We start from the raw sequence: 457,287 nt of genomic DNA, 5'->3' as shown, positions 1-457,287 counted from the left end.
TCTGAGTGGCGTGACGGTCGACTCCCTCGACAGCGCCAAGGTCGCCGCGACCGCGCTGATCCAGGCGGGCGCCGGTAAGGTCATCATCACCCTGGGCGCCCAGGGCGCGCTGTTTGCCGACGGCCAGAGCTTTGAGCACCTGGTGGCGCCGAAGGTCAAGGCGGTGGATACCACCGCTGCTGGCGATACCTTTGTCGGTGGCTTTGCCGCCGCGCTGGCCGCGGGCCAGAGCGAAGCCCGGGCGATCCGTTTTGGCCAGGTGGCGGCGGCATTGTCAGTGACCCGCGCCGGCGCTCAGCCTTCCATTCCTACGCTGCACGACGTACAAGGTTTTGTGCCCGCATGAAAAAGACACCTTTGCTGAATATCGCACTGTCGCGCGTGATCGCGTCCCTGGGTCACGGCGACATCCTGGTCATCGGCGATGCCGGCCTGCCGGTGCCTCCCGGCGTCGAACTGATCGACCTGGCACTGACTCAGGGCATCCCTGACTTCATCAGCACCTTGCGCATCGTGCTTAGCGAAATGCAGGTGGAAAGCCATGTGCTGGCAGAAGAGATCCTGCTGAAGCAACCGCCCGCGCTGACCGCGCTAAATGCGCTCACAGAGCAGGCTGCACTGGGTGAGCGCCGCCTGCTCAGCCATGACCAATTCAAGCAATTGAGCCGCAATGCCCGCGCCGTGGTGCGCACTGGCGAATGCCAGCCGTACTGCAATATCGCGCTGGTGTCCGGCGTAACGTTCTAGCGTCCCCCCAATGACAAGGAGTGCTTTATGCAACGTGGTCTACCTACCCTGAAAAACCTGTTCCGGAGTGTTCTGCTTTTGTCCGCGCTCACTGCTGCAAGCGCCCAAGCGGCGGAAAAAATCGACCTGATCATCGATACCGACCCGGGTGCCGATGACGTGGTGGCCTTGCTGTTCGCCATGGCCTCGCCGCAGGAGTTGAGCATTCGTGCGCTGACCACCGTCGCCGGCAATGTGCGCCTGGACAAGACCTCGCGCAACGCACGCCTGGCGCGCGAGTGGGCAGGGCGCGAGGACATCCCGGTGTACGCCGGTGCGCCAGCGCCGCTGCTGCGCAAACCGATCTACGCCGAGAATATTCATGGCAAGGAAGGCATCTCGGGCGTCACGGTGCATGAACCGAAAAAAGGTCTGGCCGAAGGCAATGCGGTCGACTATCTGATCAACACCCTGAGCAGCGCCAAGCCGCACAGCATCACCATCGCCATGCTCGGCCCGCAGACCAACCTGGCACTGGCACTGACTCAAGCGCCCGAAATCACCCAGGGCATCAAGGAAGTGGTCGTGATGGGCGGCGCCCACTTCAATGGCGGCAATATCACCCCAGTGGCTGAGTTCAACCTGTTCGCCGATCCGGTGGCGGCGGAGATCGTGCTCAAAAGCGGTGTGAAGTTGACCTACCTGCCGTTGGACGTGACCCATAAAGTCCTCACCAGCGACGCCCGCCTGAAGAAGATTGCGGACCTGAACAACAACGCGAGCAAGGTCGTTAGCAGTATTCTGAATGAGTACGTCAAAGGCGATATGGAGCACTACGGCATTCCGGGTGGCCCGGTCCATGACGCTACCGTGGTGGCGTACCTGCTCAAGCCTTCGCTGTTCAGCGGTCGTGAGGCCAATATGGTAGTCGACAGCCGCGAAGGCCCGACCTTCGGCCAGACCATCGTCGATTGGTACGATGGGCTCAAGCAGCCAAAGAATGTGTTCTGGGTTGAGAATGGCGACGCCCAGGGCTTCTTCGATCTGTTGACCGAGCGCCTGGCGCGTCTGAAGTAAGTTAGCGGGGCGGCACTCGTCGCCCGGTTCTAATCGCGCTCTTGGGCGCCCCTGTAGTCGGCCGGGTATTTCTCGAATATCTGGCCGATGAACGCTTGCGCCGCCTGGGTGCCCAGTTCCTTGACCAACAGATCGATACCAATGATCGCCAGTTCTTCCGGGCTTCCGGGGCTGTAGGAACTTTGCCCTTGGGGCCACTTGGCTTTGATGTCGGCTTGAAGCGTTACGGTGGTCATGGAAATCTCACGGGCTGAAAATGCGGGGTAGTGCACTGGAACGCCGTTCCAGAGGGGCGCAGTTAAGCATTTTGTACGGCATTTGGCACTGCTACTTAGGCATGAAGCAGCGGCTGTGCGACACTGTCGGCCTGTTAAATGGCCGGGAAACACCGCGTGCAAATCGATTTGAGCAACCCCGACAACCTGACGCTGGAGGCCGTGCGCCAACTGCTTGGCAGCGCCAGTGACGACGAACATACCCAGCTGCGGGTGAGCAAGGCAGGCGTTGCCTACATTTCTTCCGGCGTAGTCGGGGGGGCTGATATCGGTGGCCTGCTGTTTCGCCTGGAGACCTGGGCCAAGGGTTCCGGTTATGTCGGCCTCGTGGCGGCCAGTGATGAAGTGTGGGTCATGCAGATTTTTAACGCGCTGAAGCAGAATTGGCCTACAGCGACGTCAGACTATATCGACATCTACTAAGTGCGTTCATATCTAGTCACGATTGACAGGGCGCTTGCCAGCAGTGAGTCAGGCAGACTTGCCCACAAGCGGTTAACGTCTTGAAACCAATCGCTTTGACTGATGTCGCACGATCTCTCTCCACTTTTTATCATAGGAGGCTTCATGCCTTGGAAGCTCGCATCATTCGGTACTTTGTTGGCTGCGCTCGCGTTGGCAGGTTGCAGCACCCCGGGTGCCTCTGAGCCAGGCAAAGCTGCCACTGCGACCGATGCCGGTCATAGCCGCTGTGAGTCGAAGGCTGCAGAGTTCGCCATCGGCCAGAAGGCCTCGCCCCAGTTGCTGGAGCAAGCTCGCACACGTGCCGGCGCGCAGAATGCACGCATTCTCAAGCCCAATGACATGATCACGCTGGAATATCGCTCCGACCGCTTGAACCTGAACACCGACAACAATCTGGTGATCAACCGGGTTAACTGCGGCTGATACGGCTTTTGCATTACCCATAAAAAACCCCGTCACATGGACGGGGTTTTTTTAGCTCAGCGGAGAATTACTCGCCGCGAACCTGTGCAGCTTGCATACCCTTTTGGCCTTTCTCAGCCACGAAGGAAACGGTTTGGCCTTCTTTCAGGCTTTTGAAACCGTCGCTTTCGATAGCTTTGAAGTGTACGAACAAGTCGTCACCGCCACCTGTAGGAGTGATGAAGCCGAAGCCTTTTTCATCGTTGAACCATTTAACGGTGCCGGTTTGGCGATTAGACATGGTGTATCTCCAAGAAACATATATTTTCAGTAGTGCTGTGCTGCTCAGGCCAACTGGGCACACTGGGCTATCATAGTCGAAATGTTCGGCTTGGGAGCCCCCCCAAGGCACTGTTTGCTAATCAATCGCTTTGCGTTTGATTCATCATTCGGCTGAAAGCCCCGATTTACGGGGCTTTGCGACGAAATATCAGCTGTTAAAAAAAGCCGTAAAACCTGCATAATTTGTGTGAAATGGCAGTTTTCAGGCTGTTTTTCCAGCGAAATGGCCGTCGAATCGTCAGCCAATCTTACTTTTTCTTCACCACTTTGCAGGACGAAATAGCCGCGACCGCTTTGTTTTTAAGCTCCGGGCTGGCGTTCTGGTTGGTCATCAATTCCTTGATCTCGGCAGTACTCAATTCGGCATTGATCTTGTCAGCGCCGCATTCGCAGTGGGCCTTGGCGGTCTTGACGTCCACGTTCTGGCTGGCGGCGGCACTGCAGTCGTTGACGAAGGCGTCACGGGCGCCGGCTGGCCAGTTGGAAGGCGCTGCAGCCTGCGCGCCGAGGGAAAGGAGGCTCAGGGTAGCGGCGACAGCGAGGGTAGAGGTAAAACGCATCATGGGATGCTCCTTTGGGTCGAGGACGAACGGCGATTCTCAGTGGCTTTGAGGCCCTGCGTACAGCTCAAGTTCACTTTCGCAGCTATAAAGCCATGAATTGCTCTTTACCCAACGCTTGGCCGACGCGATGACCGTTCATCTGTGCTAGCATCCTTGCCTGGCTATTTCCGGGCGCGCCATTTGCCGCCTTGCCAGGTCCTTTTTGTTCACTCCAGTCACTCTGGTTCGATTATCGGTTGGCCGAAAGGCTCCTGCCGCTGTAAGGCAGGCGTTCTTCATTGAACGGCCTGGTGTTGGATCTTGTACTGGCTCATCCCAACCCACGTGACCTTTGGTAGGGGTCACCACTAGGAGAGGAGGCGCCATGCCAACTATTACTCTTCCCGACGGCAGTCAACGTTCATTCGATCATCCGGTTTCCGTAGCCGAGGTCGCCGCATCCATTGGTGCTGGCCTGGCCAAGGCCACGGTGGCCGGCAAGGTCGACGGCAAGCTGGTTGACGCCAGCGACCTGATCACCAGCGACGCCAGCCTGCAAATCATCACGCCCAAGGACCAAGAGGGGTTGGAGATCATTCGCCACTCTTGCGCGCACTTGATTGGCCATGCGGTCAAGCAACTGTATCCAACCGCCAAGATGGTGATCGGCCCGGTCATTGAAGAAGGCTTCTATTACGACATCGCCTATGAGCGTCCTTTTACTCCGGACGACCTGGCGGCCATCGAGCAGCGCATGCACGCGCTGATCGAAAAAGATTACGACGTCATCAAGAAAGTCACCCCCCGTGCCGAAGTGATCGACGTGTTTACCGCGCGTGGCGAAGACTACAAGCTGCGCCTGGTGGAAGACATGCCGGACGAGCAGGCCATGGGCCTGTACTACCACGAAGAATACGTCGACATGTGCCGTGGCCCGCACGTGCCGAACACGCGCTTTCTCAAGTCGTTCAAGCTGACCAAGCTGTCCGGTGCCTACTGGCGCGGCGATGCAAAGAACGAGCAACTGCAACGGATCTACGGCACTGCCTGGGCTGACAAGAAACAGCTGGCCGCCTACATCCAGCGCATCGAAGAAGCCGAAAAGCGCGACCACCGCAAGATCGGCAAGCGCCTGAACCTGTTCCACCTTCAGGAAGAAGCGCCGGGCATGGTGTTCTGGCACCCGAATGGCTGGACCCTGTACCAGGTGCTTGAGCAGTACATGCGCAAGGTGCAGCGCGAAAACGGTTACCTGGAGATCAAGACTCCACAGGTGGTCGATCGCAGCCTGTGGGAGAAATCCGGGCACTGGGCCAACTACGCCGACAACATGTTCACCACCCAGTCGGAAAACCGCGACTACGCCATCAAGCCGATGAACTGCCCGTGCCACGTGCAGGTCTTCAATCAGGGCCTGAAGAGCTACCGCGAGTTGCCGATGCGCCTGGCCGAATTCGGTGCCTGCCACCGTAACGAGCCATCGGGTGCGCTGCACGGCATCATGCGCGTGCGTGGCTTCACCCAGGACGACGCCCACATCTTCTGCACCGAAGAGCAGATGCAGGCCGAGTCCGCAGCGTTCATCAAGCTGACCATGGACGTTTATCGCGATTTCGGCTTTACCGAAGTCGAGATGAAGCTGTCCACTCGTCCGGAAAAGCGCGTCGGTTCCGACGAGCTGTGGGATCGCGCTGAAGCGGCACTGGCCGCTGCGCTCGACAGTGCGGGCCTTGCGTACGATCTGCAGCCGGGTGAGGGCGCCTTCTACGGTCCGAAGATCGAGTTCTCGCTCAAAGATTGCCTTGGCCGTGTCTGGCAGTGTGGTACCCTGCAGCTCGATTTTAACCTGCCGATCCGTCTGGGAGCCGAATACGTCTCCGAAGACAACAGCCGTAAACACCCGGTTATGCTGCACCGGGCGATCCTCGGTTCGTTCGAGCGGTTCGTCGGTATCCTGATCGAGCACTACGAGGGCGCGTTCCCTGCGTGGCTGGCTCCGACTCAGGCAGTGATCATGAATATCACTGATAAACAGGCAGATTTTGCCGCTGAAGTTGAAAAAACTCTCAACGAAAGCGGGTTTCGTGCCAAGTCCGACTTGAGAAATGAAAAGATCGGCTTTAAAATCCGCGAGCATACCTTGCTCAAGGTTCCCTATCTCTTGGTTATCGGAGATCGGGAAGTCGAGATGCAGACTGTCGCTGTGCGTACTCGTGAAGGTGCTGACCTGGGCTCGATGCCCGTCGCCCAGTTCGCTGAGTTCCTCGCGCAAGCGGTTTCCCGGCGTGGTCGCCCAGATTCGGAGTAATTATTATTAAGCGTGAAATGAGACAAGATAAACGAGCTGCACCGAAAGCCCCGATCAACGAGAATATCTCGGCACGCGAGGTTCGGTTAATTGGCGCTGATGGCGAGCAGATTGGCATCGTCTCGATTGATGAAGCGCTTCGTATTGCAGAAGAGTCCAAGCTGGACCTGGTGGAAATCTCCGCCGATGCAATCCCACCTGTTTGTCGGGTGATGGACTACGGCAAATCGATCTTCGAAAAGAAGAAGCAGGTTGCCGCAGCGAAGAAGAACCAGAAGCAGATTCAAGTAAAAGAAATCAAGTTTCGTCCAGGGACGGAGGAAGGGGATTACCAGGTAAAACTGCGCAACCTGGTACGTTTCCTGAGTGATGGGGACAGGGCCAAGGTATCCTTGCGATTCCGCGGCCGTGAGATGGCCCACCAGGAGCTGGGGATGGAACTCCTCAAGCGGGTTGAAGCTGACCTGCTCGAGTACGGTTCGGTCGAACAGCATCCTAAGATGGAAGGACGCCAGCTTATTATGGTCATCGCCCCGAAAAAGAAGAAGTAATCAACAGGGCACGGCAGGCCTTCTGATTATGTTTATCAACTGAATGCGGAGTACCGAACATGCCAAAGATGAAAACTAAAAGTGGTGCTGCTAAGCGGTTTCTGAAAACTGCTAACGGCATCAAGCACAAGCACGCTTTCAAGAGCCACATCCTGACCAAAATGTCGACCAAGCGTAAGCGTCAACTGCGCGGTAGCAGCTTGCTGCATCCGTCTGACGTGGCAAAAGTCGAGCGCATGCTGCGCCTTCGTTAATTTTGGTTCAAGAATAGAGGAAGTAACTCATGGCTCGTGTAAAGCGTGGCGTCATGGCCCGTAAGCGTCACAAAAAAATTCTGAAACTTGCTAAAGGCTACTACGGCGCGCGTTCACGCGTATTCCGTGTTGCCAAGCAAGCGGTAATCAAGGCAGGCCAATACGCCTACCGCGACCGTCGTCAGAAAAAACGTCAGTTCCGCGCTCTGTGGATCGCTCGTATCAATGCTGGTGCACGTGTTAACGGTCTGTCCTACAGCCGTTTCATCGCTGGCCTGAAAAAAGCGTCCATCGAAATCGACCGTAAGGTTCTGGCTGAACTGGCCGTGAACGAAAAAGCGGTGTTTGCTGCGATTGTCGAGAAAGCTAAAGCCTCTTTGGCTTAAGTACCCCCGACAGTCACCCTGGGCTACTCCTGTAGCCCAAGGTGGTAAACGTCATAAATAGGGGAAGAGCCTTCAAGCTCTTCCCCTATTTTGTATCTGGAGTCTGTACATGGAAAACCTGGACGCGCTCGTCGCCCAAGCCCTTGAGGCTGTGCAAAGCGCTGAAGATGTAAATGCCCTGGAGCAAATCCGGGTTCACTACCTTGGCAAGAAAGGTGAATTGACTCAGGTGATGAAGACCCTGGGAAATCTGCCTGCTGAAGAGCGTCCGCAAGTCGGTGCGCTGATCAACGTCGCCAAGGAGCGTGTCACAGAGGTTCTCAATGCGCGCAAGGCGTCGCTCGAGGAGGCCGATCTTGCGGCCAAGCTCGCCGCCGAGTCCATTGACGTGACCTTGCCTGGTCGTGGCCAGGCCTCGGGCGGTCTGCATCCGATCACCCGGACTCTGGAACGTATCGAACAGTTCTTTACCCACATCGGCTACGGCATTGCCGAAGGCCCTGAGGTCGAAGACGACTACCACAACTTCGAGGCGCTCAACATCCCAGGCCATCACCCGGCCCGGTCGATGCACGACACCTTCTATTTCAACGCCAACATGCTGCTGCGCACCCATACCTCGCCGGTACAGGTCCGCACCATGGAAGCGAACAAGCCGCCGATCCGCATTGTCTGCCCAGGCCGTGTGTACCGTAGCGACTCGGATATCACCCATTCGCCGATGTTCCACCAGGTCGAAGGCCTGCTGGTTGATCGCGATATCAATTTCGCCGACCTCAAAGGCACCATCGAGGAATTCCTGCGGGTGTTCTTCGAAAAAGAGTTGGCGGTACGTTTCCGTCCTTCGTTCTTCCCGTTCACCGAGCCATCGGCTGAAGTCGACATGGAATGCGTGATGTGCAGCGGTAAAGGCTGCCGTGTGTGCAAGCAGACCGGCTGGCTGGAAGTGATGGGCTGCGGCATGGTTCACCCCAACGTGCTGCGCATGTCCGGGATCGACCCGGAAGAGTTCTCGGGCTTTGCCTTCGGCATGGGCGTTGAGCGTCTGGCCATGCTGCGTTACGGCGTGAACGACTTGCGTCTGTTCTTCGACAACGACTTGCGGTTCCTCGCGCAATTTCGCTAGTCGTAACGAATCTTTAGGAGAGCAGGATGAAATTCAGTGAACAATGGCTGCGTGGCTGGGTAAGCCCGCAGGTAGATCGCGACGAGTTGGTTGCTCGTCTGTCGATGGCCGGTCTTGAGGTCGATAGCGTTACGCCGGCCGCCGGTGTTTTCAGTGGTGTGGTGGTGGGCGAGGTGTTGAGCACCGAGCAGCACCCGGATGCCGACAAATTGCGTGTGTGCCAGGTCAGCAACGGCTCGGAAACCTTTCAGGTCGTGTGCGGAGCGCCTAACGTGCGCCCGGGCCTGAAGATCCCGTTCGCCATGATTGGTGCCCAGTTGCCGGGCGACTTCAAGATCAAGAAGGCCAAGCTGCGTGGCGTTGAATCCAACGGCATGCTGTGCTCCCAGGCCGAGCTGCAAGTAGGTGAGGGCAATGATGGCCTGATGGAGCTGCCGGCCGACGCGCCAGTGGGTCAGGACATTCGTGCTTACCTGGAACTGGAAGACGCCAGCATCGAGGTCGACCTGACCCCCAACCGCGGCGACTGCCTGTCCCTGGCTGGCCTGGCCCGTGAAGTGGGCGCGCTGTACAACGCACCTGTCACTCGTCCAGTGGTCGCTGCCGTACCGGCGGTACACGACGAAGTGCGCTCGATTGAGGTGCTGGCACCAAACGCCTGCCCGCGTTACCTGGGGCGTGTGATCCGTAACGTGGACCTGTCCAAGCCAACCCCGCTGTGGATGGTCGAGCGCCTGCGTCGTGCCGATGTACGCAGCATCGACGCCGCCGTCGACATCACCAACTACGTGATGCTGGAACTCGGCCAGCCGTTGCATGCGTTTGATCTTGCCGAAATCAATGGCGGCATCCGCGTGCGTATGGCCGAAGAGGGTGAAAAACTGGTGCTGCTCGATGGCCAGGAAGTCAGCCTGCGTGCCGACACTCTGGTCATCGCCGACCACGCTCGCGCCCTGGCAATTGCCGGCGTGATGGGTGGTGAGCACAGCGGTGTATCCGCGACCACCCGTGACGTATTCCTTGAAAGCGCGTTCTTCGACCAGATCGCGATCGCTGGCAAGGCTCGTTCCTACGGCCTGCACACCGATGCGTCGCACCGCTACGAGCGTGGTGTGGACTGGAAGCTCGCCCGTGAAGCCATGGAGCGCGCCACCGGCCTGCTGCTGGAAATCACCGGTGGCGAAGCCGGCCCGATCACCGAAACCGTCAGCGAACAGTACCTGCCGTCGATTGCGCCGATCACCCTGCGTGCCAAAAGCGTTGAGCAAATGCTCGGCCTAGTCATCGAACCGGCTGAAATCGAGCAACTGCTGTCCGCGCTCGGCCTGGGTATTTCCGCGGGCGGGGAAGGGCAGTGGCAAGTTGCAGTACCTAGCCATCGCTTCGACATCAGCCTGGAAGTCGACCTGATCGAAGAGCTGGCGCGCCTGTACGGTTACAACCGTCTGCCGGTTCGCTATCCGCAAGCACGCCTGGCACCGCAACCCAAGGCCGAAGCGCGTGCGCACCTGCCTGAACTGCGTCGCCTGCTGGTTGCCCGTGGTTACCAGGAAGCCGTGACGTATAGCTTCATTGATCCAAAGCAGTTCGAACTGTTCAACCCTGGCGTTGAGCCGTTGCTGCTGGCCAACCCGATCTCCAACGATATGGCTGCCATGCGTTCGTCGCTGTGGCCGGGCCTGGTGAAGGCGCTTTCCCACAACCTGAACCGCCAGCAAGACCGCGTGCGTCTGTTCGAAAGCGGCTTGCGTTTCGTCGGCCAGCTTGATGGCTTGAAGCAAGAGCCGATGCTGGCGGGCGTCGTTTGCGGCAGCCGTCTGCCAGAAGGCTGGGCGCAAGGCCGTGAGGTCGTGGACTTCTTCGACGTCAAGGCAGACGTGGAAGCGGTGCTCGGCTTTGCCGGTGCGTTGGACGCCTTTACGTTCGTGCCGGGTAGCCACCCAGCCTTGCATCCAGGCCAGACTGCACGTATCGAGCGTGAAGGTCGCTTGGTAGGCTTCGTGGGCGCCATTCACCCAGAACTGTCGAAAACCTTGGGGCTGGACCGTCCAGTCTTTGTGTTTGAGCTAGTCTTGGCTGAAGTTGCGTCGGGCAAGATGCCTAAATTCAGCGAGTTGTCGCGCTTCCCTGAAGTGCGTCGCGACCTGGCCCTGATTGCCGACCGTGAAGTCGCTGCCACTGCAGTTCTGGATGTAATCCGTGAAAATGCAGGGGAATGGCTGACAGACCTCAGGCTATTTGACGTCTATCAGGGTAAAGGCATTGATCCGCATAGAAAAAGCCTTGCAGTTGGCTTGACCTGGCAGCATCCATCGCGCACTCTTAATGACGATGAGGTGAATACCACGACGCAAAATATCCTCACCTCGCTCGAACAAAGGTTGAACGCCACGTTAAGGAAGTGACGTATGGGGGCTTTGACGAAAGCTGAGATGGCGGAACGTCTGTACGAAGAGTTGGGTCTGAACAAGCGCGAGGCCAAGGAATTGGTTGAGCTGTTTTTTGAAGAGATCAGACACGCTCTGGAAGACAACGAACAGGTCAAATTGTCCGGTTTCGGCAATTTTGACCTGCGAGACAAACGCCAGCGGCCTGGCCGCAATCCAAAAACGGGAGAAGAAATCCCGATCACGGCTCGCCGTGTGGTCACCTTTCGTCCAGGGCAGAAGTTGAAGGCCCGAGTTGAGGCTTATGCTGGAACCAAGTCATAACGACGAGCTACCCGTCATCCCAGGCAAACGCTACTTCACCATTGGTGAAGTCAGCGAGCTGTGTGCGGTAAAACCGCACGTGCTGCGCTATTGGGAGCAGGAGTTTCCTCAACTCAACCCCGTCAAACGCACCGGGAACCGTCGGTATTATCAGCGCCAGGACGTGCTGATGATCCGACAGATCCGCGCGTTGCTGTACGACCAGGGGTTCACCATCAGCGGCGCACGCCAGCGTATGTCCGGTGATGAAGCCAAAGACGACACCACCCAATACAAGCAACTGATCCGCCAGATGATCTCCGAATTGGAAGATGTACTGGTGGTGCTGAAAAAATGATTCAAGCTTTAAAAATACTTCCACATTTCAAAAGCTTGCGGTATATTCCTGTTCGCTTCGTTAAGAAGCGAACCCAGTAACACGCCTAGTCGGGGCGTAGCGCAGTCCGGTAGCGCACTAGCATGGGGTGCTAGGGGTCGAGTGTTCGAATCACTCCGTCCCGACCATATCTTTCAATGACTTAGCCCAATCTTCACCGGTTGGGCTTTTTCATCTCTGAAAAAATACTCCCACATTTACTCCCACGGATATCTTGGATCTCGGTAGCTATGCCATCTGAGAGGCGTTCGAGTCTTGTGTCCCCCGGACAGCCCCTACCGGTGCAAGAACCTGAAGAAGCGAAGACGTTCGTTAATGAGTTGCCGATCTGGACAGTCCGCGAGGCAAGCTTCGGGCGATGGCTGTAGGTAACGCGGAGCTCTCTGTTGCTGGTGAAGTGATCCGGGCATTCGCTCAGACTTCGGTAGAGTCATCGAATATCACATGATTCCAGCGGCGGAGGTTCGTGTCGATGGGTGTTATGAACTTCCTGGTGATGGAGACATAGGGCCGATCAGCGCAGTAACCTGATTGTTAAAGCTATCGATGCCGTGCTTGGGTGGTTGCGGTTGACGCTGAGCCGCGCCGCAAAGCGTGGTGAACCCGAACCCTGTAAATACAGTCAAGGTCGTTCTCTCCAAAGAACATTTTGACTAGGCTCTAGAACGGTGGTTCTAGCCTTGAAAAAACTAATTGTGCCCCCAGTTTTGCCCCCATTCGCACCGAGTGTGCGAGTGATCGCGAATGGCGATCTCCGACGGACTCCAGTATGGCAGTGGCTGGTATTCAGTGCGCCTCCGCATACTGGATGAGCAACCTTTATCTGGCAAATCCTTGGTCGTTCCGAAGAGGATATGGGTAATGAGTCGATATCCTTAAGTGGAGTTATCGGGTCTGTCTCTCTGCACCTATCCTGAAATTGACTCGCGAGATGCTCGTGCTCTGCGTGATGTTGCCAGGGCTCTGGTCGCTAGGGGCATTTGATCCGCGTGTCCATCGACAGCTGGAGAGTAATGAGCGTAATGCTAGGCGCCTGGTCACGGAAAACACCTAAGAAGCGGTTATTCTGCGTTGAAAGTGGTACGCAAAGTTGAACATAGTGTTTCTGGTCGTGGGTCTCGATAGCCAGGTTGGACCCAAAACCTCCCGCTTCAATTGGCCGCCAAGTCGGCTGACAACGAGGGCGCTCAGGTTGAGATATATAGGGGGCGCCTTACCTTCGCTATTCCTGGCCAGTTAAGCCGTTGGGCCAGGTCGCTGATCAGTCGTTAGGCAGGTGCAACTGCACTTCCATGGCGTCATGAAGGAGTCTGACGACCTCGATCACGTCGTCGTTTGCCACACGATAGAACACGATATGGCGTGGGTTTTTGACCGTTCCATGGGTTTGTTTGGCCTGCTGGCGTGAATAGATGAGGTGATAGCTGCGAAGGCCCGGTGCAAGCTCATCGCGGTCGTGGCTGCCAATGCGATAAGGCGTGTCGGCAAGCGCTTGCAGCGCTGCGAGGATCAGCGCCTGGTAGCGCTGGCGTGCTTGATCGCCGAACTGCGTCTGGGAGAGCCTGAGGATGTCGACAATGTCGGCGCGCGCCGGGTTGGAAATCCGATACTGCGGCATGCTCAGTGTTTCTCTCTCGCGGGGAGGGTTGCCTCCAAGCTCAAGCCCTCGAGGTAGTGCTCCAGATCCCCTTCGTTCACCTGAGTAAAGCGCCCGTGGTCAAGATCCATGATGCCGATCGAGCTAGCCTGACGCAGGGCCTCAATTTTGGCGGTGTCTTCGGCGACGCGCTGCTCCAATAAACGCAAGCCTTCTCGCATCACTTCGCTGGCATTCTGATAACGGCCGGACTGCACCAGGTCATGGATAACCTGTTCCTGGTGAGGGGTGAGCACAACGTTTCGCGTCGCCATAACTAGCTCCAGTTCCATGCAAACAGGTACTTTTGATTGTTGGCATATTATGCCATTTTCGCTCTGGAGAATAGCTTGGGGCCGACATCCGGCGATCAGGTGATGGCTGGCTCGGCGCCAATCAGCAAGGTTCAAGGTGATCCTGCGCCGCTGCCTGCCTGGAAGTGTCCGGATGGCCGTGGAAATCAACAATCGCATTGAACGATCTGTGGGACACTGCTTTCGCACGTCTGCACGCCAGTAATGCGAGGCTAGCCTCGAGGGTTACTACCCTATTTGGCTATAGGTATCCGCCTAGGAATGGATTGCCCTCTCCCAAGGCTCTCGGCCGCTTGAAAAGTCCGCCACGTGTAGTCGAGCGCATCGCCAACAGCTATGGGAGTACGGCTGTGAAAGTGATAACGAAGATTCCGGTTTACGTAAGAGCTGCGTGGATGACCAATACATCACTGCTACAGGTGTTTTCTATAGTTTCATGACCCATGGTCTGGGGAGAGTATTGGGCTTGGCGTCAGGGATTTCGGTAACCGTAACCTACATCGTTTTCGAGGTCGCACGGGTTAGAATTTTCGACTTCTTCGCAACATCGGATTATCTGACCCGGCCAGCTCGAATGTCTTCAATCAACTGCAACTGAGAGTCGTATTCGCCACGTTTTTTATCCGAGAAGCCGGAGCGGAAGGGCGCGAGCGAGGCCATCTCCTTGTCAGCGCCCTTTAAATCTCCACAGTAAGCCAGGATCACGGCGTAGAAGCTTCTGGCACTGGTGAGTTCGCCCAGCAGTTGGGCCTGCGTGATGAGAGGGATGATGTTAGAACCCACCATTTCCCGGGCTGCCTCAAAGTCACGCATATCCAACATGTCCTGAGCAGCATCGAGCCCCGTCCTGATTACGGAACTGAATGCTTGGATGCAGCAGAAAAATTTGAAAGCGAAGAGGCGAAACGTTACCGGGTTAACTCGACGCAGCCTCATCAACATGGACTTGACTTCGTAGGCACTTGCGAGGTGGTTCACGGCCTCCAAATCAGCAGATGATTCACTCAAGAAAGCTGAGACATCCGCCATTGCCCGGCCCAGAATCCACCGTTCGCTGATTTTCAGGACGTCAAGATAGTCCTTAACGGCTTTATCAACATACGTCTCGGCGGCCCGATACTCATGTACTCGCCACAGTGCGACGGCAGCGTTGTAGTGGAACGGCGGGATGCGTTCTGGAGTGAGCCCCGGCAGTCCGCTTATAAGTTTGATTGCCAGGTGGACACCGGGCGCGTCCCCCTGCATTCCCAGCCAATCCATCTGTTTGAGGTGGTAGGAGATGACTGCACGTCCGGAGAGCGTGTTGTCACGAACCAATTGAGCCATCAGTGCGAGGTGTTCTGGCTTGTCACGCTCCTCTTCCGATTGATGGAGGAGGAAAAACAGAGAGTCGACGGCCCAGTACCGGGTCTCGGGATCAAAGTCTGGTGCGGTGGAGGCGGCCTCCAAGTAGTCGATGAGCATGGTTCCAAGTCCGGTTTCCTTGAACATCTCTTCGCCGGCCAACTCGATCAGGAACTCGTGTTCCTCCAGATCCAGCAAGGCACGGACAAGAAGTCTCAGTCGGTGGTAGCTGCGCGCCTGCTGCAACGAAGTCAACAGGAGGTCTTTGAGCAACCTTTTCGTCGCGAGCAGGTGTTCTTCGTCTACGGCGTGCGATTGGCTGGCCCCAATCAGTCGCATGGCATCGTGGAGTTTGATCTCGCGGTTACCTTGAACCTCCAGAACTCCGAGTGCACGCAGTGTCCGCACTGCCGTATTGACTGCAGCGGTTGGCAACGTGGCGTAGCACTGCATCAAGCTCTGCAGTTCGTCCTGGGTGATGGCGACATCCACCATGCTCAACAGCATGACGATTCGCTGGCAGGGTTGTGCGAGCCCCTGGTACACCTTGGTCAGGATGAGTTCCTGAACAGTTGTTTCCATGGTGGCCTGCTGCTCAAGTGCCGCACAAAGCTGGGCCAGGTCGCCTGCGTAAGCCTGGGCCGCGAGCCGGGCTGCGCTTTGCAGATAAAGTGGCATTCCAGCCGTTATGGAGCGCACCTTCTCCAGAGCGTTGACGTCACCTCTGGCGCCCAAGCGAGACGTTTCTGCTGCAACAGAATCGAGGCTCCACCCCTGGAGTATCTCTCGTCGCAAGCCACACAGTTGCTCCAGTTCCTGGATCGATCCCAGCGGCTGACACAGCAGAATGAAGCGCATGTGTGGGGTGCATCCGAAAACCGCCTGCAGGTCTGCGGCAGGGATCTCATGAGCGTTATCGATCACCACCAATGGCTGCATGCCTTGGTGGGAAATTGCACTCCACTTGACCACCCGTTTGCATTCGACTTGACCAGTCGTTTGCATCGGACGTGACCAGGCATTTGCATTGGACTTGACCACCCGCCTAGCGGGTCATGGGAAGGCTACAGCAGTGCTACGGGTGGCACTACCTGGGGCGTGCCATCAATGATGCACATCCATCCCCAAGTCCTGAGCGCCGACGTCTTCTTAAACTCCTCGACCAAATCGCCCGCGATTTCCCCGATGTCTTCCCGCAACTCGAACTGCGGGCGCATTGCGTGCAGAACGTCAATTCCCATATCCCCAGCAAGCAGCTTGCACATCAGCCTGGTCCGAAGCTTCCAAGGCAAGGTTTTTCCGCGTCTTTCCGGATGCTGGTAAACCATAGTGTTTAAATGTGCTGACGCGTGGATGTAGTCAGCGCTGCTCATCCAGATCTGCAAGTGCGCAGGCACGCCAAGAGGTAAGACGTTGAGCACTAGCCAATCGATTAGGCCAATGGCAACACCGCGCGCCTGAAGCTCCATCGCCAGCATAAGAAGTACTTTGTGTAGGGAGTTTGCTGCTTTTATAGCAAGAGATTTTCGACCCAGTTGATCTGCTTCGACCACTATCGCGATCAGCGCTGCGAGGGTATCCAGGCTTGCCCTGCGTTCGAGTTTTTCGAGTAGAACTTGAGTGGTTGGTTCGCGCTGAACACTGTCCCAAATCATGTTGCTGGTGTTGCGGTAAAGCACCAGCTGGACTTCGGTGTTTAGCGTACGGAAGTAACTGTCGAAGTTGATCTTCTGTTGCCGAGAGATCAGCTTCATCAACGTCCATATAGGATGGTTCAGGTCGCGGGAGGATCCAGGTGCTAGCATTTCCACCCTGCTCAAGGTCTTGGCCTTGGGCGAGATCATTTTCTGTTCGTATCTAGACCACTTGCTTCGGTAATGCCGGATCGTGCCATTCGTGTTTCTTCGAAACGACTCTTTTTCGAAGTACAGCTCAAGGGCATAGGCAGTTTTGAGGCCTGTCCGCTGCCTTAGGCCTTCGAACCAATAGCCCACTGCGAGCATTTCCACAGTGCTGCTCCGGGGGCTGTAATTTTCCGGAATTAGTTCGCGCAAGCTCTCTGCGAACTCCGAATAAATGTTTGCAATTCTCTTAAAATCAGACACTTAAAAATCCCTGATTGATCTTTGTACCGTAAAAAATGTAGAAGTCTTACGGCTGGAGCGCAAGGGGGCGGTTTATTACTATTAACTGTGACCAAACCGGACATTAAGTGCGATGCGCAAGCCCCTTGAAATCCACAATCTGGCATCCGAATTAGAGCTTGATCTCAAAGATCGATATGGCCTGATGGTGGGTGGCAGCGCGCTGTGGAGAGAGTTGGGATACGCGTCCTATGACGCGTTTCGAAAAGCCAAACAGCGGGGGACTATCGAAGTGCCCCTGTTTGAGGTGCCCAATCGTCGGGGCTTCTTTGCCCTGTACAAAGAAGTCGCATGCTGGATTGCCACGCAGCGCTGCGCACGGCAGCAGGCCATATGAACTAGGTATAAGGAGTACCGCAATGAGGCCAGGCTAGGAGTTAGCCGGTGGATTTGGAGCACAAAAAAGCCCAGGGGTGGAGCCCTAGGCTTTTTTGATGGTGTTAGGTTTTGAGCCCTATACACCTTCATTCTGTGTTCCCTCGCGTTCGGCGTCAAGCCGACCACCTTCCGTTTGTCTGCAATTTTCACACGGCGCGACTTGTGAGGCATTCACACGCCTGTCGCGAGGAGAACACATGAGGCTGCCAATAGTTACACAGCGCGAGGTGCTACGACTCGCGAGCGACCCAAGGCTGTCGAATAGGGCGATTGGTTTATTAGCCAAAGTGTCCCACAACACTGTTCGCACTATTCGCGATCAGTTGGCCCAGTGCGGGCAAAGTTGGGAAGAGCTGAAGCACCTTGATGACAAAGCGCTCGCGGAGCGTCTGCGGACTCAGCCGAGAACCTCACCTCAAAGGAAAGCCTACCCGTCATGGCCCGCCGTCCACGAACAGCTAAAACTTCCTGACATCACCTTGGAGCTTCTATGGCAAGAGTTTCGTACGAGCGAGCCAGAAAGCGTGTCATATGCTCAATTCACGCGGCTCTATCGAGAGTGGGTCAATATGCGAAAACTGAGCATGCGACAGATTCACCTCCCCGGAGACAAGTGCTTCGTGGACTTTTGTGGCAGGACAATGCCTGTGACAAACCCGGACACGGGAGCGATCAGCCAAGCCCAAGTATTCGTGGCAACACTAGGCGCCTCGGGCTACATTTTTGCCACCGCGGTGAACAGTCAAACGACCCCAGACTGGCTCAAATGCAACGTTCTGGCCCTGGAGTTCTTCGACGGGGTTCCCCGGTTCGTTGTTCCTGATAATTTGAAGTCAGCAGTGACTAAAAACACGAGAGATGTGGTGACCTTAAATCGTGCCTACGCCGAGTTTTCTGAGCACTACGGATTTCAAATTTACCCCGCCAGACCGCGCAAACCGAAAGACAAGTCGCTAGGTGAAATTGCCGTTCAACTGGTACAGAGGTTCGTTCTCGCAAGGCTGAGAGCGAGCACTTTCTTTTCCCTAGAAGAGCTCAACGAGAAAATCAGCTACTGGGTCGATGAGCTAAACAGTCGAATCACACGGACGTACCCAAAGAGCAGAACCAGCCGCTTCCTTGAGCTTGATTATCCAGCCCTCAAGCCTCTCCCAGAAAAGCGCTACAGCTACAGTCAGTGGGTGTATCAGGTTCGGGTAGGTAGCGATTACCACGTTGCATTTGAGGAGCACAGCTACTCCGTCCCTTATCACTTTGCGAATCTTCTTGTCGATTTGCGCGTGCGAGACGACTGGCTCGAAATCCTTCATCAGCGCCGTGTCATCGGATCGCACAAGCTGAATCGCCAGCGCGGCACTAGCACTCTCAAAGAGCACTTGGCCCCGAATCACAGCCATTTCCAAGACTCCCAGCCGGAAACGCTGATTGTATGGGCTGAGACTATTGGGCCGGAAACGCTCCGTTTCGTGAAGGACAACCTCAACCTGCGGAAAGATTTCGCGACCGGTTTGAAGGCCGTTATTGGCCTGAAACGCGACGTTCGCAAGGGGGCGATCACGCCGTCACGCCTTGAATCCGCGTGCGGCTATGCCAATAGCTTGAACATCCTGAGTTCTGAGCGGCTACGGTCGATCCTTCGGAACGAATCTGACCTGCGTCCTAACTACCAAAGATCCGCCCCCTTGGTCGAACACGCCAACATTCGCGGTGCTGAATACTACGCCTCACAAGGAGATGAGCCGCAATGAAGTCAATCCTAGATACTGCCCAAAACCTCATGACTCTTGGTCTGCACGGGATGGCCGTGGCCTACGAGCGACAGCTTGAAACACCTGCGCTGCTGAAAGAACCATTCGATACAAGGCTTGGTTTAATGATGGACGCCGAAAATAGCGAGCGTGAGAGCAGAAAGGTTGGACGCTTGCTAAAGGCCGCGAGGCTTCGTGAGAATGAAGCCACAATGGACAGCATTGAATTTAAGGCGTCCCGAGGCATAGACCGGAATACTGTCATGTCCCTCGGGGAGTGCGAATGGTTGGCGCGACGTCAGAATGTGATCATCACAGGCGCTACGGGTACTGGCAAAACTTGGCTCGCTTGCGCACTCGGAAACCAGGCCTGCCGCCTTGGACGAGCGACGCTGTACCGCACTGCCACGAAGCTTTTTGAGGAGATCTCACTGTCTTACGCTGACCACACCATTCCCAAGCTGCGTCGGCAATTGATACGCGCAGAATTATTGATCATCGACGATTTGGGCATCGGTGGCATTGACTCCCAACTCGGACCATTCCTCCTGGATGTTATCGATCAGCAGTCACAGAACGGGTCATTGCTGATCACAAGTCAGTACCCTAAAGAAAAATGGTATGACCTGTTCTCTGACCCCACGATTGCCGACGCAATTCTTGACCGTATCGTTCACAAGTCCCACATCATCGAACTGAAGGGCGAATCAATGCGAAGGATCAAAAGTCGCAAACGGGCGTAAGAGCATCCGGCATGCATCTATGGTGGTCAATACGAATGCAATTGGTCAAGTCGAATGCAAACAGGTGGTCAAGTGCAATGCAACCACCTGTTTTTCAATACCTTTCGCCATATCGGAATTCGGCCATTTGCTATGCCCATTTTGGATCGTCGTCCTTTATCCGACATGTTCAGAATGGATCTGGGCCACCCTCAACACCCGTAAAAGTGATTTCAGGGGGTTCCCCCTCCCGCTGCCACCCGAATTGATAAAGCAGCCATTGGTAGGCGCCTTCCTGGCGGTCAGCCACGAGCAAAAGCGTCCATCCGACTCGGAGTAGTAGATTCGCGTTTTCTTCACTACGGGTACTGGTCAATTTAGTCGTCTTGTCGATGCTCATCTAGCAACCTCATGCTGAGACCATTGATGAAAGATAGCCTTGAGCCCGCCTGACCACATCTGAACGGTTCGGGTTACGCTAATTGAGGTGGCGCAAGCAAGGTCCGTCCACTCACTCTCTTCATCCAATAATGACCGCCAGAAATCGGCTAGAAGCGGAGGCTTGCCTGCTGTCGGTTTTGAGGCCTAGAACAGCAGCGAAATGTATGGATGCCGCTAAAACGAGCGCCGCATATTGGATAAGTTCTTCATCAGTGCGCATGCCAGGCCAATGTGAGGCAGCATCGCTATATGGACATGATGATAGCGAAACGATACCGTCGATGGAGGAAAATCATTTAATTTGGAGCATAGATATGGATGTCTTAGATATTAAATTAGAGAATTGCTATGGAATTCAAAAACTTGATGCCAAGTTTGATTTCAAAGGGACTCAGAAAACACCAGATGGCTCAGCCTTCTCGATCTATGCGCCGAACGGCTTCATGAAGACGTCGCTTGCGCGGACATTTCTGGACTTCCAAGAAGGACGTGACAGCCAAGACCTGATTTTCCCGACACGTACAACCATCCGCGCAATCACAGCCGAACCTGCTGCCTCGATCACCCCCGACTCCGTGTTTGTCATCAAACCCTATGTAGAGCGTTATTCCGGCTCTGGAACCTCGACATTACTAGTAAACCCCAAACTGAGGGGAGAATACGAAGAGGCGGTGAGAAATATCGAGTCAACTCAAGAAGACCTGCTGAAGACGTTGAAGGAAGCTTCAGGGTGGCCAGGTAAAGCGTCTCCCGTCTCCGAAATAAAAGAAGTCTTCAAATTTACGAATCCGTATGAATTTTTCGCAGAACTAGCAGGTAAACTTGACGGCGATACTAGATTCAATGATTTGTCCTATATAGAAATTTTCAACGACAAAACGATATCTGCGTTTAAGGCCGGCACGCTCCATCAACAGCTTCAAGAGTACATGTCTAAATATCAAGAGTTGGTGGAAGGCTCTCCTCTCCTCAGCAAGAAGTTCAACCATGCCGGGGCCAGTGATGTCTCTAAAAATCTTCAAACAAACGGTTTCTTTGAAGCTAACCACACCCTAAATATTTCTAATGGAGGGGTAAGGACTGAAGTTTCTTCTGCCAAGGAGCTGGAGGGGTTAGTTCAGGCAGAAAAGCAACGCATCTTGGGCGACAAAGAGTTATCTGCGAGGTTCGATGCGGTTGATAAACAGCTGCAAAAAAATGCTGAGCTAAAAAAGTTTAGGGAGTATTTGACACTCCATCCGGAAATACTCCCTGAACTTGGTGATTTTGAAAAATTCAGAAAGAAGCTGTGGTTCAGCTACTTCAACGTAGCTCAATCAGCTATGAAAATTTTCGCCATGGCATATGCTTCAGCAAAGGACGTAATTGCGCACACGGCAAAGCAGGCCCAGGAAGAAAAAACCAAATGGGCTGCCGTTGTCACTCAGTTCAACGAACGGTTTTATGTTCCGTTCAAGCTGGTTGTTCAGAATCAACAAGACGTAATTCTCAAAGGCGAAAGCCCAAAAGTCACCTTTGAATTTCATGATGGCCAAGAAACCTGTGGTGTCGAAGAGGAAAAGCTGCTTCAGGTTCTCAGCCAAGGAGAGAGGCGGGCACTTTACATATTGAATGTCCTTTTCGAAGTACAGGCACGCCGAGAATCGAACCAGACTACCCTGTTTGTCGTTGATGATATCGCGGACTCATTCGACTACAAAAACAAATACGCCATAATTGAGTACTTTAATGAAATTTCCAAGGTCAAGTTTTTTAGACTGCTATTTCTAACTCATAATTTTGACTTTCACCGAACAATTAGCAGCCGTCTCAATATTGCTAGAGAGCGAAGATTCTTTGCGAGAAAAGATCAGCACGCGCTAACATTTGTACCGGAAAAATATCAGAATAATCCATTTATTATTTGGAAGAAGGGACTAGCCAAGAACCCAGCTTTTCTAGTAGCGAGCATTCCTTTTGTGCGAAATCTAGCTGAGTACTGCCACGGGACTACTAGCCAGCACTACCTGAGGCTGACATCCCTTCTACACATAAAAGCAGATAGCAAGGCTCTTACAATAGCGGATCTTGAGTCAACGGTTAAGGCCACGCTATCGGACCAGGCAGCATTATCTCTTCCAAATTCCACATATAGCGCCCTTCAACTAATATACGATCAAGCGGAAGCACTCGCCGCCAATGCTGCGGACGATGTCGAACTAGAATCTAAGGTGATTTTATCCATTGCCATCAGGCTAAAGGCCGAAGAATATATGATTAATAAAATAAATGATACCGCCTTCGTATCGGCTATCAGCAGGAATCAAACATTCGAGTTGTTCAACAAATTTTCATCAAGTCTATCATTCGGTAATGATGAAATCATGGTGCTCTCGCAGGTGAATCTGATGACTCCTGAAAACATCCATCTCAACTCTTTCATGTATGAGCCTATATTGGATATGTCAGCACTTCATCTTTATGATCTGTACGAAAAGATCAAAGCTCTGTCGTGAAAGCTAGCTATAGCTACGGTATGGAGTTTGTTGCTGTGGCGTTCGCTGGATAAATGCACTAACCTGCCCCGCCCAATTTACGTTAGATAACAAGTTGCTTAAATCCGGCATGGTCGGTCATCACATCGAATTTAACCAGCACACCGATTGTGTGATGACTAGCTGCGAGTCCTGGCAACGCAGATGGCGAAAGGCAGAAAGCGGCCGATAGAGGTGATTGAATCGTGCCTATATAAGACGAGGACAACACACGGTAGCTGAGCCGGGTTTTAAGTAGGGACGTGGTTTCGGCATTATTTCTGTGGGATTCTCCGACCCTAAACGTTTTCACACAGCTTGGACCCATACCAGACGGTCGGGAAGCTGAGACCATGCAAGAGACGGCTCGCAATTTGTGAACGAAGGGCGACGCGCCTGTTCCGCGGAGCTGGCGCTGGCCTAGCGATCAAGGAGAGGGGTAAAAAGGTCTCGAAGGGCGCGGTCGTCAAACTTTTCCCCGTCCCGCTTACTCGATGACGGGATACTCGGAGAGGAGGCGCGACTGCTTCGGTCTTCAATCTCGCCTATGCGATCCTCGATGGCTGAGACGGCGCTATTCAACTTAGCGTCCGGCACACCAAAACGTGGCGCGAACTTTTTCAAGGCATCGATCCGGTCCGATAGCGAGGACTCGCTATCATCCTCGCGAATGCGACTAGTGTTATCCTCGAACTCTTCGAGCACAGCCGTCTGCAAAGCATAGGTAATGCTGTCGGGCAGCCCATTCGCAGCGTCCACTGCATCCACAAGGGTGGAGAGCATGTCACTTGAACTCCACCGTATAGTGTCGGTAAGGGCCTTTTCGATGAGTTCTAGGAATTCGGCTTCATAAATGAACGGCCGGCCATAACCCCTGCCGTCCCGCAGGGAAAAGAACTCGATCAGAGCCTCCCCGTCTGACCATGCACTGAAGCCCTGCTGTGGATTTCGCGCGATCTTGATAATGCTGTCGGCAAACCGCCCGTCGTCAGTGATCTCCCACCAATCCATCAGCATCCGGAGCCGCCTGGAGTTTGCGGCATCATTGTATTCGAGTGAGCGGGCGTCACCGGCTCGGGGACGCCAGTGCGGGCGCTCTTCGATCATCTCGACCATATCAGCGCAGGCTCTGGCGATCTTCGCCTGGTCGGACTCGCTAAGCCCAGACGGATGCACGAAGTCCCAAAGGCTCGACAGCCAGTCGATTGAGCCCGCCGTAGGGACAAGGCGAATAAGGAGATCTGTGTCCAACAGGTAGGTTGAGAGATAGTCTTTGAGCGAAGGATTGAGAAAAGAAACCGTTGGCACGTCGATGTTGACGACATTGACGAAGCTACCTTCCATAATACGAAGGGCTTCTTCGAAATCTTTAGGACCGTGTGCCAGACCGTAGGCCGTGCTCATCGAGGTATGCAGAATATCGAAAGATGAGCGAAGAGTCGTGATTGAAATCCCGTATTCTGATAGGAAAAACATCGCCATCAGGAGATGCCTGCACCGGTGATCAATGTGCGTTCGGAAAGCGGTGTCCCAAATCTGGCTTGGATTGTTCAGGGCGCCGATAAAGGCAGCGGGATAGTTGGCGGGTTCAATGTCACCAACGCGAAATGCATCGGTCATTGCTTCGATGACACGTGGGTTATAGTTCTTGTGATCAACGATTTCCGGGAGCTTCTTACTCTCTAATAGCGCCAGGATATGCGACTGAGGCGTCTCTGACACGAAAAGATGATTGTAGAGAATCCGCGCTTTGATTCGACGAGTGTAAATGCCAACATCGAGTACGTACTTCGTCACATCGAGGCGCTGATCACCAAGATGTTCAGAGACTCTACGGGCTTCCTCAAATATATAACCCCTCGTTGTCAGAATGAAACGGGCATTCGGTGAGCGACGTATGCGGCTCATGAAGCGCGCAAGGTCAGAATCTTTATGCGCCAATGCTTGTCGATCAAGGGCGACCTTTCCAAGAAAATCGTCGAAAAGAAATATTTGCTTTTTGCCGTCGTTAATGGCGGCGAAGCCGTCTTCCAAACTACGGATGGGAATAAGCTCCCACTCCTCGCTTAGAAAGGTATAGCAAAGCATCTCGGCCAGTGTGGTTTTGCCGACTCCCGGCGGCCCGGATATGATGAGAAGCCGATGCTTTTCAAGCGTAGCCAGTGATTCGTCGAAGCTTGGGTTTGATGCGTAGACACGAACCTTTTGTTCGATGTCTTCACGTGTTAGCGCTGCAAAGGTATGGGCCGCCGCATGTACGACCCGCTCCAAAACACCCACGCCCGAGAGCCATAGTTTGATGTGTGACTTGAGGATGTCTGGGTACTTCCGGAGAAGACCATTGAGGTCCTCCGGACCAAAAATATCTGCCTCAGATTTCAGACTTGGTCCTATGAGTGGAGAGAGCCTACTTTTGCCAAGCGGAGTAAACCTACTGGAGGTCGCGAGGATGTAACGGGTGGGAGCCAGCCTATCGATTGAAGAACGCTCGCGCTTCATGGCCGCCGTTAATTTGCTGAACGGCGAACCTTCATAATGCTTCGCCTGGAGAACAACGTTTCCGCAGGCGTGCGCGTGCCGACCGTCAATACCACCATCTGGGCCTGCGCAGAATGCCTCAAAGCGAAGCCCTTCTTCTTTTCCGATGAGGTCCCGGACGAGATCCTCAAAGTCCGCCGATGAGAGATTTCTGAAGTCATAGCTCATGCTGCATTTTACTCCAATCCGCGCCAAGGTCAGGTCGCTAATACTCGTCTGACAGAAGATCATCCACAGGTACCTTTGCCGTCGAATATAACCGGATGCTATCAGCATGACGCGTGAGTAAGGAGGCGAGGCGGAGTGCCCGGAGGATCGACGATTTCGCGCTGCCATCTGATAGTACAACGATGTTTAAGACAGCAAGCGGTTATTCAACAACGTCAAAACGATTGAATTTCTCTACTGAAAGTCTTAGCCCCGTTACCAGACCCGATCCCTGAAGAGACGGGGAGCGGGGGTAACCCTGAACACTTCTGCGCCAGAGTGGGATGAATATCAGACGCCTACTTTTCTGCTGTAAACACGCGCCTAAAGCTTCAGCAGAATCGACCCAATACAGCCAGTGAAAATTGGCGGTGACCGACCAGCATCGGTCGATCGTGAGGTGGAGCCGAGCCCGTTCGGCTACCCCCCAGACGCAACGCTTAAAGCGAATAAACACTTCACCTGTTTACTCGTATATTTTTCCGCAGTACAAAAAATTAGCGAATTGCCGCCAAGGATTGGAGCCTTGAAGCCCCTGATCGACGCCAAAATTACTGGCTTCGGCCCATGCAATAGCTCCGTCTAGGAAGGCTTCTATCGTCCCGTTTTCCCAGTCACCATTCGATTTGTCTTCCGCCAGGGCGTGGGCAAAAGCCAGAAAGGTATTGGCGTCCTTGACCTGATCCAATTGCTCATGAAGCTCCATGGGTTTCTCCGCTCAAAGTCATAAGTAGCTCGTCGGATTATCCATCGAGCAAATAATGTCCGCTACTGGCCGAGGCTGTGTGAAAACGGTTTTCAGTGCGACAGGTACTCAAAACCGGACTGGAAATCGCGCTTCTACGCGAAATCCACATCTGCTGACGTGCCGATAAATTTCAGATTTAACGTAGACGCGCGCACTTCAATGTAGGCGAAGCGTTTTTACACACTCTGGGCCGATTACTGCCCGTCACGAACGGCAGAAATCGGCCAATAGCTGCCAGTCACAGAAGGTTGCTTACGACCCAAAGCGAACGGTCGCGACAGGGAGAACTTGGCCGAATGACACGGATGGCGGTGGATGCCTGGCGCCAGAAGCAACGTTTTAGTCCGAACATCGTGCTGGAAGCTAACTCGATTGCCATCTTGAACAAGGTACTCAAGCAATGTCGCTTGGCGACTATCCTTCTCGACGCGATAATGCGTGAGCAAGCTGGATTACGTGAGCTTCGGACAATCCTATCGTTGCCTGGTCGCACAGTGGTGCTGTATCGCCGAAACAATGGGTATCACAGCGTGGCCGCTGACGCGTTTGCGAAACTCGTAAGCGTTCTGAGAACCCGCGTGTGCCGTATTGCCTGGGCGAAAATCGTTGGAAGCGGGTCGATTGCATCGCGCCCGCTGTAGCCCAAAAAACACATCTGTTTCGACATATGAATAGCCCTGTCAAAGGGATCAGGTAGTCAGGCCAGGCATTATGCCGCCGGAAATAGCGGGAATCCGGTTCCGGAGAACGCTTCGGTGTCGAGCCAGAGGTACTGAAAGGATCTGCTCTTGAAAACCCAATCGTCTCCCGAGCGTTGCAGCACATCGAACGCAATGCAGTGATTGCGGTAGTACTTCTCGCCTGGGCCGCGTGCAGATTCATGCACGAATGTGCGGGTAGTTGCCTGATCACCGTCGATAACAATCACCCCCGGCAGTGCGAATTGGACGAAGAACTCCTTGCCTGCGCGCAGTTTGTGGAGCAGCGCCACGTTGTTGTCTGCGCCTTTGGAGTACTGGCCGTGAGGGGCTTGACCAATGATGAATTCGCCATCATCTGCCCAAACCGAGTAAAACATTGCGAGGTCTGCGCGAGTCGCGCTGTCGGCGAAACGTGCAATGGTGTTCCGGATGGACGCCTCGTCCATGAATTGCTGCAAGCGAGAAGGTTGGTCTGACATCATCGGCCCTCTAAGCCAGGGTTATATTGGATGCCTCCACTTTCGCGAACATCCGGCCCGACCACATCCTCGATAGTGCTAAAGCCTTGCCTGATCCTACCAACTGTTTTAGTTTGAGAAACCACTGGCCTGTCGCGAGTGCGACCAGGATCGATAGCCATCATGCTGGAACATCTCCTCGCAATAGTGAGCCGACATCGCGGTTGCGCCGATCTATCAAACACTCTTCCCCGACTGACAATCAGATCCACAGATGCTCCGGTTCCTCCGACCCCGGCTCTATTTGCGCCGAAGTTCTATCTGCTGCTGCAAGGCGCCAAGCGGATGAACATTGCCGATAGCACGTTTGACTGCCATCCGGGCACCTGTGCAGTGGCATCGGTCGGGTTACCGTTCGTGAGTGAAGTGGTAGAGGCGAGCCCGGAAAAACCTTATATCAGTGTCGAATTAATGCTCGATGCAGGGATCGTCGCTGGCTTGCTTCTCGATATGAGCAAGTCCACCCAACCGTATCCGCAGGCGGGCGCTATCTCTATCGCCCAAGCCGATAGCAGTTTTGTCGAGCCGTTGGTTCGCTTCATCGGTCTGCTTGACACGCCAGCAGAGGTTAAGGTGCTTGGCTCCCAGTTCGAGCGCGAGTTCTACTACCGCCTATTGTTAAGTCCGCTAGGCTCCAGGCTCTGCCAAATTGGAATGCACAACACCCGGTTCGGACAAATCAAAATCGCGGCAGACTGGATCAGCGCGAACGCCGATAAGCCGATGAGTGTGCATTGGCTTGCCGCTCATGTCGGTATGAGCGTCACGTCGTTCCACCGACATTTCAAGGCGGTTACTGCACATAGTCCGCTCGCTTACCAGCGACAACTTAGGCTACTCGCTGCTCGACGGCTGCTCGCATCCGGAGCATCAAATGTTACAGGTGTCGCATTTGAGACCGGATACGCCAGCCCCTCTCAGTTCAGTCGAGAATACAAGAAGGCTTTCGGCGTAGCGCCGAACCGTGACGCTTTATCACTGCGCCGCTGAGTTGAGCTTTTTCAATCGGATCAGGCTCGAATTGCGCGTGAGCCTCTATGCGTCAGGCGGCTGGAAAGCTTGAAGCGCATTTGAAGTCAATGTGTTTGGGTTGTTGACGAAGGCCCGGCGCAATGCCGGGGTTTTGGCTTTCAGCGCAGTTGCTGTTTGTACTACCCAATGGGGTTCTTAGTCTATGTGATGCGATGGTGGAGGGTCCGCTTCTGGCCGTTTTTTGCCGGTCAAGGCCACTCAGTGCGCTGGTCAAATCCGATGCAAACGACTGGTCAAGCCGAATGCAAATGGGTGGTCAAGTCCATGCAATTACGCACCTTGGGCCTCCAGATGGCGATCAAGAGCGTTCAATGAGTCGATGCCCGAAGCGCCGGTTGCAAAGAGCTCGTTAATCTCATGAGGGCTATCAACAACAGCTCCCGTAATCTCCCTTGTCAGTGACCGAGCGAGAGCCGGGCCTGCGGTTTCGCGGGCGTTGAAGTAAACACAGGGTTCCGGGCTACGTATCGCAGCTTGGGCGCACCATGATGTCTTTCCCGCCCCTGAGAAACCGCAAATGATGCGAATACGTTCGCCATTGATGAGCTCGGGTTCATCAATCTGTGGGAGGTAGTTGGCTTCGAGCGCCGGCAGCCGCTGAAGCTGTGTAAGGATCTGTTCGAAGAGGGCGGGCAGCATTTTTGTGTGAAACGTGTAGCCTCCCAGATCTTCGCGACCGGTAGCAGCGGCTTGCACCTTGCCCGCCAGCTTCCATACCAGTGACTCCGGTACCAGTACCCCATGGGGTACCATTTCTGCCAGTCTCACGCAGTCAGCTACCATGCGTGCCAAATCGGGCTGGCACGCCGGAAGGCAAGCGAGTTCCGTCGGCATCGCCTGGCCCGGATAAATGAAATGAACATCATCCGCCAGTTCCTTGCGCTCGATGCTGGCACTGAGCTTCGGGCCTGGAGGTTGGTTCGAGGCAACCACGAACACAGCTGTGCCGTGGCGCTGGCCCTGAGTATGCTGATCGCGAAGCTGCTGGAAGCGGTCAAAGGCAGTGTTGAGGTCACTAGGCACGAGCGGCTCGACACGCGTTTTGACTTGGACGTAGATGCGAGTGTCAGCGAGAGCGATTTCGACGTCCTCGTCACGCTCGATCACCAAATGCGATACGTCCGAGCCGTTCGCTTTCAGCAGGCAACCGACGGCGAACAGATGTTGATAGAGGAAACCACCATGAACAGCGGCAATACGCTTTTCCTGTGCCTCATCAAGGGTTGGATAATCGACCGACATGGAATTGTCTCTGTTGTTTGTGGCATTGGTGGCATGGCATGCGTGGGCCAAGCTCACTTCGTACACGCCAGAGAAACACCGTTGAACAACGCATGGGTGATACCGGCATATCGGGTGAGTACGGCGGATCCCATCCTGCCGTATCGGCCGTTGCCTGGCTAGCTGGAGTATCAACCCAGCCCGGGGAAAGGCTGTTCTTTGTAGCCTTCACCCAAAAGCATTTTCAGCTCTCGATTTTTCAGATCCCATGCTTCCTTTAAAAAAAGAGCTGGAGCATCGACAGTCCTCATCCATCAAGAACCTTTTTGAAACAGTGACTTTGCAAGGCTCTCACCAATTCTGGAGCGCCGCCATGCACCTGTTAGCGCCGCTCTGACCATTAGCCGGACTACGAAGGGCGCGGCCGGCCGCTGGAGGCTTTTCCGGTGGGATGCTAGTGAGTCTGAGCTTTCGGCCAGGCGCCGCTGGAATTACACCGGCTAGTGCAATCTCTACCATTATGGCGTTCATCATCCCCACTGGCTGATCCTGGTGCTCGTTCTGTGGCCGACGTTCGTGCTGGCGATGGGCATGGGGCAGCAGCCGTTTGGTCAGAAGTTTTAGGGGCGTGGGGCAGGCTTTCGGCAGTGCCCCTGGTCCCGACCAGCCAGGGGGACGGGTTTAACTGTGAACGTCAGTATCCCTCGGTATCACGCAGCAGCGTTTTTACGCTGCATTCCAATACGCTCGCAGCCGCCTTCCAACTCCCTTCAGTAGCTTTGGTTCGTAGTGCCAGCTCTGCCTGGAATTGCCTGGTCTGTTCCTCACGGCTGCCTGTTCGAACCGGCTCGGCAGTTGATAAGCCATGGACGACACCGGACCACTGTTGAAGAGCCTTGTCCAGCCAACCAGTCGCGCTGCCAGGTTCGAACCAAGCCATGCACAGCGCCGCAAGGCGCTGCAGATCTCGCAGGTTGCCGGTCAGGGGGTGTTCTGCCAGCCCTTTCTGCAGTGCCTGCGACCAGGGGGCGGCCGCTGGAAGGCGTGCATCGACACGGCAATCTGCCCAGACCCGCTGCCAGTCTTCCTGCAGGTCCTCGCGACATTCGCGCAAGGCGGGCAGCGATACGCAAAGGTGGCTCAGGCGATCGCACAGGTCCTCGTCCAGCCGCTCGCGCAGTTGGGCCATGGACAGGTTCGAGGCACAGACCAGTTCGAAGTCGGCGCTGATCTCTGTATCACTGCCGATGGGGCGGTAGCGTCGCTGGCGATCCTGGAACACCCGCACCAGCTGGCGCTGCACAGGCCGCGGCAGATCCTGGATTTCATCAAGAAATAGAATGCCGCCACTGGCCTGCGCGAGCAGGCCCTTGCGCGCTTGCGCGGCGCCGGTGAAGGCGCCCTTGACGTGGCCAAACAACAGACTTTCCGCCAGGCTCGATTCCAGGCCGCCACAGGCGAGGGTGACCACCTTGTCCGGTCGATGCTTGAGCAACGCCACCTGGGTTTCCACCAGGCGGCTCTTGCCGGTGCCGCGCTCTCCCAGTATCAGCAACGGAGCCCCTGCCACCCGGGCATAGCGAAACAGGCAGTTCATTGCCTCGCGCCGTGCTGCCGAGCGTGCCTCTGGATTGTAGGACGGCACGCCCGGCTCCAGCCGCTGTTGCCGGCGTATCTCTGCGAGGTAGCTACTGACCTCGAATGGTACGGGGTCAAGCCGTCCGGGTTGGGATGACCACAGGCGCGTGCCCACTGCAAATGCCCCACCGGCATGCAGGATCAACCAGACGCTGTGCATGGCAGGAGTACCCGGCGAGAGGTTCAGGTGCAGGCTCCCGACGACCGCCTTCAGCCTGGGCAGTACCTGGCGCTGGATCGCGTCATAGATGGCCTGGTGACGAGTGGGTCGGGCAGGCTGATCCTGATCGGTTCGATGTGCGCAGCGCCGATGCTGGGCGGAATGTCGGCAGCGCTTTGCGCCTGGACCAGGTAGATGACTCGGCTGACCTGGACGCCAAGCTCGGTAAGCTTGCCGAGCGCGCCTTCCAGCACCTCCAGGCCGGCCCGTTCTGCGTGCCAGCAAAGAAGCGTATCGCTCATGGGCGCTGCCTGCTGTCGATGACGACGGCGGCGGCACCGATTTCACCGAGCAACTGGACCGCAGGGGCCAGTTCGCCAGGCTGGCTGATGGCTACCGTGAGGCGCCCGCCCGGTTCGCGCAGCACTTTGGGGGCGTAGGGTCGAGGTTTCTCCTTGCCTTGCGCGGGGCGCATGTGCGGGCTGGCCTTCGGATTGCTGTAGGGGGCCGTTACGGTCCAGCTGCAGGTCAACTGGTGGGCCGGGTCATGGCTCTGCGAGGGCTGGGAAACGTCCGGGCGTGGTGCCTCCAGGTGGTGGGCGGACTCGGCAACCACCTCACCCAGGTTGATCTCGGCTGCGGCCAGGATCTGCACCGGGTCCAGTCGACCGTTGCGCCACAGCTGCACCTCGCCACTCAGGTCCCCCAGCACGGGTGCTGGCAGCAGTTGCCAGGGCGCGACGGCCTGCCAGTATTGCAGGCGCTGCTTGAGCTCTTCGGCCTGGCGCACATCCAGCAGCGCGCCAAGCTCGAAGCTGTCGTCCAGCCCGTGTGGCTCGAGGTTGGCCGACATCACCATGGCGTCACCGGCATCGGTCCACAGCGCCTTGGCATGCAACCACTTGAAACCGTGAACCTGCGCACCGCTTTCGGCGAGTGCCAACAGCGCCGGCATGGCCGACGGGCGTACCCGTGCCAGCACCGTCACCTTCAGCCCTTCACGGGCGCGCTGGCACAGCCGTTCGACCATCGGATGTTGCGGGTCCCAGCCGAAGCTGCTGACGATGATGTGGCTTGAGGCGTTGCTCAACGCCTGCAGCAAGTGTTGCGCGATGCCTGTGTGCTCGGCCGTGGTGGCGCGGATGCCAGCCTGGGGTGCCGGGTGCTGCACGTCCTTGATGGGTTTGGCGGCCTTGAAGTCTTTGCCGTTGAGCAATTCATGTTCCGCCGTTTGCCACATGGCCCAGCGCAGGTAGCCGGCAATGCCCTCGACTTGAGTCGGGCTCAGGCGCACTGCGAGTTCTTCGTTGCGGGTGAGGGCGCCCTCCGTGAGGTTGGCGGTGAGCAGGACGCCTGCCGGCCGGGTGTAGGGGTCGATCAGGACGACCTTGGCGTGAAAGTGCGCCGCTGTACGGAAAAGCACGGACTTGCCCAATGTCTTGAGCATCGCCTTGTGGTGCGCGTGGGTCTTCTGGTCGAACTCGCCCTGGCTCGGTTCCCTGCCCAGGCGCGCTTCCGAAGCCACCATCACATACACCCGCACGCCACGCTCGGCAGTGGCCTTCAGCGCTGCTTCGAAACCGGGGTCGGCGATCAGGAAGCTGCAGATCACTGCCATGTCCACGGCCTGGTTCAGCAGTGCGATCAGTTCGGCGCGCAGTGCGCCCTGGTTGCCGGAAACGTGGATCGAGTGGCCGATCTCCGGGGTTGGCGGGCGCTGCGCGCGGCCTCCTTGCCATGCTGCAGGCATGGGCAAGGCACGTTGGTCGAGCACTTCGGTGTGCGTGCGTACCCAAGGGTTGGTCATTTTGGTGTTCATCACAGTCCCCAATCTTCAGCGGCAACCAGGTGCCAGAGGGTGGTGGCGCGGCTGTTTTCGCGCTGTTGCCAGGTCTGTTCGGCAAGGTCCTTGCGCCGGGGGCGCTCAGCTCGAAGCTGAGAAAAGATTCGTAGGCCTGCGTAGTCCAGGTTTTGAAGCGTTCGCTGCTGGCATAGTGATTGACGTGCTCGAGCAGGCGCCATTGTGCCCAGCGCTGGGCATCGTCGTGCGAGCGCGGGGTCAATGCCACGCGCGCGATGCGTAGGTCATCGAAACGACCCAGCTTGGCAAGCTGCGGCGCGGGTACACGCAGGTCGGCGCGCAGGCTGTTGCGCTCGGCATCCGAGCTGGTGTCGAAGGATCTTTTCAAGGCCAGCGCCTGGTCATCCCAGTCGTCCACCAGTCCGGCAGACTGCAGCAGCCCCTGCCAGACGGCTTGTGCGGTTAGCGGCGGGGCACTGGACGGGGTGTCGATGGGCGTCCCGTCGAGATTGCCGTGCAGCTGCAAGCCGCTATGATCGACGTCCCAGGTGGCAACCAGCGTCGCCTTGGTCTTCTGCGGCTGCAGGTTCTTTTCCAGAAGCTCGATGCGCAGCGCTTCCTTGTTGCCTAGGGGCGTGATGGTCTTGCGCAGGGCCTGGTTCAGCCAGGCAGGGATTTTCTCGTGGGTAGGGTGCTCTTTGCTACGGACATCCTGCCTGGCACGGGGCTCCTCGAACGGTTCGACCAGCAGCACCGGGCACTCCAGCAAGGTGTCATCACTGGCCCACAGCCGCCAGCAGGCGTACTCGGGCACGAACACTTCCTTGCGTTGCAAGGCATCCCGGCCGAGTTCGGTCAGGCTGTAGCTGCAACGCTTGGCGCCCTGTGCGCCGGGATCCGGCAACTGTTGCAGCAGCCCCAGCCCGCAGGCGATGTCCAGCAGGCGCCGCGCCGCAGCCAGGCGGGAGGGCTCACAGAACAGGTGCACGGCGATGTCGTGGGCGTCGATGGCCTCCTTCACGTCGGTCCGTTGCAGCAACGGCAGCAACTCCGGGCGCTGGGTGGCCCGGGCCACCTCACCGATCACGTGCCAGCAGAAAATGCTCACCTGACGGCTCAGGACGATATTGCCGCGTTCGGCGTTAGTTCTTGTCATGCAACGAGGTCTCCCAGGTCTTTTCAGCGGCGAGTTTGCCGAGCAGGCTGTCTTTGGTTTTACCCAGGGCATGGCGATCGCCCACGATGATCCGGCAGTAGCGCGCCCTGGTCAGGGCGACATTCAGCCGGTTCGGGCTCCGCAAGAAGGGGGTCATGTGATTGCGTACCAGCGACAGCAGTATCAGGTCGGCTTCGTGCCCCTGGAAGCGATCGACGGTGCACAGGTCCAGCGTGATGAACGGGCTGCCTTTCGGGCCCTTGGCGAAATGGCGCTGGGCATGGCCATTGGCGGACCACTTGCGCAGCGCGTTGCGCAATGCCCGTTCCTGCCCACGGTAATAGGTGAGAACCGCGACCTCCCAGGGGCGGCCATCATCCCTGCGGTTTCTGCCGGCCCAACGCTCGAAGCGCTTGAGTTCTGCGATGACCTCTTCGACCTCGGCCGGGTTGCTGTTCGATTGCCCGTCGAAGCGTGCCTTGACATGGCGCCAGGTGGCGGGGTGCCGGTCGTAGCTCCAGGTACGCTCGGCCGTCATCCGCGCTGGGCTGAACAGCGCCTGGCCCTGGTAGATATGCTGGTGCGAAAACGCCGCGATATCGGGGTGCATGCGGTGCTGATGGCTCAGCCGCACGTGCCGTGAAGCCAGGACCGCCTCGGGCAGGCCATCGCTTAGCGCGTTGCCGCTTCGCTCCTGATGGTTGCGGCCAAAACCCTCTTGCAGGGATTCAAGGATCGAGGGCAGGGCCACCTTGCGTACCCGGGCGACGTTCTTGTTCACGTGATCGGGCGCCACTCCCGAACCCTCGACTGGCATCAAGGCCTCGATCTGGCGGGCTATGCGCGCCTGTCCGGAGCTGTCTTCCTGGCTAGCGTGGCGTTGCTCGTATTCGGCATTGATGCGCCACGCAAGCTCCATGCTCCAGTCTGGCACAGGCTCTGCGGCACTCAGCCGCGGGTTCCGCCGGCGGGCCGCCGCCGCACGGCGCTCGAGCATGGCCGGTGCTTCGCCGCGCACAAGGGTCGTATCCAACGGCAGTTCATCCAGGCGTGCGCCGAGGGTTTCGCCTGCCCCCAGCACGATCCAGGCATCCTGCAGCGAAGTGGGGTCCTCAGCCTGTGCAAGGTTTACCCCCAATGCGGCGGCTTGAGCCTGGTAGGCCTGACGAGCCTGCGCGTCGGGGTTGGCAACCACACAGCCACGCCCCTGATGGCGGGCCATGAACGCATCGACGCAGGCGTTGCGCAGCCATGTCTTGGGCAGGCAGGCGTCAAGGTTGGCCGCCATGGCCTGTTCATCCACGTAAGGTGAGAGCTGCAGCGGATCGCCGACGATGATCCAGCGCTTTGCCAGTACGGCGGGAACGAGAAATTCGTGGAACGTGGTCTTGGAGGCCTCGTCGAGAATCAGCATGTCGTATGGCGGGTAGTTGCTGCGCCGGCGTTTGAGGTCCGGGTGCTGCAGGATGCCTGTGGTGGTGCCGCAGGTCAGGTTGGCGGTGCTGAGGACCAGTTCAGTGATCACGTGATCATCCTGGCGCAGCGCATCGAGCAGTGTCCGTTGCGCCAGGCTCGGGCTTGGCTGACGGCTCAATGCTGCTTGCAGTCGCTTGCGCTCGGTCGTTCGAAAAGTCTCCAACTGCCATTCGCGGGCCTTTTCGGACACGTTGCGGGTATCACCGATGCGGATGGGAATGATCTGGTCGCGATGGGGGTTGCGGGCGTCCATGAGTTTTTCCAGGACATTGTCGACGGCCACGTGGGTCGAAGCGCACAACAGTACCCGCTTGCCCTGTTCGGCCATCTGCAGGATCAACTCGCAGATCGCGGTGGTTTTGCCAGAGCCTGGTGGGCCTTCCAGCAACATGAAGTCGGTGGTGTGCAAGGCCTGTTCGACGAAGCGGCGCTGTTCGTCGGTACCGGGGCGCTCAAGGTCAAGCAGCAGTTTCCAGGCATCGCTCGCCAGGGCAGGGGCGAGCAATTCTGGCCAGCGCGCATGGTCGTTGGTCTCCAGCAGGCGCAGCAAGGGCCGGTGCTCCACCGAAGGTACGTCCTGCAGGCAGGCGATGGCTTCCTGCTGGCGCCTGAGGGTATTGGTGTTGGGGCGCAGCAACAACTGGCTCTCGGTGGGTTGGCGCTCCAGTAGCAGCCGCTGGCCGGCGGGGTCCCGGTCGAGGATGCGCAGGGAACGCTGGCGGTTGAACCTGAATTGCACGTCCAGGCCATCGGGTGCGGAAAATTCGTAAACCTCACGCGCGTCTTCGTCGAGAAACGCACGGAAGGTCGCTTCCGGCTCGCCGGGCCGATCTTCGGGCGGCTCCAGGCTGATCCAGAAGCCTGCGGGGTTGTCTTCGATGCCCTCCGGCCGAAAGGCGGCCGCCCACCCCAGCCGCTTGACGGCGTGGTCGCTGTTGAGGTGCTTTTCAGAGACCTGAAGGAAGTCGTTGAAGTCCTTGAGGCCGTGAAAAACCCGGCTCATGAGAATGTCGGGGCGGTGGTGCTGAAGGTTTTGGTAGTAGAGCAAAGCCATCGGTCAATTCCTGTTGGGACGGTCAGCAGGGTCCATTGCAAGTGGTATGCCTATGTGGTTTTCATGCTCAAGATATTGATTTATAAGTAAATTTCTATTCAGAGATAAACAGGTTACTGGCCAGACTTGGCCATTCGCAGACATAGTTGTCTATCGAGGCGAACCAGCTTAACGGATGATGGCTAAAAGCTATATCCTGTGGTGCCTGCGCGAAGAGGACAAGGAGCGAGACAGGGTGTCGAACCGTAGCCAACTGGGATGGGTGGACTTTTCCAACGAAGACCGTGAACGGGTCAAGCATGCGCTCAGCCAGCTTGCGCAGCCCGGCACGCTGGACGAATTGGGCATCGGGGGCTTGCGCGATGCATTCTCCGACCTGATGTTCCCAGGGTTTTCCACCCTGCAGACCCGGGCCAAGTATTTCATCGCCGTGCCGCGGATCATCCGCGATTACCTGCAGCTCAGTTGTGCGCGCCAGCGCAAGCAGCCACTTGCCCACTACCTGGAGGAACAGGAGGCGCATCTTTCGGAGTTGCTCAGGGTAAAGCACCATAATTCTGGCCAGACCGGTATCTCCGGGTTCTCCCTGCAAAAAGGCGAGCGGGTTTCCCGGCAGCCATCGTCCATTTATTGGGTTGGCTTGCGCACTTGGAAACTGATCGATACCCAAGGGTCGCTGCGCCAGTTCGCGCAGGCCATCGGCTCGGCAGAAGAACCCTGGGCCGGTCTGCAGGAAGAGGCGGGAGATGACAGCGACGCCCACAGCCCGTCGAGGCTCGTCCACCTAGATCGCCATGATCCGGCTTGGCTTGACGGCGTCAGCATCGAACTGACCGATTCGGAGGCGCGCTTCTTGAGCGAAAAGCTCAAAACCGGGCCTGAGTATAACCTCGTTACCGAGCTTGAACGATCCGATCTGCGCGAGCAGGCGCTGGTCAAGGGAAAGGCCGGGTTTCCGGCGCTGGCAGCCTGGGTGGGCGATCAGACGCAACTGCCTCGCCAGACCCGCGACAGCGTGGCCATGGCGCAGGCGTTCAGTGAGCTGATTTACGGTGCCCATCTGCGCTTGAACATGCTGCTGGTGCGTAACGGCGCCGAGCACCGGGCGTTGCTGGATACCTACAGCGAATACTGGGACGCCTGGCGTTTGCAGGCCCATGCCCACCCGCAGGAGGTCGATCGATGGCTGGCGCACACCAAGGTTTCGCTGGCCGGCCACACTAGGTTCTGTACGAAAAGTACTGCCGTAGGCATCGCAGCGTGCAAGCCAGCGTGACCATCGCGCCAAAACTTCTGGCGAGCTTGTCGTAGCGGGTGCCGATTCTCCGGTTCTCTTTCAGCCAGCCAAACATCCGCTCGATGATGTTCCGTTGCCGGTATTTCGGACGATCAAACAGTCGGGGTAGTCCTGGCTTGGGTTTGCGCTTCATGGTGCGCTGCAGAATCACCGGCTGCATGCGATAGCGGTCGCAGTACTGGCGCAGATGCTCGGCATCGTAACCTTTGTCTGCCAGTAACCAACGGCAGCGCTTACGAGGCCGTCCCGACTTTCCGGGGATACGCACCTGATCCAAGAGCGGCTGAGCATGTGCAATGTCGCTGGCTTGCCCCGGTGACAGCATGAAGCGAAGAGGTATCCCATTGGCATCGCAGATCAGGTGAATCTTGGTGGTCAGGCCGCCTCGACTACGTCCCAATGCATGGTCTACCGGTTCTTCTGGCCCCCCTTTTTCCCGGCGCCAGAAGAGGCTCGGGTTGCGCGCAACGCAGTGGAGTCGATCATCCACGTATCCAGGTCAATCAGGCCTTCCTGATTCAGCCGGACGTGCAATCGCTCAAGTACTCGGTCAAACGTACCGTCGTCTCGCCAGTCACGGAACCGTTGATACACCGTCGACCACGGGCCGAAACGTTCCGGCAGATCACGCCAGGCGGCTCCGGAGCAGAGGATCCAGAAGATGCCGTTGAGCACCAGCCGATCATCACTTCGAGGTCGGCCCATCTTCTGTTCCGGGGAAACCAGATCCTTGATCAACTCCCAGCCCGCATCCGGGAGTTCGTAGCGCCTTGCCATGTGGGCCTCCAGCCAATCATGGCGGCGATTCTACCTGCATCGACTTTTCGTACAGAACCTAGCAGACGTCATCTACTATCTTCATCAGCTGATGGAACAGCGACGTTTTTTCGTAAGTCCCCAAGCCCGCCCATGCGGGCATTTTCCTTTGAGCTCAAGGCAGAGCGAATTAACTGTTTTGGGTGCCGCCGCCATCTTTATACGACAAAGCCCTGATTATTCAAGGCTTTGTCGTTTCTGGAGTTTGATTTTCTCAGCTGCCTCTCCGCGGAACGTTTGTCCATCTCTTCGACGAGCTCCGCAACCTACTCTCCAGAAATCGATGCAGGTCCAGGAGACATTCACGTAGCTGGTGAATGGCCCGATCTTCTAACCCGGCGCGACTACTTATCCGACTCAAGCCGCAGGTTTGAGCACAACTTTTGTCCAGCCATTGTCACGCGCATCGAAGTGCTTATAGGCCTCAGGCCCTTCAGCGAGTTTCAGTCGGTGCGAAATGATCTGCGCGGGGTTGGCGCGACCGTGGTAAATGAGCTCAGCCAAACGACGGTTGTAGACTTTGACGTTGGCTTGCCCGGTGCGAATCTGCTGCCCCTTGAACCAGAAAGCTCCGAAGTCGAAGGCCATCTTACCTTGCTTGGCGAGGTCATTTTTGGCACCTGGATCTTCCGGCACAAACACACCTACGACACCGATTCCACCGGTAGCCTTGGTCGAGGCGACGAGGTTGTTCATGGTCAAGTGATTGGCTTCATGACCATGACGGTCGCAGCACTGATAGCCCACACATTCGCAACCGCGATCAGTCCCCTTGCCATGAGTCAGATTGAGAATCTGATCCACCGCGTCCTTCCCCAGCGAGTTGATTGGCGTGGCGCCCATCTGAGCAGCAAGCTTCAATCGGTCAGGATGGTTGTCGACCACAAATACCTGCGATGCACCTTTGATCATCGCAGAGTGAGCAGCCATCAGACCCACCGGGCCGGCACCATAAATGGCAATGCTCTCACCCGGTAAAAGACCGGCCAATTCCGTGGCGTGCCAGCCCGTTGGAAAGATGTCGGACAGCATGACGTAGTCGTCTTCACGCTCTTGCGCATCCTCAGGTAGCACCAGACAGTTGAAGTCTGCGTAAGGCACTCGGAGCAATTCAGCTTGCCCACCTTGATAGGGCCCCATATCGGCAAAACCATACGCGGCGCCTGCGCTACCGGGGTTTGCAGTCAGGCAGAAACCCGTCAGGCCCTTTTCACAGTTTTCGCAGAAGCCACAACCGATGTTGAACGGTAGGCAAACGCGGTCGCCCACCTTTACCCGATCAACACCGGCTCCCACCTCGATTACCTCACCGAGGTTCTCATGTCCAAATACACGACCTGTCTCCATCGAGGTACGGCCTTCGTACATATGCAGGTCTGAACCGCAGATGTTGGTCGTGGTAATTCGAACCAGGGAGTCTGTGGGTTTTTCAATTTTGGCATCGGTAACATTTTTTACACTCACGTCACGTGGGCCGTTGTAAACAATGGCTTTCATGTTGTTCTCCCATTGGCAAAACGAAAGATATGTTTCGTTTGCTCAAACTTATAGTTAAGAAGGGAATGAACGTATGTTCAAACAATTGATGAGGGAATTGACCAGCGGTTGAACGGTCGCGGTAGGAATGGCAGTCACCTGCCACCCCCGCACAGATCCGTACGTGCGGAACTACCGCATACGGCTCCTGCCTTGGGTTTTGACGCCGAAGCGGGTTATGGGATGCGGATGCATTGGTAGCTCTCTTGGATAGGGTATGAATAGCCGGGCCAACGTAGCCATGCGTTCCCAGTTCAGACGGTGCCGCTGACTTCGCCGTTTAAGAGCATGCCTCCACGCACCGATCACTTCACGGCGAAAGGCATCCAGTCGCCGTGTGTTACCGGGGACGTGATAGTAGTTGCAGTAACCTTTAAACAGACGGCTCGACCATTGTCCGATTACCGGGACGGGCTCATGTCTGCGCTTGTGTAACTGCGCCCGTATCTCCCTGATTGTCGTTCTCATACGCTTGGCGATGGTCACGCGTCTAACCACAAACATCCCGTTCTTGGTTTTGTCACAGATATGCGTGAACCCGAGAAAATCGAAAGTTTCCGGTTTTCCTTCTCCGCGCTTCTTGCGATCTTCGATCGCGAACCAGCCAAACCGTAGCAAACGTGTTTTCTCTGGATGCAGTGTCAGGTTGAACTGGGCTAGTCGAGCCTCCAACGCCTGGCGAAAACTCCATGCATCTTCATGCTTTTCAAACCCAAGCACACTGTCGTCTGCGTATCGCACAGCAATCATCTGACCTCGTGCAGTACGCTCGCGCCATTGCCTGATCCACAAGTCCATCACGTAGTGCAGGTAGATGTTGGCAAGCAACGGTGAAATAACGCCGGCAACAATAGAGCAAACTCTTGGATAAACTGGGGGCTGCGCATTGCCAGGGAGAGTTTTGCTCCGAGGTATGCAGGATGCCCCGACGTCGAGATTGTTCTCGTCATTGAGGTCATCGCCTCCACTGACGGGAGACTTCAGTCATGAGCCGAAAACCGCGGATCTGGCATATTCGTCTGGCTTTCGAGCCAAATCGATTCTCTTATGAGCAGTTCGAGAGGGTCTACGAGCAGCTAAAACCGACAGATGCGCGCGGTTCCTCAGAATTGCCACAACCCCAATCCTCTGTGACAAAGCATCGTGCTGCCAAGCGAGGTGAACAATGAGCCAGGCTGTGATGGTGGCGTTCTATGCTCGCGTATCCTCTGATCAACAGGCTAAACGCGGCACGATTGAAAGCCAGATTGCCGCGTTGACAGAGCGGATCGTGGCTGATGGTGCCCACGTTGCTGAGGACATGCGCTTTGTCGATGCAGGCGTCAGCGGCGCGACGCTGATTCGCCCACAATTGGAACGGCTCAGAGACCGCGCTGCACTTGGCCTGGTGGAACGTCTCTACGTCCTGTCCCCAGACCGGCTGTCGCGAAAATATGCTCACCAGGCCTTGCTGATGGAAGAACTATCGGCGTGCGGCGTACAGGTCGTGTTCCTCAATCATGCCATTGGCGTCACGCCAGAGGAGTCGTTGCTGCTGCAGATGCAGGGCATGATCGCGGAATATGAGCGTGCCAAAATCATGGAGCGCCATCGTCGCGGCAAGCTTCATGGGGCCAGACGTGGCAGCATCAATGTGTTGTCGACTGCGCCGTACGGTTATCGCTACATTCGTAAGCAACTTGATGGCGCACCCGCACAGTACGTTATCGACCTGCCGCAAGCGGCGACGGTCAGAACCATCTTTCAATGGATTGGGATGGAGCGACTGAGCATCGGCGAAGTGGTGCGACGCCTTGGGGCAACCGGCACCGTCACCGCCTCAGGTAAACCGTATTGGGATCGCAGCACTGTATGGGGAATATTGCAAAATCCAGCCTACATGGGCCGGGCCGCTTTCGGTAAAACACCGGCGCGTGATCGTTTACCTCGGATACGCGCACAACGCCACAGTGCCGAGGTGCCCAGGAAGGGCTACTCCACCGTACGTACCGATCCGAGTCAGTGGATCGAGATAGCCGTACCGGCGATTGTCAGCGAAGGGTTGTTTCAGTCGGTTCAAGAGCAACTTGCTGAGAATCGCAAAGCGACTCGTCAGCGCCGTCATGGTGCGGTCTACCTGCTTCAGGGCTTGACCGTTTGCGGCCATTGTCACTACGCCTATTACGGTAAAAAGGTCAGCAAGGCAGCGGCCAAAGTCCAACGTCGGGACTATGCCTATTATCGTTGCATTGGAACCGATGCCTACCGCTTTGGTGGCGAACGCGTCTGTGACAATCAGCAAATACGAACGGACCGTCTCGATGAACTGGTGTGGCAGCAGGTTGTTGAGCTGCTCGCCCACCCTGGAAGGCTAAAGAATGAATATGAACGTCGGCTGGGAATCCTCGAAGAAAAAGAAAAAACAAACCTTGATACGGCCGCACTGGAACGACAACGACTGCAGCTGGACAAAGGCAGGTCGCGGCTCATCGATAGTTATGCCGAGGGTATGATCGACAAAATGGACTTTGATCCGAAGATGCGGCACTTGAAGAGCCGTCTGGAGCAGCTTGATCAGCAGATTCAGGACTCACGGCGTCATCAGGTGGGGCAGCGCGAGCTGTTTCTCGTGATTAATCGTCTCGAAGAGTTTGCCGCGGCTGTCCATGACCGACTGGGCACTGTCGATTTCGTCACCAAGCGCGAGATCATCCGCGGTCTGGTCAAACGCGTCGAGATTCACAAAGACGAGATTTTGGTGGTGTTCCGGGTTGATCCGGATCCCGGGTTCAACGCCAGCGAGACGTCGACTGGCTCCGGCACCAGAGAAAAAAGTATGCAAGATCGTACGCGGCGTACTGGGCGCACCTTGCGGCGTGCCCTGCTTCGCAGGAATGCGCTTTCCATTTTCGAGAACACCTGTGCGCAGCCATCGAGCTATCAGCGCTAACATTCGCCTATCCGCAATTCGGTGTTGCAGGAAGCACATCATCCATTCGTGATGGTTGTACTGGATAGCTGCTGGTTTTATCGTGTTTATCCTCATAGTGTTTTTTACTCTGTCGCGACAGTTGCGCTCGCGGGTCAGCACCTTGTTACAGGGCGCTCATCAGTTGTCCATGGGCGACCTCAGTTATCGCCTGGCTGAACAGCCCCGTGACGACGAAATCAACCATGTAGCGCGGGCGTTCAATGTAATGGCCGCGCGCTTGGCGGACATGTTGGAAAACACTGTGCGGACAGAAAATCTCGCGGTACTGGGGGCCTTTGCCACGGGCGTGGCCCATGAGGTGCGCAATCCCCTAACAACCATGAAAACTACAGTGCAAGCCTTACTGCGCCGAGAAGAAGAACCCGAACGACGTTACTTGCTGACCGACCTAGGCAAGGAAATCGACCGCTTATCCCTTGTCACCAGCGATCTGTTGGAATATGGGAGGCCTCACCCGGCTCAACCCGAGGTGGTTGCTGTCGCGTCGTTGTTCGAGCAGATCGTCCGGCTGGCAGGGCCGGACGACCCGCAATTGCTGTGCGAAACAGAACCAGGCTTGCAGCTTTACGTCGACCCGGACCAGATCCGGCAGATCCTGGTCAACCTTTGTTTGAATGCGTTCCAGGCTTGCGACAACCAGAGCCCCGTGCGCCTGTGCGCCCAAGTATGGGATGGGCAGGTGCGAGTCATGGTCATTGACCAGGGCTGCGGTATCTCCGAGGCGGACTTGCAGCGCATCCGCCAACCGTTTTTTTACCTCCAAGGCGCGGGGTACAGGGCTGGGGCTGAGCATCAGTCAGCAACTGCTGGATGCCAACGGTGCGCGCATGGACATTATCAGTACGCTTGGCGTAGGAACTCAGGTGATCCTGGACTTTCCCGCGCCCCCAGGGAACGAGGCGAAGTAAACCACCGATGTCTGACATTCACGTTTTGATAGTAGATGACGAAGACACACTGGACGAAATTGCCACGCTGAAAATGCATCGGCGAAATATTCACCGCCATCGAGATGCCGGTGATGCCCTGCTCGCCTAACTGGCGCAAGTGCGCGCAGGCCGTATCGAGTACCGCATCGTGAGGGTCGGTGGCGATTTCCTGGATGAACGAGCGATCAATCTTGATCTTGTGGATGGGCAAACGCTTGAGATAACTGAGGCTGGAAAAGCCGGTGCCGAAATCATCGAGCGCAATGCGCACCCCCAACGCCTTGAGCCGGTGCAACGTATCGATCGCGCTATGCAACAGAAGCGACTCGGTGATCTCCAGCTCTAACTGCTCACCACGCAGACCATGTTTCTCCAGGGTGGCTTGGGCGATCACCCAAGGCATTATTTCCATGGCCCATCACCTCAGCCTGACGGTGGTCGCCGAAGGCGTGGAAACGGCGTCTCAGGTGGATTTCCTGAAGGGCAGTCGCTGCGATATTTTTCAGGGGTATTACTTTGCCAAACCAATGCCCTACGCAGAAATCGAAGCTTTCCTGAGCCATCCCGCGCCCCTTCCCTGAGCGGCCATTCTGTCGGGTCCCAGTCCTGTAAATCAGACGCTAAGGCAAATTGTCAGACTCCAACGCAGAACTCCCTCTCCCCAGGCAAGGCGCTCCCTGCGCCTTTCTCACACACTCGGCTCTAACGCTATCGCGCTGCATAACAACAAGAGCCGCGAAAAAATGACTAGTTTCCAACCTGCTACCGAAAATCAGACCGGCCACATCGGCGCCCGTCAGGCCCGTGTCGAGGACGCCGCATTGTTGCGCGGTCTCGGCTGCTATGCCGATGACGCTGCGATCCCGCCGGGGACGCTCCATGCGGCGATCATCCGTTCACCCCACGCTCATGCGCGGATCACCTCGGTGGACTTTTCCAGTGCGCTGCTGATGAAAGGCGTGCACGGCGTGCTGGTCGGCGAAGACGTCAAACGCTGGGCGCTGCCATTTCCGGTGGGTGTACGTCAGCCGATGGAGCACTGGTGCGTCGCCGTCGACAAAGTGCGCTACGTTGGAGAGCCGGTGGCCGTGGTGATCGCCGAGAGCCGCTATCTGGCCGAAGACGCCATCGAAGGTGTGCGCGTTGAATACGAGCCGCTGCCCCCGATCATCGATCCAGAACGGGCCACCGCCGAACAGGCGCCTATCCTGCACGAAGCCGTCGGCAGCAACGTGGTCAACGAACGACGCTTTCGTTATGGCGAGCCGGAGCAGGCCTTCGAGCAGGCGCCGCACAAGGTCTCGCTCAAAGTGAAGTTTCCGCGCAGTTCCTGCACACCCATTGAATGCTATGTGGTGTTGGCTCAGTACGAGCGCGCCACCGGCATTTATGACGTGCTGGCCAATTTCCAGGGCCCCTATGCATTACACACGGTCATGGCCCGGGCTCTGAATGTGCCTGGCAACCGCTTGCGTTTGCGCACACCGAAAGATTCCGGTGGCAGCTTTGGCATCAAGCAAGGGGTTTTCCCTTACGTGGTGATGATGGGGCTGGCGTCACGCAAGGTCGGCGCACCGGTGAAGTGGGTCGAGGACCGTCTGGAACATCTTCAGGGGGCTTCTTCGGCGACCAATCGGGTGACCGAAATTGAAGCGGCGGTAGAAGCAGACGGGCGCATCACCGCTTTGCGTTATGACCAGATCGACGATTGTGGTGCCTACCTTAGAGCGCCTGAACCGGCGACTTTCTACCGCATGCACGGCAACCTGACGGGTGCCTATGCGATCCGCAATCTGCAAGTGCGCAACCGCGTGGTGCTGACCAACAAAACCCCTTCCGGCCTGAACCGTGGTTTCGGTGGCCCGCAGGTATATTTCGCCCTGGAGCGGCTGCTGCAACATATCGCCGTGCAGTTGAAGCTTGATCCGTTGGACGTGATCCGCCGCAACCTGGTGCCGGCCGATGCCTTCCCATATCGCGCGGCCGCCGGTGCGTTGCTCGATTCCGGCAACTACCAAGCTTGCATTGCCTTGGCGGCGGCTGACGGTGGACTCGACGAGTTGCTCAAACGTCGTGATCAGGCGCGGGCGGAAGGTCGAATCTATGGCATTGGCTATGCCGCCGTCATTGAACCCTCGATTTCCAACATGGGTTACATCACCACCGCGATGACACCCGAAGAGCGGCGCAAGGCCGGTCCGAAAAACGGCGCTGTCGCCACCGCAACCATCAACGTCGGCCCGTTGGGTGACGTCAGTGTGCATGTGTCCTCGACACCGCAAGGGCAGGGCCATCAAACCACCGTCGCTCAGGTCGTCGCCGACGTGCTTGGGGTTGCATTGGAATCCATCGTGGTCAACGTCGAGCTGGATACTCAGAAGGACGCTTGGTCGATTGCCTCGGGCAACTATTCCAGCCGTTTCGCCGGCGCTGTGGCCGGTGCCGTCTATAAGGCCGCGCTGAAGATCCGCGATCGCCTCGCCGTGATTGCCGGCGAGCAATTGCAGGCCAGTCCCGAAGATATTCGTTTCGCCGGCGGCAAGATTTTTGTGGTCAATGGCGGGGCGGTGGCGCCATTCCATCGGATTGCCGGTGCGACCCACTGGTCGCCGGGCCTGCTACCGGAAGGTGAAAGTGGCGGTCTGCGCGAAACCGCGTTCTGGAGCCCGCCGCAATTGGTGGCCCCGGACGACCAGGACCAGGTCAATAGCTCGCTGTGCTACGGCTTTGTCTTCGACATCTGTGGTCTGGAAATCGACCGCATGACCGGCGAGATCCACATCGATCGCTACGTCACCTGCCATGACGCCGGCCGCCTGCTCAACCCCGCGCTGGTCGACGGCCAGATTCGTGGTGGCTTCACCCAAGGCCTCGGCGCGGCGCTGATGGAAGAATTCGCCTACGGTGAGGACGGCAGCTTCCTCTCCGGGACCTTCGCCGATTATCTGGTGCCAACCGCACCGGAAGTGATCGAACCGGTGATCCTGCACATGGATACGCCATCGCCCTTCACCCCGCTGGGCTCCAAGGGTGTGGGCGAGGGCAACAACATGAGCACGCCGGTGTGCATCGCCAACGCGGTGGCCGACGCCCTCGGTCGCTCGGACATCCGTCTGCCACTGACACCATCGAAAGTACGCACGCTCATCGGGATCGACGAGCCCCCTCGGCCCGCCGGTATGGAGCCCGACGAAGACCTGGACGCAGCACCTGCCGGTGGACCCGCGTTGCGGGCCAACGACTCGGTGGTGATTCCTGCTTCGCCGCAACAGGTCTTCGATACCTTGCTCGACCCGCAGACGCTGGCGGCGATCATTCCCGGTTGCCACGACCTCGTGCTTGAAGGCGAGAACCGATACCGCGCAGACGTCACCGTCGGCGTCGGCATGATCCGTGCGCGCTTCGAGGCCAAGGTGGCCCTGAGTGATCTGGACCCACCGCATTCGTTGCGTCTGTCCGGTTCCGGCAGCAGCTCGATGGGTTCGGCCCAGGGCCAGGCCAAAGTGCGTTTCGTCGAACTGGAAAATGGCCACACGCGTCTGGAATACCAATACCAGGTGGCGGTCAGCGGCAAAGTCGCCGCGGTCGGCGGCCGAATGTTGCAAGGGGCCTCGAAAGTGATCATCGGACAAATCTTTACTCGCCTGTCGCAACGGGTCAGCGGCCAAGCCATCTCCACCGGCTGGTGGGCGCGACTGCGCGCCTCGCTTGGCGCGCTGTTTGGCAAGGGGGGTGCGCAATGAAACCGGCTGCTTTCGATTACGTTCGGGCTGAAACCCGTCGTCAGGTGGTTGAGTTGCTCGCCGAGTATGGCCAGGAGGCTCGCATCATCGCCGGTGGCCAATCGCTGATGGCGGTGCTGAACATGCGCCTGGCTCAACCCAAGTTGCTGATCGATATCAATCATGTGGCCGAGCTGGCCTATATCGAGCTGCGCAAGGATTGCCTGGCGGTAGGTGCCGGGGTGCGACAGGCGCAGTTGCTGGCGCGTTCGACCCTGATGGACGAGGTGCCTTTATTGGCACTGGCGATGCCCTGGATCGGCCACTTCCAGACGCGTAATCGCGGTACGGTCTGCGGTTCGGTGGCTCACGCCGACCCCAGCGCCGAGTTGCCGCTGTGCCTGGTGACACTGGGCGGCGAGATCGTTCTCGAGTCCAAAAAAGGCAAGCGCATCGTCAAGGCCGCCGACTTCTTCCAAGGCATTCTCACCACCGACAAGCGTGCGGATGAGCTGGTCGTCGAGGTGCGTTTTCCGCTCAAGCGCGAAGGCATCACCTATCGCTTCCGCGAAATCGCCATGCGCCACGGCGACTTTGCAATTGTCTCCCTGGCCGCGGCCATCGGGACGGACCAGGTCGAACTCGGCATCGGCGGGGTCGCCGACCGTCCGCAACGTCGCAGCCTGCCACGGGGTGCGGCGCTGCCTGACGCGCTCAATCAAACCGCCTGGTCGCTCGATGCACAAGACGACGTGCACGCCAGCGCCGCCTATCGCCGCCAACTGGTTCGCGAGCTGGGTCATCAGATGATCGAAGGAGTCTGAACATGCGTGTAACTGCCGACCAAACCTTTCCGATTCGCCTGGAACTCAATGGCCGCTCCCGCGAAGCGCTGGCCGAACCGCGGACCCAACTCTGCGACTTCCTGCGCCACGACCTCGGTGCCACCGGCGTCCATGTCGGTTGCGAACACGGTGTCTGCGGCGCCTGCACGGTGCTGGTGGACGGGGTCGCCATGCGTTCCTGCCTGATGCTCGCGGTACAGGGGCACGAACGGCGTATCGAGACCGTCGAGTCCCTGGCCGACGACGACACACTGAGCGATCTGCAACAAGCCTTTCGCCGTCATCACGCCTTGCAGTGCGGCTTTTGCACTGCGGGCATTCTCATGTCCTGCGTGGATTTCCTCGAACGGGTACCCAACCCGGACGAGACCCAGGTACGCGACATGCTTTCGGGGCATCTATGTCGCTGCACGGGCTACACCGGCATCGTCCAGGCCGTGCTCGAAGTCGCTGCCCAGCGCCAAACGAACAAAGGGGTATAACAATAATGTTCGATCTCGGACGCAGTTTTCTCGCTGCCGTTGAACGCCGACCGCACGCCGTGGCGGTCAGTGACGGTGCGTTGAAGAAAACCTATGAAGACTGGTTCGTCGATATCCAGAGTGCAGCGCGGGGCTTGCAACGCCTTAGGCTGCAACGGGGTGACCGACTGCTGGTAGCGATGCAGAACCGCTGGCAGATGGCGACCCTGCATTGGGCCTGTCAGTTTGCGGGCGTGGTCATGACCCCGTTGAACTGGCGTTCGACTGCCGATGAACTGGGCTACTGCATCGAAGATGCGCAAATCCGCGCACTGGCTTACGACGACGCGACCGTGGCCGCGGTGGCCGGTTGCAGCGCCGCCACCAGGCTGCCACGGATCGCCGCCGGTATCCGTGCCGCCGACACCGACCTGAGTTTCGAGGAGCTGTGTTCGCAGACCCCCTCCGACATCATTTTGCAGGCCGACGCCGAAGACTTTTCACTGCTGCTGTACACCTCCGGAACCACCAGCAAGCCCAAGGGCGTGCCCCGTCGGCACCGTAGTGAACGCGCCGCGGCGGTGGCCCACGTAGCGCAAAACCTCTACCGCCAGAGCGAGTGCACGCTGGGTGTCATGCCGCTTTACCACACCATGGGCGTGCGTTCGTTGCTGTCCATGGCGCTGATCGACGGGCATTTCGTCTGTGTGCCGAAGTTCGACGTGGAAGCCACGCTGCAGGCCATCGAGCGGGAAAAGGTCAGCAACCTGTACCTCGTACCGACGCTCTACCACATGCTCATCGAGCACCCGGCCTTCGGCCGCGAGCGAGTAGCCAGTGTGGAGAAAATCGGCTTTGCCGGCGCGCCGATGAGCGACGGCTTGATGCGTCGCGTCGAGCAGGCGTTCCAGCCGCAGTTGTTCGTCAACCATTACGGCAGCTCGGAAATCTACACCTTCACCATCGACCAGCAGGCCAGTCGCAAACCCGGCTCCTCAGGGCGCAGTGCAATGAACCAGCGCGTGCGCGTGGTACCGATCGATGCTGAAACGGTGGACGTGCAGGCCAACCCATTGGAGGAGGGCCAGATCATCGCCGACCTGGCGAGTGACGAGGCGTTCGAAGGCTACCTGAACCGCCCTGAGGCGAACGCCAAGGCGTTGCGTGACGGATGGTATTTCACCGGTGACATCGGCTACTTCGATCTGGAAGGCGATCTGTTCGTCACGGGTCGTGTCGATGACTTGATCATCACCGGCGGCGAAAACGTCAGCCCGGCGGAAATCGAAAACATGCTCTCTCTGCACCCGGCAGTGGAAGAAGTGGTGGTGGTCGGTCTGCCTGACGAGCAGTGGGGCAAGATCATTGCAGCGTTTATCAAGCTGCGCGCCGAGGTGTCGGAATGCGACCTCGATGCTCATTGCATCGCTTCGGGCCTGGCCAAATTCAAGCGGCCACGGCGTTACCAGTTCATCGATCAGATTCCCAAATCTCCAGTTGGCAAGGTGCTGCGGCGCGTGCTGCTGGCCCAATTTCAGGAACAGGCCTTGAAGGCCATCAGCTAATCATCCAGAGGACACTACAATGCAACAACAAGCGATCCAGCAATTTCTCGACACTCAGTTCGATGGCTTCCAGGTTGAAGTCGATGTGTCCCGCGAGCGCGCTGACATCATCCTCAACCGGGCGCCGTTGAACGTCATTTCCATGGGGCAGCGTGATCAACTGCGCCTGGTCTTCGAAGCCCTCGATGCACACAAAGATGTGCGCGTCATCGTGCTGCGCTCGGTGGGTGAACACTTCTCCAGCGGTGGCGACATCAAGGGTTTCCTTGAAGCTTCGCCGGAGCACGTTTCGAAGCTGGCCTGGAACGTTGCGGCACCGGCACGTTGCGAAAAACCGGTAATCGTCGCCAACCGTGGTTACACCTTCGGCGTCGGTTTTGAATTGTCCCTGGCCTGCGATTTCCGCGTTGCTTCGCAAACCACGCGCTACGCCTTGCCGGAGCAGAACCTGGGTCAGATCCCAGGCTCGGGAGGCTCCGCACGCCTGCAGAAAATCATCGGCATCACCCGCACCAAACACATGGTGATGCGCGCCAAGCGCATTACGGGCGACCAGGCCTATGCCTGGGGTATTGCTACCGAGGTCGTGCCAGATACCGAACTGGAAAACACCGTCGATGCGCTGGCTGATGAACTGCGGCGCTTCTCGCCGCTGGCTCAGCGCACGGCGAAAAAACTGATCAACGACAACGAAGATGCGCCGCTGACCGTCGCGATCGAAATGGAAGGTCACTGCTACAGCCGCCTGCGCAGCTCCAAGGACTTCAAGGAAGGCGTCGAAGCGTTTCACAGCAAGCGTCCGGCAGTGTTCACCGGCGAGTAAATGCGTACCGGCGAGCAGGCCCGGGAGCATGTCGGCAAAGGCGTGCCTCCCTATGGAGCAGGGCCTGCCGCCCCTTCACTGAAACTGATAGGGCGCATCAATATTCGTTAATAGAAAACCCGTTGCGGGGCTCGTAGGGTGAGATCGGCTGCACCGAAATCCGTCCAATAAATATAAAAATCGGAGTTCCACTTATGGCTTCTAGCTGGCTGGTATTAACCATCGTGGCCGCCTACAGGGTGGTCTTGGCGTTGATCAGTTTCTGGGTTCGACGCTCTACACAAAGCGCGAAAAACTTCACCTCCGGAGGCAAGGAATTCCCGGCGGTGATTCCATCGTTGCAGGCCGTTGCGCAATTTTTCGGGCACATGCACGAATGGATGGCCGGGATCGCCGTTGCAGGACTGGCCGGGGCGCTGTTCGGCACCATGGCCGCGCTAACCATGGGCATCGCCACCTTGTTGCTCAAGGACTTCTATCAGCCGTTCTTTAACCCGCCGCCGGATGACCGGGCATGCCACCAAAATAATAATGACGAGGTAAGGCCATGCAGCCTGTGACGCTTTCCACCCCCGAAGCCGACATGGCCGGGGACTTGCCAGCAGGCGCCAGCCTGCGTGGCTGGCTCGACCATTTGCAGCGCCAGCAGCGTTTGGCAATGATACGTCCCGGCGTGGACCTGCGTTTCGGCGTTGCAGCGATTGCTAATCGTCTGGACGGCAAGAGCGCTTCACTGTTTCCCCAGCCTGGCGGCCACTCGATTGCGGTGGTTTCCGGCCTGCTGTCCGACCGGCAGTGGATGGCCGAGGCGATGGGCGTGGAGTCCGCTGAAGTGTTGGCGCGTTTCGAGGCGGCCAGCCTCAATCCGCTGCCGTGGCGGGAAGTCAGCGATGCAGCTTGTCAGCAAGTGGTGCATCGCGAGATCGACCTGAACAAACTGCTACCAATTCCCACCCACAACGAGTACGACAGCGGCCCTTACATCACCGCTGGCCTGCTGATTACCCGCAACCCGCGCACCGGGGTGCAGAACGTTTCGATTCACCGCTTGCAGGTGAGCAGCCCAAATCGACTGGGTGCATTGCTGCTGCCACGCCATGCGCTGGCCTTCTTTCAGGAAGTCGAGGCGCTGGGTGAGGATCTGGACGTGGCGGTGGTAATTGGTGCTGATCCGCTGACCTTGCTGGCGTCCCAGGCCATCGTGCCGATCGATCACGACGAACTGGAAATCGCCGGCGCTCTGCATGGCCGTCCGCTGGCGGTAACGCGCTGCGTGACCCATCAGATTCGCGTGCCTGCCGACGCCGAGATCGTCATCGAGGGCCGGTTGCTGGCCAAGGCGCGGGAGATGGAAGGGCCGTTCGGCGAGTTTCCGCAGTACTACGGCGAACGCGCCGAGCGACATGTGATCGAAGTCGACGCCGTAACCCATCGTCACAACCCGATCTTTCACACCATCGTCGGCGGCGGCCTGGAACACTTGCTGCTCGGCGGCATCCCGCGCGAAGCGACCATGCTCGCGCACTTGCGCCGCAGTTTTCCGTGCGTGCGTGACGTGCACCTGAGCAAGGGCGGAGTGTGTCGTTATCACCTTTATGTGCAGATCGACAAACGCTCCGAAGGCGAGGGCAAGAACGTCATCCTCGGCGCGCTGGGCGGTCACTACGACATCAAGCATGTCACCGTGGTGGATCTGGATGTGGACATTCATGACCCCACCGAAGTCGAGTGGGCGATTGCCACCCGTTTCCAGGCCGACCGCGACCTGGTGCTGATCCACGAATCCCAGGGCTCGAAACTCGACCCGTCCACCCGTGACGGTGTTGGCTCGAAGATGGGCTACGACGCCACGGTGTCGCTGTCGGCACCGACCATGCGCTTCAAACGAATCCAGGTGCCAGGCCAACAGGAAGTCGAACTCGACAAGTTGGCGGACGCGGCCCCGCAGGACTGGCAGCGCGTGCTCCAGATGCACGATTGAACCCGGTGGCCGCTGGATTCGGCGGCCTGTTTCCGATAGTTCCAACCAACTCAAGACACGTCTTGCGTGAGGCAACCATGACCACGACAACAACAACAACAACAACTGCATCGCCAACCAGCGCCGCTATCGATACACCGCAGATTCCACCGGGCAAGGCTTTACTGGCGGCATTTGCCTCAACATTCGGCTGGGCGCTGGATTTGTTTGACCTGTTCATTCTGCTCTACGTGGCGCCGATCATCGGCCGCATGTTTTTCCCCTCGGACACCCCGACACTGTCGCTGGCCGCGGTATACGCCTCATTCGCCGTGGCCCTGCTGGTGCGCCCCCTGGGTTCGGCAATCTTCGGCGCGTATGCCGACAAGCACGGCCGCAAGCGAGCGTTGATGGTGTCGATGGTCGGCGTCGGTATTTCCACGGCACTGTTTGGCGCGCTGCCGACCATTCATCAGGCCGGCTTATTGGCCCCGATACTGTTTCTGCTATTGCGGGTGATTCAGGGCATTTTCGTTGGCGGCATCGTGGCCTCCACTCACACCATCGGCACCGAATCCATCTCGCCGCGCTATCGCGGCCTGATGTCCGGGTTGATCGGTGGTGCCGGTGCCGGCATGGGCGCGCTGTTGGCGTCGTTCACTTACCTGGTGTTGTCGGAAATTTTCCCCGGGGATGAATTTGACGTCTGGGGCTGGCGCTTCATGTTCTTCTGCGGGCTGCTCAGCACGTTTTTCGGGCTGGTGATGTTCCGCTATCTGGAAGAAACCCCGGTCTGGCAGCAACTGCAACAAGCGCGCAAGACCAAGGGGCCGGCGGTAGTGGTCGTGTCGCCGCTCAAGCGTCTGTTTGGTCGCGAGTACCGCAGCGTGATGCTGGTCAATCTGCTGATTACATTCGGCGGCGGAGCGACGTATTACCTGGCCTGCGGTTATCTGCCGACCTTGCTCAACGTGGTCGCCAAAGTGCCCCATACGCAAACTTCGCAGATGCTCATGTACGGGTCGGTGGCAACCATTGTCGGAGCACTGGCCTTCGGTTACCTGAGTGACCTGATCGGTCGCAAGAAGACCTTCATGCTACTGGGTGTGATTAACCTGGTGAGCTTGCCGATGATGTTCCTCGGTGTCGCCGAGCCGGGTTCGCTGACCCGCACTGCGCTGTATTGCGTGGGCATCGCCTTCATGGGCGGGGCGATCATCGCGCCGATCCTGATCTTCCTCAACGAACGCTTCAGCACCGAGCTGCGCGCCAGCGGCACAGGATTGTCCTGGAACATCGGTTTCGCCCTCGGTGGAACCATGCCGACCTTTGTGTCCCTGTTCAGCAGCAGCCCCGCGCAGATCCCCATGGTACTGGCGATTTTCGCCGCCGGCCTGTCGGTGATCTACCTGATCGGCAGCGTGGTGATTCCGGAAACCCAAGGCAACTTCAAGTGAAGGAGATGGCAATGAACAGATTGACCGGCAAGGTCGCTATCGTCACCGGCGCGGCCCAAGGTATCGGCGCCACCTACGCCAAGGCGCTGGCGGCCGAGGGCGCGAAGGTGGTGCTCTGCGATTTGAAGGCGCCTGACGAAACCGCTGCCGCGATCCGCAACAAGGGCGGTACGGCCCTGGCAATCGCTTGCGACGTGACCGACGGTGCCGCGGTGCAAGCCATGGTCGAGGAAGCCGTGGCGCAGTTCAGCGGTGTGCACGTGCTGATCAACAACGCGGCGTTGTTCGCCACCCTGGAACTCAAACCTTTCGAGCAGACCAGCTCGGCGGAATGGGACCGGATCATGGCAGTCAACGTGCGCGGTTCCTTCGAGTGCGCGAAGGCGGTAATGCCGGTGATGCGCCGTCAGGGCTACGGCAAGATCGTCAATATTGCCTCGGCAACGGCTTTCAAAGGCGCGCCGATGATGGCGGCGTATGTCGCGTCGAAGGGCGCGGTGATTGCCCTGACACGCTCGATAGCGCGCGAAGTCGGCGACGCCGGCATCCGCTGCAACTGCCTGGCCCCCGGCCTGACCATGAGCGCCAACGTCCAGGCCAACGCCGCCTGGGCCGGCGACATCGTGCGCAACAACATCGCCAGCCGCTGCATCAAGCGCGAGGCGGTACCGGAAGACCTGGTCGGCGCGCTGCTGTTTCTGGCCAGCGCCGACAGCGATTTCATGAGCGGCCAGACTGTGGTGGTCGACGGCGGCTCGGTGACCCACTGATAGGGGGAGTCCATGCGCAGCCGATATTTCATTGAAAGGGTAAACCGTTATGAATCGTGAACAACAAATCGTTGAGCGTTCGCACGCATACCGCGAGAGCTATCGTGCGTCCACACCCAGCTGGTATCGCGGCGAAATGCACCTGGCTTTCACCCTGCTGTTCACCGGCGGGGTGCTCTGGTACTGCGCCAGCCAGATTGTCGATGCGAGCTGGCAGGAGTGGTTGCTGGTGGTAGTGCCGATGTTCCTGTTCGGCAATTGGGCCGAATGGGCGGGCCACCGTTATTTGCTACACAGCCCTAGGAGCTGGCTCAAGCCGGCCTACAAGCGGCATGTCGCCACCCACCATCAGTTCTTCTCGCACAAGACGCTGGACTATCACGGCCATCAGGATTGGCGCGCTCTGCTGTTTCCCCCATTCGCTCCGGTGTTGTTCGTGATGGCCGCGCTGCCGCTGGCCCTGCTGCTGGGCACGTTATGGACGGCCAACGCCGGCTATATCGCAATGTTGACGATGGCGGCCTACTTCCTGATGTACGAAGGCCTGCACACGCTGTCGCACCTCGAGCATCCGCTGCTCGATGCCATGCCGCTGGTCAACACGGTGCGCCGCATGCATGTCCTGCATCACAACCCGGACTTCATGCACACGCGCAATTTCAACCTGACCTTTCCGATCTGCGATGCACTGTTTGGCACCAGCGACTTGAACAAGGGCGTGCTGGGCACGCTGTTCAATGGCATGTCGGATGCGGCGCGCAAACCCGAGGACCAGGCTCGCGTTGATGCGCAGCAGGTCGAGCGCGCGTCCAAAGCGGCTACCGAACACCAGCTCTGACAGCGACTCAATGAGCGGTCGGTTCTGGTGGTCGACCGCTGCTCGCTGACCCACGGAATACCGGAGGACTCATGCAAAGCAGACATTTCATCGATGGGCAATGGACCGACGCGGGACATTGGGCGGACAGCTTCGACCCGGCCAGCTGCGAGTTGATCGGCCGCTTCGCCGATGGCGGCGAAGCCGAGGCGCAAGCGGCGGTCTCCGCCGCCGCGCGCGCCTTCGCCAACCCGCAGTGGTCACAGAATCCGCGCCTGCGTCAGCAATTGCTGCTGGACTGGGCCGCAGGCCTCAAGGCACGCCAGGAGGAACTGGCGCAGCTGCTCACCCGCGAGAATGGCAAGGCCCTGGTGCAATCGCGCGGCGAGATAGCCGGGGCGATTTCCGAGATTGTCTATTATGCCGGTCTGGCCCGACACAACCCCGGCCATGTGATGGAGGTGGCGCCTGGCGAGTTCTCCAACATGCTGCGTGAACCGGCCGGGGTCGCGGGGCTGATCATTCCATGGAATGCCCCGGCGGTGCTGCTGGTGCGCGCCCTCGCCCCGGCATTGGCGGCCGGCTGCACCGCGGTGATCAAGCCGGCGCCGCAGACCGCGCTATTCAACGCGGCCATGCTCGAGCCGCTATTCGCCCTACCGGGCCTACCGGCCGGCGCGGTCAACCTGTTCGCTGAAACTGGGCATGTCGGCGCGGCGTACCTGGTGGCTTCGCCGCTGGTAGATGTGCTCAGCTTTACTGGCTCCACCGCAACCGGCCAGCGCATCATGCAAGACGCCGCAGCGACCATGAAGAAGCTGTCCCTTGAACTCGGCGGCAAATCCTGTTGCCTGGTCTTCGAGGATACCGACGTCGAGGCTATCGCACCGAAACTGGCGGCAGCAGCAACCATCATTTCCGGCCAACAGTGCACCGCCGCACGGCGCGTGCTGGTGCAGGCCAGCCGTTTTGCCGAGATGAAACGTGCGCTCAGTGCCGCGCTCGGCGAAATCCGCCTGGGCCACGGTTTGGAGGCGGCGACGCAAATGGGCCCGCTGATCGACTGGCAGTCGCGCGACAAGGTCGAGAGGCGCATCGCCGAGGCGCTGGACTGTTGCGACGAGGTGCTGCTGGCCGGCGGCCGCCCGGATGGCGCGCTGAGTCAGGGCGCCTTCCTCGCCCCTGCACTGATCGCCCACCGCGACAGCGGCGCGTTCTTCTGCCAGGAGGAAATCTTCGGCCCGTTGCTGGTGCTGGAGTCCTTCGAAGATGAAGCCGAGGCAGTAGCGCGCGCCAACCATACCGAGTTCGGTCTGTCGGCGAGTGTCTGGACCGGGCAGGGCGCTCGCGCCTGGCGTGTCGCTCGGGCACTGCGCAACGGTACGGTGTGGCTGAACGACCACAACAAATTGTTCGCCGAGGCGGAAACTGGTGGCTACCGCAAGAGCGGTCTGGGGCGCTTGCATGGCGTCGATGCGCTGCTGGATTTCAGCGAGCTCAAACACATTTATCAGAACGTCGGCACGCTCGGTTGAGCGCGCACGCGAGGGTGACCATGGAGCTGCGCCATCTGAAGTATTTTACCTGCCTTTATGAGGAAGGCTCCGTCACCCGGGCTGCGCAGCGCTTGAATATCGTGCAACCGGCGTTGTCGATGCAGATCGCCAGGCTTGAGGAAGAACTCGGGCAGACGTTGTTCGAGCGCAGCTCCAAGGGCATGGCGCCGACCGAGGCCGGCGATCAGGCTTATCGTTTGTTCATGCCGATTCTTGCCCAGCTGCTGGCGGCGCGTCAGGCCCTGATCGACCGTAGCGGCCAGATCGGCGGACGCATCAGTGCCGGGCTGATCGCGTCTGCCGCCAACAACGCGTTGGCCAGCACCCTGGCGCATTTCGTCGAGCATCAGCCACAGGTTGAATTGAGCGTCACCTCGGGCTACAGCCAGGAGTTGATCGCGAAGGTCCTGACCGGCGTGCTGGATTTCGCGGTCATCAACCAAAGCTTTCAGCATGAGCACCTGATCGGCCACGACATTTTCGATGAGGAGCTACTGGTCGCCACCGGTGCAGCCAATCGCCTTAACGGAGCGTTGCCCTTGCCGTTGGCCAGTCTGGCGGGATTCAAACTGGTGCTGCCCTCGCGTCGTCACGGGCTGCGTATGGTCATCGACCAGCACCTTGCCGCCCAGGGCATTGAAGTCACCCCGCAGTTGGAGGTGGACGATCTGGCGGTCATTGAGGACTTCTTGCGTCGCAGCGACTGGGTCAGCGTGCTGCCGGCAACCGTCTTGCATCGCGGATTGCACGAAGGCGCGTTGCGCGCCTATCCGCTGGTCGCGCCGGTGATCAGCCGGCGCATGGTCTGTGTGCACGACGCCCGTCGACCACTGACCCCGGCGGCAATGCTGTTCATCGAGATGATCGGCAAAACCATGACCACCGCACTCGACGCCATCCATTTCTACAAAGAAGGCCCGATAGAGGAAGGCGACCATGAGCGTTCCCAGTAATAGCCGGCCGCAGCGGCTGATCGTAGGAATTTCCGGTGCCTCCGGCGCCGTTTATGGCGTACGTCTACTGGAGCTGTTGCGCGACACGCCGATTGAAACCCATCTGGTGGTCAGCAAGTCGGCGCTGATTACTTTGGCCCATGAAACCGAGATGTCCTGGTCTCAGATCAAGACCCTTGCTGACGTTAGCTACATCAATCAGGACATCGGCGCGGCAATTGCCAGTGGCTCGTTCAAAACCATGGGCATGATCATCGCGCCGTGTTCGATACGCAGCCTGTCAGAAATTGCCAGCGGCGTGACCTCAACGCTGCTGACCCGCGCCGCCGACGTGGTGCTCAAGGAGCGCCGGCGCCTGGTGCTGATGGTTCGCGAGACGCCACTGCACCGCAATCACCTGCGCAGCATGACCGAGTTGGCTGAACTCGGTGCGGTGATCGCGCCGCCAGTGCCTGCGTTCTATGCCAAGCCGACCAGCCTGGATGACATGATCGATCACACTGTAGGAAGGGTGCTGGATATGTTCGATATCGAACTGGGTGTCGTCCGTCGCTGGCGCGAACGACCGGAGCGCGTAGCAACGCTGGATGAGGTGATCGATGGTTGAGTCACATTCGGGGCATTCAGGCGGGGAGGCGCTCCAGGAATTCGCAGATCAGCTGCAAGGTCCGCTCGGTCGCTTCGGTCTGGGGAAAGTGCCGGCAGTTATCCAGCAACACACAGCGGCACGGCCCAGGCACCTGTCGCTGGATGACCATCAGTTGCTCGGGCGTGGCGTAGTGGTCTTCGCGACCCTGAATGACCAGCAGCGGCCTTTCGATATAAGCCAACTGCGCTTCGAGATCGTCCAAGGAAAAGTCCGGGTGCAACCAGCTGTCGCTCCAACCGTGAAAGGCGCCGTCGACATTGGTCCCATGGTGGCGTGTCAGGCGTTCGCGCAATTCGCCCTGATGCCAAACCTCGGTGGTATGGCGAATGCCATCGAGGCTCTCGGTCTCGACAATCACGTGAGGCGCCAGTGCAATGCTGCCCAATACGCGGGGATCATTGGCGGCGGCATAGGCGAGGACAATGGAGGCGCCGTCACTGTGACCGAGCAAAACCACTTGCGGCAGTTGCAAGGCATCGAGCAATTGCCGCAGTTCACGAGGGCCGTCGCTGCTCAGGTAGTTCAGCGGACGCGGCAGGGTTACCGGGCTCGATTGCCCATAACCCTGACGACTGTAGGTGACCACACCGCAACCGCTGGCCTGGGCCAGGCGCTGGGGGAAGTCTTTCCATTGATCGGCGCTGCCGAGGCCTTCGTGCAACAGCACAAGCGTCGGTCGCGATGGGTCAGCCGCAGGAATTTGGCGATATTCCAGGCGCAGCGGCCCAAGTTGCAGAAATTGTTGTGGCGACATGTTGAATCAACGATTGAACAAGGTTGCTCGCAGGTTACCGTAAACGTAACCCTGTCTGCAGCACCACGCTTTGCTTGAGGTACAGAAAACATGCGTCATCTCGATGTTCAGGTGATCGACCAGGCACTGCAATGGGCTCGCGCCGGGCAGGCCCAGTGGCTGTGTACGGTGCTCTCCACCTATGGCTCGGCGCCGCGTGCGCCGGGGGCGATGCTGGTGACCAATGGCTCGGGCGAACACGTCGGCTCGCTGTCGGGTGGCTGCGTCGAGGAGGAGTTTCTCGAAAGCCTGACGCGCGGTGAATTACGCGAACCGGCGCAGATCGTCAGTTATGGCGACAGCGTCGAGCAACGCCACCGTCTGCGATTACCCTGTGGTGGCGTGCTGATCGTGCTGGTCGAGCACCGCGCTGCGAGTCTCGAATGGATCGAGCACCTGGAGAGTCTGCAAGCGGCGTTACTGGGTCAGCGGCGTCTGCTGCGCCATGTCGAGTTGAGCAGCGGAGCCTTGCGCCTGGACGCAGACATCGGACACGGCAGCGAGCGGGTGCAAGTCGTCGACGAGACGGTGCGCATCAGTGTTGGCCCTGCGTTGCGACTGATTCTGGCCGGGCTGTCGCCGGTCGCTGAAGTTTGCGCCAGTTTCGCCCGCGCCATCGGCTGCGAAGTCATCGCCTGCGACCCCCGGGATGAGATGCAGCATGTGCAGCTCGAAGGCGTGGAGATGCAACGCATGCTGCCCTCGATGTACATCGCCGCTGGTGGTTGCCATGCGGCGACTGCGGTGGTGGCGCTGACTCACGATCCTCGAATCGATGATCTGGCGCTGATGGAAGCGGTTCACACCCCGGCGTTTTACATCGGTGCCATGGGTTCTCAGGCAACCTCGGCCAAGCGCGCCGAGCGGCTCAAGCGCATCGGTGGTCTGACGGATGAACAGATTGCCCGTTTGCACATGCCCATCGGCCTCGATCTGGGCAGCAAGGCCCCGGCGGAGATCGCTCTGGCGGTGGTGGCCGATATCCTGCGCGTTTATCACGGCAAAGAACGCCATGCCTTGTAAGGCGGTTTTTCCGACGAACGTGGGGGCTGCGAAAGTCGAGGTAGACGCTCGGTCATTCGCGCGCGATAGTGGTCAGCCAAGTCTGGCTGAACCATGGACCGATCGACGGGCTTGAGAAATAGATAAGCGCCCCGATGATATGCATTGAGGCCGATAACAATATCGCTTCAAGCGAGGAGGAATCTGATGTCGATTGCCCAACGGGTTTTCCACGGCAGGTTTGGCCGGGTCGCCTTGCTGAATATGGATCATTCGCTGGTCACCCATACCCATTCCGAATGCCATGTGCTGGTCAAAGTGTCCGGCGAGGATACTTACTTCAACGTTAAGGGTCGACGGGTTCCGCTCAGTGATCGCACCGCGGTGTTGGTCAACGCCTGGGAGCCGCATTTCTACGATCCGCAGCCGGGTGCCGGTGCCACGCTAATCCTGGCGCTTTACATAGAGCCCGCCTGGCTGGCCACTGCCCAGCAATCGCTGGCGCTCAGCGGTCGGCCGGACTTTTTTGCCCAATCATGCATCGAGCTGTCGAGTCGAAATCGCACCCTGGCCGACATCCTGGTCGCCGAAGCGCATGGTTGTGGGATCGTGCCGAAAGAGCGTTTGGAGTTCATGCTGTTCGACTTCCTGATCGAACTGATCGAGGACTTTTCCAGCTGGCGGCATTTGTCGCTACTGGGTGCGCCCAACACAGGTGAGTTCCGGGATGCGCGCGTGCGCCGTGGCACCGCCTGGTTGCTTGAGCACCTCGATGATCCGAACCCGATCGACAACGCCGCGCGGGCCTGTGGTCTGTCTCGGGCACACTTCTTTGCGCTGTTCAAGAAAGACACCGGCATGACCCCGACCCTGCTGCTTAACGACGCGCGCATGCGCCGGGCTTTTGCCTGGCTGGAGCGTGAGCGCAGTGGCACGTTGGGCCTGTTGTCTGAGAACCTCGGGTTCTCCGAGCAAGGTCATTTCACACGGTTTTTCCGTCAGCACATCGGCGCTTCCCCCAGCCAGTACCGAAGGGTAGTGGATAGCTATGCGGGGGTTTGAATATCGCCTCAATCCTGGCCTGCTCAGGTTATTTCCTGAAATTCAGACTCCGAGGCAAACTTGCAGACGTCCGCGCAAAACTCCATCGCTCAAGGCAAAGCTTTCCCTCGTGCCTTTCTCCCACACTCGGCTCTAATGATAGTGGCTGGGTGTCGTTGGCAGAAGCGTTGGCTATGTCTATAGCCGCTTAACCTTCCCCAGTCACAATACTGAAAATGGCTGGACTCGAGAAAATAAAGACTTTTTACGTATAAATAATTCCTTAAAATAATATTGGACCAGTACTAGTCGACGACTTAGATTCACATTACAAGAAAAGCAAGAACGTGAGTTGAAAAATAATATGGCTAATGATGCGATTCTGGAAACTGTTGGTTTGACCAAAGAGTTCAAAGGATTTATCGCTGTTGAAAATATCAACTTGCGTGTGAAGCGTGGCTCAATTCATGCCCTGATCGGTCCCAACGGTGCCGGAAAGACGACATGTTTTAACTTGCTCACCAAGTTTCTCGATCCTACCCAAGGGACTATTCGCTTCAACGGCCAGGACATCACTCGTGAGCACCCAGCTGCAGTAGCGCGCAGAGGGATGATTCGATCTTTCCAGATATCGGCAGTCTTTCCTCGCCTTACCGTGCGAGAAAACATCTATATTCCGCTACAGCGAAGCCTGGGGACTTCCTTCCATTTCTGGAAGTCGCGCGCTGCACTTGCCGCTCTTGACGATAGAGCGATGGAGTTGCTCGCCCAAGTGGGATTGGAGTCATTCGCCGATCTAGTAGCAATGGAACTGTCCTATGGCCGCAAGCGAGCGCTGGAAATAGCCACCACTTTAGCGCTGGACCCTGAGTTGATGTTGCTCGATGAACCCACCCAAGGCATGGGGCATGAAGACGTCGATTGGGTCATGGAGCTGATCAAGAATGTCGCCGCCAACCGCACTGTCCTGATGGTCGAGCATAACATGAAGGTTGTAGAGGGGATTTGCGACACTATCACGGTACTTGCTCGCGGCAGTGTGCTCGCCGAGGGCAGTTATTCTGAAGTTTCAGTCAATCCACTCGTGGTCGAAGCCTATATGGGGAGTGCCGACAGTGAGCTGCGCTCTCCAGGGAGCCATTGATATGACCAATGCTACCGAATACATGCGAGTTGCCAACTTGCAAGCCTTCTACGGTGAGTCTCACGTTCTCCACGGCATTGACTTCACTGTGAAGCAGGGTGAATGCGTTACTTTGTTAGGTCGCAATGGCGCAGGCCGCACCACCACCTTGCGAGCCATTATGGGGCTCACGGGGAAGCGCCAGGGTTCGATCATAATAGACGGTACTGAAACCATCGATCTATCGCCCCATAAGATTGCGCGCCTGGGTGTGGGTTATTGCCCAGAGGAAAGAGGCATTTATGCCAGTCTTTCGTGTGAGGAAAATCTGCTGTTGCTGCCGCGTTTAGGAAACAATGGAATGTGCCTGGAGGAAATCTATGAGATGTTCCCCAACCTCTACGAGCGTCGTCACAGCCAAGGTACCCGCATGTCGGGTGGTGAACAGCAAATGCTGGCCATGGCCCGAGTCCTGCGCACTGGTGCGCGCCTTCTACTGCTTGACGAGATATCCGAGGGACTTGCACCGGTCATCGTCCAGCGGCTCGCCGAAATCATCCGCCAGCTCAAGAGCAAGGGCTTCACAATCCTTCTGGTCGAACAGAATTCACGTTTTGCCGCCCCCCTCGCGGATCGCATGTATATCGTCGAGCACGGCAAGATTATCGCTGAGATTCACCAGCACGAAGTTGGGCAAAAAAGCGATCTGCTTCAAGAATATTTAGGGATCTAATATCGGCTAAAGCACTTGTCTGGTTTAGACGGTTCCAACGGCGAGCCAAGGGATTTAAAACCCCTACAACGCACCTTCTGGGTACAAGGCTGAAGCGTGTGGCTCTATAAGTTTTCCAGGCTCTTCGGCGAATATCCTACTAATAACAAATCGTCAGGATAAACAATATGGCAACACTCTTCGATGTTCCATTGTCGGCCTTGACAGGCCAACTTATGCTAGGACTGGTTAACGGCTCGTTTTACGCGATCCTCAGCCTGGGCTTGGCAGTTATATTTGGCATGCTTCGCATCATCAATTTCGCGCACGGTGCGTTTTTCATGATGGGAGCGTTTTTTTCATGGATGTGTCTCAATTATTTTGGCGTCAACTATTGGTGGTCATTGTTGCTTGTACCACTCACGGTGGGGATTGTCGGCGTTGTGATCGAACGCGCTCTGCTGCAGTGGTTGTATAAGCTCGATCATCTATACGGTTTATTGCTGACATTTGGGATGGCGCTCATCATCGAGGGCGTTTTCCGTAATGAATTTGGTGTTTCAGGTCAACCCTACGCAGTCCCTGAGGCACTGAAAGGGGCAATGAATCTGGGATTCATGTTTCTACCCGTCTACCGAGGCTGGGTGATTGTTGCCTCGCTTGCCGTATGCGCCCTGACGTGGTTCATGATCGAAAGGACACGCTTGGGGTCATACTTGCGTGCTGCCACGGAAAACCCGGCATTGACCCAGGCCTTCGGCATTAATGTACCTGTCATGGTGATGCTGACTTATGGTTTCGGCGTCGCGCTGGCCAGTTTTGCCGGGGTGCTGGCTGCGCCAGTATTACAAGTCAGTCCCATGATGGGCTCGCAGTTGATTATTGTGGTATTTGCGGTGGTGGTGATTGGCGGGATGGGCTCGATTTTTGGCGCCATTATTACCGGTCTTTCACTCGGCGTGATTGAGGGTTTGGCCAAACTGTTCTATCCGGAAGTTTCCGCAACCATTGTTTTTATTATCATGGCGATCGTCCTGTTATTTCGGCCGGCCGGTCTATTTGGGAGGGCTGAGTAACATGTCATCGAGAACGCGACTATTAGGCTGTATCCTTCTGCTCATCTGCGGTGCTATTGTCCCCTTCGCCATATACCCGATACTGGCCATGAAGGTGCTTTGTTTTGCGCTGTTTGCCTGTGCATTCAATCTTTTGCTTGGCTATACCGGCTTGCTTTCGTTCGGTCATGCCGTCTTTTTCGGCGCAGCCGCTTATGTGAGCGCCTATAGCATCAAGGTGTGGGGCTTCCCGCCCGAGCTGGGGATCCTCACAGCGGTTGTGGCTGCCGCCGTGCTGGGGTTGGGATTCGGCCTGTTGGCGATACGGTGCTCAGGCATCTACTTTGCGATGATCACATTGGCGTTGGCGCAGATGATGTATTTCGTCTTCCTGCAATCTCCGTTCACCGGAGGGGAGGACGGTTTACAAGGTGTGCAGCGCGGGCTGTTATTTGGGTTTATCGACCTCAGCAACGACGTAAATCTGTACTACCTGGTGTTTGCCATCTTTGTTTTTGGCTTCTGGTTGATTCATCGCGTTATCCAGTCTCCTTTTGGCCAGATTCTCAAAGCCATTCGAGAAAACGAGTCGAGGGTGATTTCCCTGGGCTATCAGGCAGCCCGATACAAATTGTTGGCCTTCGTTCTTTCGGCTGCTCTGGCGGGGCTCGCTGGCGGTACCAAAGCCGTGTTGTTTCAGTTCGCGACCTTGAGCGACGCCCATTGGCAGACCTCGGGCGAAGTAGTGCTGATGACCCTGCTCGGAGGCCTGGGCACCATCTTCGGCCCACTGATAGGGGCCGCCATCGTTGTGACTCTGCAGAACGCATTGGCCGATAAGGTGGGCGCGCTCTTGCCAGTCATCATGGGCGTCATTTTCATCGTTTGCGTGCTGCTCTTTCGCCGCGGTATTGCCGGGGAGTTTGCGGCTTTCTACCAAAGCAGGCTGGCGGCAAGGCGCGCTGATGCAAACCGCCGAAAGTCTCTTGGGGCCTCTCGCAAAGGGGGCGGTGCAAGGGGAGCGGATGGTTCGGCGAGGGAGGCGAACCCGTGATGCGGATGTCGAGCATTCAACTTCGAAAAATATAAAAAAACCCGTACTAAACACCCGAATGAAAGAGTAGGAGAAAATAATAATGATCAAACAACTGAATACTCATCTGCGCAAGATCTGCTTCGGGCTGCTGGTAGCCGCTCCGGCCGTGCAAGCCCAGGTTTCAGATGGTGTAGTGCGTATCGGCGTATTGAATGATTTGTCAGGTACCTATGCCGGGCTTTCCGGTCCGGGCTCGGTGTGGGCCGCAAAGCAGGCGGTGGCCGACTTCGAGCCTGAAAAACATGGCCTGAAGGTCGAGGTCGTGGCGGCTGATCACCAGAACAAGCCAGATGTAGGGGCCAGTGTGGCCCGTCGTTGGTTCGATGTGGATAAGGTGGATGTGATCGTCGACGTGCCGACTTCGTCAGTCATCCTGGCCGTCAATGAAGTGGTGAGGGAAAAAAACAAGGTGCTCCTGGTATCCGGTGGCGGCAGTTCCGATCTGACCGGTAAGGCGTGCAGCCCGAACACCATTCATTGGACCTACGACACATGGGCGCTTGCCAACGGTACCGGTAAAGCGGTGGTGGGGAGTGGCGGCAAAAGCTGGTTTTTCATGACGGCGGATTACGCCTTTGGTCACGCATTGGAACGTGATACGGCGTCGGTCGTTGAAAAAAGTGGCGGAACAGTGATGGGCAAGGTTCGCCATCCGTTCCCGGGCACCGATTTTTCGTCTTACTTGTTGCAGGCCCAGGCTTCCGGGGCGCAGATAATCGGGTTGGCAAATGCCGGTGGGGACACCATTGTTGCCGTCAAGCAAGCGTCTGAATTTGGCATCACCGCTGGTGGCCAGAAGCTAGCCGGTTTGTTGGTGTTCATTAGCGACGTGCAAGCGTTGGGCCTGGAGGCGGCACAAGGGTTGATGCTGACTGCTGCCTGGTACTGGGACATGAATGACGCGAGCCGTGAATTCGGTAGAGTATTCGCTGCTGCCAACGGCGGGAAATTTCCGACAATGGCGCAGGCTGGTGTTTACTCCGCCGTCACGAACTATCTGCGAGCAGTTGCCGTCAACAATGACGATGGGAATGGTGCCGAAGTCGTCGCCCGGATGAAGGCGGTCAAAACCGAGGATAAGCTCTTCGGCGAGGGAAGTATTCGTGCCGATGGTCGCAAGATCCACCCACTCTATCTCTTCGAAGTGAAAAAGCCCTCCGAGTCCAAGTACCCTGGCGACTATTACAAGTTGCTGTCCACAATACCTGCCGATGAAGCATTTCGGCCGATGTCCGCAGGCGGTTGCTCGCTTGTTACTTTGAAATAAGCACTGAGGTTTCAAACAGGTCGAGCATTGGCTTGGCCGGTTTAGAACAAAGGGAGAGCTATAGTGCTATTCGCGGTAGCGATATTGGGTGGCTGGATATAAGAGTTAAAACATTTTCCTTGCAAGTTATGGCGCCACAGAGGGCGCCTTGTCAATTATTAAAGTCGCTCGTGCTCGAAGGCCGTCATCACTTCTTTTGCGGTATCAATAAACGACTGCAATAGCGGCGAAGTGTTACTGCTGCGCCATCCAAGCATCACTTTTACCAAGGGCATCTGCCCCTGAATAGGCCGGTATGTAAGGTGCTCAAGGTGAATGCGCTGAACAGAACTCGGTACCAGGGCCAGGCCTACGCCTGAGCTGACGAGGCCCAGGCAGGCATAAATCTGGCCGACCTCCAGTGCCGCGTTGGGTGTGAAACCTGCTTCCGCGCAAAGGCGATAAATCATGGTATGAAAATCGGGAGCCAGTTTGGGCGCGTACAGGACAAAGCGCTCGGTGGCGCACTGACTCAGCGCCACGCTGTCCTGGGACGCCAGCGGGTGGTGCTCCGGGATCGCAAGTACGAAGGGTTCTGTCAGCAGCGTCTCGGTGCTGATTCCGTCGAATTGCGATGTGGGGCGCATGAAGGCGATATCGACATCGCCTCGCAGGAGCGCATCGGCCTGGTCCACCACAGGGAACCAGCGCAGGACCACTTCCACATCCGGGAAGCGTTCGCAAAAGGCGCGGTAAATCGGCGGCAGCAGGGTATAGGACATATGTTCGAAGAAGCCCACGGACAACCGGCCAATCTCTCCGCGTTCGGCGCGTTGAGCCTCCAGTGCCGCGACATCCGTGGCCCGTAGAATCTGCTTGGCATGAATATAAAATACCTGGCCAGCATCTGTAAGTTGCACATGGCGCTTGGTCCGTTGAAATAGCGTTACGCCGAGCTCCTCTTCTAATTGACGAATCTGTTGACTCAGAGGCGGCTGGGCAATGTGCAGTCGTAACGCGGCCTGAGTGAAACTCAGCTCCTCCGCAACTGCAATAAAATAGCGCATGTGCCGCAGGTTCATATTAATACCTTTTTAATATTATTCTTGATCAAATTATATATTGGAAGTCTCGGAAGTCAATTCGTAACATGTCTTCCGTGGCCTCAAGACAGTGGCTCAATACATTGATTCGGCTCTTATCGGAAGACATTTTCTGCCATTTGAAAACGGCGCAACTATAGGAGAGATAAGTTGGATAACAAGATTCTCAAGCGCGCAATCGATAGAGTGTTGACACGCATTGACGCGACCCTCGATCAGCCCGGCCAAGGGTTTCCCCATTACGCCGACCAAACCACTGGTGAATGGACTCGTAGTCCGGCAGGCGACTGGACGGGGGGTTTTGGGTGGGCATGCTTTGGCTTGCCGCCTGGCATACAAAAGAGCCGCGTTACCATGATCAAGCGCGGATCTGGGCCGAGCGCCTTGGGCCACGCGCTTCGTCCCAATCGGCGTTCAAGGGCTTTCTCTTCTGGTATGGCACCGAGCTGGGCGCTGAGCTTCTGAACGACGAAACGGCGCGCAATTTGTCGTTGGCAGGCACTCGCGGATTGCTCGACATGTACAACCCCCAAGCGCAATTGATTCCCTTGGGCAAAGAGGCCGAGGAGGCCTCGGATGTCGGCAGCAACGAGGCAAACATCGATGCGCTGCCAGGGCCGGTTCCTTTATTGATCAAGCATGCGGCAGCGCTTGACTCCCTCGAGATTGCTCGCAATCACCTTCGCCAACATATCGCACTCTGCGTGCGCGATGACGGATCTGTCTGTCAGTCCGCCAGTTTCGATCCGCAAACCGGGGCGTTGCTGCGCCGTTACACCCACAAGGGCATTCACGGCGAAAGCACGTGGACTCGTGCCCAGGCGTGGGCGATGGTTTCCCTCGCTCAGGCGCTCAATCGCGGAGAAATGGAATTCCGAGACGTCGCCATTCAGGTTGCTGACTGGTGGTTGGAACATCAGCCCAAGGACCATGTGGCGTACTGGGACTTCGATGATCCGGCAATTCCCGATACCAGTCGCGACACCTCGGGTGCTGCCATCGCCGCGGCTGCATTGTTAAAGCTTGCTGTCTGCCTGCCGGAAAGACGTGAGCGTTATCGGCAGTCCGCAGAGGCGATCGTCGAGGCATTGGTGCTGCGCTATCAGACCCCGGTCGGTGCCAGCGACTCCCGCCCCGTCGGCATCCTCACCCATGGTTGTTTCAATCGAAAGCTCGGTGTCGCAATGGAAAACGAGTTGATCTGGGGTGACTACTTTCTTTTCGAAGCACTGTTGGTACTCGACGGTCGCCTGGCTTCCGAGCGGGTATGAGCACACAAATCAGTCACAAGGAGACAGCCATGCCTGAGTTCAATAGTCCTCATCGCGGAGAGGTTTCGTCCCTCATCGGCACGCAGACCAGCTACACCCGCACAGTCAGTGAATACGATATCTACGCGTTTGCCGGGATCAGCGGTGACAACCATCCCAATCATGTCGACGAGGAGTATTGCAAGCGCGTCGGCTTGGGCGCTCGGGTGGCCCAGGGGGCAATGTTGGTGGGTTACATCGCTGGCGCCGTTACCAAGTACCTGGGGCTGATCGACCGCCCGGCCGTTTCCTACGGATACGACCGGGTACGTTTCACCCAGTCCGTATTCATAGGTGACACCTTGACCGTGAGCTACCGCATCGCCCGTGCCGATGATGAGAAGAAGCGGCTTTGGGCAGAGGCGGTACTGACCAACCAGCACGGCGACACCGTGTGCGTCGGCACCCACATCATTCACTTCCAAGAGTAACGCCCTCGGCACTCATAAAAACAAGAGGAGAGTGTAATGACCAAAATATGCTCGGCTGCCGAGGCCGTGGCCGATATTCAGTCTGGCCAGACGGTTGGCTGTGTCGGTGTTATCGGATGGCTCACGCCGGATACCTTGCTGCAGGCGCTGGCGCAGCGTTTCGAGGAGAGTGCCTCGCCCCGGGATCTGACTTTTTTCTTTCCGGTCAGCGTTGGCGACGCGATGGACATCCGCGGGATGGATCATGTCGCGATAGAAGGCTTGATGAAGCGCGTCATCTCGGGCAACTACATCAATACGCTGGATCCGAAGACCGGAAAACGTCCGCAAATGATGCGCTTGATCCGCGAGAACAAGGTCCAAGCCTATTGCTGGCCCATCGGCGCGACCATGCATTGGCTCCGGGAAGTGGCGCGCCGCGGTCCGGGTTACCTCACGCGCATCGGCCTGGGTAGTTACATCGACCCGCGCCAGCAAGGGGGTAAATATACGGCGTGCGCTGAGGAAGATCTGGTCAAGCTGGTGGAGTTCGAAGGCCAGGAATATCTGTTTTATCCCGCTCAGCCAGTGGACGTAGCCTTGCTGCGCGCAAGCAGTGCCGATGAGTACGGCAACCTCAGCTTCGAAGACGAGCCGATCACTTCCAGCGCCTTGGCCATGGCGCTCGCGGTTAAGGCCTGTGGCGGCACAGTGATCGCGCAGGTCCGCAAGATCGTCCCCCGCCAGGCGCGGCCGGTGCACGCTGTGCGTGTTCCCGGCGAACTGGTGGATCGTGTTGTCGTTGCCCCTCAAGCCATGATGACCACCGAGGTCGTGTATGACGACAGCTACCTGGGGGGGCAGCTCTTTCCTGGTGGCTGCACGGCAGTACTGCCTGCCGGTGCCGACAAGATTATCGCCCGGCGGGCGGCTTGCGAGATTCGTCCGGGCGTGCCGAGCATCTTTGGCTTCGGCGCATCTTCCGATATCCCGAGCGTGATGATGGAAGATGGCGCCTTCGATGGCGACGGACTCCTGCGTCACCGCTTTACGACGGAGCACGGTCCGTTCGGTGGCATCGTCATGAGTGGCTGGCAGTTCTCCGCCAATAAGTATCCGGAGGCGCTGCTCGATGGCCCGGCCCAGTTCGACTTCATCAATGGCGGCAACTGCAAGGTCGCAGCGCTGGCGTTCGCCCAGTTCGATGAAAACGGCAACGTCAACGTCAGCCGATTCGGCGCTGCGAACCCGGGGCCTGGCGGGTTCATCGATATCGCCTACAACGCTGAAACCTTGATTTTCACCGGCACCTTCACGACCGGTGGGCTGGAGGTGGCGTACGAGGGTGGCGAGTTGCGCATCGTGCGTGAGGGATCGGTACGCAAGTTCGCCCGCCACGTGCAGGAAATTACCTATCCGGTGCGCCTCAACGTCGCCACCCGTGGCCAGCGCGCCATGCTCATCACCGAGCGGGCGGTGTTTGCCATCGAGCCCGAAGGGCTGGTGCTGACGGAAATCGCTCCCGGGATCGACCTGCAAAGCCAGGTACTCGATCTGATGGACTATGCCCCGATGCGCATAGCCGACCCCTTGCCCCTGATGAATGCGGCCGTGTTCAAGTCCTGAGCACGCCATCGTCGCGCCAATAAACGAGGAGATTCCACGCTATGGCTGTTATCAACTATTTGACCACCATCCAATTCGAACAGGGCGCAATCGAGCTATTGCCGTCCGAGCTTGATCGCCTGGGCATACGGCGGCCCTTGATCGTCACCGACCAGGGCGTGCGCGCTGCCGGGCTGCTTGATCGCGTACTGGGGACCCTGGCCTCGCCTCCCGCCGCGATCTTCGACCAGACGCCAGCCAATCCCACCGAGGAGGCGGTCGTCGCCGCTACTGCGATGTTCAAGGACAATGACTGCGATGGCATCGTTGCCCTGGGTGGCGGATCGCCGATCGATCTGGGCAAAGCGACGGCGCTTCTGGCCACCCATCCTGCGCCGCTGCAGCAGTATTCGGTGGTGGATGGCGGTGTCGGGCGAATCACCGATAAAGTCGCGCCACTGGTGGCGATTCCCACGACGGCAGGGACCGGCAGCGAAGTAGGGCGGGCCGGCGTTATCGTGATGAAGTCCGGGCGCAAGCTTGGCCTGTTGAGCCCTTATCTGCTGCCTAAAGTGGCCATTTGCGACCCGGATCTGACGTTGGGCCTGCCGCCGATGTTGACAGCGGCTACCGGCATGGATGCGATCGCCCACTGCATCGAGACCTTCCTGGCGCCTGCCATCAACCCGCCGGCCGAGGCCATTGCCCTGGATGGTTTGCGTCGGGGCATGGCCAATATCGAGCGCGCGACGATCGATGGCAGTGACCGGGAGGCGCGCTGGAACATGATGATGGCGGCGACTGAAGGCGCGATGGCGTTTCAGAAAGGACTGGGAGCGGTGCATGCCCTGTCCCATCCCCTGGGGGCCGTGCCCGGCATTTCCTTGCACCATGGCACCCTCAATGCGGTGCTGCTGCCGGCAGTGATGCGTTTCAACCGGCCAGCCGTCGGTGCCAAGTACGAGGCGTTGGCCCAAGCCATGGGACTGAGTGCAGGCGTCGCCCCAGATGAAGCCATTGCCCGGTTGACCGCCCGCCTGGGTCTGCCCGTGAGCCTTGGCGCGATGGGCCTGGACCGGGCTGCGCTGCCTGAGATTGCCCAGGCCGCCCTCAAAGACCACTGCCACGCCACCAACCCCCGTCCTGCCACCGCAGAGGACTACCTGCGGATGCTCGAGGAGTCTTATTGATGAATGAGCAACATGTAATGATTCGCGATGCCGTCAGGCGGTTCGCCGAGCAGGAGATTGCACCGGTCTCCGAACGCCTTTGGGAGGAGCAGGAGTTTGCCTATCAGGTCTGGAAGCAGGCCGGAGAGTTGGGCTTCCTCGGCCTTCCCTACCCGGAGGAGCACGGTGGCGGTGGCGGGGACTGGCTTGGCTTTACCATTGTGCTGGAGGAAATCGCCCGGGTAGACGCGGCTGTGGCATCGTCCATGATGGCCAATTCCACGCCCGCCAGCCTGATCAACAATTATGGCACTCCTGCGCAGAAGGAGCGTTACTTGCGCCCCATCATCGACGGGACGCAGGTCGGCTGCATTGGGCTGACCGAGCCGAATGCAGGCTCGGACGCCGCCAATATCCAGACCCGTGCCGTTCTGCGAGACGGTCAGTGGATCATCAATGGTTCCAAGACCTTCATCACCAATTCGGGTACCGACATCACCGGTCCGATCGTGATCGCAGCCGTTACCGGCACGCGGGACGACGGGCGCAAGGAAATCTCCAACTTTATCCTGCCGTCCGATACCGCCGGTTTCAGCCTGGGGCGCAAGCTGCAGAAGATCGGTTGGCGCGGATCGACCACTTATGAACTGTTCTTCGAAGATTGCGTGCTGCCGGCCGACCATCTACTCGGCGAACAAGGCGCGGGGCTCAAGCAGACCCTGGGCAACATAAGCACCGGGCGCATCCTGATCGGTGCGCTGGGGCTGGGTATTCTGCAAGGCTCCATGGAACGCTCGGTCGCCTACTTGAAGGATCGCAGCGCCTTCGGCAAGCGGCTCGAACATTTTCAGGCGCTGCAGTTCAAGGTCGCCGACATGGCCACCCATGCCCACGCCGCCCGCCTGATGCTCTACGACGCGGCCTCGCGCAAGGACGCCGGTTTGTCATGTGATGTCGAGGCGTCCATGGCCAAGCTCTTCGCTACCGAGAGGGCGATGGAGGCGGCTCACCAGGCGATCCAGATCCATGGCGGCAACGGCATCATGACTGAATACCCGGTCGCACGCGCTTTCGGCGACGCCAAGGTATTGGAGATCGTCGAAGGCACTTCCGAAATCCAACGCATGATCATTTCCAGGCAAGTGCTGAGCTAAACGCGTCCTGCAGCCTGTGCCGGTTCCGTTGGGGAGCCGGTCGTTCAGCTATCTTCGGGGAAAATCAGCATGCCAGGCTCCAATCCTTATGACCTCGGCCTTGAGCAAAGTCCGGTCAACTACCGGCCTCTCACGCCGCTGGGCTTCATAGCCCGCACCGCCCAGGTATATCCGCAGCGGTTGGCGGTTATCCATGGTGCGCGTCGATACAACTGGTCCGAGACCTACGACCGGGTCTGCCGCCTGTCATCTGCGCTCAAGGCCGCGGGCATTGGCCGTGGCGATACGGTGGTATTGATCGCCGCCAACACCCCGGAGATGATCGAGGCGCATTTCGGCGTACCGATGTGTGGCGCGGTCTTGTGCACGGTCAACACCCGGCTCGATCCTGCGGCAATCGCCTACATCCTGATGCATTGCGAAGCCCGGCTCGTGATCAGCGACACCGAATACGCGAGCGCCGTCGGCCAGGCGCTGGCACTTTTGGAGCACCGGCCAAGGGTGATCGACATCGATGACAGCGAGGGGCCGGGCGGCGAGCGTCTGGGTGAGCTCGACTACGAGGCGTTCATCGGCGCGGCTTCTACAGACGAGCATTGGCAGGAACCTGTGGACGAGTGGCAGCCGATTGCCCTGAACTACACCTCGGGCACCACAGGGCGTCCCAAGGGGGTGGTTTATCACCATCGGGGGGCTTATCTGGCGGCGCTTTCAAATATGCTCGACTGGCAAATGCCGCGGCACTCCATCTTCTTGTGGACCCTGCCCATGTTCCATTGCAATGGCTGGGGCTTCGTCTGGACCATGGCGGTCAACGCCGGCACTCACGTGTGTCTTCGCCGCTGTGAACCGCAATGCGTGCTGTCGATGATTCGACAACACGGTGTTACCCATTACTGCGGCGCGCCAGTGGTGCACGCCATGCTGGCCCATGCGCCAAAGGAGTGGAAAGCCGGGATCAGCCACCGTGTTCATGGCCTGATCGGTGGCGCTCCGCCCCAACTGCCGGTGATTGCGGCGTTGCATCGAATGGGCATCGATCTTTTGCAGATATACGGTCTGACGGAGGTCTACGGTCCCGCTGTGATATGTGCCGAGCACCAGGAATGGAGCGAGCTTTCCACCGACTTGCTGACCGAACGCAAAAGTCGACAAGGCGTGCGTTATACGGCTCAGGAAGATATGGCGGTCCTGGACCCCGAGGACTTCACGCCGGTGCCGCGCGATGGCCGCAGCATTGGCGAAGTGATGTTCCGCGGCAACATGACGATGATGGGCTACCTGAAGGATCCGCAGGCCACCGCCGAGGCCTTTTCGGGTGGCTGGTTTCATTCCGGCGATCTTGCCCTGGTGCATGAGGACGGCTACATCCAGATCAGAGACAGGGCTAAGGACATCATCATTTCAGGTGGTGAGAACATCAGTTCGGTCGAGGTCGAGGAAGTGCTTTACCGGCATCCGGCTGTCCGTACCGCGGCGGTGGTTGCCATGCCCCATGCCAAGTGGGGCGAGACCCCCTGTGCCTTTGTCGAGACGAGCCCTGACGCGAGCATCGGCGAAGCGGAACTCATCGCCCATTGCCGTTCCTGCCTGGCCCATTACAAGGTGCCGACGCGGGTCATCGTGGGGGATTTGAGCAAGACGGCAACTGGCAAGGTGCGCAAAGTCGAACTGCGTGAACACGCCTTGCGGCTGGCTTCGAAAGATGCGGCCATCCCGATCGATTGAAGGACGTTCGAGACTGAAATTCCGGTTTCCGTAGGCCTGTTCGGGCTTGCGCGATGTTGTGCAAAAAAATTCAACTGGATGCCTCATCCAGGTCGAGTGACGTTGCAGACGCGGACAGTGTCGGCGGCGATCACGACGGCCCGGTGGTTTCGGTATCCCTGCCTTTTGAGCGAGGAGACACCCATGAAAATTCTCGGCCATAACTACACTGGCGGTACACGTCGCGGTGAAAGCGGCGTCTATCTGCACAGCTACGATGCGACCTCTGGCGAGCGGTTACCCTATGACTTCGTCCAGGCGAGCCCCGCCGAAGTCGATGCGGCTGCCCTGGCCGCCGCTTCGGCTTTTCCCACCTTTCGTGCACTGCCGGCTGTCAAGCGTGCGGCGTTTCTCGACGCTATTGCCGACGAACTGGATGCACTGGGTGATGACTTCGTTTCCCTGGTAACCCGCGAAACCGCGCTGCCTGCCGGCCGTATCCAGGGTGAGCGTGGCCGTACCAGCGGCCAGATGCGGCTGTTTGCAAACGTGTTGCGCCGTGGCGATTTCTACGGTGCCCGTATCGACCTGGCGCAACCCGATCGCAAGCCGCTGCCGCGTGTCGATCTGCGTCAGTGCAAGATGGGCGTTGGACCGGTGGCTGTATTCGGTGCCAGCAACTTCCCGCTGGCATTCTCCACGGCAGGTGGTGATACCGCCGCCGCCCTGGCTGCTGGTTGTCCGGTGGTGTTCAAGGCGCACAGTGGCCATATGGCGACCGCCGAGTGCGTGGCCGATGCCATCATCCGTGCCGCGCAACAGACCGGCATGCCCAAAGGCGTGTTCAACATGATCTACGGCGCAGGCGTTGGCGAGGCACTGGTTAAACACCCGGCGATCCAGGCCGTTGGTTTCACCGGCTCGCTCAAAGGCGGTCGCGCGCTGTGCGACATGGCCGCGGCGAGGCCGCAGCCGATTCCGGTGTTCGCCGAGATGTCCAGCATCAACCCGGTTCTGGTGCTACCCGAAGCGCTCAAACAGCGTGGTGCCAGCGTGGCCAACGAGCTGGCCGCTTCGGTGGTCATGGGCTGTGGCCAGTTCTGCACCAAACCCGGTCTGGTGATCGGCATTCGCTCGCCGGAGTTCTCCAGCTTTATTGAAAAAATCGCCGGCTTGATGGGTGATCAGCCAGCGCAAACCATGCTCAATGCCGGCACCCTGCACAACTACGAGAAGGGGCTGGCGGTACTGCATGCACATAAGGCCATCAAGCATCTGGGGGGGCAGGCACAGGAAGGTGAGCAAGCCAGGCCGCAGTTGTTCCAGGCCGATGTCAGCCTGTTGCTGGAAGACGACGAGTTGCTCCAGGAAGAGGTTTTCGGACCGATCGCCGTGCTGGTCGAAGTGGCTGACAAGGCCGAGTTGATCAAGGCGCTGCATGGCCTGCACGGTCAGCTTACCGCGACCCTGATTGCCGAGCCAGGCGACTTGGCTGCATTCGCCGAACTGGTGCCTGTGCTGGAGCAAAAAGCCGGCCGGTTACTGCTCAACGGCTACCCGACCGGCGTCGAGGTGTGTGACGCGATGGTGCACGGCGGGCCTTATCCCGCCACCTCGGATGCGCGCGGCACCTCCGTCGGTACGCTGGCCATCGACCGCTTCCTGCGCCCGGTGTGCTACCAGAACTACCCGGACACGCTACTGCCGGAGGCGTTGAGGAATGCCAACCCGCTGGGCATTCAGCGTCTGCTGGACGGTTGCAGTACCACCCAGGCGATATAAGGCGTCATCCGCAGATGCTGATGGATGTCGGTTCGCCGGGTATCTCGACGTAATGCCGTTTGGAATCGCCGATTACCACCTAACAAGAAGAGAGAACTATGCACGTACTTCGTCCCACCCATACTTTTCTGCTGTCCGGCCTTACTGGGGTTTTTGGCGTTTGTTCATCCGCTTCGGCTGAGTTCCTTGCGGACAGCAAGGCCAGTCTGGACATGCGCAATTTCTATATGAACCGAGACTTCCGCCAGCCAGCGGCCCCACAAAACAAGGAGGAGGAGTGGGCGCAAGGCTTCCTGTTGCGCTACGGATCCGGCTATACCGAAGGACCCGTAGGCGTGGGGGTCGATGCGCTTGGTTTACTCGGCATCAAGCTGGATTCGAGCCCGGATCGCGCGGGCGCCACCGGTCTGCTACCGCGTGGCGCCGAGTCGAGGAGGGCACCCGATGACAATAGCGAGCTTGGCCTGACTGCCAAGCTCCGGGTCTCCAAGTCCACCCTCAAAGTGGGGACCCTGATTCCCAAGCTGCCGGTATTGCAGCCCAACGATACACGGCTGCTGCCGCAGACCTTCCAAGGGGGCTGGCTGAACTCGACGGACCTCGCGAGTCTGACCTTCGACGCCGGTCGCCTCACCCAGGTGAACCAGCGCGACTCGACCAATCGCGAAGACATGACCGTCATGAAAGGCCCCAGGCGCAACATCGTGACCGGGGCGAGGGCCACCACCGACCAGTTCGACTTTCTCGGTGGCAATTTCATGTGGAGCAAGACGCTCAGTACTGGCTACCACTACGCGCAGTTGGACGACCTGTACAAGCAGCATTATCTGACGGTGATGCATGTGTTGCCTATTGCCGAGGGGCAGGCGCTGAAATCCGATCTGCGTTGGGCCCGTTCGACCGATGACGGCAGCAGCAATGTCGACAACCAAATGCTCGGCGCCATGTTCACCTATTCAATGGGTGCGCACGCCTTCGGTCTCAGCTACCAGAAAATGAGCGGCGATACCGGTTTCGCCAACGTTCAGGGCACCGATCCGTACCTGGTCAACCTGCTGCAAATCAACGACTTCGGCAATCAGGACGAGCGCTCCCTGCAAGCCCGTTACGACTTCAACTTCGCCGGCCTCGGCATTCCTGGCCTGACCTTTATGACCCGCTATGTAAAAGGCGACCAGGTTGACCTGGGAGTAGCTTCGGGAACCGGCAAGGAGTGGGAGCGTAATACCGACATCGGCTATGTGATCCAGAGTGGCGCGCTGAAAACGTCGGCATCAAATGGCGCAACGCGACGTATCGCTCGAGCTTTGCCAGTGACATCGACGAGAATCGCCTGATCGTCAGCTACAGCCTGCCGCTCTGGTAAGGCTGTTGCGTCGATGTCCATGGCGGGCGCCGCCGCGGTTATCGGTTGATGCCGTAACCGCGGTAGTGGCGTGTCGGATGACCTTGATGCCTAAAAGCGAAACGTAGAGCGCAGCACCAGTATTTGCGAGTTGTTGCCGCCGGCGCTTTTGATCGCCGAACCGATGTCGTAGAACAGATAGTCGAGGTCAACGGAAACGTTAGCGGTCGGCGTCCAATTGGCGTTGGCCTGATACAGGGTGCCCAGGCGTTTTCCGCTGCTGGCGGTTGTTCTGGGCGCTGTGGTCATGCCGGGCAAATAGACGCCGTCATCGTTGCTTTCTCGCCAGGCAGCAAACATGCCCGGTTCGAAACGGAACTTGTTGAAGTGAGTCGGCTTTTCCGACGAGCGTGGGGGCTGCGAAAGTCGAGGTAGACGCTCGGTCATTCGCGCGCGATAGTGGCCAGCAAAGTGCTGAACCATTGAGTGATCGTCGGGTCCGGAAACACATGAACGCCTCGATAATCCTTCATGGTGGCCGATAACAATATCGCTTCAAGCGAGCGGAGGAATCTGATGTCGATTGCCCAACGGGTTTTCCACGGCAGGTTTGGCCGGGTCGCCTTGCTGAACATGGATCGTTCGCTGGTTACCCACACCCATTCCGAATGCCATGTGCTGGTCAAAGTGTCCGGTGAAGACACTTACTTCAACGTCAACGGGCGGCGGGTGCCGCTCAGCGATCGCACGGCAGTGCTGGTCAACGCCTGGGAGCCGCATTTCTACGATCCGCAGCCGGGTGCCGGTGCCACTGTAATCCTGGCGCTCTACATCGAGCCCGCCTGGCTGGCCACTGCCCAGCAGTCGCTGGCGCTCAGCGGTCGGCCGGACTTTTTTGCCCAGTCGTGCATCGAGCTGTCGAGCCGTAATCGCACCTTGGCCGACATCCTGGTCGCCGAAGCCCATGGCTGCGGGATCGTGCCGAAAGAACGCATGGAGTTCATGCTGTTCGACTTCCTGATCGAACTGATCGAGGACTTTTCCAGCTGGCGGCATTTGTCGCTATTGGGGGCGCCGAGTTCAGGTGAGTTCCGGGACGCGCGCGTGCGCCGTGGCACCGCCTGGTTGCTTGAGCACCTCGATGATCCGCACCCGATCGACAACGCCGCGCGGACTTGTGGTCTGTCCCGGGCGCACTTCTTTGCGCTGTTCAAGAAAGATACCGGCATGACGCCGACCCTGTTGCTTAACGACGCGCGCATGCGCCGGGCTTTTGCCTGGCTGGAGCGTGAGCGCAGTGGAACGTTGGGCCTGTTGTCGGAGAACCTCGGGTTCTCCGAGCAAGGTCATTTCACACGGTTTTTCCGTCAGCACATCGGAGCTTCACCCAGCCAATATCGGCGCGTAGTGGATTGTTATACGACGGCTTGAACCGAGATGAGGGCGGGGGGTATTGGGCAATACTCCCGCCGATGAAGTTAGTCTTTCATCTTGAAATTGCCGGTTTTTATAGACGACCAAACTTGTAGAGTCTATTAATTGTCGAGAGAATCATAGATCTCTTTCATGCGTTCTTCGCGCATCAACTCAAGTTCTTCTTTGGTTTCAGCTACCCACTGCAGGATAAAATCCCAGCAATCGCAGTCGTGAGCATCCGCTTCTGTTTCAAATGCTTCTTTCAGAAATTTAAGGCTATATTCTTCTGGCGAGGGCCCGCAGTTTTCAGCGAGGCTGTAATTCAGCTCGCTGAGTTCAAGCTGAATCCATAGATTGGCGTCCAGGAATTTCTTCAGGGCAAGTTCGGCTCTAAGTTCTTTTGCGATCATGAATGCTCTCTTGTGGCATGCAATAAGTAGCTGGTTGTTCAAGGTCGGCCCAGCGCTAAATTGGACTATGTCAATTTCCTGCCATCATCCATCCTCGAACGCCATGACTTTCACTCAGCTCTTTCACGACTCGAGCCGCGTCCTGCTTATGTTTATATGGGCCTATGACGACAAAATTGTTTTCTTTACGCGCTACCGTCAACTCCAGTTGCTGAATGGCTTTTAGTGCGCGATGGCGGCTGGGCGTATTCAATGCGGGCGTGAATTCGTCGGGAAGATTTGTACTGATTTCTGTCGCAACTTTATTAGCGATGTCGTCAAATTCGTGCTCGAAGTCTGTCACTTTTTGCTGGATGTATGAATTGTCGACGTTATTTTCACAAGTTGGTCCTGTGGACGTGTAGGTCCATAGTAGAGCTGATAGTTGCCCTAAAACGCCAGTTACCAGTAAGCCCAAGCCAAGCTTTCGCACGGCGCCCTCTCCAAATCAAGTGAATAGTTATTTGTGCCATTTCTTTTTATAAAGAAAGGTTTTATTTCTGATCCTGAGATGGTCTGAGTTCTCGAGCGCGTCAGTGTGCCCAAGCGCCAAAATTAGTTGGCTGCTTTTTGTTGTTTTAGAGAACATCGGGCGTGCACTTTATAGACTACTGATTCACGAAAAAGGCTCAGATAGTCGAAAAAAACCATATCAGAATGGGAGAGGTTAATCCTATGAAATACTTGTATTTAAGATAAATATCGTGGCCAAAGTGCCTTGTGGAAAACCGCGAAGGATCTGCATTCGCCACTTATGTGATGAACGCTCAAAATTAAAAAGTTATAGAGCCCGGTCGCTATCCATAAAGTCATCGAAGTCGTCGAACATGACCGGAATTGTGTCGGGTCCCAGCCCCTTAAATCAGACGCAAAGACAAATTTCCAGACTTCGGCGCAAAACTCCATCTCCCCAGGCAAAGCGCTCCCTGCGCCTTTCACACACACTTGGCTCTAGCGCTCTCGCGCTGTAAAACAACAAGAGCCACGAAAAATGACCAGATTCCCACCTGCTATCGAAAGGCAGACCTGCCATATCGGCGCCCTCCGGGTACGCTACATGCGACGATCATCCGTTCACCTCATGCTCATGTGCAGATCACCTCGGTGGTTTTTTCCAACGCGCTGCCATGGAGCAGAATGTTCAGAAGAATAAGATGGCGTGCCAATTATCGGGCTAGTTGAAATTGACTAAGTACCGGTCCTTCGTGTGCGTTGCGTTGACCTCTAAGATTTTGCGTTGCTTCTATTACTTTAAAATAACAAAGGGAGCGCTATACAATTGAATAGGAAAAAAATTGCTGCAAGTTCGGTGTTTCTTGGTATCACCCTGAGTGCACAGGCGCATGCTGACTTTCTAAGTGATAGCAAGGCCACCTTGGGGATGAGGAACTTCTACTTCAATAACGACAACCGCGATGGCACTGCCGCCCCTTCCAAAACCGAAGAATGGGCGCAGGGTTTCATGTTGGACTTCAAATCGGGTTATACCGATGGCATGGTTGGCTTTGGTGTCGATGGCCTGGGATTGCTGGGGGTTACCCTGGACAGCGGCAAAGGACGGCATGTCGGCAGCACCATGATGCCTTCTGACAGTGACAACCGTGCCGTCGACGAGTGGAGCCGGGTGGGGCTGACCGGAAAAGTCAAAATGTCGAAAACTGAACTTCGCTACGGCACCTTGATTCCGAAACTCCCAATTCTGGTTGCCAACGATGGGCGCGTACTTCCACAAACCTTCGAGGGCGGTCAAATCACCTCGAGCGAGTTCAAGGGGCTGACCTTGACTGGAGGTCGGATCGAACATGCGACAGGGCGTGGTTCAAGCGATCAGACGGGGTTGGCCGTTGCTGGTGGTACGCGTGAGAGCAATCAGTTTGACTTCGCCGGGGGCGATTGGAGTGTCACCAAGGATCTGACAGCTCAGTACTACTACGCAAACCTCGATAACTACTATACGCAGCATTTTTTTGGATTGATTCACACCCTTGCGCTCTCGGACAATCAGTCCCTTAAAACCGACCTGCGCTACTTCAAAACTGACTCGTCAGGTGCAAATAGCTCCGGTACGTCAGGCTACAGAATTAATGGCTACACCAAAAACGGTGATGGAGAGATCGACAACCGTACCTGGAGTGCCGCGTTGATTTACACGCTGGGTGGCCACGCGATTACTGCGGGGTACCAAAGTGTGTCGGATGGCAGCAACTTCACTCAACTCAATCAGGGCAGCCTGATAGACAAGGGCGCCGGTGGAGCAAGCCTGTATCTGTATACAGACCGCCTGATCCAAACGTTCACCCGCGCAGGCGAGCGCACAGCTTTCGGTCAGTATGCTTACGACTTTGCCGCTCTGGGAGTTCCTGGCCTGAAAGGCTCGGTCATGTACCTCTCCGGCGATAATATTAAAACTACGTCCGGCGACAACCAAAAGGAATGGGAAAGAGACATTAGCCTGGACTACGTCCTTCAGTCCGGAGCGCTTAAAGGTGTCGGGTTCGGCTGGCGTAACGGCAAGTCCAACAGCGAAGCGGCTCGTAACGTAGATCAGAACCGAGTTTTTGTAAGCTATAGCATTCCGCTTCTCTAACGAGTGTCATGAGGACGAATAGCGCTTTCAGTCCGGCCACGCTGAGGAAGGCACCCGATAACACGGGTGCTTCTGTGCAGGATTATCCGCCCGACGCTCAGGACATTAGGTAGGTGGTGCAGCCGGTTTGATTTATTTTGTCTACGCCCTCTTAGAAGCCTTCCAGCACGATCTTGCCCTTCGCCTTGCCGCTTTCCAGCAGAGCATGGGCTCGACGAAGATTTTCTGCGCTGATGCGCCCGTAGTTTTCGCCAACGGTGGTGCGCAAGTCACCCGCATCAATGCGCCGCGCAATTTCGTTGAGGATGTTGTGCTGCTCTTGCATGTCCTCTGTCTCGTAAAGCGAGCGGGTGTACATCAGCTCCCAGTGCAACGACAGGCTCTTGCGCTTGAGCGGTACGGCGTCAAGCGTGGCCGGGTCATCGATCAGGCCCAGCTTGCCCTGAGGCTTCAGTGATTCGATGATTTGCTCGTAGTGCCGATCGGTCTGGGTCAGGCTAGCGACATGGCTGACTTGTGCGATACCGATGCGCTTGAGCTCCTCGCTGAGTGGCTTGGTATGGTCGATGACATGATGCGCACCAAGCTCGGTGACCCAGGTCTGGGTTTCAGGGCGCGAAGCCGTACCAATGATCGTCAACCCGGTTAGCTGACGCGCCAGCTGAGTCAGGATTGAACCCACCCCGCCTGCAGCGCCGATGATCAGCAGCGTTTCGCCCCGGTCGGTGGTATCGCGTGCAACACCGAGGCGATCAAACAGCAATTCCCAAGCGGTCAAGGAAGTCAGTGGCAATGCCGCAGCCTCGCTGAAATCCAGCGACTGGGGTATTGAGCCGACGATACGCTCGTCCACCAGTTGCAGCTCACTGTTGCTGCCCGGGCGGATCAGCGATCCGGCGTACCAGACCCTGTCACCGGGCTTGAAGAGCGTTACGTCGCTGCCGACCGACTTGACCACGCCGGCAGCGTCCCAACCGAGGATGCGCGGCTGGCTTTCGTCCTCGTGCGGTACGTAGCCCTGCCGCACCTTGGTATCGACAGGATTGACCGATACGGCCTTTACCTCTACGAGCAAGTCGCGCGGCCCCGGCACTGGCTCGGGTATATCGATCTCCACCAAGGCGTCGGGATGTTCAATAGGCAGGCATTTGAAGTGTGCAATGGCTTTCATTCGAAGATCCTCAGGAGATGCGATACATTTTCGTGATGGTGAGCTTTTCAGCAGCGCGTTCGATGAAAGGGAGCGCTGCCTGAAAATGCGGTGTCGCTTCGTGAGCAGTCAGCGCCGCTTCGTCCCGCCACTGCTCGATCATGTGGAAAGTGCGAGCCTGCTCGGCATCACGGTGGAAATCGTACTGGATGCAGTCCGCTTCGCTTCGGCTTGGGCCTTGCAGGCCCTGCAGCGTCTGCTCGAGCTCGACTTCGAAGCCGGCCTTGGCGACCAAGGTGGCAATCAGTGTCAGAGGGGTGGTCATCAAACCTCCTGTCTGTGTGCGATATGAAGAGGGAGCATTGGCTGGCACGGGTGTATCGAAGATGTCCATGCCGGCCATGCGGCCAAAAACCTGAATCCGGGTGAGAGCGCGACAACAATCTTGCCCACTTGGGCATTCGACCAAGTTGATAGCCCTAAGGCCACGCGAGCGCTCTCGCTCCGGCGGGATCACCTGTAGCGTTCAAGCCAATGGGCATAGGGAGCGGGCAAGGTCCAGGCAGCACGCTCTACACCCAGCGCCTGGGCGGCTGAATAGGACCAGTTAGGATTGCCCAGGTGCGCCCGGCCAATCATCGCCAGGTCCAGTTGACCACTTCTCACCGCTTCTTCGGCGACGCTCGGCGTGCCGAAGCCCCATGCCGAGGCCACCGCAATCCCCGTCTCGCGCCGTACCCGCTGGGTAACTTCGCCCATGAAACCGGGGGCCCAAGGAATGTTCGATTCAGGGATGGTGAACCCGATACTGACGCTGAGCAAGTCCAAACCACCGTCCTTGAAACGACGTGTCAGTTCGATAGCCTCTGACAAGGTCTGTTCATCCCGGCCGTCGTATTCGATAACACCCAGGCGAGCGGTCAGCGGCAAGTGCTCTGGCCATACTTCGCGAACCGCCGCCAGTGTTTCCAGCAGAAAGCGGCTACGGTTATCGAAGTTTCCGCCATAGGCGTCGTCACGAAGGTTGGAGTGTTCAGAGAGGAATGACTGGGCCAGATAGCCATGGGCGAAATGCAGCTCTAACCACTCGAAGCCAGCTTCACGTGCACGGCGAGCGGCTGAGACAAAATCCTCGCGCACCCGGGCGATATCCTCCAGCGTCATGGCTTTCGGCTGCTTGGCGAGCTGAGCGCCAAAGGCAACAGCCGACGGGGCGATGGTCTGCCAGCCACGCGAATCATCCTCGCCGATATGATCGTCACCTTCCCAAGGACGGTTCGCACTGGCCTTGCGCCCCGCGTGGGCAATCTGGATACCTGGCACTGCGCCGGCAGCCTTGATCGATTGCACCACCGGCACGAAGGCACGGGCGAGCTCATCATTCCAGATACCAGCGCAGCCAGGCGTGATCCGTCCTTCGGGTGACACGGCAGTCGCCTCGACGACCACCAGTCCTGCGCCGCCACGCGCGAGGGTGGCATAGTGCACAGTGTGCCAATCGTTGATCAGGCCATCATTGGCCGAGTACATGCACATGGGGGGAATCGCGATCCGGTTGCGAAGGGAGACATCCTTGAGCGTGAAAGGTTGGAACAGCGCAGACATTAGGTTTTTCTCCGAGGGATACTATTTCTCTTGTTCGATAATATTCGAACTATTGACATAGAGCAAACCCGTGTATGATTCGCTCATGCGCCCCTTCAAACACCTTCCTCTCAGTGAATTCGTTCTTGAGCGTCTGTTTTACGCCTTGAGCGACCCTGTACGCCTGGAGATTGTCCGGCGCCTCGCCGAGCTGGGAGAGGCCAGCTGTGGCGAGCTGGACGGTGGCCGTGCGAAGTCCACCATGTCCCACCATTTCCGGGTGCTGCGAGATGCCGGACTGGTTCAAACCCAGACCATCGGCACGACACACATGAACTCGTTGCGTAGGGAAGACTTGAGTCACCGTTTTCCGGGCCTGCTGGAAACGATCCTGTCCCAGTACGACGAAAAAGGAAGATGAGGCTCACGGGTGTTTTTCCACCCAACTCTTTCAGCGCGCGCTCTGCGCAAAAACACGCGGATCTGAGAAGCAGTTGACCAGGTGGTCGTACACGAGCCTCACTCTCGGTGCCACGGGCCCTGATTGCGGGCGATACATGATCAATTCGGAAGGCGGCGGAGCATCGTGTTGCATGAGCTCGACCAGTCGCCCTTCAGACAGATAGGGTTCTGCCAGATAACCGGGCATTTGCCCACAGGCGATTCCCGCCAGAACAATCTCTCGCTCGGTTTCTGGATCGTCGCAGGTAAATGCCGGGGAGGCAGGCAGGAACGTTTGCCCCTCGGCAAGCACCCACGGCCAGGGGCGGCCGTTTTTGCGATCGATCAGCATCGACAGGGGCAAGCGTTTCAGATCCTCGATGCTGCCAGGGCATTGCACGGTGTCGAGGAGTGACGGCGCCGCGACGATTTTCAGGTCGACATGGGCCACCGTTCTGGCGATATAGCGCCGATCCCGCACAGCTCCAACACGAATACCGATGTCAATCTTGTTGGCCACCGCGTCGGTGAGCTGGTCATCCAGGCTCAGGTCGATGCTCAGGCCGGGATTCTCCCGCATCAGCGGTTTCAGAAACTCAATCAGATACAGCTTGCCAATGGCGTGGGGGGCCGTGATGCCGACGACGCCTTTTGCCTCCTGTTTACTGTTGGCGATAAACAACTGATCCACCCGTTCCAGGGTTTCCCGGGCTTGCAAGGCGAGTTTGGCACCAAAAGCGGTGACGTGAACCTGCCGCGTGCTACGGTGGAACAACAGCTCCCCAAGCGTGCGCTCCAGTTCTTTGATGGCGCGTGTCACGGTCTGCGGAGAGGTGCCGAGGCGGGTGGCTGCATCGCGAAACGTGGTCGATTGCGCCGCCACCGAAAAGATCCGAATCAGCTCCATGCGATTGAGCATTGGCGTCAACTCCCGTTCCAGAAAATGGAATTCTCAAATCCGAACTCTTCCATTTTCTGACGAATAAAACCAGCGCAGACTGCACTCATCAACCCAAACAGGTCTCAACAGGTGCGCTGAACATGAGTAAAAACATCCAGGGTAAAGTGGTCGTTATCACCGGTGCGAGTAGCGGTCTGGGCGAAGCAACGGCGCGTCATCTGGCAGCGCTCGGCGCCCATGTAGTGCTTGGCGCCCGTCGCCAGGATCGTCTGGACGCGATTGTCCGGGAGATCGCCGCAGCAGGCGGCAAGGCGATTGCCCATCCGATCGATGTCACAAACAAAGAGGACTTGTCTGCGCTGGTCGCCAAGGCTGTCGAGGCATTCGGTCGCATCGATGTGATGATTAACAATGCAGGGCTGATGGCGATCTCTCCGATTTCGCAGCTGCGCGTCGAAGAGTGGGATCGCATGATCGACATCAACATCAAGGGCGTGTTGTATGGCATCGCGGCCGCGTTGCCGCTTTTCGAACAACAGGCCAGCGGTCACTTCATCAACATCTCGTCGGTTGCCGGCATCAAGGTGTTCAGCCCCGGTGGATCGGTGTACAGCGGTACCAAATTTGCGGTGCGCGCTATTTCCGATGGCCTGCGTCATGAAGTCGGCGGGAATATTCGCACGACGACCATCGAGCCGGGCGCGGTGGATTCCGAGCTCAAGTTCGGCAGCGGGCACCAGCCGAGCGCCGAGGTCGTTGGCGAGTTTTACAAGAAGGCCATCCCGGCTGATTCGGTTGCACGGGCCATCGCTTACGCGATCGAGCAACCTGCCGATGTCGATATCAACGAGATTGTTCTGCGTCCGACGGCGCAAGACTTCTGATAGTTAACCTGTGCCGTTTGTGCCCTTGCGCAAAGGCACGGGCGCGAGCGACTAAGCTTTAGCACTATTGAATACTTCGAATGTCTGGCCTGGAGCCAAACTTCCACGCAAGCCAACCAATATCGGTGATATCAACCCGTTTGTTTTTACCGTGAAGGCGGGAAGCTTTACCGCCGCGGCGATTACACTGGGCATGGACCCGCATTGTTCGCTTGGAGGACCGGATGGGCGCACGGTTGCTCAATCGCACGACGCGCAAACTGAGCCTGACGGACGAGGGGCAGATTGCGTATGAGCGCTGGCGGCAGATTATCGAGGATCTTGATGAGGTCGAGGTGACCATGGTCCGGGCCGTGGGCGGCCGACCGGTACCTTTAAACTCACGGTCCCGCTGTCCTTTGGTCAGCGCCATGTCCTGCCGATCCTTGATGCCTATCTGAAGCAGTGGCCTGAGCTGCACGTGGAGTTGTGGTTTACCGATCGCTTTGTCGACGCCCTTTTTACCACAGATGTAGCCGACTCCTCATCCTTCCCAGGAGCGTCATCCCGTTTTTCAACGCCTGTTTCAACCAGAAGCACTCACTATCGGTCCGATTTTGCCGCTGGAAACCCACCCCGGCCGAGCGGCCCCGACCATGCGCGGTCATTTCGAGATGGCGCAACGCGTCGAAGCGCTGGACTTTGGTGCGCTCTGGATGCGTGACATTCTTTTCTACGATCCGGATTATGGCCACGTGGCGCAGATGTTCGAACCGCTGGGCCATCCACAGCCAGCCAAGCGCCTATGCCAACAGCCAGCCGATGATGGTCCTCACCGACACGGCCGTGTTCCCAATAATGTGAATATAAGCAGCTCGCATGTTGTGGTCACGGCTATCCACTTCAAGGTTGTTGTGAGCATGCTCCGTGAATTCGACGGTCCGTTCACCAGATGGCAGAGCAACGGCTACTTTTGAACCCATGCGGCTCCGGAATTTCGGTGGTGATTTCCAGAAAGCCGGCTGTCTGCATAGTTAAACACTTGCCGCGAACCGTCCTGGCGTATCGTCGTAACAGTGACATAGCCGGCCGAGAGAATACCATTCATCCGGAAGTCACTGTCGATGGGGGGGGCGAGCCTGTGAAAAGCTTACCATTGACTGGTCTAATCCCATTCAGTCTGGAATCTTCAGCATGCGAACTGTCGACATCCAGCAGGCAAGAATAAACCTGTCCCAGCGTTGATGAGGCTGTCAAAGGATGTCATTCCTGATTTCCAAGTCCGGCAGGCGGCTCTCCTCATCTGTTGTACGGAGTTGGTAATATCGGGCCGTGTTGGCAACGGGTGCCACCTTAAGTTGTAGGCTGGTGTCTACGGAGAGCGGCGGTGCAGTGGCGGTGAGTCGGGCGAGAACATTTAGGATGTGATCGGCACTCAGGGCGCCAGACAATCCTCGCAAGCGCCAATCGATTTCGCGCGTGCCGCGCTCAGCGCTTCACACAGGGGGACCGAAGGTCCCGACTCAAGCACCACTTCTACTGCTACCAGCACCGGGTCGAGACCAGCGATGGGCACAGCAGCCAATACCTACGTCATAATTTGATCACCGTTGCTGTGATGTCTCAGGCCCCGCTTGAGAAGCCGCAACGGAGTGGGCAGATCAGCAAACGGCGTGCCATTGCACAGTGCACTGGGTTTGCGTTCGATGAGTGGGATGTAATGCTGCCAGTCAAACCTGACCTGATCTCAATCAAATAGGCACTCGTGGCTGGCAATCATCGTGTCATCGGCGATGACCCTGAGCCGGGAGGGATATAGACGGCTGCTTACCCATTGGCCGACTCGCTCACACGGCACCGAATCGCGATTTCGTGCCACGCAGATCAGGCAGGTGCTGGAGACCCTTACGGTGTGCTCGACGTAGCCATCAAAGGCGGTCGGCATCCATTTCGACCCGCTCCAGCTCCAAAACGTCCGCCACCGTCAGCCCGTTGCACTAGGGGTGTAGCAGCTCGCTCCAGAGCGCACGCACGACAGCGTTGGCCCAGCCAGGCATTCAGTTCCTCGAGGGTGTGGAACATGCAGTTTGAGCGTCAATCCTGATGCGCCGTCGACTGCCTTGAACGTTCTTATCGACAATGCCCTTTTTCCAGCCAGAGGCTACGTTGCAGAATTTTGCGAGTTTGCCGGGCACGATGCTTCCGACGTCCTTTTCCAGCTGGAGCGAGTACGCAGCATCCAGCGTCACCGCTTTCAGGGCGCCGAGGCGACTAACCCGTTGTTCGGGGCCGCGCAGGTTGCCATCGTTGGTGATGCGATTTACGCCGGTCCACATCAGGAAAAGCGGCTGGCCGGGGGCCATCGGCATATCGGAGTGGAAAGAGTAGGAAATGCCGGCCCTCTCGACATCACCCATGCGGGCCAGGTTATCCGCCCGCGCGGGGTCGAGCCCGTTGGTACGGTAATTGTCTGCAAGTGCCACTGGGTAGTACGGGTTCCCGCTCACGATGGCACCCAGTCGTTTAATACGCGCAACTTGTTCAGGCGTCGAGACCGCGAAGTGAACGATCACAGTGCGGTGGTCGGGGGCGAGGGTGACGGCGCATATTGAGCTCAAGCTGGTCGAGCAACATGTCGAGGCCGGCGTCACCGTTCACGTGCACATGGATCTGGTACCCGAGGTCCCAGTACACGCGGAACGACGGGCAAACAGATCGGGATCCATCATCCACTCGCCTTTATGCCCGTCGGTGTAGCCATCCTTCACCTGCATGAGCTGGGAGAAGATGGCGCCGTCCGCGAACAGCTTCACTTGCTTGGGAAGATACGCGGTCATACCCTGTCCCCAGGTCAGGATCTTCTCGCTTTCCTCGGCGATCTTTTCATCGGGGTAAACGCCGGTGATCGATTTGCCGTCAACGATGTAATAGAAGCAGAAGGGCGACGAGGAACTGCTCAGCACTGCATTTTGGGCTTCCTGCAACTTTTTCGACGAATGCCGCCCGCCGGGCTCGCACCCAACGTTACGCCGTTGGCGTGGTAGTAGGTCTGAACGAACTCGAGCCCTGCGCGTAACCGTTGCGGCGAGGCGATTACCGGACCGATCAGCGGCAGGACAGCGAATCCGCCCGGTTCCCAATAGTGGCCATTGGCAAAGTCCGACTGTCTTTTTGCGCTGTCGGACAGCCTGTCGTGCCAGGCTTTCGTTACACCATACTTTTTTCGGCAGCGGAGTTCACGTAAAACTCATGACCCGACCGGTGCCAGATGATAATCGGTCGAGTCTTGCTGATTGTATAAAGGTCGGCCTTCTTCAGCGCACCATGGAAGTATTAGTATAGCCCCAACTGATCAGAGGCGCATCTGGATCCTTCAGCGCAGTGTTGGCAGCCTTCAGGCGCGCGAGGTATTCCTCATGGTTCTTGGCTGCTTTCGATGTTCCCTTCGGCAGCACCAAGTCTTCGATGGAGATGATCTCGCTGGTCATTGTCAGTGCGGCCAGCAATGGATGATCGTGCTGGGCAATGAAGCCTGGCACGATGACCTGGTCGGCAAAGGGGTTGTTGACCGTGTAGGACTGCTTGCCAGCCGCGGCCTTGAATTCGTCAAGCGATTCCGTCTCGATAATGCGATCGCCGACGACCGCCACGGCCTGGACGGTGGGTTTCGCCGGGTCAAGGGTGACGATTTCCTTAGCCGGGTAAAGGATGATTTCGGGCAGTGTCTCCACCGCCTCGACCATATCCTGCAGCGATGAGGTGGTTCCTGCGGTCGCCGTACTCGCACCCTGCCGCCAAGAAGATGGCAGCTAATAGACCTGACCGAAGATGATGGACAGTTGGCATGTTCGCTCCTCGCTCACTCATTCCTGACCGTTAGGGCCGGTGGCATTGTTGAACCCACTAAGTAGGTAACGAAGTTAGTTTCCGTATCCAAAGTCTGTGCCCGACAGCATTCCTTGCTCTTTCCTAGTGCCAAAATATAACTTGAGATGAGCAGGAAGCACGACAGCGTTTTGGGGCGCATCACCGAGTCTAGCAGCGACCCTCCAGCCTGCTGTTTTATCCCCAACGCAGAGTTATCTATGATCAAGAAAACCCTATCCGTTGCGTGGACGGTAGGCAGCGACTGTTACCACCTCCAACAGGCTCGTAAAAGCTTCCCCGAGCCCGAGTAACTATTCAACCGCAAAGGCGAGCCACCAAGGCCCAGTGCCTCGCTTTCCACGACGTAGGCCCTGTAACGCCAAGCTGCGTGTCAGCGCAAAGCTGGCAGCGCCCCAACGGCGGCCAGCATTTCATCAAATACCACTCGAACCCGTCCCGGAACGGGGCCACGCTGGGGTCGATAGACGTACAACCCCCATGCCGGAGGCTCTTCGTCTTGCAACACTTGCACGAGTTTCCCGCTGGCAATGTAGGGGGCCGCCATGTAGTCCGCTAGTTGGGCGCAGGCGACCCCGGCCAGTGCGGCGCCTATTTCCATGTCGGCATTGTCGGCAATGAGGGTGGGAGCTGCGGGTATCCACTGCTGCCCCCCTTTGAAGTGCCAAGGCCAGGGGCGGCCGGTATTGGTATCCAGGGCTGCGGCGATCGGTAGGCCGGCCAACGCATCGATATCGCCAGGTGCGCCCACTTTCTCGATAAGACTTGGAGCGGCAACGATTGGCAACCTCATATCGGCTGCCTTGCGCGCGACGAAGCGACTATCGCGCATGAAACCAACTCTGATGCCAACATCGATCCCGTCGTCAACCGTGTTGCTGATGCGATCGGACAGGCGCACATCCAGGTTGATCCCAGGATGACGTGCGACAACGCGCTCCAATGCAGGTAAAACTGCTCTGGTACCCAGGCTGTGCGGTGCAGTGATGCGGACCGTGCCCGACAGGGTAGTCTGCTGGTCGGCCGCAGGCGTTCGCCATAGATCCTCGAACCGCTCCAGCACAGGGCGCACCTGTTCCAGCAGGCCTTCGGCAAAGGCGGTGATGCGCACCTGTCGCGTGCTGCGATGGAACAGCACCTCGCAGTAGTGTCTCTCCAGTTGTTGGATAGCTCGCGTGACGCCTTGAGGGGAAGTCCCCAGACGCACGGCTGCGTCGCGAAAACTGCTGCTTTCGGCCGCCACCCGAAATATGCGCAGCAGTTCGATATCTTTGGTCATTACCCATACCTCATGTCCAGCTTCGTTGATCGTTAATTGTTCCACAAATGGAATTATAAAATCGAAAAAATTCCATATTTTGCAGCTTTGTCGTCTCCTATACTGACAACTCAGCGGAATGCTCCGCTCCTGTGCCCCCTGATAAGGAAACGACATCATGAAATCCCGTGCAGCAGTCGCCTTCGAGCCTGGAAGGCCGCTGGAAATCGTCGAGATCGACGTTGATTCGCCTCGCAAAGGCGAAGTGCTCGTAAGGATCACAAATACTGGCGTTTGCCATACCGACGCCTTCACCCTGTCGGGCGATGACCCCGAAGGTCTATTCCCGGTCGTGCTGGGTCACGAGGGGGCGGGTATCGTCGTGGAGGTGGGTGAAGGTGTGACCAGCGTGAAGCCTGGCGATCACGTCATTCCTCTTTACACCGCCGAATGCGGCGAATGCCTGTTCTGCAAGTCCGGCAAGACCAACCTGTGTGTCGCTGTTCGCGCAACCCAGGGCAAGGGGCTAATGCCCGATGGTACGACCCGCTTCTCGTACAACGGCCAGCCGCTTTACCACTACATGGGCTGCTCGACCTTCAGCGAATACACGGTAGTGGCTGAGGTATCGCTGGCCAAGATCAACCCCGACGCCAATCCCGAGCACGTCTGCCTACTGGGTTGCGGTGTGACCACGGGCATCGGCGCCGTTCACAACACGGCCAAGGTGCAGCCAGGTGACTCGGTGGCCATCTTCGGTCTCGGCGGCATCGGGCTCGCAGCGATTCAGGGTGCGCGCCAAGCCAAGGCAGGTCGCATCATTGCCATCGATACCAATCCAGCGAAGTTCGAGCTGGCTCGTACCTTCGGCGCGACCGAATGTCTCAACCCGAAGGACTTCGACAAGCCGATTCACGAGGTTCTCATCGAGATGACCGGTTGGGGTGTCGATCACACCTTCGAGTGCATTGGCAACGTCAACGTGATGCGCTCGGCACTGGAAGCAGCACATCGTGGCTGGGGCCAGTCGATCGTCATCGGCGTGGCTGGTGCAGGCAAGGAAATTTCGACGCGCCCGTTCCAGTTGGTCACCGGTCGCACCTGGAAGGGTTCGGCTTTCGGTGGGGTCAAGGGCCGCACTCAGCTTCCCGGCATGGTGGAAGACGCAATGAAAGGCGAGATCGATCTCGCCCCGTTCGTCACCCACACCATGGGCCTCGACGACATCAACAAGGCCTTCGACCTGATGCATGAAGGCAAGTCGATTCGCACAGTGATCCACTACTGATCACTCACTGTCCATTCAACACCAACCACCAAGGAAATTAACCATGTCCAATCCTGTCATTTCCGGCGACGGCATCTTCTCGCATGTCTTTATCGGCGCCGCCGACGTTCAGAAGTCGGCAGCGTTCTACGACGCCGCTCTGGGTGCTCTCGGCATCAAGAACCTCGGTCCTTTCGGCAACGGATGGGTGCTTTTCGGTCGCGAAAAGCCGGCTTTCATCATCGCCCGCCCGGGCAATGGTGAAGCGCCTTGCAGCAACGGCGTGACGATCGGCTTTGCGGCCGCCACTCCCGCTGAAGTGGATGCTTTCCACGCCGCCGGCCTTGCCGCAGGCGGCACCGACGAGGGCCAGCCTGGCGCACGTGGTCACCTGCCGGGTGCCTATGCGGCCTACCTGCGTGATCCGGCGGGCAACAAGGTCTGCTCGTACACCTTCGTCTGAAAGCAAGGCAGCTGAGGGCGTTCTGACAGGGCCAGCACAAGCCTCTGTACGGCGAGCCTATTAGACAGACCGTGCAGGCGGTGCCTGCTCATGAAGGTCGGCCCGCAGCCATGTGCGAAACGCATGGCTGCGGGCATTTGCCTTGAAACGCGTCTTTCATCTAATGAGAAATGAGGTCGTTATGAAAGAGCCGGCCAACATCAATACGACGACCATACCACCCGCCCCGACTGCCATCGTGTACGGCATGCCGGCCTATGTCGATCTTGCTGCAGCCGTTGACGAAGTGCACGCGCGCCCGCATCTGTTGCTTCAGGCCCCCCGGAGCATATTGCAGCTCGCTTTCATGACCGAAGGCGACGTGGCCAAGGATCAGATGGCGATCAGCACGTTATTTCATCGTTTCGGCGTTGCCGAGCCCGACCACGCTACGCTGCTTCACGACTTGACATGGGATGAGGGGGACCTGCACTGCGAAAAGCACGCCGAGTTCTCGACGTATCTCTGGTGTGCTTCGCTGGATTCCGAGACGGAGAGCCGTGCGGCGAAAACCCGTTCAAGCATGGATTGCTCCAGGCCCGGTCGTCTCTGGCATCCATTTGAGACTTTTTCCATGGACGCCGGAAACGGAGAAGGAGGCCAATCATTTTGATCCTGGCAGCATGTGCTACTCAATTGTGGAGAACGGTTCTGCCGTCATCCTGACCGATTTCCGATAGGATGAGGACGGCTTGACGCAGATCCTCATCCTCACCCGCGATTTGACCCCGGCGCGGGCGGGTGCGCTGGTTCAGCGTCTGCTGGAGATCGAGACTTACCGTACCCTGGCGTTGCTGTCTCTGCCGTTGACACGATCGATGACGTCGCAACTGCGACGTATAGAGTCGCGGCTCGCCGCGATCACCGACGAGATGTGTACGAGCTTGGTGGAGCGGCGCGACAGCGACGTGCTGCTGTCCGAATTACCCGGCCTGGCTGCCGAGTTGGAAGCTGGCGTTGCGGCGAATTTCTATCGAATCGGGGCTAGCCGCGCCTACTACGAGATCGTCGAGGAAAGGCTGGCAGCGCTTTCGGAAGAGGCCGTATCCGGGTACTGCACCTGGGCGGAGTACCTGCAGCGTCGCATCGCTCCAGCCATGCGGACATGTCAATCCGTAAAGGAGCGCCAAGCCAAGCTCTCCGACAAGTTGACCCGGGCCATAGCATTGCTGCGTTCCTGGGTCGACGTCGAACTTAAACACCAGAACCGCGATCTGCTGGCGTCGATGAACAACCGGGCCAAGATGCAATTGCGCCTTCAGCAAACCGTCGAAGGTCTGTCGGTCGCGGCAATTTCTTATTACGTCGTGAGTCTTCTCGGCTATTTGCTCAAGGGCATTCCGATCGTTCACGACAATGTGGCGCAGGTGACGGCGGTTCTGCTGCCTGGGGTGATGCTGACGATTTGGTGGATCGTGCGCAGGATCAGACACGCCCACGGCGACACTTCAGCGGAAGAGAAATATTCCTGACGAGCTGCCGTCCTGGAGCGCGAAAGCTGCGCCGTTCGTTTGAACATAGCAGAGCAACATGGAACGCATCGTACATCACGCCAATACTCAGCAGTGACAGCTGCACCCAGCGCATGCGGGTGAGCGGTGGTCAGTGGAAAGTTACGGAACACGAACTGCAAATCATCGCGAAAATGCTGTTGTAGCTTTTTGACCACTCAATACGCTTCACCGCAATAGGGACATTGATAGTCACCAAAATCCACCAGTGTGACCTTGGCTTGCGCACTTCCCTGGCGATGGTCGGTTGCACATACCGGGACTTTGAGATTGGCCATGTGATCACCTATTAATGTTAGGTTGGCGTGCTTTGTGATGAATTCGCCAGAGCATCCAGAATGCCGTCCGCCCCGGGATTGATTGCCATCGGGGAGACGTAGCTCCAGGCGACCACTCCCTCCTTGTCAATCACGAACAGCGCCCGCTTACAAGCCCCCAGGTGGGACTCGTACGCCCCACTGTCGTGCCACAGCCCCTTTGGGCTCGAAATCGGTCAGCAGGCTGAAGTGAAAATTCCGATCTTTGGCAAAGGCCTGATGACACCGGGCGCTGTCAACTGAGATACCCAGTAGCGCCGCACCGTATTCTCTGAATGTGGGTAGCAACTGGTTGTACAAATTCAGTTGGTCACCGCACACCGAAGTCCAGTCAGCGGGATAAAACGCCAGTATCACGGGGGTTTCCCTTTAGCTCGCGCAGCGACAACTGTTGATCAGGGGTTGCGTACAGAGTGAAGTCGGGCGCGACAGTGCCGGCCGGCAGCGGCCCTTGAACCAGGTCGCCATTCGTTTCTTTTGCATCATCCAATTCTGAAGTGTGCATTGCTTGAGCCCTAATAGATGGGCGGTTGGGGTCTGCTCAGCGGGATACGACTTGCCCGGCGGGATAATTCCATCCACCGCAAAGTGGTTTATAAATGGCGACGATGCCGCGATTCACCTCGATCTCAGCCTGAGCCTGAGCCTGATTGTCTTCGGCTGCGAGACGTTCACGTTCCGCATCAAGAAGCAGGAGGAGATCCGCCGTGCTTTCGCGGTATTGGATTGAGGGCCAAGTGTGTAGCAGAACCGCAGGATTCGCTCTGGCTCATCGATGACTATAGTCGCTGGTGACGCTTACCGTAGTCGCTGAACGAATTTTCGATATCCTCCAGTGCCAGCAACACTTCGGGCGCTTATTTTGCTGCCAATTTAGGCAACTGTTTTACCCGATGGTTTGGCACCTGACTCGACGCTACCCTTCATCCCCGCCACGCTGGAGCTGGGCGGCATATCGGCGAATATTGCGTTGCGCTTACTGGAAAGCATGGGGCATGATGATGTAGTCCTAACAACAGGAGGCACGTCATGGTCAACGTAGCGTTGTTCGTTCGTCTGGAAGCAAAGCCCGGGAAAGAGAAAGAGGTAGAGAGCTTTCTCTTGGGTGGCCTTCCAATAGTGGAGGAAGAACCAGCCACTACGGCTTGGTTCGCCATCCGCTTGGGGCCGTCCACCTTTGGCATCTTTGACGCCTTCCCGGATGAAGCAGGCCGGCAGACTCATCTTTCAGGCAAGGTCGCAGCGGCGCTTAAGGCCAAGGCTGCCGAGCTGTTTGCCACACCGCCGTCAATCGAGAAGGTTGACGTCCTCGCGGCCAAGCTACCCGGCTAAGCAAGTCCAGTAAGGCGCTCCAACCAACACTCCTGCCGCCACTTTGCAGCGTCAGAGGCGCGGCTGAGTTTGGACGTGTAGCGATGCCAACTGGGATAAAGCCGTGGAGGGGGGACTGGCGATCCTGCTTAAGCCCGTATCCACACCACTGTGCAAGCCGAATTGCCCGATGCCCTGTGATGGGATATGGAGCCGGACGCAGCACCGAAACCCATCAAAACGCGAGCCTGACTCCGGTTTTCTACATCTTCCAGCAACGAATTCACCAGCGCCTGGCACATCTACAGCGAATGTTCGGTCGCTGGATTGACAGCGATAGGCGAAAGGTTCCCGGGGCAGGGCAGGGGATTCAACGCGGGCGCCGAACTTGCAACACTAAACTCCGGTCAACATGAGCGTTCGGCCCACCCGGATCAACAGCACGTTGCCATCACGAACAGCGGGACGGGAGCCCATGCCAAACCCTTCATTCGGTGAATCCTCCTGCAACACTGCGGCCAGCGGCCTGGTGGAAGTGCGCGGCGCGCGGGAAAACAATCTCAAGGACGTCGATGTCGCCATTCCACGCAATGCGCTCGTGGTGTTTTCCGGTGTGTCGGGTTCCGGCAAGTCCTCGCTTGCCTTCGGCACGATCTATGCCGAGGCGCAGCGGCGCTACTTCGAGTCGGTTGCCCCCTATGCGCGGCGATTGATCGACCAGGCGGGCGTTCCGGATGTCGATGCGATCGACGGCCTGCCGCCAGCGGTCGCATTGCAGCAACAGCGTGGGGCGAGCAATGCGCGCTCTTCCGTAGGCAGTGTGACCACGCTGTCCAGTTTCATACGCATGATGTACTCGCGTGCCGGCGCCTATCCCGCCCATCAACCGATGTTGTACGCAGAGGACTTTTCGCCAAACACGCCGCAAGGGGCATGTCCGGCGTGTCATGGCCTGGGCCACGTGTACGAGGTGACGGAGGCGAGCATGGTACCCGACCCGTCGCTTAGCATACGTGATCGGGCCATCGCCGCCTGGCCACCGGCCTGGCATGGTCAGAACCTGCGCGACATCCTGGTCACCATGGGCTACGACGTCGACCGCCCCTGGAAGGACCTGTCCAGGAAAGACCGTGACTGGATCCTGTTCACCGAGGAGACGCCCACGGTACCCGTCTACGCGGGCTTCACACCTGCCCAAACCCGTGACGCACTCAAGCGCAAGCTCGATCCCAGCTACATGGGGACCTTCACCGGCGCGCGACGCTATGTGCTGCACACCTTTGCCAATACCCAGAGCGCATTGATGAGAAAGCGCGTGTCGCGCTACATGGAAGGCAAGCCATGTCCGACCTGCCACGGCAAGCGGCTCAAGGCCGAGGCGCTGTCGGTCACCTTTGCCGGGGTGGACATCGGCGAGTTTATGCAAATGCCGCTGGACCGCCTGGCTGCGCTGCTCGAGCCCATCGCCCAGGGCGATTTTCGCGCGCACGCAGCCGGGGAGGGCACCGACCTGGCCGCGACCCGTCGTGATCGATCCGAACGCGCCGCGCGCGGTCGTGCGGTGCATGCCGAATCGCCTGACGTGCGCCGGACCTCGGCGCTCTCGGAGGAGAAGCGCCTTGCCGCGCAGCGCCTGGTCGGGGGTGTGATGGCGCGACTGCGCCAGCTGCGCGGATTGGGCCTGGGTTACCTCACCCTGGATCGGGCCACCCCGACGCTGTCGGCTGGCGAGCTGCAACGCTTGCGCTTGGCCACGCAACTGAGCTCCATGCTGTTTGGCGTGGTGTATGTGCTCGACGAACCCTCAGCAGGCCTGCACCCCTCAGACAGCCAGTCGCTGTACGACGCTCTGGACAAGCTGCGCGATGCCGGCAATTCGGTGTTCGTGGTGGAACACGACCTCGACTTGATGCGCCGCGCGCAATGGCTGGTGGATGTGGGGCCGGATGCGGGAGAGCGGGGCGGCCATGTGCTTTACAGCGGTGTGCCGCAAGGGCTGCGTGAGATTGCCGAGTCGCGCACCGCACGTTATCTGTTCGATGAAATCCCCGCGCCGGCTAGCCGTGGGCGCGAACCCGCCGGCTGGCTGGAGTTGCGAGGTATTCGGCGGCACAACCTGCATGGCGTGGATGCCAACATCCCGCTCGGCGTGCTGACGGCGGTGACCGGCATCTCGGGTTCGGGCAAATCCAGCCTGGCCGCTCAGGCCTTGCCGGAACTGTTGTTGTTGCACCTGGGACACGAGCCCGAGGACGATGCGGCCGAAAACGCCAGCAGCGAAGGGCCGGCGATGATCGAAGTCACCGGTGGCCACCTTGCAGGCGATGTGGAGGTGATCCAGCGCCTGGTCCAGGTCGACCAGAAGCCGATTGGCCGCACGCCACGTTCCAACCTGGCCACCTACACCGGTCTGTTCGATCACGTGCGAAAACTGTTTGCCGCGACGCCGGACGCGCGCCGTCGTCGCTTCGACGCCGGTCGGTTTTCCTTCAACGTGTCGAAGGGGCGCTGCGAGACGTGCGAAGGCGAGGGTTTCGTCAGCGTTGAGCTGCTGTTCATGCCCAGCGTCTACGCACCCTGTCCCACGTGCCATGGCGCGCGCTATAACGAGGCTACGCTCGCCGTGCGCTGGAATGGGAGCAACATCGCCGATGTGCTGAACATGACGGTGGAAGAAGCCCAGGACTTCTTTGCGAGCCAGGACGCCATCGCGCGGCCGTTGCAGCTACTGCGGGACATCGGGCTGGGTTATCTGCGCCTTGGGCAGCCCGCCACGGAGTTGTCGGGGGGCGAAGCGCAACGCATCAAGCTCGCCACGGAGCTTCAGCGAAGCCAGCGAGGTCGCAGCCTGTATGTGCTCGACGAGCCGACTACCGGCCTGCACGCGTCGGATGTCGACCGCTTGCTAGTACAATTGCAGCGCCTGGTCGATGCTGGCAATACCGTAGTGATGATCGAGCACGACATGCGCGCGGTGACCCAGGCCGACTGGGTAGTCGACGTCGGGCCCGGCGCGGGAGAGGCGGGCGGCCGGATCGTGGCGGTCGGCACGCCTCGGCAGGTAGCGGTCGCGCCAACAAGCCAGACAGCTCCCTTCATGGCTGAGGCGCTCAGGCGCGTGCCACAGTCAGTCGACTGATCGCACAAGACCGACCTTGTTCTCGTTACGATCGCAAGGTTGGTACGCGTACTCCGCTTGAATCGAAAATGGCACTTCACAGCCGGCCGCTACCAACCGATTCTATTGAAAAAGTTGGTCCTTCCAAACTGCCGGATCATCGACTGGTGAAACGCCTTTTTTGCAAGCTGGTACGTGAATTCCGAGTCCGCAAGCCTCTGCCGAAGGTAAAGATCTCAATCTCGGACGCGTACTTTTCTGATGCGCAAGCCACGGTTACGTGTGAAAAACCCACGGGGGCAGCCAGGCCTGATAGATTTAAAAGCCAATTTTCATAGTCTTCTCTTCGCAGTGCCGTTCAAAAAGTGCCAGGGACCAGAATTGTTCGATCGACGTTTCTGATATCGGTGTGACCGCATGCGCCATCGACACATCCAGCTCCTTGTGCAGGATCTGCAACGCCTTACTGACACCTGACTCGCCCATTGCGCCGAGTTCGTAGACCATGGCGCGAGCTATCAATGTGCCGCCTGCGCCCAGAGCCCATGCGTTGAGCACATCCTGGCCGCTACGAATGATCTGGCGTGTTGCTGGGGCGGTTTAGCTCACCAGGAAGGGACATCGTACCCTGATCAGGCTACGAAGCCGGACAGCTACTGGCCTTGGAAATCGAAACGGGATTTAGCGTCTTTAAACACTCTGTGCCGATTGCTGCCGATCAATCCGAGCCGGAGTCGACCTGAAACAAGCGCTCCGCGTGCGCCACAAAACTTTAAGTGATTCAGTATTGAAGAGTCTGACTTAGGAGAGAAACGGCCTGAGCACGACGGTCGGCAAGTGATCTGGCAGATCGCTGCGCGACGCAGCACCTACAAGCATTTGAGCAAACGCAGTGCGCTGTACAAGGCCAGGCGCAAGCTCGAGAAGGCCAAAGCCCAGGTACGTGCGAAGGTCGAACATCCGTTTCGGGTGATCAAGCGTCAGTTCGGTTATGTGAAGACCCGCTTCCGTGGCCTGGCCAAGAATACGGCGCAATTGACCACACTATTCGCGCTGTCGAATCTGTGGCTGGTGCGCCGGCAATTATTGTCTGCTGCGGGAGAGGTGCGCCCGTGGGGGCAGAAAACCAAGGCTATGCCTTGGTTTTCCAATAATCAGCGGCTGAAAATCGGGGTTTTCGGCATCTCCAAGCCGTCCATTTGCGGCTGGTGGGTAACTTGTTCGGAGAATCCTTAGTCGAATTGTGTGCCTTTTTGAATCAGCTCGACTTTGTAACCGTTGGGATCTTCAATGAAAGCGATTATCGTGCGTCCATGTTTCATGACACCTGCTGACCGAGGAACGCGATATCCCAGGATTGCTGCGCGGTTGCACACCGCCTCTGCATCCTCAACCTCGATAGCGACATGCCCATAAGCATCGCCAAGTTCATATCTATCCTGTCCCCAATTTAGCGTCAGTTCCAAGACGGCAGATTCTGTCTCTGGGCCATACCCGAGGAAAGCAAGGGTGAATTTCCCCTCCGGATAGTCTTTCCTTCTCAAAAGGCTCATGCCGAGCACTTTGGTGTAGAAGTGAATGGTTTTATCCAAATCTACTACGCGTAGCATGGTATGTAGGATGCGCATTAGTTTCTCCGCTGCTGCATCGGCCCGCAAGGCCGACATCTCTTAGAAGGCTTTCTCTAACAGAGACGAAAGCCGTGCGTCCACGCCCTATCTACCGCGAGCCCTTGAGGCCAGAAGATTAAGGTCATTGGATGCCTTTGCGAGACCTATGTTGCGCTTACACTGGGCTCACTAAAAGTGACAAAAAGTGACTAGTGCCATCACAAAAGGAAAATGTCTTGAAGCTTTCACAGCTCGGTTTTTTTTGCGCCGTCGTAGAGTGCGGCACAATAGCCGCCGCCGCGGTACAGCTGCATTGCGTACCCTCGAACATCACAACACGGCTGCGAGAGCTTGAAAACCAGCTGGGTGTCGTCCTGTTCAACCGAGAAAAAAACCGGTTGCTGGTTACACCCGAAGGTAGGCTGGTTTACCGCAACGCAAAATTGCTCGTCGATCTCGCAGCTGAAACACGCTCGCTGTTTTCGACCGATTCCATTAATGGCGTGCTTCGAGTCGGGGCGCTGGATGTAGCGCTGGCTAATCATCTACCCCAGCGTCTCGTACGGTATCGTCTTGAGGCGCCAGGAGTAGAGCTCCACATCCGCCCGGAGCACTCGTTACGCTTGGAGCGACTATTAATCGATGGCGAGCTTGATCTGATCCTCACTGATGGCCCAATCGAGCATCCGTTGCTTGAAAGCCGCTTAGCCTTTCGTGAGCGCTTGCTGAGAGTGGTACCGAAGGCTTTCTCCTCGCCCACCCTCGAAAACCTGGCTGGACTTGAGCTGTATGTATTTGGTCGCACCTGTCACTACAGACTCCAGGTTGACAACTGGCTTGAAAGCAACGGCATCCATCCTCGGGCGATTCTGGAAATCGAGTCGTATCCGAGTATTTTTGCATGTATAGCAGAAGGGCTAGGATTCGCTTGTGTGCCGGAAAGTTATGTCGACCGTTACGCTAGCCGAGCGGATACATTTCAGGCCGATTATGTGCCTGGTCTGGACTCGAGCGATATCTATTTCGTCTGGCGAAAAAGTCAGCAGTCCCCCTTAATCAAAAACTTCATCGAGATAATTGATATGCAGAGCAATTGAGCGTTAACGAGTCCAGAAAGCCGCGCTGGTGCTGATTGTACCCCGCACAGTAAAAATACTCTGTTAAGCAGAAACCAGCGAATACCTTTCTGACGAAAATGAAGGGGGCCGCTATTCTTGTCAATGCCAAGACCCTAATTTGGAGTCGCGAGGAAGAGTTCCTGCAGGACGTGCTCCGTCAGGTGGCCGCAGTGAATTTCCGTGGTGCGATCGATAACGACGGCCGGCCGCTGGCAATCGAAGCGATCAGTGCCACTGAACGGGCCGCCGAGGCCATCGCGGGCAAGCAGGGTTAAAAAACTCACCCCACGACGCTCGGAGGGTTGTCAGGCAAGTCCTACAGTTTGACCGCATCTTCAAGCCTGATCGAGCTCGCTCGACAGATTAAGAAGGGACTCGTACATGACAATCCTCCTTTCAGCTGACTGACATGATCTCGAACAGAAGACACAGAGCGCCCAATGCTGGACGGTGTGCTTCCTACGTTAATGGCAGGAAAAGCGCCACTGGCCAAGGCGTGAATGCTGCCCGGGCGCCCAAGACCCGGTCGCAGAGCTTGTTGCAGTTCGCGCTGCAGTCTCTCGAACTTGACAATGGTGATCTTCGCCTTCGTTCCCGGCGTCGATCCGAACGATCTCGATCTGCAGATCACCGAGGGTTGCTATCGATTTCTGGCGAACGCCGGCCGGTGCGCATCGCAGATGAGGGCAATTGCTCCGTGTATGCCAACGAGCGTTTTTCCGGACGCTTCAAGCGTACTGTGAGCCTCAACGATGAGGTTGATACCAACAAGGTCGAAGCTCACTGTTGCGACGGTGTTCTGTGCATCTCGCTACCTCGTCGTGAGGTGGTGCAGCCCAGGCGTATAGCCATTCAGTAACAGCATCGGTTTGAAGGAGGAATCACCATGAACGAAAAGCAAGCAGTCGTGCGCAATGAGACTGAACCCCAAATACTGCTGCCGCGTGTCGATGCATTCGAAGACGACAACGAAATTTAATTGTTTGCGGACCTTCCGGGCGTGCCCAAGGTGCATCTCGTGGTCAATGTGGAAGGTGACACGCTTTTGCTGGAAGGGGAGATCATGCCGCAGATGTCCCAACAACTGGAGGTCGTTTACGCCGAGATCCAGCTGTCGCGATTCAGGCGAGAATTTACCTTGAGCTCTGAGCTGGATACGACCCGGATCGGCGCTGAGCTACGGGACGGCGTGCTGAGCTTGCGCGCGCATGCCCAGCCTCGTAAGATCGTCGCGAAGAGCGAGTAGGGCCTTGAGTGTGCGGAGGTCGACCCCATGGACAAAGTAGCTAAACTCAAACATGGACCGGTGGAAACTTTGTATTCGCTGCCCGAGGGCTGGCGTCAGCTTCGTGATATTACCAGCGAGGCGCTGACGCGCTTCACGCCCGTCAACCGGAGCAGGAGCTCGTCGGAGGTTCCTTCCTAGTCACTCGCACTTGCGTCGAACTGGGGATTGCTGGCCAGCGATCGTTACGAGGATGGCGACCAGATCGTCGTTCGCCTTGATATGCCGGAAATGGTGAAGGAGGATCTGAATATGGAAGTGCGGGGAGGAGCCCTGATCATTAGCGATGAAAAGCACATCGAGCAGGAGCAGGGTAATGTGGCGTTATCGCGTCCGGCAGTACACCTTCGGCAGTTTCCGGCGCACCTTTCAGCCTCCCGCTCCGGTCAATGCCCAGCAGGCGAGAGCTAGATGCAGCAACGGCGTGTTGCGTGTCGAACTGCCCAAGGAAGAGCGCGCGCGTGGCAGGCGGATCGAGGTTCGCTCGGGTTGATACTGCGCTTCATCTTGTCTGTCGCAGGCAAGGGACACCCCTCGTCACCTGGAATGCCCGCCCGCCGCAAACTCGCGGGCGGGCAGTTCTTGAACCGGGGAAGTAGAGAGTGTCAGCGCTCACCACGCCAGATTACTTTGTGCCATTACGCAGCGTCTCAGGATCACGGCTTGAGACGCTGTCAGCAGCGGGATCCGAGACAACCAAAGCAACGAGTGCTCCAGCTGCAAACTACGGGGTATGGATTCCATGTGCTACTCGTCGTGCGCCTAGTAGTCGCCCTGGGCGCGGGCCTGGAGTCCGACGCGCCAGTCCTGGTCAAGCTGGTCGTCGGTGCCGAGTTGAGAGATGTCCTTTTCTACCGGTCGGGGACCATGCACCTCGAGGAGCATTTGAAAGTGTCCGTTCGAAGGCATACGATCGAGAGTCTACATGCAAGCTACAGCGCCGCCACGGTGACACCACGCCGGATGCGGTCAGCAGACCGGGAGGTGTTACTTGAAATGCACAACCGATATGCCCGCCAGTGTCATCACGACACTCACCTACCTGGTCAAGCACGATGCGAAGCCCTATGTGCATACCGAGGCTCTGACCGGCGACAGTGAACCGCATTACTTTGCCGAGCAGGAGGAGCGCGAGGTCACGATACACAACGGTCGTCCGTTGGCAGACAGCCTTTCTCTGGACAAGCAGGGGTTCGAATTCCATCGGCGGGATACGGTGGTCGACGATCTCTACGACGATACCTCAGTGGAAAACGTCTACTATGAAGAGGTCAAGGCCTTGATCAAGGAGTTGACGGGCGCGAGCCGGGTCATCATCTTCGACCACACCAGGCGCAGCGACGCCGAGGGGCGGGATGTTCGCGGTCCAGCCAGCCGTGTGCATAATGACTACACAGAGCGCTCGGGGCCTGAACGTATCCGCGACGCGCTGGGCATGGATCAGGCCGCCACACTGGCAGCGGTGCCGGTGGCCCAGATCAACCTCTGGCGCCCGATGAGCGGGCCCGTTAAGCGCTCGCCGCTGGCCGTGCTGGACGCCTCGACGCTCGACCCCAATGACCTACTGGCCACCGCCCTGGTCTATCCGGATCGTATCGGTGAGATCTACCACCTGGCCTACAATCCGCACCAGCGCTGGTACTATTTTCCGGACATGCTCCGTGACGAAGTCTTGCTGATCAAGGGGTATGACTCGCGTCACGACGGCCGAGCCCGCTTCACGCCCCATACCGCCTTCCGGGACCCAAATACGCCGCCGGGAGCCCCACCGCGCGAGAGTATCGAAGTTCGCACCCTGGCCTTCTTTGATTAAGTTTTTGCCACCTGGCGGATAGCTGATCCACCCATGACTGCAGAGCCCTCGGCTACGGTGTGGGTGATGCCAAACCGATGTCGCTCTCTAGCGATTTCGTCCGCGCACCAACGAAAGCTCAATCATCCGACTCATCTCGGCGAGCTCTGGAACCCCGTCATAGCGAAGCCCGTCAATGTAAAACGCTGGGGTGCCATTCACGCCGCTGCGTTCGCCGCCATTAAAGTCGGATTGTATTTTGGGGAGGTAAATATCGTCCTGCATGGCAAGAACGAGTTCTTCGCTGGAGAGGCCGTGTTTTTGAACGATGGCCCGAAATAGCGGCTGCGCACTGAAGCGCATCGGTGAAGATGTCAGCGAAAAGCTGGACTACACGCCGGGCGTGTTTACCGTTGAGCGCCATGTTCGTGGCAAGTGGGTTTGTGATGACTGTGAAACGCTGATCCAGGCGCCGGTACCTGCGCAAATTATCGACAAAGGCATTCCGACTGCCGGATTACTGGCCCACGTCATGGACGCGAAGTTCGCTGACCATCTTCCGCTTTACCGTCAGGAAACGATTTTCGGTCGAGCTGGCTTGGCGATTCCACGTTCGACGTTGGCCCAATGGGTTGGCATGACGGGTGTGCAGTTGCAGCCGCTGGTCGACGCCCTGCGTGACGTAGTGATCGGGCAGCAGGTCGTGCACGCGGATGAAACACCCGTGCAGATGCTCGCTCCGGGCACGAAGAAAACCCACCGCTCTTATGTTTGGGCTTACGCCACCAGCCAGTTCTGCGAAACAGCCGCTGTCGTCTACGACTTCAGCCCCAGCCGCGCCGGCGAGCATGCTTGCAACTTCCTGCAAGGCTGGAAAGGCAAGTTGGTCTGCGACGATTTTGGCGGTTACAAGGCCAGCTTCGAACTCGGCGTGACCGAGATCGGCTGCATGGCCCACGCCCGGCGCAAGTTTTTCGAATTGCATGCCACCAACAAGAGCCAGCTCGCCGAGCAGGCCCTGCGTTATATCCAGTTGTTGTACGAAATCGAGAGCGAAGTGCGTGACCTGGACTCGGATTTACGGTGCCGAATACGGAAAGAAAAAGCCGCGCCAGTGATGGATAGACTACATACCTGGATGATCGCCCAGCGTGATCTTGTCCCCGAAGGTTCGGCTATCAGCAGAGCACTCGATTACAGCCTTAAACGCTGGGCAGCGCTGTCGCGCTACCTCGATGACGGGGCTGTACCCATTGATAATAATTGGGCGGAAGTGCGACACGAAGTCGCTTAATGAAGTTGTTCCCCCTTGGTGGGAACCACCCGTGTCACCGGGTGAATCTAGAAGGCTGAATCAAGAGCGCCTTCGACAATGTTACGAGGCGCCGCAAGGTGCGGGGTACCAATCGTGAGAGGCGTACCCTTCTGGCAGCCATGGCCGGACAAGTGCTAGATAGTTGGTATGGTGAACACACGTGAATCTGCGCAACGATCGTTAAATTAAGCGAGCGGAAATGGCTTACACGCTCGAACCAAAATGGTAATGGAGGTGGGAACTGCGTCTTTCTACTACGCATTCGTGACCCACATGCCTCCCGGTCGATAGCAGGCACCTAACCCGACGCACTTCAGTAAGCGGAACGTGGAAATCCCGTATCGCTCCCGTCAGGGAAAGCCGTTTGTAAAAATTGCCCATGGCGGTGCGGGCGAAGGAACGAGGAAAAAGCGAACGCCGTCCTGTAATGGGTTGGATAGAGGTTGAAACATCACTTCACGCGAAAGCGGGCAGACGTCCTCATGGTCTCTCTTCACACGAGAGTAGGTAGAACCCTTTCAACGGAAGGAGAGCAAATGAACGCAGCAGCATTGGCGTGTGCACCTTCCGGCACGTCGTGGGACAGCATCGATTGGATCGCCGTACAACGTCGTGTCAGAGGGCTGCAAGCGCGTATTGTGAAGGCTGTACAAGATGGCAGACATAACAAGGTGAAAGCCCTGCAATGGCTGCTGACTCACTCGTTCAGTGGCAAGGCATTTGCTGTGAAACGGGTGTCTGAAAACAAAGGCAAAAATACCCCCGGCGTGGACAAGGTTACTTGGAATACGCCTAGGGCCAAGCTCGGCGCGATAGAGTCGTTGACGCGGCGAGGTTACTCGCCGCTCCCGCTTCGGAGAGTGCTTATTCCGAAGAAAAACGGCAAAACGAGACCTCTTGGAATTCCCGCGATGAAATGCCGGGCCATGCAGGCGCTTCATCTGCTGGCTCTGGAACCGATAGCGGAAACTACCGGCGACCCGAACTCTTATGGGTTCAGGCCGGAACGCTCAACTGCGGATGCCGTCGCACAGTGCTTTGGTGTGCTGTCACGAAAAGCAAACGCGGAATGGGTGTTAGAGGGCGACATTCAAGGCTGTTTCGACAATATCAGCCATGACTGGTTGATCGCCAACATTCCCATGGACAAGGCGATTTTGCAGAAATGGCTCCGGGCTGGTTATGTCTACCAAAAGCAGCTATTCCCCAGCCACGCCGGAACCCCGCAGGGAGGCATCATATCCCCGGGGTTGGCGAACATGACGCTGGATGGGTTGGAAGCGATGCTGGCGAAGAGATTTCCCAACGCGAAGTGGACAGCCCGAAAAATGCGCGTGGTGCGTTATGCAGATGATTTCATCATCACTGGTTGTTCGAAAGAATGGCTGGAGAATGAAGTCAGGCCCGCCGTGGTTGAATTTCTGGCAGAGCGTGGACTTGTCCTCTCTCCGGAAAAAACCAAGATAACGCACATAGGGGACGGGTTCGACTTCCTCGGATGGAACCTGCGCAAGTACAACGGCAAGCTCCTGATCAAGCCGTCCAAGGCGAACATCGGGGCTCTACTTGCCAAGCTGCGAGAGTTGATCAAGACCAACAAAACGATACGACAGGCTAACTTGATAGGTTTGCTCAACCCGGTTCTACGGGGCTGGGCGAACTATCACAGTCATGTCGTCGCCAAGAAGGTCTTCAACCAGGTGGACAGCGCAGTGTGGGAAATGCTCTGGCGATGGGCGGTACGTCGCCACCCTCGCAAGACACGCCGATGGGTGAAGGATCGGTATTTCAAAGTACAAGGGGCGCGCCGTTGGGTGTTCTCGTGTACTGAAAAATCCGCCGATGGTCGGAAGCGTCAGTACACGCTAGTAGACGCCTCAGACACACCGATTGTGCGACATATCAAGATTAAGGCTGCTGCCAACCCTCACGACCCTGCATGGGATGAGTACTTCGAGTCCCGCTGGGGCAAGAAGATGCTCACTTCCGTTAAAGGTCGAGCCAAGCTGTATCGGGTATGGGTGCAACAGGGCGGCAGGTGCTGCGCCTGCTTCAAGCCGGTGACCAAAGACACACCGTGGCACAGTCGCCATATTGTGAAGCTAGGTCATGGCGGGACGGACGCTGCGGCTAATCTTGAGATTTACCACCTGCGTTGCCCACGAGATGTGCAATTTGCCAATGTCGACGATGTATAACCGGGTGCCCAATGGCGCCTTAGCAGAGGCTTGAGCCGTGTGCTGGGAAACTCGCATGCACGGTTCTTAGGGGGTTGGACGCGGGCAACCGCGTCTGACTACCCGACAACCAGATCCGACCGTGGGCTCTTGGGCGCAAGAACTGGCTCTTCGCCGGGTCGCTACGCAGCGGAAAACGGGCGGCGGCGATCATGAGCTTGATCCAGTCTGCGCGGCTGAATGGTCATGATCCGTATGCCTATTTAAAGGATGTTCTCACGCGCCTGCCGACGCAGCGGGCGAGTGAAATCGAGCAGCTGCTTCCGCATAAGTGGCAGCCGGTTTAATCACGCAAGGCGTGATGCCCGGACGCATACGATTTTGCCCCCAAATTTCTGCAGCTTTACGATTGTAGGCAACCAACACGCCGAGCTGATCACAAAGGTACACCCCCACGGGAAGGTGTTCGATCAAGTCATGATTAAGGTGACTCGCGATTGTTGAGCCCGCTGGCACGCGTAATCTGATTTGACTCATTAAATTAGGCATTTCAGACTCAAAACGTAGGGTTGGATTCTTTGAGCCTACGCCTTTGCGCCCCGAAAGTCGTGGCACATCTCAGCGCCCGCTTTCCTACCGGAAAACAACATGCCGCCAGTCGGGTAAGCTCTGACGCGGTCATGGCGGTACTACGCTTTCGAAAATGTTGTTGTACTTGAGAATGGAGGCCATTGATGAAGCACATAAAGGTTTTCGAAATCCGCTACCGATTCAACGCCCAGCGTAAAAGGTTTTTCATGCAGATGGCTCATCTCTGCGACAGTGATGCATGTCATTTCGCCGCTCTCCATGCAGGAGTAGATTCAGTGACCGAGACCGCTTTTAGGCCTATGTGCCAAGCTAAAACACAAACGGAAAAACTCGGCATAACTGATGTGTGGTGGGGCTTAGCACGAGAATTCAGTCAGAAAAATGACAGCTCGCTTACCTAAAGCCTTAGCATTCGTGCTGTGATGATTCTAAAGCAATTATTTGACCGCTATGGCCCACACATCTTTTAGTGAGCTTCGAATTTAATAGATTCCGCATCTGTAGGATTTCTTGTCGATCAGGCATTGCCGCTAATGTCATATCTCAGTCTGCGTTAAGTTTTTTTGTAGAATTTCTACGGAAAATTTGCAGGGGGTGAGGGTTGCCCACACGATACAGTGCGATTTCGTTAACAAGCTTCTTTCATGTCCATCGCGGCAATGCGGCTCATTGGTTTTTTCTTGGGTTTTTCCTGATCACGTTGGCCGTAAGCATGGCGATCTCCCATGATTACGCTAGTCGTTTATGAGCGAAGCGGCGAGCTCTCTGTCCTCCTCTGGTCTAGCCTGATCACGTTGATTTCTGGACTCATGCTCATTGTGCGGGGACGGCCAGAGACGCCGCAGCTTAGACCTGAGACATGTACATTCTGGCGACCGCCAGTTGGGTTGTCGTCTGCTCCGTTGCCGCTTTACCGATGGTATTCGTCCACCATATCAGCTACACCGACGCGTTTTTCGAAACGATGTCGGGCATCACTACAACGTGCTCTACCATCCTCGCCGGTTTAGACACTTCCTCCTCTGGTTTGCTGATATGGCGCTCAATGCTTCATTGGTTGGGTGGTATTGGCTTTATCAGTATGGCCCTGGCGATCCTTCCATCCTTCCACTTCTGCGAGTGGGCGGCATGCGTCTGTTTGAGATTGAGTCTTCAGACGGGTCAGGGAAAGTAACGCCCGTTCCCATGTGGCTGCCATGTATATCCTATGGATATACCTTGGGCTGACTCGTGGAGTGGTCTTGGCCCTTTGGTTAGCAGGTATGACGCCGTTTGAGGCCATCGATCATGCGATGTCGTTGATCTCTACAGGTGGGTACTTGACATCAGATGCATCGCTGGCTCACTGGCCGCAACCGGCTATTCATTGGACGGCGGTGATCGTCATGATTTTGGGCAGCCTACCGTTCACGCTGTATGTCGCGACATTGCGTGGCCATAGGAGCGCGTCGATAAAAGATCAACAGGTACGAGGATTCATCAGTTTTCTCGTGATTACTTGGCTAGTTGTTGGTACCTGGTTGAGCTTTAGCAGTGACTACAATTGGTGGGACTCCGTACGTATCGTCGCCATTAACGTGACCTCTGTCGTGACCACCACAGCGTTGCATTGGGTGACTACACACTGTGGGGCAGTTTTGCCGTTCTGCTTTGTTTTACCTGACGGTTGTTGGGGGATGTTCAGGCTCTACAGCTGGTGGCCTCAAAATCTTTCGTTTTCAGGTGGCAGGAACCCTGCTGTTGAGCAGCCTAAAACAACTTATCCATCTGATTCAAAAGAAGTACGACGGTAATTCTATAGACGAGGAGATTGTCCGCTCGCTTTTGACGTTTTGCTTTTTCTTCACCGTCACGATTGCAGCAATCGCCTTAGGCCTTGCTCTCATTGGACTCGATTGGACGACGGCTTTGAGTGGCGCAGCAACTGCTGTGTGCAACGTTGGGCCGGGCCTCGGCGACATCATTGTCCCTCCAGGTAATTTCTCATTACTGCCGGATACTGCAAAGTGGCTTTTGACGATTGGGATGCTCTTGGGCCGGTTGGAAATTCTCACAGTATTGGTGCTTGACGCCGGTCTTTTGGAGATATTGAACTGAAGTAGCCACGTTTAGTCACAGGAATCAACGTTGCCGATCTTGCAGCAAATGTAGACCCCTGGTTGGTAGCTTGACCAAAGCCAACCGGCCGGACAGGCATTGCTCTCAGTTGGCGGATTGTACGAAATCGAACGCTGAGCGAGGGAGATGATCGAAGATCGCAGGCGAGTACGCTAGGGAAAAGCGGCACCGTTTAGCCTACAACACCGAGATTTCATGCGCGATCATCGAAGACGATCGGGCTGATGCATTTCAGTTTCTGACCATTGAGGACGAGGGGATGAGCAAGGTAATTTTCACAGTGGGTCATTCGACTAAGCCAATTGACGTCTTCGTCCAGATGCTGCAGAGCTTTGATGTGAACGCTGTGGTGGACATTCGGACTGTGCCACGCTCCCGAACGAATCCCCAGTACAACCTGGATGTCCTGCCAGAGCTACTGGCCCAATCCGACATCTTGCATTACCAGATTGCAGCTCTAGGTGGATTACGCAAGAAATCTAAAACCGTCCAGGATGAGGTCAATGCGTTCTGGGACAATCGAAGCTTCCATAATTACGCTGACTACGCTCTCTCGGACGAATTTGAGGAAGGGTTGCGCCAATTGTTGGAGCTGAGCGACACCAAGCGCTGCGCCATCATGTGCTCCGAGGCGGTTTGGTGGCGATGCCATCGTCGAATAGTCGCGGACTACCTGCTGATCCGAGGGGTCGAAGTGCTCCACATCATGGGCATCGGAAAATCTACGAGGGCGGCGCTTAATCCTTCTGCCGAAGCATCTGGCATAAAACTCTCATACTCTCGATCAAAATAGAAAGGCAGACTTGAGAACCTATGCAGGATCTCTAGCCTTGTACAGGAGTCGCGGACAATTTTCCGATATAGGAGTCGATTTTGAAGCAGTCCGTTGCGCCATCGCGTCTCTGCGCTATGGTTAGTTCTCTAACATCCATGACTAAAGTGTAGGAGGGCTGGGCATGCGAATTCGAGGGGGCGTATTCTGGCAATGGGCTGATCCGACGTTTCACCATCGGACACACGACGAGACGTTGGACGACGGCACCTTCATCGATGTCCAGGTGAGGCTTTCGCCCACGGGAAATACGCAGATGTTCATCGGGGTATATGCGGCAAGCGGCATGCCTCTTCATGAAGAGGCCTTCGATTCCCGGCCAGGCGAATCGATGACCCGCGCTTTGGCTTAGGGTGTGGGATGTGCAAGGCGAGTCGCCATCGGCCTCAAGCCTACTGAGAGGCACGTGGCGTAGGCTTGCTAGCTCCAGCTTGGATATGTTGGAGGGATTCATTTAAGGGATTGCAACCGGCGGCTGAAGCGGACGGCGGCCACAACAGGCTGCTCTCAGCCAACGCGGCAAAAGACCATAGATGAGTCATCAGCTGGCGAAAACGCTTCTGGATCTTTTCTACTGTTCCCCCGGCCCGGATGAATGGGATCAGGGGACAGCACATAGAGTAATTGTCGTAGCAGCTCCCGGATGGAGCTGATGTGAATTTCAATATCAAGTTGTTACTTGGCAAACAGCTTCTATATTCACCCCGTCAGGTGTCAGCACATAAGCTGCGTAATAATTGGCGTGGTAATGAGGCCTAATGCCCGGCGCTCCATTGTCTTGTCCGCCAGCAGCTATGCCAGCCGCATGGAAAGCATTGACCGCCTCACGGCTCTGCGCAATGAGTGCTACGTGCGCCCCGTGACTGGGAACGACCGCGTCATGCAACCAGAGAAATGGCTTTGTTCCAGAACCGAACCCCAGTCGGCGAGACTTCGAACGTTGAGAATCTTGCTTATTGCTCATCACCAATGTAATCCCTAATGGTCTAAGCATTGATTCATAGAAGGCTTGAGCATGCGAGATGTCACAAACACCGATACCCATATGATCTATTGTCGAACCAACGAAATTGCTCATGGGATGACTCCATAAATGCAGATTGATCGGCTGGCATAGTTTGTTATTACCATCACGTGGCTGCTCGGTGCCCGACTAGACCTGGGATGCGCCCCCGTCGGCGAATAGCTCGGCGCCGTTGATATAGCTCGATGGCGTTGTTTCCACTAATCGTTCCACCGCAGTTGACCCTGCAAGCCGCCGCTTCCAGTCCGAGCAGTCAAGTTTTCATGTTGGTCGGATTCGCGGTTTTGATACCGGTGACTCTTTTGTACAACACCTATGGCTTTAGCGTCTTTAGTGGAAAGGTTCATCCCGCTGGCGACTGACTACTTTGTTCTGAGTCGCGAAGAAATCGTGTTCACGAATCCGTCGATTGTCAAAAGTCGGGCTGAACCAAGCTCTCATCGCCCCGGCTGCGTCAAATGAATAGCAGGCCGAAATTCTCAGCGGCGCGACTGAGGTTGCTTGAGGCCTGATCGTCCCCGATTAGCTGCTGTACCGGTTGTCTTCCGGGAATCAGGCTCCCCGTTGGTGCTGATCAAGCCAGTCTTCGGCGGCCCTAATTGCTTCAGACGCAGCCTGTTGGTAATCGTCCCAAGGCCCTGCCAATTCAAAAGCAATTTCTCCCAGACCCTTGATGTCACCTTCAATAACCACTCGGGCCGCTGCTGGGATCTGATCGTTAGGTTTTTGCCAACCGAATTTCACAATAAAATTTCTCCCTCGGTAGTTGTGAACTAAGGGCAAATCCATCAGATGGGACACGACGCCTCCGATTACGCAGGGAAATAGGACGCACAGTTGTAGGCACTTCCAACCGTTTTCGCTATCGAGGCATCTAGCCATCATTGGCCTGCTCTAGCTTTAAAGCTCTTGTCATATGAGCAGCCAAACAGAGGGGGTCGCCCGCTCTGCGAGAAAAGCGTCTACAGTGAATGCGAGACTATGGAGGTAGACGTGACGGATGGGCTGGATGTTGACGTACGAAACGTCGTGGTCATTGGTGCCTCGGCAGGAGGCGTGCAGGCACTCATTTCGCTGTTTGAAAATTTGCCTTCTCATGTGCCCGCTGCGTTTCTCGTGGTACTGCATATCCCTGCATACGAGCCCAGCGTGCTTCACAAAATTCTTTCCAGATCGACCAGCATGCGAGTGGTTGCAGCGCGAGACGGCGAGCGCATCCAGCCGGGTACCGTCTATGTCGCCGTTGCTGATCGTCACCTAATGCTGATGCATGAAGGCATACGACTGACGCGCGGGCCAAAGGAGTGTCGCGTCCGGCCTGCGGTCGACGTATTGTTCCGCTCAGCGGCGGCCAGTTACGGCGCCAGGGTCATGGGCATGATCTTGTCAGGTGCTCTAGATGACGGCACTGCGGGTCTTTGGGCCGTAAAAGATCGAGGCGGTATGACCTTCGTTCAGGATCCGTCGCAAGCCATGCTCAGCTCCATGCCTGAGAGCGCAATCCAACACGTCCAGATCGATCTGATAGGTTCGATTGCGACCATCGCTCAGCAGATCGCTGAAACGGTCGGAAGTCGCGCTGACCGTTTGCCTCATAATGGGCAAACACCTCACGAGATCGAAAATACCATTTCCTTGAAAGGCAACGGTCTCGAAGCAGGCGTAATGGGGCTCGGTAAAGTGTCTCAATTCACCTGTCCGGATTGTCATGGCGTGCTGGTGCAAATCGAAGAGGGTTCCATCGTTAGATTTCGCTGCCACACGGGACATGCTTTTTCTATGAAGTCGCTCATTTGTGAAGTCAATGCCGCCATTGATATCGGACTTTGGGATACCTTGAGAGCCGTGGAAGAGAGGATTTTGCTACTGCGTCAGATGTCCGACCAGGCGACCGTCGTCGGCGCATCTCACGATGCCGCCGATTGCCTCAAACAAGCTGATGCAGCCGAGAAGCGTCTGCAGCCACTACGCGCGTTGGTGCTTGATCCAACTTTCTTCGGTCACGACGATGCGAAGTGACGTCAAGCCGCAGACCGCAAAACATCCATAAATGGCTTACTTCCAAGGACGAAAAACCTGATGATATCCACACTTGAACTCCGCCATATAATTGAGTGTGGGTTCCTGCCGCTCTCTTGCACCTGCACCTTGAATTCGGACGGCTCGCTTATGGTGAGAGTTTTTGAGGCTTCTTCGGGTCGCGTAGAGTTATTGGCCACGGGAATCTCAGTGACAAGACTTTCTTCAAGTCGTGCGATAGCAAATTTGATCGGCGAACTTCGGAGTGAAATGGTGGCTCGCCAAACAAATTTCGATAGATCTGCGAACCGATAAATAGACAAATATTTACATATAGTTCTCAACAGAGCGAACTCATATGATGGCAGTCATGGCCATCGCTCATCGAACAAGCCTCCTGCGATCATAAGCGCCGCCCGGCAGCGAGGACTGAGCCGAGACATGATGTTTGCTCAAGTGACGGAAGGATTGGTGTCTGACTGGTTTGGGTATTGGGCTGACTCAGTACCGCGATTCAGTTGTCTGCATTAATACCCTTCCTCCGTCTGTCCGTAAATTTGACTCTCAATGAAACCTTGCGCACAGATTTTTTCTCCACCTTCCTACGTACTTTATAGATATGACGAGGTGAGAAGATGAAAGCTGTCGTATTCCATGGCGTGGGGGACATCAGGCTGGATGAAGTCCCAGAGCCAACAATCCAGTCACCCACGGATGCCATCGTAAAAATTACCGCGTCGGCAATTTGCGGAACGGATCTGCATTTTATCCGGGGAAGTGCTCCGGACATGCAAACAGGCACCATCCTTGCCACGAAGGCGTAGGTATCGTCGAAACGCTTGGGGCAGACGTGCGCAATCTAAAAATAGGTGACAGGGTCTTGATCCCTTCGACCATCGCCTGCGGTAACTGCTCGTATTGTCGTGCTGGATATTTTGCCCAATGTGATATTGCGAATCCCAATGGCAAAACAGCAGGTACCTCCTTTTTTGGCGTCCCTAAAAACACTGACCCGTTCGATGACCTCCAAGCAGAGAAAGCCCGCATTCCTTTCGCCCATATAGGTTTGATCAAGCTCCCAGATGAGATCACCGATGACCAGGCGATTGCAATGTCGGACATTTTTCCGACAGCTTGGTTTGGCGCTGAAATGGCTGGGATCAAAGATGGCGATACCGTTGCTGTATTCGGTTGCGGCCCGGTGGGGCTTTTTGCAATTGTCAGCGCCAAGCTGATGGGCGCCGGCAGGGTGTTCGCCGTTGATTGCTTTGACGACCGACTCGCTCGTGCACAGGAGCTTGGTGCCGAATGCATCAATTTTGAAAAGGAAGACCCGGTCAAAACCATCGCTCGTCTGACCGCCGACATCGGCGTCGATCGGGTTATTGATGCGGTCGGTATTGATGCCAATCATGCTCACCATGGCGAGGTGCACGAGACTGCGCAGTGGCAGCCTGGCGATGAGCCCTCCCAAGCGCTGCAATGGGCCGTAGAAGCTGTGGCCAAGGCGGGTACGATATCGATTATCGGGGTATATCCTGCCGGGTTTGACGTTTTCCCAATCGGCGCTGCGATGAACAAAAACGTCCGCATCAATATGGGCAATTGTCATCACCGAAAATACATCCCCAAGCTCATCGAGATGACGCTCGCAGGACGAGTTGATCCTGCAAAAATCCTCACCCAGACCGAACCGCTGACGGATGCGATTTCCGCCTTCAAATCATTCGATAAACACCAATCGGGCTGGATCAAAGTCAAGCTCGAACCGTCTGCGTCTTCATAACAAGAACTCAGGATCAGATTTTTCGATAACCAATTGATGCGATGTTGAAGTGCATTCAATGAATGGCAGGCTGCTCATTCATGGCGTTGGCTCGGTCAAACGATGGCAGGAGGATTTCAATGAACAGTTATCCCGTGCCACCCTTCAAACCTCAGCAACAACCTATTCCCGGTGACCAAAGCAGAATGGAACCGTACCCCGATTGCGGAGAGAATAGCTATCGAGGATCAGGCCGACTTGGCAATAAAATCGCGTTGATTACCGGTGGTGATAGCGGTATTGGGCGCGCAGTCGCCACGCCTTTGCGCGTGAAGGGGCTGACGTTGCTATTGCCTATCTGGATGAACACGAGGATGCAAAGGAAACCGCACGCAGGGTAGAAGACGCTGGACGTCAATGCATTCTATGCCGGGAGAACTGGCGACCCTTACGAATTGTGCCGGGGTCGTGAACGGCACCGTGACGGAGTTCGGGCGCATCGATATCTTGGTTAACAATGCAGCATTGTTGGCGCTGATTGAAAACTGACCCACCCTGCCGATTGAAAATTGACCCAGGACGGATTGCTGATTTCTGTCCCAGCAATTGTGGATAAGCTTAGCAGCAGTGGGCCGATTCAAGACGCATCAACCCCCACCGCATGTAGGCATGCAGCAGGGTATTTATGGTGCGGATCAAAATGGCTCATCGTCCTCGACATCATCTCCGTCCTTGCGCTTTCGTTCCCGTGACTTGATCTTTGTCTGGGCGGCCAAGGTGCTGTGTTGTAGGCGGTAGGACTCGTTGCCCGTTTCGACGATGTGGCAGTGATGTGTCAGCCGATCCAACAACGCGGTGGTCATCTTGGCGTCGCCAAACACACTCGACCATTCCGAGAAGCTGAGGTTGGTGGTGATGACCACGCTGGTGTGTTCGTACAGTTTGGACAGCAGGTGAAATAACAGGGCACCGCCGCTTTGGCTAAAGGGCAAATATCCCAGCTCATCCAGTATCACCAGGTCTGTGCGAAGCAGTCCCTGGGCGATTCGCCCTGCCTTGCCATCGTACTTCTCACGCTCCAGCAGATTCACCAGATCCACCGTGGAAAAGAAGCGCACGCGTTTGTTGTGGGCCGTGATTCCGGATACAGCCAAGGCACTGGCCAGGTGTGTTTTCCCGGTTCCAGGGCCGCCAATGAACACGACATTCTGCGCCGTTTCAGTGAACGCTAAGCTGGATAGATCGCTGACCAGCCGGGCATCAGCGCTGGAAGCGCTGAAGTCAAAGCCAGCTAAGTCACGGTGCATGGGGAGTTTTGCCATGTTCATCTGATGATTCACCGAGCGCACCGCGCGATCCGCATGTTCCTGCTGAAGCAGATGTTCCAGCAGCCATTTCGATGAAGCCGTCGACGCTGTTCCTTGAGAGACCAGTTCTTCCCAAGCACTGGCCATGCCGTGCAGGCGAAGTTCTTTGAGTTCAGTCATTAGGTCACGCATTGCGATTCTCCTCATCGGTCGCACGGAGCCGGTCGTAGCGTGCTGTATTGGCAACAGGCGCGACCTTGAGTTGCAGGCTGGTTTCTACACTGGGAGGTAGTGCGGTGGAGGTCAGGCGGGCAAGGACATTGAGGATGTGATCGGCGCTCAGACTTCCCGATTCAAGTACCAGCTCCACCGCCACCAGCACAGGTTCGAGCCCCGCAATTGGCACAGCAGCCAGTACCTGCATCATGATTCGATCACCGTTGGTGTGACGCCTCAGTCCTCGTTTGAGAAGCCGTAACGGTTTTGGCAGATCAGCAAATGGCGCACCGTTGCGCAATGCACCAGGCTTGCGTTCGATGAGTGGGATGTAGTGCTGCCAGTCAAAACTGACCTGATCTCGATCAAAGAGGCGCTCGTGACTGGCGATCACCGTTTCGTCAGCAATGACCACGATCCGCGAAGGGTACAAACGGCTACTGACCCACTGGCCGACGCGCTCACATGGCACTGAATAGCGATTTCGCGCCACGCTGATCAGGCAGGTGCTGGAGACCCGCACGGTACGCTCGACGTAGCCATCAAATGCCGTCGGCATTGGCATCATTTCGACCTGCTCCAGCTCTAAGACCTCGGCCACCGTCAGCCCGTTGTACTGCGGATGCACCAGTTCGCTCCAGAGCGACCGACAACGTTGGCCGAGCCAGACATTCAGTTCCTCGAAGGTGTGAAACATACAGTTTTGAGCATCGAGCCAGATTCGCCTCCGGCTGTCCTGAACGTTCTTTTCGACGATGCCTTTTTCCCAGCCAGAGGCCACGTTGCAGAAGTCCGGATCGAACAGATAGTGCGCGCACATCACGGAAAACCGGGCGTTGACCGTGCGCCCTTTGCCTTTGTTGACCTTGTCGACAGCCGTTTTCATGTTGTCGTAGATGCCGCGACGCGGCACACCACCCAACGCTCCAAACGAACGGGTGTGGGCATCAAACAGCATCTCGTGGCCTTGGCTGGGGTACGCAACTAACCAGAATGCGCGGCTGGCACACAGCTTCATGTGGGAGACCTGGATACGTCGAAAAAGACCACCGATCAGCAGACCTTCTTCGCTCCAGTCAAATTGAAAGGCCTCACCGAGCGCAAACGTCAGCGGTACAAAAGCGCGTAAAGACTTGCCTTGCTCGCCTCGCCAAGAGCGCACAAACGCCGTGAGCTGGCTGTAACCGCCGTCATAACCCTCGGCTTTGATCTGCTCAAAAAGTGCTTTGGCGCTCCTGCGGTTGTGTTTTGGCCGGAACGAATCGGCCTTGAGCGCCTGCTCCAGGGTCTCGTGAAAAGGGCTGAGCTTATTGAAGGTTGCGCACCGTTGGTACGCTGGCTGAATGGCTTCGGGCGCTCTGACCCATTTTCGGATGGTGTTTCTCGACAGCCCGGTACGCTTGGCTATCTGATGCAGCGAGAGCTTGTCGCGGAAGTACATCCGCCGGATTTTTCCCAACATTTCCATGCTGATCACCCTGTGTTCTCCTGCTCGAAAAGTGAGCAGAAGCAGTTGAACACCTGGGTCAGTTTTCAGTCGGCAGAAGAGCCTCTACTGGGTCAGTTTTCGGTCAGCGGCAACAGCAGCATTTCAGATGACTCATGAAACGTTGGAAGAGATACCTGACGAAGAATGGTTAAAGACGTTCGACGTCAATGTCACGGCGATGTTTCGCATCTGCAACGCCGCGCTACCCAACATCGCAGCCAGCAGTTCCATCATCATCGCCAGTTCCGTCAATTCCGACGCACCAAGTCCCAGCCTGTTGGCGTATGCCATCACAAAAGGCGCCATCGCGCACTTCACCGCTAGTCTTGCCCAGATGCTTGGCAAGCGTGGTATTCGTGTTAATAGCGTCCCCCCGGGCCAGTTTGGACACCCATGATTGTGTCCACAATGTCCGAAGAGTCGGTGTAAAATTTCGGATCAACAACCCCTCTAGGTCGTCTAGGGCAACCTGTCGAGGTCGCGGCGATCTATGTCCTGCTTGCGTCAGATGAGGGCAGTTATATCTCAGGCGAACGCTACGGGGTAACCGGTGGCAAACCCATTTTGTGAGCTTCAGCGAGGGGCCTGTGAGACTTGATTGCATGCGCCGATTAGCATTTTCAGCGGGGGCAGTTAGCATAGAACGCATTCCGTTCCAAGGCCTCTAGTGCTGTACTGATGACTGCTGGCTCGCAAAACCCGCTACAGCGACGGCACTGCCATACCCATAAGTCGTCCACTCAATACCGCCGACTCGTCCATCGAAGGAACCGGAAACAGATAATGAAACACCGAAACAAAACAATGAGGGCGATGATTGAACTTCAGCGCCTACATTTTCAGCATCATTTTTCAATAATCATTCGGGTAAGTCCCGTTGGGCGTGCCACCGGGACGAAGACGCATAATACTACTCATACAAAGGAGATGGCGTGACTCCGTCTTGAGGATGTAGGTAAATACTGACCTACAATCGGCGTCGGAAGCCGGTCGTGAAAAATGACTAATTTATTCTTTGTATTGGTTAGTGACGTGGCGCAGCGCACTAACTAGAACGGATGAAAGCTCATCTATTGAATAAGGTTTTCGCAAAACCTCAAATCCAAAGCTCCCCTCTTGGGCAAGAATATCGCTGTAGCCAGACGTAAGTACGACAGGTAAAAGCGGATAAAATTTTCGAATCGCCTTGGCTAAATCTATCCCATTCATCCCTGGCATGACGACATCAGTCAGTACAATCGCGAAGCGATTCTCACAGCCGGCCAATTGCTCTAAAGCCGTCTCAGCATTCGATGCCAAGACGGGCCGGAAGCCAAGTTCTGAAAGAATATTGAGGCAAAATGCACCTACGTCGGGATTGTCCTCAACCAGGAGGATGCACGTTCCATGGTTTGCGTTCAGGCTTGCGGGTTCAGAAGTTCTGTCTAACTGCACATCTGTTTGCGCGTCCACGCGTGGAAGAAAAAGCCTGAAAGTAGTACCTTCGCCAACCTGACTTTCCACCAAAATTTCCCCCCCTGACTGCTTGGCGAACCCAAAGACTTGAGATAAGCCCAAGCCAGTGCCTTTTCCTTGCTCTTTTGTGGTAAAAAAAGGCTCAAATATAGTCTCCAAAATATCTGAAGAGATCCCGCTACCGGTATCGGTGACTGATACAACAACATAGTGACCAGTTAAAACCGGCTGTCGTCCGTCTGCGGGAATATGGTCGACGGATTCTACGCGAATACAAATTTTACCTAATCCGCCCATCGCATCACGAGCGTTAAGTACTAAATTCACAAGCGCAGTATCAAACTGATTAGCATCTGCAAAAATGAAACATGGTTTTTCTGATATTTCCATCACGATCGCGATCGTACTGCCTGATAGAGTTTCGAGCATGTCTCCTAAACCTTGGATGCTTTCACCTGCGGCGAACACCTCCGGTTTCAATGTTTGTCGCCTTGCGAATGCCAGAAGCTGTCCGGTAAGTCTTGAGGCGCGGTCGACCGTACTGGAAATAGCATCGGCGTACCGTTGGCGCTTATCTTCAGAAATTGTGGGACGCTTAAGCAAGTCACTGCAGGATTTTATTACCGTGAGAAGATTATTGAAGTCGTGGGCCACGCCGCCAGTAAGTTGTCCCACGGCTTCGAGCTTTTGCGCTTGCCGCAGGGCTGATTGAACAGCTTCAAGCTCAACCCTGGATTTGATCTCGTCAGTTACGTCGTGCGCAAAATAAAATGCGCCGATCACCCTTCCTGTTGAATCCAAGAGGGGTGTATAAGAAAAGTCGAAGCTACGTTGGTTAATCCCTTTTTCGCCAAATTCAGCAATCACGCGAAAAGTCTCTCCGTTCAAAGCACGGGCCATATGCGCATGGAGGCTGGCTCCTTGTACCGGGGACATCATATCCGGTAAAACCTCTCCATCCTTGGGTCGCACTCCATGTAACCGTTCAAATACGTCGAGATGCGCACGGTTAAACGCAACCTGGCGGAAATTAGTATCAAATACGCAAGTTGGAACCGCGTTAGCTTCAATGACGTCTCTGAACAAACGTAGCTTTGCTGTCCTTTCGGTAATTATATTTTCTAAGTTAGAATTGAGAATTCGAAGCTGTGCTTCATTTTCTAGTAGCGCCGCTTCTGCACGTTTACGGTCAGTAATATTGGAGGCCGCGCCCAACCATCCGGTGATGGCGCCGTGCTGATCGATCAACGGCACGGCACGCACATGCGCCCAGCCGACCGTTCCGTCTACTTGATTGACCGGATGCTCTATATGGTAGGTCGTTCGGGTTTGAATCGCGCGTTCGTATTCTGTGCGCACGGCATCCCGCGCATCGGCCGGAATATATTTCTCGAGCCATTTAGAGTTCGTGTCGTCGGTATTGCGAATGAAATCGCCACCGGTCAGCTGATGCAGTTGGCTCCAATCGGCGCTAATAGAGAAGCGCACCTCAGAGGACGATCTGATCAGTGCATCAAGCCTTTGCTCACTATCCATAAGAGCAAGAGTGGCTCTAACGTGATCAGTGGTGTCTTTGGCAAAACAGAGGACGCCTTTGATGGATCCGGCGTCGTCCCGGATAGGTGAGAACGAATAGCTCCACCAAGTGGTTATCTCTGCGCCACCCCTGACTGTGATGCTGGGAGTATCTGTCATTCGGTTAGCGCGGCCCGCAAGCGCTTCCGCCATTGAGTCCTGAACCGAGCTCCATACATTCTCCATTGAAACGGGGAATGGTGTTCCTACGAGATCCTGTAACCGCATTTCCTGAGCAGCACGATACGCATCATTACAAAAAAATAACAGCTTAGGCCCCCAGACAAGATACATGCTATCGCAAGAGCTGAGCATGAGTCCGAGGGCGTTACGAAGCGCACTAGGCCAACGTTCTGGAATGCCTATCGAGGTAGCAGACCAATCGTGACGGCGGATAAGCTCACCACTTTTGCCGCCTCCGATCAAAAATTGCCGTTCATGTTCTGGATTCACGTTGATCAGTCCCTTGTTGTCGAAAAAGGTCAAAGTGAGTTCTACCCATTCTAAATGCAGCGACGGACAAGCTGTAGGTTTTGCGCCGGAAGTGGGCAGGTAAAGCGGTTGCCGCCATGTTTACTACGTGACATTTTGTTTTCGCAGCTCAGGTTGCAGCGAACAAAGATGGAGCGTGTAGTCTGGCTTGGGAGAGGAGCCCGTCGCTGCCGGAATCTGTAATCTGCGCTCTTGAGTAGCCAGACTGGAAGCTTAGCTCGCCCGCCAGCTCACATCAGTTATGCCGTATCTCTCGGCCAGAGGCTTGGATATCATTTTCAACGGCGCCTTTCCTGGCTTTGGTATCGGGGTGATGCCCGCATCGCAGCTTGCCCAATGCCAAGCGTCTGCATTCTGCATCGTTTTGCTGCGGATGATGAAAGACTTGGGTTTCCCATGGAGCTTGTAGTCAATATGAAAGTTACTGGTCATAAGCTTCCGTGTTCCCCAGACGCAGATAATTAGGTCTAAATGATACGGGTCGAGCTTAGTATCAAGCGGTGATCCAAAAAATCGTCCCATCACCGTTTTAGACCATTTTCTCCGTTGCGGCTATCAGGGCATTTGGCCACTATTTTTTCTATCTGACCTTATTTTTAAATCTCATGCGCTCTTCTCTGGATGGTGGGGTGAGAAGCTAAGAGGTGCGCATAGCGGACGAGTAGGTGTAAGCAAAAGTCGTCACGAGCTCTTTTTCGGGGGCGTTCAGGTGCTGAGCTAGGACGGCGAACGTATCAGGGCAAGTTCCGTTTATGTTACCGTTGCGGATCGTCACCAAAAAGCGACTTGAGACGGAGTAAGGGTGACGCGTGGGCCGAAGCCATGCCGCGTCCGACTAGCTGTCGACGTATCGTGTCGCTAAGCTGCGGTAAAATATGCGCTACGATTATAGGTGGTAGTCTTTCAGGCGCGTTGAATACCGGCGCTGCAGGTCTGGCGGCAAGCTGAGGGAACGTGTGTCGCGGGATCTGGGCAGATGCTCAGTACAAATAATGGTGCGATCAACTAATCGATGGATTTCCGGTGGCTCCGTCTTACAGACGAAACCGACCAGAAGCAGCTAACCACATTCAAGGCCTGGGAATAGTCAAACGGGGTGCAACATAAATGCGATAGCGCCTATCAGATCTTCCATCGACCAAGGCTTATGTAGATAGATGGCCGTTGCCGGTATCGTCGCCGGGTCTATCAGATATCCTGATGTCAGAATGGCAGAAATACTAGGCCACCTTCCTTTGATCATCTCGATAAAATTCAGTACCTTGAATTTGCCCTAGCACCCTATGATCTGCAATCACAAGTCTACACTGACCATGTGCCTGCAACAGATAGGTTAACGCCTCGTCCGCCGTTTCAAACACCACTGCGCTTGCGCCCAGCTCCACCACGATATCTTTCATCAACGAGCGCAAAGTCGCATCGTCTTCGATGACAATCACCTCCCTTAGATTGGCGGTAGGCCTTCCAAATTTAGCTTCATTTGTCATTCCTCAGTCTGAGAACGAATCGGCATCTTTGATCAACGCCAGAGTCCAGGCCCTATGCTGAAAAGCCACACTCAGAACGATTCGTTTCGGTGCCTAGGTCAACGGATCCGTATTTGTTACAAGCCGAAGGTTGCCACTCATTGTTGATTTACTCGCTACGGGCCGAGGTATGCCGGGTCAAAAGGCGACTTTTCCTAAGCGTCATGCAGCGAGCCAAAATCTCAAAGGTCTCACATTTTTCATGCAATTGGTGCTCTCGTGACCGGGTAACGAAAAGATCTGCACCTTGGTCAGCCGTCTTCTTGGTCTCCTTAACGTCGTATCCAATGGTCTGGAAGATCTCAACCAGGAAGGCTTCAAACTGAAATCCATCCATGGCATCCACTAGGTACATGGTGATGAACTGGTTGGGATTGAAATGCTCCAGCTGGGATCCCAGCCGCTCGACGAGAATAGGGAGATCCATTCCGGTTGCCAATGGCAGTCCCTGATCACGCCGGTGCTGGCCACCGCGCTGGGTGTGAAAGAAGAACAGGTCACTATCCGCGCCTACATGCTGGGTGGTGGTTTCGGCCGTCGCCTTAACGATGACTACACCATTCCGGCGGCGCTGGCGTCGAAGGCGCTGGGTGGCAAACCGGTAAAAATGGTCATGAGCCGTTCACAGGATATGCAGTTCGATAGCCCGCGTTCCGCATCGGTGCAGCAGTTGAAGATGGCGTTCGATGCGGACAAGCGCGTGATTGCCACGGAACCCCACGCGACGGCGGGCTGGCCCACGCAAGTGATGGTCCCGGTCTTTATGCCCAAAGGTATCAATGGCCAACCGTTCGACCCCTTCGCCATCGCCGGTGCCGATCACTGGTACACGGTGGGCGCACAGAGGGTTCGCGCGGTATCCAACGACCTGGCCAACGCTTCGTTCCGTCCTGGCTGGCTGCGCTCGGTAAGCGCCGGCTGGACCGGCTGGGCTGTGGAAAGCTTTATGGACGAAGCGGCCCACCAAGTCGGCAAGGATCCGCTGGTATTTCGCCTGGATTTGTTGACTGCCGAAGGTCGCAATGCCGGCAGTGGTCCGATAGCCATTGGTGGTGCTTCCCGTCAGGCTGCCGTGTTGAAAAAGGCCGCTGCCATGATTGGCTGGGGGACGCAGCAGCCGACAGATACAGGGTTGGGTATTGCCTCGATCTTTGGCCAGGAAAGGGAGATGCCCACCTGGGTTGCCTGTGCCGTGCAGGTGCATGTCGATAAAGTCACTGGCCTGGTCGATGTACAGAAGCTCTATATCGTCGTGGATGCCGGTATTATCGTCGATCCCGATGGGGCCGAAGCCCAGTGTCAGGGCGCGGCACTATGGGGGCTATCGATGGCGTTGTTTGAAGGCAGCGAGTTGGTGAAAGGTAAATTCAAAGACTCCAACTTTGATACCTATACGCCGCTGCGTATGTTGCAGACGCCACCAGAGATCAAAATCGAGTTTATATCCAGCAAGGCAGCACCGTCCGGCTTGGGTGAGCCTGCCGTAACGCCGGTGGCCCCAGCCATTGCCAATGCCATTTACAACGCGGTAGGTGTACGTTTACGCAAATTGCACATGACGCCGGATGATGTGAAGGCGGCACTAAGCAAGGTGTAAACCAGTAAAGCCCGGTGATTTCATCGGGCTTTTTCATGGTGCGCCAGGCATGACGCGTAGCGCCGTGACTGGCGCTGTTCAGCTCATTATGGTGATGAGTTGGATGACTTGGAGGTGGAAGTCCTCTACACACCCGGCAAGGGGAAGTGTTAGCCGAAGGCAAGGGTGTCGCGGGCGACTGCGAATCTGAAGGAAGCCTTAGGCAAAATGCTGGCCTGACGAACAGGAAGCGGATGAGGCTGCGTAGCGGGGTGAGATGGCCATAATCATCAAAGCCCAATACTTGCACGGAACGCTACGACGTATATCCGACAGGCATAAGCAGGAAGGTCGCGCGAATTACCCTTGGAGATCTGCACGTTTGCCAGTGTGCTACCGAGCGCCGCGAGGCGACGGGATGAGCGTGCAGAAGTCAGCCGAGGCCGTGGTAAGTGGCAAGTAACTCTGCCACCAAGGGCCGCGCCAGTAGGCGTCAGAGTCTCGTCGAATACCGAAATGCAGAAATTTCTCCCAGAGAAGACTGTTACTCCGAATCCCGGACTGAATCCGAGGATGACGGCTGACAGCGCACAGGTATCGACGGCGTCTGTGACGTGGACGAACGCGGAGCCGGACACGCTGATGGAGCGGGTGCTTGCACCCGCCAACCTCAAGCGTGCCTATCACCGCGTAGTCAGCAACAAGGGCGCGCCAGATGCCGATGGCATGACGAGGGTTGGCCGGGATTCGCGCCAAATTCGCCAAAATGCAATTAAGCTTATGATTTAAAAGCTAAAACTGAATTTTGTAATCAATCGGTTTGATCTTCCGATCGAGGTCCAGGGCGTAGTCGCCAAAACGATTGATGTGGCTTGTCCGGTACGGCGATAGCGCCTTTAGGGGAGCCCGCAGAATTCTGAAAAGTGCGACACGAAGTCGCTTGCAGAAGTTGTTCCCACTTAAGTGGAGGGAACCGTCCGTGTCACCGGGTGAACCTACGGGCCTGAATCAAGAGCGGCCCGGACAATGCAACGAAGCGCCGGAAGGCGTGGGGTACCAATCGTGAGATGCGTACCTTTCTGGTAGCCATAAACTGGATGAGTGCTAGGTAGTTGGTATGGTGAAAACATTTGAACCCGCGTTAAAGATCGTGAATTCTAACAAGCGGAAATGGCTAACACGCTTGAGCCAAACGGCAATGGAGGTGGGAAGAGCGCCTTTTTCCTGCGCCTTCGTGACCCATATACCTTCCGGTCAATAGCGGGCACCTAACCCGACACACTTCAGCAGGCGGAACGTGGAAACTCCGTATCGCTCCCATGTGGGACAGCGGACCGTAAGGTCTACTTATGGCGGTGCGGAAACAGGAATGAGGACAAAGCGAATGCCGCCCTGTAGCGGGGCGGATAGGGGTTGAAACATCATCCCACGCGAAAGCGGGCCCACTTCCTTATGGTCTTTCTTCACCAGAGAATCTGTAGAACCACCTTAGCGGAAGGAAAGCAAATGAAGGCTGCATCTCGAGCTTGTGCACCCTCCGGCGTGGCCTGGGACGGCATCAATTGGCTCGAAGTCCAGCGTCAGGTAAGGCGGCTGCAGACCCGTATGGTGAAGGCTGTACAGGCCGGCAGACACAATAAGGCGAAAGCCTTGCAGTGGCTGTTGACCCACTCATTTTGCGGCAAAGCACTAGCCGTTAAACGGGTGTCTGAAAACAAAGGCAAGAACACCCCCGGAGTTGACAAGGTCACTTGGAAAACACCGGCGGCAAAGACCAATGCGATCGCGTCATTGAAGAGGCGGGATTATTCGACTCTTCCGCTTCGGAGGGTAATGATTCCGAAGAAAAACAGCAAAAAGACGAGGCCTCTCGGCATACCCGTGATGAAGTGCCGCGCCATGCAAGCATTACATCTGCTAGCTCTGGAGCCTATCGCGGAAACCACTGCAGACCTGAATTCCTATGGATTCAGGCCAAAACGCTCAACCGCTGACGCTGGAGAGCAATGTTTTACTGTTCTGGCGCAAACCGCGAGTGCGCAGTGGGTGCTGGAAGCCGATATTAGAGGCTGTTTTGACGAGATCAGTCACGACTGGATGGCCGCCAACATCCCTACGGATATGGTGGTTTTTAGGAAGTGGCTCAAGGCGGGATACGTTTATCAGAACGAGCTCTTCCCTACCGATGCCGGAACTCCGCAAGGAGGACTCATTTCACCGGTGGCAATGAACATGACATTGGATGGCCTCGAAAGGAGACTGGCGGAGAAGTTCCCGACAGTGAAACGAAAAGGAAAAGGCTTGAAAATGAACATGGTACGGTATGCGGACGACTTCATTATTACCGGCAGCTCGAAGGAATGGCTGGAGCTGGAGGTGAAGCCCGTCGTGGTGGAATTTTTGGCGGAACGTGGGCTCGACCTGTCGCCTGAAAAAACCAAAATAACGCATATCGGGGAGGGGTTTGACTTTCTCGGATGGAACTTCCGCAAGTACAACGGCAGGCTACTGATTAAGCCGTCGAAAGCAAATGTCAAAGGGCACTTAGGAAAAATCCGGGAAGTCATCAAGGCCAACAAGACGTCTAAACAGGCAAATTTGATAAGACTGCTTAATCCCATATTACGGGGATGGGTCAATTATCACTGTCACGTAGTCGCTAAGGCAACCTTCAATCGAGTTGATTCAATAGTCTGGTCAATGCTGTGGCAATGGGCATTAAGACGGCATCCGAACAAGGGAAAGCGCTGGGTCAAGAAGAAATATTTCAAGTCCCAGGGCACCCGCAACTGGGTGTTTTCTGCAACTGAAAAAGATGAAGATGGGACTAAGGGGGAGCGCAGTCCGGCGTTTTTCAAGGTAGTTGTCGCGTCCACCGTCGTGCTAAGCGACCTTTACGACCACTTTCAGCTCCCTCTCGGGGTTCAGGTACACCGTCCCGATCGGGTTCCAGTTACGTGTCTCACCTGACCATCGTTCCGGTTTTTTTTCCCGGGCCTGCCCGTAAATCATATCGCGCCGGGCCAGGATCTCCCGGTCTTTCCCCTCGTGACGTTGAGCCGGTGTCACGAAGCGGATTTTGCTATGACGATGCACGGTGTTATACCAGACCATAAAGTTTCTGACCCAGATACGCGCGTCCTCCAGGCTGCCAAACCCATCCTGCGGCCACTTCGGGCAGTACTTCAACGTCCTGAACAGCGATTCGGAGTACGGGTTGTCATTGCTGACACGCGGTCGCCCACGTGAAGGCGTGATGCCCAGGTCGTACATCTTGGTCAGCAGCGTCACTGACTTCATAGGAGCGCCGTTATCTGAGTGAAGCACCAGTGGTTGGCGCCAACACTGCTCTTGAGTCACGCTTCGTTGCAGTAACGCTGCTGCTTTTTCACCGCTCTCAGCTTTGTAAACCTCCCAGCCGACAGCCTTGCGGCTGTAGATATCCTCGATCAGGTACAGGTAGTAAAACTTCCCTCGAACCGGCGACGGCAAGTACGTAATATCCCACAACCACACCTGGTTGGCGGCTGTGGCCGCATAGGTGGTAGGCGCTTCATGACGATGCGGTCGTTTGGCCCGTGAGCGATGTTGCTGCTGACCTGCGGCATGTAATACCCGATAAAAAGTGGCCTCTGGAGGCCATGTAACAGCCCTCGTCAGCCAGCTGTGGCACGATCTGACTTGGCGGCAGATGGGCGTAGGCCTTGCTATTGCACAGCGTCACGATGTTCTGTCGCTCCAGCTCGCTCAAAGCATTTTTCGGCGTTGGCCTGACCGTTGTAGTACGTCCATCTGCCAGAATTTCCTGCGCCACACTCCAGCGCTGCAGCGTTCGTAGCGAAATGCCGACTTCCAAACAAGCAGGCGCCCTGCGGGCGCCCGCTGCGATGGCTTCATTGAGCCAACCGACGAGTAGATACCGTTCTGGCAACAAGGTCAGCTGTCCTCGTCGTCGCTCCCCCAGTAGGCATTGAGCTTTTTTCGCAGCACCAGCAAAGCCGCGGTTTCGGCCAACGCCGCATCCTTGCGACGCAACTCACGCTCAAGCTCGCGGATTCGATTTTTATCATTCTTCGACTGGCCGACGACTACATTTTTGACCTTTGTGTGCTGACTACTGCTGGCAATAAAGGCGTTGCGCCAATCAGTAATTTGCTCGGGAAATATCCCCTTGCGTCGGCAATACTCGCCCAACTCCAGCTCCGATAGGGCTGAAGCCTCGATAATGACAGCCAGCTTGGATTCGGCCGACCAATTGTCGACAGGTTGCTTGGCTTCGGACAATGGCGTACCTCTGGCAGCAGCTTGCTTGCGCCAATAATGGAGAGACATATCGCTGCAACCTTCACGGCGCGCGACCTCCGCCGCCGAAAGGCTCAGGGGCGGAAGCATCATTTTCAGCAGCGCAGCTTTACGTTCTTCTGAATAGAAAGGCATGACCATACTCTTGCCGCCCCCGGAATGCTTTTAAAAAGCGGGGGACACGACAACTACCCTGACACCGGGGGCACGAGTGGCACCTATAGGCCACTGAAAGACCCAAACCCTGGCATTTTTGCGCCATTAGAATGACCAATATTGGCATTCTTAAGTCAGCACAACGGGACGTGTGACCAAGGGGGCAGATATGAAGGAATCAGACCATGACCTGAGCCCCCAAAAGCGCGATGGTCATTGCCCAACTTTACAGCTTGGCCGAGACGATAAACCCAACGGCGAGCCTATGCATAGCTACGCCACGCACTCGACGGCTGCCAACGGCGACATCGGTTGAAGATTAGGAAGCCCTGCTGCCGTAGAGCTGCACACCAGAATCGCCCAGCCAAGCACGCAGCCGATTTTGAGGTCTCGGGGTTCATGGAGCGCTTACGTTTGAATTCATAGACAGACAGGCTATAACCAGTAGAGCAGAGCCTTTTCCCACGCTGTTTATCCATCGATTTCGACAAAAAATTATTTGAACCATCTCCCTTTAGCCAGACACTAACTCAGGTGCTTATAAATCGCACCACGCATTAAACCTTCAGGAGCACTGCTAATGAAAGCCATTATTTATAACGGGCCTCACGACGTCAGCATTCAAAACGTTCCCGATGCAAAGATTGAAAAAGCAACTGATGTACTGGTCAGAATTACCACGACCAATATTTGCGGCTCTGACTTGCACATGTACGAAGGGCGCACCAGCTTTGAAACTGGCAGAATCCTGGGCCATGAGAACATGGGTGAAGTCATCGAGGTTGGTGCAGCAGTTGATCGCGTGAAAGTGGGCGATATGGTCTGTCTGCCGTTCAACATCGGTTGTGGTTTCTGCGAAAACTGCGAACGGGGCCTGACTGGCTACTGCCTGACCGTTAACCCCGGCAGTGCGGGTGGTGCCTACGGTTTTGCGGACATGGGCCCTTACCAGGGCGGCCAGGCTGAACTGCTGCGCGTGCCTTATGCGGACTTTAATTGCCTGGTGCTCCCTGAAGACGCCAAGGAAAAAGAAGACGATTACGTTATGCTCTCGGACATTCTACCTACCGGCTGGCACGCGACTGAATTGTCCGGGCTGTTACCGGGTGAGAGCATCGCCATCTACGGTGCAGGTCCCGTTGGCCTGATGGCAGCTCATGCAGCGATGATCAAAGGCGCGTCGCAGGTATTTGTTGTCGACAGCCATCCAGACCGTTTGGCACTGGCGGCCAAGCTGGGCGCGACGCCGATCAACACCGCACAAACGCAAGCCGTGGAGCAGATCCTTAATCTGACTAACGGCAGAGGCACTGACCGTGGCTGCGAGTGCGTGGGTTATCAATGCTGCGACAAGCATGGTCATGAAGCGAATCACGAGACTATGAATAACCTGGTCGCCTCCACCAAGCCAACCGGCGGTATTGGTGTCGTGGGTGTCTTCGTGCCGCAGGATCCGAACGCCGCAACCGACTTGGCGAAAGAAGGCAAAATGGCTTTCGACTTCGGTTCTTTCTGGTTCAAGGGTCAGCAGATCCGTACTGGTCAGGCTAACGTCAAAGCGTACAACCGTCGCCTGGCCGAACTGATTCATCATGACCGTGCCAAGCCATCGCAGATCATTTCGCACAGATTGAAGTTGTCTGAAGGTCCGGAAGCGTACAAGCAATTTGATGCGCGGGCCGACGGTTGGACCAAAGTCGTACTTAAACCATCGGCGTAAGCGTCCCGCACAATCAGTTGAGGTACCTTGAAGCCGGCATCTGATCGACGCCTCGTGGGCGGTCCGTGCAAGCGAAACTCTCGCTTTTCTCCGGATTACCTCCGCGAAATTCAGGTAACGCAGGGTAGGCACACACGGGTCGCTCTTTGCTAGGCGAGCCATTCTCAGCGGGTTGGCGGGCTATCAGGACCGAAGGGGCTTTATCTCCTTCGGTCTATGCTACGAGCGTCATTAATGCATCGTTGTGCACGGCGGATGGCACATCCGCTGAAAACGGCTGGCCTATATTAGTCACACCCGGCCCACCCAAGCAGTGCCCCATGCCTGGCACAAGAAACAGTCGCACAAAATCCTTTTGCCCCTTCCGCTTCCCAGTGCTGGCCACAACTCGATCGTAGTAATTGATGCCCAGGTCGTACATCTTGATCAGCAGCGTCACTGACTTCATAGGAGCGCCGTTATCTGAGTGAAGCACCAGTGGTTGGCGCCAACACTGCTCTTGAGTCACGCTTCGTTGCAGTAACGCTGCTGCTTTTTCACCGCTCTCAGCTTCGTAAACCTCCCAGCCGACAGCCTTGCGGCTGTAGATATCCTCGATCAGGTACAGGTAGTAAAACTTCCCTCGAACCGGCGACGGCAAGTACGTAATATCCCACGACCACACCTGGTTGGCGGCTGTGGCCGCATAGGTGGTAGGCGCTTCATGACGATGCGGTCGTTTGGCCCGTGAGCGATGTTGCTGCTGACCTGCGGCATGTAATAGGTTAACACCTCATCCTGGGTCCAGGTAGCGGTGTGGTATTGGCAGCCGTCAGTGCCGGCGCGAACCAGCCTTCGATCATCGCGCCCGCGTAGCTGTCGTCAGCGGTTTTCTCGGCACCCAACAGATTGCGTGGCGTGTGGCAGGCGGCGCAATGGCTCAAACCCTCGGCGAGATAGGCACCGCGGTTCCATGCTTCGCTCTTGCCGGCGACCGGCCGATAGCTACCCTGATCCATAAACAGCAGCTTCCAGCCGGCTTGCAGGGCACGGATGTTGAACGGGAACGGCAGAGTATTCTGCTGCGCCGGCGCGCTCACCGGCTCCCGCGTCATGAGGAAGGTATAGAGCGCCCGCACATCCTCGTCGGTGACCTTGGTGAAGTGGTCGTAGGGGAATGCGGGATAAAGATGCGAACCATCGCGGGAGACGCCTTCGTGCATGGCCCGCATGAATGCCGCCTCGGACCAGCGGCCGATTCCGCTATCCGGGTCGGGCGTGATGTTGGTCGAATAGATGACGCCGAAAGGGGTAGGCATTCCATAGCCGCCGGCATAGGGCTGGCCACCCTTCATCCTGTGGCAGGTCGCGCAGTAGCCTGCGCCGGCCAAGGCTTCACCCTTGGCAACCAGCTCGGCGGGGAAGCCCGCAACCGAGCCCGGAGCGATGGGGGCGATGGTCGGCCGCCAGACCAGGGCGAAAAACAACACCGCACCCAGGACGACCAGAATTGCCAAGCCGATGGATATCCGCTTAATCAAGACCGACCTCCTTAGCCCGGAGAGCTGATCTGGCTGAGTATAGCCGTGCTCGGCTCCTGTCCATTCAGGCTGACGTGTGGCAGCTAAATCTGAGGTTGGCGCAGCGCGGTTAAATCATGAAAACCAGCGCCGAATAGAGGCATACGCCGACTAGAAAAGCCGGAAAAGAGCTTGAGCGTGCCGCCGAAAACTCCTCCTGGATGACCATCAACACCATGCTGTCGGCCACAAAGGAGAGCAGAAATGTCACGATCGGTGGTGATATCACCGTCATCAGCCCAATGGCCCAGCCAAGAGGAATCGCTGCTGAGAGGACCCAGCGACCGGTACTGAGAAAAGAGCTCTTGTGCAGCTCCAACAAGCGGTGGTCGACGACGAGAAAGTGCATGGCGATCGAGTGGGTGAAGAGCTGTGTACAGAAGTAGCCAGACTATCCATTTACGTCGACCACTAAGCGGCCACGAAGCTTGCCCTCGATGATCTTCTGCGCCGCCCCCACAACTTGGTCCAAGGGAATGGTTGCGGCGAGAGACGAAAGAGTCTCTCGGTTGAGATCGCGGTCCAGGCGTTTCCAGGCCGCGTCACGGAACTCGTGGGGGGCCATGACGCTATCAATTCCCGCAAGGGTGACGCCTCGTAGAATGAAGGGGGCGACACTGGCGGGAAACTCCATTCCTTGAACGAGTCCGCACGCGGTGACTATCCCCCGGTAGCGGGTCTGGGCGCAGGCGTTGGCCAGGGTATGCGAGCCGACCGCATCGATCACGGCTGTCCAGCGCTCCTTCTGGAGTGGCTTGCCGGGAGCAGCCAGTTCCTCGCGCTCGATAATGTCCGTGGCGCCCAACTGCTCGAGGTAGTAGCGCTCCTGAGGTTTCCCAGTGGCTGCAACCACACGGTAGCCTTGGGCCGCCAACAGCGCTATGGCGATCGAGCCGACACCGCCTGTTGCACCGGTAACCAATACTTCACCGTCCTCGGGTTGTACGCCATGCTTCTGCACGGCATCGACCGATAGCGCGGCTGTATATCCTGCCGTACCGATAGCCATGGCTGCCCAAGTGCTTAAACTGTCGGGGAGACGAATCAGCCAGTCGGCTGGTACTCGTGCACGCTGGGCCAGACAGCCCCAGTGGCGCTCGCCGGCGCCCCAGCCATTGAGTACGACGCGCTGACCGGATAGAAAGCGCGGGTCGTCGCTTTCCAGCACCAGGCCGGCGCCATCGATTCCGGGCACCATGGGCCATTGACGTACCACAGGCGAGTGATCTGTCAGGGCTAGCGCATCCTTGTAGTTGAGGGTCGAGTACTCAACGCTGATGAGCACTTCACTACCGGCCGGTAAGTCCTCATCCTCCAGCTCAGTCACACGAGCAGAGAACCCCTGCTGGTCCTTGTTAAGCAATACTGCCTTGAAACTCATGAGCAATCCCCACGGATAATGATTTGATGCCTCACCACGCCGGCTTATGCTGACATGACGAAGTCAGGTAGAACGAACTGACCGAGTTCCTCAATGACCTCACCTGCGGGGCGTTGGCCGTATTTCAAATTGATGATCACATGGTTAACGCCGATCTCCTGCAAGCTGTGCAGCAGCGGGATCAGATGATGTCGCCCCAGTTGATAGCCCAGGTGGATCGGCCGAGGTGGTGTCTGCGGGTTATCTGTCAGATCGATGTATAGCGACTGGGTGAAGGGTTTGAACAGTTCACCACATTCGGCACGAACCGCCGTGCGCCAGTCCTCGATAATCAGCTGCTGAGTCTTCGGTGCACGCGGATAGCTGATCCAGCCATGACTGCAGCGGGCGATCCACTCCAGCGTCTGGCGGCTATGGCCGGTGACGAAGAAAGGAATTTCCGCCGTGGTCGGCTTGGGAATCAGATCGGCCCCCTCAAGCATGCCGCCGGACCAGGTCAAAGGCACGAAACTGCTGCGCTGAACCTCGCGAAATACCTTGAGGTATTCGCGGAACAGGCTGTCGCGTTGCTCCGGGTCGACACCGAATGCCGGAAACTCTACTGGACGGTCACCGGAAGCCACGCCGAGTAACAGGCGGCCACCGCTGAGCTGATCGACACTAGTTGCGGCCTTGGCGGTGTGTAGGGGATTGCGGATTGGCAGGATGACCGACGCGGTGCCCAGCGCAATCGAGCGAGTGTGTGCCGCCATAAAACCCAGGTAGACCCAGGGATCGAAGACCTGGCCCGAATCACCGAAGCTGGGGTCGCGTAACGGCACGTCGCGAAACCAGAGGGCGGAGAAACCCAGCTTCTCGGCGCGTTGGGCCAGGTTCACTTGGTCGAGCATACTCGGCGTATCGCCGGTAAAGGCTTCGAGGGGGAAGAAAAGACCTAGGCTCAGGCGGCCTTGGCGGTAGGTGTGCTGAAAGCCAGGTTGTTGCTGATAGGGAATGGAATTCGGAGTTAACATCTTCTCTCCTACATATTTCAAAATATAGATTTTGAAGGGCTGAAAAAACCCCTGCGAGCAGGCATCAAATCAGCGCTTTCAAGGCCACCTGGAACGCTGCGATGTTCTGCTCATGGCGTTTGTAATAAGTCCAGGGACCGATGCGTTGTGAGGTCACCAGTTGCGCCCGCTGCAAGGCAGCGAGATACAGCGAAACGGTCGACTGCGACAGGCCTACCCGATCCTGGATGATGCTCACGCAGACACCGACCTGCTCAGGATCCACCTCCTGCTCGGGGAAATGATGACGCGGATCCTTCAGCCAACTGAGGATGTTCAGGCGGGTTGGGTTGTCTAGCGCCTTCAGCGCTTCGCTTACGTCGATACTCATAGGTCACGCACGATAACTATTTTTTGCGATATTACGATATGCCCGCTCAACCGACAATGCGCCGACCCCCGAACCGTATCGCTCGGGGGCCGGCACCTCGAGCGGACTATCCGCCATAGGTCGGATAGTCGGTGTAGCCGACAGCGGTTCCGCCGTACATGCTGGCCGGATCGACCGGGTTCAGCGGCCAGCCATTGGCAATCCGCTTGGGCAGGTCCGGGTTGGCGATGAACGGACGGCCGAAGGCGACCAGATCGCCCCAGCCCGCCTCGAGCACACGCTTGCCTCGCTCGGCGGTGTATTTGCCGGCATAGAGGATGCGCCCGCTGAAGACCTCGCGCACCGCGCTGCGGAAGCTTTCCGGCAGCTCCGGTGCGTTTTCCCAATCCGCCTCGGCCAGCGACAGATAAGCGATGCCGACTTCTTCGAGCACCTTGACCGCTTCGACATAGGTCTCGTGTGGGTTTTCTTCGACCAGGCCGAGATATACGCGGGCCTCGTCGGTGCTGGCGAACAACGGGGCGAAACGCACGCCGAGCCGGTCTTTACCGACCACCGCGGCCACCGCCTGGGTCACCTCACGGAGGAAGCGCAGACGATTTTGCAACGAGCCGCCGTACTCGTCGTCGCGCTGATTGCTGTGCGCGGAAATGAACTGGTTGATAAGATAACCGTTGGCGGAGTGGATTTCCACGCCGTCGAAACCGGCGTCGAGGGCGTTGCGAGCGGCCTGTGCATAGAGCTGTACCAGCTCCTTGACCTCGGCGGCGGTCAGTGCACGTGGCATCGAAGGCGGCGCCAGGGCGCCGGTGCCGGGACCTGTCTCGATGAATACGCTGACGCCCTCGGCCGGGATCGCCGATGGCGCCACCGGGGCTTCGCCATTGGGTTGCAACGAGGTGTGCGAGACCCGGCCGACATGCCAGAGCTGGGCGAAGATGGTGCCGCCCTCGGCGTGTACCGCATCGGTCACTTTGCGCCAGCCGAGGATCTGTTCGGCACTGTGGATGCCCGGGGTCCAGGCGTAGCCCTGGCCGCGCGGCTCGATCTGGGTGCCCTCGGTGACCATGAAGCCGGCACCGGTACGCTGGCGGTAGTAGGTCGCCATCAGGTCATTGGGAATGTTGCCTGGCTGCGAGCTACGCGAACGGGTCAGCGGCGGCAGGACGATGCGGTTTTTCAGGCTGTAGGGGCCCAACGTGGTGCTTTCGAAAAGAATGGAATCTTTCATGTGTAACTACCTATATATTTGCGTTTGTAGATAAGTAGATGCTAGTGCCTGGACAGGCACCTCTCGAGCGCTCCGTTTAGAACAGGCCGGTGGACGTTCAAGCTCAGTCGCGTCCCTGCCGCCGCAAAGCGGCAGGGACGCGACTGGAGCGCCTTGTTGGGTTTGCTTAGCCGGGTAGCTTGGCCGCCAGGACGTCAACCTTCTCGATTGACGGCGGTTTGGCAAACAGCTCGGCAGCCTTTGCCATAAGCGCCGCTGCGACCTTGCCCGAAAGATGAGCCTGCCGACCTGCTTCATCCGGGAAGACATCAAAGATGCCAAAGGTGGACGGCCCCAAGCGGATTCCGAACCACGCCGTAGTGGCTGGCTCTTCCTCCACTATTGGAAGGCCATCCAAGAGAAAGTTCTCTACCTCTTTCTCTTTCCCAGGTTTTGCTTCCAGACGAACGAACAACGCTACTTTGACCATGACGTGCCTCCTGTTGTTACGACGACATTACCGTGCGTGACGCATTCCAGTAATGCCCAACGCGATATTCGCCGATTTGCCGCCCAGCTCCAGCGTGGCGGGGATGAAGGGGCAGCGTCGAGTCATTTCCGCAGTCGCGGGAAAGGCGACTCTGCCCTCTCCTGGTCTTTCACGAACTGCCTCTACCGAGATACCGTGACGACGATCTTGCCAAACTGCTGGTTCGATTCCATGTAACGGTGCGCTTCGACGATCTGCTCGAAGGGGAAGGTCTTGGCAATGATCGGCTTCAGCTGTCCGGCCTCGAGGCCGCGCGTGATAAAAGCTTGCGCAGGCGCCAAGCGTTGCGGATCACCGGTCAGTTCGAACAGCGTGTAGCCGCGCACGCTCAGGGCCTTGTTCATCGCTGCCAAGGCCGGGAACGGCGTCTCCTGACCGCTGAGATTGCCATAGATGAAAAGCAGGCCCTGCTGACTCATCGCTTGCGCCAGTGTTTCGACTTGCGGCCCCGCGACCGGGTCGAAGGCGATGCGCGCGCCGCGGCCGTCGGTGATCCGCATTACCTCCGCGACCAGGTCCTGCTCCTCGGTGGCGATCACATGCGCCGCCCCCGCCTCGCGTAGCGCCGCCTCCTTCGCGCGCGTCCGGGTCGTCGCGATCGGAATGGCGCCGACGCTGTTGGCGATCTGGATCGCGGCCAAGCCGACGCTGCTCGAAGCCGCCGTGATGATCACCGCATCACCGCGCTTGAGTTGGGCAATCTCGATCAGTGCGCCATAGGCGGTCAGATACTGCATCCAGATCGCCGCCCCCTTCACCGCGCCGACGCCCGCCGGCCGCTTCAGAACCCCCGTGGCCGGCACGATCGCCTGCTCGGCATAGACGCCAAACTTGTTCATGGAAAAAGCCGGAATCACGCTGACCGCTTCGCCAACCTCGAAGCCGTGAACGCCGCTGCCCAGCGCCTCGACGATGCCGGAAGCTTCGTAGCCGAGCCGGGCCGGCAGCTGCGTCGGCTCCAGGTACACACCCGAGCGGAACATGGCTTCCGCGCGATTCAGGCCGATCGCCTCGACGCGGATGCGCAGCTCGCCGGAGCCCGGAGCGCCAACTTCGAGCTCTTCGATCTGCAAGACTTCGGGGCCGCCGATCTGATGAAAACGGACAACACGGGTCATTTTGGGTCACCTTCTATTGAGGGATGGGAGCAGTGAGCCAGCCCTTGGCTGGCGCAGGTTAGCCGCCCCGCGCGTTACAACGTCGCTTCGGTCTGTGTGTCCGGCGCGTGGCTACTTCACGGGTATGCAAATGCTATTCGCCATATCTAGATTTGTAAATATGTAATTTTAATAATTTTATGCCCGTCCCTGCTCCCCCTATCTACGCTGCCTATGAACTCTCCCTGTCGAAAAAAATGCTGCCATCCGCTAAGTGCGCCACGGATGGTTCGCTCTTCGCCGGTCATCTGGGTCGCCTATGTAATCATGCCGTTATTTGCGCTCGCCAATGCCGGCGTAAGCCTTGATGGCGTCAATCTGGCCAATGAAGGCTCTTTGACGGTCATGCTCGGTGTGTCGTTGGCACTGCTCATGGGCAAGCCACTCGGCGTTCTTGTCAGCAGTTGGACGTTGGTTCGCCTGGGTTGGTGCCGTCTCCCAGAGGGCATGACGTGGTCCTGGATGTGGCTGATCGGTTGCCTGGCGGGCATCGGCTTCACCATGTCCATCTTTATTGCGTCACTCGCGTTCAACGATGACAGTCTACTGAGTGCGGCCAAGCTGGGCGTGCTGCTTGCCTCGGCAGTAGCCGGAGTGATTGGCTTGGTGTTTGGACGTATTATTGTCTTGCGAATGAAAGTAGCCGAAGGTTTGCCAGGTACCCGGCCGTCCGAGTGAGGCAAACCTGCTGGGCTGGATAGCTGGCGCTCTTGCGCACATTCTGTTTCGGCGCAATTCTGACGGGCATCTTGGTGTTGAAACGGTTGGCCCGCGAAAACGAGAGTTCGATCTGAAAGTTGTTTCGAAAAGTGCCTGCTACACTGTCACTTCATCCGTGTAATACCCCTCAGGCCGCCTCAGTGCGGCCTTTTTTCATCACCCGTATCGGGTGCTAGGCTCTGTACGTAAACCCAAGAAATACGATTTTCTGTAAAATACACCGCCATTAAAGCCAGGAGGCCAAGATGGCAAAGCGGTATGAACTCCCCGACGCAGCCTGGGATCTGGTTGCAGATATCTTCACCAAAAATCAGCGCACCGGGCGCCCTCGGGCCGATGATCGCCTGATGCTAAACGGTATTCTCTGGGTGCTTTGCTCTGGCGCAGCCTGGCGAGACATGCCCGAACGATTCGGCCCTTGGTCAACGATCTATCAACGGTTCCGGGGATGGCGTGATTGCGGAGCTTTTGATCAGATGCTCAAGCGTCTTCATATCCGATTGAATGAGCAGGGTTTGATTGACTTGGAAACATGGATGATCGACTCCACTGCCGTACGAGCAACCCGGGCCTCATCAGGTGCCGGGAAAAAAGGGGATTTGAAGAACCGCAAGACCACGCGCTCGGGCGCAGCCGGGGTGGCCTGACGACCAAGATTCACATGCTGTGCGACGCCAATGGTGTGCCTCTGCGTTTCCTGTTGTCAGGCGGACAAGCCAGCGATATAGCCTATGCCCAACCGCTACTCGATCAGGCTTGCATACCCAGCCTGCGCGGTCGCCCACGCAAGCGTTGCCGCTGGTTGCTGGCTGACAAGGGTTACGACGCTGAAGCGCTGCGCCAGTATTGTGATCGTTATCGCATGCAGCCAGTCATTCCGTTGCGAAGCATGAAGCGCAAAACCAAGCCAGGATTGCCTCGACTTTTTGATCGCCCCAAATATCGGCAGCGCAACATCATCGAACGCATGTTTGGCTGGCTGAAGGAGAACCGTCGCATCGTGACGCGCTTCGACAAGCTCGCAACAAGTTTTGCGGCGATGGTCTCATTGGCCTGCGCTATGCGGTGCTTGCGACAATACTTTACGTACAGAGCCTAGGGGTCGAGTGTTCGAATCACTCCGTCCCGACCATTTAACTCCAAAAAATCCAGTCACTTAGCGGTGACTGGATTTTTTTATGCCTCAACGTTTATGAGGTAGAAGCAATTTTGCCCCACTTTTTGCCCCACCGAGAGTTTTCCCGAGTTTTGTAGTGCGCTGCTTGGCACAACCGGATGGGGCTTCATTGGGAGTCGCTCAGGGCCATAGGTGCGGATGGTCAAACAATGGAGAAATGCGATAGAAGCTTAGAGGTGAAACCCATGCAGAGCCGATGTGTGCAGGTGGCTGATGAAGGGCAGGTGTGAGCATTCATGACTCAGCCCGCACAGTCACACCGATTGCTGTAAGCCACGTCACTATGTGCTGAGTAACTGAGATCTGCGGCATCGTTCCACCCAAGATATTGCCCAGTGTGCGCGCTTTCATGACCTGGCTCCAGGGATCGTCCAGAGGAAGAGCTAAACGCATGGCGGACAAGCACTTGTAGGGCAGACGGGAAGCCTCGCTAAATGGAATCCTGTGAAAAATGGCCCTAACATGTTATGCCTAAAAACATCACATCAGCACTGTTCGGCGAATTACCCATGCCGAAATATTGGCGCCAAAATGCCTTTCAAAAAGTTAGTGGAAAATCTCCGTAAGGTCAGGTTGAATACGCCAAGGATGGCAAGTGGCCACGCGGAGTGTGTGAAAGGAAATGCCAACAAACGTAAATACCGCTTTCAATAAATTTTTCGACGAAATTGTAAATTTAGCTACGGAAGACAGCAGATCAGCTCGTACGGATCGGGACAATCTTCGTAGCCGTATCCAAGGGCTACAGTCCCAAGTGGCTTACTTCCCCGCTTTGTATACGGAAGCTGACATCAATTTCGGCTCATTTGCGCGGAAGACAAAAAAACGTCCGCTGGATGACGTCGATATGTTTTTCTGTATAAAGGGTAACGGGGCACATTACAATGAGGGGCTGGACGGCGTCATAAAAATTCACGTTACTGACTCCAGCACCAATCTTTACCAGTTCACGAATAGTGACAATGAGACCTTGAACTCGATCAAGGTTCTGAATAAGTTCAAGTCGTCTGTCGAGTCCGTATATGCCTATAGAAGCTCTGAGGTGAACAGGCGGCAGGAAGTGGTGGTGCTGAAGCTTAACAACAAAGACTGGTCATTTGACATCGCTCCCTGCTTCCTCACAGCGTCAGTGAATGATAAGAATTTTTATCTAATCCCTGATGGTGCGGGGAATTGGAAGAAAGCAGATCCGAGAGTTGACCAAGAAAGGACAACGCGGGTTAATCAGAAACATGATGGCAAAATCCTAAATATTATTAGGGTTATGAAGTACTGGAATGCGCGCGCAACCATGCCGACAATGTCTTCGTACCTCTTAGAAAATATAATTGTCAACTATTATGAAGCTGCTTACAGTTGCTCGGGGTACATTGATCTAGAACTGCCGAATGTGTTCCAAGCCGTGCGTGATGCCGTTTTCTCGACTGTACCTGATCCGAAAGGTTTCCAGAGCGATCTAAACGATCTGAGCTTTGATGATAAGCTAAAAATCTATACGCGAGCAGGGCTGGATAAGGATAAGGCTGTGGAAGCTCGACGGTTGGAAACGGTCTGCTCAACGCACAAAGAATGCATTAATAAGTGGCGGGAAATATTTGGTTCTGAATTTCCGGAGTACGGCTGATGGGAATCCGAACCAAGCAAAACGATCATTACTTTCTGGTGCGGCTCGCTGCGGCACGCAGATTGTATACTCTGGCCAAGCAAGGTCAGAATTTTTATTTTATGCTAAACGTTGTCCTGGTCAGTATTTTGGCATTCCTGTCGATTGCTTTAAATAGCGCAGTGGTGGGTGACTATTTCGATTTTGAGCCTATCGATATTTCAAAGCTCGTTGCTGTTTCATCCGTTATTGTCCTGACGCTAGATAAATTTTTGGTCACTGGGATGATAGAAAAACATAAGGAGGAAGCAGCGAAGATTCAGGACCAAGCGGACAGAAAGCTTTTCGGTTTTGAGTGGAATGCTCCTTTGGCAGGTTCTGCGCCCAATTCTGCTCTGGTAGCTAAGCATGGTGAATGGCTTCTTAAGAAGAAGGGTAAAGCGCCATTTGAAAATTGGTATGCGCTGAGGGATGACAAATTGATTCATCCCTATCAGATACTGATTTGTCAAAATGCCTGTCTCTCGTGGGATACCAACCTGCGCTCCAAAGTGAACAATGCCTTATTGATTGCAGGCCTGGTGATTTTTGGTGCAGCCCTTGGATTGAGTATTTACCTGGACCTGTCAACAGCGAACGCTTTGACGAATTTGGCGGCATTGGCAGGGCCAGTCGCTGATTTTGGCTATACAGTGTATGTCGGGAACAAGAAGACGATCGAGGATACTACACGCCTCATAGATCACCTTACAGATGCCATAGAGAGCCCAACCCATAACGAGAGTGAGCTTCTCAAGATGTGCAGAATGGTGCAGGACCAGTTGTATATCAAGCGGCGTGACAGCTGGCCTATCCCCGACAGTCTCTATCAATGGCTTCGTGATCGTGAAGAGAACGTGATGGTCAATAGCGCTGTCGACTTAGAGTCTCAGCTTCTTGCTAAACAGGTTGCGGTGAGCGGCGCGCCCGCTGCCACCACCCCATAAAGGACGCAATAAGTAAATTTTCTGCCTATGAATCATGTCGTACGTCATAAGTCATGGCATCTTGGTTAGCATAGCAACCTGTCCCGGCTCTCGCTGACCATCAGCCTAACGACCAAGAGTGTCGACTCAAGGCTTCCCCGTTCTCCATCGTGCTAAATGTCTATCCTTGTAGGTCATTATTGGTCAACGGGGATAGATACCGTTCAGTGTCACTCATTTTCCCGCACCCAGTCGGGAGTGGGCATTGGGCCTTCCATCTATTGAAAAATCCCTAAATCCTATGCGATAGCCTGCAACCGTTTTGCACCATGACGGGCTGTAATGAGAAACCGCCGGTGGCTCCCGGGGCTGCGTCACGCATTATTCTATGATTTATGAGATTAACGAGAGAAAAGGGTTATCAGCTGGGGTTACACCGGCAACGCCTACTGCTTCGCGCAATAGATAGCCGTTGAGCGAACTGGTTTTGCGTGGGCCCTTTACCTTGCAGGTCCAGATGTTCTGGCCGTTGGGCCGTTTCAGATGTATATCCAGCCGCTCAAAATGGCGTTGACATTGCCGCCAGAAATCGGTCTGGTCATCCCCATCAGCGAGCTCTGGGTGCTCGACAACGTAGCGTTGAAAAATGCCGGGAGTGACTAAGAAGTATGTACCATCGACTGTGTGAATTTTGGCCTTGCTATCGTTGACGAGCAGACGATGGCTTTGGATCCCCTCGCGTAGCCAGTCGACAAAGGCCAGCCCTGGCGCATCGCTGGGTGAAGCAGTTGAGGATTTCAGTCCTTGAGCGCTCGATTCATCCTCGTGCTCAACCGTCTCCTGCAACATGTCCATTAAGTCATCGAGATAGGCGAAGTCCTGGTTTGGAGACAAGGGCTCGGGCGTTTCCACGTTCGAGGCTGCTTGTGGCTGATCCGGGGCCGACTCGCTGGCTTCACTGGTCGGCACGGTATCGTCTAACACGAGTTCAACTGTCCCTTCAAAGCATTGCGGCCGTGTTTCATCGGCCCAGATCAGGCTCGGTTGCAGGCGGAGGAAGGTGAAGCGGTGCTGCCATCCTTCGTTTGCGACGGTAGCGCGCCATACCGCTTTGCCTTCTGGCGTTGCCTCTACCAAACCGTGCGATTGCAGTTCATCGAACATGGCAATGTTGGAGGAGGGGATGCCGTCCACTGCCTGAGCCAGCAGGTAGGTGCGAAGTTTGTCGGCCCCGGTCTTGCTGACTAGCCACAGATGATTTTCGGTGAGCCAGCCAGCAGCCCCGGGCTGGTTGAGTTTGAACTCGTTCTTGACCAGATGGCGTAAGCCAGTCAGCAGGTGATGCTGAAGCGACCGAGTGGGCGCCTGTAGTGCCTTGGTGGGATTGGCTCCGATGTTCTGCGCTGTAGATACCCGGTCAGCTTGCAGCACCAGCTCCCCCAGCGTCGCGGCGTATTCATAGTGGTTGGCCAGCAACGACAGCAGGTTGCCCCATAGAGTTGGGTAACCGCTGAGCCAGTCGAGCAGGCGCGGCGTCAGTATTTGGGTGTAGAGCAGCCCAGCGGCCGCAGCATGTAGCTGGTAGTCGCGCCCTGCCACGTAGCGGAAGCGGTAGGGCTGGTTTAGGGGGCCGTGCCACGGATGCCAGAGCTCACCATCTTGGTATTCCACCTGGAGGTCGACGGCAATCTTGCCAATGTCATGGAGCAGGGCGCCATAGGCGATGGCGGCGCTCCAGGCGTCGGTCTGCGCGGCCTGGTCTTCGGGCGCGGCGCCGCTGGGTAGCAGGTACGACTGGCGCAGTTTCAGGCTGCAGGCCATCAGTTCCAAACCGTGATCCAGCATGCCTCCCGGATAGGCGTGATGATGGCTTTCGCTAGCAGGTAGTTGCTGTACATACCTGGCGTAGCGGTGGATTGGATCGAGATAGAGCTGATCGAACTGAGGTTGGGAAAGGGCGGTGTATTGCCAGATGCGCTCGAGCAGCCGCTTTCGGTGATCGGCGGCAAGGAGCGATTCTGATGACTCAGGCAAGAAGTAACCTTCGGCGACAAGTGCTGGCGCGGGGCTGGCGGCGTTGCCTTTTTCATGTTTGAGCCACCAGCGCATCATCGCAATACCTGCTTTGTACCTGGGAGGTCCTTTTGCCTTTTCGGATAAGCCTCTTACCCTTGCAATCCCTTCCATTGACGCCATTACCCTTTACCGCCTTTGTCCTTTTCGCAAACGCGAAAATCCGAAGGCGGGCGCGTCAGGTTAGTCGGTCGATCGGGATAGCCGGTCCCTTTTACAGGGGGTAAACTGGCCGGCATCATTTTTCGGAGCAGGGGCGCTGATGACGCTTACCGATGCAGTGTTGATCGTGCTGCTGGTCGACCGGATTCATGGAACTGACGTTGCCATTCGCTCAGCTGCGAAGCGCTGCGCGAAAAAGCTGCCACGTGGTCAGCGCGATATTTTGTTCAAAATTGGCAATAGCCCTGCACCTCGGCAACTTGTGGGCCACCTGTGCCAATACTTGGCAGAGTGAAAAGTTAGGCAGATCAGTTAAATCTGGATACACGACGAGCCGCAGTGAGGATCAAGCCCTCGGTGAAGTGCGGGTCTCAGATACTATTCTCACACTTGTCTCATACCTAGGAAGAGCCCATGTCTAAGCTTGCCGAATTCAAAGCGCTGGAAGCGCAACTGGCCGCGTGACTCCAACAGCTGGATGCGATGAAAAACGATTCCGGGCTGAAGCAGGAAATCGAGTTTGAACAAAAGCTTAAGGCCTTGCTGGAAGAGTACGGCATGAACCTGCGGCAGGTGATTACTCTTCTTGATCCGTCCAAGGGGGTGAGCGTAAGTACCGCCGGCGGCTCCAGCAGCGTCCAGCGCAAGCCTCGTGAGATCAAGCGCTACAAAAACCCGCACAGCGGTGAGGTCGTGGAAACCAAGGGCGGCAACCACAAAGTCCTCAAGCAGTGGAAGCAGGAGCACGGCTCCAACACCGTCGAGAGCTGGTTGCAGTAATCAGTCGTTCAGTTTTAGCGGCGGATGACCGGCGTTGCAGGCAAAACAAAGGCCCCAGATGGGGCCTTTTTGCTGCTTGAGTGAAGTCATGCCGTTAGCCGTTCTATCATCTCGGTGCCTTGATCCGGCTGCAGTGCTAGCAGGTATTCGGAGGCCTCCCGTGCTAGGCCGCTGGCGCGGAAGATTGCACGCTTATCCTCCTTGAGTATCTTCAGCCAGGACGCCAGGTACTCTTCGTGACGTAACTCACCTTGGGTACCGGTCAGCGCACAGAGGAACGCTGCACCCATTTCCGCTACCAGCTCCTCGAAGGCGTATTCCGCGGAACCAAATGCGTGACCGCCATTAATACCATCGCGGTTGAGACGTGAAAGGTGACCCGACCAGTGCGTCAGCTCATGAAGGGCCGTCGCGTAGTAGCTGCCGACGTCTTCGAATTGACCCTTGGTAGGCAGCTGGATGAGATCCCGCACCGGCTGATAAAACGCGTGATCGCCGTAGCGATGCTCGATGCGTGCTCCGCTCGCGACCAGCAGTTGCTCGGCTGGGGCATGATCAATGAAGGCCGGCTGGTCGTCACACTCATCGTGTATTTGCTCTTCGGCAGGCAAGTCTTCGGTCTGCTCGATGTTGAACAGGCAATGCGTCCGCAGTAGCGCGAATTGCACCATTTTGATGTTGCCCTGTTCATCACGAACGACCTGACCGTCTTCGTCGTGCGCCTCCTTGCTCATCGGTTTGTATAGCACCGCGAGGGTTGATTGCTCACCCTTGCGAACATGGCCACCGGCTTTGCGCGCCTGGTTGAACGTGAGCCAGCGATCCTGGCGGAAACCACGTAGGCGCGCCTCGGCCCACAGTAGCGGAATGTTGATGCCGGCGTAGGGACGTCGGCTGATGGCGTTGATTGGGAAAGGGCAGTCAGCACTCGAGCTGGTGGTTGTCCAAGGCTTGATCCAAGGGATAACCCCTTGACTCAGGGCACTGACAATCTTGTTGGTGACGTCCAGGTAGATATCGGACATGACGTTCTCCGGTTGTGAAGGGGGAACGCTGCCCGGCCGGGAAGGGTTCCCGGTGGGGTAAAGGGGCATTCGATGTGTTGGCGGTGTCAGATGGCGGCAATGTCTACAGCGATCTCACTTGGCAGCCGGATGAGTAGAAAAGCCGGGCCACTGCGTGGAGTGATGCGAGCCAGCTGTAATAGAGATGAGTGAGCGACTACTGATGTGTCATCATTCTGCGGGTGATCGAACGGCAGATCGACTGGGAACTGCAGGACATGAGGGGCGAAAGTCAGGGCGCTGTTGAGCAGCGCTGCCAATCGCTGTGCCGAACGTCCAACGGGGGCGTTGTCTGCGTCAGGGGAAATGACGTGTCGCCACGCACCAGGGCTCAGCACAACAGCAGTGGAAAAAAGCTTCTTCCTGGACATCGGAGCCTCCGGGTAGTTGATCCCACGACACCTCTGTCGAGGATTTTGTGCGTGCATATCACTCAGCGAGACATGAAGTGTCTGTGTATTAAAACGCGCTCGAACGTGGGGTCAATCTCCCATTCAGACCACATGCAAGCACGTCTATCCAGCGCGTTCCAAGGAAGATTATTGGCCTCAGGTTCCAGATAAACGGCGATCTCCAATCGGTTAGGAAGTGCCGCGAAAAATGTTCCAGAAAGGCTCGGATAGGGAGCCCCTCTGGAAATTTGACTCACAAACAGAGGTGTTCAGGATTTTGCCGTTGGGGCAACCTCGGCAGCTAGATACAGGTGGGTGGAAGTTGCCTCAACCATCAGCGACCCTGCTGTCCGGCGAAGACTAGCCAGGACTGGATCGTCGATGTCGAAGTACTCGGCAAAATCATCGCCCCCCAATTCATCTTGTGCGCGATTCCACCAAGAATCGAAGTCGTCGACGTTTGGGTCGCAGCCGGCGGCGTAGACCACGTGTTGTCGGCCGCCTCCATCCGGTTTGGTCTCGCCGATCTCGGACATAAGGTAGACACCATGGTCCTTGACCAACATCACTCTACAGCCATTGATACCGGCCTCGGCCAACACAGCGTGGAGTGCAGAGCCTGTGAAGTGCAGCATAATGAGATCCTCCAGAGGGTGCGGAGGATTGCCACCTGTGCGGGGGAATTCCCAGCACTGGAATGAATGAGAAGGGTTGCATCGAAGACGCAGGCTCAGTGAGCCTAGATATTAGAAGGCGTTCATCACCGCGGGAGCGATGACCGTGCGAGCTGCCGAACGCGAATCGCATTTGGGGAGAACCATCACGAGAGTGACGTAGCCTTGAAGGTTATGACTACCTGGGGTGCTGGAAACCAGCAATTGCACAGTCGGTTTATCAAGCGGAACGACGTAGTGTCAATGGTGTTTTTAGGGGGGAAGGAGCTGCTTCGATCCATGCAGTCCCACTGACGATCATCAGCGCAGTCCAGGTGATCAACGGTCATGGGAATCAGCGGAAGAGGAGTAAGCTAAAGCTTGGATCCAAATTCTTGGTAACTCTTTGGCCGTGAGTGCAGAGAAGGAAGGGAGGCACTCAAATGATTACTTCAGCTTCTTCTACATCCAGCCGTACCCCATTCGGTAAGTCTTCAGTTCGTGCAGCAGTCCGTTTGGGTCGACTGGTGAATCAGCTTGAAACGGGAATTTTGCACTCCCGTGTTTTGGCTGCCGTGCCCTTTAAGTATCGGCAAATCGGCTTTCAGAGTCTTAAGGTAATGTTTGTGATTGCCGCTGCGTCTGTCGCGATTCTCTTGGCGATCGGAATGATTGCTGTGTGGGTTATCACGGCACTGCCCGATCCGGTTGATGAGGAGGAACCTGGTATTCATGAGGTGAGCCACCCTCAGCATCAAATTAAGTATCCCGAGCTGTACGACGATAATGGAACGCTCAGGTAACACGCTATTTTAACCTCCGGGCTCCAGACATGAGCTGAGAGGAACCTTTCCCAGCCTGTGTCTGAGCAGCTTCTGTTCCTCGCGTGAGGAGCGTTTGGACACCACTACCGACGTTGTATCCCGTCCAGCTCATTGCGCCGAGAAAAAACATCGGCAGCACCACAAACATCGCGCCCATCACATACTCAATGACCTGCGCGGTCACTGTTCCGTCCATGAAGCCAGCTGTTGGCAACGACAAGAGCGTCTGGTCCGTGGCAGACACCTGGTTGTACAGCGTCTCCAGCATGCTCGAGTCGATCCAGCGTGCGAGCTCCCACCAGAACGTCAGCATGTGCAGGGTGAACAGCGCGAACGTGACGGTCATCAGCGCCTTGAGCTCATAGGTGCTGATCAGCAGCACCAACGGCAAGCTGATGATCGTGCCCATGATCAGAAAGGCCTGGACCATCGGTAGTGCGGCGCGCAACGCATTCATCGCCGGGAAATTGCTGAACGAGCCCAGGGCCAGCCCGGTGTTCGTGGCCAGGTTGTTGAGTCCTTGCGTCAGTGATCCGCCACGGGCGCTGCTCCCGTAATCCTGGAACACTTGTCCTGGCGCCATGCTCAACGATTGCTGTCGCGGGCTTACCAATTCGCGAAGGGTGGCGTCTTCGATCTCGGTGGTCGTACGCCCCGTCAGCCAGCCTCGCAGACGTGAAATCAGCGACGGATCGACCTCGGAGACTAAACGATCACGCAGCCCGACCGTTGCATCGCTCCACCATTGTCTGCAGGTAGGGTAGCCAGCGCCGTTGTCGAGTTGGGGTAGGGAGGTATCCCGGGTCTCGTCGTACGGCCAATCAATCCTGGGCGTTCGCGAGCGATCGGTGTCGTAATAACCTGGCGTGTTAAGCATGTACGTCGAGCCAATCCAGGACGCGTCGTAGCTCTGCGACTCGTCCAGTTCGGGGCGATTGGTGAACAGCCGCGAGCGCGAGTAGCCGTAACAATCCCGGGTGAAGTCGGCGACTTCCTGCAGCAGGATCTGGTCGTTAATACGCGAGCTGTCGATCTCCATGCGCATCGCGCGGATGTCAGGCGCGCATGGGATCGAGGCGGTCGCGGCGGCCGTGATGCCTTTGCTCATGGCATGCACGAGAAACCACCATACCGGCACATTCGCTGATTTCTCGCCGATGGTGTCAAAAGTTATGCCCCAGGCCGTTTCGGCGGGCTTCGCGATGGAAACCCCACAGCGTTGGCTCGCCGTATCGTCAAAGGTCACGGAGGACAGATTCAAGGGGAAGAACGGCATGCAGCCAAACAAGATGACCACGTAACTGATCCACAACCGGTTCTCGACGCGAGGGATCGACAGCAAGCCCTTGTTGCCCTCGTCAGCGCCTTGTTGGCGAGCGGACAGCCATTCCTGGAGGATGATCGCACCAAAGGGCGCGGCGAACAGCCCGGTGTCTGCCAGTGTGTTCCAGATGCCGTTGTTGATGATCCAGGCCAACAGCGACAGGTAGTACTCGAGGTAGCTGTTGGTGCTCATGCTCATGATTGCACCTCACATGCGAAACAGTTCGACCAGGATGATTGAGCTGAAGCCGATCAGCCCCAGGCGTTTGAGCCGTTGCTGGTCTGCAGGCGCCGGCCGCAAGCGCAATGTCGCGGTCCAGCCTGCGAGGATCAGGGCATACAGCAGGGCACGCCAGGAGGCGAGGTAGGGCGTAGCGGTGCGCGCCTGCCCGAACCAATCAAGCTGGGCACCTGTCAGCTGCAGCGCCATCCAGGCAATCAGGAGCATCATGGCCAGGGCGCTGAGAATTAGCAGCACATGGGCAAGAGTGGACTTCACAGAAAACAGCATCATGGTGTGCTCCTCCCCTGGTCCGCGCGGTGCAGCCGGTCCGGCTCCGGATCGCGCTGATCGATGCTGCGGGAGGCGTCGGCACCGCCAGCGTGGCGATCGAGGACCAGGCTGGCGGTGTTGGTGGCCAGCGACTGGCGTACCTGCAGCTCCGTTTGCAGCAGGCGGATCTCACGTTCCAACGTTTCGACGTTGCCATTGAGGGCGGTGGTGGCGGGCTGCGCCGACGCGACATTGGGCTCATGACTGCCGGCCAGGAGCGTGCGCTGTAGCAGCATCGCCTTGTAGATCACGCTCGACAGCGCGGTCTCGCTGGCCAGGCGCCGGGCCAGCAGGTTCTGGTCGGGATCGTCGCGCAGGCCCTCGATGACGCCTCGTGAGACCTGCAGCAAGGGACTGGAGACTTTGCGAAGGTTCTCCGGCGTGGGTTGCTCGGCGCCCGACAACATTCGTTGCAGACCCTCGAGGTGTTCTGTGTAGGTTTCCTGGATCAGCGGCGAGAGGCCTGCCCCGGCGGTAACGCGCAAAGTCTCGCAGTCATCGCAGGTTGCCACCTCGGTTTCACCAAGCACACGGGTGGCCCATTCTGAGGCCTCCTCGGGGCTCGACCAGGCCTGGCAGATGGCGCCATTCTGGCAACCGGAACCGACGGCCGACGTATCCTCGATCGCGCGGTTGTGCAGTAGGTTGTAGCCCGCTTTAACGACGTCCGAGGTCACCCGGATGAGTTCCTGACCGTTACCACCGGCTTTCTGCCCACCGACCCAGCTGACGCCGTTGTTGCCGTTGTTCGATTCGGTGTCCTTCACCGCCATCACAGCATCACCGTCGGACTGTTCGAGGTTGTGCTGCATCTCCTGGTTCTGCGCCAGTGCGCCCCAACCGGCCTGGTCGACCTTGTCGGCCATTTTCGCCGCCATCGCCTGGCAGGTGAGCTTTGAGCGGTCAAAGTCGATGCGCCCCTGCAGTACGCCGTTGCTCATCAGCTCATACAGACCGGGATTGGCGCGCTGAATGATCATCGCCGGCAGAGACATCACAGCCTGTGTGGCATTCTCGATCACATTGCCCATGATCTGCTGGAAGCCTTGGGTGGCGCCATTGAGCTGATTCTGCAGAGTGTTGGAGAGGTTCATGTTTCCGCACATCATGTTCGCGCGCCAGGACATGCCCACGCCAAGGCCATTGGGGCGGTAGAGCGAGGAGGGGGACCCCGTCGCCGATCCGCCGCCAATGGTGTACATCACGCGGTCATCTAGGACCTGGGCCTGGTCACCTAGGTGGTAGCCGTTTTCTGCGGCATGGCCGACGGCACTTACGAGGGCGCACACCAACCCGAGCGAGAGGGTATTCATCATTGGCCTCCATCAAAGTCGATGCTGTACAGCAAGGTCTGGCCCATCCGCTGGCAGCAGCGGTAAGGGCGCCATAGCGACCAGGCATAGGCGCCGTCGGCGCTCTGGATCGTCGGGGTGGGGAAGATGGCACAGGTGGTCTGGATCACCGGGGCGAGTAATTGCCAGCGGTGGTTGGTGACGTCGTTCTCCATCACCGGCTGCGGCGGCCAATAGCCGGGAGATGGCATCGGCTGCAGCGGCAGGTAGACATGCGGCTGGCCGACGCGCGTGATGAAGTCGCTGGCACGCTGGGCCATGACGGCGGATGCTTTGAAGTCGTCCGGCTGCACCAGAAATCCGTGTCGCGGGTAGACATTGCCCCACATGTTCCCAAGTGCCTGGCCGCCAATCTCGCGCATGCCCGGAATGAGCGCTTGTGGGTAGACGGACTCGGGAACGGCCTGACGCCAGGCCAGCGGATCGAGTGTGCTGAGATAGTACGGCGCAAGGGGAGTCGCTCCACTCGGGCACGCATAGCCGAAGCCATGCGCAAGGGCCTTCAGCGCCGAACCGCCGGGATGCCCGATACCGTCGACATTCTTGAAGCGGGGCAGGTTATCGCGCTGCGACGAAGGCGTGATCAGGTTACCACCCCCTTGTGACACCGGCGTGGACATCGACAGTGCGGACATCTCGCCCCAAGGATTGCCGCCAGTGTCGGAATAGCTCGACACCACCAACTCGGGAATAAAGTGGCGGACCTTGGGGGAAGTCTTCACCGTGCAGCCAAACGGTGTACAGAGCAGCCAGAAGCAGATCCCGACGACCCGGTACTCCAGGCACTGCAGCGAAGTGACGGAGGCGATGATGGCGGGGGTAGTCAGTGCCGCGCACTGCCCGGCCGCGACGAGCAGTGCAGCCGCGGTGAAGGCTCGGCCACGGCCAGTCTTCCTGGACTTTGGTGATCTGCATCGGGTGGTGGCGGTCACGATCATGGGCAGCGCTCGACATGTGGCAGCGGTGTGCATCCGTGCGCCAAGCTTCAGCATCAAGGATCCGACCGAAGAGGACGGCGGACAAACCGAGGCCGGAGTGATCGGTTTTGTCAGTCACCGGGTTGAGGGCCGAGAATTGTGCAAAATCACCGAAGGAGTACAAATGTACTCATGCCGATTTTTGTTGATTGAAAGGATTTTGAAAGTCGCCGGCGCTCGGGTGTTCACGACATGCCGCGCAACCGATCGATCTCCGCCGCGATCTGGAGGGCGGCGTCCAGCTCGGACTGTTGGTGCTGTTCCATCAGTCGCCAGCGCTGAGCTTTCTCCTCGGGCTCGGTCATGGCCAGGGCGAGGTACAGGCTCGGCGGCACCGCGCGAAACAACGTCTCCAGGTTCTTCGACAGGACCACGCCCTCGGTGTATTTGCCCGAAGCCTTGCTCGCGGAAAGCAGTAAGGCCTTCTGAGCGGATGTGAGCTTTTTAAAGCGGGCAATCTCTTCAATTTCTGCCGGTGGCATGTTCAGACAGATCCACCACTCGATCATGTTGAGCATGGTCTGGGCTGCATCGGGGAAGTCGGCCAGGTTCTGCGTCGCCATCCAGAACCACGCGCCGAGTTTGCGCCACATCTTGGTGCCCTTGACCACAAACGGCGCCAGCAGCGGGTTCTTGGTGATGATGTGGCCTTCGTCGGTGACCATGATGATCGGGCGACCGAGGTACTGATCGCGTTCGGCGAGGTTGTTCACCGTGTTCATCAGGCTGATGTAACTGATCGACATCTGCGCCTCGTAGCCCTCACGGGCATAGGTGGCGAGGTCGACGATCGTCACATCGCTTTCTGGCCAGGGTGTGCCTGGCCGGTCGAAGAGGGCACCCTCGAAGCCTTGGCAGAACAGGTCGATGGACTCGGCCATCTCCTGTGCCCGCTCGCGACGCTTGTCGGGCAGATGGGCGTCGCTGGCGACCTTGCGCAGTGCATCGCGAACGTGGCGTGTCATGACCTGCTGCTCGGTGGCCGCGCAGTGTCTGGCGGCATCCAAGATGCACTCGCGGATCAGGCTGCGGTCTGCCCGGGTCAGCCGCGCCTCTTCCTTGGCTTCGCCGCCGGTGATCATTAGGCGGGCAGTGATTTCCAGCTCGCCCAGCACATCGCGTTGCTCATCACTGTCCGTCACGGTTTCATCCAGGTCCTCGGTCAACAGGCTGGCCACCTGATCGGGGTGTTCGATCAGACGGCGAGCATCGGCGAAAGGCGCCAAGCTCAAGCCACTGCCGGGTTTGAGCTGAACCTTGTTGACGGAAAGCCCTAGGGTGGCGAAGTAATCGCCTTGCAAACCGAAGGAATTACCCGCTTCGACAATGAACAGCCGCGGTCGATACACGGCCATGACCTGCATCAATATTGAAACCAAGGTGGCCGACTTGCCGGCGCCGGTCGGACCGAACAACAGCAGGTGGCCATTCATGGAGCGGTCGAAACGCGACAGCGGGTCGAACGACAGCGGCGCACCACCACGGTTGAAAAAAGTGAGGCCCGGATTGCCGGTGCCGATGCTGCGTCCCCACAGGGGCAGCAAGTTGGCGACATGCTGAGCAAACAGTAGTCGGGTGTACCAGTTGCGCGTGTCTCGAGCCGGGTTGTAGGCCATGGGCAACCAGCGCAGGTAGCTGTTGCACGCCGCGACTTCGTCGCCCTCGCGCACCGGCTGCAGGCCGGCGCCGAGCAGCACGTTGGCGGCCTGGGTCGAGCACTGGCGCAGTTGCTGTTCATCGGCACCGCGCAGGTACAGCGCCAAGGTGCCGCGGTACAGCTTGTGCTGTCGGCCGATCAGCGCGCGGGCCTCTTCCACGTCCTGACGGGTTTGGGTCGAGGCGAGGTTCTCGCCGATGGCTTTGCGCGCCAATCGGTTGAGCTGCTCCTCGAGCACATCCTGAGGCGTGATTACCAAAGTCAAACACATGACGGCCTGCTCGGGTAACTGATCGAACAAGGCGTTCAATGCCTCGCCCTTACGCGTTTCGCCGGTCAGCTGACCGATATGGGGCGGTCTGCGCAGCTTGTCGACCACCATCACGGCATGCGGTTGCTGATCGAAGTACCACAGGCCCTGGTCGCTATCCGAGCGTGGTTCCTGAAAGAACAGTCGCTCGGCAAAATTGTGGTCGAACGGCAGCGGCAGTCCATCGCCGTCATCCTCCTCGGGGTAGGGCACTTGACGATAAAACGCTGCGGGTGATTCGCCGGTGAGGGCAGGGGCCGGGTTGAACCAGGGCAACAACCAGGTGTAGAAGTCGCGCCCGGTCAGACGTCGCGGGCTGACCCCGCAGGCCTGCAACGAGGCCACCAGACGGTCACACGTCCGGCTCAACAGCTGAGCCGGGCTCTGCGTATCGTCGTCACCTTGATCCCCCAGCCAGCGATAGACCACTAGCCGAATCCGCCGATTGCTGCCGCGCCAGGGCAGGTGAGAAATGATATGGTCGTCGAACAGTCCGCCCGGTTTGGCGATGGCGTCGAGGTGACGTTGCATCGACGCGAGGAAAGCCTCGGTGAACGGCGTGCCTTGTGCCCGTGGCGCGATGTAGCGCTCCAGGCGTTCGAGGTACGGGGAAAAGTCACTGTCGTCCTGGCAGTAGAACTGCACCACCCAGGGCGCCTGGTCGAGCTCGTCGAAGCTGTCCTGCAGTGCGTCTTCCAGGGCGTCGCGCGCCGCCAACAGCCACTCGGGTTCACGGCCCTCAGTGCCGATCGGCTGCAGCTCAAACACGGCGCCCACCGAGCGATTGTCATCGAGGAGAAAACACTGCTCGTCCTCAAGGTATTCGACCCAGGGCAAGTGGTCGGTGAAACTGGGATTGTGTGCGTACTGGGCAGCCTCATCGGCAAGCGTGGCGCGCCGACGCTGCGCCGCGCGCCAGGGTTTCCAACGCGGCGGCTCGCGACTCGTGTCATCGGCCATCACAGATCTTCCAGGCGCTCGCCGGGCAGCGCGTACTGAACCTTCTCGTACAGCGGGAACACGGTCGAATAGCCAGGCACCGGCGTCTGCTGGGTGCCAGCAAGGTGCGGGTAGACGTACATCACCAGGTCGGGGTTGGGTAGGCGCGGGAACTGGTTGTGGATCTCGTTGGCGGCCGTGCGGGTATAGGCACTCTGATCGCTGATCAGCCGCTCCGGATCGAGAACCGGCCTGCGCAGTTCGCTGCGGGCCTCCTGCAACTGTTGCTGAGTGCCGACCGAACCACTGCCATTCCAGATGTCCAGCATGGTTTGATCGCCATGAGGCAGCATTTCATCTTTGCTAGTGGAGCAACCAGCCAAGTGCAGGCTGAGCAGCAGGCTAATCCAGATCCAGTACCGAAATGGATGGGTTTTCATGATTCACTCTCCGGCCTTTGGGTTCGTAGTCGATGCTGATTTCATGGTCCAGGTGCAAGGCCACCTTGGCCCCGGGTGGGACGTAAATGGCCGCAAAGGCTTCACCGTAGAGCTTGTTGATCCAATCACGGATGTCGCCAATGCCACCGCTGATGACCGAGTTCAACGCGCTGTTGCCGCTGTTCTGGGTCAGGCCCAGGTTGCCGCTAGCCGAGTTGATGAATGAGGTATTGGTCTGTTCACTGCCCAATGCCGCGGCGAAGCCGGCACCGGCTGCAGTGATCAAGCTCTGGCTCCCCAGGTACTGCTGGGCATTGGAGCGGCGCTCGCCAGAGATGCACGGGATGCCGTAGGGATCAGAGATGTAGCCCAAGCCGCCCCAGATCTTCTCGGTGTCCGATGTCTGGGTGCTGGTGCGATTGCGGCTGACGACCTTCTGTGGCTGCGGCACCGTGCGAACGGTGCCGTCGCTAAAGACAAAGGTAATCGACTCGACCTGGCCACGTACGCAGGACAATGTCCAGTCGCCCGCGGCGGTGCCGCTCATGACTGCGCCGACGACGTCCGGCAGGTCGATGCCGTTCGCCGTGAGGTTGTCCGGTCCCACCAACACTTTGAACGGATAGGGATCGTTCACCGTGCCATCCACCGGCACCCGGCCAATCAGGGCGGTCATGGCGATGGAACCCATTAAGGTCGAGTTTTCGGGGATGGTGTAGACGGGCTTGGCACCTTCGGTGCGGTCTTGGGCGCCTTCCAGGTCGCGCTCGCCCTTGGCAACGGCACGTAAGTGGTCCTGGCCACGATCGATCGCGTTGTTGTCCAGACCGTGCAAGTCCTTGAATTTCGAGGTCAGTGTCGACAGCGGCCCACCGGATTTCGTGGTGTCCTGTTGGCTGGCGCGCGCATTTGACGGTTCGATCCACTGCACCACGCCAGCCGATGCTTGCGCGCCTGAAAATTGCTGCTCGTCACCTGGCTCGAGGCCAAAGCCCACGGGCACGTCGGACTTCGTTGTAGGCTTGTCGGTGAGCTGGTCCTTGAGCCTGGACAGCAGCCCTTGGGTTTCGCGGTGCTGTTGCTCCGCCTTCTGCCGGGCGTCGTTGGCCTGCTGGCGCTGCTCGGTGACCTGTTGGGTGACGCTGCTCAACGTGCTCTGGATGCGGGTGTCGATATTGCCTTCGCGCGTGCGTAACCGAGTGTTCTCGGTCTGCAGCGTATCGTTGCCTTTCTTCAACGACAGCATCTCGCTGCGCATCGCCTTGACTTGTCCGATCAACGTGGCCACGGTGTCGCGCGGGGTGTCACCAGCGATGCCCAGGGCCTTTGCCTGTTCCGGGCTGAGCGTTGCCTTGTCGGGATCGTGAGCGGGCTGGCCATCAGGCGCGGCCACCCAGGATTTGCCGATGATCAGTACGATCCCCAGAAGGACGCCGGGTACGAGCCACTTCAATAGGCTGTTAGCTTTCATGATCGGCAGCCTCCGGTGCTGGTGGAGGCAGCAGCAGAGCGTGCTTCAGGTCGCCACCGCGGGTGACGAGATAGGCCACGGTGGTGTCTTCAGGCGTGCCGGTATGACCGAGGTACACATGCTGGAACGTAGCGGCGTACAACGTGGCTTGCAGGTGGCGCGGGTCGAGCGAGACTTTGCCGGGTCCGCGATTCACTATCTTCACCGCCGTCACCCAGTAGTCGCCCAGGCGCCAGGCCGCCAACCCCTTAATCGAAACCCGTTCGGTAGGCAGCAATGTGCTGAGGGCGATGGAGTCGCTCAGCGGCACCCGACGTACACCGGGCAGTGGCGCCACCGTACGTAGAGGCGCATACAAGTTCTGCGCCGCATAGCGAGTGAGCACCACCGATACCGGGGTCGCTGCAGGTGCTGAGCCCCGCGCGATTTCCTCCTCCGGCGCCCGGGTCTGGGCGACGATCTTGACTGGTTCCAGCGACTCACTACCGTCGAGCGCTTCGATGTCGATCAGGATGATGTCCCCCGACTTCACCGACTGCAGTTGCAGTCGGGTAGGGGGAAGGGTTTCCGCGGCGCGCAGGTACACGGTTCCGCCGACGGACTGCACGCGCAGTTTGCTGGCGATCGCACTTGGCAGGCCGACACGGACATCTTCATCCAGCATCAGAATGCGCTCCCGGCCAACGGTGAGCGGGACGGCTAGCGGCAGGCGGTCCCAGTATTTGATCTCAACGGCGCCCGCGGTTGAGCACCAGCCTGCAACCGACACCAGAATCAGGATCAGGACACGCATCATTACCCACCTCCGGGCAGCGCCAACTTCTGCGGTGTGCCTTCGTAGCAGTCCAGGGCCAGGCCCCACTTGTTGTGTTCGGGGTCGACATCGAAGCGCACCACCCGCAGCGGATAGCGAACGACCACGCGCTTCACCGGCTCGGCGGCGTAGTATTCGTCAGCATTGAGGTCGAGCTTGACCAGCCAGCTGTGTGTATCCAGCTGCTTCACCCGCAAGTCGGGATCGTCGCTGTAGCCACGGCCCAGCACTTCGTACACACCGCGCACCCGGCCGCGCAGTTCACCTGCCGCCTTACGGAACTCGAAGTCGCCGTCGAAGAAGGTCTTGCACGCCGGGGTGAGGTAGGGTTGCAGGGCGAAGATGGCGCGGTGGTAATCGACTTCGCCGTCGGTGGGCCAGCGGTTGAGCTGGCCGAAGATGTACAGGGTGAAGGCATAGATGTTTTCGGGCGGCACGTCCCACCATTTTCGCGTGCTGCCGGAACGCAGATCGGGCGGCACGTGTATGGTCAGTTTAGAAGGGGCGGACTGCCAGCCGCACCAGAGTCCGGCGCACAGCACTGCCAGGACCGCCACGGCCAGGCGCAGGCTGAGGATATGCGCCTGCTGCGCATCTACCTTATTGCGGAAGCGGCTCATGTGGTGGCCCCCACATGCCGATGCGTACGCCGGACGGTCCAGGGGCCGGAATGCAGGATCAGTTGGCTGGTACCGATGCCCCAGTGCACCGCCAGTTGCCACTGCAAGCGCCGGTATACCCACGTTTCGGGGCGGGCACGCTTGGCCCGGCGCAGCAGTTGGCCGCCGCCGAGCAACACCAACGTCATGCACAGGAACATGCAGGTGGGGAGGGTGGCGAGGGAGGCGGTGGCTACCGCCAGCGGCGCACCGAGGATCACGCCCAGCGTGGCGCCGACGATCAGCGCGACCCACATCTCGTCGTTGGTGAGGCCACGGAGGACGGCCGGATCACGGTTGAGGCGCTCCGGCAGGAAGGTCAACGTGCCGTCAGGCAGGGTGGTAGGGGTGTCGGACATGGTGACCTCACAGAATCGTGGCGGCTTTGGTCAGAAACCACAGGATCACCACCACCAGCAGTGCGCCGACACCGACCACGGCGCCGAGGTCTTTCCAGGTTTTGCGCTGGTTCTGCACGTCGGCGTAGACGGTGAGCGAATGCCAAGCCACGCCCAGGAACGCGAGGGTGGCGATCAGCAGCCCGAGTAGGATGCCGCCGTCGTAGGCGTAGTTCTTGATGGTATCGATCAGCCCCGAACCTTCGCCGCGGGAGGGCGCTTCCATGGTCGGCAGGTCAGCCCAGACTAGGGTCGAGCCCAGCAGCACCATAGCGTCGAGCAGGGCTTTCGAACACGTATCCCGCAGCATGGCGAGCTGGCGGTGGCAACGGCGGGAGAAGTTCATGGCAAGGTCTCCTGATTTACGACAGCATGAAAAACATCAGCACGATCAAGACGAGGGCGAGGCGCAAAGTGCTGCCGCCAAGCGCGCCGAAATTAGTGTTGCCGGCCGCCCAGCCGCGGTAGCCGCTCCACAGCGCCCAGGCGCACCAGAGCAACGCCAGCACCAGAACCGAGGAGCGCCACAGCACCGAACTGAGCTGGGGGGTAAACCCGGCTACTGCGGAGAACGCGGTGAGTTGGGCGTCAGTCATGCTCATCGGGCGAGCTCGGGTGAGGCGCTTCAGCGCGATAGTCACTGGTCAGCTCGGCTAGATCGGTCGGCTGCGCTCGGGAGGGCGACAGGTACTTGCTGATGCCGCGGCGCATATGCTCGAGGTCGGCTACGAACCTCGGGTAGTCGAAGCGATAGCGAGCCCCACCGGCATCAGCTTGGCTACTGCGCGCGCGGTCGGCCAACTGTTCGATGACAGTGATCTGTCGCTGCAAAAGGCCCAAGTCCGAGCGCTCGCGAACGTCTTGAGCCGCGGCGGTGAGCGTTACCAAGTAGGCAAGTAGCAGGGGGTAGGACAAAGGTGTCATGGTGAAATCCAGCCAGGTATCTGGCATTCACCTTGATGAAACGGGCAGTTTTTGGCGTGTAATAAAGGGATCTTCGAGCCTTCGCTTTAGAAAATCAGAGCAGTACTGAGATTGGGTTGGAGGGGACGGTGCTGGTCTTGGAGGCTAACTCTACGCAGGCGGTCGTGCCGTCCAAAATTCGGCTCGGTGCGGCTGTAACTGCCCATGGCGTTCTCTCTAAGCGACTACCGATCAAGGGGTAACCTACTCAATGGCTGGGGCCGGCTTTTCAAGATCGGTTTGAGTCGCTACTTCATAGTGGTTTAGGTAGGCGACTTGGTGTTCAGTGCCGTGTGATCGAACAAACCTCTGCATCGCGTCCGACATTGGTGGTTCGATGAAAAAATCCCCGTACCGCTCAATGAATCCAGGCCAGTGTGCAGTCAGCAGCCCTTGGCTGCGGAATTTGGGGGCGACCCACACCCATGCAAGCGTCCACTGTTCGTCGCGCGGCCCCGGCTGTACCTTCGAAAATGCACATGCGCCGGCGATGGTACCGTCTGGACCGGCTGGCAACAGGTAACCATGCCAGCCACTTTTTACTGGGTTTACATCGTCCCCAGCCCACTGAACAAAGTCATAGCGGAAGTCGCGCTTGAATTTGACAGCCCGCCGGTACACCTCCTTTTGCATCCACATGGGCGCCTGGGTGTCGATAGCGATGAGCTGGCCCGTTTTCTCCAGGCGTTTGGCAAGTCGGGCGTTCGGAACAGGATCCAACAGTTGTGCTGCACGCCGATGGACTTGCCTATGCGCCCTGGTCTCTGACGGTGTGTTGGACAGATATGACAATCCGCAATAGCCACATTCGATATTTTCCTGCTTAAGCTCCCGGTGCCTGGGACCTCTCACTTCCAAAGAGCGCGCCTGCCCGGCCTGCCTGACCAACTTGTAGCGGTAGCCCGCAGGGCTTCGGAACGTATGCTCCGACTTTGCACCCGGTTCGGGTTTTGCCGTTGAGCGTAGGACCATACAGCGCCTGCCGGCCCACAGTTTGTAGGTCAAAATTGAATGTTCGGATGCAGTCAGCAGTGTGCGCGACTCGAGCCCTGGCAAAAGCGCATTCACCAGCAGCTCGGCGGAAACCATGATTCCGAGGTGTTCCATGTAAATAAGCAGGCCGACTGCGTCCGTTAGCTGAAAACCGACAAAACCAAAGGTGTCATCCCCAAGGTGCTGCGGCCGGAACAACAAGCTTCTGGCGGGGATCTCCGCCTGCTCGGCCAGCCACTCGATACAGTGTTCGATCTGGCCATAGTGGCGGCCCGGTCAGCAGCGCGTAGTCCCCAAAATCAGTGATTGTCACGCCTTGGTCACGGAGCATTTTCGTCTCGTAACTCGACAGCCTGGGCCTGGGTGTCAGCGCTGGCCGAATTTCCGTGAGCAGTTTGAACAGTCCCTCCAGCATCTCGCTCGAATTTTCGCCGGTCATAAAACCTCCTCGGCACTGTCAGCGTGCCGTGTTAGCAAGCACACAGTCAGTGTTGTCGATTGAAGTTTTGAGTCTTGCTCGATCATTGACGCGCTCCAAGCACAAGTTCAATCCGATCCTAATCGGGTCGTTGGAATCTAGCCCGAAATCGATCGATGGGTGAAGCATTCTCGAGCGTCCACTGGGGCGATGAGCTGCCAATCAAAGATATTTTTTGAACGTCGCAGCAGTGATCGCCACCATGCACCCCAGCAACGTGGCGCAAGGCAGCAAGACCCAATTGGGGTTGAGTGACCAAGGCAGAGAAAGGTAGATCAGCCACGGGCTCACCATCAGCGGCAGCAATGTCCGCTTCGCGCGGTGGTAGACAAAGCTGCTCTCCCGGCCCGCCCCAAACTTGCGAAGGTCGCGTCGCATCAACCCGTCCACGGCACCGGTGATCACCGCGAGCAGGAACAGGGGCGTAGCCAGAGCGAGGACAGCCAGGCGCACCACGAAAGTGAGGACCGTGAACAACGCTGCCAGCAGATAGTCCTGTACCACGACGTAGACTTGGGCAAACTGCCCTTGCAGTGACGGCTCACGACTGAGCAGCTTCAGTTGGGTGTCGGATTGTGCCCATCCGGACCGGACCACGACCCACTCATTGAGGTGTTGAAGTACTTTGGCGGTTGCTTGTGCCGGTTCTTGTACGAGCAGTGAGCTCTTGAAATGGTCGCTGAGCCAGACCAGTTCACTCAGCCACATGGCATGGCTATGATGCCAGCCCTGTTCCGGCCAGAACCACAGCATGCCCACGAACTCCAGGACGATGGAGAACAGCAGTGAGGCGAACAGCAGGCCGAGTAACTTTAGGCACAGCTCGACCGTGCCGAATATGAACCTCGAACTTCGTTGAACAGGTGGTTGGCTGGTTGCAGTGGTGGGCATATGAACTCCAGCGCTATGGGGTTGTTGTCGGAACACTTATGGTGTGCGTCTACGCCCAGGCGGTGGCATTTCGGGATCGAAGTCGACTGTCGGCGCACCTTCTGCGCTGGTCCACCAATTACCCGCGTTGGCGTTGTACGTGTCGCGCATGCACGCGGCCAGGGTCTGCAGATCCGCTGGCATCGCATCGTCGCTGGCCGGTGTGGGCAGCGGCATGCGCACCTTCCACAATTGCCCGCCTTCTTGGAATGAGAACATCTGCCCCTTGGGCAGGGCGATGATGTGTGCGGGCTCGATCAGGGGGACGGCGGTGGTAGTGACACGGTCCTGCGAGGAGGAGGTGAAGTCCGTACGTGCTTCGGGGTCTGCGGTGTCCGTCGCCCCAGAGACCAGCGTGCGGGTCTGCACGTTGACCTTGGGCAGTTGATTGGTCAGCAGTTCCGCGGTCGCGGTTTCCCGTACACGGAGCATCTGCAGGGTGTTGAAGTTGCCGATGACCTGGCCGGCTTTGGCCCGGCTGCCGATGCGCGCCTCGATGTCACTCAAGGTCTGGGTGTAGGCAGTAACTTGGATACCCGCACCGCCGCCCTTGTTGATCAGCGGGATGAACTCATCGCCCATGAGCTCGTTGAACTCGTCGGCGTGCAGGTTGATTGGCACTTTTTCCGCCGCGCTGAAGGAACCCGGCAGGCCGTGATCGATGCCATGCTTGTAGATGTGCCCGGCCACGGAGACCAGGTCGGCAAACATCGAGTTGCCAACGGCGGCGGCGACTTCGGCATCCGACAATGCATCCAGACCGACGTAGACGATGCCACGCTTGCGAATGATCTGCAGCCAATCGAAGATCGGCCGCGGATCGTCCAGGTCGGCGTAGTTGGGGGCCAACAGTTGCGCCGTCTTGCCACTGGTGAGCTTTTCCAACAGGGGCAGTAACGAGGCGACGATCTTGTCGAAGTAGGTGCGGTCATAACGCACGGCCGAGCGCAGACCATCCATCACCGGGTTAAAGATGCGCTTCGCAGCCAGGTACTGCTCGATGGCGACCACTCGCTTTTCCCGGCCAATCATGTGCCTTGGCACATTTTTCTCGTTGAGGCGACCTTCTATTTGCACGATCGATTCCCAGGCCTGCGCGTCGTGGTGGGCGAAGAAATGTTGAGCATATTCGATGAACAGCGCGTCGATGTTCACCACATGGCGCTGGATCTGCAGGTAGTCTGGACGCCGGCCCAGTTCGATCAGCGCCCGGGCAATGATGTTCACAAAACGCCAAGCGAACTCGCGAAATGCTGCGGAGTTGCCTTCGCCGCTTAACTGTCCGGCGATACGGGTAGCCACTTCCGAGATGCGACCGAAGCGGCCGATGGCGTTGTAGCGTGCGGAGATTTCCGGCCACCCGAGGTGAAAGACGTAAAATTCGTGTTCGCGGCCGGCGCGCCGTGCCTCCACGTACATGCGCTTGAGCAGGTCGGCGTCGCCCTTGGGGTCGAAGACAATCACCACCTCTTGAGTTGGCCGGTGGATGTCCTGGGTGATGTAGACCTCCGCCAGACGCGTCTTGCCGACCCGGGTGGTGCCCAACACCAAGGTGTGCCCAACACGCTCACCCAGCGGCAAGGTAGCTTCCTGCTCACTCGGCTCGACGCCGTGCAGCAGCGGCGAGCCCCCAACCGGTGGCAGCGGGCGTACCGGATTGAGTGGGTTGTCCCAGGCGGTCAGGCGGGGCAACAGCGAGAGCCCTGAAGGCGCCTTTTCCAACAGACGCTCTAGGCGCCTGGCCCACCGATAGGCAACCGATTGGTTCACATAGCAGGCCAGCGCCGGGTCCTGAGCCTCGAGCAGGCGCTGGGTGTGCAGGCGAGTCCAGCGGAAACCACGCCCCATGAACAGACGCTTGCGGCTCACCGGAATCTGTCGACTGGTCAGCGAGTAGCGCGGCAGGCGACGGATGTTGTGTCGATAGCGCAGGACAATCCGGGCCTCGTTGAGCCGCTTGATGCCGAACGCGGTGTAGGCCAGGGCCATGCCCATCCCCACCTCGGGCGACAGTGCCACCGCCCAGGGCGAGTGTAAGCAGAGAGCGCCGGCACCGGCGCAGATGCCCACGGTGTACAGCTCAACTGCAGGGCGCAGCAGTGACTCCATCGCATGGTCGCCCATGATGATCCCTCATTGTTCCAGGCCAGTGGGCGTGATGAGCACCGGGTAGTGCCCCAGTTCCAGCCGTTCGGCGATGTCGTCGCCACTCACCGGCCAGATGTTCAACCCGGGGGCCGCCGCCTGGATGCGGCGCAGGCCCTGAGCGTCTGCGACCTCGACCGCCAGACCGCTGGCGCGCAGGTCCTGCAGGGCCTGCGCGTGCCGCGACAACCAGTCCAAAGAGGCGGGATCCTGCCCGACCAAGAACAGTGGAGTGATGCCCGGCAGGTCCAACGTTCTATGTGGCACGGTGCCCGGTGTGAGGCGCGCGCTGTGCACCGGCAGCACCCAGTTCAGCGCGCGTGGATCTGGGGCTTTGTCGGGGGCGGGCAACTCCAAGACGGCATCGGGCAGGGGATTGGCGGGGGCATCGAACGCGGTGAGGGACAGCCACTGACAAATGGCCAGCGCCGCCAAACGCGAGAGACTCATGGCTGTGACCCTCCGCGAAGGGACGCGATCGCTTGGATGCGCTGCCAGTGCCGACTGAACTGTGTACGGTAGCGCGCCGCGGGCGCACCGCCGGCCGGTCGGTGATAGCGCCCAGCAGCCACGACCCAGTCACCCACCTCGGCATAGTGCGCACGCAGCAGCTCGGCGGTGACGGCCAAGTTCGCCCGTGGATCGAGTGCACTGCAGGCGCTGGGGTAGCGGTCCGGGTGGTAGCCAAGGTTGGTCTGCCCCAGACCGACATCGATGCGCTTGGGGTCATAGCGTGTGAGTTCCAGGCTGAGTGCAGCACAGGCCTCATCGCGACTGGCAAAACGCTGCGGTGTGCCGGCGACATTCAAGGTCCAAGGCCAGGGCATGATACGCCCGCGTAGCGGGGTGCCGCTCTCCTGCAGGGCGATGGCGAACAGCACCGAGGCGGGGATGCCAGCCCGCGCGGCGGCCAACTGGTACGCGGGCGGAGGCAGGGCGTCCGCCTGGGCGACGGCTACGCTGATCAAGGCCAGCGCGAGGATCAGTCGATACGCTGCCATTTCCCGTCCACCTGCTGAAAGCGCGCCGGCAACGGGCGGGTGGCGCCCAGGGCGAACCACCGGCCGCGGTCGTGGTTTAGGGTGACCTGACCGCTGCTAACCTGGGCTGGAGTAATGCCAGCGCCACGCGCCCAGTTTCTGAGATTCGCGTCGTCACCCTGGCTGCCGACCAGGTACACGTCCAGGCGGGCGCCGGCACGGAGCCACTGCTGGGTGTTGGTCGCGCAGGCCGGGCAGCGTTCTTCCACGAACAGGGCATAGCGGGTGTTGCTCGACGTTGCAGACTCATCGGCCAGACCCTGCACCGGCAGCATTCCCGGAAACAGTCGTGCCCACGTGGCGGTGTAGGCCTTCTGGTAAGCCAGCTCGCGTTCGGCGCGTTTGGCTTCGAGGCGAACCTGCAGTTCGGCGTAGCGTTGCCGCTCCTGCTCAGAGTCAGCCTCCACGCCCAGGGTGGTGAGAGGGTCGAGCTGCGGCGACCAGTAGTGGCGAGGCCCGGCCTGCAGTTGCTCAAATTTGGCCCATTCGTCATCCGTTAGCCCCCACACTTTGGCCTGTGTCGCGTCCGAAGGCTGGCGATCCAGTGGTGCCTGATCGCTGTACTGCTGGTCTGAGCCGAGCCTGTTCGGTGCACTCCATCTTGGCTCTGCCAGCAGGCAGGTGGGGAGCAGGATCAGCGAGAGGGCGGAGAGTCGCAGCATAAACACCTCTTCACGGCAGGGGCAGTGTGCGATCGCCATGGCCGGGGACGTGGAACACGGCCTCGTCCTCGCGGATCGTGCGCAGCTGCCAACCGTTCAGGCTGTCGCCGGGCTGCAGCAGGTGCACGGTCGACAGCGAGTGGGCACCGGTGGGCAGGGCGGCAACGAACCTCACCACGCCTCGGGTCTCGATACCCAGCAGGGTTAACGGCGGCGCCGGGGCTTTGGCCTTGGCTTTCTGGCTCACGGGCGCCGCCGGTCGTGTGTCGGCCGCGGGCACGGAGGCTCGTGCCGACAGGGTCTCAAGCGCAACTTCTGTCCTGCCAAGCCTCTGTTCCAGTGCACTAAAGTCGGCGCTGCTCGGCCCACTCGGTGCCGCTTGAACGGCCTTAAGCGACACGGCCATCTCATCCAACTGCTGGCTGATCGTCGTCTGCGCCGAAGCGTGCTGACCTTGCGCGTCTCCCAGCGCCGCCACCTGCGGTTGCAGTGTCGCGAGGGTATTGCCGAGCGCATCGATGTCGCGCCGCAAGGCGGGCGCCGGGTCGGCGGGGGCAGCGCGGGCTGCGGCCTGGAACTCGGCCAGTTGCTGGTGTTGGTTGTACGTTTCGCCAGCCAGCACGGCGGCGCCAAGGCATAGGCCGCCGATCACTAGGGCCTGAAAACGGTCGACCTTCATGGCGCAATCTCCGATGTCGAGAGTGGCGGTTTGGGCTGTGGCGAGCGGAGGGTGTAGCAGACGGTCCGGTCGACCGGATCGATGTTGATCCTCCAGGCGGGACCGCCGATGATGGTCAAGGCGTCCAGCAGCGAAATCGGTCCGAGTTGGTGGTGCACGGCGGGTAGTGGGCGGCTGAACAACCGATCTACCGCTGCGCTGTCGGGGCAGAGTGAGTAACCCGACCGTTGCAGCACGTGACGCAGTGCCTCCCCGACATTCGCGTGCAGAGCAGGCGCGATCTGCACGTTAATGAGCTGATACAACGGCTGGCGCTGCTCCAGGGTCGGCTGTGTATTAGCCAGGGTGTATCGGTCCTGGCGGACCCATAAAGGTAGCGTGGGTTTCTGCTTCTGCAGTGAGGCCGGCGATATTGATGGCGCTGCTGGGGCGGGCGCCGGTGGCGACGTGTTGCAGCCGGCCAGCGCGATCATCAGTCCGAGGGTGGAGAGTGTGGGGGTATGCATGTCCGGGTCTCGACAGAAGTTGCCGATACCTTGGCGAAAGTGCGAGCCGCGCTCATACCGAAAAACCGAATCTGGCCGTCCGGATTACCGAGAAGCACTCATGAAAAAGGCGCCCTGTGGGGCGCCTTGGGTCAGTCTTCAGTGAATTGGGACAACTCCGGGAGTGGCGCTGCGTCGGGGTCAAAGATCAGCAAGCGGGTGTCGGCGTGACCTGCCAGAAGCAACAGCTGTACAACACGGGCGGGACATCGTCATCGCGCATGCGGGTGCTGACTTCGCTGGCGCTGCAGCCGCAGTGCCCTTCGGCCTCCATGCTCCAGGAGGTCGAGTACAGCTTGCACCCCACGGCATGGCTGCTGAGTTCGAAGCACTCGAAGAAGCCTGTCGGTGAAGGGTGCCAAGCGCGCTCTTGCAGGTACTCGAATTCCGTCGTTGGCAGGTGGGCAGAGCTGGTCTCCCAACTGCGGCTGTAGTGCCCCGTGGAAAAGGCCAACAAGTCGATCAGGGTCCGTGCTGCCTCTTCGCTGGGGAGGTCACCAAGATGCATCGGGCATCCAAGTTGATGGCCGATGGTCTGCTAGATCACGCTACTCCCCAGGCCGGCGCCCAGGCAGCGCATGCGGACAAATCTGGGCACGCTTCGGCCGTCGGTGATGACCGCGCAGTTGTCATCGAACAGGCAGGGTTGGAATTGATGCCCTCATTGGGCAGTTGGATTTGCGCCGGGTGCAGAGGGCGGTAGCAGGGTGGACAATTGTCGGCCTAGCTGATTTGGACGACGCGTTCGTAGCTCAGGTCGCGGAAACCGCGAAGGAAGGGATTGCGAAAGGATGGGGGCATGATGGTTCTCAAGAGGCGCAGAGGCCACCCCGAACTGGCGGTGACCTCCTGGGAGGGAGTGGGCTGTCAGATCCAGCCATTTTCGGCGAGCGAAAGCGGGGTGCCTGAGCCGACGATGATGTGGTCCAGGACGCGCACCTCAACCAGGGCCAGGGCCTCGGTCAGGCGTTTGGTGAGTACCCGGTCGGCGGGGCTCGGTTCCGGGCAACCGGAAGGGTGGTTATGACAGAAGATCACGGCGGCGGCGTTGTGCTCCAGCGCCTTGATCACGACCTCGCGTGGATAGACGGAGGCGCCGTCGATGCTGCCGGTGAACAGTTCGTCAAAGCTGAGCACGCGATGGCGTGAGTCCAGGCAAAGCAGCGCGAACACCTCGTGTTGGTAAGGGGCGAGCCGCAGTTTCAGGTAGGCTGCAGCGTCGGAGGGGGTCAACAGCAGTTCGCCGCGCTGGAAGTAACGTTGATCCAGCAACTGCAGGGCTTCGGTGATCAGTGCATCCTCATGGGCGCGTTGGGCCAATGCCGGGTCGAGCGCGTCGACCAGGTTCAGGGCAATGTTCATGGGCAATTCCTCGTAGGAGATGGAGCGCCCCCTGGGGGAGTGCAGGATTCACAGACGCGTGAAGCGATGACGCGCACCGTGTAGCGGGCTTTGGCATCCCTCGCACGCTCGGGTGGAAAAGGACTCGATGCCGGCGCCGTTCTGCAGATCGAAATCGGCGCTCAGTGGCATCAGGGCCTGCAGTTCGGTGCGCAGGTGCGCGATGCGTTGCTCGATTTCAGCCTCGCTGTAGTACAGCGAAAGCGCGCTGAAATCGTCATGCGCGACCGCTTGCAGGCATTCCTCGCAGAGCCAGAAACTTTCCATGACGGCCTCCGACGTGAGTGGATAACAGGCGCTCGTGGGAGCGCCTGTTGGTGGCGGTCAATGTGCCTCAGGCAGACTGACGTGCTGCGGTGGAATTGCGCGCGGGGGCAGAGGCGGGTTGGTGCTGTTCGGCGACGGTGTCGGCTTGGTCCGATTCCGCTGCAGCGTCGATAGCGGCGGGGGAGTCGGTGCGAGCAGGTGCTCGGTAGCTGAACTGGCCATCGACCTTGATCCACTCGATGAAGATCAGCCGGCCTTTGAGGCTGGCACCGGGTTGGCCTTTACGCTCGCCTTTTTCGTAAAGAAAGGGGTCAACCCAAAGGTCGCCAATGCGAAACGCGATCAGGACCTTACGTTCAGCACGGACGTCTTCCAGGTGTTCACGAATCAGCCGTTCGGCTTCACCGCTGGAGACCTTGCAGTCGAAGCGCGTGTACTCGACGTCGTCCGAGGCACCGTGTAAGGCGGCAATGTCACAGGCCATGAACGGTTGCCCGCGACGTACAGGGACTTCGCGAACGCGGTTTAAGTAACCAATGCCTTGGGTGTGCAGGTTGAAGTAGGTGGTGGGAGCATTATTGCTTGCAGTGGTCATGGTGGATCTCCTGTTCAGCAGAAACGCGGATATCCACCGGCCCTGGCGGCTGGTGAGTTCCGCAAGGTGGAGGTGCAAAGAAAGCGTGATCGGTAGAAGGGCGCTCATCACCGAAAGTTCGGTGACCGTGCGAGCTGCCGAGCGCTGATCGCACTGGGGGAGAACCACCCGAAACGGGCGTAGCCTTAAAGGTTCCAGCTACCTGGACGCTGTCAACGACAGCGGTGTGCAGTTCATCTATAAAACGGCGCCAACGACTCGTCAACAGTCGATTGGGGGAGGCTTGGACGGGCGGAAGTGGGTGGCACTCAATGGATTCTGCGTGACGAAAAAATAGCCCGACGGTCATCAGGCTAGGAAGAGCTAGACCACCCTTGACCCGGTAACGTGACACCGGACTTCATCGCAAAACCTCCGCTGTCGATCCACCTGGATCAACCGACCCTTGTCGTGGCCTGGGTCGAAATCAACTGGCACGCATCCGCGCACAAAAGGTGCCCAGTGTTTCGCCGGCGGGCACCGGTGCTGAGCATCGTCGCCAAAGCGGATGACCCCTGAGACCTGACACCAAGCCGCACGGGTCATCCACTTTGGGGACCTGAAACGCTGGGGAGAAATCCGAAGAAAAAGTGAAATGCGGCTCCGAACTCTTCGAGTCTGACCGAGCTGCCCGGAGCGAATCGGTCTGGGGTCGCCAAGCGGCGACGGACCTGATCACTACACCAGTGCTGCCGTACGCCGTCAAGTCACACATGCCCGCTCAGAAGGCGCCTGGCTGCTTGGTGCGCTTGGGTTTGGCGACCGGCTTGGTGCCCTTGCACTCGGGATAGCGGGTGCACGACCAGAAGCTGCCGGTGCGGCCTTTGCGCTGGTGCATGGCGCTGCGGCACACGGGGCAGCGCGGGCCTTTGGTAAGCGTTGGCGGCATGGTGAGCGAAGCGTGGCCATGCACCAGCCGGGTCAGCCATTCCGCCTGCCTGGCGAGGAAGGTTTCGACGCTCAACTGTCCCGTCTCAATACGATCAAGTGCCTGCTCCCAGAGTGCGGTCAGCGCCGGATCGGCGACCTCCGCCGGCACGGCCTCGATCAAGGTGTGTGCCGCCGCCGAGGCGACTAGGTTGCGTTTTTTCTTGGTCAGGTACCCGTGATCGATCAGGCCCTGGATGATCGCCGCTCGGGTGGCCTCGGTCCCGAGGCCGCAGCTGTCCTTGAGTTTTTGTTTGAGTCGTAAGTCATCCACCTGGTTGGCGATGGTTTTCATGGCCTTGACCAGTGTGCCTTCCGTATAGGGCTTGGGGGGCTGTGTGCGCTGCGCGTTGACCGTGGTGTCGGTCACTGCCACCGCTGCCGACTCGCGCAGTGTGGGCAAGCGTTGGGTTTGCTCTAGAGGTTCGTTGCCGTCGGCCTCGTCGATCACCGCCTTCCAGCCGCGTGCCAGGATTTGCTTGCCGCGCGCCAGTAACTGATCTTCGTCACTGTGCAACACCACCTGGGTTTTCAGGTACTCATGGTCGGGCAGAAATTGTGCGAGGTAACGGGCGCGAATCAGTGTGTAAACCGCCCGCTCGCGTTCGGAGAGCTGGGTCAGGTCTAGCATCACAGCAGTGGGGATGATGCCGTGGTGGGCGGTGATCTTGCTGCTGTTCCAGGCCCGGGAGCGTCGGCTGGGGTCAGCCTCCTTCAGCCATTGTCCGAGTGACGGGGCGGCCGCCGCCAGGGCGTGGAGTACGCGCGGCACCTCATCCAGCATGCTTTCCGGCAGGTAGCCGCAGTCGGTGCGTGGGTAGGTCGTTGCCTTGTGGGTTTCATACAGGGCTTGGGCCACCGCCAAGGTTTCCTGGGCACCGAGGCCAAGCTTAGCCGAGCAGATCTCCTGCAGCGTGCTCAGATCGAACGACAGCGGCGGGCCTTCGCGCACGCGCTCGACCTCGATGCGGCGGACCTGGGCAGTCCCCTGCTGGCTCAAGCGTCGCGCCGCGCTCTGTGCGACCACTTCGTGAATGCAGTGACCGGCTTCGTCACAGGCTGCGGTCGGTGGCTGCCAGCGCGCCTGAAAGAGCGTCCCGTCCGCCTCCAGCTGCGCATCGACCGTCCAGAACGGCTGAGACTCGAAGCCTGCTATCGCCCGATCACGCTGGACCACCAGACGCAGCGTCGGCGTTTGCACACGCCCCACCGGCAGCAGGCCGTCGAAGCCGGCGCGGCGCCCGAGCAGGGTGAAGAGCCGGCTCAGGTTGATACCCACCAGCCAGTCCGCGCGTGAGCGTGCCAAGGCGCAGTGGTACAGCGGCAAGGTCTGCTCACCTGGGCGTAGCGTGCCCAGTGCACGGCGAATCGAGGCATCGTCGAGGGCGGAGAGCCACAGGCGCAGAATCGGTCCCTGGTACTGACAGCGCTCAAGGATTTCCCGAGCGATCATCTCGCCTTCACGGTCGGCGTCCGTGGCGATGACCACCTCGGAGCAAAAGCGCAGCAGTTGCTGAATGACCTTCAGCTGGCTGGCGACCTTGGGTTTGACCACCAACTGCCAGTGGGCAGGGATGATCGGCAGGTCCTCCAGCGACCAACGTTTGTAATTACCGTAAGCCTCAGGCGGTGCTGTTTCCAGCAGATGGCCCATGCACCAGGTGACAGTGGCCCCCTGGCCTTGCAAACAGCCGTCGTCACGCCGGCTGGCCTGCAGCACGCGGGCGATGTCGCGGGCTTGAGATGGTTTTTCGCAAATAAACAGGCGCATACGAGGGCCCTCTCGGTGAGGTACCGATAGGGTGGCGGTGTGGCGTGAGAGAACCAGCGAAAACCCGAATGCGCCGAGATCATATCGGCGGTTCAATGGCGGTGAAAGGTTACTTCCTTCGCGCGAGGTGAGCGGCCAGCGTTTGCAGAAACTCCAAGGCAAACTTTTTATCTGCTTCGCCAAGCTCGTTGATCAGGGACGCAATTCTCTGGCCTTGGTCCTGGGGGCGAGGACTGATGGCTAGCAGCAGCTCATCGGCGGGACAGCCGTACATATCGGCCAACTGCAGCAGCTTGTTGACGGTCAGTTCGACCACGCCGCGTTCAAAGCGCGATACGGCTTCGGCGCCGATTTCCAGACACTCGCCGACTTGCTCTTGGGTCAAACCACGTGCGCGGCGATATTTCGCCAACTGGCGACCGATGTGTTGTGGGCTAGGCTCTTTGACTGGCAACGGGGGCGCTCTCCAATTCGACCCGTATGGTTGACCAGCAACCCGAATATATGAACGCCTTGTAAGGTTGACTAGCAACCCTATGAGGCGTATCACTCAAATTGAGTGTGATAACCCACCTGTCAAAACGGAGGTTACGGCTTGGACGGATCTAACGAGCGTGAGGCAGATGCGTTAGCGCTCAAGGCCTACGAGTTGTTCATGGCAACCCACCTGGAACCGGACAATCCGAAGGCGCGCGCGAGGTTGATCGCATGGGTTCAGGAAAGCCAGGCGCACTGGCGGGCATTTCTTGCTCTGGACCAGTACCTGGCTGAGGTGACGCAGCTGCTGGATGCTGATCAGCGGGGAGAGCCCCGGCGGCATTGAACCACCTGCAGTATCCAGCGTTGCGCGCCGAGCGGGCAGCGAGTCCTCAGGGGTATCTCGCTGCAGGCCGTGATTCCTCTGAGGACCACCCGCTTAGCCGGTCTTGCGTGGGGTCTTCTTGCTAGCCCCCTTGCGTCCGGAGCCGCTGCTTTCATTGGCCTTTTCGCGCATGGACACCGAGGCCAGACGGTGGGGCAGGATGCCGATGCGTCGGGCCTCCACCTTGAACGTCACCCGCGCGTTGTCCTCGCTGTCCTCCCATTCATCCTTGACCGTCCGGCCCTCGACCAGGATGCGCATGCCTTTCTGGTACAGGGTGCTCCAGTGCTCGGCGTCCCGGTGCCAGAGCTCGACGGGGGCCCAGTAGCCGCCGCGATCCTCGTAGCCGCCTTCGCGCGGTACCGGATTGTCGAAATAGACATTCAGCCGCAACAGGCGTCGCGGTTCATCCGGGGGGTTGTTGAACTCCTGAAACTCCGGGGCGCTGCCGATGTTGCCTTCACCAACAAAAAAAGTGCTCATGCTTGCTACTCCTTGGTGGGGGAACGGGATAGATCGAAGAGGGTCTCGGCGGCGTGCAGCTTGCTGACGCCGGTTTCGGCCTGGCGATACAGTGACTGCAGGCTACTCATCTGCAGGTTCAGGGTGACGCGGTTGACCTCCAGTTGGTACAGCGCCTCCCGCAGCGAAGGCGCCAGATGCGGAAGCGCCATCGCTTGCTGCCACACCTGTACCCCCATGCGCTGGAAGTCCGAGCTGCGCCAGCGCAGGAAATCGGTTCCGGAGGCGCTGTGCTGGACGACCAATCGCAGGTCCAGCAGCGAGAAGGGAGACTGCGCCATGATGGTCAGCATCACCCCCATCAGTCCGGCGACCCTGGCGCGCAGGCGCAGGATCGTCTCGGCGAACTGCTGCAGATCCCCCTTACCCTTAAAAGGCTTTAAAAGGCCTTTTAGGGAGGCACCTTGTTCGAACTCGCGATAGGCATCCGCTGACAAACGCCGGGCGATTGCCTCGGCCAAGGTCATGCTTCACCCCCTTCAGACGGAACGTCCTGTGCGGGCTGAGCCTCTGCCTGATCCGGCTCATCGCGAATCGAGGCCGTGGAGCCGCGCGCGATGGGTGGGGCAAATTGGGAGCGGCGGCTGCCCTCGAGAATGTTTCGCGGTGGCGTGCCGAACTTGTCAATGGCCTCGCGGGCGCGGGCGTTGTTCGCGGCCATGTCATCCCGGCTGACCCCGGCCAGGCGGTAACGCTGCGCTAAACCGAACAGGCTGCGCAGCAGATGGGCGCCACGATCGATCCAGACCTCCATGTCGCTGCGGCCGATCAAGGCGGTGTGATGGGCGAGCAGCACGCGGCGCACCAAGGTGTCGTAGTCGGTCAGCAGGTAGACCGCGAGAAAGCCGAGCTGGCTGCCGATGAACAGCGGCAAAGTGACTGGATGGATGTTGAGGTTGTCGCCGACATCGACTTGGGTGGGCAGGTCGCGTTCCACCTGGCTGATCTGGCTGGTCAATGTAAGCATTTCGGCCTTGGCCTGCAGCAGCTTGTCTTCCAGCTGGAGCATGAACCAGTCAGCGAATGGGTCGTCCTGGCTGCTCGCGTGCTTGAGCAGGTTGGTGACGCTGATGTAGCCGGCCATGCCCATGATGGGGTGCACACCTTCGCGGGCCATGCGGCCTTGCCACAACCGCGCGGCATGATGGGTGTGCAGCGTGAGGGTGATGCTGCTGCGCAGGGAGCCCAGGTTGAGCTGATAGTGATCGACCATCGCCAGTACCTCGCCGTCGGAATGACGCAGACAATGGGCTGTTCAGTGAGGCACGGCGCGGATCAACGCGAAGGTGGTTCACTCGCATTTACAGGCAGTGGGTTTCCCTGGATTTGATGGCACCGGCATTGATTCCGCTGACGTCCAGTCTTAAGGCGCTGCGCCTATGCCGCGACAACGTTGCTTCAGTTCCTCCAGGCAGGCCAAGGCGAGTGGAGAGGCCGTGCGTTCGCCGCTACGCCGTGGACGCTCGCAGGGCGGTTCCACCTTCGGATCGCTGTGGGACGTGGTCACTGGTGTAGTCGTCTCGGCACGGGCCGCCCACAAGGTAAATTCCCCTTGGCATGCGCGCTTGATCAAGCCCATCAGGTAGGCAACCGGTTTGCGGATCTCGCCGCGGGCGCACCGCACCGCCGCTTCGTTGATCACTGCTTGTTGCTGTTCAGGTTTGAGCTGGCGCATCGCCTGGATGGCCAGGCGACGCTCGGTTGGGCTTAGTGGTAGGTCTTCTGGCCATCGGGCTTGGCCAAACTCCACCTGCGCCAGTACCGTACTTGTTTTGCTTTTCTCTTTTTGTACTGTACGGTCGGCGTCGGCATTCCGAATCACAGTCGAAATCGGCGCGTTGCTGCAGGGTTCGGAATCCGCTGGCGATGCGCCTGCAGTTTGAACCTGGTGGCTTTTTCCAGGTTCGGAATTTTCCGCACCTTCGCTGGTTAGCGGTAGCGATTGCTGCTGAGCTGGCATAGCAGGTGAGGCGAGTTTCTCCTTATCGACCGCCGCCACTTGTGGGTCTGCGTAAAGCTCCTCAATCACATGCTGCGCCACGTCACGCACGCCTTTCGTGGCGTGGGTGAGGTTCTGCTGGAGCAGCGATGCGTAGCCGCCGTCGAGCTCAAGCTGTTCGGCGGGAGTCAACGGGTCACCGTGCAGCACGTAAACGCAGCCCCGCAAGCAGCCTTGCGCATCGCGGGATCGGTCGACCAAGCTGAGCCAGCGGGTCGTGCGGAGTACGTTGAGCGCTCGGGCGATGGTTTCGCGTGATGCCTGGGAACCGCAGGGGCTGGTGGCCAGGTAGGGCTGCAGGTCCTGGTAGCGAGGAGTTTTCACCCGGCGTTCGGTGATCAACCAGCGCAACACCTGCCAGGTGTTGCGCTCCAGCGGCGTCAGCCGGCGATCAAGCAGCAACGCTTGGGGCAACGGATCATTGTCGCCATAGTAGATGGTTCGTAGCGGTGCCTCCGCAGTGGAGGCAGCCATTTGGGCCTGTGACGCCTGCCACTCCAAGCGTCGCCGGAGCGCGTCGTAGCACTGGCGCACCACATCCTGCCAGTCGACCTGGTAGAAGTTCAGCATGGCGCACCTCCGTACAGTTCAATCTGCTGCCAGATCAGGGTCAGGCTGATGTGTTGTTCCTCCGCCAGCATCATCATCGCGTCCAGTGGATCGTTGTCCGGATCGTCTCCCCGCAGTTGGCTCCAGCGGTTCCATACGGCATGTTCTTGCGCTTCGCTGAGCTGAACCGGTCGACCGCGGTGGGTCTCGATTTTAAGCACGCGACGACGCAGCGCGGTTTCCGAATGGTCCAGGCCAAAGCAGCGGTACATGATGCTGGAACTCGCGCCTAATTTGAGAGCCCGGTTGATCAGCCGCTCGTTTTGTTCGTCCCGTTCGGCCTGGGCGATGAGGCGTCGCAGCACGGTCGTGTCGACTTTGACCTCCACCCAGGCTATGGACGAGTGCGCCAGATGGGACAAGGTGGTTGGTGGTAGCGACTGCAGTACCTCGATGTCTTCATCGGCCAGCCCCAAGGCCTTGCACCGCTGCAGGCGTCCATGGCGCAGCTCATACAACACCTGGTTCAACATGGCGTGGTTCAATAGGTTAAAAGTCGTGGTCATGAGGCAGTTCCTCACGTTAACGAGTGGGCGACAGCGTCATATCGATCAGCCGCCGGGCGTGGCGGATCAACGCAAATAGTTGCTCCAACTGGGCATCGGGGAGCCGCTCGAGGCCAACTGTCAGAGAGGGGCGTTCGGCAAATGGCAGGTCGTAGGCCCCGATCAGCAGCTGACCAAACAACGCGGCCGGCAACTGCTGACGTTGTTCCCAGGCCACGTCATCTTGCAAACGCAGCAGGGCTGAGAGCAGAAGCTGAATGCCGGTGTATCGCGGGCTGAGCCGCTCGCGGTACTCCAATGACAGGGTGAAGCCCAGGCCGTCAGCTTGCGGCCTGACCAATGCACTGGCGTCGGCATATTTGGCTAGATCGGTCGCCAGTGCAGCGCAGGTCTCGCGCAAGCCACGGATGCCATCCAGCATGGTGGTGTGGGGTGTAGCTGAGCTCACCGGTGACTGAACATCGTGAATACCGCCGGGCTGCTTCACAGCCGGCAGCTCGTCGCTTAATGCCTGTCGAATATGGGAAAGGCGGGGTTCTTTCGCCGACATTGGGTCGCCGCCACTTCGTCGTTGCTCGGGACTGGACGACTCGATTGATGTTTCGGAGGCGTCCATGTTTTCTGGTGACGGGTGTGGAGGATCGTCTTCCAAGCTTTGAGGCAGAGGGTGAGCGTTGTTTGAGGCGTGAGGCGGCACACGCTGTTCCTGGTGCATTTCCAGGGCCAGCAGGCGGGGCGTCTGGTTCAGGATCACGGCCATTTTGGCGATCAGCTCGTCCTGCAGCTCACTCGCATCCAGTTCGGATTTTTCACCGTCGAATGTCGACAACACCTCTAGCCACAGCAGCGCGAATTGTTGGGCATCACCGAAATATTGGTTCCAGGTCGACTCCGCTCGGCGCCGCAGTGTGATGAGCCGCTCGATAGCGGGCTTGCCGAGACCTGCATAGAGGACCTGTGGAATTGCAGGTAGCAGATGCTCGAGCGCCTCGAACATTCGGCTGATATGAGATTGCGAGACAGGGTACCCACCTTGACTCAAGCGCGCGGAGAGCTCACGTTGGCTCAGGGGGGCGCCAGGCTCTTGAAACATGTCCTCGAGCTTCGCCACAGCCAGTGCTCGCTCGATGAACGTGAGCTGGCCATGCAAATCACTCTCGATCAAGTGCCCAAGCAAGGCATGCGATTCGGATTGCCAGGGACGGAACAGGCAATGGATACGAAAGAAACGCTCCTCGCGGGTTTCCTGCCATAACTCACCGAGGATGCTCAAGCGGGTGTTGCCGCCGTTGCGGATGATGAAATGCTGCTCATTCGGGCGACGCGTTATGGAAGGCGGCTGGTCCAGGCCGCGTTCACGTATCGAGGCTTTGAGCTCGTCATACAGCGGGTTGCGGATGAATCGCGGATTGAGCTCGTAGGGATGCAGTTGCTCGAGGCTGACGACCATCGGTGTGTCGCCGACGGGAGCGGCCGTGACCTCACGGTCCGACTTCTGCGGGAAATGGGCTTGCTGCAGTTGACGTGTGATTTCTTCGGAGGTCGGCGGCTTCATCACACATCCTCCGATCAGTCGCGACGGATAAGCCGGCTACCGGCTGTTGACGTTTGGCTAGTTTCGTACGCTGTTGGGGAGCTCAGTAGGTCGGTCCATTCTGGAAACAACTCGAGCGCCAAAGCGCGCATTACGTCAGCTGCGCAAGGGCTGCTGCTACCGGATGGTGGGGCAAAGTCGACGCGGTGCACAGGCAGCCCCAGTGAGGCCGCATTGAGGTAGGCCACCCGATCGGGAATCACTGTGGCGCAAAGGCTGACATGAGGATCGGCCTTAAACGAATCTTGGAGGCTCTCCATAATCAAGCGGGTATCGCGGCGATTGGCGTTAACTTGATTGAGCAACAGCTTCACTGACGGCAACGCGACCCCCAGGTAGCGGTACGGCTCCAATTCCTCAAACAGCCCGAGCGTGCCGCGGCGCAGCTCGCGCGCTGCGAGCATTTCCGGCGGGACTGGACACAGTGCGCAATCGGAGGCGAGGAAGGCCATCTCCACCACCACGCTGCGCGCGCCTTGGGTATCGACGATGAGCACATCGTAACGACCCTGGAAGGCTGGTAGCAGATTGCGCAGTCGCAGGCGGCCATCGGCCGCTTGCAGCAGCAGGGTGTTTATATGCCCGGCGCGGTCGTTGGACACGATCAATTCAAGGCGTTGAATCACGGTGGTGGTGATCACCTGCTCGTGAGCAGTGAGCCGTTGTGAGATGAGTTCGTAACTGCCGGCGTCTCGGAGCTCGCACAAGGCGTAGTAACTGGACAGCGTCGGTTGGCTGTCCAGGTCCAGCAGCAACACCCGCAAACCTGAGTCGGCGAGCAATCCACCCAGATTGGCGGCGACGGTGGTTTTCCCCGCGCCGCCCTTGGTCGAGATCAACGAAAGAACTTTCATGACTCTAGGCTCCCGTCGACAAGCGATCCTGAACCCACTGCTCGATCTCCAGTGAGTCCCAACCGACGGCACGCGTGCCGATGCGGCGGCATTGCGGGAACAGTCCGGCTTTCATCAGGTTGTAGATGTGTGAACGTTTGAATCCAGTTTTTTGTTCGACCTCATCACGACGCATGATATGGCGTTCGGCAAACAGCGGGGCAGGGCTGGTAGGTTGCATGGTGTCACTCCTTAGCGCCGGATGGCGCGTGATGGGATGTGACAGTCATTGAAGGCCGGCAAAGGAGACAAATCATTGCCAGGCAATGGCACTCATTGCCTGGCAATTCGCTCTTAGGCCTGTAGGGCTTGGGCCAAATGACGGCGAGCTTGTGCAAATTTCCGATCAAGGGTGCGTTTGCTCAGGCCAGGAATACCCGGTAACTGCTCGGTAATAGCGTCGACAACGGCAGCCTGGTTCTTGTAAATCGACCGCAGTTGGCCGCTTCTGGATTTGCCCAGCATGACCGTCAGCAAGGCGCCAATGATCATGTAGTGCACGAAGGCGGAGGCTTCAGAGGGCACCTCAAATACGCCAAGCTGCGGGGACAACTCTTGCTGGTTGAAGGCGGGAGCCGCCTCTTCGGCGATGGCCGAGTGCGCTTGGCGGAGTTTTTTAATCTCGCGGACGTCGGCATCACGCTCCGCTTGTAGGGCCAGGTGCGCAGTCAGACTGACGCATTCGGAATGGTCGATACTCTGGGAAAATAGGAACGCTGGCTTTTCTTCTGGGTAATTGCGTGCAAACCAAACCCGGAGATCAGAATGGCGAATGGACCAATAGACACGTTCAGCCTTGTCATTAGAAGTGATTGGGCGTCCAAGGTAGGTCGCGGGCAACTCGCCACAGACGATGGCATCGTAGAGACGTTCGACATAGGCGTGGAGAAAGGGCCATTGCGGAAAATGCTTGAGAAGACAACCGGGATGAGCGAGATCTACCTGCAGAATTTCGCCTTGGTGTTCGGCGAGGTCGCACCAGAGGATTGCGGCATCGATAGGGTGGTAGGAGTTTTTGATCGAGATCATGGTAAACAGCCTCCGGCTGAATGTGTCCTAGATTCGCTGGCGCGGGCAACTGTTCGGGGCCCCTGTCGAGCGAGCCAGATTCCTAAAATAAATTTTGGATCCGATTCTGGTGACAACTCTAAACTGGAATAGTTCGCTCACAATAGACGCGTTAGCGATAGTTTTTGGCGTAAGGCAGGAGGACAGCGCCAAACATTGAACACGCTGTTGCCTTAAGAGGTATTGCAAACTCCGGCTTGAGCGCCTCGATCGCATTGCGACGCGGATGAGTCAAAATGACTGCGTATCCGACGATTTCGTACCGCGATACGGGCCATGTTATTCACCTGTGCAGGAGTGCCAATGATCGTTCTGGCGAGCAAATTCTCAGGTTTGAGAATGCAAGATTCTCCAACCTCAGCGCGGTTTTTTGCCCGCGGGCCTGGATGGACGGTACGCCGAGGCGGACAGGGGCCTGATTCACAAAAAGCCCGGGCCGATCCCGGTGATAGACTCAATGGGCCGTCTTGGTTTAGGTGTAGGCTGTAGGCGATTTACCAGGTAAAAAACTGCGTCGGACGCCATCAAGCGCGGAGCGGCTGGACTGTGCACGGTGTGTGCGAGGAGGACACCATGACAATGCCGAACGAGCGCACGCGCGCACTCATCCAGACGCGAGACTTTCTGGTCGAGCTGGCAGAAGATTCTGCGCTTTCAGCATCTATTCGACGGCAGGCCCGCCAGCTGTTACGGCATTATCCCCATGCAAACGAGATCCTGCGGGCCGGGCAGCTCGAAGAGCAAAGGGTCGACCGACTGACCGAGCCCTTTCTGAGCTCCAGCATCGATTGACCGCCGTGGCCACTCATCATCAGCCCAAAGCCGCTGATCCTGGTCTGTGGATACGTAGAGGGGAAAGGGCTACATCGCCTTCTCGACCCAGGGCGTTATGGAATTCCACTGGCGCTCAATGGCGCTTCCGATTAAACCGGCGTTAACTCATATTCCATTGGATGGGACATCATTGGGAGGAAGTGTTAATGAGCACTTCAACTGCGACTCGACGTCCGGGAAAAAAGCAAGAGGCGTCCCGAGAGGAGGGCATCGCGGCCTTTTGGCGATTCAGTTCCGATCGAGAGCCGCTGACGGATGCGCAGAGGCTGCACCAAATAAAAGTAGGGTTGCCCTCCGACCTCATCCAGGTGGTTCGTTTGGCCTTCAACCTTCAGGACCGCCACCTGGAAACGCTGCTCAATGCATCAATGTCAACCCTGGAAAGACGCCGGCGAGAGCACAAGAACCTTGATCCTGTCGCCTCCGAACGTTTGGACAGAATTGCTGTGGTCAGTCACTTGGCCGAGGCGATATTTGAGACACAAGTGACAGCCACGCAGTGGATGTCGGCACCGAATAAAGCGCTCGGAGGGACGGCACCGATCATGCTCTGCGAAACGGAGATAGGGGCCAAACACGTTCGCCTTGTCCTTCAGGCCCTGGAGTGGGGCGGTGCTGCCTGATGGCACCTGGCGACGACCGCTGCTACGAAATACGTGACGGGCCTTTCGGGATGCGTCCTGGGAAATCCGACGTAAGCGTCCGCCGAAGTCACCTTGCGTGACTCAGGCCGGCACCCACTGATACGGCAGCAGTTGATCAATCTCACTGGCACGCTGCGTTGGCAGCCGCGTCAGCACATCTTTGAGATAGGCATATGGATCATGCCCATTCATGCGCGCCGACTGGATCAAACTCATGATCGCCGCTGCTCGTTTGCCGCTGCGCAGTGGACCGGCGAACAACCAGTTGGAGCGGCCGAGTGCCCACGGCCGGATCTGGTTGTCGGGTAGTCAGACGCGGTTGCCCGCGTCCAACCCCCTAAGAACCGTGCATGCGAGTTTCCCAGCACACGGCTCAAGCCTCTGCTAAGGCGCCATTGGGCACCCGGTTATACATCGTCGACATTGGCAAATTGCACATCTCGTGGGCAACGCAGGTGGTAAATCTCAAGATTAGCCGCAGCGTCCGTCCCGCCATGACCTAGCTTCACAATATGGCGACTGTGCCACGGTGTGTCTTTGGTCACCGGCTTGAAGCAGGCGCAGCACCTGCCGCCCTGTTGCACCCATACCCGATACAGCTTGGCTCGACCTTTAACGGAAGTGAGCATCTTCTTGCCCCAGCGGGACTCGAAGTACTCATCCCATGCAGGGTCGTGAGGGTTGGCAGCAGCCTTAATCTTGATATGTCGCACAATCGGTGTGTCTGAGGCGTCTACTAGCGTGTACTGACGCTTCCGACCATCGGCGGATTTTTCAGTACACGAGAACACCCAACGGCGCGCCCCTTGTACTTTGAAATACCGATCCTTCACCCATCGGCGTGTCTTGCGAGGGTGGCGACGTACCGCCCATCGCCAGAGCATTTCCCACACTGCGCTGTCCACCTGGTTGAAGACCTTCTTGGCGACGACATGACTGTGATAGTTCGCCCAGCCCCGTAGAACCGGGTTGAGCAAACCTATCAAGTTAGCCTGTCGTATCGTTTTGTTGGTCTTGATCAACTCTCGCAGCTTGGCAAGTAGAGCCCCGATGTTCGCCTTGGACGGCTTGATCAGGAGCTTGCCGTTGTACTTGCGCAGGTTCCATCCGAGGAAGTCGAACCCGTCCCCTATGTGCGTTATCTTGGTTTTTTCCGGAGAGAGGACAAGTCCACGCTCTGCCAGAAATTCAACCACGGCGGGCCTGACTTCATTCTCCAGCCATTCTTTCGAACAACCAGTGATGATGAAATCATCTGCATAACGCACCACGCGCATTTTTCGGGCTGTCCACTTCGCGTTGGGAAATCTCTTCGCCAGCATCGCTTCCAACCCATCCAGCGTCATGTTCGCCAACCCCGGGGATATGATGCCTCCCTGCGGGGTTCCGGCGTGGCTGGGGAATAGCTGCTTTTGGTAGACATAACCAGCCCGGAGCCATTTCTGCAAAATCGCCTTGTCCATGGGAATGTTGGCGATCAACCAGTCATGGCTGATATTGTCGAAACAGCCTTGAATGTCGCCCTCTAACACCCATTCCGCGTTTGCTTTTCGTGACAGCACACCAAAGCACTGTGCGACGGCATCCGCAGTTGAGCGTTCCGGCCTGAACCCATAAGAGTTCGGGTCGCCGGTAGTTTCCGCTATCGGTTCCAGAGCCAGCAGATGAAGCGCCTGCATGGCCCGGCATTTCATCGCGGGAATTCCAAGAGGTCTCGTTTTGCCGTTTTTCTTCGGAATAAGCACTCTCCGAAGCGGGAGCGGCGAGTAACCTCGCCGCGTCAACGACTCTATCGCGCCGAGCTTGGCCCTAGGCGTATTCCAAGTAACCTTGTCCACGCCGGGGGTATTTTTGCCTTTGTTTTCAGACACCCGTTTCACAGCAAATGCCTTGCCACTGAACGAGTGAGTCAGCAGCCATTGCAGGGCTTTCACCTTGTTATGTCTGCCATCTTGTACAGCCTTCACAATACGCGCTTGCAGCCCTCTGACACGACGTTGTACGGCGATCCAATCGATGCTGTCCCACGACGTGCCGGAAGGTGCACACGCCAATGCTGCTGCGTTCATTTGCTCTCCTTCCGTTGAAAGGGTTCTACCTACTCTCGTGTGAAGAGAGACCATGAGGACGTCTGCCCGCTTTCGCGTGAAGTGATGTTTCAACCTCTATCCAACCCATTACAGGACGGCGTTCGCTTTTTCCTCGTTCCTTCGCCCGCACCGCCATGGGCAATTTTTACAAACGGCTTTCCCTGACGGGAGCGATACGGGATTTCCACGTTCCGCTTACTGAAGTGCGTCGGGTTAGGTGCCTGCTATCGACCGGGAGGCATGTGGGTCACGAATGCGTAGTAGAAAGACGCAGTTCCCACCTCCATTACCATTTTGGTTCGAGCGTGTAAGCCATTTCCGCTCGCTTAATTTAACGATCGTTGCGCAGATTCACGTGTGTTCACCATACCAACTATCTAGCACTTGTCCGGCCATGGCTGCCAGAAGGGTACGCCTCTCACGATTGGTACCCCGCACCTTGCGGCGCCTCGTAACATTGTCGAAGGCGCTCTTGATTCAGCCTTCTAGATTCACCCGGTGACACGGGTGGTTCCCACCAAGGGGGAACAACTTCATTAAGCGACTTCGTGTCGCACTTCCACTGGATTATTATCCATGGGCACAGCACCGTCCTCGATATATCGAGCCAGTGCGCCCCAGCGCTTGAGGCTGTAATCCAGAGCTTTGGCGATAGCCGAGCCTTCGGGCACAAGGTCGCGCTGGGCCAGCATCCAGGTATGCAGTGCGTCGATAAGGGGCGCCGCTTTTTCCTGACGTATTCGCCAGCGATCCTCGTCGGTCATTTCCCGCGCTTGCCGTTCGATTTCATACAACCCGCCAATCGCGTGCAGCGCCTGTTCGGCCAGTTGGCTTTTGTTCGTCGCATGCAGATCGAAGAACTTGCGGCGGGCATGGGCCATGCAGCCGATTTCGGTGATGCCTTGCTGAAAGCTTGCTTTGTAGCCGGCGAAATCATCGCAAACCAGCTTGCCGTTCCATTGCCCAAGGAAGTTGCGTGCATGCTCACCCGCACGGCTCGGGCTGAAGTCGTAAACCACTGCTTTAAGTGCCGAAAACGGCGTGGTGCAGTAGGCCCAGACATAAGCACGATGGTTTTTCTTTTCGCCCGGCGCGAGCATCTGCACTGGGGTTTCGTCTGCGTGAATCACGCCTTGGGCAAGTACCGTTTCACGCAGCGCGTCGACCAAGGGCTGGAGTTGCACGCCGGTTTGGCCGACCCATTGCGCCAGTGTCGAGCGGGCGATAGCTAGGCCGGCGCGGCCAAAGATTTTCTCTTGGCGATACAGGGGTAAATGGTCGGCGAATTTTGCCACCATCATGTGCGCCAGCAGCCCTGCGGTCGGTATGCCCTTGTCGATTACCTGGGCCGGAACCGGTGCCTGAGTCAGCGTTTCACACTCGCGGCAGACCCATTTCCCGCGCACATGCTGCTCCACGGTGAACACGCCCGGCGTGTAATCGAGCTTTTCGCTGACGTCTTCGCCGATCCGCTGGAGCTGGCATCCGCAGGGACCTTGGGTGTTGTCTGGTTCGTGATAAATCACGGTACGCGGAAACTGCGCAGGCAATGGAACACGCCTGGGCTGCTTGCGTGGCTCGGCCGGCGCAGCCGGCGGATTCAACGCCTTCAGCTCGGCTTCAATGGCCGCGATGTCTGTGTCGAGCAGGTCATCGAGCAGGCTGCCTTGAGCAGGGCTTAATTGCTCACTGCGCTTAGCAAACTTGTTACGTTTGAACCAAGTGATTTCGTGGGTGAGTTGCTCGATGATGGTTTGGTCGCGGTCGTTCTTCTTGCCCATACTGTCGACTTGCTGTCCGAGCGAATCAACCTGGGACAGCAACTGCGCCGCGAAGGCACGCAGTTGGTCGGGGCTCATCTGATCGAGATTGGGCGAGGAAGTCATGCCCTGGATTTTACCAAAGCAGGTCGTTTGCGGCAGTAGGCCAAGGAGCTAATTACAGCTTTTTAAAGCAGTGTGATTACACCGCCAGCCCCAACACGCTGCCAAGGTAGGCCGAGCACCAACGCTTGAAGTTGCTCGGTATCCAGCTCTATCTCGCAGCCTTGTCGAATGCCGGGCCAGTGAAACTTTCCTTGGTTCAATCGGCGAGCAGCCAGCCAGACTCCAAACCCGTCATGCACCAGCACTTTCATACGAGTGGCGCGGCGGTTGGCAAACAGATAAGCGCAGTGCGGCTTCGCCGCACCGAACACCGCGATCACCCTGGCCAGCGCAGTTTCAGTGCCGGCACGCATCTCCATGGGCTCGGTGGCAAGCCAGATGGCGTCGATGCGAATCATTGCGTGAGTCCACGGACAAAGCGGGCACAGCCTTTAGGATCAGACGTTGGCCATTTCACTGACATCGATTGCTCGCCAAATGGCAGCTCAATAATCGCCGACCCTTCTGCCTGCCGTTTGGGTGTAGCTCTCAACGGAACGAAAGCCGGCAACGCCGCTGGCGGCTGATCTCGGTAAAGCGGTAGCCACTTGCGGATCACGTTGGCGTTGATGCCGTGGCTGATGGCGACGCTGGATAGGGTTGCGCCCGGTTGCAGGCATTCCTGAACAACCTGGGCCTTGAAGGGTTTCGGGTAAGAGCTTCGTTGGCGCATGGAAATCCTGACGTTAAGGGCGATCGTGTCCGCTTAGAAATACGCGGACACCATCGCCCTTAATGCTGGAGTTCGGAAGGTGACTTCCCCAGCCGCTTACAATCCGACGGGTCGGTGTTGCTATGGTCGATCAACCACCGCCAGTCGAGTGTTGAGAAAAAACGAAAGTTTCATCGAGACCCGCTTACGCGGCGTCAGCTAAATGACCGGGCAGGTGCTGATTTTCGGCTTTTCGTTTAGGGGGACGCTGGAGCGACTTTGCCTAACGGTTTCGATTATAGGTGCGACGCGATGCACTGCACGTGAGGGCTGCATGACGCTACGCCCTAGAACCCCATACAAGAGGTGCCTCAGTTATGTTGACAACCGTCAGCTGTAGCCAGGCTCGCCGGCGACTCCGACGCCTTATTGCGCTGGTGGCCCAGGGGCACAGTTTCGTCATAACCAAGAACGGGCGAGCAATTTGCCGGTTGGAGGGCGCCGAAGCGATACAGGTTGATCATGGCGCCTCTTGCAAAGCCTCACTGTGTAGTGGTCAACTAATCCCGGACACGACGTTAAGTTTTTCCTCGGCCCGCGCTGGGGCCAACCCATCGTTGAATTGATGAGGCCTAATCCAGTTGTAGCGATGCATCAAAAAATGGCTAATATCGCGCTGTGCTTCCTGCGCAGTTCGATAGCCCACGGTCGGTATCCATTCTGTTTTCAAGCTGCGAAATACGCGCTCCATCGGTGCGTTATCCCAGCAGTTTCCTCGTCGGCTCATGCTCTGGCGCATGCGGTATCGCCACAACCGCTGGCGAAAGAGTCGGCTTGCATATTGCGATCCCTGGTCCGAGTGGAATAGCAGATCCGAAGGCCTGCCACGCTGCTCGTAAGCCATATCCAGCGCTTTGATCACCAGCTCAGCGTCTGGCTTTTCCGACAGCGCCCAGCCCACGATCCGACGCGTACAAAGATCCAGGACGACAGCCAAGTAATGCCACTTTCCTTGCGCCCATATGTAGGTGATATCGCCGCACCAGACTTGATTGGGCGCTGGCACGTCGAACTCGCGGTTCAATGTGTTCGGGATATCCAGTCTTTCTACTGTTGCTCGTTTGTAGGCATGGGAGCCGGGTTGTTTGCTGACTAAATCAAGCTCGCGCATCAAGCTACGCACTTTGAATCGACCGAGTTGCTCACCGTCTTCACGCATCAGCGACAGGATGCTGCGACTGCCCGCAGAGCTGCGACTTTGCGAGAACAGCTCACTGACGCGACTTCGCAATCGAAGCCGTTCAACATCGGGCGTGCGCCGCCGCAGGCGCTGGGCGTAGTAACACGAGCGCGTGACGTCAAACACCTTGCACAGCCAATCAACCGGCTCATGTGCACTCAACTGGTCAATCAGCGCGAACGCTCGTGACCTTCCGACATCAAGAGCGCGGTAGCCTTTTTTAGTATTGATTTCTCTCGCTCAAGCCGAGCAATCCGGGCTTCCAGCTCCTGAATTTTTTGCTGTTCCGGAGTCAGAGCCTTGCTCTGCGGGGTGATGCCTTTATGTTCTTTCTGAATCTGGTCAACCCAGCGGCGCAATGCCGACTCACCAATGCCGAGTGAACGGCTGGCTTCGATGTAGCTGTAGTTTTGTTTGAGCACGAGGTCGGCAGCCTCGCGTTTGAATTCAGGAGTAAAGGAGCGGCGTTGTTTGGTCATCTGACACCTCGATCTGGCGAGCATTCTCGCCTAAATGGGTGTCCGGTTTCATTAGACCACTACAATGGTGCTTGACCAGGTGTCGTGTTATCGCTGCGCGCGCTTGGTAAAACTCGCGCGTGCCATGGCTGGCTTCGCCAATCAGTACCACCTGTGCATCGCCATAACGGTCGAACATTGTTGCAAAGCTTTCGCTGGCAACATCAGGTAGCGGCTCCGCTGTTTCCTGTAGGACTTCGATAAGGTTTTCCATAAGGTTCGCTGTGTTCAACCGTAAGAACGCCCTTCGATTACAAACCATTCGCCAGGGCAATCCTGGTGAACTCTCCCTTTTGCTGTTTGTATGATGGAAAACAACGAGACAAGAGGGTTCCAATGAATCGAAGAACGGCTTTCACCCGTTTTCGTTATTTCTGTCGCGGCGCGCGTAATGTGGCATCAGGTAGGGACAGATTGCCCGTACGCCGTTCTTTCCCCGCATTGACCACTGCCCGCGCCACGTTTCGTACTTCCTCATGCAATTCCAGCTCGGTTCGTCATGGCTGGTAGCGTAGGGATGGTAGTAGCCGATATAGCGATCCAGGCAAGCCATTTTCCCGGCGTCCACAAATCCCATCCAGTCGCATAAGGCTCGGCGCACACCTTCGGTACCTGCCACGTCACCATGAACCACCACACCGTAAACTCGTCCTTCGAGTGCTTTGGATAGGACCAGCCATCAAGCTCCAATTGTTTCGCCATGGCAGCGTCCTTGCCTTGAGTGGTTGTGGGAGCGGGATTGCCGCCGTCGGCGCGGACTAGTCGATCGATCATCAACTTCAACGGACTGGGCGCCTGATACCAGTAGACCGGCGTGATCAGCATGATCCCATCGGCGCCGACCCATCGCGGATAAATGACGTTCATGACATCACCCACCTGGTCGAGCGAATGATTGGGATAACAGCAGCATGGCCAATGGCATAAGGGCATGGCAGTAGAAACGCACCCTTTGCAAGGGAAAATGCGTTGACCGTACTCGGACGTCAGCAGGCTGAGATCGAGCAGGTCGGTATGAATACCCGCTGCTTTCAGTTCACCTTACGCAAGGCCCGCCAGACGCCGGCTCTTGGAAAGCTCCTTTGGGCAGGTCCCGTCGTTGCGTGACGAGCCAGGGACCAACAACACACGAGGCGGTGAGCTACGCAACGGGCAGCGGCCCTGCTCGAAATGGCGTGCTGTCGGCCAGATCTCCACATCTGACTGACCGGTAACCCTTTCGCCGTGAGCGTATGCATTGGAGGCAAGAGAAAGATGCGAGTTCGAGATTTGTATCGGTCCCCCGCATTTGGCATGGACCATACATCGTTTCAGATGAACAACCGCTCGCTCACAGGCCTCAACCGTTACACGACGGTGGAGGTATCGCCATGTACGAGGACAGAAAAGCTCAAGCGCTTGCAAGCTGGCACAAGCTGATGGAAAAGCCCGAAAGGCATATGAACGCACAAGAGCAGTACGAAGAATTGCTTCGTTTGGCAGAGATTTACTTTCGAGAGGGTTTCATTGACAGGACCGAACGAAAGCAGCTAGTCATCAAAGCCACCAGACGTTATGCCGAGGCAGTGGAAGGGGCCATCGCTGCAACCGGCCTTTAACGACACTACAGCACCTGATCTTTTTCACTGTCAAACGAAGAGGTGACTGTCGTTGGCGCTGTCTGGGCTTCCAGTGCCTCTTTCAAAACGTTTAAATGGGTGAAAAGGCACTTTACAGATCCTTGCGGATTAGCGGGGTCGAAGGCGATTTTTCCGCTCGCAATTAGCGCCATCGCCAATTCCCATGCTCGTTGCGAATCGTCCATCATCTGTTTTCCTCTTGGTGAAGTGCGCTGTCGCAAGCCTCCATCAGCTTCTGAACAGGAAGCGGCGGGAAGTTTTCATTCAATAAGGTCAGATGATCCAAGGCCTCGCAAAACAGGGTTTCAGCTTTCCTTCTGAGTTGGAGATAGCGTTGGAATTGCTCGCTGTCCAGATCCGGTTGCTCGAGCAGTTCGAATGCGGAGCGGCTGATGGCATTGGCCTCATCAAACAGCTTTTTATTCTGCTCCATCGCCAGGCAGCGACACGCAAGGAGTTGGGCATTGGTGTATTGAGAATGCATGGGTGCGGTCCTGTTTGTTAGCTCCTGCTCATACGCTGTGCGGCAGGAAGCTGAACCTAGTCATATATTTTCGGGCGGGTTTCACCCTCCGGTAAAAATTGTGACCGCTACGTTGCAAGCCGGTATCAAAGAATATCTGTTTAAAAAATCGATGGTTTTATCGGATGCCAGGCAGATAAAAAACTTGTTTTTTGATCGCTTCAACTTTGTAGTTTTTTTCCAGGCCAAGGCGATAGCTGTCGAGGGTTCCCTGACAGCTATCGACCCAGGAACAACCTCATTAACGTTGGGGCATCAGTTTGACTTTGATCCAGCCGCTCTCACGTTTATCAAACGACTTGAAGGCTTCAATGGCGTCAGTCAGCGGCTCTTTCTGGGTGAGTATTTTTGCCGGGTCTACACGACCAGCCAAGGTCATTTCGATCAACTTGGGAATGTACTTGCGATGGTGGCAGTTGCCCATGTTCATGGTCAGGTTCTTGTTCATCGCCGCACCGATGGGGAAGGTGTCGAAGCCTGGTGGATACACGCCGATGATCGATAGGGTGCCGGCCTTAGCCAACCCTTCGATGGCCCATTGCAACGCCTGAGCCGGTGCATCGCCCGGTTGCCATTGGGATTGTGAATGCGCCTGGTGCGCATGGTTGGCGTCGATGCCTACGGCATCAACGGCACGGTCCACACCTATACCGTCCGTGAGGCGGTGCAGCGTTTGAACCGGTTCTTCCTTTTCGAAATTTATGCACTCGGCGCCCAGTTCGCGGGCGCGCTCAAGTCGGTCCGCCAAGCCGTCAATAGCAAACACGCGGCCGGCACCCATCAATTTCGCACTGACAATGGTAAATAGGCCAACGGGGCCGCAGCCGAACACTGCGACACTATCGCCATCCCGGATTTCGGCCATCTGCGCGCCAAACCAGGCGGTAGGGAAAATATCCGACATGGCAATGGCCTGGTCATCGGTAATGGCCTGCGGAATCTTGATCAAGCCGATATGGGCGTAGGGAATACGAGCTTTCTCGGCTTGCAGACCGTGGAACGGTCCTGTGCCTTTGGGACCGCCGAAAAACGAGGTGCCGGCCTGTTTGCCGTGAGGATTGACGACATCGCACTGCGAGAAATAACCGGCCCGGCAATAGGAACAGTTACCGCAAGCAATGGTCGAGGGAATGATTACCCGATCACCCACCTTAAGGTTCCGTACGTCATCACCCAGTGCCTCGATGATCCCGACACCTTCATGCCCCAATATCGTTCCAGGCTGCATGTCGGGGACGGTGCCCCGAATGAAATGCAGATCCGTCCCGCAGATGGCTGCTGCCGTAATTCTCACAACGGCATCTGTTGGTTCCTGAATTACGGGATCGGCCACATCGTCCAGCCGGATGTCACCCACGTCATGAAATACGACTGCTTTCATCATCCACCTCGCCATTGGTTTTCAGTTCAGTTGTCTAGCAATGGAGGTCTTGGAAATACGAAAGGTTTATTTAATTAAGATGACCCTGACGAAAGGAACGAACTCTTGAGGCACGCCGGTTACCGGGTCGTGCCCGGCGTTGGACGTGAAAATTAGCGAAGGGAGTAATTGGTCTCGAGATCAATCAGATAAACCACTGGTCGACCTAGACGAACTGATGGTTAAACCGGCGCTTCTACCTTAGTAGGTGAATGTCACTGTTAACTAAGAGGATTTGATCATGCCGCGCGGTGATAAAGACAAATACACAGACAAACAGAAACGTAAGGCCGAACACATTGAAGACAGCTATGAGGCCAAGGGTGTTTCCAAAAACGAGGCAGAGAGCCGTGCCTGGGCTACCGTGAACAAACAATCAGGTGGCGGTGAGCGTAAGGGAGGCTCGGGGCAGAAAACCAGCGAAGCGGCAAAGACAAAGGCTCGTAAATCGTCAGGCCGTCGAGCGGCAGTTAGCCGACAAGGCGTGGCTAGAGCTGGTCAGCAACTCGAGGACATGAGCAAGACGGAATTAATGAGCCGAGCGCGAAAACAGCAAATCGCTGGACGCTCAACTATGCGTAAGGCTGAGCTAGTCGAGGCTTTGCGCCGAGCCAGTTGAGTCAGGATCCTGAGCCTGGCGAGTTTATGGATTGGACTCAGTCACAACTCCGATGGTGATTGTGATGGGGTTCGTTGTTGCGGCTATAGCAGTTGGAAGTTGTACAAAAAATTGGAGCGTGTACAGCTGTTTTCTACCAGTTGTCCGATACTGTTTCGACGAGGTTGCACTTCGCTTGTAGGGGTCTAGTTTTGGACACTACTGACCATCATAGGGAACGGGCGGGAGGGCTCTATGAGACTTCGAGGCGACATCTTCTGGGAGTGGGCAGACCCAGAGCTCCACTGTAGAACACATGATGAAACTCTTAATGATGGGACTCACATCGACGTACAAGTTAGGCTTTCGCGCGCCGGCGAAACGCAGATGTTCATCGGTATTTATGCGCCCGATGGCATGGCTTTGCATGAAATGGCGGTTGACTCACACCCTGGCGAATCGATGACCAGAGTTCTGGCTTGGGGTGTCGGTCGAGCTCGGCAGTTGGCTGCTGGTGCTGGTGCTGGTGGTCCGGCGATTCGTAAATCAGCGTCCTCGAAATAGCGATCAACCTTGAAGGGTGGAGAGAGCAGTAAATCGCCAAAATAGACAGTTCGAAAAATTCGGCTTGGAACTCAATTTCCCGTAACCGACTGTCCGACCGTTCGCAATGAAATGCTCAGTACTGTCACACTGATGTCATGTGGTGCGGGAACGATCCCGCCCGCTCACCAAAATATAAGTGTGACGTCATGCCTTCGATTGATGATTTTCGCTTCACCGCCCACCATCTTTTGCTCGATCTCGATGCAACTACCAACCATCTTATGATGCTAGTGGTTTCAAGCAAGGTTTCGGGAAGCCAATGGGATGAAGCGGTGGCTCGACACAAGAATGCATATGCTGCGTGGGCTTCCATCGTAACCGGCGTTCAAACGGATCCGATGCCTGCTTTAGACGCTCGCCCGGTAGATGGAAATACACCCTCGGCGGACTAACTATCGGTGCAGGTACTTTCGGCGATCAAGGAAGATGCTTTACGAAGAAACGTAGGTATTGACCTCCGCGAATCTGTACATGCAATCGGTCACCTTTGCTCATCGCAAATCACGTCGAACGCGGGTTGTCGAGGATGTTAAATTTTAGACAACTCTTTGTGCAGCAATTCTATGAGGGTGGCCGCATCTCTGTCGCCGCATACGCTGGAAAAGACAACATCGACTCGTTTGGCGTGTGCTCGTAGTTCGAGGACAGCACGGCACTGAGCCGATCGCCCAACAGGTCCCAAGCGCGCTTCTTCTCTTCGGCATAGTCGTGATGCAGGTAATGGCGTCTTACCCGCGAGCCGGCCAGCACATGATTTTGGCAACGATCGATAACGTCCAGGCTGACACCTAAGGCCTGCATCATGGTGGCGCCGGTACGGCGCAGGTCATGCGGCGTCCAGTCGCCGATTTGGCCATCGGCCAGCACCAGGGTATCGTCATGACGCCGTCTGGAGAGGGCCTTGCGGTTTTTGAACCGGGCCTGGCGATCGCCGACCTGTTTGCTCACCACTTTCACGTCCACATGCCCATCATCCAGCTTGTTCGGAAAGCACCACTGGGAGTCTCCCGTCAGGGTCTTGAGCTCCTGAAAGAAATGCAAGGCGAAGGGGGAGAGGAAGACATGGTGGTCCTGTTTCTTGCCGCGGGAGCCTTTGACGTTTTCGCTCGGGAGGAAACAGGTCTGCCGCTCCAGATCGACATTTTTCCATTCGGCCTGCAGTAACTCGCCAATCCGGCACAGCGTTCCCAGGCTGATCCAAAGCGCGAGTTGAGTCTCCTTCTTTAATGGACGAATACCCTCGTACTTTTGGCCGGCGGGGAGGGCGTTGTAATCGGCGGTCATTTGCTGGAAGCGGTTGTGCAATTCCAACAGCTCAGCTGGGGAAAGGATGCGGCTTCTTTCCGCTTCGTAGTCGGCAGGGATCAATGGGGAGATGTCGACCAGTTCAGTCGGATCGCCCTCAACCAGTAACGCCCGCCAAGGTTGGCGCTTTCTGGCCCAACTGAACATTTGATTGAGGTCGGCGAAGAAGCTGATGGCTTGCCGGTGAGCGCCGCGGTTGACCACGGCCCGGATCAGCGCCCGAACATCATGCTCGGACACACTACTGACTGACGTCTTGCCGAGTGCTGGGTAAAGGTCCTTATTAAAGCGTCGTTGCAACTCGGCATTGCCGTCTTTACGCGCGACGCCATCTAACAGCCACGCCTTGGCCAGATCCTGGACGGTCAGCGTTTTCACCTTCGTCGTTTTTACTAGTTCAGCCTCTACGTTAGCAGCGGCGTATGCTTGTGCCTTGGCGGTTTTCTTTTGCTCGTTGGGATTGATCTGCTCATCGATGAGCGCACGTGCCTGGTTGCGTGCTTTACGGATGTCCGTCAGGGATTTGCGCGGCCAGGTTCCGCAGGCGTACTCTTTGTTCTGGTCGCCCCAGCGATACCGATAGAAAAAGCTGACCGACACACCGTCCTTACGGACTGAGATTCGACCGGCGAGATTGCCATCCTCCCTGAGGATGCGGCCGGCATCATTGGCGGTCAGCGACTCGAGTTCTTTGATGGTAATTTTGGCCATGAAACGGACTCCCCCTACTTTTACCCCCACAAAAACGTCGGCTCTTGATGGACGTTACTGGACTCTCGTAGAGCAGAACACCGCTGGAGCTCAAGTAAATACTAGCTTAGAAAAATCCAGAGTGAAATTTTGGAGTCTTTCTAGAAGTATGAAAAAGGAGATGGGGTGCTAGGGGTCGAGTGTTCGAATCACTCCGTCCCGACCATATAATTCAAGGGGTTGCGAGATTTTATCTCGCGACCCCTTTTTATTTCTAATCGTTTTTACCCCTACAATACGACTGGCTCTCAGTGGAATCCTCACTGTTGGCGCTGATTGAAAACTGACCCACAAAGCATCCCAAAGTGAGGGCGTGGCTGGGAAAACATAAACGCTTTCATATGCATTTCACCCCGACGTCCAGCTCGTGGATGACATGGTTGAACGCTTTTTTCGGGACATTACGGTGTATTTGCGTGATGGCAACTTCAGTTCAGTGCGCGAGCTGGAGACCTCGATTACCACCTTCCTGGCCCTGCGCAATGCGCAACCGACTCGGTATGTCTGGAACGCAAAAGGTGAAGACATCCTGAACAAAATTCAACGCGCCCGGGAGGCACTGGTCACAGGCTAATGAGTGAATTATTTTGAGAACAGCACACTAGGCCGCTTAACGTCATGCACGGTGCCGCCGCCGGTCGTGTCGCAGATACCATTTCACGGTTTCATAGGACAGCACCAAGGCCCGGGCGATCTTTGGTTCGGGAGTGCCTGGGCGAGCAGGCGCAATAGTGCTCTCTCACGTTTGTTGAGGGTGTTCACCCCGGCGGCAGCTTCCAATGCACTGCGCTGGATTTGCCTGCTGACTCTCACTTCCCGCAACTGCACCGGTTGCCGAAGTGCCAGAAGGCGCTGGCCATAGAAAGTCAGCATCGGGTCGAGGTTTTCGTTCTCGGCGATGCGGGTAAGCAAGTTCAAAGCTGACGCCTGACCCCTGATCACCGAGGCTGACACGACCCAAGCTCAACATACGCTGGAGCACTGCAAAGATACTGAATAGTCAATGCGCCGAGTTTTGCAGCGCAGTCCGGTGGTCGGGATGAGCGATCTGCAACAATTTGCGGGTGCGCTGATCAAGCGTCAAACCGCGTAAATCGGCTACGCCATGCTCGGTGACGACAATCACCGCATCGCTGCGGGCAACGGTGACGGGGCCGCTCAACTTGGTCACGATTCTGCTTTGTGCACCTGCGGTGGAGGGCAGGGCGATTATCGGTAGGCCGCCTCTTGAAGCGCGCGCACCGCGGATAAAGTCGATCAGCCCGCCGACGGCCCCGATGTAACTGCCCGCGGCACACTCCGAATTCACCTGGCCAGTCAGGTCAACCTCGACCGCTGAGTTGATCGCCACCAGTTTGTCGAGACTCGCCAGGACGTGCGCATCGTGGGTATAGCGCGTCGAGCGCAGTTGCAGGGACGGGTTGTTGTGCGCGTAACGGTGCAACAGGCTGCTGCCCATGAGAATGCCACCGACGCTGATGCCGCGGTCGATCGGCTTGCGTTGATTGGTGATAGCCCCGCTCTGCATCAGCCTTGCGACGCCATCGCCAAGGCTGCCCGAATGCACGCCTAAATGGCGGTGCTCAGCCAGCGCACTCAAGACGGCATCGGGTATGGCGCCGATGCCCATTTGCAGAGTGGCACCATCTTCGACCAGCCCGGCGATGTGGTTGGCGATCTGGCGAGCGCTTTCGCGGATAGGGCTGACTGCGTTCTCCATGGGCGCCCGGTCGGAAAACACAATGGCATCCAGGTCGTCGTCAGTCAGGGTCCTATCAGCGTAGGTCCAGGGTGCCTGGGCATTGATTTCTGCGATGACCAAGCGCGCGCTGTCGAGTGCTGGCAACAAGTACTCGCTGGCAATGCTCAGGCTGTAGCGGCCCTCGGCGTTGGCAGGCGCCAGTTGCAGCATCAACACATCGATGCGCAAGGCACCGCTGGTGATCAGCTCGGGCAGCTCGGAGTAGTGGCTGGGCAGTACCTGCAATAACCCGGCGTCCGCCAGTTCGCGATTGGCGCCTGCGCCGCAATAGGAGATGAAATCTACGCGGTCCGCGTGCTCTGGTTTGCAGGTGGAAGTGTTGGCAATGCCCAGCATCACCCGGAATCTGCCTATCTTATGTCGCTGGGCCATCAATGCCTGGGTCAACGGCAGAGGCTCTGCGTTGGCTTGGCCCCACATGACGGTGTCACCCGGTTGAACGAGGCCAGCGAGGTCCAGCGATTCGAGGTGCAAGAGGTGTGGCATCAGGCGATCTCGGCAACAGCCAGCCGCGGCTGCCGTTTGGCCAGCCGAGGCTCGACGGAGGAGGGGAACGGCGGCGGCAGTGCCGCCGCGGTCGTTAGACGATTGAGGACGGATGTTTAGCCAGCGGCGTGACCTGGATGGTCATGTACGGGAACAGCGGCAGGCTCGACAGCAGCGCATGCAGCTCGTCATTATTTTCCACGTCGAGGATGCTGATGTTCGAGTACTGGCCGACGATCCGCCACAGGTGCGGCCATTTACCTGACTCCTGAAGTTCGGTGGCGCGTTTTTTCTCGGCGAGCTTGATCGCATCGATGGTATCGACAGGGATATCGCGCGGTATGTTGACGTCCATTTTTACGTGATAAAGCATTGGTTTTGCTCCGCTCAGATTTTGCTATTGGTCAGTGGATGGTCGGCAACCCTGGACGTACGATCGTCCGCATTGGCGTCCAGGTTTGCATCGACATCTTCCAGTCGTACGCCGCGCGTCTCCGGGAGCAGCAATACGGCGATGATTGCCAGGGCGTAGGCCACCAGGCAAAAGCCTCCGATTGCCTCAGCCAAGCCGAAACGCTCGGACAAGACCCCCACCCCAGCGATGGACAGCGCACCCAGGGACTTACCGAGGTTGTAGGAAAAGCCCATGCACGTGGTGCGGATGTGGGTCGGGAACAGCTCACTCAGGAAGGGGCCGACAACCGCGAAGATACCTGTTGCGAAGGCGCCTACCGGAAAGCTCATCAGCATCAGCACGGTTGGGCTCATCGGCACCAGCATGTAGATCACGGTGAAGATCCACGCGCCCAGGCAGAACAGCAGCAGCGCCGGTCGCCGACCGTAGCGATCGGAGAGGTACGCGGTGAGCACGAAGCCTGCGAATGCACCAGCACACATGATCAGCATGGTGATGACGACCGGCCCCGGCTTCAGCCCGCGGACCTGCACCATCAAGGTCGGCAGCCACGCCATGATGGTATAGGCGGCGGCCTGCAGACCCGTCACCAACAGTGCGCCCAGCAGGGTCAGGCGGATCACGGAAGGGCGGAACGCGGAAAAGATCGAGGCTTTTTCTTTGTTGGCAGCCTTGGCTTCCTTGAAAATTTCCGGGTCCTTGACGTGACGGCGGATAAACAGCACGAACGCGGCCGGAATGATTCCCACCCAAAATGCCACACGCCATGCCATTTCCGCAGGCAGGTAAGCGAGCAGGGCGGTCATCACCACCGCAGACATGGCCCAGCCCACCGAGAACCCGCTTTGCACGAAGCCCATCGCCTTGCCGTGATGCTGAGGACGGACCACCTCGGCCATCAGCGCGGCACCCACGGCCCACTCGCCGCCGAAGCCCAAACCTTGCAGGGTCCGCACTACAAGCATTTGTTCAAAGGACTGGGTAAAACCGGCCAGCACGCCGAACAGCGTGAACCAGCAGATGGTGAAGATCAGGATCCGCACCCGACCGTAACGGTCGCTGAGGATACCGGCGACCCAACCGCCCAGGGCTGCCGAAAGCAAAGCGGCGGTGCCAAGGATGCCGGCCTCGCCTTTAGATATCTGCCAGACCGCCATGAGCGTCGGTAGCAGGAAGCTGAACATCTGGGCGTCATAGGTATCCAGCGCCCACCCGGAAAAACATGCCCAGAACGTTTTACGTTCTTGCGAGGAGCCGGTTTTGTACCATTCGAACATTTCGCTGTCCTTTATTGTTATTGGGCTTCTTATTGAAAGTACTTGGGCTGCGAGGCCGTGATCCAGCATGCAACAGTTAGCGGATGGCGCCCATTTGCCTTTGCAAAACCCGGCCTTCCAACCTGGCTAATGCTTAGGCATCGCGTGGAGAAATCAACAAATCTTGGGCCATGCTGGCGACCAGGCGGCCGTCTTGCCGATAGATATGGGTCATGTTAAGCCCTCTACCTGACAGGCTGCGCACGGCATCGTTGACGAACAGCAACCACTCATTGACGTTGATCTCCAAGCTGTGAAACCACAGCGTGTGGTTGAGGTTGCTGACGTAATGGTTTTGCCAGAGATCGAGCATCCCATGCGCGGGCGCCAGGCTGGCATTCAGCCAACCGTCGGACAGGTAGGCCAGCGCCGTATGATGCAGGCAGCCTTCGGCCGTGAGCGGTTGGGTCAAGCGCACCCAGTAAGCGATGTCGCGGCGGGCGGCGGGCTGCTCGAAAGCATCCTGATGAATCAAGCGGATATCGAGCAAAGGCCGGCCGCTGAAACCAAGCTGCACGGCTGCGCTGTCCGAGGCGTACTGCTCGGCCAGTTCGGCCAGCGTCGGCAGGCCTTCCGGTGCAGGCATTTGCATTTGCAACCGGTGCGGCTCGCCAGGCTCGGACTGTGCCGCCTGAAAGCTGGCGTTGGCGCTGAGGACCACCCCGGTGCCTTGCACGCCATAGACATGGCGGGTGGACAGGCGTCGGCCGTCTTGCAGCGCTTCGACGCTGTATTCGATGGTGTCATCTGGGCGGGCGCCCTGCAGAAAGGTCATCTGCAACATGCTCGGGCTACGCCCCGGCGCCGTTTGCGCTGCGGCCCACAGCGCTTGCCCCAGCAACTGACCGCCGTAGACCCGGCCATTGGCATTGATGTCGCAGGCATAGCTGTGCCAATTGTGTTGGCCTGCCGGTTCCAGGGTCAGCAACTCGGTGAGATCGCGCTGGTCCCAACGACGCCCACTGTTCATGGCGTCAGCGTCGCGAGTGGGCGATGGTCCATCGACGGCTGCGCAGTCGACGCGACTTCATGCGCGTTCAGCGCACTGAAGTCCAGCGGCACTTCGGTTACGTCCTGCAGGGCCAGCGGGGTGATGCCGCCGATCAACTCACGTACTTTTACGCCGGTCGCGGTGATGTCCAGGGTCGCCAGTTCGGTGTAGATACGACTGACGCAACCGAGCCCGGTCAATGGGTAAGTGCACGCCGGCAACAACTTGCTGCGACCGTCCTTGCCCAGGTGTTCCATCATGACGTAGACGCGCTTGGCGCCGATCGCCAGGTCCATGGCGCCACCCACCGCGGGAATCGCATCCGGTGCGCCGGTGTGCCAGTTGGCCAGGTCACCGCTGGCAGACACTTGGAATGCACCCAATACGCACACGTCCAGGTGACCGCCGCGCATCATGCCGAAGGAGTCCGCATGGTGGAAAAAAGCGCCGCCAGGAGCCAGTTCGATCGGTTCTTTGCCGGCGTTGATCATGTCCCAATCTTCTTCCCCGGGTGCGGCCGCTTGCCAGCGGCCCATGACGCCGTTTTCACTGTGCAGGAAGAAGTCTTTATCCAGCGGCAGGTGGTTGGCAACCAGAGTCGGCAGGCCAATACCGAGGTTGACATAAGAGCCTTCGGTGATGTCTCGGGCGACGCGTTGCGCCATGGCATTACGTACATTCTTGTCCATACCAATCATCCCGCTAGATTTATAGGTGCCGTCGCTACGGCGGCCTGGTCGCGACGCAACACCAGGTGCTTGACGAAGATGCCTGGCGTAACGATGGTCTCGGGGTCCAGCTCTCCCAGCTCGCAGAAGCGCTCAATGGAGGCAATGGTGTTTTTCGCCGCCATGGCCATCACCGGGCCGAAGTTGCGTGCCGTCTTTCGGTACACCAGGTTTCCCCAGCGGTCGCCAGCCTCGGCCTTGATCAAGGCGTAATCGACGTGAATGGGATACTCGAGTACGTAATCGCGACCCTCAATGGTGCGGGTCTCTTTACCTTCGGCCAGCAACGTGCCAAAGCCGGTAGGGGTAAAAAACGCGCCGACACCCACGCCGGCAGCGCGCAAGCGTTCTGCCAGATTGCCTTGAGGCACTATCTCCAGTTCGATGTTTCCCGCCCGGTATAGCGTTTCGAAAACGTGCGAGCCGGTCATCCTCGGGTAGGAGCAGAGAATGCGGCGAACGCGTCCGGCCTTGAGCAGTGCCGCAAGCCCGGTATCGCCCTGGCCTGCGTTATTGCTGACGAGCGTCAGGTTGCAAGCGCCCTGTTCAATCAGCGCGTCAATCAGGTCGTCGGGCATACCTGCGCCGCCGAAACCGCCCACCGCGATGGTGGCTCCGTCGGGAATATCAGCCAAAGCCGCCTGGACGCTGGTGGAAAGCTTGTCGATCATGGATGGAGTCCTTGTTGTGAATCTTGCGCCGTTACCGCCAGAGTCGGGATAGAGACGGGTACAGGCAGACGAAGCGCCGGGTGCGTGGCCAAGACGCTTCGACTTCCTGGTTGGATCAGCTTGCCCAACCCGGCCGCCAGCCACAATTTCGGTGTTCGGAAGGCTTGATTAACCGGTGGTTAACAGCCGCCCGACCTTCACTCAGACACCCGCCACGCCGACTGTCATGCCGCCACAGACATACAGCACCTGACCGGTGACGAAGCCGCTGCGGGCGTCCAGAAAGAACGCGGCAGCCTGGGCAATATCCTCCGGTAAACCCAGGCGCTGAACTGGCACTGAATCAATGATGGCTTGCGTGCACGGGCTGTCTGGCGGATTGGCCCGCTCAAACAGTTCGGTGCGGATCGGCCCGGGGCCGATCGCGTTGGCCGTGATGCCAAAGCGGCCCAGCTCCAGCGACCAGACGCGGGTCATGCCCAACAATCCTGCCTTGGTAGCGGCGTAGGCACTGCGCAGTTCCTTGCCCAAGGCCGCGCGTGACGACATGTTGAGGATGCGCCCGAAACCGGCCTCTTTCATGCCGGGCAACAGCGCTTGCATGCACTGCAACGAACAACGCAGGTTGAGCGCCCAGACCTGCTCCAACTCCTCAAGACTCTGCTCTTGCGCGTTGTTGGGACACACCCTGCCGACGTTGTTGACCAGCCGGGTGATGGGACCGCCGCGAAGCGCTTGTTCCAATGCCTGTGCGGTGGCTTCAACGTTGCTGAGGTCAGCGATCAGGCCATCGCCGATACGGTCGATCACCACCGGTTCGAAACCGTCTTCGATGCAACGCTGCGCAATCGCCGCGCCAATACCTGACGCGCCGCCAGTAATCAATACGCGTTCTCTGGACATGCTTGTACTCCTTTGAGGGGTTCTAGACGGTGGCAACAGGATTCAACGGCGAACCAACGGCGCCCGGCAGGCGCAAGGGCGGGGCGGTCAGCAGAAAACGATAGCGCTGGTGGGCGCGCAACCATTTGGCCAAGGGCGTGAGGTGCCACAGTTCGCCCAGATGAATGCCCAGTTTGAACAAACAGTGGTGGTGCAGCGGCATGACCGAACAGCAGCCATCGCCTTGCCCGTTGGGGAATATTTCCACCGAGTAATTGTCCGCAGCGATAGCGACCAATCCACTGTCAGTGATCCATTGCAGGAGGCGCTGGTCATTACCGTCCAACACGGCTCCGAGTGCCTCCAGGGCCTGGGGATCCGGGTTCTTGTTCATCCCGAGCAGCGCTTCGGCGTAACCGGTGTGCAGGCAGACGATATCGCCGGGTTCGACTTGCACTTGGTCGGCGTCAAGCACGTGCATCAACTCGTCGTAGCCGATATGGACACGCGCGTCACCGTAGTGATGGTGCAGGTCAATCATCACTCCGCGGCCTTGCACGCAAGTTTCGGCCATGCGTTCGATGCCCAGGGCGTGGGCACATGAGGTGCTGTGCGGAGCAATCGGCCCCTCGACGCCACAATCGGCAAGTTCACTTGGGCCAACGACATCGATACCCGCTGCGTATCCGTTGTAATACAGCGGTTCAGGCACGCCGTCGCCGTCCGCGTCGAACAGCGCGCCAACGTGCGAGAGGGCGTCCCATTGAGTGGAATACTGCAAATGCAGAATGGCCAGGTCGTCGCTCAATACATCGGGGCGCCCGGCCTGGATGCGGTCATACTGATAGTTCATGTTGACCCCGCCTTTACGCAGCAACGGGCGTAAAATCGGTGGCCGGCGGTTGACGTTCATGGCGTTGCCGCCCGGGTAGTCCAGCGGCAGACTCAAGCAGAAAGCCAGGCCTTCTTGGACCTCGGCGATGCCCTGTAGAACCTTGTCCGCGGTCAGCAGGTTGAGGCGACCCTTCTGGTCGTCGGGGCCAAAATCCCCCCAGTTCGATCCTTCGGGACGATGTTTCCAGCGGTGATGGAACATCTGGCGTTCCTCAATATTGTAAATTTCAAGCGGCCGTCAGCCGCCGACAGGCTGCGGGCCCGCTTCGCACAGGCGCTTTGAGCATCGGTATCGTTTGCTCGACTGCGGCGTGTCAGTCGTGGATCAGCTTCCGGGGGCTGCGGCTTCGGAGGCGTGGCACCATTCGATCAGGCTGTTGGCAAAATCCCGGGCGAAAGATGAAAGCCCGTCAAAATCCTGAGCACAGAGCTGGAACGTGCGGATTGCCCAAGGGTCGAGCAGGGCGCATGAACCGATGTTCTGCTGACCCTTGAGCCGGGTAAATCCAGCCTGGGGCACGATGGCAATGCCAGCACCTGCCTCGACCATTCGGAAAATCGCATCAGAACTCGCGACTTGTACGCGAATCGTCAACGGCGTGTGCAGTGCGGCGGCGGCTCGGCTCAGGAAGACGTGGATAGCACTGCCTTCGAGCAGTGAGACAAACGCGTATTGCAACGCCTCTTTGAAAAACACTTCGCTGTTGGTCAGTATCGGATGCCCAAGCGGGGCAATGACCATCAGGCGACTGGAGACCAGCGGCACGCTTTGCAGACCTTCGGTGACCACGCTGCCAGAGACGATTCCGAGATCCGCGGCGCCATCGCGAATGCTGCGCACGATATCGTCGCTAAGGCGCTCGCGCATGTCGATGTGCACGTCCGGGTGAGTCTTCAGATACTCGCCAACGACTGGTGGCAAATATTCAGTAATCGCCGTGGTATTGGCCAGCAACCGCAACTGTCCCTTCAAGCCAATGGCATATTCCTGGAGGTCCCCAGTGAGCAACGCAAGTTGCGCGAGGATCAGTCGCGCATGTTGCAGATAGGTTTTGCCCGCGTTCGTCAGCGTCACTCCTTGCGGTGAGCGTTCGAGCAGGCGCATGCCCAGGTTGTCCTCCAGGTTCTTGATGCGGTTGCTGGTCGCCGGTACCGATAGAAAGGAACGCTCGGCACCGCGCGTCAGGCTGCTGGTTTCCGCGATGTTGATGAACAAGCGGAAATCAGTGATATCAAAATGAGTCGCCATCAGTGCTCTACTTCTCGGTCAGGGGTGACCCAAGGTAGTGGCAGCAGCCATCGTCTGTCCACGGATGAACGGCGCCGTGTTCCCGGCGGATTTACCACTGCGCCGGCTCGAACAGAAAACCGTTGCCCTGGCGGCGCACATACCCGCAGTGAGGTTCGCCAAAATGCACTGGCATGATCAGCGCTTCCCGATCAGCGGCGCGGTTGAGAAACTCCATGCGTGTCGTGCGTGCGGTGTCTTCCCAGATGCAGTAACCGGAGTTGACGTCTGGCCTGACGATTTGAATCGGGCTGTGCAGGATGTCGCCGCAGAACACGCCTTCCTCGCCGCCAGAACGAACGCGGAAAACCACTTGTCCCGGGCTGTGTCCTGGCGCTGGCTCGACCACCAGGCAATCGGCAATTTCCTGCGGTGCCTCCATCATCACGCCAAGCCCTTCATCGATGATGGGCATGACACTGTCAAAAAATGCATCGCCGAAGACGTCGATGACGTCCGACGCCTTGTTCTTGCCTTCCTTGCAGAACAAGAAGTCTTCCTTGGGAATGTAGTACTTGGCGTTAGGGAATGTCGGCACCCAGCGGCCGTCTTGCCAGCTGGTATTCCAGCCCACGTGGTCGGCGTGCAAGTGCGTCATGACGACATGGGTGACTTTTTCCGGCGCCGCACCGGCAGCGGTCATCCATTCGCGGACCAGGGTATTGAGCATGTTCATCCGGGCAATGCCGGCACGGGGCTTGAAGTTGCCGACGCCCGTGTCGACCACGATGATGTTGTTGCCCGCGTGAACCACCCAGAACTGGATGGTAACGATCAATTTATTCATGTGTGGCACCCAGTGATTCGGGGCCATCAATTCGCTGTGCTCTTCAAGTACGCTGCGATCGATCGAGGGGAACAGAAAAGCCGGATCATGGGTCGGCCCTGCGTATTCGAGGATTCGCGTGACTTTGATATCGCCGATCATGCGTGACTGCATCATGGGGTGTTTTTCCTTTTCTCGTATAAGGCTCAGTCAGGCAGCGTGTCCGCTGGTGGCAACCCGATGTTCCGGCTGGGCCATGAATACCTGGTAAATCTCGGCGCCAGTACGGCCCTCAAGAATGTAATGATCGAGCAGTGCACTGACCCAACGCGGACTCTGTACCGGCATAAAGTGGCCTGAGGCAACCTGTAGCGCTTCGATATGGCTGGCGAAAGCGGCGAGCCGGTGGATTTCTGCAGGGGGGCGCAGGCTGTCGTATTCACCGGCAACCAGCAGTGTCTGGAGCGGCAAGCGCGGTAAATCGCTCTCGAGTTCCATGCGCGCAAGCATGGAGAAGATAGCGGCAAAGCTGTGCGGGTCAGCGCTTAGCCAGCGCAAGCTGAACCGTTCGAATTCGCCAGCGTCGGTGCGCAAGGGTTCGGGCCAGGTCTTGTCCAGAAGCGCCGGGATCAGTGTGTTCAAACCTTGCAAGCGAATCGCCTGGGCGCGTTCCAATGTGGCTTCCCGGGCCGCGGGCGCCACGCCGCAGGCCGGCGCCATGCCGATCAGGTGGCTGACTCGCAGCGGGTGGAGGGCTGCAAAACGAATGGCAATGGCAGCGCCTACAGCGACCCCGGCCAGGGCCACTGGCCCTTGAATCTGTAACGCATCCAGCAGCGCAGCCAGATCGTCAACGTGCGCGTCGAGATCGACTTCACCAACGATCTTTTGCGAAAGTCCCGAGCCGCGCACGTCGTAGCGCAGGGTCTGGAATTTACCCTTGAGAAGGCCGCAGACCTGATCCCAACTTTCCACGGCGCCGCCCATTTCATGAATCAATACCAGCACCGGGCCCGTCGTTGGGCTCAGTTCGTACCTTAGCACTTGATCATTTGCCTTCAGCCACTTCATGTTCATGCCTCGTTCAGACGCGCTCGAAGATCGCGGCCATACCCTGGCCGCCGCCGATGCACATGGTTTCCAGACCGTATCGCACGTCACGGCGACGCATTTCATGGAGCAGGGTGGTCATGATGCGCAAACCGGTTGCGCCAATCGGGTGGCCTAAGGAAATACCTGAACCGTTGACATTGACCCGCTCGATATCCTGCATGTCCCAGGCGCGCAAGACCGCCAGCGCCTGCGCGGCAAAGGCTTCGTTTACCTCGATCAGGTCCATGTCGGCCAGGCTCAGGCCCGTGCGTTGCAGCAGTTTGGCCACTGCGGGCACCGGGCCTATACCCATGCGTGCCGGTTCACAACCTGCCGAAGACCAATCCACCCATCTGGCGATTGGTTGCAAGGCGTGGCGTGTTGCGTATTCGCGAGAGACCACCAGGCAACCTGCAGCGGCATCATTTTGCTGGCTCGAGTTGCCGGCCGTGCAGATCCCGTCCGGCAACAGAGTGCGCAGGCCAGCCATGGTGTCCAGGTCGGCGTCAGCGCGGATGCCTTCGTCAATGCTCACCCGTTCGCTAGCGCCACGTTTGCGCGGTACGTCCACGTCGATGACCTCGTCGGCAAAACGTCCTTCGCGCCATGCCGCTGCTGCATTCAAGTGGCTGCGCACGGCGAAGCGATCCGCTTCGTCACGCGAAATGTGGAAATCCTGAGCCAGGTTCTCAGCGGTCTCCGGCATGCCCGAAATGCGCCCGAAACGGGTCTCGGGCTGTGAACGCTCGCGGCCTCGTTCCAGGCGGTCATGCAGTTTCACACTGCCGGCGCGCGCACCCCAGCGCATGTCGTTGCTGTAGTACTCGATGTTACTCATGCTCTCGACGCCAATGACCATGACGGCCTCGGCATGGCCGGTCTGGATGCGCATCGCGGCATCGGCCATGGCTTGCAGACCGGAACCACAACGACGATCGACCGTATAGCCGGGCACTTCTATCGGCAAGTCGGCCAGCAGAGCGGCGTAACGGCCCATGCAAGGAGCTTCGCTGTTGGCATAAGACTGGGAAACGATGACTTCATCCAGCGTGTCAGGGGCGATATTCAACCGCTCCACCAGCGTTCGAATAACGGTCGCCGCCAGGTGGTCGGCAGTCAGTGAGGCGAGAGCGCCGCCAAATTTGCCGATAGGCGTCCTGAGGGGCGACACGATCAATGCGTCTTTCATCACGCTGGTACCTTTTGTTATGGGCGTGTGCGGCTAGGTCGATTGAGCATGGCGCTGGTTGGCCGCCCAGACAATTTCGTTTAGCGAAAGACTGCGTTTCGCGCTGCTTAACCAATGATGCCTGGCGTGGGGTGTTTTCCTCAGCGCAAGTGCCGATTAACCAAATCCCAATACCCAAGCGCAAGGGGGCTGCCCATGCTTGCATCGCCCGGACGACCTACGCCCTGGCGACCAATAAAAACAATGAGCGGGAACCACTTTTCATGCAGAAGCATCCCTTGGCGCATGCGTGCGCGTTCACCTGCGTTGCACCCATGCTGGCCCTTCCTGGCATCGCCCAGGCCGACTTCCTTGCCGACAGCAGTACCACGCTCGGTTTGCGAAACTTCTACTTCAACCGTGATTTTCGCCAAGACAATGCACCACAGTCCAAACGCGAGGAGTGGGCGCATGGTTTCATGTTCAATGTTAAATCCGGCTATACCGAAGGTCCGGTCGGTTTTGGTGTTGACCTGTACGCGGCGCTCGGGTTGAAACTGGATTCATCCGCTGCCCGGGCGGGAACCGGGCTGCTGCCTAACGCGTTTGGCAATGCCGGGCCGGACGAGTACAGCGACCTCTCGGGTGTGTTCAAGGCCAAAGTGTCAAAAACCGAGCTCAGGGCGGGGGGCTTGATGCCCAAATCCCCCGTGCTGCTGTCCAGCGATGCGCGCCTGTTGCCACCATTATTTAACGGTGTCGCCCTGACGTCGACTGACGTGGACAATCTGATGATTGATGTCGGGCAATTTCGCAGCGTCAACTATCGCAACGCTAGCGCCAATGACGATGACTTGAGAGCGGGCAACTTCACTGCCAGCAGTGATCGTTTCGATTATGCCGGTGCTTCCTACGCCTTTGGTCCCCAACTGACGGCATCTGTCTGGCGGGCGGAGCTGGAGGACGTCTACCAGCAGAATTACTACGGTTTGGTGGCAACTCACACGCTGGGCCGCTGGAAGCTTGGCGGCAATCTTGGGTATTTCGATTCTGCTGACGCCGGCGCCCAACGGGCCGGCGAGATCGATAACGGCCTGGTTTCGGTGCTGTTGTCGGCCAAACTAGGTGCCCATACCTGGCGTCTCGGCTTTCAGGATAACCGCGGACGTTCACCGTTTCCTTACCTGCAAGACGCTGACCCAAACGTCGCAAACGTGGTGCAGATCCTGGATTTTACCCGCGCCGACGAACGCTCCTGGCAAGCTCGCTATGACGTGGACATGGCTGCGTACGGCGTGCCGGGCCTGACCTTTCTCGCGCGCTATCTGCAAGGTGACGGCTTCGATGTGGCGGGTAGCAGCGGCCAGGAGTGGGAGCGTGATCTGGACGTGAGCTACGTCGTCCAGAGCGGACCGCTGAAAAACGTCGGGGTGCGCTGGCGCAACGCGATGGTGCGCTCGGATGCCCTGGGGGACTTGGACGAAAATCGCTTGATCCTGTCGTACACCTACGCGTTCAGATAACGTGAGTTGACCTTCCGCACACAACCAAAAAAAAAGGACCATCAGAGGCTGATGGTCCATTGGCGGCAGCGTTGACCGTCAGCTGTTAGCGACGCTGGCCAGGATGTTGCGAGCACGTTGGATCACCGGCGCATCGACCATCTGCCCGTCGAGTTGAAAGGCGCCGGATTGATCCGAACCTGCCAACACCCGACGAGCCCAATCCACCAGGGTGGGGGTTGGCTGTAAGGCCCGATGCACGACTTCGACCTGGCGAGGATGAATACACAGCATGCCCGCGAACCCTTTGTTTTGCGCGCTTGCGGCGAAATGCTCAAGCCCGTCAGGATCGTCGATGCGCGGATAGACCGTTTCCAGCGGTGGAGCCAGCCCAGCGAGGCGACTGTGCAGCAGCAGTGCGAAGCGTACCGAGTCGAGCATGCAATCGGCGCCAGCGGAACCGGCCACGAGGCCCAGGTCCAGACTCATATCCAGACCACCGTAGGTCAGCCGCTCAATCCCGAAAACCTGCGCTACCGCCGGCAGAGCCTGCACCCCCAGGGCGCTTTCAACAATCGGCCAAACCGGCCGGCCAGTGGCAGCGACGCGAGCCACTTGTTCTGCGCTTTCCGCTTTCGGGAGCATGACGCCGCAGACCCCGGAGCGCTCGGCGCAGAATGCTAGATCAGCAGCATGCTGCGTGTGGCTCGCCATGTTGATCCGTACCCAGACTCGGGCCGTGGGTGTGGCCTGCAAAAACTGCCCAAGATTTTCCCGAGCCAGGGCTTTGTCCGATTCCTGAACAGCGTCCTCGAGATCCACAATGACCGCGTCGGCGCCACTGGCCAGCGCCTTGGCGAACCGTTCGGGCCGGTTGCCAGGCACAAACAGCGCCGAGCGCATCAGTTTGCCATTCATGGCTTCGCTCCTTAGAAACTGCGTGGCAGTTCGAGCAGATGCTCGGCCACGTAGGACAGAATCAGGTTGGTGGAGATTGGCGCCACTTGATACAAACGGGTCTCGCGGAACTTGCGCTCTACGTCGTATTCGCAGGCAAAGCCAAAACCGCCGTGGGTCTGCAGGCAGGCGTTGGCCGCTTCCCAGGAAGCCTTGGCCGCCAGGTACTTCGCCATGTTGGCGCTGGCTCCAGCGTTCTTGCCGCTGTCGTATTCCTCGCAGGCGCGCCAGCGCATCAGGTCGGCCGCTTCAATCTCGACATGCGCTTCGGCAATCGGGAACTGTACGCCCTGGTTCTGCCCGATAGGCCGACCGAACACCACGCGATCCCGGGCATAGGCACTGGCCTTCTCGATGAACCAGCGACCGTCACCGATGCATTCGGCGGCGATCAGCGTACGCTCGGCGTTTAAGCCATCGAGGATATAGCGAAAGCCTTTGCCCTCTTCGCCGATCAGGCTGTCCAGCGGCAGCTCGAGGTTGTCGAAGAACAGCTCGTTGGTCTCATGATTGACCATGTTGGCGATGGGCTGGACGGTCAGGCCGTTGCCGATGGCTTCGCGCAGGTCGACGAGGAAGATCGACATGCCCTCGGACTTTTTCTTGACCTCGGCCAGTGGTGTTGTCCGCGCCAGGAGGATCATCAGGTCGGAATGCTGCACCCGAGAGATCCAGACCTTCTGCCCGTTGATGATGTACCTGTCACCCTGTTTGACCGCGGTGGTCTTGATCTTGGTAGTGTCGGTGCCGGTAGTGGGCTCGGTCACGGCCATCGATTGCAGGCGCAGCTCGCCGCTGGCGAGCTTGGGCAGATAGTGACTTTTCTGCGCGTCGCTGCCGTGTCGCAACAAGGTGAACATGTTGTACATCTGCCCATGAACCGTGCCCGAGTTGCCCCCGCAGCGGTTCACTTCTTCAAGAATAATAGAGGCTTCGGCCAGACCAAGACCGGAGCCGCCATACTCGGCGGGGATCATCGCCGACAACCAGCCGGCGTCAGTCAGGGCCTTGACGAAAGCTTCGGGGAAGCCTTTTTCTTCATCGATCTTGCGCCAGTAAGCCGTATCGAACTCGCTGCACAGGGCGCGCACGCCTTCGCGAATGGCGTTGAAATCTTCGTTGTGATTGGGATTCATCATAATTCCTATGGAGTGAAGTAAAACTCAGTCGAAGGCGACGCTTGCGCGCTGGCTGATACCGGTCCCATCACCGGCCCACAGGTCGGCGAAACCGCTTTGGGCATGGTGACCCCCCACCTTGAAGTCGGCGGGAGCGATCAGCGGGCGGATGCCTCGAAACGAAAATTGGCGAACCCGTGCCAACGGGTTGGCCTGCACGAAAGCCGCCAGGTTGAGGGTGGCGGTCAGCGGGCCGTGCACGACCAGGCCGGGATAGCCCTCGTCACGAGTGACGTAAGGCCAATCAAAATGGATGCGGTGGGCGTTGAAGGTAGCGGCTGAATAGCGGAACAGCAGCAGGGGGTCAGGGCTGATGGTTTCGCACCACTGCATCTCGGGAAGCGGATCTCCGGCGCCGAGCTTGGGCGGGTTCGGTTCGCGATAAACGATGTCTTGTTCTTCGCGCACGCACAATTGCTCGTCTTGCCATAGATCATGGCTGAGCGTGACAAAAAGCAGTGATCCAGTGCGGCCGCTTTTTTCCTCAATGTGCTTGATGGTGGTATGACGGCTGGCGGCTTCACCGACTCGCAGTGGGTGCAAGAACTCGACCCGGCTACCGGCCCACATGCGGTTTCGTCCATGCGCAGGTGGCATGAATTCACCCAGCGCCGGGTGACCGTCAGGGCCGAGCTCGCGTTGTTCGGCGCAGTCATCAAAAAAACACCAGTGCCAGAGCCAAGGTAGCTCCTGGCCCTCGGCGGGTGCCGGGGTATTGAACATCGCGGCGATACGCCGTACCAAAGTGAAGCTGAAGTGGTCATCCCGAATCTGCGTTCGGCCCACCCAGTTACCCGGTTCGAAATCTTGCATGCTGAGCATTCCCTGTTGACTGCAGTTGCAAACAGGATGAAGGGGCGAGGGGAGGTCGGGAATTTGCTTTTGCGTAAGTCAGTGTGAAGCTTTGCCTAAGGCTGTGCAGAGGGTGCAACACGGTCTTCCAATCTTTGAAATGGCCGGCAACGGCGCGGCCGATCATGCTGATCCCGGATTACGTGGGAGCAGGCCGCCATCAACACATTTCTGAACACACGCCAACAGGCGCTTTCGTTGTTTGCGAGCAACGGCTACACCAACGTCAGCATGCGCGAGCTTGCCTCGGCGCTGGGGATCAATTGCGGTTCAATCTACAACCACATAGAGAGCAAAGAAGCTCTGCTGTACGAGTTACTTGAAGAGCTGCTGGGATTACTGCAGAGCAAGGGGGCGATGATTCAGCGCAAAGTCAGTCCACCCAACCGGCTGCGCAAGATCATTGAAATGCACCTGAGCCTGCAGGACCGCATGCCATGCCATTTCCAGCTACTGGAGCGAGAGTGGCGACACCTGAATGAGCCTTGGCTCAGTCAAGCCGACAGCCTTCGCGCCCGCTACGAACAGGTCATCGCGGCAGCGGTTGGCACTTCGGCATGCGATCGAGTTCGCGCAAAAAGTATTGTCACGCTCCTCAATCAAACGCCCAGCTGGCTGGCTGCGTTAAAGCTCACGGCACGCGCCCGCCTGGATCTGATCCATTCCATGGTGGCACTGATTCTTGCGCAAGCGCCTTGCGATTTGCCAGGACCACTGAGTGGCGCTGCAACAGGCAAGAGTCATTAGCGAAAGGAGAAGGCCGACTTCCAATAACGAAAATGGGCACATTCACAGGACTGGTTCATGCTCGACTCACTGTAAAGCACCCCCCATAACAATAAGGATCAGCGCCATGTTCTCCTGGTATAGAAGCGGTACACCGCGTGAGAAAAAGACCTTTTGGGCCTGTTATGCAGGATGGGCGCTGGACTCCTATGACATGCAAATGTTCAGCTTCCTGCTGCCTACGTTGATTGGCATCTGGGGGCTGACAAAAGGCGAGGCAGGCGTCATCGGAACATCGGCTTTGCTTTCCGCGGCGCTGGGAGGCTGGATCGCGGGAATCCTGAGCGACCGCTTCGGTCGGGTACGTATCCTGATTTTTACGGTGTGCTGGTTTACCTTCTTTGGCGTGGTAGCGGGGTTTGCGCAGAATTTCGAGCAGTTATTGGTCGCCCGTACGCTGCAAGGCCTGGGGTTCGGCGGCGAGTGGGCCGTTGGCGTTGCGCTGATGGCCGAGGTTATCAACCCAAAAAACCGTGGCAGGGCGTTGGGTTTCGTGCAGTCCGGTTTTGCCTTGGGATGGGCAGGTGCGGTGCTGATCGTCACTGGGATCCTGGCCTATTTCCCCGCTGATTACGCCTGGCGGCTGGCGTTCTGGGTGGGGGTCGTGCCGGCTCTGGTGGTGATCTTCATTCGACGCAACGTCAAAGATTCGGAAGCCTTCAAACAGTCCCAGAAGCTGGACACCGACAAAGCTTCTATTGGCACCGTGTTCTCCGCCAAATACGTCAAGGTCAGCGTGCTGGCGAGCCTTTTGGTGATCGGTTTGCAGGCCGGATGCTATGTGATTCTGGTCTGGACACCCTCGCTGATGGCTGAGCGCGGTGTCGTTTCCGGATCGCTCGTCCGGACGATTTTGATCATGGCATTCGGCAGTCTTTGCGGTTTTGCCGCTACCGCCTACATGTCCGACCGCTTGGGCAGACGGCCCACGTTGATCATGCTGTCGTTGGGCTCCTGGATTGTCACCGTGGCGTACATGTTCGTGCCGCTCAACCCTGTGATCGCGCATGTCATGGGTTTTCTGGTCGGTGCATTGGCCATCGGGATGTTCGCGGCGCTGGGGCCCTTCCTTAGCGAATTGTTTCCGACCCAGGTGCGCACCACCTGCATGGGGTTCTCCTACAACGTTGGCAAATCGGTAGGTGCAATGGCTGTCACAGGCGTCGGCCTGCTGGCCGCCAAGTACGGGCTCGCGCAATCCGTGGGCGCCTTCTGCCTGGGTGCCTACGCAATCGCGGTATTTGCCCTGCTGCTGCTACCAGAAACCAAAGGCGTCCGGCTGGATGACGTTGTTGAAAATGAAGCGGACGTCGCCCCGCAACCAATGCTCGAACCACGGACTTGAAGGGTGTTCAAATGATCAGAATTGTGTACTTGCTGGCTAAACCTCAAACCATGAGCGATGAGACCTTCAAGCAAGAATGTGTGCGCCACTTTGAAATGAGTGCAGGGATTCCGGGATTGCACAAATATGAGGTCAGGCTTGTGGCGGACAATCCCAGCGACACTCACGTACCGTTTCTGGATGTGCCGGCTGTACACGCCATAGGCGAGTGCTGGTTCCGCGACCAATCCGACTATGAGCTTTACATGCAAGCCGATATTCGAAAGGCCTGGTTCGAGCACGGCAAAACGTTTATCGGCGGACTCAAGCCGTTTGTCACGTGCGAGATAGTTTGAAGGCTATGGGGCCGGGATCTTGCGAATTCAGATCAACGAAACATCCTGAGCGAGCACAAGGCGGAAGAGTCATTCAATTCTCCCGCCTTATTCGCTCGCTCTGATGTTCTTCAAACAGCCATGTCGGCCTGGCGTAAGGTAGCTAAACCGGCATCTACGGATTTCTCAAGGGTAAAGCCTTTGTAACTCGAGGTGCTGATATCGGTAATGACCTGTTTGTTTCGTCGACCGTGCCCGAGTGCGTAAAGCATGCGCGTGCTGATGGTTGCTGACAGGTTTCCTGAGTTGCCCGTGCATGAATTACGACTGATATTGGCCCCCGGGGGAGTTGAGTGAGCCAGGGGAGGCGTTGGTAGGATTGATCAGGTATGGCTTTGAGTGTTAACGCATGGGATCAGTAGCGAGCGACTGCTTCGGGCCGATTCTGTTGAAAAAGTCGGATTTTCAGATCGCCTGAACTCAGGCGCGACTACCACCGGAGAACCTACTCACCACACTGAGTGGTTTTTCGGCCCTTCGGTGACCTTTGCTGCTCTGTTATTGGGTTAATTTGAGGTTTTTTGCTTGGTGCAGGCGCACCTATCCCGTGACTGGTGGTCCCTTGAGACATGGATGCGTCGGGTCCAAACGGCGTGGGTTTCTTCCGCTTATTTTTCCACAGAATAAGTCTGTGCAAAAAGAATTGCTGTTGAGATATCAAGCGATATGGAAGCAAACGACTTCATCAGCAAGGATGGCGGCAGTGCCCAGTCCCACTTTTCTCGCAGCATGTTTTCTACCTCCGAAAGTATCGAGTCTAGATCAGCAGCATCCAGGCTCCCGACTTCCTCCAGCGCCATTTGGGTTCGATTGATGTCGGCATCAACCTCGATGGCAAGGCCTGCGTTATCACAAGAAAGGCCGACATGATTGAATAACAAGCGCAGTGCATCGTTGGCATGATCACCTAGCCAGCTCATCAAATAGCACTTACCGCCCGACTCAACTATGTAGCGCTTACCAAGGCCAAGTGAAACAAATGTCTTTCGAGCCTCATCGAGAAGCTCTTGAGCCACTTGATCAATAAAAGGGCAGGGGAGTGTGTCTGCCAAGACGGCTCGCATCTCTTGGCGTACGTTGTCATGCACCATCGCACCCAGACCGTCGAACTGAGGAGGGGCACCACCGCGTGCTGCTGAAACGATGATGACTTTGGACTGGAGATCAACATCACGAACCTGCCACCTCCGGCCTCCGAAAATAATGCGCTGATCCTTGGTCAGTGGACGGCTTACTGGCACAGATCCCAGTGCCCTACCATCGCATACAAGGCGAAATTCTTCGTCGCTGGTGAATGCGCTGTAGAACTCATAGTGGTTGATCAATCGCTCTCCAACCGTCCCAGGAAGAAGCAACCCTGAGCTGTCCTGAACAATGAGCTCGTGCTCGCCGAGCGCCTTGAGCAACTTCACAAAGTCTGGTTTTTCAACTTTTGGAAATGCTCCCTCAGCAATCAAACTTTTCCAGAGATCTGTAGCAGATGCACCGCCGCACTGGGCGATCACTGAAAGACATTGTTGAACGAGGGTGGACGCGTGAATGCCTTGAGCCCTGGGAGGTTCAAACCACCCCTTGGCCAGCAGTCGAACCATGGCAATGGTTTGGACCAAGCCTTGGCGCAGTTGATCCGAGAGGCTCGATCCATCTTTGAGTGGCGATTCCTTGCAGTAAACGCGCAGCGTTGCTTTTTCTCCTGGGCGCCTTCCCGATCGCCCTAGACGTTGTCGCAGACTCGCCACCGATGGTGGGGCACCAATCTGCACGACTGTTTTGATGCTGCCGATGTCTATGCCGAGCTCAAGCGTCGTGGTGCAAATCGCGGATGCTGCATGAGTCCCTGCCTTGAGAGCATGCTCTGCTTGCTCACGCAAGTCCTTCGAAAGGCTACCGTGATGAGGCCAGAATTCGTTAGGCACGCCGTCTTTCTCGCAGCGCCGTCGCAGTTGATCTGCGTACCATTCAACCTGAGACCGGCTGTTTGGGAAAATCAGGTTGTTACTGCCGCGTAACACCTTGTAAAGATGATCAGCGATCGCGAAGTCTGGGCTTGCCTCGTTCTCTGTCTCGTCTTCATTTTCCGCCTGGCCAGAGAGCTTTACGGGCTTCTTCTTGAGCTCGCTCATGGGTGGCTGAATGTGACCACGAACTTGCACTTGGAGAGTCTGGTTGGAGCTTTTTGATTCAATGACGGTAACGCCATCGGCATTTCCCGAGCGCAAAAATTCCGACGCCATCTTCATATCGCCGAGGGTGGCTGAGAGCCCGACTCTAGGGAGACGGTGCCCGGCAACAAGTTCTACCCTATGCATCAGTGACTGAAGTTGCTTGCCTCGTTCGCTACCGATGAACGCATGCAGCTCATCCACGACGATATAGCGCAGGTGCTGGAACACCCCGCCAAGACTAGAACCGCGGTTGACGAACAGGGCTTCAAGGGATTCAGGAGTGATCAGAAGCACCCCCTCAGGGGACTTCAAAAAGCGATGTTTTTTGCTTGAGGAGATGTCCCCGTGCCAAGCCACTACGCGAATCTCAAGCTGCTCACAAAGACGGCTTAACCTGTCCCACTGGTCGTTGATCAGGGCCTTGAGCGGGCTGATATACAGCACCGAACCGGGTGGATCATCACGATTCAGCAAATTGGTGAGTATGGGAAGAAAAGCAGCCTCGGTTTTGCCTGCCGCTGTTGCTGCGGCGATGATGACATCCTGATCGGCATCCACCAGAACAGGTACCGCCCATTCCTGGGCGTCGCGCAAGGAAGTCCAGCCTTCCGCCCAAACCCATCTCTGGATTCGGGACTCAAGTTGATCGAAACCCGATGACTCAGAGTGTGAAGGTGGCAAGTTCATCGTCCGCATCGACTTTGGTATCGTCTTCGCCGCCTGAGTCCCTGGCGACCTCGACAGCTCCAAGCAGCATTCGCCAATCGGCGCCCGGGTTTTGCTCCAAGATGGCGAGCAGGTTGATGAACGCTGTGATCGTGGTACGTGGCGTGCGGAAGTAAGCTTCTCCCAGGCGCTGATTACAATGCGCCATGAACAAGGGGAGCGCTTCGTCAGGTAGTAAGTATTTTTCGACATCCCCGCCAGCGTATACGTGACGAAGTTTCTGAAGCAGCACGTAGAAGTCTTCCGGGGTCAGGCTGGTCAGGCGAATGACCGGCCCCGACAGATCCACCAATCCTGATTTTGCAAACGAGTTCTCGGCCAATCGAGATTGCAGGGCAGGGTAGCTGAATAGCCCCCGACGAGTGTCCATCAAAAACTCAGGCGTGCCACCTAAAACGAAACCAAGCCCTTCGGACGATCCCTGCAGAGAGTCATTGAGGATACGGAGGATCTGTTCGTAATTGGCATTACGAGCTTGGGTATTGGCCAGTTTGTAGAGGTTGACCAGTTCGTCGAGGCAGATCATCAGACCGCCAAAACCTGCAAGTCTGACGAATCTCGACAGGAGCTTGAGCTGATCGTAGACGGAGGCATCATCAATGATGGTTCGTACGCCCAAGGCTGCTCGGGCATCAGTCTTAGTGGTGAACTCTCCACGCAACCAACGGATGGCGTCGGCCTTGAGCTGCTCGTTGCCTTCTTCGAAACCTCGGCAATAGGCGGCAATCACCTCCGCAAAATCATACCCGTTGACCATCTCGGTCAGCTCGGCCAAGTGAGCACGAATAACAGTCTCGCTGTCTGTACCCGCCGCCTTGGCTTCGGTTTTGGCCTGAGAGATGAATTTCTCAACAATGCCTTGCATAGCCCCACCGTCGGGCTTCGTACGCGTCGACATGTTTTTAGCCAACTCGGAGTAAAGCGAACGTGCTTGTCCACCCGTGGCATGTAATCTGCGATCTGGGTTCAAGTCGGCATGCATGGTGACAAGCTTGCGCTCCATGGCAATGGCTCGTACTAGGTTCAGAAAAAACGTCTTGCCTGCACCGTACTCGCCAATGACGACTCGAAATGCCGATCCACTTTCAACCAGGCGATTGACGTCCTTGATCAGTGCATCTAGTTCGCCTACCCGGCCAACCTGAATCAGGTGTTGGCCCACGCGAGGAACGACGCCTGCGCGTAGCGACTGGATGACCGCATCGCGATCCTTGGCTCTGATAGTGCTCATAGGGCTAACTCTTCCAGAATGTCTGTATTGATCTCGACAGGGTCATCACCCTCAGTTACGGGCATGTCGAAACGTTCAAAAGCCATGTCGTTAATTTGTTCCAGGGCACCATCGAGCATCAGCTCCATGTCGCTGGCGGCAGCTTCAAGTTCGGAGCGGCTCCACTCAGGGCGTGAGACCAGCAACCGAAGGAATGCGGAGTGTTCTAAATCGAGACCATCAATGTCTGCACTCGATTCTTGTATTGATACTGCCTCATCGACCAACTGCTCCGGTTCGTCAACTTGGTCCTCGGTGAAGACTTTAGCAAGGAGGGCGGAGACCTCTGCGGTTTCTCGTTGCAGTTCTGCAATGCGCTCGTGATCAAGCACGAACCCTTGATTCGCAGTGGCGGTGATCGGGGTACCAGGCTCGGAACGAGGAATGCCGGCTTTTGGTTTTACGGAGGCAATACTTGCTCCAGATGCAGCACCGTGGAGATCGCTGTACAGCAACTGACTGTCTAGCTGCAGGGCCTTGTAAACGCGCTCAAGAAGTTTCACTTCCAATGGGTTGACGATGCCATCAGCTTGCGCCAGATGGGTCAGGAAGCTCGCAATCGTGCGTTTGGCTTCGACCGTTAGTGGGTCGAGTTTTTTCTTCAGGCTGGCCAGCGTTGGTGGTTGCTGGATCTGGATTCGCAGGTGTGCTTTAAGGCGTTTGCGATGGGCCACACTCAGGTGATTCCAGGAGTCGATGTGTTGAGCAAGCAGCGTAATTTCCTCAGTGGAGGTATCACCATCGGCAGCAGCCACAGCACTAGCAAGGTCGAGCGTCACCGAAGCAGCATTGTAAGCTGCAGAAGCTCGCAGTGATCCGTCTTCTGGTTGAGTCACGAACAGCGCGATTTGATCCTCTGCCTTCGGTGTCTTACTGCCAGCCAGTACGTCGGGTTCAATACCGATGTGAAGCGATTCGAATGCGCGGGCAAGTGCAAGTACTTTGTCGCGGGACAGGGCGCCGGCGCTCTTGAACCGGCCTGCGAGTTCGCCAAAGCTCATGACAATCAGGTCGTCGCCAATTCTGAGCTGAAGCTCGTCCAACTCTGTACGGGCTGCTGTCGGCCAGAGAGCGACGGGAAGCTGCAAAAGACCTTCGAGAGCTTCTGCGCTATCAGGGTTGCGGCCCAAATATCGGCTGTAGGGTTCAAGCTCGGTAGTGCATAGCTCAACCAGCAACTGCAGGCTTTTTCGTGTACCTGACGTGGCCAGGACATCAGGAAGGTCACCCAAGCTAAGCGTGGGGGCCATTAAGACCGCGGAGGCCGGCCTATAACTGGTTTTAAGTTTGGTCTTGTTCTGCGCCAGGACAAGACCCTTAGGATGGGCGCTTGTGTACTTAAGCTTGAACAGTCTCGAAAAGACATCCTTGCAGCGAGTCACGGGCGTGCGTTTGCTGATGTTGGGGTCAGCTAACGCCCAGGCTAATGCCCAATCGGCATCAAGGGGGCGCTTGTTGGAAGCGAATTGCCCCAGACCTACGCGCAGTGGTAATGGCATCTCGTAGCTATACGCGACAACGTTGGGAGGTGGGCCAAGGTAAAGGTCTGGATCGATCTTGGTGTTGCTCAGGTAATCCAGAAAACCTTCCGCATATCCCCTGAACGACCTATTTTCCCCATAGATATTCAATAGGCGTCGGACTTCTTCGACGATCAAAGGAAGCTCAGCCTTGGCGCTCGGATCACTCATTGCGTCAACGAGCGCTCGACGTTCCAGACCGTAGAAATACAAAAAGACGTAGCCAGTGTCTGCCAGTGGGTAACGACGACCACCCTCCAGCCATTGAAGGTATCCACGGCGAGCCTCTGACGTGATGGAGTGGAAACTGGGCCAATAGGACATCAGCCGTTCTTCTAGATCGACGTGTGTCTTTGCGATACGGAGCTTGGGGTTAATCAGTGAGGGTTCTCCGGCATCGTGCCGGACACCTAGTACGCTGCCCATATAGAACATGCCACCGGGAACTGTAAAACCGGAAACGGTGACTGATTCACCTGCTGGCACCCAGCGAGCATCAGATTTTTGCGTTCTCGCATTTGGAATTTTGAAGGACTTTGAAGGTTCTGAGCCGAGTTGGACAGTGTAAAAATCTGAGGTTTCCTCAGCGCCCATATGGCGCCCTGATACCTCGCGCATAGAGAAAGTGAGGCCAGATCGTTGATGCTCCCGCAGATGTTCCGTATCCGAAATGGCCACTGACAATTGCTCTGCATGGCGCCTTGAGCGACGAACCAGCAGCCAAAAAACCGCGGCAACGCAAGCAATAACACCAATGGCGATCCAAGCATTTTTCGGGATCGATGCGACTGCGCCGACGGCCAGAGCGAAAATGATGAGGATGCCGTTACTTGTGGAGTTTTTTGCTTTCTTCCTTGCCATGAGTCGTTTCAACCTTGAAAGATGGGTGCTGGCGCAATGGCAGTATCCGATAAATGGCCTACGAGAACCATGGGCAGAGGAACGTTATTGATCGGAAAATTTTGCTTGCGCACGAAATAGCTACAATCATAAAAAGTAGCTTCTCAGCAGGAAGCGCGAAGATCATCCCCTCCATTGCTAATAGCTGCGATTCATTGTGGGCAGTTATCGGCCAGAAGTCGAAGCTCACTAGTCGATGATGTCAGCCCGTTCGCAAAGCTTGGATTGTTGCGTTGGCCATCTCTTCTCGACTATAGCGACAGTACCTCGAGTTATTTGATGATAATGTCGGCCATAAAATGGACTCCCCCTACTTTTACCCCCACAAAAACGCTGGCTCTTGATGGACGTTACTGGACTCTCCTAGAGCAGAACACCGCTGGAGCTCAAGCAAATACTGGCTCAGAAAAATCCATAGTAAAATTCCGGAAGCTTTCAAGAAGTATGAAAAAGGAGATGGGGTGCTAGGGGTCGAGTGTTCGAATCACTCCGTCCCGACCATATAAATCAAGGGGTTGCGAGACTTTATCTCGCGACCCCTTTTTATTTTCGAGCGTTTTTGCCCCTACAAAACGACTGGCTCTCGGTGGAATCTTTACCAACACCACCTGGGGTTACACCCTAAATTGTTGGCTTTCTCGGGGAGTTGGTTACCTTCACGGCACAGCTTTTAGCCTTAGGAGAGGTGCAATTGCAGAGTGTTGACGTGTGCATGGATATGCACATATAGTCGGTTGCATGACTAATCGAATCCTTAACCGAACCCGCGCAATTGACGCTGCAATCGAGTCTCTCGATGGCGCTTTCTTCAAGGCGCTTTGCGAGCCTTCGCGTGTAGCTGTGCTCAAGCGCGTGATGCAACTGGGGCGCGCCGACATCGGAGAGATTGCGGAAGCACTGCCCCAGGAACGCTCAGTTGTTTCCCGGCATCTGCAAGTACTGTTAGAGGCAGGTATCGTCCGCGGTAACAAGGTCAGCAGGCAGATGTTCTACGAGGTGGATGGTCCGGCAGTGGTGACACGCCTCGAAGCCATTCTTCAGCATATGAAAAGCCTCGCCCCATTCTGCTGCCCAGGTACGTCCGGATAGTTTTTTTTGCTCTGTAGTGTGCATGAGTGTGCATATATGAATGTAATAAATGAAATCTTGGATGTCATTGTGATCGGTGCAGGCCAGGCAGGATTAGCGTGCGGTTGGCACTTACAGCAGCAAAACCTTAGGTTCCTGATTTTGGATGCTGAGCGGTCACCGGGAGGGAATTGGCGCAATTACTACGACAGTCTGAAGCTTTTTTCTCCAGCTGCTTACTCGTCATTGCCAGGCATGCGCTTCCCGGCAGAACCTGATCATTACCCGCTTCGTGATGATGTCGTACGCTATCTGGAAGACTATGCAAAGGCATTCAGATTGCCAGTTCGTCAGTACACCCGCGTGCAGCATGTACGAAGGGAGCGCGAGCTGTTTCAGCTTCAAACGGACGATGGAGAAATTTTCTGCTCCAGGGCGCTGGTCGTGTGTACGGGGGGATTCAATCAGCCGTTCATTCCAGATATTCAAGGGCTTCAGGGCTTTCTCGGGCGCAGTTTGCACAGCGCGGAATATCGAAATGCCGAAGGCTTTGGTGATCAACGAGTGGTTGTGGTCGGTGCTGCGAACTCGGCTGTTCAAATTGCTTATGAACTGGCCCATGTGAGCAAAGTCGTGCTGGCAAGCAGGGAGCCAATTCGGTTTTTTCCACAAAAGATACTGGGTTCGGATTTTCATGCGTGGCTGAAATGGTCGGGGTTGGAAAAGACCCGTTGGTTGAATGACCAAAGTACGCCGGTGCTTGATGACGGGATCTATCGTCGAGCCCTTAAGAAAAAGTTGTTCGAGCGTAAGCCGATGTTCGAGGCGATAACACCAACCGGCGTGATCTGGGCTGATGGGCAGCACACTGAAGCCGATAGCCTGGTGTTTGCTACCGGATTTCGCCCGAACTTGGAATTTTTGAGCGGGTTGGAATGCCCAGGCGATGAATATTGGGCTCATCGTAACGGGCAGGCCGAGCACCTACCTGGGCTGTATTTTGTCGGTCTGCCGAAGCAACGGAACTTTGCTTCAGCGACCCTCAGAGGTGTCGGCCAGGATGCGTCTTACATCATGCCCAGCTTGATGCGATTTGTCCGCGATATGCCTGTTTAGAAGACAACTTGGCAGTTGACGAATCTCAACCGCAGCAACGTTTAGTCAGTGCGTCGAGTCGTTGGAAGGCGCCAGCTGGCGATGAAGCACAGCAAAACCAAACCGCACATAACGACAAGCAATGCCGAGGCTCCAAAGTTCTGCAAAACAAATGCGGCGGCTATCGGGCCGCAGGCCTGGGCCACGAGTACCGGCCTGGCGAGAAGCCCCATTCTCGCTCCGTAGCCTTGCGGGCCAAACAGCGCCAAGGGGAGGGTGCCGCGAGCGATCGTTAGGATGCCGTTGCCTGCGCCGTAGAGTGCGATCGCCACGAAGGCCATCCAGGGCATCCCTGAGATCAATAATCCCAACCCGACCAGGCATAGAAACACACCGACCCGCGCTGACCAGGTCGGGTGGAGATTTCTGCCTATGGAAAACTCTGCCACCCGTGCCAAGACTTGCGAGGGACCAATCACCATGCCGATGGCCAAGGCCACAGCGGTCGCGATTCCCAGTTGCTTGAGGACATTAAGCAGGTGTACTGAGATACCTGATACCACCAGCGCCAGAACCGTCAGCATGGCGCCAATCAATAAGAATAGATAATTGGTGGTCTTGGGGTGAAGCTCGGACGCGCGGGGTGATTCTGTTATGACGGGGTGGGGTGGTTGTTTTGTGCTTCCTGGAATCAACAGCGAGTGGATGGGTAGCCCAATCAAGAGATGAGTAGCCGCGAGAACAAAGCAGGCGTTTCTCCAGCCGATCCAACTTTCCAGTCCTGCGATCACCGGCCAACCTATGGTACTGGCGAATCCACCTAACAAGGTCAGCCCGGTAATTGACGTTCGAGCCCCTTCGCCGAAAAGACGTCCCAGGGTTGAGAAGGCTGCGTCGTATAAACCCGCCGCCATGGCAACACCGATCAACGTCCAGGCGACATAGTAAGTGGCAATGTTGCCCGCCAGTCCCATCAGTAGCATGCCGAGAGCCAGCAGCAGTGAACTGGCCGCTAGGACAGAGCGTCCGCCGTGGCGGTCAATCTGACGACCAACGGCCGGCGAGGAAGCTCCCGCTACCAAAAGTCCCCAGGACAGACCGCCCACCACATTGGTGATGGACCATCCCGTCTCTTTGGCTATCGGAGGCGCAAGCACTGCGGGCAAGTAGTAGGTCGAGCCCCAGGCGAGAATTTGAGTGAAACCCATCGCCCATACGAGTCTGGAGCGATTGATCGGGGGATGAATCTGTTCTGGAGGTGTCATGACCGACGTGCTCATTTTTTTGTTGTCAGTAACAACAAGCTATCGCCTTCCTTTGGTCATCGTCAACCGAGAGATCGGTGTTGACGATTCCGAGATACCAGGATTATTGTTGCAGCTAACAACTAATTTGTGACGGTTATGACGAAGCGTAAAAACGATCAGTTGACTCAGGATTCCGAGGACCTGTACGAAGTGTTGAATCAGTTAGTTCGCGTCCATCAGTTCCGTGATCGTGATCGGATCTGCTGTTACGACGTATCTGTAACCCAATGCTATGCCGTCGAGACTCTGGTCAAAAGGGGCGCACTGCGCCTTCAGGTCTTGGCGGAAGAAATGTTCTTGGACAAGAGCACGGCGAGTCGCGTGATCGATACCCTGGAACGCAAGGGGTATGTGTCCCGAGTTGAGGATGATGAAGATCGGCGTGCGGTGCGAATTCAGGCAACGGATGCTGGACGTGAGCTATACGAGAAAATCAGAGCTGACCTGATTGCAGAGGAGCGAGCGATGATCGATAACCTGTCAGCTGAAGCCAGGCAGGGAGCGCTGAGTTTGCTCAGGCAGATCACGCGGGCCACGGAGATTCGCTGCGGGCTCGTGAGTGAGTGCTGCCCAGCCGTGAAGAGCAAGGAATGAAAGGGAAGAATTTCCCTTTTTTTGCCAATAATGTTGTTACTGCCAACGTAATGGGGCTCCAACAATGCGAGTTCGTGTAGCTGAACCCAGCGACACTGTTTCAATAGCCGCCATCTACAACCAGGGGATCGAGGAACGTAGCTCTACGTTTGAAACGACTCCTCGAAGCCCGGCAGACATGCTTAATCGCATCAACTCCATGGAGCGTTATCCAGTGTTGGTCATGGTCGATGAGACGGGTCAGGTTGTTGGATGGGCAGGACTCAGTAGTTATCGCGCTCGTGCCTGTTACGACGGCATTGCAGATTTTTCCATTTACCTGGATCGCAGTGTTCGCGGCCAGGGGCTCGGTAAGCAGTTACTTCAGTCACTGCTAGAAGAAGCCGAAGCTCGTGGATTCTGGAAAGTTCTTTCACGCATTTTTACCTTCAATCACGCCAGCCTCGCATTGTGCGAAACCTGCGGTTTCCGCCAAGTTGGGGTGTATGAAAAACACGCCTGTCTTGAAGGACGCTGGCTCGACTGCGCTATTGTCGAGCGCCTGTTCCCGAACAATCAGCCAACCTGAAGAAGGAGTTGATCATGGATAACACTCACCTTCCCGTCGCCATCATTGGAGCTGGTCCGGTGGGCCTGGCGGCAGCCGCTCACCTGCTGGCCCGAGGTCTCACGCCGCTGATTCTGGAGGCTGGCCCGAAAGTGGGGTCCAGCATTGAAGAATGGGTGCATGTGAAGATGTTCTCTTCGTGGCAGTTCAATGTGGACAAGGAGGCGGCAAAACTTCTACTGGCCGATGGTTGGACTCCACCACCGGAGAACGAGTATCCAACGGGTCGTGAACTGCTGGACCGGTTTGTTCGACCTCTCGCGGACCTCGAACAGATCAAGCGTCACTTGCAGCTCAATACCCGTGTTCTGGTAGCCACTCGCGTCGGTCAGGATGTGATGAAGACCCAGGGCAGATCGGCAGCTCCTTTTTTACTGCGTGTCACAGGGCCAACGGGTGAACAGGATGTGCTGGCCAGTGCTGTCATTGATGCCTCGGGCACCTACCTGACACCGAACTGGATGGGCGCCCATGGCATCCCTGCCTTGGGCGAGATCGAGCATGCAGTACACATCGCATATGGCATTCCGGAGGTACTGGGCCGTGCCCGGAATCGCTATGCCAACAAAAGAGTGCTGGTGGTGGGTGGTGGTCACTCCGCTTTTAACGCTCTCCAGGATCTGGTGCGACTGACTCAGGAGGCGCCGCAAACCAAAGTGCTCTGGGCGATCCGGGGTAATTCTCTTGAGCGCATTCTCGGTGGTGGTGCGAATGACCAATTGGAAGAGCGCGGAAAACTCGGCCTGAAGATTCTCCAGTTGCTGAATGACGGCGTGATCGAGTTGTTCAGAAACGTCGCTATCGATCAGGTCGCAGGCAATGGCCAAGGACTGGTCGTGAAGGCGGGAGAGCAGGTACTTCCAGCTGTGGACGAACTCATTGTGGCGACTGGATTCCGCCCAGACATGAGCCTGCTCGCGGAGCTGCGTGTCGCACTCGATCCTGCTACCCAAAGCTCAATGTTGCTTGCTCCAATGATTGATCCCAACGAACACAGCTGCGCGACGGTCAGGCCTCATGGCGCGGTAGAGCTGGCCCATCCTGAAGAAAGTTTGTTTATTGTGGGGATGAAGAGCTATGGTCGGGCGCCTACGTTCTTGTTGATGACGGGGTATGAGCAGGTGCGGTCTGTCGTCGCCGCATTGGCGGGTGATTGGGATGCGGCCAAGAGGGTTGAGCTGGTTCTCCCGGAGACCGGCGTATGCAACTCGGACTTGGATGAAGTCGATGATCGCTTGAAGGTTTCGGCAAGTCGGACGTCTTGTTGCGGCAATGGAGGGGCGACTTCTGATGATGCACCACGTAGCTCGCCAAGTTGCTGCAAAGGCTAGTGCACATCAACCAAGACCTGCCCCCTGCGACGGGGTGAGTAGGTCCACGTGTTTATTTCTTCAGCGTGCTCAGATCGTGCGAGATACGTCCGCCCGTATGCATTCGAGCTGACCAGTCATTGCGTTGCATCTGATAACGATTGCATCGGATTGACCAGCACCTTTCGTGATCATGATCGGCAAAAACAGCCGTTCACCGCTGCTCGCGCAAGTCCCCGTGCATCTAGCTAACCTCGCCAAAAAATTCTAATTATTAAGGACGGCTTTTCAAGATCTCGGATCAAGTATAATGTAGCGGTAACTACAAAATAATTAGTAATATCTACATGAATAATTGGCTGGCATTGATTCTCGGTTTACCCACCGCTAACGCCACCGAGCGCATGCGAGCCTGGCGTGCTTTGAAAGCATCAGGCGCAGCAGTTTTGCGCGATGGTGCCTATCTGTTGCCTGATATCGGTGTCTGTCGTGAAGCTCTGGTGGCTGTTGAGCGCGACATCCTGTCCATCAACGGCACTGCTTACATCCTGCCTGTGGTCGATCTGGATAGTGAACGCTTTATCGAGCTATTCGACCGTAGCGATGATTACAGCAAGCTACGCGTAGAGATCGAAAAGTGCCGTGGACAACTCAATCCCGAAAACGCATTGGCCACCACCAAACAAATTCGCAAACTGCGTAAAACCTACGATCAGCTGACCAACATCGATTACTTCCCAGGTAAGCCGAAGCAGCAGATTGACTCAGCCTTGCAGGAGCTTGAGACGGCCGTCAGCAGAGCGTTATCTGCGGATGAACCCCATAGCCGATACCAGCTTATAACGGCACTGAACCGTGGCGACTATAAAGGTCGTGTTTGGGCAACCCGTAAGCGTCCGTGGGTTGACCGTCTGGCTTGTGCCTGGTTGATTCGGCGCTTCATCGACCCCCAAGCCAAGATCCTCTGGCTCAACAGCCCAACAGACTGTCCAGCAGATGCCTTGGGTTTTGATTTCGATGGGGCGACCTTCAGTCATGTCGGCAATCGCGTGACCTTCGAAACCTTGCAAGCCAGCTTTGAACTTCAAGAGCCCGGCCTAAACCGCATTGCCGCGCTAGTCCACTACCTCGATATCGGCGGCATTCAGCCGGTGGAGGCTGCCGGCATCGAGCGCGTGCTGGCAGGACTGCGCGAAACCATTACCCACGACGACCATCTGCTGGCAGCTGCCAGTGCCATCTTCGACGGCTTGCTCGCCGGGTTTGTGAAAGAGGAACAACCCCATGAGTAAGGTTTCCGCATTGGCAGTTGACGAGGATTTGGCGAGGCCTGAGCCGATCAGTTTGCGTGAGGCGTTCTGGTTCTGGCTGAAGCTCGGCTTCATCAGTTTCGGCGGGCCAGCAGGGCAGATTTCGATCATGCACCAGGAGCTGGTAGAACGGCGGCGCTGGATCTCGGAACGACGCTTTCTGCATGCGCTCAATTACTGCATGTTGCTGCCAGGGCCAGAGGCTCAGCAGTTGGCGACCTACATCGGCTGGCTGATGCATCGAACCTGGGGTGGAGTGATTGCGGGGGCATTGTTTGTGCTGCCCTCGCTGTTCATCCTGATCGCTCTGTCGTGGATGTATATCGCCTTCGGCGAAGTGCCGGTGGTGGCCGGGCTCTTCTATGGGATCAAGCCCGCCGTGACCGCCATCGTGGTGCAGGCGGCCCATCGAATCGGCTCTCGGGCGTTGAAGAATAATTGGCTGTGGGCGATAGCGGCGGCGTCATTTATCGCGATCTTCGCGTTCAATGTCCCATTCCCGCTGATCGTGTTGGGGGCCGCGTTAATCGGGTATGTCGGCGGACGCCTGGCGCCCGAGCAGTTCAGAACCGGTGGTCATAGCGCCGCCAAAAAGTCCTTTGGCCCGGCCTTGATCGATGACGACACCCCATCCCCGGAGCATGCCCGGTTTATCTGGTTGAATTTGGCATCGCTCGCACTAATCGGCGCCGCGTTATGGGCATTGCCGATGGGGATCTTGACCTCCCTCTTTGGCTGGGAAGGTACCTTGACCCAGATGGGCTGGTTCTTTACCAAGGCCGCGTTGCTGACCTTCGGCGGGGCCTACGCTGTGCTGCCGTATGTTTACCAGGGCGCGGTCGGTCACTACGGTTGGCTGACCCCGACACAGATGATCGACGGGTTGGCTCTAGGGGAAACCACCCCGGGACCGCTGATCATGGTGGTAGCCTTTGTCGGTTTTGTCGGAGCCTATGTCTCGCAAGTGTTCGGTGCCGATCAGGTGTTTCTGGCTGGAGCCGTCGCAGCCTCTCTGGTGACCTGGTTCACCTTCCTGCCTTCGTTCCTGTTCATCCTCGCGGGTGGCCCTCTGGTGGAGTCGACCCATAACGAACTCAAGTTCACTGCACCACTCACCGCCATTACCGCCGCCGTAGTTGGGGTGATCCTCAATCTGGCGTGCTTCTTCGGCTATCACGTGCTGTGGCCAAAGAGCTTCAGCGGCACCCTCGACTGGCCCTCTGCACTGATCGCCATTGCCGCGGCGATTGCCTTGTTCCGCTTCAAGCGGGGCGTCATTCAGGTGCTGATGGCTTGCGCGCTCGTCGGCTTGGCGGTGCATCTGCTGCGCTAGAGAGCACGAATTGATTAACTGTCTCTGGCGGGCACTGGGTCTGCCAGATCACCCAGCCTACTGAGCTAGGCAGGAGGTGTTCCATGAGGTGGATTACCCGTGAACGACCCAAGATCGACCGCATCGCCTGCCCCTGGCTGATCACTCGCTTTATCGATCCACAGGCTGAGTTTTTATATGTGCCTAGCGGTGATGTGCTGCGGATTGCAGTGGAGAAAGACGCAGCCCCCTACGACATTCCCGGCGTTGAGTTTACGCATGAGGGCGAGTTGTGCAGCTTCGACGCGTTTCTGAAGAAGTACCAGCTCAGTGAGCCCGCCTTGCAGCAGCTGGCCAAAATCGTACGCGGGGCAGACACCTCTCGCCTGGATCTGACGCCGCAATCAGCTGGGTTGTACGCCATCTCGTTGGGGCTATCGCAGTGCTTTACAAACGACCATGAAATGCTGACGCACGGTCTGATTATGTATGACGCACTCTATGCCTGGTGCAAGGAGTGCCAAGGTGAATCGCATAACTGGCCTCCGCAGATGTGAAGAGGCCCGTTTGTGCAGAAGCCCAGACTAGAGCTGGGCTTTTTTACATTAGTGGCAGTGGTAGTCATTCGTTTTGTGGTTGCGATGGCAACCTTTTGCATCAGTGCCACCGCTATGCGCGTAAGCAGCCACGGACGTCATCGAAAGGACGGCGGCGATCAGAAGGGCAAATAGTTTCATCAGGCTAACTCCATGCTCATGTTGTTTTTAGGGTGAGTTCTCTCATCCTAAGCATGGTATGGCCAGTTGCCTCTATTTAATACTCGACTATCGCATTATGCATTTAGGCCTATCCAACCATGGGTGCCCACGTAAAGGCCAACTCCAATGATCAGCGCGCTGGACAGGTAAGGTGCACGACGAGCAACGGTGCCCAGCCATGGCCAACGGTTGGAAGCCTGTCTAGCGCCAATGGCCGCAGCAGCACCCACAGCCACCAAGGTGATCGCCAAGCCGATGCTGAAGCACAGGACGAGCATGCCCCCAAGAGCAACTTCTTTAACCTGAAGGCACAGCAGCAGGACGGTAATCGCAGCAGGGCACGGAATCAGCCCCCCAGTCAGACCGAACATGACGATCTGGGCAGTAGTGACCTCACGGTTGGTGAAGCGTTTACGGATATCGTTGGCATGCGCACGTTCATGCGCATCCTGATAGCCGTCAATCGACAACTCCAGACCTTCCAGTTCGGAATGCGCATGCCCGTGATCATGTTCCTGGTACTCCAGGTCATAATCATGGGAGTGGCCCGAATGCCCAAGACTCAAGCGAGCACTGAACTCATGAGGCTCGGGAATATCGACTGCCGACTCCAGGAAGCCTTCGCGCTCGACGAAAGAGAATGATTGCGTGCTGCTGTCCGGACGAGTCGTCATCAGGCGAATATCCGAGGCAGCCCAGGCGTGTCCGGTCAGTGTTTTCAGGCGCCAGTGCGGTGGCATGCCTTCTTCGAAGATCGACAGTTCGACACGGCCATGGCCGGTATCGATTCGGTGGGTTTCATCATGGTGACCATGGTCATGCGCGCCGTGGTGGTGATCATCACCTTGCTCGAACTTGAACATCTGCTCACCGCGCCAGGTACGCCACAGCATCCAAAGCGCAATCACGATGATCAGGGCGGAGGACGCGAGTTGGAAGTACGGCTCTGTGGTCTCGGCATCCAGACCTTGGCCCAGGTACATGCCGCCGATGGCGACCAGCCACACTACAGCGGTGTGCGACAGCGTCGCGGCCAAGCCCAACAAAACGGCCTGTTTTACTGAGCCGCGGATGGCCACGATGAAGGCCGCCATCATGGTTTTTGAATGGCCCGGTTCCAGACCATGCAAGGCACCGAGCAGAATAGCGCTCGGAAAATACAGCCAGGCGTGAGCCCCACCTTGTTGCAGCAGTTCAGCGAAGTTGGGCATGTCAGACCTAGAGGTACTTGGTAATTTGTTTGAACGCTTCCAATGGTGCGCGCTCGCCATTGTTCAAGGCCGAGACGGTGTCCTCCAGGCAGTGATCGATGTGATCCTGAATGAGCGTGCGCTTGGCTTGGCACACCGCTTTTTCAACAGCGTGTAGCTGCTGGGCGATGTCCACGCACTGACGACCCTCTTCGATCATGGTGATGATGCCGCGTAAATGGCCGTCTGCCCGCTTGAGACGCTTGATGATCGCCTCGTGACTTTGGTGGGTGTGGGGATGGCTGTGTTCGTGTTCGTGCTCACTCATGACTTGAGCCTCAGGCATCATTGAATTACGCTGGCATCCTATCCCCCCTAGGGGGATATGGTCAAACGCATAAAATCCCTACAAAACGAGTTGAAATCCGAACGCTATGTTCAGCAGAACACTGACAACAACGGTGGTAATCGCGCTTGCTCTCGCCATGTTTGTGGCCTGGGCCGGGCATACCTATACGTTGTCGGTAACGTCGAAACCGCCTGCCTGGGAGATTGCGCAAGACGCCCATCACTCCCATGAAGAGCAAGCCGAGATGTCGTGTGCGAGCTGCTCGGATCACTATCACTCGCCGTTGACCCCTGATCATCAGCACGAAACGCCACAGTTGACCTCCGCGTTGAGTTTGGCCACTCAGCCAAAGCTCTCTATGCAGGTCGATGCGCCACGCTATTCCGTTCCCCGCCCGCCGATTTTCTTGATCGAGCGACCACCGCGTCCTTCGTTCGCATCCTGACCATGGCCGCACCGCGGCCTTTGATCCCTGCAACGTAGGATTGATCTATGCATTTGCACTCGATGAGCGGCGTTGGCGCATTTACTGCGCCTTCGCGTCGCCTGCTACTGCTGCTGTTTTTATTTGTCGCGTCACTTTTCCTTGCAATGCCCGAGGCGATGGCTCATGCCGTCGCCGAAGGTGACAAGGGATTCATCCAGGAAAGCTCCGGCGTCATGTTGCTGCCCTTCATCTACATGGGCGCCAAACACATGATGACGGGCTATGACCACCTGCTGTTTCTGTTCGGGGTGATCTTCTTCCTCTACCGTCTGAAAGATGTGGGGCTTTACGTCACGCTATTCGCCGTAGGCCACTCGGTCACGCTGCTGCTGGGTGTGCTGAATGAGATCAGCATCAGCTCTTACATCATTGACGCCATCATCGGTTTCTCGGTGGTGTACAAGGCGCTCGACAACCTAGGCGCATTCCAGCGTTGGTTCGGTTTCCAACCCAACACCAAAGTGGCCACGCTGATCTTCGGCCTGCTCCACGGTTTCGGTTTGGCGACCAAGATCCAGGAGTACGAAATCTCGCCTGATGGCCTGATTCCGAACCTGATCGCCTTCAACGTTGGTGTCGAGATCGGCCAATTGCTGGCCCTCAGCGCGATTCTCATTCTGATGGGGTATTGGCGACGTACGGGCAGTTTCTGGCGCCACGCCTATACCGCCAACGTCGCCATGATGAGTGCCGGTTTCCTCCTGATGGGTTACCAAATCACCGGCCTGTTTGTCTCCGCGTAAGGAATTCTGACTATGTTCAATACTCCGCTTCCAACTGTTAATGAATTGCCTAGCACTCGCAAACTGGTGCGCTCGACTGTCATTGCCCTACTGACTGCGGTCGGCCTGCTGGTGACCGTGGTCATGCCTTCGGAATACGCCGTTGATCCTACGGGTGTGGGCCGCGCACTGGGTCTGACCCAGATGGGCGAACTGAAGATCATCCTTGCCCAGGAGGCTTTGGCAGATGCAGCCCCACCGCAACCAGTATCTCCAACTCCAGCTCCACAGATTGCGCAAATCCAGCCCGCCGAGATACCTGCGGTTCAGCCAGTGACGACGCCTGCCCCGGCTCTGAAGACGAATCAAATGAGCGTCACGCTCAAGCCAGGTGAAGGGACAGAAATCAAACTGGAAGTGCTGAAGAACAAGACTGTTAGCTATGAGTGGACAGCGGCTGGTGGGCCTTTGAACTACGACACCCATGGCGAGCCTTACAACGGTGAAAAGGGTTACTTTCACAGCTACAACAAGGGCAAGCAGGTCAAAAGTGATAAAGGTGAGTTCACTGCCATTTTTGACGGCACCCACGGTTGGTTCTGGCGTAATCGCAGCAACAACGACGTGACCATCTCACTGAAAACGACCGGCGATTATTTGAGCGTCAAACAATAATTCGAGACGGGGATGGCTGTTCTACTGCCGAAAATGCAGCGTTCAGCCTGACCACAGACCATTTAGTTCATTCATTTTTTGAAGAGCCTCCCCATGAAAACTCCAACCACTCTGATTCGTTCGATGCTCCTGATCTGCTTCCTCGGCCTGATGACGGCATGCGGCGGTGGTGAGAAGAGCGCAACCTCCGAGAGCGCCGAACACGGACACTCACACGAGTAGCACCTTGGAAAACAACATGGCCGCGATTGCGGCCTTGTTTATCTTTACATCTCAATCCATGTGCCTCGTGCTTTGAACGAACGCAGCCTTTTTTTACACATTTACTTCCGGGTAACAGACTCTGTTGGCTCGCGAAGCTAGCGCTCGCAAATAGGCTAGCCAGTTAAGCGGTTCTTATCTTCTATTTTTGCATCGTTCTGTCTCTTGGTTAGGTTCACCAGGCATCAGGCAATCTATGCATCAATGACATATTTATTACAAAAACCATATATCTATTCCCTCTGATGTTTTTGAAGCGAACCTCTGAGCCATTTTTGTAGCTAGCGCCATAACATAGGGCTTTTAGTGAAGTCTGTCGGCGGAGCCCTATCGCTTGATGGATTAATCTGCCGTTGACCCTTTACCTCGCATGCGGAAAAACATATATTCGTTAAACCGCATATGAGCTGAGGCTTCACAATGACCAGCAAAGCCCGTGTCCTGTTCGTCTGTACCGCCAACGCTGCACGATCTCAGTTGGCCCAAGCGTTGCTGAGGCATATCGATTCGGAGCATTTCGAGGCGTTCAGCGCCGGCACAACTCCGACTCAGGTAGATCCGCGCACCTTTGAGGCGCTTTCACACAGCGGTGTGAGTACTGAAGGGTTACGTAGCAAGTCGATAGACGAGTTCCGTGGTGAGCGTTTCGATTACGTCATCACCTTGTGTGATAAAGCCGCATCGGAATGCCTGTCTTTACCTGGAGCCGGTGAGGCATTGGCCTGGAGTTTTGAGGACCCAGTCACCAGCACCAAACCCGATGCCTTCCGTCACACCCTTCACGAAATTCATGAGCGCATCAAGATGTTCGTCTTGGTCAAAAACAAACACTGAGAAAACGATATGGCTGACCATCTGACACCGACCACTGTTTTCAAATGCCTGGCTGACGACACTCGGGTCCGCACGATGATGCTCATCACCCGTGAAGGAGAGCTTTGTGTTTGCGAGCTGACCTGCGCGTTGAACGAGAGTCAGCCAAAAATCTCCAGGCACCTAGCGCAACTGCGTACTTGCGGCCTGTTGTCGGACCGTCGGCAAGGCCAATGGGTGTATTACCGACTGCACCCGAACCTCCCTGACTGGGTTCATCAAGTTCTGACCACTGTGCTCGAAAGCAACAAGCACTGGTTGAGCCCTGATGCCAAACGCCTTGATGAAATGGGTGACCGTCCTGAACGTGCAGCCGTGTGCTGTGAAAGCAAAATCGCCTGATTCCGCCTTCGACTACGAGATCACTCGATGAAAATCCTGTTCCTCTGCACTGCCAATAGCTGTCGCAGCATCCTCTGTGAAGCGGTCTTCAATCACTTGGCGCCGGAAGGCATGAAAGCCTACAGCGCGGGCAGTCAGCCCAAAGGTGAAGTGCATCCGCTGAGTCTCAAGACGTTGGAAAACGCTGGTATTTCGACGGACGGGTTGTTCAGTAAGTCCAGCGATGTCCATGTGAACTTGGCTCCTGATTTCGTCATCACTGTGTGCGACAAGGCTGCCGGTGAAGCCTGTCCGGTATTTTTCGGACCGGCCACTAAGGCCCATTGGGGGCTGGCTGACCCTTCGGAATACCAAGGGACGCAAGAAGAGATCGAGGCGGCTTTTGAAGCCACTTTGGAGCAGATCAGAACCCGTGTTGAAGCCTTCCTGGCTCTACCGCTTTCCCAGCTAAGTGCCGAACAGCTCAAGGCAGAGCTGGCCCTGATTGGCACGCTGTAACCACAGGAGCAATGATCATGAGTAACAGCCGCCTTTCTTTCCTGGACCGTTACTTGACGCTGTGGATTTTTCTCGCCATGGCCTTGGGCATCGGTTTGGGGAGCCTGTTCGAAGGCTGGCCGCAGTGGCTCAACAGTCTTTCTGTGGGCACCACCAACATCCCAATCGCTATCGGCTTGATCGTGATGATGTATCCGCCTCTGGCCAAGGTTCGTTATGAGGAACTGCCGGAGGTCTTCAAGGACAAGCGCATCCTCGTCTTGTCTTTGCTCCAGAACTGGGTCATCGGCCCGGTGTTGATGTTCGCGCTGGCGATCATTTTCTTGAGGGATCAGCCGGAATACATGACGGGCCTGATCCTGATCGGGTTGGCTCGTTGCATCGCGATGGTGCTGGTCTGGAATCAGATCGCGGGAGGCAACAATCAGTACGTCGCCGGGCTGGTAGCGTTCAACAGTATCTTCCAGATCCTGTTTTTCAGTGTGTATGCCTGGGTCTTCCTTGGTCTGCTGCCGCCGCTGTTTGGGTTAGAAGGCAGTGTGATTGAGACCAGCTTTGTCAGTATTGCCGAGTCGGTCCTGATCTACCTGGGTGTACCGTTTCTGGCAGGCTTCCTGACCCGCAGGATCCTCATTGCCCGTAAAGGTGAAGCTTGGTTTCAGGAGCGCTTCATTCCAAAGATCAGTCCGCTGACGCTGGTGGCACTGCTGTTGACCATCGTGGCCATGTTCAGCCTCAAAGGTGACGTGGTACTGCAATTGCCATTGGATGTGTTGCGTATCGCAATCCCTCTGACGATCTACTTCGTGGTGATGTTCTTCATCAGCTTCTGGATGGGCAAGCTGCTCAAGGCTGACTATCCGCGCACCACCGCGCTGGCTTTTACAGCCGCAAGCAACAACTTCGAACTGGCGATTGCCGTGGCCATTGCCACCTTCGGCCTGGCTTCCCCGGTCGCTTTCGCCACGGTGATTGGCCCGCTGGTGGAAGTGCCGGTATTGATTTCCCTGGTCGGTGTTGCGCTCTGGTTGAAACGCCGCTGGTTCGATGAATCCAAGAGCGCCGTTGCGCAGGACAAAGACTATGTTTGATGACCACATCCCCCAACTCGATACCGAACTGGTTGATCTCCCATCGACTGACAAGCTGGGCATCGAGAAGACTTCTATCCATAAACCACGCATTTTGCTGTTGTACGGATCGACCCGTGAGCGCTCCTTCAGTCGCCTGCTAGTCGAGGAGGCCGCTCGATTGCTGGAGCACTTCGGCGCCGAGGCGCGGGTTTTCAATCCGTCAGGCTTGCCGCTACCAGATGACGCCCCCGACGATCATCCCCGTGTGAAGGAACTGCGCGAGCTGATGCTGTGGTCCGAGGGGCAGGTTTGGTGCTCTCCAGAACGTCACGGCTCCATGAGCGCGGTGTTCAAGGCGCAGATTGATTGGGTGCCACTCGCGATGGGCGCGGTACGCCCGACCCAGGGTAAAACCCTTGCGGTCATGCAGGTGTGCGGTGGCTCGCAGTCGTTCAACGTGGTCAATCAGCTGCGAGTGTTGGGACGTTGGATGCGCATGTTCACCATCCCCAACCAATCCTCCGTGCCGAAGGCCTATATGGAATTCGACGATAACGGCCGGATGAAGCCTTCTCCGTTCTACGACCGCGTCGTTGATGTGATGGAAGAGTTGGTGAAATTCACGCTGCTGCTTCGCGACCGCCAAGACTATCTGGTGGATCGTTATTCCGAGCGCAAAGAGTCGGCGGAAGAACTCATGAAACGTGTCAATCAGCGCTCCATCTGAGGATTTTTTACCGTGCCACAACACCCTTATTCCGTACTGCCTCTGGCACAGTTCAATGGCCAATTGATCTTCACCCCGTGCCCAGGCACGAAGGGCACCCGACCATTCGAGGCGTTGCAAACCCTTAAGGATGCGGGGGCATCGGCGTTGCTGACGCTGATGCCGACCGAGGAGTTGCTTCAGAACGAGATCGACCTGCTGCCCGAAGAGTGCCAAATGCTCGGCATCGAGTGGTTTCACCTGCCAGTAGAAGACGATCAAGCGCCTGGCGAAGCATTTAAAGCCGCTTGGGCGCAGCACCATCCGCGACTCAAGCAATTGCTGACCGAAGGGAAAACCATCGCCATCCATTGCAAGGGCGGCTCGGGCCGTACCGGTTTGGTCGCCGCTCAACTGTTGATCGAGAGCGGTGTGCCCTTCAGCGATGCCATCCGCGATGTTCAGTCGTTGCGTCCGCGTGCCATTCAGCATCCTGCCCACATTGAATACATCGGCCAGTTTGACACTCAGTCGAACTCCCACTGACAACAGATACAGAGCACAACAACATGACTATCAAAGTTGGCATCAATGGTTTTGGTCGGATCGGTCGCCTCACGCTGCGCGCCGCTTGGAACTGGCCAGAATTCGAATTCGTGCAGATCAACGATCCGGCAGGCGATGCAGTAACCCATGCGCACCTGATCAACTTCGACTCTGTGCATGGTCGTTGGCACAACGAAGCCAGCGCAGAAGGCGATCAGGTGGTGATTGGCGGCAAGCGCATCAAGGTGACCGCGAACAAAGCGATTGCCGACACCGACTGGTCGGGTTGCGATCTGGTGATCGAGGCCAGCGGCAAGATGAAAACCGTTGCTGTGCTTCAGGCTTACCTGGATCAGGGCGTTAAGCGTGTGGTGGTCTGCGCTCCGGTGAAGGAAAAAGGCGCGCTGAACGTCGTCATGGGTGTCAATCATCAGCTGTTCAATGCTGCGGAACATAGCATCGTCACCGCTGCTTCGTGCACCACCAACTGTTTGGCGCCAGTGGTGAAAGTCATCCACGAAAAGCTGGGCATTCGCCACGGTTCGATCACCACCATCCACGACCTGACCAACACACAAAGCATTCTCGATCAGCCGCACAAGGATCTGCGCCGTGCGCGTGCCTCCGGTATGAGCCTGATCCCAACCAGTACGGGTTCGGCCACCGCCATTGCCGAAATCTTCCCGGAGCTGCGTGGACGCCTGAATGGTCACGCCGTGCGCGTGCCGCTGGCCAACGCTTCGCTGACGGACTGTGTCTTTGAGGTCGAGCGAGCCACAACGGTGGAAGAGGTGAACCAACTCCTCAAGGACGCTTCCGAGAACGAGCTGAAAAACATCCTCGGTTTCGAGGAGCGTCCATTGGTATCCATCGACTACCGTACCGATCCGCGCTCATCAATCATCGATGCGCTGTCGACCATGGTCATCAATGGCACTCAGGTCAAACTCTATGCCTGGTACGACAACGAATGGGGCTATGCCAATCGCACCGTCGAACTGGCCAAAATGGTCGGTCTGGCAGTCTAAGGAGTGGTCATGAAAGCGTTGTCAGCCCTCGCTCCGGAAGTGCGGCAGTACCTGCTCGTCACGGGCAACTACTGGGCCTTCACCCTCACTGACGGCGCCTTGCGCATGTTGGTGGTGTTGCACTTTCACGCGTTGGGCTACAGCCCACTGCAAATCGCGGCATTGTTTCTGTTCTACGAACTCTTTGGCGTGATCACTAACCTGGTGGGTGGCTACCTCGGCGCTCGGCTGGGTCTGAACCGAACCATGAACATCGGGCTGGGCCTCCAGGTCGCGGCGCTGTTGATGCTGACGGTTCCGGTAGCCTGGCTAACCATCCCTTGGGTGATGGGCGCTCAGGCACTATCGGGAATTGCCAAAGACCTGAACAAGATGAGTGCCAAAAGCTCCATCAAGCTTCTGGTCCCCGATGGGCAGCAGGGCAAGCTCTACAAGTGGGTGGCGATCCTCACCGGCTCGAAGAACGCACTCAAGGGTGTCGGCTTCTTTCTTGGTGGAGCCTTGCTGGCACTCATCGGCTTCAAAGGCGCCTTGCTGGCCATGGCGGGTGTCCTGGCGCTGATCTGGATCAGCAGCTTGATCCTGTTAAAGAAGGACCTGGGCAAGGCCAAAGCCACGCCAAAATTTCGCGACATCCTGTCCAAAAGCCGGGCGATCAATATCCTTTCAGCGGCCCGAATGTTCCTGTTCGGCGCCCGCGATGTGTGGTTTGTGGTGGCCTTGCCGGTGTACCTGAGCAGCGTGTTCGGCTGGGACTTCTGGGAGGTTGGCGGCTTCCTCGCGGCCTGGGTGATTGGCTACGGCATTGTGCAGTCCTTCGCGCCCAACATCACCGGCAAGAAACGTGGCCATGTACCGGATGGTCGTGCGGCATTTCTGTGGGCACTTGCACTGGCAGGTCTGCCGGCGGCCATTGCTCTTGGACTGAACACAGGTTTGTCGCAGCAGATGGTGCTGCTCGGCGGGTTAATGGTCTTTGGCGCGCTGTTCGCGGTGAATTCGTCTCTGCACAGCTACCTGATTGTCTCTTACGCCAAGGAAGACGGGGTGTCGCTGGATGTAGGTTTTTATTACATGTCGAACGCTATGGGACGGTTGATAGGCACGGTGCTCTCCGGCTGGGTTTATCAGGTGTATGGGCTGGGTGCGTGCTTGTGGATATCGAGCGCATTCGTGCTGCTCGCAGCACTGATCTCTATTGCGTTACCGAGGCATGCCGAAGCGTTTTAATCACCCCTAAAGGCGGCTTGGAGTCGAACGCTGTGTGAGAATGTCATTGATCTCAAACAAGGATGCCACTCTCATGGCGAAGCTGCCGATCAGCGCAAAGAGTTTCGACGAAGGCTTGACGGAAATTCAGCGCATTATTCGACGCTACGACCCGCTCAGCTTATTGGAAGCGGCGTTGAGGTATCTGTACAGTCCCACCAAAGATCGCTTTGAGCAGGCATCCAAGCAGCCATGGTTGATCATGTTGTTTATTAAATGGACTTTTCTAGATCCATTAGTAAATAGCCCATTGAGGCGCCCCTCAATCTCTCAGAATGAAATGCTTGAGTTGCTACAAAAGGTCCTTGACCTGACGGAAACCGGTAGCCTGCCCGATGAGTACGAAGACGTACGGCTTTTTTTCCGGGCGGTGGCCTACCAGCAGTTTTTTCATCAGACAGAGAGCGGCTTGGTTGATATTGCTCGTCAGGAGCTTTTGTTCGCAAAAGTCCCGGAAAATCATTATTTCAAAACTCGTTTCCTGAATGGCACTGGGGTGTCCATACAGGACTTTCTGCGTCTTTCTTTTGCGGTCCTTGCTAGCACGAAGAAAAGTGGTCCTGTACTTCAGCGAGCCACTCTTTTTGGTCTCTGTCCAGCCTTTACACCGATGGCTGTAGACGCCTATCTACGTACCATTTCTGTCGAAGTTGGAGATTTGCATCGCACCTTAGAAGAGGTAGACAAGGACGGACGCCACCCGAACGAGTATTTGCAGCAAACGCCCTTCCTAAAATTCCCATTCATCAAGGTTCGCTCCGAATATTTGTGTGTGTCCCCTCATGTTCTTGAGCGATCCTTGGGACATTTCATCTACGACTACCTCAAGCGAGCTGACGTAGACGGGTTCAATAACGCTTTTGGAAAGTCGTTTGAAAAATATGTAGGCGACTGGTTGAGCAAGTCAGGGTTGCCGACAGCCAACGAGAGCGAATTGACTCTGGTCCTGCCTGGTCAAGGGAAAGTCGTCGATTTCATTGCTGCTGATGGTGATTCGAATGTGCTGATCGACGCCAAAGGTGTGGAAATGGCGCAGCGGGGTATGGTTGCGTTTCAACGGGGGGATGTTCGTCGAGCGACCCAAACGTCCTTGATTAAAGCTTTCGAACAAGGGCATGAAGTTGCTGCTCGAATCGCTTCGATGGGCGGTGATCATCCCGTGATTCGTCAGCGCTCCTCAACCTACTTGCTGGCTATTACATACAAAGAGCTGTACATCGGGAACGGAGTTACTTTCGCAGCCGTTGTAGGAGATGCAGTGCTCGAAAAAATTCGATCCAAATATGCTGAGCAACATTTGATCCCCGTCGAAAATATTTACTTCCTCACGATCCATGAATTTGAAGAGCTGATGAGTCTGGTAGCAAGCCAAAAAATTGGTTTAGTAGAAGCCCTGGAGAAGGCTAAGCAAGCTGATTCTGAGCGGATGACCCAAAAATTCAATTTCGAGCTGCATATCCATGAGTGGTCGAAGCAACTGGGCAGAGAGCAACCATTACGAGAAATCCTCAAATCGATGGTGGATGAAATGCGCGTTGCGTTTCCTGCTCAGCCCGAGACAGCGGCGCAGAAATAAATCGGGACGCAGTTCGTCAATCACTTCAATTTCGCGCTGATAATGCTGGCTTAATTCAGGTCCAGTGATATCGCCTGGATCAGGGCCTTTCGATAGACCGCTGAGAACATTCATCCAATTGTAAGAGCCATTTGCAGCGACTGCACTCCAGCCCATGAAACGCTATCTGCGGTTTTGCCTTATCTTCTTGATCAGCCTGGCGCTCCCCCTCAGCGGGATGGCGGGTGTTCAGGCACCGACAGAACCTTGTCCAATGAAGACGATGGGCATGGCGATGATGGACGACATGGGCGTGGACTGCTGCAACGAAATGAAAAGCCCTTCCGAGCACGGTAATGGAAGTAGCCGGAGCGCAATGTTGCGTCGGCTTCTGCCACCCGCTTTTTACGAAAACCAATTATTCAGTAACGTAGCGTGAATGGCCGTTATTGGCTGTGGATTCGATCAATCAATGCTATGACTGAAGCTGCGATAATGCTTAGTAGAAAGACAGAGCATGGAGAAGGCATATGCAAGACAGCGGATGGAAGGCGCGCTTAGATATTCTGCGGGACGCAGTGAAAAGAAATATGCTTGACAAGCTAGTCGGACATGGCTGGGAAGCGTCCATAGTCCGTGAGGTTGCCGCAGGAGAGTATGTGGTCGTAAAGGCGTCTAGAGGCGGGGCGGAGCGTTCGGCCGCAGTACTCTATTCGTCAGCGACGAGCAACAATGTATACAAGCAACTGGCTGGAGAGGTGTCCGTTATCTTTTTTAACGGACAGCCGTACATGGTTGAGTCATTCGCTATGGGGGTATCCATTCCCGTGAAGCCGATTGACGATTTTCAACCCCTTCTCATCGAATGGAACCGTGAAAGCAGCACTGGAAAGTTTGCGCCTACGACAATGAAAGCAGAAGAGACGAGCATTGAAGAATTGCAGGCACCGCGGCGAGTGCTGCTTTCAGAAACTCCGATAGAAGCAGTCTGGGCGAGGCTTGCTCAGTTAAAAAGTGCGACTCTTGCTCGAAAGATGGTCGACCGTCGCGCTCAACTTGAAAGCCTAAGCCTTGAGCCGTCGACTATTGTGTCAAAGGGAGAGGGCGTTGCTTTCGCGCTCCGAAATGCCACCGATTATTTCAGTGCCATTGATCGAAGAAATGTCAGTCAACGTGTACTCAATCTGTATTACGGCACAATGTCGTTCGCATTGCCGAGATGCTTGCTTCACCAAGTGGTCCTCAAACCCTCTCAGAGTTGGAGGCAACAACCAAAAAAGGGCATGGCCTTTATACCCATGATGGTTTAGATGACCGATTTGAGAGTTTGGCCATTGGCGCGCTCGTCTCGGGTTTTTTCCCAAGTTGGGTTAAATCGATGTCTGCAAACTCACTTGTCGCTGCCAAACGGAAACCAGACGGTCTGGATGCACTGAAAGCACTGCCCGTTGAAAGCTGGCTTACGATGGAGCAGCTGTTTTCTCGGATACCTGAGGTTGCGGATCTTTTTGAGGACATATTTGAAGGTAAACCTTCTTGGGTAACTCCTGCTTACGATCAAGAAAGTAATGGTCGGCACCACCGTGCGACGACGACCTACGCTCTTTTGATAGATGAGTCTGGGCGAATGACGGTGGATGATATTGCTGCTTTTCCTGGGGCAATTCGCGAGATCATCCAAGTTTCGTCTAGGTCATCAGCAAGCCATTTCCGTGTGGCAATTGATCATCCGGAGTCGAGTATTTGGTGGGATGCACTTCAGCTACATCACAGCCCATTTAAAAGACATGCGCTAATGCTGCCTCTCTTTGGAACGATAAATGAGTATCGAGCGACATGTTTGGTGTTGCTCTATGCGTTGTCCATTCTGGTTCGCTATCGTCCAAGCCTATGGCGGCAGATACAGGAAGGGGAGCTTGATCATTTCAGGTCACTGATCGAGACGTTCCTCTCAGCAGTTGAGCGCATTCTTCCAGAACAGTTTCTGGAGAAAATTACCGGTCAGTCGATCTCTGTACATCAACCCGGCTCGTTTTTTTCCTAGGGGGGGGCTGACGATCTTGAGCGTTCCTCCATCCGCTTTCAGTTGATAAATTCGGGAAACCTACCTATCCGATTGAGGCAGCAGGGGGCCAGTGGTGGCGTACGCTGGAAAAGACATCATCGACTCGGAAGGTGGGTGCTCATAGGTTGAGGACAGCACGGCACTGAGTCGGTCGCCCAACAGGTTCCAGGCTTTTTTCTTCTCTTCGGCATAGTCGTGATGCAGGTAGTGGCGTCTCACCCGCGAGCCGGCCAGCACATGATTTTGGCAACGATCGATGACGTCCAGGCTGACCCCCAAGGCCTGCATCATGGTGGCGCCCGTGCGGCGCAGGTCATGCGGCGTCCAGTCGCCGTTCTGGCCGTCGGCAAGGACCAAGGTATCGTCGTGACGCCGTCTGGAAAGGGCCTTGCGGTTTTTGAACCGGGCTTGGCGGTCACCCACCTGTTTGCTCACCACCTTCACGTCCACATGCCCATCATCCTGCTTGTTCGGAAAGCACCATTGGCTATGTCCTGTCAGGGTCTTGAGTTCCTGAAAGAAATGCAGGCCGAAGGGGGAGAGGAAGACATGGTGGTCTTGTTTCTTGCCGCGGGAGCCTTTGACGTTTTCGCTCGGGAGGAACCAGGTCTGCTGGTCTAGATCGACATTTTTCCATTCGGCCTGCAGCAACTCGCCAATCCGGCATAGCGTGCCCAGGCTGATCCAGAGCGCGAGCTGCGTTTCCTTCTTTAGCGGACGAATGCCGTCGTATTTTTGGCCCGCGGGGAGGGCGTCGTAATCGGCGGTCATTTGCTGGAAGCGGTTGTGCAGTTCCAACAGCTCAGCCGGCGAAAGGATGCGGCTTCTTTCGGCTTCGTAGTCGGCAGGGATCAAGGGGGAGATGTCGACCAGCTCAGTTGGATCACCCTCGAGCAATAAGGCCCGCCAAGGTTGGCGCTTTCTAGCCCAGCTAAACATCTGGGTGAGGTCGGCGAAGAAACTGATGGCTTGCCGGTGAGCGCCGCGGTTGACCACGGTGCGGATCAGCGCCCGAACATCGTGTTCGGACACACTGCTGACCGCTGTCTTGCCAAGTGCCGGAAAAAGATCCTTGTTAAAGCGTCGTTGCAACTCGGCATTGCCGTCTTTGCGCGCAACGCCATCCAACAGCCACGCCTTGGCCAGATCCTGGACGGTCAGCGTTTGCACCTTCGTCGTTTTTACTTGTTCGGCCTCTACGTTAGCCGCGGCGTAGGCCTGTGCCTTGGCGGTTTTCTTCTGCTCGTTGGGATTGATCTGCTCATCGATGAGCGCACGGGCCTGGTTGCGGGCCTTGCGGATGTCCGTCAGGGATTTGCGCGGCCAGGACCCGCAGGAGTACTCTTTGTTCTGCTCGCCCCAGCGATACCGATAGAAAAAGCTGACCGACACACCGTCCTTACGGACTGAGATTCGACCGGCGAGATTGCCATCCTCCCTGAGGATGCGGCCGGCATCATTGGCGGTCAGCGACTCGAGTTCTTTGATGGTAATTTTGGCCATGAAACGGACTTCCCCTACTTTTACCCCCACAAAAACGTCGGCTCTTGATGGACGTTACTGGACTCTCGTAGAGCAGAACACCGCTGGAGCTCAAGTAAATACTAGCTTAGAAAAATCCAGAGTACAATTTCGGAGTCTTTCAAGAAGTATGAAAAAGGAGATGGGGTGCTAGGGGTCGAGTGTTCGAATCACTCCGTCCCGACCATTTATTCCTGAGTAAAATCAGTCACTTAAGCCGATAAGATGAATCGGCTTTTTTGTGCCTGCGCAAAACCTGCACAAAACTACCCAGTGATTTCGCAGATATTCAGGTCCGGAACTGCCTCGGACCAGATGATTTCCTCATGGTCTCGCTGGTATTTTTTGTTCATGCCCTCGCTCGCATGACCCGCAGATCTTCTGCCCCTCGAAACGCATGCCTAGGATGTCGGTCCGCCGCTGAGCGATGATAAGCGCCAGGCCGATGGCGTTCTGTAGCCAGGCAGGCGACTTTTCCCTGATAGCCTTCAGGCCCTCAACGGTGTGCCGCTTGCGCTGCTTCTTCTCGACTCGTTTGATGGTGCTGGCCGCTGGGTTGTCCGGGCAGAGGCTCTTGGCTGCGGCGTGGTTGAAAAAGTCGACCAATGGCGCCCGGCATTGGTTGGCTGAGCGCGGGGTGAACCATGATCCCAACATGCTCGACGCTGATTACCGGGATGGGGCTGACGAAGCTGGAAGCTCTGTGGCGGGAGCGGGACGCAGACCTGCTGGCTTAGCAGGTAGCAATGACGATAGCCCGGCCCAGCGCCGGGCTATTGTTTCGCCTCAAGGCAACCCGACTGGTAGGTAATCCATAGCCTTTACCGGGCGGGGCTGCTTTCGGCTCCAGGTTCATACGGATGGGCGTGCAGATCGGCATCAACTTTGTTCTCAGCGCGGCCTTTTCCGTTGAAATCGCCCAGTCGACGACCGAGACCAGCAGAGGTGTCCGCTTGCATGGGGCGCCAGGGGGCGGGTGTTCGAGTCACTCCGTCCCGACCATATTATTCAATGAATTAGCCCAATCGGTGACGGTTGGGCTTTTTCAGGGAATAAATGCCCTTCCCAGCATCCGTCGCCATTTTTCATAATCACCACACACCAAGGAAATTTCCCACATCCAACGCCGGTACCCCGTTGTTAGGCTCCCACTCTTTGACCTAACTTCAAGGAGTTACCTGATGACAAAACGTCTAGCCGCCGAGTTCTTCGGCACATTCTGGCTGGTACTGGGCGGTTGCGGCAGTGCCGTTCTGGCTGCCGCCTTCCCTGAGCTGGGCATCGGCTTTGTCGGCGTGGCCTTGGCATTTGGCTTAACCGTATTAACCATGGCCTACGCCGTCGGCCATATTTCCGGCGGGCATTTCAATCCCGCGGTCACCCTGGGTTTGCTCGCCGCCGGGCGGATTGACGGCAAGGACGTGGCGCCCTACATCCTCACTCAGGTCCTGGGTGCGATTGCAGCTGCCGGGGTGCTGTACCTGATCGCCAGCGGCAAGGCCGGGTTTGATGTGTCGGCCGGGTTTGCCACTAATGGTTATGGTGAGCACTCTCCAGGTGGCTTCTCGTTTCTGTCAGTGGTGGTCACCGAGTTTGTACTCACGGCGTTTTTCCTGCTGATTATCCTGGGTGTTACCGATAAAAAGGCGCCGGCCGGTTTTGCGCCGCTGGCCATCGGGTTCGCCCTGGTCTTGATTCACCTGATCAGCATTCCGGTGAGCAATACATCGGTTAACCCGGCGCGTAGTACGGGCGTGGCACTGTTTCAAGGCGATTGGGCGATAGCCCAGTTGTGGGTGTTCTGGGTGGTGCCTTTGCTCGGTGGCGTGTGTGGTGGGCTGGTGCACAGGTTCGTGTTGGCGACAAAACAGTAATCGCTCAGGCCACCTTTGCTCGGCGAGCTGGCCGTGTTCTTCATGATCGAGCCGCCTTGTAACGGTTGCCCGGGCGCGCCAAACCAAGGTTTTCACGCAGTGTGGTGCCGGTGTATTCGCGACGAAACAAGCCGCGTCGCTGTAATTCGGGAATGACCAGGCGGGCAAAATCCTCCAGCCCGCCCGGCAGGTGCGGTACCAGAATATTGAAGCCATCCGCCGCACCTTCTTCGAACCAGCGCTGCAGTTCATCGGCGATCTGAATCGGCGTGCCGATCACGCTGTAATGACCGCGGCCACCGGCAATGCGTCGGCCCAGTTGCGCCAATGTCAGGTGTTCGCGCTGGGCCAGTTCACTCAGCAGTTGCTGGCGGCTGCGTTGACCGCTGTCGGTCAAGGGTAACTCGGGCAGCGGCCCATCCAGGGGGTAGCCGGACAGGTCGAAATTACCCAACATGCGCCCCAGCAACGCCACCCCCACCTCGGGTTCGACCAGCGCCTGGAACGCTTCGAATTTGGCCTGGGCCAAGGCTTCGGTTTGCCCCACCACCACAAACACGCCCGGCATGATTTTCAGCGAGTCGGCCTCGCGCCCGTATTGGCCCAGGCGAGCTTTGAGGTCGCTATAGAAGGCCTGCGCGTCGGCCAATGAGGTCTGCGCGGTAAACACCACTTCGGCGGTCTGCGCGGCCAGTTCACGACCGGTTTCCGAGGAACCAGCCTGCACGATCAAAGGCTGGCCCTGGGGCGAGCGCGCCACGTTCAGGGGGCCTTTGACTCGGAAGTGTTCGCCCACATGGTCCAGCACATGGCGCTTACTTGGCTCGTAATAGCGCCCGCTGGCCTTGTCGCGCACGAAGGCGTCGTCGTCCCAGCTGTCCCACAGCCCCGTCACCACCTGATGAAATTCCCGTGCGCGGCTGTAGCGTTCGGCATGCCCCAGGTGCTCGTCGCGACCGAAATTCAGCGCCTCGGCCGCGTTATCCGAGGTCACCAGGTTCCAGCCTGCGCGACCGCCGGAGAGGTGATCCAGCGAGGCGAATTTGCGCGCCACGTGGTACGGCTCGTTATAGCTGGTGGTGGCGGTGGCGATCAGGCCGATATGTTCGGTCACGGCACTGAGGGCCGAGAGCAGGGTGAGCGGCTCGAAATGATCCGAGCGCGCCATCTGGCTGGCGACCTCGCCGGTGGCGGCGGCAATGCTGTCGGCCACGAACAGGGCGTCGAACTTCGCCGCTTCCGCCACCCGTGCCAAATGCTTGTAGTGGGCAAAGTCCAGGCCAGCGTTCGCCGGTACGTCGGGGTGGCGCCAGGCGGCCACATGGTGCCCGGTGGCCATCAGGAAGGCGCCGAGTTTGAGTTGACGGCCCATGCTAGAAATCCTTGCGTAGTTGCACGCCGAAGTAACGCTCATCGTCACGAGGCACGGCGCGGTAGATGTAGTTGCCGCCGCTGGCCAGCAGCGGTGAGTAGGATTTGTCAGCGAGGTTCTTCGCCAACAGCGCCACGCGCCAGCCATTGGTGTAGTCGGCCAGGGCCACGCTGGCGTTCCAGAGGCCGTAGGCGCCTTGCTTGGTGTCGAGGTTCTGGCTGATGTCGTACTGCACTTCGCTCTGCCAGCTGTAGTCAGTGCCCAGTTCGATATCCAGGCCGTTCTCCAGGGGGATGCTGTAGTCGGCGCGCACGTAGCTTTTCCAGTCCGGGCTGAACGGCAGTGGTTTGCCATTGACGTTGCAGGTTGCCGCTGCGCCTGGCGGGCACGCGAACTGATCGATGCGCGCTCGGGTATAGGCCAGGGCGCCGGAGAGCTTGAGTTGCTGAGTGGCTTGCAGGGCGTAATCGAGCTCGACGCCTTCGGTGCTGACGCTGCCGGCGTTGATCAGGCGCGTCACGACTTGGCCGGCGACGGTGTCGAAAAAGTTGGCCTGGTAGTTGTCGTAGTCACTGTGGAACACCGCCAGGTTGGTGGTCAGGCGGTTGTTCCAGGCCGTGGCCTTGATTCCGGCTTCCCAAGTATTGGAGGTTTCTGGCTTGAGCGCGTCGGTGTCGCGCGGCTGCATGTTGAAAAACACGTTGTAGGCCGGGCCTTTGTAGCCACGTGAGTAGGTGAGGTAGCTGGTGATGTTGTCGCTGAGGTCGTACTGCACGCCCAGCCGACCGGACCAACCATCCTCGTCTACCGAACCGGAACTCGACGTCGCCGGTTGAATGCCGCTGACGGTAGTGGCAGAGGTGGACACGCGGCGATGGTCGTACTGCAAGTCGTCATGGGTGTAACGCAACCCGGCGATGCCGCGAAAGCGCGAGGTGAAGTTGAGCGTGGTCTCGCCGAACACCGCGTAGCTGTCGCTGGTGGTGCTGTAGTCGGCAATGCCTCTATCGACCCGCGTCGTGGTGGTGAGGGTGCGCTGATAGGTCTCCTCATCCTTGCCATGCATGTAGAACAGGCCGCCGACGTACTCCAGGAACTCGCCTTTGGGCGAGGCCAGGCGCAGCTCCTGGGAGTATTGGTCGAACGCCAGGTCGCCCTTGTCAGCGGTGCCGGGGAACGCGGCGGTGACCGTGCCCAGACGGTCGCCATCCTGATATTGAGTGTTGTCCCAGCCGCGCCAGGCGGTGATTGACGTGAGGGTGTAGTCACCCAGATTCCAATCCAACTGCGCCGACAAGCCCTTGTTAATGTCTTCCACATGGCTGCGGGTATCGGTGTTGATATCGCGGTTGTCACTTGAGGCGCGCACCGGTCTCAAGGCATTGCTGAACGCCGGGCTGAGGGACTTGCTGACCACGCCATTGGGCGCGTCGTCGTGGGATTGCATGTAGTCGGCGATCAGGGTCAGTGTCACGTCGTCGTTGGGCGTGAATTCCAGCTTGCCGCGAATGCCCTTGTGGTTGTAACCGTTGACCTCCTGGCCGTTGTGGCGGTTGTCGACGTTACCGTCGTAGCTGCCGAACAAAGTACTGATCGAGCCCTTGAGCACCTCCGGCACCAGGCTGCCACCGATGCCAAAGCGCGTGCGGCTTTCATGGCCGCTGTAGAACGACTGGTCGATAAAACCGTGGGTCTGGGCAGTCGGCGCCTTACTGGTGATATTCAGCACACCGGCCGACGCGTTCTTGCCGAACAGCGTGCCTTGCGGGCCACGCAGCACTTCGATGCGCTCCAAATCCAACAGGTCGAGTGTGGCCTGGCCGGGGCGTGCATAGACCACGCCATCGATCACCGTAGCCACCGTTGGCTCAACGCCCGGCGAGGTTGAAATGGTGCCCACGCCGCGCACGAACAACGAGGTGTCCTTGTTCGAGGCGCCGGTGCGAAAGTTCAGCGACGGTACTTGCTGCGCGATGCTCGCCACCCCGTTGCGATTGTCACGCTCCAGTTGCTCGCCATCGAGCACCGAGACGGCCACCGGGACTTTTTGCAGCGATTCTTCGCGGCGGGTAGCGGTGACTGTCACGGATTGGAGCGTGGGTTCCTGTTCGTCAGCCGCTACAGCGCCGCAGACGGGCAAGGCGCTGAGGCCAGCCAGAAGCAACAAATGGGTGTGCCGTGGAAAGTTATGCATGCTGTGCCCGCTCGAAAAAATACCCTGGTCCGCTGCGGTTCTGCGACCTTCAGCGCCTGAAAATGTCTTGGGCATTCGCTCGAGCGAGTAGCAGACAGTGCGCTTTGTTAGCGCTAACATCGGCATTATTGAAGGCGTCGGTTTAGAGCGTCAAATACTAAAAAATTAGTTTTATATTCCTTTTTGAGGTTTTTGCCGTGAACGAACAAAAACCGCGCAAGCGCCGGGGCGCCGGCCGCGTCACCCTCAATACCGTGGCGCGCCAGGCCGGGGTGTCGGCCATTACGGTGTCGCGTTACTTCAACCAACCTGAACAGGTGTCACCCGAGCGCCGTGAACGTATCGCCCAGGTAGTTGCGCAGTTGGGGTATGTGCCGAACCTGGTGGCCGGCGGGTTGGCCTCCGCGCGCGGCAAAATCGTTGCGATGGTGACTCCGAATATCTCGGGGCCGATTTTTGCCAATACGCTGCAGGGCTTCAGCGACACCCTCAGTCGTCACGGCTACCAGCTGTTGCTGGCCTCCAGCTATTTCAGCATCGAGCAGGAGGAAAGTGCGGTGCGCGCTTTTCTCGGTTGGTCGCCGGCAGCGCTGGTGCTGACCAGCCGCTTTCACAGCCCTGGCACCGAGAAGATGATCGCCGAGGCAGATATACCGATCGTCGAAACCTGGGACTACGTGCCGGAACGCGCGCCGTTGCAAGTGGGGTTTTCTCATTATGAAGTGGGCGTCACCGCCGCGCGCTACTTGCATGGCAAAGGCTATCGACGCATCGCCTTCGTACAAAACAGTGCAGTGGGCGACTTCAGCGCATTGGAGCGGCGCGATGGATTTACCGCGACCCTCTCCGAGTTGGGTGTGCACCCGTGGGTCTTTGTGCCGGACGCCGACCGTGCGCCCTTCGAAGCCGGCAAGCAAGCCATGGAAGCGCTGATGGGGCAGGCGATCACGCCCGACGCGATTTTCTTCGCCAATGACAACCTCGCCGCGGGCGGTTTGCTGGCCGGTCAACGCGCCGGGCTGAGCATCCCCCAGGACTGTGCCGTATTGGGTTTTGGCGATTACCCGTTTGCCCACATGTTGTTGCCCAGCCTCAGCACCCTCCAGCCACCCGCGTTGGAGATCGGTGTGCTCGCCGCCACACGCGTCCTGCAAAGTCTGGGTGTATTAGCAACCGATGAGGAAGTTGAGCGCTTGAATCTTTTGCACTGTCAGTTAATTGAACGAGAGAGCACCTGAACAACTTAATTATGGCTAAGTGCAACTAGTGGCTATTGGCTGTCAACGCTCTAAATCAGTGCATTTGGCAATGTTTTGTATTTAATTACCCCCTCGTCCGGAACTAGGGCTATAACTTCCAGTCGATACACCCGGCTAACGCCTGCCTGGGCTATGGCGAACTAATGGCATTGTTCGGTAGTTCTAAATAGCCATACTTTTCGCAACGTTAGATATTCCTCCTGAATTCATAGAATAAGCGCAACGCTTGAAACGAGAGGCAGAGAGCCAGCCACCGGTAGAATCCAGGCTCTCACACCGAAGGATTCAAGCGCAGATGACTACGCATTACCGGCAGCTGACTCAGGGACAACGTTACCAGATTGAGGCTGGCTTGAGCGCCGCAGAGAGCCAGGCGAGCATTGCAAAGCGGGTCGGCGTGCATCCCTCGACGATCAGTCGCGAGGTTCGCCGCAACAGCACCCAGAATATCTACAAGGCTGTTTCTGCGGCCCATGAAAGTGATGCTCGTCGAGCGGGTGCGCGCAAGTTTTGCAAGCCGGCGACATGGCTCAGCCATCATCTCCCGGTGTGGCTCAAGCATGGCATGAGTCCGGAGCAGATCGCCCAGCGGTTGAAGCAGGAGCAGCCAAGCCGGGCGGTCAGCCATGAGTGGATTTATCGGTTCATTGCCGCCGAACAGCGCGCCGGTGGTGAGCTTTATACCTATCTGCGACATCGCCGAAAGCGCTACCGGAAACGCTATGGAAGCCACGATCGGCGCGGGCAGCTGCGTAATCGCGTGTCAATCAGTGAACGCCCAGCCGAGGTCGAAAGCCGCGAGCGCCTGGGGGACTGGGAGGGCGATACGGTACATGGACTGGGCGGTAACCTGGTGACCCTGGTTGATCGCAAAAGCGGCTATCTGAGCGCCTATCCGGTCAAGCGCAGAACGCGCCGGCAGGTAACGCGGGCGATCAATCTGATGCTTCAGGGCCATGCCGCTCACACGCTGACGCTGGATAACGGAAGGGAGTTTGCCGGGCATGAACGCATCGCGCTACGGAGCCAGTGCCAGGTCTTTTTTGCAGACCCCTATTCATCCTGGCAACGTGGCACCAATGAAAACACCAACGGTCTGCTCCGCCAGTATTTCCCCAAGGGCAGCGACTTCAGCAAGCTGACCGTCGAAGCCGTCAATCGGACAGTAGCGAGGATCAATCTACGCCCGCGCAAGCGCTTGGGCTGGAAGACGCCGTACGAAGTGCATACAGGGGTGAGCGTTGCACTTATGTGTTGAATTCAGGGATTCTCAATTTTGAAACGGAAAGTTTAGTAATATCCGATGCGGGTATCTCTAAGGTGCATTCACGACCGATCTTGAAGGCGTTGCGACAGATACAAATGTCTCGTGCGCTGACGAAGGATGAGTTGGATGAAATACTCGCCGATAATGGCTTGAATGCAGCCAGTGCATTTGAGTTTCTGGAGAAAATAATTCCGTTCACGGCGGCTAAGGAGCTTTATTTTGAAAAGACTATAGTTGTGCATTCGTGGGAAGGGACTGCAGCGATTGAAGACTTATTTAGACAAGAGTTATCGGGTGTCGTAGAGTTTAAAGATTTTTCAAGTGATATAGTAAGTTCTTTAGCGGGGTTTAGATGTTTTATTGTGTTGTTATGCCATTCTTATGATTATGAGGGCCTGAAAAAAATACATTTTGACTTGGCAAAAATATCACCAGCTAGCGCTATTAGCGTTTGTTGGCCGATGGGCGGTTTTTTTTGCATCGGGCAACCTTATATCTCGGAGGTCGGAAACCCTTGTCATTTTTGTACCGTTGATAGACTTATTCATAATGAGTCAGTCAAACGGGTGAAAAACAACTGGGCATCGGCATTGGCGTTTTGTAAGAATGAACATGTCAATGTGCCCTTTAAGAAGTTAAGTTTGTATCAAGAGTTGGTGGTTATTGGTGCAATTATTAGCAATGTGAAGTTTTTTACTGAGAGCGGCGTATTGCGCAAGTATCATGATGATGTGTTGTGCTCCTCGTATGTGCAATTAAGTGACGGCAGAATATTTCAAGAGTCCAGTTCCCACTGGTATATCTGCGATTGCCTGGAGGTAAGGAAGTGAAAAATATTCCGCATGACTATTATTTTAGATTTATAGACCCTGCCGTCTATGAGGCAGTGCTTGATTTTCATAGTAAAGGCAACTTCACATTTCATACAGCGTTTCAACATTGCACTGGCCTCCATACACTGGACGAAGAACATCTGAGCCAGTTAACCGGGAATGAGCTCGTACTCTATCCTGATATGGGGCTAACGGTCAGCCTTGGATTGTCCGAGGAAGATAGGGCTGAATGCTTATACAGAAATGAATCATGCGAGAAGTTTTTGTCAGCGTCTCTGAACTTTGAAGTGCTTGAAAAGCTGGTGTCACCTCTTGTCTCTAGGAATGTCGGAGCACACAAACGTGGGTATCCGAGTGCAGGAGCACTTTACCCTGTTGAGATCTTCATTTGTTCACTCGATGAGAGTAATGCAGACTGGCCCATTAAAGAGCGCGTTTTGCACTTGCTTCCTAGTTCTAGGAGGTTTGAAGTGATGCAGGTGGATGTGGATTTTGAATATGTGAAGGCAGCTATAATGGGTTCGTCTGGAGAACAGCTTGGTTTTCCGAGTTTGGCTATTGTTTATTCAGTCTATATGCCTAAAAATATTTTCAAATATAGGTATCGTGGTTATCGCATGGCGCTTATGGAAGTTGGCTCTATTTATATGCTTGTGGAGATTCAAGCAAAAAAATTAGGACTTGCCTGCCGCCCGTGGTCTGCTTATACGGACTCCATGGTATGTAAGTTGCTGGGGGTTAACCCCGCTCTGTTTTTTCCTGTATGTATTCATTTAATAGGTAAGCAGCATGAAACTTGTTAATGCAATGCAGAAGCCGGATCTTCCTGGAGCATTATTGTTTCAACCTGCCGGACTGCTCTATTTACCAAATTCTGTAGAGGTGTCAGACGCTCTTTCAGTTAACGGGTCAGGGGTGGGCGGGGCGCACGCTCTATCAAAACTGCCTTGGGAGAGTATTTTGAAAGGCGTCATTTTTATAGAGAGGTTTTGTCGATAAAGCGCGGCTTTCTTAGTGACTCGTTGACGAGAGCTGAAGTTGATAGTTTTGCCAGCGCTCTTACACAGACGGCTTCAAGGCTGATATCAATTGAAGAGGTTATAAAACATCACTTCTCACTGACGCAAGTCATGAGAGCTTCTGATTTTTCTGAGTGCTTAATTCCCACTATATGTATTTCTCTTTCTGCGCACGGCCTCGAAAAGGATAATTTTTTATATCCGCTGAGAGACACCTGTGGGTGCAGCTTTTACTGGAACGTAGATATTGCGTTTTTAGGAGCTGTAAAAGAGTATCTTGAACGACAATTTCTACTGAGGTTTTGGCTGACTAAGCAGTGCCAAGCACTGTTCTCGCTCGGTAAAGTTGAGTGTCTGTTACGAGGGAGGAATGTTAAATATTTATATGATGCGCTAATATTTTCCGGTGAGGTTTCCATTTTCGATATTTCTGACAAACGTTTTCCTGGGGTTTGTTTGTTGGCGGTTTATGGCCAAAATGATGGTGATCGACATGTAAAGTATTGTGCGGGTATGTCCTATTCAGGTGACGTCGGCGAAGCGTTGGAAAAAGCGCTGCTTGAGCTGTGGCAAACTTATCGTTTTATGGATTTGTTTAAATCGATCGGGTCTGATGAGCGAAAAGTGGAGGATGACTATCTTCGCTATTTTATGACCTGTAATGAGTATGGTACCTATCGTGAAATAACCGATTATCTGGTTGCTGATGGTGACGATAGGGAGACCTCTTTGGAGTTTTCATTGGAGGTTTTTCTGTCGGTGCTTAACGGGTTGGGTGTGTCGGGTTATTTTTATTCTCGGCGCGCCAGGATTAATGGAGTTAATTGCGTCTTTGCAAAGTATGTTTCACCTGATCTGTTTCTTCATATGAATAATTCAAAAAACATAAATCTGAGAAATAGTTACTCAAAAAGCTTTGAGTCTTTAATATTTTCGTCTCGTCTGAACAAAATGGTGCCGTTTCCGTGAGGTGAGTTATGCATATCTACCCATTATCTAAGCCTTTCTTGCTGGCGAAGCTTTTTATCAAGGAACAATTGAAAGAGCCGGTCGCCCTGTTGTGGATCGTAATATCCCCAGTGGTAACCTTCTACTTGATTACTTACGCTGGGTACACTGGCGGAGAATCTTTACGTGACTACGCATCTGCCACTTCATGGTTTTACGCTTTCATCTCTTCAAGCGTTGCACTGTTTGGTTTGGCGTTTTATATAGTGGGGCGAAGGGAGAGTGGTTTTTTGCGTTCCTTTGTGTATACAAAGCGTACTAAGATCACCTTTCTCGCTGGGCAGTTTTTAGCGTACTCATTTATGTCGGTTATTTATTGCTCGGTGTTTTATGTGCTGACGCGGGGCTATTTTGGTTTGATGGCCCTGGAAGAGTGGTTGGTTATTGTTGGTCGTTTCTATATGTGTTTTTTGCTTTTCTCTACTCCGTCCTTATTGTTGACGCTGGTGCCCATAGGCTTTCAAAATACTAATACTCTTTTCTCCATATTATCAGTCTCTATGTTGGCGCTGGGTATCGGTAGCCTTAGCACCTCGTATTCACTATTTAACGTAATCGGTCTTTTTAATCCGATGGGGTGGGCCAATCGCCTGATGTTGGTGGGGGTAACCGGGTCCGCTACGTTGGTAGCGTCGATTTTAGGAATGATCATTGTCACAGGGTGGTTTGTGTTCCGATTTTTACTCATCAACCCCGTTTGGAGTCGGTACTGATGAAACGGCTAATCGTGGATGCACTGGACGTTAGGTACGGTCAGCATATTTTATTCAAGAGTGCCTCATTGGAAGTCGAGGCCGGCACAATGACAGGTTTGTTGGGGCCTAATGGTTCCGGAAAAACTACGTTTTTTGACGTAATCTGTGGCCTGAAGAAATTGAATGGCGGTGAAGTGCAACATTCATTTTCCAAGCTACTTTACCTGTCACAGATCATCGCAACGCCTCCAGTATTTCGAATGTTCGATGTTTTTAACATGATGATGCTTTTTTGCTCCGATACGCGCGTTACCCAGCGGCACGCTTTGGAAAAAATTGAAAAGTGGAGCCCTGGTATTGCTGAACGCTATTGCGAAATCTGGAAGAAGAAATCATCCCTTTGCAGCTATGGTGAAAAGCGCTGGTTTTTCACCTTGTCGTTATTGTCCGTTAACGCAGACCTTGTGATTTTGGATGAGCCCACAGCGGGGGTTGACCCGGAATTTCGGTACCACATTTGGCGGTGTCTGGAGGGCGCGGCGGCAGAGGGTGTGGCGATACTCGTGTCGTCGCATAACATTGACGAGATCGTCACTCACTGCGATGACTTTTACATGCTATGCCAACAACGCTTTAATCGGTTTTCCAATGCCGAGGGCTTTTTGAGCAGGTATGGCGGCAGTACTTTGGATGAGGCATTTATTCACGCTGCGAGCCTGCCCAGAACTTGAGATGTTGGTAGCTGTGTCTGAATGCTTGCGAGATGGGAACGGGTTTCTCCGCGATAGTGGTCCTCGATGGAGCTATCACCATAGCGAGCAAGCCCGACGCTTGTCAGTTGAGAGTGACCCGGTAACTGTGGCGAGGGAGCTTGCTCCCGTGACGGCCTGACAGCCGACATTGATCCAACTGATGCCCTGCGAACCCATGTGGGAGCTGGCTTGCCTGCGATGGCATCGACCCGGTTCGCCTGAGCTATCAAGGTATTTGCATCAATACCACTGTAGGAGCGAGCTTGCTCGCGAAAAACCTCAACGATAACGCGTGCCTCCTGAATAAACGCGGCGCCTGTGAGTTTTTCGCGAGCAAGCTCGCTCCTACAGAATACGAGCAAGCCCGCTTTTACATTTTAAGTTGTTGGCTTCAAAGGCTTCACGCACTCAATAGAGCGATCTACCGTCGTCTTGGCAATCTCCAACAAATGCCACACCGCCAGAATCTTCGCCCGTCCTGGGTTATCCAGCAGCTCGCCGCAATCGAGCGCCGTTGCCGAAGCGCTGTCGAGCAAGCTGGCGGTGTAGAGCAAGGCATCTTCAAAACTCAGATCGTCGTTGACGTTGTGGAAACCCTGGCTGGGTAGGTAATGGTCGATGGCGCGGTTGAACGCGGCACGGTCTTTTGCAGGATCGAGGGGTGGATCGGGTAGGACTTTATTCATGGTGTAGCTCCGCGTTGGATTAGGAGACGACACCCGTCGCGACTAAACGAGGGTGGCGGCTGTACGCAGGTTAGTCGACCGGCCCAACACGAAACATCCGGCGCACCCGAAGGTGCCCTACGCACAGCCACCATAAAACTCATGGAGACCATGCCGTGTTGGAAGATACGAGCGACTAAACCCGATCACTGATGAGCAGTGACGGACCGCAGACTAGCCACCGATTCCAACCGGCACAAGGCGGCGGGGATTGTCTCGGAAACGTCCTGCAATTTAAAGGGACACGGCTTGCTGGCCCTTTACAAACCATGACAAAAGCCAGCAAGTACAGTGCCTCAGCGTATCCCCGGAACAAACGCCACACTCCCTCCCTCACGCGCCCTGAACAACCGCTCCCCATTATCCGGCTGGGTCGTCACCATCTGATGATCCACCCCCAGAAACGCCAACGGCGTCGGCTCGTCCTTGGAATACTGCGTGACGATAATCGTGCGTTGCGGATCAAACCCCTGGCCGCTGGTTTTTTCCAACCAGGCCATGAACGCGACGCTGTTGCCCTGGCGCGGGAAGTCCTGGCTTTCGCTGACGTAGTAGAAAGGTTTACCGTGGTTTTGCAGGTACATGGGCAGCTTGTTGTCGACCTCTACCAGCACCAGTTGCCATTGGGTCCAGGGCGCGCTTTTCTCCGCCTGGGCTTGCAGGTCGGCGGCGAAGCGGGTAACGCCGCCGTTGCCATTTGTCCAAGGGTAGATCACGCCCAGCACCAGCAAGAGCAGGCCTGCGCTGAGGCCAAAGCCTGTTTGCCAGCGCGGCCAGCTCATCGGTTTTTTGCGCAGGCGTTCACTCAGCCACCAGGCGGCGAGCAGTTGGGCAAAGGGTACCAGCGGCAACACGTAGTAGCTGCGGCGGCTGCCGCTGACGGTGAAGAATACAAACAACAGGCCCAGGCCCCACACTAGCCAGCGTACGTTGGGCGGCGCCTTGCGCCAGTTGCGCACGGCCAGCCACAGGCCAAGTAACCAGCAGGGTGCCCAGGGCAGGGTGTAGACCGGCAAGTAGATCAGGTAGGTGTAGATCGGCCCCATATGGTCGAAGGGGTCGAAGAAGCGCACCACGTTTTCCCGGAACACCAGCTCCAGGCCGCTCTCGCCGTAAGTGGGGGCGCCGTAGCGGTGGGACAGTACAAAGGGAATCGCATACACCACGCCGGCGATGAGCAGGGCCAGCACCAGGCGCAGGTTGAGGTGGCGTTTGTAGCGGTGTTCGCTGAGCAAGTGTGGCAACAGCATCAGCGCCGGCAGCACCACACCGATCAAACCCTTGAACAGCGAGGTGGCGGCCAGCAACAGGAAAAACACCGTGTAGCGCCCCAGCCGCGTGTCATCCGGCCCACGCCAATACCACCACACCGCTGCCAGTACGCCACACACGGTGAGGACATCGGCGGTGGCCACGCGGGCCCAGAACAGGAAGTAGAAGGTGGTGGCGAGCATCCACCCGGCAATCAGCCCGGTGCCTTTGCGAAACAGGCGTTCACCGATCAGGTACACCAGCCAGATGCTCAACCATGCGGCAAGCACCGATGACAGGCGCAGCGACCAGGGGCCGAGGCCGCCCAGCAGGTGGGCAAACCCGGTAATCAGCCAATAGGAGGGCAGGGGTTTGTCGTAATACGGCGTGCCTTTGAGGTATGGGTCGAAGTAGTCACCGCTTTGCAGCATCTGCAAGGCGATATTCGCCCAGCGCGTTTCCGGCCCCCACAGGTCGCGGCTGCCCAGGCCCAGCAAGAGCAGCAAGGCCGAGGTGCCCAGCAGTAACACCAGGGCGCCGCGTTCGGTTTTCCAGAAGCTCATGGGGTGGTCCCTGTGGCAGGCGCTGCATTCAAGGTTGTTGGGGGTAAATCGTCAGCACCAGGTTGCCCTTGCGATAGCGTTTGCCGCCGGGGGGCAATTTCCCTTCTTCGCGATGTTCGCTGGTGCTCTTGACCTGCATTAGCACGCCGACCGGCCCGTGTTGGCGTGCCTCGACCAGCCAGGCCTGGACGCTGTCCGGCGTGACCTTGCGCTGTGCCGCGTCTTCGTAGTTCAAGCCGTAGCGCAGCTCGCCCTGGGTGTTATAAAACGCCACATCGGGCCGGCGCAGGCGCCAGGTCAAGGCCGATGCCAGGCCCAGGTCATTGCTTAGCAAAGCACGGGTAGGTTGCAGTTCGTCCAGATGTTCCAGCACGAATTGGTCGGGCATCTCGTTATCTTCGATCAGGGCCGGCATGCCCGCCGGTAGCAGGGCCACCAGCAAGCCAATGCCCAGGGCGGGCATCGCCCACAACGTCAACGGGCGCACCGCTTGCAGCAGGTTGGCGAGGATCCAGCCCAGCAGCACGATAAACGTCAGGGACAGGTTGAACATCTGCGCATGGCTATTGCCGTACAGCGGGCGGGTGATTTGCAGGTAAATCAGCGCAGCCATGGCCGTCATGCCGAGCACGAAATTGAGCGCGCCGTTGATGACCAGTGGGCGCGCCTTGCCTTGCTTGATCAGGTCGATCAAACCGTGGCCCATCAACAAGGCCAGGGGCAACAGGCACGGCATGATGTAGGTCGGCAATTTACCTTTGCTCAGGCTGAAAAAGCCCAGGGGCAGCAGCAGCCACAGCGCGAGAAAGGCAATCGCCGGCTGGCGCTTTTCCTGCCAGGTTTTTAGCAGGGTGCCGGGTAGCAAGGCGGCCCACGGCAGGCACGCCACCACCATGATCGGCAGGAAGAACCACAGCGGCCGCGCATGCTGTGCGTTGTCGGCGGCAAAGCGGCGGATATGCTCATGCCAGAAAAAGAAATGCCAGTAATCTGGTTCGCGCAGGTGGATCGCCAGGGCCCATGGCAGGCACACCAGCACGGCAACCAGCACCGCCAGCGGCCCGTAGCGCATCAACTCACCGACGCGACGCTGCCAGACCAGGTAGGGCACGGCGATCAGCACCGGCAACAGCCAGGCCAGGAAGCCCTTGGTCATGAACCCCATGGCGCAGGCCACCCCCAACACCGCCCAGGCACAGAGGCGTTCGCGTGGCGTGCGGCAGTCCAGGGCAAACCACAACGCCACCAGGCTCAGGTTCACCCACAGGGTGAATTGCGGGTCGAGGTTGGCATACCCGGCTTGCCCGGCTACCAGGCCAAAACTCAGGTAGAGCAGCGCGCAGGCAAAGCTCTTGCGCGGGTCATTCCACACGCGCCGGGCGAGCAGGTAGGCCAGCACCACGCTCAGGACTGTGCTCAGGACCGAGGCGATGCGCACACCGAACAGGTTTTCACCGAACACCGTCTGGCCGAGGGCGATGAGCCAATAGCCGGCGGCGGGCTTCTCGAAATAACGCACGCCCATGAAGTGCGGCGCCACCCAGTTGCCGCTCATCAGCATTTCCTGGCTGACCTGGGCGTAGCGGGTTTCGTCTGGCGTCCATAAACCGTGAAAGCCCAGGGGCAACAAGATGAACACGGCAACGCCCAGCAATAGCCAGGCCAGAGGGTTTACGCGGGGCATGCGCACATCGCTCTATAACGTTCAAGTACGGGCAATGGCGGTATTAACTTAATAGGGTGAAGCATCGTAAGGGTCACTAAGTAGTTGTAGGAAAACATAACTAACAGACGCGACTAAACATGCCAGAACAGGGCTGTCGTTTTGCTGAACACGTTGTGGCTTAATATGTAAACAAGTGTAATTAAAGTTGTTTGAGTGCGGCGGTCCACTCTTCGCTGTTCATGGTGCCCATGGCCTTGAAGGTGCCGTTGGGCAGCACCTTGACGAACAGTGCGCTGCCGTACTCTGCAGCGGCTGCGTGAGGGAAGCCCAGGCTGGTCTGGAAGTCGCTCATGCAGGCGCTGTGGGTGATCAGCATCAGGTTGCGTCCCGGCTGTTTGTGGCCGAGGATTTCATCGCCCATGGCGTCGCCGCAGATGGCCAGCGGGCCGGGGGACAGTTCGGTCTTGCCGAACATGAACAGTGACGTCTGCGCGGTTCGCGTGGTGGGGCTGCTGAGTACGTCGGTCAGGGCCATGCCCAATGAATCAAAGGCTTTGCCCAGTTCGACGGCGCGTTCAGTACCGTTGATGGTCAGGCCATCGGCAGGGCCGAAGCAGGGGTTGGCAGAGCGGTCGCAGCGCTCCTCATGGCGCACCAGCACCACCAGCTCACCCTCGCGCCAACTGGCGAGCACCCCGGAGGTCACCAGGCGATTGCCCACGCCCAGGTCCAGGGGCGAGCTGGGCCAGAATAAAAAGCCCGTCAACAACAAGGCGGTGACGCTGATGCCAAGCAGGTGCAGGCGGTATTTTCTCAGGCGTTTTAACCTTGACCTTTTGGGTTGGGGGTTGGCCAGGATCATGTCTGCCACGCGGTTCATCCTCGGCACTGTTTATTGTGTTTATAAAAAGGCTGCACGATTGGGCAGTTGCCCTTGGTGAGGCAGGAGACTGTCACAGCGCCGCTGTCTTTTTGCTGAACACTTGCATGTTAGGAGTGTCACTTGGATTAACTAATAAGTTGTGAGTCACCACGAGTTGGCGGGCACTTTAAAGTTCGGTGGATGGGCAGACGGTGAAATCCATGTGAAAAATTTGCGTGGGCAGGAGCGTCAGCCGTTATTCTCGTTGCTGGTCCTTCAGATGAGCGTTCTTATGTTGCAGGTGCAAGGTGTTGTTAAAAACTACGCGACCCCGCAAGGCCCGCTGACCGTCCTGGCCGGCGTCGACCTGCACCTGGGTGAGCGCAGCAGCCTGGCGCTGATGGGCGAATCGGGCAGTGGCAAAAGCACCTTGCTGCACCTGGTGGCCGGGCTGGACCGAGTGGACGCCGGCAGCATCCGCATCGGCGAGCAGCGCCTCGACCAACTCAACGAAGGGCAACTGGCCCATTGGCGCCGCACGCAAATCGGTCTGGTCTTCCAGCAGTTCAACCTCATCGGCAGCTTGCGCGTGGAAGACAACCTGGCGTTCCAGGCGCGGCTGGCAGGGCGTTTCGACCCGCACTGGCAAGCGCAATTGGTGGAGCGCCTGGGACTGGGCGACTTGCTCCGGCGTTACCCCGAGCAACTCTCCGGTGGCCAGCAGCAACGGGTTGCCGTCGGGCGGGCGCTGGCCTCGCGACCGGGTTTGTTGCTGGCCGATGAGCCCACCGGCAACCTCGACGAAGCCACCAGCGATGAAGTGCTGCAACTGCTGTTGGACCTGCTGCGGGACAGCCCCACCAGCCTGCTGATGGTCACCCACAGCCCGCGCCTGGCCGCACGGCTTGACCGGCAAGTGGTGCTGCACCGTGGCCGTGTCGTGCCAATGGACGCGCGCTGAAATGGCGCTGTTTTACTGGACGCTACGCGCATTGCTGAGCCACTGGCGGCGCCATCCGGTGCAATTTTTCAGCGTGCTCACCGGCTTGTGGCTGGCCACCGCGCTACTGACCGGCGTGCAGGCCCTCAACAGCCAGGCGCGGGACAGCTACGCACGCGCCAGCCAATTGATCGGTGGCGAACCCCAAGCCAGCCTGGTTGCGCCGGACGCCGCCAGTTTCCCCCAGGCACTGTTTGCCGAGCTGCGCCGCGCCGGCTGGCCGGTATCCCCGGTGGTGCAGGGGCGGGTGGTGCTCAAGGGACATGAGCAACAGCGTCTGCAATTGATGGGCATCGACCCTGTGTCGTTGCCCGGCAGCGGCAGCGTGGCGGGGCAACGCTTGAGCCAGGCGCAGATGCTGGCGTTTTTCGAGCCGCCGGGGCGTACCTGGGTCGCTGCGCAAACGTTAGAGGCGCTGGGGTTGCAGGCGGGCGAGCAGCCGCTGACGTCCACCGGGCAACGCCTGCCACCGTTGCAGGTGCAAGCGGATATGGCGCCGGGCCTGTTGCTGACCGATATCGGCTTTGCCCAACCCCTGCTCAACATGCCTGGGCGCCTGTCGCGCCTACTGTTGGACAACACCTTCGCCGCCCGCCACCCCGCGCCACCCGCCGCGTTGCAACTCAAGCAGGGCGAGGACAACAACCTGTCACGCCTCACCGAGAGCTTTCACCTGAACCTGGATGCGGTGGGTTTTTTATCCTTTGTGGTGGGGTTGTTTATCGTGCATGCGGCCATCGGCCTGGCCCTGGAACAGCGCCGTGGCCTGCTGCGAACCTTGCGCGCCTGTGGGGTCAGCGCACGCATGTTGATCCTGAGCCTGGGCATTGAATTGGGGTGTTTGGCGGTGTTGAGCGGTGTGCTCGGTATCGCCAGCGGCTACCTGCTGGCCAGCCTGTTGCTGCCGGATGTCGCCGCCAGTTTGCGTGGCCTGTACGGCGCCGAAGTCGCTGGCCAATTGAACTTGAGCCCCTGGTGGTGGCTGGCCGGCCTGGGCGTGAGCCTGCTCGGCGCGTTGCTCGCCGGAGCCAGCAGCCTGTGGCGCGCAGCGCGTTTGCCGTTACTCGCGCTGGCCAACGCCCAAGCCTGGCATCAAGCCCATGGGCGCTGGCTGCGGCGCCAGGGCTGGGTGGCATCCGCCGCCTTGCTGATCGCGTTGCTGGCACTGTGGCTGGGCGATAGCCTGGCCGCCGGGTTTGTGCTGATGGCGGCCTTGCTGTTGGGCGCGGCGTTGGCGTTGCCGGTGCTGCTCAACGGGTTATTGAAAGCGGTGCTGGGGCGCAGCCGCTCGGTGCTGGGCCAGTGGTTCCTGGCCGATTGCCGCCAACAACTGCCGGCCTTGAGCCTGGCGCTGATGGCGTTGCTGTTGGCCCTGGCGGCGAATATCGGCGCCGGCTCCATGACCTCGGGCTTTCGCCAGACCTTCACCCATTGGCTGGAGCAGCGTCTCACCGCCGAGCTGTACCTCAACCCGCAAAATCCGCAGCAGGCCGAGCAACTGAAAACGTGGTTGACCCGTCAGCCCCTGGTGCAGGCCGTATTGCCCGCCTGGCAGGTGGCGGTGCAACTGCAAGGCTGGCCCGCGGAGGTGTTCGGCGTGGTCGACAACCCCACTTATCGTCAACACTGGCCGCTGCTGGAGGCGGTGGACGCGCCCTGGGACCGCTTGCTGCAAGACGACAGCCTGATGCTCAGCGAACAACTGGCGCGACGCCTGAAGGTGCAACTGGGCGACACGGTGTCCATCCCCACTCCGCAGGGCACCTGGGCGCCGAAGATCGTCGGCATCTATGCCGACTACGGCAACCCCAAGGGCCATCTGCTGGTCAATGCCGAGCATCTGTTGGCGCATTGGCCGACGCTCTCACCGGCGCGCTTCAACCTGCGGGTGGCGCCCGCTGACGTGCCGCCGCTGATCCGTGAAGTGCAGCGTGAGTTCGCCCTGGAAGACAGCCGCATCGTCGATCAACAGCAACTCAAAGGGTGGTCCAGCCAAGTCTTCGAACGCACCTTCGCCGCCACCGCGGCGTTGAACAGCCTGACCCTTGGCGTCGCCGGCGTGGCATTGTTCATCAGCTTGCTGACCCAGAGCCAAAGCCGCCTCGGCCAACTCGCGCCGTTGTGGGCGCTGGGCGTGACGCGCCGACAATTGATGCTGCTCAACCTCGGCCAGACCTGGCTGCTGGCGGTACTCACATTGATCCTGGCGTTGCCGCTGGGGCTGTTGCTGGCGTGGTGCCTGGATGCGGTGATCAACGTGCAGGCCTTCGGCTGGCGCCTGCCGTTGCAAGTATTCCCCGGGCAGCTTGCGCAATTGCTGGGGCTGGCGATGCTTGCCACCTTGCTCGCGTCGGCCTGGCCCCTCTGGCAGCTGTACCGCAGCCGCCCGGCGGATTTGTTGAGGACGTTCGCCCATGAAGATTAAGGCATTGGCGTGCATCGCCTGGTTACTGCTGAGCGGCTGCGACCAGGCGCCCGCACCCGAGGACAGTTTCGCCGGGCTGGGCAGCGATGCGGCGGACTTTGCCCAGGTGGTGCCCGGCAAAGTCTTCAGCTTTCCCGAGGACCACGGGCCCCATGACGGCTTTCGTATCGAATGGTGGTACGTCACGGCCAACCTCAAGGATGCCCAAGGCAATGTCTTCGGCGTGCAATGGACGCTGTTTCGCAACGCATTGAAGGCCGGTCCCGTCCAACCGGGCTGGCGCGATTCAACCGTGTGGCTCGGCCACGCCGCCGTCACCTCGGCCACCCGGCACTACGCCGCCGAACGCCTGGCTCGGGGTGGCGTCGGCCAGGCTGGGGCTCAGGCAGAGCCATTCAACGCCTGGATCGACGACTGGAACTTCGCCAGCCGCCCCGGCACCGCCAGCCCCTTGGCCGACATGCAACTCAAGGCCAGTGGCGCGCAATTTGCCTACGATCTGCACCTGACCTCCAGCCGCCCGCTGGTGCTGCAAGGCGACCATGGCTACAGCCGCAAATCCGACCAGGGCCAGGCGTCGTACTACTACAGCCAGCCGTTTTTCACTGCCAACGGCAGCGTCAGCCTCGACGGCCATACCTACCAGGTCAGCGGCCCAGCCTGGCTCGACCGCGAGTGGAGCAGCCAACCCCTGGCCGCCAGCCAGACCGGCTGGGACTGGTTCTCCCTGCACCTGGACCGCGGCGCGCAGCTGATGCTGTTTCGCGTGCGGCAGAAAGACAGCGACGGTTACCTCACCGGCACCTGGATCGACGCCCAGGGCCACACCCAGACCTTGCACAACAGCGACATCCAACTCACACCGCTGACCACCACGGCCATCGACGGGCGCAACATTCCCACACGCTGGTCGCTGAAAATTCCCGGCAAACAGCTGGACATCACCACCGAAGCCGTCAACCCGAAGGCGTGGATGGACCTGGGTATTCCGTACTGGGAAGGGCCGGTGCGGTTTGAGGGTGGGGTGGGGTATTTGGAGATGACGGGCTACTAGGAGGCTACAGCTGAGTTAATTTTTCCCTACGACTCGACGGGTAATACTCTCACAGATTTTTTAAAAAATACTGTACATGCATACAGTCTTGTCCTACAGTCCATCCCAGGTGACCGGATGTCACCGGTTACCTGAGCTTCAATTTTTTAACTATGGATGGATAAAAAATGAAATCGAAAAAAGCCTTCATTCTGGGCGCGGCCATGGCGGCCTCTTGCTTCGTTTCGGCCTTTGCCCTGGCCGAGCAAACCCCGGCAAAACTCAGCGCGCAGGCGGTCAAGCAGGCCGTGGACAAAGCGTTGAAACCTGGCGGTACGCTGGAAAAGGCCAGCGTCTCGGGCGAGCTCAAGCAAAAGCTTAATGCGGCCAAGACCGGGCAGTCCAACGTCGTCAAAAAAAGCAAGGCAGCCGTCGGTAATGTGGCGATCGACTCCCCGGTTGGCCAGCTGGAAAAACCTGACTCGGCGCACATGAAACAGGCCGCGGTTGCAGCCTTCACGCCGTTGTTTCCCACCTTGGATATCAACACGCTTTACACTCTCACCGGTGTGGAGACCGGCGCGCAAATCGCTTACCACTTCAACCTGCCGAAAAACGCGCGAATCCAGGTGCAGCTGCTGAACCAGAGTGCCGGCACGGATATGTCGTTGACGCTGTTCCATGACGACGGCCAAGGCAACCTGACGCCGTTGGGCACCTCGGATAACCCCGGCAGTGCCGATGAATACCTCAACGGCGTGTTGCCGGCTGGTGACTACTACTGGTTCATGGTGGCCAATGCCACGAGCAACTCGCAGTTCAGTTTCGGTGTGGCAGTGGACAGCAATATTGATGCCTACGAGCCCAACGACACTGAGCAAACCGCGTTCGCGCTGCCGGATGCCTTGAACCAGGTGACCGGTAACCTCGACAGCGTCAATGACGTGGATTACTTCTCCTTCGTCTCGTTGCGTGGCCAAGGTGTGGGCATGTTCCTGGGCGATGACGGTGCGGGCACGCGTAACCAGTGGATCTTCGAACGGTTCGATGGCACCCAGTGGGTGGAAGTCCCGCAGGGCTCTACTTCTACCTATCCCAACCTGACGCCGGGCTACACGGTCAAGGTGCGCGTGCGGGCCAACCCGGCGGTGGCATTGAACCCTCAGGCTCAATACAAGCTGACCCTCGGCTCGGCGCCACGCCTGAACCAGCACAATGTGAACGGCGATAACGTGGTGCGGATTCCCAGCTCGATCTTCCAACTGGCCACCCAGGCGGCTCGCAATCTGAGCTGGAGCACCCAGTGGTCAGACAGCACTGGCGAGCCCCTGCGCGGCGTCACTCCTGTACTGCGGGTCGACAAGCATTTTGGCGCCACTTACAACTGGGTCGACTATGAGGCCAAGACTGGCATCACCGGCGCGGCCTCGGGGAATGTCGCGCTGGGCACCTGCTCTGGGGACTACAAAGTGCGCTACCCGGACAGCGCCTCGGGCCAGACCTACAACTGGGAAACCTGGTTCAACGAGGGCGGCTGGCGCATCGAGCTCAGGGAGTTCCCTGGTGTGGGCGTGGGTGGCAATACCGTCCAATACGTCAGCCTCGGCCACATCTGCAGCCAGACTATCGTGCGCTGATTGATCTATGTGTGTGAAGCGGGGGGCAGTCCAGTTGGACTGCCCCTTTTTTTTACCGCGGGTTCCCAATGCAAAGTGCCAAATAGATAGTCCATCAACGGCAGCACGATGTTGAAGTTACGTCCCTGCATCAGCTCACGACGGTGATGCAAGGCGTGCAGGCGATGCATCTGGCGAATCCACGGTAGGCGTGCCACCGGGTGTTCGGCAGGCAGGTGTTCGCAGGCATGGAACACTTCGTAGAGCAGGTAGCCAAGGATCATGCAGCCTGCAAACAACCCGGCAACGTTGGGGCTCAGTTGGCTGAGCAGCCACCAGGCGGGGAGGGTGATGGCCAGGCTGTGCAGCACGATCAGCCAGGCTGGAAACAGGATGACGCGCCAGTCCCGGGGGCTGTCGTAAGTCATGTGATCAGGGGTGAAGAAGCTGTGGTGGTCGCCAGTGTGGCGTGCGTAGAACAGCCGGGCGAAGGCATGTTTGTGATGGCCCAGGTGGCGGTGCACGAGATAGATACACAGGTTGAAAAACAGCAGGCTCAAGGGCACGGTCAGCCACTGGAGGGCGGTGATATCGGCGGTGGAGGACCAGGCCAGCGTGATGCAGGCGATGCCGTAGCCAAGCACGAATGCGGCGTGCAGCCAGGGGTTGTAACGCGGGTTGACGCTTGCGCGGTAACGGTCGCGGAAAGTCTCGGTCGGGTGGGGCATGGCCGGCTGCTCGCTGTGTTTTTATTTGAGGCTGAGCTTAGTTGGCGTAAGCGGATGTGCGAGTTTTTACTGACCACCTCATCGCCCTGTGGGAGCTGGCTTGCCTGCGATGGCGGTGTATCAGGGCCAGATCAGTAGACTGACACTGCGCTATCGCAGGCAAGCCAGCTCACATATTTTTGCCCGAGGCCGACCAGTGGAGACTTGCACAGGTCTGAATTAATTGTTAGCTTCTGGCAAAATGTTAACGATAACATTTGCTCTAAAAATAAAAACAAAACAGAGATCCACGCCATGAAAATGCTCCCAAAAACCCTGTGTTTACTGGCTGCCAGCATCACCCTGGGCAGCGCGACCCCCGCGTTTGCCGACGCCGCCAAGCCCATCCGCATCGGCGCCTCGTTCCAGGAAATCAACAACCCCTATTTCGTCACCATGAAAAACGCCCTGGAAGAAGCCGGCGCGACCATCGGTGCCAAGTTGATCATCACTGACGCCCGCCACGACGTGTCCAAGCAGGTCAGTGATGTCGAAGACATGCTGCAAAAGGGCATCGACATCCTGTTGATCAACCCCACTGACTCCGTCGGCGTGCAATCGGCCGTCAAGTCGGCCCATGCTGCCGGCGTCGTAGTGGTGGCGGTGGATGCCCAGGCAGATGGCCCGTTGGATTCGTTCGTGGGCTCGAAGAACTTCGACGCTGGTTTCCAGGCCTGTGAGTACCTGGCTAAAACCATCGGTGACAAAGGCAATATCGCTATCCTTGACGGCATCGCCGTGGTGCCGATCCTCGAACGTGTGCGCGGCTGCAAAGAGGCGGTGGCCAAGCACCCGGACATCAAGATTGTCAGCATCCAGAACGGCAAACAGGAACGCGATCAGGCCCTGACCGTCACCGAAAACATGTTGCAGGCCCAGCCTACCCTCAAGGGCATTTTCAGCGTGAATGACAATGGCTCCCTCGGCGCGCTGTCGGCCATCGAAGCCAGCGGTATGGACGTGAAGCTGGTCAGCGTCGACGGTGCGCCGGAAGCGATCAAGGCGATCCAGAAACCCGGCAGCCATTTCATCGCCACCTCGGCCCAATACCCCCGCGACCAGATCCGCCTCGCCCTGGGCATTGCCCTGGCCAAGAAGTGGGGCGCCCAAGTACCGGCCAGCGTGCCGGTGGACATCACCCTGATCGACCAGGCCAAGGCCAAGGACTTCAGCTGGTAAACCCCCCAGGCCCCGCGTAGTTCGTGGGGCCCAGGTCTTCCTTCTGAGTGCGAGGTCGGCGGTATGAGCAGTCTTCTGAAGCTGGAAAACATCTGTAAGCGTTACCCTGGGGTGCAGGCCCTCAAGGCCATCAACCTGCAAGTGGAGCGCGGCGAAATCCACGCCTTGCTCGGGGAAAATGGCGCGGGCAAATCCACCCTGATGAAGATTCTGGGCGGGGTCGAGCACCAGGACGAAGGGCAGATCCTTATCGATGGGCAGGCCCGACAATTTGCGACCTATCGGGATGCGATTGCCGCCGGGATTGGCATTGTGTTCCAGGAATTCAGCCTGATTCCCTACCTCACGGCGGTAGAAAATATCTTCCTTGGCCATGAGCTGAGCAACCGCTTCGGCCTGTTGCGCAAACGCGAAATGGCCGAGGCCGCGCAGGCGTTGTTCCAGCGCCTCGGGGTCAGCATTGACCTGCACTGCGCGGTCAAGCACCTGAGCGTGGCCGAGCAGCAGTTTGTCGAAATCGCCAAGGCCCTGGCCCTGGATGCACGCCTGCTGGTGCTCGATGAGCCGACCGCGACACTGACTCCCAGTGAGGCCGAGTTGCTGTTCGAGATCATGCGCGAACTCAAGCGCCAAGGCGTGGCGGTGATTTTTATCTCGCACCATCTGGAAGAGATTTTCCAGGTCTGCGACCGCATCAGCGTCCTGCGCGACGGCAGCAATGCAGGCGTTACCGAAGTGGCCGGCAGCGATATCGATCACTTGGTCGAGATGATGGTCGGCCGCCGACTGGAATGCAGTTTCCCGCCCAAACCCAGCAGCGAACGCGGCCCCTTGCTGCTGGAGGTCAAGGATATCCAGCTGGTGCGCAACGGCCCCCACAACCGTTTCAATTTGCACAAAGGCGAGATCCTGGGCTTCGCCGGCCTGGTGGGCTCGGGCCGCACCGAGCTGGCCCTGGGCATGATGGGCGCGCTGCCCACGATGAGCAAAGACGTGTGGCTGCGCGGGGAAAAAGTCAGCCTCGATGACCCGGCTCAAGCCCTGGCCCACGGCATCGGCCTGCTCCCCGAAAGCCGCAAGAGCGAAGGGCTGATCACCGCCTTCAGCATTCGCGAAAATATCTCCCTGAACAATTTGCCCAAGTATCAGCACGCCTCGGGCCTGATCGACAAGGCCCGCGAGTGCGCCAGCGTCGAAGCGCTGATGCGCCAGCTGTCGATCAAGGCGCCCAGTGGCGAAAGCCTTGTGGTGAACCTCAGCGGCGGCAACCAGCAAAAAGTCGTGATCGCCCGCTGGATCAACCACCACTGCGACGTGCTGGTGTTCGACGAACCGACACGCGGCATCGATGTGGGGGCCAAGGCGCAGATCTACGCGTTGATGCGCAGCCTCACCGAACAGGGCTACGCGATCATCATGATTTCCTCCGAGCTGCCCGAAGTCATCGGCATGTGCGACCGCGTCGCCGTGTTCCACAAGGGCGCCATCGTCAAAGTACTGGAAGCGTCCGCCGTCAATCCTCAAGAGGTCATGCGCCATGCAACAGGGGGCTCAAGTGAATACGTCCATTAACACCGCCGGCACCGGCCGGTTGCGCCTGAACCTGGCGCGGCTGCTGCGTTCGCCGGCGTTTTATCCCTTTGTCGGGCTGGTGGTGGTGACCCTGGTGATGATCCTCGCCAGTGACACCTTCCTCACCGCCAGCAACCTCTCCAACATCGCCCGCCAGGTGTCGATCAACGCCATCATCGCGGTGGGCATGACCTGCGTGATTCTCACCGGCGGTATCGACTTGTCGGTGGGGCCGGTGATGGCGTTGTCCGGCACCTTGACCGCCGGGCTGATGGTCGCCGGGTTGCCGCCGGGCCTGGCGATTGGCATGGGGCTGCTGGTGGGCGTGGCCTTCGGCATCGGCAACGGGCTGTTCGTGGCGTACCTGCATATGCCGCCGATCATCGTCACCCTGGCGACCATGGGCATCGCCCGTGGGTTCGGGCTGATGTACACCGACGGCTACCCGATTTCCGGCTTGCCAGAGTGGTTCGCATTCTTCGGTCGCGCCAGTGTGTTTGGCCTGCAGGTGCCGATCCTGATCATGCTGATCACCTACCTGGCGGCCTATGTGCTGCTGCAACACACCCGCATCGGCCGCTACATCTACGCCATCGGCGGCAATGAAGAAGCGGTGCGCTTGTCCGGGGTGCGAGCGGCGCGTTTCAAGCTGCTGGTGTATGGCATCAGCGGCTTCACCGCCGCGATTGCCGGGCTGGTGCTCACCTCGCGCTTGATGAGCGGCCAGCCGAATGCCGGCGTGTCGTTCGAGCTGGATGCGATTGCCGCCGTGGTACTGGGTGGTGCGTCGATTGCCGGCGGCCGCGGAGTGATCATCGGCACCTTGCTCGGCGCCATGCTACTGGGCGTGTTGAACAACGGATTGAACATGCTTGGCGTGTCGCCCTACGTCCAGAGCGTGATCAAGGGCGGGATCATCTTGCTGGCGATTTTCATCAGCCGTCAGCGCCATCGTTAATACTTCACTACACAGGACCGAACACATGGACAAGCACACTCACATGCAAGCCGTCGTCTGCCACGGCCCGAAAGACTACCGCCTGGAGCGCATCGGCAAACCCCAGGCGCGTACCAATGAGCTGGTGATCCGTATCGCCGCCTGCGGCATCTGCGCCAGTGACTGCAAGTGCCACTCGGGCGCGGCGATGTTCTGGGGCGGCGACAACCCCTGGGTCAAGGCGCCGGTAGTACCGGGCCACGAATTTTTCGGCTACGTGGTCGAAGCCGGCGAGGGCGCCGAGGAGCACTTTGAGGTCAAGGTCGGTGACAAGGTCATCGCCGAACAGATCGTGCCGTGTGGCAAATGCCGCTTCTGCAAATCAGGCAAATACTGGATGTGCGAAGTGCACAACATCTTCGGCTTCCAGCGCGAAGTGGCCGAAGGCGGCATGGCCCAGTACATGCGCATTCCCAAGACCGCCATCGTGCACAAGATCCCCGAATCGGTGTCCCTTGAAGACTCGGCGCTGGTGGAGCCGATGGCCTGCTCGATCCATACCGTCAACCGTGGCGATATCCAGCTCGACGACGTGGTGGTGATTGCCGGCGCGGGTACCCTTGGCCTGTGCATGGTCCAGGTCGCCGCGCTGAAGACCCCGAAAAAACTGGTGGTGATCGACATGGTCGACGAGCGCCTGGAACTGGCGAAAAAGTTCGGCGCCGATGTGGTGATCAACCCCGCCCGTGACAACGCTCGCGAGATCATCAACGGGCTGACGGACAACTACGGCTGTGACGTCTATATCGAAACCACCGGCGTACCGGCCGGCGTCACCCAGGGCCTGGACCTGATCCGCAAGCTCGGGCGCTTTGTCGAGTTCAGCGTGTTTGGCGCCGAGACCAGTGTGGACTGGTCGATCATCGGCGACCGCAAGGAGCTCGACGTGCGCGGCGCGCACCTGGGCCCGTATTGCTACCCGATCGCCATCGACCTGTTCGAGCGTGGCCTGGTCACCTCCCAAGGCATCGTCACCCATGATTTCCCGCTGGACGACTGGGCCGAGGCGTTTGAACTGGCCAATTCGACCAAGTCGATCAAGGTGCTGTTGAAGCCGGTGCTCTGAGATGGACTACGTCATCGGTGTAGACATTGGCACCCAGAGCACCAAGGCGCTGCTGGTGGATGCCCAAGGCACGATCATCGCCCAGCATAGCCACGGCTACCGGGTGGACACCCCGAAAGTGCGCTGGGCCGAGCAGTGGCCGCAGGTGTGGCTGGATGCTGTCGAAACTTGCGTGGCCCAGTGCATGGCCAAGGCCGGGGTGCCGGCGCCGCTGGTCAAGGCGCTGTGCATCAGCAGTTTGTACGGTGGTTCGGGCATTGCTGTGGATGCGCAGATGACGCCGCTGTACCCGTGCCTGATCTGGATGGACCGCCGCGCCGGCGAGCAGGTGGCCTGGGTGCGTGAGCATGTGGACCTGGAGCGCTTGTTCGCCATCACCGGCAACTCGGTGGACAGCTACTACGGCTTCACCAAGATGCTCTGGCTCAAGCAGCACCAGCCTCAGGTGTGGGCGGATACCCGTTACCTGTTGCCGCCCAACAGCTACATCAATTGGTGCCTGACCGGCGAGTTGGCGGTGGACCACAGCAGCGCCGGGAATATCGGTGGTGTCTACGACGTGGCGGCGCGCAACTGGTCAGGCGAGATGCTGGAGGCGTTGGGTATCGCGCAGTCGATGATGCCCCAGCGGTTGCTGTATTCCGGCGAGGTGGTGGGTGGTTTGCTTGCAGACTGGGCCGCACGCCTTGGCTTGCAGGCGGGCACGCCGATCCTCGCTGGGGGCGTGGACGCGGCCATGGCGACCCTGGCGGCGGGTGTCACTCAGCCAGGCAATCATGTGGCGATGATCGGCACCAGCATGTGCTGGGGCTACCTGAACCAGCAGGTGGATGCACGTCACGGTTTGGTGAGCATGCCCCACGTCTACAACGGCCACCGCGACCTGTACATCTTCGGCGGTGCGATCACCGCCGGGGCCTCGGTCAGCTGGTTTCGCGAGCAGTTCTGCCAGGCCGAAGAACAGCAGGCCCAGGCCACGGGGCAAGACAGCCTGGCGCTGCTGGAGCAGAGCGCGATGAAGATTCCGGCAGGCAGCGAAGGCGTGGTGTTTTTGCCTTACTTGATGGGCGAGCGCAGCCCGGTGTGGGATGACCGCGCCAGCGGCAGTTTTGTCGGGCTCAACCTCTACCACAGCCGCTTTCACCTGTACCGCGCGGTGCTGGAGGGCGTGAGTTTTGCCCTGCGCCACAATATCGAAGCGGGTACTCAAGGCGCGCACTCCCTGGACCCGCGCTTGATCGTGGTGGGTGGGGCCAGCCATTCGGATCTATGGATGCAGATCATCGCCGATGTCACACGCTACCCCGTCTACACCATCGTGCAGGAGGTAGAAGCAGCCCTGGGCGCGGCGTTGTTGGCGGCGCATACGGTGGGGCTGGTGAGTGATGGGCAGATGGACACCGGCTGGGTGCAGTTGCAATTGCGGGCGCAGCCCAAGCGGGAGAATGTCATGACCTATGACCGGGCGTTTGCCGAGTACCTGAAGCTGTATCCGGCCCTGAAACCGGTCATGCACAACCTGCAAGCCACCTGATTCAACACAGTCCAAAAATGTGGGAGCTGGCTTGCCTGCGATAGCGGAGTGTCAGTCTCCTTATCGGGAGCTGATACACCGCTATCGCAGGCAAGCCAGCTCCCACAGTGGGTCTTCATTGGTTTTGAGATCTTTATTTATGACTACCACCTTCGACTTCTCGCACCAGCGCATCCTCGTCACTGGTGCCAGCAGCGGCATCGGTCGCGAAATTGCCCAGCAACTGATCGCCAGCGGCGCTGAAGTCTTCGCTCTCGGTCGCGATGCCCAGGCGTTGGCTGCATTGGGGTGCCACACCCTGTGCGTAGATATCGCTGACAGCGTCGCCCTCGACAAAACCCTGCAAGATTTGCCGCCTCTGCACGGTCTGGTCAACTGCGCCGGTATCTCACGCCTGGAGCCTGCCGCGGCCATCAGCGCCAGCGCCTTCGACCAGGTGATGAGCGTCAACGCCCGCGCCGCTGCGCAAGTGGCCAGCCGGGTCGCGGCAAAGATGATCGAAGCGAACATGGCGGGCAGCATCGTCAACGTCTCCAGTCAGGCGTCGTTGGTGGCGCTGGACGATCACCTGAGCTACTGCGCCTCCAAGGCTGCACTGGATGCGATCACCCGCGTGCAATGCGCCGAGTGGGGCCGTTTTCGCATACGCGTCAACAGCGTCAACCCCACCGTGACCTTGACGCCGATGGCGGCCATGGCCTGGTCCGACCCGGCCAAGCGCGACCCGGCGCTGGCAGCGATTCCTTTGGGGCGTTTTGCGCAACCGGCGGAAGTGGCGCTACCGGTGCTGTTTTTGCTTAGCGACGCGGCGAGCATGATCAGTGGCGTCAGCCTGCCGGTGGACGGCGGCTACACCAGCCGCTAGCCGTTTTCCAACTGCCCGGCGATGACCACTTTGTCCCGTGGCTTGTGCGGGTCTTGCAGGCGGTCAAGTAGCAGGCGCACGGCACTGCTGCCGGCCAGGGATGCATCATGGGCTACGCAAGCGATGGGCACGCCGAAGATATCGGCGAAGGGCAGGCGGTCGATGCCACAGATGGTCAGGCTGTCATGGGCGATGTTGTGCATGCGCAAGGCGCGCAGGGCGCCTAGGGTGATCAACTGGTTGAAGCCCATGATCGCATCCGGCGCCGAGTGTGCGGCCAGGTAGTCGAGAGTATGTAAATAAGCCGGCATCAGCGTGTAGTCGCCCGCCTGCACCTCGACCTGAATGTCGGGGTGCTCGGCCAGCACTTCGCGCAGGCCCTTGAGGCGCTCCACGCTGATGCGCGAGTGCTCGGGGCCGGTCAGCACCAGCAGGCGCTTGAGGTTCGGGGTTTGGCGTAACAGGTAGTGCGCGGCTTGCAGGCCGCTGTGGTAGTTGTCGAGCACAACACGGCTGAACGGGCTGTCGTGGATCGTGCGATCGAGCAGTATCACCGGGGTCTTGCCGTTGCCCAGGCGCTCCAGGTAGTCGGGCTGGTAGCTTGGCTCGTCGGAAACCGGCGACAGGATGATCCCCGCCACGCGGTAGCCCAGGAGGGTATCGACTGCCTTGCTTTCGAGTTCTTCAAGTTCATCGGTGTCCACCAGCATGATGGTGTAGCCGTGCTTTTTCGCCTCGCGGGAAATGGCCTTGATCATCTCGCTGTAGAACGGGTTGTCTACAGACGCGGTGATGACCCCGATGATCAGGCTTTCACTGCGCTTGAGCCCACGGGCGAAGGCGTTGGGCACGTAGTCGAGCTCGCGAGCCACTTCAAGAATGCGCGCCAGGGTGGCGGGTTTGACCAGGTCGGGTTTGCTCAGGGCCCGGGACACCGTAATGGTGGTCATGCCGACCCGTTTGGCAATGTCGCTGATGGTGACGGACTTTTTCTTGTTCATCGGTAAGGCTGCGAGAGGAAACACCAGCAGGCTAGCATGTGCGCAGATGTAGAGTGATTCAAATCAGCGGATCCCAGCGTTGCGACCAGTCGCCTTCGGCCTTCACCACCGCGCGTAGCAGTTCCAGGGCTTGCTGCAACACCGCCGAATCCCGCGCCCGCGAGTACACCAGGTAGGTCGGAAAGCTGAATTCCGGCGCCTTGGGCACGCGCTGCATCACGCCGCTGTCCAGGTAGCTTTGCACCACCCGTGTGCGGAAGTAGCCGGCACCGCCGTTTTCCAGAATGTACTGCAACGCCAGCGGCCCCAGGTTGAAACTCAGCGCGGCACGCGCACGGTCGGGCAGGGCGGCGTCGTGTTGCTGGCGAAAACCCTGGCCCCAGTCGATATACACGTAGGGCGAGGGTTTGCTCGCCAGTTGCACCAGAATCAGTTTTTCTTCCAGCACCTGCTCCACCTGCAAGCCCGGCCAGTATTGCGGCTGGAACACCAAGGCGGCGTCGAGCACACCCAACTCCAGTTGGCGCAGCAGGTACTCGCCTTCACGCACCTCGGTGCGCAGCGCGTGCCCCGGAATGTGCTCGCGCAGCGCCTTGGCCCAGCCGAGCATCAATGGGTTGCACAGGCTGACCTCTCCGCCGATATGCAGCACATTGCGATAGCCATCGGGCAACGGCAGGTCGCGTCGCGCCGCTTCCCAGGTCTGCAGCAACTGGTTGGCGTACACCACGAAGGCCTCGCCGTCGGCGGTCAGCCGCGCACCGGCACGGTTGCGCACAAACAGCGTGCAGCCGAGCTGGTTCTCGAGGTTTTTGACACGAGCGGTGATGGCGGTCTGGGTGACGTGCAGTTTCTCGGCCGCTGCGGCCAGGCTGCCGCAGCGGGTGATTTCGAGGAAGGTGCGTGCCAGTTCGATGTCCATGAAGCCCCCGGGGATGAATAGGGGCATTGTAGAGCGATGCAGGATTGGAATGCGATCCATGTGGGAGCTGGCTTGCCTGCGAAATCGCTGGTTCAGTTAGCCCATTGGCCTCTGACACACCGCTATCGCAGCATAGGTATCTACATAACTTTGGTACGACGCTGTATCTGTGGCGAGGGAGCTTGCTCCCGTGGCGGCCTGACAGCGACGCTTATCCACCTGACGCGCCGCAGTCCTATGTGGGAGCTGGCTTGCCTGCGAAGACGGCCTGACAGTCAACTGGGATGTTGGATCAGAGCGCGTACATATCCGTTATTTAGGTAACGGCCACTTAGGGTTCCGCCCTGACGGCGGCTCACTTTGCAAAAGCGGCAAAGTAAGCAAAACGCTCTTGCCCCACCACTCGGCACCTCGCTTAGGCTCGGTGTGCCCGTAATCCGCCAGTGATTTGGGGGGCCGCCGCCACGCGCCATCCATGGCGCGGGGCGGCTAAACCGGCATCCCTGCCGGTTTACCCCCCAAATCCCTGTCGAATTCCGGCCAGCGTGGTTTAACGGGGCGCCTGAGATCAAGATCAAAAGCAGATCAAGAGCGGCTCGCTTCGCATCGTGGTTACCGTTGGCTGCTACAACCTACAAAATTGTGTAGAAGCTGCGACGGCGGTGTGTCAGAGGCCAATGTGCTGACTGAACCAGCGCTATCGCAGGCAAGCCAGCTCCCACAGTTGTAGGTATTTCAGGTCGGGCTTCTCGGTGTGTGCAAGTGTTCTGTGGGGAATGCCTGTGCATATGCGTGACACACCCTCAACACCTGCTCATCGGCAAACCGCGCGCCCACCACATGCAAGCCCACTGGCAAGCCATTTGCCGCCAACCCGCAGGGCACTGACGCCGCCGGTTGCTGGGTGAGGTTGAACGGGTAGGTGAACGGCGTCCATTCCATCCACTCAGTCATTCCCGAACCCGGCGGTACGTTGTGCCCGGCTTCGAACGCGGTGATCGGCATCATCGGTGACACCAGCACATCGTAATGCTCATGGAAAGCCGCCATCTGTGCGACCAGCGCCGCCCGGGCTTCCAGGGCTGCGTTGAAATCATCCAGGCTCAAGCGCTCGCCCCGTTGTGCAATGCGTAGCAGCCCTGGGTCCAGAAGTTGCCTTTGCGCCTCGCTCATCGTGCCGGTCAGGCGTGCTGCGCCGGCAGCCCATAGGGTGCTGAACACCTCCAGCGGGTCGCTGAAACCGGGGTCGATCTGCTCGACATGGGCGCCCAGTTGCACCAGGCCCTGCACAGCCCGATCCACTACCTGGGCAACTTGCGGGTCGACTTTCACATAGCCGAACGTGGGGCTATAGGCGACACGCAACCCTTTCAAGTCCGTTCCTGGAATGAGCCAGGGCGTGGTTCGCGGCGCACCGATCAAGCCGTCCCGTGCATCCGGTCGCGCCACGGCTTGCAGCATCAGCACGCTGTCTTCCACGGTGCGCGTCATCGGCCCCAGGTGCGACAGAATCGTCATGGAACTGGCCGGCCATTGCGGTACATAGCCGAAAGTCGGCTTGATCCCGAAGGTGCCAGTAAACGCACAGGGAATACGGATCGAGCCGCCGGCGTCGCTGCCCTGGTGCAGCACGCCCAGGTTCAATGCCGCCGCCGCAGCGGCGCCCCCGGACGAGCCACCGGCGGTGGTGCGCGTGTCCCACGGGTTGCGGGTGATGCCATACAGCGGGTTATCGGTGACGCCTTTCCAGCCGAATTCCGGGGTGGTGGTCTTGCCCAGCAGCACCGCGCCGGCCTTGCGCATGAAGGCCGAGAAGGGCGCGTCCACGTCCCACGGGCCCTCGGCACTGGAGGTGCGCGAGCCTTTGCGCGTGGGCATACCGACCGTCAGCGTTAGGTCTTTGATCGACGCCGGCACGCCATCCAGCGCCCCGCAGGGTTCGCCCTTGAGCCAGCGTTGTTCCGACGCCCGCGCAGCGTCCAAGGCGCCTTGCGGGTCGACATGGCAGTAGGCATTCACCACCGGGTTATAGCGCTCGATGCGCAGCAACGCGTCTTCGGTGACCTCCACGGGCGACAAGGTCTTGTCGCGAAAGTGCTGCAACAGTTGCACCGCTGTCAGTTGGCCAATCTCGCTCATGCCACATCCCCCTGTGCCGCCTTGACCATGGCGCGCAGCAACACCGCGCAACCCGCCGCCAGGTCATCCGGCGCGGCGTTTTCGATTTCGTTATGGCTGATGCCGCCTTCGCACGGCACAAAGATCATCCCGGCCGGGCCCAGTTCAGCGACGAAGATCGCGTCATGCCCGGCACCGCTGACAATGTCCATATGGCTCAAGCCCAATGCCTGGGCAGCCTCGCGCACGGCGTTGACGCAGGTCGGGTGAAAGTCCAGCGGCGGGAAGTCGGCGGTGGGCGTCAGTTCAAACGTCAAGCCGTTGCGGGCAGTGGAGTCCTCGATCACGCTACGCACTTCATCGACCATGGCTTGCAGCTTGTCGGCGTGCAGGTGACGCAGGTCGATGGTCATGTGCACCTGGCCGGGGATCACGTTGCGCGAGCCAGGGTGCAGGTTCAGGCAGCCGACGGTGCCGCAGGCGTGAGGCTGATGCTGATGGGCGATACGGTTGACCGCGCTGACCACCTCGGCAGCGCCCACCAGGGCATCCTTGCGCAGGTGCATGGGCGTAGGGCCCGCATGCGCCTCTACGCCGGTGAGAGTCAGGTCGAACCACTTCTGGCCCAGGCAGCCCATCACCACGCCCAGGGTAATAGCCTGGTCCTCCAGCACCGGGCCTTGCTCGATATGCGCTTCGAAATAAGCGCCCACCGGATGGCCCAGCACCACACGCGAACCGGCATAGCCGATGCGCTGCAATTCGCTGCCTACCGACAGGCCCTGGTCGTCGCGCTTGTCGAGGGTGTCCTGCAGGTCGAACTTCCCGGCAAATACCCCGGAGCCCATCATGCACGGCGGGAAGCGCGAGCCTTCTTCGTTGGTCCACACCACCACTTCGATGGGCGCCTGGGTTTCGATCTGCAAGTCATTGAGCGTGCGGATCACTTCCAGCCCGGCCATTACCCCGTAGCAACCGTCGAACTTTCCGCCGGTGGGCTGGGTGTCGATATGGCTGCCGGTCATGACCGGGGGCAGGGCGGGGTTGCGGCCAGGACGGCGGGCGAAGATATTGCCGATGGCATCCACACTGATGCTGCACCCGGCGGCCTCGCACCACTGCACAAACAGGTCGCGGGCCTGGCGGTCCAGGTCGGTGAGGGCCAGGCGACACACGCCGCCCTTGGCCGTGGCGCCGAGTTGGGCCAGGTCCATCAGCGACTGCCACAAGCGGTCGCGGTTGATCAGCGGGGCATTGCTCTGGAGCGGTTGCGCAAGACTATTCATCAGGAATCTCCACTCAGGCACTCAAGGCCAGGTAACGGTTTTTGATCGTCGGGTCGGCGCGGAAGTCAGCGGCGCTGCCTTCGTACACCACGCGGCCCTGTTCGAGCACGTAATGGCGGTCGGCGAGCTTGTCGCAGACCATCAGGTTCTGTTCCACCAGCAACACCGGCAGGCCCTCGTCCTTGACCTTGCGCAGGATCTTCACCAGCTCGTCAACGATCACCGGGGCCAGGCCTTCAGTGGGTTCGTCGAGGATCAGCAGCTTGGGGTCGTTCAGCAGGGCGCGGGCGATGGCGAGCATCTGCTGTTCGCCGCCGGACAATGCATGGCCGGCGTTTTTGCGCCGCTCCTTGAGGCGCGGGAACATGGCGTACACGTCTTCCAGTTGCCAGCGGCTGTGTTTGCGGGCGGCGATGCGCAGGTTTTCTTCCACCGTCAGCAGGCGGAAAATCCCGCGGTTTTCCGGCACCAGCGCCAAGCCCTGGCGCGCAATTTCGAAAATCTTCTGCCCCACCAACGCCTGGCCGTTGAAGTGGATCTGGCCCTGGCGCGGGCAGATGATGCCGAGGATGCTACGCAGGGTGGTGGTCTTGCCGGCACCGTTACGGCCCAGCAGGGTCACCAGTTCGCCAGGATTGACGCTCAGCGACACGCCCTCCAGCACATGGCTCTTGTCGTAGTAGGAATGGATATTCTCGACGATCAGCATCAGGCAGCCTCCCCAAGATAGGCAGTACGCACACGTTCATCGGCGCGCACGAACTCCGGCGTGCCTTCCACCAGAATCTGCCCATGGCTCATCACCGTGATGCGTTGGCTGATGGACATGACGATGCTCATGTTGTGTTCGATCAACAGCACCGTATGGTCGCGGCCAAGGTCGCTGATCAGTTGGGTCATGATCGGGATATCGTCGATGCCCATGCCCGAGGTGGGCTCGTCGAGCATCAACAGTTTGGGTTTGGAGCAGATCGACATGCCCACCTCCAGCACCCGTTGCTGGCCGTGGGACAACTCACCGGCCAGGGTGTCGGCGCGGGCCGTGAGTTGCAGACGCTCCAGCACCTGGTCGGCCATCTCCAGGTGTTCGCGCTGGCTGTCCACCCGACGCCAGAAGTTCAAGGCACGCGAGCCATCGCGGCCCTGGGCGGCCAGGCGCAGGTTTTCGCGCACGCTGAGGTTCTGGAACAGGCTGGTGAGCTGGAACGAACGCGCCATGCCCAGGCCGACGCGGCCGTGGGCGGGCTTGCGCATCAGGTTCTTGCCGTCGAAATGGATCGCTCCGGCGGTGGCCTGGCGTTCGCCCGTCAGGCAATGAAACAGGCTAGTCTTGCCGGCGCCATTGGGGCCGATGATGGTGTGGATGGTGCCGGCTTCGACCTTGAGGTTGACGCCATTGACCGCATGGAACGCGCCGTAGGCCAGCTCCAGGTTCTGGGTTTCCAGCAAGATACTCATAGCCCGTCCTCCTTGGCGACGACTGCGGGTTTGCGCGTGCCGCGCAGCTTTTCGAACAGCGACGCCAAGCCGCCCCACAAACCGCCGCGCATGAAGATCACCACCAGGATCAGGATCACCCCCAGCAGCATCAGCCAGCGCGGCCACAGATCGGAGAGAAAGTCACCCAGCAGCACGATGGAACCGGCGCCCAGCAGTGAGCCGAACAGCGAGCCGGTGCCGCCGACGATGGTCATGATCAGGATGTTCTCGGACATCGCCAGGTCGATATTCGACAGCGGCACAAAGTGCAACAGCATGGCGTACAGCGCCCCGGCAATCCCGGTGACCGCGCCGGACAGCACGAACACCAGGATCTTGAAGTGACGCGTGTCGTAGCCGATGGCCGAGGCGCGGGTTTCATTTTCGCGGATCGCCATCAGCGTGCTGCCGAACGGCGAGGCGATCACCCGGCGTGCGCCGATGAAGATCAGCAGGAACAGCACCGCGACAAAACCGTAGAAGGCGCGGGCATCGGCCAGGGACAGCAGCACGGTGTCACCCACACGAATTTCCGGGCGTGGCACGCTGAGCAGGCCGTTGTCGCCGCCGGTCCAGTCGCTCAGGGTGTAGGCGACGAAGTAGGCCATCTGGCTGAACGCCAACGTGAGCATCACGAAGTAAATGCCCGTGCGCCGAATCGCCAGGGCGCCCACCAGCAAAGCCAGCACGCCACCGGCCAGCGCCGCGCCCAGCAACGCGGTGAACAGGCCCAGTTGCAGGTGGATCATCAACAGCGCCGCACAATAAGCACCGGCACCAAAGAAGATGCCTTGGCCGAAGGACAGCAGCCCGGTATAGCCCAGCAGCAGGTTGCAGGCCAGGGCGGCCATGGCAAAGATCAGGATCTCGGCGGCCAGGGTCGCCGAGGGCAACACCAACGGCAGGCCGATCAGCACGGCCAACACCCACAGCAACATGGCTCTGGATTGGGTCTTGGCAAACGGCAGGGGGTTTTTCTCGCTCATGTCAGGCTCTCCCGAACAGGCCGTAAGGGCGTACCAGAATCACCACGGCCATGGCGCCGTAGATCATCAGGCTCGCACCCTGGGGCCAGAGTGTGGTCATCAGGCTTTGCACCACGCCCACCAGCAAACCGCCGACCAGCGCACCGCTGAACGAGCCCATGCCGCCGATCACCACCACCACGAAGGCGATGCCCAGAATCTCCGGGCCGACGAAGGGCTGGGCGCCGCGCAACGGCGCGAACAACACCCCGGCGACACCGGCCAGGGCGACGCCGAGGGCGAAGGTCATGGAGAACAGGCGGAAAATATTGGTGCCCAGTAGCGACACGGTTTCGGTGCTTTCACTGCCGGCGCGCACCAGGGCACCGAAGCGCGTGCGCTCCAGCAGCAGCCACAGGCCCAGGCCCACCAGCCCGGAAAACATGATGAGGAACAGGCGGTAGTAGGGGTAGACGAAATCACCCACCACCAGCACGCCGCGCAACAGTTCCGGCACGGCGACGCTTTTGCCCACCGGGCCCCAGATCATCACGCTGGCTTCCTGGATGATCAGAGCGATCCCCAAGGTCACCAGAATCTGGAACATGTGCGGCAAGTGGTAGATACGCTGGATCAACAAGCGCTCAATCACCCAGGCCAACGCAGCCACCACCAACGGCGCGATCAGCAACGCCAGCCAGAAGCTGCCGGTGAGGCTTACCGCGGTGTAGCAGATGTAGGCGCCGAGCAGGAAGAACGCGCCGTGGGCGAAGTTGACGAAGTTGAGCAGGCCGAAAATGATCGTCAGCCCCACCGCGATCAGGAAGTAGATCATCCCTAACCCAAGGCCGTTGAGGATCTGGAACAGGTACAGATTAAGCATGCAGGCACCCTCCGCAGGTGGCCGCTTGCGCGGCCCTGCGCGACAAAAGTTAAGCGGTCAGCCGAGTGTGCAGCCCGTCGCCTCGACTGCGGGGAACGACTGGCCAGCGCTGAGCACTTTGGCCAGGTCGTCCTTGTCGGCCATGTCACCGCTGGCCTTGCCGATCAGCAGGTAGTAATCCTTGATCACCTGGTGGTCGCCGGCGCGGATCGACTCTTTGCCGGTCGGGCCTTCGTAGCTCAAGCCTTGCAGGGCCTTGGCTACGGTCGGGCCGTCGAAACTGCCGGTGGCGATGATGGTGTCGAGCATGACTTTGGTGCTAATGTAGTCGGCGGCCAGCGGGTAGGTGGGGTTGATGCCGTAGGTGGCCTGGGTCAGCTTGACCAGCTCACGGTTGAGCGGGGTGTCGACCTGGTGCCAGTACTGCGCGCCCAGGTACACACCTTCGAGCACATCGCTGCCCAGTTCCTGGAACTGATCCAGGCCGGCAGACCACACCAGCAATACCTTCATGCGCTCCTTGATGCCGAAGTTCACGGCCTGGCGCAGGGTGTTGGACGATTGGCTGCCAAAGTTGAGCAGCACCAGCACATCGGGCTTGGTGGAAATGGCGTTGGTCAGGTAACCGGAAAACTCCTGTTCCTGCAGTGAGTGGTAGCTGTTGCCCACGTGTTCCAGGCTATGTTCCTTGAGCACGTTTTTGGCCCCTTCGAGCAAGGCTTCGCCGAACACGTATTGCGGGGTGATGGTGTACCAGCGCTTGGCGTCCGGCAGCAACTTGATCAGCGGCACCATGGTTTCGCGGATCGCACCGTAGGTGGGCACTGACCAGCGGAAGGTCGCCTTGTTGCAGTCCTTGCCTGTGACTTCATCGGCGCCCACCGGGGTCATGAACACGCCGCCGACCTTGTCCACTTCCTTGGCCACCGCCAGGGCGGAAGACGACAGCGTGCAGCCCTGGAAGAACCGTGCGCCGTCCTGCGCGATGGCCTCTTGCACCTTGCGCACCGCCTTGCCGGCGTTGCCTTCGGTATCGATGACCTTGTAGTTCAGCGGGCGGCCGAGCAAGTCGGGGTGTTGTTGCACCGCCAGGCGTGAACCCATGTCGGCAAATTTGCCATAGCTGGCAAAGGCGCCAGACATGGACTTGAGGCCGTAAAAGGTAAAGGGCTCGGCGGCGAATGCCGAACGCACGCTCAGCGGAAGGCTGAGGGCGGCGGCGGCGGTGAGGCTGGCTTTCAATAACGTACGACGCTGCATGGGGTGACTCCCTGGTTTAGTTATTGGCAGGAGCGGCAAGGGCGATACGGTGGAGCAAGGGCCTGTGGGCAGGCTTGTTATTGGATAACTCGATTTCGCGGGGGAACGGGGTCAAATGTGGGAGCTGGCTTGCCTGCGATGGCATCTACTCGGTCCCTCTGTAACACCGAGGCGCCCGCATCGCAGGCAAGCCAGCTCCCACATTGAACGGGTTCCCACATTGAATGGTTGGTGTGTTTAAGAGTGGTCGAACTCCAAGAGGAAGTGCGGGCTCACCTGGCCTTCCAGCGCGGTCATGTGGTGTTCGGCATCGCACATGTGTTCATGCATCAAGCTGCGCACCGCGCTTTCATCCCCGGCACGAAAGGCGATCAGCAGTTGCTTGTGATAGTCGAGGTTGGCCGCATCGAACTGCTTGCGCTTGGGCTTGTAGGCCTTTTTCAGCACCACCAGGTCGCGCAGCAAGTCATTGAGGAACTGCGCCATGAAACTCAGCAGCGGGTTGGGGCAGGCCCGGGCCAGCAGGTTGTGGAACTCCAGTTCCGCCAGGCGTTGTTCGCGCTGGCCGGCTTCGCTGTCTTCGGGGGCGCTGCAAAAATCCACGTTGGCTTGCAGGGCCAGGTAGTCGTCTTCGCTCAAACGCCCCAGCACCGACACCGCCAACTCCACTTCGATGACCTTGCGCAGTTGGTAGACCTGCTCGCCGTCCAGGTGCTGGAAGTGCAGGTAATTACGCAAGGCGCGGCTGGCCGGCTCGGTGCCGGCCTGGTTCAAGTACGCCCCGCCACTGGGGCCGGTGCGCGTGCTCACCAGGCCCTCCACTTCCAACGCCTTGAGCGCTTCGCGTGCCGAACCCTTGGAACACTGGAAGCTTTCCATCAGCTCGCGTTCGGTGGGCAGGCGATCGCCGGGCTTCAAGGCGTCGGTGACGATCGAGCGCTTGACCGACTCGACAATCACATCGGACAGCTTCTGGCGTTTGCGGCGTAACGGACGACTCAGCATGGCGGTGATTTATCGTATTAATGCGGATAAATAGCACTTAATAACGATTGGGCAGGTGCGTCAACGCAAGGGGTCGTTTTCGGTGAATAGGGGTCGTAAATGCGCAGGTTATTCCCAGGCGCCCAAATCCAGGCAGCGTGCGGTCGCCGGCGGCTGTTTGCCATAAGCGAGAAAATCCCCTAGCCAGCGGCTCACACAGCCGTCAGCGCCTGCGTGTGCCGACTCCTTGAGCAAGAGCTGCTCGATACCGGCGGCGAGCGCTTCGCCAGGCTCGGTATTGATCAGCACCATGCGCCCGACGCGCTCGGGAAACAGCGTGCCATAGCGGTTGCCCAGGCGCGTGGCAGCGGCGTTGCCCAGGTAGTTGAGGCGCGCCTCGCCCAATTGCCCGCGCACGTACTCCATGTCCCGGGCGGCCTGTTCCACGGCATTGCCCTGGCGCAGGTCGCGGGTGCTCAGCTCGATCACGTCGTAGCGGTCGACCAGGGTGCGATAGGCGGTGGTGGCAAGCGACTCCCAGCGGCTGGCCAAGTGAAGGACGAAAGGTGCGCCTTTGACCTGCTGGGGGTCGCCGGCCTGGATGAACACCACGCCTTCACGGTTGAGCGGCTGCCGTGCGCCTACCCGTGTCACGCTCAGGCGAATACGGCCACGCTGGGGGGCGGCATGGTCGCGGGGCACGCTGACCAGGCCGCATTGGGTGCGGCCAACCACTTCGGGGTCCAGGCGCGCTGTTGCTGTGAGTGGGCAGTCCAGCAACCAGTCGATCGCGGTGGGGGCGATCAAGGGCTCGGCCAACGCCAGGTTTGGTATCAGCCAAAAGCCGATGCAGACCAGGCCGTTTACAAAAGCGCTGGGTTTCATCATGAGGTCCTGGGCATCCGTGTGATAACGGCTTTTTTACCAAGGACCTTGGGGTGGAAAATGTAAGGTGAAGAAACAACTCGTGTAAGAAATATGAGTTTCGTTTATCAGATATCGGTGTTCCAGCCACCGCCCAATGCCTTGTACAGGGCGATGCTGGCTTGCAGGCGCGACAGGCGCAGTAGCACGTTCTGGTCTTGGGCGTCGTACAGGGTGCGCTGGGTTTGCAGTACCGTGAGCAGGTCTTCGGCGCCGGCTTCATAGCGGCTTTGGGCAATCTGGAAGGCGGCCTGCGCCTGTTGCAGCTCTTCGGTTTGCCACTGGCGTTGCTGGTCCAGGCGGGTGATGCTGCTGAGGGCTTTTTCCACATCGGCAAAGCCGTTGATGATCGCCCCACGGTAGGTTTGCAGCAGTTCATCCTGGCGTGCCCGAGCCTTGTCGCGCTCGGCGCTCAGCCGGCCATTATTGAAAATCGGCGCCATCAGGCCCGAGGTCAGGGTGTAGAAGGGACTGCGCAGGATCTCTTCAGCCTTGGACGCGCCTGAGCCGAGCGTTGCGCCCAACGTCACCGTCGGTAGCATGGCCGCACGGGCCACCGTGACGTCGGCGCTGGCCGCCGCCAACTGGGCCTCGGCCTGGGCGAGGTCGGGGCGCCGGCTCAATAACTGGCTGGGCACGCCAGGCCCGATACTTGGCCAGGTCAATGCCTGAAAGGGTTCTGTGCCTAGCTCCAGGGCCTGCACGGGTTGGCCGAGCAAGGCGGCGAGGGTGATCTGCGATTCTTCGGCCGATTGCTCGATCAGCGGCAGTTGCCGTTGCTGACCGGCCACCAGGCTTTTCTGTTGTGCCAGTTCCAGGGCCGTGGCGGAACCTGCGTCGTGGCGGGTCTGCACCAGGTTCAGCACATTGCGCGCATTCGCCAGGTTGAGCTCGGCAATCTGCAGGCGCTGGCGTGCGGCCAGGGTTTGCGCGTAGCGGTCGGCGACGTTGCTGAGCAGGGTCAGCTCCACGTTGGCCTGATCGAACTCACTGGCGTGCAAGCTGTGCACGGCGCTGTCGCGGGCAGCGGCGCGGCCACCCCAGAAGTCGATTTCGTAGCTGGCCGTGAGGTTGGCGTCATAGTTGTTGACAGTCCTGTTGCTCTCGGTGGCGTCCAGCTCCGAGTTGCCGCTGCCGCGCAACAGCCGTTGACGGCTGGCGCTGAGGTTGAACTTCAGTTCCGGCAACAACGGTGCACCGGCAATTACCGCCGTGGCCTGGGCCTGGCGGACACGCGCCATGGCCGCCGCCACGTCGAAGCTGTCACGGCTGGCCTGGTCGATCAGGCGGTTCAGCGCCGGGCTGCCAAACTGCGTCCACCAACGTTGGTTGATGGCTTGGGTCGCTTCGCGTTCGGCAAAATGCCAGGCGGCGGGCGCAGCAAGGCCACTGTCGATGGCGGGCGGGTTAGTGCCGCAGGCCGTGAGCAACAGGCACACACTGAGCGCTGACAGTTGTGGAGTGAGAGATCGTTTATTCACTGGTCAACGCCTTAACCGGATCAAGCCGGGCAGCTTTACGGGCCGGCATGAAGCCGAATACGACGCCGGTGACCAGCGCACAGCCAAACGCGCCGAGCACCGCCACCAGGGAAAACTGTACCGCCACTTCAGCCAGCACCAGCACGCCGCCTACCAGCAATGCCAGGGCAATACCGAACAGGCCGCCGACCACCGAGAGCATCACCGCCTCGGTGAGAAACTGGCGCAGGATGTCGCGCTGGCGCGCCCCGGTGGCCATGCGGATGCCGATTTCACGGGTGCGTTCGCGCACGGTCATCAACATGATGTTCATCACGCCGATGCCGCCCACCAGCAGGGAAATCGCTGCAATCGAGCCGAGCATCAGCGACAGGGTGTTCTGGGTCCGTGCTTCGGCCTGGATCATCGCTGCGTCGTTGGTCAGGTGGAAGTCGCGTTTGCCGCCGTGCAGCTTTTGCATAAGCTGACTGATGGCTTGCTCGGCCTCTTGCACCTTGCGTGCATCGGCGGCGGCAATGACAACGTATTCGGGATTATAGGTGCCGAACAGGCGCACGCTGGCGGCGGTATAGGGAATGGCGACACGGTCGTCGCTGTCTTGCATCCCGGAGCTGGAGCCTTTTTCCGCCAACACGCCAATCACTTGGAAGGGCACGTTTTCGATCAGGATGTATTGGCCGATGGGGTCTAGCTGGCCTTTGAACAGTTTTTCGCGCACGCGATGGCCGATCACCGCCACCGTGGCCCCGGCGCGTTCGTCGGCTTCGGTAAAGTAGCTACCTTGGGCCACTGGCCAGTTGAAGATGTCCGGGAAGTTGGTGTCGTTGCCGCCCACATAGGCCATGTAGTCGACGTTGCCGAAGCGCACGCCGGCGTAGGTGCCGTTCACCGGCATGATGCGCTTGACCTGGGGCAATGTAGCCAATGCCGCCACATCATTGAGGGTCACGATACCTGCCGGTGTGCGCGGGTTAGGCGAAAAGCCGCTCAGATAGATGATGTTGGAGCCGAAGGCCGCCATCTGCGCCATGACCTGACGCTTGCTGCCTTCGCCCACCGCCAGCATCACTACCACCGACGCCACGCCGATGATGATCCCCAGCAGCGTCAGCGCGGTGCGGAAGCGGTTGATCCACATGACCCGCCAGGCTGCCTGCACCGCGTCCAGCAGCTCGGCTTTCCAGGCACCATTGTGTTCGGCACCGTCGGCCAGGCGCTGGCGCAGATCCACGGCTTGCAATGCGTCGCTGCCGGCCGTGACGGGCACGTGGGGGGTACTCAACGCCGAATCGCTGATGATCCGGCCGTCGCTGATCTCAATGATGCGGTTGGCATGCGCCGCGACTTCGCGGTCGTGGGTAATCAGGATAACCACATGGCCCTGGCTCGCCAATTCATCCAGCAGCACCATCACCTCGGCACCGCTGTGGCTGTCGAGGGCCCCGGTGGGTTCGTCGGCAAGGATTATATGCCCGCCGTTCATCAACGCCCGGGCAATCGAGACGCGCTGTTGCTGACCACCGGAGAGCTGGTGCGGGCGGTTGTTGGTGCGATCGGCCAGGCCCAGGCGGGTCAGCAGAGCCTTGGCACGGGCATGGCGTTCGGCAGCGCTGATACCCGCATAGATCGCCGGCATCTCAACGTTTTCCTGGGCCGAGCCGGACGGGATCAGGTGGTAGCCCTGGAACACGAAACCAAAGGCTTCGCGGCGCAGCCAGGCCAGTGCGTCGCTGTCCAGGTGCGCGACGTTTTCCCCTGCGAACAGGTAGTCGCCCACGGTGGGGCGGTCGAGGCAGCCGAGGATATTCATCAGTGTGGATTTGCCGGAGCCGGAGGCGCCGACGATGGCAACGAACTCTCCTGCATGGATCGACAGGTCGATCCCACGCAATACGTCGACCTGCGGGCTGTCGCCGCCGCCGTAGGATTTGCGGATGTTCTTGAGTTCGATCAGTGGCGTGGTCACATCAACCCCCGCTGCCGCTGGCTGGGCCGATCAACAGGTGATCGCCTTCGTCCAGGCCACCCAACACTTCAACCCGCAGGCGGTCACTGATACCCAGCTGTACTTCTCGCTCCTTGATGGCGCCGTTTTTGGTCACGACCCGCGCGATCTGCTTGTCGGTGCCTTGGCTGCCGAGCAGCGCTGCGACCGGGATGGTGAGAGCGTCCCTGGCCTGGCTGGCGACGAAAAACACCTGGGTGGTCATTTCGGCCATTAACGCATTGTCAGCGTTGTCCACATCCAGCAGTACGGTGTATAGCACTACCCGGCCACTGCCGGTTTTGCTGGTACTGCTGGGGCTGCCACTGCCTTGGCTGGTTTCGTTCAGGGGCTTGGGCGGGATCGGCAGGATCTGGCGCACGGTGCTGGTCCAGCGCCGGGTGCCGCCGGCGAGGGTAGTGAAATAGGCGCTCATGCCCGGTTTGACGTGGCCGATATCGGCTTCGGACACTTCGGCCCATACGGTCATCGGCGACAGTTTGGCGATGCGCAGGATCAACGGCGTCTGTTGCTGGGCGTTGAGCGTCTGGCCGACTCGCGCATCTACCGCCACTACGGTGCCGCTCATCGGCGCGTAAATCCGCGTATAGCCCAGTTCGGCCTCGTCACTGCGCAGGCTGGCCTGGGCCTGGCGGATCTGGGCCTTGAACATGTCCACCCGCGCCTGGGTCGCACTCAGTTCGGCCTTGGCGGTTTGCACATCTTCTTCGCGGGTGGCATTCCCGGCGTTCAGGCGCTGCTGGCGCTGATACTTCTGGCGCGCCAGCTCGTGCTGGGCTTTTTGCTCCTGCAACTGGGCCTCGAGGTTTTCGATGGCGTAGCGGCTGGCGTCGAGTTTGGCCTGCTGCGTGGCAGGGTCGATCTCTACCAGTAGCTGGCCTTGCGTGACCTGGTCACCGGCCTCGACATGGATCTTGCGGATCTGTCCGGAGGCCTGGGCGCCGACGTCTACGTAGCGTCGCGGTTGCAGGGTGCCCAGGGCGGTGACACTGTTCTCAATGTCGCCGCGCACGACAGTGACCGTGGGCAAGCTATCTCGACCTGGCGGCAACAGCTGCCAGGCTGCCACTGCAAGGAGGGGGATCAGGCACACCACAGCAAGCAGGGCGAGGCGGGCGGGGCGAGGGCGTTTCATGCTTTGGTTCCAGCCAGGGAAAGGGGGCCGAGTGGCGAAGAGCTGTATACGAGAAAATTGCGCGAATATTTAGGCGTTTACATACGCAGTAACAGCTGCGTCGGCGAAAAAAACCATACGTGGGAGCAAGACTTCTTTAAAAGTAGATGAGAATTACTATAAATTGCACATACTCAAACTGCCATCATCGATGGCTGTCTGTTGGGAGCAAGTTCGCTCGCGAAAACGTCAACGATAACGCGTGCATCCAGATAAAACGATGTGCCCTCAGGTTCTTCGCGAGCAAGCACGCTCCTACAGGATCAACACCACCGGGAGGTGCTCAGGAGTCATGTTGGAAAACTACTATCGCGAGCTGGTGTGTTTCCTGAACGCCAAGCTGGGTAACCGCCAGGTGGCCGAAGATGTGGTGCATGACGCCTATGTGCGGGTGCTGGAGCGCGTAAGCGATACGCCAATCGAGCAGCCTCGCGCGTTTCTTTACCGCACGGCACTGAACCTGGTGATCGACGGCCATCGGCGTAATGCCTTGCGTCAGTCCGAGCCTCTTGAGGTGCTGGACAGCGAAGAGCGCTTCGCCGCCTGTTCCCCCCACACCAGCCACCACCAGGGCCAGCGCCTGGAGATGCTCGAGCGCGCCTTGGCCGAGTTGCCGGCGGCCTGTCGCGACAGTTTCCTGTTGCGCAAACTCGAAGGCCTGTCCCACGTGCAAATCGCCGAACGCCTGTGCATTTCCCGCAGCCTGGTGGAAAAACACATCGTCAATGCGATGAAGCACTGCCGGGTGCGCATGCGCGAGTGGGAAGCGCACTGATCGGCTGTTAGTTAAATTTTATTTCACTGTCCTCGTTTCCTATCAACACACGGCCTGTTGTTCAGGCCATGAAGGTATTCCCGCCCCACCGCCATGGGGCTTATCCAGAGGACACTGGAATGACACAGGCAATTGCTTCGCCCGCGGTTCATGACCTGATCGGGATCGGTTTCGGCCCTTCGAACCTGGCGCTGGCCATCGCCCTACAGGAGCGTGAAAAGGCCCAGGGCAAGCTGGACGTGCTGTTTCTCGACAAACAAGCCGACTACCGCTGGCACGGCAATACCCTGGTGACCCAGAGCGAACTGCAGATTTCCTTCCTCAAGGACCTGGTGACCCTGCGCAACCCCACCAGCCCGTACTCCTTCGTCAACTACCTCAAGGCCCACGAACGCCTGGTGGACTTCATCAACCTGGGCACCTTCTATCCCTGCCGCATGGAGTACAACGATTACCTGCGCTGGGTGGCGGGGCAGTTCCAGGCCCAGGCCAACTACGGCGAGGAAGTGCTGGCCATCGAGCCGATCCTGCATCAGCAGCAGGTCGAGGCGTTGCGCGTGATCTCCCGTGATGCCCAGGGCGAGCAGCATGTGCGCACCACCCGTTCGGTGGTGGTCAGCGCCGGCGGCACACCGCGCATCCCCGAGGCATTCAAGGCGCTCAAGGGCGATAGCCGGGTGTTTCACCATTCCCAGTACCTGGAGCGCATGGCCAGCCAGCCGTGCGTAGACGGCAAGCCGATGCGCATCGCCGTGATCGGCGGTGGCCAGAGCGCGGCCGAAGCCTTTATCGACCTCAATGACAGCTTCCCGTCGGTGCAGGTCGATATGATCCTGCGCGGTTCGGCGCTCAAGCCGGCCGACGACAGCCCGTTCGTCAACGAAGTGTTCTCGCCGGCCTTTACTGACCTGGTGTTCCAGCAAGTCGGTGCCGAGCGTGAGCGTTTGGTCGCCGAGTACCAGAACACCAACTACTCGGTGGTGGACCTGGACCTGATCGAGCGCATCTACGGGATTTTCTACCGCCAGAAAGTCTCCGGCATCGCCCGCCAGGCGTTCCGCACCCTGACCGTAGTGGAGAAGGCCACGCCTGGCCCGCTGGGCATCGAACTGGCCCTGCGCAATTCCGCCAGTGGCGAAACCAGTCTCAACCATTACGACGCGGTGATCCTGGCCACCGGCTACGAGCGCCAGATGCACCGTGAACTGCTGGCGCCGCTGCAAGCCTACATGGGCGACTTTGAAGTGGCCCGCGACTACCGCATCGTCACCGACGAGCGCTGCAAGGCTGGCATCTACATCCAGGGCTTCAGCCAGGCCAGCCATGGCTTGAGCGATACCTTGCTGTCGGTGTTGCCGATTCGGGCGGATGAGATTGCGGCGTCGTTGTATGCGCTGGACCATCACCGTGGCAAGGCGCGTTCGGTGCAGGACCTGCTCCTGGCCACCGCCAGCTGACCGATCCGCTTATTGTGGCGAGGGAGCTTGCTCCCGTTCGGGTGCGCAGCGCCCGCAAGCTTTTGGGGCCGCTTCGCAGCCCAGCGGGAGCAAGCTCCCTCGCCACAAGAGCTCGCTCCTACAGACGGCACTTGTGACAAAGTGTGGCTATTGGTACTGTACAAAAAACCAGTATCGGTAGCCCTCCATGCAGTTGATCGAAAAACTCAGCATCCTCGCCGACGCCGCCAAGTACGACGCGTCCTGCGCCAGCAGTGGCGCGCCCAAGCGCAGTTCCGAGGGCAAGGCGGGGCTGGGTTCCACCAATGGCATGGGCATCTGCCACAGCTACACGCCCGATGGCCGTTGCGTGTCGTTGCTCAAGGTGTTGCTCACCAACTTCTGCCTCTACGACTGCCAATACTGCGTCAACCGCCGCTCCAGCGACGTGCCCCGTGCGCGCTTCAGCCCGGAGGAGGTGGTCACCCTGACCCTGGATTTCTACAAGCGCAATTGCGTCAGCGGGCTGTTCCTCAGTTCCGGCATCATCCGTTCGTCGGACTACACCATGGAGCAACTGGTGCGGGTCGCCAAACTGCTGCGCGAAGAGCATGACTTTCGCGGTTATATCCACCTCAAGACCATCCCCGATGCCGACCCGGCCCTGATCGCCGAGGCTGGCCGTTATGCCGATCGCCTCAGTGTGAATATCGAACTGCCCACCGACGCCAGCCTGCAGACCCTGGCGCCCGAGAAGCAGATCGGCTCGATCAAGCAGGCCATGCAGACCATCTACACCGGCGAACAGACGGTGCTCAACGAACCCCGTGCGCCACGGTTTGCCCCGGCCGGGCAGAGCACGCAGATGATCGTCGGTGCCGACGACACCGACGACAGCACCATCCTGCACGGTGCCGAGGCGTTGTACGGTAATTTCAAGCTGCGCCGCGTGTATTACTCGGCGTTCAGCCCCATCCCCAACAGCCCGAAAAGCGTACCCCTGGCCGCGCCGCCCTTGATGCGCGAGCACCGCTTGTACCAGGCTGATTTCCTGCTGCGCAGCTACGGTTTCAGCGCCAATGAGCTGTTCGCCGGCCCCGGTGACCTGGCACTGGATATCGACCCCAAGCTGGCGTGGGCCCTGGAGCATCGCGAGGTGTTCCCCCTGGACCTCAACCGCGCCGAGCCGACCCTGATCGCACGTATCCCCGGCATCGGCCTGCGCACCACCCAGCGCCTGGTCGACCTGCGCCGTGAGCGCAAGATCCGCTTCGAAGACCTGGCGCGCATGCGCTGCGTGCTGGCCAAGGCCAAGCCGTTTTTCATCACCAGCGACTACCACCCGCAGCAGGCCGACAGCACCAGTGTGTTGTTGCGCGAACAATTGCGGGACCGTCCGCAGCCGCAACAGATGGGGTTGTGGGGATGATCAGCCTGGAGTGCGACAATCTGTTCAGCACCTGGCGCGAACAGGCCCGCTGGTTGCTCAGCCATCAGGTCGACCCCAGCCAGGTCAGCTGGGGCGAGGCGCAGGCGGCGGACCTGTTCGCTACCGATGAACCTATCCCACCAGGGATGGGGCCGTTTCAGGCGCGCATCCCCAAGGCGCTGTTGCAATTGTTGGAGTCCGCTGCCTGTTATCAAGGTGATCAGCGCTGGAGCCTGTTGTATGAAGTGCTATGGCGGGTCAGCCACGGTGATCGCACGGCCATGCTGGCAGGGGACAAGCTTGGCAGCGAGTTGCAACGGCGCATCAAGCAAGTCAGCCGGGAGGCCCACCACTTGCACGCGTTTGTGCGCTTCATCGCGCTGCCGGCCGAGGCAGGGCCGGAACTGCCGGAGTACGTGGCCTGGCATGAGCCGGCCCATGACATTCTCAAGAGCGCCAGCGAGCATTTTATCGGGCGCATGGGCCGCCATCGCTGGATGATCGCCACGCCCCTGGACGGGGTCTATTACGACGGCGAGCAATTGATTCATCAGCGCCAGTGCCCCGAGGCCTGGCAGCAACTGGCGCAGAATGTTGAAGATCCCCACAGCGCCATGTGGCTGACCTACTACAGCCACATCTTCAACCCGGCACGGCTCAATCCCAAAGTGATGGAAGGGCATTTGCCCAGCCGCTTCTGGAAGAATTTGCCGGAGGGCAAGTTGATTCCGGGGCTGATCAGTGAAGCCCGCACGGGCAAGCAGAAAGATGGGCAGGCGAAGCTGGTGGGTGCCAAGCCAGGCAAAAGAATATTAAGTGGGCAGGGGTGAATGATCGTTCCCACGCTCTGCGTGGGAATACCACCCTGGACGCCCCGCGTCTGCTCTTGAAGTTGTGACGCGGAGCGTCATTGGATGCATTCCCACGCAGAGCGTGGGAACGAGCCAGCTGGATCAGGCCAGTTCGGTCGCGGTGTTCTTGACCACCGCCAACTCCGGATGCGCCACCAGCTTATCAATGTGCAACTCATCATTGTTCAACCAGGTCTCGGTCAGCACCCGGTAATGTTCCATATCCCGGCAGCGCATGCGCAGGCTGTAGTCGAACGGCCCGCTGATCAACTGGCATTCGAATACCTGCGGGCAGGCTTTCACGCAGGCTTCGAAGGCCTTTTGCGCCGAGCGCCCGCTTTGGTTGGACAAGGCCACCAGCACCAGCAGTGACAGCCCCGGTGAGACCATCTGCACATCGATGATCGCCCCATACCCACGGATCACCCCGCGTCGTTCCAGCTTGCGCACCCGTTCCAGGCAGGGCCTGGGGGTGAGGTGCACCAGCGACGAGAGCTTTTCGTAGGTAATACGCCCCTGATGCCTGAGTACGTCGATGATCGCTTCGTCGATGCGATCCAGCGTAGGGGAAGAATGGGGTCCGTGGGCCTTGGTATCCATGAGTTCACTTCAAACGGTTGGAAAGAAATTGCTGCAAGCGTTCGCTGGTGGGATGGTCGAGGATCTCGGCGCCGCCGTGTTCTTCGACTCGGCCCTGGTGCAGGAACAGCACTTGGCTGGACACCTGGCGGGCGAAGCCCATTTCGTGGGTGACCATCAGCATGGTACGACCTTCCTCGGCCAACGTCTGTATGACTTTGAGCACTTCTCCTACAAGTTCCGGGTCCAGGGCCGAGGTGGGTTCATCGAACAGGATAATCTCCGGTTCCATTGCCAGCGCCCGCGCAATGGCCACGCGCTGCTGCTGGCCACCGGACAGGAACGCCGGGTATTGGTCCGCCACGCGGCTCGGCAGGCCGACCTTGTCCAGGTACAGCCGCGCACGTTTCTCGGCTTCGGCGGCGCTCACGTTCAGCACCCGGCGCGGGGCCATGGTGATGTTTTCCAGCACGGTCATGTGGCTCCACAGGTTGAAGTGCTGGAACACCATGGCCAGGCGCGTGCGCAGGTTTTGCAGTTGCGCCTGGTGCGGCGCACGGGTGCCGGCGCGGCCTGGTTGCATTTCGATGCTGATGCCGTCCAGGGTGATCACCCCGGCGTCAGGCTGTTCCAGAAAGTTGATGCACCGCAGCATCGTGCTTTTGCCCGAGCCGCTGGCGCCGATCAGGCTGATCACATCGCCCTGGCGTGCATTGAGGGACACGCCCTTGAGCACTTCGTGTTCGCCGTAGCGTTTATGGATACCTTCGACTTGCAGCTTGATGGCCGCCGTGGCGGTTTTGCCGACGGGTACATCCATTGGATAAGCGGCCAGGGCCTGCGCGGACTGATTCATGGGTTAGCCTCGGGTAGGAACAAGAAAGCGCATCCAGCGACGTTCGGCCAGCCTGAACAGGCCCACCAGTGCAAAGGACAGCAGCATGTAGAGCAGGGCGGCGATGCCGAAGGCCTGGAAGGTCAGGAACGTCTCGGCATTGGCATCGCGGGCGACCTTGAGGATGTCGGCGACGGTGGCGGTAAACGCCAGTGACGTGGCGTGCAGCATCAGGATCATTTCATTGCTGTAGGCCGGCAGGGCGCGACGCAATGCGGCGGGTACGATCACAAACAGGTTCAGCCGCCAGCCGTGCAGGCCATAGGCGCGTGCCGCTTCGATCTCGCCATGGGGAATGTTGCGGATTGCCCCGGCGAAGATTTCCACGGTGTAGGCGCAGGTGTTGAGCACAAACGCCAACAGTGTGCAGTTCAGCGCGTTGCGGAAAAACTGGTTGAGCAGGGCGTTATCCTGCACCACTTCCAGGCTGTACAGCCCGGTGTAGCAAATCAGCAGTTGGATATACAGGGGCGTGCCACGGAACAGGTAGGTGTAAACCTCCACCGGCCAGCGCAGCCAGAAATGCTCTGAGACGCGTGCCAGCGCCAGGGGGATCGACAGGCCAAAGCCGAGCACCACCGAGATAATGAACAGCCACAAGGTCATGGCGACACCGGACAGGCCGCTGCCATCGCTGAACAGATAGGCCAGGCCGTATTGCTGGAACAGTTCGATCATCGCGCCATCCCCTTGATGCCCAGGTTATAGCGCCGTTCCAGGCGCTTGAAGATGCGGTTGGAGAGGGTGGTAATCACCAGGTACACCAGGCCCGCGAGGATCAGGAAGTACAGCGGCTCGCTGGTGGACTTGCCGGCGTTCTGTGCGGCCTTGACCAGGTCTGACAGGCCGATGATGGACACCAGCGCCGTGGACTTGAGCAGCACCAGCCAGTTATTGCCCAGGCCAGGCAGGGCAAAGCGCATCAGTTGCGGGAACAGCACCAGGTGAAAGCGCTGCCAGCGGCTCAGGCCGTAGGCGGTGGCGGCTTCCAGTTGGCCCGCCGGCACACTGAGGATCGCACCCCGGAAGTTCTCGGTGAAATACGCACCGTAGATAAAGCCCAGGGTGATCACCCCGGCGGTAAACGGGTCGATTTCAACGTAGTCCCAGCCGAACGCTTCGGTCAGGTCGTTGAGCCACAGTTGCAGGCTGTAGAAGATCAGCAGGATCAGCACCAGGTCCGGCACGCTGCGGATCAACGTGGTGTAGAGCGTGGCCGGCACGCGCAGCCATTTGGCGCTGGAGAGTTTGGCGCCAGCGGCGACCAGGCCCAGCGTAAGGCTCAGAGCCAGGGCGAGGAACGCCAGCTTGAGCGTCATCCAGGCACCCTGGGCCAGCATGGGGCCGTAGCCTTGCAGGTTGAGGAGGTCGTTCATGGGGAAGATCTCGAAGGAGTGCACGGATTTACTGTGGGAGCTGGCTTGCCTGCGATAACGGTGGTGCAGTCACGGCGTGGGTGCCTGAAGCACCGCTATCGCGGGCAAGCCCGCTCCCACAGGGGCACGGGTTGCCGGTTACTCGTTGTAGATGTCCTGATCGCCAAAGTATTTCTTCTGGATCTGTGCGTAAGTGCCATCGGCCTGGACGGCGGCGATGCCCTTGTTGATCAGCTCACGCAATGCCTGGTCGTTCTTGCGCAGGCCCATGGCGATGTCCAGCGGCAGGGTCGGGTCCTTGAAGGCCGGGCCGGTCTTGAAGTCGGCGCCTTCGGGCTTGGACAGGAAGTTGAGCTGGGCTTCGAGCTTGTCCGTCAGGGTGGCGTCGAGGCGGCCGTTTTGCAGGTCGGCGTAGTTCTGTTCCTGGGACTGGTATGCCTTGATCTGTGCACCGAGCTTGGCCAGGTGCGCGCGGGCATAGGCTTCCTGCAACGAGCCTTGCAGCACGCCAACGTGCTTGCCGTTCAGCGACTCGGGGGTGTCACCGAAGGTGGCGTTTTTGCGGGTGATCACCGAGGTGGGGCTGAGGAACAGGCGGTCGGTGAAGTCGATGACTTTCTCACGAGCCGGGGTCACGGCCATGGAGGACATGATCGCGTCGAACTTGCGCGCACGCAGGGCCGGGATCATGCCGTCGAATTCGTTGTGCACCCAGGTGCATTTCACTTCGAGCTTGGCGCAGATAGCGTTGCCCAGTTCGATATCGAACCCTTGCAGGCTGCCGTCGGCGGCGACAGATTCGAAGGGCGGGTATTCGGGGAACACGCCAAACCGGATTTCTTTCCAGTCCTGGGCGTGGGCAGCAGTGGCGCACAGTGGCAACAGCAACGCAGCGAAGAGTGATCGCAGAGGAGTCATGTGTCGGTCCCTATATTTTGTAATTGATGTCAGGGGCAGTGAATAACTGGGAGCAGAGAATGCTTCATGGTGGTGCGTTTTTTGTGTCGTTTACCCCCTGCGCAAAGCGCAAATTGCGCTGTTAAAACAAGCAATGCAGCGGAATCGGCTGCGGCACCGGCAAAATCGGCTTTTAACCCACTAGAATCTGGCCTGCCCTGGTCGCAAAGCGGCAGGCCAGAGCGGTTTCAGGCGCGCTTTTTATGCTGTACCACAGGTTGCTGGGCCAGGCGTGCGAACAGGTTTTTCGGGTCGGCCAGGTCCGGCACCAGCTCCAGCTCGCTGCCCACATCCAAGGCTTTGGCCACGTCCAATACATAGCGCAGGGCCGAGTAGTCTTCGATGGCAAAACCCACCGAGTCGAACAGGGTAATTTGGCGGTCATTTTCGCGGCCCGGCTGTTGGCCGTTGATCACTTGCCACAGCTCGGTGACCGGCGAATCTTCCGGCATATGCTGGATTTCACCTTCGATGCGGCTTTGCGGTTCGTACTCGACGATCACCCGGGCGCGCTCGACGATGCGGCGGTCCAGCTCGGTCTTGCCCGGGCAGTCACCGCCCACGGCATTGAGGTGCATGCCTGGCTCGATCATCTCGTCAGTCAGGATGGTGGCGTAGGCTTTGTCCGCAGTCACGGTGGTGACAATGTCCGCGCCTTTGACTGCCTCGGCGACGCTGGCGGCCAGGATCACCTTGATCGCCGGGAACGCCTTGAGGTTGGCGGCGAGCTTGGCGGTGGCCTGGGGGTCGATGTCGAACAGGCGGATTTCAGTAATACCGAGCATGGCGTGGAAGGCCAGGGCCTGGAATTCGCTTTGGCAGCCGTTGCCGATCAGCGCCATGCTGCGGCTGTTGGCGCGGGCCAGGTAGCGGGCGACCAGGGCCGAGGTGGCGGCGGTGCGGATCGCAGTGGTCAGGGTCATTTCCGCCAGCAGCACCGGTTTACCGGTGTCGACGTCGCCCAAGGCACCGAACGCCATCACGGTGAGCATGCCGGCCAGGGTGTTTTTCGGGTGGCCGTTGACGTACTTGAAGGCGTACAGCGAGGCGTCGGACACCGGCATCAGCTCGATCACCCCATCCGGTGAATGGTTGGCCAGGCGCGCGCATTTCTCGAAATCCTGCCAGCGCAGGTAGTCGGCGCGAATGTAGTCGGCCATTTCGGTGATGCAGGTTTGCAGGCCTTTTTGCGAAACCAGGTAGCTGAGGTCGTTGACGTCGATATAACGGGTCATGGCAAGACTCCTTATTGAAATGAGGGACGGGCCGGCAGATGCACTTCAGCCAGCATGCAGCGGGCACTGCCGCCGCCGATGCGTTCGATGTTGTCGATATTCACCACCACCGGCCGCGTATGGCGTTCCACATGCTGACGCTGCGCCGGATGCAGGGCGCCCCAGGCACTGGCGGACATCACCAGCAACGGCTGGCCGTCCCGGTCGTGGACCTCCAGCATGTTGCCGGCGAAGGCTTCCAGCTGGTCGAAGTCCAGGCTGAGGATGTCTTTGCCGGTATCACGCAGGGAGCGTTCCAGGGCCAGGCGTTCGCGGTCGTCGGGCAGGGCCTGCAGGCACACCACCGCGAGGTCGCGGCCAACGCTCATCATCACGTTGCTGTGGTAGATGGGTGCCTGGTGGCGGTCCAGGGCGTGGAACACGCAGAGTTGGTAGTCGAGGCGTTCGGCAAACTGGCGCAGGGCCGCGTGGTGGGTGCGCCCCGAATGGCAGGCGTAGCTGATGCGGTGCTGGCGGTCGAGTACCATGCTGCCGGTGCCTTCCAGGAAGATGTTCTGTTGTTCCAGGTGGCTGAGATCGATGGTGGTGTTGATCGCAAAGCGCTGCTCCAAAACTTGCAGCACGCCCTTGTTGCGCTCCAGTCGGCGGTTCTGGCCTTCCATGGGGTAGAGCACCAGGCTGCCGTCGGCATGGCTGCTCCACCAGTTGTTGGGGAAGATCGAGTCGGGCGTGTGGGGCGCCGGCGTGTCCTGCACCACCAGCACCTCCACGCCGTGCTGGCGCAAGGTGTCGACATAACCGTCGAACTCCTCCAGCGCTTTGTGCTGTGCACTGAGCGGGTCCAGCGGCGGGCGTTGGAAACGGTTGTTGATCGCGGTATCCGGGTTGAAGGCAAAGCGCGCCGGGCGGATCATCAGGACGGTGTTGGTGGTTTGCATGGGGGCACGGGTCCGTTGGGGATCTTGTGCCGCTATTGTGTGCGTTGCGGGGAAAGGATCCCGGCTGAAACGGCGGGGTGGCTCAGCCAAGAAAGCTGAAAACGGGAGGGGCGCAGCCGAATCGGCTGCCAGATTGAAATACGATCAAACTGTGGGAACTGGCTTGCCTGTGATAGCGGTGTGTCAGCCCCATTCATCTGGCTGGCCCACCGCTATCGCAGGCAAGCCAGCTCCCACATTGGTATTGTGGTGATTGTTATCGCTGTGTCAGCCAGGAGGAACCATGTCTACCGCTGTTCGCCTTGCCCAACCTTCCGATGCCGAAGGTATCAGCCACGTCATCCTGGCTGCGCTGCACAGCAGCAACGCACGTGATTACCCCGCGGATGTGATTGCGCGGGTTGCCAGCAACTTCACCCCCGACGCTGTGCTGGCATTGCTCCAGCGGCGGGTAGTGTTGGTGGCGACTCAGGCTCAACTGATCGTCGCTACGGCCGCACTGGATGGCAATGTGGTGCGCTCGGTGTTCGTCAACCCAGCGCTGCAAGGGCAGGGCATTGGCCGATTGTTGATGATCGAGATCGAACTGCGCGCCCGTGAAGCCGGCGTGACGGTCTTGAGCGTGCCGTCCTCGCTGACGGCGCAAGCCTTCTACGCCAAGTTGGGTTTTCACAACGTGCGTGACGTGTACCACGGCAATGAGCGCACGTTGGTGATGGAAAAAACGCTGTTGTCCCGCCACCCCATAGGGCCTTATCGCGACCGTCAACACCGTGCCCAGGTGATTGAGTTATGGCAGCAGGCGTTTGGCTATGACACCGCGCATAACCTGCCGAGCCTGGCGATTGATAAGAAACTGGCGGTCAACGACGGGTTGTTCTTCGTTGCCACCGACAACAAAGCCGTGATCGGTACCATTCTCGCCGGCTATGACGGGCATCGTGGCTGGTTGTATTCGGTGGCGGTGCATACCGACTATCGGCGCCATGGCCTGGGATCGTCGCTGGTGCGCTATGCCGAACAGGCGTTGACGGCGCTGGGTTGCATGAAGATCAACCTGCAGATCACCGGCGGCAATGACGTGGTGGTGGGGTTTTATGAGGCGTTGGGGTATGGGGTGGAGCCGAGGATCAGTATGGGGAAGAGGATCGTTGAGTGTATTCCAGGACAAAGTAGATGACCGACAGCAATCTGATCATCCGTCTAGCCTTTAAGGCTTACGCTTATTTTTTTTCCGCTTCGCGGTATAGCCTTTCATTGCCGCAAAAGCATTCGCCAAGTTCAGAAACAGGATCTTGTCGTCAATATCCCCTTCGACATCGCCGTCACCGTCGGCATCCCCCGGGCTTGAGGAGCGGTCATAAAAACCATTTTTTTCGCTGGAGCTGGCATACACCAGAAGAGGGTCGGGATCGTTGGGGGCATTCAATACTTCCATCAATATTTCTTTGCTTGCGTCACCTTCGAAGTCATCTGTCGTGAGGTGAATGATAAAGTTGCCCATGAGGTGTCTCCTTGAGGTTTGGTGAGAATCCAGCCTCTGCATTTATAATCTCGATCCCTGCGCATCTCTACTGTCAAACTTGACAGGGTGTATGCATTTACAGTTGATCGTTCCCACGCTCTGCGTGGGAATGCCGCCTGGGACGCTCCGCGTCCCGCCGGACAACACTTAGGGTTTTATGAAGCGTTAGGGTATGGGGTGGAGCCGAGGATCAGTATGGGCAAGAAGATTGGCGAGAATATTGCGCCACGCTCTTGAAGGCGTAGAAACCAGTGTGGGAGCTGGCTTGCCTGCGATAGCGGTGGGCCCTTGATCGTTCCCACGCTCTGCGTGGGAATGCCGCCTGGGATGCTCCGCGTCCCGCCGGACAACAGGTGACGCGGAGCGTCAGGGGATGCATTGCATTCCCACGCGGAGCGTGGGAACGATCATATGCTGGCTGACAGATCGCTATCGCAGGCAAGCCAGCTCCCACAGGGGTTTTGTGGTGTCGCTGGCTTTCGTGGCTGTCAGACCTTGACGATCCAACCCGCTGGCGCTTCCACGTCACCGGTCTGCACACCGGTCAGCTCTTTGTAGAGCTTCTGGGTGATCGGGCCGACTTCGGTCTCGCTGTGGAACACATGCAGCTTGCCGTTGTACTGAATGCCGCCGATAGGCGAGATCACCGCTGCGGTACCGCAGGCGCCGGCTTCCTTGAACTGATCCAGCTTGTCGATGAACACTTCGCCCTCGACCACTTCCAGGCCCAGGCGGGTCTGGGCCAGTTCGATCAGCGACAGGCGGGTGATGCCTGGCAATACCGAAGGCGACTTCGGCGTGATGAACTGGTTGTCGTGGGTGATCCCGAAGAAGTTGGCCGAGCCGACTTCTTCGATTTTCGAATGTGTCATCGGGTCCAGGTAGATCGCGTCGGCGAAGCCGAATTTCTTCGCTTCCGAACCGGGCATCAGGCTGGCGGCGTAGTTGCCACCGACCTTGGCGGCACCGGTGCCTTGCGGCGCGGCGCGGTCGTAGCCGGAGATCTGGAAGTTGTGCGGCACCAGGCCGCCCTTGAAGTAGGCACCGACCGGGATGCAGAACACCGAGAAGATGAACTCCGGCGCGGTACGCACGCCGATGTTGTCACCGGTGCCGATCACGAACGGGCGCAGGTACAGCGCGCCGCCACTGCCGTACGGCGGGATGAAGCGCTCGTTGGCCTTGACCACTTGTTTGCAGGCGTCGATGAACGCGTCGGTCGGCACTCGTGGCATCAGCAGGCGGCCACAGCTGCGCTGCATGCGGGCGGCGTTCTGGTCCGGGCGGAACAGGTTGATCGAACCGTCCTTGCAACGATAGGCCTTCAAGCCCTCGAAGCATTGCTGGCCATAATGCAGGGCAGTGGAGCCCTCGCTGATGTGCAGCACATTGTCGTCGGTCAGGGTGCCAGCTTGCCATTCGCCGTTTTTCCAGACCTGGAGAAACCGCTTGTCGGTCTTGATGTAGTCAAAACCCAGCTTGTCCCAATTGATGCTCTCGTTACCCATGACACCCTCTATCTCTGGTCAAGTCGGATTTTTTTTCTGGATGGGCGCAACAATACTGCATTCTTGGCCGGTGTGGGAGGAGGGCGGCGGACCATTCAACCTCTGCATTGGCTAATGCACCGCTATCGCGGGCAAGCCCGGCTCCCACATTGGAATGCATTCCAAGTGTGGGAGCTGGCTTGCCTGCGATAGCCACGCCACGGTTTTACAGGTGCAACGCGTGGCCCAACGCCCGCAGCGCGGCTTCCTGCACCGCTTCACCCAGGGTCGGGTGGGCATGGATGGTGCCGGCCACATCCTCCAGGCGCGCACCCATTTCCAGGCTCAGGCCGAACGCGGTCGACAGCTCGGACACTCCGGCCCCCACGGCTTGCCAGCCAACAATCAAGTGATTGTCACGTCGCGCCACCACCCGCACGAAGCCGGCTTTGGACTCCAGCGTCATGGCCCGGCCATTGGCGGCGAAGGGGAAGCTCGACACAATGCAATCCAGGCCGGCAGCCTTGGCCTCGTCCGGGGTCTTGCCGACCACCACCAGTTCCGGGTCGGTAAAGCACACCGCCGGAATTGCCGCCGGGTTGAATTCGCGGGCCTTGCCGCTGATCAGTTCGGCAACCATTTCGCCCTGGGCCATGGCCCGGTGCGCCAGCATCGGCTCGCCGCTGAGGTCGCCGATGGCGTACACGTTGCGCATGCTGGTCTGGCAGCGGCTGTCGATCTTGATCGCCACGCCGTTCATGTCCAGGTTCAGCGCTTCGAGGTTCCAACCCTGGGTGTTGGGTTTGCGCCCCACGGCGACCAGCACCTGGTCGGTGTCCAGCGCCAAGATGTCGCCGTTGGGGGCGCGCACCTGCAGTTTGCCGTCGGTAAAGCCGGTGACGCTGTGTTCCAGGTACAGCTTCACGCCGAGTTTCTTCAAGGATTCAGCCACCGGCAGGGTCAGCTCGGCGTCGTAGGCCGGCAGGATGTGCGCCTGGGCCTCGACCACACTGACGTCGGCACCCAGCTTGCGGTAGGCAATCCCCAGTTCCAGGCCGATATAACCACCGCCCACCACGATCAGGCGCCGGGGCACATGGGTCGGTGCCAGGGCTTCGGTGGAGGAGATAATCGGCCCGCCAATCGGCAGCATCGGCAGGTTGACGCTTGTCGAGCCGGTGGCCAGCAGCAGGTGTTCGCACTGGATGCGTTGCTCGCCCACCTCGACGGTCTTGCCGTCGATGACCTTGGCCCAGCCATGGATCACCTGCACCTTATGTTTTTTCAGCAGTGCGGCGACGCCGGTGGTCAGGCGGTCAACGATGCCGTCTTTCCATTCCACGCTCTTGCGGATGTCCAGGGTCGGTACATCCACTTCAATGCCCAGTTGCGAGCCCTGGCTATGGTGCACGGTTTGCTGGAACTGCTCGGCCACATGGATCAGCGCCTTGGAGGGAATGCAGCCGATGTTCAGGCAGGTGCCGCCCAGTGCCTGGCCTTCCACCAGGATGGTGGGGATGCCCAGTTGGCCTGCGCGAATCGCCGCCACATAACCGCCGGGGCCGCCGCCGATAATCAGCAGCGTGGTGTGCAATGTCTGAGTCATGCCCTTACTCCAGGAACAGGTTGGCGGGTTGTTCGAGCAGGCCGCGAATGGCCTGGATGAATTGCGCCGCGTCCATGCCATCGACCACGCGGTGATCGAAGGAGCTGGAGAGGTTCATCATCTTGCGCACCACAATCTGGCCCTTGATCACCATCGGCCGCTCAACGATACGGTTGACGCCGACGATGGCCACTTCCGGCAGGTTCAGCACCGGCGTGCTGACAATGCCGCCCAAGGCGCCAAGGCTGGTCAGGGTGATGGTGGAACCGGACAGCTCATCGCGGCTGGCCTTGCCTGTGCGTGCGGCATTGGCCAAACGCGCGATTTCTTCGGCAGTGCCCCACAGGCTGCGGGCTTCGGCGTGACGTACCACCGGCACCATCAGGCCCACGTCGCTCTGGGTGGCGACGCCCACGTGCACGGCACCGAGGCGAGTGATGACCTGGGCTTCGTCGTCGTAACGCGCATTGATCTGCGGGAAGTCGCGCAAGGCTACCACCATGGCCCGCACGATAAACGGCAGCAGGGTCAGCTTGCCGCGTGTCGCACCGTGCTTCTCGTTGAGATGCACGCGCAACTCGTCGAGGGCGGTGACGTCGATTTCTTCCACGTAGCTGAAATGCGCGGCGCGCCGGGTGGCGTCCTGCATGCGCTGGGCGATCTTGCGGCGCATGCCGATCACCGGGATTTGGTGTTCGTCGTTGCGCTCGGCGTAAGGGTTGGCGGCACTGGCGCCCGTTGCCGTGCCCTGGCGCAAGTAAGCCTCCAGGTCTTCATGCAGAATTCGGCCGGCAGGCCCTGTGCCCTGGACCAGGCGCAGTTGAATCCCGGCATCCAGCGCGTGTTTGCGCACGGCAGGCGAGGCCAATGGGCGTTCGCTGGCTTCACGGGCCACGGGCGCTTGCGGCGCTTTCACTGCTGCAGCGGGCTTGCTTTCTACCGGCGCCTGTACCGGTTTGGCTTCGGCCACAGGCGGCGCGGCCTTCGCCGGCTCGGCAACCACGGGTACATCCTTGGTATTGCCTGCGCCTTCTACTTCAATGCTGATCAAAATACTGCCCACTGCCATGACCTCACCCGGCTCGCCGCCGAGGGAAATCACTTTGCCGTGGACCGGCGAGGGAATATCCACCATCGCCTTGTCGGTCATCACATCCGCCAGCACCTGATCTTCAACCACCAGGTCGCCGACCTTTACATGCCATACCGACAATTCAACTTCCGCGATGCCCTCGCCAATGTCCGGCATCTTGATAACGTGCGTGCCCATTCAGACCTCCATGACCCGTTTCAACGCCGCGCCCACTCGGGACGGCCCTGGGAAATACGCCCATTCCTGCGCGTGCGGGTAGGGGGTGTCCCAACCGGTGACGCGTTCGATCGGCGCTTCCAGGTGGTGGAAGCAATGCTCTTGCACCAGCGAGACCAACTCGGCACCAAAGCCGCAGGTGCGCGTGGCCTCATGCACCACCACGCAACGGCCGGTCTTTTTCACCGACTTGACGATGGTCTCCAGGTCCAGCGGCCACAGGCTGCGCAGGTCGATGACCTCGGCGTCGATGCCGGTTTCTTCAGCGGCGACTTGCGACACATACACGGTGGTGCCGTAGGTCAGCACGGTCACGGCCGAACCCGGACGCACGATGGCGGCCACATCCAGCGGCACGGTGTAGTAACCGTCCGGCACCTGGGCTTGGGGGTGTTTGGACCACGGCGTTACCGGGCGGTCGTGGTGGCCATCGAAAGGGCCGTTATACAGGCGCTTGGGTTCGAGGAAGATCACCGGGTCATCGTTTTCGATGGAGGCGATCAGCAGGCCCTTGGCGTCATAGGGGTTGGACGGCATCACCGTGCGCAGGCCGCAGACCTGGGTGAACACCGCTTCGATACTCTGGCTGTGGGTCTGGCCGCCATAGATGCCGCCACCGCAGGGCATGCGCATGGTCAAGGGCGCAGTGAACTGGCCGGCCGAGCGATAACGCAGGCGTGCCGCTTCGGAAATGATCTGGTCGGTGGCGGGGTAGACGTAGTCGGCGAACTGGATTTCCGCTACCGGGCGCAGGCCGTAAGCGCCCATGCCCACGGCCACGCCGACGATGCCGCTTTCCGAGATGGGGGCGTCAAACACCCGCGAGCTGCCGTACTTGGTCTGCAAGCCTTCGGTGCAACGGAACACGCCGCCGAAGTACCCGACGTCCTGGCCGAACACCACCACGTTGTCGTCACGCTCAAGCATCACATCCATGGCCGAGCGCAGGGCCTGGATCATGGTCATGGTGGTGGTGGTCATGGCGGTTTCCAGTTCGATGCTGTTGTTGTGGTCGTTCATGTCACACCCCCAACTCTTGACGCTGGCGCTTCAGGTGCTCCGGCATCTCTTTATAGACGTCCTCGAACATGGTCGCGGCGCTTGGAATCTGGCCACCGGCGAGGGTGCCGTACTGTTCGGCTTCCTTCTGCGCCTTGACCACTTCGGCTTCAAGTTCGGCACTGACCGCCGCGTGTTCCTCTTCGGACCACTGGCCAATTTTGATCAGGTGCTGCTTGAGGCGGGCAATCGGATCGCCCAGCGGGAAGTGGCTCCAGTCGTCGGCGGGACGGTACTTGGATGGGTCATCGGAGGTGGAGTGTGGGCCGGCGCGGTAGGTGACCCACTCGATCAGGGTGGGCCCCAGGTTGCGGCGCGCACGCTCGGCAGCCCAGGCCGAGGCGGCGTACACGGCGATAAAGTCGTTGCCGTCCACGCGCAGGGAAGCGATGCCGCAACCGACGCCGCGTCCGGCGAAGGTGGTGGCTTCACCGCCGGCGATGGCCTGGAAGGTGGAAATCGCCCACTGGTTGTTGACCACGTTGAGAATCACTGGCGCGCGGTACACGTGGGCGAAGGTGAGGGCGGTGTGGAAGTCCGATTCAGCAGTGGCGCCGTCGCCGATCCAGGCCGAGGCGATCTTGGTATCGCCCTTGATCGCTGAGGCCATGCCCCAGCCCACGCCCTGCACGAATTGGGTGGCAAGGTTGCCGGAAATAGTGAAGAAGCCCGCCTCCTTGACCGAATACATGATCGGTAACTGGCGGCCCTTGAGCGGGTCGCGCTCGTTGGACAGCAGTTGGCAGATCAGGTCCACCAGCGGCACCTCGCGGGCCATCAGGATGCTTTGCTGGCGATAGGTGGGGAAGCACATGTCGTCGATATTCAAGGCCAGGGCCTGGGCGCTGCCGATGGCTTCTTCGCCAAGGCTTTGCATGTAGAACGACATTTTTTTCTGACGCTGGGCGACCACCATGCGGTTGTCGAAAATGCGCGTCTTGAGCATGGCGCGCATGCCGCGGCGCATGATCTCGGTGGAGACACCCTCGGCCCACGGGCCAAGGGCCTGGCCCTGATCGTCGAGCACGCGGATCAGGCCCTTGGCCAGGTCGGCGGTGTCGGCCGGTTCTACGTCGATGGCGGGTTTGCGTACCAGGCCGGCGTCGGTCAAACGCAGGTAGGTAAAGTCGGTCTTGCAGCCTGGGCGGCCCGAGGGTTCGGGAACATGCAGGCGCAGCGGTGCATACGGCTGGGTCATGGCTTTCTACGCTCTATCTTGTGAATTTCTTGTAGTGGGCGCGCTAGCTGACAGTCAGTCTTCGGGTAGAAGAAATCTTGTCCTACAACAATCATAGGCGTGGCGTAGAAGAATATTTATCTGTGTTTCATTGCGCTCACGGTCATTTGCGGATAAAAAAACTGCATAAACATAATAAACAGGTGATTTTGTCTCATGCGCAAACTGGACCGTACCGATATCGGCATTCTCAACGCCCTGCAGGAGAATGCCCGGATCACCAATGCCGACCTGGCCCGCTCGGTCAACCTGTCGCCCACGCCGTGTTTCAACCGGGTCAAGGCGATGGAAGAACTGGGGCTGATTCGTGAGCAGGTCACGCTGCTGGATGCTGATTTGCTGGGGCTGCACGTCAATGTGTTCATCCATGTGAGCCTGGAAAAACAGAACGAGCTGGCGCTGCAGCAATTCGAAGGGGCGATCTCGGATCGGCCTGAGGTGATGGAGTGCTACCTGATGGCCGGCGACCCGGACTATTTGATCCGGGTGTTGGTGCCCACGATCCAGTCCCTGGAGCGCTTTATGATGGACTTTTTGACCAAGGTGCCGGGGGTGGCGAACATTCGCTCCAGCTTTGCCTTGAAGCAAGTGCGCTACAAAACCGCATTGCCATTGCCGGCCAACGGCATCAGCCTCGGTTCCTGATTCAACACGGGACAAAATGTGGGGCTTGCCTGGGATGACGGCCTGCCAGCCGACGCCAATCTACCTGACACCCAACGATCCAACTGTGGGAGCTGGCTTGCCTGTGATGGCGGCCTGACAGCCGACGCCAATCTACCTGACACCCCCGCAGTCCAAATGTGGGAGCTGGCTTGCCTGCGATGACGGCCTCCCAGGCGACACATATCTACCTGACACCCCCGCAATCCAACTGTGGGAGCGGGCTTGCTCGCGAAGGCGGCCTGGCAGGCGACACAGTTGGATTGTGTACATATCCATTCCTGCGGTAACGGCCACCTAGGGTTCCGCTTTTACAGCGGGTCACTTTTGGAAAAGAGCCCCAAAAGTAACCAAAAGGGCTCTTGCCCCACCACTCGGCACCTCGCCCAGGCTCGGTGTGCCCGTAATCCGCCAGTGATTTGGGGGGCCGCCGCCACGCGCCATCCATGGCGCGGGGCGGCTAAACCGGCATCCCTGCCGGTTTACCCCCCAAATCCCTGTCGAATTCCGGCCATCGTGGTTTAACGGGGCGCCTAAGATCAACAGCAGATCAAGATCAAGATCAAGAGCGGCTCGCTTCGCATCGTGGTTACCGTTTGCTGCGACAGCCTAAAAAGTTGTGTAGATACCTATGGCTATCGCAGTTCAAGCCAGCTCCCACAGGGGATCGGTGTTTCTAGAGTTGGTTGAGGGGGATTTTCAGGTACGTCACGCCGTTCTCTTCCGCCGGCGGCATATTCCCCGCTCGCACATTCACCTGGATCGCCGGCAGCAACAAGGTCGGCATTCCCAACCCGGCATCACGCTGGGTGCGCATCTCTACAAACGCCGCTTCATCCACGCCGTCATGCACATGGATATTGCCCGCCCGCTGTTCCGCCACGGTGGTCTGGCATTTGGCTTCTCGACCCTCGGGCGGGTAGTCATGACACACGTACAACTTGGTGTCCGAAGGGAACGCCAACAGCTTGCGCATCGATGCGTACAACTGCCGCGCATCGCCGCCGGGGAAGTCGCAACGGGCGGTGCCGACGTCGGGCATGAAAAGGGTGTCGCCCACCAGGATCAAGCGGCCATCGATCAAATAGGCCATGTCGGCGGGGGTGTGTCCGGGCACATGCAACGCCTGGGCCTTCAAGTTGCCGATATGAAAGATGTCATCCGGCGCAAACAGGTGATCGAACTGCGAGCCGTCCACGCGAAATTCCGGCTCGAGGTTGAACAGGTTTTTGAACACGCCCTGCACCTTGCTGATCGACTCGCCTATCGCGATCTTGCCGCCCAAGGTGCGACGCAGGTAGGGCGCGGCGGACAGGTGGTCAGCGTGGGCGTGGGTTTCCAGCAGCCATTGCACGTGCAGGCCATGCTCGCGCACAAAGGCAATCACCTTGTCGGCTTGCGTCGTGTCGGTGCGCCCGGACGCCGGGTCGTAATTGAGCACCGAGTCGACGATGGCGCAAGGGCCGCCATCGGCTTCATAGACGATATAGGTGTAGGTCGACGATGCGTCATCCAGAAAGGCTTGAATCAACGCTGGCATGGCGGCTGTCTCTGCTGAAGAAAAAAGTGGTTACAATCAGTTTACGTTTACACATAATGTTTTGAGCTTAAGTGACTTAAAGGACCCGAGGCAAATGGAATCTACGTTGAGTGAGGGCGAGGTCGCCCAGCTGCGTGCATCGGCGTCCAAGGCCTGTGCCTTGCTCAAGGCCCTGGCCAATGAAGACCGCTTGTTGATCCTGTGCCAGTTGACCCAGGGCGAGCGCAACGTCGGCGAGCTGGAAGCCCTGACCGGGGTACGCCAGCCCACCCTGTCACAACAGTTGGGCATCTTGCGCGATGAAGGGTTGGTCGCCACCCGTCGGGAAGGCAAATACATTTTCTACGGGCTGGCCAGCCATGAAGTGATTCAAGTGATGAAGACCCTGTCCGGACTGTATTGCGGCGCGGTCATAAAAAGCTGGGCGTGACGCCATCCGGCAGCGACCCTTGTGTGCATTGACTCAAAAAGGCAGTAGACAATGACCGAACAACACTGGGGACCCACCATCAGTGGCGATATCGTAGTCATCGGCGGCGGCTCGGCAGGCATCGGCCTGCTGGCCAGCCTGCTCAAGCGCGACCCGCAGCTGAACATCACCCTCATCGAACCTAACGACTACCACTGCTACCAGCCCGCCTGGACCCTGGTCGGCGGCGGCGCCTACGACCTGCAAAAGACCCGCCGGCCCCTGGCCGATGTGCTACCCAATGGCGTCAGCTGGGTGCAGGCCGCCGTCAGCGAAGTGCTGCCCGATGAAAACACCCTGGTGCTCGACAGCGGCCAGCGCGTCACCTGGAAGAACCTCATCGTCTGCCCCGGCCTGCGCCTGGCCTGGGAAAAAATCGAAGGCCTGCAAGACACCCTCGGCCAGCACGGCGTCACCTCCAACTACAGCTACGAGCACGCCGCGTACACCTGGCAGCTGGTGCAGCAGCTCAAGGGCGGCAAGGCGTTGTTCACCCAGCCGGCGATGCCGATCAAATGTGCCGGCGCGCCGCAAAAAGCCCTGTACCTGTCCTGCGACCACTGGCTCAAGCAGGGCGACCTCAAACACATCGACGTCGAATTCAACCTAGCCGGTGCCGCGTTGTTCGGTGTGCCAACCTTTGTGCCGCCATTGATGAAGTACGTGGAGAAATACAACGCGCGCCTGGCGTTCAATTCCAACCTGGTGAAAGTCGACGGCCCGGCGCGCAAAGCCTGGTTTGAAGTCAAAGACGCCGAAGGCAACGCGACGGTCGAAGAGAAAACCTTCGACATGCTCCACGTCGTACCGCCGCAGTTGTCCCCGGACTTTATCCGCCAGAGCCCGCTGGCCGATGCCGCCGGCTGGTGCGAAGTGAACCCCCACAGCCTGCAACACCTGCGCTACCCACATATCTTCGGCCTTGGCGATGTGTGCGGCACCACCAACGCCAAGACTGCTGCGGCGGTGCGCAAGCAAATCGTGGTGGTGGCGGAAAACCTGCTGGCCCTGCGCAAACAGGCGCCATTGCCGCTCAAATACGACGGCTACGGTTCCTGCCCACTGACGGTGGAAAAGGGCAAGGTGGTGCTGGCCGAGTTTGGCTACGGCGGCAAGTTGCTGCCGACCTTTCCCCTCGATCCCACGCAGGCACGCCGTTCGATGTGGTTCCTCAAGGCCACGCTGCTGCCGTGGTTCTACTGGAACGGCATGCTCAAGGGCCGTGAGTGGCTGACCCGCCTGAGCAAGGTGGACTGAATGCTGCTGGCCAGTGTGTTGGGTGTATTGATGGGCCTGGTCATGGGCCTGACCGGCGCGGGCGGCGGCATCCTCGGGGTGCCGGCGCTGGTGCTGGGGCTGGGCTTGACCATGACCCAGGCCGCGCCCGTGTCGTTGCTGGCGGTGGGTGCGGCGGCAGCGGTGGGGGCCATTGATGGCTTGCGTCATGGCCTGGTACGTTACCGCGCGGCGTTGCTGATCGCCTTGCTTGGCGCGTTGTTTTCGCCGTTGGGTGTGTTCGTCGCCCATCAACTGTCGGAGCCGGTGCTGATGGGACTGTTCAGCGCGCTGATGGTGCTGGTGGCCTGGCGCATGCTGCAACGGGAAAAGCGCGAGGCCGGGCCGAGTGACCATGGCTCGGCGTCGTGGGGCCAGAAGAACTGCATGCTCAACCAGGAGACCGGGCGCCTGGCCTGGACCGCCAAGTGCAGCGCCACTTTGGCAGCGTTGGGGGCGGTGACCGGCGCCGTGTCGGGTTTGCTGGGCGTGGGTGGCGGCTTCCTGATCGTGCCGGCGTTCAAGCAGCTCACCGATGTGCAGATGCGTGGCATCGTCGCCACGTCGTTGATGGTGGTCAGCCTGCTGTCGCTGATCGGCGTGGCCGGTGCGTTTCATGCGGGCGTGAGCATCGAGCCGGTGGGCTGGGTGTTTATTGGTGCGAGCGTCGTCGGCATGTTGGCGGGAAGGCGGTTGTGTTCGGTGATTCCCGCACGGGCCTTGCAAGTGGGGTTTGCCAGTTTGTGCGTCGTAGTGGCTGTTGGCATGTTACTCAAGGCCGTCCTATAAGGTTAAAAGCTTCTACTTGTGACTGTGTCCACCTGAGGATCAAATGCGTCCACGAGATGGCAACATGAACGCCTCTCAGGTTACTGTTCCTCTGTGTAACGGATTCACCGGCCTTGCACCCCGGCTTACCAAGGTCACCGAATGGATAAATACACCCCCCACACCTGGCAACCCCACGAGCGGCCGAGCCTGCCTGGCTCGCCGTCGACGCCGCTGCACCCTACGCATAAGCGCTGGCTCTTCGCGCTGGTCGGCGTGCTGGTGGCAATCACCGGCGGCTTGGGTAACGCCCTGGTCATCGCCAACCTGCAATACCTGCAAGGCGCCCTGGGCGCGACCACCGCGGAAATGGCCTGGCTGCCCGCCGCCTATGTGATGACCAACGTGTGCATGAACCTACTGCTGGTGAAGTTTCGCCAGCAGTTCGGCCTGCGTGCGTTTACCGAGGTGTTCCTGGTGCTCTACGCGCTGGTGACCTTCGGCCACTTGTTCGTCAATGACCTCAGTTCGGCAATTGCGGTACGGGCCGCCCATGGCATGGTGGGTGCGGCGCTCAGTTCGTTGGGCTTGTACTACATGATCCAGGCATTCCCGGCCAAGTGGCGGCTGAAAGCGCTGGTACTGGGGCTGGGCACCGCGCAGTTGGCGTTACCGCTGGCGCGGCTGTTTTCCGAAGACTTGCTGCAAATCGCTGAATGGCGCGGGCTGTATTTGTTCGAACTAGGCCTGGCGCTGATCTGCCTGGGCTGCGTGTTCCTGCTCAAGCTGCCGCCGGGTGATCGCTTCAAGACCTTTGAAAAACTCGATTTTCTAACCTTTGCCATCCTCGCCAGCGGCGTAGCCTTGCTCTGCGCTGTGCTGTCCCTGGGGCGTATTGACTGGTGGCTGGAAGCGCCGTGGATCGGCGTGGCCTCCGCCTGTTCCCTGGTGCTGATCATGGCGGGGCTCGCTATCGAGCATAACCGCAGCAACCCGATGCTGATGACGCGCTGGCTGGGCAGCGGCGTGATGATCCGCCTGGCGTTGGCGGTGGTGCTGATTCGCATGGTGCTGTCCGAGCAATCCACCGGTGCGGTGGGGTTCATGCAGATGTTGAACATGAGCTACCAGCAGATGCACACCCTGTACGTGGTGATGCTGGCCGGGGCGATTGCCGGGCTGGTGGTCAGCGCGTTGACGATCAACCCGGCGCATTTGCTGATGCCGCTGATCATCTCCCTGGCGCTGATGGCTACCGGTTCGGTGATGGACAGTTTTTCCAGCAACCTGACCCGTCCGCAGAACCTCTATATCAGCCAGTTCCTGCTAGGCTTCGGCGGTACATTCTTCCTGGGGCCGACCATGGTGCTGGGCACCAAAAACGTACTGACCAACCCGCGCAACCTGGTGAGCTTCTCGGTGATGTTCGGGATCTGCCAGAACCTTGGCGGCCTGATCGGCGCGGCGTTGCTGGGCACCTTCCAGATTGTGCGCGAGAAGTACCATTCGAGCATGATCGTCGAGCACCTGACCCTGATCGATCCGCTTGTGGCGGCGCGGGTGCAGAGTGGTGGGGCGGCCTATGGCAAGATCGTCGCTGACCCGGAACTGCGCAACCTCATGGGCATCCGCAGCCTGGCCACGGCGGCCACCCGTGAGGCGAACGTCATGGCTTACAACGATGTCTTCATGCTGATCGCGATTATCGCGATCCTGACCATGCTGTGGATCTTCACCCGCAGCCTGTGGCTGATGAGCACTACCAAGGCAACTCCTCCTGTTCAACCCAGCGGCGCGACTTCATGACTGAACCTTCAACCACCACCACGACTGCCATTGCCGCCACGCCGGAAGGCAGCACGCCACCGGGCGCGGTGCCCACCCAACTGCGGTCCTTGCGCGTGCGGATCATCTCGTCCCTGGGCTTTGCCGCCATCGCCATCATCGGTGTGCTGATCGTGTTGTACGCCTGGCAACTGCCGCCGTTCAGCAGCGCGGTGGAAACCACGGAAAACGCCCTGGTGCGTGGGCAGGTGACGATTATCGGCCCGCAACTCAGTGGCTATGTGTTCGAAGTGCCGGTGCAGGACTTCCAGTACGTCAAGACCGGCGACCTGCTGGTGCGCCTGGATGACCGTATCTACAAGCAACGCCTCGACCAGGCCCTGGCACAACTGGCGGTGCAGAAGGCCTCGTTGGCCAACGTGGTACAGCAACGCAACAGCGCCGAAGCGACCATCAAGCTGCGCCAGGCCGCGTTGGTCGACAGTCAGGCTCAGGCACGCAAGAGCACTGCGGATTTGCGCCGCAATGAAGAACTGATCAGCGATGGTTCGGTGTCCAAACGCGAACTGGACGTGACCCGTGCCGCCAACGCGCAGACCATCGCTGCCGTGGCCCAGGCCCAGGCCAGCCTGGAAATTGCGCGCCAGGATTTGCAGACGGTGATCGTCAACCGCGGCTCCCTGGAGGCAGCTGTCGCGAGCGCCGAGGCGGCGGTGGAACTGGCGCGCATCGACCTGTCCAATACCCGCATCACGGCGCCACGGGATGGTCAGCTGGGGCAGATTGGCGTGCGCCTGGGCGCTTATGTCAATTCCGGCGCGCAACTGATGGCGCTGGTGCCCAAGCAGTTGTGGGTGATTGCCAATATGAAAGAAACCCAGATGGACAATGTGCAGGTCGGCCAGCCGGTGACGTTCACCGTGGATGCGCTGAACCACCGCAAATTCCATGGCACGGTGCAGCATATTTCCCCGGCCACCGGTTCCGAGTTCAGCCTGTTGCAGGCGGACAACGCCACCGGCAACTTCGTCAAGATCGCCCAGCGGGTGCCCGTGCGCATCACCGTGGATCCGGATCAAGCCGAGAGTGAGCGCTTGCGGCCGGGGTTGTCGGTGGTGGTGAGTATCGACACGGCAGGGCGTCTCAAAAATTCACCGCCCTGACACTGGCACGCTTGGCGTGTATTTCAGGTTGAAATTGAGGTGGGTTGACTGGCCTTGCTCCAACAGTTTCAGGCCAGGCTTGCCCGCCAGGTGATGGGCATTCACTGGATGGCTCACCGGCTCGATGCAGAAAAACTCCAACCCCGGCGGGCAGTACAACAGGAAATAATCGGCGCCGCTGGCCTGGCATTCGAGACGGTAGCCAAGCTCCGGTTGTTCGATCAGGCAGTGCCCATCCCAGCCGCAAAAGCCGTTGTCCACCAGCCCCTCTGGCAAACCTTTGAGTTGCCGGAAATCCCAGGCCTCGGGAACCGGTGCCAACTCGGTGGGCAGCTTGGCTGCATCACTCATCCACACGTGCCCAGCCCTGGCCTGTAGCCGCGTACCCGGCCGGCGCGGTAAGTACGGATGCAAGCCCAGCCCATGCCACGCGGGTTGCTCGGCCAAGTGAGTTACACACAATTGGATATTCAACTCACCGTTGTTCAAGCGCAACCGCTGGCGGGCGTGATAGGCGAAGGGTGTGGCGCATTCCAATTCCAGCACCACTTCATGCGTGGTATGGCTCACCACCTGCCATGCCTGCTGCCAGGCCGAGCCGTGAATCGGTAAAGGATCAGTGAGGCTATTAGCTGCCAGTGCCAGCCAACCACCGGGGTTGTCGAACCCGCCTTGGGCGATTCGGTTGGACCAGGGTGCCAAGGGATAGCAACCCAGCTTGCCCGGCAGCACGGTATTGATCGCCTGTGCATCGCTGTGCCGTAACAGCGGCTGCCCGGTGGCGCGCACCGTCCAGTTGACGAGGCTGCCGCCGATGGCGGGGGCGAGCACCAGATGGGTGAATTGATCCGAAAGCTCAATCACGATTGACCTGCCTGATGAAGTCAAAACAAACACTGAGGATGCAAGTGTGGGAGCTGGCTTGCCTGCGATAGCGACCTGTCAGTCAATGCATTCATGACTGATAGGTCGCTATCGCAGGCAAGCCAGCTCCCACAGTTGCTCACTTTTGTTTCTGAAAGAAGGTTTACAGCACCAAATGGGGCAACCACAGCGACAACGCCGGGATGTAGGTCACCGCAATCAGCACCAAGAACAACACCGCATAAAACGGCAGCAGTGCCTTCACGGTTTTCTCGATACTGGTCTTGCCCACCGCCGCACCAACGAACAGCACCGCGCCCACCGGCGGGGTAATCAGGCCGATGCCCAGGTTCACCAGCATGATCATGCCAAAGTGCACCGGGTCGACGCCGATGCCCAGGATCACCGGCATCAGGATCGGCGTGAGGATCAGAATCAGCGGCGCCATGTCCATCACCGTGCCCAGCAACAACAGCATGACGTTGATGCACATCAGGATCACGTAGCGGTTGTCTGACAGGGTCAGGAACAGCGTGGTGATCTTCGCCGGGATCTGCATCAGGGTCATGATGTAGCCGAAGCTGGCGGCGAAGGCGATCAGGATCATCACGATGGAAATGGTGCGCACCGTGCGGTGCATCAGCTTGGGCAGCTCGCGCCATTTGTAGTCGCGGTAGATGAACATGGTCACGAAGAATGCCCACAACACCGCAATCGCAGCCGACTCGGTGGCGGTGAAGATGCCCGAGAGGATGCCGCCGAGGATGATCACCATGGCCATCAGGCCCCAGAGCGCATCGGCGGCGATCTTCAGCGCCTGCTTCAAGGGGATGACTTCGCCTTTGGGGTAGTCGCGCTTTTTCGCGAAGATCAGGCAGAGCACCATCAGGCACGCGCTCATCAACAAGCCCGGCACCACTCCGGCCATGAACAGCGAGGCGATGGAGACCGTGCCGCCCGCCGCCAGTGAGTACAACACCGAGTTATGGCTGGGCGGCGTCAGCAGCGCCTGCACCGAACCGCTGACGGTCACGGCGGTGGCGAATTCGCGCGGATAACCCCGCCGTTCCATTTCCGGAATCAGCACCGAGCCGACCGAGGCGGTATCGGCCACGGATGAGCCGGAAATCGCGCCAAAAAACGTCGAAGCCATGATGTTGACCAGGGACAACCCGCCACGCACAAAGCCCACCAGCACCCCGGCAAAGGCCACCAGGCGCCGCGACATGCCGCCCTCGGCCATGATCGCCCCGGCCAGCACGAAGAACGGAATCGCCATCAGCGAAAACTTGTTCACCCCACCGGCAATCTGAATCATCAGGGCCTGGAACGGGATGTCGATCCACCACGCGCCAATCAGCGCCGACAGCCCCAACGCGTAGGCCACCGGCATGCCGATCAGAATCAATACAACAAAGCTGCCCAACAGAATCAATGCGTCCATATCAGGCGGCCCCTTCGTTTTCTTCAACCAAGTCGAAGCGCACCACCTTGCGGTTGCTCTGGTCACCGAGCAGCAGCTTTTCGACCACGAACACCAGGGTCAGCACGCCGCCAATCGGGATCGGCATGTAGGTGATGCCTACGCGCAGGGTGGGGATGGCGCTCATGAATTGGTTCCAGGTGGACAGGCACAGCTTGGTGCCCCAAATCGTCATGAACACGCAGATGGTGCCCATCAGCAGTTGCGAGAGGATGCCGACGAGGCGGCGTTGGACGGGCGGCAAGCGGTCAGTGATCATCGCCACCGACATGTGCGCGCCGGCACGGTAACTGGCAGCGGCGCCGATAAAGGTGAACACCAGCATCAGCAGGATGGCGGTGGGCTCCGGCCAGCTGGAACCGGTACCGAGGGCGTAGCGGGTGAAGATACCCCAGGGAATGATCAAGGCCACCCCCAGGACCGAAAGGCCGGCGACCCAGATACAGGTCATGTAAAGGCGGTCATTGAAGCGCAGCAGTAAAGTCTTCATGGCGTTCACCGTGACCGGGCGCGTCGATGCCGACCGCGCCGGGCCTTATGCAGGGGCAGGGGAGGTTATTGAACCGCGTCGATGCGCTTGATCATGTCCGCATACGGCGCACCGTATTTGGCACGCACCGCCGCAGTGGCCTCATAGAAGGGCTTTTTGTCGACAGTGATGAACTCCACGCCGGCCTTCTTGAGTTTCTCTTCACTGCTGGCGGACTTGGCGTCCCAGAGCACGCGCTCATCAGCCTGGGCGGCCTTGGCGGCGGCCTTGACCATGTCCTGCTGGGCGGGGTCGAGCTTGTTCCAGGTGATTTTCGACATCACGATGGGTTCAGGCAGGATCAGGTGTTCGGTGAGGGTGTAGTACTTGGCGTTCTGAAAGTGGTTGTGTTCCAGCAAGGTCGGCGGATTGTTTTCCGCGCCGTCGATGACCCCGGTCTGCAGGGCGCTGAAGATCTCGCCGGTGTCCATGGCAATGCCGTTGGCGCCCATGGCGTTGAAGGCTTCGATGAAAATCGGGTTGCCTTGCACGCGGATCTTCATGCCCTTGAGGTCTTCGATCTTGCGCACCGGTTTCTTGGTATAGAGGTTGCGCGTGCCGCCATCCATCCAGGCCAGGGCCACCAGGCCGAACTCGGAGTTGGTGATCTTGGCGAGGATCTCGTCGCCAATCTCGCCATCGATGACCTTGCGCATATGCGCCTGGTCGCGGAACACGAACGGCAGGTTGAACACGTTCACGTCCGGCACCACCGGGCCGACGATGCCGAGGCTGACGCGGGTCATTTGCACGGCGCCGACCTGGGCCTGTTCGACCACTTCCTTCTCGGAGCCCAGCACACCGCCGGGGAAGTACTTGAAGGTCAGCTCGCCGTTGCTCGCCTTGGTCAGGGCCTTGCCCATGTTCTCTTCGGCGACCACGGTGGGGTAGCCAGCGGGGTGGATGTCGGCGAACTTGATTTCCAGCGCGTGGGCGGCGCTGCTGAGGGTGAAGATTGCAGCGGCGAGCAAGGTGCGTTTGAAGTCCATGGAAGTCACTCCTGTCTTGTTATTGTTGTATTCAAGGCACAGCGATTAAACGATGAAGCGGGGTTCGGGCAGCCCTTGGACGCCGGGGTTGAGGGCGAACACGCCACCAGACAGCGACTGCTCACTCGGGTCGTCACGGATGGAAGTGACGTACAAGGTGTCCAGGCGGCTGCCACCGAAGGCGCACATGGTGGGTTTTTTCACGGGCACGCTCAGGGAGCGGTCCAGGCGGCCGTCGGGGCTGAAACGGTGAATCAGTCCGGCGTCGTTGGCGCAGATCCAGTAGCCGCCCTCGGCGTCCACGGCTGCACCGTCGGGCCGCCCGGGGAAGTCGTTCATATCAACGAACAGGCGGCGATTGGACGGTGTGCCGGTCTCGATGTCGTAGTCGAACGCCCAGACCTTTTGCACCTTCGGGTGCGAATCGGAAGCGTACATCGTGCGACCATCGGGGCTGAAGGCCAGGCCGTTGAGGGTGATGAACCCCTCCAGTAGCGCGTGGGGCGCAGCCCCGGACCCATAGCGATAAAGGACACCATCGGCGGCGTTCAAGCCCATGTCCAGCACCATGCTGCCGGCCCAGAAACGGCCCTGGCGATCGCAGCGGCCATCGTTCAAACGCATGTCCTTGCGCGAATGCTCGAGGCTGGCCAGCGGCACGGTGTCGAGGCTGCCGTCGTTGTGGGGCGTGAGTTGGAAGAAGCCGGTTTGCATGCCGGCGACCCAATTGCCTGCTTGAGTGCGCGCAATACAGGCGAGCATCTCTGGGGCTTTCCACGCTGCCAGATGGCCGGTAGCGGCGTTCCAGCGTTGCAAGCCACCGTTGGGGATATCCACCCAATACAGCGCGTTTTCTTCAGGCACCCACACCGGGCATTCGCCCACGGCATTGCGGGCATCGACAATCAATTCAGCAGTCATGGTCATTCCCTTGGGTTGCTGGGCACTCAGTCACCGAACGGCCCCGCCGCGCAGAACGCACCACCCTGATAGACCTTGGCCGGGTCATCGGCGGCCACGGGCGGCTGGGCTTCGACCTGGGCGCGGAACACCTCGGAGCTGTCCTTGGGGGCAAAGCCCAGATGCGCGGCGTAGCGGTTGTCCCACCAGGTATCGAGGTTGGCCGACATGCCGTACACCACGGTATGGCCGACGTTGGGCGTGTACAGCGCGCGTTCGAGCAGTTGGGTCAGGTCGTCGAAACTCAGCCAGGTGTGCATCATCCGGCGGTTCTGCGGTTGCGGGAACGAGGAGCCGATACGGATGCTCACGGTCTCGATTCCGTACCGGTCGAAGTAGAAACTGGCCATGTCTTCGCCGTAGGACTTGGACAGGCCGTAGTAACTGTCCGGGCGGCGCGGGGAGTGGGCGTCAAGTTGCTCGCCCTGTTTGTAGAAACCGATCACGTGATTGGAACTGGCGAAGATCACCCGCTTGACCCCGTGGCGGCGGGCGGCTTCGTAGATATGGAACACGCCACTGATATTCGCGCCCAGTACTTCTTCGAACGAGCGCTCCACCGAAACGCCGCCAAAGTGCAGGATGCCGTCGACGCCCTCTACCAACTGATGCACGGCGTGTTTGTCGGCCAGGTCGCAGGTGTGTACCTCTTCGCGAGCATCGGTGGCGGGGGCCATTTCAGCGATATCCGAAAGGCGCAGCACCTGGGCATAAGGACGCATGCGTTCACGCAGGACTTTGCCCAGGCCGCCGGCGGCACCAGTGAGCAACAGACGATTGAAGGGAGCGGGGGTGGTGGTGGTCATGGGTCTTCCAGATTTTTGTTGTAGGTTGTCGTATGACTATGGGGAAATAGTGTTAGGGATTCCTGGTGTTGTCAACGTCCTTCCAGGCACATGAGATCAAAGGTGGGAGCTGGCTTGCCTGCGATAGCGGTGAGTCTGAAAAGGATGTGGTAACTGACCCACCGCTATCGCAGGCAAGCCAGCTCCCACATGGATATGTCGCACCTTAGAGATCGGATTTGCCTTTGGAGCTACAACAACGAAATCGGATAGCTGATAAAAATCCGGTTCTCGTCGAACTCGTTATTGCTGAAATCCCGGCGCATGGTCGAGTTGCGCCACTTCACATTGAGGTTCTTCAGCGCACCGCTCTGCACCGTGTAGGCCAACTCCGACTCACGTCCCCACTCCTTGCCGTCGGTGATCGCTCCGGTGTGTACATTGCTGCCGCTGATATAGCGGTTCATCAGGGTGAGCCCTGGAACGCCGAGCACCACAAAGTTGAAGTCGTGGCGCACCTGCCAGGACTTTTCCTTGGCGTTGTCGTAGCTGGCGTTGTAGCTGTCGTTGGCCAGGGTGCCGCCACTGGTGCCGTTGATGCGCATCCAGGCGCTGTCGCCGCTGAGTTTTTGCAGGCCAACGTAGAAGGTGTGGCCGTTGTATTTGGCCGAGAGCAGAGCGAACAGGGTCTTGTTATCGAGGTCGCCGGCCAGGGCGCTGCCGTCTTCCTTGCCGTTGAAGAACCCGAGGTTGGCGCCCAGAGTCCAGTCGCCCAGCGGCTGGCTGTGGGTGAGGTTGAGGTACTGCTGTTGGTAGATATCAGTCAGTTCGGCGTACCACAGGCCGACCTGGGTACGTTTGTCGTTGAAGGTGTATTCGCCGCCGCCGAAGTTGAAACGGTCCGAAGTGAACGCGGCTTTGCCGTTCATGAACATGTCTTCCATGCTCGCGTCGTTGCGTGGGCTGTTGCCGCGAAACTGGCCACCGTAGAGCGTCAGGCCGGCGATTTCATTGGAGGTGACCTGGCCGCCACGAAAGGTCTGGGGCAGGGAGCGGCCATCATCGGAACGCAGGATCGGCAGCACCGGCATCCATTCGCCAACCTTCAACTCGGTCTTCGACAGCCTGGTTTTCAGCGCGACACCCAGACGCCCGAAATTGTCGGCGGGGCGGCCATCGTCATGCACCGGCAACAGTTGGGTGCCGGCGGTGCCTTTGCCGCCATCAAGCTTTTGCGAATACAGGCCCAGCACGTCAATCCCGAAACCGACCGTGCCCTGGGTAAAGCCGGACTTGGCATCAAGGATAAAATTCTGCGTCCACTCTTCGGCCTTGCCCTGGGGGTTGGTCGGGTTGGTGAAGTTGCGATTGAAGTAGGCATTACGCAGGTTGAGCGTGGCCTTGGCGTCGTCGATAAAACCTTCGGCGTTGACGCCCAGCGGCAGGGTGACGGCCAGGCTGCCGAGACCGAGAAGGCCCAGGCGCGTGCAAGAATGACGGGCGGATTGACTCACAGTGAGGCTCCCTTTGTTTTGTTGTTTTTATTATTTGTTATACGTTGTCGTACAACATTGAGCGCGATATTTGCGAGGTTTTGAGGGCGTGTCAAGCAGAAGTTATACGATGACCTGGGTGAAACGATTCAACTGATGGGGGCACGGTCAGTGTGGGAGCTGGCTTGCCTGCGATGGCGGCGAATCAGACAGTATGCAGTCACTGATCCACCGCCATCGCAGGCAAGCCAGCTCCCACGTTGATTGCATTGCACAAGACTTTTCAGCCAGCCATGACCATCGGCGGCAGGGTGCCAAGCAGGGAAACCGCAGCCACCGCTGCAATGCCCAACAGCCACTCCATCATCACGCTGGCTTTCAAACTGCCCAGGCGTTGCTCGCAGCGTTTGATACGCAACCGATTCAACAGCGCCAACCCGAGCATGCCCAGCACCAGCCCCACCTTGATCAGCAAAATCAAGGCAAACCCTTGGAACAGCGGCGTGGGCCACAGTTGCCCAGTGAGCACCCGCACGTTGATCAAGCCAGTCACCAACAGGCCGGCGACCAGGCCATAGCCCACACCACTGAAGCGATGCAGAATCGGTTCCAAGCGCTGGTCATGCGCCTGCCTGAGGATCAGCACCAACACCAGCAACCCCCCGAGCCAGGCCCCCACGCACAGCAGGTGCACCACCTGGTTAAGGATCAGCAACCGCCCACTCAGCCCGTCGAGCATGGCGCCGTGGCCTACGGGGGCCAGGGTCGCCAGCAGCAGGGCGAGCAGCGGCAAGCGCAAGGCCGGCCAGGGCTTGATCAGCACGATCACCAGCAGCAGGTTAAACAGCAGATGCCAGGTCCATACCTGGCCAAAAAAGGTTTTGCCCAGCACCAACTGCACCGTGGCCGGTTGCAGCGCCGAGTCCCAACTGCCAGCCATGCTGGCGGTGATCAACAGCAGCCACGCAACCCCGGTGAACAGCCCCAAGCCGGCCAGGCCACGGGTGATGCGCAGCAATTGCCGGTCCAGTGTCGGCTGCACGACGTGAGCGCCGAGCAGCCAGGGCCTGAACACCCAGGCCCCGAACATCAGCAACACGACGCAAAAGTGCAGGAAGCGGCACAGCACCAGCAGGGTTGCCATGGGTTATTGGCCGACCTTGAAGCTGTAAGTGCCTTCGCTTTTGTGAGTGTCGACGGACACCGCATGCCATTCGACCTTATACGTGCCGCTTGCCAGCGGAGCGGCAGGCGTGACCACCAGGGTTTTCTTGTCGGCGTCCGGGGTTTCCAGGCCCTTGATGGCAATTTCGGTGCCGTCCTTGCTCAGGGAGACCTTGGTAAAGGTGGCTTCGACGCCTTCGCTGAAGGTCAGGCGCAGGTCTGTGGGGGCGGCGACGCGGCTGTCAGCCGCAGGCTGCGCGCTCTTGAGGTGGGCGTGGGCAAACGCGGAAGAAGCGCCCAGCAGGGCAGTGAACAGGACAGCAGCGGTCAGGGACTTCTTGAGCAACATTGTTCAACACCGATCAGAGGATAGGAGCCGGCAGTGTACGAAGTTTCGGCTTGGCCTGTCGCCCCGATCTAGAGCCGGTGGTAGTCTTTAGGCCGTGTTGTTGTCAGGGAGCCCTTATGGGCAATCACAAGATCGGAATTCGTCGGGTCAACGTCGAGAAAATCCTGCTGGCGGCGGAGAAGGTCTTCGCCAACAAAGGCTATGGCAGCACCGCCATGGCCGACATCGCCGAAGAAGCGCAACTGCCGCGCTCCAACCTGCATTACTACTTCACCACCAAGAGCGAGCTGTACAGCGCGGTGCTGTTCGACCTGCTGGAATTGTGGAAGCAGGACGCCCTGAGCTTTGAAACCTTTGATGACCCCCGTGTGGTGCTCAGCAGCTACATCCGCGCCAAGATGCAGCGCTCGCGCACGCGTCCGTATGGTTCCAAGGTCTGGGCCAATGAAATCATCCACGGCGCGCCCACACTCGGCGAGGCCCTGGATGAAAGCCTGTACGACTGGGCCAAGATGAAGGAAGCGAAGATTCGCCAATGGGTGCAAGACAAACGCATCCTGCCGGTGGAGCCCTCGAGCCTGCTGTACATGATCTGGGCCTCGACCCAGCACTATGCCGACTTCGACCACCAAGTGAAGATTTTGAATGATCACCAGCCGTTGTCGGACAGGCAGTTCGAGAAGGCGATACAGACGGTGACCGGTGTGATTTTGCGCGGGATTGGCTTGGAACCCTGAGCTGATCGTTCCCACGCTCCGCGTGGGAATGCAGCCCTGGACGCTCTTGCCAGGGTGACGCGGAGTGTCACAGGATGCGTTCCCACGTGGAGCGTGGGAACGAGGGGCAAGGGTTACACCGCTTCGCGGTAAGGATTGCGCGGGTCCTGCGTCCAGTTCAAAAACGGCTTGCCGTTATCGATCGGCACCATCTCGATGCAGCCGGCCACCGGGCAGGTGACCTGGCACAGGTTGCAGCCCACGCACTCATCGTCGATCACCTCATACAGATGCGTGCCATCAGCCTGCTTCAAGCTGGCAATGGCCTGGTGCGAGGTGTCCTCGCAGGCAATATGGCAACGCCCACAGCCAATGCACGCCGCTTGATCAATCTTGGCGATGACCTGGTAGTTGATGTCCAGGTACTTCCAGTCTGTGGTATTGCCCACCGCCCGCCCGGAAAACGCCTGCAGGTTGGCATGGCCCTGGCTGTCCATCCAGCGCGACAAGCCGTCCTTCATCTCTTCAACGATGCGAAACCCATGCAGCATCGCCGCCGTGCACACCTGCACCGCGCCGCAGCCCAGGGCGACGAATTCCGCGGCGTCGCGCCAGGTACCGATGCCGCCGATGCCGCAGATCGGCAGGCCGTTGGTCTGTGGGTCCCGGGCGATTTCGGCGACCATGTTCAATGCAATCGGCTTCACCGCCGAGCCGCAGTAACCGCCATGGGTACTCTGGGTGCCGACCACCGGCAGCGCGACCATGCGTTCCAGGTCCACGCTGGTGATGGAGTTGATGGTGTTGATCAGCGACACCGCATCGGCGCCACCGCGATAGGCCGCTCGCGCCGCCACGCGGATGTCGGTGATGTTCGGCGTGAGTTTGACGATCACCGGCAGCGAGCAATAGGTCTTGCACCAGCGCGTCACTTGCTCCACGTACTCCGGCACCTGGCCGACGGCGGCGCCCATGCCCCGTTCGGGCATGCCGTGAGGGCAGCCGAAGTTCAGCTCGATGCCGTCGCAGCCGGTCGCCTCTACCAAGGGCAGGATGTTTTTCCAGGACGCTTCGACACAAGGCACCATCAGCGAGACGATCAGTGCGCGGTCCGGCCAGTCCTTTTTCACCTGGGTGATTTCCCGCAGGTTGATCTCCAGGGAACGGTCGGTGATCAGTTCGATATTGTTGATGCCCAGCACTTCGCGGTTGGCGCCATAGTGCGCGGAGTAACGCGACGACACGTTCACCGCCGCCGGATCTTCCCCCAGGGTTTTCCACACGACGCCACCCCAGCCGGCCTCGAAGGCGCGCACCACGTTGTAGGCTTTGTCGGTGGGCGGCGCGGAGGCCAGCCAGAACGGATTGGGCGCTTTGATACCGGCGAATACAATCGAGAGATCGGCCATTACGCAGCCTCCACAGTCAGCATGAGTTGGGCATGCATGGCTTCGGCGGCCCGCTTGCCATGTTGTACCGCCTGAACGGTTAGGTCCTGGCCGAGGCTGACGCAGTCGCCGCCGGCATACACCCCTGGGATGCTGGTGCGCAGTTGCTCATCGACGAAGATGCGCTCGCCGACGCGATGCAGTTGCTGGGCCAGCGGATCGTGCAGGGCGTCGTTGTCGAAGCCTTGCCCGATCGCCTTGAAGATCGCATCGGCGGCCAGTTCGAAGGTTTCCCCGGTAGGCAGCAGGCGACCGTTTTCCAGGCGGGTGCGGGCAAAGCGCATGCCGCGTACGCGGCCTTGGTCGTCGAGTAACACCTCGTCGGGTTGGGCCCAGGTCAACAGCCGGACTTGATTGGCCTTGGCGATGTCCTGTTCGTGGTGGGTTGCGCCCATGTCGGCCAGGCCACGGCGGTACACCAGGTTGACATCGCGGGCACCGAGGCGGGCCATCTGCACGGCCATGTCGATGGCGGTGTTGCCGGCGCCGAGCACGATGCAGCGGTCGGCCAGGGGCAGTTGGGTGAGGTCGTCGGCCTGGCGCAGTTCGCGGATATAGTCGGTGGCGGCGAGCAGGCCGGGGGCGTCCTCAAAGGGCAGGCCCAGCTGTTTGCTGGCAGCGAGCCCCAGGCCGAGGAACACCGAATCGAACTGCTGGTGCAGTTCGCTCAAGGTCAGGTTGTCACCCAGGCGCTGGCCGTGGCGAACCTCGATGCCGCCAATCTGCAGGAGGAAATCCAGTTCCTTCTGGGCGAAGTCGTCCACCAGTTTGTATTTGGCGATTCCGTATTCATTCAGGCCGCCGGCTTTTTCCCGCGCCTCGAATATCACCACGTCATGACCGTGCAAGGCGGCGCGGTGAGCGCAGGCCAAACCGGCAGGCCCGGCGCCGACCACGGCGATACGCTTGCCGGTGGACGCGGCGCGTTGGAACGGGTGTTCGCTGAAGTGCGCGTTGTCGATGGCGTAGCGTTGCAGCAGGCCGATCAGCACGGGGGCGCATTCTTCGGCGTTATTGCGTACGCAGGCTTGCTGGCAAAGGATTTCCGTCGGGCACACCCGTGCGCAACTACCACCGAGGATGTTGGCCGAGAGGATTTTTTGCGCGGCCCCCTGCACGTTTTCGGTGTGGATATTGCGGATGAACGAGGGGATATCGATCTCGCTGGGGCACGCATTCACACAAGGCGCGTCGTAGCAGTACAGGCAGCGCGAGGCTTCCAGTTGGGCCTGGCGTGCGTTGAGGGGCGGTGCCAGGTCGGTGAAGTGGCTGGCGAGGGTGGCCCCGTCTTCGCGGGGGTGGGGGAGGTGGGTCAGGGTCTGGATCACGGTGTTGGCCTCACGGTTATTGAGGTGCTGCCTCTGATGGGCGATCGTTCCCACGCTCTGCGTGGGAATGCCTCACTGGACGCTCCGCGTCCGCTTTTTTTGGACTCAGCGGTTCACGGCCACTGGCTTGCAAAGCGCTGCCCGCTTGCTCAACTGCTCGAACACCGACGGATACGCCGGCCGCTCCACATACCGTCCGGCCCCTCGCTCGGCGCGCAGGTCACCATCGGCCCACACCAGCTTGCCCTGGCTGATGGTATGGCTGGGCACGCCGCGCACGGTCTTGCCTTCGAAGATGTTGAAGTCCACCTGCTGATGGTGGGTCTTGGCGGAAATGGTCCGCGTGCCCTCGGGGTCCCATAGCACCAGGTCGGCATCGGCGCCCACGCGTATCGCGCCTTTACGGGGGTAGAGGTTGAAAATCTTCGCGGTGTTGGTGGAGGTCAGCGCGACAAATTCTTGCATCGATAGACGCCCGGTATTGACCCCTTCGTGCCACAGCAGCGCCATGCGGTCTTCAATGCCGGCGGTGCCGTTGGGGATCTTGCTGAAGTCGTCACGCCCGGCGGCTTTTTGCTCGGCGCAGAAACAGCAGTGGTCGGTGGCGGTGGTGTGCAGGTTGCCCGCTTGCAGGCCGTGCCACAGCGCCTCTTGATGCCCGCGTGGGCGGAATGGCGGGCTCATTACATAGCCGGCGGCGGTCTGCCAGTCGGGGTGCTGGTACACACTGTCATCGAGCAACAGGTGGCCGGCGAGCACTTCACCGTACACCGCCTGGCCTTTGCCTCGGGCATAGGTGATTTCATCCAGGGCTTCTTTCGTCGACACATGCACCAGGTACAGCGGCGTGCCGATGGTCTCGGCAATCCGGATGGCACGGCTGGCCGCTTCGCCTTCCACCTGGGACGGGCGCGACAGCGGATGGGCTTCCGGCCCGGTGATGCCCTGGGCCATCAGTTTGCGTTGCAGGTGATACACCAGCTCGCCATTTTCGGCATGCACGGTGGGCACGGCGCCGAGTTCCAGGCAGCGTTCGAAACTGGCGACCAAGGTGTCATCGGCCGCCATGATCGCGTTCTTGTAAGCCATGAAATGCTTGAAGCTGTTGATGCCGTGATGGCTGACCAACTCGGCCATTTCCTCACGTACCTGCTCACTCCACCAAGTGATCGCTACGTGAAACCCGTAGTCGGCGGCGGACTTTTCGGCCCAGCCGCGCCACTGGTGGAAAGCTTCCATCAGCGATTGCTGCGGGTTGGGAATCACGAAGTCGATGATCGACGTGGTACCACCGGCCAAGCCTGCCGCCGTGCCACTGAAAAAGTCTTCACTGGCCACCGTGCCCATGAAGGGCAGTTGCATATGGGTATGGGGGTCGATGCCGCCCGGCATCAAGTATTGGCCGCTGCCATCGAGTATTTCAGTGCCTGCGGGAATATCCAGATTCGTGCCAATGGCGCGAATTAGACCCTCTGCACATAACACATCGGCGCGGTAACTTTCATCATGGGTAATAACGGTGGCGCCACGGATCAACAGCGACATGTCGAGTTCCTCACAGGCTTGACCGGCTTGTGCCAGTTCTAAGTGTTGTAATACTGCGCACCGAGGGTCGGTTAATTCCTGTCATCGGTGACAGGAATAGAAACTAGCCCGAGTTTTTCGAATGAGCAAGCAGATTTTTCGCAAACTTTTGTGTGTTTCATCTTGTTGATATTTATAAGAAAAATCCTATTTTCACCAAAATGAAGCATGCCCACCCTGTTTTGACGCACTTGACAGGTTCTTGATCTGATCAATATTTCTTATTGCAAATCAGGCGCTTGAGATATGCCGCTTGACGCCGTCGAGAAATAAAAATAATTGTGATGCACCAGATTGAGACCTGAAGGTTCTGGCAACTTGCGTATTGTTTAGCCTGACGCATGCGGCAAGTACCGCAGGTTCAATTGGAAAGCTGATAAACATCAGCACGTTATATAAGCGGTGCGGGTTCAGAGGCGGTTGTCGGCACGGTTATTGAGTGCACGGGCAGTTGGCCGGAACCCTGGATGTCATGTTGTCGATGCGGTACTCCGGCCACCTGAACCTGGCGTGCAGGTGAGCAACAATAATTTAAAAAAAACCGTGGAGCGGCCATGCAACAGAACAGATCGCAAGTCATCGAGCGCAACGGCCTGTACGAACTCGACGCCGGCCCCGACGTCCTCGACAGCCCTCGCTACAACCACGACATGGCACCCACCAAAGTGCACGAGCGCACCTGGAACAAATGGCACATCACGGCGCTATGGGTCGGCATGTCGATCTGCGTGCCCACCTACACCCTGGGCGGGGTGCTCACGGCGTATTTCGGGCTGTCGGTGGGGGAGGCGCTGGTAGCGATCCTGCTGGCCAATATCGTGGTGTTGATCCCGCTGACCCTCAACGCGTTTCCCGGCACCAAGTACGGCATTCCGTTTCCGGTGCTGTTGCGTTCGTCCTTTGGCATCCTCGGCTCCAACGTACCGTGCCTGATCCGCGCGCTGGTGGCCTGCGGCTGGTTTGGTATCCAGACGATGTTCGGCGGGCTGGCGATCCACCTGTTCCTGGGCTCGATTTTCGACGGCTGGAAAGCCCTCGGCGGTACCGGAGAGGTGATCGGTTTCATGCTGTTCTGGTGCTTGAACCTGTGGGTGGTGCTGCGTGGCGCCGAGTCGATCAAGCGCCTGGAAACCTTGTCGGCGCCGTTGTTGGTGGCGGTGGGGGTTGGGCTGCTGGTATGGGCGATGCCCAACGTGTCCCTCAGCGAGTTGATGGCGATCCCACCCAAGCGCCCCGAAGGCGCCAGCCTCACCGGTTACTTCATGGCGGGGCTCACGGCGATGGTGGGTTTCTGGGCCACATTGTCATTGAACATTCCGGATTTCAGCCGCTACGCCAAGAGCCAGAAAGACCAGATTCTGGGGCAGATTTTCGGCTTGCCGCTGACCATGTTCCTGTTCGCTGCCCTCGGCGTGGTGATGACCGCCGCCTCGGTGAAACTGGTGGGGGTGAGCGTCTCCGACCCGGTAAGTCTGATCGGGCATATCCAGAGCCCGGTGTGGGTGGCCATCGCCATGGCGCTGATCATCGTCGCAACCTTGTCCACCAACACCGCGGCGAACATCGTCTCGCCCACCAACGACTTCCAGAACATTGCGCCCAAGCTGATCAACCGCACCACGGCGGTGATCCTCACCGGCCTGGTAGGGCTGGCGCTGATGGCCCATGAACTGCTGAAAAAACTCGGGCTGATCGTCTCGGACGTGAGTCTTGAAACCGTGTATTCCAATTGGCTGCTGGGCTATTCAAGCCTGCTGGGGCCGATTGCCGGGATCATGGTGGTGGACTATTTCATCACCCGCAGACAACAGTTGGACCTGGCCGGCCTGTACCGCGACGACGTGTACCCGGCCTGGAACTGGAGCGGCTTTATCGCCTTTGGCGTACCGGTGGTGCTGACGCTGCTGTCGCTGGGCAGCGATGCGTTCAGCTGGTTCTACAGCTACGGCTGGTTCACCGGCTCGGCGTTGGGCGGGGTGTTGTATTACGGCTTGAACGCCAAGCGCGGGGCGAGCCCGATCACCGCCAAGGCGCCGTTGTAAACCACGGTCGAGGTGGGAGCTGGCTTGCCTGCGATAGCGGACTATCAGTTAAAGCCGTGTCGCCTGACACACCGCCATCGCAGGCAAGCCAGCTCCCACAGTTGACCGCGTCAATTCATAAGAACCTGTAGCCTGAGGAGACCCCCCCATGAACGCTGCCCTCGACGTTCTGCAATCGCCCCATCAGCACATCAACCGCGACCGTCTGTGGCAGTCGCTGATGGACCTGGCCGAATTCGGCGCCACGCCCAAGGGCGGTGTGTGTCGCCTGGCCCTCACCGACCTCGACCGCAAGGCTCGCGACCTCTTCGTGCAGTGGTGTGAAGCGGCGGGTTGCACCGTGACCATCGACGGCATCGGCAATATCTTTGCGCGCCGCCCCGGTCGCAATCCCGACCTGCCACCGGTGATGACCGGCAGCCATATCGACACCCAGCCCACCGGCGGTAAGTTCGACGGTTGCTTCGGCGTGCTGGCCGGTGTGGAAGTGCTGCGCACCCTCAACGACCTCAAGGTGGAAACCGAGGCGCCGCTGGAAGTGGTGGTGTGGACCAACGAAGAAGGCTCGCGCTTCCCGCCGTGCATGATGGGCTCAGGGGTGTTTGCCGAGAAGTTCAGCCTGGCCGATACCCTGGCCAAGGTCGATGCGGACGGCGTGAGCGTGGAGGAGGCGTTGAACGCGATTGGCTATGCGGGAACGCGGCCGGTCAGCGGGCATAAGGTCGGCGCGTATTTCGAGGCCCATATCGAACAAGGGCCGATTCTGGAGGATGAACACAAAACCATCGGCGTAGTGCTCGGCGCCCTCGGGCAAAAGTGGTTCGACCTGAAGCTGCGCGGTGTTGAGGCCCATGCCGGCCCTACACCCATGCACTTGCGCAAGGACGCCCTGGTCGGCGCGGCAGCGGTGGTGGCCGCCGTGAACGCGGCGGCGTTGGCGCACCAGCCCCATGCATGCGGCACGGTGGGGTGCCTGCAAGCGTATCCGGGATCGCGCAACGTGATTCCCGGTGAAGTGCGCATGACTCTGGATTTTCGTCATCTTGAACCGGCGCGGCTGGATTCGATGATTGCCCAGGTGCGTCAGGTGATCGAAGACACCTGCGCCAAACATGGCTTGAGTTTCGACATGCAGCCTACGGCGGACTTCCCGCCGCTGTACTTCGACAAAAGCTGCGTGGAGGCGGTGCGCAATGCCGCCAATGGCTTGGGCTTGTCGAACCTGGACATCGTCAGCGGGGCAGGGCACGACGCGATCTTCGTCGCTGAGCTGGGCCCGGCGGGGATGATCTTTGTGCCGTGTGAAGGCGGCATCAGCCATAACGAAATCGAAAATGCCGCGCCGGATGATCTGGCGGCGGGGTGTGCGGTGTTGTTGCGGGCGATGGTGGCCGCTTCAGCGGCCATCGCCAGCGGCCAGCTCGCGGCCTGATCGTTCCCACGCTCCGCGTGGGAATGCACCCTGTGACGCTCCGCGTCACGATTTTAGAGGCAGACGCAGAGCGTCCTGAGCGGCGTTCCCACGCAGAGCGTGGGAACGATCATTAACCCGGCTGCCAGCCGCCGCCCAGTGCGGTCAACAACCCTACGCTCGCCTGCAATTGCCGGGTCTGCACCGCCTGCAACGTTCTCTGTGCCTGCAACGCGGCGGTTTGGGCGGTGACCACATCCAGATAGCTTACTGCCCCGGCCTGATAGCTGTTCATCGCCAAGGCCTGGGTATGTTGCGCCGCCTCTGCCGCCGCTTGCTCGTCCTCGGCTTGCTGCTGCAGATCCCGCAGTTGCGCGAGGTTATCTTCCACCTCGCGCACGGCTTTCAATACGTGGCTACGGTACTGTGCCGCGGCCTCCTCGAACTCGGCCTTGGCCTGGCGCTCGTTGGCGCTCAAGCGCCCGCCGTCGAAGATCGGCAGGTTCATCAGCGGCCCCAGTGCCCAATACCGGTTGCCGGCGGACAGCAGGTTGCCAACACCTTGGGTCTGCCCGCCCAGCACACCGGTCAAACTGAAATCCGGAAACCACGCTGCCTTGGCCACGCCGATCGTTGCGTTGGCCGCAAACACGCGACGTTCAGCTGCGGCAATGTCCGGACGACGCTGCAGCAGGTGGCTGGGCAACTGCGCCGGAATGCCTGGCAACGCCATTAACTGCGAGCTGGGCGGCAGTGAAAACTCACTGGCCGTCACGCCCACCAATTCGCCGATGGCATGTTCGGCGAGGTTGCGCTGGCCACGCACTTCGTCCAGCTGCGCCTTGGCTTCGGCCAGTTGGTTCTGCGCGCGGGTCAGGTCCAATTCCGAGGCAATCTGGCCTTCATAACGGCTGCGGGTCAGTTGCAGCGCCTGGCTGAAGTCTTGCAACGAAGTGCTCAGGATTCGGCGCTGCGCATCCAGCCCATTGAGCTGCACATACAGGCTCGCCAACTGCTGTTGGAGGCTCAAGCGCACCACCGCCAAATCATCAAAGGACGCTTGTGCCTGGGCATCGCCCGCGGCGACCTGGTTGCGGATTCTGCCCCACAGGTCGAGGTCGTATCCCAGGGAGAACCCAGCGGTATTGCTGTTGTACACCGACGGCTGTGTAGTACCGCGTAACGGTCGTGAATCCGATTGACGCAGGCGCAGCGGTTGCACGCTGGCGGTGATTTGCGGGAAAAGGCCCGCGTGCAGTTGACTGGCATAGGCCTGGGACGCATCGAAGTGCGCCAGCGCCGCGGCCAGGTCCGGGTTGGCCTTGAGCAGTTGCTGCTGCAGCGCGTTCAGGCGCGAATCGTTGTAGAGCTGCCACCACTGGGGCGCCAGTTGGTCTGACGGTTGCGCGCTGTGCCAGGGGCCATCGCTGGTTTGTTCGCGGTAGTGGGCGGGCAGGTCAATCGACGGCACCGTATAGGTGGGCGCCATCGAGCAACCCTGCAACGCCAGCACCATCAGTGCCGCCAGCGACTTAAGCCTTGGGCGCATGCGCACCTCCCGAGGCGGCGGCCAGTTGCACTGGGTCGCCTTCGCGCAGGGCGTCGGGCGGGTTGTCGATGATGCGGTCAGCAGGCTTCAGGCCTTGGTCGATCACCAGGCGCTCGCCGAGGTCCAGGCCAATATGAATGTCTTGCAGGTGCACATGATTGCGCCCGTCCAGCACCGCAACCTGGGTGCCCTGGGCGCGGAAGATCAAGGCGCTGGCCGGGATGCTTACGCCATGGGTGTCAGCCGGAATCGGTAGGGTGACTTCGGCGTAGTCGCCCGGCAGCAGTTCGCCGTTGGGGTTGTCGGCGACGAACTGGGCCAGCAGGGTGCCGGAGCGGCGGTCGATGGCGGTGGAGTCACCGATCAGGCGTGCCTTGAAATGCTCGCTGGGGTGCTCGGGGACGGTCAGTTCGGCCTCAAGGCCCGCATGAATGACCGCTGCATAGTTCTGCGGCACCGGCACGTACAAGCGCAATTGGTGGGTGTCGGCAATGTTGAACAGTTCTGGATCGCTGGCGTTATCGGCTTTGATCAATTGGCCGATGTCCGTGTTGCGGGCGGTGATGGTGCCGGCGAACGGCGCGCGCAGGGTCTTGTAGCTTTCCAGGGCGCACAGTCGCGCATAGTCTGCTGCAGCGGCTTCGGTGTTGGCCTTGGCGGCTGCGGCGTTGGAGGTTTTCTCATCGGCGTCCTGGCGCGATACCGAATGGCTGGCCAGCAGGTTTTGCCAGCGGGTCGCCGTGGTGGCTGCCAGGCGTGCATTGGCTTGTTGCTGGATCAGGCGCGCATGGGCCTGGGCCAGTTGTTGGTCAAGGTCGGGGCTGTCGATTTCGGCGAGGATTTGCCCGGTCTTGACCTGGGTCCCGATGTCGACTTTCCAGTCCTTCAAGTAGCCGCTCACCCGCGCATGGATAGCCGCCTTGCTCCACGCCTCCAGGTGGGCGGGCAGGCGCAGGGTGTCACCGCCGGCGTTTGGCTTGGGTTGGAACACCATCACCTGGGGGACGGCGGCGGCTTCGGTCCAGGCAGTGACCGATTGCTCGTGCAGCGTACGCGCGTGCAGGCCGCTGGCGACCAGCAAGGCAGCCAACGTCAGGCCACCGACACCCAGGAGCATCAGGCGCTTGCGCGAGGGTTTTTGATCAGGCGACATGGGGCGTTTCTCCAGCAGTTGCGCGAGTAGGATGACGACCGTGGACCAGGCTGAAGACCACGGGAACAAACAACAAAGTGGCGACGGTGGCGAAGACCAGGCCACCGATGACCGCTCGGCCGAGCGGGGCGTTCTGCTCCTCGGAAATCGCCAGGGGCAACATGCCAATGATCATTGCCAGGGCGGTCATGCACACCGGGCGAAAGCGTGTGTAGCCGGCTTCCAGCGCGGCTTTCAACGCATCGCCGTGTTCGGCCAGGCGCTCACGGCAGAAGCTCACCACCAGGATCGAGTTGGCGGTGGCCACGCCCATGCACAAGATGGCACCGGTGAGTGCTGGCACCGACAACGAGGTGCCACTGAGGAACAGCATCCACACGATGCCCGCCAATGCTGCCGGCAACGCCGTGATGATCACAAAGGGGTCGGCCCACGACTGGAAGTTGACCACGATCAGCAAGTAGATCAGCACCACCGCGCCGAGCAGTCCGAAGCTCAAACCACTGAACGCCTCATGCAGCGCATCGATCTGCCCGTGCAGGCTGATGGTCGCGCCTTTGGGGCGCATGGACGCTGTGTCATCCAGCACCTTTTGCACATCGCGGGCCACACCGCCGAGGTCGCGACCTTGCACGTTGGCGTACAGGTCCAGGGTCGGTTCGATGTTGTAGTGGGTCACCACGGCCGGGCTTTGTACCCGGGAAATAGTCGCCACGCCGCCGAGAATTTGCGCCTGCCCATCGGCACCGGTCACCGGCAGCGCTTCCAGGGACGGCAGGCTGTCGAGACGGTATTGCGGGGTAGCGGCGACGATGGAGTAAGACACGCCATTGGCCGGGTTGAGCCAGAAGGTCGGCGCGGTTTGCGAGCTGCCGGCGAGGGAGGCGACCATGCTGTTGGTAACATCACGCTCGGTAATGCCCAGGCCGTTAGCGCGCATGCGGTCCACGTTTACTTGCAGCGAGGGGTAGCCGGTGGACTGCTGGATGCGCAGGTCGGCAATCCCCGGTACATGTTGCAAGCGCCGTTCAAGCTCGACGGCATAGGCGCGGTTTTCGGCGTCATTGCGCCCGGAGATTTTGACGTCCAGCGGGGCGGGGGCGCCGAAGTTGAGGATCTGGCTGCTGATGTCGGCGGGCAGGAACGCAAAGTGGCTGCCGGGGAAACTTTGCGGCAGGGCTTCGCGCAGTTTTTTCACATAGTCGACGGTGGGCGCGTGGTGCGTTTTCAAGCTGACTTGAATATCGCCATCCTGCGGGCCGATGGTGCCGCTGCTGCTGTAGGCCATGTCGATGCCGCTGAGCGGAATGCCAATATTATCGACGATGGTGTCCAGCTCTTCGGCGGGGATGACCTCGCGGATCCGCGCTTCGATGCGGTCGAACGCCGCGGCGCTTTCCTCGATGCGCGTGCCCAGTGGCAAGCGCACATGCAGGGCCAAGGCACCCGCATCGGTGGCCGGAAAAAAGTCCTGGCCCAGGCTCGGCAACAACAGGAACGACGCGAGTACGCAGGCCAGGAACCCGACAATGAAGCGCTTGCGTGCGCCCAGTGCCAGCGTCAGCAGGCCATGGTAGGTGTCGCGGACATTGGAAAAGTGCCGCTCGAATCCCTGTTGAAAATTCAGCACCGATTGCAGCAACGCATTGCGTGGTTTCGGGTGTTGTTCACCCTCGTGGTGATTGATGAATGCATCTTCCGGATGATGCCCCGCGCCTGGCTCCGGCCTATGCGGTTTGAGCAAAAACATCGCCAGTGTCGGCACCAGGGTGCGCGAGAGAATGAACGAACTGGCCATGGCAAAGATCACCGCCAGCGCCATTGGCCGGAACAGGTAACCGGCGATGCCTTGCAGCAAAAACATCGGCACGAACACGATGCAGATGCACAACAGCGAGACGAACGCCGGGCCGACGATTTGCGCGGCGCCGTCGAGAATCGCGGCCTTCACCGCCTTGCCTTGCTCCAGGTGCCAGTTGATGTTTTCGATGGTCACCGTGGCGTCGTCCACCAGGATGCCCACCGCCAACGCCAGCCCGCCCAACGTCATGACGTTGAGGGTTTGCCCACTGACAGCCAATAGCGCGATGGCCGAGAGCACCGCGAGGGGAATCGACGCGGCGATGATCAAGGTCGAGCGCCAACTGCCGAGAAACAGCAGGATCATCGCACTGGTGAGCAGTGCAGCAATGATGCCTTCCTGGGCCACGCTGCCCACCGACTGCTTGACGAACGCCGAGGCATCGCCCAGCAGCGAGGTTTTCAGCGACGGCGGCAGGGTTTCGTTGATGCGCGGCAGCATCTGCCGGATACCATCGATGATCGACAGGGTGGAGATGCTGCCGTTTTTCAGCGCCGGCATCAGCACGGCGCGATGGCCGTCGACCCGCACGATATTGGTTTGCGGCGGTGAACCGTCGCGCACGTGGGCCACTTGGCCGATGGTGATCAGCGCCCCGTCAACCGTCTTGATCGGCAGGTCGTTGAGTTCATCGATGGCCTTGGGGCTGTTATTGAGCAGGATCGTGTATTCGTTGAGGCCCAGCTTGGCGGTGCCCACCGGGATGATCTGGTTCTGCAGCGCCAGGGCATTGCCCACATCCTGGGCCGACAAGCCTTTGGCGGCCAGCGCCTGAGGGTCGAGGTCGAGGGTGATCTGCCGTTGCTTGCCGCCCATCGGTGTAGGCATGGCCAGGCCAGGCAGGGCGCTCAAGGGCAGGCGGATATTGTTCTGCACCAGGTCGCGAATTTTGGCTTCCGACAGGCTGGGGCTGGAAAACGCCATTTGCAGGATCGGCACCGTGGAGGCGCTGTAGTTGAGGATCAGCGGCGGGGTGATGCCCGGTGGCATTTGCTTGAGCACAGTCTGTGACACCGCCGTGACCTGGGCGTTGGCGGTACGGATATCGACGCCAGGCTGGAAGAAGATCTTGACGATGCCCATGCCGGGCAGCGATTGCGACTCGATATGTTCGATGTCGTTGACGGTGGTGCTCAGGGAGCGTTCGTAGGTGTAGATCACCCGGCCGGCCATGGCGTCCGGGGACAGGCCGTTGTACTGCCAGACCACGGCGACCACGGGAATGCCGATATCGGGAAAAACATCCGTGGGCGTGCGCAGGGCCGCCATCGGCCCGATGATGCAGATGAATATAGCCAGCACGATGAAGGTGTACGGCTTGTGCAGTGCGGTCTTTACCAGCCCGAGCATGCGTGAGTCTCCGAGAAGAGCAGGATTGCAAACCCCGGCAGTCTTGACCGACCCACCTAACACGCACCTTTCAGCCAGGTGAAGGAAGTTTTAGTCAAGGGCTGAAGATACTTTCATAGGGATTCATTTGTTCCAGGAAGGGCGGCTGATCAAGCTTGTCAGCCATCGGATACGCCCTTTTTACATCTGCCCTTTGGAGCCCTGTCATGTCACTTAAACCACTGTTGTTAGTTCCCGTCCTTGGCTTTGTCTGTTTGTTGTCGGCGTGCGCCGGCCCGATCCCCAAGGCGGACCCCAGCCAAGCCTGGATCGGCTTGCAGGAAGAAGCGCCGAATGACCTGATGGCCGAGCGTGTCGATGGTAAGCGGGTGGACGATGGGCGCTATTTTGAGGTGACCCCGGGGGACCATCGCCTGGACGTGACTTTATTTGAAGACGAGCCGGGTGATGACAACCAGCAGGACTGCCAGGGCCGCATTGAGTACAAGCATTTCAAGGCAGGTGAGCACTACACCCTGGTGGAGTCGAGCCTGGGCACCACGGTGCGTGCGTCCCTTGAGGACGGCCACGGCAAGGAAATTGCCGCCACCCAGGACTTCAATTGCATGCCTGGCTAGGCGTGATGCGCCGTCGTCTTGCGTGGCTCGGCGGGTTCAGCAGGTTTGACGTGGGGATGATGATGCCGGCGCGTCACGCGCATGACCCCCCATAGCATGGCGGCGGCGACGGCCAGCCAACCACAGATCAACAGGAAAATCGTTGTCGCAAGGCTCATTCGGGCCTCCTTTCGCCCACTTGGGGCACACACAGTCTTCTCAATGGACAGTCTAGCCAGCCGGCGGTTGCCTGCTATTGACCAATGGTCGAGTCTGTCCAACTTGTTTGCTCTATCAGCGCCGCTTTACTGGGCCAGTGGGCTATACCGGCGGGGCGGGGCGCCCTATGATCGGGGCCTTTACCGGCAGTTGATCAAGAGAGTGAAAAAATTGCGCTTACGGTCGAACCTTAAAACTTCCTTGCTGCTGGCCGTTGCCCTTGGGCTGGCGGCCTGTTCCAGTACCCCGTCGAAACTGCCAGGCTTGCCGGAGCGCGTTGAACTCAATGGCGTGCCAACCTTTCGCAGCGAGGCTTATCAGAGTGGTCCTGCGGCACTTGCCAGCATGCTGTCGCAACAAGGCATTGTCATGACACCGGGTTTGCTTGATAAACCACTGCGCCTGCCCGGCGCCGAGGCGGACCTTGAACGCAACATGCAGGTGCTGGCGCGTGAGTATGGGCTGATGGTGTACCCATTGGACGCCAAGCTGACCGCCGTGTTTGCCCAGGTAGCGGCGGGTTACCCGGTGATGGCGCGGATCAACGCCAGCTATTGGTCCGGGGCGCGTTATGTCGTGGTGGTGGGGTTCAACCAGCAGAAAAGTACCGTGCTGTTGCGCTCAGGCAAGGAGCGTCGATTGAGCATGAGCTTCAGCGACTTCGATTCGGCGTGGAAGGGCGCGGGCCATTGGGCCATCCTCACCCAGCGCCCGAGCCAGTTGCCGGCCAACGTGGATGCGCAGCGCTGGCGCGATGCGGCCAACGCCACGGCGCAGGCGGGGCAGGAGCAAGCGGCGGCCCAAGCGCTCAAGGTGTTGGCAGAGAAGAAGTGAAACTCAAATGTGGGAGCGGGCTTGCTCGCGAAGGCGCAGTATCAGTCGCTGAATGCTTAGGCTGACCCACCGCATTCGCGAGCAAGCCCGCTCCCACACTAAAATCGCTGTTTATCGACGTACTTCCGTAGCAGTCGCTCGATTCTTGAGGTTCTTATCGGCCTTGTAACGCAGCGCCACATCCGGCACGGCGCCGCCTTTGCCGGTCTCGACCCAGCTACGAATACGGCTGGCATCGGCAAAGTGGGTGAACTTGCCAAAGGCATCCAGGATTACCAGCGACACCGGGCGATTGCCCATGCTCGTCACCAGCACCAGGCAATGGCCGGCTTGGTTGGTGAAGCCGGTCTTGGTCAGCTTGATATCCCAATTGGCGCGGTTGATCAGGTGGTCGGTGTTGGAGAAGCCCAAGGTGTAGTTGGGCTTGCGGAACGACACAGTCTTTTCCTTGGTGGTGCTCAACTGGCTGAGCATCGGAAACTTGCGCGCGTAGGCCAGCAGCTTGCTCAGGTCGCGGGCGGTCGAGACGTTATGAATCGACAGGCCAGTGGGCTCCACGTAGTGGGTGCTGGTCATGCCCAGGGACTTGGCCTTGGCGTTCATCGCCGCGATGAAGGCCGAATAACCGCCTGGATAGTGGTGGGCCAGGCTGGCGGCGGCGCGGTTTTCCGAAGACATCAGCGCGATCAGCAGCATTTCCTTGCGCGGCATCTGGCTACCGATCTTCACCCGGGAGAACACGCCTTTCATCTCGGGCGTGTCGGTGATGTTGATGTCGATGTACTCGTCCATATTCTGCTTGGCTTCGAGGACGATCAGGCCGGTCATCAGCTTGCTCACCGAGGCGATGGGTACAACCACGTCGGGGTTGCTGGAATATATGACTTTATTGGTCTGCAAATCGACCAGCATGGCGCTGCCGGAGGCGATCTGCAGCTTGGAGGCGTCACGCGGGGCCAGGGTGGTTTCGGCGGCGTGGGCGAAGGTACCTGCCAAAGCAAAAAACAGGCTGACAATAGAAAGACGAATTTTCACGCGGATGAACTCGCTAAAAAAGTAAGGAAATGCCGTTGTAGAACGGATCTTGTGACAAATGACGTTACATTTTAGGAGTATGGATCAAAAACTGTCGAATGTTCTTCTAGAACCAGACGAAAGTGCTTAAAAACTAAGAAAAAACGGTTTTTTTACGTGATCGAGTAGGAGGCGGATTCACATCCGCCGTCCTCTCACACCACCGTACGTACGGTTCCGTATACGGCGGTTCAGGTTATACGGTTAAGTCGGTTTATCGTATCCAGTATCGAGACCAGCCCGAGGCGGTCCCACAGCTTCTTCGGCAACGCCTGATTCATATGGGGCGCTCCCGAGTTCCACCATGGGCCTCGGCCATTGACTGCCGATTTCCACGCCCGCGCCGCATTAAGTCCCAAGCGTATCAAGTTGCGCGCCCTCGTAGAGGGCCGCTTCCATTGACGCCAGACGATACAGCGAAGCTTGTGACGCACCCAGCCGTCCAATTCCTCAAGTGGCCGTCTGCTCTGGCTCAGCTTGAAGTAGCCCGCCCATCCGCGCAGCACGGGGTTTATCCGCTCGATGACAGTCGCCACCTTGTGGCCCCGCGCTTTACGTAGCAGCTCTCTGAGCCGGTCGCGCAAGCGACCCAGGCTCATCGTCGCCACTCTCAGTCTCGGTTGCTGATGCCAGCTCATCCCGTAACCCAAGTAATCACACATCCAAGACCCGGCTACTCGGCTCTTATCCCGATTCAGCGTTAGTTTCAGGCGCTGATTCAGGAAGCGCTCAACACTGGCCATCACTCGTTCGCCAGCACGAGGGCTGCGCACATAGATGTTCGCATCGTCGGCATAACGCACGAAGCGATGACCCCGCCGTTCCAGCTCGCGGTCGAGTTCGTTGAGCAGGATGTTCGACAGCAACGGCGAGAGCGGGCCGCCTTGCGGCGTCCCTTCCTGCCGTCGGCTGGCGATCCCACCCGACATCTCACCGGCTTGGAGGTACCGCCGGATCAGTCTGAGCACGCGTTTATCTACGATTTGGCGCGCCACGTACGCCATCAGGAGATCGTGGTTGACCCGGTCAAAGAATTTCTCAAGATCGAGTTCCACGCACCAGCGATGCCCTGCCGCCACATGGGCGCGGGCTGTCTCGATGGCTTGGTGGGCGCTTCTGCCCGGACGGAAGCCGTAGCTGTAATCCGAAAACAGCGGGTCGAAGATCGGCGTGAGCTGTTGCAGCAGTGCCTGTTGGATCAGGCGATCCACGACGCAGGGAATGCCCAGTTGTCGGGTGCCGCCTTTGGGTTTGGGGATGTCGACGGCGCGTACACCTTGCGGGTGGTATTCGCCGGCCAGCAACCTCCTCTGGAGGATCGGCCAATACTGATTCACGTAGTCCGCCAAGTCGTCGACCGTCATGCCATCGGCACCCGGCGCGCCCTTGTTGCTGACCACGCGCTGATACGCACGTCTGAGGTTGGCCGGTGCAAGCACCCGCGCCATCAGCGTGTCCGGCTCCGCGTTCGTCCACGTCACAGATGCCGTCGATACCTTTGCGCTGTCAGCCGTCATCCTCGGATTCTGTCCGGGACTCGGAGTCACAGTCTTCTCTTGGAGAAATTTCTGCATTTCGGTATTCAACGAGACTCTGACGCCTACTGGCGGCATAACCTGTTCGGCCCTTGGTGGCGCGGTTATTCGCCACTTACTACGGCTTCGGCTGACTTCTGCACGCTCATCCCATCGCCTCTCGACGCTCGGTAGCACACTGGCAAACGTGCAGATCTCCCAGGGTAATTCGCGCGACCTTCCTGCTTATGCCTGTCGGATCTACGTCACAGCGTTCCGTGCAAGTATTGGGCTTTGAAGATTTTGGCCTTCTTACCCCGCTGCGCCGCCTCTATCCGCTTCCTGTTCGTCAGGCCAGCATTTTGCCTCGGGCTTCCTTCAGATTCGCAGTCACCCGCGACACCCTTGCCTCTGGCTAACACTTCCCCTTGCCGGGTGTGTAGAGGACTTTCACCTCCCAGTCACCAGCGTGGCCACCACAGCCAAGCTGGTTGCGCTTGCGCGCAACGCGCCATGCCTGGCGCACCAATAAAAAGCCCTGCGCTAAGGCAGGGCTTTTTCATTACGCCTGGTTATTAACCGTGCAGGGTTTCCGCTGCGTACAAGGTGTTTTCCAGCAGGCAGGCCCGGGTCATGGGCCCGACGCCGCCTGGCACTGGCGTGATCCAGCCAGCGCGGGGCAGGGCGGTTTCATACACCACGTCGCCCACCAACTTGCCGTCTTCCTGGCGGTTGATGCCCACGTCGATGACGATGGCGCCTTCCTTGATCCACTCACCCTTGACCAGGCCTGGCTTGCCGGCGGCGACTACCACCAGGTCAGCGCGGCCGACGTGGCCGGCCAGGTCCTTGGTGAAGCGGTGGGTGACGGTCACGGTGCAGCCGGCCAGCAGCAACTCCATGGCCATCGGGCGACCGACGATGTTCGATGCGCCCACCACCACAGCGTCAAGGCCATACAGGTCGACACCGGTGCTTTCCAGCAGCGTCATGATGCCTTTGGGGGTGCATGGGCGCAGCAGGGGAATGCGTTGGGCCAGGCGGCCGACGTTATAAGGGTGGAAACCGTCGACGTCTTTGTCCGGGCGGATGCGCTCCAGCAGCTTGGAGGCGTCCAGGTGCTCTGGCAGTGGAAGTTGCAGCAGGATGCCGTCCATGTTCGGGTCATCGTTGAGGCTGTCAATCAGGTCGGTCAGGGCCTGTTGAGTGGTGTCCGAAGGCAAGTCATAGGCCTTGGAAATAAAGCCGACCTCTTCACAGTCTTTACGCTTGTGCGAGACATAAACCTGAGAGGCAGGATCGCTGCCGACCAGGATCACCGCGAGGCCAGGCGTGCGCAGGCCTTGCTGGCTGCGCTCGGTGACTCGTTTGGCGATCTGCTGGCGCAGGCTGGCGGCGATTGATTTGCCGTCGATAAGTTGTGCAGTCATTACGCGTGATTAACCATCGAGAGGGGGAAGAAAAGTGCGCGCATTCTCGCATGCCAAGGCGCGAGGGCAAAGGCGCTTGGTCTGCAAATTGCCCTAACCCCTTAAATAAAATCAGTTTTTTTCAAAAAAGATTTGACGGGTTTCCGGGGCATCTATACTATTCGTCGCACTTGTCGGGCACAGCCTAGCACTGGTTAAGAAGGTCGAGCAGAATAGTTGTACTGCAAGGCTGGAAGCACTTAGTTTGTAATCCTCCAAGAGTACAGATTAATAAGGCGCCCGTAGCTCAGCTGGATAGAGCATCCGCCTTCTAAGCGGATGGTCGCAGGTTCGAGTCCTGCCGGGTGCGCCATTAGGCAGCTTTGGCACAAGTAGCGCTATATGGTGGGCGTAGCTCAGTTGGTAGAGCACGGGATTGTGACTCCCGTTGTCGAGGGTTCGATCCCCTTCGTCCACCCCATATTCTGAAAAGGCGCCAGATTTAACAGTCTGGCGCCTTTGCTTTAAGAGCTTCAAGCGCGGATGTGGTGGAATTGGTAGACACACTGGATTTAGGTTCCAGCGCCGCGAGGCGTAAGAGTTCGAGTCTCTTCATCCGCACCAATTAAAGCTTTTCCCGGTCGTCAGGCGGGGCAGGGCTCAACAAAGAAGTGGTTTGGTTTCTTTGTTAACGCAATATGGTGGGCGTAGCTCAGTTGGTAGAGCACGGGATTGTGACTCCCGTTGTCGAGGGTTCGATCCCCTTCGTCCACCCCATATTCGAAAGGCGCCAGATTTAACAGTCTGGCGCCTTTTTTGGTTTTGGCGGTTTGAGATTGGGTGGTCGCAGGTGCTGGGCTGCCCCGGCAGGGCGTGTCGTCGTATTTGTGTATCTCGATGATGCCGCGTTGCTTGCTCGCTCTGTTCGCAGGGCGGGCCGTCAGGGAGATGGATGCGTGTTCCTTCTATATATAGAGAGGGGCGGCGCAGAGCCCTGGCGCAATTTGGCTGTATTTGTCACCGGGGCGAGGTACTTCAGTGCTTTCGTACCGATAAATTGCCGGCTGTTTTCCGCTGTGTTTTCAGTAGGGTGACTTCTTGAGTTTGACCCACTAGAATGCATGCCCTTGATTGGGGTCGGAAATGGCCGGCTAATGTCTGTGCAACGAGGAATATCCATGCAAGTTTCTGTTGAAAATACTACTGCTCTCGAGCGCCGCCTGAGCATCACCGTGCCGGCAGAGCGTATCGAGACTGCGGTCAACAAGCGTCTGCAGCAGACTGCCCAAAAGGCCAAGATCGCTGGTTTCCGTCCAGGCAAAGTGCCGATGAGCGAAATCAAGCGTCGTTTTGGTGCCGATGCGCGCCAGGAAGCTGTAGGTGACGTGATCCAGGCTTCTTTCTACGAAGCCGTTGTCGAGCAAAAGCTGAACCCGGCAGGCTCGCCTTCGATCGAGCCCAAGTCCCTGGAAGCGGGCAAGGACCTGGAATACGTTGCCGTATTCGAAGTGTTCCCGGAATTTGAAGTGGCCGGTTTCGACGGTATCGAAATCGAGCGTCTGAGCGCCGAAGTGGCCGATTCGGACCTGGACAACATGCTGGAAATCCTGCGCAAGCAGAACACTCGTTTTGAAGTGGCCGACCGTGCCGCCCAGAACGAAGACCAACTGAACATCGATTTCGTTGGCAAGGTTGACGGCGAAGTCTTCGCTGGCGGCTCCGCAAAGGGCACTCAACTGGTGCTGGGTTCCAACCGCATGATCCCTGGTTTCGAGGACGGCCTGGTTGGCGCCAAAGCCGGCGAAGAGCGCGTTCTGAACCTGACTTTCCCTGCTGACTACCAGAACCTGGACCTGGCTGGCAAAGCCGCCGAGTTCACCGTTACCGTCAACAGCGTTTCCGAGCCTAAGCTGCCAGAGCTGAACGAAGAGTTCTTCGCCCAGTTCGGCATCAAGGAAACCGGCATCGAAGGCTTCCGCACCGAAGTTCGCAAGAACATGGAGCGTGAGCTGCGCCAGGCTATCAAGTCCAAGGTCAAGAACCAGGTCATGGACGGTCTGCTGGCCGCCAACCCGATCGAAGTGCCTAAGGCCCTGCTGTCCAACGAAGTGGATCGTCTGCGCGTTCAAGCGGTTCAGCAGTTTGGTGGCAACATCAAGCCTGACCAACTGCCGGCCGAGCTGTTCGAAGAGCAAGCCAAGCGCCGCGTTGTGCTGGGCCTGATCGTGGCTGAAGTGGTCAAGCAGTTCGACCTCAAGCCAGACGAAGACCGCGTTCGTGAAATGATCCAGGAAATGGCTTCGGCCTACCAGGAGCCTGAGCAGGTCGTGGCTTGGTACTACAAGAATGAGCAGCAGATGAACGAAGTACGTTCGGTTGTGCTGGAAGAACAAGTTGTGGATACTGTTCTGCAGAAGGCTAAGGTGACCGATAAAGCGGTCTCTTACGAAGAAGCAGTCAAACCGGCGGAAGCAGCACAAGCCGACTGATTGTCCAACTCGTTGGAAATTCAACCATAAGCCAGCCTCGCGCTGGCTTATGCGTTTTCAAGACATGACTATTTGGGAGTAACTGCAGAGCATGTTCCGTAATTCCTATATTCAGCAGAACTCTGATATCCAGGCCGCAGGCGGCCTGGTCCCGATGGTTGTCGAGCAGTCCGCTCGTGGCGAACGCGCCTACGACATCTACTCGCGCCTGCTCAAGGAGCGAGTGATCTTTCTGGTTGGCCCGGTAGAGGACTACATGGCCAACCTGATCTGTGCGCAATTGCTGTTCCTTGAAGCGGAAAACCCGGACAAGGACATCCATCTCTACATCAACTCACCGGGCGGTTCGGTGACTGCGGGCATGTCGATCTACGACACCATGCAGTTCATCAAGCCAAACGTGTCGACCACCTGTATTGGCCAGGCGTGCAGCATGGGCGCCTTCCTGCTGACTGCGGGTGCCGAAGGCAAGCGTTTCTGCCTGCCGAACTCGCGCGTGATGATTCACCAGCCGCTGGGCGGTTTCCAGGGCCAGGCGTCGGACATCGAAATCCACGCCAAGGAAATCCTCTTCATTCGTGAGCGTCTCAACACGCTGATGGCCAAGCACAGCGGGCGCACCCTGGAAGAAATCGAGCGCGATACCAACCGTGACAATTTCATGAGCGCTGAAGCCGCCAAGGAATACGGGTTGATCGACGCAGTGATCGACAAGCGCCCCGCTTAATATAAGCCGCTCAAAATAGGGCTGGTCGGCATGTCTGACCACTGGCGGGCTTGAAAAAGCCCGCATAAGCCTTCATCTTGTGTTGCAAGCCTATCGGATTTGGATCGAACGAATGACTGACACCCGCAACGGCGAGGACAACGGCAAGCTGCTCTATTGCTCCTTCTGTGGCAAAAGCCAGCATGAAGTACGCAAATTGATTGCCGGCCCCTCGGTGTTTATCTGCGACGAATGCGTCGACCTGTGCAATGACATCATCCGTGAGGAGGTGCAGGAAGCCCAGGCCGAGAGCAGTGCGCATAAATTACCTTCGCCTAAAGAAATCAGCGGCATCCTTGACCAGTACGTCATTGGTCAAGAACGTGCAAAGAAGGTTCTGGCCGTAGCGGTGTACAACCACTACAAGCGCTTGAACCAGCGTGACAAGAAAGGTGATGAGGTTGAACTCGGCAAGAGCAACATCTTGCTGATCGGTCCTACAGGCTCGGGTAAAACCCTGCTTGCAGAAACCCTCGCTCGCCTGCTGAACGTTCCGTTCACCATCGCCGACGCCACCACCCTCACCGAGGCTGGCTACGTGGGTGAAGATGTCGAGAACATCATTCAGAAACTGCTGCAGAAGTGCGACTACGACGTAGAGAAAGCCCAGATGGGTATTGTCTACATCGACGAGATCGACAAGATCTCGCGCAAGTCTGATAACCCGTCGATCACCCGGGACGTTTCCGGTGAAGGCGTGCAGCAGGCCCTGTTGAAACTGATCGAAGGCACGGTTGCGTCCGTACCGCCGCAAGGTGGTCGCAAGCATCCGCAGCAGGAATTCCTTCAGGTTGATACGCGTAACATCCTGTTCATTTGTGGCGGTGCGTTCTCCGGTCTGGAGAAGGTGATTCAGCAGCGTTCCACCCGTGGCGGCATTGGTTTCAGTGCGGAAGTGCGCAGCAAGGAAGAGGGCAAGAAGGTGGGCGAGTCCCTGCGTGAAGTCGAGCCTGACGATCTGGTCAAGTTCGGTCTGATCCCGGAATTCGTTGGCCGTCTGCCGGTCCTGGCCACGTTGGACGAGTTGGATGAGGCGGCTTTGATCCAGATCCTCACCGAGCCGAAAAACGCCCTGACCAAGCAATACGGCAAATTGTTCGAGATGGAAGGTGTAGACCTCGAGTTCCGGACCGACGCGCTGAAATCGGTGGCCAAGCGAGCACTGGAGCGTAAGACCGGTGCACGTGGCCTGCGTTCTATCCTCGAAGGCGTGTTGCTCGACACCATGTACGAAATCCCCTCGCAGTCTGAGGTGAGTAAAGTGGTGATCGATGAAAGCGTGATCGAAGGCAAGTCCAAGCCACTGTATATCTACGAAAACAGTGAGCCGGCTGCCAAGGCTGCACCCGACGCATAAGCGTTCAGCAGTTGCGGTACAAGCAAGGGGCCTCTAGGGGCCCCTTGTCTTTGGGGGCGTTTCTTAGGGCGGTGGTTAAATTCGCGTGTATTCATGCGTTTAACTACTGGCATTGAGCTTGTTTTTTTTGCATGTAACCCCCATCTTGGTTTCAAGCTTATTTTTGAACTGTCATAGAGGCGAAATCATGAAGACAACCATCGAATTGCCTCTCCTGCCGTTGCGCGATGTCGTCGTCTATCCGCACATGGTTATCCCGCTGTTCGTGGGGCGCGAGAAGTCTATCGAAGCCCTCGAGGCCGCGATGACGGGCGACAAGCAAATCCTGCTGTTGGCCCAGAAGAATCCTGCTGATGATGATCCGGGTGAAGATGCCCTGTATCGCGTCGGCACCATTGCCACTGTCCTGCAATTGCTCAAGCTGCCCGATGGCACCGTCAAGGTGTTGGTCGAAGGTGAGCAGCGCGGTGCCGTAGAGCGCTTTATGGAGGTGGACGGCCACCTGCGCGCGGAAGTGGCGCTGATCGAAGAAGTCGAAGCCCCGGAGCGTGAATCCGAGGTGTTCGTGCGCAGCCTGCTGTCGCAGTTCGAGCAATATGTGCAGTTGGGCAAGAAAGTCCCGGCTGAAGTCCTGTCTTCGCTCAACAGCATTGATGAACCGAGCCGCCTGGTCGACACCATGGCTGCACACATGGCGCTGAAGATCGAGCAGAAGCAAGACATCCTCGAAATCATCGACCTGTCGGCCCGTGTCGAACACGTATTGGCGATGCTGGATGGCGAAATCGACCTGTTGCAGGTTGAGAAGCGTATCCGTGGCCGCGTGAAGAAGCAGATGGAACGTAGCCAGCGCGAGTACTACCTGAATGAGCAGATGAAGGCCATTCAGAAGGAGCTCGGCGACGGCGAGGAGGGCCACAACGAAATCGAAGAGCTGAAAAAGCGTATCGATGCCGCTGGCCTGCCCAAAGACGCCCTGACCAAGGCCACCGCCGAGCTGAACAAGCTTAAGCAGATGTCGCCAATGTCGGCCGAAGCCACTGTGGTGCGCTCGTATATCGACTGGTTGGTGCAAGTGCCGTGGAAGGCCCAGACCAAGGTGCGCCTGGACCTGGCCCGTGCTGAAGAGATTCTCGACGCTGACCATTACGGTTTGGAAGAGGTCAAGGAGCGCATCCTTGAGTACCTCGCCGTGCAAAAACGTGTGAAAAAAATCCGCGGTCCGGTGCTGTGCCTGGTCGGGCCTCCAGGTGTGGGTAAAACTTCCCTGGCGGAATCGATTGCCAGCGCGACTAACCGCAAGTTCGTGCGCATGGCCTTGGGTGGCGTGCGTGACGAAGCTGAGATCCGTGGTCATCGCCGTACCTACATCGGTTCGATGCCAGGAAGATTGATTCAAAAGATGACAAAAGTGGGTGTACGCAACCCGCTGTTCCTGCTCGATGAAATCGACAAAATGGGCAGCGACATGCGTGGCGATCCGGCGTCGGCCTTGCTCGAAGTGCTTGATCCCGAGCAGAACCATAATTTCAACGACCATTACCTGGAAGTCGACTACGACTTGTCTGACGTAATGTTCTTGTGCACCTCCAACTCCATGAACATTCCGCCAGCCTTGCTGGATCGGATGGAGGTGATTCGTCTGCCGGGCTACACCGAAGACGAGAAGATCAACATCGCGGTCAAGTACCTGGCGCCCAAGCAGATTTCGGCCAACGGCCTGAAGAAGGGCGAGATCGAATTCGAGGTCGAGGCGATCCGTGACATCGTGCGCTACTACACCCGCGAGGCCGGTGTACGGGGCCTTGAGCGCCAGATCGCGAAGATCTGCCGCAAGGCGGTGAAGGAGCACGCGTTGGAAAAACGCTTCTCTGTGAAGGTGGTCGCCGATTCCCTGGAACACTTCCTGGGCGTGAAGAAATTCCGCTACGGCCTGGCCGAGCAGCAGGATCAGGTCGGCCAGGTGACTGGCTTGGCGTGGACCCAGGTGGGTGGCGAATTGCTCACCATCGAAGCGGCGGTGATTCCGGGCAAAGGCCAGTTGATCAAGACCGGCTCCCTGGGTGATGTGATGGTCGAATCCATTACGGCCGCGCAGACCGTGGTACGCAGCCGCGCCCGCAGCCTGGGCATCCCGCTGGACTTCCACGAGAAGCACGACACCCATATCCACATGCCGGAAGGGGCGACCCCCAAAGACGGCCCTAGCGCTGGCGTAGGCATGTGCACGGCGCTGGTATCAGCGTTGACCGGCATTCCTGTGCGCGCCGATGTGGCGATGACCGGAGAAATTACCCTGCGTGGCCAGGTATTGGCGATCGGTGGTCTGAAAGAGAAATTACTCGCTGCGCACCGAGGTGGAATCAAGACCGTGATCATTCCTGAAGAGAATGTTCGCGACTTGAAGGAAATTCCTGACAATATCAAGCAGGATCTTCAGATTAAACCGGTTAAATGGATTGACGAGGTCCTGCAAATTGCGCTGCAATACGCGCCGGAGCCCTTGCCGGATGTGGCCCCGGAGATCGTCGCGAAGGACGAAAAACGCGAGTCCGATTCCAAGGAAAGAATTAGCACGCATTAATGTGTTGGAGCCTGGGGGGCTTCCTTGACAGCTTTTTAGAGCCCTTGTTATAAAGCGGCTCTTAAGTGTCTGTAGGCCATTCAGCACTGGTTTTGCTTTTTACCAAAAAACTTAGAATCATACTCAATAGATATATAAGGGGACTTAGAGTGAACAAGTCGGAACTGATTGATGCTATCGCTGCATCCGCTGATATCCCGAAAGCTGCTGCTGGCCGTGCGCTGGACGCAGTAATCGAATCCGTCACTGGCGCTCTGAAGGCCGGCGACTCCGTGGTACTGGTAGGCTTCGGTACTTTCTCTGTGACTGACCGCCCAGCTCGCACTGGCCGTAACCCACAGACCGGCAAAGCACTGCAAATCGCTGCTGCCAAGAAACCAGGTTTCAAAGCCGGTAAAGCCCTGAAAGAAGCCGTTAACTAAGCTTCGTTCAAGCCTTTGCTTACCCGGGTCGGACGCAGGTCTGGCCTGGCAGCGGAGCGGTAGCTGACCCACGTATCGGGTCGCCACGCCGGGGGTGCAGATTCGAACCCCCGTCCGCTCCGCCAGTTACGAGAAGGCGCATCCTCGGATGCGCCTTTCTTCTATCCGGACTCTACCCACGCTCCACGGTTGCCTAATTTTTGAAGTTCAACCGTTTCTGGGGGACGCATGCTGCAAAATATCAGGGACAATTCACAAGGCTGGATTGCCAAGACCATTATCGGGATCATCGTCGCTTTGATGGCGTTCACCGGTATCGAAGCCATTTTCCAGGCTTCGGGTAATAACAAGCAGGACGTGGCCAAGGTCAACGGTGAACAAATCACCCAGACCGAGCTGAGCCAGGCTGTCGATATGCAACGGCGCCAGCTGATGCAACAGTTGGGTAAGGATTTCGATGCTTCCCTGCTCGACGAAAAACTGCTGCGCGATGCTGCCCTCAAGGGCCTGATCGATCGCAAGCTGCTGCTGCAAGGCGCTGCCGATTCCAAGTTCGGCTTCTCGGAAGCTGCGCTGGATCAGGTGATCCTGCAGACGCCGGAATTCCAGGTGGACGGCAAGTTCAACGCCGAACGCTTTGACCAAGTGATCCGCCAGCTGGGCTATAGCCGCATGCAATTCCGTCAGATGCTGACCCAGGAAATGCTGATCGGCCAGGTTCGCGCAGGCATCGCCGGCAGCGGGTTTGTGACCGACGCCGAGGTGCTGGCATTTGCCCGTCTGGAAAAACAGACCCGCGATTTCGCCACCGTCAACATCAAGGCTGATCCCGCGGCGGTGAAACTCACCGACGATGAGGTCAAAGCCTACTACGACCAGCACGCCAAAGAGTTCATGACCCCGGACCAAGTGGTCATCGACTATCTGGAATTGAAGAAGTCTTCCTTCTTCGACCAGGTGACTGTCAAGGACGATGAGCTGCAGGCTGCCTACGAGAAGGAAACCGCCAACCTCGCTGAACAGCGTCGTGCCGCGCATATCCTGATTGAAGTCAACGACAAGGTCACCGAGGCGCAAGCCAAGGCCAAGATCGAAGACATCCAGGCGCGCCTGGCCAAGGGTGAGAAGTTCGAAGCTCTGGCCAAGGAGTTCTCCCAGGATCCAGGTTCGGCCAACAATGGCGGCGACCTCGGTTTTGCTGGCCCTGGTGTTTACGACCCGGACTTCGAAACCGCCTTGTACGGCTTGAAGCAAGACCAGGTGTCGGCGCCGGTGCGCACCACCTTCGGTTGGCACCTGATCAAGTTGCTGGGCGTTGAAGCGCCTGAAGTGCCATCGTTCGCCAGCCTGAAAGACAAGCTGACCCGCGAGCTCAAGGCACAGCAGGTTGAACAGCGTTTTGTCGAAGCGACCAAGCAATTGGAAGATGCGGCATTCGAAGCCTCTGACCTGGCTCAGCCGGCGTCTGACCTGAAGCTGACCGTCCATACCTCCGCGCCGTTTGGCCGCGAAGGTGGCGAAGGTGTAGCGGCCAACCGTGCCGTGGTCACTGCCGCATTCAGCCCGGAAGTGCTGGATGAAGGTGCCAACAGCAGCGCCATCGAACTGGACCCGGAAACCATCATCGTGCTGCGTGCCAAGGAGCATCTCAAGCCGGCCCAACTGCCGCTCGAGAAGGTCGAGGCGGCCATTCGCACCCAGATGACCAAGGAGCGCGCAAGCGCTGCTGCCAAAGCCCGTGCCGACGAGTTGATCGCCAGCCTGCGTGATGGCAAGACCGCGCTGGACCAGCCGGTTGACGGTCAGGCTTGGAAGGTGACTGAGGCGGCTACCCGTGGTCAGGAGTCTATCGACCCGGCCGTGCTGCAAGCCTTGTTCCGCATGCCCAAGCCGGCGGCCAAGGACAAGCCTACCTTCACCACCGTGACCCTGCGCGATGGCAGCCTGATGATCGTGCGCTTGAACGGCGTGAACGAAGCGGCGGCCCCTACGGACGAAGAAAAGGCGCAATACCGCCGCTTCCTCGCTTCCCGTATTGGCCAGCAGGACTTCGCGGCCTACCGCAAGCAGCTGGAAACCCAGGCAGACATCAAGAAGTACTGATGCCGGCCTGAATAAAAAGACCCCGACCTGAAAAGGCCGGGGTCTTTTTTTGCCCTTGATAAAGTGAGTGCTGAATGCGCTTTAGGCGTTCTTGGCTGCAAACTTGAGCTTGCCCCACGTCAACCCGATCACCGCCGCCAGGGTTGAAGCCGCCAATACGCTCAGCTTCGCAGCCGACAGCAGGGCCGGGTCGGAAAATGCCAGGGACGAGATAAAGATCGACATGGTGAAACCGATCCCCGCCAACAGCCCTACCAGGCCAACGCCCGTCCAGTTCACACCGTCCGGCAGCTTGCAGATGTTGAGCTTGACCAGCGCCAGGCTCGCCAGCATCACGCCCAGAGGCTTGCCGAGCACCAGGGCGAAGACGACACCCATAAATACGCCATGGGCCAGCGGGTCATCCAGATTGAAACCGTCCAGGCTCACACCGGCGTTGGCCAATGCAAACAGCGGCATTACGCCGAACGCGACCCAGGGGTGCAGCGCCGATTGAACACGCTGCACTGGCGGCAGTATTTCCCGTTGAGCTTCGCGCAATTGTTTGAGGGGCGTGGCGACTTGCTGGGCCCCTTCGGCTGGCTGCGAGAACCGGTCCATCAGCTCGTTGAAGGTGCGTTCGATGGTTTCCAGCGGGCGTTCCCGGGTGGGCTTGGAATTGACGGGGGTCATCAAGCCAAGGATCACCCCGGCGAGTGTTGGGTGCACGCCGGTCTTGAGCAGGCCAAACCACACGATAGCGCCTGGCAGCAGGTAGATCGCCGCCTTGCTGATGCCCATGCGTTGGAACACCAACACCAGGGCCAGCCCGCCGACAGCAATCACCAAGCCCATGTAGTCGAGGCTGGCGGTGAAAAAGATCGCGATGATCAGAATCGCCACGATGTCATCGATGATCGCCAAGGCCAGCAGCAGGATGCGCACGCCACTGGGAATCGATTTGCCCAGCAGCGCGAGCACGCCCACGGCAAAGGCGATGTCGGTCGCGGTGGGGACCGCCCAGCCACTCGCGGCGGGGGTGCCGTGGTTGAGCAGGGTGTAGATGAGGGCGGGCATCAGCACACCGCCCAACGCCGCGCCCAACGGCAGCGTGGCCAGCTTCAGGTTAGCGAGGGCGCCGTCTTTGATTTCCTGGCGGATCTCGGCACCGACTACCAGAAAGAAAATGGTCATCAGCCCGTCATTCACCAGAAAATGCAGGGAGCGCGACACGCTGTAATCGCCCAGCCCGAGGGTGATGGGCGTGTTCCAGAAATGCTCGTAGGTCGCGGCGGCGGGGCTGTTGGCCCACACCAGCGCGACGATGGCGGCGAGCAGCAGCACGATACCGCTGACGGCTTCGATGTGTGAAAAGCGCTCAAGGGCGGACAGCGCGCCCTCAGTCAAACGTTGGGGGCGGGGAATGGCGGGGTGTTTATCAGGCACGACAAATCTCCATTGGCGGCCCGACCAATGCTTGGCTTTTAACCTGCGCCGTGCTTTATGCAACAACGCACCCAGGGGCGATGATAGGAAGGTGAGGAATAAGTTGTAAACAAGCTTGTCATCGCGCGGGCAGCGCTTTACCCCGGATTGCACCCAGCGCCAACACGATCAATCCTAGAACTGCCCATGGAAATGCCACGACGCCCCAACGTTCGAGCAAGAGCCCGCCCACTAATCCACCTCCGGCGATGCCCAGGTTCCATACCGTAACCAACATCGATTGGGCGGTATCGGCCGAGTTGCCAGCCGACTTGGCCAGCGCGGTTTGCAATAGCGCTGGGAGGCCACCGAAGGCGAGCCCCCACAACGCCACGCTGACGTAAATGGCGACTACGCAGTTGAACCATAGTCCGAGCAGCAGGGCCGCAACGGCGAACATCGCGCAACTGATGAGGGTCAGCAGCCTCAGGTGCCGGTCAATCCAGATGCCTACCAGCCAAATGCTCAGCAGGGCCATCAGGCCGAACACCAGCAGCACGCGATCAATCTCGCGGTCGATACCGGCGGGCACCAGCAAAGGGGCGATGTAGGTATAGAGAATGTTATGCGCGAGCACGTAGGTAAAGGTCACCCAGAGCACCGGCCGGATGCCTGGCAACGCCAGTACCTGACGTAAGCCGAGGCGTTTGCTTGGCGGTTCACCGGCAAAATCCGGCAGTTGCCAACGCGCCCAAATCAGCAGTAACAGGGTCAGGCCAGTCATGATGGCAAAACTGGCGCGCCATCCGACAAGCGTGCCCAGCAGGGTGCCGGCGGGCACGCCGAGGGACAAGGCCAGCGGCGCACCCAGCATGGCCACGGCAATCGCCCGGCCCTGCAGATGAGGTGCGACCATACGACTGGCGTAACCCGCCAACAAGGCCCACAGCAAGCCAGCGAACACACCGGCGAAAAATCGTGCAGCCAAGGTCAAGCCATAGTGGCTGGAGAACGCGGTGACGCTGTTAACCAATGCAAAACCGCCGATGGCGATCAACAGTAGCGGCCGCCGGCGCCAACCCCGGGTCAGCAATGTCAGGGGGATAGCAGCAAGCAACGAGCCGAGCGCATAGAGGGTCACCAGTTGCCCGACCAGGGCCTGGGAGACCCCAAGCCCAGCACCGATTTGCGGTAATAAGCCGGCGGGCATCGCCTCGGTCAGGATGGTGATAAAGCCGGCGCAGGCCAACGCCAGCAGACCGGCCAGGGGCAGGCGTTCAGCGTGGGGCGCTGTATCGACCAATAGGGGACTGTCGTTCATGGGCGCTCTCCTTGAAAGGGCAAGGAGCCAGGGTAGGGGGCTGCGAGGCGCGGAAAAACAGGCTAAGGTTCCGAACTTATCGGACGTTGATGTCCGCAATCGGTAAAGGCATCACCATGGACAATCTGGGCAGCCTCTCGGTTTTTGTGCAGGTCGCGCAAACCCTCAGCTTTACCGCTGCGGGCCGCGTACTGGGCGTGTCATCGTCGGCGGTGGGTAAAAGCATTGCGCGGATGGAGGAGCGCCTGGGCGTCAGGTTGTTTCATCGCAGCACCCGCAGTATCACCCTGACCAGCGAGGGCGCGCTGTTCCTGGAGCGTTCGCGGCGCATCCTGGCGGAACTGGAGGCGGCCGAACAGGAGTTGACTGAGGTCACTGCCAGCCCTCGCGGCAAGCTGCGGATCAGTGTGCCCCAAGTGCGCGGCTTGTTGATGCCGGTGATCAGCGATTTTATGCGCGCCTACCCGGACATTGAGTTGGATGTGGATTTTTCCGACCGCATGGTGGACGTGATAGAGGAGGGCTTCGACGCGGTGATTCGCACTGGCAAGCCAGAAGATTCGCGCTTGATGGTGCGCCATCTAGGGCATTACCAGTTGGTTCTCGTCGGTACGCCCGGCTATTTCGACCAGCATGGTACGCCCCATCGGCCACAGGACCTGAATCATCACGCCTGCCTGCGGCACAAATTCTGCGCCACCGGCAAGCTGGAGCCCTGGCCACTGCGTCCTGTCCCGGGGGCTGCGGAACTGAACCTGCGCGCACCGCTGGTCAGCACCACCATCGAGTCCCTCAATCATGTGGTGCAAGAAGGACTGGGCATTGCGTGCCTGCCGGACTACATGGTCAACCAGGCCGTACAACATGGGCGTTTGCGACGGGTGCTGGATGAGCACCTCGAACATCGCGGCAGTTTCTGGTTGCTGTGGCCGGCCAGTCGCCATGCTTCGGCCAAGCTGCGGGCCTTTATCGATCATATGTGCGCCGGGCTTTTTCCTACTGACGCCGCTGTCTGAGCTTGAGATGTTTTACCGACAGGAATCGCGCTTCAATGTCGCGTTCTGTTGCACAATACCGTCCGGACCGTTTTCTTCAGGATTTTCAATGTCGACATCATTTCACTTGCGCAATCTCGGGTTGGCGCTGGTGCTGGCGGGCGCCGCGGGCTGCTCGTCACCCAAGACCGCTATCTATGAACATGAGAATTTCGACGATTCCGGTACGTTTTCCCGCGATTACCCGGTCAGCGATGTGGCGGCCTGTGAAGCTGCGCGCCGTGCCCTGCTGAGCCAGGGCTACATTATCACCAGCAGCGATCCGAAACTGGTGGCCGGCAACAAGAGTTTCCAGCAGACCGGCGAGACCCACCTGCAGATCAGTTTCAATGTGGTGTGCGCTGCTGATGGCAAGGGCAGCAATCACTCGACGATGTTTGCCAATGCCTTGCAGGACCGCTATGCGCTGAAGAAGGTCAACAACTCCGCGAGCCTCGGTGTAGGCGTGCTGGGCTCGGTGTCGATGCCGATTGGCTCCACCGACGACTCGATGGTGAAGGTGGCAAGCGAGACCGTCTCGGCACCGAAGTTCTACGAGCGTTACTTTGCGTTGGTGGACGTGTTCCTGCCGCAGGAAGTAAAGCAGGCCGAGCATATCCCCGAGCAGCCCAAGGCTGACCTGGGCGTGCCTGAACCCAAGGCCGCTCCGGCACCCGAGAAGGTCGAAGCGCCGAAGGAGGTGCCTGTAGCGCCTGCCGCTGCAGAGCCGCTTGCGCCGCCACCTGAGGCTGCACCGATTGCACCGGTGACAGAGCCCGCTCCGGTTGCGCCGGCGCCGACTGATCCTGCCTTGCCGGCCCCGACAGAAGCGATTCCACCGCTTCCGATGCCTGCGCAATAACGCAATGCTCTTTTAATGTGGGAGCGGGCTTGCTCGCGAATACGGCGTAACAGTCGCCAGGTGTGTTGAATGACACACCGCTTTCGCGAGCAAGCCCGCTCCCACATTTTGACCGAGGTTGCGGTTAAGTTAAATCCAGTGATCGCCGCTACGTTTAATCCTGAAGAGCAGGAATGTCACGACGTCGACATTTTTTCGTCATGACGGCACTTTAGGCTGGGTTCGCAGGTCATTAATCTGCAACCGCTTTCAACACGAAAAGGAGTCCACCATGGATGATTACCAGGAAGAGCTGCTGGAGTACCAGGCATTCGAATTGGACCCGCTGGATCCGGTCGACGATGCCACCGAGCTGTAACGCTGACTTCAGGCGGAATGCCGCTGACTGCGGCGAAATTCCCCTGGGGTCTGGTTGTTCCAGCGTCTGAAGGCCCTTTGGAAGGCTTGGGCCGAAGCAAAACCGAGCAAGTAGGCGATCTCGCCGAACGCCAGTTCCGTATCGCGAATGTAGGTCATGGCCAGGTCGCGACGGGTGTCATTGAGGATCGCGCGAAACTGCGTGCCTTCCTCGGCCAGTTTGCGCCGCAATGTCCAGGTTGGCAGCTTCAAGCGTGCCGCCACTTCCTCCAGGTCGGGTTCCCGGCCGCCATTGAGCATCGGCCCGAGCAAACGGGTAATGCGCTCGCGCAGGCTGCGGGTGCGGGTCAATTGCTCTAATTCCCTTTCACACAGCTGTAGCAACAGGTGCCAGGTGCTTGGGCAATGCTGCGGGTTGCGCAGCGCCAGGGTGGGTTGGCTGAGGCGCAGTTGATTGACCTCGGCGCCGAAGTGGACCACGCCCTCTCCCAACACCCTGTAGTGGTCGTGGTAGTCCGGCGCGTCGAATTCGATTTCAATCCGCTGGGCCTGCACCGGCTGTTGCGCCAGGCCAGACAATTGCTGCAGCCAGCCGGCGATGATCGAATCCACCACAAAGCGGTTGTAGGCGTTATAGGGGCTGATGGAATAAAACCGCAGCCACGCGCCTTCAGCGTCTTCATGAAAGCTTGATTGCCCGCGATAGTTGGAGCCGTACAGCGCTTCAAAGCGTGTGAGCGTGCGCGCCGCTTCGCGCACTGTGGGCGCTTGGGCGGCGGTGACGCCGGCAAGACCAGCCTGGCTCAAGCGGCTGAGCTGGCCCATACGCAGGCCCAGGCCGGGGTTGCCGGTCAGTTGGATGGCCGCGTGGCCCAGGCGCATGTAGCGCGGGATCGACAAGCGTGCGCCGGCCTCAGTCAGGCGAGCTGGATCAAGGCCGTATTGCAGCAGCAGGGGCTGTGGGTCCAGGCCGTGGCTGTGGATGGCGTCGGCCAGGGTGTGCACGAAGCCCACCGACAGATCCCCCAGGCGCACCGGCTTCAAGGCGCTACAGCCAGATATTCAGCAAGCGCGCACCACGGGCGTCGCCATCGGCGAAGACTTGCCCATTGCGGCTGAGAAAACTCTGGCCGGCGCTGCCCAGGTCCCAGAATTGCCCGCGCAGAAAGACGCTCATGCCCGCGGTGGCTTCGCTGACAGGTGGCTGGCTGATCAGGGTAAGACGACGCCAGGCCGCGCCCTCACTGGTTTCTTCGGGCTTGAGGCTCACTTCTGAGGGCGTAGATACGCTCTTGAAACCGCGCCACGGACGCTCCCAGGTATCGCGGCCGGTGACAAAAGCGGGTACCGCGATCAATTGCGCGCCTTGCTCGTTGAGCTTGCGGTAGTTGTCCGGGTACCAGCTGTCGCTGCCGACCAGGATGCCCAGGCGCCCGGCGGGGGTGTCGACAACGTTGACGACATGCTCATCGCCCGGCTCGATAAAGCCACGCTCATCGTAGATCGGGTAAAGCTGGCGCTGCGGCTGGCCCAGCGGCAAGCCGTCGGCGGCAAACACCACGCTGACGTTGTACAGCGCGCCGTGGCCGATCTCCAGTTGTCCCTGGATCACGCTTGGGTTGGGCAGGGCGATGGAGCCGGCCACCAGGGTCACGCCAAATTCTTTGGCGAGGCCGCCAAACAACACTTGATAGTCGCGGGCCATGGCCGGGGCTTTCATGCGCAGGTATGCATCGTCCATGCGGTTGTCGCCGGTGGCGCTGATCCAGGCTTTGGCAAATTGCAGCGGGTTGCTGATCGACAGCCAGTTCATGGCGTCCTTGAGGTGAGCGGCCTGGTACAGCTCATTCTTCTCTGCGCCGAGCATCAGCCAGGTGCCGATATGTTCCGGCAGCACCACCACGGTCTTGGCATTGATCAGCCCAAGGTCCCGGGCATTTTGCAGGTAGGCCGACAGCTTCAGGTGCAGGCGTTCCAGGCTTTGGTAATCGGCAGGGAACAGTTCCGGCTGGATGCCCAACAGGTTGCCCCGGTCGGCCGGTTCGCCCTCGTTGACGGCGAGGGTGATGCGCAGGTCGGACAGGTAATGCGCCACGGGGCGCTCCTGGGTCCAGACCAAGTACGCGGCGAGGGAGGCAACCAGGGCCATGATGACGGTGAACGCTAGAAGTTTACGCATGGGGCAACAGACAACAGACCAGGTGCAGGGTTCGCGACTAGGGTAGGGCCCATGGCGTGGCTTGCCAAGGGGCACTGTGCATTTGGATCAATAACTTGTCAGTTTCAGTCATTGAGCCGTCGTCCACCGCCTCTTAGTCTGTGGGACATAAACCGATGGCACGCCGTTCGAGCGCGCCACGTCCCGTGATGATCCGTTGTGGAGCTGTACCATGACCGCTGCTGCCTACCCGCACCTGCTGGCCCCGTTGGACCTGGGTTTTACCACCTTGCGCAACCGTACCCTGATGGGCTCGATGCACACTGGCCTGGAAGAAAAGCCCGGCGGTTTCGAGCGTATGGCCGCTTACTTTGCCGAGCGTGCCCGTGGCGGCGTGGGCCTGATGGTCACCGGCGGTATCGGCCCCAATGACGAGGGCGGCGTGTACGCCGGTGCAGCCAAGCTGACCACCGAAGAAGAGGCGCGCAAGCACAAGATCGTCACCCAGGCCGTGCACGACGCGGGTGGCAAGATCTGCATGCAGATCCTCCACGCCGGGCGTTACGCCTACAGCCCCAAGCAGGTGGCACCGAGCGCTATCCAGGCGCCCATCAACCCGTTCAAGCCCAAGGAATTGGATGAAGAGGGCATCGAAAAGCAGATCCAGGATTTTGTCACCTGCTCGCTGCTGGCCCAGGTCGCCGGGTATGACGGCGTCGAAATCATGGGTTCCGAAGGCTATTTCATTAACCAGTTCCTTGCCGCCCACACCAACCATCGCACCGACCGTTGGGGCGGCAGCTTTGAAAATCGCATGCGCCTGGCGGTGGAAATCGTGCGCCGGGTACGCGAAGCCGTAGGCCCGAACTTCATTATCATCTTCCGCCTGTCGATGCTCGACCTGGTGGAAGGCGGCAGCGTCTGGGAAGAAATCGTGCAGTTGGCCAAAGCCATCGAACAGGCCGGCGCGACGCTCATCAACACCGGTATCGGCTGGCACGAAGCCCGCATCCCGACCATCGCCACCAAGGTACCCCGTGGTGCGTTCAGTAAAGTCACGGCCAAATTGCGCGGTTCGGTACAGATCCCGCTGATCACCACCAACCGCATCAACACTCCGGAAATTGCTGAGCAGATCCTGGCCGAAGGCGACGCCGATATGGTCTCGATGGCGCGGCCGTTTCTCGCCGACCCCGAGTTCGTCAACAAGGCCGCTGCCGGGCGCGCTGATGAGATCAATACCTGCATCGGCTGCAACCAGGCCTGCCTGGACCACACCTTTGGCGGCAAGCTCACCACCTGCCTGGTCAACCCGCGGGCGTGCTACGAAACCGAACTCAATTACCTGCCGGTCAAGCAGATCAAAAAGGTCGCGGTCGTCGGCGCAGGCCCCGCGGGTCTGGCCGCTGCCACCGTGGCCGCCGAGCGCGGGCATCAAGTGACCTTGTTCGACTCGGCCAGCGAGATCGGCGGCCAGTTCAATATCGCCAAGCGCGTGCCGGGCAAGGAAGAGTTCTTCGAGACCCTGCGTTATTTCAAACGCAAATTGCAGACCACCCACGTCGAGCTGTGCCTCAACACCCGTGTGGACGTTGCGCAACTGGTAGCGGGTGGTTATGACGAGGTGATCCTGGCCACCGGCATCGCACCGCGTACCCCGGCGATTCCCGGTGTCGACAACGCCAAGGTCCTGAGTTACCTGGACGTGATCCTTGAGCGCAAGCCGGTGGGCAAGCGCGTGGCGGTGATCGGCGCCGGTGGCATCGGTTTTGACGTGTCTGAATTCCTCGTGCACCAAGGCGTCTCCACCAGCCTGGATCGCGAGGCGTTCTGGAAAGAATGGGGCATCGACACCCAACTGCAAGCCCGTGGCGGCGTGGCCGGGATCAAACCCGAGCGCCATACACCGGCCCGTGAAGTGTTCCTGCTGCAACGCAAGGCTTCCAAGGTGGGCGACGGCCTGGGCAAGACCACGGGCTGGATCCACCGCACCGGCTTGAAGAACAAGCAGGTGCAGATGCTCAACAGCGTTGAGTACCTGAAGATCGACGATGAAGGCTTGCATATCCGCATCGGCGCTGAGGGCGAGCCGCAAGTCCTGGCGGTGGACAATATCGTCATCTGCGCCGGCCAGGACCCGCTGCGCGAATTGCACGACGGCCTGGTCGCAGCCAACCAGAACGTGCACCTGATCGGCGGCGCCGATGTGGCGGCCGAACTGGACGCCAAGCGCGCCATCAACCAGGGCTCGCGCCTGGCGGCCGAGTTGTAAGGCGACAATAGGGGCGGTGTTAGACTACCGCCCCTTTTTTCATGCAGATGCGCCCACATGGGTCCTTTCGACTGGCTGCCCCACGCGCCCCTTGAATCTTTGCAGTTGGATTGGCTGAACGGAGTCGAGCTGGCCGTGCTGCGCCTGGACCGTATCGATCCGCTGATCAGCGGCAACAAGTGGTTCAAGCTCACCGAGCACTTGGCCCAGGCACGACACGCAGGCGCCACGGGAGTGATGAGTCTCGGCGGTCCCTACTCCAACCATCTGCATGCACTGGCGGCGGCGGGCAAGCGCTTTGGTTTTCCCACGGTCGGCCTGCTGCGGGGCCATCCTCAAGACACCCCCACGGTTCTCGACCTCACAGCCTTCGGCATGCAACTGCATTGGCTCGGTTATGGCGGTTATCGGGCGCGGCATGAAGCGGGTTTCTGGTTGCCTTGGCGTGAGCAGTATCCCGACTTTTATCCGATACCCGAAGGCGGCGGTGGGCTGGCCGGTGCGCAGGGCTGTGGCGTGTTGGTCGAGCAGGCGCGGGCGCAGTTGGGCAGCCTCGGTTGGACCGATTACGACGCCTGGTGGCTGGCGGCAGGTACCGGCACGACAGTGGCGGGGCTGGCACTGGCGGAGGCGGGTGCGCATCGGGTGTATGGTGCTCTGGCGGTGCCGGATGATCACGGTGTAGCGCAGAACGTGAGTGCTATCGTGCAGGACGGTTATGCGTTGCTGGACGCCAGTCGCGGTGGCTTTGCCAAGGTCGATCCGCTGTTGTTGGACTTCATCCAGTGCACCGAGCAAGCATGCGGTCTACCGTTGGAACCGCTCTACACCGGCAAGGCGCTGCTGGCATTGAAACAGCAGATCGAGGCCGGACGCTTTGCCCCCGGCACGCGCCTGATCTTCATCCACACCGGCGGCCTGCAAGGCCGCCGAGGCTTCAGCGACTGACGCAAACCCCTTGTGGGAGCGGGCTTGCCTGCGAAGGCGGTAGTGCAGTAGGAGATACTGTGACTGACACACCGCCTTCGCGGGCAAGCCCGCTCCCACAGGGGAGTTGCGCTTAACTGATGGCCTGAGTTCAGTCGATGAATGGGTTGGCTTAAAGCCTCCTCCCACCCGGCATCATGCGCAGCGCCGTGTTATCGCGCACCACATAATGATGAAAGATCCCCGCCAGTGCATGCAGCCCGATCAACCAATAGCCGACCTGGGCGAACAGCACATGCCAGCCTTCAATCTCCTCGGCCAGCGCCTTGTTTTCCGCGATCAGCGGCGGCAATTCCATTCCATAGAACATCACCGAATGCCCTTTGGCACTGACGATCAACCAACCGGCAATCGGCAACCCGATCATCAACGCATACAGCGCCCAGTGCATCAGCTTCGCCAGCAGATTCTGCCATTGCGGCGGTGCCGGCACGATCTTCGGCGCCACCCCCAGGCTGCGTGCGAACAGGCGCAGCCATACCAGCACAAACACGGTAAGGCCGAGCATAAAGTGCATTTCCACAATCAGCGTGCGTGCGCCGCTGCCTTTGAGGAATTGCCCGCGCAGTTCAATGCAGGCGTAGACCACCGCCAGCAGCACCACCATCAACCAGTGCAACGCAATGGACATAGTGCTGTAGCGCGTATCGGAATTTTTCCAGGGCATCGCTGTGTTCCTCACTCATCAGGGCATACCTCCATTCTTTAGCGATGGAGTGCATTAACTGTATGCCTGTTTTGAGCGCTGCGCTTGTTGCCAATGCCCTTGTCTTGACTTCGGTCAGTAGGCCTGCGGCATTTCCCCGCGGGCCAGGCGCTGGTTGATGTCACTAATGACCCGTGGCAGATCGGTGATGGTGTCAATCAGGTAGTGTGGACGTGAAGCTTCGAACATCGCCTCGATGCGCTGGCGCTCGCTGGCCAGTGTGTCGCTGTCCAGGGCGCGGAATTGCTCGTAGGTGAGGCCCAGCGCGTTGCCCGAGCAGGTCAGGGCCACGGTCCACATGCCGGCACGTCGGCCTTCGAGAATGCCCGGCACGGTGTCGTCGACCTTCACGCAGGCGGCCACATCATCAATACCCAGGGCGATCACGTTGGCCAGTGCCTGGGCCGGCCAAGGGCGACCGTTGGGGACTTCGTCGGTAGCCACGACGTGGTCGGCGACGTAGCCGTTGGTGGCAGCCAGGGCCACGACCTTGTCCATCACCTGCTTGGGGTAGCCAGAGCAGGAGCCGATCTTGATGCCTTGGCCGCGCAGGGCGGCGATGGTGTCGAGGGCGCCGGGGATCAGGGCCGAGTGTTCAGCGATCTTCTCGATCTGCAGCGGCATGAAGCGCTGGTAGATGGCGGTCACGTCGTCGTCGGTCGGCGAGCGGCCGAACGCCTTGCGGTAGCGTTCGGCAACCTGCGGCTGGTCGCAGAGGGTACGGATATGGTCCCACTTGCCCATGCCCATCGGGCCACGGGCTTCCTCGATAGACACCTGCACGTCGAACTCGGCGAAGGCCTCGACAAAAATCTGCGTGGGGGCGAAGGAGCCGAAATCGACTACGGTGCCGGCCCAGTCGAGGATAACGGCCTGGAGGGTGTTGGGGTTTTGATAGTTCATGGTTCAGATCCTGTGGGTAATGACATTCATCTATGTAGGAGCGAGCTTGCTCGCAAAAAACATCCAGGCACCGCGTTGACTCAGGATGCCCGCGTTATCGTTAACGCTCTTCGCGAGCAAGCTCGCTCCTACACATTTCTTGCAGCACATCGCCGATTGCCTTGACCGCTGCGCGCATGCCGGCTGCGTCGACATGGCCGATGCAGCCCACGCGGAAGGTTTCCACCTGGGTCAATTTGCCGGGGTACAGGATGAACCCCTTGGCCTTGACCCGTTCGTAGAAGTCTTTGAACCGGTAGCGCGGGTGGTCGGGAGCGTGGAAGGTGGCGATGATCGGTGCTTGGATCGCCGCTGGCAGAAAACTGCGCAGGCCCAGTTCGGCCATGCCGTCCAGCAATGCCTGGCAGTTATTCGCATAGCGCTGGTGACGCGCGGGCAGGCCGCCTTCTTCTGCGTATTGCAGCAGCGCCTCATGCAGGGCGGCAACCACGTGGGTGGGCGGGGTGAAGCGCCATTGTCCGGTCTTGGCCATATAGGTGTGCTGGTCGAACAGGTCCATCGCCAGGGAATGGCAGTTGCCCTGGGCCGCAGCCAGCGCCGCTTTTTCGGCAAAGACAAAGCCCATCCCCGGCACGCCTTCCAGGCATTTGCCCGAGGCGGCAATCAGCGCGTCGAAGGGGATTTCACGGGCATCAATCGGTAGCGCGCCGAAGGAACTCATGGCGTCGATGATCAGGCGCTTGCCGTGGCGTTTGACCACCTCGGCGATCTGCGGCAACGGATTGAGAATGCCGGTGCTGGTTTCGCAATGGATCAGCGCGACGTGGGTGATGGCGCTGTCGGAGCTCAACAGGCGATCCACATCGGCGGCAGTGGTGGGCTCGTCTTCGGCGGTTTCAAAGGTGCTGAATTCGCGGCCAAGCACCTCGCAGATTTTCGCCAGGCGCTTGCCGTAGGCGCCGTTGATCAACACCAGCACCTTGCCATTGCGGGGAACCAAGGTGCCGATCGCCGCTTCGACGGCGAAGGTGCCGCTGCCTTGCAGCGGCACGCAGTGGTGGCTGTCCGCACCGTTGAGGATCGCCAGCAGCTGCGTGCACACACTGGCTGTGAGCTGGTTGAAGCGGTCGTCCCACGACCCCCAATCCACCATCATCGCCTGGCGGGTGCGGGTCGAGGTGGTCAGGGGGCCGGGGGTCAACAGGATCGGCGCGGCAGTGGGCATGTCAAATCCTCGCAAGGTGTTGGGGTTCAAGCTACGGCGCCTAAATTGCAGTTTGGCTTGTCATCAATCAAATTGTTTGTTGTTATGCGAGCTATCAGTGAGGCCGATAACGATGAACCTTTTTCAACTGCGTGCATTCGATGCCGTGGCCCGCGAGGGCAGTTTTACCCGTGCGGCGGCTCGGCTGTTTATCAGCCAGCCGGCGGTGACCGGGCATATCAAGGCGCTTGAGGAGCACTACCAGATCCCGCTGTTGCGCCGCACCGCCCGCCGGGTGGAGTTGACCGAGGAGGGCGCACGCCTGGCGGCCATCACGCGGGCGATCTTCGGTTTGGTCGACGAGGCGCAAACCATGCTGGAGGCCAACCGCCAGTTGCTCACCGGGCGCCTGGAAGTGGCGGCGGACGGCCCGCATTTGGTCATGCCGATGATCGCCAGCCTGCGCGCGCGCTACCCTGGCATTACCGTGAACCTGCGTTTGGGCAATGCTCAGGAAACCCTGGCGGCGCTGCTGTCCGAACATGCCGATGTGGCGGTGCTCACCGAGGTGGAGCCGCGCAATGGCCTGCACTTGCAACCCCTGGACGAGTCACGGATTTGCGCCTTGGTGCCGGCTGCGCATCCATGGGCCAGGCAGGCCAGCGGTATTGAACTGGCGCAGCTGCATGAGGTGATCATGGTGCTGCGCGAGCCCAGTTCTATCACCCGGCGCACCTTTGATGACGCGTGCCTTGCGGCGAATGTGCAACCCAAAGTGCTGCTGGAACTGGACAGTCGTGAAGCCGTGACCGAAGCGGTGGCGGCAGAGTTAGGGGTGGGCGTGGTGTCGTCGATGGAGGTCAGCCCGGACCCGCGTGTACAGGCGGTACCGATCCTGGGCGATGGCCTGCTGAACCGGCACATGCTCGGCTGCATGGAGCGGCGCCGCTCGCTGCGCTTGATTCAGGCGTTTTTCGAGTTGGCGTGAAGGCTCTCACGCACGATCTCCAGGAAGGTCGCGACCACGCGGCGTGAACTCTGCTCTTTCAGGCACACCAGGGTTTCTTTCATGCGTTGTGTGCAATCGCGGATCGGCATGGCGTATACCCGCGCGTCGGCGCCGAACTCTGCCGCCGACACCACGCCCACGCCAATTCCCACCACCACGGCTTCCCGGGCGGCTTCGCGGCCTTCCACCTGGATGGCCGGGCGAATGCGCAGGCCGGCCTGGCGCATTTCCTGCTCCAGGGTTTGACGGGTGACTGAGCCGGTTTCCCGCAGCACCAGCGGAGTGTTATCGAGGTCGGCCAGGCAAATCGATTCGCGCCCGGCCCAGGCATGGTCACGTGCGACAAAAGCCAGAAGTTGATCGTCGGGCAGCGGCAGTGACAACAGGCGCGGATCATCGACATCGCGCCCCAACAGCGCCAGGTCGGCCTGGTAGTTGTAAAGGCGCGACAGCGACTCATCGGTGTTGCCGGTTTCGATTTTCACGCTGATCCCAGGGTAGCGCTGGCAGAAGCGCGCAATCTGCGGCAGTACGTGCACGGGTGCATCCACCGCCAGGGTAAGGGTGCCGGTGAGCAGGGCGCGCGAATCCTGCAGCAATTCTTCGGCTTCGGCTTCGATCACAAACAGGCGCTGGGTGATGCCCAGCAGGCGCTCACCCAGATCGGTCAGGCGCACCGAGCGCTTGTTGCGGTGGAACAGCAACACGCCGAAGCGCTCTTCCAGTTTGCGCACCTGGTCGGAAATCGCAGGCTGGGTCAGGAACAGGCGTTCGGCCGCCCCGGTAAAACTGCCGTGAATGGCCACCGCATGGAAGGCTTTGAGCTGGGCATGGGAAACCGACATGGCGCGTCCTCTTACAAGCTGGGCTTATATTTGAAATACGATAAATCGATTTTACCTATGAGTCAGCCATTGCTTTCATGCGCCTCAGTCGCCGTAGGTTGAGTCCTACAACCACGGCTGCCATGGGGGCAGGCACACCGCACCCATCTGACCAATACCGCGCGCTCCAAGGCCCGGCATTGCAGTGCTCAACCATAAAAACAACAGGCGTTTTCTTTCGATTCTGCCGGCACACTCACACCTGAGGTCAGAACCACCATGAATATCCCTATGGGTAGCATCAAGCGTTGGCGCGTGCAGATTTTTGCCATCACCTGGCTGGCGTATGCCGCGTTCTATTTCACCCGCAAAGCGTTTTCAGTGGCGAAGCTGGGGATCGGCGACGACCCGAGTTTCCCCCTCGACAAAATGATGATGGCCAACCTGGATGGGCTCTACCTCGCCGCGTATGCCGTAGGCCAGTTCACTTGGGGCATGCTTGCCGACCGCTTTGGACCACGGGTGGTGGTGCTCGGTGGCTTGCTGATTTCCGCAGGCGCAGCGCTGGTGATGGGCACCTTTGCCACCTTGCCGATCTTTGTTACCTGCATGTTGGTACAGGGCTTGGCCCAGTCCACTGGCTGGTCGGGGCTGTGCAAGAACCTCGGCAGTTTCTTCCCGGCCCAGCAGCGGGGGCGGGTGCTGGGGTTATGGAGTTCGTGTTACGCGTTCGGCGGATTGGTCGCGTCACCGTTTGCCGGTTGGTGGGCCTATACGCTGATCGGTAGTTGGCATGCGGCGTTTATTTCCAGTGCCGCAGTGGTAGCGGTGGTGGCCGTGCTGTTCTTTATGTTCCAGCGCAATACCCCGCAGGATGTGGGCTTGCCGGCAGTCGAGCCTGAGCCGGTGCTGAGCGCCGAGCAGTTGGCCGCCCAGCAGCGCGTCAGCGTACTCGAACCCCTGCGCGCGATCCTGCGTAACCGCACAGTGTTGACCCTGGGGCTGGCGTACTTCCTGCTCAAGCCGGCGCGCTACGCGATTCTGTTGTGGGGGCCGGTGATCGTCTACGAGCAGATGCCGTCGGTGGGCAAGGTCGGCGCCGCCATCGTGCCCACCGCGTTTGAGTTGGCTGGTTTACTGGGGCCAGTGTTGATCGGCCTGGCCTCCGACAAACTGTTCGGCGCCCGGCGCATGCCCGCCTGTGTGCTGAGCCTGTTGGCGCTGACGGTTGCCCTGGCGCTTTTCATGGGCGCGCTGCACACCGGCAGTGTGGTGCTGGTGATGACGTTGCTGTTTGTCATGGGGCTGACGCTGTATGGGCCCGACTCAATGATCAGCAGCACGGCGGCCATCGACTTCGGCACCGCCAAGGCCGGCGCTACCGCCGCGGGTTTTGTGAACGGCTGCGGTTCGGTGGGGGCGATTCTGGGTGGTTTGCTGCCAGGCTATTTCGATACCGTGACGGTATTTATCGTGTTTGCCGGTGCGGCGCTGTTTTCTTCGTTGGTGCTGATGCCCTACTGGAATGCCAGGCCCGCCGTACTGGCCCAGGCGGGGGATTTTGTGCCGGACCGCAATGCGGTGATCAAACCCTTGCGCACCTGAGTACCCTGGCCGGTTTTTTGGTGGAACGAAGCGTTCTCGCGCTATAAACTCTGCCCCCAAAGCGCCGGCCAGTAGACGTTTCGGCGCGATGGAAATAAGAGAGTGAGTCATGGGCGCACAGTGGAAAGTCAAACATAAAGAAGCGGCAGCCAATGCCAAGGGCAAGATTTTCGGCAAGCTGGTGAAAGAAATCACCATCGCCGCCCGCAACGGCGCCGATACCGCGACCAACGCGCACCTGCGCCTGGTGGTGGAACAGGCCAAAAAAGCCTCGATGCCCAAGGAAACCCTGGACCGCGCAATCAAAAAGGGCGCCGGTCTGCTCGGTGAGACCGTGCAATACCACCGCGTGACCTACGAAGGTTTCGCGCCGCACCAGGTGCCTTTGATCGTCGAGTGCGTGACCGACAACATCAACCGCACCGTGGCGGAAATCCGCGTGGCCTTCCGCAAAGGCCAACTGGGCGCTTCCGGTTCGGTGGCCTGGGATTTCAACCATGTGGGCCTGATCGAAGCATCGCCGGACACGCCGGACGCTGATCCGGAAATGGCCGCTATCGAAGCGGGCGCCCAGGACTTTGAAGAGGGTGAAGAAGGCGCCACCTTGTTCATCACCGAAACCACCGACCTGGATGCTGTGCAGAAGGCCTTGCCGGAGCAGGGCTTCACCGTGCTGTCGGCCAAGCTGGGTTATATCTCCAAGAACCCGGTCAGCGGTTTGACCGATGAGCAGATGGCAGAAGTCGAGGCGTTCCTGGAAGGCCTGGACAACCATGATGATGTGCAGGATATGTTTGTCGGCCTGGCGGGCTGATGTTTATCTGAGTACACGCGGTCAACCTATGGGAGCGGGCTTGCTCGCGAATGCGGTGTGACAGTCAACAGATGTATTGGCTGTTCCACCGCATTCGCGAGCAAGCCCGCTCCCACATTGGTTTAGTGGTGTTGCATAGATTCGAGCAAGACCTCAATTTCTTCAAAGCTCGGCCGCGCCAGCACATCCGGCTGGCAGCAGCGTTGTTGCAGTGCCTGCAAGCCTTCGTCACTGGCCTCAACCCGCGCCAACAATTCCCCCAGCAACACTCCGAACGCGCGCACTTCAATACGCTGCAGCGCACGGGTTTCCAACGTGTCCGCCGTGGCATGGAAGGAGGCCGCGCCAAAGTCTCCCAGCAAGCAATCACCTTCTGCGTTCCACAAAATATTGTGACCATACAGGTCACCATGGGTAATGCCGTGCCGATGCAGGTGCGCCGCCACCGAAGCAATGCCCCGCGCCATGCGCAGTGCCACGTCCAGGCTGAAACGGGTGGTGGGTGCGTAGACATCCCGCGTGCACGACGCCAGGCTCGGCAGGGCTGCGAGGTTGCGGTAACTGGGGTCGATCAGCTCCATCACCAGGGCGGCCTGGTTATCGGGATGGCCGACGACGCGCCCTTCAACCTTGATCAGGTTGGGATGCAGGCCGGCAGCGATGCAGGCTTGCATTTCATGCAGCGGTGAACCGTCGCTGGTGATGGTGCCCTTGTACAGCTTGACCGCGACCGGCAACGCCCGGGGTTTCCACAGCGCCTTGCGAATAATCCCCGAAGCGCCTTCGCCAAGGACTTCGCCCATGTCCAGTTCCTGCCAGGCGATGTTCGGCGTCGCCTCATCACTGCTCACCTGCACGGCCATTTCCACCGGGTTGCCGGCGTAGGCCAGCCAGGTCAGGCTCGGCAGGGTCAGCAGCCACTGCGGTAGTTGGGTGAGGCGGTTGGAGGCGATACGGATCAACTCCAGGTTTTGGCACTGGGCCAGGCTTGGCGGCAGGTCGGTCAACTGGTTACCGGCCAACATCAACTTTTGCAGTAACGGGCGCTGACCCAGTTCATCGGGCAATTGGCGGATGCAGTTGTCGGTGAGGATTAGCCAGCGCAATTGTGGCGGCAGGGCAGCGGCGGCTACCTGGCTGATCTGGTTGGCCTTGAAGCCGATCATGCTCAGCTTGGCGCACTGGCCCAGGCATTGCGGCAGTTCGGTAAAGGCGTTGTCCGAACAGAACAGCACGCGCAGGTTCGTCAGGCGGTGCAGGTCGTCGGGCAAGCTGCTCAGGGCGTTGCCGGTGAGGTTGAGGATTTCCAGCGAGTCGGCCAGTTCGAAGATTTCCCGGGGAAACTCGGTCAGCCCGCAGGCCAGGTCCAGGCGCGTAACGCCAGCCAATTGGCCAGCCTTGAGTTGGGCGAGGGTATTCATGCAGGGCGCGGTGCTCGGAAGAGGGCGTAAAAGGCGCTCATGATAGCGGCTCGGACGCGGTTTGCGGGCACAGCGTCTGCAATTGGCGCAGGCGACTGGCGGTGCGGGCGAGGTCGATGGCTTGGCCTTCCAGGCATTTATCCAAGGGCTGATGGCCGATCAGCGTCACTTGCTTGTCCTGGTCGTAGAGCACGTCTACCAGGTTGATAAAGCGCTGTTGCACGGCGATGGGGCATTCGGCCAACTGCGGCAGGCCGTCGATGATCCAGTGGTCGAAGTCCTGGCACAACAACAGGTAATCCATGACCGCCGTGAGTTGTTCGCACAGGTCATTGAAGGTGAACGCGATGGTGCGTGCCTGATGGCCTCGGCACGTTAACTGCCGAGTGCCGACCTTCAGGGTTTGCGCCGGGCAATCTGTGGCAGGCAGGCCCAGGCTTTCACGCTGGCCAGCGGTACCTGGCCAGACGTACTGGCCGCCCGTGAAGCGCTGTTGCGCGTGGGCCTGGGCCAGGCTGCGAAAGTCCTGAGGCGCACTGACTTCCAGCACCTCCATGCGCGCGGCGATCAGCTCGATCACCGGTTTGAAACGCTCGTGATACAGCGGATTGGGCAGCAAGCCTTCGGGTGGGTAGTTGGAGGTCACCAACACCAGCACACCGCGCTGGAACAGGGCCTTGAATAAACGGCTGATGAGCATCGCATCGCCGATGTCGTGCACATGGAATTCGTCGAAACACAGCACTCGGCAGCCGGCCAGCAGCTCGTCCAGCGTGACGCCCAGAGCATCATCATGTCCGCGGTGCAGGAACATGCCTTGGTGCAGCCGGGCGAAGAAAGTGTGGAAATGCACACGTTGCTTCTCGGCGATGGGCAGTGCCTGGAAAAATCCATCCAGCAGCCAGCTTTTGCCACGCCCCACCGGGCCATGCAGGTACAGGCTGCGCGTGGCCTGGCCGTTGAGCAGGTGTTGAGCTTCGCGATTCAGGGCGGTAATCGCCCGGATTTGCCCATCACTGAGGGTATAGCCCTGTTGTTCGGCCTTTTTTTTAAAATACGCCGGGATAGGCGAGGCGTCCGAGGCGTCGGTTTTTTTACCCAGCAGGCGCTGGAGCAGGGCAAGCACGGCCAAGAATAAACACTCTGTATTACGGTGGTCGCTCACTGTAGGACGCCCGATGCCATTTGACCAATAGTGAAGGGCCCCAAGCCTTGCAAACTGGCACTTTCGCGTTAACTGGCTAACCTCATACACAGTTGTCACCCCTGTATAAGGAATTGGGGCTGTGAAGGGACCGGCGGTATTGGCTGTCATGGGCACGATGCTCTGCAACACGGTGTTTGCTGCGCAACTCCAGGTGCAGGTGCGCATCGACGTGCAGCGGGGTTGCCAGTTGGTGGGCACCACCCGCAATGCGGGCATCGAGCAACTTGGCGTATTGGATTTCGGCAGCGGCCCGCGTCTGGATGACCCGGCCGGCCCCCTGAGTGCGGCCCTGATCAGCCAGCGCCAGCCGCGCCTGGAATGTAACCCCGACACGCCTTACCAAATGCGCGTTGACGGCGGCCTGCATGGCGGCGCCGGCGAAGTGCGTTATCTCGCCAATCCGGCGCCCTCCAGCCGGCCCATTCCCTATCGAATCTATGCTGACGCCGCGCGGCTGATCCCCTTGCCGGTGGACGTGCCGATCAGTGGCCGCGTGCCGGACACTGGCTCTGTCGACCTGCCGCTGTATGGGCGCATCGAACCGCTCAAGGACATCCCCGCCGTCGGCCGTTATTCCGACCTGCTCAAGGTCACGGTCACATGGTAAGCCGCTACCTGGCCGTGACGGCCCTGGGTGGCCTGCTGTTGCTGGCGGATGACGCGCAGGCGGCGGTGGTCAACGGCCAGGTCCATGCGCGGTTGGTAATCACCGCCAGTTGCGAAGTGAGCAAGGGCGTGGAAACCGCGCCGGTCACACCCGAAGGCGGCACCGCGCTGTTGGACTTTGGCAGCCAGGGGCCGACGTGGAACGAGACCTTGGACGCGGCGATCTCCGATGGCGACAAGGCGCCGCTGTCGGTGTCCTGCAATCCTTCGGTGGTCAGCAGTTTCACGGTGACCATCGACGGGGGTGCTAACGGCGACGGGACCACGCGGCGCCTGAGCAATGGCCGCCAGACCATTCCCTATCGACTGTCGGCTGACCCCCAGGGGCGCAGTGCCTACAGGATCGGCCAGCAACGCAATTTCGTCGTGACCCAGGGCACCCAGGTACCGATCCCGGTATTCGGTTCCGTGGTGGCGAATACCAGGGCCCTACCGGCCGGCCTCTACACAGACACCCTGACGGTGACTCTGGATTGGTAAACCATGAGGATGGATATCATGCATGTACTTGTATCGCGAATCGGCCTCTGTGCCCTGGGCCTGGGGCTGGCGTCCAGCCTGAACGCGGCGACCACGGTGACCGGGCAGATCAGTTCCAGCCTGACCTTGATCGCCAGTTGCCAGGTCAACGGCTCCGGGGCGGCCACCGGGTTGAATTTCGGTAGCTTGAACTTCGGCACCACCAACAGCCTGTTTACCAATGCCGACGCCCAGCTGCTCGGCGGCACCGGTACCGGCGGGGCGTTGTCGATCCTGTGTTCGGCTGGCACCGCGCCAACGATCAAGGTGCGTGCCGGCGCCCACGACGGTGCTTCCGCCGGTGGCACCCGTGCGCTGGCCGATGGCGTGGGTAACTTCGTGCCCTACGATTTCTACACTGACAGCGGGCGTTCAGCGCTGTTGGCGATTGACGGCGTGGTGACCCTCGCCACCAGTACCGGCGTGGCGCAGACCGTCAACCTTTACGGCCGGGCGGTGGGCAAGGCGGGACTGCCGGCGGGCACCTACACCGACACCGTGGCCGTGGAACTGACGTTCTAACGATGTGGCCCAGGGTGTTGCTCGCCATCGGCCTGGCGATACCGTTGCCGCTGTCGGCGGTGGTCAACCAGAGCTTCCAGGTGAGTGCGACCATCACGCCGGGCTGTCTGATCGTGGGCGGCGGCGCCAACTACGGCACCTTGGCCTACGGCAGCTATTCGGCCCTGGCCACCAGCACGGTCACAGCGGCTCTCACTGGCGGCGTAACCCTGCAATGCACACCGGGCGTGGCCCTGAGCATGAGCGTGGATGGCGGCCTGTACAGCAGCACCGGGCGCAATTTGCAGCTCAACAGTGGCAGCGCGCGGGTGGCTTACCAATTGTTTCGCGATGCGGCGTTCAGCCAGAGCCTGGGGATCAACCAGAGCGTCAGCGTGACCTACAGCGATGCGAGCAACATCAGCCTGCCGATTTACGGGCGGGTGGTTTTACCGGGCAATCAGCCTGGGGGGACGTACAGCGACACGCTGCAGGTGCAGCTGACGTGGTAGGGCTAACGGTTTTAAGGAGGGGTGTCATGGGTTGTGCTTTGCGACGGTTATGGACCGCGGGTTTCGCCTTGGGGGCGTTGTGCTCGGCAGGGTTTGTACAGGCGGCCAGTTCGGTGCTGATCTGGCCCATCGACCCGGTGCTGGAGGCTGACCAACAGGCCAGCGCGCTGTGGCTGGAGAACCGTGGCACCGAGACCGCCAACCTGCAGATCCGCGTGTTTGCCTGGAGCCAGAATGGCTTTGACGAGCAGTACCAGAACCAGCGCGATGTGATCGGCAGCCCGCCGGTGGCCAAGATCGAGCCGGGCCAGAAGCAACTGGTGCGCCTGACCCGCACCCGGGAAGTGCCGCCGGGGCAGGAGTTGGCCTATCGCATCATCATTGATGAAATCCCCTCGGCGTTGCAGGTGCCGGCGCCGCCGGAGGGCAAGAACACGGCGGCGGCGATTCGCTTTCAGATGCGTTATTCGGTGCCGCTGTTTGCCTACGGCGCCGGCTTGTGGAGCAAAGATGACGCTACCCGGCAGCGCGATCCCAAGGGCGCTGGCAAGCCGCAGTTAAGCTGGCAAAAGGTCAACGTGGCAGGGCGCAACTACATCGAGGTGCGCAACCAGGGCGCCGTGCATGCGCGGCTTACCGATGCGTCATTCAAACAGGGCGGGCAGACCCGGCCGTTGGTGGACGGTTTGCTCGGCTATGTGCTGCCGGGCGCGAGCATGCGTTGGCCGGTGCCGGACGCCGTATCGGCCGACCAGCCGTTGCAGGTCAGGGTCAACGGCGCGCCGCAACTGGAGAGCCTGGCGCCCAAGCGCTAACCGTTATGTAGCGCAACGGGCACACGCCCGGGTTTTCACAGGATGGAGATGTCCATTGAAGGACACAACGCCATGGTGAGTCGTGGTTGGGCTCGGGTTTTATGGCCGTCGGTGGCAGTGGCAAGCGGGCTGTGGGGCGCAGCGATGGCGGGCGACTTGCCGCCGCCGCCCGGCAGCATGGAGGCAGTTGCCGATGCACAGCTGTTTCTGGAACTGGTGGTCAACCAGATGGACACCGGCCGCGTTATCGCGGTCGAGCAGCGCGCCGGCCAGCTGTTTGTGCCGGCCAGCGCGTTGCAGGACGTGGGCATGAAACTGCCCGGTGAGCCCGTCGGCAGTGTGGCCCTGGACCAGGTGCCGGGCCTGCACAGCGACTACGACAGCAACGGCCAGCGCCTGCTGCTGGATGTGCCGCCTTCCTGGCTGCAGGAACAGTTCATCGGCAACCGCAATACCTATCCGCGTACCCAGGCCATGAGCAGCTTCGGCGCCTTGCTCAACTATGACGTGTATTTCAATGACACCGACGACGGCGGCAGTTACCTCGCGGCGTGGAACGAAGTGCGGCTGTTCGACACCTGGGGCACCTTGTCCAACACCGGGCAACTGCGCCAGACCCTGTCCGACGGAGTCAGCGGCGGTACCCTCAACAATGGTTACCGACGTTACGACACCACCTGGCGTTTCTCCGACGATGAGCGCCTGCTGACCTACGAGGCTGGCGACGTGATCAGCGGCGCGCTGCCCTGGAGCAGTTCGGTGCGCCTGGGCGGGGTGCAACTGTCCCGGGATTTTGCCGTGCGCCCCGACCTGGTCACGTACCCCTTGCCGCAGTTTGCCGGTGAGGCGGCGGTGCCGTCGTCGGTGGATCTGTTTATCAACGGCTATAAATCCGACAGCGCACAGTTGCAACCCGGCCCCTACACCCTGACCAACATCCCGTTCATCAACGGTGCCGGCGAGGCCGTGGTGGTTACTACCGACGCCCTGGGACGCCAAGTGTCGACCACGGTGCCGTTCTACGTCACCAGCACCTTGCTGCAACAAGGCTTGACGGATTTTTCGCTGGCCGCCGGTACCTTGCGCCGTGACTACACCCTGCGGGACTTCGGCTACGGGCCGGGCGTGGCCAGTGGCACGTTCCGCTACGGCTATTCCGATAACCTGACCCTGGAAAGCCACGCCGAAGCCTCCAGCGACCTGACCCTCGGTGGGCTCGGCGGCAACCTGCGCCTGGGCAACTTCGGCGTGCTCAATACCGCCCTCAGCCAGAGCCAGTTCGACAGCCGCACGGGCCAGCAACTGAGCCTCGGTTACCAGTACAACAGCACGCGCTACAGCTTTATGTACCAACGGGTGGAGCGCCGCGACGACTACGCCGACCTGACCCTGGTCGATACCCCTTACGCCAGCCTCAGCAAGCGCAGCGAGCAGGTGACCCTGAGCCTCAACCTCCAACGTTTCGGCAGCCTGGGCCTGGGTTATTTCGACGTGCAGGCGGCGGACGACTCGCGCACGCGCCTGCTCAACCTGAGCTGGAGCAAACCGTTGTGGCGTAACACCAGCTTTTATCTGTCAGCCAACCGCGAAATCGGTGACAGCAACTGGGCCATGCAGGCGCAACTGGTCATTCCGTTCGACCTCAACGGCAGCCTGGCCTTGAGTACCGAGCGCAGCAAGGACGGCGCCAGTCGCCAGCGCATCAACTACAGCCGCGCGGTGCCCAGCGAAGGCGGGGTGGGCTACAACCTCGGCTATGCCCAGGGCGATGCCCCCAGCTATCGACAGGCCGACCTGACCTGGCGCTTGCAGTCGGTGCAGTTGCAGGCCGGCGTGTACGGCAGCAGCGAGGCCATGACGCGCTGGGCCGATGCCAGCGGCTCACTGGTGTGGATGGGCGGCGAAACCTTTGCCGCCAACCGCATCAATGACGCCTTTGTGGTCGTGAGCACCCAGGGCTTTGCCGGGATTCCGGTGCGCTACGAAAACCAGCTAGTGGGCCAGACCGACCGCAATGGCCATTTGCTGGTGCCGTGGAGCAGTGCCTATTACCGCGGCAAATACGAGATCGACCCGTTGAACCTGCCGGCGAATGTGCAAAGCCCCAATGTGGAACAGCGCGTGTCGGTGCGCCGAGGCAGTGGCTACCTGCTGGAATTCCCCCTGCGCCGGGTGCTCGCTGCAAGCATCACCCTGGTGGACCGCCAGCATCAGGAGTTGCCGCTGGGCAGCCTGGTGGTGCACGAGCAAAGCAACACCCAGGCGGTGGTCGGCTGGGATGGCCTGGTGTACCTGGAAAACCTCAGCGCCCACAACACCTTGCAGGTCACTTTGGGAGAGGGCCGCACCTGCCAGGCAACCTTCGATATGGACGAGCAGCAACAGGACGTGCCCTTGATCGGGCCATTAGTGTGCCAATGAGGGATTGAACAGGGAGTGTTCAGGTGAGGGGCAGCGTAGGGTTGTATGGCGTGGGTTTGTTGTTTTGCGGGCAGGCCATGGCGGCGTGTTCGGTGGTGTCCACCGTGCCGGCCAGTTTTGGTTCGACCAGTTCGATGACGGTGCGCACCGCCGCGCAAACCAGCTCTACGGCCAACTCAGGGTTGAGTTGCACCTCGGCGCTGATATCGCTGCTGGTGTCCACCGACCACTTTTACGCCACGATCACCTCGCCCCAGACCGGTTTGGTCGGGCCGACCGGTGATGTGATCAGCTACACGATTTATGGCAATAACAGCACCAGCTATCCCATCACCCGTGGCAGCCAATTCGATTTCGGCGGCGCTGGCGGCATCGCCCAGAGCATCGGCCTGATCGCCGGGCCCGGCGCGAAAACTGTGCCGTTATACCTGAGCAGCATCACTGGCAGCAACGTCGCCGCCGGGGTGTACACCGAGACATTGAGCATCGCCTGGGTGTGGAATTATTGCTCGGGGATCGGCCTTGGCGGCATTTGCCTGGGACGTGACATTGGCAGCGGCACGGCGTCCCTGACCGTCAGCATGACCGTGACCAACGATTGCCAGATCACCGCCCCGAATATCAGCTTCGGCAGCGCGCCGGTGGTCAGTGGGTTTAGTGCGGTGAGCGGGCAGACCATCAACATCGCCTGCACCAAGGGCAGCGCCTATACCGTGGGCTTGAGCGATGGCCAGAACCCGGTGAGTGTCGGCGGCCGGCGGCGCATGGTTTCCGGCGGCAATTACCTGGCCTATGACATTTTCAAAAGTGCCGGCACCACGCGTTGGGGCAGTGTCGGCGCGGCGCGGCGGGCCAGCTCCACGGCCGAGGTCAATCCCGGCAACGGCTTGGGTAATGGCAGCCAGGTGTACAACTACAACGCCAAGGTCTACACCGACCAGCCCACGCCGCCGGCTGGCACCTATCTGGATAACGTGGTGCTGGACGTCGGTTTCTAGAATGGCGTCTGCAACGCGGCGGCCTGATCCACCGGGCTGACCATCGCGTAGTTGTAGCCGCCGCCCGACCAGTAGTCGGCCTGCAAGCCATCGGCACTGCGGCTGCCGCGAGGCAGGAAACCGTTGTTCGGGCCCGGCGGGCGGATATAGAAGCTGATGCGCCGGCCTTGCGCGTCCTGGTACAGCACCATGGCTGCCGCGCCTTGGTCGGTGGTGAGCAGGCGCCCGCTGACCGGCTTGAAACCGGCTTGGCTCAGGTCGGGCAGGCGATGGGCCTGGTTGAAATAACGGTCGAGCCAGGCCTGCATGGTGCCAGGGTCCTGAGCGTTGTAGTCGGCGGGCATGATGCCGTCCTGGGCAAACAGGCGGTAGGCCTGCATGGCGTCGGTCATCGGCAACAGTGGCGGCTGGGTGGCTTCACGGGCGTGCCAACCGCCAACCCCGCCGAGGCTCACGGCGATCAGCAACAACGCCGCCGTGGCCAAGTGCCGACGGGACTGTTTCTTGATGCGCTGGCGAATCAGCGCCGGGTCCAATGCCGGGTTGTGCGGCTGTTGCAGGGCGCCGCTCAACGACGCGCGCAGCAACTGCGCATCTTGTTGCCAGGCCTGTACCCGGGCCGCCACTTCGGGGTGGCTGGCCAGCCAGGTTTCAAGCACACGGCGATCAGTGTCGAGCAATTGGTGATCGACGTAGGCATGTAAATCGCGTTCGCTGGGGGGCAGGCTGATCATTTGAGTCTCCGCAGGGCAGGGCCGGCCATTTCGCCATCGCTGAGCTGACGCAACGCTTGGCGTGCGCGGGACAGGCGTGACATTACGGTGCCGATGGGCACCTTGAGGATCTCGGCCACTTCCTTGTAGCTCAAGCCCTCGACGGACACCCACAGCAACAGGGCGCGCTGTTCGGTGTTCAGTTGGTCGAAGGCTTGCAGGGTGGATTGGGCCAGCACCGTGCGTTCTACCGAAGGTTGCACGTCATCGCGGCCGGTGAAGAATTCGAGCATGCGCGCATAGCGGCGGTTGCGGCGGTGGGCGTCGAGGAACTGCCGGTAGAGGATCGAAAACAGCCAGGCGCGCAGGTCGCCCTCGATACGTTTATCGGCCCAGGCGACGATCGCGCGCTCCAGGGTCGATTGCACCAGGTCATCGGCGCTGCTGCTGTTGCGCGTCAGGGACACGGCAAAACGCCGCAACCTGGGGATGAGTTCGCGTAACTGTTCGTCGAGTTCATGCATGGGTGTCTGGCTGATCACTACGCTGGGACTAGAGAGACGTCCGGCGTTGAAGGTTATTCCCCGTCCCGCAAAATAAATCCAGGGCCTTGGAATAGAGCCCATCGGCGTTCGTCTTAATGCTCCGACCTTATGTTTCAGCCTGAGGCCTCTGGCCCTGGAGTTCCTGCATGGTAGATCACTCATCACCACCCCGTCCTCCCTTGAGCACTGCGAGCCTGATCGCACGACTTGCCGGCATCGGTGCCGTGGTTGCGGTTGTTGCCGGGGCATTTGCCTACGTCAATGGCACGCTCGACCCACAACGCCTGCGGCCAAAAACCTTGGTCAATGCTCTGGAAACCAATAACGGCGTGCATCCGGGCTTTCGCCGTAACCATGCCAAGGGCGTATGCGTGGCGGGTTATTTCCAGAGTAGTACCGAGGTCCGTGCCTATTCCAACGCCCAGGTGTTCAGCGAGGCCAAGACTCCGATCATCGGCCGCTTTGCCTTGCCCAGCGGCAACCCCTACGCGCCGGACAGCAGTGTGCCGATTCGCAGTTTCGCCGTGCAGTTCAGCCAGGCCAACGGCCAGCAATGGCGTACAGGGATGAACAGCATGCCGGTGTTCCCGGTGGGCACGCCCGAGGCGTTCTACCAGTTGCTCAAGGCCGGCGCGCCAGACCCGGCCACTGGCAAGCCGAACCCGTCGAGCATGCCGGCTTTTTTTGCCGCACACCCGGAGACCGCGCCATTCCTGGCCTGGGTCAAGACCGCCAAGCCATCGGCCAGTTATGCGACTGAAACCTATAACGGCATCAACGCGTTTTACCTAGTGGCTGCCGATGGTACGCGCCAGGCCGTGCGTTGGGAGGTGGCGCCCCAGAGCCAGGATGCGGCGGGTGATACCGCACCTGCTGGCAGTGACTTCCTGGAGCAGGATTTGGTGCGACGCCTGGCTGCCGGGCCCTTGCGTTGGCAGTTGAACATGACCCTGGCCAACCCCGGCGACCCGCTGGACGACGCAAGCAAGACCTGGACCGGCGCGCACAAGGTACTCAACGCCGGCACGTTGGTGTTGCAAAGCAGCCAGCCCCAGGCAGACGGTGATTGCCGCGATATCAACTTTGACCCGTTGATTCTGCCCAGTGGTATCCAAGCCTCCAACGACCCCTTGCTGGCCGCACGTTCGGCCGCGTATGCCAGTTCGTACCTGCGCCGCGCCGGTGAAGTCAGCCCGTTGCACAGCGCTCCTCAGGAGTCGAAGCCATGAATGCTCAACCACGGTTTTTTGCGCCCCTGGCGCGCGTGCTGCACTGGCTGATGGCGTTGATGGTCATCGCCATGCTGTTTATCGGCGCGGGTTTGGCTGCGTCGGTGTCGGAGCGTCATGAATGGCTGATCCACCTGCACAAGCCGCTGGGCATTGCGATTCTGGCACTGGTGATCGTGCGCCTGGCGGTACGTTTTTCCACCCGCCAGCCGCCGTTACCAGCGGATTTGCCGGTGTGGCAAAGGCTGGCAGCCAAGGCCTCTCATGTGCTGTTGTACGCGTTGATGCTGGTGTTGCCGCTGCTGGGTTGGGCGATGATTTCAGCGGCCGGTGACCCGGTGATGCTCAGTAGTAACCTGCAACTGCCCGCGCTGCTGGGGGCGAATGCGCCGTTGTTTGCGTTGTTGCGCAAGGCTCACGGTTATTTGGCCTATCTGCTGTTTCTCACCGTGCTGGTGCATCTGGCAGCCGCGTTATTCCACGGTTTGATCCGCCGCGATGGTGTCTTGCAAAGCATGACCGGCAGCAAGGATTGACCGCTTCTGGTGGCGAGCAAGCTCGCTCGTCACCAGAGCTCGCCTCAGGGGTTAGCGCAAACGCCCGACGATATCAGCGACGCTGCTCAAGACGTCCTTGCCCAACTGTTTCGAACGATCGCCTGACCAGCCAGTTCGCAGGTTGGGTGCGTCGTCGTTGTCCTTGAAAGGCATTTCCAGGGTCAGGGACAGGCAGTCGTACTTTTCCCCCACCGCGTTGCAGGCCAGGGTCATGTTGGCTTGGCCAGGCAGGTCGCGGGTGTAGCCGTGGGTGGTCTGGAAGTCTCGGGTCAGGTGGCTCAAATGGCTGCGGAAATGTTTTTCCAGGGCTTCGATGCGCGGCGTGTAGCCGGGGTTGCCTTCGCAGGCGGCGGTGAACACGTAGGGGATTTCTTCATCGCCGTGGATGTCGAGGAACATATCCACGCCGTATTTTTCCATCTGTTGCTGGACGAACAGGACTTCCGGGCTGAGTTCCTGGCTGGCGCTTTGCCATGCGCGGTTAAGGTCCTGGCCCATGGCGTTGGTGCGCAGGTGGCCATGGAAGGCGCCATCCGGGTTCATGTTCGGTACCAGGTACAGGTCTGCGACGGCCAGCAGTTTTTTCAGTTCGTCGTCGCCGTCCTTTTGCAGGCGCTCAATCACGCCCTCCATAAACCACTCGGCCATGTGCTCGCCGGGGTGCTGCTGGGCGATGATCCACACCTTGCGCCGGCCTTCGATCCCTTTGCCACGGCGCAGCAGTTGGATATCGCGGCCTTCAGCGCTCTTGCCGGTGGCTAGCAGGGTGACCCCGGCGTACTTCAGGGCTTGCTCGATCAACCAGTCATGACGTTCACGGCTGTAGGGCTCGAAGTAGGCAAACCAGGCGTACTTTTGCCGGGTCTGGAGGGTGATGTGCAGGATCTCGCCATCAAAGCGCGTCGGTACCCGGAACCAGTTGATATGGTCATAGGACGCCACGGCGTTGTAACCGCTCCAGGCATGCTTGTAGGACGAGCGCCCTGCGTTGCTCAAGCGAAAGGTGTGGGTGTGCCCCACGTGCATGCCTTCGGCCTTGAAGTGGAACCATTGGTAGTGATCGCTGCGGGTGTCGGGATTGATTGCCAGCAACAACTGATAAGCGTCGCTGGCATCCAGGACCTGGATGTTGCCGCTGTCGAAGTCGGTGCTGATCTTGATGGAGGTCAAGGCCACGGTCATAGTCTGGTTGCCTGAATATGAGTGATGTGGCGGCTATCTTACACAGGCGTTCGGTAAAACCTGGATGCAAAAATTGTTGCAGGGGGAGGGGGCGTCATCCCTGACGCCGCCGCAGCTTAGAGTCTATGAGATTGATTCTCAAGCGCTAATTCGCAGAGATACGCGCTAGAGCACTCGGACGACTTTCGTTGGGCGATAGTCTTTTGCTACCATGCGCGGCATCAAGCAACACACAGTCTTCATTAGCCTGAAGCCACGCCAGGAAAACTGGCAAAAAAAAGACCCGGCCAAAGAGCCGGGTCAAAAACCGTGATTAGCCTGATGAGGAGATATTCCAAGAGTCCGACCTAAGGTCTCTTGGTCTATCGACTGATCTTGCGATCAGCTGAGCCCAATAATAATCATTATCATTTGCAAGTCAAATGTTTTTATCCGTGGGATAGAAATATTTTTCTTTCATGCCTGCTACGCGTTTGCCGCCGCTCTGGGCGCTTGCAACGACCGCTCCACCATCGCCTTCGCCATATCGATCAAATACACCACTGAAAACGCCAGGTCGCGTTGGTTGCCCTGATGGCTGCACGCCGACTCGTAGGCGGTTGCCGCTGCACTGCGCAACAGGTCCGAGGCGTGTATCAGGGCTTCCTCCTGGCTGACATCGGATTTGATCGCGAACATGGCCCCGTCCGAATCCGGCGTCGACCGATTTTCTTTCAAGTAGTAGTCCAGTGCGCGCTGGGCCGCGCCACTGTTGCACATGTCGTTTACTTCAGTCAGTTCGGATGTGTCGGGCGTTGGGTGCGTGCGGGTCGTCATAAGCGGCAGTACTCCGGTGGGTGTCGAAATCCTTGGGCTTGATGATAGTACGTATCGTATTCCTGTCGTTTTATGGATTACTACAAACTGTTTATTGCCCGCAAAAATGGGCGCCGTATTGTGATGCGCCATGGATAACTGGATAGCGTTGGTCAAAGCCAACATGAAAGACCGCAAGGTCACGCAGGATGAACTGGCGCAGCGCCTGGGGATGTCCCAGGGCGGCATCGGCCATTGGCTCAATAAACGCCGCGTGCCGAGCCTGGCGGACATGAACCGCGTGCTGGCCGAACTGGGGTTGGGGTATTTGGAGGTGGCGCTGGAGATTCGTGAACGGGCCGCGCAAGTGCCTGAACGGGAAGCGCACTACAACCCGTATTTCCGCTACCCGGTCAGCGACTGGAAGCAGGCCTGCGAGCTGCGTGAAGAGCGTGCGCCTTATAGCACCGAGCGCTACGAATTGACCGATTACCACGCCCGAGGCGAGGCATTCTGGCTGCCGGTGACGGGAGACGCCATGACCGCCCCCACGGGCATGAGCATTGCGGCTGGCATGATGGTACTGGTTGACCCGGCCATCGCGCCCGAGCCCGGCAGGCTGGTGGTGGCCCAATGGGCTGGCACCCCCCAGGCCACCTTTCGCCGATTGCAGGAAGAAAGCGGCCAGCACTACCTGGTGCCGCTCAACCCCACTTACCCCAAGGTGCTGCTCACCGACGGCTGCCGCCTCCTGGGTGTGGTGGTGCAAGCCACGGCGAAGTTCTAGCCGGCCGTTTCAAGCTCCACCAGCGCGCTGCCTTCTGCCACCATTTCACCTTCCTGGCAGAACAGCGCCTTGACCACCCCGGCGTGGGGCGCCCGGATACTGTGCTCCATCTTCATGGCTTCGAGCACCACCAGTTGAGCGCCGGCTTCAACAGTTTGGCCCACCTCCACAAGTACTCGCACGATGCTGCCGTTCATCGGTGCGGTGAGGCCGCCCTGATGAGATTGACTGGCTTCGACCGCCGCAATCGGGTCGAACAGGCTGACGGCATGCATCTCGCCGTCCCAACGCAGGTACAGGCTGCCTTCACTGCGCACCGCCAGATGAGCACGGCGCACGCCCTGATGTTCAGTCAGCAACTGTTCGCCGCATAACTGAGACGGTTGCCCGGTCAGTGTCACCAACCGATCCTGCCCATTGCAGCTCAGGTGCAGCGACACCTCGGCAGGCAGGCCCGCACGAAAGCCCTGGCGATTGGCCCAAGGCCCGTCACCCGCCGGCAAGCTCTGCATAAACGCCGAGCCCGCCGCCTGCCAGAACTCATCGCTCAAGGCCCCTGGCGTCGGCAACAGCTCATCCTGATAGCGCGGGATAAACCCGGTGTCCAACTCGGCGGCGGCAAACGCAGGGTGCCCGATGATGCGCCGCAAAAAGCCCAGGTTGGTCTTGAGCCCGCCGACCGCAAACTCATCCAGCATGCTCAATAAGCGCAGGCGCGCCTGTTCGCGGTCTTCACCCCAGGCAATCAACTTGCCGAGCATCGGGTCGTAGAAGGGCGACACGCTGTCGCCTTGCTCGACGCCACTGTCCACGCGGCGTCCAGGGCCCTGGCTGGACTCGCGGTACAGCGCCAGGTGCCCGGTGGCGGGCAGAAAGTCATTGGCCGGGTCTTCGGCATACAACCGCACTTCAATTGCATGACCGTTCAACGCGACCTGTTCTTGCGTGATCGGTAGCGCCTCACCCTGGGCCACCCGGATCTGCCAGGCCACCAGGTCGAGGCCGGTAATCGCTTCGGTCACCGGATGCTCCACTTGCAACCGCGTGTTCATCTCCATGAAGAAAAACTCGCCACGGGCATCCAGCAAAAACTCCACCGTACCTGCGCCCACATACCCGATGGCCTGGGCAGCGCGCACGGCCGCTTCGCCCATGGCCCGGCGCTGCTCGACACTCAAGCCGGGTGCCGGGGCTTCTTCCACGACTTTCTGATGGCGCCGCTGGATCGAGCAGTCGCGCTCATTGAGGTACAGGCAATGACCTTGCTGGTCGGCAAACACTTGGATCTCGACATGCCGCGGCTTGAGCAGGTATTTCTCCACCAGCATCTGCCCGTTGCCGAACGACGACAGCGCCTCACGCTGGGCGGAGGCCAGGGCTTCGGCCAGTTGGCTGACGTCCTCGACCACCTTCATACCCTTGCCACCGCCGCCCGCCGTGGCCTTGAGCAGCACCGGGTAGCCGATACGCTCACAGGCGGCGCGGAAGGTCTCCAGGTCCTGGGCCTCGCCGTGATAACCCGGTACCAAAGGTACGCCAGCCGTCTCCATCAGGGCCTTGGCCGCGGATTTGCTGCCCATGGCGTCGATGGCCGAGGCGGGCGGGCCGAGGAAGATCAGGCCTGCCGCCTCGATGGCACGGGCGAAGCCGGCGTTTTCTGAAAGGAAGCCGTAGCCGGGGTGAATCGCCTGTGCGCCGCTGGCGTGGGCGGCGGCAATCAGCTTGTCGATTTGCAGGTAACTGTCGGTGGCTTTGCTGCCGCCCAGGTCGACGCGGATATCGGCTTCACGGCTATGGCGGGCATCGCGGTCGATGGCGCTGTGCACAGCCACGGTGGTCAACCCCATGGCCTTGGCGGTGCGCATGACCCGGCAGGCGATCTCGCCACGGTTGGCCACCAGAACGGTGGTGAGTGTGCTCATGAGCGTGGCTCCTGATTTTGCCAACTTGGCGCACGCTTTTGCAGAAACGCGCGCAAACCTTCCTGGCCCTCGGCGCTCACCCGAATACGCGCTATGGCATTTTCGCAATAGCGTCGCAATGCGGGGGTGAGGGCACCGTTGCCCACTTCGCGCAGCAAATCCTTACTGGCACGCATGGCCGCCGGGCTGTTTTGCAGCAGGTTGGTGACCCACAGGTCCACCTGTTGATCCAGGCTCTCGGCCGGATAACTGTCCGCCAGCAAGCCGATCTCCCGTGCGCGCTGGCCGCCGAACCGCTCGGCTGTCAGTGCATAACGACGGGCAGCGCGTTCGCCGATGGCCTGCACCACGAACGGGCTGATCACCGCCGGCGCCAGGCCGATACGCACTTCCGACAGGCAGAACTGCGCGTCGTCGGCACCGATGGCCATGTCACAGCAGCTGATCAGGCCCAGCGCGCCCCCGTAGGCCGCGCCTTGCACCACCGCCAACGTGGGGATTTTCAGCTTGGACAGGTTGTACATCAGCTCTGCCAGTTCCCGGGCGTCGTCCAGGTTGGTGTGGTAGTCCAACTCGGCCGATTGCTGCATCCAGGCCAGGTCGGCACCGGCGCTGAAGTGCTTGCCACGCCCGCGCAGTACCAGGAAGCGCAGGGACGGGTCGCCTTGTACGCGGTCAAGGGCCAGGATCAGCTCGCGGATCATCTGCGCGTTGAACGCGTTGTTCTTGGCTTCGCGGCTGAGCCACAGCGTGGCAAAGCCACGGCGGTCAGTGATCAGTTCGAGGGTGTTGAAGTCGCTCATGCAAGGAGCTCCGAAATAATGAGAGGCCTCCTGTAGGAGCGAGCTTGTTGTGGCGAGCAAGCTTGCTTGCGCTGGGGTGCACAGCGCCCCCAAAAAAGCCGGGACTGCTGCGCAGTCAGCGGGAGCAAGCTCCCTCGCCACAACAGGCGCGCTCCTACAGGCTACATGCGGAACACGCCGAAGCGGCTCGGCTCGATGGGGGCGTTCAGTGCGGCGGACAAGGCCAGGGCCAGCACGTCACGGGTCTGCAGCGGGTCGATCACGCCGTCATCCCACAAGCGCGCGCTGGAGTAGTAGGGGTGGCCCTGGGTTTCATACTGGTCGAGGATCGGCTGCTTGATCGCGTCTTCCTCCTCGGCACTGAAACCGTTGCCGGCGCGCTCAGCCTGTTCGCGCTTGACCTGCACCAACACCCCGGCGGCCTGTTCGGCCCCCATCACGCCAATGCGTGCGTTGGGCCACATCCACAAAAAGCGCGGGTCATAGGCGCGGCCACACATCCCATAGTTACCCGCACCAAAGCTGCCGCCGATGATCACGGTGAATTTCGGCACCTTGGCGCACGCCACGGCGGTGACCAGCTTGGCGCCGTGTTTGGCAATGCCGCCGGCTTCGTACTTCTGGCCGACCATAAAGCCGGTGATGTTTTGCAGGAACAGCAGCGGAATCCCGCGCTGGCAGGCCAGTTCGATAAAGTGCGCGCCTTTTTGCGCGGCTTCGGCGAAGAGGATGCCGTTGTTGGCCAGGATCGCTATCGGGTAGCCATGCAAGTGCGCAAAGCCGCACACCAGGGTCGTGCCGAACAGGGCCTTGAACTCATCGAACACCGAGCCGTCCACCAGCCGTGCGATGACTTCGCGCACATCAAAGGGTTGCTTGGCATCCGCCGGGATCACGCCGTACAACTCTTCGCTGCTGTACAGCGGCGCCACCGGCGGGCGTTGCAGCAGCTCACCCTGCTTGCGCCAATTGAGGTTGGCCACGCTGCGCCGCGCCAGCGCCAGGGCGTGTTCATCGCTGTCGGCATAGTGGTCGGCCACGCCCGAGACCTTGCAGTGCACATCGGCACCGCCCAGGTCTTCGGCGCTCACCACTTCACCGGTGGCGGCCTTCACCAGCGGCGGGCCGGCGAGGAAGATGGTGGCTTGCTGGCGCACCATGATCGCTTCGTCGGCCATGGCCGGCACGTAGGCGCCGCCGGCGGTGCACGAGCCCATCACCACGGCAATCTGGGGAATGCCCTGGGCGCTCATATTGGCCTGGTTGAAGAAGATCCGCCCGAAGTGCTCGCGGTCGGGGAACACCTCGTCCTGGCGCGGCAGGTTGGCGCCGCCGGAGTCCACCAGGTAGATGCACGGCAGGCGGTTCTGCTCGGCGATGGTCTGGGCGCGCAGGTGCTTTTTGACGGTCAGCGGGTAATAGGAGCCGCCTTTGACCGTGGCATCGTTGGCCACGATCATGCATTCGACGCCTTCCACCCGGCCGATGCCGGCAATCACCCCGGCAGCCGGGACGTCTTCGCCATACACCTGGTGGGCGGCCAGTTGGCTCAGCTCGAGAAACGGTGAGCCCGGGTCGAGCAGACGGTTGATACGCTCGCGGGGTAACAGTTTGCCGCGTGAGGTGTGGCGTTCCTGGGCCTTGGCGCCGCCACCTTGATGGACATGGGCGAGCAGGCTGTGCAGGGCGTCGACCTGTTCAAGCATCGCCGCGCGGTTGGCGGAAAATTCCGCAGAACGCGGGTTGAGCTGGGTGTGCAGGGTGGCCATGGGCGTGCTCCTTCAGCGGGTTTCGTTGAACAGTTCGCGACCGATCAACATCCGCCGAATCTCACTGGTGCCCGCACCAATTTCGTAGAGCTTGGCGTCACGCAACAGGCGCCCGGCGGGGAATTCGTTGATATAGCCATTGCCGCCCAGAATCTGGATCGCATCCAGGGCCATTTGCGTGGCGCGCTCGGCGCTGTAGAGGATCACGCCCGCGGCGTCCTTGCGCGTGGTCTCGCCACGCTCGCACGCCTGGGCCACCGCGTAGAGGTAGGCGCGGCTGGCGTTGAGTTGGGTGTACATGTCGGCGACCTTGCCCTGGATCAACTGGAATTCGCCGATGCTCTGGCCGAACTGCTTGCGGTCGTGGATGTAGGGCACGATCAAGTCCATGCATGCCTGCATGATCCCGGTAGGCCCTCCGGAGAGCACCACGCGCTCGTAGTCCAGGCCGCTCATCAACACTTTCACGCCGCCATTGAGCACGCCGAGGATGTTTTCTTCGGGTACCTCGACGTCGTCGAAAAACAGCTCGCAGGTGTTGGAGCCGCGCATGCCCAGCTTGTCGAATTTATTGCTGCGGCTGAAGCCTTTCCAGTCGCGCTCGACGATGAAGGCGGTGATGCCGTGGGGGCCTTTTTCCAGGTCGGTCTTGGCGTAGATCACATAGGTATGGGCGTCCGGGCCGTTGGTGATCCAGGTCTTGCTGCCATTGAGTACGTAATGGTCGCCGCGCTTGTCGGCGCGCAGTTTCATCGACACCACGTCGGAACCGGCATTCGGCTCGCTCATGGCCAGGGCGCCGATGTGCTCGCCGCTGATCAGCTTGGGCAGGTACTTGAGTTTTTGTGCGTGGTTGCCGTTGCGGTTGATCTGGTTGACGCACAGGTTGGAGTGCGCCCCGTAGGACAACGCCACCGAGGCCGAGCCACGGCTGATTTCTTCCATGCTCACCACATGGGCCAGGTAACCCAGGCCGGCACCGCCGTATTCCTCGGGCACGGTGATGCCCAGCAGGCCCATGTCGCCGAACTTGCGCCACAGGTCGGCGGGGAACAGGTTGTCGATGTCGATCTGGGCCGCGCGCGGTGCGATCTCCTTGGCCACGAAGGACTGCACCTGGTCGCGCAGCATGTCGATGGTCTCGCCGAGGGCGAAGTTCAGGGACGGGTAACTCATGGACAGGCACCTTAATGTGAGCTTTGTTGTTGTGTGGGCGGGGCGCGGGAGGAGGGCGCTCACCTTTACGTTAACGTAAGCTTGCGTTACGGCGCTGTCAATCGTAGTTTACGTATACGTCAACCTACAAAAAAGATAACAGGGGTCGTTATGGATCAACTGCACCCGAGCTACAGCCGTGGCTCCCAGGACAAGACCTTGCTGGCCATGACCATTGGCCAGGCATTCGATCACACCGTTGCGCAGTATCCAGATGGCGAAGCCTTGGTGGTGCGCCACCAGCAGCGGCGCTACACCTGGCGGCAGCTGGCCGAGACGGTTGAGCTACACGCCCGCGCGTTCCTCGCCCTGGGTATGCAAACCGGTGACCGCCTGGGTATCTGGGCGCCTAACTGTGCCGAGTGGCTGATCTGCCAAGTGGCAAGCGCCAAGCTCGGGGTGATCCTGGTCAATATCAACCCGGCCTATCGCAGCAGCGAATTGGACTACGTGCTCAAACAATCCGGCTGTCAATGGCTGGTGTGCGCCGGCTCGTTCAAAAGCTCCGATTACCACGCCATGCTCCAGGCGCTGAAGCCCGAGCTGCGCGGCCTTCTCAGCCTGGACCCCAGCCCGCCGCCTGAATTCATGCCCTGGTCGCAGTTGGCGGCCCTTGGCGCAGGCGTGCCGCCCGAGCAACTGCAAAGCCGTCAGGCCAGCCTGCATTTCGATCAACCCGTGAATATCCAGTACACCTCCGGCACCACCGGCTTCCCCAAGGGCGCCACCCTCAGTCACCATAACATCCTCAATAACGGTTACATGGTCGGTGAAAGCCTGGGCCTGACGGCAGGGGACCGCCTGGTGATCCCAGTGCCGCTGTACCACTGCTTCGGCATGGTCATGGGCAATCTCGGTTGTATCACCCACGGCACCACCATGATCTACCCCAATGACGGCTTCGACCCGTTGCTGACGCTGAGCGCCGTCGCCGAAGAACAAGCCACCGGCTTATATGGCGTGCCGACTATGTTTATCGCGCTGCTCGATCACCCACGCCGGGCCGAGTTCGAGGTGTCCAGCCTGCGCACCGGGATCATGGCCGGGGCGACATGCCCGATCGAGGTGATGCGTCGGGTCATCCATGAGCTGCACATGGCAGAGGTGCAGATTGCCTATGGCATGACTGAAACCAGCCCGGTGTCGCTGCAGACCGGCGCAGATGACGATATCGAACGGCGTGTCACCACGGTGGGCCGCACCCAACCGCAACTGGAAACCAAGATTGTCGACGAGGCCGGTAACACCGTGGCCCGTGGCGTGATCGGTGAACTGTGCACCCGGGGCTACAGCGTGATGCTGGGTTACTGGAACAACCCTGAAGGCACTCGTGAGGCCATCGACGATGCCGGCTGGATGCATACCGGTGACCTGGCGACCATGGATGAGGAGGGTTACGTGTGCATTGCCGGGCGTAACAAGGACATGATCATTCGTGGGGGGGAGAACGTTTACCCGCGGGAGCTGGAAGAGTTTTTCTTTACTCACCCGGCGGTGGCGGACGTGCAGATCGTTGGCATCCCGGATGAGCGTTATGGCGAAGAGATTGTTGCCTGGATCAAGTTCCATCCCGGTCAGGTGGCCAATGAGTTGGAGTTGTTGAGCTGGTGCAAGGACCGCATCGCCCATTTCAAGACGCCCAGGTATTTCAAGATCGTGGATGAGTTTCCGATGACGGTGACGGGCAAGATTCAGAAATTTCGGATGCGCGAGATTTCCATCCAGGAGCTGCAAGCGCGCTGACAACGTCAAACCCTGGGAGCTGGCTTGCCTGCGATGGCGGCCTGACTGCCGGCCCACATCTACCTGATACCCCGCGAACCTGCTGTGCCACCCAAATAGTGAAACCCAGAAAGCACAAAGGGGACCCGAAGGTCCCCTTTAATTTGTCGTTGCGTGCTCTTTTCTTATTATTGAGGGGCGGCCTGTTGTTGTTTTTGGTAGCCGTGGCCCGTACCGCTTTTTTTTGGCGACCCCCATCCGGGGTCAAGAGCAAACGTATTTTTTTGAACGCTGACCTGCTTCTTCGTAAACGATCCAACCAGTGGGTAGCTACCTGAGGTAGTTTTATTTTTCTCTATCCGGTTGCGGGTTGCGGCATGCCGTACCCTGGGAAGCACATCTTCTCCAAAAAAATCTGTTAGCTGCGTCTCTGCCGTGTTGTTTTTGTTATGTCAGAGTCGTTTCGTCTTATTTTTATTAGGTTTGGCGCTTTTTATTCTTGTTATGCCATAGAGATAGCAGAACGCGTGCCAACTTTTTAAAAGCCTTTAAAATCAACGAGTTGGTTTTTTGTCAGTATTTTCTTTCAGTTTGCACGGCGGATTTTGTTCCCGCGTTACCCGTTATGCCGGGAAGCGGTAACACATTCTCACAGCTGTGCTACTCACCTGCGTTACGCACCTTCGCCACGCGGGAACCCGTAGGCCGTCCCAGCACCTGGCTGATCTGCTGGCCGGCGCCAATCAAGCGTTCCAGGTCGATGCCCGTGTCGATGCCCAGGCCGTTGAGCAGGTACAGCACGTCCTCGGTGGCGACGTTACCGCTGGCGCCTTTGGCGTAAGGGCAGCCGCCCAGGCCTGCGATTGAGCTGTCGAACACCGTGATGCCTTCCAGCAGGCTGGCGTAGATGTTAGCGATGGCCTGCCCGTAGGTGTCATGGAAATGCCCGGCCAGCTTGTCCCGTGGCACTTGGGCGCCGACCACTTCGAACAGGCGCCGGGTAGCGCCCGCCGTGCCGGTACCGATGGTGTCGCCCAGGGACACTTCATAGCAGCCCATGGCATACAGCTCGCGGGCGACGGCCGCCACTTGCTCCGGGGCGATCTCGCCTTCATAGGGGCAACCCAGCACACAGGACACATAACCGCGCACGCTGACGCCGTGCTGCTTGGCGGCGGCCATGATCGGTGCGAAGCGCTCCAGGCTTTCGCTGATGGAACAATTGATATTGCGCTGGGAGAACGCCTCGGACGCCGCCGCAAACACCGCGACTTCCTTGACCCCGGCCGCCAGCGCATCCTCGAACCCACGCAGGTTCGGTGCCAGTGCGCCATAGGTCACGCCGGGCTTGCGCTGGATCTGCGCAAACACTTCGGCTGAACCTGCCATTTGCGGCACCCATTTGGGCGAGACAAAACTACCGACTTCGATATAGCTCAAGCCAGCGGCGCTCAACGCGTCTACCAATCGGACTTTATCCGCCACGCTGATGGGCTGGGCTTCGTTCTGCAAACCGTCGCGCGGGCCGACTTCAACCAGGCGTACGTGGGAGGGGAGGGACATGGCAGTTACCTTCTGTTCAATGGCCGGCTTGGCTGATGGTCTGCGCCAGGGCCTGGGTGCAACGCTCTTCAGCGGTGTCCAGTTCCAGCTTCATCTGTTCGATATCCAGCAGTTGTTGTTCCAGCTGTTCACGGCGTTCGGCGATCTTGGCCAGCATGCTGTTGAGTTGGATCTGGTTGCCGCCGGTGGGGTCGTAGAGTTCGATCAGTTCGCGGCATTCGGCCAGGGAGAAGCCGATGCGCTTGCCACGCAGGATCAGCTTGAGGCTGACCTTGTCCCGCGCCGAGTAAATGCGCTCCTGGCCCCGACGTTCGGGGGCCAGCAGGCCTTGTTCTTCATAGAAACGAATGGCGCGGGTGGTGATGTCGAGCTCGCGGGCGAGGTCGGAGATGCTGTAGGTGGTGCTCATGGCGGTGCTCAAGGAAGTCTTGGCGCTAAGCTAATTGCAGGTTGACGTAAACGTCAAGGCTGCTGGGCTTTCTTTTCCTGGGCCGTCACCTGCTGGCACAACTCGATCATCTGTTCACGCATCCAGCGGTTCGCCGGGTCCTGGTCGGTGCTTTCGTGCCAGTACAAATGGGTTTCCACCGGCGGCACGTTGTTGACCGGCAAATGGAACCAGTGCAGTTCATGACGGCGAGCGAAACGCTCGGGCACGGTCATCACCATGTCGGTCTGTTGCAGCACCTGGGAGGCCATCAGGTAATGCTGGGAACGCAGGGCGATCTTGCGCTGAATGCCCATCTTGCCCAAGGCCAGGTCCACATAGCCCAAACCGTTGCGGCGGCTGGAAATATGGATATGGGTCAGCGACAGGTAATCATCCAGCGTGAATTTATCCTTGCCCGCCATCGGGTGGCCCTTGCGCATGGCACACACGTAGCGGTCTTCCATCAGCTTGACGTGACGCACCTGCGGGTCGGTATTGAGCGGCGCATCCACGGCAAAATCCAGGCGCCCGGCGGCCAGTTCCTTGGTGGTTTCGCGGCGTTTGGACAGGAAACTCTCGATCACCACGGTCGGCGCCAGGCGACGCAGGCGCTGGAACAGCAGCGGCAGGATCACGGCCTCGGTCAGGTCGGTCATGCTGATGCGGTAGGTCTTGGCCGCCTGCTGCGGGTTGAAGATGCGGCTTTCCTGCACCGACACGCGCAACAACGACAACGCATTGCGCACCGGGCCGATAATATTCTGCGCCATGGGCGTGGGCACCATGCCTTGGGCGGTGCGCACGAACAGCGGGTCGTTGAAGGTCTCGCGCAACCGTGCCAGGGCGTTGGACACCGCCGGCTGGGTGATACCGACGATCTGCCCGGCGCGGGTCAGGTTGGCTTCGGTGTAGATCGCATCAAAGACGATGAAGAGGTTGAGATCGACCTTGCTCAGATTCATTTCGTTGCGCTCTTATTGTGAGGTGCTCATACGCCGATCATATATCGGTGATGAATGTTAATACACGGCGAGAATAGGCTAGGTAAATTATGAGCGCTGTTCTAGCATCGAATGCATGACCTAAACAACCTCTCAGAGAAGGGAGCTGCTCATGGATTTCGCCTATTCGCCCAAGGTTCAGGAACTGCGTGAACGCGTCACTGCGTTCATGGACGCTTATGTCTACCCAGCCGAACCGGTGTTCGAACGCCAAGTCAGCGAAGGTGATCGCTGGCAGCCCACGGCAATCATGGAAGAGCTCAAGGCCAAGGCGAAGGCCGAGGGCTTGTGGAACCTGTTCCTGCCGGAATCCGAACTGGGCGCCGGCCTGAGCAACCTGGAATACGCACCCTTGGCGGAAATCATGGGCCGCTCGTTGCTGGGCCCGGAGCCATTCAACTGCTCCGCTCCCGACACCGGCAATATGGAAGTGCTGGTGCGCTACGCCAACGAAGAACAGAAGCAGCGTTGGCTCGAACCCTTGCTGCGCGGCGAGATTCGCTCGGCTTTTGCCATGACCGAACCGGACGTGGCGTCCTCGGACGCCACCAACATGGCCGCCCGCGCCGAACGCCAGGGCGACGAGTGGGTGATCAACGGCAAGAAGTGGTGGACCTCCGGCGCCTGCGACCCGCGCTGCAAGATCCTGATCTTCATGGGCCTGAGCAACCCCGATGCACCGCGTCACCAGCAGCACTCGATGATCCTGGTGCCGGTCGATACCCCAGGTGTGAAAATCCTGCGGCCGCTGCCGGTATTCGGTTACGACGATGCGCCCCACGGCCATGCCGAAGTGCTGTTCGACAATGTGCGCGTGCCTTATGAAAACGTGTTGCTGGGCGAAGGCCGTGGCTTCGAGATCGCCCAGGGCCGCCTTGGCCCTGGCCGTATCCACCACTGCATGCGTTCGGTCGGCATGGCCGAACGCGCATTGGAGTTGATGTGCAAACGCTCGGTCAGCCGCACTGCCTTCGGCAAGCCTTTGGCGCGATTGGGCGGCAATATCGACAAGATCGCCGACTCACGCATGGAAATTGACATGGCGCGCCTGTTGACCTTGAAAGCGGCGTACATGATGGACACCGTGGGTAACAAAGTGGCGAAAAGCGAAATCGCCCAGATCAAGGTGGTGGCGCCGAATGTGGCCTTGAAGGTCATCGACCGCGCGATCCAGATGCACGGCGGCGCCGGGGTGTCCAATGATTTTCCGCTGGCCTATATGTACGCCATGCAACGCACCCTGCGCCTGGCCGACGGCCCGGACGAAGTGCACCGTGCGGCGATTGGCAAGTTCGAGATTGGCAAATATGTGCCGCGGGAATTGATGCGCGGCGGGCAGTAACACCGATGATCGTTCCCACGCTCTGCGTGGGAACGCCTCCCGTGACGCTCTGCGTCACCCTCTCAAGAGCGGACGCGGAGCGTCCAGAGCGGCATTCCCACGCGGAGCGTGGGAACGATCTTCAGTACACCCAAACCTCCACTCGCCGATTCTTGATCCGGCCTTCATCCGCAGTATTGGCCGCCACCGGCATCTGCGCGCCAAACCCGCGAATATCCTTGAGCACCACGCCGCTCTTGACCAGCTCTCGGCGCACTGCCATCGCCCGCAACTTCGATAGCAGCGCCGCACGTTGCGGATCATTCTTGGTATCGCCAAACCCCACCAGCGTCACCTGTTTATTCAGCTTGCCGTGGCTTCTGATATAGGCGACCACCCGCTGCACATCCTGGCGCGCTTTATTGTCGAGGCTGGCGCTGCCCTCGTCGAAGCGAAAATTCACCGTCAGGCGCTGAGCGTCTCGGGCGATGGCCTGGTAGTCGTCGGGCATCGGCGGGCGCGGCGCGACACCGATCGCTTGCACCTGCTGGGCGATGAAGCCATTGGCAGCCACAATCGCCTGGCCCTTGCTGCCTTGGGAAAACTCCACCAACGCCTTGGCCCATGGGTTGCGGGAAGAGGGCGGCAAGTAGAAGAACAGCCGACGTGACAGCGGGTAATCCTCGGTGGCGATCAGGCTGGTCAGCGGCAACATCGGTTGCGAGTCGCCGTCGACAATCGCCAGCGCCTTGGCCTGGCGCACAGAGGGCAGGCCGATAAAACCGATGCCCTGGGGGTCCTGGCTCACCGCATCGGACAGCTGTTCGCTGGATTCAAAGCGCTTGGCCGAGGGTGCAAGCGGTTGGCCGCGGCGGCTCAGCACCAGTTCGCGGAAGGTGTCGAAGGTGCCGGATTGATCATCCCGGGCATATAAATGAATGGGCCCGCCTGTACCTCCCAGCGCCTCCCAGGTGCTGACCTCGCCGTTGAAGATCTGCGCCAATTGCTCGGTGTTCAGCGTACCGAGCGGGTTGCGCGGGTTAACGATGATTGCCAGGCCATCGATGGCGATCACATGCTCGGCGCCTGGGCTTTTCAAGTCCCCCAGGGGGTCGAGGTCCACCAGCTCGCTGTCGTTGATCGGGCGGGACGCTGCGGCGAGGTCGGCGCGGTTGTTTTTCAGCGCCGCAAAGCCGGTGCTGGAACCGTGGGCCGCGACCTCGATCGTGACCGTCTGGCCTTGGCGTGTCTTGCCGACCACGCGCTGCTCATTCACCCCGGCACCCGGTTCAGCACGCACATCCTGCAAGCCCTGATACTCCATCAAGCCTTTGACCAGCGCCGGGCCGAGTGCCGCGCCGATGGTGTTGGAGCCCTGGATGCGAAGGGCCGGGCCTTGGTCGGGAATGGACAGAGGGGCCGCCACGGCGGGGAGTGCGATTGCAAAACACAGGAACAGAACGCGCAGCATCATGCCGGCACCTTCTCAAGCCAAGGGAGTGCCGGGAGATTAAGTCAGTTGGATTGCAGTCATATGACCAACACAACACAAATCAACTGTGGGAGCTGGCTTGCCTGCGAAAGCGTGAGTGCAGCAGCAGGTGCGGTGACTGACACACCGCCTTCGCGGGCAAGCCCGCTCCCACATTCAGATCTTCACCAAGCCAACTGTCAGCTCAGTTCCAACCAGATCGGCGCATGGTCCGACGGTTTCTCCAGCCCACGCAAATCATAATCCACCCCGGCGTCCTTGACCCGTGGCACCAACCCGGTGGACGCCAAGATCACGTCGATGCGCAGCCCGCGCTTGGGCTCGTCCTCAAAGCCACGGCTGCGGTAATCGAACCAACTGAAACGGTCGGTCACGTCCGGGTTGAGGTGGCGGAAGCTGTCGACCAGGCCCCAGTTCTTCAAGCGTGCCATCCACTCGCGTTCTTCCGGCAGGAAGCTGCACTTGCCGGTTTTCAGCCAGCGCTTGGCGTTGTCGGCGCCAATGCCGATGTCGCAGTCCTCTGGGGAAATGTTCACGTCGCCCATCACCACCAGTGCCTGGTCATTGCTGAACTGGGTTTCCAGCAAGTGCTGCAAGTCTGCATAGAAGCGCTGTTTGGCCGGGAACTTGGTTGGGTGGTCGCGGCTTTCGCCCTGGGGGAAGTAGCCGTTCATGATGGTCACTGGGTGGCCGTTTTCATCGGCGAAGGTGCCCCAGATAAACCGGCGTTGGGCATCTTCTTCATCGCTGGCAAAACCTTTGTGCATGCTCAAGGCCGGCTGGCGCGAGAGCAGCGCCACGCCGTAATGGCCTTTCTGCCCGTGGTAGTACACGTGATAACCCAGGGCCTGCACTTCAGCCAACGGGAACTGATCATCGTGGACCTTGGTTTCCTGCAAACCGATCACGTCCGGTTGATGCTTTTCAATCAGCGCCGCCAACTGATGAGGGCGAGCACGCAGCCCGTTGATATTGAAGGAGACGATTTTCATGGTCGGCAGTCCAGTCTGGCAAAAGGGCGATGCTAGCCGACAAGTCGGACGGGGGCCAGCGTGGCGGTAGGGTGAATGCGCTGCTAAGGTGGGAACGACTGGAGCTGTGCAGGTTCGTACCCATAAGAACGCCATGTTTGAGTGGCGCCCAGGGAGATTGATTGTTATGCCAGACACTTCGACGGCCACTGCCGAAATCCGCCTGCTCAATAGCGGCTACTCCCGTGAAGCGCGATCCCTGCTGTACCAGGCGTATCGCCATGAGCCGACCTTCGCCTACATCTTCGAAGCCGAGCGGCCGGGCTATGAGCAGCGAGTACGTGCCACCGTGCGCGAACTGGTCAAGCAGCATTTCTTCCAGAAACTTCCGGCCATCGGCCTGTTCGTCAACGACCGGCTGATCGGCATCGCCCTGATTGCACCGCCGCAACGGCGCCTGGGCATCACCGAAAGCTGGGCCTGGCAGATCCGCATGTGGCTGAGCACGGGCGTGCGCGGTACGCGGCGTTATCTGGAATACCATCATGCCGTCATGGCGTGCCTGCCCCACGAGTCTGTGCATGTGCTGCCGTTGCTGGGCATTCACCCGCAGTTTCAGGGCAAGCACCATGGTGAGCAGTTGCTGGAAGCGGTACACAATTGGTGTGCCGACGACCCGCATTCATCCGGCGTGGTGCTCGACACCGGCAACTCCCGTTACCTGGATTTCTACAAGCGCCAGGGCTATGAGGAAATCGGCGAAGTCGCCGTAGGGCCGGTGCGCGAGCATGTGTTTTACCATCCCAATCCCCAGGCGTTACATCCTGCAACGGCTTAGAACAGAATTATTCAGACTAATCCTGGTTCAAAGTTCCTCCCTCGCTCGTGTAGCATCCGCGCCTATGAAGTTTCCAGGAAGATTTACCAGCGGCTTGATTCTGCTGTTCACAAGCTGCGGCGCATTGGCGCAAAGCGAACTGGACGTGCGGATCAAACCCTCAAACGACGCGCTGAAAGCCAACATCGAAGGCTATATCGGCGGTGTGGGCGATCGTGATGAAGAAGCCTTGCTGCGGTTCAGCCGTGGCGCCGAGGAGCAGGCGCGCAAAGCCGCGCAGGCCTTGGGCTACTATCAGCCACAGATTGCCAGCGAGGTGAAGGGCGGCAAGAACCCGCGCCTGACCCTCACCATCGACCCCGGCGAACCGGTGCATTTGCGCAACGTGACTCTGCGGGTCGATGGCCCGGCTGCGAGCCTCAAGGCCTTTCGCGTGCCCGCCAGCGACGACCTCAAATCCGGCGCCGTGCTCAACCACGGCCATTACGAAGACGCCAAGCGCCTGATCCAGAACCAGGCCTCGCGCTACGGTTTTTTCAGCGGGCGCTTCACCAGCCAGAAACTTGCCGTAGACCCTCAAGCGGGCGTGGCCGACATCGAACTCATTTACGACAGCGGCCCGCGCTACAGCATGGGCAAGGTCAGCTTTACGGGCGACACGCCCTTTGATGAAGAGCTGTTGCAGCGCATGGTGCCGTTCAAACCCGGCACGCCCTATGACTCCGAACTGGTCGCCGAACTCAATCAGAACCTGCAAGCCAGCGGCTTCTTTGAAGGCGTGCGCGTCGACGCCAGCCCCACCGCCGCCACCGATGACGTGATCCCGGTGGCGGTGCAACTGGACACCCGCAAGCCGCGCACCATGGGCCTGGGCCTGGGTTACTCCACCGACGTCGGCCCACGGGGCAAAGCCAACTGGACGCGCCATTGGGTCAACCCCCAGGGCCACAGTTATGGCTGGGAAGCCGAACTGTCGGCGCCGCGGCAGAACGTCGGGCTGTGGTACGACATCCCGCTCGACCCGCCGCTCACCGACAAACTGCGCTTTGCCGGCGGCTATCAGAATGAAGAGATCGCCAACACCGACACCTTGAGCAAGTTGCTCACCATCGGCCCCGAATGGCACAGCAAGTTGCCCAGTGGCTGGACGCGTGTGATCTCCCTTAAGTACCAACGCGAGGAATACCGCCTGGGCAATGACTCGGGCCTGAGTAACCTGCTGATGCCTGGCGTGAGCTATTCCTACCTGCGCAGTGACAACCGCATCGACCCGCACCATGGCTACCGCCTGATGTTCGACACCAAGGTCGCCAAAGAGGGGCTGGGGTCTGACACCAACCTGCTTTACGGCACGGCCACCGTCAAAGGCCTGACCACCTTGTGGGACAACCACCGCTTTCTGGGGCGTGCACAATTTGGCGGCAGTGCCACCAACGGCTACAAATCCGTGCCGCCGTCGTTGCGCTTCTTCGCCGGTGGTGACCAGAGCGTGCGCGGTTACGAGTACCAGACGCTGTCGCCCGAGAACGATAGGGGCGACCGCATCGGTGGCCGCTACATGGTGGCCTTGAGCGCCGAGTATCAATATTCCATCACCGACAAATGGCGTATCGCGACTTTTATCGACCAGGGCAACTCGTTTAACAACCTCGACCTGCCGAGCCTGAAAACCGGCGTGGGCGTCGGCGTGCGCTGGGTCTCCCCGGTGGGGCCGATTCGCCTCGACCTGGCCCATGCCCTCGAAGATCCGGGCGGCGTTCGCTTGCACTTTTCCATGGGGCCTGAGCTGTGATGCGTGGTTTGAAAATAGCGGGGCTGGCGCTGTTCGCCATCCTCGCCTTGCTGTTGTTGGCGCTGTGTTCAGTGCTTGGCACCCAGGCGGGCAGTCGCTGGGCCTTGGGCCAGGTGCCAGGTTTGAGCGTGGAAAATTTCCAGGGGCGTCTGGACGGGCAGTGGAGCGCCGACCATCTGCTGTGGCAGCAGGATGGCAGCCGCGTCGAGTTGAATGCGCCAAAGTTTGACTGGTCGCCCGGCTGCCTGCTTCGCATGACCCTTTGCATCGACCAATTGGATGTGGAACAGGTCAGCCTGGAATTTGCGCCCAGTACCGACGAAAGCAGCAGCGGTCCGATCCAATTGCCTGAGCTCAAGCTGCCGGTTGCGATCCAGTTGGGCGATGTGCGCATCGGTCGCCTGCTGTTCAACGGCAGCGAAGAACTCAAGGGCCTGCAACTGGCGGCGCATTGGACTGGCGCCGGTATGCAGATCGACTCGGTACATTTACAACGCGACGACCTGGTGCTGGACCTCGCCGGCCTGCTGCAACCCACCGGCGACTGGCCGCTGAACGCCACCGGCAACCTCAGCCTGCCCTACGCCCCAGGCGGTGTTCCCTGGAGCGTTGTGCTCAAGATCGATGGCGACCTGCTCAAGACCCTCAAGCTCGACGCCGACAGCAGCGGCTACCTGCCCGCCAAGCTCACTGGCGAGCTGCAACCCCTGGTGGAAAACCTGCCGGCGCAGGTGCACATCACCTCCGAATCGTTCAAACCCAGCGCAGACCTGCCCGATACCCTGCAACTCAACCAACTGGACCTGAGCGCCAAAGGTGACCTGAGCAATGGTTACCAATTGCTGGGTAAAGCCGTGCTACCGGCCGAAAAAGGCCCGGTGGATTTACTGCTCAAGGGCAAGGTTGACGCCAAGGGCGCGCAGGTCGCCGGTCTGGACCTGACGGCCGGCGACAAGCAAAGCCTCAAGCTCAGTGCCAACCTGGACTGGCAGCAAGGCTTCAGCGCGGACGCCAAGATCGACTGGCTGGATTTTCCCTGGCACCGCCTCTATCCGGTCATCGACGAACCGCAAGTGGCCTTGCGCACCTTCAACGGTGAAATCTCCTATAAAGACGGCAACTACCTGGGCAATCTCAAGGCTGACCTCGACGGCCCGGCGGGCAAGTTCAATGTGGTCACGCCCTTCAGTGGCGACCTCAAGCAGGTCTTCCTGCCTGAGCTGAAACTGAGTGCCGGCCAAGGCAAGGCCGAAGGCCACCTGAACCTGCAATTTGCCGACGGCATTGCCTGGGACACCGCCTTGGATCTGTCAGCGCTGAACCCCGCCTACTGGGTCGCAGAGCTGCCCGGCACCCTGGCCGGACCGCTGCGCAGCAAAGGCGAGTTCAAGAGCGAACAGCTCAAGCTCAACGCAGACCTGGACCTCAAGGGGCGCCTGCGCGGGCAAACCGCTGTGTTGGCGGCCAAGGCCGAAGGTGCAGGCGAACAATGGACCCTCGCCAACCTGGACATCCGCCTGGGCGACAACCGCATCAACGGCAGCGGCAGCCTGCAACAGCGTCTGGCCGGGCAGATCGACATCAAGCTGGCGCGCCTGGCCCAGCTGTGGCCGCAACTGCGCGGGCAAGTCAACGGGCGTGTCGAGGTGGCCGGCACCTTGAAAGCCCCTCAAGGCAAGCTCGACCTCAAGGGCCAGCAACTGGCCTTTGCCGACAACCGCCTGCAAAGCCTCAACCTGGACGCCAACCTCGATAGCGCCCAACGCGCCAAGCTCGACCTCAAGGCCAGCGGCATTCAAAGCGGCGAGACGCAAGTTGGCAACCTCACCGCCAGCGCCCAGGGCGATATCAAGAGCCAGAAGGTCCAACTGGCCCTGACTGGCCCGCTGGTCAAGCTGGCCCTGGCATTGGATGGCAACCTCGACAAAGACAACTGGCGCGGGCGCCTGGCCAGCGGCGACGTGCAAGCCGGTGGCCAGGACTGGCGGCTGCAAGCCCCGGCAAAAATCGAGCGCCTGGCCGATGGCAAGCTGACCTTTGGCGCGCACTGCTGGGTCTCCGGCGGCGCCAGCCTGTGTGGTGAAGACCAGCGCCTGATGCCCGAGCCGAAGTTGCGTTACCACCTCAAGCAATTCCCCCTCGACAGCCTCGCGGGGTTCTTGCCCAAAGACTTCGCCTGGCAGGGCAGGCTCAACGCCGATGTGCAATTGGACCTGCCCCAGAGCGGCCCAAAAGGTGTGGTCGCGGTGGACGCCAGTGGCGGCACCCTGCGCGTGCGCGACAAGGGCCAGTGGCTGGATTTCCCCTACGACACCCTGAAACTGGAAACCACTCTCAACCCCAAGCGCATCGACACCCAGCTGAATTTCCGTGGCGGCAAGCTCGGCGAGCTGTTGTTGCAGGCGCAGATCAACCCGTTGCCGAACAACAAGCCGATCACTGGCACGTTCAGCCTCACCGGCCTGGACCTCGCCGTCGCGCGGCCCTTTGTGCCGATGGTGGAAACGCTCAACGGCAAACTCAACGGCAATGGCCGTATCTCCGGCGGCTTGCTCGCGCCCCTGGTCAACGGCAACCTGAACCTTGTGGACGGCGAAGTCTCCGGGCCGGAACTGCCCATCAGCCTCGAGGGCCTGAACCTGCAGGCGCAAATCGCCGGCGAAAGCGTGCAGCTCAACGGCGGCTGGCGCAGCGGCAAGGCCGGGCAGGGCAGCCTCACGGGGCAGATCGGCTGGGGCCGTGCCCTGGTGGTTGACCTCAGCCTCAAAGGCTCGCAACTGCCGGTCGCCGTGGAGCCCTACGCCAAGCTGGAAGTGGCCCCCGACCTGAAGATCAGCCTCAAGGACGACAAGCTGGCGATTGCCGGTAAAGTCCACATCCCCCGTGGCGACATCACCGTACGCGAACTGCCGCCTTCGACGGTCAAGGTGTCCGACGACACCGTGATCATCGGCAGCCAGACCGAAGAGGGCAAAGCGCCGATGGCCATGGCCATGGATATCGACGTGGAGGTAGGCGAAGACCAGCTCAACTTCGCCGGCTTCGGCCTCACCGCCAAGGTCCAGGGCCATGTGCATATCGGCGACAACATGGACACCCGCGGCGAGCTGTGGCTCAACGACGGCCGCTACCGCGCCTACGGCCAACGCCTCAACGTGCGCCGTGCACGGCTGTTGTTTGCCGGGCCGCTGGACCAACCGTTCCTGGATATCGAAGCTGTGCGCGTGGTGGTCGAATCGTCGCGCACCGTGACCGCTGGGATTCGCCTGAGCGGCAGCGCCGAACAACCCACCACGCAGATCTTTTCCGAGCCGGCCATGGCCCAGGAAGATGCATTGTCGTACCTGGTGCTGGGCCGTTCGCGCACCAACACCGGCGAAGACAACAACATGCTCGCCGAAGCAGCCCTGGGCCTGGGTTTGATGGGCAGCGCGGGGGTGACCTCGGATATCGCCAATAAGCTGGGGATTCAGGACTTTGATCTGGACACCCAAGGCACTGGCAACAGTACGGCGGTGGTGGCCAGCGGCAAGATCAACGAGAAGCTCAGCCTGCGTTATGGGGTAGGGGTGTTCGAGCCGGCCAATACCATTGCCTTGCGCTACCTGCTGAGCAAGAAGGTGTACCTGGAAGTGGCGACGGGTGTGGCAAGCTCTCTGGATATCTTCTACAAGCGCGATTTCTGACCGGTATCCGGTAAAAATGTGGGCGGGGGCTTGCCCCCGATAGCGGTGGGTCAGCTACAAACAAGTTGACTGACATACTGTTATCGGGGGCAAGCACCCTCCCACATTTTGGTTTTCATTTCACTCCAGCCTTCGACCAACTACCAAGCAACCTAATTATTCCATTTGACATTCGCTGCCTAAGCAGTAACATCCCGTCACACATTCACTGCCTAGGCAGTAATAAGGTGACTTTCGATGCCTCACTTCACCCCTGACAACTTCCACAACTGCCACCTCGGCCTGTTGCTGGGCCGCGCCGCGATCCTCAAGGACCGCATCATCGACACCCATATGGAACCCCACGGCATTACCGCGGCGCAGTTCAAGGTGTTGATCATCATGGCCCAGTTCGGCGTCGATACCCCGGCGGAGCTGTGCCGCAACCTGTCCCTGGACAGCGGTTCGATGACGCGCATGCTCGACCGGCTGGAGCAAAAAGACTTGCTCAGCCGCAAGCGTTCCGAGCTGGATCGCCGCCAAGTGCAGTTGGTGCTGACCGCCGAAGGCCAGCGCCTGGCGGACATGCTCCCGCATATTGGCGCCAAGGCGCTCAACCAGTTGGCCGGCGTGCTTGAGCCGGGCGAGCTGGAAACCCTGGAGCGGATCCTGAAGAAAATGCTGATCGCTGCGGGTGACCCCATCACGATCCAGCGGGTAGGTCGATCATGAACACACGCGCACTCAGCCTGGTGCTGGCGGCGATGACGTTGGCCGGTTGTGCCAACTACAGCGGCCTCGATACCCAGGGCCAGCGCCTCGACGCCAACACCCTGCACACCGGCAAGTCCCTGAGCGGGGTGACGCTGTCGAGCGCCGCCTGGCCGGCCGCTGACTGGTGGAAAAGCCTGGGCGACCCTCAGCTTGACGGCCTGATCCAGGAAGCCCTGCAAAACAGCCCCGACATGCAAGTGGCCGACGCCCGCGCCCACCAGGCCGAAGCGGCGGCCTATGCCGCCAACGCGGCGCGTATGCCGACCGTGGATGCCAGCGCCGGCGTGAGCCGTTCGCGCCTGGCCAAGGATCAGGACCCACGCGGGCAGGGCGATGCCTATTCGACGGTGCGCAACATCGGCGCCAGCTTCAATTACAACTTCGACCTCTGGGGCGGCCAGCGCGCCGCCTGGGAAGCCGCGTTGGGCGAGGCCCGTGCTGCCGAAGTCGACCAGCAGGCCGCGCGCCTGACTCTGGCCGCGAACGTGGCCAAGGCCTACAGCGACCTCGGCCAGGCGCATATCGTGCGTGACCTGGCCGTCGATGACCTCAAGCGTACCCGCCAGATGCTCGACCTGAGCAAGCGCCGCCTGAGTTCCGGTATCGACAGCGAGTACCAGTTCCAGCAGACCGAGAGCCTGGAAGCCAGTTCTCAGTCGCAACTGATTGACGCGGAAAAACAACTGCAAAGCGCCAAGATCGCCCTCGCCGTTTTGCTCGGTAAAGGCCCGGACCGCGGTGACGAGCTGGCGCGCCCAGCGGTGCTCAAACCCAGCGCCGTGGCCGTGCCGGCGGTGTTGCCTGCCGAGCTGCTCGGCCGTCGCCCGGACCTGGTCGCCGCACGTTGGCGCGTAGAGGCCGCGAGCAAGAACATCGATGCCAGCAAGACCCGCTTCTACCCCAACCTCAACCTGAGCGCGAGCGTCGGTGCCGAGTCGTTGCTGGGCGATGCGATGTTCGGTTCGGCCAGCCGCTTCTTCAATATCGCACCGACGATTTCGCTGCCGATCTTTGACGGCGGCCGTCTGCGTGCTGATCTCGATGCCCGCGACGCCGACTACGACCTGGCCGTGGCCCAGTACAACAAAACCCTGGTGCAAGCCTTGGGTGATATCGGCAACAGCCTGTCCCAACTGCGCGACACCGGGCGGCAGATCCAGGCCCAGCAACATGCCGCTGACATCGCCCAGCAGTCCTACGACACCGGGGTGCAACGCTACAGCTCAGGCATCGGTAACTACCTGGATGTGCTCAGCATCGAACAGCAATTGCTACAGGCCCAGCGTCAGCTGGCCACCCTGAATGCGGCGCAGATCGACCTGTCGATTCAATTGATGCAGGCCCTGGGTGGCGGGTATCACGCCAACAGCGTGGCCGCGACCACCCCCGCAACACGCACGGAATAATTTGAGGTATTTGTCATGGCCACTGCCGAAAGCACCAACGCAACCGAACAACCCAAAGACACCAACCCGCGCAAACGCAAAGTGATGCTGATCGGCCTGGCGCTGATCGTCATCCTCAGTGTGGTGGGCGTGTGGGCCTGGTATGAGTTCTACGGGCGCTTCAATGAAAGCACCGATGACGCCTATGTGAACGGCAACGTGGTGGAAATCACCCCGCTGGTCACCGGCACCGTGGTCAGCATCGGCGCCGACGATGGTGACCTGGTGCATGAAGGCCAGGTGCTGATCAATTTCGACCCCAACGACGCCGCAGTCGGCCTGCAAAGTGCCCAGGCCAACCTGGCCCGCACCGTACGCCAAGTGCGCGGTTTGTACAGCAACGTCGATGGCATGAAAGCCCAAGTCAATGCGCAGAAAGCCGATGTGCAAACCGCCCAGGACAACTACAACCGCCGTAAAACCCTGGCCCAGGGTGGCGCGATTTCCCAGGAAGAACTGTCCCACGCTCGCGACAGCCTGACCGCTGCCAAGAACGCCTTGACCAACCTTGAGCAACAACTCAAAACCACCAATGCCCTGGTGGATGACACGGTGATTTCGTCCCATCCCGATGTGCAAGCGGCCGCCGCGCAACTGCGCCAGGCGTACCTGACCAATGCCCGCAGCACCTTGATCGCGCCGGTCACCGGCTATGTGGCCAAGCGCACCGTGCAACTGGGCCAGCGCGTGCAGCCGGGCACGGCGCTGATGGCGGTGATCCCGCTGGACCAGCTGTGGATCGACGCCAACTTCAAGGAAACCCAACTGCGGGATATGCGCATCGGCCAGCCGGTGGATATCGAGTCGGACATCTACGGCAGCGACGTCAAGTACAGCGGCACCGTCGACAGCCTCGGCGCCGGCACCGGCAGCGCGTTCGCCTTGTTGCCTGCACAGAACGCCACCGGCAACTGGATCAAGATCGTGCAGCGGGTACCGGTGCGCATCCACATCAATGCTGAAGAGCTGGCCAAGCATCCGCTGCGCGTGGGCTTGAGCACCGTGGTGAATGTAGACCTGCACGACCAGAGCGGCCCGGTGCTGGCGCAACAGGCGCCGCAAAAAGCCTCGTTCACCACCAACGTGTATGACCGCCAATTGGCCGAAGCCGATGCCATGATCAACCAGTTGATCCATGACAACAGCGTCGCCGCTCCCAAGGCTGCGCAACGCTGATGAGCAATAACGCCTCGTTCACGCCACCCAGCCTGTTGATGGCCACTATTGGCCTGTCGCTGGCGACCTTTATGCAGGTGCTCGACACCACCATCGCCAACGTGGCGTTGCCGACCATCTCCGGCAACCTGGGGGTGAGTTCGGAGCAGGGCACCTGGGTGATCACCTCGTTTGCGGTGAGCAACGCCATCGCCTTGCCGCTCACCGGTTGGTTGAGCCGGCGCTTTGGCGAGGTGAAGCTGTTTTTGTGGGCGACCCTGCTGTTTGTGCTGGCGTCGTTCCTGTGCGGTATTTCCACCTCGATGCCTGAGTTGATCGGCTTTCGGGTGCTGCAAGGCTTGGTCGCCGGGCCGTTGTACCCGATGACCCAGACCTTGTTGATTGCGGTCTATCCACCGGCCAAGCGCGGCATGGCTCTGGCGTTATTGGCGATGGTCACGGTGGTCGCGCCGATTGCCGGGCCCATCCTCGGCGGCTGGATCACCGACAGCTACAGTTGGCCGTGGATCTTTTTCATCAACGTGCCCATCGGTATCTTCGCGGTGATGGTGGTGCGCTCGCAGTTGAAGAAACGCCCGGTGGTCACCAGCTACCAGCCGATGGATTACGTCGGGTTGTTGAGTCTGATCGTCGGGGTGGGGGCCTTGCAGATCATCCTCGACAAGGGCAATGACCTGGACTGGTTCGAGTCCAACTTCATCATCATCGGTGCGGCCATTTCGGTGATCGCCCTGGCGGTGTTCGTGATCTGGGAGATGACCGACAAGCACCCGGTGGTCAACCTGCGGCTGTTCGCGCACCGTAACTTCCGGATCGGCACCATTGTGCTGATCCTCGGTTATGCGGGCTTTTTCGGCATCAACCTGATCCTGCCGCAGTGGCTGCAAACCCAGATGGGCTACACCGCCACCTGGGCCGGGCTGGCGGTGGCGCCGATCGGCATTCTACCGGTGCTGATGTCGCCGTTCGTGGGCAAGTACGCGCACAAGTTCGACCTGCGCCTGCTGGCGGGCCTGGCGTTCCTGGCGATTGGCTTGAGCTGCTTCATGCGCGCCGGTTTCACCAACGAAGTGGACTTCACCCATATCGCCATGGTGCAGCTGTTCATGGGCATCGGCGTGGCGCTGTTCTTCATGCCGACCTTGAGCATCCTGATGTCCGACCTGCCGCCGCACCAGATTGCCGACGGCGCGGGGCTTGCGACCTTCCTGCGTACCTTGGGCGGCAGCTTTGCGGCATCGCTGACCACCTGGATCTGGATCCGCCGGGCCGACCAGCACCATGCCTACATGAGCGAGAACATGACCGTCTACGACTCGACCACCCGCGATGCGTTGCAGGCGCTGGGTGGGGCAGGGCAGAAGGCCTATACCCAGCTGGACCAGATTCTCACCAGCCAGGCGTACATGATGTCCACCGTGGATTACTTCACGTTGCTAGGGTGGATGTTCATGGGCTTGATGTTGCTGGTGTGGCTGGCCAAGCCGCCGTTTACCGCAAAAGCGGGGCCGGCGGCATCGGGGCACTGATCCGCAAAAGTTGGAATGCAATCAAGTGTGGGAGCTGGCTTGCCTGCGATGCAGACACCTAGGTGTATCAGATGCACCGAGGTGATGCTATCGCAGGCAAGCCAGCTCCCACAGGTTGATCGGTGTTGTGCCAGAGGGTTATGCGCCAGGCAGCGCCAACTGCGGGTTGACGAAGTCAAACGCCGCCAGCTGAAAGCCTTGCTCATCCACCTGCAACGCCCAGCCTTGCTTGTCCCAGTCCCCCAGCACAATGCGCTTGGCCGCCTGGTCGCCGATCTGCAGCTTATGGATGGCGGGGCGGTGGGTATGGCCGTGGACCAGGGTGCGCACGCCGAACTGCTGCATCACCCGTGGCACTTCTTCAGGGGTGACATCGACAATGTCGTTGGCCTTCATGCGCACCTGGGCGCTGCTCTCACTGCGCAATTTGCGCGCTAGCTTGTGGCGGGTGCCCAAGGGCAGGTGGCGCAGGATAAACAGTACAACCGGGTTACGCAGGATGCGCCGCAGCTTCATATAGCCGAGGTCGCGGGTGCAGAGGCTGTCGCCGTGCATCAACAGCACAGGCTCGCCATACAACTGCACGACCGTCGGGTCCTTGAGCAAGGTAGCGCCTGCCGCTTTGCAGAACGCCTTGCCGATCAGGAAATCACGGTTGCCGTGCATGATGAAAATCGGGGTGCCGCTGTCGCTCAGCTCGCGTAGAGCCGCGCAGATGGACCGCTGGAAGGGGGTCATGCCATCGTCGCCAATCCAGGCTTCGAAGAAGTCCCCCAGAATGTACAGCGCCTGGGCACCACGGGCGCGGCCATGGAGCAGATCCAGAAACGCCCGGGTAATGTCCGGGCGTTCCTCTTCCAGATGCAAGTCTGAAATCAGCAATATCACGCTTCGATGATCTCGGCTTTCTCGACGATCACGTCTTCGGCTGGAACGTCCTGGTGACCGGCCTTGGAGGTGGTGGATACGCCTTTGATCTTGTCGACAACGTCAGTGCCTTGGGTGACTTTACCGAACACCGCGTAGCCCCAACCCTGCACGTTCTTGCCGCTGTGGTTCAGGAAGGCGTTGTCGGCGACGTTGATGAAGAACTGCGCGGAGGCCGAATGCGGCTCCATGGTACGGGCCATGGCGACGGTGTACTTGTCGTTGGAAAGGCCGTTGTCCGCTTCGTTCTGGATGCTTGGACGCTTGTCTTTCTTCTCCTTCATGCCAGGCTCGAAACCGCCGCCCTGGATCATGAAGTTACCGATGACACGGTGGAAAACGGTGTTTTCGTAGTGGCCGGCTTTCACGTATTCAATGAAGTTGGCGACGGTGATCGGCGCTTTCTCGGCGTTCAGCTCGATGACGATGTCACCGTGGTTGGTGGTCAGTTTGACTTGAGTCATGTTCACTACTCTTTTCAGGGAATTCGTGGGTGTGGGCGCCTGGGCACCTTACCTGTCTGGCTAAACGACGGCCAAGGCGCGCAGTTTAGCGTGCCCTGCGGGAATTTCGAGGTGGTTTTTTACCGCCCGGGCAATTAATTGGCCGCGCTCTGTATGTGTCTTGACTGCTTCGGCTATTATGAGCCCTTTGTTTTATCTGGCCCCACCTGGCCATGCACCTGTCTGTTCAAGGATCCTATGAGCAAGCCCACTGTCGACCCTACCTCGAATACCAAGGCCGGACCTGCCGTCCCGGTCAATTTCCTGCGCCCGATCATCCAGGCGGACCTGGATTCGGGCAAGCACACGCAGATCGTCACCCGTTTCCCGCCAGAGCCCAACGGCTACCTGCACATCGGCCACGCCAAGTCGATCTGTGTGAACTTCGGCCTGGCCCAGGAGTTCGGTGGCGTCACGCACCTGCGTTTCGACGACACCAACCCGGCCAAGGAAGACCAGGAATACATCGACGCCATCGAAAGCGACATCAAGTGGCTGGGCTTCGAATGGTCCGGTGAAGTGCGCTATGCCTCCAAGTATTTCGACCAGTTGTTCGACTGGGCCGTCGAGCTGATCAAGGCCGGCAAGGCTTATGTGGACGACCTGACCCCGGAGCAGGCCAAGGAATACCGTGGCACGCTGACCGAGCCGGGTAAGAACAGCCCGTTCCGCGACCGTTCGGTAGAAGAGAACCTGGACTGGTTCAACCGTATGCGCGCCGGCGAATTCCCGGACGGCGCCCGCGTGCTGCGCGCCAAGATCGACATGGCCTCGCCGAACATGAACCTGCGTGACCCGATCATGTACCGCATCCGCCATGCCCATCACCACCAGACCGGTGACAAGTGGTGCATCTACCCGAACTACGACTTCACCCACGGTCAGTCGGACGCCATCGAAGGCATCACCCACTCCATCTGCACCCTGGAGTTCGAAAGCCATCGCCCGCTGTACGAATGGTTCCTGGACAGTCTGCCGGTTCCGGCGCACCCGCGTCAGTACGAGTTCAGCCGCCTGAACCTGAACTACACCATCACCAGCAAGCGCAAGCTCAAGCAACTGGTCGATGAAAAACACGTGCATGGCTGGGACGACCCGCGCATGTCCACCCTGTCGGGCTTCCGTCGCCGTGGCTACACCCCGGCGTCGATCCGCAACTTCTGCGACATGGTCGGCACCAACCGCTCCGACGGCGTGGTCGATTTCGGCATGCTCGAATTCAGCATCCGTCAGGACCTGGATGCCAATGCACCGCGCGCCATGTGCGTGCTGCGTCCGTTGAAAGTCGTGATCACCAACTACCCGGAAGGCCAGGTCGAGAACCTCGAACTGCCGCGCCACCCGCAGAAAGAAGAGCTGGGCGTGCGCAAATTGCCATTCGCCCGCGAAATCTACATCGACCGTGACGACTTCATGGAAGAGCCGCCCAAGGGCTATAAGCGCCTGGAGCCGAATGGCGAAGTGCGCCTGCGCGGCAGCTACGTGATCCGTGCGGACGAAGCGATCAAGGACGCCGATGGCAACATCGTTGAACTGCGTTGCTCGTACGATCCGGACACCCTGGGCAAGAACCCTGAAGGCCGCAAGGTCAAGGGTGTGGTCCACTGGGTACCGGCCGCTGCCAGCATCGAGTGCGAAGTGCGCCTGTACGATCGTCTGTTCCGCTCGCCGAACCCTGAGAAGGCGGAAGACAGCGCGAGTTTCCTCGACAACATCAACCCTGACTCCCTGCAAGTACTCACTGGTTGTCGTGCCGAGCCATCGCTTGGCGACGCACAGCCGGAAGACCGTTTCCAGTTCGAGCGCGAAGGCTACTTCTGCGCGGATATCAAGGACTCGAAACCAGGCACTCCGGTATTCAACCGTACCGTGACCTTGCGAGATTCGTGGGGCCAGTGATTTAAGGGAAACATCGTGCTAACGATCTACAACACGCTCAGCAAGACCAAAGAAGTCTTCAAGCCGCTGGATGGCAACAAGGTGCGCATGTACGTGTGCGGCATGACCGTGTACGACTACTGCCACATCGGCCACGGCCGCAGCATGGTTGCCTTCGACCTGGTGACCCGCTGGTTGCGTTTCAGTGGCTATGACTTGACGTACGTGCGCAACATCACCGACATCGACGACAAGATCATCAACCGTGCCAACGAAAACGGCGAGTCGTTCGATGCGCTGACCGAGCGCATGATCGCCGCCATGCACGAGGACGAGGCGCGCCTCAACATCCTCAAGCCGGACATGGAACCGCGTGCCACGGACCACATCCCTGGCATGCACGCGATGATCCAGACCTTGATCGACAAGGGCTACGCCTACGCCCCAGGCAACGGCGACGTGTACTACCGCGTCGCCAAGTTCATGGGCTACGGCAAGCTGTCGCGCAAGAAGATCGAAGACCTGCGCATCGGCGCGCGGATCGAAGTCGACGAAGCCAAGCAGGACCCGCTCGACTTCGTACTGTGGAAAGGTACCAAGCCGGGCGAGCCGAGCTGGAAGTCGCCGTGGGGCGCCGGGCGTCCGGGCTGGCACATCGAATGCTCGGTGATGTCCACCTGCTGCCTGGGCGAGACCTTCGACATTCATGGCGGCGGCAGCGACCTTGAGTTCCCGCACCACGAAAACGAAATCGCCCAGAGCGAAGCCGCCACCGGCAAGACCTACGCCAATGCCTGGATGCACTGCGGCATGATCCGCATCAATGGCGAGAAGATGTCCAAGTCCTTGAACAACTTCTTCACCATCCGCGACGTGCTGGAAAAGTACCACCCGGAAGTGGTGCGTTACCTGCTGGTGTCGAGCCACTACCGCAGCGCCATCAACTACTCCGAAGACAACCTCAAGGACGCCAAGGGCGCTTTGGAGCGTTTCTATCACGCGTTGAAAGGCCTGCCCGCGGTGGCACCTGCAGGCGGCGAAGCCTTCGTGGCACGTTTCACCGAAGTGATGAACGACGACTTCGGCACCCCGGAAGCCTGCGCCGTGCTGTTCGAGATGGTGCGCGAGATCAACCGCTTGCGCGAGACCGATATCGACGCAGCGGCGGGCCTGGCGGCGCGCCTGAAAGAACTGGCCAGCGTGCTGGGCGTGTTGCAGATGGAAGCCGATGACTTCCTGCAAGCGGGTGCCGAAGGGCGTGTGGATGCCGCTGAGGTAGATGCACTGATCCAGGCGCGTCTGGCGGCTCGCACCAACAAAGACTGGGCGGAATCCGACCGTATCCGCGACCAACTGACCGCGATGGGTGTGGTGTTGGAAGACGGCAAGGGTGGGACGACGTGGCGGTTGGCTGACTGACCGTTGAAAGCTGCACGCTGAATAAAAAAACGCCCCGACTGGTTCGGGGCGTTTTTTTGCATATTGCTAAGTTTTTCGAATTAAACCTCTATTCCTGTCCAAGACCTTCATAGTCAGAGCGGAGTTCTCACCGAACACGGCTCTGAAATTTTTCCTGCTTGGCATTGGCAGTCTTCTATCAACGTCCCGTCTCGGCCCCACTGCCGTGATTGTCCGTTTCTCTCGCCGTGTGCGTATTCGGTAGAATAAAGTTGAGTTCCATCCTCAGACCAACCTTGCATCTTTCCATGTAGTTTTCCGTCTTTATAAATTGAGTGCTTTCTTTTTTGTCCGTTGTCATACCATTCTATGTCGTCGCCTTGGCGGTTATGATTTTCGTCTTGTTCCCATTGGCTGACTTTTATACCGTCAATGTTCCATTCGTGGCTTATTCTAATGTGCTGATTTGTATAGAGTGTTTGTGATTCGGTCTGGCCGTTTGCGAAGTATTTGACGTCCCAGCCATCCAACTGCCCGCGGTCATAATCTTGTATATTTTTTAGTGTGCCGTCTTCATAGTAATAATTTGATATTCCTGAGCGACTGCCATCTAAATATTTTTCCATGGATTCAGGATTTCCGTTAGCGTACAGTTTGACTCTTGGGCCATTTAGCACTCCATTTGCATAATGCTCACGGATCTTGATTTTTCCTGTCGGGTCGTAAGTTATGTACTCGCCGTCAGTGATAATTCCGTTATTGTAATTTATGGATTTTTCAATTTTTCCGTTTTTGTGGCGAACAATACTTTTTCCTTCACGTTGCCCCTGCGCACTCATTTCAATAGAACTCGAAACCATGCCGTTGCTATGAAAGGTGCGAAATTTATGGATGAATTTGCTCGCAGCATAGTCTTCATTGTCGACGAATCCATCAGCCGCAATCTTCTTGGTTTTTTTATCGTAGATATATACTTTCCAGGCTTTTAGCGTTTTGTCATAAGTTTGGGGTTGCTCTATGAAAAAAAGACTGCGCGCAGCTGGAACGGGTCGGTAATTCTCGTCTAAGTACATTTTTCCATCAATTAGCACATCTGTGAGTGATCTGCATGTTTCACCCGTGCAGGTAGCGAATTTGGTTGCCATTGGTATTTTTCGATCACAATCCTGATGGGTGATAAATAGTGCGGCTCCATCATCAGCGTATTTTTTGATTTTCTTAACTTCTGCTAGGAAACGTTCGACAGGAACGCCGATGGAGTCCGGTGTGATATGCAGTTTTGAAGTGCCACAACTGTGTTCTGTCGAAAGCGTCAGACGAACTGCCGCCATGAGCTTTACGCCGAAAGAGTCCGGGGTTTCTGTATCTATGTCGAGATAGGTTGCATTCATTTTTATATTTAGAATTGTCGATAGGTGAGTCTGTTCGGCTTGAGCGTATATTGCATTCGAGATGAGTGCTAGTGTCACTAAGAATTTCTTATATTCGAATTGCATCCCGATTTTCCATTAATTGACTTGTATAGAGAGGGTAAAGTTTTGGGTGGTGGCTGTTCGTGACTTCGATTTACGTTTGAGTGGAAGGTGTGCCCGCTAGAAACGCTCAATGGAGTATCGGGCACCAAAGAGAAGACTATGGGTCAATCGTTGTCTACAAAGAAGCGAGGGTTTCTGGCGCGGACGTAGGATGTTTCTTTGGGAAGTATGTCACGGTGCTTTACGTTGTTAGTGCTTGCGGGTGTTCAATAGCTGACGGTAAAAGGGGGTGGGTCTACCCAACTGACCGCAATGGTGTGGGTTGGAAGACGGCAAGGGTGGGACGACGTGACGGTTGGCTGACTGACCGTTGAAAGCTGCACGTTGAATAAAAAAACGCCCCGACTGGTTCGGGGCGTTTTTGAATATAAATATTGAAGACTTGGCTTGTTGTAGGTGTGATGCATGCGTTCAATAGTGAGAGAATAATTCTGTCTTCTTCACTGCGAGCATTACTAGAGTTTCGTATAGTGCTATTAGTTGTCCGAGCGTTTTGTTTGGGTAATTTTTATAGTTTTCGCGTGTTATATGAAGAGACTCTAAGTGGCGGCTTAGCTGATGCTGTGCCATGCCTAATTCGTTTTGGGCGATCTCTGTTCTATTCTGTTTATCGGTCGCCCACTTTTCAAATTCGATTTGACTGTATCGCCAAGGGTTTTCTTTGATGTCAATCTTCCATAGTTCTAAGTAGCCAGATTTGATTGTCAAGTCGGAAATTATATCGTCTGCACCCTCAGTGGTAATGGCTAAGGCTTCGAGGTCATGCAAAGTTTGGATGGAGTCTCCGTATAGTTTTCTAACGCTTTCGAGTAGTCTTTTGATTGTGTCTGTATGTATCTTAATTTTGTTCTTTGATTCGTCGTTTACAAGTGCTACCAGCTCTTCAGGGACTCGGATAACTGCGTTTTCAACCAGTTCGAGCCTTGGAGAGTTGAAGATTTCGACCGGAGTGCAACTGGATGGAGTGGCCGATAGCTTCAGGCCCGCATGGCTGTAGGCTTGCGCTACCAGCCTTGAGCAAAATTGAAGACTTGAAGGCTTTTCAAGTTCGACTTTTAAGTGCCCAAGCCATTCCTTCTTGAAAAAGGGCGCCGCCTTCACGGCCTCCCATATAGAATATACTGTGCCAATTTTTAATCGAGCATATTGCTCAATGATTTTCGAAGTCTCAGGTGAAAGATGCGGGTTGTATCGTTTTAGGGCGATTTGATTCGGGTGTTCAACAAGCAATCTCTGCGCATTAAAAGAATGAACGCCCCCTTTTTTATCCGCATGTATACAGCTGCCATAACCTACGCAAAGCATGACGTGCGAATAGTTGCCCCCGGTAAAGTTTCTTATTGTCTTGCTTGTGAGGCTTGTTTCGGTGGTGAAAACGATATCTCCGGGCTTCATCAGTGCCAAGTCGATCGAGTACATTTATTGTTCTCTCATGTTATACGGGAAAGGTTTAGTGCTGGATCGAGCGGGCGCTTCCCGATGTGGCGCGTAGCGGGATGATGCTAAGTTGGCGCAATTGGTGGCGCGTATCCGCTCTTTTGCCTGGCGCCAAACCAAATGTGGGAGCTGGCTTGCCTGCGATGGCGCAGTTTCAGTCAATGATGCTGTAACTGATAAACCGCTATCGCAGGCAAGCCAGCTCCCACATTTTTACTGAATTCGCCTGAAGAATCAGCGGCGGCTGCTGACTTCGGCGGGGACGTCATCACCGGCCATGCGTTTGCGGAACAGGGCGGTTCGCGCCAACAGCAGTGTGGTGACCGGCACGGTGATCGCGAGCAAAATCGGAATCAACCAGCCGTGCAACACCGGCCCGGATTTGAGCGTTGAAAAGTAGATGATCGACGCCAACGCCACGCTCCAGGCCCCCAACGTCGAGGCCAGTGCCGGCGGGTGCATGCGTTGGAAAAATTCTTTCATCCGCAGCAAGCCAATCGCGCCAATCAAGGCAAACAGGCTGCTGAGCAACAGCAACGCCGCCACGATAATCTCAACCCATAACGGCATCATTCAATCACCTCCCCACGCAGCAGGAATTTGGCCAGGGCGAACGAGCCGACGAAGCCGAACAGCGCGATCAATAGCGCTGCTTCAAAGTAAGTGTCGCTGGCATAGCGAATACCCAGGGTCAGCATCATCAGCATCGCCAGGATGTACAGGTAGTCCAGCGCCAGTACCCGGTCCTGGGCCGAGGGGCCTTTGAACAGGCGCACCAGGGTCAGCACCATGGCCAGGGAGAACAGGAACAGGCTGAACAGGATCGCATTGGCGAGCAGGGCGCTCATTCGAAGATCTCCATCAGGGGCCGTTCGTAGGCGTGCTTGAATTGCTGGATAAACGAGGCTTCGTCATCCAGGTCGAAAACGTGCAGCAGCAGGATGCTGCGGTCCAGGGCCAGTTCCGACCAGACGGTGCCGGGGGTCACGCTGGTGATCATCGCCAGCACCGCCAGGCCGTTGGCGTCGCGCAGGTCCAGGGGGATCTTGATAAAGCGCGAGCGCGGTGGGCGTGAGCCGCAAGTGAGTACGCCCCAGGCGACGTGCAGGTTGGAGATGATTACGTCAAGGCCGACCCGGAAAAACAGGCGGATGATCACCCCAGGGCGACGGATGCGGATCGGCAGCGGGCGCAGCGGCGCCATCATCAGCGGCGCAAGAAAGCCCAACAGTGCGCCCAGCAGCAGGTTGCCGGGGCTGATCGACAAGTTCAGCACCAGCCACAATACCCACAACGCCAACGACAGCCAGGGAGCCGGGAACAGACGTTTCATGGCTGCACCTCCAGGGCGGCGGCCTTGGCTTCAGGGCTGGGCACTGGGCGGGTCGCGAGCACTGCCATCACGTAGTGTTCCGGGTTGTTCAGGCTTTGGGCGGTGGCCTGGGTGTAGCGCATCAGCGCCTCGGCCTTGAAGGTCAGCGCGATGCTCAACCCCAGCAGCAGGAAGATCGGCACACACTCGTAGCGGCGCAGCAGCGGTGATGGGCGTTCTTCCGGGGTCCAGAAGCGCTGGATGCCGAGGCGGGCGAAAGCGATGAGCGAGGCCAGGCCAGAGAGAATCAGCAGCGCGACCAGGCCCCAGGCCGCCGGGCGGATGGACTCGTCCACGGCGTTGCCCAGGCCCAGTGGATTGATCAGCGCACTCAACAGGCTGAGCTTGCCGATAAACCCGGACAGCGGCGGCATGCCGATAATCAACAGCGCGCAGGCGATAAAGCTCAGGCCCAGGAAGGCCATGGTCCAAGGGATGACCTGGCCGATCACCGCTTTTTGCTCATCGTCCAGGTTCACACCCGGGCGCGGATGCAGCGATTCCATGGCTTTGGGCAGCGCATCAATCTCCTCATCCAGCGGCAGGTCGTTGGCCGAACGCGAACGCTCGATCAACTCCGCCAGCAAAAACAATGCACTCAGTGCCAGGGTGGAGCTGACCAGATAGAACAGCGCCCCCGCGGTCAGGCTCGGCTGGGCAAACCCTACCGCTGACAGCAGGATCCCGGCCGACACCAGGATACTCAGGCTGGCCATGCGCTCCAGGCGCTGCGCCGCCACCATCGCCAGTGCCGCGCAAATGATGGTCGCCATGCCGCCATACACCAGCCAATCCCCGCCAAACAGCGCCGAGGCGCCGGCCTGGCCGGAGAACAGCAGGGTCCACAGGCGCAGCACGGTGTACACGCCGACCTTGGTCATGATCGCGAACATTGCCGCCACCGGCGCGCTGGCCGAGGAATAGGCGGGCGCCAGCCAGAAGTTCAGCGGCCACATGCCGGCCTTGGCCAGGAACGCCGTAGCCAGGATCGCCGCACCGGCATGCAACAGGCCGCGATCCGCCTCCGGCACCAGCGGGATCTTCAACGCCAGGTCGGCAAAGTTCAGCGTGCCGGTGACGCCGTAGATCATCGCCGCGCCAATCAGGAACAGCGACGACGCCAGCAGGTTGATCGCAATGTAATGCAGCCCCGACGATACCCGCGCGCGGCCGGAACCGTGCAGCATCAGGCCGTAGGAGGCGGCCAGCAGCACTTCGAAGAACACGAACAGGTTGAACAGGTCGGCGGTGAGGAAGGCGCCATACAGCCCCATCAGTTGGATCTGGAACAGGGCATGGAAGCTGGTGCCCGCACGGTCCCAGCGGGCCATGGCGAACAGCAGCGCGCTGACGCCGATAACTCCGGTCAGCACCAGCATCATCGCCGACAGTTGGTCCACCACCAACACGATGCCGAACGGCACCTGCCAGTTGCCCGGCAGGTACACGCCAATGGAGCCGGGGCCGCCTTGTTGCGTCCAGTACAAGAGCAGGATGGCCACGCCCAGGCCGACGATGCTGGAGCACAGATTGATCTGGGCTTTGAGCGGGCGGCGTTTCTCGCCCAGCATCAGCATCAGCCCGGCGGTGAGCAGCGGCAGCAGGATCGGCGCGACGATCAGTTGATTCATCCACGTCATTCCTTGGGCTCCCGGCCGTCTACATGGTCAGTGCCGGTGAGGCCCCGGGAGGCCAGCAGCACCACCAGGAACAACGCGGTCATGGCGAAGCTGATCACAATGGCCGTGAGCACCAGGGCCTGGGGCAGTGGGTCGGTGTAGTTGAGCAGGTCTTGGGGCACGCCGTCCTTGATGATCGGCTCCTTGCCGATAAACAGGCTGCCCATGCTGAAGATGAACAGGTTGACCCCGTAGGACAGCAGGCACAAACCCATGACCACCTGGAACGTCCGTGGCCGCAGGATCAACCAGACGCCGGAGGCAGCCAGGACCCCAATGGCTATTGCGATGACTTCTTCCATCAGGCGGCTCCTTCGGTTGCAGCAACCACTTTGGGCTGGTTGCTCGGTTTATGCGCGCGCACCGACTGGTGGCCGAGGGCGGTGAGCATCAACAGGGTCGAGCCCACGACCATGGCGTACACGCCGACGTCAAAGAACAGCGCACTGGCGATATGAATATCGCCCAGTAGCGGCAGGCTGAAATGCCAGGTATGCGTAGTGAGGAACGGGTACCCGGCGAACAGCGCACCCAGCCCGGTCAAGGTGGCCGACAGCAGGCCGAAGCCCATCCAGCGCATGGGCCGCAGGCTCATCTGCGCCTCGACCCACTGGGTACCGGCGACCATGTATTGCAGGATAAACGCCACCGACATCACCAGCCCGGCGACGAAACCACCACCCGGTTGGTTGTGGCCACGCATGAACAGGTAGAACGACACCACCAGCGCAATCGGCAGCAGCAGGCGCACCAGTACCGCCGGCACCATCATAAAGCCCAGGGCGGTGTCGCTGGCCTGGCGCGGGTTGACCAGGTCGGTCGCCACGTCTGGCGCCAGTTGGCGCTGTTGGGGCGGCAACTCCATGCTTTCCTTGGACGGGCGGAAGCGGCGCAGCAAGGCGTACACGGTCAAGGCCACAGCGCCCAGTACGGTGATTTCGCCCAGGGTGTCGAAGCCACGGAAGTCCACCAGCATCACGTTCACCACATTGCTGCCGCCGCCTTCGGGCAGGGCACGGCTTAAGTAGAACGAGGAAATATCGTTGGGCGTCTGGCGGGTCAGCATCGCATAGGACAACAGCGCCATGCCGCCGCCGACTACGGTGGACAGCAGCAAGTCACGCAGGCGGCGGATACGCGCCTTGCGCAGCGAGCTGGGCAGGGGTGAGACCTCTTCGATCCGCCGTGGCAGCCAGCGCAGGCCAAGCAGGATCAACACGGTAGTGACTACTTCCACCACCAATTGGGTGAGGGCCAGGTCCGGCGCTGAGAACCACACGAAGGTGACGCAGGTCATCAGGCCGCACACGCTGACCATGGTCAGGGCCGCCAGCCGGTGGTACTTGGCTTGCCAGGCGGCGCCGAGGGCGCAGGCAATCGCCAGCAACCACAGGGTGACGAAGACGATGGACCCCGGGATTTTCGGGCGGTCGCCCCAGCTGAGGCCACTGTTGATCATCGGGATCATCGCGCCGATCACTGCCAGTAGCACCAACAGGAACAACTGGGTTTGCAGGCGCTTGGTGCTGATGCGTTTCTCGATCCGGCGCACACCGCGCATCATCACCACCAGGCAGCGCTCGAAACCGCGCTTGCCGTTGAAGTAGCCGATCAGCGGCGGGTATTCGAAGCGGCCACGCTTGAGTTGTTTGCGCAGCATCAGGTACAGCACCACGCCGCCGGTCATCGCCACCAGGCTCATGATCATCGGCGCGTTCCAGCCGTGCCAGATCGCCAGGCTATATTCCGGCAACGTACCGCCCACCACCGGCAGGGCGGCAGCGGCGAGGATCGAGCCGACCACCTGGGCCGGGAAAATCCCCACCAGCAGGCAGGTGAACACCAACAGCTCGACCGGTGCCCGCATCCAGCGCGGCGGCTCGTGGGGCGTGTGTGGCAAGTCGGTGGCGGGCGGGCCGAAGAACACATCCACGGTAAAACGCAGGGCATAGGCCACGCTGAATGTACCGGCAATGGTCGCGATCAGCGGCAGGGCGATTTCCACCCACTGAGTCGACGAGATAAACACGGTTTCGGCAAAGAACATCTCTTTGGACAGGAAGCCATTGAGCAACGGCACCCCGGCCATGGACGCGCTGGCGACCATCGCCAGGGTCGCGGTAAACGGGATCAGGCGCACCAGCCCGCTGAGCTTGCGGATATCCCGCGTGCCGCTTTCGTGGTCGATGATGCCCGCGGCCATGAACAGCGAAGCCTTGAAGGTGGCGTGGTTGAGAATATGGAATACCGCGGCAACAGCGGCCAGCGGGCTGTTAAGGCCCAGCAGCAGGGTGATCAGCCCGAGATGGCTGATGGTGGAATAGGCCAGCAGGCCCTTGAGATCGTTTTGAAACATGGCGCAGTAAGCGCCGAGGAGGAGCGTGAGGGCGCCGGCACCGCCGACGATCCAGAACCATTCTTCGCTGCCGGACAGCGATGGCCACAGGCGGGCCAGCAGGAACACGCCGGCCTTCACCATCGTCGCCGAGTGCAGGTAGGCCGAAACCGGCGTTGGCGCCGCCATGGCGTGGGGCAGCCAGAAATGGAAGGGGAACTGAGCGCTTTTGCTCAAGGCGCCGATCAGCACCAGGGCGAGCATGACCGGGTACAGCGAATGCGCGCGAATCTGATCGCCCGCCGCCAGCACCTGGTCCAGATCATAGCTGCCGACGATATGCCCCAGCAGCATGACCCCCGCCAACAGGCACAGCCCGCCGGCGCCGGTGACCATCAGCGCCATATACGCCCCGCGTCGCGCATCGGCACGGTGGTGCCAATAGCCGATCAGCAGGAACGAGAACAGGCTGGTCAGTTCCCAGAAGAATACGATCTGGATCAGGTTGCCGGAGATCACCAAACCCAGCATGGCGCCCATGAACGCCAGGAAAAACGCAAAGAAACGCGGCACTGGGTCGTCCGGCGACATGTAGTAGCGCGCATACAGCGACACCAGCGTGCCGATGCCCAGCACCAGCATCGAGAACAGCCAGGCAAACCCATCCATGCGCAACACGAAGTTCAGCCCCAGGCTGGGCAACCACATGAATTCTTCGCGGATCACGCCACCGTGGGCGATCTGGGGGTAGAGCAGGGCGACTTGAATAGTACCGACCAGCGCCACAAGGCCGGCCAACAGGGATTCGGTGTTACGTGCGTTATGCGGCAGCAAGGCCGCCAGACAGCTGCCGATAAAAGGCAGAAGCAGTAGAACTATCAGGGACATAGGCTTCTAATCTGCGGGAGTTTGGGATGCATCATACGTGCCGCTTTCATGATCACCAAACGGCAAGATGTGGCAGGATCCTACAAAGTAGGCTGAAACGTCCCATTTGGCACTGTTTCAACCTCCCTCTGAACTGAAATGCCGACCCTCTGGGAGCCGGGCTTGCCCGCGATGACCATAGACCTGGCACTCCAGCGTTCCCAGGTTAGCCCTGACGCTCCTGTTCCAAGGCATCTGCCAGCTCAACAGCCTTTTGCCCCTTGGTCTTCAACTCACTCACAATCACCGCCAGCACAATCAACACCGCACCCAGCATCGCGATTGGCGGGAACCGTTCCCCGGCGATCCGCCCCACAACGCCTGCCCACACCGGCTCACCGGCATAAATCAACGTCGCCCGCGTTGGCGAAACACTTTGCTGGGCCCAGTTCATTGCCACCTGGATCACCGCACTGGTCAAACCCAGGCCTACGGCGCTGAACAGCAGCAACCACGAAAAGCCGGGTAACGCCTCGCCCATCGGCACCACCATCATGAACGACAGCACTGAAGCCGTGGCCAATTGCACAACGGTCACCCGACGAATATCCACTTGGCCGGCAAATGCGCTGATCAAAATGATCTCGGCCGCTATGGCCACTGCACCGATCAAGGTGGCGATTTCACCCGCGCTGAAATTCAGCGAGGCCCCCGCCGGGCCGGTCAACAGCATCAACCCGGCAAACGCCAACATGATGCCGATGCTGGGCATCAAGCCGGGGCGACGGCCCAGCACCAGCCACTGCAACAGCGGTACGAACGGCACATACAAGGCGGTGATAAACGCCGATTGGCTGCTCAAGATGGTTTGCAGGCCAATGGTCTGCAAACCGTAGCCGAACATGATCGCCACCCCGATAAACACTCCGGCCTTCAATTCGAACAGGGTCAGGTCGCGCAGGGTGCGCAAGGAAAAGAACCCCACCACAATCGTCGCGGCTGCGAAGCGCAGGCCGACAAAGAACATCGGCCCGCTGACGGTCATGGCGTGCTGCACCAGTAAAAAGGTGCCGCCCCAGATCATGGTGATCACCACCAGGATGCATTCGGCTTTACTGAAACGGTTGAAACGCGAAGGGGAGTTCGGGGCGGTCATGGCGGCTCGGTCTTGCAAGGGGAAAGCACGGACCGCACAATGCGCCGCACGCTGGGCAGTATACTGCGCACACCCACCTATTGAGCAATATAGTGCACAAAGAAAATCCGCAACGGGCTTCGGTCCTGCAGCACGTCAGCCAGAACGTTCGTCGCCTGCGCCATGCCGCCGACTTGAGCCAGACCGCGCTCTCGGAAAAGTCCGGAGTCAGCCGGCGTATGCTGGTGGCGATTGAGGCGGGGGAGAAGAACGTCAGCCTGTCGACCCTGGACCGTGTCGCCGAAGCGTTGGACGTGGCGTTCAGTGACCTGATCCAGGCGCCGGATGTGCGGGACCACAGCCGTATCAACGAGCTGGCCTGGGCGGGCGAGATTGTCGGCAGTAAGGCAGTGTTGCTGGCCAAGGCCACGGCACGGCGTGAAGTCGAATTGTGGGAGTGGCGGCTTGAGCCTGGTGATCGTTATTGCCCGGACCCTGATTTGGAAGGGTGGAGCGAGCAACTGTTTGTGTTCGAGGGCAGCCTGACGCTGGTGATAGGTGATCAGGAAACTGTCATCGAGGCTGGAGAGTTCTTTATGTTCGCCAGCCACCAGCCCCATGCTTATCGCAATGATGGGAGCGCGGCGGTACGGTTTGTTCGAAATGTGGTGATTTGAGCAACAATAAGGGCGAACTGGCATGAGTGAATCCACCCGCGTTGCAGACGTACTGATCATCGGTGGTGGCCTGAGCGGCACGATGCTGGCCGTGCAACTGCTGCGCCTGCCGGGCACGCGGCGCATCCTGATAGTCGAACCCCGTGCGGAACTGGGGCGCGGCGAAGCCTACAGCGCGGTCGAATTGGGCCATACGCTAAACGGCAATGCGGCGCGCATGAGCGTTGACCCGGACAACGCCGACGACCTGACCCAATGGCTCACCGACTACATCAGCGCCGGCGGATGGCCCGAGTCGTACCAACAGCATGTGCCCATCAGCGAACTGTTCCCGCCGCGGGGGCTTTTCGGCCTGTACGCCCAGAAGCGTCTGGCGCAAGCCAAGGCAGTGTCCACCTCGATCGTCGAGCACATCCGCGCCGAAGGGGTAGACCTGCAAGTCGACCCCACCTCGGCGTTGTTGACCCTCGATACTGGCGAGCAACTGCGCGGCGCCTGTGCGGTATTGGCCACCGGCATGTTTGCGGCGGCGCGCACTCCGCAGACCGAGTCCACAGGATTGAATGCCGCCGCGTTGGACCCTTGGGATGTCCCCGCGATGGCTCGTCTCGACCCACAATCGACCGTACTGATCATCGGCTCCGGACTGACCATGGTCGATGCAGTAGTCTCCCTGGAACAAGCCGGGCATCGCGGACCTATCGAGGTTTTTTCGCGGCACGGCCTGTTGCCCCATGTACGCCGGCAACCGCCGAGCTGGGACGACTTCCTCGCCGCTGACCACAGCCTGAGCAGCCCCCGACAATTGCTGCGTGAGGTGCGACGCCAATGCCAGCTCGCGCTGAGGCAAGGTATTGACTGGCAGGCACCGCTGGACACGGTGCGCGTGCACATAGCACGCCTGTGGAGCCAGGCCAGTGAGGCTCACAAGCGCCAGTTCGTGCGGCATGTACGGCCTTGGTGGGAAAGCCATCACCACCGTTCGCCGCCCTTGAGCGCGCAGTTGGTGGCGCGGTTGCAGGAGCAAGGGCGATTGCGGATTCAGGCGGCGTCGTTCAAGGGCTTGGTGCCGTCGCAAGAGGGAGTTGCCATTGCGGTGCGCTACCGTGGCGAGGATGTGATCACCCAGGTGTTGGGCGCTGCGCTGATCAATTCCAGCGGCATCGAATACGACTGGCGCCGAGTGGCCCGGCCTTTACCGCAGCAATTGCTCAAGCGTGGGTTGGTCCAGCCTGGGCCGCTGGCGCTGGGGATTGCGGCGGATGCAACGGGGGCGGTGCTGGATGCTCGCGGCCAGGTCAGCCAGCGACTGTTCGCCATGGGGCCGCCGTTGCGGGGCATGTGGTGGGAGAGCACGGCGGTGACCGATGTGGCCCTGCAGGCCAAGGCGCTGGCCGCCAGGCTGGTACAGGTTTGACTGTGGGAGCTGGCTTGCCGGCGAAAGCGCTAGTGCAGTAACAGATGCAGTGACTGACACACCGCTTTCGCGGGCAAGCCCGCTCCCACATTGTGTTCTCCTTTTATCTTGAGATTTTCACAAACCCGGATGTCAGCCCAAACACCTCAACCCCCTGGGGCGTCGATTGCCCAGGGGTCACTTTCACCCGCTGCACCGGTTTATCCATCGCCGCCCGATACTCCACCGTCATGTCCGCCTGGATCGCCTGGCTGGGAATCACGATCGCCTGGTCATTGTTATAAGTGACAATCGTCAACCGCGCACTCATGCCCAGACGCACCCGCTGCAACTGCTGGGGCGTCAGGGTGGGGATCGACAAGGTCACCGGAAACTGCGCGCTGCCCTGGCTGTCGCTGGCGATGGCCAGGCCGCTGACCACACTGACTGAACCCGACAGCCGCTCGCCATCAAAGCCATCGCCCATGACTTCAACGGCCTGACCCTGACGCAACTGGTTGATATCCAGCTCTGAGACTTTGGCGACGATTTTCAAGCGTTCGATATTGGCCAGGCCGAACAGCACCTGGCCCTGGCTGACCTTGCTGCCGGCCTGCACCGGCGCGTTGTTATTGCCGCCACCTTGAGCGGTATTGGTGTTGCCGGGCGCCGGTACTACGATGCCGGAGAAGGACGCCTTGACCTCCTTGCCTTCGAGCAGTGTTTGCAAGGCTTGGTACTTCACCGTGGCATTGGTCAGCTCCATCTCGGCGATCTGCCGGTATTCGCCCTGGCCTTGGTCCAGGGCTTGTTGCAGCTCACTGCGCGCCGCCACCAAGTCCAATTGCTGTTGCTGGGTTTGCTGTTTGAGGTCATCCAGTTCGTTGCGCGGGATGATGCCGCGCTTGAACAGGTTTTCGCTCTCGGTGAGTTTGCGTTGGGTGTTGCCTGCGGTCATTTCAGCGGTGCGTAAACTGCGACGGGCGCGGCTGACGGTGGGGCTGCTGCCCCAGTCCTGCATTTCCTGCACGGTACGCCGGGCCTTGAGTTGCGCGGAGAGGGCGTCGCGCAGCTGTATTTCAAGCGTCGCCGGGTCCATGCGCAACAGGACCTGGCCGGCCTCGACGCGCTGGCCTTGTTCGACCAGGTTGGCCAGCACATTGCCGTCGAACGGTGCTGTCAGGACGACGGTGGTGTCAGGCTCGATCTTGCCCACCAGGCCGATCTGGTGCACCAATGGGTCGGGCTTTACGGCCAGCCACTGTTCGCCTGTAGCCGCTTGCTCAGCCCCGCTGCGTTGAATGAGCAGGCCGGCGGCCGCGCCGGCCAACAGCAGGATCAAGGCAACGGCCAGCAGGGATTTTCTGTTAGTAGTCATTGAGGGCAATTTCCCAACTTTCCAGCGTCATGCCCAGGGTCAGATCGAGCTGGGTCTGGGCGTTCAAATAAGCGATCAGCGCATTGAGCTGGGCATTTTCGGCGTTGCGCAGGTCGGTCTCGAAGCTCAGCACCTGAAAGTTGGTGGAGCGCCCGGCGCTGAGCTTTTCCCGCTCGATCTCGATCTTGCGTCTGGACAACTCCACGGCGCGCTTGGAGATTTCATATTGGCGCCAGCGGGTGCCGAGGTCACGCACCACATTGTTGACGTTACGCTCCAGTTCCTGACGAGCGTCGGTAATGCGGATTTCCTGATCCTCCACATTCACCCGCGCACGCACTTCGGCCTGGCGCGTGCTGATATCGCCGATGGGGATCTGCACCTGCACCCCGGCGTAGCTGTCCCAGGTGCGGTTATTGTCATGGCCGTTGTCGTTGTCGGTGGCGGCGCGCACCTGGTTGGCGCCGGCGACCAGGTCCACTTGCCAGCGCCCGGAGTCCTTGGCGATCACCAGGTTGAGGTCGGCCTGCTGGCTGCCGAGCAGGGCGGCGAGGTATTCCGGTTGCTGGTTTTGCGCGAGGTTGAAGGCCTGGCGTTTGTCGATCTCCAGGGGGGTGGCTTCCAGCGCCTCGGTGGCACGCACCGGTGTCGACAGGTCCAGGGCCAGCAGGCGCAGCAACGCCAGGCGGCTGGTGTCGAGTTGGTTGCGCGCTTCTTCCACGCCTAATTGCTGGGTGGCGATATCGGCTTCGGTCTGGACGATCTCGAACTCGGCCATGCGCCCGGCGCTGATCAGCGCTTTGTTCACCTCCAGTAAAGTAGTGGAGCGTTTGAGCGCTTCCTGGACGATCACCAACTGTTCCTGAGCGCGCAACAATTCGCGGTAGGTGGCGATGATCTGGCTGATGGTCTGCGCCACGGTGGCTTTGAGGTTCAGGCGGTTGGCCTGCTCGGCCAGGCGCGACAGGCGCAGCGGTGCGGTGGTGGCATCCCAACCGGCCCCGCGCATCAGCGGTTGGATGATCGCCAGGTCCAGGCCGTCGCTGCGGTAGCGGCCGGCGCGGTTGGCATTGTTCAACTGCTGGGTCCAGGCCATGCTCAAGCGCGTGCCGTATTCGCCGAGCAGGCTGCTGGTGGGCGCGACGTTGGCGTTGCGCGCATTGTCTTGGGAGCCGCGGGTGCTGCGGTAATAGCTGTTGAGGGTGAGCTTGGGGTTGAACACGTCTTCGGCCACGCGCAGGTCGAACTTCTGCGCCACCCGTTGTAAGTAGACGCTGCGGATCGCCGGGTTATTACGCAGGCCCAGGTACACCGCGTCCCCCAGGGTCATGGTGGTGGCCTGGGCATTCAGCGAGACGCTACGCTCGTAGCCGCTGCGGGTAGTGCTGGGGGCCTGAGGGGTGATCACCACATCGGCGGCCATGCCCGGCAGGCTGATCAGCATGAGCAGTGCCAGGTACTTATTCATCGCGCAGGGCCTCAACCGGCTGCAAGCGTGAGGCCGACACCGCAGGATAAATGCCAAAGAACAACCCCACCAGCAACGTGCTGCCCACGCCCAGGGGCAGCGCGGCCACCGCCAGGGAAAACGCCCAGCCCGACAGCCACGCATACACCCAGGCGGCAGTCATGCCCAGGACTGCGCCGCACAGGGCCCCCACGGCGGTGAGGGTGACCGCTTCGAGCAAAAACAGATTACGGATGTCCCGCTGGCGTGCGCCCAAGGCCATGCGGATGCCGATCTCACGGCGGCGTTCCGAGACGTTCATCAGCATCACGTTCATCACCCCGACACCGCCGCCCACCAGTGAGATCGCGCCGAGGGCCAGCAGCAGGTAGGCGAAGGTGCGGCTTTGGCGGGTCATGCCATCGATCATTTGCTGGGGCACTGTGATGTCGACGCTATGGTCGGTGAGCTGGGGTTGCAGCGCGGCGGCGGCATCCCTGGCGATACGTTCCATGTCCTGTCCCGGCGCTGCGCGAATGATCAGGTTGTTGATCTGCGGGTTGGCGTAGATGCGGCGCATGCCCTCGGCGGGAATAAACAACGATTCGTTGGCTTGCACCGGCATCAGCATGGCCCTGGGCTGGTTGCGCAGGATGCCCACCACCAGAAACAGGTAATCGTTGATACGCACACGGTCGCCCAGTTGCAGCGGGTCACCTGGCGCGCCAAGGGCCTGGGCGAGTTGGTCGCCGATCACTCCGTAGGTTTCGTTGGCATCGAAGGGTGACAGGAAGCGCCCCTCACGCAGCGCCAGGCGCATGGCGTCCTGGATGCCCGCAGTACTGCCGACAAAGTTGGCATTGGCGGTCCGCCCATGAAACACAATGGGCCCGCTGAACAGGCTGAGCGCGCCGATATGGGCAATGCCTGGCACTGCCTGGCGCACCGCGTCGAGGTCGAGCTGGGTGCGCATCGGCACGTTGCTGCTGCCCTTGGGCGGGAACTGGGCGATGAGGGTGTCGGTACCCATGTCCTTGAAAATCATCGCCGCATCCACCGCCGCGTTGTGGCCGATATTGATCAGCGCCACCACCGAGGAACTGCCGATGACGATCCCCAGGAGCGCCAGAATCGAGCGCTTGCCCAAGGTACGCAGGCTGATAAACGCTTCATGCAGCAGTTGGCTGAGGCTCTGCTCGACCCGCAGGCTCATGGGCGCCCGGCCTCATGCACCACGCCGTTGCGCACCAGGATCTTGCGCTCCAGGCGGTCGGCAATGTGGGGGTCGTGGGTGACGATGATCAGCGTCACCTGTTGGTCACGATTGAGGTTCAACAGCAGGTCCATGATCTCTTGGGCGGTGGTGCTGTCGAGGTTGCCGGTGGGTTCGTCGGCCAAAATCACCGAGGGGTTGCCTACCAGGGCGCGAGCAATGGCCACGCGCTGGCGCTGGCCGCCGGAGAGGTCGGCGGGGCGGTGGTGGGCGCGTTCGGCGAGGCCGACTTGTGCGAGCATGCGCTGGGCGTGTTCCACCGATTCATGCCGCGACACGCCGCGATAACTCAAGGGCAGTGCGACGTTGTCCAGGGCACTTAGGCGGGGCAGCAGGTTGAAGCTCTGGAACACGAAGCCGATCTGCTGGTTGCGGATCGCCGCCAGCTCATCGGGGGTGGCGTTGAAAATATCGTGGCCGGCAAAGTGGTATTGGCCGCAGTTGGGCAGGTCCAGCAGGCCGAGGATGTTGAGCAGGGTGCTTTTGCCGGAGCCGGAGGCACCGAGGATACCGCAGCTGTCACCGCTGGCGATGGACAGGCACACGTCATTGAGAATGTTCAACTCTTGCCCGGCGAGCTGATAGCGCTTGCCGATGCCTTGCAGGGAAATCAAGCCGGGTTGCGCGGGGGTCTGTGTCATCATGACTACGCCTGCAGTCTCGACGGTGCCGACTTGCTCCCCGAAAACCCTTGTAACAAGTTCGGAAGCTGCCTGTACGCGTCACGGACTGGTTTTATTTCTTGTTTTTAAAATATTGTTTGAATAGTAACTGCCTTCCTGACGCTTCGCCAGCCACGGAGGTAGAGCGGTTTTCTCTCTCGAAGCGATTTCGCCGTCACCTGTGTGTGGCTCACAAAAATCCCATACCTGGTCTCAAAAGCCCGGTTATACAGGCTTTGGAAGATATGGCGGAGTGTCACTACTTGCTTTCGACGGGCCGCCCCGGTATAAAAAATCAAATTATTTTTTAAAACAATATTTCCGCCGTGGAACCCATATGGTCGCGAAGAAACTCAGCGCTCCAAACGTTACCAAGACTCGACTGCTGGATGCGACAGAGGCTCTTTTTATCAAGTACGGCTATGACGCCGTGTTGCTACGGCAGATAACCGAACGCGCCCAGGTCAACCTGGCGGCGGTGAACTACCACTTCGGGGACAAGGACTCCCTGATGAAAACCCTGCTGATGCAGCGCCTGGAGCCGCTCAACGAGCAGCGCCTGGAATTGCTCGCGCGCTGTGAAGCCGAATCCGATGGCCCACTGGACTGCGACACGCTACTGGGCGTGCTGTTTGCCCCGGCCATGGGCCTGGAGCGCAGCGACCCAGCCAGCGGGGAAGGGCGTTCGTTCATCCGCTTCCTGGGCCGGGTCTACAGCGACACGTCGCCGTTCATTCAGGAATACCTCAAGGTCCATTACCAGCCGGTGTTCCAGCGGTTCTTCGAAGCCTTCGCCCTGGCCTTGCCGGATTTGCCACGTAATGAACTGGGGGTGCGCCTGCAATTTGCACTCAAGGCCATCTCCGGCGTCATGGCCGGCACCGAACTGCGCTTGCTGATGAACTCCATGAGCCTGGGCCGCCCCGCCACGGATGCCGAGGTGATGGCCAAGCTGATTACCTTGGTGTCGGCAGCGATCCGAGTGCCGCAGCAGAGTGCAGAGGCTGAAACGGCGTTGGCGAAGGTGCTGGATACCCAGCGCGCCATTCGCGAACAAGCCACACGCTGAAGCCAATCCTCAAACCCCTGTAGGAACGAGCTTGCTCGCGAATAACGTCAACGATAACGCGGGCATTCTGGTTAACCGCGCCGTCATTACGTTCTTCGCGAGCAAGCTCGCTCCTACAAAAGCGGGGCGTTTTCCAGCACCAAAAGGCAGGATCGAGTAGGAGGCGGATTCACATCCGCCGTCCTCTCACACCACCGTACGTACGGTTCCGTATACGGCGGTTCAGGTTATACGGTTAAGTCGGTTTATCGTATCCAGTATCGAGACCAGCCCGAGGCGGTCCCACAGCTTCTTCGGCAACGCCTGATTCATATGGGGCGCTCCCGAGTTCCACCATGGGCCTCGGCCATTGACTGCCGATTTCCACGCCCGCGCCGCATTAAGTCCCAAGCGTATCAAGTTGCGCGCCCTCGTAGAGGGCCGCTTCCATTGACGCCAGACGATACAGCGAAGCTTGTGACGCACCCAGCCGTCCAATTCCTCAAGTGGCCGTCTGCTCTGGCTCAGCTTGAAGTAGCCCGCCCATCCGCGCAGCACGGGGTTTATCCGCTCGATGACAGTCGCCACCTTGTGGCCCCGCGCTTTACGTAGCAGCTCTCTGAGCCGGTCGCGCAAGCGACCCAGGCTCATCGTCGCCACTCTCAGTCTCGGTTGCTGATGCCAGCTCATCCCGTAACCCAAGTAATCACACATCCAAGACCCGGCTACTCGGCTCTTATCCCGATTCAGCGTTAGTTTCAGGCGCTGATTCAGGAAGCGCTCAACACTGGCCATCACTCGTTCGCCAGCACGAGGGCTGCGCACATAGATGTTCGCATCGTCGGCATAACGCACGAAGCGATGACCCCGCCGTTCCAGCTCGCGGTCGAGTTCGTTGAGCAGGATGTTCGACAGCAACGGCGAGAGCGGGCCGCCTTGCGGCGTCCCTTCCTGCCGTCGGCTGGCGATCCCACCCGACATCTCACCGGCTTGGAGGTACCGCCGGATCAGTCTGAGCACGCGTTTATCTACGATTTGGCGCGCCACGTACGCCATCAGGAGATCGTGGTTGACCCGGTCAAAGAATTTCTCAAGATCGAGTTCCACGCACCAGCGATGCCCTGCCGCCACATGGGCGCGGGCTGTCTCGATGGCTTGGTGGGCGCTTCTGCCCGGACGGAAGCCGTAGCTGTAATCCGAAAACAGCGGGTCGAAGATCGGCGTGAGCTGTTGCAGCAGTGCCTGTTGGATCAGGCGATCCACGACGCAGGGAATGCCCAGTTGTCGGGTGCCGCCTTTGGGTTTGGGGATGTCGACGGCGCGTACACCTTGCGGGTGGTATTCGCCGGCCAGCAACCTCCTCTGGAGGATCGGCCAATACTGATTCACGTAGTCCGCCAAGTCGTCGACCGTCATGCCATCGGCACCCGGCGCGCCCTTGTTGCTGACCACGCGCTGATACGCACGTCTGAGGTTGGCCGGTGCAAGCACCCGCGCCATCAGCGTGTCCGGCTCCGCGTTCGTCCACGTCACAGATGCCGTCGATACCTTTGCGCTGTCAGCCGTCATCCTCGGATTCTGTCCGGGACTCGGAGTCACAGTCTTCTCTTGGAGAAATTTCTGCATTTCGGTATTCAACGAGACTCTGACGCCTACTGGCGGCATAACCTGTTCGGCCCTTGGTGGCGCGGTTATTCGCCACTTACTACGGCTTCGGCTGACTTCTGCACGCTCATCCCATCGCCTCTCGACGCTCGGTAGCACACTGGCAAACGTGCAGATCTCCCAGGGTAATTCGCGCGACCTTCCTGCTTATGCCTGTCGGATCTACGTCACAGCGTTCCGTGCAAGTATTGGGCTTTGAAGATTTTGGCCTTCTTACCCCGCTGCGCCGCCTCTATCCGCTTCCTGTTCGTCAGGCCAGCATTTTGCCTCGGGCTTCCTTCAGATTCGCAGTCACCCGCGACACCCTTGCCTCTGGCTAACACTTCCCCTTGCCGGGTGTGTAGAGGACTTTCACCTCCCAGTCACCAGCGTGGCCACCACAGCCAAGCTGGTTGCGCTTGCGCGCAACGCGCCATGCCTGGCGCACCAAAAAAAAGCCCGCTGGGGCGGCGGGCTTGATATGCAACGTTTGTAACGGATGAGGCTTCACACTACGTCTCGGCTTGTGAATAAAACGTGAAAAATATGTAAGAAGAAATGTGAATGTGCGGACATTGTATTAACGGCGCTTTTGCTCGCTGTATTACCTCTCGTCGCCACTGTCATCTTTGACAGCTAGACGCCTATCCCTTTCAAGCGTCTGATTTCCTTGTCCCATAGCCGTCAAGGCCCCAGCCAAGGAGTTCAGCCATGTCCAAATTACATGCCCCCGAAGAGCGCTTTCCGGTAGCGCGAAGCTCATCCACTCCCCGCAATGATCTCGACCCGCCGGCCTACTCGAACCCGGTGCTCAACGTGGTTGGGGCTGACAGGGGCCTAGGCGTGCGGCATCTCGATACTTACCTATATGTAACCATTTTGCGCTGGATTAATTTGCAAGCGGGTGATACCTGCGAGTACTTCCACGGCAGCCGTACGTTGCGCCTGGGCTTTCACACCGTCAAACCAGAGGAAACAGGCAAAAACTTTTTTCAACTGGCCATCAACGAGGAAAGTATACCGCGGGGGCTATCCTTTCCTGTGTTTGTACGCGTTGTCCGTAATGGCTCTGGCACGCCAAGTACCTCAGATGAGCTGACTGTCTTCGTCAAGGACACGCGACCTGGCCTGGATGAACAGCCCGGGCTGGGGTACCACGACAAATTGCTGCTCAGCTTGCCGGACGACCTCGCAGCGCCCGGCGCAGTCTTGACTCCGGAGCGCGCCGCCCAAGGCGTAGTGTTCACGCTCGATTACCCCGGTAAACGTGTGCGAGACAAGATTCTTTTGTATTGGGACACGATCGCGCAGGTGGTGGTTTTCCAACTCGATGACGACCACGCCAGCGGGGCAAAGCCGATTGAAGTGGAAGTTCCGGCAAGCGTCATCGGCACCGGCAGCGGCCTCCTACCGATACGTTATCAGGTGCTCGATGAAGTGGAAAACCGCTCCGGGCATGTCGAGCACTTTTCTCAGGCCGTGCATGTACAGGCCGAGCTTGACCCCAGCCTGCTCAGGCGGGCGCGCTTCCTCGTCGGCTCCACCTCGGTCACCTCGGTCAATTATGATCAGGATGCAGGGAAATTCTTTGCTGTTCAGGTAGTCACGCCTTTTCAGCTTCCGGATGGCCGTTTTGTCCCGGCGAATACTCGCGTCATTGCAACCTTGAGTGGTACTCACGCCGATGAGTCAACGTTTGAACTCGATCTGACCGATCAGCGCGCGGACCCGGGTTGGCCGACTTCGTTTCCTGTCGATGACGACACCATCAAACAATTGATCCAAGGCTCGATGAAGATCACCTGGCGGCTTGAGTTCCCGCTGGGCACCTTACTGGCCAAGTCCCAATCCCTGACGATCCTGATCTCTGGCACGATTGCGGACATGCCGGCAGTCACGGTGGTGCAGGCCGATGCCGGCTTGATTGACCCCGAAGAGCCTTACATCACCATTAATTATCCGAACCCGGCCTATACGCCCTACGATCCGGATAATCTGGTCAGGCTGCGGCTGGAGGCTGTTCTACCGGGTGGCGGGCTCGTTGAATACGAACAACGCCATAACGCAGGCGCTCCACCACCGCCCACCCGTTTTCGTACCGTAACCCAAGCCAACTTCGCTCGATTTATCGGGCTGGGCGATGTGCGGGTTTTCTACACGGTAGACGACGGCCTCATGCGGGCATTGGGTACAGGGACGCAGGCCATCCGCGAGTCGGAGTCGACGTATGTGCGGTTCGGCGAGCGTATTGCCGAAATGCCAAGGCCGGAAATCGACCGGGTCGATGAGGACGACAACCTAGACCCAGATGACTTGTTTGGCCAGCTCGACATCACGCTGCCCTACGCTGAAACTTACGATGGCGATGTCTTTACATGGCGCCTGACAGGGACGGCTGTGGACGGCAGCACCCAGGGTGACATCCGCCTGAATCCCGCCACCGCAGGAAGTCCAGTGCACTTTTCGCTGGATCGGCACTACGCCGACACCAACCTGGGCGGCGTGATTCGCTTGAGCTATTCAATGATCCCCGCGAATGGTGGGCGCACCCTGCGCTCTGAAATACTCGAAGTGACTGTCGGTAAGGCGCTGGGTGACCTGCCTTGCCCGGAAGTCCTCGAAGCATCCAAAGCCCCCGACCAATTGGCACCGGAAGCGGTTACCGCCGGTGCGACCATTCGGGTCACCTTCGCGCAGATGCTACCGACCGACCGTATCCGAGCGTGCTGGACCGGCATTCCCGACATCGGCAGCCACTGTGAAACCCAAGACGGCAACACCCGTAAAACCGTGGACTTCACCGTCCCGCCTGAAGTCGTGGGCGCCAATATTGCGCCATTTGGCCAACGGATCAACGTGCAGTACTTCCTCATACGTAACGGACGAGAAACACCTTCTCCAATCCTCGACCTGCTGCTGCTCAACCTGACCACCTTGCCGATCCCGACCATCGAAGGGATTGGGGACGCCCCGGTGCTCGAGACCTCCAAGTTGAATGGAACCGAGCGCACGATGATCAATATCTGGCACTTCATTCATCGGGCTCAGCGCATCTGGATGGAGTACAGCGGCACCTATGATACCGTTCCAGAGACGCCATACTTCGAGGCCACCTACACCAACAACCTCGTGACCGAAGAAGGCGAACGCACTGGGATCCTGCCACCGACCCCCGTGGACGAACTGCGCAAGCTCAAGGATGGAACGCTATTAACCATCCGTTTCTGGGTCTGCTTTGACCGCAGTTTCAACAAGGCCAATGCGGTGTTGTTCCGCGAGCGCCACTACACCATCCAGTCCCTGCCGGGCGTATTGCCCCACCCGTTTATCAATGGCACCACCGACACCGGGCCGAACGTGACGGTGGACCCGCTGCCGATTGAGCACAATACGACGGTCACTGTTCGCTACACCGGTATGAGCAATCGGGATCGCATAACGTTTGAATGGATTTTTGCCGATGGTACCCACCATACGGCGGTCGAGAATGGGTTGGATGGGGGCACGGTGGTGTTCAACCTGACCTCGGTCAAGGTCTTGCACCGCAGTGTGAACAGTACCGTGTGCTTGAAGTATTCGGTGGTGCGCACGGGCGTAGCCGACCCAATCCCGTCGCAGGTGCAGACGGTGAAAGTCGATACGATTGCGGCCACGGACTTACCGCAGCCACTCATCAACGGTGTTATTAATAGGGGCACGCTGGACCTGACTACCTTTACCGGCGATGGGTTGCTGTCAGTCATTAAGTGGGCCCTGAGTGCGGGCCTGCAACGTGCATGGATCACCTGCAGCAGTTCGGGTGTGGAACCTCTGCATGTACTCACCGTCGATGGAGCTTTGATTACCCAAACAGAAGCCGCCAATGGGCTCGTGGACAAAGCTGTGCTGCGTAGCTGGCTGACAAGGCTGGCTCATAACTCGGAATTAACGTCAATTATCGAGGTGGAGTTTAACGGGAAAGAGAGCAAGGCAAATGCCGTCCAGTTCCTTCCAACGATTTACACCGTCAAGACCCTGCGTGGGATAACCATGAATGAAAGTACTCTGTACGTTAATTTGCGTGGATGGGTGTTACAGAACTTCGGGTTCACTGATGTGGCATATACAGGCGCAGTTGGCCGTACCGCCACTGGCGGGTCGGGAACCCTGACATACCGTTCAAGTAATGCATCGGTAGTTACCGTCGACTTGTACAGCGGACGACTTACATTCACAGGGGTAGGTAGTGCAACAATTACCGTCTCAGACACCGCGAGCCAGACGAAAAGCTACATCGTCCAGACGTCAGGAGGCGGTAGGATATGTCGCTACTACGGCGGGTTAGCGCCGTGGCAAACGGTCTACAACCAAATCAGAAGCTCGGGTGCAATCATGCTTAAATATGATACTGCTCGAAGTCTCTACAGCGCATTTGGACGCGCGTTCCCTAACCATGATGTTGCTTGGGTTGATGAAGGTATTCCACCTGAGTCCCCCAACGCTCATTACAGTGTCCAGGTATCGAATGGTCTCGGATTCAACCGTGATCAGTGGTCTGGAAACGCCTATGGGTATGGTATTTTTTAGTTGAAACGGAGTTTATTGAAAAGGTGAATAAAAAGGGACGGATCGATGTCATCTATTGATCCGTCCCAATTGCTCATGAATTCAAATCTTCCAGTGCGACGAATGCTTGGACAGCCGCCCGCGCATCGCATCCACATTCGCCGCCAACTGCAACGTCAACAACCGATACCCATCCAACGCACTGTAAACCGGCGCATCCAGCGCAGACTCACTGCCGGTTGCGTAGCCGCTGCGCTCCAACCGCTCCGTCACCCCCGACTTCAATGCCCGCGCCATCCCCACCAACTGCACCCGAATCTGCCGATGCTCGGCCTTCAACATCACCCGCATCCGCGCCGTGGCCTGCTCATCACGCGGGTCCGGCCGGGTATTGCCCAGAATCTCCAGGGTGCTGATGCACAGGCGCAGGTGCCGCTGGATCGCATCCAGTTCAGTCATGGAAATCCGCACTTCCTTGGACACCGACGGCATCAACGAGCGCAGTTGCACCATCGCCCCGTTCAAGCGGTTGAGCAGCTTGAGGTGTTCATCGTCAGTTACCGATTGGCCATTGATGATCCGGCTATAAATCTGCGCGCAGTCACGCAGGGCGCTGGCCAGGTTGTAGCGCCACGAATACACGGCGTACAACGGCAAGGCAAAGGAAAACGCCAGGGCCAGCACAATGCCGATCAGGATATCGACGGTGCGCCACAATCCATCGGAGATAGGGTTATCGCCGTGGCCGGCGACGATAAACACCGTGATCGCCGACAGCAGTGCGATATAGCCGCCTTTGCCGATGGCGTGATAGGAAAAGAACCCGCACACCACCGACATCAACAGGTAGGTGAGCAACGGCAGGCCGAAGTAAGCCTGCTGCACCACCAGCAGCAAGCCGACGCTGGCGCCGATCAAGGTGCCGTAGGCGCGCTCGACGGCTTTTTTGCCGATATTGCCGTGGTGCTGCAACCCGCCGATGACGATCAGCATGGTCACCGACGCCCATTCCCCGTGAGGCAGGTTGAGGCCGGTGGTCAGCAGGATGGTTGCCAGCAAACCCACCGATACGCGCGCGGCGTGGATCAGCTTGGCATGGCGAAAGCGGCGGTAGGGGTCGAGCAAGGGGCGCAGCAGGCGCCGGGCAAAGAAGGGCAGGTTCATCAGTCTTAAAATGGCCTCAAATGTATGAATGTGCTTGATCAAATGTGGGAGCTGGCTTGCCTGCGATAGCATCACCGCGACCAGACTGAAAGACCGAGGAGCTGGCATCGCAGGCAAGCCAGCTCCCACACTGACCTGTCTGCACATTGGAACGGGGTTGGCTTCAGAAGATGTAGTCGGTGGTCAGGAAGCTCGAATCGCGGTTGCGCAAAATATCGCTGACCAACGCCTTGTTACTCTCCTGGAACTTGGTCGCCACCAAAGTTCGGATCGAGAACACGCGCAAGGCGTCATGCACCGACAACGTGCCCTCGGCCGAGTTCTTGCGCCCGTTGAAGGGGAATGTGTCCGGCCCGCGCTGGCATTGGGCGTTGATATTGATACGGCCCACCTGGTTGGCGAAGGTGTCCACCAGGCGTCCGACTGCCACGGGGTCGGTGCCGAAGAGGCTCAACTGCTGGCCGAAGTCCGAGTCCAGCACGTAGTCGATCACGGTCTCCAGGTCGCGATAGGGCACGATCGGCACCACGGGGCCGAATTGCTCTTCGTGATAGACGCGCATCTGCGGGTTCACCGGGTACAGCACTGCCGGGTAGAAGAACGAACCACGGCTGCTGCCGCCCTCGGGGTTCATGACCTTGGCGCCATGGCGCGCCGCATCGGCCACCAGTTCGCTGAGGTAATCGACCTTGCCCACTTCCGGCAGTGGCGTCAGCGCCACGCCATCCTCCCACGGCATGCCGGGCTTGAGCGTCGCCAGCTTGGCGTTGAATTTCTCGATAAAGCGCTCGACCACGTCTTCATGCACGAACAGGATCTTCAACGCGGTGCAACGCTGGCCGTTGAACGACAGCGAGCCGGTGACGGCTTCGTTCACCGCGTTGTCCAAGTCCACTTCGGGCAGCACGATCCCCGGGTTTTTGGCATCCAGGCCCAGCGCAGCACGCAAACGGTGTGGCTTGGGGTGCAGTTTTTTCAAATCACTGGCGGCCTTGTTGGTGCCGATAAATGCAAAGATATCGATCTTGCCGCTGGCCATCAGCGCGCTCACGGTCTCGCGGCCGCTGCCGTAGATCACGTTGATCACCCCGGCCGGGAAGCTGTCGCGGAACGCCTCTAGCAACGGGCGGATCAACAGCACACCGAGCTTGGCCGGCTTGAACACCACGGTATTGCCCATGATCAAGGCTGGGATCAGCGTGGTGAAGGTCTCGTTCAAGGGGTAGTTGTAAGGCCCCATGCACAGCGCCACGCCCAGGGGCACGCGGCGGATTTGTCCGAGGGTGTCCTGCTCCAGTTCGAAGCGGCTACTGCGGCGGTCAAGCTCCTTGAGGGCATTGATGGTGTCGGTGATGTAGTCGCAGGTGCGGTCGAATTCTTTCTGCGAGTCCTTAAGGTTCTTGCCGATTTCCCACATGAGCAGTTTCACCACCGCGTCGCGCTGTTCGCGCATACGCCGCAAAAACGCCTCGACGTGCTGGATGCGCTCAACAACGCGCATCGTCGGCCACTCACCCTGGCCACGGTCATAAGCACGCACCGCCGCATCCAGCGCGGTTAGGGCGGTCTCGGCGTCCAGCAGCGGCGTGCTGCCGATATGCACGCGTTCATCGCCCAACTGCACCGGGCTTTGCACGCGTGCAAGCGGGCCGCTCCACACCCGCAGTTGGCCATCGACCAGGTAGTCGCGCTGTTCAATGGGCGCCGCCAGGCGAAATTGCTCCGGAATCTGGGAGACGGAAGTGGGAAACAGCTGGGCGAGCAGGTTGCTGGTGGTCATGTCGCTACCCCTGGAATAGTTGCAAAACATGACTAGAGAGTCACCCAACTGACGGCTCTAAGGCAAGGCTTACGCGCATTGTTGTTCGCAGCGCGGTGCGCGCCGGGTAAACTGCGCGGCTTTTCAGAAGGAGTTCACATGAGTCAGTACCAGCCGGGCATTCTTGCCGCACCGGTGCCTTTGCAGGCCCGCCATCTGTTTTTCGCCCTCGATTCCCTGCAAGCCGTGCCCGCAGCATTGGACGCGCTGGTGCAACTGACGGATGCGCAGGCGGTGGTCGGTTTCGGTGAGCCGCTGGTAAAGGCACTGGGCGCCGAGATTGAAGGGCTGCGCGCATTTCCCTCAGTAAGCGCCCCTGGCGCGCACAACCCGTCCACCCAGCAGGCGTTGTGGGTATGGCTGCATGGGGTGGATCGCGGTGAGTTGCTGCTGCGCAGCCGGGCCGTCGAAAAAGCCCTGGCCCCGGCGTTTGCCCTGGTGCAATCGATTGAAGGCTTCCGCTACAAGACCGGTTTTGACCTGACCGACTACGAAGACGGCACAGAGAACCCTCACGACGATGCCGCCGTGGAAGCGGCGTTGACCGACAGCGGCGCCAGCTTTGCCGCGATCCAGCAATGGCAGCACGATCTCGACGGTTTCGCCGCATTGCCTGCCCAGGAGCGTGATCACATTATCGGCCGTCGCCATGGCGACAACGAAGAACTTGAAGACGCCCCGGAATCGGCCCATACCAAACGCACGGCTCAGGAGAGCTTTACCCCGGAAGCCTTCGTGGTACGTCGTTCGATGCCCTGGGCCGAGAACGGCCAAGCGGGGTTGATGTTTCTCGCCTTCGGGCATTCCTTCGATGCGTTTGAGGCCCAGCTTCGGCGTATGAGCGGGTTGGAGGACGGGATCGTCGATGGCCTGTATCGCATCAGCAAGCCGCTGACCGGTGGCTATTACTGGTGCCCGCCGGTGAGGGAAGGGCGCCTGGACCTGAATCTGGTTTTTTAACTGCTTTTTGCCTGCGTCCTGAGGTACGCCTCAAGCGCTTTTGAGCGTTTCCAGCCACGCGGGATCGAGCCGGGTTTGTTCGGTATCGATCCCCATCGCGTGCATCTTCGCCTTGTGTGCGTCAATCTCGCCGACCAGTTGCGCCTGGGCGCTGGAGTTGGCGTCCAGCTCATGCATCTGCGTCAGCCCCAAGTGATAGAAACGCAACAGCTTGATGGCGGTGGGGTCGTTAGCTTGTACCCGCTCGGTGACCTTGTGCATCACGTTGGTCACGCTCATCAGGCTGCGCTTGAGCTGCCAGCCATACACCGCTGGCGCCAACCAGGCCTGGCTCCAGAACGGACCACGCACCAGCGCCAAGACGATCAACACAGCGGCAAATACACCGCCGACATTGAAGCGAAAGTTGTCACCGCCAGGTTCGCCGAACAGCATCACCGCCAGGCTCGACAGCAGCATGGCCAGGGCCAGGAATAGCACGGCCACGATCAGCGTGCTGCGGCGGGTTTGTTGACGGTAGGTGACGGGGTCGCAGGGTTTGAGCTCGAACATCCGGTTCAGGTCTCCAGAAAGGGCGCTTATCTTCTCATGCTTGCAACAATGAAGTTGAACGATGGCTGCGCACGGTTTCTCTAAACCTGTGAAGCCCCCATGAGGTATGCCGTCATGTCTGAACACAAGCAGCCACCGCCGGGTACACCGGATCCTAACCGCACGCCGGGTGAAGAGGAGCGCGACAACGATGCACTGCGTCCCAACGATCCCAAAGAGCGTGGCCCCGACAACGATGTGGAGCGCGTCGAAGAAGACCTGGAAAACCTCCACGACAAAGCGCGCCCGCTTTAGCAGGAGCATGTGATGAACAAACGTACCGATGGTCCCCACTCCAACGAGCACGCCAGTGGTAAGGATGAGCTGGGTTTTGACCCGGACTCGCCCGATGTGGCCGACCCGCAGGTTGATCCGGTAGGCCCGGCTATTGCACCGCTGGATGAGAAAAAGTCATCTGAGAAAAAACCGCCCTACGATCCGTTGGGCGACTTGAAGAAGTGAACCGAGCCCCGCCGTTGTGCGGGGCTTTGTTTATTTGGGCGGGTTCCAGCTGACGTCGCTGATACCGTATTTTTCCGCCCAGGGCCGGGTAGTTTTTTTCACTTGCTCGTGACCAACGCGACCGATGCGGCTGACATGCGCAATGTCGGCATCAACGGCCGCCCAGTGCCAAGCTTCAGCGTTGTTCATCACCTCGGCGCGCACCACGAAAGACTTGGGTTTACCGTGTAGCTGATAGTGGATGGTGTAGATTTTTGCGGTACTCATGTTGCCTCCCTGTCTTGTTATAGATGGATAGGCCGTCGTTCTAAAAGGTTCATTCAAAATGACAACGTACGCAGAGGCGCGGCATAGTGACGCTCTTGCCCTGCGCCCGAGGATCGCGCCATGCTCACCCCCACGGATAGCCGCCTGTACCTGCAACGCCTGGGCTATGCCTCGCCACCGGCGCCGACCTTGCAGACCCTGCGGGACTTGCAACTGCGCCATGTGTGCACCTTCGCCTTTGAAAGCCTGTCGACCCTGATGCAGGTGCCGGTGCCGATTGACCTGCCAAGCGTCGCGCAGAAGGTGTTGCACCAGGGACGCGGCGGCTATTGCTATGAGTTGAACCAGCTGTTCCTGGCGCTGTTGCAGGCGCTCGGTTTTGACGCCCGTGGCATCACCGGTCGTGTGGTGATTGGCGGGCCACCGGACGCCCACACCGGGCGTACTCACCGTCTGAGCCTGGTGACCGTTGATGGCGTGCGCTATATCACCGATGTGGGCTTCGGTGGCATGGTCCCCAGCAGCCCGTTGCAACTGGACAACGAAGCGCCCCAGACCACGGCCCATGAGCCTTTTCGCCTGACACACCATCAGGGCAGCTACACGTTGTGGGCCCAGGTCGGTGAGGAGTGGCGTGGCTTGTATGTGTTCGACCTGCAAGTGCAGGCCGATATCGACTACGAAATCGGCAACTGGTATGTCTCAACGCACCCGGGGTCACCGTTCGTGGGGCAATTGAAAGCGGCGCTACTGGCTCCCGGCCAACGTCATACTTTGGCCAACGCCCGCTATGCGCTTCATTACCTGGATCGACCCAGCGAAAAGCGCACGCTTGAGAATGCCGATGAACTGCTCGGGCTATTGCGCGACACCTTCGGCATTCGGCTGCCGGATCAGCCTCAACTGCGCGAAGCCGTCGAACGCCTTATTCGCATGAATCCTGAAGAATATTGAGATAGAGCCTTCGCTGAACCGTTTTTTCTCCATTTTGGTGCAAATCAGTTCGAACTTTTCGCAAACGCGAGGGTTCGAACCGATTCCTGAATACTTTGCCCACCTTAAAATGGAGATGTAAAACGATGTCCAAACTATTCGGAAAATTCATCAAGAGCACCTCGCTGCTGGCCCTGGTAGCTGCGCCAGGCGTGGTGTTTGCTGCACCCTCCACCGACCCGATTTCCACGTTCGGGATCATGGGCAGCTACAACGACTTCAAACTTGAAGGCGGCAGCGAAAGCGACAAGGAGCACATGCCCGAAGCGGGCCTGTTCTACAACTTCGGCAACAAGCTCACCGCCGAGTCGGGCTTTATCTACCAGGCCGGTATCGA

The 457,287-nt window shown here is 58.9% G+C and carries 406 protein-coding genes, 5 tRNA genes and 30 pseudogenes (2 of these 441 cut by a window edge); 211 read left to right on the top strand and 230 right to left on the bottom strand.

The window, feature by feature from the left end:
• The 3 genes in view from rbsK to RHM69_RS10350 are tightly spaced (at most 27 nt apart) and all read left to right on the top strand, a layout consistent with a single transcriptional unit that may run on beyond the window.
• Positions 1–346: the final stretch of a ribokinase gene (gene rbsK / locus RHM69_RS10360; protein ID WP_019820904.1), read on the top strand. The gene continues 572 nt to the left of window position 1, outside the view; only the last 346 of its 918 coding nucleotides appear in the window; its start codon lies off the left edge, out of view; it ends in the stop codon at positions 344–346.
• On the top strand, positions 343–747 hold the full coding sequence (gene rbsD, locus RHM69_RS10355) for a D-ribose pyranase (RefSeq protein WP_019820905.1): 405 nt from the start codon (positions 343–345) through the stop codon (positions 745–747). The genes rbsK and rbsD overlap by 4 nt, the downstream gene beginning before the upstream one ends.
• A 27-nt stretch (positions 748–774) precedes the next feature.
• On the top strand, positions 775–1,803 hold the full coding sequence (locus tag RHM69_RS10350) for a nucleoside hydrolase (protein WP_019820906.1): 1,029 nt from the start codon (positions 775–777) through the stop codon (positions 1,801–1,803).
• Between the two features lie 29 nt (positions 1,804–1,832).
• Here RHM69_RS10350 and RHM69_RS10345 read toward each other — a convergent pair whose 3' ends face one another.
• Positions 1,833–2,039 (bottom strand): hypothetical protein, encoded by a 207-nt coding sequence (locus tag RHM69_RS10345; RefSeq protein WP_014719124.1) that lies wholly within the window; start codon positions 2,037–2,039, stop codon positions 1,833–1,835.
• A gap of 156 nt (positions 2,040–2,195) precedes the next feature.
• Between RHM69_RS10345 and RHM69_RS10340 the strand changes: the two genes are divergently transcribed.
• Entirely contained in the window at positions 2,196–2,501 is a 306-nt protein-coding gene (locus RHM69_RS10340) for a hypothetical protein (RefSeq protein ID WP_014719123.1), read from the top strand.
• A 144-nt stretch (positions 2,502–2,645) separates the two neighbouring features.
• A complete protein-coding gene (locus RHM69_RS10335; protein WP_003192494.1) occupies positions 2,646–2,966 on the top strand; it encodes an I78 family peptidase inhibitor in 321 nt (106 codons plus the stop codon).
• 67 nt (positions 2,967–3,033) lie between these two features.
• On the opposite strand, the gene RHM69_RS10330 is transcribed toward RHM69_RS10335, so the two are convergent.
• On the bottom strand, positions 3,034–3,246 hold the full coding sequence (locus tag RHM69_RS10330; protein ID WP_003192493.1) for a cold-shock protein: 213 nt from the start codon (positions 3,244–3,246) through the stop codon (positions 3,034–3,036).
• Positions 3,247–3,535: 289 nt separating this feature from the next.
• On the bottom strand, positions 3,536–3,850 hold the full coding sequence (locus RHM69_RS10325; protein WP_019820908.1) for a hypothetical protein: 315 nt from the start codon (positions 3,848–3,850) through the stop codon (positions 3,536–3,538).
• Positions 3,851–4,214: 364 nt separating this feature from the next.
• Between RHM69_RS10325 and thrS the strand changes: the two genes are divergently transcribed.
• The 9 genes from thrS to RHM69_RS10280 all read left to right on the top strand — a co-directional run bounded on the left by thrS (position 4,215) and on the right by RHM69_RS10280 (position 11,669).
• On the top strand, positions 4,215–6,137 hold the full coding sequence (gene thrS, locus RHM69_RS10320; RefSeq protein ID WP_003192490.1) for a threonine--tRNA ligase: 1,923 nt from the start codon (positions 4,215–4,217) through the stop codon (positions 6,135–6,137).
• Positions 6,137–6,688 (top strand): translation initiation factor IF-3, encoded by a 552-nt coding sequence (infC, locus tag RHM69_RS10315; RefSeq protein WP_015884933.1) that lies wholly within the window; start codon positions 6,137–6,139, stop codon positions 6,686–6,688. Before thrS ends, infC begins: the two co-directional genes overlap by 1 nt.
• Before the next feature lie 59 nt (positions 6,689–6,747).
• Positions 6,748–6,942 carry a 50S ribosomal protein L35 gene (gene rpmI, locus RHM69_RS10310; RefSeq protein WP_002553160.1) on the top strand — a complete coding sequence of 65 codons (195 nt, stop codon included), beginning with the start codon at positions 6,748–6,750 and terminating at the stop codon, positions 6,940–6,942.
• 29 nt (positions 6,943–6,971) lie between these two features.
• Complete coding sequence (gene rplT, locus RHM69_RS10305; protein WP_003192488.1) at positions 6,972–7,328, top strand: 50S ribosomal protein L20; 357 nt, start codon at positions 6,972–6,974, stop codon at positions 7,326–7,328.
• Between the two features lie 109 nt (positions 7,329–7,437).
• On the top strand, positions 7,438–8,454 hold the full coding sequence (gene pheS, locus RHM69_RS10300) for a phenylalanine--tRNA ligase subunit alpha (protein WP_003192486.1): 1,017 nt from the start codon (positions 7,438–7,440) through the stop codon (positions 8,452–8,454).
• A gap of 26 nt (positions 8,455–8,480) precedes the next feature.
• On the top strand, positions 8,481–10,859 hold the full coding sequence (gene pheT / locus RHM69_RS10295) for a phenylalanine--tRNA ligase subunit beta (RefSeq protein ID WP_003192485.1): 2,379 nt from the start codon (positions 8,481–8,483) through the stop codon (positions 10,857–10,859).
• Positions 10,860–10,862: 3 nt separating this feature from the next.
• Complete coding sequence (ihfA, locus tag RHM69_RS10290; protein WP_002553164.1) at positions 10,863–11,165, top strand: integration host factor subunit alpha; 303 nt, start codon at positions 10,863–10,865, stop codon at positions 11,163–11,165.
• Positions 11,146–11,502: a MerR family transcriptional regulator gene (locus RHM69_RS10285; RefSeq protein WP_003174972.1), complete on the top strand. Its 357-nt coding sequence runs from the start codon at positions 11,146–11,148 to the stop codon at positions 11,500–11,502. The genes ihfA and RHM69_RS10285 overlap by 20 nt, the downstream gene beginning before the upstream one ends.
• Positions 11,503–11,592: 90 nt before the next feature.
• Positions 11,593–11,669: transfer RNA gene (locus tag RHM69_RS10280), tRNA-Pro, on the top strand.
• Positions 11,670–12,802: 1,133 nt separating this feature from the next.
• On the opposite strand, the gene RHM69_RS10275 is transcribed toward RHM69_RS10280, so the two are convergent.
• The 4 genes from RHM69_RS10275 to RHM69_RS10255 all read right to left on the bottom strand — a co-directional run bounded on the left by RHM69_RS10275 (position 12,803) and on the right by RHM69_RS10255 (position 16,940).
• Positions 12,803–13,159 carry a type II toxin-antitoxin system RelE/ParE family toxin gene (locus tag RHM69_RS10275; RefSeq protein ID WP_069556785.1) on the bottom strand — a complete coding sequence of 119 codons (357 nt, stop codon included), beginning with the start codon at positions 13,157–13,159 and terminating at the stop codon, positions 12,803–12,805.
• 2 nt (positions 13,160–13,161) lie between these two features.
• Positions 13,162–13,452: a type II toxin-antitoxin system ParD family antitoxin gene (locus tag RHM69_RS10270; protein WP_069556786.1), complete on the bottom strand. Its 291-nt coding sequence runs from the start codon at positions 13,450–13,452 to the stop codon at positions 13,162–13,164.
• 591 nt (positions 13,453–14,043) lie between these two features.
• A complete protein-coding gene (locus tag RHM69_RS10260; RefSeq protein ID WP_139129443.1) occupies positions 14,044–15,840 on the bottom strand; it encodes a hypothetical protein in 1,797 nt (598 codons plus the stop codon).
• Between the two features lie 59 nt (positions 15,841–15,899).
• Positions 15,900–16,940 (bottom strand): hypothetical protein, encoded by a 1,041-nt coding sequence (locus RHM69_RS10255; protein ID WP_069556788.1) that lies wholly within the window; start codon positions 16,938–16,940, stop codon positions 15,900–15,902.
• 112 nt (positions 16,941–17,052) lie between these two features.
• Between RHM69_RS10255 and RHM69_RS10250 the strand changes: the two genes are divergently transcribed.
• The 4 genes from RHM69_RS10250 to RHM69_RS10235 all read left to right on the top strand — a co-directional run bounded on the left by RHM69_RS10250 (position 17,053) and on the right by RHM69_RS10235 (position 22,763).
• Entirely contained in the window at positions 17,053–17,316 is a 264-nt protein-coding gene (locus RHM69_RS10250; protein WP_069556789.1) for a hypothetical protein, read from the top strand.
• A 238-nt stretch (positions 17,317–17,554) separates the two neighbouring features.
• Entirely contained in the window at positions 17,555–19,105 is a 1,551-nt protein-coding gene (istA, locus tag RHM69_RS10245) for an IS21 family transposase (protein ID WP_069556790.1), read from the top strand.
• Positions 19,102–19,848, top strand: coding sequence for an IS21-like element helper ATPase IstB (gene istB, locus RHM69_RS10240; protein WP_069556791.1), 747 nt, complete (start codon positions 19,102–19,104; stop codon positions 19,846–19,848). The genes istA (RHM69_RS10245) and istB (RHM69_RS10240) overlap by 4 nt, the downstream gene beginning before the upstream one ends.
• 584 nt (positions 19,849–20,432) lie before the next feature.
• Positions 20,433–22,763: a hypothetical protein gene (locus RHM69_RS10235; RefSeq protein WP_256557686.1), complete on the top strand. Its 2,331-nt coding sequence runs from the start codon at positions 20,433–20,435 to the stop codon at positions 22,761–22,763.
• Between the two features lie 438 nt (positions 22,764–23,201).
• On the opposite strand, the gene RHM69_RS10230 is transcribed toward RHM69_RS10235, so the two are convergent.
• Both RHM69_RS10230 and RHM69_RS10225 read right to left on the bottom strand, forming a co-directional pair.
• Positions 23,202–25,487, bottom strand: a complete 2,286-nt coding sequence (locus RHM69_RS10230) for a restriction endonuclease (RefSeq protein WP_069556843.1) — start codon at positions 25,485–25,487, stop codon at positions 23,202–23,204.
• Between the two features lie 505 nt (positions 25,488–25,992).
• Entirely contained in the window at positions 25,993–26,232 is a 240-nt protein-coding gene (locus RHM69_RS10225; protein ID WP_069556794.1) for a hypothetical protein, read from the bottom strand.
• 332 nt (positions 26,233–26,564) lie between these two features.
• Between RHM69_RS10225 and RHM69_RS10220 the strand changes: the two are divergent.
• A pseudogene (locus RHM69_RS10220) lies at positions 26,565–26,849 on the top strand (LysR substrate-binding domain-containing protein); the annotation flags it as partial.
• Between the two features lie 134 nt (positions 26,850–26,983).
• Here the strand turns inward: RHM69_RS10220 and RHM69_RS10215 are convergent.
• Complete coding sequence (locus tag RHM69_RS10215; RefSeq protein ID WP_171905446.1) at positions 26,984–27,421, bottom strand: nuclear transport factor 2 family protein; 438 nt, start codon at positions 27,419–27,421, stop codon at positions 26,984–26,986.
• A 195-nt stretch (positions 27,422–27,616) separates the two neighbouring features.
• Here RHM69_RS10215 and RHM69_RS10210 point away from each other — a divergent pair, with 195 nt between their 5' ends.
• Positions 27,617–28,483 (top strand): AraC family transcriptional regulator, encoded by an 867-nt coding sequence (locus RHM69_RS10210; RefSeq protein ID WP_069556797.1) that lies wholly within the window; start codon positions 27,617–27,619, stop codon positions 28,481–28,483.
• A gap of 312 nt (positions 28,484–28,795) precedes the next feature.
• Here RHM69_RS10210 and RHM69_RS10205 read toward each other — a convergent pair whose 3' ends face one another.
• From RHM69_RS10205 to RHM69_RS10185, 5 genes are all read right to left on the bottom strand, one after another.
• On the bottom strand, positions 28,796–29,767 hold the full coding sequence (locus tag RHM69_RS10205) for a hypothetical protein (RefSeq protein ID WP_256557687.1): 972 nt from the start codon (positions 29,765–29,767) through the stop codon (positions 28,796–28,798).
• A gap of 673 nt (positions 29,768–30,440) precedes the next feature.
• Positions 30,441–31,544 (bottom strand): sigma-54-dependent transcriptional regulator, encoded by a 1,104-nt coding sequence (locus tag RHM69_RS10200; RefSeq protein WP_083263028.1) that lies wholly within the window; start codon positions 31,542–31,544, stop codon positions 30,441–30,443.
• Between the two features lie 50 nt (positions 31,545–31,594).
• Complete coding sequence (locus RHM69_RS10195; protein WP_069556799.1) at positions 31,595–31,846, bottom strand: hypothetical protein; 252 nt, start codon at positions 31,844–31,846, stop codon at positions 31,595–31,597.
• Positions 31,843–33,363 (bottom strand): phospholipase D-like domain-containing protein, encoded by a 1,521-nt coding sequence (locus RHM69_RS10190; RefSeq protein ID WP_069556800.1) that lies wholly within the window; start codon positions 33,361–33,363, stop codon positions 31,843–31,845. Before RHM69_RS10190 ends, RHM69_RS10195 begins: the two co-directional genes overlap by 4 nt.
• Before the next feature lie 1,124 nt (positions 33,364–34,487).
• Positions 34,488–37,031 carry a DEAD/DEAH box helicase family protein gene (locus tag RHM69_RS10185; RefSeq protein WP_069556802.1) on the bottom strand — a complete coding sequence of 848 codons (2,544 nt, stop codon included), beginning with the start codon at positions 37,029–37,031 and terminating at the stop codon, positions 34,488–34,490.
• 235 nt (positions 37,032–37,266) lie between these two features.
• On the opposite strand from RHM69_RS10185, the gene RHM69_RS10180 reads away from it, so the two are divergent.
• Positions 37,267–38,307: a DUF6361 family protein gene (locus RHM69_RS10180; protein WP_139129444.1), complete on the top strand. Its 1,041-nt coding sequence runs from the start codon at positions 37,267–37,269 to the stop codon at positions 38,305–38,307.
• Here the strand turns inward: RHM69_RS10180 and RHM69_RS10175 are convergent.
• From RHM69_RS10175 to RHM69_RS10165, 3 genes are all read right to left on the bottom strand, one after another.
• A protein-coding gene (locus RHM69_RS10175; protein WP_139129445.1) for an IS5 family transposase occupies positions 38,252–39,105 on the bottom strand; the annotation gives its coding sequence in 2 pieces (ribosomal slippage) (positions 38,252–38,763 and positions 38,763–39,105; 855 coding nt in all). The two genes, RHM69_RS10180 and RHM69_RS10175, sit on opposite strands and share 56 nt — an antisense overlap.
• A gap of 396 nt (positions 39,106–39,501) precedes the next feature.
• Positions 39,502–40,641, bottom strand: a complete 1,140-nt coding sequence (locus tag RHM69_RS10170; RefSeq protein WP_069556805.1) for a glutathione-independent formaldehyde dehydrogenase — start codon at positions 40,639–40,641, stop codon at positions 39,502–39,504.
• A gap of 171 nt (positions 40,642–40,812) precedes the next feature.
• On the bottom strand, positions 40,813–41,508 hold the full coding sequence (locus RHM69_RS10165; RefSeq protein ID WP_256557688.1) for a reverse transcriptase domain-containing protein: 696 nt from the start codon (positions 41,506–41,508) through the stop codon (positions 40,813–40,815).
• A 337-nt stretch (positions 41,509–41,845) separates the two neighbouring features.
• Here RHM69_RS10165 and RHM69_RS10160 point away from each other — a divergent pair, with 337 nt between their 5' ends.
• Positions 41,846–43,609 carry a recombinase family protein gene (locus RHM69_RS10160; protein WP_256557689.1) on the top strand — a complete coding sequence of 588 codons (1,764 nt, stop codon included), beginning with the start codon at positions 41,846–41,848 and terminating at the stop codon, positions 43,607–43,609.
• 169 nt (positions 43,610–43,778) lie between these two features.
• Positions 43,779–44,559: pseudogene (locus RHM69_RS10155) on the top strand (histidine kinase dimerization/phospho-acceptor domain-containing protein).
• A 157-nt stretch (positions 44,560–44,716) separates the two neighbouring features.
• On the opposite strand, the pseudogene RHM69_RS10150 reads toward RHM69_RS10155, so the two are convergent.
• Positions 44,717–44,965 (bottom strand): annotated as a pseudogene (locus RHM69_RS10150) (EAL domain-containing protein); the annotation flags it as partial.
• A 1-nt stretch (position 44,966) separates the two neighbouring features.
• On the opposite strand from RHM69_RS10150, the pseudogene RHM69_RS10145 reads away from it, so the two are divergent.
• The 14 genes and pseudogenes from RHM69_RS10145 to RHM69_RS10080 form a co-directional block, all read left to right on the top strand.
• Positions 44,967–45,161 (top strand): annotated as a pseudogene (locus RHM69_RS10145) (EAL domain-containing protein); the annotation flags it as partial.
• 162 nt (positions 45,162–45,323) lie between these two features.
• On the top strand, positions 45,324–48,323 hold the full coding sequence (locus RHM69_RS10140) for a xanthine dehydrogenase family protein molybdopterin-binding subunit (protein WP_069556809.1): 3,000 nt from the start codon (positions 45,324–45,326) through the stop codon (positions 48,321–48,323).
• Positions 48,320–49,126 carry an FAD binding domain-containing protein gene (locus RHM69_RS10135; protein WP_017737798.1) on the top strand — a complete coding sequence of 269 codons (807 nt, stop codon included), beginning with the start codon at positions 48,320–48,322 and terminating at the stop codon, positions 49,124–49,126. Before RHM69_RS10140 ends, RHM69_RS10135 begins: the two co-directional genes overlap by 4 nt.
• Before the next feature lie 2 nt (positions 49,127–49,128).
• A complete protein-coding gene (locus RHM69_RS10130; protein WP_008060977.1) occupies positions 49,129–49,629 on the top strand; it encodes a (2Fe-2S)-binding protein in 501 nt (166 codons plus the stop codon).
• A 5-nt stretch (positions 49,630–49,634) separates the two neighbouring features.
• The gene (locus tag RHM69_RS10125; protein ID WP_069556810.1) at positions 49,635–51,173 is read left to right on the top strand and encodes an AMP-binding protein; all 1,539 of its coding nucleotides are present in this window, start codon (positions 49,635–49,637) and stop codon (positions 51,171–51,173) included.
• 19 nt (positions 51,174–51,192) lie between these two features.
• The gene (locus RHM69_RS10120; protein WP_052229556.1) at positions 51,193–51,996 is read left to right on the top strand and encodes an enoyl-CoA hydratase/isomerase family protein; all 804 of its coding nucleotides are present in this window, start codon (positions 51,193–51,195) and stop codon (positions 51,994–51,996) included.
• Positions 51,997–52,190: 194 nt separating this feature from the next.
• Positions 52,191–52,556 (top strand): hypothetical protein, encoded by a 366-nt coding sequence (locus RHM69_RS10115; RefSeq protein ID WP_069556811.1) that lies wholly within the window; start codon positions 52,191–52,193, stop codon positions 52,554–52,556.
• Positions 52,544–53,977, top strand: coding sequence for a UbiD family decarboxylase (locus tag RHM69_RS10110; protein ID WP_069556812.1), 1,434 nt, complete (start codon positions 52,544–52,546; stop codon positions 53,975–53,977). Before RHM69_RS10115 ends, RHM69_RS10110 begins: the two co-directional genes overlap by 13 nt.
• Before the next feature lie 77 nt (positions 53,978–54,054).
• Positions 54,055–55,413, top strand: coding sequence for an MFS transporter (locus RHM69_RS10105; protein WP_083263029.1), 1,359 nt, complete (start codon positions 54,055–54,057; stop codon positions 55,411–55,413).
• Positions 55,414–55,424: 11 nt separating this feature from the next.
• Positions 55,425–56,183: an SDR family NAD(P)-dependent oxidoreductase gene (locus RHM69_RS10100; RefSeq protein WP_017737792.1), complete on the top strand. Its 759-nt coding sequence runs from the start codon at positions 55,425–55,427 to the stop codon at positions 56,181–56,183.
• A gap of 49 nt (positions 56,184–56,232) precedes the next feature.
• A complete protein-coding gene (locus RHM69_RS10095) occupies positions 56,233–57,021 on the top strand; it encodes a fatty acid hydroxylase (protein ID WP_017737791.1) in 789 nt (262 codons plus the stop codon).
• Positions 57,022–57,092: 71 nt separating this feature from the next.
• Positions 57,093–58,535, top strand: coding sequence for an aldehyde dehydrogenase family protein (locus tag RHM69_RS10090; protein ID WP_017737790.1), 1,443 nt, complete (start codon positions 57,093–57,095; stop codon positions 58,533–58,535).
• Between the two features lie 20 nt (positions 58,536–58,555).
• On the top strand, positions 58,556–59,509 hold the full coding sequence (locus RHM69_RS10085) for a LysR family transcriptional regulator (protein ID WP_069556813.1): 954 nt from the start codon (positions 58,556–58,558) through the stop codon (positions 59,507–59,509).
• Entirely contained in the window at positions 59,493–60,116 is a 624-nt protein-coding gene (locus tag RHM69_RS10080; protein WP_026136920.1) for a UbiX family flavin prenyltransferase, read from the top strand. Before RHM69_RS10085 ends, RHM69_RS10080 begins: the two co-directional genes overlap by 17 nt.
• 16 nt (positions 60,117–60,132) lie before the next feature.
• On the opposite strand, the gene RHM69_RS10075 is transcribed toward RHM69_RS10080, so the two are convergent.
• Entirely contained in the window at positions 60,133–60,912 is a 780-nt protein-coding gene (locus RHM69_RS10075; protein WP_069556814.1) for an alpha/beta fold hydrolase, read from the bottom strand.
• Between the two features lie 90 nt (positions 60,913–61,002).
• Here RHM69_RS10075 and RHM69_RS10070 point away from each other — a divergent pair, with 90 nt between their 5' ends.
• From RHM69_RS10070 to RHM69_RS10040, 7 genes and pseudogenes are all read left to right on the top strand, one after another.
• Entirely contained in the window at positions 61,003–61,974 is a 972-nt protein-coding gene (locus tag RHM69_RS10070; RefSeq protein ID WP_069556815.1) for an XdhC family protein, read from the top strand.
• Between the two features lie 186 nt (positions 61,975–62,160).
• Positions 62,161–63,015: a helix-turn-helix transcriptional regulator gene (locus RHM69_RS10065; protein WP_069556816.1), complete on the top strand. Its 855-nt coding sequence runs from the start codon at positions 62,161–62,163 to the stop codon at positions 63,013–63,015.
• Positions 63,016–63,358: 343 nt separating this feature from the next.
• Positions 63,359–64,138, top strand: a complete 780-nt coding sequence (locus RHM69_RS10060; RefSeq protein ID WP_069556817.1) for an ABC transporter ATP-binding protein — start codon at positions 63,359–63,361, stop codon at positions 64,136–64,138.
• A 1-nt stretch (position 64,139) separates the two neighbouring features.
• On the top strand, positions 64,140–64,850 hold the full coding sequence (locus tag RHM69_RS10055; RefSeq protein WP_069556818.1) for an ABC transporter ATP-binding protein: 711 nt from the start codon (positions 64,140–64,142) through the stop codon (positions 64,848–64,850).
• 167 nt (positions 64,851–65,017) lie between these two features.
• On the top strand, positions 65,018–65,905 hold the full coding sequence (locus tag RHM69_RS10050; RefSeq protein ID WP_069556819.1) for a branched-chain amino acid ABC transporter permease: 888 nt from the start codon (positions 65,018–65,020) through the stop codon (positions 65,903–65,905).
• 1 nt (position 65,906) lies between these two features.
• Positions 65,907–66,803 (top strand): annotated as a pseudogene (locus RHM69_RS10045) (branched-chain amino acid ABC transporter permease); the annotation flags it as partial.
• A 217-nt stretch (positions 66,804–67,020) separates the two neighbouring features.
• The gene (locus tag RHM69_RS10040; protein WP_069556821.1) at positions 67,021–68,247 is read left to right on the top strand and encodes an ABC transporter substrate-binding protein; all 1,227 of its coding nucleotides are present in this window, start codon (positions 67,021–67,023) and stop codon (positions 68,245–68,247) included.
• A gap of 158 nt (positions 68,248–68,405) precedes the next feature.
• On the opposite strand, the gene RHM69_RS10035 is transcribed toward RHM69_RS10040, so the two are convergent.
• Complete coding sequence (locus tag RHM69_RS10035; protein ID WP_069556822.1) at positions 68,406–69,308, bottom strand: LysR substrate-binding domain-containing protein; 903 nt, start codon at positions 69,306–69,308, stop codon at positions 68,406–68,408.
• Positions 69,309–69,634: 326 nt separating this feature from the next.
• Between RHM69_RS10035 and RHM69_RS10030 the strand changes: the two genes are divergently transcribed.
• The 8 genes and pseudogenes from RHM69_RS10030 (at position 69,635) to RHM69_RS09995 (ending at position 79,832) form a co-directional block, all read left to right on the top strand.
• Positions 69,635–70,600 (top strand): hypothetical protein, encoded by a 966-nt coding sequence (locus tag RHM69_RS10030; RefSeq protein WP_416151973.1) that lies wholly within the window; start codon positions 69,635–69,637, stop codon positions 70,598–70,600.
• A 29-nt stretch (positions 70,601–70,629) separates the two neighbouring features.
• A complete protein-coding gene (locus RHM69_RS10025) occupies positions 70,630–71,070 on the top strand; it encodes a MaoC family dehydratase (RefSeq protein ID WP_069556824.1) in 441 nt (146 codons plus the stop codon).
• A gap of 36 nt (positions 71,071–71,106) precedes the next feature.
• Positions 71,107–72,675 carry an acyl CoA:acetate/3-ketoacid CoA transferase gene (locus tag RHM69_RS10020; RefSeq protein ID WP_069556825.1) on the top strand — a complete coding sequence of 523 codons (1,569 nt, stop codon included), beginning with the start codon at positions 71,107–71,109 and terminating at the stop codon, positions 72,673–72,675.
• A 41-nt stretch (positions 72,676–72,716) separates the two neighbouring features.
• Positions 72,717–73,844, top strand: coding sequence for an iron-containing alcohol dehydrogenase (locus RHM69_RS10015; RefSeq protein ID WP_069556826.1), 1,128 nt, complete (start codon positions 72,717–72,719; stop codon positions 73,842–73,844).
• Entirely contained in the window at positions 73,844–74,977 is a 1,134-nt protein-coding gene (locus tag RHM69_RS10010; RefSeq protein ID WP_069556827.1) for an acyl-CoA dehydrogenase family protein, read from the top strand. Before RHM69_RS10015 ends, RHM69_RS10010 begins: the two co-directional genes overlap by 1 nt.
• Positions 74,978–75,046: 69 nt before the next feature.
• Entirely contained in the window at positions 75,047–76,705 is a 1,659-nt protein-coding gene (locus RHM69_RS10005) for an acyl-CoA synthetase (protein ID WP_069556828.1), read from the top strand.
• A 183-nt stretch (positions 76,706–76,888) separates the two neighbouring features.
• The gene (locus tag RHM69_RS10000) at positions 76,889–78,466 is read left to right on the top strand and encodes an aldehyde dehydrogenase (NADP(+)) (RefSeq protein WP_069556829.1); all 1,578 of its coding nucleotides are present in this window, start codon (positions 76,889–76,891) and stop codon (positions 78,464–78,466) included.
• Between the two features lie 98 nt (positions 78,467–78,564).
• Positions 78,565–79,832 (top strand): annotated as a pseudogene (locus tag RHM69_RS09995) (OprD family porin).
• Between the two features lie 90 nt (positions 79,833–79,922).
• Here the strand turns inward: RHM69_RS09995 and RHM69_RS09990 are convergent.
• A complete protein-coding gene (locus tag RHM69_RS09990) occupies positions 79,923–80,258 on the bottom strand; it encodes an alginate export family protein (RefSeq protein WP_256557690.1) in 336 nt (111 codons plus the stop codon).
• 129 nt (positions 80,259–80,387) lie between these two features.
• On the opposite strand from RHM69_RS09990, the gene RHM69_RS09985 reads away from it, so the two are divergent.
• Positions 80,388–81,242, top strand: coding sequence for a helix-turn-helix transcriptional regulator (locus tag RHM69_RS09985; RefSeq protein ID WP_069556831.1), 855 nt, complete (start codon positions 80,388–80,390; stop codon positions 81,240–81,242).
• Positions 81,243–81,346: 104 nt separating this feature from the next.
• On the opposite strand, the gene RHM69_RS09980 is transcribed toward RHM69_RS09985, so the two are convergent.
• Positions 81,347–81,637 carry a DUF6388 family protein gene (locus RHM69_RS09980; protein ID WP_069556832.1) on the bottom strand — a complete coding sequence of 97 codons (291 nt, stop codon included), beginning with the start codon at positions 81,635–81,637 and terminating at the stop codon, positions 81,347–81,349.
• Between the two features lie 70 nt (positions 81,638–81,707).
• On the bottom strand, positions 81,708–82,109 hold the full coding sequence (locus RHM69_RS09975; protein WP_322255495.1) for an SPOR domain-containing protein: 402 nt from the start codon (positions 82,107–82,109) through the stop codon (positions 81,708–81,710).
• Between the two features lie 846 nt (positions 82,110–82,955).
• Between RHM69_RS09975 and RHM69_RS09970 the strand changes: the two genes are divergently transcribed.
• Positions 82,956–84,263, top strand: a complete 1,308-nt coding sequence (locus tag RHM69_RS09970) for an OprD family porin (protein WP_069556833.1) — start codon at positions 82,956–82,958, stop codon at positions 84,261–84,263.
• Positions 84,264–84,414: 151 nt separating this feature from the next.
• On the opposite strand, the gene RHM69_RS09965 is transcribed toward RHM69_RS09970, so the two are convergent.
• The 3 genes from RHM69_RS09965 to RHM69_RS09955 all read right to left on the bottom strand — a co-directional run bounded on the left by RHM69_RS09965 (position 84,415) and on the right by RHM69_RS09955 (position 87,018).
• Positions 84,415–85,434 (bottom strand): zinc-binding alcohol dehydrogenase family protein, encoded by a 1,020-nt coding sequence (locus tag RHM69_RS09965; protein ID WP_017737781.1) that lies wholly within the window; start codon positions 85,432–85,434, stop codon positions 84,415–84,417.
• 10 nt (positions 85,435–85,444) lie between these two features.
• On the bottom strand, positions 85,445–85,738 hold the full coding sequence (locus tag RHM69_RS09960; protein WP_017737780.1) for a putative quinol monooxygenase: 294 nt from the start codon (positions 85,736–85,738) through the stop codon (positions 85,445–85,447).
• Between the two features lie 188 nt (positions 85,739–85,926).
• Complete coding sequence (locus RHM69_RS09955; protein WP_026136919.1) at positions 85,927–87,018, bottom strand: NADH:flavin oxidoreductase/NADH oxidase; 1,092 nt, start codon at positions 87,016–87,018, stop codon at positions 85,927–85,929.
• Positions 87,019–87,103: 85 nt separating this feature from the next.
• On the opposite strand from RHM69_RS09955, the gene RHM69_RS09950 reads away from it, so the two are divergent.
• On the top strand, positions 87,104–87,418 hold the full coding sequence (locus tag RHM69_RS09950) for an ArsR/SmtB family transcription factor (RefSeq protein ID WP_017737778.1): 315 nt from the start codon (positions 87,104–87,106) through the stop codon (positions 87,416–87,418).
• Between the two features lie 30 nt (positions 87,419–87,448).
• On the opposite strand, the gene RHM69_RS09945 is transcribed toward RHM69_RS09950, so the two are convergent.
• Complete coding sequence (locus RHM69_RS09945) at positions 87,449–88,357, bottom strand: LysR family transcriptional regulator (RefSeq protein ID WP_069556834.1); 909 nt, start codon at positions 88,355–88,357, stop codon at positions 87,449–87,451.
• A gap of 122 nt (positions 88,358–88,479) precedes the next feature.
• Between RHM69_RS09945 and RHM69_RS09940 the strand changes: the two genes are divergently transcribed.
• The 3 genes and pseudogenes from RHM69_RS09940 to RHM69_RS09930 all read left to right on the top strand — a co-directional run bounded on the left by RHM69_RS09940 (position 88,480) and on the right by RHM69_RS09930 (position 90,179).
• Complete coding sequence (locus tag RHM69_RS09940) at positions 88,480–89,223, top strand: SDR family oxidoreductase (RefSeq protein WP_017737776.1); 744 nt, start codon at positions 88,480–88,482, stop codon at positions 89,221–89,223.
• 67 nt (positions 89,224–89,290) lie between these two features.
• Positions 89,291–89,782: pseudogene (locus RHM69_RS09935) on the top strand (LysR family transcriptional regulator); the annotation flags it as partial.
• A 76-nt stretch (positions 89,783–89,858) separates the two neighbouring features.
• The gene (locus RHM69_RS09930) at positions 89,859–90,179 is read left to right on the top strand and encodes a hypothetical protein (protein WP_256557692.1); all 321 of its coding nucleotides are present in this window, start codon (positions 89,859–89,861) and stop codon (positions 90,177–90,179) included.
• A gap of 276 nt (positions 90,180–90,455) precedes the next feature.
• Here the strand turns inward: RHM69_RS09930 and RHM69_RS09925 are convergent.
• From RHM69_RS09925 to RHM69_RS09905, 5 genes and pseudogenes are all read right to left on the bottom strand, one after another.
• Positions 90,456–91,376 (bottom strand): annotated as a pseudogene (locus RHM69_RS09925) (Mu transposase domain-containing protein); the annotation flags it as partial.
• A 6-nt stretch (positions 91,377–91,382) separates the two neighbouring features.
• Positions 91,383–91,775, bottom strand: a pseudogene (locus RHM69_RS09920) (amidohydrolase family protein); the annotation flags it as partial.
• 81 nt (positions 91,776–91,856) lie between these two features.
• Entirely contained in the window at positions 91,857–92,165 is a 309-nt protein-coding gene (locus RHM69_RS09915; protein ID WP_069556837.1) for a hypothetical protein, read from the bottom strand.
• Positions 92,166–92,516: 351 nt separating this feature from the next.
• Entirely contained in the window at positions 92,517–92,945 is a 429-nt protein-coding gene (locus RHM69_RS09910) for a hypothetical protein (RefSeq protein ID WP_069556838.1), read from the bottom strand.
• Positions 92,946–93,460: 515 nt separating this feature from the next.
• Positions 93,461–94,366: a LysR family transcriptional regulator gene (locus tag RHM69_RS09905; RefSeq protein ID WP_069556839.1), complete on the bottom strand. Its 906-nt coding sequence runs from the start codon at positions 94,364–94,366 to the stop codon at positions 93,461–93,463.
• A gap of 157 nt (positions 94,367–94,523) precedes the next feature.
• Here RHM69_RS09905 and RHM69_RS09900 point away from each other — a divergent pair, with 157 nt between their 5' ends.
• The 3 genes and pseudogenes from RHM69_RS09900 to RHM69_RS09890 all read left to right on the top strand — a co-directional run bounded on the left by RHM69_RS09900 (position 94,524) and on the right by RHM69_RS09890 (position 97,586).
• Positions 94,524–95,633 carry an S-(hydroxymethyl)glutathione dehydrogenase/class III alcohol dehydrogenase gene (locus tag RHM69_RS09900; RefSeq protein WP_069556840.1) on the top strand — a complete coding sequence of 370 codons (1,110 nt, stop codon included), beginning with the start codon at positions 94,524–94,526 and terminating at the stop codon, positions 95,631–95,633.
• A 43-nt stretch (positions 95,634–95,676) separates the two neighbouring features.
• Positions 95,677–96,075: a VOC family protein gene (locus RHM69_RS09895; protein ID WP_110675894.1), complete on the top strand. Its 399-nt coding sequence runs from the start codon at positions 95,677–95,679 to the stop codon at positions 96,073–96,075.
• A 181-nt stretch (positions 96,076–96,256) separates the two neighbouring features.
• Positions 96,257–97,586 (top strand): annotated as a pseudogene (locus RHM69_RS09890) (DUF3422 family protein).
• Positions 97,587–98,050: 464 nt separating this feature from the next.
• On the opposite strand, the gene RHM69_RS09880 reads toward RHM69_RS09890, so the two are convergent.
• Both RHM69_RS09880 and RHM69_RS09875 read right to left on the bottom strand, forming a co-directional pair.
• A complete protein-coding gene (locus tag RHM69_RS09880; protein WP_256558075.1) occupies positions 98,051–98,263 on the bottom strand; it encodes a redoxin domain-containing protein in 213 nt (70 codons plus the stop codon).
• A 220-nt stretch (positions 98,264–98,483) separates the two neighbouring features.
• Positions 98,484–98,793, bottom strand: a pseudogene (locus RHM69_RS09875) (TolC family protein); the annotation flags it as partial.
• A 178-nt stretch (positions 98,794–98,971) separates the two neighbouring features.
• Between RHM69_RS09875 and RHM69_RS09870 the strand changes: the two are divergent.
• Together RHM69_RS09870 and RHM69_RS09865 are read left to right on the top strand one after the other, a co-directional pair.
• A complete protein-coding gene (locus RHM69_RS09870; RefSeq protein WP_069558852.1) occupies positions 98,972–99,274 on the top strand; it encodes a putative quinol monooxygenase in 303 nt (100 codons plus the stop codon).
• Between the two features lie 454 nt (positions 99,275–99,728).
• A complete protein-coding gene (locus RHM69_RS09865; RefSeq protein WP_069558851.1) occupies positions 99,729–102,392 on the top strand; it encodes an excinuclease ABC subunit UvrA in 2,664 nt (887 codons plus the stop codon).
• A gap of 337 nt (positions 102,393–102,729) precedes the next feature.
• Here the strand turns inward: RHM69_RS09865 and RHM69_RS09860 are convergent.
• A pseudogene (locus tag RHM69_RS09860) lies at positions 102,730–102,947 on the bottom strand (alpha-hydroxy-acid oxidizing protein); the annotation flags it as partial.
• 231 nt (positions 102,948–103,178) lie between these two features.
• On the opposite strand from RHM69_RS09860, the pseudogene RHM69_RS09855 reads away from it, so the two are divergent.
• Positions 103,179–103,481: pseudogene (locus RHM69_RS09855) on the top strand (transposase); the annotation flags it as partial.
• Positions 103,482–103,603: 122 nt separating this feature from the next.
• Here the strand turns inward: RHM69_RS09855 and gloA are convergent.
• Positions 103,604–103,999 carry a lactoylglutathione lyase gene (gloA, locus tag RHM69_RS09850; RefSeq protein WP_069558853.1) on the bottom strand — a complete coding sequence of 132 codons (396 nt, stop codon included), beginning with the start codon at positions 103,997–103,999 and terminating at the stop codon, positions 103,604–103,606.
• 218 nt (positions 104,000–104,217) lie between these two features.
• On the opposite strand from gloA, the gene RHM69_RS09845 reads away from it, so the two are divergent.
• The 7 genes and pseudogenes from RHM69_RS09845 (at position 104,218) to RHM69_RS09815 (ending at position 108,197) form a co-directional block, all read left to right on the top strand.
• Positions 104,218–105,078 (top strand): LysR family transcriptional regulator, encoded by an 861-nt coding sequence (locus tag RHM69_RS09845; protein ID WP_069558848.1) that lies wholly within the window; start codon positions 104,218–104,220, stop codon positions 105,076–105,078.
• Positions 105,079–105,176: 98 nt separating this feature from the next.
• Entirely contained in the window at positions 105,177–105,374 is a 198-nt protein-coding gene (locus RHM69_RS09840; protein WP_069558847.1) for a hypothetical protein, read from the top strand.
• A gap of 134 nt (positions 105,375–105,508) precedes the next feature.
• The gene (locus RHM69_RS09835) at positions 105,509–105,958 is read left to right on the top strand and encodes an Hsp20/alpha crystallin family protein (RefSeq protein WP_256558071.1); all 450 of its coding nucleotides are present in this window, start codon (positions 105,509–105,511) and stop codon (positions 105,956–105,958) included.
• A 120-nt stretch (positions 105,959–106,078) separates the two neighbouring features.
• The gene (locus tag RHM69_RS09830; protein ID WP_232109580.1) at positions 106,079–106,345 is read left to right on the top strand and encodes an Hsp20/alpha crystallin family protein; all 267 of its coding nucleotides are present in this window, start codon (positions 106,079–106,081) and stop codon (positions 106,343–106,345) included.
• 261 nt (positions 106,346–106,606) lie between these two features.
• Positions 106,607–106,654: pseudogene (locus RHM69_RS09825) on the top strand (hypothetical protein); the annotation flags it as partial.
• Between the two features lie 16 nt (positions 106,655–106,670).
• Positions 106,671–106,877, top strand: a complete 207-nt coding sequence (locus RHM69_RS09820) for an Hsp20/alpha crystallin family protein (protein ID WP_318300333.1) — start codon at positions 106,671–106,673, stop codon at positions 106,875–106,877.
• A gap of 498 nt (positions 106,878–107,375) precedes the next feature.
• Positions 107,376–108,197, top strand: a complete 822-nt coding sequence (locus RHM69_RS09815) for a CmcJ/NvfI family oxidoreductase (protein ID WP_069558846.1) — start codon at positions 107,376–107,378, stop codon at positions 108,195–108,197.
• A gap of 87 nt (positions 108,198–108,284) precedes the next feature.
• Here the strand turns inward: RHM69_RS09815 and RHM69_RS09810 are convergent, their stop codons facing one another.
• Positions 108,285–108,461, bottom strand: coding sequence for a DsbA family protein (locus RHM69_RS09810; RefSeq protein WP_371914728.1), 177 nt, complete (start codon positions 108,459–108,461; stop codon positions 108,285–108,287).
• 58 nt (positions 108,462–108,519) lie between these two features.
• Between RHM69_RS09810 and tnpC (RHM69_RS09805) the strand changes: the two are divergent.
• The 7 genes and pseudogenes from tnpC (RHM69_RS09805) to RHM69_RS09770 form a co-directional block, all read left to right on the top strand.
• Positions 108,520–109,449 (top strand): annotated as a pseudogene (tnpC, locus tag RHM69_RS09805) (IS66 family transposase); the annotation flags it as partial.
• A 578-nt stretch (positions 109,450–110,027) separates the two neighbouring features.
• Positions 110,028–111,689 (top strand): group II intron reverse transcriptase/maturase, encoded by a 1,662-nt coding sequence (gene ltrA / locus RHM69_RS09800; protein WP_024073359.1) that lies wholly within the window; start codon positions 110,028–110,030, stop codon positions 111,687–111,689.
• Between the two features lie 104 nt (positions 111,690–111,793).
• Positions 111,794–112,015 (top strand): annotated as a pseudogene (locus tag RHM69_RS09795) (transposase domain-containing protein); the annotation flags it as partial.
• A gap of 387 nt (positions 112,016–112,402) precedes the next feature.
• Positions 112,403–112,660: a DUF6555 family protein gene (locus RHM69_RS09785; RefSeq protein ID WP_069557582.1), complete on the top strand. Its 258-nt coding sequence runs from the start codon at positions 112,403–112,405 to the stop codon at positions 112,658–112,660.
• A 243-nt stretch (positions 112,661–112,903) separates the two neighbouring features.
• Positions 112,904–114,351, top strand: a pseudogene (locus RHM69_RS09780) (TrkH family potassium uptake protein).
• Between the two features lie 285 nt (positions 114,352–114,636).
• Entirely contained in the window at positions 114,637–115,170 is a 534-nt protein-coding gene (locus tag RHM69_RS09775) for a DUF488 family protein (RefSeq protein WP_069557583.1), read from the top strand.
• A gap of 163 nt (positions 115,171–115,333) precedes the next feature.
• A pseudogene (locus RHM69_RS09770) lies at positions 115,334–115,624 on the top strand (hypothetical protein).
• A gap of 252 nt (positions 115,625–115,876) precedes the next feature.
• Here RHM69_RS09770 and RHM69_RS09765 read toward each other — a convergent pair.
• Complete coding sequence (locus RHM69_RS09765) at positions 115,877–116,287, bottom strand: VOC family protein (protein ID WP_083263077.1); 411 nt, start codon at positions 116,285–116,287, stop codon at positions 115,877–115,879.
• A gap of 131 nt (positions 116,288–116,418) precedes the next feature.
• On the opposite strand from RHM69_RS09765, the gene RHM69_RS09760 reads away from it, so the two are divergent.
• The gene (locus RHM69_RS09760; RefSeq protein WP_256557789.1) at positions 116,419–116,595 is read left to right on the top strand and encodes a cytochrome d ubiquinol oxidase subunit II; all 177 of its coding nucleotides are present in this window, start codon (positions 116,419–116,421) and stop codon (positions 116,593–116,595) included.
• Between the two features lie 190 nt (positions 116,596–116,785).
• Here the strand turns inward: RHM69_RS09760 and RHM69_RS09755 are convergent, their stop codons facing one another.
• The gene (locus RHM69_RS09755; RefSeq protein ID WP_069557634.1) at positions 116,786–117,034 is read right to left on the bottom strand and encodes a hypothetical protein; all 249 of its coding nucleotides are present in this window, start codon (positions 117,032–117,034) and stop codon (positions 116,786–116,788) included.
• A 192-nt stretch (positions 117,035–117,226) separates the two neighbouring features.
• Between RHM69_RS09755 and RHM69_RS09750 the strand changes: the two genes are divergently transcribed.
• From RHM69_RS09750 to RHM69_RS09735, 4 genes and pseudogenes are all read left to right on the top strand, one after another.
• Positions 117,227–118,252, top strand: coding sequence for a chemotaxis protein CheB (locus RHM69_RS09750; RefSeq protein WP_256557790.1), 1,026 nt, complete (start codon positions 117,227–117,229; stop codon positions 118,250–118,252).
• A gap of 60 nt (positions 118,253–118,312) precedes the next feature.
• Complete coding sequence (locus RHM69_RS09745; RefSeq protein WP_083263078.1) at positions 118,313–118,567, top strand: DUF1652 domain-containing protein; 255 nt, start codon at positions 118,313–118,315, stop codon at positions 118,565–118,567.
• A gap of 320 nt (positions 118,568–118,887) precedes the next feature.
• Positions 118,888–120,038, top strand: a pseudogene (locus RHM69_RS09740) (zinc-dependent alcohol dehydrogenase).
• Between the two features lie 119 nt (positions 120,039–120,157).
• Positions 120,158–120,542, top strand: a pseudogene (locus RHM69_RS09735) (SDR family NAD(P)-dependent oxidoreductase); the annotation flags it as partial.
• 170 nt (positions 120,543–120,712) lie between these two features.
• On the opposite strand, the gene istB (RHM69_RS09730) reads toward RHM69_RS09735, so the two are convergent.
• Positions 120,713–121,516 carry an IS21-like element ISPsy20 family helper ATPase IstB gene (gene istB, locus RHM69_RS09730; protein ID WP_029241171.1) on the bottom strand — a complete coding sequence of 268 codons (804 nt, stop codon included), beginning with the start codon at positions 121,514–121,516 and terminating at the stop codon, positions 120,713–120,715.
• Complete coding sequence (istA, locus tag RHM69_RS09725; protein WP_102619021.1) at positions 121,509–123,008, bottom strand: IS21 family transposase; 1,500 nt, start codon at positions 123,006–123,008, stop codon at positions 121,509–121,511. The genes istB (RHM69_RS09730) and istA (RHM69_RS09725) overlap by 8 nt, the downstream gene beginning before the upstream one ends.
• 115 nt (positions 123,009–123,123) lie before the next feature.
• Here istA (RHM69_RS09725) and RHM69_RS09720 point away from each other — a divergent pair.
• Positions 123,124–123,599, top strand: a pseudogene (locus RHM69_RS09720) (SDR family oxidoreductase); the annotation flags it as partial.
• A gap of 438 nt (positions 123,600–124,037) precedes the next feature.
• Here RHM69_RS09720 and RHM69_RS09715 read toward each other — a convergent pair.
• The 4 genes and pseudogenes from RHM69_RS09715 to RHM69_RS09700 form a co-directional block, all read right to left on the bottom strand.
• A complete protein-coding gene (locus RHM69_RS09715) occupies positions 124,038–126,545 on the bottom strand; it encodes a PAS domain-containing protein (protein WP_083263079.1) in 2,508 nt (835 codons plus the stop codon).
• 219 nt (positions 126,546–126,764) lie between these two features.
• On the bottom strand, positions 126,765–126,983 hold the full coding sequence (locus RHM69_RS09710; RefSeq protein WP_083263080.1) for a DUF6555 family protein: 219 nt from the start codon (positions 126,981–126,983) through the stop codon (positions 126,765–126,767).
• 788 nt (positions 126,984–127,771) lie between these two features.
• The gene (locus RHM69_RS09705) at positions 127,772–128,038 is read right to left on the bottom strand and encodes a hypothetical protein (RefSeq protein ID WP_256557791.1); all 267 of its coding nucleotides are present in this window, start codon (positions 128,036–128,038) and stop codon (positions 127,772–127,774) included.
• Positions 128,039–128,300: 262 nt separating this feature from the next.
• Positions 128,301–128,495 (bottom strand): annotated as a pseudogene (locus RHM69_RS09700) (restriction endonuclease); the annotation flags it as partial.
• Here RHM69_RS09700 and RHM69_RS09695 point away from each other — a divergent pair.
• The 3 genes and pseudogenes from RHM69_RS09695 (at position 128,457) to ltrA (RHM69_RS09685) (ending at position 132,623) form a co-directional block, all read left to right on the top strand.
• Positions 128,457–129,674: a xanthine dehydrogenase family protein molybdopterin-binding subunit gene (locus tag RHM69_RS09695; RefSeq protein ID WP_213554580.1), complete on the top strand. Its 1,218-nt coding sequence runs from the start codon at positions 128,457–128,459 to the stop codon at positions 129,672–129,674. The pseudogene RHM69_RS09700 and the gene RHM69_RS09695 sit on opposite strands and share 39 nt — an antisense overlap.
• Before the next feature lie 495 nt (positions 129,675–130,169).
• A pseudogene (locus RHM69_RS09690) lies at positions 130,170–130,385 on the top strand (group II intron reverse transcriptase/maturase); the annotation flags it as partial.
• 774 nt (positions 130,386–131,159) lie between these two features.
• Positions 131,160–132,623 (top strand): group II intron reverse transcriptase/maturase, encoded by a 1,464-nt coding sequence (ltrA, locus tag RHM69_RS09685; protein WP_083263081.1) that lies wholly within the window; start codon positions 131,160–131,162, stop codon positions 132,621–132,623.
• Here the strand turns inward: ltrA (RHM69_RS09685) and RHM69_RS09680 are convergent.
• Positions 132,537–134,090 (bottom strand): annotated as a pseudogene (locus RHM69_RS09680) (IS3 family transposase). The gene ltrA (RHM69_RS09685) and the pseudogene RHM69_RS09680 overlap by 87 nt on opposite strands.
• Positions 134,091–134,691: 601 nt before the next feature.
• Here RHM69_RS09680 and RHM69_RS09675 point away from each other — a divergent pair.
• Entirely contained in the window at positions 134,692–135,831 is a 1,140-nt protein-coding gene (locus RHM69_RS09675) for a glutathione-independent formaldehyde dehydrogenase (protein WP_069557589.1), read from the top strand.
• A gap of 403 nt (positions 135,832–136,234) precedes the next feature.
• Here RHM69_RS09675 and RHM69_RS09665 read toward each other — a convergent pair.
• The 9 genes and pseudogenes from RHM69_RS09665 to RHM69_RS09625 form a co-directional block, all read right to left on the bottom strand.
• Positions 136,235–136,594, bottom strand: a pseudogene (locus RHM69_RS09665) (DDE-type integrase/transposase/recombinase); the annotation flags it as partial.
• Position 136,595: 1 nt separating this feature from the next.
• A complete protein-coding gene (locus RHM69_RS09660; protein WP_069557590.1) occupies positions 136,596–137,351 on the bottom strand; it encodes a c-type cytochrome in 756 nt (251 codons plus the stop codon).
• A gap of 109 nt (positions 137,352–137,460) precedes the next feature.
• Entirely contained in the window at positions 137,461–137,739 is a 279-nt protein-coding gene (locus RHM69_RS09655; protein WP_069557591.1) for a hypothetical protein, read from the bottom strand.
• 42 nt (positions 137,740–137,781) lie between these two features.
• Entirely contained in the window at positions 137,782–138,771 is a 990-nt protein-coding gene (locus RHM69_RS09650; protein ID WP_069557592.1) for an MDR family oxidoreductase, read from the bottom strand.
• 44 nt (positions 138,772–138,815) lie between these two features.
• Positions 138,816–139,784 carry an LLM class oxidoreductase gene (locus tag RHM69_RS09645; RefSeq protein WP_069557593.1) on the bottom strand — a complete coding sequence of 323 codons (969 nt, stop codon included), beginning with the start codon at positions 139,782–139,784 and terminating at the stop codon, positions 138,816–138,818.
• Positions 139,785–139,848: 64 nt separating this feature from the next.
• Positions 139,849–140,154 (bottom strand): ArsR/SmtB family transcription factor, encoded by a 306-nt coding sequence (locus RHM69_RS09640; protein ID WP_017735055.1) that lies wholly within the window; start codon positions 140,152–140,154, stop codon positions 139,849–139,851.
• Between the two features lie 106 nt (positions 140,155–140,260).
• Complete coding sequence (locus RHM69_RS09635) at positions 140,261–141,385, bottom strand: alkene reductase (RefSeq protein ID WP_044275549.1); 1,125 nt, start codon at positions 141,383–141,385, stop codon at positions 140,261–140,263.
• A gap of 166 nt (positions 141,386–141,551) precedes the next feature.
• Positions 141,552–141,854 carry a putative quinol monooxygenase gene (locus RHM69_RS09630; protein ID WP_069557594.1) on the bottom strand — a complete coding sequence of 101 codons (303 nt, stop codon included), beginning with the start codon at positions 141,852–141,854 and terminating at the stop codon, positions 141,552–141,554.
• A gap of 182 nt (positions 141,855–142,036) precedes the next feature.
• Positions 142,037–143,032 carry a zinc-dependent alcohol dehydrogenase family protein gene (locus RHM69_RS09625; RefSeq protein WP_069557595.1) on the bottom strand — a complete coding sequence of 332 codons (996 nt, stop codon included), beginning with the start codon at positions 143,030–143,032 and terminating at the stop codon, positions 142,037–142,039.
• 264 nt (positions 143,033–143,296) lie between these two features.
• On the opposite strand from RHM69_RS09625, the gene RHM69_RS09620 reads away from it, so the two are divergent.
• From RHM69_RS09620 to RHM69_RS09605, 4 genes and pseudogenes are all read left to right on the top strand, one after another.
• Positions 143,297–143,749, top strand: a complete 453-nt coding sequence (locus RHM69_RS09620; RefSeq protein ID WP_069557596.1) for a Na+/H+ antiporter NhaA — start codon at positions 143,297–143,299, stop codon at positions 143,747–143,749.
• 287 nt (positions 143,750–144,036) lie between these two features.
• A pseudogene (locus tag RHM69_RS09615) lies at positions 144,037–144,890 on the top strand (IS5 family transposase).
• A 700-nt stretch (positions 144,891–145,590) separates the two neighbouring features.
• Positions 145,591–146,592, top strand: a complete 1,002-nt coding sequence (locus RHM69_RS09610) for an SMODS domain-containing nucleotidyltransferase (protein WP_069557597.1) — start codon at positions 145,591–145,593, stop codon at positions 146,590–146,592.
• Positions 146,592–147,557: an S-4TM family putative pore-forming effector gene (locus RHM69_RS09605; RefSeq protein ID WP_069557598.1), complete on the top strand. Its 966-nt coding sequence runs from the start codon at positions 146,592–146,594 to the stop codon at positions 147,555–147,557. Before RHM69_RS09610 ends, RHM69_RS09605 begins: the two co-directional genes overlap by 1 nt.
• 372 nt (positions 147,558–147,929) lie before the next feature.
• On the opposite strand, the gene mobH is transcribed toward RHM69_RS09605, so the two are convergent.
• Positions 147,930–149,648, bottom strand: a complete 1,719-nt coding sequence (gene mobH / locus RHM69_RS09600; protein ID WP_069557599.1) for a MobH family relaxase — start codon at positions 149,646–149,648, stop codon at positions 147,930–147,932.
• A gap of 223 nt (positions 149,649–149,871) precedes the next feature.
• On the opposite strand from mobH, the gene RHM69_RS09595 reads away from it, so the two are divergent.
• Together RHM69_RS09595 and RHM69_RS09590 are read left to right on the top strand one after the other, a co-directional pair.
• Positions 149,872–150,066, top strand: a complete 195-nt coding sequence (locus tag RHM69_RS09595) for a hypothetical protein (protein ID WP_069557600.1) — start codon at positions 149,872–149,874, stop codon at positions 150,064–150,066.
• A gap of 179 nt (positions 150,067–150,245) precedes the next feature.
• Positions 150,246–150,551, top strand: a complete 306-nt coding sequence (locus RHM69_RS09590; RefSeq protein ID WP_256557797.1) for a histone-like nucleoid-structuring protein, MvaT/MvaU family — start codon at positions 150,246–150,248, stop codon at positions 150,549–150,551.
• A gap of 86 nt (positions 150,552–150,637) precedes the next feature.
• Here RHM69_RS09590 and RHM69_RS09585 read toward each other — a convergent pair whose 3' ends face one another.
• From RHM69_RS09585 to RHM69_RS09575, 3 genes are all read right to left on the bottom strand, one after another.
• Entirely contained in the window at positions 150,638–151,576 is a 939-nt protein-coding gene (locus RHM69_RS09585) for an ArdC family protein (protein WP_069557601.1), read from the bottom strand.
• A gap of 86 nt (positions 151,577–151,662) precedes the next feature.
• Positions 151,663–151,986 carry a hypothetical protein gene (locus RHM69_RS09580; RefSeq protein WP_069557602.1) on the bottom strand — a complete coding sequence of 108 codons (324 nt, stop codon included), beginning with the start codon at positions 151,984–151,986 and terminating at the stop codon, positions 151,663–151,665.
• Between the two features lie 290 nt (positions 151,987–152,276).
• Positions 152,277–152,642 carry a DUF3085 domain-containing protein gene (locus RHM69_RS09575; protein WP_083263084.1) on the bottom strand — a complete coding sequence of 122 codons (366 nt, stop codon included), beginning with the start codon at positions 152,640–152,642 and terminating at the stop codon, positions 152,277–152,279.
• A gap of 461 nt (positions 152,643–153,103) precedes the next feature.
• Between RHM69_RS09575 and RHM69_RS09570 the strand changes: the two genes are divergently transcribed.
• A complete protein-coding gene (locus RHM69_RS09570; RefSeq protein ID WP_069557604.1) occupies positions 153,104–153,463 on the top strand; it encodes a hypothetical protein in 360 nt (119 codons plus the stop codon).
• Positions 153,464–153,467: 4 nt separating this feature from the next.
• Here the strand turns inward: RHM69_RS09570 and RHM69_RS09565 are convergent, their stop codons facing one another.
• From RHM69_RS09565 to RHM69_RS09435, 27 genes are all read right to left on the bottom strand, one after another.
• A complete protein-coding gene (locus tag RHM69_RS09565) occupies positions 153,468–155,006 on the bottom strand; it encodes a conjugal transfer protein TraG N-terminal domain-containing protein (protein WP_069557605.1) in 1,539 nt (512 codons plus the stop codon).
• A 9-nt stretch (positions 155,007–155,015) separates the two neighbouring features.
• Positions 155,016–155,321, bottom strand: coding sequence for a hypothetical protein (locus RHM69_RS09560; RefSeq protein WP_069557606.1), 306 nt, complete (start codon positions 155,319–155,321; stop codon positions 155,016–155,018).
• Positions 155,318–156,673: an integrating conjugative element protein gene (locus RHM69_RS09555; protein ID WP_069557607.1), complete on the bottom strand. Its 1,356-nt coding sequence runs from the start codon at positions 156,671–156,673 to the stop codon at positions 155,318–155,320. Before RHM69_RS09555 ends, RHM69_RS09560 begins: the two co-directional genes overlap by 4 nt.
• Positions 156,673–157,650 carry a TIGR03756 family integrating conjugative element protein gene (locus RHM69_RS09550; RefSeq protein WP_069557608.1) on the bottom strand — a complete coding sequence of 326 codons (978 nt, stop codon included), beginning with the start codon at positions 157,648–157,650 and terminating at the stop codon, positions 156,673–156,675. Before RHM69_RS09550 ends, RHM69_RS09555 begins: the two co-directional genes overlap by 1 nt.
• Before the next feature lie 224 nt (positions 157,651–157,874).
• The gene (locus RHM69_RS09545) at positions 157,875–160,616 is read right to left on the bottom strand and encodes a conjugative transfer ATPase (RefSeq protein ID WP_069557609.1); all 2,742 of its coding nucleotides are present in this window, start codon (positions 160,614–160,616) and stop codon (positions 157,875–157,877) included.
• Positions 160,616–161,035: a TIGR03751 family conjugal transfer lipoprotein gene (locus RHM69_RS09540; RefSeq protein WP_069557610.1), complete on the bottom strand. Its 420-nt coding sequence runs from the start codon at positions 161,033–161,035 to the stop codon at positions 160,616–160,618. Before RHM69_RS09540 ends, RHM69_RS09545 begins: the two co-directional genes overlap by 1 nt.
• Positions 160,998–162,506 (bottom strand): TIGR03752 family integrating conjugative element protein, encoded by a 1,509-nt coding sequence (locus RHM69_RS09535; protein WP_069557611.1) that lies wholly within the window; start codon positions 162,504–162,506, stop codon positions 160,998–161,000. The genes RHM69_RS09540 and RHM69_RS09535 overlap by 38 nt, the downstream gene beginning before the upstream one ends.
• Positions 162,496–163,302 carry a TIGR03749 family integrating conjugative element protein gene (locus RHM69_RS09530; RefSeq protein ID WP_069557612.1) on the bottom strand — a complete coding sequence of 269 codons (807 nt, stop codon included), beginning with the start codon at positions 163,300–163,302 and terminating at the stop codon, positions 162,496–162,498. The genes RHM69_RS09535 and RHM69_RS09530 overlap by 11 nt, the downstream gene beginning before the upstream one ends.
• Positions 163,302–163,940, bottom strand: coding sequence for a PFL_4703 family integrating conjugative element protein (locus tag RHM69_RS09525; protein ID WP_069557613.1), 639 nt, complete (start codon positions 163,938–163,940; stop codon positions 163,302–163,304). The genes RHM69_RS09530 and RHM69_RS09525 overlap by 1 nt, the downstream gene beginning before the upstream one ends.
• A complete protein-coding gene (locus RHM69_RS09520; protein WP_069557614.1) occupies positions 163,937–164,338 on the bottom strand; it encodes a TIGR03750 family conjugal transfer protein in 402 nt (133 codons plus the stop codon). Before RHM69_RS09520 ends, RHM69_RS09525 begins: the two co-directional genes overlap by 4 nt.
• A gap of 7 nt (positions 164,339–164,345) precedes the next feature.
• Positions 164,346–164,648 (bottom strand): TIGR03745 family integrating conjugative element membrane protein, encoded by a 303-nt coding sequence (locus RHM69_RS09515; RefSeq protein ID WP_371914723.1) that lies wholly within the window; start codon positions 164,646–164,648, stop codon positions 164,346–164,348.
• A 91-nt stretch (positions 164,649–164,739) separates the two neighbouring features.
• Positions 164,740–164,979 (bottom strand): TIGR03758 family integrating conjugative element protein, encoded by a 240-nt coding sequence (locus RHM69_RS09510; protein ID WP_069557615.1) that lies wholly within the window; start codon positions 164,977–164,979, stop codon positions 164,740–164,742.
• A complete protein-coding gene (locus RHM69_RS09505) occupies positions 164,966–165,301 on the bottom strand; it encodes an RAQPRD family integrative conjugative element protein (protein WP_069557637.1) in 336 nt (111 codons plus the stop codon). Before RHM69_RS09505 ends, RHM69_RS09510 begins: the two co-directional genes overlap by 14 nt.
• A gap of 243 nt (positions 165,302–165,544) precedes the next feature.
• On the bottom strand, positions 165,545–166,531 hold the full coding sequence (locus RHM69_RS09500) for a hypothetical protein (RefSeq protein ID WP_139129482.1): 987 nt from the start codon (positions 166,529–166,531) through the stop codon (positions 165,545–165,547).
• 442 nt (positions 166,532–166,973) lie between these two features.
• Positions 166,974–167,702, bottom strand: a complete 729-nt coding sequence (locus RHM69_RS09495; protein ID WP_069557616.1) for a TIGR03747 family integrating conjugative element membrane protein — start codon at positions 167,700–167,702, stop codon at positions 166,974–166,976.
• A 36-nt stretch (positions 167,703–167,738) separates the two neighbouring features.
• Positions 167,739–169,865, bottom strand: coding sequence for a type IV conjugative transfer system coupling protein TraD (gene traD, locus RHM69_RS09490; protein ID WP_069557617.1), 2,127 nt, complete (start codon positions 169,863–169,865; stop codon positions 167,739–167,741).
• 9 nt (positions 169,866–169,874) lie between these two features.
• Positions 169,875–170,336, bottom strand: coding sequence for an integrating conjugative element protein (locus RHM69_RS09485; protein ID WP_240635695.1), 462 nt, complete (start codon positions 170,334–170,336; stop codon positions 169,875–169,877).
• Complete coding sequence (locus tag RHM69_RS09480) at positions 170,333–170,887, bottom strand: glucosaminidase domain-containing protein (protein WP_069557618.1); 555 nt, start codon at positions 170,885–170,887, stop codon at positions 170,333–170,335. Before RHM69_RS09480 ends, RHM69_RS09485 begins: the two co-directional genes overlap by 4 nt.
• Entirely contained in the window at positions 170,869–171,588 is a 720-nt protein-coding gene (locus tag RHM69_RS09475; RefSeq protein WP_069557619.1) for a TIGR03759 family integrating conjugative element protein, read from the bottom strand. Before RHM69_RS09475 ends, RHM69_RS09480 begins: the two co-directional genes overlap by 19 nt.
• 10 nt (positions 171,589–171,598) lie before the next feature.
• Complete coding sequence (locus RHM69_RS09470) at positions 171,599–172,267, bottom strand: hypothetical protein (RefSeq protein WP_069557620.1); 669 nt, start codon at positions 172,265–172,267, stop codon at positions 171,599–171,601.
• Positions 172,264–172,773: a PilL N-terminal domain-containing protein gene (locus RHM69_RS09465; RefSeq protein WP_083263087.1), complete on the bottom strand. Its 510-nt coding sequence runs from the start codon at positions 172,771–172,773 to the stop codon at positions 172,264–172,266. Before RHM69_RS09465 ends, RHM69_RS09470 begins: the two co-directional genes overlap by 4 nt.
• Before the next feature lie 187 nt (positions 172,774–172,960).
• Complete coding sequence (locus RHM69_RS09460) at positions 172,961–173,320, bottom strand: hypothetical protein (RefSeq protein WP_256557794.1); 360 nt, start codon at positions 173,318–173,320, stop codon at positions 172,961–172,963.
• A 359-nt stretch (positions 173,321–173,679) separates the two neighbouring features.
• Positions 173,680–174,174 (bottom strand): JAB domain-containing protein, encoded by a 495-nt coding sequence (locus tag RHM69_RS09455; protein WP_069557621.1) that lies wholly within the window; start codon positions 174,172–174,174, stop codon positions 173,680–173,682.
• Between the two features lie 48 nt (positions 174,175–174,222).
• Positions 174,223–174,480, bottom strand: coding sequence for a hypothetical protein (locus tag RHM69_RS09450; RefSeq protein WP_069557622.1), 258 nt, complete (start codon positions 174,478–174,480; stop codon positions 174,223–174,225).
• A 67-nt stretch (positions 174,481–174,547) separates the two neighbouring features.
• Entirely contained in the window at positions 174,548–175,075 is a 528-nt protein-coding gene (locus tag RHM69_RS09445; RefSeq protein WP_069557623.1) for an STY4534 family ICE replication protein, read from the bottom strand.
• A gap of 760 nt (positions 175,076–175,835) precedes the next feature.
• A complete protein-coding gene (locus tag RHM69_RS09440) occupies positions 175,836–177,812 on the bottom strand; it encodes a DNA topoisomerase III (RefSeq protein WP_069557624.1) in 1,977 nt (658 codons plus the stop codon).
• 109 nt (positions 177,813–177,921) lie between these two features.
• A complete protein-coding gene (locus RHM69_RS09435; RefSeq protein ID WP_069557625.1) occupies positions 177,922–178,266 on the bottom strand; it encodes a helix-turn-helix domain-containing protein in 345 nt (114 codons plus the stop codon).
• A 141-nt stretch (positions 178,267–178,407) separates the two neighbouring features.
• Here RHM69_RS09435 and RHM69_RS09430 point away from each other — a divergent pair, with 141 nt between their 5' ends.
• Positions 178,408–178,635, top strand: a complete 228-nt coding sequence (locus RHM69_RS09430) for a hypothetical protein (protein WP_069557626.1) — start codon at positions 178,408–178,410, stop codon at positions 178,633–178,635.
• Positions 178,636–178,728: 93 nt separating this feature from the next.
• Here the strand turns inward: RHM69_RS09430 and RHM69_RS09425 are convergent, their stop codons facing one another.
• From RHM69_RS09425 to RHM69_RS09385, 9 genes are all read right to left on the bottom strand, one after another.
• Positions 178,729–179,157 (bottom strand): single-stranded DNA-binding protein, encoded by a 429-nt coding sequence (locus RHM69_RS09425; RefSeq protein WP_069557627.1) that lies wholly within the window; start codon positions 179,155–179,157, stop codon positions 178,729–178,731.
• Between the two features lie 5 nt (positions 179,158–179,162).
• Positions 179,163–179,663 (bottom strand): DUF3158 family protein, encoded by a 501-nt coding sequence (locus RHM69_RS09420; protein ID WP_069557628.1) that lies wholly within the window; start codon positions 179,661–179,663, stop codon positions 179,163–179,165.
• A complete protein-coding gene (locus RHM69_RS09415) occupies positions 179,660–180,409 on the bottom strand; it encodes a PFL_4669 family integrating conjugative element protein (RefSeq protein WP_069557629.1) in 750 nt (249 codons plus the stop codon). The genes RHM69_RS09420 and RHM69_RS09415 overlap by 4 nt, the downstream gene beginning before the upstream one ends.
• A 150-nt stretch (positions 180,410–180,559) precedes the next feature.
• Positions 180,560–181,765: an STY4528 family pathogenicity island replication protein gene (locus tag RHM69_RS09410; RefSeq protein ID WP_069557630.1), complete on the bottom strand. Its 1,206-nt coding sequence runs from the start codon at positions 181,763–181,765 to the stop codon at positions 180,560–180,562.
• Positions 181,759–182,310, bottom strand: coding sequence for a DUF2857 domain-containing protein (locus RHM69_RS09405; RefSeq protein ID WP_069557631.1), 552 nt, complete (start codon positions 182,308–182,310; stop codon positions 181,759–181,761). The genes RHM69_RS09410 and RHM69_RS09405 overlap by 7 nt, the downstream gene beginning before the upstream one ends.
• Positions 182,311–182,326: 16 nt before the next feature.
• Positions 182,327–183,865, bottom strand: coding sequence for a ParB family protein (locus RHM69_RS09400; RefSeq protein ID WP_069557632.1), 1,539 nt, complete (start codon positions 183,863–183,865; stop codon positions 182,327–182,329).
• A 14-nt stretch (positions 183,866–183,879) separates the two neighbouring features.
• On the bottom strand, positions 183,880–184,758 hold the full coding sequence (locus tag RHM69_RS09395) for a ParA family protein (protein WP_069557633.1): 879 nt from the start codon (positions 184,756–184,758) through the stop codon (positions 183,880–183,882).
• Between the two features lie 4 nt (positions 184,759–184,762).
• The gene (locus RHM69_RS09390) at positions 184,763–184,978 is read right to left on the bottom strand and encodes an AlpA family transcriptional regulator (protein ID WP_069559013.1); all 216 of its coding nucleotides are present in this window, start codon (positions 184,976–184,978) and stop codon (positions 184,763–184,765) included.
• Positions 184,979–185,091: 113 nt separating this feature from the next.
• Positions 185,092–185,826 carry a hypothetical protein gene (locus tag RHM69_RS09385; protein ID WP_069559014.1) on the bottom strand — a complete coding sequence of 245 codons (735 nt, stop codon included), beginning with the start codon at positions 185,824–185,826 and terminating at the stop codon, positions 185,092–185,094.
• A gap of 612 nt (positions 185,827–186,438) precedes the next feature.
• On the opposite strand from RHM69_RS09385, the gene RHM69_RS09380 reads away from it, so the two are divergent.
• Positions 186,439–186,657 carry a BPSL0761 family protein gene (locus RHM69_RS09380; RefSeq protein ID WP_069559015.1) on the top strand — a complete coding sequence of 73 codons (219 nt, stop codon included), beginning with the start codon at positions 186,439–186,441 and terminating at the stop codon, positions 186,655–186,657.
• A gap of 188 nt (positions 186,658–186,845) precedes the next feature.
• Entirely contained in the window at positions 186,846–187,322 is a 477-nt protein-coding gene (locus RHM69_RS09375) for an antitoxin Xre/MbcA/ParS toxin-binding domain-containing protein (RefSeq protein WP_069559016.1), read from the top strand.
• Positions 187,323–187,424: 102 nt separating this feature from the next.
• On the opposite strand, the pseudogene RHM69_RS09370 reads toward RHM69_RS09375, so the two are convergent.
• From RHM69_RS09370 to RHM69_RS09335, 8 genes and pseudogenes are all read right to left on the bottom strand, one after another.
• A pseudogene (locus tag RHM69_RS09370) lies at positions 187,425–187,646 on the bottom strand (transposase domain-containing protein); the annotation flags it as partial.
• A 104-nt stretch (positions 187,647–187,750) separates the two neighbouring features.
• Positions 187,751–189,412, bottom strand: coding sequence for a group II intron reverse transcriptase/maturase (gene ltrA, locus RHM69_RS09365; RefSeq protein ID WP_024073359.1), 1,662 nt, complete (start codon positions 189,410–189,412; stop codon positions 187,751–187,753).
• A 578-nt stretch (positions 189,413–189,990) separates the two neighbouring features.
• Positions 189,991–191,319, bottom strand: a pseudogene (gene tnpC, locus RHM69_RS09360) (IS66 family transposase); the annotation flags it as partial.
• 62 nt (positions 191,320–191,381) lie between these two features.
• Positions 191,382–191,717, bottom strand: a complete 336-nt coding sequence (tnpB, locus tag RHM69_RS09355) for an IS66 family insertion sequence element accessory protein TnpB (protein WP_069557060.1) — start codon at positions 191,715–191,717, stop codon at positions 191,382–191,384.
• Positions 191,714–192,031, bottom strand: coding sequence for an IS66-like element accessory protein TnpA (tnpA, locus tag RHM69_RS09350; RefSeq protein WP_083263048.1), 318 nt, complete (start codon positions 192,029–192,031; stop codon positions 191,714–191,716). Before tnpA ends, tnpB begins: the two co-directional genes overlap by 4 nt.
• Before the next feature lie 535 nt (positions 192,032–192,566).
• Positions 192,567–193,729 (bottom strand): IS3 family transposase gene (locus tag RHM69_RS09345; protein WP_139129458.1). Its coding sequence is split into 2 segments (ribosomal slippage): positions 192,567–193,474 and positions 193,474–193,729, totalling 1,164 coding nucleotides; the frame shifts between segments, so codons are not numbered across the junction.
• Positions 193,698–193,982 carry a hypothetical protein gene (locus RHM69_RS09340; protein ID WP_177343898.1) on the bottom strand — a complete coding sequence of 95 codons (285 nt, stop codon included), beginning with the start codon at positions 193,980–193,982 and terminating at the stop codon, positions 193,698–193,700. The genes RHM69_RS09345 and RHM69_RS09340 overlap by 32 nt, the downstream gene beginning before the upstream one ends.
• A gap of 260 nt (positions 193,983–194,242) precedes the next feature.
• Positions 194,243–194,758 carry a flavodoxin family protein gene (locus tag RHM69_RS09335; RefSeq protein ID WP_256557702.1) on the bottom strand — a complete coding sequence of 172 codons (516 nt, stop codon included), beginning with the start codon at positions 194,756–194,758 and terminating at the stop codon, positions 194,243–194,245.
• 380 nt (positions 194,759–195,138) lie between these two features.
• On the opposite strand from RHM69_RS09335, the gene RHM69_RS09330 reads away from it, so the two are divergent.
• Positions 195,139–195,366: a hypothetical protein gene (locus RHM69_RS09330; RefSeq protein ID WP_069557056.1), complete on the top strand. Its 228-nt coding sequence runs from the start codon at positions 195,139–195,141 to the stop codon at positions 195,364–195,366.
• Positions 195,367–195,371: 5 nt separating this feature from the next.
• Here the strand turns inward: RHM69_RS09330 and RHM69_RS09325 are convergent, their stop codons facing one another.
• From RHM69_RS09325 to RHM69_RS09315, 3 genes are all read right to left on the bottom strand, one after another.
• On the bottom strand, positions 195,372–195,575 hold the full coding sequence (locus tag RHM69_RS09325) for a hypothetical protein (protein WP_069557055.1): 204 nt from the start codon (positions 195,573–195,575) through the stop codon (positions 195,372–195,374).
• Positions 195,572–195,871 carry a hypothetical protein gene (locus RHM69_RS09320; RefSeq protein WP_069557054.1) on the bottom strand — a complete coding sequence of 100 codons (300 nt, stop codon included), beginning with the start codon at positions 195,869–195,871 and terminating at the stop codon, positions 195,572–195,574. Before RHM69_RS09320 ends, RHM69_RS09325 begins: the two co-directional genes overlap by 4 nt.
• Positions 195,872–196,151: 280 nt before the next feature.
• A complete protein-coding gene (locus RHM69_RS09315; RefSeq protein WP_069557067.1) occupies positions 196,152–197,291 on the bottom strand; it encodes a zinc-dependent alcohol dehydrogenase in 1,140 nt (379 codons plus the stop codon).
• 280 nt (positions 197,292–197,571) lie between these two features.
• Between RHM69_RS09315 and RHM69_RS09310 the strand changes: the two genes are divergently transcribed.
• The 3 genes from RHM69_RS09310 to RHM69_RS09300 all read left to right on the top strand — a co-directional run bounded on the left by RHM69_RS09310 (position 197,572) and on the right by RHM69_RS09300 (position 198,926).
• Positions 197,572–197,949, top strand: a complete 378-nt coding sequence (locus RHM69_RS09310) for a Rho termination factor N-terminal domain-containing protein (protein WP_069557053.1) — start codon at positions 197,572–197,574, stop codon at positions 197,947–197,949.
• Positions 197,950–198,183: 234 nt separating this feature from the next.
• On the top strand, positions 198,184–198,492 hold the full coding sequence (locus RHM69_RS09305; protein ID WP_083263046.1) for a hypothetical protein: 309 nt from the start codon (positions 198,184–198,186) through the stop codon (positions 198,490–198,492).
• Between the two features lie 188 nt (positions 198,493–198,680).
• Complete coding sequence (locus RHM69_RS09300) at positions 198,681–198,926, top strand: hypothetical protein (protein ID WP_139129457.1); 246 nt, start codon at positions 198,681–198,683, stop codon at positions 198,924–198,926.
• 169 nt (positions 198,927–199,095) lie between these two features.
• Here the strand turns inward: RHM69_RS09300 and RHM69_RS09295 are convergent, their stop codons facing one another.
• The gene (locus RHM69_RS09295; RefSeq protein ID WP_069557052.1) at positions 199,096–200,550 is read right to left on the bottom strand and encodes a tyrosine-type recombinase/integrase; all 1,455 of its coding nucleotides are present in this window, start codon (positions 200,548–200,550) and stop codon (positions 199,096–199,098) included.
• A 332-nt stretch (positions 200,551–200,882) separates the two neighbouring features.
• Between RHM69_RS09295 and RHM69_RS09290 the strand changes: the two are divergent.
• Positions 200,883–201,163 (top strand): annotated as a pseudogene (locus RHM69_RS09290) (IS630 family transposase); the annotation flags it as partial.
• A gap of 83 nt (positions 201,164–201,246) precedes the next feature.
• On the opposite strand, the gene RHM69_RS09285 reads toward RHM69_RS09290, so the two are convergent.
• From RHM69_RS09285 to RHM69_RS09225, 13 genes are all read right to left on the bottom strand, one after another.
• Positions 201,247–201,507, bottom strand: coding sequence for a hypothetical protein (locus RHM69_RS09285; RefSeq protein WP_069557051.1), 261 nt, complete (start codon positions 201,505–201,507; stop codon positions 201,247–201,249).
• 82 nt (positions 201,508–201,589) lie between these two features.
• The gene (locus RHM69_RS09280) at positions 201,590–202,837 is read right to left on the bottom strand and encodes an acetyl-CoA hydrolase/transferase family protein (RefSeq protein ID WP_044275667.1); all 1,248 of its coding nucleotides are present in this window, start codon (positions 202,835–202,837) and stop codon (positions 201,590–201,592) included.
• Positions 202,838–202,931: 94 nt separating this feature from the next.
• Positions 202,932–203,210 carry a muconolactone Delta-isomerase gene (gene catC / locus RHM69_RS09275; RefSeq protein ID WP_044275668.1) on the bottom strand — a complete coding sequence of 93 codons (279 nt, stop codon included), beginning with the start codon at positions 203,208–203,210 and terminating at the stop codon, positions 202,932–202,934.
• 14 nt (positions 203,211–203,224) lie between these two features.
• On the bottom strand, positions 203,225–204,529 hold the full coding sequence (locus RHM69_RS09270) for an MFS transporter (RefSeq protein ID WP_322255494.1): 1,305 nt from the start codon (positions 204,527–204,529) through the stop codon (positions 203,225–203,227).
• 133 nt (positions 204,530–204,662) lie between these two features.
• Positions 204,663–205,538 carry an acyl-CoA thioesterase gene (locus RHM69_RS09265; RefSeq protein ID WP_069557049.1) on the bottom strand — a complete coding sequence of 292 codons (876 nt, stop codon included), beginning with the start codon at positions 205,536–205,538 and terminating at the stop codon, positions 204,663–204,665.
• Positions 205,535–206,257, bottom strand: coding sequence for a 3-oxoacid CoA-transferase subunit B (locus RHM69_RS09260; RefSeq protein WP_371914716.1), 723 nt, complete (start codon positions 206,255–206,257; stop codon positions 205,535–205,537). Before RHM69_RS09260 ends, RHM69_RS09265 begins: the two co-directional genes overlap by 4 nt.
• Positions 206,254–206,958 carry a 3-oxoacid CoA-transferase subunit A gene (locus tag RHM69_RS09255; RefSeq protein WP_044275672.1) on the bottom strand — a complete coding sequence of 235 codons (705 nt, stop codon included), beginning with the start codon at positions 206,956–206,958 and terminating at the stop codon, positions 206,254–206,256. The genes RHM69_RS09260 and RHM69_RS09255 overlap by 4 nt, the downstream gene beginning before the upstream one ends.
• Positions 206,959–207,159: 201 nt before the next feature.
• A complete protein-coding gene (locus tag RHM69_RS09250) occupies positions 207,160–207,861 on the bottom strand; it encodes an SDR family oxidoreductase (RefSeq protein WP_044275673.1) in 702 nt (233 codons plus the stop codon).
• A 22-nt stretch (positions 207,862–207,883) separates the two neighbouring features.
• Positions 207,884–208,936 (bottom strand): cyclase family protein, encoded by a 1,053-nt coding sequence (locus RHM69_RS09245; protein ID WP_069557048.1) that lies wholly within the window; start codon positions 208,934–208,936, stop codon positions 207,884–207,886.
• Positions 208,937–209,059: 123 nt separating this feature from the next.
• Entirely contained in the window at positions 209,060–209,983 is a 924-nt protein-coding gene (locus tag RHM69_RS09240; RefSeq protein ID WP_044275675.1) for a LysR substrate-binding domain-containing protein, read from the bottom strand.
• Between the two features lie 91 nt (positions 209,984–210,074).
• Positions 210,075–210,965, bottom strand: a complete 891-nt coding sequence (locus tag RHM69_RS09235; RefSeq protein ID WP_044275676.1) for an MBL fold metallo-hydrolase — start codon at positions 210,963–210,965, stop codon at positions 210,075–210,077.
• Between the two features lie 33 nt (positions 210,966–210,998).
• Complete coding sequence (locus RHM69_RS09230; RefSeq protein WP_069557047.1) at positions 210,999–211,859, bottom strand: alpha/beta fold hydrolase; 861 nt, start codon at positions 211,857–211,859, stop codon at positions 210,999–211,001.
• Positions 211,860–211,872: 13 nt separating this feature from the next.
• Positions 211,873–213,069, bottom strand: a complete 1,197-nt coding sequence (locus RHM69_RS09225) for an acetyl-CoA C-acetyltransferase (protein WP_069557046.1) — start codon at positions 213,067–213,069, stop codon at positions 211,873–211,875.
• A 263-nt stretch (positions 213,070–213,332) separates the two neighbouring features.
• Between RHM69_RS09225 and RHM69_RS09220 the strand changes: the two genes are divergently transcribed.
• Positions 213,333–214,571 (top strand): OprD family porin, encoded by a 1,239-nt coding sequence (locus RHM69_RS09220; protein ID WP_069557045.1) that lies wholly within the window; start codon positions 213,333–213,335, stop codon positions 214,569–214,571.
• Positions 214,572–214,649: 78 nt separating this feature from the next.
• Here the strand turns inward: RHM69_RS09220 and RHM69_RS09215 are convergent, their stop codons facing one another.
• Genes RHM69_RS09215 through RHM69_RS09205 form a run of 3 tightly spaced genes read right to left on the bottom strand, consistent with a single transcriptional unit; the run spans position 214,650 to position 217,498 of the window.
• Positions 214,650–215,468 carry an HpcH/HpaI aldolase/citrate lyase family protein gene (locus tag RHM69_RS09215; RefSeq protein WP_044275680.1) on the bottom strand — a complete coding sequence of 273 codons (819 nt, stop codon included), beginning with the start codon at positions 215,466–215,468 and terminating at the stop codon, positions 214,650–214,652.
• 11 nt (positions 215,469–215,479) lie between these two features.
• A complete protein-coding gene (locus RHM69_RS09210) occupies positions 215,480–216,643 on the bottom strand; it encodes an acyl-CoA dehydrogenase family protein (protein WP_044275681.1) in 1,164 nt (387 codons plus the stop codon).
• A gap of 27 nt (positions 216,644–216,670) precedes the next feature.
• Complete coding sequence (locus RHM69_RS09205; RefSeq protein ID WP_069557044.1) at positions 216,671–217,498, bottom strand: FAS1-like dehydratase domain-containing protein; 828 nt, start codon at positions 217,496–217,498, stop codon at positions 216,671–216,673.
• Between the two features lie 237 nt (positions 217,499–217,735).
• Between RHM69_RS09205 and RHM69_RS09200 the strand changes: the two genes are divergently transcribed.
• The 3 genes from RHM69_RS09200 to RHM69_RS09190 all read left to right on the top strand — a co-directional run bounded on the left by RHM69_RS09200 (position 217,736) and on the right by RHM69_RS09190 (position 220,003).
• Positions 217,736–218,284 carry a TetR/AcrR family transcriptional regulator gene (locus tag RHM69_RS09200; RefSeq protein WP_235369491.1) on the top strand — a complete coding sequence of 183 codons (549 nt, stop codon included), beginning with the start codon at positions 217,736–217,738 and terminating at the stop codon, positions 218,282–218,284.
• A gap of 106 nt (positions 218,285–218,390) precedes the next feature.
• Entirely contained in the window at positions 218,391–219,668 is a 1,278-nt protein-coding gene (locus RHM69_RS09195) for an MFS transporter (protein WP_044275684.1), read from the top strand.
• A gap of 11 nt (positions 219,669–219,679) precedes the next feature.
• Entirely contained in the window at positions 219,680–220,003 is a 324-nt protein-coding gene (locus tag RHM69_RS09190; protein WP_044275685.1) for a 4-methylmuconolactone methylisomerase, read from the top strand.
• A gap of 647 nt (positions 220,004–220,650) precedes the next feature.
• Here RHM69_RS09190 and RHM69_RS09185 read toward each other — a convergent pair.
• From RHM69_RS09185 to RHM69_RS09175, 3 genes are read right to left on the bottom strand one after another with little or no spacing between them, the layout of a single operon-like run.
• Complete coding sequence (locus tag RHM69_RS09185) at positions 220,651–222,894, bottom strand: DEAD/DEAH box helicase (RefSeq protein WP_083263044.1); 2,244 nt, start codon at positions 222,892–222,894, stop codon at positions 220,651–220,653.
• Entirely contained in the window at positions 222,869–224,164 is a 1,296-nt protein-coding gene (locus tag RHM69_RS09180; RefSeq protein WP_069557042.1) for an ATP-binding protein, read from the bottom strand. Before RHM69_RS09180 ends, RHM69_RS09185 begins: the two co-directional genes overlap by 26 nt.
• The gene (locus RHM69_RS09175) at positions 224,161–226,584 is read right to left on the bottom strand and encodes a TerB N-terminal domain-containing protein (protein ID WP_069557041.1); all 2,424 of its coding nucleotides are present in this window, start codon (positions 226,582–226,584) and stop codon (positions 224,161–224,163) included. Before RHM69_RS09175 ends, RHM69_RS09180 begins: the two co-directional genes overlap by 4 nt.
• A gap of 777 nt (positions 226,585–227,361) precedes the next feature.
• Between RHM69_RS09175 and RHM69_RS09170 the strand changes: the two genes are divergently transcribed.
• Both RHM69_RS09170 and RHM69_RS09165 read left to right on the top strand, forming a co-directional pair.
• Positions 227,362–227,712: an ArsR/SmtB family transcription factor gene (locus RHM69_RS09170; protein ID WP_069557040.1), complete on the top strand. Its 351-nt coding sequence runs from the start codon at positions 227,362–227,364 to the stop codon at positions 227,710–227,712.
• A gap of 36 nt (positions 227,713–227,748) precedes the next feature.
• Positions 227,749–228,807, top strand: coding sequence for a flavin-containing monooxygenase (locus RHM69_RS09165; RefSeq protein WP_069557039.1), 1,059 nt, complete (start codon positions 227,749–227,751; stop codon positions 228,805–228,807).
• A gap of 41 nt (positions 228,808–228,848) precedes the next feature.
• Here the strand turns inward: RHM69_RS09165 and RHM69_RS09160 are convergent, their stop codons facing one another.
• The gene (locus RHM69_RS09160; RefSeq protein WP_069557038.1) at positions 228,849–230,051 is read right to left on the bottom strand and encodes an MFS transporter; all 1,203 of its coding nucleotides are present in this window, start codon (positions 230,049–230,051) and stop codon (positions 228,849–228,851) included.
• Here RHM69_RS09160 and RHM69_RS09155 point away from each other — a divergent pair.
• From RHM69_RS09155 to RHM69_RS09125, 7 genes are all read left to right on the top strand, one after another.
• Positions 230,050–230,184: a hypothetical protein gene (locus RHM69_RS09155; RefSeq protein ID WP_256557700.1), complete on the top strand. Its 135-nt coding sequence runs from the start codon at positions 230,050–230,052 to the stop codon at positions 230,182–230,184. The two genes, RHM69_RS09160 and RHM69_RS09155, sit on opposite strands and share 2 nt — an antisense overlap.
• 5 nt (positions 230,185–230,189) lie before the next feature.
• Positions 230,190–230,687 carry a MarR family winged helix-turn-helix transcriptional regulator gene (locus RHM69_RS09150; RefSeq protein ID WP_069557037.1) on the top strand — a complete coding sequence of 166 codons (498 nt, stop codon included), beginning with the start codon at positions 230,190–230,192 and terminating at the stop codon, positions 230,685–230,687.
• A 64-nt stretch (positions 230,688–230,751) separates the two neighbouring features.
• Entirely contained in the window at positions 230,752–231,255 is a 504-nt protein-coding gene (locus tag RHM69_RS09145) for an arsinothricin resistance N-acetyltransferase ArsN1 family A (protein ID WP_069557036.1), read from the top strand.
• Positions 231,256–231,269: 14 nt separating this feature from the next.
• Entirely contained in the window at positions 231,270–232,625 is a 1,356-nt protein-coding gene (locus RHM69_RS09140) for an NAD(P)-binding domain-containing protein (protein ID WP_069557035.1), read from the top strand.
• Between the two features lie 326 nt (positions 232,626–232,951).
• The gene (locus tag RHM69_RS09135) at positions 232,952–233,896 is read left to right on the top strand and encodes a chromate resistance protein ChrB domain-containing protein (RefSeq protein WP_069557034.1); all 945 of its coding nucleotides are present in this window, start codon (positions 232,952–232,954) and stop codon (positions 233,894–233,896) included.
• The gene (gene chrA, locus RHM69_RS09130) at positions 233,889–235,247 is read left to right on the top strand and encodes a chromate efflux transporter (protein ID WP_069557033.1); all 1,359 of its coding nucleotides are present in this window, start codon (positions 233,889–233,891) and stop codon (positions 235,245–235,247) included. The genes RHM69_RS09135 and chrA overlap by 8 nt, the downstream gene beginning before the upstream one ends.
• Positions 235,248–235,330: 83 nt before the next feature.
• On the top strand, positions 235,331–235,783 hold the full coding sequence (locus RHM69_RS09125; RefSeq protein ID WP_069557032.1) for a chromate resistance protein ChrB domain-containing protein: 453 nt from the start codon (positions 235,331–235,333) through the stop codon (positions 235,781–235,783).
• A gap of 48 nt (positions 235,784–235,831) precedes the next feature.
• On the opposite strand, the gene RHM69_RS09120 is transcribed toward RHM69_RS09125, so the two are convergent.
• From RHM69_RS09120 to RHM69_RS09110, 3 genes are all read right to left on the bottom strand, one after another.
• Positions 235,832–235,963 (bottom strand): YHYH domain-containing protein, encoded by a 132-nt coding sequence (locus RHM69_RS09120; protein ID WP_139129456.1) that lies wholly within the window; start codon positions 235,961–235,963, stop codon positions 235,832–235,834.
• Between the two features lie 95 nt (positions 235,964–236,058).
• Positions 236,059–237,195: a nickel/cobalt efflux protein RcnA gene (locus RHM69_RS09115; protein ID WP_069557031.1), complete on the bottom strand. Its 1,137-nt coding sequence runs from the start codon at positions 237,193–237,195 to the stop codon at positions 236,059–236,061.
• A 7-nt stretch (positions 237,196–237,202) separates the two neighbouring features.
• A complete protein-coding gene (locus RHM69_RS09110) occupies positions 237,203–237,502 on the bottom strand; it encodes a metal-sensing transcriptional repressor (RefSeq protein WP_069557030.1) in 300 nt (99 codons plus the stop codon).
• A 513-nt stretch (positions 237,503–238,015) separates the two neighbouring features.
• Between RHM69_RS09110 and RHM69_RS09105 the strand changes: the two genes are divergently transcribed.
• The 14 genes and pseudogenes from RHM69_RS09105 (at position 238,016) to RHM69_RS09040 (ending at position 249,602) form a co-directional block, all read left to right on the top strand.
• Positions 238,016–238,753 carry a HupE/UreJ family protein gene (locus RHM69_RS09105; RefSeq protein WP_069557029.1) on the top strand — a complete coding sequence of 246 codons (738 nt, stop codon included), beginning with the start codon at positions 238,016–238,018 and terminating at the stop codon, positions 238,751–238,753.
• A 12-nt stretch (positions 238,754–238,765) separates the two neighbouring features.
• The gene (locus RHM69_RS09100) at positions 238,766–239,407 is read left to right on the top strand and encodes a transmembrane anchor protein (RefSeq protein WP_069557028.1); all 642 of its coding nucleotides are present in this window, start codon (positions 238,766–238,768) and stop codon (positions 239,405–239,407) included.
• Between the two features lie 681 nt (positions 239,408–240,088).
• Positions 240,089–240,502, top strand: a complete 414-nt coding sequence (locus tag RHM69_RS09095) for an arsenate reductase ArsC (protein WP_069557027.1) — start codon at positions 240,089–240,091, stop codon at positions 240,500–240,502.
• 9 nt (positions 240,503–240,511) lie between these two features.
• Complete coding sequence (locus tag RHM69_RS09090) at positions 240,512–240,883, top strand: metalloregulator ArsR/SmtB family transcription factor (RefSeq protein ID WP_010455862.1); 372 nt, start codon at positions 240,512–240,514, stop codon at positions 240,881–240,883.
• A 27-nt stretch (positions 240,884–240,910) separates the two neighbouring features.
• Positions 240,911–241,381: an arsenate reductase ArsC gene (locus tag RHM69_RS09085; RefSeq protein WP_069557026.1), complete on the top strand. Its 471-nt coding sequence runs from the start codon at positions 240,911–240,913 to the stop codon at positions 241,379–241,381.
• Positions 241,382–241,398: 17 nt separating this feature from the next.
• Complete coding sequence (arsB, locus tag RHM69_RS09080; protein WP_069557025.1) at positions 241,399–242,472, top strand: ACR3 family arsenite efflux transporter; 1,074 nt, start codon at positions 241,399–241,401, stop codon at positions 242,470–242,472.
• On the top strand, positions 242,465–243,181 hold the full coding sequence (gene arsH, locus RHM69_RS09075) for an arsenical resistance protein ArsH (RefSeq protein WP_069557024.1): 717 nt from the start codon (positions 242,465–242,467) through the stop codon (positions 243,179–243,181). The genes arsB and arsH overlap by 8 nt, the downstream gene beginning before the upstream one ends.
• 12 nt (positions 243,182–243,193) lie before the next feature.
• Entirely contained in the window at positions 243,194–243,706 is a 513-nt protein-coding gene (locus tag RHM69_RS09070; protein ID WP_069557023.1) for a cyclin-dependent kinase inhibitor 3 family protein, read from the top strand.
• A gap of 23 nt (positions 243,707–243,729) precedes the next feature.
• Complete coding sequence (locus RHM69_RS09065) at positions 243,730–244,734, top strand: ArsJ-associated glyceraldehyde-3-phosphate dehydrogenase (RefSeq protein ID WP_069557022.1); 1,005 nt, start codon at positions 243,730–243,732, stop codon at positions 244,732–244,734.
• Positions 244,735–244,743: 9 nt separating this feature from the next.
• Positions 244,744–245,964 carry an organoarsenical effux MFS transporter ArsJ gene (arsJ, locus tag RHM69_RS09060; protein ID WP_069557021.1) on the top strand — a complete coding sequence of 407 codons (1,221 nt, stop codon included), beginning with the start codon at positions 244,744–244,746 and terminating at the stop codon, positions 245,962–245,964.
• A 73-nt stretch (positions 245,965–246,037) separates the two neighbouring features.
• Positions 246,038–247,579, top strand: a complete 1,542-nt coding sequence (locus RHM69_RS09055; RefSeq protein ID WP_069557020.1) for a hypothetical protein — start codon at positions 246,038–246,040, stop codon at positions 247,577–247,579.
• Between the two features lie 154 nt (positions 247,580–247,733).
• Positions 247,734–247,913 (top strand): annotated as a pseudogene (locus RHM69_RS09050) (hypothetical protein); the annotation flags it as partial.
• Positions 247,914–248,088: 175 nt separating this feature from the next.
• On the top strand, positions 248,089–248,868 hold the full coding sequence (locus RHM69_RS09045) for a hypothetical protein (protein ID WP_256557699.1): 780 nt from the start codon (positions 248,089–248,091) through the stop codon (positions 248,866–248,868).
• Positions 248,778–249,602, top strand: a complete 825-nt coding sequence (locus RHM69_RS09040; RefSeq protein ID WP_322255493.1) for a YaaC family protein — start codon at positions 248,778–248,780, stop codon at positions 249,600–249,602. The genes RHM69_RS09045 and RHM69_RS09040 overlap by 91 nt, the downstream gene beginning before the upstream one ends.
• Before the next feature lie 60 nt (positions 249,603–249,662).
• Here the strand turns inward: RHM69_RS09040 and RHM69_RS09035 are convergent, their stop codons facing one another.
• Together RHM69_RS09035 and RHM69_RS09030 are read right to left on the bottom strand one after the other, a co-directional pair.
• Positions 249,663–251,126 (bottom strand): tyrosine-type recombinase/integrase, encoded by a 1,464-nt coding sequence (locus RHM69_RS09035; RefSeq protein ID WP_069557018.1) that lies wholly within the window; start codon positions 251,124–251,126, stop codon positions 249,663–249,665.
• A gap of 342 nt (positions 251,127–251,468) precedes the next feature.
• Entirely contained in the window at positions 251,469–251,801 is a 333-nt protein-coding gene (locus tag RHM69_RS09030; protein WP_058410054.1) for a hypothetical protein, read from the bottom strand.
• Positions 251,802–252,325: 524 nt separating this feature from the next.
• Between RHM69_RS09030 and aqpZ the strand changes: the two genes are divergently transcribed.
• Positions 252,326–253,018 (top strand): aquaporin Z, encoded by a 693-nt coding sequence (gene aqpZ, locus RHM69_RS09025; RefSeq protein ID WP_014719121.1) that lies wholly within the window; start codon positions 252,326–252,328, stop codon positions 253,016–253,018.
• Positions 253,019–253,058: 40 nt separating this feature from the next.
• Here aqpZ and RHM69_RS09020 read toward each other — a convergent pair whose 3' ends face one another.
• Together RHM69_RS09020 and RHM69_RS09015 are read right to left on the bottom strand one after the other, a co-directional pair.
• Positions 253,059–254,390 carry an LLM class flavin-dependent oxidoreductase gene (locus tag RHM69_RS09020; protein ID WP_014719120.1) on the bottom strand — a complete coding sequence of 444 codons (1,332 nt, stop codon included), beginning with the start codon at positions 254,388–254,390 and terminating at the stop codon, positions 253,059–253,061.
• Position 254,391: 1 nt separating this feature from the next.
• Entirely contained in the window at positions 254,392–256,584 is a 2,193-nt protein-coding gene (locus RHM69_RS09015; protein ID WP_102666123.1) for a TonB-dependent receptor, read from the bottom strand.
• Positions 256,585–256,781: 197 nt separating this feature from the next.
• On the opposite strand from RHM69_RS09015, the gene RHM69_RS09010 reads away from it, so the two are divergent.
• The 7 genes from RHM69_RS09010 to RHM69_RS08980 all read left to right on the top strand — a co-directional run bounded on the left by RHM69_RS09010 (position 256,782) and on the right by RHM69_RS08980 (position 263,396).
• Positions 256,782–257,822 (top strand): LacI family DNA-binding transcriptional regulator, encoded by a 1,041-nt coding sequence (locus tag RHM69_RS09010; RefSeq protein ID WP_014719118.1) that lies wholly within the window; start codon positions 256,782–256,784, stop codon positions 257,820–257,822.
• 316 nt (positions 257,823–258,138) lie between these two features.
• Entirely contained in the window at positions 258,139–259,101 is a 963-nt protein-coding gene (locus tag RHM69_RS09005; RefSeq protein ID WP_004577240.1) for an IS30-like element ISPpu17 family transposase, read from the top strand.
• Positions 259,095–259,940, top strand: coding sequence for an McbB family protein (locus tag RHM69_RS09000; RefSeq protein ID WP_322255492.1), 846 nt, complete (start codon positions 259,095–259,097; stop codon positions 259,938–259,940). Before RHM69_RS09005 ends, RHM69_RS09000 begins: the two co-directional genes overlap by 7 nt.
• The gene (locus tag RHM69_RS08995) at positions 259,937–260,746 is read left to right on the top strand and encodes a SagB/ThcOx family dehydrogenase (protein WP_200599316.1); all 810 of its coding nucleotides are present in this window, start codon (positions 259,937–259,939) and stop codon (positions 260,744–260,746) included. The genes RHM69_RS09000 and RHM69_RS08995 overlap by 4 nt, the downstream gene beginning before the upstream one ends.
• Positions 260,747–260,890: 144 nt before the next feature.
• Entirely contained in the window at positions 260,891–261,931 is a 1,041-nt protein-coding gene (locus RHM69_RS08990; RefSeq protein WP_322255491.1) for a YcaO-like family protein, read from the top strand.
• 8 nt (positions 261,932–261,939) lie between these two features.
• Complete coding sequence (locus tag RHM69_RS08985; protein ID WP_200599312.1) at positions 261,940–262,683, top strand: ABC transporter permease; 744 nt, start codon at positions 261,940–261,942, stop codon at positions 262,681–262,683.
• A complete protein-coding gene (locus RHM69_RS08980) occupies positions 262,683–263,396 on the top strand; it encodes an AAA family ATPase (RefSeq protein WP_200599310.1) in 714 nt (237 codons plus the stop codon). The genes RHM69_RS08985 and RHM69_RS08980 overlap by 1 nt, the downstream gene beginning before the upstream one ends.
• 398 nt (positions 263,397–263,794) lie before the next feature.
• Here RHM69_RS08980 and RHM69_RS08975 read toward each other — a convergent pair whose 3' ends face one another.
• The 4 genes from RHM69_RS08975 to RHM69_RS08960 form a co-directional block, all read right to left on the bottom strand.
• Entirely contained in the window at positions 263,795–264,103 is a 309-nt protein-coding gene (locus tag RHM69_RS08975) for a DUF6124 family protein (RefSeq protein WP_014719058.1), read from the bottom strand.
• A 335-nt stretch (positions 264,104–264,438) separates the two neighbouring features.
• On the bottom strand, positions 264,439–265,956 hold the full coding sequence (locus RHM69_RS08970) for an ArnT family glycosyltransferase (protein ID WP_200599308.1): 1,518 nt from the start codon (positions 265,954–265,956) through the stop codon (positions 264,439–264,441).
• Between the two features lie 28 nt (positions 265,957–265,984).
• Complete coding sequence (arnT, locus tag RHM69_RS08965; protein WP_200599306.1) at positions 265,985–267,640, bottom strand: lipid IV(A) 4-amino-4-deoxy-L-arabinosyltransferase; 1,656 nt, start codon at positions 267,638–267,640, stop codon at positions 265,985–265,987.
• Between the two features lie 181 nt (positions 267,641–267,821).
• The gene (locus tag RHM69_RS08960; protein ID WP_200599304.1) at positions 267,822–268,502 is read right to left on the bottom strand and encodes a histidine phosphatase family protein; all 681 of its coding nucleotides are present in this window, start codon (positions 268,500–268,502) and stop codon (positions 267,822–267,824) included.
• A 274-nt stretch (positions 268,503–268,776) separates the two neighbouring features.
• Between RHM69_RS08960 and RHM69_RS08955 the strand changes: the two genes are divergently transcribed.
• The 4 genes from RHM69_RS08955 (at position 268,777) to RHM69_RS08940 (ending at position 274,579) form a co-directional block, all read left to right on the top strand.
• Positions 268,777–269,445: an ABC transporter ATP-binding protein gene (locus RHM69_RS08955; protein ID WP_020301318.1), complete on the top strand. Its 669-nt coding sequence runs from the start codon at positions 268,777–268,779 to the stop codon at positions 269,443–269,445.
• A gap of 1 nt (position 269,446) precedes the next feature.
• Positions 269,447–271,909: an ABC transporter permease gene (locus RHM69_RS08950; protein ID WP_200599302.1), complete on the top strand. Its 2,463-nt coding sequence runs from the start codon at positions 269,447–269,449 to the stop codon at positions 271,907–271,909.
• Positions 271,899–272,963, top strand: a complete 1,065-nt coding sequence (locus tag RHM69_RS08945; RefSeq protein ID WP_019821209.1) for a lipocalin-like domain-containing protein — start codon at positions 271,899–271,901, stop codon at positions 272,961–272,963. Before RHM69_RS08950 ends, RHM69_RS08945 begins: the two co-directional genes overlap by 11 nt.
• 167 nt (positions 272,964–273,130) lie before the next feature.
• The gene (locus tag RHM69_RS08940; protein ID WP_200599300.1) at positions 273,131–274,579 is read left to right on the top strand and encodes a hypothetical protein; all 1,449 of its coding nucleotides are present in this window, start codon (positions 273,131–273,133) and stop codon (positions 274,577–274,579) included.
• Positions 274,580–274,584: 5 nt separating this feature from the next.
• Here the strand turns inward: RHM69_RS08940 and RHM69_RS08935 are convergent, their stop codons facing one another.
• Entirely contained in the window at positions 274,585–275,286 is a 702-nt protein-coding gene (locus tag RHM69_RS08935) for a sterol desaturase family protein (protein WP_038450634.1), read from the bottom strand.
• 294 nt (positions 275,287–275,580) lie between these two features.
• Here RHM69_RS08935 and RHM69_RS08930 point away from each other — a divergent pair, with 294 nt between their 5' ends.
• The 6 genes from RHM69_RS08930 (at position 275,581) to RHM69_RS08905 (ending at position 282,538) form a co-directional block, all read left to right on the top strand.
• Positions 275,581–276,504 (top strand): substrate-binding domain-containing protein, encoded by a 924-nt coding sequence (locus RHM69_RS08930; protein WP_014719049.1) that lies wholly within the window; start codon positions 275,581–275,583, stop codon positions 276,502–276,504.
• A 63-nt stretch (positions 276,505–276,567) separates the two neighbouring features.
• The gene (locus tag RHM69_RS08925; protein WP_200599298.1) at positions 276,568–278,076 is read left to right on the top strand and encodes a sugar ABC transporter ATP-binding protein; all 1,509 of its coding nucleotides are present in this window, start codon (positions 276,568–276,570) and stop codon (positions 278,074–278,076) included.
• Entirely contained in the window at positions 278,042–279,034 is a 993-nt protein-coding gene (locus RHM69_RS08920; protein ID WP_130174852.1) for an ABC transporter permease, read from the top strand. The genes RHM69_RS08925 and RHM69_RS08920 overlap by 35 nt, the downstream gene beginning before the upstream one ends.
• Before the next feature lie 25 nt (positions 279,035–279,059).
• Positions 279,060–280,139, top strand: coding sequence for an erythritol/L-threitol dehydrogenase (locus tag RHM69_RS08915; RefSeq protein WP_014719046.1), 1,080 nt, complete (start codon positions 279,060–279,062; stop codon positions 280,137–280,139).
• Between the two features lies 1 nt (position 280,140).
• The gene (locus RHM69_RS08910; RefSeq protein ID WP_122301605.1) at positions 280,141–281,673 is read left to right on the top strand and encodes an FGGY-family carbohydrate kinase; all 1,533 of its coding nucleotides are present in this window, start codon (positions 280,141–280,143) and stop codon (positions 281,671–281,673) included.
• Between the two features lie 139 nt (positions 281,674–281,812).
• Positions 281,813–282,538, top strand: coding sequence for an SDR family oxidoreductase (locus tag RHM69_RS08905; protein WP_014719044.1), 726 nt, complete (start codon positions 281,813–281,815; stop codon positions 282,536–282,538).
• Here RHM69_RS08905 and RHM69_RS08900 read toward each other — a convergent pair.
• The 14 genes from RHM69_RS08900 to RHM69_RS08835 form a co-directional block, all read right to left on the bottom strand.
• Entirely contained in the window at positions 282,535–283,539 is a 1,005-nt protein-coding gene (locus RHM69_RS08900) for a LacI family DNA-binding transcriptional regulator (RefSeq protein WP_200599296.1), read from the bottom strand. The genes RHM69_RS08905 and RHM69_RS08900 overlap by 4 nt on opposite strands.
• 58 nt (positions 283,540–283,597) lie before the next feature.
• A complete protein-coding gene (locus RHM69_RS08895) occupies positions 283,598–284,461 on the bottom strand; it encodes a LysR family transcriptional regulator (protein ID WP_014719042.1) in 864 nt (287 codons plus the stop codon).
• A gap of 735 nt (positions 284,462–285,196) precedes the next feature.
• Complete coding sequence (locus RHM69_RS08890) at positions 285,197–286,600, bottom strand: amidase (RefSeq protein WP_200599294.1); 1,404 nt, start codon at positions 286,598–286,600, stop codon at positions 285,197–285,199.
• Positions 286,597–287,865 (bottom strand): Zn-dependent hydrolase, encoded by a 1,269-nt coding sequence (locus RHM69_RS08885; RefSeq protein WP_200599293.1) that lies wholly within the window; start codon positions 287,863–287,865, stop codon positions 286,597–286,599. Before RHM69_RS08885 ends, RHM69_RS08890 begins: the two co-directional genes overlap by 4 nt.
• Before the next feature lie 13 nt (positions 287,866–287,878).
• The gene (locus RHM69_RS08880) at positions 287,879–288,574 is read right to left on the bottom strand and encodes an ABC transporter ATP-binding protein (protein WP_003192343.1); all 696 of its coding nucleotides are present in this window, start codon (positions 288,572–288,574) and stop codon (positions 287,879–287,881) included.
• Entirely contained in the window at positions 288,574–289,323 is a 750-nt protein-coding gene (locus RHM69_RS08875; RefSeq protein WP_014719039.1) for an ABC transporter ATP-binding protein, read from the bottom strand. The genes RHM69_RS08880 and RHM69_RS08875 overlap by 1 nt, the downstream gene beginning before the upstream one ends.
• Positions 289,320–290,330: a branched-chain amino acid ABC transporter permease gene (locus tag RHM69_RS08870; RefSeq protein WP_014719038.1), complete on the bottom strand. Its 1,011-nt coding sequence runs from the start codon at positions 290,328–290,330 to the stop codon at positions 289,320–289,322. Before RHM69_RS08870 ends, RHM69_RS08875 begins: the two co-directional genes overlap by 4 nt.
• A gap of 1 nt (position 290,331) precedes the next feature.
• On the bottom strand, positions 290,332–291,192 hold the full coding sequence (locus tag RHM69_RS08865) for a branched-chain amino acid ABC transporter permease (RefSeq protein ID WP_014719037.1): 861 nt from the start codon (positions 291,190–291,192) through the stop codon (positions 290,332–290,334).
• 57 nt (positions 291,193–291,249) lie between these two features.
• Positions 291,250–292,452 (bottom strand): ABC transporter substrate-binding protein, encoded by a 1,203-nt coding sequence (locus RHM69_RS08860; protein WP_038450627.1) that lies wholly within the window; start codon positions 292,450–292,452, stop codon positions 291,250–291,252.
• Positions 292,453–292,689: 237 nt separating this feature from the next.
• Positions 292,690–293,457 (bottom strand): FadR/GntR family transcriptional regulator, encoded by a 768-nt coding sequence (locus RHM69_RS08855; RefSeq protein WP_014719035.1) that lies wholly within the window; start codon positions 293,455–293,457, stop codon positions 292,690–292,692.
• A gap of 108 nt (positions 293,458–293,565) precedes the next feature.
• Positions 293,566–294,321 (bottom strand): alpha/beta hydrolase, encoded by a 756-nt coding sequence (locus tag RHM69_RS08850; RefSeq protein ID WP_137270576.1) that lies wholly within the window; start codon positions 294,319–294,321, stop codon positions 293,566–293,568.
• A gap of 107 nt (positions 294,322–294,428) precedes the next feature.
• Entirely contained in the window at positions 294,429–295,841 is a 1,413-nt protein-coding gene (locus RHM69_RS08845) for an efflux transporter outer membrane subunit (RefSeq protein WP_032873929.1), read from the bottom strand.
• Positions 295,834–297,807, bottom strand: coding sequence for a MacB family efflux pump subunit (locus RHM69_RS08840; protein ID WP_058410696.1), 1,974 nt, complete (start codon positions 297,805–297,807; stop codon positions 295,834–295,836). Before RHM69_RS08840 ends, RHM69_RS08845 begins: the two co-directional genes overlap by 8 nt.
• A 1-nt stretch (position 297,808) precedes the next feature.
• On the bottom strand, positions 297,809–298,981 hold the full coding sequence (locus RHM69_RS08835) for an efflux RND transporter periplasmic adaptor subunit (protein ID WP_102666161.1): 1,173 nt from the start codon (positions 298,979–298,981) through the stop codon (positions 297,809–297,811).
• 331 nt (positions 298,982–299,312) lie between these two features.
• On the opposite strand from RHM69_RS08835, the gene RHM69_RS08830 reads away from it, so the two are divergent.
• From RHM69_RS08830 to RHM69_RS08815, 4 genes are all read left to right on the top strand, one after another.
• Positions 299,313–299,795: a sigma-70 family RNA polymerase sigma factor gene (locus RHM69_RS08830; protein WP_014719030.1), complete on the top strand. Its 483-nt coding sequence runs from the start codon at positions 299,313–299,315 to the stop codon at positions 299,793–299,795.
• 119 nt (positions 299,796–299,914) lie between these two features.
• Complete coding sequence (locus tag RHM69_RS08825) at positions 299,915–301,252, top strand: lysine N(6)-hydroxylase/L-ornithine N(5)-oxygenase family protein (RefSeq protein ID WP_200599289.1); 1,338 nt, start codon at positions 299,915–299,917, stop codon at positions 301,250–301,252.
• A gap of 187 nt (positions 301,253–301,439) precedes the next feature.
• Complete coding sequence (locus RHM69_RS08820) at positions 301,440–302,660, top strand: putative DNA modification/repair radical SAM protein (RefSeq protein ID WP_014719028.1); 1,221 nt, start codon at positions 301,440–301,442, stop codon at positions 302,658–302,660.
• Positions 302,657–303,490 carry a TIGR03915 family putative DNA repair protein gene (locus RHM69_RS08815; RefSeq protein ID WP_014719027.1) on the top strand — a complete coding sequence of 278 codons (834 nt, stop codon included), beginning with the start codon at positions 302,657–302,659 and terminating at the stop codon, positions 303,488–303,490. Before RHM69_RS08820 ends, RHM69_RS08815 begins: the two co-directional genes overlap by 4 nt.
• A gap of 123 nt (positions 303,491–303,613) precedes the next feature.
• Here the strand turns inward: RHM69_RS08815 and RHM69_RS08810 are convergent, their stop codons facing one another.
• From RHM69_RS08810 to ctlX, 7 genes are all read right to left on the bottom strand, one after another.
• Positions 303,614–304,111, bottom strand: a complete 498-nt coding sequence (locus tag RHM69_RS08810; protein ID WP_014719026.1) for an Lrp/AsnC family transcriptional regulator — start codon at positions 304,109–304,111, stop codon at positions 303,614–303,616.
• A gap of 4 nt (positions 304,112–304,115) precedes the next feature.
• On the bottom strand, positions 304,116–304,946 hold the full coding sequence (locus RHM69_RS08805; RefSeq protein WP_014719025.1) for an ABC transporter ATP-binding protein: 831 nt from the start codon (positions 304,944–304,946) through the stop codon (positions 304,116–304,118).
• Positions 304,947–304,949: 3 nt separating this feature from the next.
• Positions 304,950–305,663 (bottom strand): ABC transporter permease, encoded by a 714-nt coding sequence (locus RHM69_RS08800; protein ID WP_014719024.1) that lies wholly within the window; start codon positions 305,661–305,663, stop codon positions 304,950–304,952.
• Positions 305,660–306,361: an ABC transporter permease gene (locus tag RHM69_RS08795; protein WP_014719023.1), complete on the bottom strand. Its 702-nt coding sequence runs from the start codon at positions 306,359–306,361 to the stop codon at positions 305,660–305,662. Before RHM69_RS08795 ends, RHM69_RS08800 begins: the two co-directional genes overlap by 4 nt.
• Positions 306,362–306,499: 138 nt before the next feature.
• Entirely contained in the window at positions 306,500–307,279 is a 780-nt protein-coding gene (locus RHM69_RS08790; RefSeq protein WP_014719022.1) for an ABC transporter substrate-binding protein, read from the bottom strand.
• Positions 307,280–307,506: 227 nt separating this feature from the next.
• Positions 307,507–308,553: an ornithine cyclodeaminase gene (locus tag RHM69_RS08785; RefSeq protein WP_020301301.1), complete on the bottom strand. Its 1,047-nt coding sequence runs from the start codon at positions 308,551–308,553 to the stop codon at positions 307,507–307,509.
• An 11-nt stretch (positions 308,554–308,564) separates the two neighbouring features.
• A complete protein-coding gene (gene ctlX, locus RHM69_RS08780) occupies positions 308,565–309,491 on the bottom strand; it encodes a citrulline utilization hydrolase CtlX (RefSeq protein WP_014719020.1) in 927 nt (308 codons plus the stop codon).
• Positions 309,492–309,774: 283 nt separating this feature from the next.
• Here ctlX and RHM69_RS08775 point away from each other — a divergent pair, with 283 nt between their 5' ends.
• Positions 309,775–310,671, top strand: a complete 897-nt coding sequence (locus RHM69_RS08775; protein WP_200599287.1) for a GNAT family acetyltransferase — start codon at positions 309,775–309,777, stop codon at positions 310,669–310,671.
• 30 nt (positions 310,672–310,701) lie between these two features.
• On the opposite strand, the gene RHM69_RS08770 is transcribed toward RHM69_RS08775, so the two are convergent.
• From RHM69_RS08770 to RHM69_RS08745, 6 genes are all read right to left on the bottom strand, one after another.
• On the bottom strand, positions 310,702–310,995 hold the full coding sequence (locus tag RHM69_RS08770; protein ID WP_137270572.1) for a hypothetical protein: 294 nt from the start codon (positions 310,993–310,995) through the stop codon (positions 310,702–310,704).
• A gap of 509 nt (positions 310,996–311,504) precedes the next feature.
• Positions 311,505–312,524 (bottom strand): branched-chain amino acid aminotransferase, encoded by a 1,020-nt coding sequence (locus RHM69_RS08765; RefSeq protein WP_200599285.1) that lies wholly within the window; start codon positions 312,522–312,524, stop codon positions 311,505–311,507.
• A 205-nt stretch (positions 312,525–312,729) separates the two neighbouring features.
• Positions 312,730–314,109 carry a dihydrolipoyl dehydrogenase gene (lpdA, locus tag RHM69_RS08760; RefSeq protein ID WP_102666166.1) on the bottom strand — a complete coding sequence of 460 codons (1,380 nt, stop codon included), beginning with the start codon at positions 314,107–314,109 and terminating at the stop codon, positions 312,730–312,732.
• Between the two features lie 4 nt (positions 314,110–314,113).
• Positions 314,114–315,379: a dihydrolipoamide acetyltransferase family protein gene (locus RHM69_RS08755; RefSeq protein ID WP_020301297.1), complete on the bottom strand. Its 1,266-nt coding sequence runs from the start codon at positions 315,377–315,379 to the stop codon at positions 314,114–314,116.
• Complete coding sequence (locus RHM69_RS08750; protein WP_005789444.1) at positions 315,380–316,438, bottom strand: alpha-ketoacid dehydrogenase subunit beta; 1,059 nt, start codon at positions 316,436–316,438, stop codon at positions 315,380–315,382. It abuts the gene before it with no gap.
• Position 316,439: 1 nt separating this feature from the next.
• Positions 316,440–317,675 (bottom strand): 3-methyl-2-oxobutanoate dehydrogenase (2-methylpropanoyl-transferring) subunit alpha, encoded by a 1,236-nt coding sequence (locus RHM69_RS08745; protein WP_014719015.1) that lies wholly within the window; start codon positions 317,673–317,675, stop codon positions 316,440–316,442.
• 195 nt (positions 317,676–317,870) lie between these two features.
• Here RHM69_RS08745 and bkdR point away from each other — a divergent pair, with 195 nt between their 5' ends.
• Positions 317,871–318,359: a Bkd operon transcriptional regulator BkdR gene (gene bkdR, locus RHM69_RS08740; RefSeq protein ID WP_003174877.1), complete on the top strand. Its 489-nt coding sequence runs from the start codon at positions 317,871–317,873 to the stop codon at positions 318,357–318,359.
• A gap of 694 nt (positions 318,360–319,053) precedes the next feature.
• On the opposite strand, the gene RHM69_RS08735 is transcribed toward bkdR, so the two are convergent.
• Positions 319,054–319,917, bottom strand: coding sequence for an MBL fold metallo-hydrolase (locus RHM69_RS08735; RefSeq protein ID WP_014719014.1), 864 nt, complete (start codon positions 319,915–319,917; stop codon positions 319,054–319,056).
• Positions 319,918–320,011: 94 nt separating this feature from the next.
• Here RHM69_RS08735 and RHM69_RS08730 point away from each other — a divergent pair, with 94 nt between their 5' ends.
• The 5 genes from RHM69_RS08730 to RHM69_RS08710 all read left to right on the top strand — a co-directional run bounded on the left by RHM69_RS08730 (position 320,012) and on the right by RHM69_RS08710 (position 325,377).
• Complete coding sequence (locus RHM69_RS08730) at positions 320,012–320,347, top strand: ArsR/SmtB family transcription factor (RefSeq protein WP_003174875.1); 336 nt, start codon at positions 320,012–320,014, stop codon at positions 320,345–320,347.
• Between the two features lie 51 nt (positions 320,348–320,398).
• Positions 320,399–321,643 (top strand): NAD(P)/FAD-dependent oxidoreductase, encoded by a 1,245-nt coding sequence (locus RHM69_RS08725; RefSeq protein WP_019818087.1) that lies wholly within the window; start codon positions 320,399–320,401, stop codon positions 321,641–321,643.
• Entirely contained in the window at positions 321,644–322,450 is an 807-nt protein-coding gene (locus tag RHM69_RS08720; protein WP_102667022.1) for a sulfite exporter TauE/SafE family protein, read from the top strand.
• A 141-nt stretch (positions 322,451–322,591) separates the two neighbouring features.
• Positions 322,592–324,235, top strand: coding sequence for an MFS transporter (locus tag RHM69_RS08715; protein ID WP_014719011.1), 1,644 nt, complete (start codon positions 322,592–322,594; stop codon positions 324,233–324,235).
• Complete coding sequence (locus RHM69_RS08710) at positions 324,232–325,377, top strand: HlyD family secretion protein (RefSeq protein ID WP_014719010.1); 1,146 nt, start codon at positions 324,232–324,234, stop codon at positions 325,375–325,377. Before RHM69_RS08715 ends, RHM69_RS08710 begins: the two co-directional genes overlap by 4 nt.
• Here RHM69_RS08710 and RHM69_RS08705 read toward each other — a convergent pair.
• The 9 genes from RHM69_RS08705 to copC all read right to left on the bottom strand — a co-directional run bounded on the left by RHM69_RS08705 (position 325,366) and on the right by copC (position 333,993).
• Entirely contained in the window at positions 325,366–326,241 is an 876-nt protein-coding gene (locus tag RHM69_RS08705) for an aldose 1-epimerase (RefSeq protein WP_102667023.1), read from the bottom strand. The two genes, RHM69_RS08710 and RHM69_RS08705, sit on opposite strands and share 12 nt — an antisense overlap.
• 163 nt (positions 326,242–326,404) lie before the next feature.
• A complete protein-coding gene (locus RHM69_RS08700) occupies positions 326,405–327,685 on the bottom strand; it encodes a TRAP transporter large permease (RefSeq protein ID WP_014719008.1) in 1,281 nt (426 codons plus the stop codon).
• A gap of 1 nt (position 327,686) precedes the next feature.
• Positions 327,687–328,214 (bottom strand): TRAP transporter small permease, encoded by a 528-nt coding sequence (locus tag RHM69_RS08695; protein ID WP_054898249.1) that lies wholly within the window; start codon positions 328,212–328,214, stop codon positions 327,687–327,689.
• 65 nt (positions 328,215–328,279) lie between these two features.
• A complete protein-coding gene (locus RHM69_RS08690; protein WP_003192291.1) occupies positions 328,280–329,242 on the bottom strand; it encodes a TRAP transporter substrate-binding protein in 963 nt (320 codons plus the stop codon).
• A gap of 45 nt (positions 329,243–329,287) precedes the next feature.
• Positions 329,288–330,163, bottom strand: coding sequence for an SMP-30/gluconolactonase/LRE family protein (locus RHM69_RS08685; protein WP_102667024.1), 876 nt, complete (start codon positions 330,161–330,163; stop codon positions 329,288–329,290).
• Between the two features lie 26 nt (positions 330,164–330,189).
• The gene (locus RHM69_RS08680; protein ID WP_102667025.1) at positions 330,190–331,008 is read right to left on the bottom strand and encodes an NAD-dependent epimerase/dehydratase family protein; all 819 of its coding nucleotides are present in this window, start codon (positions 331,006–331,008) and stop codon (positions 330,190–330,192) included.
• A 230-nt stretch (positions 331,009–331,238) separates the two neighbouring features.
• The gene (locus RHM69_RS08675; protein ID WP_014719003.1) at positions 331,239–332,501 is read right to left on the bottom strand and encodes an OprD family porin; all 1,263 of its coding nucleotides are present in this window, start codon (positions 332,499–332,501) and stop codon (positions 331,239–331,241) included.
• Between the two features lie 262 nt (positions 332,502–332,763).
• Entirely contained in the window at positions 332,764–333,624 is an 861-nt protein-coding gene (copD, locus tag RHM69_RS08670) for a copper homeostasis membrane protein CopD (protein WP_200599283.1), read from the bottom strand.
• Between the two features lie 3 nt (positions 333,625–333,627).
• Positions 333,628–333,993 (bottom strand): copper homeostasis periplasmic binding protein CopC, encoded by a 366-nt coding sequence (gene copC, locus RHM69_RS08665; protein ID WP_200599281.1) that lies wholly within the window; start codon positions 333,991–333,993, stop codon positions 333,628–333,630.
• Between the two features lie 116 nt (positions 333,994–334,109).
• Here copC and RHM69_RS08660 point away from each other — a divergent pair, with 116 nt between their 5' ends.
• On the top strand, positions 334,110–334,730 hold the full coding sequence (locus RHM69_RS08660; protein ID WP_014719000.1) for a TetR/AcrR family transcriptional regulator: 621 nt from the start codon (positions 334,110–334,112) through the stop codon (positions 334,728–334,730).
• 113 nt (positions 334,731–334,843) lie between these two features.
• Here the strand turns inward: RHM69_RS08660 and preA are convergent, their stop codons facing one another.
• From preA to hydA, 3 genes are all read right to left on the bottom strand, one after another.
• Positions 334,844–336,118, bottom strand: coding sequence for an NAD-dependent dihydropyrimidine dehydrogenase subunit PreA (preA, locus tag RHM69_RS08655; RefSeq protein WP_200599279.1), 1,275 nt, complete (start codon positions 336,116–336,118; stop codon positions 334,844–334,846).
• Positions 336,118–337,485: an NAD(P)-dependent oxidoreductase gene (locus RHM69_RS08650; protein ID WP_014718998.1), complete on the bottom strand. Its 1,368-nt coding sequence runs from the start codon at positions 337,483–337,485 to the stop codon at positions 336,118–336,120. The genes preA and RHM69_RS08650 overlap by 1 nt, the downstream gene beginning before the upstream one ends.
• A gap of 105 nt (positions 337,486–337,590) precedes the next feature.
• Positions 337,591–339,030 (bottom strand): dihydropyrimidinase, encoded by a 1,440-nt coding sequence (gene hydA, locus RHM69_RS08645; RefSeq protein ID WP_019818077.1) that lies wholly within the window; start codon positions 339,028–339,030, stop codon positions 337,591–337,593.
• Positions 339,031–339,623: 593 nt separating this feature from the next.
• Between hydA and RHM69_RS08640 the strand changes: the two genes are divergently transcribed.
• Both RHM69_RS08640 and RHM69_RS08635 read left to right on the top strand, forming a co-directional pair.
• Positions 339,624–341,111, top strand: coding sequence for an NCS1 family nucleobase:cation symporter-1 (locus RHM69_RS08640; protein WP_019818076.1), 1,488 nt, complete (start codon positions 339,624–339,626; stop codon positions 341,109–341,111).
• Positions 341,112–341,259: 148 nt separating this feature from the next.
• Positions 341,260–342,543, top strand: a complete 1,284-nt coding sequence (locus RHM69_RS08635; protein WP_200599277.1) for a Zn-dependent hydrolase — start codon at positions 341,260–341,262, stop codon at positions 342,541–342,543.
• Positions 342,544–342,655: 112 nt separating this feature from the next.
• On the opposite strand, the gene RHM69_RS08630 is transcribed toward RHM69_RS08635, so the two are convergent.
• From RHM69_RS08630 to RHM69_RS08620, 3 genes are read right to left on the bottom strand one after another with little or no spacing between them, the layout of a single operon-like run.
• Entirely contained in the window at positions 342,656–344,071 is a 1,416-nt protein-coding gene (locus RHM69_RS08630; protein WP_058410682.1) for an efflux transporter outer membrane subunit, read from the bottom strand.
• On the bottom strand, positions 344,055–345,224 hold the full coding sequence (locus tag RHM69_RS08625) for an efflux RND transporter periplasmic adaptor subunit (RefSeq protein ID WP_038450589.1): 1,170 nt from the start codon (positions 345,222–345,224) through the stop codon (positions 344,055–344,057). Before RHM69_RS08625 ends, RHM69_RS08630 begins: the two co-directional genes overlap by 17 nt.
• Positions 345,214–348,435 (bottom strand): efflux RND transporter permease subunit, encoded by a 3,222-nt coding sequence (locus RHM69_RS08620; RefSeq protein WP_200599275.1) that lies wholly within the window; start codon positions 348,433–348,435, stop codon positions 345,214–345,216. The genes RHM69_RS08625 and RHM69_RS08620 overlap by 11 nt, the downstream gene beginning before the upstream one ends.
• A gap of 206 nt (positions 348,436–348,641) precedes the next feature.
• On the opposite strand from RHM69_RS08620, the gene RHM69_RS08615 reads away from it, so the two are divergent.
• The gene (locus RHM69_RS08615) at positions 348,642–349,052 is read left to right on the top strand and encodes a hypothetical protein (protein WP_003192269.1); all 411 of its coding nucleotides are present in this window, start codon (positions 348,642–348,644) and stop codon (positions 349,050–349,052) included.
• On the opposite strand, the gene RHM69_RS08610 is transcribed toward RHM69_RS08615, so the two are convergent.
• Positions 349,049–349,210 (bottom strand): hypothetical protein, encoded by a 162-nt coding sequence (locus RHM69_RS08610; RefSeq protein ID WP_003192266.1) that lies wholly within the window; start codon positions 349,208–349,210, stop codon positions 349,049–349,051. The genes RHM69_RS08615 and RHM69_RS08610 overlap by 4 nt on opposite strands.
• Before the next feature lie 211 nt (positions 349,211–349,421).
• Here RHM69_RS08610 and RHM69_RS08605 point away from each other — a divergent pair, with 211 nt between their 5' ends.
• The gene (locus RHM69_RS08605) at positions 349,422–350,084 is read left to right on the top strand and encodes a cysteine peptidase family C39 domain-containing protein (protein ID WP_014718991.1); all 663 of its coding nucleotides are present in this window, start codon (positions 349,422–349,424) and stop codon (positions 350,082–350,084) included.
• A gap of 111 nt (positions 350,085–350,195) precedes the next feature.
• Here the strand turns inward: RHM69_RS08605 and pbpG are convergent, their stop codons facing one another.
• The 3 genes from pbpG to folD all read right to left on the bottom strand — a co-directional run bounded on the left by pbpG (position 350,196) and on the right by folD (position 354,102).
• Positions 350,196–351,119 (bottom strand): D-alanyl-D-alanine endopeptidase, encoded by a 924-nt coding sequence (gene pbpG / locus RHM69_RS08600; protein WP_014718990.1) that lies wholly within the window; start codon positions 351,117–351,119, stop codon positions 350,196–350,198.
• A 230-nt stretch (positions 351,120–351,349) separates the two neighbouring features.
• Positions 351,350–352,771 (bottom strand): group II intron reverse transcriptase/maturase, encoded by a 1,422-nt coding sequence (ltrA, locus tag RHM69_RS08595; protein ID WP_011805433.1) that lies wholly within the window; start codon positions 352,769–352,771, stop codon positions 351,350–351,352.
• Between the two features lie 476 nt (positions 352,772–353,247).
• The gene (folD, locus tag RHM69_RS08590) at positions 353,248–354,102 is read right to left on the bottom strand and encodes a bifunctional methylenetetrahydrofolate dehydrogenase/methenyltetrahydrofolate cyclohydrolase FolD (protein WP_014718989.1); all 855 of its coding nucleotides are present in this window, start codon (positions 354,100–354,102) and stop codon (positions 353,248–353,250) included.
• A 275-nt stretch (positions 354,103–354,377) separates the two neighbouring features.
• On the opposite strand from folD, the gene RHM69_RS08585 reads away from it, so the two are divergent.
• The 10 genes from RHM69_RS08585 to RHM69_RS08540 all read left to right on the top strand — a co-directional run bounded on the left by RHM69_RS08585 (position 354,378) and on the right by RHM69_RS08540 (position 363,802).
• A tRNA-Arg gene (locus RHM69_RS08585) sits at positions 354,378–354,454 on the top strand.
• Positions 354,455–354,486: 32 nt separating this feature from the next.
• Positions 354,487–354,562 (top strand) — tRNA-His (locus RHM69_RS08580).
• 58 nt (positions 354,563–354,620) lie between these two features.
• A tRNA-Leu gene (locus tag RHM69_RS08575) sits at positions 354,621–354,705 on the top strand.
• Positions 354,706–354,782: 77 nt separating this feature from the next.
• Positions 354,783–354,858, top strand: a tRNA-His gene (locus RHM69_RS08570).
• A gap of 401 nt (positions 354,859–355,259) precedes the next feature.
• Positions 355,260–356,570 carry a trigger factor gene (gene tig, locus RHM69_RS08565; protein WP_014718988.1) on the top strand — a complete coding sequence of 437 codons (1,311 nt, stop codon included), beginning with the start codon at positions 355,260–355,262 and terminating at the stop codon, positions 356,568–356,570.
• A gap of 91 nt (positions 356,571–356,661) precedes the next feature.
• A complete protein-coding gene (gene clpP, locus RHM69_RS08560) occupies positions 356,662–357,297 on the top strand; it encodes an ATP-dependent Clp endopeptidase proteolytic subunit ClpP (RefSeq protein ID WP_003192255.1) in 636 nt (211 codons plus the stop codon).
• A 112-nt stretch (positions 357,298–357,409) separates the two neighbouring features.
• Complete coding sequence (clpX, locus tag RHM69_RS08555; RefSeq protein WP_003192254.1) at positions 357,410–358,693, top strand: ATP-dependent Clp protease ATP-binding subunit ClpX; 1,284 nt, start codon at positions 357,410–357,412, stop codon at positions 358,691–358,693.
• Between the two features lie 187 nt (positions 358,694–358,880).
• A complete protein-coding gene (gene lon, locus RHM69_RS08550; RefSeq protein ID WP_003192252.1) occupies positions 358,881–361,277 on the top strand; it encodes an endopeptidase La in 2,397 nt (798 codons plus the stop codon).
• Between the two features lie 149 nt (positions 361,278–361,426).
• A complete protein-coding gene (locus RHM69_RS08545; RefSeq protein ID WP_003174819.1) occupies positions 361,427–361,699 on the top strand; it encodes an HU family DNA-binding protein in 273 nt (90 codons plus the stop codon).
• A 228-nt stretch (positions 361,700–361,927) separates the two neighbouring features.
• Positions 361,928–363,802: a SurA N-terminal domain-containing protein gene (locus RHM69_RS08540; protein ID WP_014718987.1), complete on the top strand. Its 1,875-nt coding sequence runs from the start codon at positions 361,928–361,930 to the stop codon at positions 363,800–363,802.
• Positions 363,803–363,883: 81 nt separating this feature from the next.
• Here the strand turns inward: RHM69_RS08540 and nhaA are convergent, their stop codons facing one another.
• Positions 363,884–365,227: a Na+/H+ antiporter NhaA gene (gene nhaA / locus RHM69_RS08535; RefSeq protein WP_106111670.1), complete on the bottom strand. Its 1,344-nt coding sequence runs from the start codon at positions 365,225–365,227 to the stop codon at positions 363,884–363,886.
• Between the two features lie 118 nt (positions 365,228–365,345).
• The gene (locus RHM69_RS08530; RefSeq protein ID WP_014718985.1) at positions 365,346–366,527 is read right to left on the bottom strand and encodes an MFS transporter; all 1,182 of its coding nucleotides are present in this window, start codon (positions 366,525–366,527) and stop codon (positions 365,346–365,348) included.
• Between the two features lie 116 nt (positions 366,528–366,643).
• Between RHM69_RS08530 and RHM69_RS08525 the strand changes: the two genes are divergently transcribed.
• Entirely contained in the window at positions 366,644–367,543 is a 900-nt protein-coding gene (locus tag RHM69_RS08525; RefSeq protein ID WP_014718984.1) for a LysR family transcriptional regulator, read from the top strand.
• 88 nt (positions 367,544–367,631) lie between these two features.
• Positions 367,632–368,423: a DUF2242 domain-containing protein gene (locus tag RHM69_RS08520; protein ID WP_014718983.1), complete on the top strand. Its 792-nt coding sequence runs from the start codon at positions 367,632–367,634 to the stop codon at positions 368,421–368,423.
• Between the two features lie 366 nt (positions 368,424–368,789).
• On the opposite strand, the gene RHM69_RS08515 is transcribed toward RHM69_RS08520, so the two are convergent.
• Together RHM69_RS08515 and RHM69_RS08510 are read right to left on the bottom strand one after the other, a co-directional pair.
• Positions 368,790–369,824: an AraC family transcriptional regulator gene (locus tag RHM69_RS08515; RefSeq protein ID WP_200599273.1), complete on the bottom strand. Its 1,035-nt coding sequence runs from the start codon at positions 369,822–369,824 to the stop codon at positions 368,790–368,792.
• Between the two features lie 4 nt (positions 369,825–369,828).
• Positions 369,829–370,959: a carbon-nitrogen hydrolase family protein gene (locus RHM69_RS08510; RefSeq protein ID WP_019819478.1), complete on the bottom strand. Its 1,131-nt coding sequence runs from the start codon at positions 370,957–370,959 to the stop codon at positions 369,829–369,831.
• A gap of 211 nt (positions 370,960–371,170) precedes the next feature.
• Between RHM69_RS08510 and RHM69_RS08505 the strand changes: the two genes are divergently transcribed.
• Together RHM69_RS08505 and RHM69_RS08500 are read left to right on the top strand one after the other, a co-directional pair.
• A complete protein-coding gene (locus tag RHM69_RS08505) occupies positions 371,171–373,210 on the top strand; it encodes an NADPH-dependent 2,4-dienoyl-CoA reductase (protein WP_200599271.1) in 2,040 nt (679 codons plus the stop codon).
• Between the two features lie 57 nt (positions 373,211–373,267).
• Positions 373,268–374,158 carry a 1-aminocyclopropane-1-carboxylate deaminase/D-cysteine desulfhydrase gene (locus tag RHM69_RS08500; RefSeq protein WP_200599270.1) on the top strand — a complete coding sequence of 297 codons (891 nt, stop codon included), beginning with the start codon at positions 373,268–373,270 and terminating at the stop codon, positions 374,156–374,158.
• Positions 374,159–374,309: 151 nt separating this feature from the next.
• Here RHM69_RS08500 and RHM69_RS08495 read toward each other — a convergent pair whose 3' ends face one another.
• The 3 genes from RHM69_RS08495 to RHM69_RS08485 all read right to left on the bottom strand — a co-directional run bounded on the left by RHM69_RS08495 (position 374,310) and on the right by RHM69_RS08485 (position 377,031).
• On the bottom strand, positions 374,310–374,864 hold the full coding sequence (locus RHM69_RS08495) for a cytochrome b (RefSeq protein WP_137271362.1): 555 nt from the start codon (positions 374,862–374,864) through the stop codon (positions 374,310–374,312).
• A 114-nt stretch (positions 374,865–374,978) separates the two neighbouring features.
• A complete protein-coding gene (phnX, locus tag RHM69_RS08490) occupies positions 374,979–375,806 on the bottom strand; it encodes a phosphonoacetaldehyde hydrolase (protein WP_200599269.1) in 828 nt (275 codons plus the stop codon).
• 100 nt (positions 375,807–375,906) lie between these two features.
• A complete protein-coding gene (locus RHM69_RS08485) occupies positions 375,907–377,031 on the bottom strand; it encodes a 2-aminoethylphosphonate--pyruvate transaminase (protein ID WP_200599268.1) in 1,125 nt (374 codons plus the stop codon).
• A gap of 112 nt (positions 377,032–377,143) precedes the next feature.
• Here RHM69_RS08485 and RHM69_RS08480 point away from each other — a divergent pair, with 112 nt between their 5' ends.
• Positions 377,144–377,998 carry a LysR substrate-binding domain-containing protein gene (locus RHM69_RS08480; RefSeq protein WP_014718975.1) on the top strand — a complete coding sequence of 285 codons (855 nt, stop codon included), beginning with the start codon at positions 377,144–377,146 and terminating at the stop codon, positions 377,996–377,998.
• Here the strand turns inward: RHM69_RS08480 and RHM69_RS08475 are convergent.
• Positions 377,974–378,864 (bottom strand): LysR substrate-binding domain-containing protein, encoded by an 891-nt coding sequence (locus RHM69_RS08475; RefSeq protein WP_014718974.1) that lies wholly within the window; start codon positions 378,862–378,864, stop codon positions 377,974–377,976. The genes RHM69_RS08480 and RHM69_RS08475 overlap by 25 nt on opposite strands.
• A 258-nt stretch (positions 378,865–379,122) precedes the next feature.
• Between RHM69_RS08475 and RHM69_RS08470 the strand changes: the two genes are divergently transcribed.
• Both RHM69_RS08470 and RHM69_RS08465 read left to right on the top strand, forming a co-directional pair.
• On the top strand, positions 379,123–380,448 hold the full coding sequence (locus tag RHM69_RS08470; RefSeq protein ID WP_020302353.1) for an MFS transporter: 1,326 nt from the start codon (positions 379,123–379,125) through the stop codon (positions 380,446–380,448).
• 109 nt (positions 380,449–380,557) lie between these two features.
• Positions 380,558–381,262 (top strand): YebC/PmpR family DNA-binding transcriptional regulator, encoded by a 705-nt coding sequence (locus RHM69_RS08465; RefSeq protein ID WP_003192227.1) that lies wholly within the window; start codon positions 380,558–380,560, stop codon positions 381,260–381,262.
• Positions 381,263–381,384: 122 nt separating this feature from the next.
• Here RHM69_RS08465 and RHM69_RS08460 read toward each other — a convergent pair whose 3' ends face one another.
• The gene (locus RHM69_RS08460) at positions 381,385–382,683 is read right to left on the bottom strand and encodes a protein kinase (protein WP_200599267.1); all 1,299 of its coding nucleotides are present in this window, start codon (positions 382,681–382,683) and stop codon (positions 381,385–381,387) included.
• 37 nt (positions 382,684–382,720) lie between these two features.
• Positions 382,721–383,815 (bottom strand): cell division protein ZapE, encoded by a 1,095-nt coding sequence (gene zapE, locus RHM69_RS08455; protein WP_200599266.1) that lies wholly within the window; start codon positions 383,813–383,815, stop codon positions 382,721–382,723.
• A 190-nt stretch (positions 383,816–384,005) separates the two neighbouring features.
• On the opposite strand from zapE, the gene RHM69_RS08450 reads away from it, so the two are divergent.
• From RHM69_RS08450 to RHM69_RS08420, 7 genes are all read left to right on the top strand, one after another.
• Positions 384,006–384,497 (top strand): spore coat U domain-containing protein, encoded by a 492-nt coding sequence (locus RHM69_RS08450; protein ID WP_093114405.1) that lies wholly within the window; start codon positions 384,006–384,008, stop codon positions 384,495–384,497.
• Positions 384,491–385,036, top strand: a complete 546-nt coding sequence (locus RHM69_RS08445) for a spore coat protein U domain-containing protein (RefSeq protein WP_014718969.1) — start codon at positions 384,491–384,493, stop codon at positions 385,034–385,036. Before RHM69_RS08450 ends, RHM69_RS08445 begins: the two co-directional genes overlap by 7 nt.
• An 18-nt stretch (positions 385,037–385,054) precedes the next feature.
• A complete protein-coding gene (locus tag RHM69_RS08440) occupies positions 385,055–385,597 on the top strand; it encodes a spore coat U domain-containing protein (protein WP_200599265.1) in 543 nt (180 codons plus the stop codon).
• Between the two features lie 2 nt (positions 385,598–385,599).
• A complete protein-coding gene (locus RHM69_RS08435) occupies positions 385,600–386,088 on the top strand; it encodes a spore coat U domain-containing protein (protein ID WP_014718968.1) in 489 nt (162 codons plus the stop codon).
• Positions 386,089–386,114: 26 nt separating this feature from the next.
• Complete coding sequence (locus RHM69_RS08430; RefSeq protein ID WP_014718967.1) at positions 386,115–386,903, top strand: molecular chaperone; 789 nt, start codon at positions 386,115–386,117, stop codon at positions 386,901–386,903.
• A 72-nt stretch (positions 386,904–386,975) separates the two neighbouring features.
• Positions 386,976–389,324: a fimbria/pilus outer membrane usher protein gene (locus tag RHM69_RS08425; protein WP_168224557.1), complete on the top strand. Its 2,349-nt coding sequence runs from the start codon at positions 386,976–386,978 to the stop codon at positions 389,322–389,324.
• A 77-nt stretch (positions 389,325–389,401) separates the two neighbouring features.
• On the top strand, positions 389,402–390,322 hold the full coding sequence (locus tag RHM69_RS08420) for a spore coat U domain-containing protein (RefSeq protein ID WP_200599348.1): 921 nt from the start codon (positions 389,402–389,404) through the stop codon (positions 390,320–390,322).
• Here the strand turns inward: RHM69_RS08420 and RHM69_RS08415 are convergent.
• Both RHM69_RS08415 and RHM69_RS08410 read right to left on the bottom strand, forming a co-directional pair.
• Entirely contained in the window at positions 390,319–391,056 is a 738-nt protein-coding gene (locus tag RHM69_RS08415; protein WP_103451648.1) for an anti-sigma factor family protein, read from the bottom strand. The genes RHM69_RS08420 and RHM69_RS08415 overlap by 4 nt on opposite strands.
• Entirely contained in the window at positions 391,053–391,559 is a 507-nt protein-coding gene (locus tag RHM69_RS08410; protein WP_014718963.1) for a sigma-70 family RNA polymerase sigma factor, read from the bottom strand. The genes RHM69_RS08415 and RHM69_RS08410 overlap by 4 nt, the downstream gene beginning before the upstream one ends.
• A 167-nt stretch (positions 391,560–391,726) precedes the next feature.
• Here RHM69_RS08410 and RHM69_RS08405 point away from each other — a divergent pair, with 167 nt between their 5' ends.
• Together RHM69_RS08405 and RHM69_RS08400 are read left to right on the top strand one after the other, a co-directional pair.
• Positions 391,727–392,809, top strand: a complete 1,083-nt coding sequence (locus tag RHM69_RS08405) for a catalase family peroxidase (RefSeq protein WP_200599264.1) — start codon at positions 391,727–391,729, stop codon at positions 392,807–392,809.
• On the top strand, positions 392,806–393,345 hold the full coding sequence (locus RHM69_RS08400) for a cytochrome b (RefSeq protein WP_200599263.1): 540 nt from the start codon (positions 392,806–392,808) through the stop codon (positions 393,343–393,345). The genes RHM69_RS08405 and RHM69_RS08400 overlap by 4 nt, the downstream gene beginning before the upstream one ends.
• A gap of 51 nt (positions 393,346–393,396) precedes the next feature.
• Here RHM69_RS08400 and RHM69_RS08395 read toward each other — a convergent pair whose 3' ends face one another.
• Both RHM69_RS08395 and RHM69_RS08390 read right to left on the bottom strand, forming a co-directional pair.
• Positions 393,397–394,548, bottom strand: coding sequence for a M14-type cytosolic carboxypeptidase (locus tag RHM69_RS08395; RefSeq protein WP_014718961.1), 1,152 nt, complete (start codon positions 394,546–394,548; stop codon positions 393,397–393,399).
• 465 nt (positions 394,549–395,013) lie between these two features.
• Positions 395,014–395,307, bottom strand: a complete 294-nt coding sequence (locus tag RHM69_RS08390) for a DUF6124 family protein (RefSeq protein WP_014718960.1) — start codon at positions 395,305–395,307, stop codon at positions 395,014–395,016.
• A gap of 187 nt (positions 395,308–395,494) precedes the next feature.
• Here RHM69_RS08390 and RHM69_RS08385 point away from each other — a divergent pair, with 187 nt between their 5' ends.
• Positions 395,495–396,130 (top strand): LexA family protein, encoded by a 636-nt coding sequence (locus RHM69_RS08385; protein ID WP_200599262.1) that lies wholly within the window; start codon positions 395,495–395,497, stop codon positions 396,128–396,130.
• On the opposite strand, the gene RHM69_RS08380 is transcribed toward RHM69_RS08385, so the two are convergent.
• The 4 genes from RHM69_RS08380 to RHM69_RS08365 all read right to left on the bottom strand — a co-directional run bounded on the left by RHM69_RS08380 (position 396,127) and on the right by RHM69_RS08365 (position 401,800).
• Positions 396,127–398,052 (bottom strand): acetyl/propionyl/methylcrotonyl-CoA carboxylase subunit alpha, encoded by a 1,926-nt coding sequence (locus RHM69_RS08380; protein ID WP_032902817.1) that lies wholly within the window; start codon positions 398,050–398,052, stop codon positions 396,127–396,129. The two genes, RHM69_RS08385 and RHM69_RS08380, sit on opposite strands and share 4 nt — an antisense overlap.
• Complete coding sequence (locus RHM69_RS08375) at positions 398,049–398,855, bottom strand: gamma-carboxygeranoyl-CoA hydratase (protein WP_014718957.1); 807 nt, start codon at positions 398,853–398,855, stop codon at positions 398,049–398,051. Before RHM69_RS08375 ends, RHM69_RS08380 begins: the two co-directional genes overlap by 4 nt.
• Positions 398,856–399,016: 161 nt before the next feature.
• Positions 399,017–400,624, bottom strand: coding sequence for a carboxyl transferase domain-containing protein (locus RHM69_RS08370; protein ID WP_019819450.1), 1,608 nt, complete (start codon positions 400,622–400,624; stop codon positions 399,017–399,019).
• A 12-nt stretch (positions 400,625–400,636) separates the two neighbouring features.
• Positions 400,637–401,800 (bottom strand): isovaleryl-CoA dehydrogenase, encoded by a 1,164-nt coding sequence (locus RHM69_RS08365; RefSeq protein ID WP_019819448.1) that lies wholly within the window; start codon positions 401,798–401,800, stop codon positions 400,637–400,639.
• A 150-nt stretch (positions 401,801–401,950) separates the two neighbouring features.
• Here RHM69_RS08365 and RHM69_RS08360 point away from each other — a divergent pair, with 150 nt between their 5' ends.
• Positions 401,951–403,582, top strand: a complete 1,632-nt coding sequence (locus RHM69_RS08360) for an AMP-binding protein (RefSeq protein ID WP_019819446.1) — start codon at positions 401,951–401,953, stop codon at positions 403,580–403,582.
• A 639-nt stretch (positions 403,583–404,221) separates the two neighbouring features.
• Here the strand turns inward: RHM69_RS08360 and RHM69_RS08355 are convergent.
• From RHM69_RS08355 to RHM69_RS08345, 3 genes are read right to left on the bottom strand one after another with little or no spacing between them, the layout of a single operon-like run.
• Entirely contained in the window at positions 404,222–405,124 is a 903-nt protein-coding gene (locus RHM69_RS08355) for a hydroxymethylglutaryl-CoA lyase (RefSeq protein WP_014718953.1), read from the bottom strand.
• A 16-nt stretch (positions 405,125–405,140) separates the two neighbouring features.
• Positions 405,141–405,533, bottom strand: a complete 393-nt coding sequence (locus tag RHM69_RS08350) for a MerR family transcriptional regulator (RefSeq protein ID WP_003192195.1) — start codon at positions 405,531–405,533, stop codon at positions 405,141–405,143.
• A 53-nt stretch (positions 405,534–405,586) separates the two neighbouring features.
• Positions 405,587–406,516: a LysR family transcriptional regulator gene (locus tag RHM69_RS08345; RefSeq protein ID WP_014718952.1), complete on the bottom strand. Its 930-nt coding sequence runs from the start codon at positions 406,514–406,516 to the stop codon at positions 405,587–405,589.
• Between the two features lie 151 nt (positions 406,517–406,667).
• On the opposite strand from RHM69_RS08345, the gene RHM69_RS08340 reads away from it, so the two are divergent.
• On the top strand, positions 406,668–407,897 hold the full coding sequence (locus RHM69_RS08340; RefSeq protein ID WP_014718951.1) for an acyl-CoA dehydrogenase: 1,230 nt from the start codon (positions 406,668–406,670) through the stop codon (positions 407,895–407,897).
• 121 nt (positions 407,898–408,018) lie between these two features.
• Here RHM69_RS08340 and RHM69_RS08335 read toward each other — a convergent pair whose 3' ends face one another.
• Both RHM69_RS08335 and xthA read right to left on the bottom strand, forming a co-directional pair.
• Positions 408,019–409,350 carry a substrate-binding domain-containing protein gene (locus RHM69_RS08335; protein ID WP_166406080.1) on the bottom strand — a complete coding sequence of 444 codons (1,332 nt, stop codon included), beginning with the start codon at positions 409,348–409,350 and terminating at the stop codon, positions 408,019–408,021.
• Between the two features lie 197 nt (positions 409,351–409,547).
• Positions 409,548–410,360: an exodeoxyribonuclease III gene (xthA, locus tag RHM69_RS08330; RefSeq protein WP_038450559.1), complete on the bottom strand. Its 813-nt coding sequence runs from the start codon at positions 410,358–410,360 to the stop codon at positions 409,548–409,550.
• A gap of 166 nt (positions 410,361–410,526) precedes the next feature.
• On the opposite strand from xthA, the gene RHM69_RS08325 reads away from it, so the two are divergent.
• From RHM69_RS08325 to RHM69_RS08295, 7 genes are all read left to right on the top strand, one after another.
• Positions 410,527–411,177 (top strand): GNAT family N-acetyltransferase, encoded by a 651-nt coding sequence (locus tag RHM69_RS08325; RefSeq protein WP_020302341.1) that lies wholly within the window; start codon positions 410,527–410,529, stop codon positions 411,175–411,177.
• A gap of 64 nt (positions 411,178–411,241) precedes the next feature.
• Positions 411,242–412,969: an autotransporter assembly complex protein TamA gene (locus tag RHM69_RS08320; protein WP_014718947.1), complete on the top strand. Its 1,728-nt coding sequence runs from the start codon at positions 411,242–411,244 to the stop codon at positions 412,967–412,969.
• Positions 412,969–416,655 (top strand): translocation/assembly module TamB domain-containing protein, encoded by a 3,687-nt coding sequence (locus tag RHM69_RS08315; RefSeq protein ID WP_200599261.1) that lies wholly within the window; start codon positions 412,969–412,971, stop codon positions 416,653–416,655. The genes RHM69_RS08320 and RHM69_RS08315 overlap by 1 nt, the downstream gene beginning before the upstream one ends.
• Positions 416,656–416,892: 237 nt before the next feature.
• The gene (locus RHM69_RS08310) at positions 416,893–417,366 is read left to right on the top strand and encodes a MarR family winged helix-turn-helix transcriptional regulator (protein WP_014718945.1); all 474 of its coding nucleotides are present in this window, start codon (positions 416,893–416,895) and stop codon (positions 417,364–417,366) included.
• Positions 417,363–418,814 (top strand): efflux transporter outer membrane subunit, encoded by a 1,452-nt coding sequence (locus tag RHM69_RS08305; protein ID WP_200599260.1) that lies wholly within the window; start codon positions 417,363–417,365, stop codon positions 418,812–418,814. The genes RHM69_RS08310 and RHM69_RS08305 overlap by 4 nt, the downstream gene beginning before the upstream one ends.
• A gap of 15 nt (positions 418,815–418,829) precedes the next feature.
• Positions 418,830–420,029, top strand: coding sequence for an efflux RND transporter periplasmic adaptor subunit (locus RHM69_RS08300; RefSeq protein ID WP_014718943.1), 1,200 nt, complete (start codon positions 418,830–418,832; stop codon positions 420,027–420,029).
• The gene (locus RHM69_RS08295; RefSeq protein WP_020302329.1) at positions 420,029–421,558 is read left to right on the top strand and encodes a DHA2 family efflux MFS transporter permease subunit; all 1,530 of its coding nucleotides are present in this window, start codon (positions 420,029–420,031) and stop codon (positions 421,556–421,558) included. The genes RHM69_RS08300 and RHM69_RS08295 overlap by 1 nt, the downstream gene beginning before the upstream one ends.
• 138 nt (positions 421,559–421,696) lie before the next feature.
• Here RHM69_RS08295 and lpxH read toward each other — a convergent pair whose 3' ends face one another.
• Both lpxH and RHM69_RS08285 read right to left on the bottom strand, forming a co-directional pair.
• Entirely contained in the window at positions 421,697–422,446 is a 750-nt protein-coding gene (lpxH, locus tag RHM69_RS08290; RefSeq protein ID WP_014718941.1) for a UDP-2,3-diacylglucosamine diphosphatase, read from the bottom strand.
• Complete coding sequence (locus tag RHM69_RS08285; RefSeq protein WP_014718940.1) at positions 422,443–422,949, bottom strand: peptidylprolyl isomerase; 507 nt, start codon at positions 422,947–422,949, stop codon at positions 422,443–422,445. Before RHM69_RS08285 ends, lpxH begins: the two co-directional genes overlap by 4 nt.
• Before the next feature lie 237 nt (positions 422,950–423,186).
• Here RHM69_RS08285 and RHM69_RS08280 point away from each other — a divergent pair, with 237 nt between their 5' ends.
• Together RHM69_RS08280 and cysS are read left to right on the top strand one after the other, a co-directional pair.
• Positions 423,187–424,887: a glutamine--tRNA ligase/YqeY domain fusion protein gene (locus tag RHM69_RS08280; RefSeq protein WP_014718939.1), complete on the top strand. Its 1,701-nt coding sequence runs from the start codon at positions 423,187–423,189 to the stop codon at positions 424,885–424,887.
• A 15-nt stretch (positions 424,888–424,902) separates the two neighbouring features.
• On the top strand, positions 424,903–426,285 hold the full coding sequence (cysS, locus tag RHM69_RS08275; RefSeq protein ID WP_200599259.1) for a cysteine--tRNA ligase: 1,383 nt from the start codon (positions 424,903–424,905) through the stop codon (positions 426,283–426,285).
• A 113-nt stretch (positions 426,286–426,398) separates the two neighbouring features.
• On the opposite strand, the gene RHM69_RS08270 is transcribed toward cysS, so the two are convergent.
• The 9 genes from RHM69_RS08270 to RHM69_RS08230 form a co-directional block, all read right to left on the bottom strand.
• The gene (locus RHM69_RS08270) at positions 426,399–427,760 is read right to left on the bottom strand and encodes a toxin-antitoxin system YwqK family antitoxin (protein WP_200645807.1); all 1,362 of its coding nucleotides are present in this window, start codon (positions 427,758–427,760) and stop codon (positions 426,399–426,401) included.
• Between the two features lie 450 nt (positions 427,761–428,210).
• Positions 428,211–429,218, bottom strand: coding sequence for a hypothetical protein (locus RHM69_RS08265; protein WP_019819429.1), 1,008 nt, complete (start codon positions 429,216–429,218; stop codon positions 428,211–428,213).
• 252 nt (positions 429,219–429,470) lie between these two features.
• Positions 429,471–429,809 carry a Na+/H+ antiporter subunit G gene (locus RHM69_RS08260; protein WP_014718935.1) on the bottom strand — a complete coding sequence of 113 codons (339 nt, stop codon included), beginning with the start codon at positions 429,807–429,809 and terminating at the stop codon, positions 429,471–429,473.
• The gene (locus RHM69_RS08255) at positions 429,806–430,084 is read right to left on the bottom strand and encodes a K+/H+ antiporter subunit F (RefSeq protein WP_003192168.1); all 279 of its coding nucleotides are present in this window, start codon (positions 430,082–430,084) and stop codon (positions 429,806–429,808) included. Before RHM69_RS08255 ends, RHM69_RS08260 begins: the two co-directional genes overlap by 4 nt.
• Positions 430,081–430,569, bottom strand: a complete 489-nt coding sequence (locus RHM69_RS08250) for a Na+/H+ antiporter subunit E (RefSeq protein WP_014718934.1) — start codon at positions 430,567–430,569, stop codon at positions 430,081–430,083. Before RHM69_RS08250 ends, RHM69_RS08255 begins: the two co-directional genes overlap by 4 nt.
• Positions 430,566–432,248, bottom strand: coding sequence for a monovalent cation/H+ antiporter subunit D (locus tag RHM69_RS08245; protein ID WP_014718933.1), 1,683 nt, complete (start codon positions 432,246–432,248; stop codon positions 430,566–430,568). Before RHM69_RS08245 ends, RHM69_RS08250 begins: the two co-directional genes overlap by 4 nt.
• Positions 432,245–432,589, bottom strand: coding sequence for a Na+/H+ antiporter subunit C (locus RHM69_RS08240; RefSeq protein WP_003192163.1), 345 nt, complete (start codon positions 432,587–432,589; stop codon positions 432,245–432,247). The genes RHM69_RS08245 and RHM69_RS08240 overlap by 4 nt, the downstream gene beginning before the upstream one ends.
• On the bottom strand, positions 432,589–435,510 hold the full coding sequence (locus tag RHM69_RS08235) for a monovalent cation/H+ antiporter subunit A (RefSeq protein ID WP_137271343.1): 2,922 nt from the start codon (positions 435,508–435,510) through the stop codon (positions 432,589–432,591). Before RHM69_RS08235 ends, RHM69_RS08240 begins: the two co-directional genes overlap by 1 nt.
• Positions 435,511–435,715: 205 nt before the next feature.
• Positions 435,716–436,645, bottom strand: coding sequence for a DMT family transporter (locus RHM69_RS08230; protein ID WP_019819413.1), 930 nt, complete (start codon positions 436,643–436,645; stop codon positions 435,716–435,718).
• A gap of 92 nt (positions 436,646–436,737) precedes the next feature.
• Between RHM69_RS08230 and RHM69_RS08225 the strand changes: the two genes are divergently transcribed.
• Both RHM69_RS08225 and RHM69_RS08220 read left to right on the top strand, forming a co-directional pair.
• On the top strand, positions 436,738–437,301 hold the full coding sequence (locus RHM69_RS08225; protein ID WP_038450543.1) for a helix-turn-helix domain-containing protein: 564 nt from the start codon (positions 436,738–436,740) through the stop codon (positions 437,299–437,301).
• 22 nt (positions 437,302–437,323) lie between these two features.
• Positions 437,324–438,718, top strand: a complete 1,395-nt coding sequence (locus tag RHM69_RS08220; protein WP_200601205.1) for an FAD/NAD(P)-binding protein — start codon at positions 437,324–437,326, stop codon at positions 438,716–438,718.
• Positions 438,719–438,821: 103 nt separating this feature from the next.
• On the opposite strand, the gene RHM69_RS08215 is transcribed toward RHM69_RS08220, so the two are convergent.
• Genes RHM69_RS08215 through RHM69_RS08200 form a run of 4 tightly spaced genes read right to left on the bottom strand, consistent with a single transcriptional unit; the run spans position 438,822 to position 443,439 of the window.
• Positions 438,822–440,075, bottom strand: a complete 1,254-nt coding sequence (locus tag RHM69_RS08215) for an efflux RND transporter periplasmic adaptor subunit (RefSeq protein ID WP_322255490.1) — start codon at positions 440,073–440,075, stop codon at positions 438,822–438,824.
• Positions 440,065–441,543 (bottom strand): TolC family protein, encoded by a 1,479-nt coding sequence (locus RHM69_RS08210; protein ID WP_200601207.1) that lies wholly within the window; start codon positions 441,541–441,543, stop codon positions 440,065–440,067. The genes RHM69_RS08215 and RHM69_RS08210 overlap by 11 nt, the downstream gene beginning before the upstream one ends.
• The gene (locus tag RHM69_RS08205; RefSeq protein WP_200601209.1) at positions 441,536–442,735 is read right to left on the bottom strand and encodes an ABC transporter permease; all 1,200 of its coding nucleotides are present in this window, start codon (positions 442,733–442,735) and stop codon (positions 441,536–441,538) included. The genes RHM69_RS08210 and RHM69_RS08205 overlap by 8 nt, the downstream gene beginning before the upstream one ends.
• A complete protein-coding gene (locus tag RHM69_RS08200) occupies positions 442,732–443,439 on the bottom strand; it encodes an ABC transporter ATP-binding protein (RefSeq protein WP_038450534.1) in 708 nt (235 codons plus the stop codon). The genes RHM69_RS08205 and RHM69_RS08200 overlap by 4 nt, the downstream gene beginning before the upstream one ends.
• A 355-nt stretch (positions 443,440–443,794) precedes the next feature.
• Here RHM69_RS08200 and RHM69_RS08195 point away from each other — a divergent pair, with 355 nt between their 5' ends.
• Entirely contained in the window at positions 443,795–444,526 is a 732-nt protein-coding gene (locus RHM69_RS08195; protein ID WP_014718925.1) for a TetR/AcrR family transcriptional regulator, read from the top strand.
• Positions 444,527–444,748: 222 nt separating this feature from the next.
• On the opposite strand, the gene ltrA (RHM69_RS08190) is transcribed toward RHM69_RS08195, so the two are convergent.
• Positions 444,749–446,170 carry a group II intron reverse transcriptase/maturase gene (gene ltrA, locus RHM69_RS08190; RefSeq protein ID WP_011805433.1) on the bottom strand — a complete coding sequence of 474 codons (1,422 nt, stop codon included), beginning with the start codon at positions 446,168–446,170 and terminating at the stop codon, positions 444,749–444,751.
• Between the two features lie 690 nt (positions 446,171–446,860).
• Between ltrA (RHM69_RS08190) and RHM69_RS08185 the strand changes: the two genes are divergently transcribed.
• The gene (locus tag RHM69_RS08185; RefSeq protein ID WP_322255489.1) at positions 446,861–450,715 is read left to right on the top strand and encodes an Ig-like domain-containing protein; all 3,855 of its coding nucleotides are present in this window, start codon (positions 446,861–446,863) and stop codon (positions 450,713–450,715) included.
• Between the two features lie 81 nt (positions 450,716–450,796).
• Here the strand turns inward: RHM69_RS08185 and RHM69_RS08180 are convergent, their stop codons facing one another.
• Positions 450,797–451,858, bottom strand: a complete 1,062-nt coding sequence (locus tag RHM69_RS08180) for an FUSC family protein (protein ID WP_032902832.1) — start codon at positions 451,856–451,858, stop codon at positions 450,797–450,799.
• A gap of 163 nt (positions 451,859–452,021) precedes the next feature.
• Positions 452,022–453,638, bottom strand: coding sequence for an NADP-dependent glyceraldehyde-3-phosphate dehydrogenase (locus RHM69_RS08175; protein WP_200599915.1), 1,617 nt, complete (start codon positions 453,636–453,638; stop codon positions 452,022–452,024).
• Positions 453,639–453,776: 138 nt separating this feature from the next.
• On the opposite strand from RHM69_RS08175, the gene RHM69_RS08170 reads away from it, so the two are divergent.
• Positions 453,777–454,637, top strand: coding sequence for a Dyp-type peroxidase (locus RHM69_RS08170; RefSeq protein ID WP_200599913.1), 861 nt, complete (start codon positions 453,777–453,779; stop codon positions 454,635–454,637).
• Positions 454,638–454,667: 30 nt separating this feature from the next.
• On the opposite strand, the gene RHM69_RS08165 is transcribed toward RHM69_RS08170, so the two are convergent.
• The gene (locus RHM69_RS08165) at positions 454,668–455,189 is read right to left on the bottom strand and encodes a DUF3087 family protein (protein ID WP_014718920.1); all 522 of its coding nucleotides are present in this window, start codon (positions 455,187–455,189) and stop codon (positions 454,668–454,670) included.
• Positions 455,190–455,303: 114 nt separating this feature from the next.
• On the opposite strand from RHM69_RS08165, the gene RHM69_RS08160 reads away from it, so the two are divergent.
• Positions 455,304–455,483, top strand: coding sequence for a hypothetical protein (locus tag RHM69_RS08160; RefSeq protein ID WP_014718919.1), 180 nt, complete (start codon positions 455,304–455,306; stop codon positions 455,481–455,483).
• Between the two features lie 12 nt (positions 455,484–455,495).
• A complete protein-coding gene (locus RHM69_RS08155; RefSeq protein WP_005789138.1) occupies positions 455,496–455,690 on the top strand; it encodes a DUF6021 family protein in 195 nt (64 codons plus the stop codon).
• A gap of 30 nt (positions 455,691–455,720) precedes the next feature.
• Here the strand turns inward: RHM69_RS08155 and RHM69_RS08150 are convergent, their stop codons facing one another.
• Positions 455,721–455,957, bottom strand: coding sequence for a DUF6555 family protein (locus RHM69_RS08150; protein ID WP_014718918.1), 237 nt, complete (start codon positions 455,955–455,957; stop codon positions 455,721–455,723).
• Between the two features lie 120 nt (positions 455,958–456,077).
• On the opposite strand from RHM69_RS08150, the gene RHM69_RS08145 reads away from it, so the two are divergent.
• Positions 456,078–456,911, top strand: coding sequence for an arylamine N-acetyltransferase family protein (locus RHM69_RS08145; RefSeq protein ID WP_020302315.1), 834 nt, complete (start codon positions 456,078–456,080; stop codon positions 456,909–456,911).
• 125 nt (positions 456,912–457,036) lie between these two features.
• On the top strand, positions 457,037–457,287 hold the beginning of the coding sequence (locus tag RHM69_RS08140; RefSeq protein ID WP_014718916.1) for an outer membrane beta-barrel protein. It continues 502 nt past the right edge of the window; the window shows 251 of its 753 coding nt (coding positions 1–251); its start codon is at positions 457,037–457,039; its stop codon lies off the right edge, out of view.

The organism is Pseudomonas sp. CCI1.1, assembly GCF_034348165.1.
Lineage (GTDB): Bacteria > Pseudomonadota > Gammaproteobacteria > Pseudomonadales > Pseudomonadaceae > Aquipseudomonas > Aquipseudomonas paracarnis.
Note: the sequence above shows the minus strand (reverse complement) of the source record. Positions and strands in the feature narration are given on the sequence as shown.

What these genes read in the sequence shown, in the direction of transcription:
- rbsD (WP_019820905.1), top strand. Translation starts at nt 343, where the DNA reads ATGAAAAAGACACCTTTGCTGAATATCGCACTGTCGCGCGTGATCGCG.
- RHM69_RS10350 (WP_019820906.1), top strand. Translation starts at nt 775, where the DNA reads ATGCAACGTGGTCTACCTACCCTGAAAAACCTGTTCCGGAGTGTTCTG.
- RHM69_RS10345 (WP_014719124.1), bottom strand. Translation starts at nt 2,039, where the DNA reads ATGACCACCGTAACGCTTCAAGCCGACATCAAAGCCAAGTGGCCCCAA.
- RHM69_RS10335 (WP_003192494.1), top strand. Translation starts at nt 2,646, where the DNA reads ATGCCTTGGAAGCTCGCATCATTCGGTACTTTGTTGGCTGCGCTCGCG.
- RHM69_RS10330 (WP_003192493.1), bottom strand. Translation starts at nt 3,246, where the DNA reads ATGTCTAATCGCCAAACCGGCACCGTTAAATGGTTCAACGATGAAAAA.
- RHM69_RS10325 (WP_019820908.1), bottom strand. Translation starts at nt 3,850, where the DNA reads ATGATGCGTTTTACCTCTACCCTCGCTGTCGCCGCTACCCTGAGCCTC.
- thrS (WP_003192490.1), top strand. Translation starts at nt 4,215, where the DNA reads ATGCCAACTATTACTCTTCCCGACGGCAGTCAACGTTCATTCGATCAT.
- rpmI (WP_002553160.1), top strand. Translation starts at nt 6,748, where the DNA reads ATGCCAAAGATGAAAACTAAAAGTGGTGCTGCTAAGCGGTTTCTGAAA.
- rplT (WP_003192488.1), top strand. Translation starts at nt 6,972, where the DNA reads ATGGCTCGTGTAAAGCGTGGCGTCATGGCCCGTAAGCGTCACAAAAAA.
- pheS (WP_003192486.1), top strand. Translation starts at nt 7,438, where the DNA reads ATGGAAAACCTGGACGCGCTCGTCGCCCAAGCCCTTGAGGCTGTGCAA.
- pheT (WP_003192485.1), top strand. Translation starts at nt 8,481, where the DNA reads ATGAAATTCAGTGAACAATGGCTGCGTGGCTGGGTAAGCCCGCAGGTA.
- ihfA (WP_002553164.1), top strand. Translation starts at nt 10,863, where the DNA reads ATGGGGGCTTTGACGAAAGCTGAGATGGCGGAACGTCTGTACGAAGAG.
- RHM69_RS10285 (WP_003174972.1), top strand. Translation starts at nt 11,146, where the DNA reads ATGCTGGAACCAAGTCATAACGACGAGCTACCCGTCATCCCAGGCAAA.
- RHM69_RS10275 (WP_069556785.1), bottom strand. Translation starts at nt 13,159, where the DNA reads ATGCCGCAGTATCGGATTTCCAACCCGGCGCGCGCCGACATTGTCGAC.
- RHM69_RS10270 (WP_069556786.1), bottom strand. Translation starts at nt 13,452, where the DNA reads ATGGCGACGCGAAACGTTGTGCTCACCCCTCACCAGGAACAGGTTATC.
- RHM69_RS10260 (WP_139129443.1), bottom strand. Translation starts at nt 15,840, where the DNA reads ATGCAAACGACTGGTCAAGTCGAATGCAAACGGGTGGTCAAGTGGAGT.
- RHM69_RS10250 (WP_069556789.1), top strand. Translation starts at nt 17,053, where the DNA reads ATGCGCAAGCCCCTTGAAATCCACAATCTGGCATCCGAATTAGAGCTT.
- istA (WP_069556790.1), top strand. Translation starts at nt 17,555, where the DNA reads ATGAGGCTGCCAATAGTTACACAGCGCGAGGTGCTACGACTCGCGAGC.
- istB (WP_069556791.1), top strand. Translation starts at nt 19,102, where the DNA reads ATGAAGTCAATCCTAGATACTGCCCAAAACCTCATGACTCTTGGTCTG.
- RHM69_RS10235 (WP_256557686.1), top strand. Translation starts at nt 20,433, where the DNA reads ATGGATGCCGCTAAAACGAGCGCCGCATATTGGATAAGTTCTTCATCA.
- RHM69_RS10230 (WP_069556843.1), bottom strand. Translation starts at nt 25,487, where the DNA reads ATGAGCTATGACTTCAGAAATCTCTCATCGGCGGACTTTGAGGATCTC.
- RHM69_RS10225 (WP_069556794.1), bottom strand. Translation starts at nt 26,232, where the DNA reads ATGGAGCTTCATGAGCAATTGGATCAGGTCAAGGACGCCAATACCTTT.
- RHM69_RS10215 (WP_171905446.1), bottom strand. Translation starts at nt 27,421, where the DNA reads ATGGACGAGGCGTCCATCCGGAACACCATTGCACGTTTCGCCGACAGC.
- RHM69_RS10210 (WP_069556797.1), top strand. Translation starts at nt 27,617, where the DNA reads ATGCTGGAACATCTCCTCGCAATAGTGAGCCGACATCGCGGTTGCGCC.
- RHM69_RS10205 (WP_256557687.1), bottom strand. Translation starts at nt 29,767, where the DNA reads ATGTCGGTCGATTATCCAACCCTTGATGAGGCACAGGAAAAGCGTATT.
- RHM69_RS10200 (WP_083263028.1), bottom strand. Translation starts at nt 31,544, where the DNA reads ATGCACAGCGTCTGGTTGATCCTGCATGCCGGTGGGGCATTTGCAGTG.
- RHM69_RS10195 (WP_069556799.1), bottom strand. Translation starts at nt 31,846, where the DNA reads ATGAGCGATACGCTTCTTTGCTGGCACGCAGAACGGGCCGGCCTGGAG.
- RHM69_RS10190 (WP_069556800.1), bottom strand. Translation starts at nt 33,363, where the DNA reads ATGAACACCAAAATGACCAACCCTTGGGTACGCACGCACACCGAAGTG.
- RHM69_RS10185 (WP_069556802.1), bottom strand. Translation starts at nt 37,031, where the DNA reads ATGGCTTTGCTCTACTACCAAAACCTTCAGCACCACCGCCCCGACATT.
- RHM69_RS10170 (WP_069556805.1), bottom strand. Translation starts at nt 40,641, where the DNA reads ATGAAAGCCATTGTTTACAACGGCCCACGTGACGTGAGTGTAAAAAAT.
- RHM69_RS10160 (WP_256557689.1), top strand. Translation starts at nt 41,846, where the DNA reads ATGAGCCAGGCTGTGATGGTGGCGTTCTATGCTCGCGTATCCTCTGAT.
- RHM69_RS10140 (WP_069556809.1), top strand. Translation starts at nt 45,324, where the DNA reads ATGACTAGTTTCCAACCTGCTACCGAAAATCAGACCGGCCACATCGGC.
- RHM69_RS10135 (WP_017737798.1), top strand. Translation starts at nt 48,320, where the DNA reads ATGAAACCGGCTGCTTTCGATTACGTTCGGGCTGAAACCCGTCGTCAG.
- RHM69_RS10130 (WP_008060977.1), top strand. Translation starts at nt 49,129, where the DNA reads ATGCGTGTAACTGCCGACCAAACCTTTCCGATTCGCCTGGAACTCAAT.
- RHM69_RS10125 (WP_069556810.1), top strand. Translation starts at nt 49,635, where the DNA reads ATGTTCGATCTCGGACGCAGTTTTCTCGCTGCCGTTGAACGCCGACCG.
- RHM69_RS10120 (WP_052229556.1), top strand. Translation starts at nt 51,193, where the DNA reads ATGCAACAACAAGCGATCCAGCAATTTCTCGACACTCAGTTCGATGGC.
- RHM69_RS10115 (WP_069556811.1), top strand. Translation starts at nt 52,191, where the DNA reads ATGGCTTCTAGCTGGCTGGTATTAACCATCGTGGCCGCCTACAGGGTG.
- RHM69_RS10110 (WP_069556812.1), top strand. Translation starts at nt 52,544, where the DNA reads ATGCAGCCTGTGACGCTTTCCACCCCCGAAGCCGACATGGCCGGGGAC.
- RHM69_RS10105 (WP_083263029.1), top strand. Translation starts at nt 54,055, where the DNA reads ATGACCACGACAACAACAACAACAACAACTGCATCGCCAACCAGCGCC.
- RHM69_RS10100 (WP_017737792.1), top strand. Translation starts at nt 55,425, where the DNA reads ATGAACAGATTGACCGGCAAGGTCGCTATCGTCACCGGCGCGGCCCAA.
- RHM69_RS10095 (WP_017737791.1), top strand. Translation starts at nt 56,233, where the DNA reads ATGAATCGTGAACAACAAATCGTTGAGCGTTCGCACGCATACCGCGAG.
- RHM69_RS10090 (WP_017737790.1), top strand. Translation starts at nt 57,093, where the DNA reads ATGCAAAGCAGACATTTCATCGATGGGCAATGGACCGACGCGGGACAT.
- RHM69_RS10085 (WP_069556813.1), top strand. Translation starts at nt 58,556, where the DNA reads ATGGAGCTGCGCCATCTGAAGTATTTTACCTGCCTTTATGAGGAAGGC.
- RHM69_RS10080 (WP_026136920.1), top strand. Translation starts at nt 59,493, where the DNA reads ATGAGCGTTCCCAGTAATAGCCGGCCGCAGCGGCTGATCGTAGGAATT.
- RHM69_RS10075 (WP_069556814.1), bottom strand. Translation starts at nt 60,912, where the DNA reads ATGTCGCCACAACAATTTCTGCAACTTGGGCCGCTGCGCCTGGAATAT.
- RHM69_RS10070 (WP_069556815.1), top strand. Translation starts at nt 61,003, where the DNA reads ATGCGTCATCTCGATGTTCAGGTGATCGACCAGGCACTGCAATGGGCT.
- RHM69_RS10065 (WP_069556816.1), top strand. Translation starts at nt 62,161, where the DNA reads ATGTCGATTGCCCAACGGGTTTTCCACGGCAGGTTTGGCCGGGTCGCC.
- RHM69_RS10060 (WP_069556817.1), top strand. Translation starts at nt 63,359, where the DNA reads ATGGCTAATGATGCGATTCTGGAAACTGTTGGTTTGACCAAAGAGTTC.
- RHM69_RS10055 (WP_069556818.1), top strand. Translation starts at nt 64,140, where the DNA reads ATGACCAATGCTACCGAATACATGCGAGTTGCCAACTTGCAAGCCTTC.
- RHM69_RS10050 (WP_069556819.1), top strand. Translation starts at nt 65,018, where the DNA reads ATGGCAACACTCTTCGATGTTCCATTGTCGGCCTTGACAGGCCAACTT.
- RHM69_RS10040 (WP_069556821.1), top strand. Translation starts at nt 67,021, where the DNA reads ATGATCAAACAACTGAATACTCATCTGCGCAAGATCTGCTTCGGGCTG.
- RHM69_RS10035 (WP_069556822.1), bottom strand. Translation starts at nt 69,308, where the DNA reads ATGAACCTGCGGCACATGCGCTATTTTATTGCAGTTGCGGAGGAGCTG.
- RHM69_RS10025 (WP_069556824.1), top strand. Translation starts at nt 70,630, where the DNA reads ATGCCTGAGTTCAATAGTCCTCATCGCGGAGAGGTTTCGTCCCTCATC.
- RHM69_RS10020 (WP_069556825.1), top strand. Translation starts at nt 71,107, where the DNA reads ATGACCAAAATATGCTCGGCTGCCGAGGCCGTGGCCGATATTCAGTCT.
- RHM69_RS10015 (WP_069556826.1), top strand. Translation starts at nt 72,717, where the DNA reads ATGGCTGTTATCAACTATTTGACCACCATCCAATTCGAACAGGGCGCA.
- RHM69_RS10010 (WP_069556827.1), top strand. Translation starts at nt 73,844, where the DNA reads ATGAATGAGCAACATGTAATGATTCGCGATGCCGTCAGGCGGTTCGCC.
- RHM69_RS10005 (WP_069556828.1), top strand. Translation starts at nt 75,047, where the DNA reads ATGCCAGGCTCCAATCCTTATGACCTCGGCCTTGAGCAAAGTCCGGTC.
- RHM69_RS10000 (WP_069556829.1), top strand. Translation starts at nt 76,889, where the DNA reads ATGAAAATTCTCGGCCATAACTACACTGGCGGTACACGTCGCGGTGAA.
- RHM69_RS09990 (WP_256557690.1), bottom strand. Translation starts at nt 80,258, where the DNA reads ATGACCGAGCGTCTACCTCGACTTTCGCAGCCCCCACGCTCGTCGGAA.
- RHM69_RS09985 (WP_069556831.1), top strand. Translation starts at nt 80,388, where the DNA reads ATGTCGATTGCCCAACGGGTTTTCCACGGCAGGTTTGGCCGGGTCGCC.
- RHM69_RS09980 (WP_069556832.1), bottom strand. Translation starts at nt 81,637, where the DNA reads ATGATCGCAAAAGAACTTAGAGCCGAACTTGCCCTGAAGAAATTCCTG.
- RHM69_RS09965 (WP_017737781.1), bottom strand. Translation starts at nt 85,434, where the DNA reads ATGAAAGCCATTGCACACTTCAAATGCCTGCCTATTGAACATCCCGAC.
- RHM69_RS09960 (WP_017737780.1), bottom strand. Translation starts at nt 85,738, where the DNA reads ATGACCACCCCTCTGACACTGATTGCCACCTTGGTCGCCAAGGCCGGC.
- RHM69_RS09955 (WP_026136919.1), bottom strand. Translation starts at nt 87,018, where the DNA reads ATGTCTGCGCTGTTCCAACCTTTCACGCTCAAGGATGTCTCCCTTCGC.
- RHM69_RS09950 (WP_017737778.1), top strand. Translation starts at nt 87,104, where the DNA reads ATGCGCCCCTTCAAACACCTTCCTCTCAGTGAATTCGTTCTTGAGCGT.
- RHM69_RS09945 (WP_069556834.1), bottom strand. Translation starts at nt 88,357, where the DNA reads ATGCTCAATCGCATGGAGCTGATTCGGATCTTTTCGGTGGCGGCGCAA.
- RHM69_RS09940 (WP_017737776.1), top strand. Translation starts at nt 88,480, where the DNA reads ATGAGTAAAAACATCCAGGGTAAAGTGGTCGTTATCACCGGTGCGAGT.
- RHM69_RS09930 (WP_256557692.1), top strand. Translation starts at nt 89,859, where the DNA reads ATGCGCGGTCATTTCGAGATGGCGCAACGCGTCGAAGCGCTGGACTTT.
- RHM69_RS09910 (WP_069556838.1), bottom strand. Translation starts at nt 92,945, where the DNA reads ATGGTCGAGGCGGTGGAGACACTGCCCGAAATCATCCTTTACCCGGCT.
- RHM69_RS09905 (WP_069556839.1), bottom strand. Translation starts at nt 94,366, where the DNA reads ATGACCAAAGATATCGAACTGCTGCGCATATTTCGGGTGGCGGCCGAA.
- RHM69_RS09900 (WP_069556840.1), top strand. Translation starts at nt 94,524, where the DNA reads ATGAAATCCCGTGCAGCAGTCGCCTTCGAGCCTGGAAGGCCGCTGGAA.
- RHM69_RS09895 (WP_110675894.1), top strand. Translation starts at nt 95,677, where the DNA reads ATGTCCAATCCTGTCATTTCCGGCGACGGCATCTTCTCGCATGTCTTT.
- RHM69_RS09870 (WP_069558852.1), top strand. Translation starts at nt 98,972, where the DNA reads ATGGTCAACGTAGCGTTGTTCGTTCGTCTGGAAGCAAAGCCCGGGAAA.
- RHM69_RS09865 (WP_069558851.1), top strand. Translation starts at nt 99,729, where the DNA reads ATGCCAAACCCTTCATTCGGTGAATCCTCCTGCAACACTGCGGCCAGC.
- gloA (WP_069558853.1), bottom strand. Translation starts at nt 103,999, where the DNA reads ATGCGCATCCTACATACCATGCTACGCGTAGTAGATTTGGATAAAACC.
- RHM69_RS09840 (WP_069558847.1), top strand. Translation starts at nt 105,177, where the DNA reads ATGAAGGGGGCCGCTATTCTTGTCAATGCCAAGACCCTAATTTGGAGT.
- RHM69_RS09835 (WP_256558071.1), top strand. Translation starts at nt 105,509, where the DNA reads ATGATCTCGAACAGAAGACACAGAGCGCCCAATGCTGGACGGTGTGCT.
- RHM69_RS09820 (WP_318300333.1), top strand. Translation starts at nt 106,671, where the DNA reads ATGAAAAGCACATCGAGCAGGAGCAGGGTAATGTGGCGTTATCGCGTC.
- RHM69_RS09810 (WP_371914728.1), bottom strand. Translation starts at nt 108,461, where the DNA reads ATGCAGGACGATATTTACCTCCCCAAAATACAATCCGACTTTAATGGC.
- ltrA (WP_024073359.1), top strand. Translation starts at nt 110,028, where the DNA reads ATGAACGCAGCAGCATTGGCGTGTGCACCTTCCGGCACGTCGTGGGAC.
- RHM69_RS09785 (WP_069557582.1), top strand. Translation starts at nt 112,403, where the DNA reads ATGAAGCACATAAAGGTTTTCGAAATCCGCTACCGATTCAACGCCCAG.
- RHM69_RS09775 (WP_069557583.1), top strand. Translation starts at nt 114,637, where the DNA reads ATGAGCAAGGTAATTTTCACAGTGGGTCATTCGACTAAGCCAATTGAC.
- RHM69_RS09765 (WP_083263077.1), bottom strand. Translation starts at nt 116,287, where the DNA reads ATGAGCAATTTCGTTGGTTCGACAATAGATCATATGGGTATCGGTGTT.
- RHM69_RS09760 (WP_256557789.1), top strand. Translation starts at nt 116,419, where the DNA reads ATGGCGTTGTTTCCACTAATCGTTCCACCGCAGTTGACCCTGCAAGCC.
- RHM69_RS09745 (WP_083263078.1), top strand. Translation starts at nt 118,313, where the DNA reads ATGATATCCACACTTGAACTCCGCCATATAATTGAGTGTGGGTTCCTG.
- istB (WP_029241171.1), bottom strand. Translation starts at nt 121,516, where the DNA reads ATGCGTGACCTAATGACTGAACTCAAAGAACTTCGCCTGCACGGCATG.
- istA (WP_102619021.1), bottom strand. Translation starts at nt 123,008, where the DNA reads ATGGAAATGTTGGGAAAAATCCGGCGGATGTACTTCCGCGACAAGCTC.
- RHM69_RS09710 (WP_083263080.1), bottom strand. Translation starts at nt 126,983, where the DNA reads ATGACCAGTAACTTTCATATTGACTACAAGCTCCATGGGAAACCCAAG.
- RHM69_RS09705 (WP_256557791.1), bottom strand. Translation starts at nt 128,038, where the DNA reads ATGACAAATGAAGCTAAATTTGGAAGGCCTACCGCCAATCTAAGGGAG.
- RHM69_RS09695 (WP_213554580.1), top strand. Translation starts at nt 128,457, where the DNA reads ATGCTCCAGCTGGGATCCCAGCCGCTCGACGAGAATAGGGAGATCCAT.
- ltrA (WP_083263081.1), top strand. Translation starts at nt 131,160, where the DNA reads ATGAAGGCTGCATCTCGAGCTTGTGCACCCTCCGGCGTGGCCTGGGAC.
- RHM69_RS09675 (WP_069557589.1), top strand. Translation starts at nt 134,692, where the DNA reads ATGAAAGCCATTATTTATAACGGGCCTCACGACGTCAGCATTCAAAAC.
- RHM69_RS09655 (WP_069557591.1), bottom strand. Translation starts at nt 137,739, where the DNA reads ATGCACTTTCTCGTCGTCGACCACCGCTTGTTGGAGCTGCACAAGAGC.
- RHM69_RS09650 (WP_069557592.1), bottom strand. Translation starts at nt 138,771, where the DNA reads ATGAGTTTCAAGGCAGTATTGCTTAACAAGGACCAGCAGGGGTTCTCT.
- RHM69_RS09645 (WP_069557593.1), bottom strand. Translation starts at nt 139,784, where the DNA reads ATGTTAACTCCGAATTCCATTCCCTATCAGCAACAACCTGGCTTTCAG.
- RHM69_RS09640 (WP_017735055.1), bottom strand. Translation starts at nt 140,154, where the DNA reads ATGAGTATCGACGTAAGCGAAGCGCTGAAGGCGCTAGACAACCCAACC.
- RHM69_RS09635 (WP_044275549.1), bottom strand. Translation starts at nt 141,385, where the DNA reads ATGAAAGATTCCATTCTTTTCGAAAGCACCACGTTGGGCCCCTACAGC.
- RHM69_RS09630 (WP_069557594.1), bottom strand. Translation starts at nt 141,854, where the DNA reads ATGGTCAAAGTAGCGTTGTTCGTTCGTCTGGAAGCAAAACCTGGGAAA.
- RHM69_RS09625 (WP_069557595.1), bottom strand. Translation starts at nt 143,032, where the DNA reads ATGACCCGTGTTGTCCGTTTTCATCAGATCGGCGGCCCCGAAGTCTTG.
- RHM69_RS09620 (WP_069557596.1), top strand. Translation starts at nt 143,297, where the DNA reads ATGGTTCGCTCTTCGCCGGTCATCTGGGTCGCCTATGTAATCATGCCG.
- RHM69_RS09610 (WP_069557597.1), top strand. Translation starts at nt 145,591, where the DNA reads ATGCCAACAAACGTAAATACCGCTTTCAATAAATTTTTCGACGAAATT.
- RHM69_RS09605 (WP_069557598.1), top strand. Translation starts at nt 146,592, where the DNA reads ATGGGAATCCGAACCAAGCAAAACGATCATTACTTTCTGGTGCGGCTC.
- mobH (WP_069557599.1), bottom strand. Translation starts at nt 149,648, where the DNA reads ATGATGCGCTGGTGGCTCAAACATGAAAAAGGCAACGCCGCCAGCCCC.
- RHM69_RS09595 (WP_069557600.1), top strand. Translation starts at nt 149,872, where the DNA reads ATGACGCTTACCGATGCAGTGTTGATCGTGCTGCTGGTCGACCGGATT.
- RHM69_RS09585 (WP_069557601.1), bottom strand. Translation starts at nt 151,576, where the DNA reads ATGTCCGATATCTACCTGGACGTCACCAACAAGATTGTCAGTGCCCTG.
- RHM69_RS09580 (WP_069557602.1), bottom strand. Translation starts at nt 151,986, where the DNA reads ATGTCCAGGAAGAAGCTTTTTTCCACTGCTGTTGTGCTGAGCCCTGGT.
- RHM69_RS09575 (WP_083263084.1), bottom strand. Translation starts at nt 152,642, where the DNA reads ATGCTGCACTTCACAGGCTCTGCACTCCACGCTGTGTTGGCCGAGGCC.
- RHM69_RS09570 (WP_069557604.1), top strand. Translation starts at nt 153,104, where the DNA reads ATGATTACTTCAGCTTCTTCTACATCCAGCCGTACCCCATTCGGTAAG.
- RHM69_RS09565 (WP_069557605.1), bottom strand. Translation starts at nt 155,006, where the DNA reads ATGAGCATGAGCACCAACAGCTACCTCGAGTACTACCTGTCGCTGTTG.
- RHM69_RS09560 (WP_069557606.1), bottom strand. Translation starts at nt 155,321, where the DNA reads ATGATGCTGTTTTCTGTGAAGTCCACTCTTGCCCATGTGCTGCTAATT.
- RHM69_RS09555 (WP_069557607.1), bottom strand. Translation starts at nt 156,673, where the DNA reads ATGAATACCCTCTCGCTCGGGTTGGTGTGCGCCCTCGTAAGTGCCGTC.
- RHM69_RS09550 (WP_069557608.1), bottom strand. Translation starts at nt 157,650, where the DNA reads ATGATCGTGACCGCCACCACCCGATGCAGATCACCAAAGTCCAGGAAG.
- RHM69_RS09545 (WP_069557609.1), bottom strand. Translation starts at nt 160,616, where the DNA reads ATGGCCGATGACACGAGTCGCGAGCCGCCGCGTTGGAAACCCTGGCGC.
- RHM69_RS09540 (WP_069557610.1), bottom strand. Translation starts at nt 161,035, where the DNA reads ATGAAAACCCATCCATTTCGGTACTGGATCTGGATTAGCCTGCTGCTC.
- RHM69_RS09535 (WP_069557611.1), bottom strand. Translation starts at nt 162,506, where the DNA reads ATGAAAGCTAACAGCCTATTGAAGTGGCTCGTACCCGGCGTCCTTCTG.
- RHM69_RS09530 (WP_069557612.1), bottom strand. Translation starts at nt 163,302, where the DNA reads ATGATGCGTGTCCTGATCCTGATTCTGGTGTCGGTTGCAGGCTGGTGC.
- RHM69_RS09525 (WP_069557613.1), bottom strand. Translation starts at nt 163,940, where the DNA reads ATGAGCCGCTTCCGCAATAAGGTAGATGCGCAGCAGGCGCATATCCTC.
- RHM69_RS09520 (WP_069557614.1), bottom strand. Translation starts at nt 164,338, where the DNA reads ATGTCCGACACCCCTACCACCCTGCCTGACGGCACGTTGACCTTCCTG.
- RHM69_RS09515 (WP_371914723.1), bottom strand. Translation starts at nt 164,648, where the DNA reads ATGGTGCTGCTGGGCTCGACCCTAGTCTGGGCTGACCTGCCGACCATG.
- RHM69_RS09510 (WP_069557615.1), bottom strand. Translation starts at nt 164,979, where the DNA reads ATGAGCATGACTGACGCCCAACTCACCGCGTTCTCCGCAGTAGCCGGG.
- RHM69_RS09505 (WP_069557637.1), bottom strand. Translation starts at nt 165,301, where the DNA reads ATGACACCTTTGTCCTACCCCCTGCTACTTGCCTACTTGGTAACGCTC.
- RHM69_RS09495 (WP_069557616.1), bottom strand. Translation starts at nt 167,702, where the DNA reads ATGCCCACCACTGCAACCAGCCAACCACCTGTTCAACGAAGTTCGAGG.
- traD (WP_069557617.1), bottom strand. Translation starts at nt 169,865, where the DNA reads ATGGGCGACCATGCGATGGAGTCACTGCTGCGCCCTGCAGTTGAGCTG.
- RHM69_RS09485 (WP_240635695.1), bottom strand. Translation starts at nt 170,336, where the DNA reads ATGAGTCTCTCGCGTTTGGCGGCGCTGGCCATTTGTCAGTGGCTGTCC.
- RHM69_RS09480 (WP_069557618.1), bottom strand. Translation starts at nt 170,887, where the DNA reads ATGGCAGCGTATCGACTGATCCTCGCGCTGGCCTTGATCAGCGTAGCC.
- RHM69_RS09475 (WP_069557619.1), bottom strand. Translation starts at nt 171,588, where the DNA reads ATGCTGCGACTCTCCGCCCTCTCGCTGATCCTGCTCCCCACCTGCCTG.
- RHM69_RS09470 (WP_069557620.1), bottom strand. Translation starts at nt 172,267, where the DNA reads ATGAAGGTCGACCGTTTTCAGGCCCTAGTGATCGGCGGCCTATGCCTT.
- RHM69_RS09465 (WP_083263087.1), bottom strand. Translation starts at nt 172,773, where the DNA reads ATGCATACCCCCACACTCTCCACCCTCGGACTGATGATCGCGCTGGCC.
- RHM69_RS09460 (WP_256557794.1), bottom strand. Translation starts at nt 173,320, where the DNA reads ATGCATCTTGGTGACCTCCCCAGCGAAGAGGCAGCACGGACCCTGATC.
- RHM69_RS09455 (WP_069557621.1), bottom strand. Translation starts at nt 174,174, where the DNA reads ATGAACATTGCCCTGAACCTGGTCGACGCGCTCGACCCGGCATTGGCC.
- RHM69_RS09450 (WP_069557622.1), bottom strand. Translation starts at nt 174,480, where the DNA reads ATGGAAAGTTTCTGGCTCTGCGAGGAATGCCTGCAAGCGGTCGCGCAT.
- RHM69_RS09445 (WP_069557623.1), bottom strand. Translation starts at nt 175,075, where the DNA reads ATGACCACTGCAAGCAATAATGCTCCCACCACCTACTTCAACCTGCAC.
- RHM69_RS09440 (WP_069557624.1), bottom strand. Translation starts at nt 177,812, where the DNA reads ATGCGCCTGTTTATTTGCGAAAAACCATCTCAAGCCCGCGACATCGCC.
- RHM69_RS09425 (WP_069557627.1), bottom strand. Translation starts at nt 179,157, where the DNA reads ATGAGCACTTTTTTTGTTGGTGAAGGCAACATCGGCAGCGCCCCGGAG.
- RHM69_RS09420 (WP_069557628.1), bottom strand. Translation starts at nt 179,663, where the DNA reads ATGACCTTGGCCGAGGCAATCGCCCGGCGTTTGTCAGCGGATGCCTAT.
- RHM69_RS09415 (WP_069557629.1), bottom strand. Translation starts at nt 180,409, where the DNA reads ATGGTCGATCACTATCAGCTCAACCTGGGCTCCCTGCGCAGCAGCATC.
- RHM69_RS09410 (WP_069557630.1), bottom strand. Translation starts at nt 181,765, where the DNA reads ATGCTGAACTTCTACCAGGTCGACTGGCAGGATGTGGTGCGCCAGTGC.
- RHM69_RS09405 (WP_069557631.1), bottom strand. Translation starts at nt 182,310, where the DNA reads ATGACCACGACTTTTAACCTATTGAACCACGCCATGTTGAACCAGGTG.
- RHM69_RS09400 (WP_069557632.1), bottom strand. Translation starts at nt 183,865, where the DNA reads ATGAAGCCGCCGACCTCCGAAGAAATCACACGTCAACTGCAGCAAGCC.
- RHM69_RS09395 (WP_069557633.1), bottom strand. Translation starts at nt 184,758, where the DNA reads ATGAAAGTTCTTTCGTTGATCTCGACCAAGGGCGGCGCGGGGAAAACC.
- RHM69_RS09390 (WP_069559013.1), bottom strand. Translation starts at nt 184,978, where the DNA reads ATGCAACCTACCAGCCCTGCCCCGCTGTTTGCCGAACGCCATATCATG.
- RHM69_RS09385 (WP_069559014.1), bottom strand. Translation starts at nt 185,826, where the DNA reads ATGATCTCGATCAAAAACTCCTACCACCCTATCGATGCCGCAATCCTC.
- RHM69_RS09380 (WP_069559015.1), top strand. Translation starts at nt 186,439, where the DNA reads ATGACAATGCCGAACGAGCGCACGCGCGCACTCATCCAGACGCGAGAC.
- RHM69_RS09375 (WP_069559016.1), top strand. Translation starts at nt 186,846, where the DNA reads ATGAGCACTTCAACTGCGACTCGACGTCCGGGAAAAAAGCAAGAGGCG.
- ltrA (WP_024073359.1), bottom strand. Translation starts at nt 189,412, where the DNA reads ATGAACGCAGCAGCATTGGCGTGTGCACCTTCCGGCACGTCGTGGGAC.
- tnpB (WP_069557060.1), bottom strand. Translation starts at nt 191,717, where the DNA reads ATGATTCGCATCGACGCCATCTGGCTTGCCACCGAGCCCATGGAGATG.
- tnpA (WP_083263048.1), bottom strand. Translation starts at nt 192,031, where the DNA reads ATGCGCCAACGAAGCTCTTACCCGAAACCCTTCAAGGCCCAGGTTGTT.
- RHM69_RS09340 (WP_177343898.1), bottom strand. Translation starts at nt 193,982, where the DNA reads ATGGAAAACCTTATCGAAGTCCTACAGGAAACAGCGGAGCCGCTACCT.
- RHM69_RS09330 (WP_069557056.1), top strand. Translation starts at nt 195,139, where the DNA reads ATGTACGAGGACAGAAAAGCTCAAGCGCTTGCAAGCTGGCACAAGCTG.
- RHM69_RS09325 (WP_069557055.1), bottom strand. Translation starts at nt 195,575, where the DNA reads ATGATGGACGATTCGCAACGAGCATGGGAATTGGCGATGGCGCTAATT.
- RHM69_RS09320 (WP_069557054.1), bottom strand. Translation starts at nt 195,871, where the DNA reads ATGCATTCTCAATACACCAATGCCCAACTCCTTGCGTGTCGCTGCCTG.
- RHM69_RS09315 (WP_069557067.1), bottom strand. Translation starts at nt 197,291, where the DNA reads ATGAAAGCAGTCGTATTTCATGACGTGGGTGACATCCGGCTGGACGAT.
- RHM69_RS09310 (WP_069557053.1), top strand. Translation starts at nt 197,572, where the DNA reads ATGCCGCGCGGTGATAAAGACAAATACACAGACAAACAGAAACGTAAG.
- RHM69_RS09305 (WP_083263046.1), top strand. Translation starts at nt 198,184, where the DNA reads ATGAGACTTCGAGGCGACATCTTCTGGGAGTGGGCAGACCCAGAGCTC.
- RHM69_RS09300 (WP_139129457.1), top strand. Translation starts at nt 198,681, where the DNA reads ATGCCTTCGATTGATGATTTTCGCTTCACCGCCCACCATCTTTTGCTC.
- RHM69_RS09295 (WP_069557052.1), bottom strand. Translation starts at nt 200,550, where the DNA reads ATGGCCAAAATTACCATCAAAGAACTCGAGTCGCTGACCGCCAATGAT.
- RHM69_RS09280 (WP_044275667.1), bottom strand. Translation starts at nt 202,837, where the DNA reads ATGCCACACCTCTTGCACCTCGAATCGCTGGACCTCGCTGGCCTCGTT.
- catC (WP_044275668.1), bottom strand. Translation starts at nt 203,210, where the DNA reads ATGCTTTATCACGTAAAAATGGACGTCAACATACCGCGCGATATCCCT.
- RHM69_RS09270 (WP_322255494.1), bottom strand. Translation starts at nt 204,529, where the DNA reads ATGTTCGAATGGTACAAAACCGGCTCCTCGCAAGAACGTAAAACGTTC.
- RHM69_RS09265 (WP_069557049.1), bottom strand. Translation starts at nt 205,538, where the DNA reads ATGAACAGTGGGCGTCGTTGGGACCAGCGCGATCTCACCGAGTTGCTG.
- RHM69_RS09260 (WP_371914716.1), bottom strand. Translation starts at nt 206,257, where the DNA reads ATGATTGGTATGGACAAGAATGTACGTAATGCCATGGCGCAACGCGTC.
- RHM69_RS09255 (WP_044275672.1), bottom strand. Translation starts at nt 206,958, where the DNA reads ATGATCGACAAGCTTTCCACCAGCGTCCAGGCGGCTTTGGCTGATATT.
- RHM69_RS09250 (WP_044275673.1), bottom strand. Translation starts at nt 207,861, where the DNA reads ATGTCCAGAGAACGCGTATTGATTACTGGCGGCGCGTCAGGTATTGGC.
- RHM69_RS09245 (WP_069557048.1), bottom strand. Translation starts at nt 208,936, where the DNA reads ATGTTCCATCACCGCTGGAAACATCGTCCCGAAGGATCGAACTGGGGG.
- RHM69_RS09240 (WP_044275675.1), bottom strand. Translation starts at nt 209,983, where the DNA reads ATGGCGACTCATTTTGATATCACTGATTTCCGCTTGTTCATCAACATC.
- RHM69_RS09235 (WP_044275676.1), bottom strand. Translation starts at nt 210,965, where the DNA reads ATGATGCAGTCACGCATGATCGGCGATATCAAAGTCACGCGAATCCTC.
- RHM69_RS09230 (WP_069557047.1), bottom strand. Translation starts at nt 211,859, where the DNA reads ATGAAGTGGCTGAAGGCAAATGATCAAGTGCTAAGGTACGAACTGAGC.
- RHM69_RS09225 (WP_069557046.1), bottom strand. Translation starts at nt 213,069, where the DNA reads ATGAAAGACGCATTGATCGTGTCGCCCCTCAGGACGCCTATCGGCAAA.
- RHM69_RS09220 (WP_069557045.1), top strand. Translation starts at nt 213,333, where the DNA reads ATGCAGAAGCATCCCTTGGCGCATGCGTGCGCGTTCACCTGCGTTGCA.
- RHM69_RS09215 (WP_044275680.1), bottom strand. Translation starts at nt 215,468, where the DNA reads ATGAATGGCAAACTGATGCGCTCGGCGCTGTTTGTGCCTGGCAACCGG.
- RHM69_RS09210 (WP_044275681.1), bottom strand. Translation starts at nt 216,643, where the DNA reads ATGAATCCCAATCACAACGAAGATTTCAACGCCATTCGCGAAGGCGTG.
- RHM69_RS09205 (WP_069557044.1), bottom strand. Translation starts at nt 217,498, where the DNA reads ATGCAAGATTTCGAACCGGGTAACTGGGTGGGCCGAACGCAGATTCGG.
- RHM69_RS09195 (WP_044275684.1), top strand. Translation starts at nt 218,391, where the DNA reads ATGTTCTCCTGGTATAGAAGCGGTACACCGCGTGAGAAAAAGACCTTT.
- RHM69_RS09190 (WP_044275685.1), top strand. Translation starts at nt 219,680, where the DNA reads ATGATCAGAATTGTGTACTTGCTGGCTAAACCTCAAACCATGAGCGAT.
- RHM69_RS09185 (WP_083263044.1), bottom strand. Translation starts at nt 222,894, where the DNA reads ATGAACTTGCCACCTTCACACTCTGAGTCATCGGGTTTCGATCAACTT.
- RHM69_RS09180 (WP_069557042.1), bottom strand. Translation starts at nt 224,164, where the DNA reads ATGAGCACTATCAGAGCCAAGGATCGCGATGCGGTCATCCAGTCGCTA.
- RHM69_RS09175 (WP_069557041.1), bottom strand. Translation starts at nt 226,584, where the DNA reads ATGGCAAGGAAGAAAGCAAAAAACTCCACAAGTAACGGCATCCTCATC.
- RHM69_RS09170 (WP_069557040.1), top strand. Translation starts at nt 227,362, where the DNA reads ATGACTAATCGAATCCTTAACCGAACCCGCGCAATTGACGCTGCAATC.
- RHM69_RS09165 (WP_069557039.1), top strand. Translation starts at nt 227,749, where the DNA reads ATGAATGTAATAAATGAAATCTTGGATGTCATTGTGATCGGTGCAGGC.
- RHM69_RS09155 (WP_256557700.1), top strand. Translation starts at nt 230,050, where the DNA reads ATGACCGACGTGCTCATTTTTTTGTTGTCAGTAACAACAAGCTATCGC.
- RHM69_RS09160 (WP_069557038.1), bottom strand. Translation starts at nt 230,051, where the DNA reads ATGACACCTCCAGAACAGATTCATCCCCCGATCAATCGCTCCAGACTC.
- RHM69_RS09150 (WP_069557037.1), top strand. Translation starts at nt 230,190, where the DNA reads ATGACGAAGCGTAAAAACGATCAGTTGACTCAGGATTCCGAGGACCTG.
- RHM69_RS09145 (WP_069557036.1), top strand. Translation starts at nt 230,752, where the DNA reads ATGCGAGTTCGTGTAGCTGAACCCAGCGACACTGTTTCAATAGCCGCC.
- RHM69_RS09140 (WP_069557035.1), top strand. Translation starts at nt 231,270, where the DNA reads ATGGATAACACTCACCTTCCCGTCGCCATCATTGGAGCTGGTCCGGTG.
- RHM69_RS09135 (WP_069557034.1), top strand. Translation starts at nt 232,952, where the DNA reads ATGAATAATTGGCTGGCATTGATTCTCGGTTTACCCACCGCTAACGCC.
- chrA (WP_069557033.1), top strand. Translation starts at nt 233,889, where the DNA reads ATGAGTAAGGTTTCCGCATTGGCAGTTGACGAGGATTTGGCGAGGCCT.
- RHM69_RS09125 (WP_069557032.1), top strand. Translation starts at nt 235,331, where the DNA reads ATGAGGTGGATTACCCGTGAACGACCCAAGATCGACCGCATCGCCTGC.
- RHM69_RS09120 (WP_139129456.1), bottom strand. Translation starts at nt 235,963, where the DNA reads ATGAAACTATTTGCCCTTCTGATCGCCGCCGTCCTTTCGATGACGTCC.
- RHM69_RS09115 (WP_069557031.1), bottom strand. Translation starts at nt 237,195, where the DNA reads ATGCCCAACTTCGCTGAACTGCTGCAACAAGGTGGGGCTCACGCCTGG.
- RHM69_RS09110 (WP_069557030.1), bottom strand. Translation starts at nt 237,502, where the DNA reads ATGAGTGAGCACGAACACGAACACAGCCATCCCCACACCCACCAAAGT.
- RHM69_RS09105 (WP_069557029.1), top strand. Translation starts at nt 238,016, where the DNA reads ATGCATTTGCACTCGATGAGCGGCGTTGGCGCATTTACTGCGCCTTCG.
- RHM69_RS09100 (WP_069557028.1), top strand. Translation starts at nt 238,766, where the DNA reads ATGTTCAATACTCCGCTTCCAACTGTTAATGAATTGCCTAGCACTCGC.
- RHM69_RS09095 (WP_069557027.1), top strand. Translation starts at nt 240,089, where the DNA reads ATGACCAGCAAAGCCCGTGTCCTGTTCGTCTGTACCGCCAACGCTGCA.
- RHM69_RS09090 (WP_010455862.1), top strand. Translation starts at nt 240,512, where the DNA reads ATGGCTGACCATCTGACACCGACCACTGTTTTCAAATGCCTGGCTGAC.
- RHM69_RS09085 (WP_069557026.1), top strand. Translation starts at nt 240,911, where the DNA reads ATGAAAATCCTGTTCCTCTGCACTGCCAATAGCTGTCGCAGCATCCTC.
- arsB (WP_069557025.1), top strand. Translation starts at nt 241,399, where the DNA reads ATGAGTAACAGCCGCCTTTCTTTCCTGGACCGTTACTTGACGCTGTGG.
- arsH (WP_069557024.1), top strand. Translation starts at nt 242,465, where the DNA reads ATGTTTGATGACCACATCCCCCAACTCGATACCGAACTGGTTGATCTC.
- RHM69_RS09065 (WP_069557022.1), top strand. Translation starts at nt 243,730, where the DNA reads ATGACTATCAAAGTTGGCATCAATGGTTTTGGTCGGATCGGTCGCCTC.
- arsJ (WP_069557021.1), top strand. Translation starts at nt 244,744, where the DNA reads ATGAAAGCGTTGTCAGCCCTCGCTCCGGAAGTGCGGCAGTACCTGCTC.
- RHM69_RS09055 (WP_069557020.1), top strand. Translation starts at nt 246,038, where the DNA reads ATGGCGAAGCTGCCGATCAGCGCAAAGAGTTTCGACGAAGGCTTGACG.
- RHM69_RS09045 (WP_256557699.1), top strand. Translation starts at nt 248,089, where the DNA reads ATGCAAGACAGCGGATGGAAGGCGCGCTTAGATATTCTGCGGGACGCA.
- RHM69_RS09040 (WP_322255493.1), top strand. Translation starts at nt 248,778, where the DNA reads ATGCTTGCTTCACCAAGTGGTCCTCAAACCCTCTCAGAGTTGGAGGCA.
- RHM69_RS09035 (WP_069557018.1), bottom strand. Translation starts at nt 251,126, where the DNA reads ATGGCCAAAATTACCATCAAAGAACTCGAGTCGCTGACCGCCAATGAT.
- RHM69_RS09030 (WP_058410054.1), bottom strand. Translation starts at nt 251,801, where the DNA reads ATGTTGGGATCATGGTTCACCCCGCGCTCAGCCAACCAATGCCGGGCG.
- aqpZ (WP_014719121.1), top strand. Translation starts at nt 252,326, where the DNA reads ATGACAAAACGTCTAGCCGCCGAGTTCTTCGGCACATTCTGGCTGGTA.
- RHM69_RS09020 (WP_014719120.1), bottom strand. Translation starts at nt 254,390, where the DNA reads ATGGGCCGTCAACTCAAACTCGGCGCCTTCCTGATGGCCACCGGGCAC.
- RHM69_RS09015 (WP_102666123.1), bottom strand. Translation starts at nt 256,584, where the DNA reads ATGCATAACTTTCCACGGCACACCCATTTGTTGCTTCTGGCTGGCCTC.
- RHM69_RS09005 (WP_004577240.1), top strand. Translation starts at nt 258,139, where the DNA reads ATGACTACGCATTACCGGCAGCTGACTCAGGGACAACGTTACCAGATT.
- RHM69_RS08985 (WP_200599312.1), top strand. Translation starts at nt 261,940, where the DNA reads ATGCATATCTACCCATTATCTAAGCCTTTCTTGCTGGCGAAGCTTTTT.
- RHM69_RS08980 (WP_200599310.1), top strand. Translation starts at nt 262,683, where the DNA reads ATGAAACGGCTAATCGTGGATGCACTGGACGTTAGGTACGGTCAGCAT.
- RHM69_RS08975 (WP_014719058.1), bottom strand. Translation starts at nt 264,103, where the DNA reads ATGAATAAAGTCCTACCCGATCCACCCCTCGATCCTGCAAAAGACCGT.
- RHM69_RS08970 (WP_200599308.1), bottom strand. Translation starts at nt 265,956, where the DNA reads ATGAGCTTCTGGAAAACCGAACGCGGCGCCCTGGTGTTACTGCTGGGC.
- arnT (WP_200599306.1), bottom strand. Translation starts at nt 267,640, where the DNA reads ATGCCCCGCGTAAACCCTCTGGCCTGGCTATTGCTGGGCGTTGCCGTG.
- RHM69_RS08960 (WP_200599304.1), bottom strand. Translation starts at nt 268,502, where the DNA reads ATGAACCGCGTGGCAGACATGATCCTGGCCAACCCCCAACCCAAAAGG.
- RHM69_RS08955 (WP_020301318.1), top strand. Translation starts at nt 268,777, where the DNA reads ATGTTGCAGGTGCAAGGTGTTGTTAAAAACTACGCGACCCCGCAAGGC.
- RHM69_RS08950 (WP_200599302.1), top strand. Translation starts at nt 269,447, where the DNA reads ATGGCGCTGTTTTACTGGACGCTACGCGCATTGCTGAGCCACTGGCGG.
- RHM69_RS08945 (WP_019821209.1), top strand. Translation starts at nt 271,899, where the DNA reads ATGAAGATTAAGGCATTGGCGTGCATCGCCTGGTTACTGCTGAGCGGC.
- RHM69_RS08940 (WP_200599300.1), top strand. Translation starts at nt 273,131, where the DNA reads ATGAAATCGAAAAAAGCCTTCATTCTGGGCGCGGCCATGGCGGCCTCT.
- RHM69_RS08935 (WP_038450634.1), bottom strand. Translation starts at nt 275,286, where the DNA reads ATGCCCCACCCGACCGAGACTTTCCGCGACCGTTACCGCGCAAGCGTC.
- RHM69_RS08930 (WP_014719049.1), top strand. Translation starts at nt 275,581, where the DNA reads ATGAAAATGCTCCCAAAAACCCTGTGTTTACTGGCTGCCAGCATCACC.
- RHM69_RS08925 (WP_200599298.1), top strand. Translation starts at nt 276,568, where the DNA reads ATGAGCAGTCTTCTGAAGCTGGAAAACATCTGTAAGCGTTACCCTGGG.
- RHM69_RS08920 (WP_130174852.1), top strand. Translation starts at nt 278,042, where the DNA reads ATGCAACAGGGGGCTCAAGTGAATACGTCCATTAACACCGCCGGCACC.
- RHM69_RS08915 (WP_014719046.1), top strand. Translation starts at nt 279,060, where the DNA reads ATGGACAAGCACACTCACATGCAAGCCGTCGTCTGCCACGGCCCGAAA.
- RHM69_RS08910 (WP_122301605.1), top strand. Translation starts at nt 280,141, where the DNA reads ATGGACTACGTCATCGGTGTAGACATTGGCACCCAGAGCACCAAGGCG.
- RHM69_RS08905 (WP_014719044.1), top strand. Translation starts at nt 281,813, where the DNA reads ATGACTACCACCTTCGACTTCTCGCACCAGCGCATCCTCGTCACTGGT.
- RHM69_RS08900 (WP_200599296.1), bottom strand. Translation starts at nt 283,539, where the DNA reads ATGAACAAGAAAAAGTCCGTCACCATCAGCGACATTGCCAAACGGGTC.
- RHM69_RS08895 (WP_014719042.1), bottom strand. Translation starts at nt 284,461, where the DNA reads ATGGACATCGAACTGGCACGCACCTTCCTCGAAATCACCCGCTGCGGC.
- RHM69_RS08890 (WP_200599294.1), bottom strand. Translation starts at nt 286,600, where the DNA reads ATGAGCGAGATTGGCCAACTGACAGCGGTGCAACTGTTGCAGCACTTT.
- RHM69_RS08885 (WP_200599293.1), bottom strand. Translation starts at nt 287,865, where the DNA reads ATGAATAGTCTTGCGCAACCGCTCCAGAGCAATGCCCCGCTGATCAAC.
- RHM69_RS08880 (WP_003192343.1), bottom strand. Translation starts at nt 288,574, where the DNA reads ATGCTGATCGTCGAGAATATCCATTCCTACTACGACAAGAGCCATGTG.
- RHM69_RS08875 (WP_014719039.1), bottom strand. Translation starts at nt 289,323, where the DNA reads ATGAGTATCTTGCTGGAAACCCAGAACCTGGAGCTGGCCTACGGCGCG.
- RHM69_RS08870 (WP_014719038.1), bottom strand. Translation starts at nt 290,330, where the DNA reads ATGAGCGAGAAAAACCCCCTGCCGTTTGCCAAGACCCAATCCAGAGCC.
- RHM69_RS08865 (WP_014719037.1), bottom strand. Translation starts at nt 291,192, where the DNA reads ATGCTTAATCTGTACCTGTTCCAGATCCTCAACGGCCTTGGGTTAGGG.
- RHM69_RS08860 (WP_038450627.1), bottom strand. Translation starts at nt 292,452, where the DNA reads ATGCAGCGTCGTACGTTATTGAAAGCCAGCCTCACCGCCGCCGCCGCC.
- RHM69_RS08855 (WP_014719035.1), bottom strand. Translation starts at nt 293,457, where the DNA reads ATGCTGAGTCGTCCGTTACGCCGCAAACGCCAGAAGCTGTCCGATGTG.
- RHM69_RS08850 (WP_137270576.1), bottom strand. Translation starts at nt 294,321, where the DNA reads ATGAAACCCAGCGCTTTTGTAAACGGCCTGGTCTGCATCGGCTTTTGG.
- RHM69_RS08835 (WP_102666161.1), bottom strand. Translation starts at nt 298,981, where the DNA reads ATGAAACGCCCTCGCCCCGCCCGCCTCGCCCTGCTTGCTGTGGTGTGC.
- RHM69_RS08830 (WP_014719030.1), top strand. Translation starts at nt 299,313, where the DNA reads ATGTTGGAAAACTACTATCGCGAGCTGGTGTGTTTCCTGAACGCCAAG.
- RHM69_RS08825 (WP_200599289.1), top strand. Translation starts at nt 299,915, where the DNA reads ATGACACAGGCAATTGCTTCGCCCGCGGTTCATGACCTGATCGGGATC.
- RHM69_RS08820 (WP_014719028.1), top strand. Translation starts at nt 301,440, where the DNA reads ATGCAGTTGATCGAAAAACTCAGCATCCTCGCCGACGCCGCCAAGTAC.
- RHM69_RS08815 (WP_014719027.1), top strand. Translation starts at nt 302,657, where the DNA reads ATGATCAGCCTGGAGTGCGACAATCTGTTCAGCACCTGGCGCGAACAG.
- RHM69_RS08810 (WP_014719026.1), bottom strand. Translation starts at nt 304,111, where the DNA reads ATGGATACCAAGGCCCACGGACCCCATTCTTCCCCTACGCTGGATCGC.
- RHM69_RS08805 (WP_014719025.1), bottom strand. Translation starts at nt 304,946, where the DNA reads ATGAATCAGTCCGCGCAGGCCCTGGCCGCTTATCCAATGGATGTACCC.
- RHM69_RS08800 (WP_014719024.1), bottom strand. Translation starts at nt 305,663, where the DNA reads ATGATCGAACTGTTCCAGCAATACGGCCTGGCCTATCTGTTCAGCGAT.
- RHM69_RS08795 (WP_014719023.1), bottom strand. Translation starts at nt 306,361, where the DNA reads ATGAACGACCTCCTCAACCTGCAAGGCTACGGCCCCATGCTGGCCCAG.
- RHM69_RS08790 (WP_014719022.1), bottom strand. Translation starts at nt 307,279, where the DNA reads ATGACTCCTCTGCGATCACTCTTCGCTGCGTTGCTGTTGCCACTGTGC.
- RHM69_RS08785 (WP_020301301.1), bottom strand. Translation starts at nt 308,553, where the DNA reads ATGACCCGTTATATCGACGTCAACGACCTCAGCTACCTGGTTTCGCAA.
- ctlX (WP_014719020.1), bottom strand. Translation starts at nt 309,491, where the DNA reads ATGCAAACCACCAACACCGTCCTGATGATCCGCCCGGCGCGCTTTGCC.
- RHM69_RS08775 (WP_200599287.1), top strand. Translation starts at nt 309,775, where the DNA reads ATGTCTACCGCTGTTCGCCTTGCCCAACCTTCCGATGCCGAAGGTATC.
- RHM69_RS08770 (WP_137270572.1), bottom strand. Translation starts at nt 310,995, where the DNA reads ATGGGCAACTTTATCATTCACCTCACGACAGATGACTTCGAAGGTGAC.
- RHM69_RS08765 (WP_200599285.1), bottom strand. Translation starts at nt 312,524, where the DNA reads ATGGGTAACGAGAGCATCAATTGGGACAAGCTGGGTTTTGACTACATC.
- lpdA (WP_102666166.1), bottom strand. Translation starts at nt 314,109, where the DNA reads ATGACTCAGACATTGCACACCACGCTGCTGATTATCGGCGGCGGCCCC.
- RHM69_RS08755 (WP_020301297.1), bottom strand. Translation starts at nt 315,379, where the DNA reads ATGGGCACGCACGTTATCAAGATGCCGGACATTGGCGAGGGCATCGCG.
- RHM69_RS08750 (WP_005789444.1), bottom strand. Translation starts at nt 316,438, where the DNA reads ATGAACGACCACAACAACAGCATCGAACTGGAAACCGCCATGACCACC.
- RHM69_RS08745 (WP_014719015.1), bottom strand. Translation starts at nt 317,675, where the DNA reads ATGACCCAGCCGTATGCACCGCTGCGCCTGCATGTTCCCGAACCCTCG.
- bkdR (WP_003174877.1), top strand. Translation starts at nt 317,871, where the DNA reads ATGCGCAAACTGGACCGTACCGATATCGGCATTCTCAACGCCCTGCAG.
- RHM69_RS08735 (WP_014719014.1), bottom strand. Translation starts at nt 319,917, where the DNA reads ATGCCAGCGTTGATTCAAGCCTTTCTGGATGACGCATCGTCGACCTAC.
- RHM69_RS08730 (WP_003174875.1), top strand. Translation starts at nt 320,012, where the DNA reads ATGGAATCTACGTTGAGTGAGGGCGAGGTCGCCCAGCTGCGTGCATCG.
- RHM69_RS08725 (WP_019818087.1), top strand. Translation starts at nt 320,399, where the DNA reads ATGACCGAACAACACTGGGGACCCACCATCAGTGGCGATATCGTAGTC.
- RHM69_RS08720 (WP_102667022.1), top strand. Translation starts at nt 321,644, where the DNA reads ATGCTGCTGGCCAGTGTGTTGGGTGTATTGATGGGCCTGGTCATGGGC.
- RHM69_RS08715 (WP_014719011.1), top strand. Translation starts at nt 322,592, where the DNA reads ATGGATAAATACACCCCCCACACCTGGCAACCCCACGAGCGGCCGAGC.
- RHM69_RS08710 (WP_014719010.1), top strand. Translation starts at nt 324,232, where the DNA reads ATGACTGAACCTTCAACCACCACCACGACTGCCATTGCCGCCACGCCG.
- RHM69_RS08700 (WP_014719008.1), bottom strand. Translation starts at nt 327,685, where the DNA reads ATGGACGCATTGATTCTGTTGGGCAGCTTTGTTGTATTGATTCTGATC.
- RHM69_RS08695 (WP_054898249.1), bottom strand. Translation starts at nt 328,214, where the DNA reads ATGAAGACTTTACTGCTGCGCTTCAATGACCGCCTTTACATGACCTGT.
- RHM69_RS08690 (WP_003192291.1), bottom strand. Translation starts at nt 329,242, where the DNA reads ATGGACTTCAAACGCACCTTGCTCGCCGCTGCAATCTTCACCCTCAGC.
- RHM69_RS08685 (WP_102667024.1), bottom strand. Translation starts at nt 330,163, where the DNA reads ATGACTGCTGAATTGATTGTCGATGCCCGCAATGCCGTGGGCGAATGC.
- RHM69_RS08680 (WP_102667025.1), bottom strand. Translation starts at nt 331,008, where the DNA reads ATGACCACCACCACCCCCGCTCCCTTCAATCGTCTGTTGCTCACTGGT.
- copD (WP_200599283.1), bottom strand. Translation starts at nt 333,624, where the DNA reads ATGGCAACCCTGCTGGTGCTGTGCCGCTTCCTGCACTTTTGCGTCGTG.
- copC (WP_200599281.1), bottom strand. Translation starts at nt 333,993, where the DNA reads ATGTTGCTCAAGAAGTCCCTGACCGCTGCTGTCCTGTTCACTGCCCTG.
- RHM69_RS08660 (WP_014719000.1), top strand. Translation starts at nt 334,110, where the DNA reads ATGGGCAATCACAAGATCGGAATTCGTCGGGTCAACGTCGAGAAAATC.
- preA (WP_200599279.1), bottom strand. Translation starts at nt 336,118, where the DNA reads ATGGCCGATCTCTCGATTGTATTCGCCGGTATCAAAGCGCCCAATCCG.
- hydA (WP_019818077.1), bottom strand. Translation starts at nt 339,030, where the DNA reads ATGTCGCTGTTGATCCGTGGCGCCACCGTTATTACCCATGATGAAAGT.
- RHM69_RS08640 (WP_019818076.1), top strand. Translation starts at nt 339,624, where the DNA reads ATGCAACAGAACAGATCGCAAGTCATCGAGCGCAACGGCCTGTACGAA.
- RHM69_RS08635 (WP_200599277.1), top strand. Translation starts at nt 341,260, where the DNA reads ATGAACGCTGCCCTCGACGTTCTGCAATCGCCCCATCAGCACATCAAC.
- RHM69_RS08630 (WP_058410682.1), bottom strand. Translation starts at nt 344,071, where the DNA reads ATGCGCCCAAGGCTTAAGTCGCTGGCGGCACTGATGGTGCTGGCGTTG.
- RHM69_RS08625 (WP_038450589.1), bottom strand. Translation starts at nt 345,224, where the DNA reads ATGTCGCCTGATCAAAAACCCTCGCGCAAGCGCCTGATGCTCCTGGGT.
- RHM69_RS08620 (WP_200599275.1), bottom strand. Translation starts at nt 348,435, where the DNA reads ATGCTCGGGCTGGTAAAGACCGCACTGCACAAGCCGTACACCTTCATC.
- RHM69_RS08615 (WP_003192269.1), top strand. Translation starts at nt 348,642, where the DNA reads ATGTCACTTAAACCACTGTTGTTAGTTCCCGTCCTTGGCTTTGTCTGT.
- RHM69_RS08610 (WP_003192266.1), bottom strand. Translation starts at nt 349,210, where the DNA reads ATGAGCCTTGCGACAACGATTTTCCTGTTGATCTGTGGTTGGCTGGCC.
- ltrA (WP_011805433.1), bottom strand. Translation starts at nt 352,771, where the DNA reads ATGCCGCCAGTAGGCGTCAGAGTCTCGTTGAATACCGAAATGCAGAAA.
- folD (WP_014718989.1), bottom strand. Translation starts at nt 354,102, where the DNA reads ATGACTGCACAACTTATCGACGGCAAATCAATCGCCGCCAGCCTGCGC.
- tig (WP_014718988.1), top strand. Translation starts at nt 355,260, where the DNA reads ATGCAAGTTTCTGTTGAAAATACTACTGCTCTCGAGCGCCGCCTGAGC.
- clpP (WP_003192255.1), top strand. Translation starts at nt 356,662, where the DNA reads ATGTTCCGTAATTCCTATATTCAGCAGAACTCTGATATCCAGGCCGCA.
- clpX (WP_003192254.1), top strand. Translation starts at nt 357,410, where the DNA reads ATGACTGACACCCGCAACGGCGAGGACAACGGCAAGCTGCTCTATTGC.
- lon (WP_003192252.1), top strand. Translation starts at nt 358,881, where the DNA reads ATGAAGACAACCATCGAATTGCCTCTCCTGCCGTTGCGCGATGTCGTC.
- RHM69_RS08540 (WP_014718987.1), top strand. Translation starts at nt 361,928, where the DNA reads ATGCTGCAAAATATCAGGGACAATTCACAAGGCTGGATTGCCAAGACC.
- RHM69_RS08530 (WP_014718985.1), bottom strand. Translation starts at nt 366,527, where the DNA reads ATGAACGACAGTCCCCTATTGGTCGATACAGCGCCCCACGCTGAACGC.
- RHM69_RS08525 (WP_014718984.1), top strand. Translation starts at nt 366,644, where the DNA reads ATGGACAATCTGGGCAGCCTCTCGGTTTTTGTGCAGGTCGCGCAAACC.
- RHM69_RS08520 (WP_014718983.1), top strand. Translation starts at nt 367,632, where the DNA reads ATGTCGACATCATTTCACTTGCGCAATCTCGGGTTGGCGCTGGTGCTG.
- RHM69_RS08510 (WP_019819478.1), bottom strand. Translation starts at nt 370,959, where the DNA reads ATGCGTAAACTTCTAGCGTTCACCGTCATCATGGCCCTGGTTGCCTCC.
- RHM69_RS08505 (WP_200599271.1), top strand. Translation starts at nt 371,171, where the DNA reads ATGACCGCTGCTGCCTACCCGCACCTGCTGGCCCCGTTGGACCTGGGT.
- RHM69_RS08500 (WP_200599270.1), top strand. Translation starts at nt 373,268, where the DNA reads ATGGGTCCTTTCGACTGGCTGCCCCACGCGCCCCTTGAATCTTTGCAG.
- RHM69_RS08495 (WP_137271362.1), bottom strand. Translation starts at nt 374,864, where the DNA reads ATGCCCTGGAAAAATTCCGATACGCGCTACAGCACTATGTCCATTGCG.
- phnX (WP_200599269.1), bottom strand. Translation starts at nt 375,806, where the DNA reads ATGAACTATCAAAACCCCAACACCCTCCAGGCCGTTATCCTCGACTGG.
- RHM69_RS08485 (WP_200599268.1), bottom strand. Translation starts at nt 377,031, where the DNA reads ATGCCCACTGCCGCGCCGATCCTGTTGACCCCCGGCCCCCTGACCACC.
- RHM69_RS08480 (WP_014718975.1), top strand. Translation starts at nt 377,144, where the DNA reads ATGAACCTTTTTCAACTGCGTGCATTCGATGCCGTGGCCCGCGAGGGC.
- RHM69_RS08475 (WP_014718974.1), bottom strand. Translation starts at nt 378,864, where the DNA reads ATGTCGGTTTCCCATGCCCAGCTCAAAGCCTTCCATGCGGTGGCCATT.
- RHM69_RS08470 (WP_020302353.1), top strand. Translation starts at nt 379,123, where the DNA reads ATGAATATCCCTATGGGTAGCATCAAGCGTTGGCGCGTGCAGATTTTT.
- RHM69_RS08465 (WP_003192227.1), top strand. Translation starts at nt 380,558, where the DNA reads ATGGGCGCACAGTGGAAAGTCAAACATAAAGAAGCGGCAGCCAATGCC.
- RHM69_RS08460 (WP_200599267.1), bottom strand. Translation starts at nt 382,683, where the DNA reads ATGAATACCCTCGCCCAACTCAAGGCTGGCCAATTGGCTGGCGTTACG.
- RHM69_RS08450 (WP_093114405.1), top strand. Translation starts at nt 384,006, where the DNA reads ATGCTCTGCAACACGGTGTTTGCTGCGCAACTCCAGGTGCAGGTGCGC.
- RHM69_RS08445 (WP_014718969.1), top strand. Translation starts at nt 384,491, where the DNA reads ATGGTAAGCCGCTACCTGGCCGTGACGGCCCTGGGTGGCCTGCTGTTG.
- RHM69_RS08440 (WP_200599265.1), top strand. Translation starts at nt 385,055, where the DNA reads ATGCATGTACTTGTATCGCGAATCGGCCTCTGTGCCCTGGGCCTGGGG.
- RHM69_RS08435 (WP_014718968.1), top strand. Translation starts at nt 385,600, where the DNA reads ATGTGGCCCAGGGTGTTGCTCGCCATCGGCCTGGCGATACCGTTGCCG.
- RHM69_RS08430 (WP_014718967.1), top strand. Translation starts at nt 386,115, where the DNA reads ATGGGTTGTGCTTTGCGACGGTTATGGACCGCGGGTTTCGCCTTGGGG.
- RHM69_RS08425 (WP_168224557.1), top strand. Translation starts at nt 386,976, where the DNA reads ATGGTGAGTCGTGGTTGGGCTCGGGTTTTATGGCCGTCGGTGGCAGTG.
- RHM69_RS08420 (WP_200599348.1), top strand. Translation starts at nt 389,402, where the DNA reads ATGGCGGCGTGTTCGGTGGTGTCCACCGTGCCGGCCAGTTTTGGTTCG.
- RHM69_RS08415 (WP_103451648.1), bottom strand. Translation starts at nt 391,056, where the DNA reads ATGATCAGCCTGCCCCCCAGCGAACGCGATTTACATGCCTACGTCGAT.
- RHM69_RS08410 (WP_014718963.1), bottom strand. Translation starts at nt 391,559, where the DNA reads ATGCATGAACTCGACGAACAGTTACGCGAACTCATCCCCAGGTTGCGG.
- RHM69_RS08405 (WP_200599264.1), top strand. Translation starts at nt 391,727, where the DNA reads ATGGTAGATCACTCATCACCACCCCGTCCTCCCTTGAGCACTGCGAGC.
- RHM69_RS08400 (WP_200599263.1), top strand. Translation starts at nt 392,806, where the DNA reads ATGAATGCTCAACCACGGTTTTTTGCGCCCCTGGCGCGCGTGCTGCAC.
- RHM69_RS08395 (WP_014718961.1), bottom strand. Translation starts at nt 394,548, where the DNA reads ATGACCGTGGCCTTGACCTCCATCAAGATCAGCACCGACTTCGACAGC.
- RHM69_RS08390 (WP_014718960.1), bottom strand. Translation starts at nt 395,307, where the DNA reads ATGTGCAACAGTGGCGCGGCCCAGCGCGCACTGGACTACTACTTGAAA.
- RHM69_RS08385 (WP_200599262.1), top strand. Translation starts at nt 395,495, where the DNA reads ATGGATAACTGGATAGCGTTGGTCAAAGCCAACATGAAAGACCGCAAG.
- RHM69_RS08380 (WP_032902817.1), bottom strand. Translation starts at nt 398,052, where the DNA reads ATGAGCACACTCACCACCGTTCTGGTGGCCAACCGTGGCGAGATCGCC.
- RHM69_RS08375 (WP_014718957.1), bottom strand. Translation starts at nt 398,855, where the DNA reads ATGAGCGACTTCAACACCCTCGAACTGATCACTGACCGCCGTGGCTTT.
- RHM69_RS08370 (WP_019819450.1), bottom strand. Translation starts at nt 400,624, where the DNA reads ATGGCCACCCTGCACACCCAGCTCAACCCGCGTTCTGCGGAATTTTCC.
- RHM69_RS08365 (WP_019819448.1), bottom strand. Translation starts at nt 401,800, where the DNA reads ATGAGTTACCCGTCCCTGAACTTCGCCCTCGGCGAGACCATCGACATG.
- RHM69_RS08360 (WP_019819446.1), top strand. Translation starts at nt 401,951, where the DNA reads ATGGATCAACTGCACCCGAGCTACAGCCGTGGCTCCCAGGACAAGACC.
- RHM69_RS08355 (WP_014718953.1), bottom strand. Translation starts at nt 405,124, where the DNA reads ATGTCCCTCCCCTCCCACGTACGCCTGGTTGAAGTCGGCCCGCGCGAC.
- RHM69_RS08350 (WP_003192195.1), bottom strand. Translation starts at nt 405,533, where the DNA reads ATGAGCACCACCTACAGCATCTCCGACCTCGCCCGCGAGCTCGACATC.
- RHM69_RS08345 (WP_014718952.1), bottom strand. Translation starts at nt 406,516, where the DNA reads ATGAATCTGAGCAAGGTCGATCTCAACCTCTTCATCGTCTTTGATGCG.
- RHM69_RS08340 (WP_014718951.1), top strand. Translation starts at nt 406,668, where the DNA reads ATGGATTTCGCCTATTCGCCCAAGGTTCAGGAACTGCGTGAACGCGTC.
- RHM69_RS08335 (WP_166406080.1), bottom strand. Translation starts at nt 409,350, where the DNA reads ATGATGCTGCGCGTTCTGTTCCTGTGTTTTGCAATCGCACTCCCCGCC.
- xthA (WP_038450559.1), bottom strand. Translation starts at nt 410,360, where the DNA reads ATGAAAATCGTCTCCTTCAATATCAACGGGCTGCGTGCTCGCCCTCAT.
- RHM69_RS08325 (WP_020302341.1), top strand. Translation starts at nt 410,527, where the DNA reads ATGCCAGACACTTCGACGGCCACTGCCGAAATCCGCCTGCTCAATAGC.
- RHM69_RS08320 (WP_014718947.1), top strand. Translation starts at nt 411,242, where the DNA reads ATGAAGTTTCCAGGAAGATTTACCAGCGGCTTGATTCTGCTGTTCACA.
- RHM69_RS08315 (WP_200599261.1), top strand. Translation starts at nt 412,969, where the DNA reads ATGCGTGGTTTGAAAATAGCGGGGCTGGCGCTGTTCGCCATCCTCGCC.
- RHM69_RS08310 (WP_014718945.1), top strand. Translation starts at nt 416,893, where the DNA reads ATGCCTCACTTCACCCCTGACAACTTCCACAACTGCCACCTCGGCCTG.
- RHM69_RS08305 (WP_200599260.1), top strand. Translation starts at nt 417,363, where the DNA reads ATGAACACACGCGCACTCAGCCTGGTGCTGGCGGCGATGACGTTGGCC.
- RHM69_RS08300 (WP_014718943.1), top strand. Translation starts at nt 418,830, where the DNA reads ATGGCCACTGCCGAAAGCACCAACGCAACCGAACAACCCAAAGACACC.
- RHM69_RS08295 (WP_020302329.1), top strand. Translation starts at nt 420,029, where the DNA reads ATGAGCAATAACGCCTCGTTCACGCCACCCAGCCTGTTGATGGCCACT.
- RHM69_RS08285 (WP_014718940.1), bottom strand. Translation starts at nt 422,949, where the DNA reads ATGACTCAAGTCAAACTGACCACCAACCACGGTGACATCGTCATCGAG.
- RHM69_RS08280 (WP_014718939.1), top strand. Translation starts at nt 423,187, where the DNA reads ATGAGCAAGCCCACTGTCGACCCTACCTCGAATACCAAGGCCGGACCT.
- RHM69_RS08270 (WP_200645807.1), bottom strand. Translation starts at nt 427,760, where the DNA reads ATGCAATTCGAATATAAGAAATTCTTAGTGACACTAGCACTCATCTCG.
- RHM69_RS08265 (WP_019819429.1), bottom strand. Translation starts at nt 429,218, where the DNA reads ATGTACTCGATCGACTTGGCACTGATGAAGCCCGGAGATATCGTTTTC.
- RHM69_RS08260 (WP_014718935.1), bottom strand. Translation starts at nt 429,809, where the DNA reads ATGATGCCGTTATGGGTTGAGATTATCGTGGCGGCGTTGCTGTTGCTC.
- RHM69_RS08255 (WP_003192168.1), bottom strand. Translation starts at nt 430,084, where the DNA reads ATGAGCGCCCTGCTCGCCAATGCGATCCTGTTCAGCCTGTTCCTGTTC.
- RHM69_RS08250 (WP_014718934.1), bottom strand. Translation starts at nt 430,569, where the DNA reads ATGAAACGTCTGTTCCCGGCTCCCTGGCTGTCGTTGGCGTTGTGGGTA.
- RHM69_RS08245 (WP_014718933.1), bottom strand. Translation starts at nt 432,248, where the DNA reads ATGACGTGGATGAATCAACTGATCGTCGCGCCGATCCTGCTGCCGCTG.
- RHM69_RS08240 (WP_003192163.1), bottom strand. Translation starts at nt 432,589, where the DNA reads ATGGAAGAAGTCATCGCAATAGCCATTGGGGTCCTGGCTGCCTCCGGC.
- RHM69_RS08235 (WP_137271343.1), bottom strand. Translation starts at nt 435,510, where the DNA reads ATGTCCCTGATAGTTCTACTGCTTCTGCCTTTTATCGGCAGCTGTCTG.
- RHM69_RS08230 (WP_019819413.1), bottom strand. Translation starts at nt 436,645, where the DNA reads ATGACCGCCCCGAACTCCCCTTCGCGTTTCAACCGTTTCAGTAAAGCC.
- RHM69_RS08220 (WP_200601205.1), top strand. Translation starts at nt 437,324, where the DNA reads ATGAGTGAATCCACCCGCGTTGCAGACGTACTGATCATCGGTGGTGGC.
- RHM69_RS08215 (WP_322255490.1), bottom strand. Translation starts at nt 440,075, where the DNA reads ATGACTACTAACAGAAAATCCCTGCTGGCCGTTGCCTTGATCCTGCTG.
- RHM69_RS08210 (WP_200601207.1), bottom strand. Translation starts at nt 441,543, where the DNA reads ATGAATAAGTACCTGGCACTGCTCATGCTGATCAGCCTGCCGGGCATG.
- RHM69_RS08205 (WP_200601209.1), bottom strand. Translation starts at nt 442,735, where the DNA reads ATGAGCCTGCGGGTCGAGCAGAGCCTCAGCCAACTGCTGCATGAAGCG.
- RHM69_RS08200 (WP_038450534.1), bottom strand. Translation starts at nt 443,439, where the DNA reads ATGATGACACAGACCCCCGCGCAACCCGGCTTGATTTCCCTGCAAGGC.
- RHM69_RS08195 (WP_014718925.1), top strand. Translation starts at nt 443,795, where the DNA reads ATGGTCGCGAAGAAACTCAGCGCTCCAAACGTTACCAAGACTCGACTG.
- ltrA (WP_011805433.1), bottom strand. Translation starts at nt 446,170, where the DNA reads ATGCCGCCAGTAGGCGTCAGAGTCTCGTTGAATACCGAAATGCAGAAA.
- RHM69_RS08185 (WP_322255489.1), top strand. Translation starts at nt 446,861, where the DNA reads ATGTCCAAATTACATGCCCCCGAAGAGCGCTTTCCGGTAGCGCGAAGC.
- RHM69_RS08180 (WP_032902832.1), bottom strand. Translation starts at nt 451,858, where the DNA reads ATGAACCTGCCCTTCTTTGCCCGGCGCCTGCTGCGCCCCTTGCTCGAC.
- RHM69_RS08175 (WP_200599915.1), bottom strand. Translation starts at nt 453,638, where the DNA reads ATGACCACCAGCAACCTGCTCGCCCAGCTGTTTCCCACTTCCGTCTCC.
- RHM69_RS08170 (WP_200599913.1), top strand. Translation starts at nt 453,777, where the DNA reads ATGAGTCAGTACCAGCCGGGCATTCTTGCCGCACCGGTGCCTTTGCAG.
- RHM69_RS08165 (WP_014718920.1), bottom strand. Translation starts at nt 455,189, where the DNA reads ATGTTCGAGCTCAAACCCTGCGACCCCGTCACCTACCGTCAACAAACC.
- RHM69_RS08160 (WP_014718919.1), top strand. Translation starts at nt 455,304, where the DNA reads ATGTCTGAACACAAGCAGCCACCGCCGGGTACACCGGATCCTAACCGC.
- RHM69_RS08155 (WP_005789138.1), top strand. Translation starts at nt 455,496, where the DNA reads ATGAACAAACGTACCGATGGTCCCCACTCCAACGAGCACGCCAGTGGT.
- RHM69_RS08150 (WP_014718918.1), bottom strand. Translation starts at nt 455,957, where the DNA reads ATGAGTACCGCAAAAATCTACACCATCCACTATCAGCTACACGGTAAA.
- RHM69_RS08145 (WP_020302315.1), top strand. Translation starts at nt 456,078, where the DNA reads ATGCTCACCCCCACGGATAGCCGCCTGTACCTGCAACGCCTGGGCTAT.